This window comes from Pseudarthrobacter defluvii, assembly GCF_030816725.1.
GTDB classification, from domain to species: Bacteria; Actinomycetota; Actinomycetes; order Actinomycetales; family Micrococcaceae; genus Arthrobacter; species Arthrobacter defluvii_A.
This window is the reverse complement of the sequence record NZ_JAUSYG010000001.1, coordinates 513,412-969,775: the sequence shown is the minus strand read 5'-3', so window position 1 is coordinate 969,775 and position 456,364 is coordinate 513,412. Positions and strand designations below refer to the sequence as shown.

Genomic DNA, 456,364 nt, shown 5'->3' with positions numbered 1-456,364 from the left:
CACTGCCCCCGCCGCGGCACCGGTTGCTGCGCAGGCACCCGCTCCGGCTCCCCCGGTTGTACCGGCGGCTCCTGCCGTCCGCACCATCTACGTTGCCGGCTCCGGCGGCCAGTCAATGGTGGACGCCTGCATCGGGCCCATCCACTACACCCCGAACGACGGCTACTCGCTCTTCATCACCGAGCACGATTTCTGCGGCGGGTGGGCGCGGTTCTCCGGAATCGGCGTGGGCGAGACGGTGAGCATTCCGGGCTACGGCACCTACACGGTGACGGGGCGCGGCACGGTTCCCAACCCGGGAACCACCAATGACGTCATCGCTGCCTTCGGCGGCTTCCCCCGGGCCATCCTGCAGACCTGCATCCCGGGGACCAGCACCATGCTCCTGATCGCACTGAACTGAACTTATTCCCCCGCAAGACTTCCTAAGCTTGTCCGCGGGTCCTGGCCTTCGTGGGCCGGATCCGCGGACAAGGCCATGACGCGCTACACGCCGTGGCGCTCTGAAATGTGTTCCACCAGTTCGCCCACGCGCTGCTCGGAGTAGTTCCGCGCAATGTCGCCCTGGCTGATGATCCCTACCAGTTTGTGGTCGGAGATCACCGGGAGCCGGCGGACCTGGTGCTGCTCCATCATGTCGATGGCTGCATCAACATTGGCATCAGCATCAACGCAGTACGGCTTGCCGGCGGCAAGGTCGCGGGCCATCATCTGTCCCGGGTCGCGGCCGGCGGCGACGCACTTGAGCACAATGTCGCGGTCGGTGACCATGCCCTTCAGCTTGCCGTCGTCGCCGCAAATGGGAAGAGCTCCGCAGTCGAGGTCCCGCATCATCCGGGCCGCGTCCAGAAGGGACTCAGTTTCCCCGACACATCGCGCATCAGTGGTCATGAATTCGCGTACGGCACTCATTGAATCCTCCTTCATCGATGTGGATTATCGACGCAGGGCATCGGAGCACATGCGCCGATGCTGCCAGACTACGCCCGGCCCACCACGGTGTCGACGGCGGATGGAGGTCCGTTCCGGGCCCGCTGGCACGGGTCTTGGGGCAACGAAAAAGCCTCCGGAACCTGATGGTTCCGGAGGCTTTCCTTGGGTGGCAGATGAGGGATTCGAACCCCCGTAGGCGTTGCCAGCTGATTTACAGTCAGCCCCCTTTGGCCGCTCGGGTAATCTGCCGAACTTCAAAAGAAGTACCCGCCGATGCAGTGTTCGGAAGGGTCCGTTTCCGGTCCGTTCCGCTTCAGTAACCGCGGGCAAGACAACTTTACAGAACTTCCGGCGAAGAATCGAATCGGGCCCTACCCCGCCGCAAAAGCCCCGAAGTTACGCCAAAAACTGGGGACTTATGCCTGGCCCAGGATGCGCCCCGCCAGCTTGGCTTCGAAGCTGAGCGCCTGCTCCTCGGTGATCTGGTTAAGCTGCACCGCGCGCTGGAGGTCTGCACGCACCCCGTCCATCCGGGAGGAGGCTTCCGCCACCGGGCTCAGGACGATGGAAGCCGCCACCGCTGCCGCCGCCACTGAAGTTGCGGCTGTGGCCACCGCCCCGGCTGCTGCTGTGGTGGTGCGGGTGACGTAACGGGCGGCCCTGCGGTGCATGATGTTCCCTTCAACTGCTGTACATCTGGTCCAACTCTGGCCACCCCTCCTTCGTTCCCCCGGTGCGTCCGCTGAGAGGGAACTGTGAAATGCGCACCCCACCAGCCGCAGCATCCGTACTAGGCTGGAACGCAGGAATCCAGGCCCTGTCCCCGCACAGGGCTCCCATCAGCAAAAGGAGAGTCATGGCAGGCGAGTCAACGTTCGACGTCGTAAGCAAGGTGGACAAGCAGGAAGTGGCCAACGCACTCCACCAGTCCCAGAAGGAAATTGCCCAGCGCTATGACTTCAAGGGCGTTGGCGCCGAGATCGACTTCAGTGGCGAGAAGATCCTCATGAAGGCCAACTCGGAGGAACGGGTCAAGGCTGTCCTGGATGTCTTCCAGTCCAAGCTGATCAAGCGCGGCATCTCGCTGAAGTCCCTGGACGAGGGCGAACCTTACGCTTCCGGCAAGGAGTACCGCCTGGAAGCCTCCATCAAGGAAGGCATCGCCCAGGACCTGGCAAAGAAGATCAACAAGCTGATCCGCGATGAAGGCCCCAAATCGGTCAAGTCCCAGATCCAGGGCGACGAGCTCCGCGTATCCTCCAAGTCCCGCGACGACCTGCAGGCAACCATGGCCCTGCTCAAGGACTTCGAGGAAGCCGACCTGCAGTTCGTGAACTTCCGCAGCTAGCCTTCCCGCCGTCGTTTTCGACGCGCAGGAAGTTACACGCTCCGCATAAAGGCTGGCGCACCCCACTTTCCGGGTGCGCCGGCCTTTTTGCGTCGCGAAAGTGCCGTTGAGCGTCGTCAGGACGCGTCCGACGGCGGGTTCCCGGCTATGGCTGCCGGCCCGCCATCCGCTCCAGCCGGGCGATCCGGTCCCGCATGGGCGGGTGGGTGGCGAAGAGCTTGTTCATCGCGCCGCCGCGGAACGGGTTGGCGATCATCAGGTGCGAGGCGTTGACCAGCCGCTGGTCCTGCGGCAGCGGCGCAATGCTGACGCCACGCTCAATCTTGCCCAGGGCTGAGGCGAGTGCCAGCGGATCGCCGGTGAGCTGCGAACCGTCCTCGTCGGCGTCGTACTCCCTGGTCCGCGAGATGGCCATCTGGATCAGCGACGCCGCAAAGGGAGCCAGCAGCGCCATGGCGATCATGGCAAACGGGTTGGCGTTGCGCCGGTCGCCCCCGCCGAAGAACAGCAGCATCTGCCCCACCGAGGTAATGACGCCGGCGACGGCGGCCGCGACGGACGAGGTGAGGATGTCGCGGTTGTAGACGTGCATGAGCTCGTGGCCCAGGACGCCGCGGAGTTCGCGGGCGTCCAGCAGCTGCAGGATGCCCTCGGTGCAGCAGACCGCGGCGTTTTGCGGGTTGCGGCCGGTGGCGAAGGCGTTGGGGTTCATGGTGGGCGAGACATAGATCCGCGGCATCGGCTGGTTGGCGCGCATGGAGAGCTCGCGGACGATCTGGTACAGCTGCGGCGCCTGGGCTTCGGTCACCGGAAAGGCCTGCATGGACCGGATGGCGATTTTGTCGCTGTTCCAGTAGCCGTAGAACGTGGTGCCGACGCCGATCAGGGCCATGATCCAGATGGGCGCGGAACTGCGCGTCCCCACCCCGATGAGACCGCCAAGGCCCAGCAGCACCGCCCACAGCACCCCGAACAGTGCCGCGGTCTTCAGGCCGTTGTGATGTTTGTGCACGTTTCCTCCTTGATTAAGGAACGGCTTGCTAGGGAAGCGGGTTCCGCGCATCGTACTTCCGGAAGCCGGGCTGCAGCTTCGCCGCCAGCCACGCCCCCGCAATGCACAGCACACCGCCGAGCAGCAGGACCCAACCCTCATTCAGAAGCTTAGTCGCGCCGCCGGCCAGCAGGTCCCCGATCCGCGGGCCACCGGCCACCACCACGATGAACACGCCCTGCAGCCGTCCGCGCAGATGGTCCGGCGCCGCTGCCTGGAGGATGGTGTTCCGGAAGACGCTGCTGATGGAGTCGGCGATGCCGGCCAGCGCACAGCAGACGGCGGCGGGCACCAGCCACACGGTCACCGCACCGTCCGGCGCCGGGCCCGCGAGCAGCACCACCAGGCCGAACGCGCCGATGGAGGCACCCCAGCCCATGACGGAAACCACGACGGCGGTCCCCTGGCGGCGCACGCTGCCCAGCGGGCCGGAGAACAGGCCGGCCAGGAAAGCCCCGACGGCGGTGCAGGCCAGCAGGATGCCCACAGTCGCCTCTCCCCCGCCGATCATCAGCGCCGCGACAGCCGGGAGCAGCGCCCGCGGCTGGGCGAGGACCATGGCCACCAGATCGATGATGAAGGTCATGCGGAGGTTGGGGCGTGTGCCCAGGAACCGGAATCCCTCGATCACGGAACGGATCCCCGGCCTGCCACCGCCTCCGGTAGGTGGCATCGGCGGGAGGCGATACACGGCCCACAGGACGAAGGCGAAGCTGGCGAAGTCGATGGTGTAGGTCCAGCCGAACCCGAGCCAGGCAACCAGGACGCCAGCCAGCAGCGGCCCGGCGGTCATGGCCAGGCCCATCGACAGCATGCTCAGGGCATTGGCCGCCGGCAGGAGCTCCTTGCGGATGAGCATGGGGATGATGGCACTGCGGGCCGGCTGGTTGATGGCCTGGGCCCCGCTTTGCAGTGCCACCAGCAGGTACAGCACCCACACGTTGCCCAGGTGCCCCCATGCCTGGAGCGCGATCAGGCCCGTGGTCAGCCACAGCACCGCGGAGGCGAGCAGGGCGATGCGGCGGCGGTCGTGCGTGTCGGCGATGGAACCGCCCATCAGCCCGCCAATCACCAGGGGAACCAGCGCGAAGATGCCCAGCAGGCCCACGTAGAAGCTGTCCTGGGTCAGCCGGTACACCTCAAGGCTGACAGCCACCAGGGTGAGTTGGCTGCCGACGGCGGACACCGCGGATCCCAGCCACAGCCTGCGGAATGCGGGGCTTTCCTTGAGCGGCGTGACATCGGCAAGTATTTTCCCCACCCGGTAACTGTAATGGGGTGACATGGAAAGGTTAGCCGCGCCTTATTGTGAGTTGATCAAAATAAGTGTTTCAATGGAGCCATGATGGAGCACTTTGACGGCCAGGAAGCATGGGCTGCGGCCCTGCGCGCCCACGGCCGCAGGGTGACCAAGCAGCGGCTCGCCGTGCTGGCCGCCGTCGAACGCCACCCGCATTCCCCTGCCGAAAGCATCCTTGCCGCCGCCCGGACCGAGCTGCCCGAACTGACGGCCCAGTCCGTTTACGTGGTCCTCGGTGACCTGACTGACCTGCACATGCTGCGCCGCTTCGAGCCCCCGCACTCCCCCGCTCTTTATGAAACGCGCGTAGGCGACAACCACCACCACGCCATCTGCATCAGCTGCGGACGGGTGGAAGACGTGGACTGCGCCGTCGGCCACGCCCCCTGCCTCACGCCGCACTGGAACCCGGACGCCAAGCCCATGACCATCCAGATCGCCGACGTCATGTACCAGGGCATCTGCCAGGAATGCCAGCAGGCACAACAGCTTCCTCCCCACAGTCCCTCGCAAGAAAAAGAGAAATAGGAGAACAATGACTGCCGTTTCCACAACCCAGTCAGGTGCACCGGTTACGTCCGACGCACACTCGAAGTCAGTTGGTGCCGATGGTGCCATCATCCTGACTGACCACTACCTCGTTGAGAAGCTCGCCCAGTTCAACCGTGAGCGGGTTCCGGAGCGCGTAGTGCACGCCAAGGGCGGCGGTGCATTCGGCACGTTCAAGACCACCGAGGACGTCTCCAAGTACACCAAGGCGGCGTTCCTGCAGCCCGGCGTCGAGACCGAGATGCTGATCCGCTTCTCCTCCGTGGCCGGCGAGAACGGCTCCCCGGACACCTGGCGCGACCCCCGCGGTTTCGCCGTGAAGTTCTACACCACCGAGGGCAACTACGACCTCGTGGGCAACAACACCCCCGTCTTCTTCATTCGTGACGGCATCAAGTTCCCGGACTTCATCCACTCCCAGAAGCGCCTGCCGGGCACCCACCTGCGCGACGCCGACATGCAGTGGGACTTCTGGACCCTGTCCCCCGAATCCGCCCACCAGGTCACCTGGCTGATGGGTGACCGCGGCCTGCCCGCCTCCTGGCGCGAGATGCAGGGCTACGGCTCGCACACCTACCAGTGGATCAACGAAGCCGGTGAGCGTTTCTGGGTGAAGTACCACTTCAAGTCCAACCAGGGCGTGAACTCCATGAGCTCCGAGCAGGCGGAACAGCTTGCCGGTTCAGACGCGGACTTCTACATCCGTGACCTGTCCGAGAACATCGAAGCCGGCAACTTCCCGTCCTGGGACCTGCACGTGCAGGTCATGCCGTACGAGCACGCCAAGACCTACCGCTTCAACCCGTTCGACCTGACCAAGGTCTGGCCGCACGCTGACTACCCGCTGATCAAGGTGGGCACCATGGAGCTGAACAAGAACCCGGAGAACTACTTCGCGCAGATCGAACAGGCCACCTTCGCGCCGTCGAACTTCGTGCCCGGCATCGCCGCCTCCCCGGACAAGATGCTGCAGGCCCGCATCTTCTCCTATGCGGACGCGCACCGCTACCGCGTGGGCACCAACCACGCCCAGATCCCGGTGAACCAGCCCAAGAACCAGGTCAACAACTACAGCCAGGACGGCCAGGGACGTTTCCTCTTCAACGCCCCCTCGGTTCCGGTCTACGCCCCCAACACCTTTGGCGGCCCGGCTGCACTTGAGCCGCAGAACCCGGCCGGCGGCTGGGAGAACGACGGCGAGCTCACCCTCGCCGCGCACTCCCTCCATGCCGAGGACGGCGACTTCGTCCAGGCCGGCGCGCTGTACCGCGAGGTCTACAACGAAGGTGAAAAGGCCCGTTTCCTGGAGACGATCACCGGCGCCGTGGGCGGCGTGAAGCGCTCCGACATCAAGGAACGTGCCATCCAGTACTGGACCAACGTCGACGCCGAACTGGGCGCCAAGCTGCGCGCCAACCTCGGCGCCGCGGTTGCCCCGTCGGCTCCCACCTCGGATGCAGAGTCCGCCAACAAGATCGGCTAAACAGGCATCCTGCCGGCTGAACTGCCAGACCACCCCGCCACAGACTTTTGTGGCGGGGTGATCTTTTCTGTGGCGTGCCGCCTTATGCACATAGGGCTGCCGCCCTCTGGCCCGCTGCCGGGGCCGGTCCTAGGCTCCATGGCATGGACACATTTGCAGGCGTTCCCCCGGAAGCATTCAGCTTCTACGAGGAGCTGGAAGACAACAACAACCGCGACTGGTGGCTCGGGCACAGGGACACCTACGAGGCCGCGGTCAAGGCACCGCTGGCGGCGCTCCTGGCGGAGCTGGAGCCGGAGTTCGGCCCGGCCCGGCTGTTCCGGCCCTTCCGCGACGTCCGCTTCTCCCAGGACAAGTCACCCTACAAAACCGCCCAGGGCGCCTTCGCCACCCGGCAGGAAGGGGTGGGGTACTACCTCCAGGTCAGCGCCGACGGGCTGCTGGTGGGTGGCGGCTACCGCTCCCACACACCCGCGCAGCTGGCCAGGTTCCGGGCGGCAGCCGATGCCTCGGGGAGCGGGGTCGCCCTGCAGGAGATCGTGGAGTCGATCACGGCGGCCGGCTTCCGCATCGAAGGGGAAAAACTCAAGACCGTCCCCCGCGGCTTCGACCGGGACCACCCGCGGGCGGAGCTCCTGAAGTACAAGACCCTGTATACCGGAGCGGACCTGGGCCGGCCCGGGTGGCTCGCCACGGAGGCGGCTGCCGAAGAGGTCGCTGCCAGATGGCGGCAGCTGCGTCCGCTGGTTGAGTGGGTGGGCAGGCACGCGGCGCCCTGAACACAGAACCGCCCGCTGATCAAGGATCAACGGGCGGTCGTCATTGCCGGTGGGGCAATTCCAGCTGTGTCAGGCGCGGGTGAACTGGTCCTCGTCATCAGGCTCGCTGGCCGTGCGCGGGGCGGTGCCGCGGGCGCTGTTGACTGGCGCGGCCCCGTTGACCGACGCGTTGGCCTCGGCGAAGCGCTCGTTGAGCCGCGAGTGGCGCTGGCCGTAGGCGAAGTAGATGGCCAGGCCAATGACCAGCCAGAAGGCGAAGAAGATCCAGGTCTCCACAGCCAGGTTGGTCATCAGGTACAGGCAGAGTACGGCAGAAACGATCGGCAGGACCTTTCCGAACGGGACACGGAAGGCAGGCTTCAGGTCCGGGCGCTTTTTGCGGAGCACCAGGATCCCCAGGCTGACCACAACGAAGGCGGACAGGGTGCCGATGTTGATCATTTCCTCGAGCAGGTCGACGTTGGTGAGCCCGGCCACCAGGGCAACCGCGGTGCCGCAGATGATCTGGAGGCGGACCGGCGTCGAACGCTTGTCACTGGTCTTGGACAATGCCCTGGGCAGCAGGCCGTCGCGGCTCATCGCCAGCACCACACGGGACAGGCCCATGAGGAGCACCATGATCACGGTGGTGAGGCCCACCAGCGAACCGAAGGCGATGACCTTGGCGGCGGACGTGTCGCCCACGGCCTCGAAGGCCGTGGTGAGGGTGGGGCTCTTGGCTTCGGCCAGCTGGGTGTAGGACACCATGCCGGTCAGGGCCAGGGAGACCAGGATGTACAGCAGGGTCACCAGGGCCAGGCCGCCAAAGATGCCGCGGGGCAGGGTCTTCTGCGGGTTCTTCACTTCTTCGGCGGAGGTGGCCACCACGTCGAAGCCGATGAAGGCGAAGAACACCAGGGCCGCGCCGGCAAAGATGCCCATGGTGCCGTACTGGGCGGGGGCAGCCCCGGTCAGGAAGCCGAAGAACGACTGCTTCAGGACATCGGCGGCACCGGTAGCGGCCGTGGGCTCGGCTGCCGGTACGAACGGGGTGTAGTTCTCGAACTTCACGTAGGTGAAGCCCACCACGATCACGAACAGCACGACGGCGATCTTGATCAGGGTGAAGATGTTGCCTACCCGGGCGGAGAGCTTGGTGCCGAGCACCAGCAGCACGGTGAAGATGGCCACAATCAGGAAGGCGCCCCAGTAGAGGTCAACGCCGCCCAGCGAGATGGCCGGCGGGATGTCCAGGCCCGTGAGGGCAAACACCTTGCTGAGGTAGATGCCCCAGTATTTGGCGATCACCGCAGCGGCCGTGAACAGTTCGAGGATCAGGTTCCAGCCGATAATCCAGGCAAGGAGCTCGCCCATGGTGGCGTAGGTGAAAACGTAGGCGGATCCGGCCACGGGGATGGCAGTGGCGAACTCGGCGTAGCACATGATGGCCAGCGCGCAGGTGACGGCGGCGATCGCGAAGGAGAGTGTGACGGCGGGACCGGCGAAGTTGGCGGCAGCCTTCGCGCCGACCGAAAAGATGCCGGCGCCGACAGCAACGGCGACGCCCATGATCATGAGGTCCCAGGTGCTGAGGGAACGCTTAAGCTTGCGTCCGGGCTCATCGGCGTCGGCAATCGACTGCTCGATGGATTTTGTCCGCAGAAGATTCATAAGGGGTCACAATCCTGGTTTGTGAGGGAAACAGACCTATCAACGATAGTGTCCATCCACTGGACGGTCCCAATCGTCCCGAATAGTGAGACAGCCACCGTGCCGAATATTCTTCTGCGAAAGCACTCGGGGCCCTCCCAACGGAGAGCCCCGAGTGCCTCTGGATCGAACTTCCTAGGAAGGCCATTCCATCAGCGTTGACCGGATTAGGAAGCGTTTACCCTCCGGTGCTTCAACGGAAAAGCCGCTCCCCCGGCCGGGCACAACGTCGACAGTCAGGTGCGTGTGGCTCCAGTAGTTGAACTGCTCACGGGACATCCAGAACTCCAGCGGCAGCGGCTTCAAGCCGTCCGAGAGATCGAACAATCCCAGCAGGACGTCCGCTTCCCCTGTGATGAAGTCCCCGGCCGGATAGCACATGGGCGATGACCCGTCGCAGCATCCGCCCGACTGGTGGAACATGAGCGGGCCGTGCCGGTCCCACAGCATCCGCAGCAGGTCCACTGCGGCTGGCGTGAGCGCCACCCGGGAAAAATCTTCCCCGGGCAGCGTCACCGCGGCATCAAGCCTGGTCGAAGCCATGGCCTAGAAGAAACCCAGCTTGTTTTCGTCGTAGCTGACCAGCAGGTTCTTGGTCTGCTGGTAGTGGTCCAGCATCATGGCGTGGTTTTCACGGCCAATGCCGGACGACTTGTAGCCGCCGAAGGCCGCGCCGGCCGGGTAGGCGTGGTAGTTGTTCACCCAGACACGGCCGGCTTGGATTTCACGGCCTGCACGGTAGGCCACGTTGCCGTTGCGGGACCACACACCGGCGCCGAGGCCGTAAAGGGTGTCGTTCGCGATGCCCATGGCGTCGTTGTAGTCGCTGAACTTGGTCACCGCCACCACGGGGCCGAAGATCTCCTCCTGGAAGATCCGCATCCTGTTGTGGCCCTCGAACACGGTGGGCTGGACGTAGAAGCCGCCGGCCAGGTCGCCGGGGAGCTCTGCACGGGCGCCGCCGGTGAGCACTTTGGCGCCTTCCTGCTTTCCGATGTCAATGTAGGACAGGATCTTTTCCAGTTGGTCGTTGGATGCCTGCGCGCCGACCTGGGTTTCGGTGTCCAGCGGGTTGCCCTGTATCATCTTTTCCACCCGGGCCACGGCGTCGGCCATGAAGGACTCGTAGATGTCCTCCTGCACCAGCGCGCGCGACGGGCAGGTGCACACTTCACCCTGGTTGAAGGCGAACAGCGCGAAGCCCTCCTGCGCCTTGTCGTAGAAGGCGTCATTTTCCTGCGCAACATCGTTGAAGAAGATGTTCGGGCTCTTGCCGCCCAGTTCCAGGGTGACCGGGATGAGGTTCTGGCTGGCGTACTGGCTGATAAGCCGGCCGGTGGTGGTCTCGCCGGTGAAGGCGATCTTCCGGATCCGGGAACTGGAGGCAAGCGGCTTGCCGGCCTCCACGCCGAAGCCGTTGACCACATTCACCACACCCGCCGGCAGCAGATCCGCGATGAGCTCCATCAGGACCAGGATCGACGACGGCGTCTGCTCCGCCGGCTTAAGCACTACGGTGTTGCCGGCAGCGAGCGCGGGCGCAAGCTTCCAGACCGCCATCAGGATGGGGAAGTTCCAGGGGATGATTTGGCCCACCACGCCGAGCGGTTCGTGGAAGTGGTACGCGGTGGTGTTGTCGTCCAACTGGGACAGGCTGCCCTCCTGGGCCCGGACGGCGGAGGCGAAGTAGCGGAAGTGGTCCGAAGCCAGCGGCAGGTCTGCGTTGAGGGTCTCCCGGACGGGCTTGCCGTTGTCCCAGGTTTCGGCGACGGCCAGCATCTCAAGGTTCTCGTCGATGCGGTCCGCGATCTTGTTCAGGACGGCGGCGCGCTCCGCCACGGACGTCTTTCCCCAGGAAGGTGCGGCCTTGTGCGCCGCGTCCAAAGCCAGTTCAATGTCCTCGGCCGTCCCGCGGGCCACCTCGCAGAAGGCCTTGCCGGTCACCGGCGTGATGTTCTCGAAGTACTGGCCCTTCACCGGGGCCACCCATTCGCCGCCAATCCAGTTCTCGTACCGGTCCTTGAAGGTGACCTTCGAACCGTCGGTTCCCGGCTGTGCGTAAACGGTCATGTGCTTAGCTCCTTTGCTGTGCAGTTCATAGGGCCGGCGTACAAGGGCGCCCGCCGATGAACCCAGCGTAGGAGCGGGAAGGTTGCAGCAAGGTTGCAATGGTGAGAGCTGGATCACAAAGAACCCGGCGGGCCCTGCTTTCAGGCCCGCAGTTCGGCTTCCAGCCGTTCCAGGTCGGCCACGACGGCGGCGCGCTTGGGTGAGCGCGGCGGCAGGAGGCGGAGCGCGGCGAGGCGGATCCCGACGTCGTCACTTGCCTCAGGCAGCGCGGCATACTTGAGCAGGGACTCGGCACTGCCGTCCGTGAGGACAGCTTCCCGGAGCAGGGATGAAACCCTGTTCCTCAGCTCCACAATGCCCGGCGCCTCCGAGCGCGGAAGCACCCGTCCGCGGTAGATTTCCAGGGCTATGCGGTGGGCGCCGCGCTGCAGGCAGCTGAGCACCTGGCCCGTGTCCGGCACCAGGTCCAGCGGAAGCCGGTACGGGCGTGAGCCGGGAACCGCGTCCGGGCTCAGCTCCTGGATGACCTTCCGGAGACGGACCATCTCCGCGCGGAGCGTGATAGTCGAACCCTCCCCCGGGTACAGCAGCGAGCTGAGTTCCTCGGCGCTGAGCCCTTCCGGGTGCGTGCTGAGCAGGGCAAGGATCTCGCTGTGCCGGGCAGACAGCGAAACCGTCCGGCCGCCCAGGCTCAGCAGCGCCTGGTCGCGGCCCAGCAGTTGCAGGCTGTTCCGGTAGAGGCTTCCTTCCCCGGCGCGGCTTCCGTCCCCGGCAATCAGGCCCTTCCTGCTTGCGGGAGCCGGGGGCCGCCGTCGTACGGGTTTCCTGGCCAGCTCCGCAGCATGCTGCAGGCGCTCCACCCGCAGCTGCGCCTGCGCGGCCGCCACCGTGGCCTCCACCAGCGAAAGCGTGTGCGGCGCCACCGCGGTGTCCGTCCCGGTGATGTCCACGACGCCGAGCACCGCGCCGGAGTCCGGATCATGGAAGGGAACGGCCGTGCAGCTCCAGGGATGTACCGCGCGCTGGTAGTGCTCGGCGCCGGCAATCTGGATTCCACGCCCCAGGACAAGGGCGGTGCCGGGGGCGCTGGTGCCGACGCTCGCCTCTGACCAGTCGGCACCGGGCACGAACATCATCCCTTCGGCCCTGCGCTGGAGGGTGGGGTCCCCGTCCACCCACAGCAGCCTGCCCACTTCGTCGCCCACCGCTACCAGGAGCCCGCTGTCGTGGCTGGGCTGGACCAGGAGTTTGTTGATGACCGGCATGATCGCCGCGAGGGGGTGCTGCCGCCGGTAGTCCTCCAGCTCGTCCCAATCGAAGGCCAGCGGTGCGGCCGCGTTGTCCGGGTTGGCTTTGAAGCTTGCCGACCGTTGCCAGGACTCCCGGATGAGTTTGCGCAGGCCGGGGATTTCGGGAGTGGCGCCGCCGGGGCCCGGGCGTTCCGGGGCAAGGCGCCCCAGGAGCTCGTGTCCGGCCAGCGCGGCACGCTGGCGCGGTTCAGGCTGGAGCAGGTTCGTCATCGAACTCCCGTTCCGGAGTTTTGTCCGGCGATGCAGGGCTGGAGGGTGGCCAAGTCAGCATAGCTGGACAAAAACCCCGTGTCACCGGCGAGCGGACCCGGCAAAGCGCCTGGGATAGTGATTCAGCCGCGGGAGATGCGGATCATGTCCTCGCGCGGCACCACCTTGATGCGTTCCCGCACCACATGGTCCAGGCCTTCGGGTCCGGTCCAGTCCGCGCCGAGCCCTGCCTCGTGGGCATCGAGCTTGTTCCACCCTTCCCAGGTGGTGTATTCGATGCCGCGTTCCTCAAGCAGGTCGATGATGGCCTGCGGATCCGGGTTCTTGGCCGCGGGCAGGGTCAGCCGGTCCTCCAGCAGGAAGCCGATGGTCTCCAGGGCATCGCCCTTGGTGTGCCCGATCAAACCGACCGGGCCGCGCTTGATCCAGCCTGTGGTGTAGATGCCCGGAACGGGGTTGCCGTTGGCGTCCAGGACGCGGCCGCCCTCGTTGGGAATGACGCCGCGCTTGGCGTCGTATTCCAGTTCGTCCAGCGCCGACCCGTGGTACCCGATGGCGCGGTAGACGGCCTGGACGGGGTATTCGACGTACTCCCCCGTGCCCTTGGCGTTGCCCGTCCCGTCCAGCTGCATGCGCTCAAACTTGATACCGCCCACCTTGCCCGTGCCGTCGTCGAGCACCTCAACGGGGTTGTGCAGGAAGTGCAGGTGCAGCCTGCGGGAGGAGGGGTTGTCGGACTCCGCATGCTCCTCCACCAGCCAGTTGGTGAGCGTGTTCACCATGGTCTTCACCTGGTTGTTGCTGCGGATGGCTTCGTCCGAGGCCTCGTCGAATTCAAAATCCTCGGGGTACAGGACGATGTCGACGTCGTCCATGTGGGACAGCTCCCGCAGTTCCAGTGGGGTGAACTTGACCTGGGCGGGGCCGCGGCGGCCGAAGACGTGGACGTCGGTGACGGGCGAGGCTTTCAGGCCGGCATAAACGTTGTCCGGGATCTCGGTGGTGAGCAGTTCCTCGGGGTGCTTGGCCAGCATGCGGGCAACGTCCAGGGCCACGTTCCCGTTGCCGATGACGGCGATTTCCCTGGCCTCCAGCGGCCACTGGCGGGGGACGTCAGGATGCCCGTCGTACCAGGAGACGAAGTCGGCGCCGCCGAAGGAGCCCTGCAGGTTGATGCCCGGAATGTCCAAGTCGGCGTCCTTGATGGCGCCGGTGGAGAAGATCACGGCGTCGTAGAAGGCCCGGAAATCGTGCAGCGTGAGGTCCCGGCCGTAGGTCACGTTGCCCAGGAACCGGATGTCGCCCCGGTCCAGCACCTTGTGCAGGGCGTTGACGATGCCCTTGATGCGGGGATGGTCCGGGGCAACGCCGTACCTGATGAGGCCGTACGGCGCGGGGTAGGCCTCAAAGAGGTCGATGCTGACCTGGAAGTCACCGTCCTTCACCCCGCTGGACTTGGTGAGGATGTCCGCAGCGTAAACTCCTGCCGGTCCCGCGCCGACGATGGCGACGCGGAGGGGACGGTTGGCGGCGGTTTCGCTGTAACTGGACACCGGAAGCCCTTCTGAACTGGTCCTGCTCACGGATCATGAGGGTGCGCAGCATGGTGCAGCGCACAGTCCCCCATTCTAGTTGGCGGCCAGGGGCACCACTTTGCCTTCGCGGTACAGCAGCGCACGCAGTTCGGCTTCCGCCGAGTCCAGCCGCTTCGGATCGATGGTTTCGCCGTCGTGGAAATGATCCACAACCCTCGGGTCAACGTAACTCTTGCGGGCAATGGAAGGGGTGTTTCCCAACGTCTCCGCGGCGTCGTGCATGGCCCGGCTGATGGCGCGCTTCCTCTTGGCTGCGGTGCGCTGGGGGCCGGTGCGGGCCAGGCTTTCGGCGGCCGCCACCGTCCCGCGCAGGGTGCGGAAATCCTTGGCCGTGAAGTCGGACCCGGTGCGCTCCTTGACGTAGGCGTTGATGTCCGCGCTGCTCACCGGACGCCAGGTCCTGCCCTCCTTGTAGGCCAGGAGCCGCGCGTTGGGTCCGCGGCGCTTGAGCAGGCGCAGCAGGACGGCGAGGTCGGGGTCCCGGATTTCCGATTCCCAGTCCTTGCCGCTCTTGGCCGGGAAGCGCAGCAGGATCCGGTCCTTGCGCACCTGGACGTGGGCGCAGAGCAGGGTGGCAAGCCCGCGGCTGCCGTTCTCGTTGGTGTACCGCTCCGAACCCACCCGCAGGGAGCCGCTGTCGAGCATCCGGAAGGCGCCCGCCAGGACGCGCTCCCGGGTGAAGCCATCGCTGCGCAGGTCCATCGTGACCCGGCGGCGCGCCGCAGGCAGCGATTCGGCCAGCTGGAGGGACCGGTCGAACTTCACCCGGTCCTTACGCTCGCGCCACTCTGGATGGTAGATGTACTGGCGGCGGCCCACCCCATCCACGCCGGTCGCCTGGATGTGGCCGTTCTCGAACGGGGCGATCCATACGTCCGTCCAGGCCGGGGGGATGCCGATGCTTTCGAGCCGGTCCCTGAGAGGACCGGGCGGCAGGGTGGAGCCGTCCAGGTCCCGGTAGCTGAAGCCCTTGCCGGCAGCCACCCTGCGGTAGCCGCGGCCCGAGGCATTGCTGCGCCGGAGCCTCATGGGGCGGGCTCCGGCAAAGGCACACGTGTCATGAAAGCAAGCCTACTGACTATTTTTCGGATTTACGCCTGCCTGCTGGAATACCTGCCCACCTGATGCTGTTATTGAGAGCGTGCCCATGCCAGAAGGAACCTCTCCAGCCACCCCTGTCGCCACCCCCGCAGCTGCCGCACCTCCTGCGGCCAGTTCAACAGCGGGCGTCCCGGCACCGGTGGGCCCGCGGCCCGGGGCAAAGGACGCGACGGCGGGAATGCTGTTCGGCATCGGCGCGTATGTTTTGTGGGGGCTTCTCCCCCTCTACTTCTTCATCCTCATGCCGGCGGGCGCCGTCGAAATCGTGGCAAACCGCGTGGTGTGGTCGCTGCTGTTCTGTGCCCTCCTCATCACGGTGACCAGGGCGTGGCGGCCCCTTGCCAGGGCCTTGAAGGACCGGCGGGTCTTTGGCTCCCTGGCCCTGGCGGCCTTCCTGATCGCCATCAACTGGCTGACCTACACGTACGGTGTGACCACCGGACAGGCCGTGGAAACGTCGCTGGGCTACTTCATCAACCCGCTCGTCTCGGTCCTGCTGGGCGTACTGGTCCTGAAGGAAAAGCTGCGGCCGCTCCAGTGGGCTGCGGTGGCCGTGGGCTTCGTGGCGGTGGGCGTCCTCACCTACTCGTACGGAAAGCTGCCGTGGATCGCACTGACGCTGGCGTTCAGCTTCGGCCTCTACGGCTTCGTGAAGAACCGGGTGGGATCAAGAGTGGACGCCATCACCAGCCTCAGCGTTGAAACCATGGTGCTCGCCCCGCTGGCGGCCGTAGCCATGGTGGTCCTGGCTACGACCGGAGGTTCGACCCTGACCTCCCAGGGTGCCGGACACTTCTGGCTGCTGCTGGCGTCCGGCGTCATCACGGCCGTGCCGCTGCTGTTCTTCGGCGCTTCCGCGCGCCGGCTGCCCATGACCACCATCGGGCTGCTCCAGTACTTCGCTCCCGTCCTGCAGTTCCTGGTGGCCCTGCTGGTGTTCCGCGAGGCCATGACCGTCGAGCGCTGGATCGGATTCGGGGTGGTGTGGCTGGCCCTGGTGCTGCTGACCCTGGACATGCTGCGGGCGGCGCGCAGGAACTCGCTCGCCCGCAAGGCGCTGCGCCAGGCGGCCTGAGGTAAGCAGGCCCGTCTGGTCAACCACCCAGGGCGCGCTTCACGGCGTCGTACGCGGGCGTAGGCTTGCCGTCGCTGAACAGGTGGTCGTGGCCCTGCTGGAGGCTGCCGCCGTCGTCGATCCACCAGTCGTAGCGGTCGTCAACGCCCCACGTGGTGTAGGAAACGCAGGTCTGCGAGCGCAGGCAGGTGGCCAGCACCGTGGCGTACTGCTTCGCCTGGGCGGCCGTCCCCTGGTCGTCCGTGACGTCGTTCTCGGAGATCCGGACGTGCAGCCCGGCCGCGCCGAAGCGGTTGAGTGTACGGGTGAGGTCCTCTGCGGAGATGGCGTCGGTCTTGAGGTCGTAGACGTGGGCCTGGAGGCCTGCGCCATAGATGTGTCCGCCCTGTGCGTTGGTGTCGAGGATGAGCTTGAGCAGGGCGTCCTGGCGCCGCCCCGGCACGTCGGCCCCGTTCTCGTTGATGTACTGCTTGACATCCGGATCGGCAGCGTAGACGGCCTTGGAGACCACCGCCGGATATCCGGGCCCGAAAACCCGGTACCAGATGTTCTGCTGCATGCCCGTCCCCTGGTTGACGTCGAACGGTTCGTTCACCACGTCAAGGGACGCCAGCCGCCCTTTGAAGTGCGCCACCACGGTGCTGACGTACTCCAGCAGGGCAGCTCCGCTGGCCCGGCGCTCCGCCTCCGAGCCGGCCGGGAGCTCCTGCATCCAGCGGGGCATGGCCTCGGTGAAGGCGATGGTGTGCCCGTGGACCGCCATGCCTTTGCTCTGCGCGATGGCCAGGATCGCGTCGGCCTCCTCGAAGGTGTAGACGCCCTTCTGCGGGGAGAGGAACTGCGGCTTCATGGCGTTTTCCGGGGTGAGGGCGCCGAAGTTTCCCACGAACTCGCGGGCGTAGTCCTCGTCGCCGGTGAGAGGTCCGAGGGCCACGGCGGCGCCTACCAGGAACCCCGGACGGGTCCTGGCGGCAAGCGCCTGGAGGCCGTCTTCTGACCGCTGCGCATCTGCCGCGGCGGCCCCCGAGGTGTGCAGGCCGGTACTTCCCGGCGCTGCCGCCTTCAGCGAAGTGATGTGAAAGTCCCCGGAGTCGCTGGAAAACCCCAGCCACAGTTCCCCGGAGGTGAACACCTTGCCCAGGGGAAGCGAGGACAGGGTGTCGCCGCCGCTGGCGACTGTCAAGGTATCGCCGGCCCGGCGCACCGTAAGCGGGGCACCTGCGTCCTTCACCGTCACGTGCTCGTCATGCACGGGAACAGGCTGGGTCACGTCCTTCTTCTGGGCTCCGTCAAAGACCGCGATCCGCAGTTCATTGCCTTGGAGGGTAAGCCGCAGACCCGCAGGCTCCACGCGGAACTCATCCGCAATGACCGGCGGCCGGTCGTACAGGGCCCAGGATGCGTCCGCGGTGACATCCGCGAACGTGGCACTCAATGAGAAGTCCCCGCCGACCACCAGGTGCGTGCCGGCCAGGTTGAGCGGAGGGTTCGGCTGGCCCCCATCCCCGCTTTGCTCCACGATGCGCCTGGCGGTGGGCCTCACCTGCAGCCCGCTACTGCCGGCCCGGACACCGGGGACGTCCTGCCAGTCCACACGCAGCAGGTCCAGGGTCACGTCGGGCTTCGGCGGGGAGCAGGAAGCGAGGATGACGAGGAGGGCGGACACCAGTACCACAGCCAGTGCGTGCGGGCGTCCGGCCATCCTTCGTCTTCTTCCACGTTGCCAGGACTTGGTGCCGCTAGGACTTGGTCCAGCGGACGTCGTCGAAATAGGCCTTCAGCCCTGAATTGCCCTGCACGATGACCTGCAGGCTCGCCTTGGCCACCGCGGTGCTGCTCGGCGAGTACGTCAGGTCCACATTGGTGACGCCGCCGGCCGAGACGCCGAGCTTCCACTGCCCGGAGACCCACTGCCCGGCGGAGTTGTATTCGTCAATGTAGAAGCCCATCTCGCCGCTGGTCCGCGCCGTGATGTTGAGGTAGCTGGCGATCTTGTAGCTGCCGGCCGTTACCGCCACCTGGGGGGAGAACAGGTGCTTGTTGGCCGTCGTGGACGCCATCTTGACCGAGTTCACCGGGTTGGCGGGGCTCCCATGGTTAGCTGCGTCAGCGAGGATGGTGGACGCTGAGTCCGTCCTCCAGCCCGAGCCGATGCCGGCGTCAAAGGTGCCGTTGGCCACCAGGTTCGGGGACTGCGTGGGAGGTGTCGCCGAACCAAGGGCCATCATCTGCATGTTGTCCAGATAGGCGGTGATGCCGGTACCTGTCACGTAGACCTGGAGGCTGGCCGACGCAACGCTGGTGGAGCTCGGAGTGTAGGTGAAGTTCATCGACTCCACCCAGCGGCTGTTTTCCCGCTTACGGAACTGCCCGGAAACCCACTGCCCGGCAGCGTTGTACTCGTCCACATAGAAGCCAACTTCACCGGAGGAGATCGCGGCTACATTGAGGTAGGCCTTGAACAGGTAGCTGTTGGCGGCCGATACCGGAACCTTCGGCGAGAACAGGTGGCCTGCAGCCGAACCCGACACCAGCTTCACCGATTTGGCGGCGTCCGGGTAGCTGCCGTTGTTTCCGGCGTTTGCCGTGATTGTTGCCGGGGCGTCGGTCCGCCATCCGTCGGCGATGCCGTTGTTGAACGTTGGGTTGGGGAACATGTTGGGGCTGCCGTTGACCAGTCCCTTGCTGATATTGACGTTCCGGATCTGGCCGGCCGCCACCTTGGTCTGCACATACGCAGCCAGCTGGTCCAGCTCTGCGGTGCCGTACTGGTAATCGTCCGGGGTCTTGCTCGGCGAAGGCCTGATGTCGTGGAACGTGAAGATGGCCCATGTCTTGTTCGCGATCGCCTCGTCCACCTTGGCCTTGAGGGTGGCGACCGGGGTGGTCACCTCCTGCACGGGGGTGTTGTGGAGCAGGAGGTCGCCGAGCGGCCAGATGTTGTTGCCCACGTCGGCGAAGCCGCGCATGGAGCTGTAGTACTTGGCGATTTGGGCGAGCGCAGACATGTCGTAGTCGCCGTATGGGGTGGCGAGGGCGGTAGCGTTGAAGCCGTGTGCCGCCAGCGCCGCCCTGCTGTTGGCCAGCTCGGCGTCCACTTGGGCAGCCGTCAGCTTCGTCGCCTGGCAGTCATTGCCCACGCTGACCAGGCACTGGTGGTCAACGGTGTGCGAGCCGATCTCCCAGCCGTAGGTGTTTTGCAGCTGGGTGATCTGGTCCCAGGTCATGTACGGTACGTCCGTGTTGGCGCGGCAGGTGTTCGGCACCGTGGTCATGCCCACGCAGTTGGTGATGACGTAGCTGGTGCCGGTGAGCCCGTACTTCTTGAGTGTGGGGGCAGCCTGGGTCAGGGCATTCTGCATGCCGTCGTCGAAGGTGAAGGACACGAGCGGAGTTGGGGCGGGGTTGTCCACTGCGGCATTGGCGGCCGCAGGGGACAGCAGCGCGCCGGCTATGGCCCACACCGCCACCCCAATGGTCAGGAGCCTGGCGCGGCGACGCGCCAGGCTGGATCTTGATGTGATCATGACTTTCTCCTTCTTTCGGGTGGCGAAGGCGCCGCGTTTCACCGCTTGATGGTGGTCACGGGCCCTGCAACTGCTCGAACGCCTGGGCGACCGGTTTGACCTGGATGCCGCTTTCGTCGATGAGCTGCAGCTGGGTTGCGAGGACGTCGCTGGTGACGGTGCTCCTGTCCGCCGCAATAGTGTTTTTCTGGGTGCCCGACAAATCGGGCGCTGCGATCTGGTGGTACACAAGGATGAGCCAGCCGTTGGACCTGGTGGTTTCGGCGAGTGCTTCCTTGAGGGTCTCCGGCGTCGTTGCGTCGGTCACGTAGAGGACCTTCAAGTCGTGCGGGTTGATGTTCTGCCTGGTGTTGATGCCGTCACCCGTGCCGCGGATGACCTTGAAGTACTTGCCCGCGTACCAGTCCACCTGCGGGTCTGAGCGTCCGTACGGCGGTGCCAGGTCATCGGTGGGCAGGCCCGCGGCAGCAAGGGCATCCTCGCTCTTGCGCAGTTCGTCGTCCAGCCTGCTGGTGCCCACGGAGGTGAGGTCCACGTGCTGGTAGCTGTGGGCGGCGATCTCATGGCCTGCCTGGCTCATCTGCTGGACCTCTGCCGCGCTGATGAAGTTCGGCGTCTCGATGGAACTGGCATTGACGTACTGGGTGGACTTGAAGCCGTGCTTGTCCAGCAAGGGCAAGGCACGGTCGTACACCGACTGCCAGCCGTCATCGAAGGTGATCGAGACCATGGGCTCCTTCCAGCGCAGCGGCCCCGGCCTGGTGACATCCATCAGCGAAAAGTCCCGGACAGCGGTGGTGCCGTTCCCGTGCGAAATCAGGGTGACCATGGCGGTAGCCGCACCGTCCGGGACCTGGAACGCCTCCTTGACGGTGGTCCACTCCCCCGCCGGAGGCACAGTCTCCAGGTTCCGGAACTTGCGGCCGCCGTCGGCCAGCTCGAACTCGGCCACCACATCCACCGTGAGGTCGGACTTGTACGCCGCGCTGAAGGTGAAATAGCGGTCGGCGGTGACCGGGATGGGCTGGTACTGCCACTTCGCTTCGCCGTTCTGGTAATTTCCCACTCGCGTCCAGAGGAAGCTGCCGCGCCCGTCTTCGCCGCGCCCGGACTCCACCGTGGACGTCCCGGACGAGTACGGGGACCAGTAGGCGGGCAGGGCCGGATCGGTCCCTGCGAACCCCGGGTTGGGGATCACGTTGGGGCCCCCTGCTCCGGAGGCAGGAAGCTGGACATCCTCGGCCGCCTCGATATACGCGCCCTCCACCTGGAAACTGCCCACGGAGGCGAAGCGGAAGACGTACTGCACCGCCGTCGTCGTGTCCCCGCTGTTGAACGCATCGCTTACCGTGAACGCGGAGGTGCCGGGCCGTTCCAGCGGGTTCCGCAGCTGCTCAAGGCTGGTGCTGCCGTCCTTGTGGAACTTCCGGGCCAGCAACCTGAAATCGGGGTCGGCGGTTGTGAACGCCTTAAAGAAGTAGGTCTTGCCGGGAGCAAGGTCCACCCGCGGGCTGGTGAGGGTGACATCGCCGGAGGTGTACTGGCTGATACTGAGTTTGAGCGCCTGCCCGCCCAGCTGCCCCATCACCAGTTCCAGCGAAGTCTTCGCGTCACCGCTGTGCCCGGCGGTCCAGCCGCCCGCAGGAGCCAGGGAAGATCCGGCCGACGGCGACGGGCCGGGTGTGGCGGCAGGTCCGGCTATGGCGGGGAAAAGTGCCGGCAGCAGGTTGGCTCCTGGCCGGGGCTGGGCGAAACTGCCCATCCTCCCCGTGTACGCCAGCCACCCGGCGGTGATCATGAGGACCAGAACGGTGATGAGGACGAGTGGATTCAGCAGTACCCGGCGGATCCTCCGCCGCCTAGGCCGCACTCGTCACCACCCCCGCGCTGCCGGCCCGTTGCGGGGAGTTCCAGGTGTTGATTGCAGAACGCCGGACCAGGCCGGGCGAGCGCGCAATGCAGCGGACGGCCGCCACCAACTGCACCAGGTCCATGATGTAGAACAGGAAATAGGCCGTGGGTGCATACATGCAGAGCCTGGTGCGTTCGCGTGCGGTGAGGTTCTCGTCCATCAGGACCGTGAGCAGCGTGTAGGCGGTGATGGTGGCGTAGGAACCGATGATCAGGGCGGGCGTGTACGTGGCCAGCGACCAGTAGACAGCGTACGTCCAGGCCAGGGGCGAGACGAGCAGCGTGAACTCGCTCAACAGCGCCATCGGCATCCGGTAGTACGCCAGGGTGCGGCTGTACCGGCGGCTGGGGTTCAGCGCCATGCCGCGGTACTTGATGAGGTTCTGGATGCTTCCGTACTTCCACCGGTAGCGCTGCTTGGCCAGGGCGCGGAACGTGAGCACGCCCTCGGTCCTGGCCACCACGTCCGCGCCGTAAACCATGCGGAACCGCCGGTTGCCAAGGTGGGTGATCTTGGCACTCAGGCCGATGTCCTCGGTCACGGTGTCCGTGTCGTAGAAGTCCACCTTCCGCAGCACGCGCATCCGGTACGTGGAGGCGACTCCGCCCACGACGTACTCGCAGTTCAGCAGCGAGTAGAGCTTCTTCGAGCGGTAGCCGATCATGTGCTCAAACCGCTGCAGGATGCCCAGCGCGGTGGGCTCCTCCATGATCTGGACGTTCGCCGCGACACCGCCCACATACGGGTCGTCAAAGTAGGACAGGGCATTGGTGATGGCGTCCGGCCTGATGACCGAGTCGGCGTCGAGCGTCATCACATACTGGCCGCGCGCGAACCGCCGGAGCACCGTATTGAGCGCGGCGCCCTTTCCCACGTTCCTGCGCATCCGCACCAAGCGCAGGTCCATTCCCGGGTGGCGCAGCTGGTAGTCGCGGACCAGGCGGCCGGTGAGGTCGCCGGAGGCGTCGTCCGCCACGAGGACTTCGAAGGAGCGGTAGGTGCTGCGCAGGATGGACTCGAGCGTCCGGATGATCACCGCTTCCTCGTTGTGGGCTGCAATGACGATGGACACCAGGCCGGGTACTTCGGGGAGCGCCCTTCGGGTCCAGGTGGCTGTGGCCGCACATTCGGGCTGGTAGGGGGTGGGGAGGCGGACGCCCCTGATCCCTTTCCGCCGCTGCTGCCAGATGTCGTAAAAGTTGGCGCCTGCCAGGTAGAGGCCGAAGTGCACGACGTAGAGGATGCTGACGCCCGCGAACAGCCAAAAGACCAGAAGCGCGATGTCCATCAGCTCACCCGTCCGCCGGGTTGCCGGCCAGCACGTTCGTGACGGCCTCAGGCAGCGGAACGCTGGCGGGCTGGAGCAGATCGATCCCCGCCCTGATGACCGGAACCACGGCGATGGCCGGCAGGACAACAGCGGGGACTGCGGATTTGGCGGCAGGCTTAACGGCGGGCGCGGCGGCGGCCGCAGTGGTTCCGGCAACCCCTGCGCCAGGGACTGCCACGGCGCGCCCGGCAGCGGTTGGGACCGAATCGTCCGCACTCGCGAGCCGGGCCAGGGCCTTGCGTGCAGCGCGCCGGTAGAACCGGATGCCTACGAAGCGGATGACCACCGTGAAAGTAACCAGGCTCCACAGCACCAGGCTCAACTGGGCCACGAAACCCAGCAGGCTTTCAAACATGGCTCCGTCCCGGCCGAACGTGGCCTGCACCGGCAGCGCTGCCGGCATTACGAAGCTTCCCAGATGCGTCACTGCCTTCCCCCTTGTCTAAAGCAAGAAGTACGTTTTGGGCTTTGGGGTATCACCGCCCGGGGTGCCCAAACACCAGGCGTTGGATGAAGTACCTGTCATTAGCGCCAAGGGAGGGCAGCGTCATTACCCTGTGGCTGACACGATAGGAGCGCGGAAGCGCTGCGTTGTGGGGTGCGGGGGGGCGGCGCCTAAGGCATTCGGCGTCGCGCTCGGCCCACCCGTTTATAGGTTCAAAGTTACGTATCCCTGCGGAGGACGGACACGAGTAACGGGTACTCAATAACATATTTGGGGGTACTTACCGAAAGAGCTGTGGGGGGACCTCTGCTTTGCCGCGGGCGAGGGCCCGATATTAGGTAGTTGAAGCTGAGCGGCGAGGGGGCCTAGGTAGCCCCCAAACAATAGGACTTCAAGGCAACGGAAAAGGGCAGCACCCCCGTGGGGTGCTGCCCTTTTCCGTTGCCTTGCCTGCAGCCTTTAGGCGTGGGCCTTAATGGCGGCGGCGAGGACTTCCAAACCGTCTGCGAGCAGCTCATCGGTGATGACCAGCGGCGGCAGCAGGCGGATGACGTTGCGCGTAGGTGCCGCACGTGAGGATGATGACCCCCTCCTTCAAGCACGCGGCGGCAACAGCCTTGGTCAGTTCAGGGTTCGGCTCCTTCGAGCCGGCCTGGACGAGTTCGACGGCGAGCATGGCGCCGCGGCCGCGGACGTCGCCGATCACGGAGCTGCCGCCGCCGGCCAGCTCGGCCTGCAGGTCGCGGAGCCGGCCCAGGGCCAGTTCCTCGATGTGGCGGGCACGGGCGTTGAGGTCGTACTCCTCCATCGATCCGATGGAGGCCAGTGCTGCCGCGCAGGCCACCGGGTTGCCGCCGTAGGTGCCGCCCAAGCCACCGGGGTGCACTGCGTCGAGCAGGTCCGCCCGGCCGGTGATGGCAGACAGCGGCATGCCGCCGGCGATGCCCTTGGCGAGGGTCATGATGTCCGGAACGACGCCCTCGTGGTTGACCGCGAACCATTCACCGGTGCGGCAGAAGCCGGACTGGACCTCGTCGGCGATGAAGACGATGCCCTTCTCCTTGGCCCATGCGGCGAGGGCAGGCAGGAAGCCCTCGGCCGGGACGATGAAGCCGCCCTCACCCTGGATGGGTTCGATGATGATCGCCGCAACCTGGTCGCCGCCGATCTGCTTCTCGATCATGGTGATGGCGCGCTTGGCGGCCTCGGCGCCCGTGATGGAAGGGTTTTCCTCCCGGTACGGGTAGCTCATAGGCATCCGGTAGACCTCAGGGGCGAAGGGGCCGAAGTTGGTCTTGTACGGCATGGCCTTGGCGGTCAGCGCCATGGTCAGGTTGGTGCGGCCGTGGTAGGCGTGGTCGAAAGCGACGACGGCGTCCCGGCCGGTTGCCAGGCGGGCCACCTTGATGGCGTTTTCCACTGCCTCGGCGCCGGAGTTGAAGAGGACGGTGCGCTTTTCGTGGTCGCCAGGGGTAAGGCGGTTCAGCTGCTCGGCGACGGCAACGTAGCCCTCGTAGGGGGTGACCATGAAGCAGGTGTGGGTGAAGTGCTCCACGGCCTCCTTGACGGCGCCCACGACGGCGGGGTCGGAGGCACCCACGCTGGTCACGGCGATGCCCGAGCCGAGGTCGATGAAGGAGTTGCCGTCGACGTCCTGGATGATGCCGCCGTCGGCGTCTGCAACGTAGACCGGGACGCTGGAGGCGACGCCGGCAGCCACCACGGACTTGCGGCGTTCAGTCAGCGCCACGGACTTGGGACCGGGGAAGTCAGCCTGGACGCGGCGCTTCTGCTCCAGGCGGTAGGTGATGTCTGATGCGGTGGTGGTCATGGGATTTTCTTTCTTTTACTGGTGGGCCCACGCCGGCCGGGTTCCCTGGCCGAAGCGGAGCGAGGTTAGGGCGCCGGTGGGGATTAGGCATCCAGCGCGGACATGACGTGCTTGATGCGCGTGTAGTCCTCCACGCCGTACATGGAGAGGTCCTTGCCGTAGCCGGACTGCTTGAAGCCGCCGTGGGGCATTTCGGCGGTGAGGAGGATGTGGGTATTGATCCAGACGGCACCGAAGTCCAGGTCGCGGCTGAGCCGCATGGCGGTGCCGTGGTTGGTGGTCCAGACGCTGGAGGCGAGGGCGTAGTCAACGTCGTTGGCCATGGCCACGGCTTCTTCCTCGGTGCTGAACTTCTGCACGGTGATCACGGGACCGAAGGTTTCCTTCTGCACCACGTCGTCGGTCTGGTTGGCGCCGGTGATGATGGTGGGTTCGAAGAAGAAGCCCTTCTCCCCCGCCCGGTGGCCGCCGGTCTCGATCCGGCAGTTTGCCGGCAGGTTCTCCACCACGGAGGTGACGGCGTTGAAGTGGTTGACGTTGTTCAGCGGACCGAAGTAGTTGTCTTCGTCGTTCTGCGAGCCGGTGTGCAGGGTCCGGGTGTGCTCCACCATGGCTGCCACGACGTCGTCGTGCACCGACTCCTCCACCAGCACGCGGGTGATGGCGGTGCAGTCCTGGCCGGCGTTGAAGAATGCGAACTCGGCGATGGCCGCGGCGCTCTTCTTGATGTCGGCGTCCTTGAACACGATGGCCGGGGCCTTGCCGCCGAGTTCCAGGTGGGCGCGCTTGAGGCCCTTGGCGGCACCGGAAGCGACTGCGATGCCGGCGCGGACAGAGCCGGTGATGGACACCAGGCCGGGGACCTTGTGCTCCACCATCATGGCTCCGGTTTCGCCGGTGCCAAGCACCACGTTCAGGACGCCTGCGGGCAGGATCTCCCCGGCGAGCCGGGCCAGCACCAGGGTGGATTCGGGAGTGGTGTCGGACGGCTTGAGGACCACGGTGTTGCCAGCCGCGAGTGCGGGGCCGATCTTCCAGATTGCCATCAGGAACGGGTAGTTCCAGGGCGCCACCTGGGCCACGACGCCGATGGGTTCGCGGCGGACGTAGGAGGTGTGGCCCTCGAAGTACTCGCCGGCGGACTTGCCCTCCAGGATCCGGGCGGCACCGGCGAAGAAGCGCAGCTGGTCGGCGCCGGCGGCCACTTCCTCCGAGGCGATGAGCGACCGGACCTGGCCAGTGTTGCGGTGCTGCGCCTCGACCAGTTCGTCGCTGTTGGCCTCGATGGCGTCGGCGATCTTGAGCAGCATCAGCTGGCGCTGGCCCGGGGTGACGTGCTTCCAGGTCCGAAAGGCGTCCTTGGCGGCTGCCATCGCTGCGTCCACATCGGCCTGCACGGATACGGGAGCCTGGGCCACCACTTCGCCGTTGGCGGGGTTGACCACGTCCAGCAGGGTGGTGCCGGCGGGGGTGACGAACTTCCCGTTGATGAAGTTCTGCAAGGTTTGGACCACGGTGTGCAACCTCTTTCGTAAGGGCCATCGGCGGCCGGGCGGAGAACCGGGACGGATGGATGGAACTGCCTTGAGCCTATGCCAGCGCCCCAGCCGGGTGAATAGCCACCTGCACACCCTTCCCGAAGGGGTTTAGTGCGGTTGCCCAGCTCACGTTTATCCTTGCTTCATGGCCATTTCCCTTGCCGCCCTGGTGGGCGTCACGTCCCTGAAGCTGTCCAAGGCGGGCGTGGCGGAGACCACCTGGAACCAGGACATCAACTGGGTGGCGGTGACCGAACTGGAGGATCCGCAGCGGTTCCTCAATGGCGGGGAACTGGTGCTCACCACGGGACTGCGTCTGAGGTCCGCGCCTGAGCAGCGCCGTTTTGTCCGCCAGGTGCAGCGCGCCGGCGCGGTGGGCATCGGGTTCGGCGTGGGCCTGTCGCATGAGGCAGTGCCGCCGGCCCTGCTGGCGGAGGCCAACCGGTGGGGCCTTCCAGTGGTGGAAGTGCCGTACGAGACCCCGTTCATCGCCATCACCAAGCTGGTGGCGGATACCCAGTCTGCCGACCACTACGCCAAGCTGGAACGGCTCATAGCGGGGCACCAGGTGCTGGCCCGGGCGCTGCTGACCGGCGGCGGGCTCGCGGAGCTGTTGAAGAACCTGGGCGGCATGCTGCGCACGGACGTTGCGCTCACCCAGTTCACCGCGCAGCTCTACAACAGCAGCAGCAGCACGCACCCGTCGGCGGATACCTGGTCCAGCTTTCCAGTGCCCACGGGCCGGCGCGATGCCTGCACCCTGTGGGTGCGCCAGCCCTTCGAGGACACCGGCATCATCGGCTACGCGCAGAACCTGATCAGCGTGGAGCTGAACAACATGGTCAAGCAGCGGCAGGCCCAGCGCGCCCTGTGCGGCCAGGTGCTGGAGGACGTGATCCACGGGGCGCTGGAGACCAGCGAGGCGCAGCGCAGGCTGGCCGGCGTGGGCGTGAACAGCACCCGCAAGAACGTGGTGGTGCTGGCCGTATCGGCCGCCCACGGGAAGGCTTTGGGGAGCACCTCAGTGCCGCAGGAACTGGAGAAGGCGGTGGCCGCCGTCGTGGGCAAGGACCTGGTGCTGGTGGTCAATGACGACGGCGGGACGGCACCTGCGCTGGCCCGGAAGCTCAGCGACCACCTCGCCGAAGCCGGGATCCATGCCACGATCGGCATCGGCGGGGCGTATACCAAGCCCAACGGGCTCCGCTGGAGCTACTTCGAGGCCCGGGAGGCCGCGAGCCACGGCCTGCCGGTCAACGAACCTGAGCGGCTGAGCCTGACGTCGCTGCTGCTGGCCAGCGAGGATGTGCCGCTCGCGGATATGGCGCACGAGTCGCTGAACCCTTTGCGGTCCTTCGACGCCGCGCACGGGTCGGAGCTGATGGCCACGTTGGAGAGTTACCTGAACAACAACGGTTCGGTGGCTGCGGTGGCGGAGGAACTCACGCTGCACCGCAACACGGTCCGTTACCGGCTGGCCCAGATCACCGAGCTCACCGGCTACGACCCCGCGATCACCGCGGACAGGGTGCAGCTGTGGCTCGCCCTGGCGGTGGCCCGGTTGTCGGCACGGCAGGGCAAGTAGGCGTGCACCAGCCTCAGATCACGCCGTGGCCCAGCAGGTCTCGTGACTTCTTCCAGGCCTTCCTGTACCGGGCGCGGGCCGCCAGCATCTGTTCTTCCTGCCGGTTCAGCAGGTCCGCGTAGACCGCCGCGGTTGCCGGATCGCTGTAGTCAGCGGCGATGGTTTCCAGCAGGTCACGGGCCACCACGGCATCCTGGAACAGGCCAAGGATCTTCTGCTGCCGGTGGGCGGCCTTTGCCACCTTGCCCGCACGTTTGCCGTGCACCAGCGCCGCAGATTCAGCCACGTGGCGCAGCCGCTTGGCGTCCTTGCGCACGCGGTGGAGGGCAAGCTCTTCCTCCCTGCCGCGGCGGGCCCGCTTGACCGCCTTGTGCGAACGGCGCAGCCGTTTGGCGGCCTTGTCCACCGCCTTCGCGGCTGCCCGCCGCCCGGGAGCCACAGCTTCGGCCCGCACCGGCGGGTTGTCCCGGAAATCCTCGAGCTTGTCCAGGAGCCGGAAGTAGCGGGCCGATCCCAGGGCTTCCTGCAGGAGCCGGTAGCCGGCGTCGTAATCCCCGCCGGTACGCTGCTCAACGCCTGCCGTGGCACCGGCAATGCCGTCTCCCGGCGGCAGTCCGCCCAGCTGTTCGCGGAGCCGTTCCCGCAGGACCTCGGCGTCGCGCGGCCGGCCGAGCAGCTGGCCCAGCCATTTCAGCTCGCTTCGGAGCTTGCGCACCGGTGAGGCACGGTAGAGCCGGGAGTAGGCGGCCAGGATGGAGCGGATCCGCCGGGTGGCCGAACGCATGGCGTGCACCGCGTCTGGTTCCTCGCCCCGGACAGCGGCGTCGCCGGCAAGGATCCGGTCAATCTGGGCGCCCACGTAGACGGTGACGACGGCGGCGGCCGGCGCCCGCTTTCCGGCCAGGAGGGCGGGGGTGCTTTCGGAGCCGGCAGCATCGGCGGGGCCCCCGCCGGCGGCGGCCCGCTTCCCCGCCTTCGTGTCGGCGCCCAGGGCACGGGCCAGCTTGGAGGCGTGGCCTGCCGGCCGTGCGCCGACTGCGGAGAGCAGTTCCTCCACGGGAGCGAAGAGTCCCGGATCCCCGTGGACCAGTTCCAGCTCCCATTCGCGCCATTCCTGGCGGGGCGCGTCCGCCCCGTCCTCCAGCCGCACGGCCGTCACGTGGTCGTCGGCAAGGTCGGCGAGGTGCACGCCGTCGTCCCCATAGAGAGGGTAGGTGGTGCGGCGGGTTTCCAGGCGGACCACCGGTGCCGGGACAGTACCCCGTAGATAGGCATGAAGGTGGGTGAGCAGGCTGTCAGGGACGACGTCGGGCCGGCCAAGGGGTGCGTGCAGCTCCGTCCGCTGCTGGGGGCCTTCCCCCGGTCCAGCTGCCTGCGGCGGCAGCTTCAGGTGCCACCCGGCGTCCTTGCCTCCGGTGCGGCGGCGCAGCGTGATGCGGCGGCCGGCCAGGCCATGCCGGGGAGTGTCGAAGTACACCGCCTCCAGGAGGTCCGTGTGTGCCTTGCCCACACGTGCCACCCCGGGAGCCTGCTCCAGGGCCGGCACCTGGGCGCTGGCATTGACGTCGTACTTCTTCTCGATCTCGAGTCCCCGGGAAGCCTCCACAGCCGTCCTTCCGCACCGCCTGGTCCGCGCCAGGCCTTCCGACAGTCCGTTGGCAGTCTATTGCAGCCGCCGACGGCGGCGAGAGGTTGGCCACAAACGTGGAAACATCAAACGTCTAACCTTTACCGTTGAACGTATGCCCGCCGCTCCCTTCGCCTCCGCACCCGTCAGCGCCCACGCGCCCGCCACCTCGCCAGCTCCCCCGGAAACTGCAACGGCTCCTGCCAGGCCGCGCTCCGCCGTCGTGTTCGGCGTCATTGCGCTGGTGCTGATCGGGCTGAACCTCCGCGCCGGCATCACCGGGGCATCCGCGCTGCTGCATGACCTGCAGGCGGTGCTGGGCTACGGCGCGCTCGTGGCGGCCATCATCCCGTCCATCCCCACCCTCTGTTTCGCCGTCGCCGGAGCCGCAACGTCCTGGCTGAGCGGCAGGCTGGGGGTGGAGAAGGCAATCCTGCTGTCGCTGGCGCTGCTGGCAGGCGGGCTGATGCTGCGCGGCATCCCTGCAACCGGCATGCTGGTGGCAGGCAGCGTGGTGGGCATGTCGGGGCTGGCCATCTGCAACGTGGCCATGCCGTCCTTCATCCGCGAGCACTTCGCCGCCCGCACCTCCCTCATGACCGCCGTCTACACGGTGACCATGACCACCGGCGGCACCCTCACTTCGGTCCTGGTGGTTCCGCTGGCACAAGCCCTGGGCTCCCCGTCCGCCGCGGTGGGCGCCGTGGGCATCGCCGCCGTCGCCGCCTTCCTGGGTTTCGTACCCGTGGCCATGCACGCCCACCGCCACACCATCCGGACCGCCGCCGGCCACGTTTCCCCCTGGCCGCTGCTCCGGACCCGCAAAGGCCAGCTCCTCACCGCAATCTTCACCCTGCAAGCCCTGCTGGCGTACGCCCTGCTGAGCTGGTTCCCGTACATGCTGACCACCCTGGGCATGGGCGCGTCCGACAGCGGCCTGATGTTCGGGCTGATGCAGCTGGTGTCCGTCCCGGCAGGCATGGTGCTGATAGCCCTCGGTGCACGTCCGGGCATGCTGCGTCCGGCCTTCTACCTGGTGAGCATCACCATGGCCGCCGGGATCGCAGCCCTGCTGGTCCTCCCCGTGGGGCTGGCGGCCGTTCCCGCTGTGCTGCTGGGCTTTGGCTTGGGCATCTTCCCGCTGGTGATGGTGATGATCAGCCGCAGCGGAACCAGCACCGCCGAAACCACTGCCCTGTCCACCCTTGCCCAGTCCTCGGGTTACCTGCTGGCCACCGCAGGCCCATTCGGCATGGGCCTGCTGCACAGCGCCACCGGAGGCTGGTCCCTGCCGCTGGTGCTGCTGCTGGCCCTGGCCCTGGCCCAAATCGTGGTGTCCCACCTGCTCACGGGCAGGGCAATGTCCGGAAAGGCCACCGCGTCCGGGCCCGCTGCGGGTCCCGTTGCCGGGGATCCCGCCGCTCCGGAAGGAAAATAGCAACATGTCGCTGAGCCCTTCTGTCCGTCCGCCGCTCGCCGCCGAAGTCACGGCAAAGCTGAGGGAAATGGTCCACTCCGGCGAGTGGCCGTTGAACCAGCGCATCCCGCCCGAACCAGAGCTGATATCCGAACTCGGCGTGTCCCGCGGAACCCTCCGCGAAGCAATCAAGGCCCTCGCCCACAGCGGCATGCTCGAAGTGCGGCGCGGGGACGGCACCTACGTGCGCGCCACCAGCGAGATGTCCGGCGCGGCGCGCCGGATGTACCAGGACCACACCGAGCAGCACATCCTGGAGGTCCGGCTGGGCCTGGACACCCAGGCTGCCCGGCTGGCCGCACGGAATGCAACGGACGACGACGTCACGGCCCTGCGGGCTCTCCTCGCCAGCCGGGACCAGGCCTGGAAGAACGGGGACTTCGAGGCCTGGGCGGACGCCGACTGGCACTTCCACGAAGGCATCGCCAGTGCGTCCGGCAACCCCCTGCTGCACGAGCTCTACGCCAGCTTTGGCGCCGCCCTCCACCATGACCTGCTCAAGCAGCAGCGGCGGCCGGGCTTCAACGGGCTGCCCAGTGACGGCCACGAAACATTGCTCGACGCCATTGAACGTCGCGACCAGGAAGCTGCCGTGGCCACCGTCAACCGGAACCTGAACTCGTGCACGGAGCGGCTGGCGGAGTAATCCCCCGCGGTTTCAAGGTTTCTTCCATGGCACAACAATCAGTAGGCTTACTATCCGATTGGGTACCAATGCCTGCCGGTTACCGCGCAGGCGCCGCCAATGATTGAGGAGTTTCCATGGCGAAACCAACACGCTCCACCGAAGAACAGCGCGCCGGCCGGTCACAGCCGGAGCCGCGGCAGGACGGGTCCAGCGCAACCGGACCTGGACAGTCCGGGCCGCCGCAGTCCGCGGTCCCGGCCCCGGCCCCGGCAGGAGGTCCGGCCCCGAAAGCCGCGACCCCCGCCGCCAACGAAGCCAAGCCCAAGGCCGCGCTGTGGTCCGACGGTTTGGGCAGGGTTGGCACCCGGGCAGCGCAGATCCTGCTGATCCTGGCGGTGGTCACCGTATCCGTCTTTGCCCTGATGCAGATCAAGCTCCTGGTGATTCCGGTCCTGATCGCACTGATCCTGGCCGCCGCGATCGGCCCGTTCGTGAACATGCTCCGGCGCCGCGGCGTACCCGGCGGCCTGGCCACCGGCATCGCCTTCGTGGCACTGCTGGTGATCCTGGCCGGCGTGTCCACCGTCATCTACTTCTCGGTCCGGAACCAGTGGGGGGAACTGGCCGCGCAGGCGTCCTCCGGCCTCGACGAACTGGAAAAGTTCCTGCTGACCGGCCCCATCCCCATTGAGCAGGAGCAGCTCAACCAGGCCCGGGAGGCCGTGGTGCAGTTTGCCACCAGCAGCCAGGTCCGCTCCGGCGCCGTTACCGGATTGTCCGTGGTGACCGAATTCATCGCCGGGGCCAGCCTCATGGTGGTCATCCTTTTCTTCTTCCTCAAGGACGGCGCCAAGATCTGGAACTTCTTCCTCCGCCCGTTCTCCGGCCAGCGGGAGGCCAAGCTCCGCCGCGCCGGCCGACGCACCCTGGAAGTCCTGGGCGGCTACGTCCGGGGAACAGCAATTGTGGCCCTGGTGGATACGGTGGCCATCGGCGCCGCACTGCTGATCATGCAGGTCCCGCTGGCCATTCCGCTCGCCATCGTTGTTTTCATCACCGCGTTCATCCCGCTTGTGGGCGCTACGCTCGCCGGCGTCCTCGCAGCCTTGGTGGCACTGGTGGCAAACGGGCCGGTGGTGGCACTGATCGTGGTGGCCGTCGTCGTCGCCGTCAACCAGCTCGAGGGTGACCTCCTGCAGCCAATCGTCATGGGCAAGTCCCTGCAGCTGCACGCCCTGGTGATCCTGATGGCCCTGACCGCCGGCACCATCCTGGCCGGGATCGTGGGCGCCGTGTTGTCCGTGCCCCTGGCCGCCGTGGCCTGGGCCATCATCCAGGTGTGGACTGCCGAAGCCCCGAATCTGAAGGACATGAACCCGGACCTCCCGCCCGCCAATACCCAACCCGTCTAGGTGTATTGTCCACGGACGTTAGTAACGTGCGGCGTGGATAGGTGACAAAAAGAAGACCTCCGAGTGGAGTGGGGCTTGTCTAAGAGTCCGATCCACAAGGAGGTCTTCAATGTCCCATGCTAACGCGCTCCTCACGCCCAAGGGCAGGCTTCGGCTGGCCCAGTGCGTCGTCGAGGACGAGTGGTCCCTTCGCCGGGCAGCAGAACGGTTCCAAGTTTCGGTGACAACCGCCGCCCGTTGGGCCGCACGCTACCGGGCCCACGGTGAAGCCGGGATGAACGACCGTTCCAGCCGGCCCGTCAGGTCCCCGCAGCGGACCTCCGTGCGGCGGGAACGACGGATCATCGCGGTCAGGGTCAACCGCCGGTGGGGCCCTGCAAAGATTGGTTTTCTGCTGGGCATCCACCCCTCCACGGTGCACCGGGTCCTGTCCAGGTTCGGGCTGGCGCGGTTGTCCTGGCTGGACCGTGCGACGGGCCGGGTGATCCGCCGCTACGAGCACCACAGCCCCGGGGAGCTGGTCCACGTCGACATCAAGAAGCTCGGGCGGATCCCGGACGGCGGCGGACATCGTGTCACAGGGCGAGCCGGGGGCAATAGAAACAAGACCGGCACCGCCGCGAACCGGCGACCGGGCTACGCGTTTTTGCACAACGCCGTTGATGACCACTCCCGGCTCGCCTACACCGAGATCCTGGCCGATGAGAAAAAGGACACCGCCGCCAGGTTCTGGGAACGCGCCAACGCCTTCTTCGAGTCTCACGGGATTACCGTGAAACGGGTACTGACGGACAACGGCTCCTGCTACCGCTCCTACGCCTTCAAAGACGCCCTGGGGCCGGCGATCAAACACAAGCGCACCCGCCCGTACAGGCCCCAGACCAACGGCAAAGTCGAGCGCTACAACCGAACCATGCTCGATGAATGGGCCTACGCCCGTCCTTACCGCTCAGAAGCCGAGCGTGTTGCCGCCTTCGCCGATTGGCTCCATCACTACAATCATCATCGAGGCCACACCTCACTCAAAGGTCAGCCACCAGCCAGCCGCGTCACCAACCTCACAGGTCAATACATCTAGGCAGGCCCCCGGACACATTGGTCCGGACGCAGCGGCGGCCCGGCACTGAGGTGCCGGACCGCCGTCGTACGCTCTGTGTGTTACGCCCTACTCGCCGCGGCGCAGTCCCGCGAAGACGTTCTTGGGGCGCTGCATCTCGCCGTGCTTGGCGCCAAGGATGACCACCAGGGCCGCGAAGGCGGGGATGGCCCACTGCAGAAGCTTCAGCTGCTGCTGGGCGGCCTTGAGCTCGTCCGAAGCACCGGCATGCGGCTCGGTGGCGCCTTCGGCACCCTCACCGGCAAGCTTGTCCACCTTCTTGCCCACGATCCCCGAATACAGCGTCACCGCGGCGCCCACAACCGTAACGGCCGTCTTGATGACGGTGTCGCGGGCCACGCCCTCCTGCTTGGCGATGCGGCCCTTGTTTTCCCAGGCGATGGCGAGGTCCGCCACCAGGTGGGAGGCGAAGGCCGCGGTCTGGAACGGGGCCCACTTCATCCATCCCGCGCTGGAAAGCCGGGTGCGCTCCGCAGGGTCCTTGGCCTGGGCCGCTGCCCCGTTGAGCCCGATGGCGCCCATCAGGGATCCACCAAACCATGCTGCTGCCGTCAGGTCGTGAACTGAACGGGCAATGAGATTTCCTGCCATGATGTGCATTCCTAACGTTGTGGACTGATTCCGGGTTGCCGCTTCGCGGCGGACTTCACTTGCCGTGTCCCATCGGGGTCTGGTGCGCCCATGGTAAGCACACTTACTAATATTACGAAAGCCCGCTCCGGGCTGGGACGACCGCGTAATATCGTCGCCATGGGAAACACTGGGACATTGTTCGGCTGGGCCTTCGGGAACCCCGCCCGTGAAAGTGACAGCGGCTACGTCGACGGACTGGAGCGCGAGGCGCTGCGGAATGCCAGGGAGACAGCAAAGGCCAAGGGCGTGGACGTGGTGGCGGGGTCCGAAGTGTTCACCGTCCTCAGCGCCGACGAGTCGCTGGTGGAGCTGGACAACGCCCCCGGCAAGCTGGTGGTCCGCTGCACCGTGCACGTTGAGGGCCCCGGCGCGGAAAAGCTGCGGGCCGAAGGGCCCATGAACGGCTGACGGATGTCCGACGGCGAATCTACCCTCCGGCAGGCAGCGGACGCTGTCGAGGAGGCGTCCAACCACAAGGTCCTGGATGTGCTGGCCCGCGCCGGGTTTGCCGTCATGGCCCTGCTCCACGTCATCCTCGGCGCCATCGCCATCGCCATCGCTTTCGGACATCCGGGCGAGGCCGAACCCACGGGAGCCATCGCCCGACTGGCAGACAACGCGTGGGGCCCAATTGTGATGTGGGCGTGCGTGGCGGCCTGCCTGGGCCTTGCTGCATGGCAGGCCAGCGAGGCGACGCTCCGCATGCGCCGCGAACCGCGCAAGGAACGGCTGGCCAAGCTGGTCTCCTCGGGTTTCCTGGCCATCGCGTACGGCAGCGTCGGCCTGACCTTCGCAGGCTTCGCGGTGGGGCAGCGCAGCGACTCGGGCGACAACACCCGAGACTTCAGCGCCAGCCTGATGGACCACCCTGCGGGGCCCTGGATCCTGGTGGCCCTGGGCCTGACCATCCTGGGCATCGGCATCTACTTCATCGTCAAGGGACTCCGGCGCGGCTTCAAGGAAGAGCTGTTCCATTTCGACGGCACCCGGCGGGGCCGGATCATCGACAGCCTGGGCGTCATAGGCCACGTGGCCAAAGGCATCGCGCTGGACCTTACGGGACTGCTGTTCATCATTGCCGCGGCCAAGCACCGGCCAGAGGAATCCACGGGACTCGACGGCAGCCTCAAGGCCCTGCAGGACCATCCCTTCGGGCCCCCACTGCTGGTGGCGATCGGCGCCGGCTTCATCGCCTACGGGATCTTCGCGCTGATCCGGGCCCGGTTCGGCCGCATGTAGTCCTGCGAATTGTGGGTAGGAAGGAAGTATGACCCAGCAGCTGCGCGTTGTTTCCGCCGTCACAGGGAGTGCCGGCCAGGCCTTTGCTGCCCTCTTCCGGCTCCTGAAACTCGCACGGCCGGACCGGCCCATCCACCCCAAGGGGTTGGGTTTGGCCGGAGAGCTCACCAGGACCGGCAACCCGGCCGGCCCCAGCGGGATCGACTGGCTGGACTCACCCGGCCAGGATCAGGTGGCTGCCCGCTTTTCGCGGTCCGTGGGCCTGCCGCAGGCGCTGCCGGACATCCTGGGCCTGGCCCTCCGGGTTTCCCCTACCGGATCGGCTGGTGCCGGACCTGCCGACGTCCTGTTTGCCTCCACCGGGTGGGGCCTGCCGGGCCGGTTCCTGTTGATGCCGCGGCTGGATGTCGCCGGCGCCACCCTGACCACGCTCATGCCGTACCGCGGCCGGCGGGGCCCCGTGCTGCTGGGCCTGCGGACGCGGAGCCTCCCACCGGGTTCGCTGGCTTCCGGGGAGTGGGTGCTGGCGCTGCACTGGGCCAAACCCGGAGGGCCGTGGCGCGAGTGCGGTGAACTGCGGCTGCACGCCGGGGCCGATCCTGCTGACGTCCCCTTGCGTTTCGATCCGCTTGAGAACCAGCCGCCCGGGGCTGATGCCTATGGGTGGGCGCGGCGCCTGCGGAAGCCCTCCTACCGGGCGGCACGGCAGCCCGCACCTCCCGCCGTCGTGCATGAAAAGCACCCAAAACGCCCCGAAGCCCGCGCCGAAACATTTCAGGAAAGCCCCACCGGAAGGAATTCCATGTCTACCGTCTCGCTGCTGTTCAACTCGTCCACCGCCGCCGTCTGGCGTGTCATCTCCGACGGCTGGCTGTACTCCGGCTGGGTGGTGGGCGCGTCCCGGATCAGGGATGTGGACGCAGAATGGCCGCGGCTCGGCGCACAACTGCACCACTCGGTAGGGACCTGGCCGCTGGTCATCAACGACAGCACCAAGGTGACCGCCGTGGAGCCCGGCCGCTCCCTGGAACTTGTGGCGCGCGGCTGGCCCATGGGCGAGGCCAAAGTGGAGATCACACTGGAGGACCGCGGGAACCAGTGCCGGGTGACGATTGCCGAGGACGCCATCCACGGGCCGGGCAAGCTCATGCCGAAGGTCCTGCGGGACCCGCTGATTTCAGCCCGCAACCGGGAGACCCTGCGGCGCCTGGAGCTCATGGCCATTGGCGGGGCGGGGAAATAGCGCAGCCCGGTTAAGACTCCTTAAAAGAGCAAGAACCGCAGGGCCGGTGGCCCCGCGGTTCCTTGCTTTGCTCAGAGGTCCTAGACCTGGGCGGCGACGCCGTCGCGGGAAATGTCCACCATGTCCCCGCGCGGCACCACCTTGATGCGCTCACGCTTGACCTCCACGCCGTGCGAGCCGCCGGCTTCGGTGGCCGCCGCGCCGAGGGCCAGCTCGTGGGCGTCCAGTGCCAGCCAGCCTTCCCAGCTGGTGAACTTCACGCCGCGGGCGTCGAGGAGTTCGGTGACAGCGTCCTCCTGCGGGACTGAAGCCACCGGCAGGTTTTCGCGGTCTTCCAGCAGGTAGGTGACGGTCTCCAGGGCGTCGCCCTTGGTGTGCCCGATCAGGCCGACCGGTCCGCGCTTGATCCAGCCCGTGGCGTAGAGGCCCGGCACGTGGGTGCCGGACGTGTCCAGGACGCGGCCGCCGTCGTTCGTGACTACGCCCTTCTTGTGGTCGAACTCCACGTCCGGCAAGGCGGAACCGAAGTAGCCGATGGCGCGGTAGACGGCCTGGACCGGGTAGTCCACGTGCTCGCCGGTGCCGCGGGCGTTGCCGGTGCCGTCCAGCTCGGTGCGCTCGAACTTGATGCCGGCCACCTTGCCGGGCGTCTCGGCGTCGTCGTAGATCTCCACCGGGCTGTGCAGGAAGTGCAGGTGCAGGCGGCGCGAAGCCTTAAGCTCGGAGAGGTCCTCCGGCTGCTCGGCGATCCAGTTGGTGAGCGTGCCCACCATAGTCTTGGTCTGGTTGTTCGTCTGGATCTGGCGGTCCGATTCCTCGTCGAACTCGAAGTCCTCCGGGTACAGGATGATGTCCACGTCCTTGGAGTGCGACAGCTCGCGCAGCTCCAGCGGGGTGAACTTCACCTGGGCGGGGCCGCGGCGGCCGAAGACGTGCACGTCGGTGACGGGCGATGCCTTCAGCCCGGCGTAGACGTTGTCGGGGATTTCGGTCACCAGCAGGTCATCTGCGTGCTTGGACAGGACGCGGGCCACATCCAGGGCCACGTTGCCGTTGCCGATGACCGCGATTTCCTTGGCGTCCAGCGGCCATTCACGCGGCACGTCCGGGTGGCCGTCGTACCAGGACACGAAGTCGGCGCCGCCGAAGGAGCCCTCCAGCTCGACGCCGGGGATGTTCAGGTCCGCGTCCTTGATGGCGCCGGTGGCGAAGACGACGGCGTCGTAGTGCTTGCGGAGGTCCTCGATGGTGAGGTCCGTGCCGTAGTCCACGTTGCCGAAGAAGCGGATGTCGCCGCGGTCCAGCACCTTGTGCAGGGCGTTCACGATGCCCTTGATGCGGGGGTGGTCCGGGGCCACGCCGTAGCGGATCAGGCCGTAGGGTGCCGGGTAGCGGTCGAAGAGGTCGATGCTGACGGTCAGCTCGCCGCTCTTGACGGCTTCGCTCTTGGTGAGGATGTCGGCGGCGTAAACGCCGGCCGGGCCGGAGCCCACGACGGCGACGCGCAGCGGACGCTCAGCAGATCCTACGGTGGTGCTGGATGACACGGCTGTGTTCCTTTTCTTCTGCATCGACTGCTGAGTACTTGCCGTTTTGAACGCTCATAACGGCAGTTACGGAGCAATCGATGGGTTTCAGGGGGTAAGGGCGGTCTTGCGGGGGCTGTTCGGAGTAGTGGTGCTGTAGTCAGCGGTTTTGAAGTGCGACGGCGCGAAGGGGCTTACGCGCACCACGTCACCGATGACAATCACGGCAGGATTTGCGACGCCGGCCGCCTGGGCCTGGTCGGCGATGGTACCGAGCGTGCCGATGGTGACGCGCTGGTCCGGCAAATAGCCGTTTTCCACGATACCAACAGGTGTGCCCTGCGGCAGCCCGGCTTCGCCCAGCGCGGACGCAGATTCCCGGAGCTGGCCCACGCCCATGAGCAGGATGATGGTGTGGTCTGCGCGGGCAGGAACCTCGGAGAGTTCTTCGTGGCCGGTGACCACGCTGAAGCCCTTGGCCAGGCCGCGGTGGGTGACGGGGATGCCGGCCGCAGCGGGTACCGAGATGGCGGAGGTCACGCCGGAAACAACTTCCACGTCGATGCCGTGCTGCCGGCAGTATTCGGCTTCCTCGCCGCCGCGGCCCAGCACGTACGGGTCGCCGCCCTTGAGCCGGACCACCCGGTGGCCTTTGAGGGCTTCCGCCACCAGGATGCGGTTGATCTCCGCCTGCGGCACGGGGTGGTGGCCGGGGGTCTTGCCGACTTCGATGACGCGGACGTCGAGGGCGAGTTCGCTCAGGAGTTCGCGGGGGCCCAAGCGGTCAGCGACCACGACGTCGGCCTGGCCCAGGAGCCGGCGGCCGCGGACGGTGATGAGGCCGGTATCGCCCGGGCCGCCGCCAACGAGGGCCACGCTTCCCTGGTGCGCACGGCGGCGGCGCAGCGGAAGATCACCGGTTTCGAGGGCGGTGGCGACGGCGTCCCGAACGGCCATGGCCCGGCGCGGGTCTCCCCCGGCGTTGACGGCAATCTTGACGTCGTCCACCTCCGCCACGGCGGGCGTCCAGGCGGCAGAAGCTTCATGGTTGGAGGCATTGACGCACCAAACCCGCTGCGCCTCGGCGTCGGCCGATACCTGGGCGTCCACCGCCGGATCCCCCGTTGCCGTCTGAACGAACCAGACGCCGTCGACGTCCTGGGAAAGGTAAGGGCGCGCTGCCCAGGTGAGCAGGCCGGCGTCGGCCATCTCCTGCAGCGCGGGCGAGGCAACCGGGGCCACGACGGTAACCACTGCACCCGCGTCGAGCAGCCCCTTGGCCCGGCGGGCAGCAACGGGGCCGCCGCCCACCACCAGCGCGGGGCGGCCGAGCAGCCGCAGCGCGGTGGGGTAAATGTCCTGAATTGCCATGAATCAACGGTAGGGCGGCGTCACATTGGCCCACAAAGGGTCAGCAACACCAGTTCACGTAAGGTAACGCTGCGTCACAAAGGATTTTCGTGCCTGGCAAGGAAGCTGCCGCGGGTGCTGATGAGCCGTTCCAGGTAGCGGGTCAGGAACAAACGTTCGACGGCGCGGCCCAGGACTCCCAGCGGGGCGGTGAACTCCACGCGGTCCGTCATGGTGCTCCCGGCGGCGGTTGGCTCGAATTCGTGGACATGCCGGAAAGCCTTGAAGGGGCCCTTCACCTGTTCATCGGTGAAGCTGCGGGGGAAATCGAAGTGGGTGATCCGGCTGGTCATGGTGAGCGGGACTCCGAAGTGTTTTGCCCGCCACGTGACCTCCTGGCCTTCTCCGATCACCCCACGGGTGACGCCGCCGATTGCCCGCTCCCCTGATTTCTGCTGGGAGTCCACATGCAGATCGATGCTGCGCGCCAGGTCAAAGAGCCGTTCCACCGGAAGCTGGGACTCTGTGCGGCACACGAAGCTGGCGGTCATGTGGCCAGTCTGCCAGCAGTTTTTTCGGGCTGACGCATTTGCGGGACTTTCAGGGCCTCCTGACCGGGCTCACCCTGCAAGATCAGGGGCCGGGGGCCCTGGCGGGGCTAAAAGTGACGCAAACGCGTCAGGAAACGGCAGAGCCCGACGGCGGGAGGTCGCCGTCGGGCTCTTGCTGCGGGTTCCGAAGGGGTTGGGTCAGCGGGTGCTGCCGGCCAGGAGGCCGCGGCGGCGCAGGAGGCGCTTCTCGATGGGCCCAAAGACCAGCAGCTCGATGAGGATGCCGACGCCGAGGATCAGCAGGATGGCCGCCATGACGATGGTCATGTCGGACAGGTCCCGGCCCTGGTCCAGCAGCGAGCCCAGGCCAAAGCCGATGGTGCCGCCCACAGCGATAATTTCGGCGGCCATGAGGGAGCGCCAGGAGAAGGCCCAGCCCTGTTTGAGCCCGCTGAGGTAGCCGGGCAGCGCGGCAGGAAGGATCACCTGCAAGGCCATCTGCAGCCGGGATGCGCCCAGGACGGTGCCCACCCTCCGGTACTGCGGCGGGATCTGGTCCACACCCGAGATCAGGCCGTTGATGATGGACGGGATGGCGCCCATGAACACCACGAAGTAGACGGTGGCGTCGGTCAGGCCGAACCAGATGATCGCCGCAGGCACCCACGCCACCGAGGGCAGGACCTGCAAGCCGGAAATCAACGGCCCAAACGCGCGGCGCAGCGGGGCCACCTGGGCCAGCAGCAAACCGACGGGAGTGGCAATGGCCACCGAAATCAGGAAGCCCACCACACCGCGCTGGAGCGAGGTCCAGATCGATTCCTGGAACTTGCCGTCGCCCCACAGGACGCCCATCTGCGCCACCACATCCAGCGGGCCGGGAACCAGGTCGCGCCGCTTCACACCGAGCGACACATAGAACTGCCAGATGAGCACCAGGACCACCAGCGCGGCCACGGGCAGCAGGATGCGGCTCCAGTCGATCCGGTGTTTGCGGTCGGCGTCGGACTGCAGTGAGTCCAGGCCGGACTCAAGCTCCCGCAGGTCTTCATGGCCACTCGAAGTCCGCGTCAAAGCGGCATGCACGTGTGTTGCAGGAGTGGCATCTAAGGCACCGTCCGAGGGACCCGCCGCGAGCTTGCGAGTGGTGGGAAGGCCGGTGCCGCTGTCGGAGCCGGACGCTTCGTCCGAAGGACGAAAGCCGTCCCGCGAAGGGGCGGGGGCGGCATCCGGCGCGGAGGGCGAAGTAGGCGCGGAGCTGGACAGGGACTTACTTGGCATGGCGGCGAATCTCCTCCCGCAGCCGGGCGGTGATGACCCCGGTCAGCTGGCCGGCAAGCCCGGCGTCGGTTCGGTGTTCCTCGCTGACGGCCCATTCCTGGACCACACGGCCGGGGCGGGAGGACAGCAGCAGGACGCGCTGGCCGAGACGGACGGCCTCGCGGACGTTGTGGGTGACGAAGACGATGGTGCGCCCGGTTTCCTTCCAGATGCGCTCCAGCTCGTCGTGCAGCAGGTCGCGGGTGATGGCGTCCAGTGCGGCGAACGGCTCATCCATGAGCAGCAGCTGCCGGTCCTGGGCCAGCGAGCGGGCAAGAGACACGCGCTGCCGCATGCCGCCGGACAGTTCGTGCGGCCGCTTGTCCCCGGCGGACCCCAGGTGCACCAGTTCGAGGAGTTCCTGTGCCTTGCTGCGGCGTTCGGCCTTGCCAACACCGCGCAGCTTCAGGGCCAGTTCGATGTTCTCCCGGGCTGTCAGCCACGGAAAGAGGGCGGCGTCCTGGAACATGAAGGCTGCGCCGTCGCTGGGTACTTCCAGGGCGCCCGACGTCGGCGCTTCCAGTCCCGCGATGATGTTCAGGAGGGTGGATTTGCCGCAGCCGGAGGCACCGAGGAGGGCAACGAACTCGCCCTGCCTGATGTTGGCGTTGACGTCGTCCAGGACCGGGGCGCCGTCGCCGAAGCGCTTGCCCAGGTGTTCCAGTACTACTGGCATGGTGGCGTCCTTAGTGGTGGTGGGTCAGTCCTGGCCGAGGCCGGCCGCCGAAATCTTGTCGCTGCCGGTGACCTGGTTGAGCGCGCTGAGGTCGAAGAGTCCGTTGATGTCGGCTTTCTTGGTGGTGCCGGAGTCCACCCCGTCCTGCAGCAGTTTGGGGTAGCTGCCGGCCAGCGGGTCGAGGGTGAAGGTGATGTTGGCGAGGGAACGGTTCAGCACATCAGCCGGCAGCGCGGCCCCAGCGGCTTCCTGCAGCGCGGCGTTGATCAGCGCGGACTTTTCCTGGGCCGGCGCCGAGTTGAGCCACGCCACCGACTCCGCATTCCCCTTCAGCAGGGCCTTCACGGTGTCCGGGTGGTCGGCGGCGAACTTCTGGTTCACGATCAGGATGGTGGTGGGGAACTCTCCGGGCTTGCCGGTGCCTGCCCCGTCCCACAGGTCCTTTTCGTCCACGAGGACCTTGGCTCCGGCCTGGAGCACCAAACGCGAGGCCCACGGCTCAGGCAGCCACGCGCCGTCGAGCTTTCCGTCCTGGAAGAGCTTCAGCGTCTGGGCGTTGTCCGTGGGGTTGATGGCGACGTCGCCGCTGCCGTCCACGTTGGTCTTGTATCCCTGCTTGGTGAGCCAGGCGCGCAGGGCCACGTCCTGGGTCCCGCCCAGCTGCGGCGTTGCCAGGGTCTTGCCCCGAAGGTCAGCCGCGGAGGTGATACCCGGCTTGACCACCAGCTGCGCCCCGCCCGCCGCGGCTCCGGCGATCACGCGCACGGACTGGCCCTGGCTCTTGGCGAACGAGTTGATGGCCGGGTTGGGGCCGATGTAGGCCGCGTCGATGGCCCCTGCGTTGAGGGCCTCGATCGCTGCCGGTCCCGCATTGAAGGTCTCGGTGCTGAGCTTGGTGCCGCCCAGGGCCTCAGCCAGGAACCCTTTTTTGACCCCGACCAGGGCCGGGACGTGCGTGACATTGCCGAAGTACCCCAGTTTCAGCTCCGCGGCCGGGCTGGGCTCGGCGGCCTGCGCCTCGGTGTTGCGGGAGATGTTGGAGGCAACAATGGCCCCGACAGCGATCAGCAGAACCAGACCGATGGCCAGGGCAGCCTCGACGGCGCGCCTGCGCGTGGGGACCGCGCTCTCGCCTGCCACGATGCGGGTCATCCCGGGCTTGGAACTAGTCATTGTTTCACCATAGGGAGCGGCCCCAACCCGTTCAATGAGGCGGAAACGGGGGGTCACGCACGTTCATTTAGCGTCACATTCCGCCGCACTGCTGCCCGGTTTCGCAGAGTCAGTTGCCTTTGACGTTGACCAACTGCCGCAGCTTGTGCCGCACCGTCACCAGGTCCGCGGCGTCCTGCATGACTTGGTCAATCGGCTTGTAGGCGGCCGGGATCTCGTCGATGAAGGCCTCCGACGCCCGGAACTCAATGCCCTTCATGGCCCGCTTCAGTTCCTCCAGGGTGAAGGCCTTCCGGGCTGCGTTGCGTGAGTATTCCCGTCCGGCCCCGTGCGGGGACGAGTTCAGCGACGCCGGGTTGCCCCGGCCTTCCACAACATACGACGCCGTCCCCATGGATCCGGGGATCAGTCCGGGATCGCCGTGCGCGGCTTTGATGGCACCCTTGCGGGACACCCAGACCGGCTTGCCGTAGTGCGTCTCCTGCTCTGTGAAGTTGTGGTGGCAGTTGATCCGCTCAAGCTCGCGCACCTTGCCTCCCACCCAGCGGCTGAACTGGGCAGCCACCCGGTCCATCATTTCCTCCCGGTTCAGCAGAGCGAAGTGCTGGGCCCACCGCAGTTCTGCGATGTACTGCTCAAACTGCGGGGTGCCCTCGTCCAGGTACGCCAGGTCAGGATCCGGCAGGTAGATCTGGTTCTTGCGGCTCACGTGCTGGGCCACCCCGATGTGGTGCTGGGCGATCCTGTTGCCGATGCCCCGCGAGCCCGAATGCAGGAAGAGCCACACGCCGTCGGACTCATCCGCGGAGACCTCGATGAAGTGGTTCCCGGAGCCCAGCGACCCCAACTGCAGCTCCCACTTGGCAACGTACTGGCCCGGGTTGAAGCCGGCTTTCGCGGCTCGCTGCTTCAGCTCGGCGATGCGCGGCTCCGCGGTGGGGAGGATCTTTTTGTTGTTGTTCCCGGCGGACAGGGGGATGACCCGTTCGATGTCCTCGCGGAGGCTTTTCCGGTCCTTTGGCAGGTCCTTCACGGAGTACTGGGTGCGGACCGCGATCATGCCGCAGCCAATGTCCACGCCCACGGCCGCAGGGATGATGGCCCGCAGCGTGGGGATGACAGATCCCACGGTGGCGCCCTTGCCCAGGTGCGCGTCCGGCATCAGGGCAAGGTGGGGGTAGATGAACGGCAGGCCCGCCGTCATCACCGCTTGTTCGCGGGTCTTATCGTCCAGGATGGACGCCCAGTTCAAGAGCTTCGGACTGATGGTTTCCATGCTTAAACCCTGCCCCGGGAAACTCTCCGGAAACAGCAAAACCGCGGCTTGTTCGCAAAACCCGGCTTTGAAGGCCAGGTCTCGCGAACGAGCCGTGGTTCCGGTGAGTGGCGGGGTTTACGCGGTGGCGGTGAGGCGGTGCCGGGGGCTCCGGGCCGCCGGCCTTGTCACCAGCAGGCGGCGCAGGTTTAACCAGCAGAACAGGGCCAGCCCCAGGTACAGGCTGAATTCCATCACTTCGCCATACTCGGAGATGCCGTAGTCAGGCGAGGGCCACACCAGTAGACGGAAGAGCCGGTAGGCCGCGGCAAGCCCGAAGGCAGGCACCAGGCACAGCGGCGGGACGAGCAGGTGCGCGGAACCAAGGTGCTTCCAGCGGGCCCGGGCTGCGTTCCAGATGAGAGGAGCACACGCCCCGTACAGGCTTGCCAGCAGCATGGCGGCAGGTACCAGTTCCTGCACGCCGCCAATGTTGTGCACCGTGGTCTCCCCCTGGCGGTTGATCGCCTCCATGGCCTCCGGGGTTTGCCAGCCAAAGATGCGTTGGCCCCACGAAATTTCCTCGCCCGCGAGGAACCACACACCGGCGGCTACTACCCCGTACAGCAATGCCATGGCTTTGTGCCCGGTCTTGAGCAGGGCGAAGGCGACGAGCGGGAGGAAAATGCCCGCAGCCAGGAGGGCCAAGAATTGTAACCACTCGATCAGGGAGTCCTCGTCGAGGAGCCAGATGAAGAGCGGCGGGTGCAGGACGGTGGCAGCGGCGGCGAGTGCGACGCCGAGAGGCAGCAGCGCGATGGCCCATGCCCGGCGTGGGAGGATTCCCCATTCACGGGCGTCCCGCGCGAAACGGATTGCGGCTTTGGTGTACCACCGGTGGATGGCTGGCATTCGTGCCCCCTCAACGAAAACAGGCCGGAGCCTGGAATCGCGGCACCGGCGAAGCGATCCCTGAGCTTCCCATGCCTCCTGCGGCCAAGGAAGGTTCAGCGGGGACGTCTGCGGTTTATTGTGCGGATTACCGCAGGCACGTGAAATCGCCGGAGACGCAGCGGGGCCGCCGTAGCAATACGGCGGCCCCGCAGGGGTCCAGCGATGTGGACGGACCCTAGATGCTGTAGCGCTCGTCCTCGTGGTCGCCCGGGTGGTCCTTGACCAGTCCCGCGGCCAGGGTGTTGCCATCGAGCGGGTCGATCACCAGGAACGCGCCGGTGCGGCGGTGGTGCAGGTAGTTCTCCAGCGGCAGCGGCGCGGCGAGCCGGAGCTGTGCGTGGCCGATGTCGTTGAGCTCCAGGCTGGAAGCACCCTCGAGCTTGAAAGTGGCCAGGTCCAGCTTGCCGGAGACGCTCCGCACCATCGCCTGGACGGTGCGGGTGCCGTGCTTGACCAGCACCTTCTGGCCCTCGCGGAGCGGCTTCGGGGACAGCCAGCACAAGGCGGCGTAAAGGTCGGCGGAGGCTTCCCGGACAGTTCCGGCAGCGGCGATGGTGTCACCACGGGCGACGTCGAACTCGTCTACCAGCCGGATGGCCACGGACTGCGGCGCGGCAGCTTCCTCCAGCGAGGCGCCGGCGAAGTCGAGGCCCACTACGGTGGTGGTCCGCGGGGACTGGCCCGGCGTCAGCACGGAGACCTGGTCCCCCACCTTGACGGAACCCTCGGTGATCTGGCCGGCGTAAGCGCGGTAGTCGCGGTAGGCCTCCACATCCAGGCCGGCGGCCACGGCGTCGGGAGCCAGGGCGCCCTGGGGCCGGACGACCAGCTGCACCGGGAAGCGGAAGCTCTCCAGGTGGCTTTCCAGTTCGTCGGCGGCGGGCAGGGTTTCGAGGACCTCCAGCAGCGCGGGGCCGGTGTACCAGGGGGTGCGCTCGGAGCGTTCCACCACGTTGTCGCCGTCGAGCGCGGACACCGGGATGACCAGCAGGTCGGAAATTCCGTCGGAGCCGAGGCCCAGCTCACGGCCAACCTGCTGCACGTCGGCTTCGATGTCGCGGAACACGGACTCGCTGAAGTCCACCAGGTCGATCTTGTTGACGGCCACAATCACGTGCGCCACGCGCAGCAGCTGCAGCACGGACAGGTGCCGGCGGGTTTGCTCCAGCACGCCCTTGCGGGCGTCAATGAGTACGACGACGGCATCCGCGGTGGACGCGCCCGTCACCGTGTTCTTGGTGTACTGCACGTGCCCGGGGCAGTCGGCCAGGATGAAGCTGCGGCGGTCCGTGGCGAAGTAGCGGTAGGCCACGTCGATCGTGATGCCCTGTTCGCGCTCGGCGCGCAGGCCGTCGGTCAGCAGGGCCAGGTCGATGCCGCCCTTTTCCCCGCCAAACCCGCGGTCCGCAGAGGTGCGGGCGACGGCGTCGAGCTGGTCCGCCAGGATAGCCTTCGAATCGTGAAGGAGGCGGCCCACCAGGGTGGACTTGCCGTCGTCGACCGATCCTGCCGTCGCAAACCGGAAGAGCGTGGTGGGCAGGGCTGTTTCCAGGTCCGCCGGGAGAACTGCTTCGGTGGTCATTAGAAATACCCGTCCTTCTTGCGGTCTTCCATGGCTGCCTCGGAGATGCGGTCATCTGCGCGGGTGGCGCCACGTTCGGTCAGGGTGGAGGCGGCGACTTCAACCACCACGTCGGCCACGGTGAAGGCGTTGGACTCGACGGCGCCGGTGCAGGACATGTCGCCCACGGTCCGGTAGCGGACGGTCTTGGTGATGACGTCCTCGCCGTCACGCGGCTGGGACACTTCGCCCACTGCGCGCCACATGCCGTCGCGGGCGAAGACCTCACGCTCGTGGGCGTAGTACAGGCCGGGGAGCTCGATGTTCTCGCGCTCGATGTAGCGCCAGATGTCCAGTTCGGTCCAGTTGCTGATGGGGAACGCTCGGACGTGCTGGCCCACGGTGTGGCGGCCGTTGTACAGGTTCCACAGCTCGGGGCGCTGGTTGCGCGGATCCCACTGGCCGAACTCGTCGCGGAGGCTCAGGATACGTTCCTTGGCGCGGGCCTTGTCCTCGTCGCGGCGGCCGCCGCCGAACACGGCGTCGAACTTGTTCTGCTGGATGGCGTCCAGCAGCGGGACCGTCTGCAGCGGGTTGCGGGTGCCGTCGGCACGCTCGGCCAGCTCGCCGCGGTCAATGAACTCCTGCACCGACCCGACCACGAGCTTCAGGCCCAGCCGCTCCACAGTCCGGTCACGGAAGTCCAGAACCTCGGGGAAGTTGTGGCCGGTGTCCACGTGCAGCACGGGGAACGGCACCTTGCCGGGCCAGAACGCCTTGGTGGCCAGGTGCAGCATCACCACGGAGTCCTTGCCGCCGGAGAACAGCAGCGCAGGCTTCTCGAACTCGGCAACCACCTCGCGGATGATGTGGATGGCTTCGGACTCGAGGGTGTCGAGAGACGAAAGGCGACCCGCCTGCATAGCCGGAGCAGCAGATGCCGCCCCGGGAGTGGCATCGGGCCTGCCGGAGCGGGACGCCATGCTGCTTGTAGCATCGCCGTCCCGCGAAGGGGCGGGGGCGGCATCTGCTGCGGAGGCGAAGGTGCCCGGATCGACGGCCACGGAAGTCGGGAAGTTGCTCATACGTGTAGTCCGCATTCTGTCTTGTCGGATCCTGCCCAGCGGCCGGCGCGGGGGTCTTCGCCGGGCGCCACCTTGCGGGTGCAGGGCTGGCAGCCAATGGAGGGGTAACCCTGGGAAAGGAGCGGGTTGACGGGCAAAAGGTTGTCGTCCGAGTACTGGACCAGCTGGTCGAACGTCCACGCGGCCATGGGGTTGACCTTGACCAGGCCGTTCTTGTCGTCCCAGGCGACCAGCGGGGTGTTGGTGCGGGTGGGGGCCTCGTCGCGGCGGACGCCGCGTGAACCATAGTTCGTAGCCGGCCAGGGTCCGCTGCAGCGGGGCCACCTTGCGCAGGGCACAGCACTGGGCGGCGTCGCGGGCGAAGAGGTCCTTGCCCAGGAGCCGGTCCTGCTGTTCCACGGTGGTTTCGGGCAGCACGTCCACCACGTTGACGCGGAGGTTCGCTGCCACCTCGTCACGCGTGGCGTAGGTTTCCGGGAAGTGGTAGCCGGTCTCCAGGAACAGGACGTCGACGCCGGGCATTTGGTCCGCGACCAGCGCCGGCAGGACTGCGTCGGCCATGGAGCAGGCGACGGCGACGGCGGGCAGGTCGAAGTTGCGTTCCACCCAGGCGATCACGTCGCGGGCGGGGGCGTCCCAGCCGAGTTCGGCGGCACCGGCCTCGGCCAGGGCCTTCAGCTCTTCCTTGGAGCGGAGCTTGGGTGCGGGTGCAAGGTGCTTTGCCATTACTGCAGTGCCTCCTCGTCTGCTGCGTGGGCCCATTCGGCGAAAGTCTGGCCTTCGGCGCGGTCGGCCACGAACCGGCGGACCACGCGCTCCACGTAATCGGGCAGGTCGTCGACGTATACCTTCAGGCCACGGACGGTGCGTCCCAGGCCTGCTTCCTCGCGGTCGCTGGAAGCCAGCCCGCCGCCAAGGTGGACCTGGAAACCCGGGGAGGGGTCGCCGTCGGGCGTTGGAAGCATCATGCCCTTAAGGCCGATATCCGCCGTCTGGATGCGGGCGCAGGAGTTGGGGCAGCCGTTGATGTGCAGGGAGAGTGCCGCGGGCAGCTGGCCCGAGTCGGCGAGGTCGGCCAGGCGGCGCTCCAACTCGGCGACGGCGGTGGCGGCCGTCATCTTGGTTTCGACGATGGCCAGCTTGCAGTACTCGATGCCGGTGCAGGCGATGGTGCCGCGCCGGAACACTGAGGGGCGGGCGGACAGGCCCAGGGCGTCCAGCTCGGCGACGAGCGGCTCCACGTGGTCCTTTTCGACGTCCAGCACAACGATCTTCTGGTGCGGAGTGGTGCGCAGCCGGTAGGAGCCACGCGCCTCGAGCGTGTCGGCGAGCTTGACCAGGCCGGAGCCGGACAGCCGGCCACCCAGTGGTGTGGCGCCGATGAAGAACTTGCCGTCCTTCTGTTCGTGGACGCCCACGTGGTCGCCGGGGGTGGCGGGCTTGGGCGCCGCGGGTCCGTCGGCCAGCTTGTAGCCCAGGTATTCGTCCTCAAGAATCTGGCGGAACTTCTCGGGGCCCCAGTCGGCAAGCAGGAACTTCAGGCGGGCCTTGGTGCGCATGCGGCGGTAGCCGTAGTCGCGGAAGATGCTGGTGACGCCGAGCCACACGTCGGCGGCCTGCTCAGGCGTCACGAACGCGCCCAGACGCTTGGCCAGCATCGGGTTGGTGGCGAGGGCGCCGCCCACCCACAGGTCGTAACCGGCGCCCAGCTCAGGGTGGATCATGCCCACCAGGCCGAAGTCGTTGATCTCGTGGACCACGTCCTGGCTGGGGTGGCCGGTGATGGCGGTCTTGTACTTGCGGGGCAGGTTGGACACGATCGGGTTGCCGATGAACCGCTCCCCCAGCTCCTCGATGAGCGGCGTGGGATCGATGATCTCGTCCTTGGCGATGCCGGCCACGGGCGAACCCAGGATGACGCGCGGAACGTCGCCGCAGGCCTCGGTGGTGGACAGCCCAACCGCTTCGAGCCGGCGCCAGATTTCGGGGACGTTTTCCACCTCGATCCAGTGCAGCTGGATGTTTTGGCGGTCCGTGACGTCTGCCGAGTCGCGTGCGAAGTCGACGGAGATCTGGCCGATGACGCGCAGCTGCTCGGTGGTGAGCGCACCACCGTCGATCCGCACCCGGAGCATGAAGTACTTGTCTTCGAGCTCGTGCGGCTCCAGGGTGGCGGTCTTCCCGCCGTCGATCCCCTGCTTGCGCTGCGTGTACAGGCCCCACCAGCGGAAGCGCCCGTGCAGGTCCTGGCTGGGGATGGCGTCGAAGCCTTCCTTGGCGTAGATGGACTCGATACGCTCGCGGACGTTCAGGCCGTCGTCTTCCTGCTTCCAGGTTTCGTTGGCGTTCAGCGGCGTCTTGCCGTCCACTTTCCACTGGCCGTGCGGCTTCGCAGCGGGGCGGGACGGGCGGGCGGGGCGCTTGGTGGCAGCGGGGTCCGCGGACGCTCCGGCTAGAGCTGTATCAGTCATGCATCGACTGTAGGGCGACCCCGAATTGCGTCACAAAGGCCCGGAAACGCTAAGTCACCTAGGGAAATATTTCGTCACGAAACGCCGGACGGCCTTGAACAGGCCACCCTGCTGTGCATCGGCTGGAGCCTGGTTTGCGGCCTCTGCCGGGGGCGCCGGAGCTGATGGCGCGGTCGCTTCGTTCATCATGGCGACGGCGGCGTCGTACCTGTCCAGCGCGATCTCGGCGAGCGTCGGGGACGGCAGCAGGGGTTCGGTCACGACGTCGGCCCCCGCCTTGGCCAGCTGGTCATGGAAGAAGCCCGGCGCCAGGAGATATGAGGCAATCATCACCCGGCCGCCGACGTCGACCGCTCCTGCGGACTCACCCGCCCCGGCACCCCCGGCGAGTTCTTCCCGCAGCATGGCGACGGCGTCGGGCACGGACGGCTGGGCGGAGGCACCGTAGGCGGCCACGATCCGGTTGGACCGCAGCTCCTGCAGTTGGCCCAGCAGCTCCTCCACACTGACCGCGGCGTTGGGATTGGATGAGCCCGCCGCGGCAAGGACAATGACGTCGTTGTCCGTGGTGCCGGCCTCGCGCAGCCGCTGGTCAAGCAGCTGGGCCAGGCGGCGGTCCGGACCCAGCGGCGCCGCAGCGGCACTGCCCGGCCGGCTCTTCACCGCGCGGGCAATGTCCACCTTCACGTGGTAGCCCACACTCAGCAGCAGCGGTACCACGACGGCGGGTTCCCCCTCCGGCAGGCCCGCCACCACGTCCACCAGATCCGGCTGCTGGACGTCCACGTACGCTTCCCGGACGTCAAGGCCCGGGCGCAGTTCCGCGATGGCAGTGCGGAGGGCATTGACCTCCGCAGCCCCCTGTGTGTTGGACGTCCCATGGGCGCAGGCGATCATGATGGGGCTGTTCATAGGGGTTAGCGTAACGTTGGAGCCGCCCTGTCCGCCCTCTTTGAATTGCCGGGACGCTCCATGACATTCGCCTTTGACAACTCCCCTGTCTGGCTGGATCTGCTGGGCGTGTTCTTCTTTGCCGTCTCGGGTTCACTGCTGGCGGCGCGGAAGCAGATCGACATTGTGGGATCCCTGCTGCTGGCGTCCCTGGTGGGGCTGGGCGGCGGCGTGATCCGCGACATCATCTTGGGAATTGTTCCGGCGGCCTTCACCAACCCGGCGTACCTGGCGCCGCCGCTGCTGGCAACAGTGCTGGTGTTCTTCCTCTTCTCCAGCGTCCAGCGCTACACGTCCCTGCTGGTCCTCTTCGACGCCGCCGGTTTGGCGCTGTTCTGCATGACCGGCACGCTCAAGGCGCTGGCCACGGGCCTGAATCCGGTGGCGTCCGTGCTGCTGGGCGTCACCACGGCGGTGGGCGGCGGCCTGCTCCGGGACATTACCGCCAATGAGGTCCCCGAACTGTTCAATCCCAAGGACATCTACGCGCTGCCGGCGTTCCTGGGTTCTTCACTGACGGCGGTGCTGTGGGTCCTGGGCGTGTTTAATGTGCTGACCGCCGCCGGTATCGCGGCCCTGGTTTTCACGTTCCGGGTCCTGGCCTGGCGGCGCTCCTGGCAGGCACCCCTTGCCGTCCGCGGGTGGCACCGGCGGGCGACGGATTCAGGGCTGTGAGGTTCATCAGGGTGTCATCTTCCGGCGTCCCGGATTGGCTAGGATATGAGCATGACTGACATGTTCCTCGAGAAGTTCAAAGCGCTTGTTCCGAAGTATCTCGAGGATGAATGGCAGGAAGCGGACGGCCTGACCCCTGAGGAGCTGGACAAGGCCCTGGCCGATCACCAGTTCCAGATCCCCCTGGTCCTGCGCGAGTTCTACCTCGCACTGGGCGGGTGTGAGGACCTCATGGAGGCGTACCACTACTTCTGGGACCCGGACGAGCTCGAAGTCGATGACGAGGGCTTCCTGATGTTCCTTGAGGACGAGGACGAGGAGTACACCTGGGGCTTCCGGGTGGGCGACCTCAGCGTCCCGGACCCCATCGTCTACCGCCGCAACAACGCGCGCGGCCAATGGAAGTCCGAGGAAGGCACCTTCTCCGAGTTCGTCTTCGACATGTTCGAGTGGGCCTTCGAGGAAGACGAAGAGGAAGAGTAGACCTCCCCTCCGTTGACGTAAATGCGTCACTTATGGCCCGGGCCCGGAGGGCCGCCCCTTTGTTTGCAGGGGCGCTCCTCCAATTCACACCTCGTAAATCACGCAAACCGGTTGCCATGCCTGTTGTTAGTTGGTCTCCGCCACACGCGCAGCACCGCCTGGACCTCCGCCACCATGGCCTCGGGACGGTGGATGACGTCCTCGTAGTAGTAGCGCAGCACCAGGTAGCCGCCAATGATGCTTTGGTTGTTGCGCCGCTGGTCGCGCTTGATGGATTTGGGCTCGAAGTGGGTTGAGCCGTCCGTCTCCACCACGAGGCACTCCTCGATCAGGAAATCCACTTCCCCCACTCCGGCAATGTAGACATGCCGCCTAACCCGCAGTCCGGCCCGTGCGAAGTGGACGTTTGCCAGTACCTCGAGCACGGAGTCCGCGCGGGGAATCACCAAGTCCAGGACCGACCGCGCCCGCCCGTTGCGGCGGCCCTGGCAGCGCCGGTAGAGAAAATCGAGCGAGATGTCCCCGGCGCCCACAGCCGACTGCACCGTCACCAGCGCCTCCAGCTCGGGTAGGCAGTGCAGCGTATGCAGAAGCACGTCCGCCAGCCCCAGCGCGGGCAGCCAGGGATGCCGTGGATGTTGGGGCCTCCCGTGGTCGACAACTCCGGACGTATGGGTGGGGTGGCTCCGGCTTAGATGCAGGCCTGCCGGGTCGTTGAGAGTCCACAGCTGGTAGATGGGTGCGGCGGATAAGCACGTGAGCCGGCCGCCAGCCGCCAAAGCCCCCGCAACACGTTCATCGCCTGGCAGCGCATAAACACCCCGCCTGATTCTCATCACGAGGTTCAGCGCCACCGCCTGCCCCACCCTGGTACGCGTGAAGCCGGCCTTTTGCAGTTCAAGGGATCGGGCTGCTCCACCCCGCCTGGCCAGGTAGTCACAGATATCCATCCCTCATCGTGTCTCTGCGCGGCACTCCCCGGAGCAGAGGATTCTCTCGATGTGGATAAGGGAAACGAAGTCGCCGACGCGATTGCGTGTTTTTTGGGCTGCGCGCACACGCTCCCCCGCACTTAGGGGTGCGCCGCTGCCCGTCCAGCTATAAATCACGCCATTGCGCGAGGGACGCCTCCATGGCCGCCTGCGAAGCTCGCTGAAAACTCTTTGACAGGAGCAGTTACAGAGGACTTGCGCGTTATGACAAAGCTGTCATAAGCTATTCACGGATCCGCTAAACGCCTCCGGCGGGTCTGATGCGAACGGAGAGATAGCCCCGGTTCATAACAACTTCGGTTGCTGCGGACCGGGGCTGTCCCGTTAAGCAAAAGAGGCAAAGAAGAAGCCCGGCACCTTGGGGGAGCCGGGCTTCACCACATGCAAGAGTCAGCTGGCGCGGTCCACTACGGCCAGTGCGAAGTTGGACAGCGACTCCTTGACCACGCCTTCCGGCAGCGGGGCCAGGGCGGCAATGGCTTCGTTGGCCCACTGGCGCGCCACCACCCAGGATTCGGCGGTCACCGGGTGCTCGCGGAGTCCCGCAACGGCGTCAGCGAGGGCCTCGTCAGAGGACAGGTCGCCGTCAATGAGTTTCAGGAGGTCGACGGCGGACTGGTCACCGTCAGCGGCAGCCTGCCGCAGGAGCAGGACGGGCAGGGTGGGCACCCCTTCACGCAGGTCGGTTCCGGGCGTCTTGCCGGACTTCACCTTGACGCCGGTAACGTCGATGACGTCGTCGGCCAGCTGGAACGCCACGCCCACCTTCTCGCCGTACTCTACCAGGACGTTTTCGTAGGCCTCGTCAGCGCCGGAGAAGATGGCACCGAACTGGCCTGACGCAGCTACGAGCGAGCCGGTCTTGTCCGCGATCACTGACAGGTAGTGCTTAATCGGGTCCTCGTCGGGGCGGGGACCAACGGTCTCGTGTAGCTGGCCCAGGCACAGCCGCTCGAAGGTGCGTGCCTGGATGCCGAGTGCGCGGCCGCCCAGTTCGGACACCAGGATCGAGGCGCGGGCAAAAATCAGGTCGCCGGTCAGGACGGCCACGGAGTTGCCCCACACCTCGTGGGCTGTGGGGGCACCGCGGCGCAGCGGCGCGGAGTCCATCACATCGTCGTGGTACAGGGTTGCCAGGTGCGTCAGTTCAACCACGACGGCGGCCTGCACCACGGCGGGCAGGGACGCGTCCCCGAGGTGGGCGCAGAGCAGGGTCAGCAGCGGCCGGATGCGCTTGCCGCCGGCTTCCACCAGGTGGCGTGACGTTGCGTCAGCGAGGGGGTCCGAGTTGGCGATGGCCTCGCGGAGTTTCTTCTCCACCTTGGCCAGGTTGGTGGTGATGGCCGGACCCAGCTCGGCGTCCCCCGCGATAGCCGCAAAGCCTGCCGGCAACTGGAGTCCCGTGGCGATGGCGGTGGTGTTAAGGCTGGGTTCGGAGTCCGGCAGGCCGTGCCCGGCGTGCGTCCAGCTGTGGTCTGCGGATTTGGTCACGGGTTAACCCTAACTTTTTGTTGCGGATACCGCTGATTCGATGCCGGTGAGATGTTGGATGTGGCCGGAACCAGCGATTCCAGGACCCTGATCACCCGGTCCTCGAAGCCCTTCGCTGCGGGGTCCGTGAGGTTGGCGAGGAGCCTGACCACGAACCGCATCAGCACCGGAATCGGCATGCCCGTCCGCAACGCCAGTTTCATGACGGTGGGCTTCCCGATCAGCGTGGCGAAGGCCCGGCCCAGGGTGAAGTGCGATCCCCACTGGCCGCGCACGTAGTCCGCGTACCGCGAAAGGTGCGCATCGGCGTCGTACGTCCCGCCCGAAGCAGCCGTGCGGGAGGAGGCGTCGATGATGAACTCTGCAGCGAAGCGCGCGGACTCCATCGCGTAGGAGATGCCCTCTCCGTTGAACGGCGAGACCATGCCGCCGGCGTCGCCGAGCAATAGGAGGCCCGGCGAGTAGTGCGGGGTGCGGTTGAAGCCCATGGGCAGCGCGGCGCCGCGGATCTCGCCCACCTGGTTCTCGGGCCTGAAGCCCCACTCGGCAGGCATCCCGGCAGTCCATTCGCGCAGGACCTGCTTGTAGTCGAGCTTGCCAAATTCCCTGGAGGAGTTCAGGATTCCCAGGCCCACGTTGGAGGTGCCGTCGCCGACGCCGAAGACCCAGCCGTAGCCAGGCAGCAGCTTGCCGTCGCGGCCGGGAAGTTCCAGCCAGCCTTCCATCCAGTCGTCGTCGGTGCGCGGCGAGGTGAAGTAGGTACGGACGGCGACGCCCAGCGGGCGGTCGTCGCGCTTCTGGATCCCGCGGGAGACGGCGGTGCGGGTGGAGTTCCCGTCGGCAGCGAGGACGACGTCGGCACTGAACTCGCGCGTCTCCCCCGTCTTGCGTCCGGACTCGTCAAGGAGCGCTGCGCGGACTCCGGTGACGCGGCCGGCGTGGTTCGTCAGGGCGTCCGTGACGCTGTGCCGCTCGAGGATGGCGGCGCCGGCGGCCTGGGCGTGCCTGGCCAGTTCCTCATCAAAGCCGAGCCGGGTGCGGATGAGGCCGTACTGCGGGAAGTCGGACACCTCGGGCCAGGGCAGTTCGATGGTGCGGCCGCCCGCGATCAGGCGCAGGCCCTTGTTCCGGCGCCAGCCGTCGTTCTCCGGGTGGGGCAGCCCGAGCTTCTGGATTTCGCGGACGGCGCGGGGCGTCAGTCCGTCACCGCAGACCTTCTCGCGCGGAAAGCTCGTCTTTTCCAGGACCGTGACGTCGAGGCCGGCCTTGGCGAGGTAGTACGCGGCGGTCGATCCGGCCGGACCCGCGCCGACAATCAGTACCTTCACAGGGTCAGCGGACGATGTTGCGGCGCAGCTTGGCCACCGGGCCCTTGTGCGCGGCGATGGCGGCAGCAGCACCTTCAGGCGACGAATCAGCAGGCTTGAACGCGCGGTGGACGGCCACGATGCCGCCGGTCAGGTTGCGGTACGTCACGTTCTCCCAGCCGCTCTCCTGCAGCCAGGCCGCCAGGTGGTCCTGGTCCGGCCAGGCGCGGATGGACTCGGCAAGGTAGACGTAGGCGTCCGGGTTGGAGGCCACCTTGGTGGCGATCGCGGGCAGCGCGCGCATCAGGTATTCGGTGTACATGGTGCGCCAGAGCGGAACCACGGGCTGCGAGAACTCGGCGATGACCAGGCGGCCGCCGGGCTTGGTGACGCGCAGCATCTCCTGCAGTGCCTTCTTGGGCTCGTTCACGTTGCGCAGGCCAAACGAGATGGTGCTGGCGTCGAAGGTGTTGTCCGCAAACGGCAGGTTGGTGGCGTCCCCGGCAACGAAGTCAATGTCCGGCCGGCGGCGCTTGCCCACCTTGAGCATGCCAAGGGAGAAATCACAGGCCACCACATCTATGCCGGCATCGGCATATGGCTCGCTGGAGGTGCCCGTGCCGGCCGCCAAGTCCAGGACCCGCTGGCCCTTGGAGACTTCCATGGCGTCCACCACGATCTTCCGCCAGCGGCGGGTCTGTCCCATGGACAGGACATCGTTGACGACGTCGTATTTCGGTGCGACGTCGTCAAACATCGTGGCTACTTCGTCCGGACGCTTATCCAAGGATGCTCGGTTCACCATGACATTGTCTCAAATGTTCCTGACCGTCCTGACCAGCCCTGTTTCACCGCAACGGCTCCTGTCGGCCGCCGGGAAGGGCGATCTCTACGCGGGAGTAGTGTTGTCTCATCATGACGAGCATGTTCCGCACCTTGACAGTCCCCCTGGATGGCAAAGCGTTCCCCGGGGGGCTGCCTTCGTTTCTGGTCCGGGACGACGTCCTCTGCTGGACCCGCCGTGAAGCCGGCCTGGCTGGCTTCGGGCAGATCGCGCGGTTTAACGCCACCGGCCCGGACCGGTTCCTGGAAGCAGACATCTGGTGGCGGCACCTGGTCCTGGAGGCAGAAGTAACGGACTCTGTTGAGTTGCCCGGCACCGGCCCCGTGGCGTTCGGTTCCTTCGCCTTTTCCAAGACCTCCGCCCACGAGTCCCGGCTGATCGTGCCGGAGATCGTGGTGGGCGTCCGGGACAACGAGGCCTGGCTCACCCAGCTGACGTTCGACGACGGCCCGCTCACCGAGGAGACGGCCCTCGCCGCCCTCGACCGGTGGGTCCGCAGTGGTTCCGGCGCTGAATCCGACGACATGGGCGCTGCACCAGAAGGCACGACGGCGGCAGCGGACTCCGCCGGGGACGCTTCCCTGGGTGCCGTGCCCGGCACAGGAGGCGTCGCCGTCGTACGCCCCCTCACCCTGGCTGCCGGCGCAACGCTGCACACCGGCTCGCTCAGCGAGGAAGCGTGGATGGATGCGGTGGCCGCAGGCGTTGCCGAAATCCGCACGGGAGCGCTGGAGAAGCTTGTGCTGGCGCGGGATGTGGTGGCAACTATTCCTTCCGGCGTACATGCCGCAGACGTGCTGCGGGAGCTCGCCGCGAGGTACCGCGAGTGCTGGACCTACGGGGTGGACGGGCTGGTGGGGGCCACGCCGGAGATGCTGATCCAGGTGGAGGGGCGCACCGCCCAGGCCCGCGTGCTGGCCGGCACCCTGGACCGCCGGGACGCGCACGGCGAGGACGGCTCCCCGATGGACTACGCAACGCGGGTGCTGGCCGGCTCGGAGAAGCAACGGCATGAGCATGAGATCGCCATCCAGTCGCTGACCAAACAGCTGGCCCCGTTCTCAGAGGCTATGAACGCCCACGACGAACCCTTCATCCTGGAACTGCCCAACGTGTGGCATCTGGCCTCGGACGTGAAGGCGGAGCTGACCGAGGTGGAGGGCCACGTGCCCACCTGCCTGGCCCTGATCAACGCCCTCCACCCCACCGCTGCCGTTTGTGGAACGCCGACGCTGGTGGCCGGTGAGCTGATCCGCAGGCTGGAGCACCTGGACCGCGGCCCGTATGCGGGGCCGGTGGGCTGGCTGGACGCGGCAGGCAACGGGGAATGGGGCATCGCCCTGCGGGGCGCGGTTATTGAATCCCCAGAGACGGTGCGGCTGTATGCCGGCTGCGGCATCGTTGACGGTTCGCAGCCGGAGGCGGAGCTTGCGGAAACGTGGGCAAAGTTTCGGCCGATGCTGGAGTCTTTGGGGATCAGCAGCTGAGCTGCCGGCGGGATGTCTGGAATGACAGACTGTTCCGTTCTGGAAGGGTTGATTTTGTCCCCGCTACAGTTATCCAATAGTGAAACTTAGTTGCGTGTGACGTACCTCTCTTGTTGAGCGTTACACTATAAGCCGCGTTAGTACCTCATAGCCCCTGCAACAAAAGGTAAGAAATGCAGACTCCCCGTACCCTCCTGGGCACCTCCAAGCTGACCGCTGCCACTATGATCGCCATCAGCGCCCTGGCCCTCTCAGCATGCACGAATGCCTCGGAAACGGGTCCCTCCAGCGCGGCCACCTCTTCGGGCAGCGCCAGCGCCAGCTTCGATCCCACAACGGTCAAGAAGGACGACGCCCTGGCCGCCATGGTCCCGGACGCCATCAAGTCCAAGGGCACCATCACGGTGGGCTCCGACACCAGCTACGCCCCGGCCGAATTCCTGGGTCCGGATGGCCAGACTCCGGTCGGATACGACGTGGACATCGCCAAGGCCATCGGCGCCACCCTGGGCCTCAAGGTCCAGGTCCAGACCGCGGAGTTCACCGGCATCCTCCCGGCCCTCGGCCCCAAGTACGACCTGGGCATCTCCTCGTTCACCATCAACCCGGAGCGCCTGGGCGCAGTGAACATGGTCAGCTACTTTAACGCAGGCACCGCCTGGGCTGTTAAGAAGGGCAACCCCACCAAGTTCTCCCTGGACGATGTCTGCGGAAAGTCCATCGGCGTGCAGACCGGCACCGTCCAGGAAGACCCGGACCTCTCCGACCGGAACAAAAAGTGCGTGGCTGACGGCAAGAAGCCCATCGACATCGTCACCCTGAAGAACCAGACGGACGTCACCACCCGCCTGGTCAACGGCAGCATCGACGCGATGGCCGCGGACTCCCCCATCATCGGTTACGCCCTGACCCAGACCAACGGCCAGCTGGAAAAGCTCGGCGACGTCTACGATTCCGCTCCGCAGGGCATCGCCGTGGCCAAGTCCGACACCGCTTGGGCCGACGTCATCCAGAAGACGGTCACCAAACTGATGGAAGACGGCTCCTACAAGAAGATCCTCGAAGGCTGGGGCAACTCCGAGGGCGCCATCACCAAGTCAGAGGTCAACCCGGCGGTTAAGTCTTGAGTTTTCGCGTTACCGACGACAAGTCAGGCGTACACATGGAACACCATCAACACCGGGACGAACCGGTACTGAACAAGTCAGTGCCGGTCCGCCACCCCGGCCGGTGGATCAGCGCCGTCATCATCCTTCTCCTGGTGGTGGCATTCCTGCAGAGCCTGTTCACCAACCCCAACTTCCGCTGGGACATTGTGGGCACCTACATCCTGGACGTGAAAGTTGTCCAGGGCGTGGGCTGGACCCTCCTGCTGACGGTCGCGTCCATGGTGCTGGCCATCGTCCTGGCCATCCTGCTGGCGGTGATGCGGCAGTCTGACAACCCAGTGTTCCGCTGGACCAGCTGGGTGTGGGTCTGGTTCTTCCGTGGCACGCCTGTGTACACGCAGCTGGTGTTCTGGGGCCTGGTAACCGTTCTGTACCCGGCCATTACCCTGGGCATCCCGTTCGGGCCGGAACTCTTCAGCTACGCGTTGTCGGATCCCAGCAAGGGCTTGATCCCTGCGATCCTCGGCCTGGGCCTCAACGAATCCGCCTACCTGGCGGAGATCTTCCGCGCCGGTCTCAAGTCCGTGGACAAGGGCCAGCAGGAAGCCGCAGAGGCGTTGGGCATGTCCAAGGGCAAGATCATGTGGCGGATCATCCTGCCGCAGGCCATGCGGATCATTGTTCCGCCCACCGGTAATGAAACCATCGGCATGCTGAAGACCACCTCACTGGTTTTGGCAGTTCCGTTCACCCTGGACCTGACGTTCGCCACCAACGCCCTGGCCAACCGCATCTACCTCCCGATCCCGCTCCTGATCGTGGCCGCGTTCTGGTACCTCCTGGTCACCAGCATCCTGATGGTGGGCCAGCACTACCTTGAGGCGTACTACGGCAGGGGCGTGGACAACGCGGCCCCGGCAGCAATGAATCCTGCTGCGGCCAAAGCCGCCGGCCCTGGCGCGGACGCACAGCGGTCCATGAAGACGGACTTCCCCGAGGAGAGTGCACGATGACCGTCACAGCAGAGAAGCCGCTGGTCAAGATCGAAGGCCTCCACAAGTACTACGGGCACCACCACGTGCTCCGGGGCATCGACCTGACCGTCAACCAGGGCGAGGTATCGGTGGTGATCGGGCCTTCAGGTTCGGGCAAGTCCACGATGCTGCGCTGCGTGAACCTCCTGGAGTCAATCAGCGCCGGACGCATTTCCGTGGGCGGGCAGCTGATCGGCTACCGCGAGATCAACGGCAAGCTCCACGACCTCAAGACCAAGGAGATCGCAGCCCAGCGCCGCGAAATCGGCATGGTCTTCCAGCGGTTCAACCTGTTCCCGCACAAGACTGCGCTCCAGAACGTCATGGAAGCGCCGGTGCACGTGAAGGGCCAGCCGAAGGCCCAGGCCGAGAAGCGTGCCGTTGAACTGCTGGACCGCGTGGGACTCGGTGACCGTGCCGGCCACTACCCGTCCCAGCTCTCCGGCGGCCAGCAGCAGCGCGTGGCCATCGCCCGGGCCCTGGCCATGGAGCCCGAGCTCATGCTCTTTGACGAGCCCACGTCAGCGCTCGACCCCGAACTGGTGGGAGACGTCCTGAACGTCATGAAGGACCTCGCGAAGTCGGGCATGACCATGATTGTGGTGACCCACGAGATCGGCTTTGCCCGCGAGGTGGGCGACACGTTGACCTTTATGGACGGTGGTGTGGTGGTGGAATCGGGCGATCCCCGCGAGATTATCGCCAACCCGCAGCATGCGCGCACCAAGGAATTCCTGGGCCGCGTGCTCTGACAAACCGCAAGAACGGCGGCCGCTGCGTGAAGTCCACGCGGCGGCCGCCTTTTTGCATTACTGACCGGTTCCTATCAGTGGCCGGAGAGCACTCCTGCCACGGCGGCGGCCACTGCTTCCTTGATCCTGGCGTGCAGCTGCCGGAGCGACCGGCGGTCCGTGCGGACTTCCACGATGGTTCGCCCCTGCACGGGCCGGTCGAGCGCTTCGGCGAGTCCCGCCGTCGTACTTACCGCTGAATGCCCGACGCCGTACGCTGCGGCGAGTGCCGCGATGTCCACGGAGTGCGGGGTGGCGAAGAGGCGTTCGACGGCGTCTCCGTAGCGGCCGCCCTCCTCCACTCCCCCGTGCTCCAGGAGGCCGAAGATCGCGCCGCCGGAGTCGTTCAGGACCACGATCCGCAGGTCCGGCTGTTCCTCTCCGATCCCGAGCAGGAGCCCGCCGGCGTCGTGCAGGAAGGTGACGTCACCCAGCAGCACGGTGGTTTCCTGCCGGCCGCCAAGCGCGATGCCGGTGGCGGTGGAGATGGTGCCGTCGATCCCGGCCAGGCCGCGGTTGGCATACACGGTCGCGGCGGGATCGGGGGCGGGCAGCCCGGCGAGGTCAACGTCCCTGATGCCGTTGGAGGACCCCAGCAGCAGTTGGCGGCGGGCGTTCTTCCACACCAGCGAGGCGACGGAAGGGCCGGTGGCGGCGGGTTCGGCGGACAGCACCTGGTCCAACGCGTGCTGCGCCGCCGAGCCGGCGAGCAGCCACGTGTCCAGCCAGGCGGACGTGCCGCGGCCGGCGAAATCGGCCAGGTCCGCGAGGTTTTCCAGCGGAAGCTCGGTGCGGCGGCCGGGCTCGTACCAGGCCACCGGAACCGGCTGGTACAGGGCTGATTCAACGTCAGCACGGGCCAGGAGCGCTGCTACCGGGCGGGACAAAGTGGGCCGGCCGAACAGCACCACACGTTCTATGGGGCGGGCCGAACCGGGGCCGAAGTGCTCCAGCAGCAAGCGGTACGGGCCCACGGCGTTGGGGCCGAAGCGGGAGTTGGAGGACGGCTCTGCCAGCAGCGGCAGGTTGTGCGCGCGGGCGAACGCCTCCGCCACCGGACCGGCGTCGTGCCCTGCCAGCACCACCGTGCGCCGCTCCGGCAAGGTCTCCGGCGCCGGGGGCAGGTTCATGACCAGCGGCTCGGTGCCCACCCGGTAGCGCTGCCGCTCCACCGCTTCGGGCAGCCCTTCGTCGGGCGCGGGAACCAGGGGGTCGCGGAACGCGAGGTTGAGCTGGACCGGGCCGGGCGGCAGGTCAGGGAACGCGCCCGTGGCGGCGGAGAGCCCGGTCTGGATGGCTCGCTGGGGGTTGCTTCCCGCGGGGACGTCGGCAGCGAACCGGACCTGCTCGCCGAAAAGGTCCGGTTGGTTGGTGGTCTGGTTGGCGCCGGTCCCGCGAAGCTCATCGGGCCGGTCCGCCGACAGGACGATCAGCGGGACGGCGGCATGGTTGGCCTCCATCACCGCGGGCATCAGGTTCCCGACGGCGGTCCCGGACGTTGTGAGGACCGCTGCGGGCGAGCCCGTGGACAGTGCCAGGCCCAGCGCCGTGAACCCGGCGGCACGCTCGTCGATCCGGATCAGCAGGTCCACCCGGCCTGCCGCCGATGCCTCCGCCAGCGCGTACGCCATGGGGGCCGACCGCGAACCCGGCGAAACCACCACGTGCCGCACGCCGCCGTCGAGCAGTACCGCGACGGCGATCCGCGCCGCAGTCAGCGCGCTCAGTTCATGGGCGTCCAGCTGAGCTGCGTCGTCGGCGTGCACGGCATCTTCGACGCCAGTTGCAGCAGCGGTATCGGTGGGGGCCTCTGTGGAAGCGGAGTCGGCGGGTTCGTTGAACGAAGTCACCAAACCAGTCTGCCACCCCGCACGCCGGCCTTGATGGCCTTGATGGCCTTGATGCCGCGTTGCCCTATCACTTATGGTCCCTATCCCGCGGTTTTAGGGACCATAAGTGATAGAGCAACGAAAGGTGTCAGCCGCGGAACACCTGGACCACCGCGGGGCGTGGCGCGCGCACCTGGCCGGGAGCCGGCGTCGTACCTGCCGGGACGTAGTCCGGGAAGAACGAGTTCGGCGCTTCGAACGTGCCGTCCTCGCCCGGGTGCTGCACGGAGACGAACACCGTGCGCTCGTCATCGTGGATGACCGGGCCGCAGGTTTCGGCGTCGCGCGGGACGGAGAGGAACTGCTCCACCTTGCCGCGCTCGGCACCGTCAAGGGTGACCTTGAAGAGGCCGTCGTTGTAGCCGATGCCGGAGGGGGCGCCGTCGGTGGAGATCCAGAGGTTGCCCACGGAGTCGAAGGCCACGTTGTCCGGGCAGGAGATGGGCGAGACCTTGTCCACGGGGTAGCCGGAGAAGTAGGTGACGTCGCCCTGGGCTGGATCGCCGCACACCATCAGCAGCGTCCAATTGAACTTCGTTGAGGTCTGGTCGCCGGTCTCGGTGATTTCAACGATGTGCCCGTCGCGGTTCTGGGTACGCGGGTTGACCTCGGTGGGGCCTTCCTTGGTGCCGGTGCCGCGGTCGGAGTTGTTGGTGCAGACCACGTAGACCTTCCCGGTGTGGAGGCTGGGCTGGACGTCCTCGCAGCGGTCCATTTTGGTGGGGCCCACCTTGTCCGCTGCCAGGCGGGTGTACACCAGAACCTCCTCGACGGACATGCCCGGCACCTTCGAGACGCCGCCGACCACCAGGGGCAGCCACTCACCGGCGCCGTCGAAGGCGCCGTCGGACGGAAGCGCGCCGGTTCCCGTGATCTCCGCGGTGGGCGAGTTGCCGGTGAACTTGGCGACGTAGAGATCGCCCTCGGACAGCAGGTCCATGTTGTGCCTGCGGTCCCCCTCACGGTATTTTTTCGCGGAGACGAACTTGTACAGGTAGTCGAACTTCTCGTCGTCGCCCATGTATGCCACCACGTGGCCGGATTCGGCCACGATCACGTTGGCGCCCTCATGCTTGAAGCGGCCCATGGCGGAGCGCTTTCTGGGGGTGGAGGTGGGGTCGAAGGGATCGACTTCAACGATCCAGCCGAAGCGGTTGGCTTCGTTCTCGTAACCTGGGTTGCGGGTGTCGAAGCGGGGATCATCCAGTTCCCACTGGCGCGCCGTGGGCTTGGCGGTGAGGCCGTAGCGCTTGTCCCCGGCGGACGTGCCGCCTGCCACGAAATAGCCGTTGAAGTTCTCCTCGCCGGAGAGGATGCTGCCCCAGGGGGTGGTGCCGCCGGAGCAGTTGCCAAACGTGCCCTTGATGGCGCGGCCGGAGGGGTCTGCCGCGGTCTTCACCAGCGCGGAACCGGCAACCGGGCCGGTCAGTTCGTAGGTGGTATCGGAGAGATAGCGGCGGTTCAGCGGCGCGCCCTTGACGTAGCTCCAGGGCTTGGTGGTGTTCTTGCGCTCCAGTTCCACCACGGCCAGGCCGTGCGCGGCGCGTCCGATAGCGCGGGTTTCCACGGGGTCGTAGCCCGCCGGGACCATGATGCTTTCGTTCGTGTATTCGTGGTTGGTGAACAGCACCGCGCGGCGGCCCTTGCTGCCCGGGATTTCCACGATGTCCGTGTAGTCGTTGTTGTAGCCGAACTGGCGGGCCTGGGCAGCAGCGGTCTGGTTGTTCAGGTCGAATTCCGGGGAGTCGCTGAACAGCGGGTCACCCCAGCGGATGATGGGCTGCCAGATGAAGCCCTCCGGAACGGTGAAGGCATCCATTGCCTTATCCACCGGTTTGATGGCCGTGAACTGCAGCTTGGACTTGCCGAAGCCTTCCTTTGCGGCCTTGGACAGGCCAGCGGCGGAAGCAGGTTCGGCAGAGGTCACCGCCGAACCGAGCGCGACGGCGAGGGCACCGGCGGCGCCCAGGCCCAGGGCGGCGCGGCGGGACAAGGTTGCGGAGGCGATGTCACGAAAGTAGCTGTTGGAGCTGGTGTTGCAGACGTCGCCCGCGCAGGCGTTGTCGCACTTGAGCGCGCAGGTGACGGGGCTCCGCTTGCCCTTGGTGTGGCCGAGCATGGGCAGGAGGGCAAATTTGCGGGCAGTTTTAGACATGGGAACCTTCCAAGGAATCTCACTGGGGATGCCCGCCCACCCTTCCAGCCGGTTCCTACCGGAAGCCATCAATTGGATGAAGTTAAGGTGAACCGCCCGTGACCTGCAGGAACGTTGCCAAAACCTGAGCGCGCGTGTCAGGAAAACCCGCCGGACGTGAGCGCGCATGTCAGGAAAACCCGCCAAACCTGAGCGGGCGTGTCATGGGGCGAGGAGGGCATGGACGCGGCGGAGCCGGTCCAGCCACCACTCCCGGCGTTCGGCGGGAGCCGCAAACCGCTCAAGCAGCCCCGCGTCGGCGGCAACGTCGCGGAGGCGGATGGCGCCGTCGTCGGCCACCAGGGGGTCCATGGTGACGTCCGACTCAAAAAGGGACACCGTCCCCAGGCCGCAGGCGTACGGCAGCTCGGGAAGGGCTGCGGCAAGCGCCAGCCCCGCGCGGATGCCCACAGACGTGTCCAGCGCTGAACTGACGACGGCGGGAAGTCCGGCCTGTGCCACGACGTCCAGGGCGCGCCGCACTCCCCCGAGCGGCGCCACCTTGACCACGATCAGGTCCGCCGCGCCGGCCCTGGCCACACGGAGGGGGTCGGTTTCCTTGCGGACGCTCTCGTCGGCCGCAATGAGCACCGGGGTCCCGGCATCCCGCAGCCGGGACCGGACATCAGCCAGGCCCTCGATGGACGGCACCGGCTGCTCCGCGTACTCCAGCCCCACCGGCGCCAGCCGGGTCAGGGCCTCCACCGCTCCCGGCACGTCCCACCCGCCGTTGGCATCCACGCGGATGGCGGCGTCCGGCAGGACGTCGCGGACGGCGTGAAGCCGGGCAACGTCGTCGTCCAATGACTGCCCCTGCTCGGCCACCTTGACCTTCACCGCATCCACCCGGCCGAACCGGGCCAGCACGTCCGGCACCCGCTCCGCGGAAACTGCGGGCACGGTGGCGTTGACCGGAATCACCTGCCGCAACGGCACCGGAAACCCGAGCCACCCCGCTTCAATGGCGGCCGCCAGCCAGCGCGAGGCCTCCGCGTCGCCGTACTCAGGGAATGGGCAGAACTCACCCCAGGCCGCAGGACCACGCAGCAGCAGGGATTCGCGCTGCCTGATCCCGCGGAACTTCACCCGCATGGGCAGGCTCACCACGTGGGCGGTTGCCAGCAGCTCCTCCAGGGGCGGGATGGGCAAATCGGAGGCAAGCGGCAGGCCGGGGTTAGGCATGCCGATTACTGTACGCCTGGGCACAAGCACCCAGTTATTCGCGCACCACCCGGATGGTCTCCAGCGACGGGTCGGCGGGGTCGGGCAGGACCATGCCGGCTTTCAGCCCCGATTCCAGGTAGTCGACAACAGCCTCATTGATCCGCTCCCCCGGTTCAGATCCATTTGTTGTGCTTGAACGCCAGGTAGAGGACCAGGCCCATGGCCGCCATCAGGCCCAGGGCGTATGGGTAACCGTAGATCCACGCCAGCTCCGGCATATTCGCGAAGTTCATGCCGTAGATGGACGCCACCAGGGTGGGAGCGAACAGGATGGCGGCCCAGGAGGAAATGCGCTTGACCTGCTCGTTCTGCTCCAGGCTCGACTCGGTCATGCGCTGCATTTCATCGTTTTGCCGCTGCGCCACCAGTGCGGCGTTGACGGCGAGCGCATTCTGGAGCAGGGCGCGGAAGGAAGCCACGCGCTCGTTGAGCCGCAGCACGTGGTCCAGGACGTCACGCAGGTGGTCCTGCAGGACTTCCCCCGGCGGCCGCTCCGGCGATCCGGCCATCAGCTGCCGCAGGATTCCCGACAAGGGGCTGGTGGCCCGCTGGAACGTGATGACCTGCCGGGAAAGTTCGTAGATCCTTCGCGAGACCTCGGGGTCCGCGCCGAAGAGGTCGTCCTCGATTTCGTCGATGTCGTTCTCCAGGCCGGCGGCGACGGGCTCGTACTCGTCCACCACCTGGTCCAGGATGCCGTACAGCACGGCGTCCGGGCCCAGGGCCAGGAACTCGGGCATGGACTCCATGCGTCGGCGAACTTTGGCCAGATCGGGGGATTCAGCGTGCCGCACGGTGACCACGTACTCGTCGCCGACGAAGACATGGATCTCGCCGAAGTCGACCTTCTCCACTTCGTCACGGTACCTGGCGGGCCGGAGCACCAGGAACAGGCAGCCGCCGTAATGCTCCAGCTTGGCCCGCTGGTGTCCGGCGAGCGCGTCTTCGATGGCGAGGGCGTTGAGGTCGAATTCCTCGCCCACGGACTGCAGTTCCTCTGGGTCCGGCCGGTACAGGCCGATCCACGCCATCCCCTCGCGCTGCCGGAGCAGGAAGTAGGTTTCGTCCAGGTCCTCCGGATCCTGGGTGCGGAGCCCGTTGACGTACACGGCGTTGTCAATGATCGTCATTCTTGGCTCCCCGCTCACGCTCCCAGTCGTCCAGCAGGGCCGGCATCCGTAAATTGAGGAACCGGTAGAACCTGGCCATCTCCGCCACCCGCGCCCGGGCCGCCGATCCTTCCGGAAGGGTTTCAGCCGTGGCATCGGTCAGGGCCGCGAGTTTTTCGTAGACGGGGCTGTTCCGCATTGCCGCCACGTACCACTCATCCTCATGCAGGGCGTAGAGGTCACGGCGGCTCCCGGGCTGCGAGACCCGGTGCACGAAACCCACGGTCTGCAGGTAGCGCACGGCGCCCGACACTGCCGCGGCGCTGGCCCCCAACCGCTCCGAGAGTTCAGCGGCCGTGAGGCTGCCCTGCTCCGAGGACACCAGCGCCAGCAACGTCCGGGCCGGCATCTTGGGGAACCCTGCCGCAGCGAAGGCGGCCGCAGTCCTTTCGGCGGCATCGGCCGTCAGACCGGACGCCTCCACGCCGGCAACGCCGGTGTCCGTGCTCATGCCGCGCCCACCTCCCGCCGCCGCATCGCTGCAACCGCCAGCACGGCGGCGAGAATCGCGATCACCAGCATCCACCACGCGCCGCTCCAGTCCGTGGCATCCCCGTGCGGCACCGGGGTGTGCGCGAACGGTGACAGATCCCGCAGGCTTTGGTCGATCCCCAGCATGGCGCCAAAGATGCCCAGCAGTACGCCGAGGGCCAGCAGTGCCCAGCTGGCGGCAATGGTCGCTGCGGGAATCAGGACGAACACCAGCGCCGGCACGGAAAGGTAGATCAGGGCCGCCGGCAGCTGGGCCAGAGCCGTTTGCCACAGGACATCAACGGGCATGGAGGTATCTCCGGAGCCGGTGAGCGTCGCCCATGTCCCCAGCCCCGCTAGGCCCACTACCAGCACCACGGCCGCCGCGCCCAGCACCAGGTATCCGGCCAGCCATCGGACCCGTCCCACCGGGGCGGACAGCAGGAGTTCGGCGGTCCCGGCTGCTTCCTCCTGCCGAAGCCTGATCACGGCCTGCAGTGCGCACGCCGCTGCCAGGACCCCGGCCATGGAGAAGAGCACCGACACCATCAGCTGCGTCAGCGAGGTCCCCTGGGACTGCAGCATTGCCCGCAGCATGGCAGTGATGTTGGTGTCGGGGGTGTCGACGGCGGCAATCGCCTTTCCGAGCGAACCCGCCAGCAGGCCCAGGGCCAGCCCGCTGAGCCCCCAACCAGCGATCGACCCGGACTGCAGCCGCAGTGCCAGCGCAACCGGGCTTCGAAGCCCCGGCCGGGCGGCGGTGCGTCCCGGCCGCGCTCCCCAGACGCTGGACCCGCTGTCCCGCGTGCCGAGGATCAGCCAGGCTGCCGCAAGGCAAACAACGCCCAGCCCCACCGGCAGGAGCAGCGGCCAGGCACGGTTCCCCGAAAAGGCGAATGTTTGCTGGCCCCAGCCAATCGGCGAGAACCAGCTTGCCGCACCTTCGGTCATGGTGGTCCCACCGGCGCCCGGCGCCCCGGTGGCGTCCCCGATCCCGCGCAGGACGTACGCGAGCACCACCAGCGCCGCCGAGACGCCATTCGCGCCGCGTGACGTTCCCATGAGCTGGGCCACCAGCAGCGCCACGCCGAGGAAGGCCAGCCCGACGACGCCCGTGGCGGCTCCTGCGGTGAGGGAGCCTTGCGGGTCCAGGCCCTGGGAGGCGAACCCGCCGAAGACCGCGAGCGCCACGAGGATGTTCGCCGTGATGCCGTGCAGCACTGTGGCGGCGGTGGGCAGCAGGCGCCCGGCGGGGGTGGCGGCCACCAGTTCTGCCGCGCCGGTTTCCTCATCGGCACGGGTGTGCCGCACGGCAAGGAACGTGCTCATCAGCCCGGCCAACAAGGCAAGGAAGGCGTAGATCAGGAAGAACGTGAAGGCCCCCTGGTCTGCGCCGCGGGGAAGACCGCGCAGCATCAGGATGGCAGGTGTGGCGATGGCCACCTGCAGGATTTCGGTCCGGCTGGCCACATTGCCGTAGGTCTGGGTGACGGCGGCCGCCGCGAACAGGGCAAAGGCCCCGATGGCCACCACCCAGCTGAGGAGCTGCCAGCGGTCCCGGCGCAGCCGCTGGCGCCAGAGGACCAGGAGGACGTCCATGTCAGCTCCGGCCCCTCGCGCCCAGCAGATGCCGCCGCGTACCGTGGCCTGCCCCCGCCGGATCGTCAGTTCCCGGCGAGGGCGCCGCAGCCCTGTCCCCGTAGTGCCGCAGGAACAGTTCCTCCAGTGACGGCGGGACAATCGTCAGGCCCTGCACGCCCAAGGCGCCCAGCGCGGGAAGCACCTCCGCGATCCGGTCCGAGTCGGCGCTGAACCGGACCCGTCCGGCGTCGACCGTCAGGCCATGCACCGCGCCAAGGCGGGCCAGGGCTTCAGGATCCAGACCGTCCACGGCGAAGGAAACCTCAGACCTGGTGAGGTGCCGCAGGGAGTCCAGGGTGCCGCCGTCGACAATCCTGCCCGCGCGGATGATGCTCACCCGGTGGCACAGCGCTTCCACCTCGGAGAGGATATGGCTGGACAGCAGCACCGTTGCCCCGCGCTCGACGGCGGCCAGCAGCTCGCGGCGGAAGACCTCCTCCATGAGCGGGTCAAGGCCGCTGGTGGGCTCGTCCAGCAGGTAGAGCCCGGCCTCGGTGGCGAGGGCCGCGATCAGGGCGACCTTCTGCCGGTTGCCCTTGGAGTAGGCACGCCCCTTCTTGGTTGGATCGAAGTCGAACACCTGGCACAGGCGGTCCTTCCGGCGCCGGTAGGCTGCTTCGTCCGCGGCGCCGCCCCGGAGCCTGGACAGCAGGTCGATGGTTTCGCCGCCGGACAGGTTGGGCCAGAGCCGGACATCACCGGGAACGTAGGCCAGGTGCCGGTGCAGTTCGGCGGCCTGGGCCCAGGGGTCGACGCCCAGGACGGTGGCGGAGCCGGAGGTTGCCCTGGCCAGGCCCAAAAGGATGCGCAGGGTGGTGGATTTGCCGGCGCCGTTGGGGCCCAGGAAACCGTGGATCTCACCGCGCTGCACTTCTAGGTCGAGGCCGTCCAGGGCCCTGACGCGGCCGAAGTGCTTGTGCAGGTTCGTTGTCTGGACAACGGTGTTCATGGTCCAAGTCTTTGAAGTTTTCACAAGATTGTGAAGGCACTAAAGTCCCACTTATGAGTCCTGACAAGCCCCTGGCCACCGCACAGGCCGCCCGGCCGGCGACGGTACCTCTTTATGCCGCAGGGTTTGTCACCGCTTTCGGCGCCCACAGCATCGCGGCCGGACTCGGTTCGCAGAGCGGCAACATCGGCCTGACCCTGCTGAACCTTGGCATCCTCCTGGCCCTTTACGACGTGGCGGAGGTGTTCCTGAAGCCGGTCTTTGGCGCCCTCAGCGACCGCATCGGCGCCAAACCCGTCGTGGTGGGCGGCCTGCTCGCCTTCGCAGCACTGTCGCTGATTGGCCTGGGAGCTGCGGACCCGCTTGTCCTTGCGTTGGCCCGGCTGGGACAGGGGGCCGCGGCGTCCGCGTTCTCGCCGGCGTCGTCCGCCATGGTGGCAAGGATGGCCCGGGGCGGAAAGGCGGGCACCTACTTTGGCCGGTACGGCTCCTGGAAGAGCCTGGGCTACATCATCGGCCCGCCGCTGGGTGCAGGCCTGATCCTTGCCGGCGGCTTTCCGCTGCTGTTTGGAACGCTCTCCGCGGTGGCGGCTGTGACCGCGCTGTGGGTGCTTTTATCCGTACCGAATCTGGAGCCGCTGCCCCGGAAGCGGTACACGGTCATGGACCTGGCGCGCCAGCTGGGCGAGCGCCGCTTCCTGGTCCCCACGCTGGTGCTGGCCGCCGCGACGGGCGCGCTGGGGGCCGCCGTCGGCTTCCTCCCCGCCCTGGCAGCCCGGCACGGCATGGACGCTTTCGCCGGCACCGCCGCGGTGAGCGTTCTGGCGCTGGGCTCGGTGCTCACCCAGCCGTGGATCGGCAGGTTGCGGGACCGGAACGCCGTCACCGACAACAAGGGCACGACGACGGGCCTGCTGCTGATTGCCGCGGGTATTGCTGCGGTGGCGTTGGCCCCGGGAGTGGTCACCATTTTCGTCGCCGCGGCCTGCATCGGCACAGGCATCGGTGCGGTGACTCCCCTGGGATTTGCGCACCTGGCCGACGCCACGCCGCCGGAACGGATGGGCCGGACCATGGGCTCGGCCGAGCTGGGGCGCGAACTGGGCGACGCCGGCGGCCCCCTGTTGGTGGGCGGCATCGCCACGGCCACGGCCCTGCCGTTCGGGCTGGGGGCACTGGCGCTGCTGGTGGCCGCGGCCAGCATCCCCCGCCTGGCCCCGGTCAAACCCGGCCCCTAAGCGGTCTTCCAGCTTTTTGTGTCACCCTTAACCGCGATGACTTCTTCCCGGCAACTGCCCACCCGGACGCCCGCCCGGCCTGCCCCGGGCTCGGCGTTCCTGTTCGTGCTGTCCACCGTGGCGTGCATTGCCGGGCTGGTTGCCACCTATTACTTCTTTGTGCAGACCACCACGGGCCAGTTCATTGACGAGTCAGCGCTGGTGGAGGCGGTGGAAATCCATGGGCCTGCCGGAAAGGCGGCTACCCGCTTCCTGGACCTGCTGCCCACCATCTCACTGGTGATGGCCGCCGTCGTGGTCCTGTTTGTCACGGTCATCCGGCGGCACTGGGCCGAGGCAGGGATCGCCGTGGCTGCGTGCGTTGGCGCCAACGTGGCCACCCAGGTGTTGAAGGACCTGCTGCCGCCGCGTCCGGACAAGGGCGTGCTGACCCTGGAACTGAACTCGCTGCCCTCCGGCCACACCACGCTGGCGGCGTCCGCGGCAGCGGCAGTTTTCCTGATGGCGTCCCCGCGCTGGCGCCCCATGGCGGGCTTCATCGGCGGCTCCTTCGCCATCGCATCGGGGGTGTCCACGCTGATCAACCAGTGGCACCGGCCCGCTGACGTGGTGGCGGCGTTCCTGCTGGTGGGGGCGTTCATGATTCCGGCCGGCTGGCTGATCCTCCGGCGCGGGTCCTGGGACGAGTGGGACGGGTTCGGCGAACACATCGGTTCGGCCCGGATCTGGCTCACGCTGCCGGTGCTGATTGGCTTGGCCTCAGCCGGGGTTGCGGTGTACTCGCTGATCCGGATTGCGCCAAGCCCCTGGCAGGAGGCCAGCACCACCAACTATTTCTGGGCCGGCATCTCGCTGATTGTGATCGCGGGGTACCTGGCCACGGTAGCCACTACGTCCCTGTTCGCATTTGCGTCACGACGGCGGGACGCACTGCGCCGCTGACGGGCTCCGCCTTGGGCGTCAGTCCGCACCCAGGCGGGGCAGGAGCAGCGCCTCGGCAACAATGGCGTTCTCCTAGTCCTCAGGTCAAAATCACGTGTTATTGGTGCCACCAAGGTCCTTGGCGTCGCGTCCCATGCTTTCGTCCATGGCAGCGGCAAGTTCGATGTCGTCAAGGTAGCGGGCCGCCGGGCGGCCGGTGGCTTTGGCCAGCTTCTCCAGGGTGGCCAGATGCTGGCGGGCAAGCTCGATGGCCACCTCCTCAACGATGCTGGGTCCGTTACGGACCACGAGGTCGCTGAGGTATGCCCGGAGGCGGCCGGCGGGCCGTCCCTTGGCCTTGGCATCCGCGGCAACGAGCCTGGTCAGGGCTGCCGCGGCCACGGCAGGCTTGTCGCTGAAAAGCTCCATGTGATCCCCTGTAGCGATGCACCGTGATGGGACGGGCATCGGTAGCTCAAATGTAGCCTTCCCGGGCCTGCCCCGTAAGGACCTTAGGCCCAGACTTTAAAGGTTGGTCCTGGCTTCAGCATCTTCCGAATATCGGGCACCTTGGACCGGGATTGCGGTGATCAGGGCGTCAAGCCCGGCCAGTTCCTCCCTGGTAAGTTCCACGTCGGCGGCGGCCATGTTTTCCTCCAGCCGCTCCAGTTTCCGGGTACCCGGGATGGGAACAATCCAAGGCTTTTGGGCCATCAGCCAGGCCAGGGCGATTTGGCCCGGGGTGGCACCCTTGCCGTGGGCAAAACCGGTCACGGCATCCACCAGCGCCTGGTTATGCGCCAGGGCGTCCGGCTCGAACCGCGGGATGTTGGCACGGGCGTCATTGCCGCCGTCGAACGTTTTAGACGCTGCAAGCGTCCCGGTAAAGAAACCCCGGCCCAGCGGGCTGTAGGGAACAAAGCCGATGCCCAGTTCCTCGCACGCGCCCAGGACCTCTTCCTCCGGGCGGCGCCACCAGAGTGAGTACTCGCTTTGGACGGCGGTGACGGGCTGGACGGCGTGGGCGCGCCGGATGGTTCCCGCCGCGGCCTCCGACATGCCAAAGTGCTTCACCTTGCCGGCGTCGATCAGGTCTTTGACCGCACCTGCCATGTCCTCAATCGGAACGTTCGGGTCCACCCGGTGCTGGTAATAGAGGTCGATTGCCTCGACACCCAGCCGCTGCAGGGAGCCCTCCACTGCCTTGCGGATGTGGCCGGGTTCGCTGGTGACCCTGCCGCGGGGCTTCCGCGCCACCGGGTCGATGTCGAACCCGAACTTCGTGGCGATCACCACCTGCCCGCGGTACGGGGCCAGCGCCTCGCCCACCAGTTCCTCATTGGCGTAGGGCCCGTAAATTTCGGCAGTATCAAAGAAGGTAACCCCCCGCTCCACGGCTGCCCGGAGCAGCCGCACCATGTCCTGCCTCTCAGGGGTGCTGCCGTAGCCGCCGGTCATGCTCATGCAGCCGAGTCCTATGGCGGACACTTCAAGGCCGCGCCCCAGGGTGCGCTTGCGCATATGTACTCCTGTCCCCTTCCTAAATGGATCGGTCCATTCCTAAATGGATTCGTCCAGGCCCGGAACGACCCGTGCGGGAACCCCGGCCCACGTTTCGCGGTCGGGCACGCGCTGCATCACGGCGGAGCTCATTCCGATGTGCGAATAGTCCCCCACGCTGAGCCCGTCCCCAACGCCGGCGTTCATGCCGAGGTCTGCAGCCCGGCCGATGCGCGCACCCTCCCCTACCGAAACGCGGGGCGAGAGCGTGGCGAAGTCCCCTACCCGGACGCCGCAGCCCACATTGGCCTGGGGCTTCACCAGCACGTGGGAGCCGATGCTGGCCTGCGGGGCAATGGTGGCGTTGCGCATCACGATGCTGCCGGGGCCAATCCGGGAATCCCGGGGCACGCGCACGTCGGGGTCCACTACTGTGGCGTACCTGTCGTCGCCCACGCCGAGCAGGGACATTCGGTGGACGAGCGCCTCCCGCTCGCGGCCGCCGGGGAGGCATACCGTGAACAGAGCCTGCCTGAAGGCACGGGCATCGGTGATTGCACCCATCACTACAGTGCCGTCGATGGAGGTGCCCAGCAGGCGGGCGTCGTCATCCAGGATGCCCAGGACGTCGTATTGCCCGCTGCTGCGGACTGCTGCAAGAACTTCACGGGCCAGCCCGGTCATGGCCAGCAACATCAACTCGGTCAAGGTGCGCTTCTTCCAGCCCCTGCACGCAGTGCAGGACATTATGCGGCCCGTTCACCTGCTGCTTGATAACTGGCTGTCCCAAAACCCTATGCCGGACCTGCCCGGTAAGAAAGGCTTCCACGGCTGAAGACTCCGCCCGCTGACGGCGCTCTAGCACGAGTCAGGATTTTATGGGGATCTCTTGATCAAAGCTTGAGGATTTGGAGGTCTTTAGCTTGAGCGGTGTGGTGAATAGTTGCAGGTGCCCGGGCGGCGTTTTGAAGTGGGCGCCGCCGGGCATTCCCACCATTTTTCCGGCTTGGTCCGATTTCCCGATCTCCCGATTTTCAGTCCGGGCGGCCCAATCACCGGCCCAATTACCGGTCCAGCGGGTCCAGCCGCTTGCGCAGCAGGCAGAACTCGTTGCCTTCCGGGTCCTGCAGGACGTGCCATTGCTCCTCGCCGGTCTGCCCCACATCCGCAGGCCGTGCGCCTAGCGCCAGCAGACGTTCCAGTTCGGCGTCCTGGTCCCGGTCCACCGGGTTGACGTCGATGTGCAGCGGAAGCCTCCCCACGCGCGGATTGCTGCTGGGGCTAAGGAAGATCGTTGGCTGCAATCCGCCGAATCCGGCGTCCTGAGGTCCGATCTCAATCCCACCGTCCTCCCGGTCAAGCTCCACATAGCCAAGGACGTCACTCCAGAACCGCGCGAGCAGTTCGGGATCGGCACAGTTCAGGACCAGTTCACTGATACGGCATGACATGGTGCCAGTGTACGGAAGGGCTAAATCCCCAGCTGGCTGACACGGGAGGGAATGCGCGACGGCGGGACGCGCCTTCCGGAGCAGGCTCGGCTTCCGCGGGCCTATCTTTCGATCCTGCTGCCGGTCCCGACCCGGTTGTCCATGACGCGTTCGGCCTCCCCGACCCGCATATTCCTTCCCGATCTGCCCCTCCATTCTCGACGCACATCTATCCCTGCGCGGCCTCAATATCGGGTGCGCATTTGAAGGTGGGCATCGGAGGTGAACATACCAGTCGCCCGCATCGCGCGGCCAAAAAAGCCGGCTCGGCGGCAGGCGGTGCCGCTGCTTGGGGGTGTTGCAGCGGCACCTTCTTCCGCCGAACCGGCGGTACTTAAGGGGCCGGCGACGAGCGCCACCGTGGGTGAGACCAGGCCCGCGGAACTGATCGGGGCGAAACTGGACGGGGTGTTGCACTCGGAGGAGGAGGCGGCCGTCTTGGCATTCACCCCGACATAGCTGGCAAGGGTTCCACCGTTGACGTTGGCGATGATGGGCTGGGCTGCGGTGATCGCGGTATTGAACTGGCCGCCGGCGTTGGTGTTGTTGGTAACCACCACTCCGCCATTGACCGACGTGCCCGGACCCAGGGTCCCGACGGGAGACAAGGTGAGGGTTGCAGCGGTCCCCTTGGTGAGGGTCATGTTGGTCAACAGCCCGGTGTTGACCGCCTTCAACGCTACATCGAACGATGCCGACGTGATGGTTCCCGGGGAGGCCGAGGCTGCCGCGCTCCACAATGCGTACGACCCCTGCACCGTGAACAGGCCGAGGACCACTGCGAAGGCGGTGAGTGCCGCCGCCTTCAGTCTGCGCTTGGTGCGCATGGTCCCCTCCTGGTCGTCCTGGTACTGTCGCTGATCACGGTGCGGGTGGCCGTTCAGCCACCCGTGGGTTACGACTAGGAAGCGACCTGCTGGGACAGAGTGAAACCGACGCTGTTGAAAGTTCAACTCGGCTCTGACCTGCGCTTTTACGCCAGCGACCCTGTTCCCACAGCGCCCGCCGAACCAGGGCAGCAACTTACTTTCGGACGGCCAGCGCAGCGTCAAGGATGTCGAGGGCGTTGGCGCGCATGACCTCGAACGCCTGGTCCGGCGGGAGACCTGCCACATCCCGCAGCCAGACGTACGGTTCAATCCCGGCAACTGCACGAAGCCGGACTGCCAGGCCGGCGGTGTCGATCCCGGTGCCGGCGGCTTCCAGCGGGGCAAGGGCATCCCGGTACCAGCCGATGGCCCTTCCACCGCGAAGGGTGGGTCGGGCAGCGCCTGGGGTGAGGGACAGCCGCAGGGCAGCCCGCAGTTGCGGCTCCCAGGTGCGGATGAACTCGAAATGAGCGTCGAGGGTGTGCGCCAGGCGGGTACGGACGTCCGACGGCGGCTCCCCGCCCAGCAGCGATCCGACCCCGGTCTCGGGCAGCGCCGCGTGCAGGAGGGCTTCCTTGTCCGGGAAGTACCGGTAGGCAGTGGTCCTGGAGATGCCGGCAACAGCGGCCACCTCTGCAACCGAAGGATCCTGCCCTTCCTTCAAGAGGTCGCGCAGGACGGCCACCAGCGCCTCTCGGGTGCGCGACTTCTGCCGGGCCCTCCCCGTCTCCAGATATTTTTCATTGTGGCGTCCGGGCACGGGTCTTATGATACATACGTACCGACATGGTACTTACGTCCCATATAGCATTCCAGGGGTTCCCGTGGCTGATCCCATTGCAGTGAATCCGCAGCACTACCGGCTTGTTTTCGAGAACGACCGGGTCCGCGTCCTTGAGTACAGCGACGGGCCAGGGGACAGCACCGGCGTCCACTCCCACCCCGACAGTGTGATGGTCACGCTCAGCTCCTTCACCCGCCGCCTCCGGTCGGGAGGCCGGGAAGTCGATGTGGAATTGCCCGCAGGACGGGCCCGCTGGCTCGATGCGCAGGAGCACGCCGGCACTAATACCGGTTCCACCCCTACACACTGCCTTTTTGTTGAGCTGAAGGAACCGCGCCCGGAGACCACCGGCGGCGAGGACCAGCAGCCGCCGGAAGCGCACACCGGCCGCCTTGGTCCTGCTGATTCTTAGCACCCAGCGGGCTGACCGCAGGGAAGCCGATGAGTCCTGTCCCTACGCCTGGTCCCCGGTCAGCAACAGCCGGCACCAGGCATCGGCCAGCCAGTTGGCGAACCGTTCCGGGGTCCATCCGCGCTGGCCCACCAGCAGTACCCAGTACTCCGGCCCGTTCATGCTCCAGACCGCATCAGCAAGCTCAGCGGCCGGCCGGTCTGCCCGCAATTCCCCGGTAGCGGCGAGATCTTCAACAAACTTCAGCATGTTCGCCGCGCGCCGGTCCGAGATCTCCCGCCAAAGTGCAGCGCAGTCGGGGTCGGTCCCGGCGGCGTCGCGCAGTGCCACGTAAACCGGCGCGAGCCGGGGCTGGATGGCCGCCAGGGCGTGGGCGTAGATGGAGATCTTCTCCGCCGCGCGCTTCGCTTCCCGCAGGCGTATGACGTAATCCCGTCGTTCTGCGGGAACTGCCTGCCCCGTCCCGGAGATGGCTGCTTCCACCACCTCCCGCAAGAGGTCCGGCTTGCGCCCGATGGTGGCGTAGACAGTGTCGACGGCGACACCCGCCCGCCGTGCGATGCCCGCCACGGTGGTGGAACGGTATCCCTCCCCCACAAACAGTTCACGTGCGGCAGCCAGCACCGCACCGCGGGTCGCGGCCGCCTGTTCCTTCCGCCGCGGCGAGTGGTAAGAGCGGGCAGGGGCATTGACTTCACTCATCGCCGGGCCTAGCCTTAATTCATCCGAATGCTATTCGGATGAATCTTAGCAGGAAGCCCCGGCCCGCGAAGAGTCCTCCCAAAGAAGCAGAGGCGCAGGGAATAAACCAGTAGCGGCCCGGGGCGGAAGGGCAGGGCATCATGTCAGAGCACTTCGAGACGGTTGTGGTGGGCGGCGGCCAGGCAGGCCTGGCCATGGGCTATCATCTGTCCCGCCTGAGGGGCCCCTTCGTCATCCTCGACGAGAACGCCAGGACCGGGGACAGCTGGCGCACCCGCTGGGACTCCCTCAGGCTCTTCACCCCCGCCCGGTACGACGCCCTCCCCCGCAGCCGTTTCCCCGCCCCGCCCTGGTCCTACCCGTCCCGGGATGAGTTCGCGGATTACCTCAGCAGCTATGCGGAAACGTTCGCGCTGCCGGTCCGGAACAACGTCCGGGTCACCAGCCTCACCCACAACGGACGCGGCTTCGTCATCGAAACCGGGAACCAGTGCCTCGAAGCGGACAACGTGGTGGTTGCCCCGGGCTGGGACCGGACGCCCAAGGTGCCGACCTTCGCACAGCAGCTCGCCCCGGACATCCGGCAAGTCACGGCAGCAAGCTACAGGAACCCCGGCAGCCTGGCCCCGGGCCCCGTCCTGGTGGTCGGTGCGGGCAACTCGGGCGCGGACATTGCCCTGGAGCTGGCTCCGGACCGCAAGACCTACCTCTCGGGCAGGCACCCTGGCGAGATCCCCTGGCCCATCGACGCTGCGGCAACCCGCCCCCTCACCCTCGCCGTCTTCTTCGCATTTTCCCACGTCCTGAACCTCAATACGCCGGCCGGCCGGAAGGCCCGCCCCCAGGTTCTTGCACACAGCGGGCCACTGGTCAGGGTGAAGAACCGCGACCTGCTGCGTGCCGGCGTCGAACGCGTCCCCAGGACGGAAGGCACGCAAGGCGGCCTGCCGATGCTTGCGGATGGACGGACACTCGACGTCCCCAACATCATCTGGTGCACCGGCTTCCACCCCGGCCTGGAATGGATCCACCTGCCGGTATTCGGCCCGGGCGGCGAACCGGAGCAGGACCGCGGCGTGGCCAAAGCCCAGGCGGGACTGTATTTCCTGGGCGCCACCTTCCAGCAGTCGCTGGCGTCCTCCATGGTTAATGGCGTGGGCAGGGACGCGGCCTTCATCGCCCGGCGCATCGCGGCACGCACGCCACAAACATCGGCAGCACCGCAGCCACGCCACGGCGTCAGGACGGAAGGTTCAGCTGCTCCACAATGATCCGTGCGGTCGCGGGGTCGCCCAGGATCTTGAAGTGCCCGGCGGCCGGAAGCTCGATGTTGGTGGCCCCGGGCAGGACGCTTCCCTCCGGGATGTGCGGATCGAAGGGGCCGTAGATGGACGTGATCCGGCTGTTGATGGTCAGCTCGCGGGACATCTGGAGAGTCAGGGTATTGCGCGGAGAGAAGATCCGCAGGCTGGGCAACAGCATGTACCGGGCGTAGCGCGAGCCCGAAAACGGCGCGCACACGGAGATCATCCGGTCGATCCGGTGCTCCGGGTCCAGGGCCAGCATGGTGTATTTGCCGATCAGCCCGCCCTTGCTGTGCGCCACCAGGATGGCGCCGCGCAGCCCCGCCTCCTCCAGGTGCTGGGCCACCAGCTTGGCGGCGTCCGGCACCTTCAGTTTGTTGCGCTGGAGCACGGTGACCACGTGGACGGGATGCCCGGCGTCGTGGATGGCCTGGATGACCGGCATCATGAACTGCCAGTTTTCATACACGCCGGGGATGATCACCACGGGTGCGCGGGACCCGTTGCGGAAGGACGCCGGCTGCACGCGCGACAAGAAGCCCCGGACCTGCCAGCCCGCGGCGTACACATAGTCCTGCGCCCACCACACGGCCTTCTGCAGCGGACTGATGCGGGCAACGGTGCCTGGATCACTCATGTGTCGAGAATATCCTCGCCGGGCGCGCTACCCACCAACCGGACCCGCAAACACGCCCGCAGCAACTAGTAGTTGCGCCGGTGCTTCAGGCGGGGAATCACGACGGCGAAAACGCCCGCCGCCGCGAACCCCAGGATGCCTGTGGCTGAGATCCCCGGGCCCAGGGAGGCGAGGGCGGTCACCCCGGAGAGGAGCACGGGGCCGCCGGTGGATCCGGCGTCTGCCATGAACCGCCAGAGGCCCAGGAACTGGCCGCGGCCGCGGTCCGGCGAGAAGTCGGCGCCCAGGGTCATCACCAGCCCCGAACTGATCCCGTTGCCGAACCCGATCAGCAGGGCCGCCAGCAGCAGCCCAACAAACGATCCGGTCAGCGGAATCAGGAGCAGCGCGGTTCCCATGAGCAGCGTGGACGGGACGGCCACCCATTGCCGGCCTTTGCGGTCCATCAGCTTTCCGGCGGGATAGAAGACCAGCATGTCGATCGCTCCGGACAAACCGTAGATGAGGGACGCCGAGGTGGCGTCCATGCCCAGATGGTCGGACCAGAGCGGGATCACCACCTGGCGGGAAGACCGCAGCGCGCTGAGCAGCAGGATGCCCACGCCCAGCGAAAGGAACACGCCCGCGTGCGAGACCGCAACACTCCGAAGCGTGGGCTGGGGACCGCAGTCCCCGCCCAACCGGACTTCCGGCGTCGTAAGATCAGGGATGGTGAGGGACAGCAGCGCGGCGGCCGCCATGGCCACCACCCCCACCCAGTAGGCGCCGGCGATGCCCAGGAACTGCATCACCGCTGCCCCCGCGAACGGGCCGATGAACACGCCGATCCGGTTCACTCCGCCCAGTGTGGACAGCGCCCGGGCGCGGAACGCCACAGGCACCGCCTCGGTGAGGTACTTTTGCCGGGCCAGGCCAAACACCGCCCCGGACATCCCGACGACGGCCATCGCCGCCGCGAGCAGCCACAGTCCGTTCGAGGCCAGGGCGGAGGCAGCGGCTGCTGCTGCCAGGGCCAGGCCGGCGGCGACGGCGGCGGCCACAATGGACCAGCGTTCACCGAAGCGAAGAGTCACCAGGGACGCGGGCAGGTTGAAGAACCAGGACCCCAGGCCTATCAGCGTGACGATCAGGGCGGCCACCGCAACCGAGGCGCCGAGTTCGCGGGCGGACAATGCCACCACCGGAAGGATGGCGCCCTGCCCGATTCCGAAAAGGAGTGTAGGCCCAAAGGCGGCCACCGCTATACTGCGCAGGCTGAAGGGTTCGGGGTCAGGGGAAGTCATCAGATTTATCCTATGGCGGCCCGCTTCGGACCCCCTGCATTGGAGAGGGGGCCTGGCATGGGGGTCCCTGCGCGGCCCCGCATCCTAGAATCTGCCTAAGCAGCACATTGGAGTGATGCCACATGGCGGAAATGCACGGACCTCCGCGTGAGGAAGGCATGGTGGAGCGTCTTCAGGACCTTGTCCTGAAGACGCCGGACATGGCGAAGCTCCTCCATGAGCTGGTGACCCTCTCCGCCGCAGCACTTTCCGTCCACAGCAGACTGCTCTGCGGCGTCACCATGGTGCGGAAAAAGAAACCGGCAACAGTGGCCACCAGCCATCCCCGGGTCAAGGCGATGGATGAGCTGCAGTACGCCTACGGCGACGGGCCGTGCCTGACCGCCCTGCGGGACCTGGAGACCATCTACATCCCCACGTTGCATGAGGAAAGCCGCTGGCCCCACTACTGCTCCACGGCCTGGTCCGAAGGCATCCGTTCCATTTTGTCCGTCCCGCTGCCGCTGGAAGGGGAGGCGAGTGCGGCACTGAACCTCTATGCAGCCCAGACCCACGCGTTCAGCGACGAAGCCATTGGGAAGGCGCAGGAACACGCCGCCCGGGCATCCAAGGCACTGCGCCTGGCCGTGCGCCTGACGCAGCTGGCAGAGGACCGGGAAAACCTGACCGCAGCACTGGAGTCGAGGACCATCATCGACTTGGCAACGGGAATCATCATGGCGCAGAACGACTGCAGCCAGGACACTGCCGTCCGGATCCTGCGGAGCGCCTCCAACACCCGCAACCGCAAGCTTCGGGATGTTGCCGCATTGCTGGTGGCCTCAGTGGGCAAGGATCCCAGTGTCATCACCCACTTCGACTGAGAGCAGTGCTGTCAGCGGGCCCGCGGCTCGAGCCCGGCAAGGGCCCGGAAGAAGTTCACCACCTCAACGATGGCGCCGATGATCGAGCCGACGATGCCGAGCACCAGGAACACCCGCACCACCACCGGCCAGCCGGACCAGCTCGTGCCGAAGTCGAAGGGGAAGACCTCCCACACCCGCAGCAGGGCGGCCACGCCAATGCCCATGACCACCAGGTTTCCCAATGCCAGGAGTGCCCTGGAATGGATCACCGCGCAGACCAGGTTCACGATGATGCCCGCGATCAGGGAGGCGTTGATGAGGTCGAGGACGCGGGCGGTATCCGCGGTGAGGAAAGGCACAACCTGCCAGCCCGGCCAGATGTTGATTCCCCACAGCAGCAGGGCGTTGATCACGGCGGAGCCAACATTGCCGCTCCGGCTGGTGGAAGTCCTGTCCGCCATGCCACCCAGAGTGGCGCCGGGTGCACTGTCCCCGGAAGTGCCGAAGGTCCCAACCGCCGTTGGGACGGTGGTCAACCAGCAGGTTATGGGTTAGGTCAGTAGCCCGCCAGGAGTTCGGCCGCCTTGCCGTTGGCTGCAGCGTTCACCAACTCTTCCGCCACGATATGCAGCTTGGTGTTGGCGTGCTGGCTTCTGGTGGCCAGGACCTGGAATGCAGCCGGGCCGTCCACGGCCTGCAACACCATGACAATGCCCTTGGCCTGTTCAATCAGGGCTTTATGCCCGTAGGCGCCCTCAATGGCTTCCTCCGCCGCATGCTGGGATTCGATACGCAGGCTCTGGGTTACGTCCACCATGAAACCGCGGACGTACTCCACCTGTCCCGAGGGTTCGGCCGCAACCTGGATGGCAGAAAAAACACGCCGTTCCTTGCCCCTCACATCAATGACCCGGTGCAGCAGCGCGCCCTGGCCGCCACCCTTTAGAAGGTCCTCCCAGAGCGCGAGCACGGGCCCACGGTCCAGCGGGTGCTTGTGCGCCATGAACAGTTCGAAGGTGGGCACCACCTCACCCTGCTTCAGGCCGTGGATCCCGAACATGCCGTGGGACCACTCCATTTTCCCGGAAGAAACATGCAGTTTGAAGGTCCCGGAAGGACACTCCGCGGAGGGCTGCAGCGGATAAAGATAAGTATCAAGCTTCGACCACATACATTCCTCCCAAGCTCAGGCGCGCCTGCAGCATTCCAACGGCACCCACCATAACGGAAGAGTCTGAAAGGCGCCCGTCATATTCGCCCAGCAGTGGCCGGAAAAGTAAAGGGGGTCACAAACTCCCGGGACGGAGTAATGTTCGCCCTATGGGGCGCTGGTGATCTGCGCCCACAGCCAAGGGGAGGTCATTTCATGGGTGAAGTGTGGATCCGCACGCTGGGCAACGGGCTGGTCCGGGCAGATCGAGTCACCGAGATTACATCCAGCCGCGGGTCCCTTCAGGAGGACCGCGGGTATTCACTCAAGGTCATTGTGGACGGCAAGAGCCACGTGCTGATTGACGACGGCGGGCTGCAGGGTTCCCTGCCCGAGCGGCTGGAATATGCCAGGCACCTGGAGGACGCACTGCTGCTGGCCATCGACGAATCGCGCGGGAGCGACGCGTCCATGGTGATCTCGTACGAGCCGGAACGCGAGCGCTGGTCGGCTGCTCCCGTCTCAGTATTAACGGGAAGGCTCCCCGAAGTCGTCTGACCCAGGGAGCACTTCCCGTCAGCCAAAACCTAGCTGTGGGTCGGTTCCTCCACCAGGGCGGTGGCGATGCTCGCGGCGTCCTCCAGAGCGGCGAGGAAGCGTTCGGCGTCCAGGGCTGCGGCGCAGCCGGTGCCGGCGGCGGTGATTGCCTGGCGGTAGCGGTGGTCCACGGCGTCGCCGCAGGCAAAGACGCCGGGCAGGTTGGTGACAGTGGTGGGTGAGTCCACCTTGATGTAGCCTTCCTCGTCCAGGTCCACCTGGCCTGCCACGAGTTCAGTGCGCGGCAGATGGCCGATGGCGACGAAGATGCCGGTGGCATCCTGGTGCCGCGCTTCACCGGAGCGGGTGTCCGTGAGGGTGACGCCGCTGACCTTGCCGTCGCCGTGGATGGCGGTGACGGCCGAGTTCCAGGCAAAGCGGATCTTGGGGTTGTCCTTGGCACGCTGGGCCATGATGCGGGAGGCGCGCAGTTCGCCCTTGCGCACCACGACGGTGACGGACTTCCCGAACCGGGTCAGGAAGGTTGCTTCCTCCATGGCGGAGTCGCCGCCGCCGACGACGATGATGTCCTGGTCACGGAAGAAGAACCCGTCGCAGGTGGCGCACCAGGAGACGCCGTGGCCGCTGAATTTCTTCTCCTCCGGAAGGCCGAGTTCCTTGTAGGCGGAGCCCGTGGCCAGGATGACGGCGCTGGCCTCGTAGGTCTCCCCGCCGCCGGTGACCACACGCTTGACCGGACCCTTGAGGTCAACGGACGTGGCGTCGTCGTACTCAATGCGCGCGCCGAACTTTTCCGCCTGCTGCTGGAGCCCGTCCATCAGCTCCGGGCCCTGCACGCCGGCGGGGAAGCCCGGAAAGTTCTCCACTTCGGTGGTGTTCATCAGCGCGCCGCCGGCGGTGACGGACCCGGCCAGGACCAGCGGGTTAAGGCCGGCGCGGGCGGCGTAGATGGCGGCGGTGTAGCCGGAGGGGCCGGAGCCGATGATGATCAGCTGTTCTTTGCTCATTGCTTGTCCTTCGGTGGCGGTACTGCTGGGCACGTCTGATTCTTTCACTGCTCCGCAAACTGAGAGGAAACTCCATCTGGTGTAACAAACGTCACTATGTTGCGCGCATCACATCCATTGCCTAATCTAAATGAGGCTTAAGCAAACAGGCCATGCAAGAAGCTGCAGCGTCGCAGCCAATGCCGGGGAAGGCTTTACATCTTGAACTCTAAGCTGAACATCGTGGTCCGGGTGGATCTGGACCATAGCAAGGCCCAGGTGATTGCGAAGGGGCATATCACCATCCACAGCGTCAACGCCCTCTATGTCGTGGCAAAGCGTGCCAACTCCCTCAAGGGAGGCCTGGACCTGGAGCTCGACATCTCCAGCGCCCTGGTGGATGAGGAGGCGATGGACATGCTCCACACCGCCGCCGAGACACGGCACCTGCCCGCAAGGATCGATCCGGACCAGGCACCCTGCACCCTCAGCGTGCTGGCCGAGCGCCGATATCCGCGTCACACGGCAGCCCGCCTGGCCGCATAAACCTTCCGGCCGCTCGCCGCGCCCACATTTCGGGCCAGAGCCGGCCGAACCTTTGCTCTGATCTTCCGCTCCCAACAGCCCGAAGTGCAGCTGCATCTGAACATACGGATGGCTGCACTTCGGGACTTGGGGCCTCCCTGCCGGAACCGGCCGTTCATCAGAACTGCGGAGCCGTACCAGGACTTAAAGCAGTCGAACGCCGCCGGTCAGGATCTCCTGGAGTTCCTCGCCGGTAAGGCCGGCAGCCTTGCCGAGGGCCTCCGGGGCTGCACCCAGCCGGGACGCGGTCCGGACGGCGCTTTCAAACCGCTCCCGCACCGCGTCCATTTCCCACTGCAGGCTTTCCAGCATGGCTGATTCCAGCCGGACTGCCTCCATGGAGTCGGCCGTGATGCCCACGTCCAGCTTGAAGCCGCAGGCGCAGGTCCATTCCCTGCAGTCCAGTTCCGTGGGCGCCCAACTCAGCGAGGGCAGGGGCACCGGACTGGCGGTCATTGCGGTGCCGCAGTGGAAGGGTGCGGCCGGGTCATCGAGGGAGAACGCCGCATCAGGCAAAGCAGCGGCGGGATGGTTCCAAGCGATTTGGGTCCGGGACTCCTGCTGATGCTCACCGCGGTTTCCGGCATAGGGGGACTCTCCATGCGTTTGTGGTTCAAGTACTACAGTCATATCGATCCATCCGCCGTCCGCTAGCCAACCAAGTATGTAGCTAGTCTAACTACAATGGCCCCATTGTCTACCGTGCAGCAACGCTGGGTGTGGCATCGATGGCATCCACAGCTTCCCGCATCCGATCCAGGAAGCGCACCACCGCTTTGAGTTCCTCCGGGGAGAGGGATTCGGCCGCCTCCAGCATGCGCTTGTGCATCTGGTTCAGGTTATGGTGCACCTCTTCATCAGCTCCCGGGGCCGGCCGGAGAATTACGGCACGCCGGTCCGTGGGATGGGGATGCCGTGTTACGTGGCCGGCGGCCACCAGCCGGTCCGCGAGGCTGGTCATGGAGGCGGAGGTTATGCCCAGGCGGGCGGCAAGTCCGGTGGGGCGGATTTGTGCACCAGTCGCTTCCGCGTCGAGGAGGTAGCGGAGGGCCAGGAGGTCGGTCTCCCCCATGGCGACCGAGGAGCGGGTACGCCTTCTCATGGCGCTTTCAGATGTCCGGAACTCCCGCAGCGCGTTGAGTACGTCAACGGGCGCGGGTGCGGCTTCCGCCCCGGCCCGGTACCGGTAGCCTTCGCTTGCACCATGTGGGTTCATGCAAATTCCTTCGATACCCTAGTTGCTTGCCCGTCTAACGATAAATGGTAGCCGAAGTGGCGTCGTCCCACTTCCATCAACGACAAAAAGCACAAGCAGCAGGTAGCCGCGGAGCCGGCGCAGAAAAGTAGAGTACCGGCTACTCGTGCCGCTGCCTGCCCGTGCCAATAGGTTTCTATGCAACCCACTGCACTGATAGCCGGTGGGGTAATCGAATGGGGGTGCAGGGTGGCGGTTGGCCCGGCAAACAACAAAGGGCCCGAACGGCACGGGTTCCTGCTTGACCTGGTGACAGGGGCCGACGGCGAGGCAGGGTCCCTGCAGATGCTCGCCGACGCCGCCGCCAGCTGGGTCAGTACCACGGCGGGCGCGGCGATTCAGTGTGCCGTCGTGCTGCACCGGCAGCGGTCCTGTCCTGTCACTGCGGGAAGCACACCAGGCGCGGCGGGCCTCGCAGCGTGGGAGGACGAGCACGGGGATGGCCCAGCAGCATTGGGTTCGGCACTCGTTTCTCCAACAGTGATCAACCAGGCCGGGGGGCGCTGGCAAGCATACCGGAAGCGGCTGATGGACAGCGGCTTTGGCTCAGCCCTGGCGGTTCCCCTGAAGCTCAACTCCGGGGCCGCCGGTGCCCTGGTCTTCCTGGCCCCCGCCAATTTCGCATTCAACGCCAAGCTGGTTAGCGAAGCAGCCTGGTTCTCCGAGGTGGCATCGCACAGCCTGAAGCTGGCACTGGACGTGCACGGCGTCATCCGTGCCGGCGACAACCTGAAGCAGGTGCTCGAGAGCAGGACAAGCATCGATGTCGCCTGCGGAGTACTCATGGCCCAGAACCGCTGCTCCTACGCAGAGGCCTTCAGCAAGCTGGCCGGCACCTCCAGGAACCGCAACCTCAAAGTCCGCAGTGTGGCGGACGGCATCCTGCGGGCAATGCCCAGCGGCGCGCCCGGCACGCGGTTCGAGCCCCCGGCCATCGCCTAAAAACCAGCCACCAGATACTGGGGGCGCAAGATCACGGTGCGGCGGCAGTAACGTGCTGCCTCAGTACTAGGGTCGGGCCCGAGCCCGGATAAGCCCTGCCGCCACCAGTCCTGCACACCCGAGTGAAGCCAGCATGCCGCCAAGAGCCACGACGTAATCGGTAATGGTCATTGTCCTGCACCCCTCCCCTACTGCCTGATGAGCCCAAGCTACGCGGCAAAACTCAGCGTTCCCTGAAGGATCACCGGCAGGTTTGGTCAAGATCCGATTAAGGAAAACTGCGGGGAACCACATATCTGGACCCGTGACCTTCTCTTTATCACGGCGTTCCGTATTATTCATGCATGTGGACTAAACAAAGCCAGAGTTTCTGCCCCACCTGCGGCAGGACCACCAAGCACGTCACCCACTTCCAAAAGGACGACGCCGGCTCCCTGATTGCGGACGTCCGCTGTGCCGAGTGCCCGGAGGTTGCGGGGGCGGTCGCCTAGGTAGCTGCGTGGCCGGCTCCATTAGGACTGGAGTGCATGCTCCCGTGCCTGCTTTACGGGACGGGCAGGCGGGACCGCGCCTTCCGGGCGGGTGACCGCCAGGATCACCCCGATCCCTGCCAGGGAGGACACCATGGCCGAGCCGCCGTAGGAGATGAACGGCAGCGGCACACCTATCACGGGCAGCAGCCCGCTGACCATGGCGATGTTGATCACCGCCTGCCCCAGGATCCAGGTGATCACGCTGCAGGCGACGATCCGGGAAAAAGTGTCCGTGGTCCGGGCGATGGTTTTGAACACGGCAATGGCCAGGATGGCGAACAGGCCCAGCACCAGCAGCGTGCCCGCAAGGCCAAGTTCCTCCCCGAGGATGGAGAAGATGAAGTCGTTGTGGGCTTCCGGGATCCAGTTCCACTTCTGCCGGCTCTGCCCCAGGCCCACGCCGAACCAGCTGCCGGAGGCCAGGGCATACGCGCCGTGCTGTGCCTGGTACCCCATGCCCTGCGCGTCCTCGTCGGACCCCATGCCCAGCCAGGAGGAGATCCGGCCCATCCTGTTGCCGCTGGTGGCTGCGAGCACCAGGGCTAGCACCACGCAGATCAGCCCGGCCACGGAGAACACCTTCATCCGCACGCCGCCGTAGAACATGGTGGCGGCGAGGATCATCATGATGATCATGGTGGTGCCCAGGTCGTGCCCCAGCGCCACGATGCCCATAATCAACGCTCCGGCCGGCGCCAGGGGGATGACCGCGTGCTTCCACTGCCCCAGCAGGGCCTGCTTCCGATCCAGGATCCCGGCACCCCAGACAATCAGCGAGAGCTTGGCGAACTCGGACGGCTGGGCAGTGAAACCTCCCACGCTCAGCCAGTTCCGGTTGCCGTTCACGGACATGCCCAGCGGGGTGAGCACCAGGACCAGGGCAACCAGGGAGCCGATCAGCAGCCACCAGCCCAGCCACCGGACCCGGCGCACGGGCATCCGCGCCAGCACCAGCATGATCACCACGCCGGCCACAGTCCACATGGCCTGCTTCAGGGGAAGATCGTACGGGTTGTTTCCTGCCGCCACGGATTCCACGGACGACGCCGACGCCACCTCCACGAGTCCGATCGCCGAGAGCGTGAGCACCACCGCCAGGATCAGCGGCCGCAGGCGGCCCGGCGAGTCATCCTCCAGCCACACCGCCAGTTTGCCCAGCCCGCGCCGGGCAGGAGTGCCCGTCACCCGCTCCTTTTGTCCTGTACTCATCTGTCCGATCCTCAGCCTGCACACTGGGCTTCCCGCAGGGCCGGACCCACGGCCCGGGCGGGTACCGCCGAAAAAACAGCGTACGCCGACGCCGGGGCCTGGGTAGGCCGGGACACCCGTCAAGTCAAGGGTTCCGGCAAATTGCCAGCTTGGGCTTGTAGGGTGGCGGGAACCTGTCCCCTCCCGAAGGTCATTTTGTCGTGTTCGGTTCCAGAAAATCCCCCGGCCCGGAACAGGAAGCCGCCAGCTCTGCTGCCTACCCCGGCCAAGGTGAGCTGTACGCCGCCAGTTCGGGCCGCCGTCGGCCTCTCCGCCGCGCCCCAGGCTGGGTCAAGGTCCTCACCGCCGTGGTGTCCGTGCTGCTTTTGGGCGTCCTTGCCTTCGGCGGCTACTGGGCCTGGCGCCTGCAGTCCAACATCAGCACCTCACAGCTGTCCGCGGGCGGGCAGCGCACCGAAGGGGCCGTGAATGACAGCATGGACCGGCTGCAGATCCTGGTGCTGGGCTCGGACACCCGGAGCGGCAGCAACAGCCAGTACGGCACTGCGGACCAGTCGTCCGGCTATGGCCAGTCCGATGTGATGATGCTGCTGGACATTTCCGCGGACAACAAGCACGTCAACGTTGTCAGTTTCCCCCGCGACCTGCTGGTGGATGTTCCGGAATGCACGGATTCCAAGACCAACCAGACGTATCCCGAGCAGAAGAGCGCCATGATCAACGGCGCCATGGCCCAGGCCGGAATCGGCTGCGCGGTGGACACGGTGAACAAGTTGACGGGCCTCGAGGTGGACCACTTCATGATGGCGGACTTCAACGCTGTCAAGGAATTGTCCAATGCCGTCGGCGGCGTGGAGGTCTGCGTGACCGAAGCCGTTAATGATCCTGATTCGCACCTGAACCTGCCCGCCGGCACCTCACAGGTGCATGGGGAACAGGCCCTGGCATTCCTCCGCACCCGGCACGCCTTCGCGAACGGCGGCGACCTGGGCCGCATCCAGGCCCAGCAGGGCTTCCTGGCCTCGCTCAGCCGCAAGCTCAAATCCGAGGGGACCCTTGGCAACCCGCAGAAGGTGCTGATCATCGCGGACACCATCACCAAGAACCTGACGGTGGACTCCGGGCTGTCCTCGGTGCCGTCGCTGCTGACCATCGCCAACCGGCTGAAGAACATCGATCCGGCCAACATCAACTTCATTACCACGCCCACGGTTCCCTCACCGCAGGACCCCAACCGGCTGGCACTTGATGAACCGGCGGCGTCCAACTTCTTCAAGGCCCTGCGCAACAGCCCGGACCTGAGCCAGCCTGCCCCTACAGCACCAACCGAGACACCGGCCACGCCGGCAGCACCTGCCTACGACAAGTCGCTGCAGCCGGTCTCCGTCGCCAACGGCACCGGCGTGACGGGCCGCAGCAAGGCGATCGCCGGGCTGCTGACCGAGGCCGGGTTCACCAAGCTCACCCAGCTTCCGGCCCAGGTGACGAGCCAGACCATGGTGTACTACTCCGCGGGATTCGAGGACGTGGCAGCGGACGTTGCAGGGCTGTTCGGCCTGCCGGCAAGCAGTGTCCAGCAGGTTGCGAACATCCAGGGCGTGCAACTGTACGCCGGCACGGACTTTGCGTCGGGCACCAAGCCCGCGGCGCCGCCGTCGTCCGCTGACTCCCCCGGAAGCGTGGTGGCGCAGACGGGCGGCGACCAGAAGTGCCAGTCGGCCAACCCGCTGGGATAACCCTCCCCTTCGCGCGAGATGGCAGTTCACCGCAATCCCAGGCGCCTGGACTGCTGCTAAGTGCCATCTCGCGGGATCCAGTTTTGCCTGAATACATTCCCCGCTGTACTTTGGGAGCATGCAGACCCTCACCCATGCCCCTGTGCTGGCCCGCTTCGGCTATGCGGTCTCGGACCCAACGCGCGCCCGCGTGCTGCTGGCCCTTGCGGAGTCCCCGTCCTATCCATCGGACCTGGCGGACAGCCTGGGGGTGTCCCGGCAAAGCATGTCCAACCATCTGACCTGCCTGCGCGGCTGCGGCCTGGTGGTGGCGGTGCCGGACGGACGGCGGAGCCGGTATGAACTGGCGGACGCGCGGATCGGCCACGCCATCAAAGACCTGCTGAGCGTTGTCCTGGCGGTGGATCCCGCCTGCTGCGCACCCGATGGGGAGTGCTTCGCATGACCACCGCATTGAAGGTACCTGCCTCGGAGCGGCGGCGGGTATTGAGCCGCCGGATCAGGCTCTTCGCGGCAGCGACCATCACGTACAACGTCATCGAGGCCGTCGTGGCGCTGTGGGCCGGGGGTGCCGCTGATTCATCCGCCCTGATCGGATTCGGCCTGGATTCCGTGATGGAAGTGGCCTCCGCGCTGGCGCTCTCCTGGCAGTTTTCCGCGAAGGACCCCGAGCGGCGCGAACACCTGACGCTGCGGATCATCGCCGTCTCCTTCTTCGCGCTGGCCGCGTTCGTGGCAGTGGACTCCATCCGGTCCTTGGCCGGCGGCGGCGAAGCGCAGCACTCCCTGCCGGGTATCGTGATCGCGGCCCTGAGCCTGGTCATCATGCCCGTCCTGTCCTGGGCCCAGCGCCGTGCAGGGCGGGAACTCGGGTCCCGGACCGCCGTCGCGGACTCCAAACAGACCCTGCTGTGCACGTATCTCTCCGCCGTGCTGCTGGTTGGCCTGGTCCTGAACAGCACCCTGGGCTGGTGGTGGGCCGACGCCGGTGCAGCACTGGTCATCGCGGGCATCGCCGTCCGCGAAGGCATCAACGCGTGGCGCGGGGACGCCTGCTGCCCCGGCTGCTCCAGCACCGCCCCTTCGCCCACCCCGCAGCCGCTGGGCCTGCCGACCACCAGGAAGAGTTGACCCCGTGGGCAGCGGGCACAACCACAGCCACGACGTTGCCGATCCCCACGGCCAGCGCGGCAAACTGCTGCTGGTTTTCGCCATCACGTTCACGGTAATAGTGGCTGAGATCGTGGGAACAATCCTTACCGGCAGCCTGGCCCTGCTGGCCGACGCCGGGCACATGTTCACGGACTCCGCCGGCCTGCTGATTGCGGTGATCGCGGCGTCGCTGGCCCTGAAACCGCCAACCTTCAAGCGCACGTGGGGTTACAAGCGCGCCGAGATCCTCGCCGCGGCCGGGCAGGCAGCCCTGCTGCTGGGCGTGGGCGGCTTCGTCATTGTCGAGGGCGTCCGCCGCCTGTTGGAACCGCCGGAAGTCGGAGGCCCACTGATGCTGTGGTTTGGCGTCATCGGCCTGGCCGGAAACGCCGTGGGGCTGCTGGTGCTCGCCTCGGGACGCCACCACAGTTTCAACATGAAGGCCGCTTTCCTTGAGGTTCTTAACGACGCCCTCGGCTCCATCGCCGTCATCGTGGCCGCGCTGGTCATTGCCCTGACGGGCTGGACCCGGGCAGACGCCGTCGTATCCCTGCTCATCGGTGTGCTGATCATCCCACGCACGCTGAAGCTGCTGCGGGACACGGTGAACGTGCTGATGGAAAGCACTCCCCCGGGCCTGGACCTGGCCGAGGTGCGCCGGCACATCCTGGCGCTGCCGCACGTCATTGACGTCCATGACCTGCACGCCTCCCTGGTGGCATCAGGTGTGCCCGTCCTGTCCGCGCATGTGACGGTGCAGGACGGGTGCATGCGCGACGGTCATTCGGCCACCATCTTGGCCGACCTGCAGCGCTGCGTGGCCCAGGACTTCGACGTCAGCGTGGAGCACTCCACCTTCCAGATCGAACCGGCCGCCCACCGCGACCAGGAAAACATCGCGCATTAATCTCCGGCGCCTGGCGGCCAGCCATGCCTAAACGCGGACGGGTTCCAGCACTTCCATGATCCGCGAAATGTAGCTGTCAAGACTTAATTGAGCTTTCCACAGAGCCCGTATTTCCGACTGCCTGCCTCTTGTGGCGTCGGCCAACTCGCGGAGCTGGGGAAGGATAGCCCGGTCCGGGTCGCAGAGAACAACGCCGGGCTCAATGACATATTCCTTCATGCCTTCATTAGGCGTAACGGCCACGGGGATGCCACTCTCCACAGCGCCAACCAGGACCATGTGACCGGCCGCCCTGGTCCCGCGTGCCAGCGGAAGGAAGACCACGGATGCAGTGCTGAGCAGTTCGCCGAACTCCTTCTGGCTCACGTAGCCGGGGTGCCTGACCACATTCCCGCCCCTGCGGATCTCACTGGCCGGACCGCCAGTGGCGATGTCCAGCTGCACGGGGGTGGGGCTGGACAACACTTCCTCCTCAAGCGCCCTGATGGCCTGGGGGTCGCGGTCAGATGAGCCGCCGATAAATATGTGGAAACCGTCGCCCGGCTTTTGGGCCGGGTACCCGAGCGAGTTCCCATACAGCACGCACCACGCGCGTCCCCCGTCGGCGGTTCCAGGGCCGGGCCTCTGACTCGGACATGCTGATGACGGGCGCACTGCCTATCAGCCGGCGCAGGATTTTCCAGCTAAGGCTGGTGGGCTCGGCGTAGATTCCGGTGACTACGAAGTCTTTCCTGCCCGTCAGACGCAACGCGGCGCCAATCCAGGGGTTGGTGGCAAAGTAGGGCCCCTTAACGGACGGGTTGAGGGTTTTGAGGGCCAGCACCATCGAGTCGAAGCCTATTCCCAGGACCCTCGAGCCCCACCGTTTGCCGGTGATGGCGGCGCCTTCGTATTGGCAGATCGCTTTGATCATTGGGTGGCTGAGCCAGGCGGCGTCAGCTGTCGCCGAAGCTGGGCCAAGGGCTAGGAACGTATATGGAGCCAACGGTGGTGGCCTTTCATCCGGGCAGGCAGGCGCCCCTTGTCGGGTCTCCAAAGCTAGCTTCCGCCCTCAGGCCACACAAGGTCACCGGCCGATTTCTGTGGATGACCACACGTCCCGTAACTGCTCTACACCGCAGGGGGACAGGGCGTTTGACGGTCTAGGACGCTGAGGCCGACCGTTCAAGTTCCATTTCCCGTGTACCTTCCGGGGCGGGATTGGGCTCCGGGGTGGAACGCACGACGGCGGGATCCAGCCTTTTGTTCGCCAAGCGGCGCAGCGGCTGCTCAACACAGCGGAAGGACGCGTACGCCAGGAGAACGGTAAGGGCTGCGGTCAGGGCGATCCGAAGCGGCAGCGTTGGGACCAGGGGCATCAGCAGCAGGTAGACCGGGAGGTGCCAAAGGTACATTCCGTAGGACAGGTCGCGGCCGGGGCGGGCCAGCCAGGGGTGGCTGAGAAAGCGGGACATAAAGCCTGCCGGCTGGAGGACCAGGGAGCCGACCAGCACCGCGGACAGCAGCGCCAGCGCGGCGGGGCCTGCTGTCCAGAACACGTTGAACCAGGTGCCGGGGGTGTCCGGTTCCTTCAGCAGGAACAGCGCGGCCACCAGGCCGATGCCGGCAAGCGGGGCGCCCCAGTGCGAGGCCGATAGTAAAACCTTGTGCAGTCCCGAGCCCTGCCGTACTGCGGTGAACAGCAGGGCGAGGGCGCAGCCGATCAGCAACTCATCGGCCCGGGTGTCCGGCCCGTTGTAGATCCGGTCCAGTGGCTGGCCGGCTGTGACCAGCAGGAAACGGTTGAGCACGAACGCGGCAGCGAGTGCCACGGTGGCGAAGGCAGTGGCGCGGACCTTCCAGAACCGGAGCATGACCAGCAGGAGCAACGGCCACACCAGGTAAAACTGCTCCTCCACGGCCAGGGTCCAGGTGGGCCCGAGGGTTTCCCCGGCTATGGAGTCACCGAACATGCCAAAGTGCGCCAGGTTCATGACGTAGCCGGCGGCGGGAAGGACGAAAGCCGCCTGCCCGCCCCAGCCCGAAGCAGGGAACAGGAAGCCGACGGCGAGGATCACCGCGCAGAGCGCCAGCAGCGCCGGCCAGAGCCGGGCCAGCCGCTTGGCGTAGAAGACGCCAAGGTGGAGCCTGCCGGTGGCAAGCCGTTCCTTCATGATCAAAAGCGTGATGACGAAGCCGCTGAGCGTGAAGAACACGTCCACGCCGATGGAACCGCCCGGCATCGATTCGGTGGCGGTGTGGAAGAAGAAGACTCCGGCAACGGCGATGGTCCGCAGCCCGTCCAGAGCGTACTTCCGGCCCGATATCAGCCCCGTTTCGGGGGGCGCCGGACGGGACAGGACTGATGACATTTCCCTGCTTAACCTCAAAACCACTCAACAAGCATATATAACGTTTCCATAACTGGGCTGGGCGTTGGCTGGGACAGCGCTGACCCTGGAAGGTTGAGAGCCACCCTTGTGGCTTGCAGCCCCCGCTTCTAGGGTGAACACATGGTGGACCAGGACATCGCAGATGATTTCGAAGGGCTCGTTGACCTCATTGCCGGGATGGAGGACATCAAATCCGTGCTGGACGGCCTGACCGGGCTGGCGGCCGCAGCCATGACCGGCGCCACCGGAGTGCCGATCGAATGCGCCGTGACACTGCACCGGCGCAAGCGCACGGCCACCATCGGCGGCAGCAGCGGCAGGGCGGTGGTGATCGACCGCATCGAACAGGGCCTGGGTGACGGTCCCTGCATTGAAGCCCTGGAGAGTAGGGTGCCCGTCCTCCTGGGCGATGTGTCCTCCGACCCGCGGTGGCCCGAGTATTGCAGCGCCCTGTCCGCCGCAGGCATTGCCGGCTCCTTGGGCATCCCGATGAACATGGAGGACGACGCCGGCGCGGTCCTTGATTTCTTTGCTCCCGTTAGTGGGCTCTTCACTGAGCAGACGGTGGCCGAAGGGAAACGGTTCGCCGACATGGCAGGCAAGGCGCTGCGGCTCGCCGTCCGGATCGCGTCAGCCGAACAGCGTGCCGAGAACATGAGGGCGGCGATGGACACGAGAACCGCCATTGACCTGGCCTGCGGGATCATCATGGCGGAGAACAAGTGCAGCAAGGACAGGGCCTTCGAGGTTCTGCGCAGCGCGTCCAACACCCGGAATCAAAAGCTCAACGAACTGGCCGAAACCCTGGTGAACCGCTTTTCCGCCCCTGAGGACGCCAAGGCCCACTTCGAGGAGTAGCAATCCAAAACCAGCCCGGGAGCCAGCCACGCTGCTGGCTCCCGGAGCTTGCGACGGGAATGTGGCCCACCCCCAAAGTCACCTTTGTCTGGGCCACATCCGCGTCAGCCAGGGAAGCGAAGGCGCGCCGGAAGGGCTCTATGTGACGGGGTGGTCATGGCGAGTTTCTTCCGGCGGCAACAAGGCCGCCTGCCTGACCTGAGACCAGCCTAGTGACTGCATGTTGCCGGGAAACAGGGACTAAATACCCAAGACCTGCTCTATCTCCCCCGATTAATGATTCAGTGAACGGCCCGGCGCCAGGAAAGGCGGACTCACCACTGGCGGACACTATGCGGGCGGAACCCCTTCTCGGCCGTCGGGCGGCGCTGCTAGCATGACCCTGCCGACAACGAAGTCCGTACATTAAGGAGCCGTCATGCCCACGCGCCTCAACCCCTATCTGAGCTTCCGCGACAACGCACGGGAGGCCATGGAGTTCTACAAGAACGTCTTCGGCGGCGAACTGAACGTAAGCACGTTCGCCGATTTCCAGGCAAGCCAGGATCCCTCCGAAGACAACCTGGTCATGCATGCACAGCTCGACAGCCCGTCGGGGCTGACCCTGATGGGATCAGATACTCCAGCCCGGATGGACTACAACCCCGGGAATGCGTTCAGCGTGTCCCTCAGCGGCGATGATGAAGCCGAACTGCGGGGCTACTGGGAGAAGCTGTCCGACGGCGGCACGGTCACAATGCCGCTGGAAAAGGCCATCTGGGGCGACTCCTTTGGCATGTGCACCGACAAGTTCGGCGTTCAGTGGCTGGTCAATATCGCCGGTCCCAAAGAGTAGACGCAATTCCAACTGGCGGGGCCGGCATGGACCAGCGGGAACTACCGGCCGGCCCCGCCGCACCACTTTTGAAGGGCGTCGGCCAGCCCGTCCGCTGACCCTTCGCCCACCCAGGCGACATAGCCGTCGGGCCGGACCAGGACTGCCGTGGGCGCCCCCACCGCGCCGACGACGGGAAGCCGCCACCCGCCGTCGTACGTTGCTGCGACATGCTGCACCCGCCCCACCCCGGCGCCCAGCTCCAAGGCGCGGCCGTCGAACTCGAGCAGCAACGGCCGTGCCTGGTGCAGTAACCAGTACACGCGGAGCGGGCCGGAAGCAGTGGAAATGTCCAGGTCGGGCATGCGGCGCCCCAGCAGCGGATGCCCGGGGCCCAGATCGTAGGTGACATCGAGCCCGGCGACCAGTGCGGCGATGGGCGTGCCCGCCCCATCCACACGCAGCACCTCGCCGAGCAGGTCTCGCAGTGCGTCCTGCCGTGGGTCGGCCTTCTGGAAAAGCGACTGCGCCATGGTGTATTTGAGCGACCGGGCGCCGGCCGGGTGGCGCTCCGCGTGGTAGGTGTCCAGCAGCTCCTCGCCCGAGGTCCCAAGCACCACCTGCCCCAGCTTCCAGCCGAGGTTGACGGCGTCCTGCAGCCCCAGCCCGATCCCCAGGCCGCCCGTCGGCGAGTGGACGTGGGCTGCGTCGCCGGCCAGCAACACCGGGCCCTTCCGGTAGGACTCGGCCTGCCGGGTGGCGTCGGTGAACCGCGAGAGCCAGATGGGATTGTGCACCCCAAAGTCCGTCCCGAACACATCGGTCAGGGTCTGCTTCAGGTCCGCCAGGGTGGGCTCGGCCGCGGGGCCAAGCGTCGCTTCGGTGACCACCACCCGGACCACGCCGTTCCCCATCGGGTACAGCCCGTGGATGCCGCGGGAGTCCACCTTCCCCTGCTGGCCCGGCTCGCCCGCCACCTTCACCTCGGCAATGAGGCTGCTCCGGGTCGCATCCGGCCCCAGCATCGGGATGCCGGCCGACCGCCGCACGACGCTGCGCCCGCCGTCGGCTCCCACGACATACCTGGCCCGCACCGGCCCCTCCCCCGCGAGGTGAACCTCCGCGCCGCCGTCGTCCGCTGAAACGCCGGTGACCTCCACGCCGCGGCGGATCTGCACGCCCAACTCCTCCACCCACTCAAGCAGCAGCCGCTCGATGTGGTTCTGGAACAGCGCCAGCGTGTAGGGGTGGCGGGTCGGCAGGCTCGCCAGGTCCAGCTGCGTGCTGCCAAACGTGGCCGTTTGCAGCGTCTTGCCTGCGGCGAGGAACCGGTCCGCGATGCCGCGCTGGTCCAGGAGCTCGATGGTGCGCGAATGGATCCCGCCGCCGCGGGAACCCGCCAGCTCCTGGGAGGAACGCCGCTCCAGGACAACCGCGTCCACCCCCGCCAGCCGCAGCTCGCCCGCCAGCATCAACCCCGTGGGCCCACTCCCCACTATCACGACGTCATGCATACCCAACCGTCCCCTTCCTTTTCGACCGCCAGTATGCGGTACCCCCGGACCCTTGCGGCAAGGCCCCCGGGGCGCGGTACTTTGGAAATGGAAGGAATCCCGCCGCCCGGCGCACCATCCGGGGCTGGAACTCGAAGCCGGCCTTCCGTCCGCTGGAGGTGTGATGACATCTATCCGCTCTTTCTTCCGTGCCCTTGTTCCGAGGCTGGCGGCGGGATGCCGTGTGCCGGCGGTGTTGCTTGCGGTGTGCATCCTCCTGGCGGGAAGCGTCCCCTCGTGGGCGGTCACCGGACCAAATCCCGGCGCCACGGCACGCCCCAGTACGGACGATTCCGCGCAGCCTCAGGCCACGGTTGAGGGCGGGCTCCTGTTCGGCCTGGGCCCCCAGGCCTACAGGTCGCTCGAGAACCGACTGGTCAAAGAGGCGCCCGTCAACATGATCACCAGCTGGTACAACTTCCGCTCAGACATGGCGTTCTTCGACATTTACCGGACCGCCGTAACGCCGCAGATCTATGCGGCAGGCAAGGCAATGCATCTGGTGATTTGGGACGGCTACCCGCGCCCGGGAACCCCTGGTGGAAGCCCGGACGGCATCGTGCCGACCAAGTACGGGCCGGTCTGCGGTGAGGCCTACCCGTTGTCCCGTGAATTCCAGGCGGACATGGTGCAGCTGGCGAAGAACACCGGCGGTGCCGAGTCGGGACCGCCGCTGTACGTTTCCATGTTCACCGAGTTCCAGACCTACCCGTGCCGCGAGGACGGAAACTACTGGGATACGGGGCAGGGCTACTACCGGGCCCTGAAGGACGCCTATCTGGAGGCAAAGGATGCGTTCCACCAGTACGCCCCTAATTCCCACGTGGCCCTGACCTGGGGCGGGTGGGCAGCAACGTTTGATGACCCCGCACGCGGCGGTGGCCGTTCAATGCTGCCCTACTTCAAGGACGTCATGGATGACTCGGACTTCCAGTCGTTCCAGGCGATGGGCAATCACGAGAACGTGGAGCAGACCACCTGGATGGTGAAAACGCTGCACGGTTACGGAAACGGCCTGTCCCTGCTGGCGCACTACAAGCCGGACAATAACTCCCTGGCAACGTATGACGCGGACATGGCCGGCTTTTTCAACGATACAAAGGTCGCTGAATTGAAGGCGAACGGCCTGTTCGGATTCAGTTTTATGGAGGACTCCATGTTTAGCGGCAATGAAGCCCGGTTCCAGCAGGCCAAAGCCGCCATCATTAGGTATCAGGAGACCATCCCGCCCTGGCCGTTAGCGTAACGGCCAGCTGAAATGCTGGCCCAATTTGGTCTTGTGATGTTGTCGATTTGTGCGTCCGATGCGCGTCGTATGGGTAGGGGCTCGATAGGGTCCTGTCACCACGGCAAAGGAGCACGACATGTCCAAGTACCTGATCCTGATCTACCAGGACGAGGCGGTGGCCAGGCAGGCTGAAGGGGAATCCATCAGCGCCAGCTACCAGCAGTTCCAGCAGCGGCGTGGCCCGTCCCTGCTCGGCGGAGCTGCCCTGCACCCCTCCTCCACAGCCACCTCCATACGGCGGGACGGAAACGGGGGGTTCCTGGTAACCGATGGCCCCTTCGCGGAGTCGAAGGAAACCTTGGGCGGCTACTACCTGATCGAGGCAACCGACCTCGATGAAGCGCTTGAAATCGCCAAGGAGGTACCCGCTGGAGTCGGAGTCGAAGTGTGGCCGGTGCGGGTGGCCAGCTGATGCCCCGGACCGCCAGCGCTGAGGTTGCTGCGGCGGTTGCGGATGCGCACCGCCGGGAGTGGGCATTTGTGCTGGCGGCCACGGTGCGGGTTGCGGGTGACATCGACGCCGCCGAGGAGGCGGTACAGGACGCTTATGCCAGCGCCTTGGCCAGCTGGGGCGGGAGCGGTATCCCCCGGAACACAGGGGCGTGGCTTACGGTTACGGCGCGACGCCGGGCCCTTGACGCCCGCCGTCGGGCAGCCACGGCGGAGCACGCCTTGCCAAAACTTTTGAGCCCGGGCGAGCCTGGGGTTGAAGACCTGGCCATCGACGAAGAGGGCATCCCGGATGACCGGCTCCGGCTGATCTTCACCTGCTGCCACCCAGCGCTGGCGGTTGAGGCCCAGGTGGCCCTGACCCTGCGGCTCTTGTGCGGACTCTCGACGGCCGAGGTGGCGCGGGCGTTCCTGGTCCCGGAGGCAACCATGGCGGCACGGATCACCAGGGCGAAGAAGAAGATTGCGGCCGCGCACATCCCCTACCGCGTGCCGGCGGCGTCCGAGCTGCACGAGCGGGTGGATGGGGTGCTGTCAGTCGTGTACCTGGTGTACACCACAGGGCATACGGCACCCTCGGGAGCGGATCTGATGCGCAGGGACCTTGCGGAGCGCGGACTTGAGCTGGCGAGAATGCTGCACGCGTTGCTTCCCGGCGATGCCGATGTCGCCGGGCTCCTGGCCCTGGTCCTGCTCACCGGGGCCCGCACCGGCGCCCGGCTGGACGGACACCGGGACATTGTTTTGCTCGAGCACCAGGACCGGTCCAAGTGGGACCGGCGGGCCATCGAGGAAGGCGTGTCACTGCTGCGGGAGTCGCTGGCTGCGGGGCTACCGGGCCGCTTCGCGCTCATGGCGGCCATCACAGCCGTGCATGACCAGAGTGGGTCCTGGCCGGACACTGACTGGCACGAGATCCTGGGCCTGTATGACCTGCTCGTGGAAAGGTGGCCCTCCCCGGTGGTCCAGCTGAACCGGGCCATTGCGCTGGGCTTCGCGTCAGGTTTTGCGGAAGGACTCGCGGAGCTGGATGCGCTCGGAGCAGAACCACAGCTGGCACGCTACCCCTACCTTGCCGCCGCCCGCGGGGATTTCCTGGTCCGCCTTGGCCGCCCGGGGGACGCGCGGGTGGCCTTTGAGGAGGCACTGATCCTTACCGACAACGGAGCGGAAGAGCGGTTCCTCCGTGCCCGGCTGGAGGGGCTGCCCGACAGCCACGGCCGCCAGGGGCAAAGGGAAAGCCCCTCCTAGGAGGGGCTTTCGACGTAGTGGTCATTTGTCTTTTGGTATCGGTCAGCGGTGATGCACTCCCCCTTCCCGGACGCCCCCGGCGCCCATCCGGACTATGACGCGTTCCACGTTAATAGCCTTCGGCTAGGGCGTAAAGACCCTGATGCGAAAAAACAAAAAATTTCTACGGCGGCGCAGCCCGTCCAAGCCCGTGCCGGCACGTCAGCACCGCAGCGGGGCGTGGCAGGAAGCCAGGGGTTGGATGAGCAGGTTGGGGTGGACGGTGACCCAGCCTTCCGCTTCCCAGGACTTATGGTCGAACTGGTCCGGCACCAGGATCGCGTAGCGTCCCTGCTGGTCTGTGGCGGCAGCAAGCTGGTCGCGGCCGTCAAACATCGTGCCGCAGGATTCCCAGTACCACCTACTGTCATAGGTCGGCTTGACCACGACGCAGTAGTCTTCCGGGCTTTCACCGGGCGTGGCGTAGAAGGTGGTGGTGTCATAGGTGGCAAGGAATCTCGCCTTGTCGATGTCCGCTTCCCCTGGTGTGATGCGCTGCAGCCGCACGGCGTCCCGCTCCGCGGCCGGCTGCTGCAGCACCGCAACACTGCCGGGATGGACCGCGAGGAAGTGGTCGTAAAGCGCCCACAGCCCCGCACAAGTGCCCATGCCCACGACGGCGGCGAGCGTGATGACGAGTTTCCAGAACAGGGTGAGCGGCGGAGCCGCCTGCTGGGTCACGGCTGGCGCCACGTGTCGATGCTGGGCCGGTCCTGGTTCGAGGCCGCGGCTGGAGCGGTGGCCGGGAAATAAATGATATTCAAGCGCTGCCCCCTCAGGCTGATTGATCTTCCTGTACGCTACACGGCCATGACCGGCTGGAAGCGACGGTGAGGGAGGCGTGCCAGGCGTCCGTGACACTGGGCTCCGGCAGCTGCCGTTACTGGATCAGGTAGTGGCGTTCCTGGACGGGGGGTGTCTTTGATGCCTTGGGGAACACGGCATTTGAAAGTGCCTTCAGTCCGATCACCGGAAGCAGCACGGCGGCGGCGCCGGCGGAGAGGGCTGTCCAGCCAAAGTTTTCGAGCGCAGCGAGCGCGGGTGCATGCGGAGAAGTAGTCAAGATTCTGACCTTTTTGAGAGACCTGTGGAGGCTTCAACCTTACGGCAGGATGCTCCCCGGGCACCAATTACTGCTTGCCCGGGGACCACCAAAGCCGAGGGTGGAAAAGCTCACTCGGCCGCGTGCGTTGCCCCCAGAAGGTCACGGATGCGCGCGGCAATCCGGACAAACTCCGGTTTCTCAATGGTTTGTGCGTAGTCACGGTTGTTGCCCAGCGGCACGTCGATGGTTTCCAGGATCCGTCCGGGGCGAGGGCTCATCACCACAACCCGGTTGGCCAGGTACACGGCCTCCGCCACCGAGTGGGTTACCAGGATCACCGTGGTCCCGGTCTCCCGCCAGATCCGATGCAGTTCGATGTTCATGCGCTCACGCGTCAACGCGTCCAGCGCCCCGAACGGCTCATCCATGAGGAGCACGTCCGGCTCATGGAGCAGTGCCCGGCACAGTGAAACGCGTTGCTGCATGCCGCCTGACAATTCATGGGGCATCGAGTGTTCAAAGCCGCTCAGGCCCGTCATCTCGATCAGTTCGTCGGCGCGGCGGGCGGCCTTGGCACGGTCCATGCCACGCATCTCGGCCTGGAGCAGGATGTTGCCCCGCACGTTGCGCCATTCCAGCAGGGCCGCACGCTGGAACACGTATCCGATGTCCCTCCGCGGGCCCTTGACCTGCTGGCCCCGCAGCTCCACACTCCCGGCGCTGGCTTTGGTCAGCCCGGCCACGACCTTCAGAAGTGTTGATTTGCCGCAACCGGACGGGCCAGCGATGGACAGGAACTCCCCCGGGGCAACTGCCAGGTCGATGCCTTCCAGAGCCGTGAGCCTCCCGCGCTTGGAGGAAAAGGTGACATTCATATTTTCAATCCCGACGACGGGCGAGGTGCCCGTCAAGGGAACGTCCGGCAACGTGGCGGCCATGTCGCTTCCTCCTACTTCGGCTGGTATTGCGAGTCGTAGTACTTCGCCGCGTCGCCTCCGCTTTCAAGCAGCCCGGCCCCCTTGAGCGTGTCGATCGTGGCGGTCCAGTCCGCCGCATCGTTCACACCCGGCTTCTTGCCCTGGGTGGCGGACGTGTGAAGCAGCTTGATGGTTTCCTTCCACTGGTCCAGCACCACCGGGGCCGGCGGAATCTGCGGGTCCTTGCCGTCCATCGACTTGGCCGCAGCTTCAGGGTTTTGCACCGCGGCTTCGAAGGATTCCGAGAGGGCGGCCATCATCCGGGTGGCGACGTCCTTGTTCTTGGATAGGTAGGAATCGGAAGAGATCAGGCCATTGGAGTAAAAGTTGAGACCGGCGTCGGCGTAGCGCAGGTAGCTCATCTGCTTACCGCTCTTATTCGCAATGGTGGGTCCCTGGTCATGCGCGAAGCCGATCAGCCCATCCACCTTATTGGACATCACGGCGGCAATCTTGCCTGCAGCGTCCAGGTTCTGCTGTTTTACGTCGTCCGGGCTGAGGCCGGCTGCCTTGAGGAAGATCGGGAAGGTGACGGTGGGGGCGTCGCCTGCGGAGACTGCAATCGTCTTGCCCTTCAAGTCTGCCGGGGTCTTGATTCCCGAGTCGCTGAAGACCTGGACCGCAGAGGGCGTGGTTTGCAGGTAGACGCCGAGGCTCTTGACCTTGACACCCTTGTCGACATTGGCCAGCACAGCGGGGGTGTCTGCCCAGCCGAAGTCCACCTGCCCCTGGCCCGTCGCCTGGACCGTCTTGGTGGAGCCCTGGCCTGCCTTGATGGTCAGGTCGATGCCGTGCTTCTTGAAGATGCCCTGTTCCACGCCGTAGTAGAACGGGGCATGTTCGCCGTAGGGGTACCAGTTGAGCATCAGTGATACAGCCTTGGTCTCCCCGGCCGCGGCGGAGCCGGCACCGCTGCCAGCGGTTGCACCGGAACCGCCGCCACAGGCGGACATAGTCAGGGCTGCGGCGGCGATGCCGGCGGCGAGGATTGATCGGCGAGCGATTGTCATGTCAGTTCCTTCAGTACTAGATGCGAGTGGCACTGGAGAGTTGGAAAATCTAGGAGGAGACGGTCGAGGCACCCAGGGTTCGGCGCGACGAGTGCCAGGGAATAAGGAACCATTCAGCCACCTGGATGATCGCGAAGAGCAGGACACCGAGCAGCGACATGATGATCAGGGCTGCGAACAGCATGGCGGTGTCGATATTTCCGTTGGCCTGGAGGATGACATAGCCAAGTCCCTCGTTGGCTCCGACGAATTCGCCTACCACGGCGCCGGTGACTGCCAGCGTTGCTGCCACCTTCAGGCCGGACAGCAGTTGCGGCAGGGAGGCTGGGAGGCGGATCTTCCAAAAGGTCTTGAAGGGGTTGGCACCCATGGTGGAGGTGAGCTCCAAAATCTCGGGGTCAACGGACTTCAGGCCCGCCATGCCGGAGATGACGATCGGGAAGAATGCCATCAGCACGGCTACGAATACCTTGGGTTCCAGCCCGAAGCCGAGCCACACCACGAACAGCGGGGCGATGGCGATCTTGGGGATGACCTGCGCGAAAAGGATCAGCGGATACATAGTCTTTTCCAGGGACTTTGAATAAATCATGAGTACGGCCACCAGTTCACCGACTACGAAGGCGATGATGAAGCCGAGGACGGTCTCCAAGGTTGTCACGCCGGTGTGCTGCAGAAGATAGGCCGAGTTCTTGGCCGCGGTTTCGACAGTGTCCTGAGGGCTGGGCAGGATGAACGGTGCCACCCACCCCTGGGCAGTGACGAGCCACCAGACCGCCAAAAGTACCAGGACAAAAACAGCGGGGCGCCAAAGCTCCGAGAGCCATTTCCCCGCACGTGCATTAGCCCTGCGACGGGGCTGGTGGTTTCGGGTTGGCTTACCCGGGGTTCCCGCGCCCGTTTTCATATCACTTGCCGCGACTGTCATATGGCTCCGCCTCATTGCTGGATGTGTTCAGAGGTGGGGCAACGTTTGGAATGCGCTTTCCCCCATCTGCACCCAACATAAAGTGTCCTGAATCACAAGTCAAACCGAGGAGTGCACTCCGGGAACCGCAACAGTGACGAACCTCTTGGCAGGCATTTTGCTTTGTTCTATAACTAATAGAACAAAGGGAGGGCAGGGGCGTTGATCCTCAATGTGGACCTGACCGGAGAAGTGCCGATCTACCAGCAGATCCGGGACCAAATCGTGGAAGCGATGGCGCACGGCGCACTCACCGAAGGAAGCACGCTGCCGCCCACCCGGACCCTCGCCGCCGACTTCGGCATCAACTTCCACACCGTCAACAAAGCCTACGATCTCCTTCGCCAGGAAGGGCTGATCCGCCTGGGCCGCAGGACTGGGGCCGTGGTGACGGCGGCTGCGACAGACCAATTGATTTCCCCTGACTGGACAGCCCGGGCCCGGACGCTTCTGGCAGAGGCAGTCGCACGCGGAGTACCTGCCGAAGACGTGCTCCAGGTCTGCCGCACGTTGCTCGATTCATTTGGTGACATGCAGCAGGAGGACTCGCAATGATCATTTCCATCATCCTGGGCTTCGTGCTGCTGGGACTGGTTCTTCTACTCGCGCTGGTGCTGCCTTCAGTCACCAGCGGCACGGTGCCCTTCGGCGTCCGGATTCCGGAACAGTATGCAGCCAGCCCCGTGGTGGCGGAGCAGGCCCGCCTGTACCGGCGGCGGGTGTTGATCTGCGGCGGCGTCATTGCGTTGACCGGGGTGGGCAGCATCGCCGTGACCGGGCAGCCGCTACTGCTGCCGTTGTCCGTGATGGTGCTCGTCGGTACCTGGTACGGCTGTTTCTTCCTGGCGCACCAGGAGATCGGGGCAGCATAGGCCGCCGGAGGCTGGTTCGAGGGCGTACACCAAGGCATGGCAGTCGACACCGAACTCCGGACCAATCCCCCAAGGTTCCCCTGGCGTTGGTTGGCACCGGCTGTCATCATCACGGCCGGGACGGCAGCCATCGGCATCCTCTTGTACCCCTCCATGCCCCAAGACCTCGCCGTGCACTATGGAGTCAACGGTGCACCGGACCGGATGGAGGTGAAGTCGGTCGGCTCTGCTTTCTCGCTGGTTTTCCTGCAGCTGGGCCTCACGGCACTGCTGGCGGGCATGGCGGCCGCCATCGTCCGCAGCCGGCCGGATCTTGACCCAGCCCGCCCGACGGGTTCTGCCCGCTGGGCCCGGCATTACATGTCGCTGGGCGCCCAGGCACTGCTCGGGCTGGTTGGCATGATCGACCTGGGACTGATGGCGTCGTCACTGCTGATGTGGACCGGGACGGTTACACGGTGGGCCCCGCTGGTGATTGTGCTCCCGGTCCTGGCCTCCGTGGTGGCAGCCGTGGCGGTCCTGGCCAGGAACAACAGGGACCGCGGCGGGGAAGAGGAGGACACCGGCCTGACGCACCGCGACGATGACAGGTACTGGCGGGCCGGCCTGATCTACATCAACCGGGAAGACCCCGCACTGCTGGTTCCCCGCAGGTTCGGCATTGGCTGGACCTTGAACTTCGGGGACCCCCGCGCGGCGATGCTGCTGGCCGGAGTGGCTGCCTTGATCGGTCTGGTGATCACCCTCCGCTTGGGCGGATAGTGGCCTTCCTTGACGGTCAGCGTGGGGATGACAAAAGGTCCCTCAGCACTTCACGGTTGCCGTAGTCAACGGAGTCATAACGTCCCGTTCGTCGCTCGCCCAGGATAGGTGCAATCCGCAACGCACGGGACTTGGGCAGCCCAGAACGGAATTCCTCGTGGGCAAGGGCGGCCTCCGCCTTGGCAATTGCGTTGCCTGGAGCATCGATAGTTTTCAGTTGAGCCAGCAGCGACTCACGGCGCGCCAGGAGTGCTTGGTGACGCAAGTGGCGGGGGGCAATCAGTTTCCGCACCTTGCTCACCTTGCGTAGAACAGTGTTCTCTTTCACCCCAGCCACATTCGAGTCGTGCTGCCGGTAGCGGGTCAGCTGATCCGGGAGAAGCCGGACTCGGCCGGTTGCCGCAGCAATAATGGCAAGCCACTCGTCGTGCAGCCAGAGCGCGGGGAAAGGACTTGCGGCGTCGAGCAGTTCCCTTCGGAACATCACCGTCGCCCCGGTGAACAGCGGGCGTTTGATCAGAGCATCGAATCCTGCCCCGCTGGACAACGTGTCTTTTTCAGCATCAGTGAGGGCGATCGCGCTGAACAGGTCGAAACCCATCGGCTTGTCCTTCTCATCGATCGCCTGGGCGTTGGAGCCAACAAGCCTAAGACCGCTGTCGGCTTCAAACGCCTCCCGCAGCCGTTCCAGCTTGTAGGGCTCCCATATGTCGTCCTGGTCGCTGAGTGCGATGTACCGGCCTTTGCAGGCGGAGATGGCCTGCTCGAAGTTGCGGGTCACACCCAAACGTTCTCCAGCAGGAAGCAAAGTGAGAACCTCGCCATAGCTCTCTATGATTCGGAGCGTCTGGTCGGCAGACCCGTCGTCCCGAATCACAATCTCCTCTGGTGGGACGGACTGACCGAGGATGCTGTCTATCTGTTTGGACAGGAACCGGGCGCCGTTGTAGGTGCACAAAGCGACCGATATGCCGAACTCCACGCCAGGATTCATGGCGGGATCTTAGCATTTGACAAGAATGCCGGTTTATTGGGAATGCAGTTTCAACGCAAAAAGGCTGGCGCGGCCCAATTATCGGGAGCGCCAGCCTTTCTACGTGTCGGCGGAGGTTTTCTGTGTCGAACCGTCCGCTGCGTTAGATGTCTGCCAGGAGGGACGTGGGGTTTTCGATGGCGTCGGCCACGAAGCGGAGGAAACCGCCGGCCGTGCCCCCGTCGCAGACGCGGTGGTCGAAGGTCAGGGTCAGCTCGGTGACCTTGCGGACAGCCAGCTCGCCGTTGACCACCCACGGTTTGTCGATGATCCGTCCCACGCCGAGGATCCCCACCTCCGGGTGGTTGATGATCGCCGCTGAGCCGTCGACGCCGAATACGCCGTAGTTGTTCAGCGTGAACGTTCCGCTGCCCAGCTCAGCCGGGGTCGCCTTGCCGTCGCGGGCCACCTGGGTGAGCCGGCGGATCTCCGCGTCGAGTTCCCGGGCACTGAGCTTCTCGGCGCCGCGGACTGAGGGAACTACCAGTCCCCGGTCAGTCTGGGCCGCGAAACCCAGGTTGATCCCGTCGAAGGCCACAATCTCCTGCGATCCATCGTCGGCAGTCTCGATGCGGGTGTTCAGTTCCGGATACTTCTTGAGACCGGCGGTGACGAACCGGGCGATGAAGGCCAATAAACCTGGGACCTCGGCACCGGTGGCTTTCAAGCCCTCGCGCAGCTGCATCAGCGCCGTGGCATCCACATCAACCCACACCGTCGCCTCGGGAATTTCCGAGCGGCTGCGCGCCATGTTGGCGGCAACGGCTTTGCGGACGCCACGGACTGGAGTGCGGGCGGAGATGGGAAGCCCGGTCCGGGCGTCTCGCCCCTGCTTTTCGTCAGTCTCCAGCCACGAGGGCTTGGGTGTTTCTGCGGGCTCGATTTCGGGTGCAGCCGCGGGGGAAGTTGTCCGGAGCGCCGCCTCAACGTCTCGCCGCATGATCAGCCCGCTGTCACCGGAACCCGAAATGTCCCCCAGATCCACGCCATGCTCCCGCGCCATCCGACGGACCAGCGGAGAAATCACGGCACCAAGCTTCCCGGGCACACGGGTGCGCAGGAGCGCGAGCTCGTCCTCCTTGGACAGCTCGGCCGAAGCGGATTCAGTCCGCTCGTCCACAGCTACGGAAGACTTCCGTGCACGGGTGCGTCGTGCCTGGCCATGTCCACCGGGCGTGCCATAGCCGATCAACACATTGCCGGATCCGGCCTTTTCTTCCTCCCGATAGGTCTCGGCTGCCGCCGCCGACGCAGCCGGCGCGGACGATGCCGCCCCGGGAGTGGCATCGGGCCTTCCTGAGCCGGACGGCATGCTGCTTGCAGCATTGCCGTCCGGCGAAGGGGCGGGGGCGGCATCGTCCGCGCCGACCCCCGTTCCCAGAGGCGTCACCGAAATCAGCGGCTTCCCCACGTCCAGGGTCTCCCCCGGCTTCCCGTGCAGCACGGCCACGATCCCGGCATAGGGGGACGGCACCTCCACCGCGGACTTGGCGGTTTCCACCTCGGCGATGGGCTGGTCGACGGCGATCTCATCACCAACAGAGACATGCCAGGCCACCAGCTCGGCTTCGGTGAGGCCCTCACCCAGGTCCGGCAGCAAAAATACGCGTGGTTCGCTCATGGTCAGTTCTCCCACTGAAGGTCGTCAACGGCGTCGAGGATGCGGTCCACGCCGGGCAGGTAGTACTTCTCGAGTTTCGGCGCGGGGTACGGGACGTCGAAGCCGGTGACGCGGCGGATCGGCGCGGCCAGGTAGTGGAAGCAGCGTTCCTGCACCCGGGCCACGATCTCGGAGGACACGGACGCGAACCCGTGCGCCTCGGCGATCACCACGGCCCGCCCGGTCTTCCGGACCGACTCGCACACGGTGGCATCATCGAACGGAACAACGGTCCGCACGTCGATCACCTCCAGCGAGCGTCCCTCCAAAGCAGCCGCCTCGGCGGCCGCCAAAGCGGTCGGGACGGAGGGACCGTACGCAATCAGCGTGGCATCCGTGCCGGGGCGCGCGACGGCGGCACGCCCCTCAGAGCCAAGCCCCGCCGTCGTGCCTTGCTCGTGGAGCCGCCGAAGCTCGCCCAGGTCCACCGAGTCCTTGGTCCAGTACATCTTCTTGGGCTCCATGAAGACCACCGGATCGTCGGAGTCGATGGCCTCGCGGAGCATCCGGTAGCCGTCCGCCACGGTGGCCGGGGTGTAAACCTTCAGGCCGGCGGTGTGGGCGTAATAGGATTCGGAGGAATCACAGTGGTGCTCCACGCCCCCGATGCCGCCGCCGTACGGGATGCGGATCACCATGGGCAGCTTGACTGTGCCCTTGGTGCGGTTGTGCATCTTGGCCACGTGGCTGACGATCTGTTCGAAGGCCGGGTAAGCGAACGCGTCGAACTGCATCTCGATGACCGGGCGCATGCCGTGGATGGCCATGCCCACGGCCATGCCCACGATCCCGGATTCTGCCAGCGGGGTGTCGAAGCAGCGCTGCTCGCCGAAGGTCGCGGTAAGGCCGTCGGTGATCCGGAAGACGCCGCCCAGCATGCCCACGTCCTCTCCGAACACCAAGACGGAGGAGTCGGCGTGCATGGCGTCAACCAAAGCCGTGTTCAGGGCTTTCGCCATGGTGACCGGCTGCGGGCCGGCGGCCTCGGCGGACGCGGCGGCCGACGCGGCGGCGCGGGCGGTGGCAGCGGAAACGTTGCCGTTGGCCTCGGACGAGGTGGTGATGGTGGGGCTCACTTGCCGGCCTCCTTCGAATCAGATGCTGCCGCGTCGCGGGCCAGCTCGTCGGCGAGCATGGCGGACTGTTCCTTCAGCTGCGGGGTCTGCACCGCGAACACGTGGCGGAAGAGCTCCTGCGGGTCCACGGGCACGTCTTCGCCGAGGCCCTCGCGCAGCTGCGCGGCAACCGCTTCAGCGTGCGCGGCGATCCGCGACTCGCCGTCGTCGTCCAGCAGACCGCGGTCTGTCAGGTAGGTGCGGATCCTGTTCACCGGATCCTTGGCCCGCCACTCCGCAACTTCCGCGCTTTCCCGGTAGCGCGTGTCGTCGTCGGCGTTGGTGTGGGCCTGCATGCGGTAGGTGTTGGCCTCCACCAGCAGCGGGCCGGAGCCTTCGCGGGCCAGCTTCACGGCGCGGTCCAGGACGGCGAGGAGCGCCACCACGTCGTTGCCGTCCACGCGTTCGCCGGCCATGCCGTAGCCCACGGCTTTGTGCGCGAGCGACGGCGCCACGGACTGGTGTGCCAGCGGCACCGAGATGGCGTACTTGTTGTTTTGGACGAAAAAGATGACGGGCAGGTGGAAGACGGCGGCGAAGTTGAGGGCTTCGTGGAAGTCGCCTTCACTGGTGGCGCCGTCGCCGCACATGGCCAGCACCACGGTGTCCTCGCCGCGGAGCTTGGCGGCGTGGGCAACACCGACGGCGTGCAGCAGCTGGGTGGTCAGCGGGGTGCACTGGATGCCCACTTTGTACTTGAGGGGGTCGTAGCCGCCGTGCCAGTCGCCGCGGAAGATGGTCATCACCTGGACGGGGTCCACGCCGCGGGTCATCACGGCCACGGCGTCGCGGTAGGTGGGGAACATCCAGTCGCCGTCGGACAGGCACAGGGCGGCTGCCACCTGGCAGGCTTCCTGGCCGTGGCTGGAGGGGTAGACGGCCATGCGGCCCTGCCGGACCAGGGCCGAGTTCTGGTCATTGACGCGGCGGCCGACGACGAGTTGTTCGTACGCTTCGAGGAGTTCCTTGTCGCCGGGCACGGGGTATTCGTGACCGGGCTGGGTGCCCTGCTCACTTTCGGGCTTGAGCCGGCCGTCCGGGTCCACCATCTGGATCTGGTGCCGGGCGGGGAGCATGTAGTCCTCCACCGTGATGCCGAACTTCTTCACAGCTTCCGTCAGCGCATTCTCTGGCGTTGCAGTGCTGGTGGTGTCCGGCGCGGTGTGGTCTGCGGAGATCGTCATTGGTCCGTCCTTCGGTAGCCACTATTCCCTCCCAGTATTGTCCTGAGGCAGGTTTCGTATCCAGCACCTGTGTAGATCGTGGAGAAGCTGCTTGGAATTACCTACTATGGGAGACGATTTGTAACTGTGACGTGGATTACCGACGGGAGCCGTGGACAAAATGCCGGGCAAGGATGCTGCGACTGAATCGGCGCCGCTGGATGAGATCGACCGGCGCATTATTTCGGAGCTGACACGGGACGGCCGGATGTCCGTGACGCAGGTGGCCGAAAACGTCCACATCTCGCGGGCGCACGCCTACTCGCGGATTTCCCGGCTGACTTCTGACGGGGTGCTGACCCGGTTCACGGCGCTGGTGGACCCCATCAAGGCGGGCCTGAAATCCTCTGCCTATGTGACGCTGAAGCTAAAGCAGGATTCCTGGCGGGAACTTCGCGACCAGCTGGGCGCCATCCCGGAGGTGCACCACATCGCCCTGGTGGGGGGCGACTTCGACGTGATCCTGCTGGTCCGCGCCGTAGACAACATCGATCTGCGCCGGGTCATCTTCGACCAGCTGCAGACCATGCCGGGCGTGCTCGATACGCAGACATTCCTGGTGTTCGAGGACGTGGATACGAGGTAGGAGCAGGTTCCGCTTGCGGGCGGAGCGCAGCCCGGAGGACGAGGGCTGAGCACGGGACGCCGCCTGTACGCCTTGAACCACCTTCCACACCAACATGTGCTGTGGATCAAACGTTGTTTCCGTGCATGAAAAGTGCTGGGACTCGGCCATCTACAAGGAGTTGGGTCACGTATGTGTGCGCAAGGTGCGGCTGGACTTGATGAAGCGTTGGAACGGACCCTCACGGCCTCCCGGGCACTGCTCGGATTGGTCGCCCGCTCCCTGGCAGGTGTATCGGACGCCGTGACGCTTCCACAATTCCGCGTCCTGGTGCTCCCGTAGATGCCATGCTCCTGGAACCGGACCCAAGCTTTTCGTTCCCCTCGGGCCCACGTGCTGGGCGCCTGCGATTTCCTGCTGGTCCTGGCATACCTCGTCACATCACGGCGGACAGACAAGCAGCTTGTGGCGGCGGAATCATCGCGCTGGACACGTGGCGCACTGCCAGGGGCCCCGGGGAGACGGGGGCATCAACCGGGCATTACGTTTCCGGCCGCACCTGCACCTCGACGGCGGAGGCGTCCGCCCGGTCGAGCAGTCGCCGCCGTTCCGGCGCCGAGTACCCGGCGGCGGCTATTGCAGCGCGCATGCGGTCCAGGTGATCCAGTATCACGTCCCGGTACAGGCCCTTGGGGTCGCAGTACGCAACTTCGTGCAGGAGGTCCAGCAGCCGCTGTGCCACGTCCGCGTCCCCGGCGCCGTAGTTCCTGGCCTGGTTGACCGCCAAGTCCACCAGTGCGGGCAGACTTGGGAGCGAAACCACAACCCGCACCCGCCCGTCGTCGTCGCAAATCTGCTCCGGGCCAGGGTCCCTGTCCACCAGCCGGCACAGCAGTGCCGAGAGGTGGCCGAGGACGTGCACTGCCGTCGTCGGGTCGTTGATACCCGGAGACATTGACCGCGCCGCCACATCCGCCAGCTGACGGAACCCGAACCCGACGTCCTGCAGTCTGGTGCGTTCGAAACCGGTAACCACGGCCGCGTTGATATCCCGGCACAGCTCTTCACGGGCTTCCGGCCCTAAGCCCTCCCCCGGTTCAACCGGCCAGGCGGTGGCGAAAGGAACCCCCTCCACCATGGAGCTCCCAGGGTCCCGGTCTATCCGGACCACGGCCCCGAAGTTCAGCGCAGCCGCCAAGAGTCCGTCCTTGTCCAATGAGGTGAGGAACCCGGAGGAGTCTGCCGTGACGGGGAAACTGCCTGGCTGCGGTACAGGCGGGACGCCTTCAGAAGGCCGACCTTTCGGGAACACCCGGTCTATCGTTTCGCGGGTTTCTCCGCCCACCCGGCGCATCATGGTTTCCACCCGGATCTCCCTGGTGAGATGCGCAAGGAAGAGCACAAGGCCCACCACGCTGGCAAGGGCAAGGGCGAACGCGACGGTCACGGATATCTCCGGGACAAAGGCCGTCTTTCCGCTGGCCTCACCGCGGATACTGCGAAGGACCGCAAGCGCGAAAGCAAACGCTGCAAGGAACAATGCAAGCGTGCCATGGACAAAACGGTCAGCGGTAAAAGTGCGCAGCAACCGGGGCGAAAACTGGCTGCTGGCCAGTTGCAGGGTAACCACCGTCAGGGAGAACGTCAGGGACGTCACCGTAATCAAGGACCCTGCAATTGCTTGCAGGACCGCCCTCGCCGCTTCAGGGCCTCCGCTGAAAAGAACAGCAGTGACGCTGTCCGGTAATTGCCCGTCAACACTGGAATCAAGCGCCGGCAACGCGACCCCGAGCGCGACGGCGGCGGCAACAGCCAGCACCGGAAGCGGCCACAACTGTGTCCGCAGAGCGTCCAGCCAGAGGGCGGCGCGGCCGTTCAGCAACGCTCCGCCTCCCCCGTCAATGCTTCAGCCATGCGCAACTGCCCCTCTCCTGGTGCCGCCCCGGTTTCTCGCCAGTTAAAGCTCCTGTTCACGCCGCCGCGCAAACCAGAGGTACCCAGCGTACTGTCTACAGCTCCACTGCGGGCTGCGGCGGAGCCGGCCCCTGCGTGCCCAAGTGGGAGCCGCCAGACGAGGCCCGGGCGCGGGTGCTCCCTGTCCTGTCGTTGTTTCCAGCTCAATGTTGTTGCCCACTCGTGATGCTCGCCGTTCATTCTTGACAGGCTTGTTACGGGCGAAGCATCAAAACGGACCTAGCGTTAAAAGCAGCACTGTTCCCGGCGACCTGCGCCGCCGTCGTCGTCGGAAGCCTTCTGGCCGCGGACGGCGGCGTAGTCGGATGACCCAGCGGCAGTCGCCGCAGCCGCCACCGCCTGACGAAGGTCGGATCCTTCCCCGGGGCGCCGGACCGGCAAACTTTGAAAGCCCTGGTTCGCTGGTGGTTCTGTGCCCAGCGCTGGCCCGCCACGGCCACCTGCCACCGCTCTTAACTGTTGTCCAGGAGAGGAAATTCAAATGTCATTAAAACGTGTAGTCCATTGCCTCAGCTGTATCCTGCTGGTGCTGGGCACCGCCGTGGGGCTGGGCGGGTGCTACAACTCTGGAGTCCAGAACTATAAATCCGTAGCCCCGGGTGCCAACCTCGATCTGGAGGGGCTCGAGCTCCGGAGCATCTCGGTGGTCTCTGCCGCGCAGGACCAGCCGGGCCGCCTCCTGGGGATGGTTTTCAATAGCACCGGTGCAGACATTCCGTTGGTGATCAGGGACCGGAACAACTCCGTGGACCTGACGGTCCCGGCCCACGGGCAGATCGGATTCGACACATCCGAACACATCCTTCAAAGCACGGAGAATCCGCCCGGAGCGCGCACGGACCTGACGATCGAAGCCAAGGGCCGGAGCGAGGTCCTTGACGTTCCGGTGCTTGATGGGACGCTGTCGCAGTACGCCCCCTACGTGCCTAAGTAAGGGCGGCCACCCGACTTCCCCCGCCGGGCTCCTCCCCACCCCAGAAAACCGCGATCCATTGCACATATGCAACTACTGCGGTTTCATAAGGGAATGGACCCGCAGTGAACTGCAGGAGGAGGAGACCTCATGAAATCTTTCAGGCTCTGTGCGGCGGCAGGGGTGAGCGCAGCAGCGCTTGCGCTGGCGGGTTGCACCGGCAGCCCCGGCCCGGCCCCCAGTTCCACCGCGGCATCACCGGGCGAATCAGGACCGGCAGCCAGCCAGGCCGGCGGCGGAGGCCTTCCTGCCGTGCCAGGGGTGGTCAAGGAGGTTGAGCCCTCCGTCGTTACGATCCGGACAGACATCGGCCTGGGCAGCGGCGTTATTTATCACAGCGACGGTTCTATCGTCACGGATGCCCACGTGGTGGAGGACCAGCAAAAGAACCCCTTCAAGAAAGTCCAGGTCCAGTTCGCGGACGGCTCCCAGTCCGAAGGTACCCTCGTGGGAGTAGACGATGTCACCGATGTCGCCGTTCTGAAAGTTGACCGAACCGGCCTCCCGGCCGCACGATTCGCATCATCGGCCCCGGAGGTGGGCTCGATGACGGTGGTGATCGGCAGCCCCCTGGGACTGGAGGAAACGGTCACCGCCGGAATTGTTTCCGGCCTCCACCGGAACATGCCGCCGTCCAAGGAATCCCCCCATGGAGCCATCGACCTGCTCCAGACCGACGCCCCGATCTCTCCGGGCAACTCCGGCGGCGCCGTGGCTGAGTCCAGCGGACAAGTCATCGGACTCTCCGAGGCTTACCTGCCGCCCAGTTCAGGAGCGGTGGCCATCGGCTTCGTGACGCCATCGTCGACCGTCACCGACGTCGCAGACCAACTGCTGGCGAGCGGTTCGGTAAAGCACGCGGCCCTTGGCGTGGTGCCGACGGACATCACCCCGCAACTTGCCCAGCGGTTCTCGTTGCCCACCACGGCGGGAGCCCTGGTGGTCGACGTGTCGCACGGCAGCCCGGCCGAGCAGGCAGGCATGAAGCCAGGCGACATCATCACCAAATTCGCTGGCTCGGCCGTCGGAAACGTAACGGACCTGCTCGCAGCCCTCAGGAAGCAGGACCCAGGCCAGCAGGTGGAGGTGGTGGTGGAGCGCGGCAGTACGTCCCAAAGCCTGCGGGTCACACTCGGAAACCTGGGCGACCAGCCCTGACCCGCTGCGGGCCCCAGGCGGCACCTTCTCCCCCAAAGAAGGTAAAGCTTTGCGCACCTGCAATTGATTTGGTGCCCCGAGTGGAAATCCCCGGCCCGTTTGACACCCGGCAAAGGGAGGAGTGGTCAGCCTTCGCACTCGGTGCAGTACAGGTGCCCGTCTTTTTCCCTGGCGATCTGCGAACGGTGCCGGACCAGGAAGCAGGAGTGGCACGTGAACTCGTCCTCGGCTACGGGCACCACCACTACCGTGAGTTCCTCGGCCACGATTTCGCCTCCGGGGATGCCGAGTGCGTCGGCATCATCAGGGGCATCCAGCTCCCGGACCACGCTGCGGGCGTCCGGGGCGTTGGCGGATTTGAGGTCCTCAAGCGAACGTTCCTGTGTTTCCTTGACGTCGGTCCGCAGTTCGTCGTAGTCAGCAGCCATGATTATCCTCATCTCCCTAGCAGTTCCGTATCCAACGAACCCGCCTCCATGGTTGTTCCCGCCGGGCCCCACCCCTACCGCAGCATGGAGACCGGAGGCGCCGGCATGGATGTCCCCTGGTACTTGGCGGCGGCAGCGTCCATGAGGTGGCCCCAGCATGCTCCGGCGTCTTGCCGACCCCCCATCCCCCTGCTTACATGTAGTAGTGCATATGTTATTTGCCAGCATAGGTTCAATCCCCCGCCCCGATGCAAAGGGCGGCACCTCCGCGCAAGCACCGGCATGAAGGCCATCGTGGTCGGCGCCGGCATCGCCGGACTCGTCGCAGCCCGCCAACTCGCCCTGGCCGGTTGGGACGTTGAGGTGCTGGAAAAGTCCCGGGCGCCGCGGCCGGACGGCTACATGATGGACTTCTTCGGCCCGGGGGTGGAGGCGTCGGAGCGGATCGGGCTGTACTCCCGGCTGGCAAAAGCGGCCTACCACATCCAGTCCGCCGACTACGTGGACACCGAAGGCCGCACCACCTGCAGCATCGACTACCTCCGGTTCTCCAAGCTGGCCGGCGGGAAAGTCCTGAGCCTGCTGCGCCCGGACATGGAGACAGCGGCCCTGGCTGCGCTGGAAGATGTGGCCGGCAGAGTGCGGGTGCGTTACGGGGCACGGGTGGTCAATGCGCGCACCGACGGGGATGGCGCGCACGTTGTGGTCGAGGACGGCCAGGAAATGAGCGGCGATGCGCTGATCGGTGCCGACGGCATCCATTCAGAGGTGCGCGCCGGCGTCTTCGGGCCCGAAAGGGACTACCTCCGGCCACTTGGTATGCGGGCCGCGGCGTTCATCGTCACTGATCCGGCCCTGAATGCGCGCTTCCGGGACCGGTTCATCCTCACCGACACGCTCAACCGGATGGCCGGACTGTACGGCATCCGCCAGGACGAGGTGGCTGCCTTCCTGGTCTACCGGGACGCCGTGTCACCGGGGCAAGAGGCAGTAACGGCCCGCCAGCGGCTCCGCAACGAGTTCGCCGGCCTGGGGGATGCGGTGGACAGGCTCCTTGACCTGTGCCCCGCGCATCCTTATGACGACACCGTGGCGCAGGTGGTCATGCCCCGCTGGCACACGGACCGCACAGTCCTGGTGGGTGACGCCTGCGGCGCCGTGTCGCTGCTGGCGGGCCAAGGCGGTTCGCTGGCCATCGCCGGGGCCGCGCTGCTCGGTGACGTCCTGGGACCGGTCACCACGCCCAGTGGCATCGGCGCGGCGTTGGCGCGCTTCGAGCAGCAGTGGCGCCCCGCGGTGGAGCTGGCGCAAAAGTCGGGACGGCGGACCGCGGCGACGTTCCTGCCCAGGAACAGCACCCAGCGCTTGCTGCGCAGGTGGGTCATCCGCGCAACCCGGCTTCCCGGCGTCGACCGCCTGGTGGCACACCAAATCCTGCGCAGCATCGCCAAGTAGGGCGCGGCTTGGGGCGGGTCAGCCGGATTTTTGGAGGAACTGGTCAAACTGCGAGTGGGCCATGGTGGCTCTTTTCAACCAGGTGCAGTTGTTCGCCGTTCGGCTACAACGGTTTACGGAAACCAAGTCAACAACTTCTCCACACCGAAGACTTACGATGGGCAATTAAGCGGGGCGCGGGGTGGGTAAGGTCTGATCATGATCCAGGCTGCGGCTGTTTCCGCACTGACGTCCTACCACTGGCTGGGGATTCCCATCGCAGCGGCCGGCGCCGTCCTGCTCGCCCTGGGAACGCTGTTCCAGCACAGGGCCGTGGGAGACCAGCCGACTGCGTCCGGACGCCCGGCCGGCAGCATGGGCGGTGGACGCCTTCACGCCCTGGTCCGGAAACCGGCATGGCTGGCCGGGACGGCGATGCTGGGCGCTGCCATCCTGCTCCAGCTCACCAGCCTCCGGTTCTCGCCCCTGATCGTGGTGCAGCCCATCGGCGCCGTAGCCCTGGTGGTGACCACACTCGCCACCGCCCGCATGAACCACAGGCGGCCCGGACGCCGGGCCCTCACCGCCGTCGCGCTTTGTGTTGGCGGCGTGGCGGTGTTCGTGGCCGTTGCTGCGCTGTCCGCGGAGGACGTGGAAATCAGCGACCGGCACCTGGTCACCATCCTGATTGTCCTCGCCGTGGTCCTGGCCTGCGTCGCCGCGGCCTACCTGATGTGGCGGCACCGCTCACACGCCGTGGTCTTCACCGCCGGCGCCGGGATCCTGTTCGGGTTTGTCGCGGCGCTGGCAAAGACCGTAATAGGCCGGCTGTTCCAGGGCGACTTCGAATGGCTGTCCCTGACATGCCTGGCGGGGCTTGTCGTTGCCGGGCTCGCCGGGAGCTTCCTGGTCCAGAACGCGCACAGCCGGGGAACGCCCGAACTCGTGGTCGCCGGCCTGACCGTCATCGACCCGCTGGTTGCCGTCGCCATCGGCATCACCATCCTGCGCGAGGCGGATGCAGCACCGCCGCTGGCGATTGTCCTGTTCCTTCTGTCGGGAGCCACCGCCGTTGCCGGCGTCATTTTGCTGGCCACGGTCAAGAAGCCAGTCATAACGGGATAGCACGGGCCACCGCGCCGGCTGGAGCACTCAAATCCCGGCGGAGCCGACGGAACGCCGGATGTGGATGATCCGGGCCGCGACTCCTGCCAGTACCAGGCCTCGCTGGAGAATCATGCATCGCCATGGTCCGAGAATAATCCGCGACTCGACACAGGAGTAAGGACCCGGACCGAAACCCTGCTGACCGGTAACACAGCCACGGGCTCCTGCGTCGAAGCAATGCTGGTCCTTTTCTCCGTTCAGAGAACAGTGGAGAGTTGCCAAGGGACGAATTCGTTGTCCCCGTACCCCAGTTGTTCGCTCTTGGTTTCCTCGCCCGAAGCGACCCTGAGGATGAGGTCGAAGATCTGCTGCCCCATGTCCTCGATGGTCAGCTTGCCGTCGGCCACCGCTCCGCAGTTCACATCGATGTCGTCCCGCATGCGATCGTAAAGCGGCGTGTTCGTCGCGAGCTTGATGCTCGGCGTGGGCTTGCAGCCAAAGGCGGAACCACGGCCGGTGGTGAAGGCGAGGACCTGCGCGCCACCGGCAATCAGGCCGGTGGCGTTGACCGGGTCATAGCCCGGCGTATCCATGAAAACGAGGCCGTGCGCGGTAATCGGTTCGGCGTACTCCACGACGTCAACCAGGTTTGTGGTTCCGCCCTTCGCCACCGCCCCGAGGGACTTTTCCAGGATGGTGGTGAGTCCGCCGGCTTTGTTCCCGGGGGACGGATTGTTGTTGATGGATGATCCGTCCACGGCAACATGTTGTTCCCACCAGCGGACGCGTTCAATGAGCTTGTCCGCGGTACGTTGGGACTCCGCGCGTGACGTGAGCAGATGCTCCGCGCCATAGATTTCCGTGGTTTCACCAAATACTGCGGTGCCGCCGTGCCTGATGAGGATGTCCGCCGCAGCGCCCAGGGCCGGATTGGCCGTGATGCCGGAGAAAGCATCGGAACCACCGCACTCCATGGCGAGGATGAGTTCCGACGCCGGAACCGGGGTCCGCTGTGCCTTGTTGATTTCGGGAAGGAGTTCCTCGATCCGCCGCACCCCTTCAGCCACCGTGGCCCGGGTGCCGCCCTGCGCCTGGATGGTCATGGTCGAAACCGATTTGTCCGGGCCCAGGGACCAGCCGGCGGTCAGGCCGGCAATCTGGTTTACTTCGCAACCGAGGCCCAGCACCAGGATGCTGGCGAAGTTCGGGTGGTTTGCATAACCGTGGAGGGTCCGCTGCAGGACCTCGAAGCCGTAGTTGCCTTCGCCGCCCGTGCCGCATCCGGAGGAATGCGTCAGCGCCACCACGCCGTCGACGTTGGGATACCCGTCCAGGACACCGCTGTTTTCGATCCGGGAAGCGATCAGTTTCGCCGCCGTCGCTGAGCAGTTGACCGAGGTCAGGATGCCCACGTAGTTGCGTGTACCGACGGAGCCGTTGGCCCGCCGGTACCCCTGGAAGGTTGCGCGCTCGTTCTCGGGCACGAACTCCGTCTTCCGCAAGGCAGTCCCAGCCTGGCCGGCGCGGTCGAATTCGCGGTAAGCGACGTTGTGGACATGAACATGTTCGCCCTTCTCAATCACGCGCCCAGCAAAGCCGATGATTTGGCCGTATTTCCTGACCGGTTCATCAGCCTCGATGGTACGCAATGCCACCTTGTGGCCGCCGGGAATCTCCCCCGTGCACAGCAGGTCGCCACCGTTGAAGGACGCGCGGGTTCCGGCGGAAACCTTGCTGAGGGCAGTGCCCACATTGTCCTCGGGATGCAGGACCAACAGTCCGGTATCCACGCCGGCCTGGGGATCCGCGACCAATTCAATGGGATTGTTCATGTTCATGCCTTTACTCTTATCCGAACGCGCTCCGCTGGATTTTCGGAGGTGGGTGGCTAGTTGAGAACCTCTGGGTTGACGATGTTCCGCGGACGGCGGCCCAGGCAGGCATCCACCACATTCTCAGCGGTACGCCGCTTAAGCTCGTCGCTTGATTCCTCCGTGTACCAGGCGGTGTGCGGTGTAAGCACCACCCGGTCGAGATCCAGCAACGCACCGTTAAGCGGAAGGGGTTCTTCCTCAAAAACGTCCAGGCCGGCAGCCCGGATCCTTCCGGTCTTCAGCGCGTCAATGAGCGCCTCGGTATCAATCACCCCGCCGCGGCAGGTGTTGACGATGGTGGCGCCGTCCTTGAACTGCTCCAAGGTGCCTGCGTTGATCAAATGGTGCGTGTGCTTGTTCAACGGCACGTGCAAAGATACGACGTCGGACGCGGCCAGGAGGTCCTCAAAGGAAACCACTTCGACGCCTTCCTTGGTGGTGGTCCCCGGGGCGTGGAGGGGATCGTACCCCAGGGCGCGGAACCCGAGGGCCTTGGCCTTGGCTGCTGTTGCCGCGCCAATGAGTCCCAGCCCGATGACGCCGAACGTCTGCGAGGAAAAACGGCGGAGCGGTTTGACCGAGTCGAGGAGGTTCCGCCCGGACCGGACTCCCCGGTCCAGGTCCGGGATGCCCCGCGCCAGCGTCAGGGCAAGGGCAATCGCATGGTCGCTGACGTCCTCCACGCCGTAATCGGGCACGTTGGACACGGCGACCCCGCATTCCGTGGCGGCCTGCACGTCAACAGTGTCCACACCCACCCCGTAACGGCTGACAGCTTTCAGGCGGGGCAGGTTTCGAAGCACCCGTTCGGTGATGGGGGCGTACTGGACAATGAGCCCATCCGCCTCCGCCGCAGCCTTCAGGACGTCGTCCTCGGTCCCGCAGTTGGCCCGTTCCAGCACCACGCCGTTGGCGTCCGCCACGGCCTGCTCCTGGCTTATCGACTCAAATTCGTAGTCCGTGATCAGTATGCGCACCATGTTGGTCCGTCCTCTCCTCGATCCCAATCATTGATTCTCATGCCCAGCGGAGAATCAAGGGATCCTTGCGTTTGGCCATTTCCACCAGCTGCGCCCTGGTGTCCGGATTCAGCTCCCCCACCGGTTGCCGCGTCTTGTCGCTGGCGATAATCTTGCCCTCCTTCATCAGGACTTTCGTCGCGCGCAGGCCGCACTGCCGGTTCTCGAAATGGATGAACGGAAGCAGGTCCTCCCAGGCATGGATGGCCTGGCCCCGTTCCCCTGCGTGGAAATCCCGCACGATCCTGCCCAGCTGGTCCGGCACCATGCAGCTGCTCATTGTGCCCTGGGCGCCGGCTTCCAGATCGGGGATGAGCGTAATGGCCTCCTCGCCGTCGAACAGTCCGGGAAGGGCGGGCCCGGCTGCGGCGCGGAGCGCGCGCAGCTTGTCCGCCGCCTGGGGCATCTCGATTTTGGCGTACTTCACCTGCGGAACCTCCCGCGCAATGCGGGCCAGGAGTCCCACGGAAAGGGGGGTGGTGCTCATGGGCGCGTCCTGGATCATGATGTCCACGTCAAGGCCGTCAGCCACGCGCTTGAAGTATTCCACCACCGCCTCGTCGTCCACTTTCATAGTGGCGCCGAAGAACGGGGGCATCAGCATGACCATTTCCGCGCCGAGCTCCTGCGCATGCAGGCTGCGTTCCCGGGCGATCCGTGAGCTGAAGTGGCTGGTGGTGACGCAGACCGGCATCCGCCCATCCAGGTGCTCCATGGTGGTCCGGAGCACTGCCTCGCGTTCCGCATCCGTCAGTGAGAACTGCTCGGAGTAGTTGGCCAGGATGCAGACGGCGTCGGACTTGCCGTCCATCAGGTAGTCCAGCACCCGGCGCTGGCCGTCAAGGTCCAGCTCCTCGTCGTCGGTGAAAATGGTGGGCGCTACCGGCATGACGCCAGTGATGGCACTCATAGTGTTGTCCTTTGGAGATCGTAGAGGTGGCGGTACCGGGATCAGCGGTTGCCGCTCAGGACGGCGGGGACCTCAGCCTCGTAGTCCTCGGCGTCGATGTCCCGGCCGTGCGGGTCCCACTTGTTGACCAGGATCACCACGATGGCGATGGCGGGAACAGCTGCGAGTACCAGCAGCGCCCTGGTTCCCCAGGCTGCCGTGGCCAGGGGCCAGAACACCAGGCCGGCGATCGCTCCGAGCCGGATGCCGATCTGGGTGAATCCGGTACCGGCTCCGCGCAGGGACGTCGGGTAGGACATGGTGGCCATGGTCATTCCCTGGGCCCCGGGGCCAGCTGCGTGGCAGAAGATCAGCAGGCCGATGACGAGGGCACCCACGAAGGACCAGGCACCCTGGACGTTGCTGAGGCTGCCGGCAATCACCATGCAGACGAAGGTGCCGCAGAACCCCAGCAGCGAAAGCTTGCGCGGGCCGATCTTGCCCGAGAGCCGGGCACCGATGAAGCCGCCCGTGACACCGAAGCAGAGGTTGAGGATGAGCGAGGAAACGATGTTGGTCATGACGTTCTGGGTGTGCAGCATTGCGAGCACGATCTGGCCGACGAAGAAGCCGACAGCGTAGTACTCCATGGACTGGCCGGCGTTGATGACGGCAGACAGGACGGTGCGGCCCCGGTACTTCTTGCCGACGAGCTTGCCCCAGGCCTGGGTCAGGGTCATCTGGAACTGCTTGCGTTCGGCGCGGGGGTCAACAGCGTCCGGAGCCACCTCGGCGTCCACGTTGTAGGTGCGCTTGAGGATCTTGGCAGCTTCATGGAGTCCAAGGTTTTGCGCGGCCCAGGACGGGGATTCCGCCATGTACTTCTGGCGGAAGATCATGATTAGGATGGCGGGGACGGCACCGAAGCCCACCACGATCCGCCACATCTGGTTTTCCGACCAGTGCATGTTCTGGAAAAGGAAGTACACGGGTATCAGCAGCGCGAAGGTGGACGCGACGGCGATGTACCACATGGGCTGCCAGAGGGAGACGGTGCCGCCCTTCTTCTTCCGTGAGGCGTATTCGGCAAGGAAGCTGAAGGCCACCGGGAAGTCGACGCCGATGCCCACGCCCATGATGAAGCGGGCAATGATGAGGGTCCACACGTCCGGAGCCAGTGCGCAGGCGATCGCGGCCACGACGAAGAAGACCATGTCAGCCATGAAGACCTTGAAGCGGCCGAGCTTGTCCACGAAGTAGCCGCCGAATACCGATCCGAGGAGGGCGCCCACCATGATGGACGCCGACACGAGGGCCAGCATTTCGGGCGTCAAGGCGAAGTCTTTGGCGATGTACGGCAGGCCGAAGGCTACTGACGTGAAGTCGTAGGCATCCAGGAAGATGCCGCCCAGGGCGATGAGGGTGATCGCGAAGGATTTGCCCTTTTGGAGCTTCCCGCTGTTGATGAGGTCGGTGACGTCCTGCGCCGAGCGCAGGACAAGCCGTTCGCTGCGGGGGGCAGCAGAACCGGGCACTGTTGACATTGGGGGTCCTTTCGAAAAGCGCACTGCTTCGTGTGTTTTCGTGTTCGAGATTTAGAACAATGGTCGAAGTAGCGATCACGCGGTTGCTGGGGTAGGGTGATCGGGAACACAAAGGAGTCTAGGGAGATCACCTCCCCCGGTCAAGCAGGGGACGGGAAAATGGACTGAAAAGCGCGCCACATCAGCGAAAATCGCTCGGGTAAACCAGCTTCAACGGCGTCATTGAGCCAACGTGCGGTCGCCTGAGAGTTGACCTTTGTACTAAATTTCGAACGTGAAAGGGGTTGCTCCGCATGGAGGACCGTCAGATACCCAAGTGGTCCGAGATCCGGGAACTTCTCCAGTTCCGCAGCTTCGAGATGGATCCCGTGCAGCGCAGGCTTGCCCGGGCGTTCACGATCGCCGACCTTCGGGCGATGGCGCAAAAAACTACGCCGAAGGCGGTATTCAACTACACGGACGGCGCCGCCGAGGAGGAGATCACCATCGCCCGGTGCCGACAGGCCTACCGGGACGTGGAGTTCTCCCCCGCTGTCCTGCGCGACGTCTCGGACCCGGACCCGTCCACCGAACTCCTGGGCCGGACCATCGACTTCCCCCTGGTCCTGGCACCCACCGGATATACGAGGATGATGCACAACGACGGCGAGAAGGCCGTGGCCCGGGTCGCCGCCAGGAACAACGTCCCTTACACGCTTTCAACCGTCGGCACCACCACCGTGGAGGACCTTGCCAAAGCGGTGCCGGACGGGAACAACTGGTTCCAGCTCTACATCGCCAAGGACAGGAGCAAGACCGAGGGCCTTCTGGAACGTGTGCTGGCCAGCGGCTACGAGGTACTGATGGTCACCGTCGACACTCAGGTAGGCGGTTCCCGGGTCAGGGAGCTGCGGGACGGCTTGACCATCCCGCCTACGCTGTCGCCAAAGACCTTTGCGGACATGGCCCTGCACCCGTCCTGGTGGTTCGACAAGCTCACCACCCCGCCCATCGAGTTCGCATCACTGCGCGGCTTCGGCGGAAACTCGGCGGAGGTGGCGGACCAGGTCTTCGATCCCGCCCTGACGTTCGAGGACATCGAGTGGCTGCGGCGGGTATGGCCGCACAAACTGCTCGTCAAGGGCATCCAGACCGTCAGGGATGCCGAACGGGTAGTGAAGTTGGGCTGCGACGGCGTTGTCCTCTCCAACCACGGCGGACGGCAGCTTGACCGCTCGCCCACCATCCTTCGGATCCTCCCCCAGGTCCGGGAAGCCCTGGGGGCCGGGCCCACGGTGCTGATCGACAGTGGGATCATGTCCGGCAGCGACATCCTCGCCGCCGTGGGCCTCGGCGCGGATGCTGCGATGGTGGGCCGGGCCTACCTCTATGGCCTGATGGCCGGCGGCGAGCGCGGTGCCGCCCACGCCGTGAAGATCCTGCGCTCACAGTACGTACGGTCCATGCAGTTGCTGGGCGTCAAGTCCACGGCCGGCATTTCGGGCGATCATGTGGCACTGGCCGGCTGACCGCCAAAGGTGGGCCCCGCTCCCCCGGCCGTCAGCGGTAGCCGAGCTCGGCACTCAAGCGGGCAGCGCCGTCGGCCGCCAGCGCCGACCATTCCTCCACCGGGCGCTGGTTCCAGCGCATGTCCGGAACGGAGATGCTCAGGGCGGCCACCACTGCGCCGGTGTGATCCCGGACCGGCGCAGCCACGCAGGAAACGTCCGGGGTGGACTCCCCGGACTCGAAGGCCAGCCCGGAGGCACGGATCTCGTCCAGGACGTTGGCGAGTGCGTGGGGTTCAGTGATGCTTTTGGGGGTCAGTTTGGCAAGGCCCTTTGCGAAGATGCGCTTGCGTTCGGCGTCCGGCAGGTACGCCAGAAGGGCCTTGCCCACGGCGGTGCAGCTCGCCGGAAGCCGGCCGCCCATGCGCGAGACCATGCGCACGGACTGGGTGCTGTCCACCTTGCAGACGTACACCACGTCCGCGCCGTCGAGGATTCCCACATTCACGGTCTCGTCGCACTCCCTGCCCACGGACTGGGCGATGCGCAGCCCGACGGCGTGCAGGTCCAGCCGTTCGGCGAACGCGTTGCCCAGCCGGAAGACGCTCAGCCCCAGATGGTAGGTGGCAGTGGCATCGTCCCGGCGGAGGTATTTGCGCTCCGTCAGGGTGGTGAGCAGTTCGTGGACGGTGGTCCGCGGAAGGCCGGTTCGTTGCACCACTTCGGGGGCGGAGAGGCCGTGGCGGGCATCCATGAAAAGCTCCAGTACGTCAAGGCTCCTCACGACGGCGGGGGTCAAGCGGGGCACTGGGTGTCCTTTCACGGGCGTACCGGGGCATCATGCGCGTTCCAGTCTACTCGCACCGTTCGAAATATCGCACATTGTTCGACAAAGTACGCCACCAGGAACAACAGTTGAATCCAGGAGGAAACCACATGCAAACAACCCCACAGCAGGTCGAAAACCAGATCGTCGCCGCACACGCAGCGTACGAGGAGGCCCGGGACGTGGAACCGGATGTCCGCGGGTCCTGGCTGGAGGCCATCGCCTCTGCCTTGGAGGCAAACGCGGACGAACTCGTGCGCCTCGGAGCCGGGGAAACCCACCTGGACGAGGGCCGGCTGCGCTTCGAACTGAAGCGCTCCGTCTTCCAGCTGCGCCTCTTCTGCAGCGAACTTCTTGCCGGGGAGCACCTGGACGCGGTCATTGACCACGCCGACCCGGACTGGGGCATGGGCCCCCGGCCGGACCTCCGGAAAGTCAACGTGCCCCTCGGCGTCGTAGGCGTCTTCGGCGCCTCCAACTTCCCCTTTGCCTTCAGCGTGATGGGCGGGGACACCGCCTCCGCCCTGGCCGCGGGCTGCGCGGTGGTCCACAAGATCCATGAAGGACACCTGCAGCTGGCACTGCGGACCGCAGCCATCGTCGAGGAAGCCCTTGCTGGCGCCGGCGCGCCACAGGGACTGTTTTCCGCGGTGGTCGGCCGGCAGGCAGCCGAGGCGCTGGTGGACCACCCCTTGACCAAGGCGATCGGGTTCACGGGCTCCACAGCCGGCGGCCGGGCACTGTTTGACCGGGCATGCCGCCGCCCCACGCCAATCCCCTTTTACGGGGAGCTGGGCAGCATCAACCCCGTGTTCGTCACCGAGCAGGCCTGGGCCCGGCGGCGGGACGCCATCCTTTCGGGGTACGCCGCCTCCTTCACGGCAGGAATGGGCCAGTTCTGCACCAAGCCCGGGCTGCTGTTTGCCCCGGTGGAGGATTCCGACGGCGTGGCGCAGCTTCTTCAGCATGAGCTCGAATCCAAGAGCCTGGCACCGCTGCTTAGCCCGAAGCTGCGCGAGGGTTTCGACGCCGCGCTGGAGAAAGTACGGTCCGCCGACGGCGTGGACGTGCTGGTGCGGGGCGATGACTCCGAAGCACCCCGTCCTACCGTGCTGGCCACCACCGCGGAGGCAGTGCTGGCCCAGCCGGAGCTGCTGGAGCAGGAGATGTTCGGCCCCGCCACCCTCCTGATCCGCTACCGCCCCGGAACGGACCTCGCCAAACTGGCAGCCTTGCTGGAGGGCCAGTTGACGGCCACCGTCCAGGGTGAGCCGGAGGAGAAGCTCGATGACCTGCTGACGGTGCTGCGCGAACGGAGCGGCCGCCTGGTCTGGAATGCCTGGCCCACGGGGGTCAGCGTCACCTACGCCCAGCAGCACGGAGGACCCTACCCCGCAACCACCACCCCCTCCACCACGTCGGTGGGCACGGCTGCCATTGGAAGGTTCATGCGCCCCGTGGCGTACGACTCCTTCGCCCCGGAGCAGCTTCCGCCTGCACTGCGCGACGACAACCCCTGGAACATCACACGGCGCGTGGACGGAATCCACGAACCTGCCGGACAGAAAGCAGAAGCACGATGACAACAGTTAGCCCAGACCAGATCCTGCCCGATGGCGCGGACAAGGCCCTTCTTGTGGGGCGTGTCTGGGACCCGGAGTCCGGTGGACCGCGGGTGGTCTCCGTCCGGGGGCAGGAGGTCTTCGACCATACCGCTGACGTCCAGACCGTCTCGGAGCTTCTGGACCTGGACGACCCGGCGGGGCTGATCACCTCAACCCGTGGCGAGCCCAGGTGGGACCTTGCGGCACTGATCGATGCCTCCTTGAAGCAGGACCGCGAACGCGCCCACCTCCTGGCCCCGGTGGACCTGCAGGTCATCAAGGCCTGCGGGGTGACGTTCGTTGACAGCATGATCGAGCGCGTCATCGAGGAACGGTGCGGCGGGGACTTCCAGAAGGCCGCGGCTGTTCGTGAATCCGTGCTCGCCGTTCTTGGGTCAGACCTCGCCGGGGTGCGGCCCGGTTCAGAGCAGGCCCGGCAGGTCAAAAAGGTGTTTACGGCCAAGGGGATGTGGTCCCAGTACCTGGAGGTGGGGCTGGGCCCGGACCCCGAGGTGTTCACCAAGGCCCCGGTCCTTTCCAGCGTCGGCTTTGGTGCCCGGATCGGCCTCCCCAAGTTCTCGCACTGGAACAACCCGGAACCGGAACTCGTCCTGGTGGTTGACTCCACAGGACGGGTACGCGGCGCCACCCTGGGCAACGACGTGAACCTGCGCGATGTGGAAGGCCGCAGCGCCCTCCTCCTGGGGATGGCTAAGGACAACAACGCGTCCAGTTCCATCGGCCCGTTCGTGCGCCTCTTCACCGATGGGTTCAGCATCGAGTCGCTGCGGAGCGAGGACATCACGCTGACAGTGGAGGGAACCGACGGTTACCGGCTTGACGGGCAGAACAGCCTCTCCCGGATCAGCAGGCCCTTCGAGGAACTGGTGGGCGCAGCCTTCGGCAAGCACCACCAGTACCCGGACGGCTTCGCCCTGTTCACCGGCACGCTCTTCGCGCCCAGCCAGGACCGGGACGAGCCGGGCCTGGGCTTCACCCACAAGGAGGGAGACCGGGTCACCATCCGCAGCGCCCAGCTGGGAGCACTGGTCAACACCACCGGCACCACGGAGGAGCTCCCGCCGTGGAGCTTCGGGATCCGCGACCTCATGGCATACCTGTCGCGGAACGTGCACGTCCCGGCCCACCACGGCTAGGACAAAAAGCGAAGGCAGGGTCCAGGTGCCTGGACCTTGCCTTCGCTTTGCTTTCGGGGAAGCACCGCGGCCGTGGTCAGCCCGCGCTTGACGTGGGAACCGGCGCGGGCGTCTCCCCCGTCCCGGAGCCGGCAGTGGGCGCGGGCGTGGCATAGTCAACGGACGACGTCGGCTGCCCGCCTTCCACGTACTGTCCGGCAGGTGCGGTGGCCATCCCAGTCGCGGCCGGGCCGGGAGCGACCGTTTCCGCAGGTGCCCCGGCCGGTTCCGTGGGTCCGGGGCCACTGAGCGAGGACGCGGGACCGGGAGTGGACTCCGCGCTGGGGCCGGCGGTTGGGCCCGCCGAAGCAGTGGACGCTGCGGGCGCGGAGGAATCGGTGCTGACCGAACTTCCCTTCACAATCGCCGTGATCTGCTCCTTGTACCCGTTGAGCGTGGCCCGGATCTCGGAGAGCGGCACGTCCTGGAGGTGCCGGCCATATTCGGCGATCTGGGCCCACAACGCCTCGAGCTGCTGCCTGCTGGCCGCGTCCAGCGGCCCGTCGAGCGTCAGGACCAGCTGGCTGGCCAGGGCGTAGGCCAGGCAGTCCAGGCAGTTGTAGTTCGCCGCGGCCGACAGGTTCTGCGGCACAATCACATCCGCCTGTCCCACCACCAGCACAACCTGGAATCCCACGGCCACCGCGGCGCAGCCACTGCAGTTGGCAAACGCGTAGGCCTCGTTGGTGGTGGTGACGTCATCCCCGTCCTCGGCCCACACCAGGGCGAACGCCACACTGTATTGGACGGACCCGTCCGTGGTGTTCACGGCCAGCGCCTGGTTTCCGTCGGCCTCGGGCGCGGCGGGCCGGTCGAACGGGAACACCCAGGACGGCGCCGCAGCAGCAGGACCGCCAGTGCCCGGAGCAGCCGCGCCCCCGGTGGAAGCCCCGGAAGCAGTGCGGCCGGCCGGCACCAGCACGATGCTCAGCTGCGGGTTGTCCCGCGTCGGCCTGGCGGTGCCCGCGGGCCACAACGCAACAGTCCGTCCGGAGGCGCCCTCCCGCAGCGCCCCGCCGTCACGGGCGGGAAGGATCGCGCGCGTCGCATCCCCCAGCGTCCCGCGTTCGTACGACTGCACCGGCCGGTACGTCCCGCCGTCGGGCCACCAGGCCCAGGCGAGCCCGGCCAGCACGGCGGCCACGCCGGCCATGGCAACGGTCCGCTGCACCGCCTTGCCGGATGTCTTTCGCCACAGCCCTGTGACCAGCTGCCGCAGCAGCCGGACCACGATGTAGAGAACGCCCAGCAGTGGCACGGCCACCACAACAATCGCCAGTGCACGCACTGCCGCGCCGGCGATATCCCCGGTGGCCAGGCTCGCGGCGAGCGCTTCCTGCTGCTTGCCTGCACTGGCCCAGCCGGTGGCCAGCAGCCGCGGCAGGGACAGCACCATCATCACCATGCTGAACAGCAACACCGGCACGGTCACCAGGACCCAGACGGTGACCACGGCCCGCGCCCACGGCTTGAGCGCCCTGCTGTCCGGGTTCCCCCACCGCCACGGAAGGATCCCCAGGAGGGTGGGCTTGATCCGCTGGAACAGGTCCGGGACACCGGTGGCGTCGGCCAGGATGTGGTAGCCGTCGTACTTCACCAGCGGGATGAGCTGGCGCACCATCTGCAGGATCTGCGTGACCACTACCAGCAGGAGCGCGTCAAAGCCGGTGGCCCACCACAGCCCCATGATGGCCACCGCCACGATCGCGTTGAAGTACAACCCGCCCAGATCGGTGCGGATCCTGCCGCCGCGGCCCAGCCGATAGGAGTCGGTGACGTCCGTGAAGAACGCCGGCCACAACAGGTACAGTCCCGCGCCCATGGCCCCGGGCGTGGCACCGCCCCTGCGGGTGGCGGCGGCGTGGCCGAACTCGTGGAAGCCGGCGGACAGGATGGTGACGGCGAGGATCAGCAGCAGGAGGGCAGGCTGGGCGAAGGCCTCGTGCGTGGCCGAGCCAAGTCCCTTGACCATGAGCACCCACCAGCAGGCCGCCAGGAACGCGGCCGTCACGGCCACCACGATCAGCGGATTGAACAGCACGGCGAACGGCGCGGTGATCCTGCGGGTGCGTTCGGGGTCGGACACGATGTAGCGGAACCGCAGGCCCAGCAGCGGGTTGGATTTTTTGACCTCGGGCTGGGTGCCGTCGGCGAGCCGGAGCACGCCCATGGGCAGCAGTTGCTTGTCCATCAGGGTGCGGACGTTGTCGGCAGACACCAGCCGGCCGGATCCTTCGGACACCTGCCGGGCGATGGCCTCGAGGTCGCGCGTCCCGTCCGCGGCCTCGAGCACCAGGTACAGGAGGCTGGTCAGCTGCAGGGTCTGGCCGTCGGCCCGGCGCACCAGGGCCGGTGGTTCGCGGTAGCCGGACCCCTCCGCCGTGCCGAGCAGCTGGACGCCGTTGGCCCGGGCCGGAAGGTGGGGGCCCGCCGTGGTGGTTCCGCCCGGCGGATCCTGCGCAAAAGTAAGGCGTGACGACGGCGGGCCCGCCTCGGGAGGCGGCCCGCCGTGGGTTTGGGTCATCTTTGCTTACTGCTGCAGGTCGGACTGCTGGCCGGCGGTGGCATTGGCCTCGCCGTCGATGTGCTGCGAGATGGTGGCGCTCTGGTCCGAGATGGCGTACGCCTGGCTGTCGATGGAGCCGATGTTCGCGGCAACGGCCGCATCGATGGGGGCGGCAACGTTGGCGTTGGCAGCCACCGCTCCGTTGATGGGGGCGGCGATGGCGGCGTCGGCGTCCAGGTTCACGTCGACGTTCAGCAGGTTGCCGTTCAAAGCGCCGGCTGCATCGGTCAACCCGCCGGTGCCGGTGGGGGCGGTGGCCCCGAGGGATCCATCAGTGGTCCCGGTGTCAGCGGTTCCCGTGTCTGTGGTTCCCGCGTCAGTGGTGCCGTCCGCCTGGCCGATCACGCTGTCCTGGGTGGAATCGGCGTTGGCGTCGGCCGTGATGCCCTGGTCGATCGCCGCGTCCTGGCTGGACAGGGCCTGCGCGTCCGAGCCGTAGGAGAGGATGTTCGCCGAGGCTGCAGCATCGATGGGCGCTGCCACGTTGGCATTGGCGGCGACGGCAAGGTCGATGGGTGCTGCGGCGTTTATACCCAGGTCCAGGTCCGCGTTCAGGTCCAGGACGGATGCCACTTCCTTGTCCGGCAGGGCTGTAGCCTGCTCCGACATCAGTTCTTCGTCTGTGAGGGGACGCATTTCGTTGTCCATGCTTGAGACCTCCGGTGCCGCGCGGGTGCTCTGCCCCCAGCGGGCAGCCCGCGCCAGACAATAGTAAGCATGGTTAGCAGTTTTGCGCAGGGGCGTGCCGCTCCGTGCTACGACCCGGCCAGTCGAAGGATTTCAGCCGCGACGCCTGCCGCCCCGCCGTGCTGGACGAGGTGCGGCTTGCCGGGAATCTCCAAAAAGGTTCCGTTGGGCGCAGTGGCGGCCAGTTTCTCGCACCAGTCCCGCGGCGCGATGGGATCCCGGGCGCCGCGGATCACAGTGACCGGCTGGCTTATCAGGGCCAGCTGTGCGTCCAGGTCGTAGCCCATCATGACGGGCAGCTCGGTGAGGTACCAGCGCAACCCGGAGCGGGCGTAGTCGGTGAACACCACCGCATTCGCCAGCGGGCTCTCCTTCAGGCAGTCCACACTCAGGGACAGGGACTGGTGGAGGACAGTCCGGCGGGACGGGTCCACCACTGGGCCCAGGAGCGCCACATGGGAAACCAGGTCCGGCCGCTGGACTGCGAGCTCGGTGGCGAACTGCGTCCCCATGGATTGCCCCACCACCACGACGCGGCGGGCCCCCATCTTTTCCAGGACATGGGCCGCATGGGCCGCATAGTCGGCCACGGACAGTTGGCGGTCCGGAGTGGGCGTGCCGCCGAATCCGGGGAGGTCCACGGCCAACGTATCGCCGTGGCGGGCCAGCAGAAGCTGCAGGCGCCGGTAATAACGGTGGGACATTCCGATGCCGTGCAACAGCACAAAGATCGTGCCGGTGGAAGCCGCCGGGCCCGCCAGGAAATGGACGTGGGAGGTCAGTCCCCCCGTGGTGACGATCCGGGGCGTGGGGCGGGGACCCCTTCCGGGCAGGCGCAGCCGGCGCCAGCCGGGTTCAGCGTCAGGTGTTTGCTCGGTTGCGGCGTGCACCGTTGGTCCCTTTCAATTCAAAATACTGCGAGCGATTCACTACCCTAAAGTGGCCAGCGCGGCAGGTGCGCTATGGACGGTGACCAGCGTGTCGGCATCGACCGACCTCACTTCACCGTCGATCTGGTACGGGATGGGCTTGAGGGTGGTGAATCCGTAGCTGCTGACGCTGGGCTGGTCCCCCAGCCCCTTGGTGGCTGCCCGCAGCGCGGTCAGCAGGATCCGCAGCTTGGACCTATGGGGGAAAATCACCACTTCGAACTTGCCGTCCGCCAGCTTGTCGTCCGCTTCGCTCAGGGTGGCGTACTTGGCCATCTGGGCGATGTTGGCAAACACCAGGCTGTCGAATTTCTGCCGCTTGCCCCCGGTGGGCAGGATTTCAAAGGGCTTGAATTTGGAGAAGGTGCGGACCACGGAGAAGGTTTCCTTCAGCGCGCCCTTGCTGCCCTTTTCCAGGCCGATGGCCATGACCGGGGTCAGGCCGAAGCCGATGTAGGAGTGGGCGTACTCGTCAGGGGCGTCGCCGGGCTGCCCTGTGGTGATGCGGAGGAGGTCCATGCGCCGGACGTCACCGGCGGCGATGGCCTGCTCAAGCGGTACCGTGCCCGTGGCGCGCCGGTGGTCATTGGCGTTGCCCGCAGCCATCACTGCGCAGACGGCATCAGGGTTTCCGGCCTGCATGACACCGTTCACCACCTCGTTGTAGCCTCCGTCCCCGCTGACCGAGACCACCAGTACGTCCCCGCCGTCTGCGGCGGCTTCGCGGGCCAGCTGGGTGGCGTGCCCCGCGTGGCTGGTGGGCTGGAGCCTGATCTCCGCCGCATAGGGCAGCAGTTCGGTGAGGCTGGCCCGGAGCTGCTCGGCGAGCGCGGGGGCGTCACCGGTGCTGTTGGGGTTGAAGATGATGCAGATGGAGCGGAACTTTTGCTGTGCACTCATGGCGGCTCCTAGCTGTTGCCGGTGTGGACCAGGCTGTCCGGGTCCTGCTGCTGGGCCGGGGCATCAGCCAGGCCGGCGGGCGTGAGGTCAAGGTGTTCGACGGCGGCAACGCGATCGTGCGCGGCGGCAGGCCCGTGGACGGAAGCGGGGGCGGTGCTGGTGCAGTTGTTGGTCTTCATGTGCGGGGTACTCCTTGGGATGTCACAGGGACGGAAGGTTTGGGAGGGAAGGGCTGCTACGTGTTCTGCCGTGGTTTCCAGCACCTTGGAGCGCCGGCATTTGGAGCAGTGGACGGCCACGGCAATGGTTGAGCTGCGGAAATTCAGGACGGCCTGCGAGTCAACGATCAGGTGGAAGTCGGTGTCGCAGTCGGGGCACCAGGGGTGTTTCCCCCGGGGCTGGAGGGCGTGCCTGGGGAAATAACTGTTGGAGGCAGGGGTGACGGGAAAGGTCACACCAGGGCCCTGTAGCTGCACAGGATGTAATCGGCGGCTGCCGGCCCTGTCATTCGCAGGCTTTGGCCGGGGCGGACGCGCTGGCTCATGGCGTCCCAGAAGAGGTGCTCGGGCTGGGGCTCCTGCTGGGACAGGCTGCACCAGCTGGTGTAGAGGCCGTACAGGGAGTCGTCGTCGAGGGTGCGTCCGGACTCGTGGTCGGGGCAGGTGGCTTCGTGAAGGAATTGGGCAAACTGCGAGTGCGCCATGATGGCTCTTTTCAAAACAAGGTGCAGAGGTGCGCCGGTCGTCTACAGCGGCTTTGAGCCCGGACCTTGCACGTGGTCCGGGCGGTTTGCCGGCGGTCTGGGGACGGACCGGCAGGGCGATAAAAACGAATGGATTACGCCCGGCCGTGGGGCGTCATCAAAATTTATGGCCTCTGGGGTGTGTGGAGATGCGAGGTTTTCCTGAGTAAAGGTGCGAGCGGCCAGGGCGGCCATGCAAACGCTGATCCCTTTACTGAAACCATGTCAACAAATTCTCTACACTCTGGACTTTACCGGCAGCCCGGAGCGCTAAGCAAGCTTAGGCAGTGCCGCGGCCTGGTGGACACCGCCTCTGCGGGCCCCGGGAAACAGCAGAAGGGCGACGGCAGCTGCAGGAATCCTACGTTGCCTTACCATTTCCTATAGGATATGTTACTCACGTCACAACCGAAATACCGCCTTTGAGCCATGGCGGGAGAGCTTTCCGGACCATCAGGCCGGACAGCGCCGTAGGAGCAAATCCTCCCCAGGAATCTCTCAGGCCCCGCACCGCCATGGTCAGGCAACTCTGGAAAGAGCCATCCCAGTGGAAGGCTCGCCGACGGTGCAACCGGAACATGTTCCGGGAATCTCTCAGGCCCCAAAACAGAGCGGGGAGGAAATACAACGTAATCCGGCGCTCCCCCGCGCCCTCCACCCCTTGGAGATTCTTTATGTCCACCACACCTGCCGGGACGGAATCCGCCGGCATTGAACAGTTCGGGTACACCCAGGAACTGAAAAGGACACTCACCTTCAGCGACCTGATGATCTATGGCTTGATCTTCATGGTCCCCATCGCCCCGTTCGCGATCTTCGGCGGCGTCTTCCACGACTCGGGCGGCATGGCGCCGCTGGCCTACATCGTTGCCCTGTTCGCCATGATGTTCTCCGCCAATTCCTACGCGCAGATGGCCCAGGCATTCCCCATGTCGGGCTCCGTCTACACCTATGTGGGCCGGGGCATCGGACGGCCCGTGGGCTTCGTGGCCGGCTGGATGATCCTGCTGGACTACCTCCTCATCCCCTGCCTGCTGTACTTAGCTGCAGGCATTGCCATGAACGGCATCGTCCCCGCCGTGCCGGTGTGGGTCTGGCTGGTTGCCTTCGTCCTGCTGAACACCGTGATCAACTACATGGGCATCCAGTTCACGGCCAGGGTCAACAAGATCATGCTGATCCTGGAGCTCGTTGTCCTTGCCATCTTCCTGGTGGTCGGCCTGGTGGCGCTGGCCCAGGGCAAGGGTCGCGGCTTCAGCTTCGACGCGTTCTTCAACTCCAGCACGTTCTCGCTCCCGCTGCTCTTCGGCGCGGCGTCCATTGCCGTGCTCTCGTTCCTCGGCTTCGACGGCATCTCCACGCTGGCCGAGGAAAACAGCGGCAGCAGCAAGTCACTGGGACGGTCCATGATCGCCGCGCTTGCCATGGTGGGTGTGCTGTTCGTGGTCCAGACCTGGGTGGCCTCCATGCTCGTTGAGGACCCGGCAGCCATCCTCGAAAACGGCGACCCCGGCGGCACCGCCTTCTACGACGCGGCGGCCAACGCCGGCGGGCCCTTCATGTTCGTCCTCACCGCCGCGGCCACCGCCGTCGCCTGGGGCTTCGCCAACGCCCTGGTGGCCCAGGCCGCAACGTCCCGGCTCCTGTTCGCCATGGCCCGGGACCGGCAGCTGCCCCGCTTCCTCAGCAAGATCAGCGCAAAGCACAAGGTCCCGGTCAACGCCACGTTCGTCGTCGCGGTCATCTCGCTGATCCTGGGCATCTACCTGACCATCCTGCCGGACGGGCTGGTGGCAATTTCAGCGCTGGTGAACTTCGGTGCGCTGACCGCCTTCCTGGTCCTGAACATCGCGGTCATCTGGTGGTTCGTCTTCAAGCTGAAGTCCCGCCGCTGGTTCGTCCACCTGGTGTTCCCCCTTGCCGGGGCGCTGATCCTGGCCACGGTGATCTACAACGCCCGCACCGGCGCCCAACTGCTGGGCCTGCTGTGGCTCGTGGTGGGGATCGTCGTCGCCATCGTCCTGTACAAGACAGGGCGGATGGGTAAGGAGGAAGCACCGGCGACGACGGCGGCCGGCGAACCGACAGCTGCGGAGGTCAACTAACCATGACGGTACACAAGCTCGCACCACAGCCCGGCGAATACTCGTACGTGTTCGGCGGCAGGGAACCAATGCTCAGCATCCACCCCGGCGACATCGTGGAGGTCAGCACCGAGGACTGCTTCGGTGGCCGCGTCACCTCCCCGGACCAGCTGCCCAGCCAGGTGGTGCCCTTCAACGAGATGAACCCGGTGTCCGGACCCATCGAGGTGCAGGGCGCGGAACCGGGCGACATGCTGGCCGTCCATTTCGTGTCCATCGTCCCGGCCCGGAAGTACGCCGTGTCCTGCGTGCTCCCGACCTTTGGCGCGCTGGCCGCAACCCGCGAGACGGCAATGTTGAACGAGCCGCTCGAGGAGCGCGTCTGGTTCTACGACATCGACCTCGAGAAGTGGCAGGCAACCTTCCGGGCACGCAACTCTGAGTTCGCCCTGCAGCTCCCGTTGGACCCCATGCACGGCACGGTGGGGGTTGCCCCCGCCGGCGGCGAGGTACGCCTGGTGATGACGCCGTCCACGCACGGCGGGAACATGGACACCCCGGAGGCCCGCGCCGGGACCACGCTGTACCTGCCCGTCAACGTGGCCGGGGCGATGCTGTCGCTCGGCGACGGTCATGCCCGACAGGGCGAGGGGGAAGTCTGCGGAACCGGTCTGGAATCGGCCATGAATTCGGTCATCGCGGTGGACCTCATCAAGGAGGGTGCCGCCGCCTGGCCGCGCCTTGAGAACGACGAGTACATCATGAGCACCGGGTCCACCCGCCCGCTGGAGGATGCGTACCGGATCAGCCAGAAGGACCTCATCGCGTGGACCTCGGACCTGACCGGGATGGACCTGCTGGACTCCTACCAGCTGGTCAGCCAGATGGGCCTGGCACCGGCGGCCAACGTCTGCGATCCCAACTACACCATGGTGGCCAAGCTGCCCAAGTGGACGCTGCAGGGCGCGCAGGCATATGGCGGCGCCCACAGCCGCCTGCGGAAGGCGGCCCAGGACTACACCTCGCGCTAAAAAACCTCACGAAACAACAGGAGCGCTGCGGGCCCACCTCCAGGCCTGCGGCGCTTCTGCCGTTTCCGGCCTCGGCCCGCATGCACGGGAAGCCGAACTTTGCGGTGACCTTGAGGCAATCTTGACCAAACAGGCGCACGTCCTTGAGGGAGCCCGTCCAAAGTGATGCACAAGGGACGGGGAATGCAGCCTTATTGCACCTGGGTACTGGGACCCAGTCAACCCGCGCCCACGTCGGATAAAACCGATGGTCTCAGACGCCTGGCGGCGCTAAGCAGCGGCGCCGCCAGGCAACCACTTCCATCTTCCACACAGGCCAGGGGCCGGCGGCGGAGGCCAAGGGATCAGCGTCGATCCGAAAAGCCGCCGGTTCCCACTTCCTTGGAAAAGTACGACGTCCCGCTACCCGTCCAGCCGCGCCGCGTTGCTGTCCCGCGGCACCACGACGTGCACGGCGTTGCGCTCGATGGTGAAGTCCGCGGGCGTGACCGTGGCAATCTCGCCGTCGAGGTTCACCGGCAGCGGCGGCCCGGTCACCAGCCGGACATGCCGGGTGGTCAGGTGGTGCACGCCGTCGCGCTCAACGAAGCTGCCGTCCCTGAGCAGGCGGGCGATCCGCACGTGCTCCCGGAGCGGCGCCCCGGGGATGGCATAGATGTCCAGTGTGTGGTCGTCGATTCCGGCAGTGGGCGAGACCGCGTTGCCGCCCCCGTAATGCCGGCCGTTGCCCACCGCGACCTGAAGCATGTTATCCAGCTCCAGCGTTTGATGGTCCCCGTCCGGGAACTCGAGCCGGGCCCGGAAGGGCTTGTGCCTGGCATAGGCGCGAACGGCTGCTACGCCGTAGGCCAGCGGCCCCAGCCGCCGCTTCAGCCGCGGACTCAGGCTTTCCGTCACGCCGACCGACAAACCAACTGAAGCGACATTGAGGAACGGCTGGCCATTGGCCCGCCCGAGATCGATGTCCACCACTTTCCCGTCGGCGAGCGCAGCACACGCAGCGTCCAGGCCGTTCGGTATTTCAAGGGTCCGGGCAAGGTCGTTGGCGGTTCCCAGCGGCAGGACTCCGAGTACAGTCCCAGTACCGGCGAGCTGACCGGCAACGTAGGACACGGTGCCGTCGCCGCCGCCCACAACCACCAGGTCGTGCCCTTCGGCAACCACCCGCTTCAGCGTGTCCGGCAGTTCCGCGCCGGAACGGAGGTGGTGCACGGCGGAAACCGGCAGCCCGGCCTGTTCCAGCCTGCCCACCGCCAAGTCCGGCCCCGCCGCTGCCAAACGCGCACCTGCGTTGATGATCACGGCAGCAGAATCAGCATCCCGGGCAGCCTTCATGGCCACCATCCTAGGCGGACGGAACTGGGAGGTTGCTGGTAACGGCGCAGTAACGCGCACGTGATCGACTCGTACTGCGCTTCCCCTGCATGTGAGGCCCATGTGATGAGTCAATCCTGGAATTCGGTCAGGGTGGCAGGCCTGTCCATCAACGTCCCGGCCCCCATGGCCGCGAGCGTGACGTCACCGTTGGCGCATTAAAAGGGTCGCCCCGGCGGCCAGGCAGTATGGGCACCACACCCAGGAAATGGATCCGGCATGAACACCACCGACAGCCCCGTCCCCGAAGCAACGCCTGATGATGAGCAGATGCTTGCCGCGCTGCGGCAGTTCATCAGGACCAGGGGCGCCACCTACCTGGAGGACCCGAACATCACCTCCGTTGGTGTGGGCCACAAGGTGGTGGACGGGAAGCCAACCGGCGAGATTTCACTCCAGTTCACCGTGGGCCAGAAAGTGGCACCGGAAGCCCTGGAATCCCTCAACACCAACCCCATACCGGACACCATTATGGTGGACGGGGTCCCGGTTCCCACTGATGTGATCGAACGGGACTACCGCCCCTCGTTCCGGGCAGTGGCGGAGGTGGAGCCCCCAGCCACCAAGGTCCGGCTGGACCCCATCAGGCCGGGGGTCAGTGTGGGCAACATCCACTCCAGCGCCGGAACCATCGGCTGCATCGTGTACGACCGGCACGACGGGACGCCCCTGGTCCTCAGCAACTGGCACGTGCTGCACGGCGATACCGGCGCCCTTGGCGACGTGGTGGTCCAGCCGGGGCCCCACGACGACAACCGGATCAACGCCAACGGGCTGGGCCGGCTGGTGCGCTCGCACCTGGGCGTCGCGGGTGACTGCGCCGTGGCAACCATTGCGGACCGCGGCTTCACCACGGCAATCCAGTCCCTGGACGTGACCCCGGACCGGCTCGGGGAACCTGAGATCGGCGACAAGGTGATCAAGAGCGGCCGCACCACGGGGGTGACCCACGGGGTGGTGCGCCGGGTGGACGTCATCGCCAAACTCTTTTACGGCTCTGCGGGGATGCACACCATCGGCGGCTTCGAAATCGGGCCCGACCCCGCAAACCCCCCGGTGGACGGGGAAATCAGCCGCGGCGGGGACTCGGGGTCCGCCTGGATCTTCAAGACCCCCTCGGGTGAACTCACCACCGTCCTGGCGGGGCTGCACTTCGGCGGGGAATCCGGGGACAGCGCTGACGAGCATGCGCTGGCCTGCCTGCCTCAGTCCGTGTTCGAAAAGCTGGAAATCACCCTGCGGCCGCCGGCGGATCCCGAGGCGGCCGAGGTTGTTCCCCAGGGGTTCCTGAGTGACTTCCTCGGCCAGCCTGTCGCCCTGCCCACGCTCGGTGCTGCCGTGAACACAGACGGGGTTCGCTTCGCCGGCTCGGACATCATCCCGTACACCCACTTCTCGCTCTGCCTCAACACGTCACGGCGGTTTGCCCGCTGGGTGGCGTGGAATGTCGACGGCGGCAGCCTGCAAAAGCTCAGCCGCACGGGAATCAGCTTCATCAAGGACCCCCGGCTCCCCGCAGGCGTCCAGGTTGGGGACGAGCTGTACCGCGGCAACCGGGTGGACCGCGGCCACCTGGCGCGCCGGGCGGACCTGGTCTGGGGAGCGGCGGACGAAGCCGGCCGGGCGAACAAGGACTCGTTCTACTTCACCAACATCACCCCGCAGTTGGAGGACTTCAACCAGAGCAGCAAGAACGGGGTATGGGGCCGGCTTGAGGATGCGGTGTTCGAGGACGTGGACGTTGCAGACCTGAAGATCAGCGTGTTCGGCGGCCCGGTGCTGCAGGACGGTGACCGCCTCTACCGGGGTACTGCCCTGCCGCGCGAGTACTGGAAAATCATCGCGTTCGTAGAGCAGGGGCAGCTCAAGGCCAGGGCCTTCCTGCTGACCCAGAACCTGGACCAGCTCGAAGCGCTTGAGCTCGACGAATTCCGCGTGTTCCAGGTTGCCGTCACCGAAATCGAGGAACGGACCAGCCTGCAGTTCGCGGAGGCACTGAGGCTGGCGGACACCTTTGCCGTCCCCGAGGCGGTTGGCGACAGGCGGCCGCTGGAGGGTACGTCGGACATCCAGTGGTGAGTGCCTACTGGATGTCTTCGTCCGGGGGCGGGAGCTGGTAGCCCAGCTCCTGGTCCACGGACTGCACTCCGCTCACTTTCTTCAGGTCCTGGAGTCTGTCATTCGGCGCGGAGCCGGTGATGAAGCCCATTTCCAGGACCTGTTCCACCTGCATGCCGCGGGCGCGCAGGGCGTCCGCGACGTCGGCGATGGCGGACAGGTACTCCTGGTGCACCGTCACATTGATGTTGACCATTCCTCAGGCTATCCCTCATCGCGTAGCAGGCGGTTCCTGTCAGACGGCGGGTCTTACGTCCCTACACCGGGGCGATGACCAGGCCGGACCCAACGTCCAGCGACGGTGCGATGAGCCGGTCGCAGTCCTGGACCAGCGAGGACCAGAGTTCCCGTCCGCGGAAGCCGGTGGCCTGCGCCCAGAGGGCGGCAACGCCGGCGGCGTGCGGGGTGGCCATGCTGGTGCCGCTGATGGTCCGGTACCGGGTGGGCATGGGCCAGGACGAGTAGACCTGCCAGCCGGGCCCGGCAACGTCCACCTGCCCGCCGCGGACCGGCAGGGTGCGCGCGGAGAAGAAGGCAACGTCCAGCTGGTGGTCCAGGGCGCCCACCGCCATGATGAACGGGCTGTTGGCCGGGGTGCCCACAAAGCCGAAGTTGCCCTGGAGGCGGCGCGCGTTGTTTCCGGCGGCGGCGATGATCAGCGTGCCGGCGTCAAGTGCCCGCTTGCCTGCTGCGACGTACGGCGGGTGGATTTGCCGCACGTCGGCTCCGAGGGACATGGAAATGATGTGGCAGCCGCTGGACAACGCCCAGTCGATGCCGGCCAGGATGCCGGCGTCGCTGCCGGAACCGGAGTTGCCCAGCACTTTGCCGGCGAAGATGTCGGCCTCGTAGGCAACGCCGTAGCGGGGCCCCGTGGACGGGGACTTGGAGCCGCAGGAGGTGCCGATGCAGTGCGTGCCGTGCCCGTGTCCGTCCTCGGGGCCCTCCCCCTGGACGAAGGAGCGGGTGGTGATGTTGCGTCCGGCGAAGTCAGGGTGCGTTGCGTCGAAACCGGTGTCCAGGACTGCCACCTTCACCCCGCGCCCGGAGTACTGGGACGATTGGGCCTGGACGGCCTGCAGCCCCCATGTGAACTGGTCGGTGTCCTGGAAGATCGGCACCGTTGGCGGTGCCGCCACGCCGGTCCCCTGGCCGTTGCCGTTCAGGCGCGTGTCCAGGTCCAGGACTGCATCGCGGTAGCCCCTGACGTACTCGGTGGGACCGGCCGGGAGGACATGGTGGATCAGTTCCGGCGAGACGGACAGCACTGCATTCTCCACTGCCTCGGTAGTCTGCAGCGCGCCGATCTGCTCCGGGGCGGCCGAAACCACTGCGATGCCCAGGGAGCTGAAGTATGTGGCATCAGCACCGCTGCTTTCCGAGACATCCACTTCGCGGTCCCCGAAGTCCCGCGAGTCCGCCACGTTGGACAGGCCCGCCGATTCCAGCACCGAGGACGGGCTGGCCGCGTCACGGGCAAAGACCACGATGAATCGGCCGGTGGTCTCGGCCCCCGAATAGTCTGCCGCTGGGACGGGCCCGGGCAAATTTTCGGATGGGGGGAAGGAATTCGGGTCGATCATTTCAGGTCTCCTTTGCTGCGGGTTGAAGGATGGTGCGTGGTTTCACAGGGCCAGCGGCCTGGGGGTGACGGTGAGGCGCAGGCCTGCGTTGGTGCCGAGAAGGTGCCTGGACACCTCGGGAACGGGAATGAATCCCTGCCAGCGGTTCGGCGTGGGGTCGGTGTCCTTGAGCAGGTCCTCGTCGCCGGCTCCCCAGTTGCGCAGGGCGTTGGGGATGGTGCTGTTCCACGCGGCCCAGGCCTTGGGCAGGGGCCGGTCCGCGGAGGGCGGTTCGATTTCCACCAGCAGTGTGTCCTGCCAGTCCTCGGTCTGTTCCAAGTGGTCCGCGAAGAAGAAGTGTCCATCTTTTTCCTTGACGGACATGAGCCTGAGCTTCAGGGCCTGGCGCAGCCGCGGCACCGCTTTTCCGTTCACCAGCGGCCGTGGTGCCTTGGAGGAAAGGAATGTGGTCAACAGCGGGACCGGTGAGTCGATGGGGTCTGCGTCCTTCCAGTGCTCGATCTGGACCGGGCAGTAGTGGGCGGCAGTTTGTTCATGGACCAGGACCGGCAGCCCCCGGATGGCCAGGCCCACGTCCAGTTGGAACTCCACCTCCGGCGGGTCGGACTTGCCCACAGTGAAGCCCACCAGTTCCACCTCGACTTTGAGATCGCCGAACAGGAACCGCTGGAGGTTCTGGTAGCCCTCTTCGGAGTTGACGATTCCGTAGCGTCCGCTGTGGCTGCGGTGTACCACTGCCACCACCGCGTCTTTGACGGCGGCATTATCCATCTGGACCAGCCCGTCGCTGCGGGCGCCCACTGCTTTGGCGGACAGGCCCAGGGCGACGTCGTAGTCTTCGGGGTTGGAGCCCACCAGGCAGAACAGCTCATCCAAGGGGAACCCGTCATCGGGCATCTCGGTGGGCCGGAAGTTTTCGCGCGTCAGGGTCCGCCTGAGTGCCGGCGGCGTGAGGTATTCGTACATCCGGTCGGGCCCGAAGATGTCCGCCCCCTGGAATCGGGTGGCATCCCGGAGTTTCTCGAAGAACCCGAACCCCACCGCGAACCGGATGCCACCATGCGGGGTGGCGTACGTGAACAGCCGGGCAACATATTTGGCCCCGGCGGCGGGGTCGATCGAGCCGTCCCCACGGGGCAGGCTTTCGGGGATGACGCGCTGCAGGAGCGAGCGGCAGATGAGTCCGCCCATGGAATGCGCCACCAGGAAGACCTTGGGCGCGCCGGTCTTTTCCGGCACGAGTTTGACCAGGCTGAACAAGTCCTGGGCCGCGTCCTCGAACTTGAAGCTCCCGGGGTCCTCGTCGAAGGTATCCGCTGAGTCGTCGTAAAAGCGGTGGATCCAGATCGAGGCCGGGTTCACGGAATTGGGATCGGCGCTGTTGAGGAAGGCCCACTGGTCCCCGTGGACCGGCACCTCGTACTGGTGGTCTGCCACCAGGCGCAGCATCGGGGACTCGAACTGGTGGAACCTCGCCCGTCCGCTGCCGTCGGCGCGGACGTGGACGGACCCCTGGCTGAAGCCGTAGAAGGGGTCGTCAACAGCGCTGTTGACGGAGGCGCCGGTGCCGGCGAAGCCGCGGACGTAGATCACCGGCAGACGGCCGTCGTGAAGGGCATTTCCCATGGGGAGAGTGCAGCACGGGTGCCGTTACGGCCGCGTTACCGCCTACAGGGGGCCGAACGCCGAGGAGGCGTACGACGGCGGCGCGCGGCCGCCGTCGTGCCCGTCCCCTTCCCGAGGTGAGGGAAGGGTTGCACAACCGTAACCCGGGGCTCGTTCCTTCCGCCCGCCACACCCGCTACTGTCAACTGCACCATCCGGGTTACAACGGAAGAGGCACGATGAGCATCGACATCGAAATCGGCAGTGGCCTCAGCAATGAGGACGCAGCGCACTTTGCGGCCACCACGGAAGCAATCACCACAGCGATGCAACAGGTACAGGAACGGCACCCCGCCTACAGCTGGGTCTGGACGCACGAGATCCGTTGCCGGGGATGCCACGCCAGCCTGGACATACCCGCACTCGCCAGCACGAAGGCAAACGCGGACAAGGCGTTTCACCTGCATCAAACAGTCCAACTGGACGCCTTGCTGGCCATGAAAACCGGCTAGCATCGGGGGATGCCGTCCCTCTCCGTGGTCATCCCGTGCAAGGATGACGGCCCTTTCCTGCAGCGCTGCCTCCAGGCACTGCAGTCCCAGACCGTGGCTCCGCTGGAAATCATCGTGGTGGACAACGACTCCAGCGACGACACCCCCACCATCGCTGCCACATACGGCGCCCGGGTCCTTCACGAACACGTGCCTGGGATCGCGTCCGCAGCCTCCGCCGGTTATGACGCCGCCACGGGGGACGTCATTGCCCGGTGCGACGCGGACAGCGTCCCGCCGCCGGACTGGCTGGAACGCATCCACCGGCGTTTCCAGCAGGAGCCGGACCTGGCCCTCCTCACCGGGCCGGGCGTCTTCTACGGCACCGGCCGGATCCGCAGCAGGCTGGCCGGGATCGCCTACATCCAGGCCTACTTCCTCCTCATGGCTGCGGCGATGGGCCACTGGCCGCCCTTCGGCTCCAACTGCGCCTTCCGCCGCCGGGATTGGGAGCAGGCCCGCAGCAGGGTGAACCGCCTGGACCAGGGCGTGCACGACGACGTCGACCTCGGCTTTGCGCTCGACCCCACCCGGCGCACGGCCTACGACAGTTCGCTGAAGGTCGGCATTTCGGCCCGGGCACTGGCGGGCGGAGCCGACGCGCGGCTGCGCTTCAAGCGCGCCTTCCACACCCTGGGCATCCACTGGCGGCAAGCGCCGCCGTGGGAACGCTGGGACGCATCGTTGAAAGCACGGCGGGAGCGGCGCCGTCGTCCGTCACCGCAGCGGTAAGCCCCCGGACCGCTACGCCGCGCCGAAGCGGTCCGGGTAGAGCAGGGGCAGCTGGAGGGTCAGCCACGGGCTGAAGGCCCACGGCGTGGCGGCCACGGCGGCGGTGATCAGCGCCGGATCGGTCCACTGCCATTCCATGACCTCGTCCGCGCGGGGAGCCAGCGCCGAGGCGGCCCGTGCGGTGAAGACGGGGCAGATTTCGTTTTCCACCACACCGGACGCATCCACTGCCCGGTAGCGGAAGTCGGGCACCCTCAGCTCAATCTGCTCCAGCCGGAGCCCCAGCTCGTACTCGCCCCGGCGCCGCACGGCGTCCTCGAGGTCCTCCCCGGGGGCGGGGTGTCCGCAGAAGGAATTGGTCCAGACGCCGGGCCAGGTCAGCTTGGACAGGGCGCGGCGGGTGAGCAGGATGCGGCCGTCGGCATCGAACACGTGGGCGGAGAAGGCCAGGTGCAGGGGTGTGGAGGAGGAGTGCACGGTGGCTTTGTCCTCGACGCCGACCGGTGTACCGTCGTCGGCGGCCAGGACCACCTGCTCTGAATTCGCCTTCAATTGCCCTCCCATGGGTGCCCGTGTTTACTTTACCTATGGATACGGGGACCACGCTGGCGCACACCGATGACGGCCAACTGGTCAATGACGTCCTGGACGGGTTCTTTACCCGCGCCAAGACGCGGGCCAGCGCCATGCACCCCCGGTACCTCGCCCTGTGGGAGCACCTCGAGGCCTGCACGGTGGGCGGCAAGCGTTTCCGGCCCCGGCTGGTCATGAGCGTCTACGCCCTGCTGGGCGGCAGCGACAGGACGGCAGCGGCCACCGTGGCCGCGTCCTTCGAGCTGCTGCACACGGCACTGATCGTGCACGACGACGTGGTGGACCGGGACTTCACCCGCCGCGGGGTTCCCAATCTTGCCGGCACCTACCGGAGCCTCGCCGCGGACCAGGGCAGCAGCCGGGACAGGGCGGAGCACACCGGGATGTCCGCCGCCGTGATCGCCGGGGACCTGGCCCTCTCCAACGCCTACCGGATCCTTACCGAAGCGGAGACGGACCTTGCCACGCGGCAGCGGCTGGGCGACCTGCTGGACCAGGCCGTCATGGCGTCCGCGGCCGGTGAACTCCTGGACGTGCTGGCCCCTTTGGACCCGATGCCGCAGACCGTGGACCAGGTCCTGGAGATGTCCAAGCTGAAGACGGCCGTGTACTCCTTCGACACCCCGCTGCGCGCCGGCGCGGTCCTGGCCGGGGCGGAACAGGACCTGGTGGAGGCTCTGGGCGAGTTCGGCCGCATCATCGGCACCGCCTACCAGGTGGCTGACGATCTGGTGGGTGCCTTCGGCGACGAATCAAGGACCGGCAAGTCCGGCTGGGGGGACCTTCGCGAGGGCAAGCGCACCGCGCTGATCTCCTACGCCGCGGAACAGCCGCAATGGATCCGGATCAAGGAGCTGCTGTCCCGGGACCTCACGGCCAGGGAGGCCGCAGAGATCCGCGACCTGCTGGTGGCGTCCGGGGCACGGGACAAGACGCTGAAGCTCGCCGCGGACCTCACGGAGCGGGCACTGGATGTCCTGGTCCAGCCGTTCGTGCCGCAAACCCTCAGGGACGGCCTCTCCCCCCTGTCCCGCCTGGTGACCGAACGCATGGGCGCATGAAGCGGGACCGCGACGCGCTGGCCGACTACACGGCTGCCGCCCTCAAGGCCTCCGGCGTGGTGCTCCGGTCCTATTCGAGTTCCTTCGGGCTGGCATCCCGGCTGTTCGACGACGCCGTGCGTCCCCAGGTGGATTCGGTGTACGCGCTGGTGCGGGTTGCGGACGAAATTGTCGACGGCGTGACCTCCGCCGCGGGCCTGTCACCCGAGGAAACCCGGCGGCAGCTGGACGCGTTCGAGCAGGAAACCGAGCACGCCCTGGCCACCGGCTACAGCACCAACCTGGTGATCCACGCGTTCGCGGACACCGCCCGCCGGACCGGCATCGGCACGGACCTCACCCGCCCCTTCTTCGCCTCCATGCGGGCGGACCTGGAACGGGCGGAACACACCCCGGAATCCTTCGCCGAGTACGTGTACGGGTCTGCGGAAGTGGTGGGCCTGATGTGCCTGAAATGCTTCCTGCACCGGCACCCCGTGGGTGAAGAGGAACGGGCCCGGCTGGAGCGCGGTGCCCGGCACCTGGGCGCGGCCTTCCAAAAGATCAACTTCCTGCGCGACCTGGCCGAGGACTTCACCTCCCTGGGCCGCAGCTACTTCCCCGGCGTCTCCCCCGCCAACTTCGACGAGGCGAACAAGATCCGGCTCCTGGCGGACATCGACCACGACCTGCAGGAATCCCGCGCGGCGCTGCCCAGCCTGCCCACGTCATGCCGGATGGCGGTGGCACTGGCCCAGGAGCTCTTTGCCGAACTTGCCGAGCGGATCCGCGTCACCCCGGCGCCGGACCTGATCAGGTCCCGGATCAGCGTGCCCACCCCGGTGAAGCTCAAAATTGCTGCCGCCGTGCTCACCGGCAGGCGCGGGCTGGAACCCGCGCGCCCACGCACGGCAAGGGTGGCCGCGCAGTGAGCGGTCCAAGGAAGGGCAAACCTGTCCAGCCCGGGCAGACGGTGGTGGTCATCGGCGGCGGCATCAGCGGACTGGCGACGGCGGCCCTGCTCGCCGCCGAGGGGCACAAGGTCACCATCGTGGAGAAGCAGGACGTCCTGGGCGGCCGGGCGTACACGTTCAGCGAGGACGGCTTCAGGTTCGACGCCGGGCCCTCCTGGTACCTGATGCCGGAGGTGATCGACCACTACTTCCGGCTCCTGGGCACCTCCGCCGAGGAGCAGCTGGACCTGGTGAAGCTGGACCCCGGCTACCGGCTCATCTCCGAGGGAGCCTCCGAACCCGTGGACGTCCCGGCGGGCCGGCAACGGGTGGTTCAGCTGTTCGAGCGGCTGGAGCCCGGCGCCGGCGCGCGGCTGGAGAAGTACCTCGATTCCGCCGCCGAAACCTACACCATGGCCAAGCGCCGCTTCCTCTACCCCACGTTCCAGTCCTTCGCCCCGCTGCTGACGGCTGACGTGCTCACCCGGCTCCCCCGCCTTGCCCGCCTGCTGCTGGAGCCGCTGCACAGCTATGCCCGCCGGTACGTCAAAAACCCAAGCCTGCAGCAGGTCCTGGAGTACCCGGCCGTGTTCCTGGGCGCCTCGCCGTTCACCGCGCCCAGCATGTACCACCTGATGAGCCACCTGGACCTGGACGTGGGCGTCTACTACCCCATGGGCGGCTTCGCCCGGCTGGTGGAGGCGCTGGAAAAACAGGCCCGCGACGCCGGGGGGACCATCCGGACCAACGTCGAGGTGCTGGAGATCGAGACGGCGCCCGTCACCTCCCGCCGCCGGCCTGCCGCGGTACGCGGGGTCCGCGTCCGCAACGGTGGCGGGTCCGTGGAAAGCCTGCCGGCCGACGTCGTGGTTTCCGCCGCGGACCTGCACCACAGCGAAACCGCGCTGCTCCCCCGGAACCTGCAGACCTACCCCGAGCGGTACTGGCAGCGGCGCACCGCCGGGCCCAGCGCCCTGCTGCTGTACCTGGGCGTGCGGGGCGTGCTGCCGCAGCTGGAGCACCACACGCTGCTGTTCACGGCGGACTGGGAAGAGAACTTCAAGGCGATCTTCGGGAAGGACACGTTCATCCCGTCGCCTGCGTCCATGTACGTGTGCAGGCCGAGTGCCACCGATCCTGATGTGGCGCCGGAGGGGCACGAGAACGTGTTCGTGCTGGTTCCCATCCCGCCGGATCCGGGGCTGGGCGGCAGCGGCGACGAGCGGCTGGAACGCGCGGCCGACGCCGTGATCGGGCAGCTCAGCGAGTGGGCGGGCATCCCGGACCTGGCAGAGCGGATCGTGGTGCGGCGGCTGTACGGCCCCGCGGACTTCGAGCGGGACTACCACTCGTGGAAGGGCACGTCGCTGGGGCCGGCGCACACGCTGAAGCAAAGTGCGTTCTTCCGGGCCGGCAATGTCAGCCGGAAGGTGGAGGGCCTGTACTACGCCGGGGCGTCCACCATTCCGGGGATCGGAATTCCCATGTGCCTGATCAGCGCCGAGCTGGTGGTGAAGCGGCTGCGCGGGGATACCAGCACCGGTCCCCTGCCGGTGCCGCTGCGTGCGGCGGGCGTTGCGGAGGGTACAGTCCCAAAGGGTACGACGGCGTGACGGCGGTTGCGTACCTGGCGTTCCTTTTGGTGTCGCTGGGCTGCATGGTGCTCCTGGACCAGCGGCTGCGCTTGTTCTTCTGGCAGGATGCGCGCCGTGCGGCCGTGGTGCTCGCGGCGGGGCTGGTGTTCTTCCTGGCGTGGGACCTGGCGGGAATCGGGCTGGGCATCTTCTTCCGGGGTCACAACGAGACGATCGGGGTCGAGCTGGCCCCGGAGCTGCCGCTGGAGGAGCCCGTCTTCCTGGTGTTCCTGTGCTACCTGGTGATGAACCTGTTCCAGCTGTTCCGCCGGTTCCTTGCGGCCCGGCTCCCGCACGCCGACAAAGTGGAGGAACGCTCATGAGCTACTGGGCGCTGAACGCGGTGTTCCTGCTCGCCGCCCTTGCCGTGGGCACCGCCGCTGTTTTTGGACTCAAGGGCCGCACGCGGAAGGCGGCGCTGGCGGCGGCGGGCGGGGCGGCCGCCGTCGTGCTGGTCCTGACGGCGGTGTTCGACAACCTGATGATCGCCGCCGGGCTGTTCATGTACGCGCCGGAGATGATTTCCGGCGCGATGGTGGGCCTGGCGCCGCTGGAGGACTTCGCGTATCCGGTGGCCGCGGTGCTGCTGCTGCCGGGGCTGTGGATCCTGCTGGGCCGCACCTCCGGCGCATCAAAGGCGGGGAGGCGGCCGTGAAGACTTTGCGCATGCTTTTGCTGTCCTCCCGGCCGCTGTCCTGGGTGAACACGGCGTACCCGTTTGCCGCGGCGTACCTGCTCACGGCGCGGGAGATCGACGCGGCCTGGCTGGTGGGGACCCTGTACTTCCTGGTCCCGTACAACCTGGCGATGTACGGCATCAATGACGTGTTCGACTACGAATCGGACCTCCGGAACCCGCGCAAGGGCGGTGTGGAAGGTGCGGTGCTGGACCGGACCATGCATGCCGTGACGCTGCGGGCGGCGATCGGCACCAACCTGCCGTTCCTGGCGGTGCTGGTGCTGCTGGGCAGTCCGCTGTCCTGGCTGGTGCTGGCGGTCAGCATCTTTGCGGTGGTGGCGTACAGCGCGCCGGGGCTGCGGTTCAAGGAGCGGCCGTTCGTGGATTCGGCCACATCCAGCACACACTTCGTGAGCCCGGCGGTGTACGGGCTGGTGCTGGCGCAGGCGCAGTTCACGCCTGCGCTGTGGGCGCTGCTGGGGGCGTTCTTCCTGTGGGGCGTGGCCAGCCATGCCTTCGGTGCGGTGCAGGACGTGGTGGCGGACCGGGCCGGCGGCATCGGCTCTGTGGCCACGGTGATCGGGGCCAAGGCCACGGTGCGCTTCGCGGTTGCGGCGTACCTGCTGGCCGGCGCGCTGCTGCTGTTCACGCCGTGGCCGGGCCCGCTGGCAGCCCTGCTGGCACTCCCCTATGCAGCGAGCATCCTGCCGTTCGCTTCGGTTTCCGACGCGGATTCGGAGCGGGCGCACCGCGGGTGGGAGCGGTTCCTGTGGCTGAACTATGTCACCGGGTTCTTCGTGACCATGCTGCTGATCTGGTACGCGGCGGTGCGGTAGGGGCGCCCATCCGCCACTGACGCGGATATGACTTTCCCGGCGCAGACCGGCCCCGCGTCACATGCCAGGGGTTAACCTATGTAATGACACATGGAAACGCTGGGGGAACGGCGACCAGAGGAGCAGGGAACACATGGGTACGGTAGCTGCGGCCGGACACAGCCAGGCATTGGAACACACCCTCACCGCGTCGCGGGCCCTGCTGGGACTGGTTGCCCGCTCCCTGGCAGGTGTGTCCGATGCCGTCACACTGCCACAGTTCCGCGTGTTGGTGCTGCTGGCCTCGCGGGGGCCGGCCCGAATGGGTGACCTTGCCCGACTCCTCGGCGTCCACCAGTCAAGCTTCAGCAGGACCGCCGAGCGGCTGGAAACGGCGGGGCTGCTGTTGCGGGAACAGAGCCCGGGCAGCCGGCGCGAAGTCATGGTCTCCGCAACCGCACAGGGGCTGCGGATTGTGGAGGACGTGACACAGGCCCGACGCCGGGAGATCGCCCAGGTGCTGGCCGGCCTGTCGCCGGCAGAACAGGACAAGGTTGCCGCCGGCTTTGAGCTGTTCGCCCTGGCTGCAGGAGAACCCTCGGCCGCAGAAACCCTGTTGCTGGGAATCTAGGTCCGCCACGGATGCCGGCAGCACGGCACATGAAGGGAAAACGCCACGGGTCCCGGCTGGTTGCGGTGGCCCCAGGGGCCTTCCACCACTTGTTCGCCGTCCACCACCGGCACGTATCCGCCCGCGTCCGGCTCAGCCTCTACGCTGCAGCCACAGCACTGGTCCTGGCAGGTGCGGCGCTCTTCGCCCTCACCTTGTGGGGTGTCCTCCATGACGATGGGCTGAGTGTCCTGGACCATCCCGTCCGGCAGTGGCTGCTGTCGCACCGGTCCGATGCGCTGACAGCCGCCATGACGCCGGTGGCGCTGGTGTTCGGGCCGGTGGCGATGCCCATCATCGTCCTGGTCGTCGCCGTCGCCTGGACCTTCACGGAAAGACGCGCCTGGCGGCCCCTGCTTTTTGCCGGAGCGATGGTGGCCGGAGTGGTCATTTCGGAGATCATCCTGCCGATAGTCCACCGGTCCCGGCCGCCCCTGGATGCCATGCTCCTAGGGCCGGATCCCAGCCCCTCATTTCCGTCCGGCCATGTATTGGGCGCGTGCGACTTCCTGCTGGTCCTGGCATACCTCGTCACGTCACGACGCCAGGCCAAACGGCTTGCGGCCACCCTGTGGTCCGTGGCCGCGGTGCTCGGCATCGGACTGGTGACCTTGAGCCGGCTGTATCTGGGCTACCACTGGTTGACCGATGCGTTTGCCTCGATGTTCCTGTCCCTGGCAATCGTGGGCGCAGTCATCGCCCTGGACACGTGGCGAACTGCCAGGGCTGCCGGGGAAGCAGAGCCGTCCAGCAGACCTGTTTCCGGCGCGGAACCGAAGGCTCCCGGCGGCACCGGAAGGAAGTAGCCTATGCGGCTTCCGCCCCGATTGAGTCTCCGCAGCCAAGGCCTCCGCCCGCTCAAGGAAGCCCCGCCCAGGCAAGGCCACCGCCGATGCCGACGGCCAGGGTGAGGACAGCTCCCGCAACCGCGGTACCGGCCGCCCACGGGCGGGGATTGAAGTCCCCTGCCCCGGGGGAATCGGGGGACGCGGCACGGAAGGCCGGGGCAAGCCAGCGGAGGTAGTAAAAGAGGCTGGCCACCGTATTGGCGGCGGCGATCGCCGTCAACCACCAAAAGCCGCCGTCCCACGCGGCAGTGAAGACAGTCAGTTTCCCAAGGAAGACTGCGGTGGGGGGTGTCCCCACCAGGCTGAGCAGGGCAACCACCAGTGCCACGGCCTGCCAGGGCCGGGCGGTGGCGAAGCCTTCATAGGCGGTGAGCAGGTTTCGGCGAGGGTAGGCTCCGATGACTGCGAAGGCCGCCAGGTTGCTGGCTGCGTAGCCGGCCAGGTAGACCAGGACGGCGGGGAGGGCCAGCGGCACAGCCCCGGCCACGGAAAGGGGCATCAGCAGATAGCCTGCCTGGCTGACGGTGGACCATCCCAGCAGGCGCCGGGGATTCTTTTGGGCGAAGGCAGCCAGGTTGCCCAGTGTCATGGTGAGTGCGGACAGCAAGGCGACCAGGAGCGGCCAGGCCACGGTGGGAGGCATGTGCTCCAGCAGGCGGTAGGCAGCCAGTATGCCGCCGATTTTGGGAACGGTGGTGGCGAACGCGGCCGCCGCCGTCCCGGCCCCCTCGGCAGCATCCGGGACCCAGAAGTGCCCGGGCACCGCCCCTGCCTTGAACATCAGGCCTGCCAGGACGCAGACCAGCCCCACCCCAACGATGGCACCGGAGGCCGGTCCGAGCCCGGCGCGGAGGCCGGAGTAGGAAGTGGTTCCGGCTGCGGCGTAGAGCACCGTGACCCCCAGCATCAGCAGGATCCCGAAAAAGGCGCCCTGCAGGTAGGTTTTCAGCGCGGCCTCGGCACCGGACGGGGTCCGGGCCAAGCCGATCAGGGCGTAAAGCGGGATACTGGCCAGCAGGAACCCTGCAATGAGCACCAGGAGGTCGGCAGCGCCTGCCAGCACCATGGCGCCCAGCGATGCCAGCAGGATCAGGGTGTACGTTTCGCTTTCCCGCTCCGCACCGCGCAGTTCGTCCGTGCCCAGCGTGATGACCAGCAGCGCGGAGACCGCAACCACCAGCCGTGCGCCGCTGCTGAGGGCGTCGACGACATAACTGCCGGAGTAGGCGGAGGCGCCGGGGCCGGACAGGGCGGCGGCGGAAGCGGCAACGGCGCCCGCCAAGGCAGCCACCCCGATCGCCCGGCTGACCCACTGCCGCTCCCGGGGCAGGAACGATCCGGCCAGCAAAGCGGCGATGGCCCCGGCCAGCATGAGGATCTCCGGCAGCAGCACCAACGCGTCCGCGCCCGCATCCATGGACTCCACAGGCGGCTATCCTCCCACCTGGCTGACCAGCCACGCCGACGCCGGCGCGATGATGTCCAGCAAGGGAACCGGGAGGAGCCCCACCAGCACCGAAAGCACCAGCAGGCCGCCGGCGGAGAAAGCCTCGGCGGGGCGGAGGTCCGCCAGGCCCGGGGACTTTCCACGCACCTCCCCCGTGAACACGCGCTGCAGCGCCCGCAGGAAGAGTGCGGCGGTGATCAGGATGCCGGGCAACGCCAGGGCCGTCAGCGGTGCGGCACCGATGCTGCCGGCAAAGATCTGGAATTCTGCGATGAACCCGCTGAATCCCGGCAGGCCCAGTGAGGCGAACGCGGCCACCGCAAAGAACGCCGCATAACGTGGCGCCGGTCCGCCCAGTCCGCCGAAGGCGCCCATGTCATAGGTACCGGCCCGGCTGTGGAGGACACCTGCCAGCAGGAAGAGCGCCCCGGTGATCAGGCCGTGGCTGACCATCTGGGTTACGGCTCCGGTCACCGCGGTCTCCCTGGCCGCCTGGCTTCCGCCGGCGCCGGCCGCGGCCAGGGCAAGGATGATGTAGCCCATGTGGTTGACGGACGTGTAGGCGATCATGCGTTTCAGGTCGCTTTGGGCCAGGGCAACCAGGGCGCCGTACAGGACGGACACCACCCCGACGGCGATCAGCACCGGTGTCCACGCCCGCCATGCTTCCGGGAGCAGGGGCATGGCAATCCGCACGAAGCCGTAGGTTCCCATCTTCAGCAGGATGCCCGCCAGGACCGCGGACCCGGTGGACGGCGCATCCGTGTGGGCCGGGGGCAGCCACGTGTGGAACGGCACGGTGGGGGTCTTGATGGCCAGGCCAACGACGACGGCGCCCAGCACCCACAGGCCGGCAGGGTTGCCGCGCAGCGGCTGGGCCCGCAGCAGTTCCGGGATATCAAAGGTATGCGGTGCGGCCCCGAGGTAGAGGCCGATGAAACCGAGCAGCAGTGCCAGCGAGCCCAGGAAGGTGTACAGGAAGAATTTCAGCGCCGACCGTGCCCGGTCCCCGTGGCCCCACCCGGCAATGATGAAGTACATGCCGACGATGGACAGGTCGAAGAACAGGAAGAACAGGATGAGGTCCTGGGCGGCGAACAGGCCAATGCTGGTTGCCTCCAGGAAGAGGAACAGGGCCGCCCTGGGCCCGGGCCGGTCCTTTGCCCCCCAGTCGTAGACCGCACAGGCGAGGAAGATGACGGCCGTGAGGGTGATGAGGGGCAGCGACAGGCCATCCACGCCCACGTGGTAGCTGCTTCCCACGTTTGGTATCCACCGCACCTGTTCCTCGTAGGCCAGGCGTCCGGGCCCGGTGTCCCCGTATCCCGCCCAGAGGACTGCGGCGATCAGCACCTCGGCCACGGCGGCGCCCGCAAAAACGAAGCGGGCCAGGCCGCCGCCCCGGCTGCCGGACAGCAGGACTGCTGCTGCCGCGGCCAGGGGGAAAAGGATGGCAAGACTGAGCAAGGTCACCTCACGACGATGAGTAGGACGGCCGCCAGTACGATGACCGCTGCGGCTTGGACGTAGTAATGGTGCAGTTGCCCGGTTTGTGGCCGGCGGGCCGCCCTGCCGGCGGCGCGGACGCTGCGGGCAAGGGTGGTGACGGCGCCGTCAATGGCCTGGTCCGTGATGGCGGACCGCCCCGCCGCCCGTGCCGCGGCGCCGGCCGTGGCCTCTGTCCCGGAGTCCAGGGCAGCGTCTGCCGTGTTGAGCTCGCGCGCGGCCCGCAGGGTCAGTTCCGCGGTGCGGCCGGCAGTGCGGGCCAGGACGGCATCGTCGAAGCGGGCCAGGTGGGCGGCGGCGGCAAGCACCGGACGGAACAGGAGGATGTGGGCCGCACGCTCCATCTGCAGCCAGGACAGGGCGCCCGGGATGGACGGGAGCGATCCGCGGAACCGCCACACGGCGATCAGCATGGCCAGGGCCAGCACGCCGGAGAGCGCAAGTTCAGGCAGGGATGATTCTGCCTCACTGCCGAGCATTCCGCGCACCACGTCCCCCACCGGCCCCAGCACCAGGAGGCCGGAAACCGCGGCCGCGGCGGCCAGGACGGCGACGGGCACCTGTTGCCAGCCGGTGACGGTCCGGCTTCCCGCTTCCTCCGTGTCATAGCCGGCAGAGGTCCCCGGGAGCATGGGCTTCCAGATCAGCGCCACAGCCCTGGCCGCGTAGGCAGCAGAAAGCAGGGCCCCCGCCAGCCCGGCAAGATAGAGCGGCAGGGAGTGCTCGCGTGCGGCGGTGAGGACGTTGTCCTTGGTGGCCCACAGTGACAGCGGCGGAATGCCGGCCAGTGCCAGTACGGCGAGGGTGAAGAAGGCGCCCAGCACGGGCCAGCGCCTTCCCGCTCCCCGGAGGTCCGCCAGCCGCTTGGTACCCAGGGCCGCAAGCCATGCGCCCGCGGCCAGGAACAGGGCACTCTTGGTGGCGGCGTGGGCCATCAGGTGTGCGGCGCCGCCGGCGGCGTCGCCCACCCCGGCGGCCATGACCACGAAGCCCAGCTGTGCCGCTGTTGAGGCGGCCAGCAGCTGCTTGAGGTCCTCCTGGCCGACGGCAATGAGCCCGAGCACCACTGCGGTGGCTGCCCCGGTCCAGGCGGCGGCGTCGGCAGCCCATCCCGTGGTGGCCAGCAGCGGCTGGACCCGCAGGAGCAGGTAGCCGCCCATCGCCACCATGGCGGCAGAGTGCAGCAGCGCACTGACGGCACTGGGTCCGTCCATGGCACGCGACAGCCAGAAGCTGAAGGGCAGCTGCGCGGCCTTGCCCAGGGCTGCAACCAGGATTCCGCCGGCGGCAACGTCCCGCCAGGGCCCGGGCAGGCCGGCCAGCCCGGCCAGCGACATTGCGTCACCGGAAAGTGCGTCACCGGAAAGTGCGTCACCGGAGAGTGCGTCACCGGACATGACGGCGGCGGCGAGCACGGCTCCGGCGGCGAGGTACAGGCCAAGGTCGGCGGTGCGGGTGGCCACGAATGCGGTCAGCCCGGAGGACACCCGCCGGGACTCCTTCCACTGGAAAGCGATGAGCGCATAGGAAGCGGCGCCCATGATCTCCCAGGCAAACAGCAGCGCAGGCAGCGTTGCGGCGGTCAGCGTCACCAGGACCGAGGCGATGAACACCAGCATCAGGCCATGAAACCGCGCCGGGCCTGCCATGCCCGCAGCTGCGGCGTACACCAGCACCAGGAAGGCCACGGCCGCAACCGCGGGCAGCAGGAGCGCGCTCAGCGAATCGACCTCCAGGCCAAAGCTGGTCCCGGACAGGAAAGGGACGGAGAGGGCAGGCCGCAGGGCCGCCGCCGCGGAAGCGATAACCACCACAAGCGCGGCGACGGCGGCGGACAGCCAAGGGGCCAGCCGGTCCGCTGCCCGTCCGGCCACGGCCAGGCCCACCCCGGCGGCAGCCGGCAGCCCGATCAGCAGGAACAGCAGCCAGCTCATCCGGCCAGGTCCGATGCCATGTCCGTCATGTCCGTCCGGCGCGAGCGGTGCAGCAGGATGGCAACGGCAAAACCCATCGCCATTTCCACCGTCATCGCCGTAATCACCACCAGCAGCAGCACCTGCCCGTCGGGCGCCGGGGCCAGGAACCACCAGAACGCGCCGGCGGCGAGGATGACGCCGTTCAGCATCAGTTCAAGGCCCATCATCACCATGACCACCACTTGCTGGGACATGGCGCCATACAGGCCGACGCAGAACAGCGCCGCCGCCGCGATCAGCACCAGCTCAAGGCTCATTGATGCCCACCGTCCCCGTGGTTTCCGTGGCCGCCGTGGTGGTTGCCGTCGTCGTCCGCGTGCGCACCGTGCTGGTTGCCGCCGTCGTCCGCGTCGTCCTCAGCAGGCACAGCCGGGTAAGCGGCGTACCGGCCCCGGGGGTTCGCCAGGACCAGGGCCGAGACCAGCGTGGCGAAAAGCACCGGACTGACCACCAGCATCACCAGCATTTTGGAGCCCATGACGGCCCCGCCAAGCGATTCCGTGAGGTTCCCGGTGGCGGGCGCCCGGCCCTCCGGCCAGTCGGCGAGCAGGATCCCGGTGGCCAGGAGCAGGAACAACCCCACCGCGGCGGAGGCAGCCACCTTCTTGCTGTGGACCATGTCCATGGGCATCAGGGCGGGGTTCATGCCCATGAACATGATCATGAAGATGGCCATGATCGCCATTTCCATGACCATCATCAGGACGGTGATCACGCCGATGTACTCCAGCCGGAACTGCAGCAGCATCAGGCCCACCGCCACAAAGGACGCCGCCAGGGCATAGCTGGCCCGCGCCATGGAGTCCGTGCGGAACACCGCCACTCCCGCAGCCACCGCAAGCACGGCAAGGGCAGCGAACAGAACCGTTTCGAGCATCAGCTGCCCCTTCCGGCGATGGTGATGATTGAAACAATGAGGAGCTGCACCAGGACCAGGGGAAGGCCCACCACCCACGCCGGCGCCATCAGCTGTTCCGGCCGCAGCTGCGGAATCCGCCGGCGCAGGGCCACGAGCAGCCAGAGCAGGGCAACGGTCTTGGCCAGGAACCACAGCCAGTCCGGGAACCACGGGCCGGACCCACCGCCCAGGAAAAGGTCGACGGCGAAGCCGGACCCCGCGGCGAGCAGCGAGTACCTGCCGCCCAGCAGAAGGAGCCGGTCCATGCCGGAGAGCTCGGCCAGGACACCGCCCCCGAGGTCGGCGGAAATGGGGGCGGTGAAGGGCCGCTGCAGTGAAAACGCCAGGACGGCGGCAACAAACACCAGGAACGCGACGGGCATCCACACCACGAACCACAGGCCTTCCTGCGCAGCGACGATGTCCCCCATCCGCAGGCTGCCCGCCGCTACTGCCGGGCCGGTCAGCGCGAACATCAGCGGCAGCTCGTATGCCAGCGCCAGGGCCAGGAAGCGGTACCCGCCCACCAGCGGATACACGCTGTTGGCGCCCCATCCGGCCAGCCATACGAAGGCCCAGACCAGCACGTCCATGGCGTTGAACCAGACCAGCCCCACCTCAAGGTCGGACACCACCCATGCGCCCACCGGCAGCACGGCAACCTTCAGGGCCGCGGCCACCACCAGCCCCGCTACGCCCACCTGGCGCAGCACGGCGTCCGCCGCAATGGTGGTGCGCCTGCGCTGGCGCAGCAGCCGTGCCCCTTCGGCAACCGGAGCAAAGCCGCCCCGCCGCATCCCCCCGGCCCGTGCCGACATGACCCCGTCGGCCACCGCCGCGGAGAACGCCAGCACGGCCAGGGCGGCAACGGCAGCGACCGGACCCCAGTAGGGCAGCTGCTGCACCGCACCGCCGCTCATGTGGCTTCCCCTTCCATCGCCGGCACGGGTGCGGGCGACAGGTCAAGGCTGGCAACGATGAGGCGGACCACGGACAGTTCCTGTCCGCGCACCAGCCCCGGCAGTGTGTCCTCCGGGTCGACGCCTGCCGGGGAGGCACCCGCCCGGGCATTGACCATAAAGGAGCAGCCTGTCCCAGGCATACGTTCCGGCCGGTCCACCTCCGGATTGAGGCGGTATGCGCCCCACCCCTCGAAGCGTCCGCCGCAACAGCCAGTTCCGGCGCAGCCTGGACCCCGCTGCATCAAGGCGCTGAAGGCATTCCTCCATCCCGGTCCCGCCGCGTGCGGCGTCGCGGACGGCCCTGATCCTTGCCGCTTCCCCGCCTGCGCCGGCGAGCGCCAGGAGCCGGGCCGCGAGATCCGTGCGGTGGATGACGACGGCGCGTTCCCGGCCGTGCGGCCCGGCGCCACCTCCTCCACCGGACGGCTGGAAGGCATGGTCCACTTCCGCGGCAAACACAATGTCCCCCTGCAGTTCGCAGTGCAGGACAAGTCCGGCCGGCCAGAGCGGAAGGTACGGGCCCAGCGGCACCTTCAGCACATCCAGGTCAAGACCGTCCCGGTCCTTGCCCTCGCCGGCCAGTGGGATCCCGCCCGGCATCGGCATGTCCATGCCGCCGTGGTCCATGCCCTCGTGGTCCATGCCCTCGTGGCCCATGTCGCCGTGGTCCATGCCCTCGTGGTCCATGTCGCCGTGGGAGTCCGTCCCGCCGTCGTCCTGCTCCTGTTCGCTGGTCCGGTCCCGCTCCGCCTGCCGCTGGTGATCCACGTCGGCCAAGGTCTTGGCACAGCGTCCAGCAGGGCCTGGACGTCACCGGGGCGGGAGATGTGTGTCCGGCTCCTGGGCCCCGGCATCTGGTTCCAGAGGCGGTCCACAACATCGGCCCCGCCGTCCGGCACTTCACCGCACACACAAAGGATGTCCGCGTCCGCGGGTGACAAGGCACCCACCCAGCCCCTGCGGGCCATGTCCTCTTCCGCGGCCATCCGGGCATGCGATCCGGCCATCCCCTCCACGAGGAGCACGTGGCACCGTGTCACCGCGGCCCTGGCAAGGACGCTGCTCACGCCCAATTGAACGCTCCTTCGCGCCAGGCCCATACAACACCGGCCATCAGCACGCCCAGAAACACAAACATCTCTATGACCGCGGACGCGCCGAACTGCTGCACCACCACAGCCCAGGGGTACATGAAGAGCATCTCCACATCGAACGCCAGGAAGATCAGCGTGGCGGGATAGTAGCGGGCGTGATACCGCGAGAGCGCGTGCTGCTCGGGAATCCAGCCGCCGGTATAGGGCTTGTTGACGAGCGGATTGTTGGCGGTGGCGGTGAGCCGGTGCAATGCGTAGAGGCCGCCCACTCCGGCAACGGCCAGCGCGAAGGCGAGTGCCAGGTTCAGGTAGGCCAGCATGGCGTCCCTTTCCGTTGTTGGTCAGCAGCCGGACACGCCCCAAGATCCTTCCTATCATGACCGTACCTTGCAGGAACACCCTTTGACCTGCGGGAACGTCGGTCTGCCAGGATCACCAGCTACGGCCGGCGCGGCTCAGGCCTCGCAGTCGCTGCAGTAAAGCTGGCCGTCCTTTTCCCTGGCGATCTGGGAACGGTGGCGGACCAGGAAGCAGGAGGAGCACGTGAACTCGTCCTCGGCGGCGGGCACCACCTGTACCGTCAGTTCCTCTGCCACGATTTCGCCTCCGGGGATGCCCACCTCTTCGGCGTCATCGGGTGCATCCAGCTCCCGCACCACACTCCGTGCGTCCGGGGCGTTGGCACTCTTGAGTGCCTCCAGCGAACGCTCCTGTGTTTCCTTGACCTCGGTGCGCAGTTCATCGTAATCAGCAGCCATAACATCCTCTTTCTCTTGTCGTCCCGTTGCTAACGGACCCGCCAGTGCGGTTATTTCCTCCGGTTTCCCGTTCCCTCCCGCAGCATTGACGCCGGCGGTGAGGGAATGGACGTTCCCTGGTACTCGCCGGCGGCAGCGTCCATAAGGTGGCCCCACTGCGTGCCTGCGATGTCTGACCCGTTGACGCCGGGATAGTACTTCCCGTTGATCGTGATGTCCTGGTTGGCCCACTCGGGGCCGAAGCCCTTGTAGCTGCCGAACCAGGAGGCGGTGGCGATTCCCGTGGTGGCCCCTACGGTCCAGGTCTGGGTGTTTCCGTCCGTGGTCCCGGTCTTGGCGAAGATGTCGCGGTCCTTGTTGACGGGAATTTTGTAGCCGGAGCCTTTGACCAGGACGGGTTTGAGGGCGTACGCCACCCCGGCGGCCACCTCGGGACTGATGGTTTGTGAGCAGTTGGCCGACGGCACCGGGTAGTCGTGGCCCTGGGCATCGGTCACCGATTCCAGCGCGATGGGATCGCAGTGAACACCGCCTGCCGCAAATGTTGCATAAGCGTTGGCCATGTCCAGCGGTGCCACGTCCTGGGTGCCGATGAGGCTGGCGATGCTGGACAGGTCGTACGGCTGGTTCGTGTGGCCGTTCTTGACGCCGGCCGCCGTCGCCATTTCCTGGATCTTGCAGAAATCCAGGCGCGCCGCGCTCTGGAACGTGATGGTGTTAATGGAGCGGTAAAGTCCCTCCAGGACCGTCATCGGGTAGTAGTGGTGCGGGTCATCGTTGGGCAGCGGGGTTTGCCCGAGCGCGGGGTCGTAGGAGCCGGACGTGGTGCCACAGCTGTTCTTCCACGGGAACCCGGCCTTGTAGACGCGCACCGCCCCGTCCAGGACGGTGGCCATGGACCGGCCGGACCTGAGCCATTCGGCGAAGACGAACGGCTTCATGGTGGACCCGATCTGGAAACCACCGGCACCGTTCAGGGGATTGCCGTTGGCGTCCTTCTCGGGCAGTGACAGGTTGCCCATGTAGTTCCCCGGTGCCGGCGCCGGGTTGTAGTTGGTGTTCTGCGCCATGGCCAGCACCTTCCCGGTTCCCGGCTGCACGCTCACCAGGGCCGAGCCGCGCTGCAGCGGGTCCGTGGGCGGCAGCGCGGCCTCCACCTCTTTTTGGGCCACCCGCTGCAGGCCGGGGTCCAGGGTGGTGCGGATGGTCAGGCCGCCCTGGTCCAGGAGCTTTTGGCGGGCATTTTCATCCGGGCCGAAGGTGGGGTCGTTGAGGATCAGCCGCTTGATGTAGTCGCAGAAGTAGGGTGCCGAGGCCGCTGCGGCGCAGCCCTGGACGGTTTGGTGGACGTCCAGGGCCAGGGGTGAGGCCACGGCCCGGCCATGCTGGGCGGCGGTGATGAGCCCTTGTTCGAGCATTTTGTCCAGGACCACGTTCCTGCGGGCCACCACGTGGTCGGGGTGCGTCAGGGGGTCGTAGTAGACGGGGCGGTTGACCACAGCTGCCAGCGCTGCCGACTGCTGCAGGTCCAGGTCTTTGGCCGGGACGCCGAAGTACTCCCTGGCCGCGGTTTGGACGCCGTAGGCACCGTTGCCGAAATAGACGATGTTGAGGTAGCCGGCCAGGATCTGGTCCTTTGAGTACTTCTTCTCCAGGGCGATGGCGAGTTTCATTTCGCGGAGCTTGTCGCCGAGGGTTTTCGACGCCCCCGTCCTCACCTTCTCGGCGTCGCCGTCCGTGACCAGCGATTCGATGATGATGTTGTTGACGTACTGCTGGGTGATGGTGGATGCGCCCTGCCGGCCGCCCTGGACGGTCACGGCCAACGCCCGGAGGATGCCGGTGGGATCAACGCCGCCGTGTTCATAAAACCGTGCATCTTCAATGGCAACGATGGCGTCCCGCATGAACGGCGACATCTGCTCCAGGCCCACCGGGACCCTGTTCTGCGAGTAGAACGTGGCGATGACGGAGCCGTCCTTCGCCAGCACCTTCGAATTCCGCGCCGGCGGGTTCACGTCCAGCGATGCCGGGAGCTGGTCGAAGAAGCTGATGGATTGCCCGGCAACCGATGCCCCCACGGCGGTGGCGGGAACAAAGAGACCTGCCGCGAGGATTCCGCAGGTGACGCAGACCGTGACGAAGGCCAGCAGTTTGGGCAACAGGGCCTTGTTCCGGTGCATGCACGTGTTCCTTCGCTCGTCGGCTGCGGCAGACGGAAAAGTACGCGCGGCCGCGCCTTTTCCCGATGCTTCCAAAAGGGCTGCGCGGACTTCTTGCCAGCACCGCAGCCCCTTGCTTACATGCAGTGGTGCATATGTTATTTGCCAGCATACGTTGCGTGCCCCGGCCGGACGCAAATACTGGGCCCCCGCCGTCGCCGGCCAACAGGAGGTACGACCTCAGCGGGGATGGTAGGGCAAGGCGGGGTAGGTGTAGCCGGGGCTCCAGTACGGCGAAAAGCCGTAATAGCCGTACACGGTCTCGTAGTAGGAGATGGCTTCTTCCAGGTCGGGGTCGTATTCGGGGGCTCCCGCAATGTGTTCCCGGGCCTGGTCGATGAGGACCTCATGGTCGCTGTGGTTGATGCTTTTCACTGTGTCCACCGGCAGGAAAGCCTTGTCCTTTCCCATGCCCAGGAACCCTCCGGAGGCAATGATGAGGAACCTGACCTTTTCCTCTCCCGGGTCAATCAGGAGTTCCTCCACTTTGCCCAGTTCCGCACCGGACCCATCCCTGGCGGTGTATCCGCGGATGTCCTCCGTGATGTCGGCAACGGTTTTGCCGGTATCTCCCAGCTTCACCAGTTCGCGGGATGCGTTGTTGCCCATACTTGGCCTCCGTTTCCAGTCGTCTGCCGCACCCGACAATCTGCGGGCGTGGGGGCTCCTTGCGGCCTCACCTTCCACGCTTGCAGGGGCGCGAAGCCGAAACAACGACTGTGATCCAGATGCAACCGGCAGCCTTGGCTGTTTGACCGCTCCGTTATCCGCCACCTGCAAGGATCCCTGCAAACACGGCGTTTAGCTCCCCCAGGTTTAGGTCCGGCCCCTACCTGCACGTTTCATTGGGATATCCATCGAGGCATTTATGCCGGCCCAAACGGCGGCACCGGCTACCATGTACGGTTGCCTCCGGGCGGCCGGTGCGCTGCTGCTGCTCACGCCGCTCTCAGGCAGCGGAGCCGGCGAAAAGCCGGATCCGTATTATGCGGGCCACCACTCCTGTCAGGACCAGGCCCACTCCCAGGCCCATGAGGATCCACACCGGCACGGAATCGGACCCGATGTCCCGGTAGCAGGTGGCCGCCGCGCTGCTGCCGGCGTGCTGCAGGTCGAACAGTTCCGCGGCGCGGCTGTCCGGAACCAACGGGCTGCCGCACAGTGGACCGGACGGCTGCAGCCCGATGACAAAACCAAGGATGTACACGTCAAATCCCGCAGCAACAATCCACATCCACGTCCGCTGCTGCCAAATCCCCACCGCACCGCGGGAAACGGTCTTAAGGGGAGAATCACGCCTCGCCATGGTCCGAGCATAATCGGCGGCCGGCAGAGAGGTAAGGACCGGCAAGCGGAGCGGCACAACCCGATCCGGGTGTCAGCGCCCCAAGGCCACCAGCACCACCGCAACAGTTGCCACGGCCAGTAGGGCTAGCCCGACGTAGGAGCCTACCCGCAGCCTGCGCCGCCGAAGCTCCCTGCGTGAGTAGCGGACATCGTAGCTTCCCCCATACTTACCCATGGCCACAGACTAGGTAGCCAACCTCAACGTTCCCTCAAGACAGCGGCTTTATTAAGCGGCTATTGCCCTTGGCCGGACGTATCGTCCAGGAGGTGGTACCTGTCGTAGCAGTCACGGGAGCAAAATGTCGCAGTGGGAGTCTGAGGCAGCGCCAAACCGCAAAACCTGCATTTTGGCTTGGGGCGGAAACTCCGAAGCACGTTGTTCAGCATGGATGCAGGCTATGCGGTGGCCCGGCGGCTTGTGACCAGTAAGCGATACCCGAATCCGCCGGCAGGGATACCTGCCCGGCGAAGCAGCACCGGGACGTATCGGAGGACGCTTTGGGGCCGCCGGCCGTACCCGACTTCCCTTCAAGCATTCGCCAAGGTTGGTGGGATAGTTTGAGCGCATGCACCCGCTCGCCCTGGCAGCATCCGCCTCTTCAGCTCGTCCGGTTACGGGGCTGCTGCCGGCGTGGCTGGATCCGAACGAGTTCCTCCGGGATCCCGCCCTTGCGCCGTGGCTGGTTTTGATCGTCTGCGCATTCCTCTTCGCGGAGACGGGGCTGCTGGTGGGGTTCTTCCTGCCCGGCGACTCCCTGTTGTTCACGGCGGGCCTGCTGACCGCGACGGGAATCATCCAGGTCAACATCGCAATCCTGGCGGGCGCAGCGTTTCTGGCCGCGTTCGGCGGGGACCAGACGGGCTACCTTCTCGGCAGGAAGGCGGGGCCCGCCGTCTTCAAACGGCCCGGTTCCCGGTTCCTGCGCAGCGAATACGCTGACAAGGCCCACAACTTCTTCCTCAAGTACGGCCGCAGGTCAGTGGTCCTGGCCAGGTTTGTCCCGATCGTCCGCACCTTCCTGCCCGTCACTGCAGGCGTGGGAAGGATGAGCTACCGGGCTTTCCTTGCCTACAACGCGGTGGGCGCCATGCTGTGGGGAGTCGGCGTTACCTTTCTGGGTTTCTGGCTTGGCCGGTACGCGTGGATCGGAGCCAACATCGACCTGATCTTCGTGGTGATCGTCCTGGTCTCGTTCGTCCCGGTTGGCGTGGAACTGCTCAAGAACCGGCGGCAGAACCGCAGCCGGTAATCGGGCGCAACCGACAAGACGCTGCGGGCACTCAGTCGTCGCCCCTACAGGATGTAATCGAGCCTTCAGCCCTGCTGCCCAAACTTGGAAAGGCTCAGCGAGCGGGACCGGATCCCCTCAATGTGGTTGTTCATGGCGGCCGTCGCCGCGGCGCAGTCGCCCCCCTTGAAGGCGTCGATGATGGCCTGGTGCTCCTGGACGGTATGGTCGCCGCTCATGTCTTTGTGCACCATCAGCCGGAACCGTTGGATGTGCCCTTCGATGGAGCGGTAGGCCCTGAGCAGGAACTCATTATCGGTGGCTTCGACGATGCGCCGGTGGAAATTCTCATCCGCCTGCCAGTAGGCCCGGTACCCGGCGAAGGTGTCCCCGCCGTGGCGCGAAGTCTCAAGGTCGCGGTGGAACCTTTCCAGATCCGCCACCAACTCCTCCGTTGAATTGGTGCACGCGATGGTGGTGCACGCGGGCTCGAGGATCTGCCGGGAGGTGAGCAGCGCTGCAATGTCGCTGGCGGTCGGCTCGGGTGCCACTTTGTACCCCCGCAGCGCTTCCCGCCGCACCATGCCTGTAGTCTCCAGCCGCGCCAGTGCTTCCCTGACAGGAGTTGACGAGACCTTGAAGCGCTTGGCCAGTCCGTCGATGCTCAGCGGCGACCCGGTGGAGATCTTGTCGTCCAGCAACAGGGACAGGATGGCCTCGAACACCTGGTCCACCAGCATAGGCCGGCCGGGGATCAGGACTTCTTCTTCAGGCGAAGCGGCGTTCATTTCGGAATCCTATGTGAATTTTTGGTCAGTCGGAGGCGCCATCAGGCACCGGAGCCACCGGCACCTTGTTACAGACCCATCAGCCCGGAAAGGTGTTTGCAGGAAATCGTGCATGATGTACGGTACATGATACCGGGCGGTTCAGTGATCTGCACCACAGCTGCAGCTGCCAACCCCAGCAGTAAGTTCCCCAGCCACCACACTCCCCCACTTCCGAAGGCGTATAGATGATCCAGTTTCGATCGATGTTTGCCACCGTCGCTGCAGTCTCCATGGCGAGCGTGCTTCTCTCCGGATGCTCCAATCCCGAGATGAGCTCTTCTGCGCAGTCCGACGCCCCCAAACCTTCAAGCTCCGCGGAGGCCGTCAAAGTCGACGAAGCCGCAGCGGCAGCACTCCCCAAGGAAGCGAAGGACAGGGGAACGCTCACTGTGACCATGAGCCAGAGCTCCCCGCCCCTGCACTTCATGGCGCCGGACGGGACCACCACCATTGGCGTGGACCCGGAAATCGCCATGGCCCTGGGGCAAACCCTCGGCCTGAAGACCGAAGTCAAGAGCGGACCGTTCGATGGCATCATCCCCGGCATTTCCGCCGGGAAGTTCGACATGGCCGTCTCCCAGATGTCCCCCTCCACCGAGCGCATGAAGGTGCTCGATTTCGTGGATTACTACCAGTCGGGCAGCGGCATCGGCGTGGCTCCGGGCAACCCGGAGAAGCTCACCATTGACACACTCTGCGGCAAGCGCGTTGGCGTGCTGAAAGGTTCCTTCCAGGACCTCAAACGCCTCCCCGCCCTGTCCAAGGCCTGCACGGACGCCGGCAAGCCGGCCATCGAAGCCATGACCTACCCGGACATGCAGGCCCCCAACCTCGCGTTGACGGCCGGCCGCATCGACGCCGTGTACATCGACGGACCCACGCTGGGCTACGCCATCAAGCAGGGCGGCCAGATCGAGCTGCTGGGCGAGAAGGACGTCTCCCCCGTCAGCATCGGCTTCAAGAAGGGCGCGGGCCTGGAAAAGGCCATCCAGCTGGGCATGGAGTCCCTCGCCAAGAGCGGCAAGTACAAGGAGATCCTCGACAAGTGGGGTGTAGGCAGCGGTGCAATCTCTGACTTCGCCTTCAACAAAGCGCAGTAGCCACATGGCCAACATCGCCACGGAGCCGAACGCCAAGGCACCCGCCGGGGAGGATCTGGACCGCCAACTGCTCATGGGCCGTCCACACCAGCGCCACGGAGGGTTGTGGCTCACGGCGGCGATCGTCCTGTTTGCCATCTTCCTGGTGGGCTACTCGCTGGTCACCAATCCCCGCTTCGAGTGGAACGTGGTGTTCGGTTGGTTCACCTCGGAGCGGCTGTTCACGGGCCTGCTGCGGACGCTGGGACTGACGGCCATTTCCATGGCCGTGGGAATCGTCGTCGGCGTCCTGCTGGCTCTGGCCCGGCTGGCCCCCAACGCCATCGTCGCGGGGACCGCAGCGTTTCTGGTGTGGCTCTTCCGCGGGGTGCCGGTCTTCGTCCAGCTGCTCTTCTGGGGCTTCATCGCCGCCATCTACCCACGCATCGCGGTAGGTGTTCCGTTCGGGCCGGAGTTCTTCTCGGTGGACGCCAACGTGCTGATCACCCCGTTCATGGCGGCAATCCTCGGGCTGGGCCTGAATGAAGGGGCCTACATGTCCGAGATCGTGCGGGCCGGGCTCCTGAGCATCCACCGCGGACAGACCGAAGCAGCCACGGCTCTGGGCATGCGGCGGTTCGCCATCCTGTCGCGGGTTGTGCTGCCGCAGGCGATGAAGATCATCATCCCGCCCACCGGCAACCAGACCATTTCGATGCTGAAGACCACCTCGCTGGTCAGCGTCCTCGCCTTCCCCGAGCTGCTGTACTCAGCTCAGCTGGTGTACAGCGCCAACTTCAAGACCATTCCCCTGCTTATCGCCGCAAGCATGTGGTACCTGCTGGTCACCAGCATCCTGAGCCTGGGGCAGTACTTCATTGAACGGCACTTCAACCGGGGTGGAATCACCGCCGGGCGCAGCGCCCGGCGGCCCCGCAAGCCCAAGGCGGCCAGCTCCCCCACCACACCCCAGGAGGCCCGGCCATGACTGACGTGATGATCGAAGCACAGGGGGTCACCAAGAGCTTCGGTGACCTCGAAGTCCTCAAGGGCATCGACCTCACCATCCCCAAGGGCAGCGTCACCTGCATTATCGGGCCATCCGGTTCCGGCAAGTCGACGTTCCTCCGCTGCATCAACCAGCTGGAAACGCTCGACGGCGGGTACATCCTTGTGGAGGGACAGCCGGTTGGCGTGAAGATCAGGAAAGGCCGGCTGCACGCGCAGAACAACGCTGAGGCGGCGAGGATGCGCGAAAACATCGGCATGGTGTTCCAGAGCTTCAACCTCTTTCCGCACATGACGGTGCTTGAGAACATCTGCGAGGCACCGGTCAGGGTGAAGAAGGAGAACCGGAAGGCCGTCCAGGACCGGGCGCGGATCCTACTGGAACGGGTGGGCCTCTCCGAGAAGGTCCATGCCTACCCGGCGTCCCTTTCAGGCGGCCAGCAGCAGCGCGTGGCCATCGCCAGGGCACTGGCCATGGAACCGCGGCTGATGCTGTTCGATGAACCCACCTCGGCCCTGGACCCGGAGTTGGTGGGCGAGGTGCTGGACGTGATGCGCAAGCTCGCGGACGGCGGGATGACCATGATCGTGGTCACCCATGAGATCGGCTTCGCCCGGGAAGTGGGCGACCACCTCATCTTCATGGACGGCGGCGGCATCGTGGAGCAGGGCGACCCCCGGACCGTCCTGCGGGAACCCCGGCGCGAACGCACCAAACAATTCCTGGCGAAAGTAATTTAGACCTTCACATTGGAGCAGGACCCTTGAGAAACAAATGGATTGTCAGCATTGATGACTACCGCAAAGCGTCCCGGAAACAGCTTCCCAAGATGATTTCGGATTACCTGGAGGGCGGTGCGCTGGACGAGACCACCATGCGCGCCAACGAAGCCCGTTTTGATGCCCTGATGCTTCGCCAACGGTCAATGGTGGACCTTCGGGGCCTGAACACGTCCACTACCGTGCTGGGCCATTCCCTGGCGATGCCGCTCATGGTGGCGCCGATGGGCATGCTCACCATCTTCCACCCCGGTTCGGATCCTGCCGTTGCCCGGGCCGCGGTCAGGGCAGGGTCCATCTTCATCCACAGCGCGTGGGCGGGCTGCTCGCTGGAAGAAGTGGCCAAGGTGGCCCCCAACAACCTGTGGGCGCAGATCGCCTTCTGGAAGGATCCTGAAGAAACCGCCAGCTACATCAACCGGGCACGGGCCGTGGGCGTGGAGACCCTGGTGGTGGCGGGCGACGTCGGGTCCTCCAGCAAGCGCGAACGGGACCTTCACCACGGGCTGTCCATGCCGCCGCGGCCGCCGGTGGCGGACTACTTCAACGCGGCCACCCGCCCGGCCTGGCTGTGGCGCTGGCTCACCGGCCGGAAGATGACCTACGGGAACTACCAGATCAACGGCCGTCCGCTGCGCATGGACGAGATGAACAACTGGATGGCGTCCAACAAGAACCCGGGCGCCAACTGGGAGGACTTTGCCAGGCTCCGCTCCGAGTGGAAGGGGAACCTGGTGATCAAGGGCATCATGGACGCCGAGGACGCAGCCCGGGCGGTGGACGAGGGCGCGGACGGCATCTTCGTCTCCAACCACGGCGGCCGGCAGTTCGACTCCCAGCCCGCCACCATCGACGTCCTGCCGTCCATCGTTGACGCTGTCGGCGGCCGGGCGGAGATCTATCTGGATGGCGGCATCCGGCGCGGGCACGACATCGTCAAGGCAGTCGCGCTGGGTGCTAAGGCCGCGCTTGCCGGACGGCCGTTCGCCTACGCCCTTGCCACCTGTGGGGAGCCGGCGGTGGACCGGGTGTTCGGGATCCTGCAGGAGGAGTTCAAGGGCGCCATGGGCTTCGTGGGGAAGTCCTCGGTTGCGGACCTGGGCCCCTCCGTCTTTGCGGCGCAGGCCCAGCCTGCGCCGGCTGAGAGTGTGCTGGTTTAGTCCCCGCTGCGCGGAAAGTGCCCGCCCCGTTCATTCGGCGGCGGGCACCTGCGTGCGGCGAGAGAACAGAACGCCCACCGGCGGCCGGCAGCTGCTGGCGACGGGTATGTTCGCCACTGACTCGCACGGTCTTCTTCGACACACACGTTCGGGCCGCGTCCGGGTACACGCGCAGCGAAAACGGCTTTCACCCCACGGGAACGGCGGCATGCTCCTGAAGGTAGAGCGCCCCCTCGCTGACCGCCTCGACACCGCGCAGGATGTCGTCACCCGAGGATGGTACGCGAACACCATCCTGGTAGCTAACGGCAGCACCCTGAACCCAACGGACCGGGTGATGGATTCCTATTCGCCGACGACAGCGCAGAACAAATATGCCGCCCGCCGAGTCCTCGCCGCCGACCTTACCGCAGGTGCGCACACAGTGAAGCTGACTGTGACCGGCTACAACCGGATAGGCGTGTCCGCCCAGCGTGCCTACGTGACCCGCTTCCTGCACTCGCTACCGTCCACAAAGCTTCCGACTCTGGCGTGGCAGTCGTAATGGACACTACGCTCTCCGTTACCGCATCTGCATGGGAGTGCGCCTACTACGGCCAGCCGGCAGGCACGACGGCCCCTGGCGAGACGGGAAACATTCACGGCTGGGAAGCGGAGGTCTCGCTCACGTTCGCAGTGGACGGTGCCGCGTCTGCTCCCGCTTTCGGGGCCTGCGTGGACGGGGTGAACGAGTTCGTGGTGACTCGCGTCAGCTCACTCCGTCATACATAGCTTGGTACGACATCGGTTGCCGACGTGACTACCGAGTACATTCTGGGCCGGCGCGATCTTCGCGTGGACGTTAGCACGACGTGGAACTTGGATTTCACCCCCACGTGGATGTGGCTCATGTGGCCTGTCAACGGGCCGACTACATCCGCCGTGGGGCACAGAAGTTCAACCGTGCCTTGCTACTCGATTACGCGGTAGGAGCGCTTACGCTAACGGGTGGGAACGGTGACTTTTGCGGTGGACGGTCCAAGTCCGTAGCGGCGTGGATGTGGTCCAGCACCGGCAAGTTCGCCATCATGCCAGCGGTCCCGGATCACACTACGTTCCTTAACCGTTGGACGGACGCAGGCCCAGCCTAAGCCCAGATCAACGACAGGTCCGGGAACGGCGTCAAGACGTACTTCTCCCGTGCCAGCGCTGGGGCTCTGTTATCAAGGCAGGGTCCTTCATTACGTCCTCCATCCGGTACAAAGTTGCCTACTTCCCCGGTGGCGCTGAGGCGGCCCTTGCCGCGCTGTAGCAAGAGAAATGGACCCCCTCATTGTGAGGGGGTCCATTTCTTGTGTTTCAGAGCTTCAGTGCGGAGGCGAACAGCGGCGCCAACTCGGAAGCGTAGTTCGGCGTCATGTGGCCTTGGTCCGCGTAGACCGGGGTGGTGCCGACGAAGCCGGGGCAATTGTTGCCGGAGCAGAACCAGTCCCGCGTCCTGATGACTTCAGCCTTGGCCGCCGGCACCGCGGCGGCAGCGTCCCGCACGGCACTGTACAGCTCGCCGTAGCGGTTGTCCGGGGCCGTCATGCAGTCGCTGGGCTTGCTCACCCGCGTTGCGCACTCCTGCAGAGCTTTACCGCCGGGCGGCGGGTCCAGCAGCACGACCCGCCCAGCGGACCCGGCAACACTATTGAGAGTGTCCTTGGTTCCGGCGATCCACTCACTCACCACAGCGGTACCTTCAGCCTTAGAAACGAGCCGCATGCTCGCGTCTTCGGAGCTGGACAGGATCACCATGTCCGGCTTGGACGCCTTGACCTGATCTAGGGCCCACTGGCGGAACGGATCACAGCGCGGGTGCTCCGACTTGTCACCGCGGAACACGGAGACGGAAATGGCGGGGCACTGCTGCATCGTGTACACCACAACCTTGTACCCCTTCGGTTCAAGGGCAGCCCGCACCATCGGCACGTAGCTGATGGCGATCGAGTCGCCCACCACGACGGCGGTCTTAGCCGCGTTAGCTTCGCCGTAGACGCAGGTCTGGGCCTTGGCGATGTCGGCTTCTAGGTTGCGGGAGTCGCCGCCGAGGCAGCCATCCTTGACCCACTCGGTAGCCTTGGCGCCCTGCCCGAGGTTGTCCACCGAGGGGTTCAGGTCCGGCCACGCGGTCTGCTGCAATGCGGCGTTGATCTTCGCCGTGTGCTCACTCTCCGGCGTCTTCGGGACATCCTTGCCCGTCGTTGCGAGGGGAACCGGTACGGCGGCCACGGCCGTGTGCCTGCTACCCGCGTCCTGAGCCAGCGCAGCACCCACAACGCAGGTAGTCACCAACGCGAGAGCAACCAGCCCGCCCAAGGCAGCCTTCTGTTTGGCATCAGTCGACGGGGCCCGCTTGCCCTTCGGCTCCAACCAGCCAGACTTGCGGATCGGGTCTTCCAGCAGGTGGTACGACAGGACCGACATACCGCCCGCCGCAGCGAGAATGGCCGCGAACAACAGCGGCCCTTCGACCGGAAGCAGGGCGCCGAAGAGAACGATGATCGGGAAGTGCCACAGGTACAGCGAGTAGGAAATATCGCCAATGTACCGGGAGATAGGGTTGGTCAGGGGCGCAAGGAAGCGGACCTCCCCACCCGTGCCGGCAGCGATCAGGAGAGCCGTTGCAAGGACGGGGACGGCAGCCCAAGGTCCGGGGAAAGGCATCTCCGGAGTGATAGCGAAGATGCCCCACACGATCCCTGCCAGGCCGATGTAAGCGAGCACAGGACGGATAGCGTCAGGCAGCCGTGAGAGGGCGCCGGCGCTGGCCGCGAGGACGGCGCCGATACCGAGTTCCCAAGCCCTGGAGAACGTCGAAAAGTACGCCACGGTGGGGCTGGTGGCTGTCTCCCACATGGCGAAGGCCAAGGATACGGCGACGAAGAGAACCATCATGCCGGTGAGCAGAAGACGCGCTTTGCCGTGCTGCCAGCCCAGCCGCCCTGCCAGCGTCCCGAGGATCAGCACGATCAGCCAAGGCCACACAACGTAGAACTGCTCTTCAACGGCCAAGGACCAGAAGTGCTGGAGCGGTGAGACCGCAGCGCCGGCCTGCATGTAGTCCGTGCCGATCAGGGCCAGGTGCCAGTTCGTGCCGAACACCAGCGACCACAGCGCATCCTCGGTGACCTTCATGGCGCGGCCGCCGTTGAACACGGCCCAGGACGCCGCGACGGTGGCGACCAGAACGAGGACTGCAAGCGGCAGGATACGGCGGGCACGGCGCCGGTAGAAGTCCGCGAACGAGATTCGCCCCTTCTTCTCATGCTCGCGCAGCAGCAGCCCCGTGATGAGGAAGCCCGAGATAACAAAGAACACGTCCACGCCAACGAACCCGCCGGACGGGTATGTGAACGTGTGGTCCGCGATCACTGCCAGTACGGCGAGGGCGCGAAGACCTTGGATGTCAGGGCGAAGTCCTTTGGACTTCTTTGACGGTGATTTTGTGGCATGCCGAATGCCGGCGTTGGCTGTTGCCATGGATTCCCCCTGTTGAGACCTGCCGTAATTCTACCCGGCGGATAAATCCGGTTATGCACCACTCGGGAAGGTTTGGCTACTACCGGTACCCGTCCACGATCGCTGCAGCGATCTCCTTGTAAGCCCGCCGTGTTTCGGGCTTCAGTACATCCAGGGTCACCAAGTCACCGTCGGCAACACCACGGTCGTGCGGCACTGCGATAAGTTCGCGGCAGATGCCGGACAGGTGTTCTTCAATCGCGTCCTTGTCGACGCGTGAGGAGACCTCGTCCTTGTCTGTGATTACCACGATGGCATTGCGGGCCAAGTCCTCATAGCCGTGGCTCGCCAGCCAGTGCAGCGTGCTCCGGGCCCGTTTGGCACCGGACACCGCGTAGCCAGCGGCGATCACCAGATTGTCCGCCGACTGCAAAATCCCGCTCATCGCGTTGTGGGTTACACCAGTGCCGCAGTCCGTAAGGGCAACCGAGTAATAGCTGGAAATGAGCTTGCGGATCCGCAAGTACTCCGCAGCCGTCAGAGAGTCCGAGACCTCAGGGTCCTGCTCCCCCGCGATCAGGTGCAGCCGGCCGGCGTGGTGCATGTACCGGGCCAGCGACGTCAGGGAATCGATGGAGTCGATGTTCTCCAGCAGGTCGGAGATAGTCCGTGGAGTGGACTGCTGGTAGATGCCCTCGCCCAGCGCACGCTCCACCAAGTCGCCCGAGTCCGGGTTGGCGTCAATGGCGCACGGGGCATCCCCGCGGTATTCGGCCAGGGTCAACCCAACACCCACCGTGGTGGAGGTCTTGCCGATACCGCCCTTGAGGCTGAGGATCGCCGTGTTGTAGCTGCCCTGGAGCTGGCGGGAAATCCGGCGGGCCAGCTCGTCCTCATGGCGCTGCTTAAGCCCGGGTCCCAAGTTCCAGGCGCCGCCGGTCAGATTATAAAGGGCGCCGCGGAATCCGCCGATGGGCCGGGGCTTCTGTTCCTTGACGAACAGGCCGGGCGAGCTGATGAAGTCCGGCATAGGGCTCTCCGCGATCGCATCGGCCACTGTGGGCCGGCTGCGGCGGAAGGACTGCGTCTCGGCAGGAGCCTCTGCGTCTGGCATAGCAGCTCGGGAGGCCTCGTTACCGGGCAGGGAGGGCGGAGCCGGAGGAGCAGTGGCCGGAACGGAAGCAATCGGACCGCGCACCTGCTGCGCAGGGGCCTGCGTAGCCGGAGGACTGAGAGGAGCAGGCGACGGTGCACGGGACGGCTTTGTGGCATCGGCTGCGGCGGCCGCCTCCGCCCAGGAGGATCGGCGGGTCACCGGCTTGCCGGCGTTGCTGGAACTGGACATTTCGGGAGTTACTGCTGGCATGGTTCCTGTCCAGGCATCGTCCACTGAGCCGTCGGCGCGACGAAGGTCGCGTCGTCGGCGCAGCTGCGGCTGCCCTGCATCCTCTGCTTGGGCGCCTGCATTCTGATCCGCCGGATCTGGCATGTCTGTCCCCCGGACGTTTTCGGCAAACGGTTCTGCGGCACTGGTTCGATCAGTAAGTCTAGAGGGTTTCGCACAAGCAGCTCCCCAGCGTGCGCTGGTCAGTGGTGGATGAGAGCGGCCGAAACTACGGCTGTCGTAAGCACCAGGAGGACGAAGAGGATGGAATAGGCCACCCATTTGGGGCGGCCCTTGTGGGGATTGATATCGACATACGGCATGGTCAGCGTTATTTACCTCGGGGCGAAGGTGCGGAGGCGACCCGGACGGAAATCCGGATTGCGCGGCGCTTGAGCCGCAGCATCTGGTACAGGACGGCGAAGGGAACAAGCAGGGTGCCCAGCAGAGCGGTCAGCGCCAAGGCGTAATCCGAAAGTGCCACAAAATCCTCCATTGGTAAGCAGTCTTTTCATCCCCATCCGCACTCACCCAATCATGAGTCAACGCCATTGACAAATAGTCAACCGGGAAAGCCCCCATGAAATTTTCGGGCGACATGGACGCGGAAGGTAGCCACGGACCACTACCCAGTCCTGTGGAAGGGCTATTTTCACTTACCTCAAGCTCTATAACGTACGAGCCGATTCCCCGTGGTTCTCCTGCAAACGCTTGATGAACCACCGCGACTGCTCGGGACCGTAGGGTAAGACAGGGATCGCTTTGGTGGCGTCGCTCGGGGTGTCACGGATCGACTGGCGCGCCTGGCGGACGGCGGTAGTCATAGTGCTGGCCATGGTCTTGACAAACTGGTCGCTGCAGGGCTGACCGTGGCCGGGGATCAAGAATTCGTAGCGGTGGCGCAGAGCGGAGATGTGCCGGAGGGCGTCTGCCCATTCCTCAGGGTAGGAGTCCTCGAAGGAGGGGCGGGCGCCCTGTTCCACAAGGTCACCGACGAAGAGAGTGGAGGGCGTTCCCACCAGGAGATCGCCATCGGTATGGCCACGTCCCAGGTAGAACAGGGTTGCCACCAGGCCGCCGAGGTCCACCAGGACGGGCTGGTCTTTGACAATTGCATTGGGCACCACGAGATCGACATTGTCGCCATCCCCGGCGGCCATCTCAGGCTCGATGATTCCAACATGGCGGCGCTGGATATCGCCACGCTTGTCGATTTCGTTGGCGCAGTTCTCGTGCGCCCAAAATTCTGTGACGCCAGCCTCGGCGAAGACGGCGTTGCCGAAGAAGTGGTCGTAGTGGGCGTGGGTGTTGACAACCACGCACGGCAGGCCGGTCCTTGCCCGAACTGCATCCAAAATCTCGCGTCCCTGGCGTGGACCGCAGCCGGTGTCGATGACCATGGCCCGTTCAGAACCAACGATAAGGCCTGTGTTCAGCAAGGACCCTTCTGTGACCAGTACGTAGTTGTCCGCGCCAACCTCGAGCCATTCCGACATTGTCTCTCTGTACCTCCGGCAAAGCGGTGAGCGTTCATCTTGGTCCCTGATTCTACTCACGATGCCTAGATACGCTGCAGTCAGCGGGGAAGCTTACGCTCGGAACCAATTACCCTCCCCAACCAACCGCGTCCTCAAGGCGCCCACATAAAAGGGCTCTCGAACCTTTCTCCTCAGACTCGAAGTCACGGCCCCGCCGATAGCACGCCTAGTTCAAACGGAAGGTAAAGGCGTGCTTGCCTTGCTAGTTGGGTGAAGCGAGCGACCTCTCTAGTTGCCACGGCCCCAAAGAGTCCGGCGCTTCACTACTCTTGCCGTTCGAACGGATAAGTTCCCAGTAGGGGCCCGAACTTCAGCTCATCCCGATCACAAGCGCAATCAACGCACAGGCGCCTTCTCACGAAGGCACGCCGTTCGAACGATGTACCACATTGCTCGCAAGTACCAGAAATTTCAGATCTAGGGCGAAAGTGCAATTTGTTTTCCAGAAAACGGCTTAGACCGCGGAATGACTCCAGAGGTTGAACGCGAATCACCATGACAGGAAATTTAGGTTCAACAAGGCAGAGACGGGAAGCGTGGTGGGTACCTGCTTTCCGAGCGGCGACTACTTGCCATTCACTATGAGAAGGAGACCAACGCCTTGAGGCGAGACGCTGCTATCGAAGTGCAGGTCAAGTGGTTCCTAAACTGTGGCGGCCCAGCGAGGCTACAAGAAGTACGTAGCGGGTATGTCCTAGGTACCAAGGCCATCGCTCGCCAAACACTACTCTGCGTAAACTCGTCTCCGCCCAATAATCTTTGCGCGACTGAAGGAAGATCACATATAAAGCTGATCTCCATCAAACAGAGCGGCAGCGTGCCAGTACTTGTTATCCCGCGGGAGGTTAGCTCCCCGCCTGGTGGGTATATCCAAACGGATTGGCTTCCTGCCAAGCCCAGTGGTCAGAGCACATCTGGGACAGATCACGGCGTGCCCGCCAGCCCAGGTCTACAAGAGCGGCGCTGGGATCTGCATAGCTCACTGCGGCATCCCCAGAGCGGCGCGGCCCGACTTCATAGGGTATGGGACGCCCGCTCGCCTTCTGGAAAGCAGAAACAACCTCAAGAACTGAGGACCCCCTACCCGTGCCTAAGTTCCATCTAAAAATGCCATTCTTGTTTGCGATGAAATTCAGGGCAGCGATATGTCCGGCCGCAAGATCCATGACGTGGATATAATCTCGTACGCCTGTGCCGTCTTCCGTGTTGTAATCGCTACCGAAGACTGTGACCTTATCTCTCCTACCAGCAGCAACTTGAGCTACATACGGGAGGAGATTGTTCGGCGTACCCTTAGGGTCTTCTCCGATTCGACCCGACTCGTGAGCTCCTACGGGATTAAAATAGCGCAACACAGCGACCCTCCATCGAGGGTCGGCTGCACTTAGGTCTGTAAGAATGTCTTCGATCTGCTGTTTGGTCCGGCCATATGGGTTGATAGCACCAAGCGGCGTACCCTCGATCAAAGGCACATTCTCTGAGGCTCCGTAAACAGTCGCAGAAGAGCTGAAGACCAGCGAATAGACACCAGCGTCGGCCATACACTCAAGCAGATTGAGCGTGCCGACTACGTTATTTCGGTAGTACCGTAGCGGCTCCTCGGCAGACTCGCCCACAGCCTTGAGTCCGGCAAAGTGAACGACCGAATCAAATTCTTCCTGATCGAAAAGGGCGCGGAGCCTTCCATAGTCCAGAAGGTCGCCCTCGCAAAAGTTGATCTTTTTTCCTGTCAACCCTTCAACCCGCTCGAGGGAATCCACCGCCGAGTTGATCAAATTGTCAATCACGGTAACTTCGTGGCCTTCTTCGAGAAGGGTCAGAACCGTGTGTGATCCTATGAATCCGGCGCCCCCGGTTACCAAGATTTTCATGGGGCTATCTTAGGAGCATCCCGCGCCGTCCAATAACCTGTGACGCCCGCCAGCACGTGGCCTCGATCAATGACAGGCTGGTCAACCTTGAGGTTTAGACACTCTGCGACCGTCTCGGTTAACGCTCCAGGCCCTACCACCTCGGCATAGCGTCGCCCGAGGTGCTCGGAAAAGGCTCGTCAGCAATGGCCGGTAGACTGGACGAAACACTCCGGTTTGCCAGATGGGCAGCCGGCCTGGCGCGTTGCCAGGAACTTACACAGGGGGACCCGGGTGGACCTACGCGATTACTTGCGCATTTTTAGCCGTAACTGGCTTTTGATCGTCGGCTGCACGCTGGTCGGCCTCCTAGTCGGAGCCGGGATTTCCCTTGCGACCAAACCCACTTATACGGCTGAGACGCAACTGTTCGTAGCAATCCAAAACTCAGGTTCTGTGCAGGAGCTGCAGCAAGGCAACACTTTCAGCCAAGCTCGAGTTCAGTCCTATGTGAAGGCAGTTAATTCGCCGATCGTCCTTCAGCCGGTCATTGACAGTCTCGGGTTGGGGGTCACAGCGGATGAACTTTCTAAGTCCGTTAAGGGCACAACAGACGTCAATACGGTCTTGATCAATATTGAGGCCAGCGATTCCTCTCCTGTACGGTCTGCCGCCATCGCCCAGGGCGTTGCCAATAGCTTGATCGATGCCATAGAGCGTATCGAAAGGCCGAAGAATGGCGGAAGCTCTCCTTTCAATGTCTCAGTAATCAAGCCAGCTGTTGCTCCCTCAAGCCCAGCCTCCCCCAACACTCGTCTGAACTTGATCCTTGGTTTCATACTCGGCCTGGGGGTTGGCTTGGCCAGTGCTGTATTGAAGTCGAAGTTGGACAGCAGAATCCGCGGCGAGGCTGATGTGCGGCAGATAACTGATTCGCCGGTCCTAGGTGGCATTGCCTACGATGCTGATGCCACACGTAAACCACTCCTTACCCAAACCCCAACACAAAGTCCGCGAGCGGAATCATTCCGCCAACTCCGCACTAACCTCCAGTTCGCCAATGTTGCCAAGGGCGCCAAGACTGTCTTGGTTACTTCATCGGTACCAGGTGAAGGAAAGAGCACCTCCGCTACTAACCTCGCGATAGCTATGGCGCAAGCTGGGCAGGCCGTCTGTCTTATTGACGCAGACCTCCGTCGGCCTATGGTCAGCGAATATCTGGGGCTGGATCGAACTGCAGGTTTAACAACAGCCCTGGTCGGTCAGGCGGACGTGAGGGATTTGCTTCAGCCTTGGGGGGACGACGAGCTGTTTATCCTGACCTCCGGGCAGATTCCGCCCAACCCAAGTGAACTGCTCGGTTCAAGGGTCATGAAACAGCTACTCGCAGACTTGGAGCAGGTCTTCGATACGGTCATCATTGATGCTCCCCCGCTGCTTCCCGTTACTGATGCTGCTGTGCTGTCCCAACACGTTGGAGGGGTCATCCTCGTAGTAGGCTCTCAAAAGCTGCGGCAGCAGGAGCTTGTGAAGTCTCTTAGCGCTCTTGAGATGGTGGGCTCGGATATTCTCGGGATTGTTCTCAACCGTCTCCCCATTAAAGGCCCCGACGCGTACTCATACAGCTATTACCGAAATGAGAACCACGACTCGCTCGAAAACGTGCAGTTCCACGAACCAAAAGCTGGTGCACCGAACTCGGGCGCCACTATGACCGACGACATCTCAGACTCCTCGAGCGGAGAATGGGCCCGTCCGCCGAGGACGTTTCCGGCAAATCGTCCTCGGCGCTAGTGCGTGGGGCCCAAACCTCTTCAGCGCTAGTTGAAGTGACCATGGACCAACTCGACTAACGGATACCCACCGATCTATGCCTCGCAGGCCGTAGCCAACGTATTAGGTGAGTCATCGTTGAATATGCTTTTTCGGCATCCCCACCCCGCCAAGCTGGCTCTCTACGTCTCCAGTGAGTAGACGCAGATCTCGACGAAGGTTCCTATAGCGATCGCGGCGATATTGGAGCGGACTCCGTAACCGACGCGGGGGAGGTGTTCTCTCCCAAGCCTTTCAATGGTTGCGATCGGTCGAGCGGCCTCTGCTGAGTGCGACCCGCGTCCGTATGCGCTAGCAGGCCAAGGCGGCAGCGGCGGCCAACGGGATACCACATCGCGGGAGGCCGCAAGACGCCCGGACCCTCTACGGAGATAGGTGCGGCCAAGGCCACCGCATGCTGTTCATCGACTCCGGTGGTTCTAGGGCAACGAGAACCAGTCCATCACTAAAATGCTTGACACACACCGCCAAGCTGCACATCCTCAACATCAACGTTGTGGGGTGGGCCTAAGGCCTGCCGTAGCCGTTCAGCACGACATCGCAATCCCGACAACATCCGCTGATGAGTTCGCGGCTGTCGAATAGATAAGGACCAGGTGGCGCTGGCCGCCTTTATGCCACCAGCATCTGCCCCGTTATGCGGCTCTTCGTGGTTCGTGGGGAATTGGATCCCTGGAATAAGCGTCATGCCGCCGTCCTGACGGCACTTCTGAAGAGAATAACCGATTTGTAATTGGCGGCGTTGCGGTACCCGCGGGCAGTTCGCTTGATGTTCTTGATTGCGGTGTTGTTGGCCTCGACCTTCCTGAATATCCGCGCTTTTGGGGTCCATCCGTCGTGTGTTCGGGGGCCAACGGCCAGAGCGCGCAGTAGCGGTCCTGGGTGCCGGTAGTGGCGTGTTTGGGGGCCACCCCGATTTAGGCTCCTTCCGTCGTGTGTATAGGGCGCACGGCAGAAGGAGTAATCATCAATGGTACGGAAGATCAGAGCGAAGCTCGTGTTGCAGCTGCGCGCCGAGGGCCTGTCAGGCCGGGCGATCGCTGCGTCGCAGGGCATGTCCCGTAAGAGCATCACGGCGGTGCTGGAGGCTGCTGACGCGGCCGGTGTGGCGTGGGACGATATCGCCGACAGTTCAGAGGGCGAGGTCTATGCCCGGCTGTTTCCTGGGCGGGGTGAGCATCAGAGTGTGTTCGCGCAGCCGGACTGGGATCAGGTGCATAGGGAGATGGCCCGGGTCGGGGTGACGCTAAAGCTGCTGCATGGCGAGTACGCGGATTCACGCGCGGCTGCCGGTGAGCCGGTGATGGGTTATGACCGGTTCTGCAGGACCTATCAGCGGCATGTGCTGGTCACTGGGGTGGCGTCCCGGGTCGGGCACAAGGCGGCGCAGACGGTGGAGGTGGACTGGTCGGGCCCGACGATGCAGCTGACAGATCCGGTGACGGGCAAGTCGAGGACGGTGTATTTGTTTGTGGCTTGCCTGCCGTTTAGCCGGTACGCGTTCGTTGAACCCGCCCTGGACATGAAACAGGACACCTGGTTGCGGGCCCATGTGGCGATGTTCGAGGCCTTTAGCGGTTCGGTGCCGCGGATCGTGCCGGACAATCTGAAGACCGGCGTGATCAAGCATCCCCGCGAAGGCGAAGTCGTGCTCAACGACGCTTACCGGGAGATGGCGGCGCACTATTCAGCGGCGGTGCTGCCGGGGCGCATCCGGGCACCGAAGGACAAGGCGAGCGTGGAGAACACGGTCGCCCACGTGGCTACCTGGGTCATCGCCGGGCTGCGCCAGCAGCAATTCACCTCGTTGCTGGAGCTTCGCGCCGCCATCACCGACCGGGTAGCGGCCTATAACGCGGAGCCGTTCCAGAAACGGCCAGGGTCCAGGACCAGCGTGTTCGCAGCTGAAGAGCAGCCGCTGCTCACGGGGTTGCCGGCGGCCGCCTACGAGATCAGCAGGTGGGCCTACGGGCGCCGGGTGGGCCGGAACGGGCACGTGGTCTGGGAAAGGAACTACTACTCCGTGCCGTTCGCCCATGTTGGCACGTCGGTGGACCTGAGGATCACCGATCGGGTGCTTCAGGCCTACCGGGGCAGCGAACGGCTGACCAGCCATCTGTTGCTGCCCGAGGGCGCGACCAACGAGTATCGCACCAATGACGCGGACCTTCCCGCCGGCGAGAAATACCGGCAGTGGGACCCGGCCCGGGCGCGGGAATGGGCCGGACGGATCGGCCCGGCAGCGGTGACCGTGGTCAACCGGATCTTCGAGTCCGTCCCGGTCGACGAGCAGGGCTTGGACGCGGCATTGGCCGTGTTGCGGCTCTGCCGGCGTTATTCGGCCGAACGGGTGGAGGCGGCCTGCCGGCTTGCGTTGGCAGGCAGGGTGCGGTCCCCGCGGTATGCCCATCTTCAGCCGATCCTTGCCACGGAGCAGGACAAAGCCGCCGGGCTCAGGCCTCCACGGGATGAAGGAGTCGAACACGGCGGTTACGTGCGCGGCGCCGAGTACTACGCAGGTGGCGCCAAATGAGCGGGATCGATACTGAAACCAAGCGCAAGCTCCGTGAGATGGGTGCCGTCCCGATGCTCGAAGCGCTCGAGGCCCAGGACGAGGCACTCGTACTCGGCATGGCCTTCGAGGAACGGCTCCGCCTGGTCGTGGACGAGGCCCACTCCGGGTTCAATCACGCCAAGGTCGAGGGGCTGATCCGACGGGCCGGGCTACGCTACCCGGGCGCGGACCTGCGCCGGCTCGACCTCGTGGACGAACGCGGCCTCGACCGGAGCCTGATCGCCCAGCTCGGCACGTGCTCGTTCATTGAACGGCAGCAGAACGTCGTGTTTCAGGGATTCACCGGGTCCGGGAAGTCCTACCTCGGGTGCGCTCTGGCCAAGCAGGCCTGTCTGCACCGGATCCGGGCCCACTACGTTCGAATGCCCGACCTCGAGGAAGCCTGGGCGCTGGCGAAGGACAAGCCCTTGGGTGCCACGAAGTTCCTGAAGAAGTACGCGGCCTTCACTTTGCTGGTGATCGACGAGTGGCTCCTCGACCACCCCGACGAGGGCATGCGCAGCATGCTGCTGGAACTGCTCGAGCGCAGGTACGACACAGCTTCGACCGTGTTCTGCACGCAATACGCCAAGAAGGACTGGCACCAGCGGCTCGGCTCCGGGGTCCACGCCGATGCGATCATGGACCGCATCGTGCACAACACCATCTGGGTCGATACTGGCAACCACAACATGCGTGAACACGCCACCATGACGCAATAAGAAAACGTCGGTGGGAGCCGGTGGCCCCCATCCCCGCGGCCGCTGGCCCCCACCGGCAATATCACTGGCCCCCAAAGGCAAGATCGACTGGCCTCCAAGCCTTCAAATACTCACCTTCCCGGTCGTGGCGCCGGTGATGATGAGGACCTCGATCTCTTTCCACCATCTGCAGACGGTGCGGTAGAGCCTGTTGGTTTCCGGTCGTGCGGCTGCTTCGACTAGCTCCTCGAGTACCTTCTTGGCCTCTGCGGCGTCGTTCAGGGAGCCGGTGCGCAGCAGGATCCGCAGCTGTTCTTTGACCTTCCAGACCGATTCGAGGGTGCCGGTTGGATCGTCCAGAGCGAACACTTCTTCGAGCCGGAGGGCGGCCCTGGGGCTGAGGTTATCGCCGCCGCGCAGGAGCAGCATGCGGTGGGCCCATGCCTTGTCGATGGCTCGGCCGCGGCGGCCCTTGACCTGTTGAGAGAGGTTCTGCCGGGTCTCGGTCATGGCCTGGTTGGCCAGCGAGATCAGGTGGAAATGGTCAACGGCGACAGCAGTGCGGGGAAGCCACATCCGCCACGCTTTGCGGAACGCCGCCGACGGATCGATCGCGACGACCTGAACGGCGAGCCGCCAGTGCAGGGGCCGGGCGAAGAGCCAGTCTCCGACGCCCTTGTGATCGCGGCCGTCCACGACGCCCAGGACCTGGCCGGTGTCCAGGTCCACGATGGTGGTCATCCATGGTTCGATCCGCGTCCACGCCTTCGTTCCCGGGTCCTGGAAGTAGCGCACGGACCGGAACCGGTGTTCATCGATGCCGAGCATCCGCGGGCTGAGCTTGTCCACATCGGGCAGCTGCAGCAGGCAGGCCTCGGTTACCGCGGCACGGACCATCCACCAGGACACGGCGAAGCCGGCGGCGGTCTCCGAGACGGCCCTGCCGGAGCGGATGACCGCGTCCACGAGCTGGTCCCGGAGCCTGGCCGTGGAACGGGCGCGGCGCGGCACCTGCGGTGTTGATTCGAAGAACAATAGCCGGCCGCACGCCGGTTCTTCGCAGTACCAGCGGTACTTGGACCAGAGCACCTCCACCGGCCCGGCGACGGGAATATCTCGGAGCCGCTGCAGCCGCCGCTCTTTCCGCCGGGAGGATATGACCCCACAGCTTGGGCAGCCCGGCGGGTGGTCGGTTTCGACAATGACCTGGCGGCGCCCGGCAGTGATGGTGGTGGAAATGACGTGGTAGTCGGGCAGGTTGAAGAGGATGGTGGCAGCGTCGGCTGCGACCCCGGTAGGCTCGATCAAAGGCTCGTGGTCCTGTTCCAGGTTGAATGCTTAGACACACTCATCCCAGCAGGGCCACGGGCCCCCTTGTATTCAACGACACGAACTCAATCCCCACCAACCACGAAGAGCCCGATAACCTCGCCGACGGCCGGCGACGGACGGTACCGTGTCCCTTGCGCCCAAGCCCTGCGATGCCTTGGCCGCGGATGACACGGGAATTGAGGACCTGGGCCGATATCATGAGTCAATACTGAGTCCTAGCGGATACTCCAATTCGGCGGTAAGGATCTCGGCGGGTGGCCAAAGTTTGCGCCTAGACCGCGACGGAGTAGATCGAGCGTGAACGTGATCTTCTAGTCTAGGCGACTTGTCATGACTCAAAAGCTCCGTCGGTGGTCCCGGCGGGTCCTGAGCATCTCGTCAACATCGGGAACACTGTCCTCAGTGTCGCCATGGTCAAGGCTCGCGAGCATTGCTATAACTGCCATAGCCCCAGTAAGGCCCCAGAAAGAGCCTGAAAGCATAATCGCCGCCAAAAAGCAGATCACCGCGCGGGAAGAAGATCGCCGCTGATCAGGCACCAGGAGGAACGAGCCGTAGATAGCCCATGTAAGGAGAAGCAGGATGAAAGCCGCCAGGCCTGGAAGGCCTATCTGTAGTCCTACGAAAAGATAACCATTGTCAGCGGCTATGCCGCCCAATGGATAGTCTGCTAGTGGACCGTGCGGAAGAAACTTGGCAGCCACAGGGCCCGACGCGCCCAGCCCATATCCCAGCGGGCCCTCACCGATAAGCCTTAGAGCCACCGGCAGCGTCGTATCCTGCCTTACATTGAAGGAATAGTCCGACGATAGACCAAAGAGTGTTTGGAATCTTGCAAGCGCGAGGTCAACCCGGTCGGGCGCATAAGCGGCCAAAGCAACAACGCTAAGCATCGAAATGCCAGCGACGATTATGAATCGTCTCGCCACCCGACCCCGTCGCCCGGAAAACCGCCAGGAACTGACGGAAAACGCCAATAAAGCCAGTGCAACAAGGGCACCAATTAGGGCGCTCCGCTGCAGAACAACAAGCGTCACTACAGCGGAAGTAAAACCTAGGATCCAAACCGCGGGGCCAGCGGCTCGAAATCCTTTCGTAATCGTCGTGGCACACGCCCATACAAAAGCACTGCCAGCAAGCATCGACAGCTCTTGGCCGGTAGCCTGCAGGCCCAAGAGGCGTGTCTGTGAATCGACTTGGTAGCTCGCGCCGGATTCAACCAAATCACGAAGTTCAACAGCACTTAGACCAAAAACAGCCTGCCAAAGGGCAACGACCATATTAACCGTCAGAACGCCCAACACTGCGAACCTGATGTGTCTCTTCTCTTGTGCACGAAGAGGCATGGTTTGCATGAGCATTGCGATCACGAGGCCCCAGATCATGGCCCTCAGACCGTAAATAGCCTGATCAGCCATCGATAGGACAGAGGGAACTGTAACTGCAAGGACCCAAAGCATGAAAAGCCACGCAGCGTACCACGCTGGAGACTTGCGGGTTCCTGACTGGCGTTGTCCAAAGATAGAGGAAATTAGTAGCACCGCCAAGCACAGGTCTGGTAGTACATTGAGCGGCGCCCGAAGATTCGACACATAGCGCGTCAAGCCGGGAGCAGCGCCACAAGTGATGACAAGCACTGCAGCGGCGAGACTAAAAACGATTTGGGATAATTTAGCCCCTCCAGTCATAAGTGGCGACCTCTCTTGTATTTCATGGCAAGCGCGATTATGCCCAAGCCTCCCAATGCGACAGAAACAGACCAGAGTCCGATACCGACGGGTACGCGTCCTTCTGAGAAATTAGTTAGCGCTGCGAAGGCCAAGCAGATAATCCCTAATTGGATGCCGATAGCCGTACCGAGAGAACGACGGGCAGTAAGAATGTTTATTGCTGATGCCGTCAAAGCCTGAACGGCAACTCCCAGGGACAACAGCCCGACCAGTAAGGGAAGATCTCTATATGCTTCATTCAGAAACTCGCGCGCTGCGAAAGAAATGATCACAACAAGCACCGTTCCAGGCCAGAGCGCGCGAAGAGCCGAATAGAGCTGCCTACTCGTAAGGCGAGGTCGTCGGGCTGAACTTGCCTCCTTGAATGAAATAGCGGAGCGCATTTGGGGAAGGCTGGATTGCAGCTCAGCAAGACTCAATGCAATCGAAATCGCGGCCGTGACGGCCGGTGGTAGCCAAATGCCAGACGCAATCACCGGCGTACGTGACAAAATTAGAGATTGCGCTTGCGATAGGAAAAATGAAACGGATCTCTTGTAAACCGCAAACATACTGCCCCATGAAAAACTTTCGCGAATGTGTGAAAACTCAGTCAAGAATAGACAGCAAATAGTTTGAACACTGACGTACACAGCCGCTACAGTCGTGGCCGATACAGATAAAAATACGTAGAGGCCAAATGAGGTAATCAGGGTCAGCAGCGGCACGACGCCTCGCAGAGCTGTGCTCAGAAAATACTGACCGTTCCCGTACTGCCGCCAGCTCAAGTTGTTGAACAGTGAGCCAACAAAGACTCCCATAGCACTCAAAACGGCTACAAAATCTGGCATACCCGGAAATGGTTTAGCAAACAAGAGGATTGCACCGGTTAGAACGGATACAAGTATTTGGGGGAGAAGGTGGCCCCTAATTATGAGCCGCGCGGTGAGATGGTCTCCCCTTGCGCTGCATTGTAGAACTTCGGATTGTACGCCAAAGCAAGCGAGGTAACTTCCAACACTTATCACGGCCAAGAAGATAGCTACGTGGCCCCTTTCGTCAGGGACTAAGAACAGTGCACTGAAGAAAGTGAGAGCAGCGCTGCCACCTAGACTTATAAGTTGAGCAATATATGGGCTGCCCAACAGACTTCTCGTTTTGGACCACATCAGCGACGTCGAATGAACCGGGCTGGTACTCCGGCATATATGGCGTCTGACTGCAGGCTCTTGGTGACGACGGCTGAGGAGCCTACAATCACATTTGCACCGATCACGACTCCCGGCTGTATGACGCAGCGTGTGCCAATCCAGCTGAAGGCACCGATAACTACCTCCTTCGAGAACATTCCCTGACTGTGGACCGGAGTATCAATCGACTCCGAATTATGGGTTGAGGTCAAAATGATGGACTCAAAACCCAATCAGTGCGCCTCGTTCGATTATCAGGCCACCCCGCGCGTCCAAAACTGTGCCGCGAGCGATAGAGGCTCCATCCTGAATCACTAAATGATCGGCACCGATGACTCTGACGCCTTGGGCTAGAACAACATCTCTCCCTACTTCAGCCCCAGCCAACCGAAGCAATCGAAGCCTTATACTTCTCACCGACTCCCCAGGAAGGTGTCGAACAATTCTTTCATCCATAATCCGAAGAAACCTAAGCTTCAGCGAGTTCATCATCTAGGCACCTCCAAGAAGTAGCGACGCAAGTGCCTCAGAATTGACTTTGGCGTCAAAATTTTGCTCTGCCCATTGCTTTTGGAGGTCTGCCGCGGCCTTAAGGGTGTCAGAATCCTGAAGCACCTTCAGGCGGGATCGCCAGAGCGACACGTTGCGGCGCTCCGCTGTTGGGATTACGAGAAGTTCACGATTGTCCGGATGAATGGCCTCGGCGCAGCCTCCTATGTCACAAACCAAAGGCACCACGCCAGTCAAACTTGCCTCGACCAGCACCATAGGCAAGCCCTCCGACTGCGATGTCATCATAAGCACGTCCAGCGCAGAGTAGATCTCCCGTTGTGGACGGAACCCGGCCAACTCCACTGCATTCAAAACCTTCTCCACCTGAGGGCGTAGAGGGCCATCACCATATATTTTCGCGTCCACTTCCGGAAAATCGCCAAGAATTGAACAGAATAAAGCCGGATCTTTCTCGGGTGATAGCCTACCTACGAACCCGACTCGCAGTCGTTTGGAAGCAGTGCGTTGAACTGAATTCGCCAAGTCCTGGTGGTCGCTCAACGATGGGTATACGGTCTCTATTTCGCGGTTGCGTATATCACGAGAAATGATTCGCGAAATGTAGTCACTAACCGCCACTATACGGTCAGCCTTACGGGCAGAATACAACCATAGGTACTTCCACACGATCCGCTTTAGCCGCCCCGTTTGGCCTTCGACGGGATACGGTTGTCCTAAAACATAGATTGTCCAATTTGCCTTGGTGAGTTTACGCAAGAATAGGCCAAAAATTATGTCCGACTGTGAAATCGAGGTTACAACGTTTGCGCGTTTTCTACTTGCTATCTGGCCGCGAAGGTTGGTAAGGGCCCAAAGGACCGACCTCATTCCAAGTTTGATCTGCGGATTTGGCACGGTGTCACTGCTGTCGTGCCCACGAAGAAGTACCAGCTCTGCTACCAGGGGCGATAAGGACCGGCTATAGTTTTCCCATAGCTGGTATGCTCCGGCGCCTTTTGTGGACGGCGATGACCAAATCAGCAAAGAAGCTGTTTCACCCCAAGCGGCATTCGCTATGCTGCAGTCCTCATCCTCCACCAACGTTTTACCTCCGTAACTTCGTTGCCTGCCACTCATATCGCAACGCGTCCTGATCACTTGACCACCTCGGCGAACATTTGACCGTGGGCCTCTGCGACTTCAAGGTCTGTCAGCAACCCCGCTGTTCGCGGCGCGGCATCCTGGAGTCTTTGCAGCAAGTGTCTATCAGAAGACAACATATGAAGGGAATCCGATAGGGCAGATGAGTTGCGCGGTTCGAACAGCAGACCATTTTCGCCATGGGAGATCCACTCTGCTGGACCCCCTTCATTAGCGGCCACGACTGCCTTACCTGCGGCCAAATACTGCAGTACGTTCTGTCCAAGAGGCTCTGGGCGGGTAGAAGCCTGCACACAGACGTCGATATCTGATAGCAATGGTGATATGTCATTTACGTGCCCCAAGAAATGCACGCGATCGTGGAGCTTTCTTGACGCGACTTCGCGCTGAAGACTCAACATGTATTCCTCGTGGCCAAACAGCGAACCGCCGGCGAAGAAAAGCTGTTCGTTTCCTTCAGGAAAAGCGGCAGAAAAGGCCTCCAACACCAGCGACTGTCCCTTCCATGGATCTATTCGAGCGATCATGGCTATACGCAGCGGTTCCTGCCGCGATGACGAATTCATTCGTTCAGCTCGAAGGTTCCCAATGGGGCTGTGAATTACCGCGCTCGGTACCCTGCGGCGTCCTTGTAGCACAGTTGCAGTGGCAAGAGTTGATTGGGAATTTGAAATGATTCCATCAGCACGACGCAGCGCGATCCTGGCAAATGCCTGTTGACCCAGAGTTCCTAGACTTTCCCTAGTAATCTGGTCCCGCAACTGTAGGACCAGCTTCTTTTTAGTACCGAGACAAGCAAGCGCACCGTATAGACCTGCTCGTGTCGTATTCGCGTGGACAACATCCGCGTGCTTAAATTCAGCGGAGCGGCGAACAGCTACAGCCTGACCAAAAACTTGCACTACAAATCGTGCAATACGCCCGATTGAACCTTGGGAAGACTGTCCGGGACTCTGAGCAGGTCCAGTATCGCTACGAGGAACTCTTGACGGGAGACCTTCAAACACTCCCCCGTCGCCTGATACCGAAGTCGGAAGGAGAACACTGGGATGCCAATTGGACGCGTTGCAGACAAGCCGCACTAGGGCTAGCTCTGCGCCGCCAGCCTCATGACTATGGTCGAGATGGAGAACGTTAAGGGGTCTTGAATCTACCGTCGTCTGATTCATGACTTCATCCATTCAGAAATTTGCTTTCGAAAAATAGATTTATCGAAGAACTGTGCTCTATCTCGGGGAGCACTAGGTTGCAAGCCGGTGGCAGCGGACACGCTCTCACTAAGACTGGTTTTGTTGAAATTCTCTATTAGGATCCCGGATTGCCCGTCCACTACACTTTCACCCGCACCACCAGCACGGTTGGCTATGACCGGGGTGCCGGCAGCCATGGCTTCTACCGGCATTATCCCAAAATCCTCGATAGGTGGAAAAACAAACACCAACGCCCGCTGATACAAAGCTCGAAGTAGCGGCCGGGAAGGCGACTGAAGAATCTGCACTGGAATGCGGACGGAGTTTGCCTGGTGACGTAGAGAATCTAACTCCGGCCCGTCACCCGCCAGCACGACAGGCACATCAGCAGCGACACCGGCATCTATAACTACGTTCATTCCTTTGTATGGAACAAAGCGCGAGGCCCCTAGAAGAAAGTGATCCGGAAGGTTCTCAAGAATACGAAGTTCACTATCTGTCAAATCTTTCGAAACGCCATCTTCAACCGAAAAATACGCGACATCAACGGGAGGATATATGACAGATGCGGGCATGTCCCAGGTTTCTTGAATCCTGTTTCTTACAAATCTGCTATTTGCAGCAATTGACGTAGCCTCAGCGGCACGCTTCTTATCGATAGTCCGGAGAACCCGAGCGGCAGCTTGAACCGCGATAGATTTGCCCCGGGTATCAAGTTCCGGGTTCCATATGTATCTTGCCGGAGTATGGGCGTAGACAAATTTATTCACGCCCGGATCATGCTTGAGGAGGCGGGCGTGATGGGCAAAAAGATGCGAGCTACACAAAATCCAGTCGACATCCGTCTGCGGAATGCGGCGCCACGTTGGAACCATAAAGGGAAGAGCCGCTGGTTTCGAATGACGAAGCGGGGTAGAACCGAGCCACGACTGCTTGACCTCTCGCCCTGCGAATCGCTGGGGGTAGTCATCCCAGAGGCAAAAGATCGGGGCATCCGGATAGAGTTCGCTGAATTGCTCAACAACCGACTCAGCACCACCATGCCTTTCGAGCCACTCGTGCACAATGAGTCCGGACAAAAGAAACCCCCAAGTAATTGAATATGCAGGCGATAAATGTGCTTGTCACAACCGTACCTAGCCGGTAGTGGTGGGCAGCACCGAGGTGTCTGGCTAGTTCCTCACCCTGCCGCAGGTCGCTCTCGCCGAGTGAAATGATAGAGCACCCTGCGGGTTCGTCGACAACTGGGCCGACTCCTGTTGCCCTGCGGCCGGGACCTGACCAAGTTTTCCCTGGTTTGATGACGCGCAAGTCAAAGGGCGTGGACGAAGCGAGATATAGTCTTCGTGACCGTCAGACTACGACTGTTGCTAGTCATACGACGGCTTCAGGCTCTGCTACACAGCCTATGCGCGGTCATTCAGTCAAAGGGCGAACTGTTCGCCAGAGGTATTTACACTATGGGGATATTGGATGGGGACGGTGTCCAATTGGCGCGCCAAGACTGCTCGCGCGCTACGTGTCGTTGATGCGTTCGTCATAGTCTGGGCCGTGGCCGGTGCGTATCTCGTTCGTTTTGGCGTGGACGCCGGCTCCGTGATCTCCGGCCAAGAGTCGCTGTACATCTGGCTGTCAGTTGCCCTAGCAACGGCGTGGTGGGTAATGCTTGGAGCCTGGAACTCACGGCAAAGCCGCATTTTGGGTGCAGGTGCCGACGAGTACAAAAGGGTAGCGGCCGCCTCTCTCTGGCTATTCGGTCTCGTAGCAATCATCTCGTATGTATTTCGATTTGACACTGCAAGAGGTTATGTTGGCGTTGCCCTGCCTGTTGGGTTGACGGGCTTGCTTGTAGGCCGGTGGCTTCTTAGGCAACACCTAGGTGTAAATCGCCTTAAGGGCGAAAGCATGTCTCGATTGCTCTTACTCGGGAGCCAGAGTGCTGTTGCTCACTTATTCGACTCTCTGACAAGCGCCAAGACGGCAGGCTACAGTCCGGTGGCGGCCTACACACCAGGCGCCCGCTCTGTCACCCCCATTGAACCCGGATCAGGGCTGCCAATACTCGGATATGAACCAGATGTGGCAGACATCATGTCAGCTATCAAGACCTGCGGAGCGGATGCTGTTGCGGTCTCGGCAGGTGTCCAATTGCATCCTCAGACCCTGCGGCACTTGGGATGGGAGTTGGCTGCTCAGAACGTCGGTCTGATAATGGCTCCGGCTCTGACAGATATCGCTGGCCCCAGAATTCATACGCAGCAAGTGGCCGGACTGCCGTTGATTCACGTGACGACACCGACACTTGAAGGAGGCCAAAGAGTAATCAAGCGCCTATTCGACATAACAGTATCTGGCCTTCTAATTATCTTCCTGCTCCCAATTATGTTGCTTGTCGCTTTTTTCATAAAGTTGGACGACAACGGACCCATCTTTTTCAAGCAAGATCGCGTTGGAATGCAGGGCAGGCCATTCAAAATGTACAAGTATCGATCCATGGTGGTGGATGCTGAGCGACGCCTGACAGAACTGCAGCACCTCACCGACGGTAATGGCGTATTATTCAAAATGAAAAATGATCCCCGTGTAACTCGGGTGGGTCAGCTGCTGCGCAAATTCAGCTTGGATGAATTGCCTCAGCTCTTTAACATCATCACTGGTTCCATGAGCCTGGTCGGGCCGCGACCGCCTCTCCCATCTGAAGTTGAAGAATACGAGCAAGACGTTCGACGACGGTTGCTGGTTAAGCCTGGGCTCACCGGTCTGTGGCAGGTGAGCGGCCGATCGGACCTCTCCTGGCAGGACTCTGTACGTCTCGACCTGTACTACGTGGAGAACTGGTCATTGGCCGGTGATCTACTCATCCTCATGAAGACCTTCCGCGCCGTTTTTCGGAGCGCCGGAGCCTACTAATTCTCTGGCGACTCATTTGTCGCCTTCGGGAAGGAAAACTAATGCGAATATCGGTTATTGGGTGTGGCTATTTAGGGGCAGTCCACGCCGCTTGCATGGCAAAGCTCGGACACGAGGTAGTCGGCATCGATGTGGACGAGCGGAAGATCGCAGAGCTGGCTGCCGCCCGAGCTCCCTTCTTCGAGCCAGGTTTGGAGGAGTTGCTCCGGGAGGTGCAGGAGACAGGGCGACTTTCGTTTAGCACTGATATGGGTGCTGCGGAGGGAAGCGCCGTGCACTTCATCTGCGTTGGGACTCCACAGAAGAAGGGCGAGAATGCCGCTGACTTGACGTATGTAGATGCAGCTCTAATGGGTCTCCTACCATATATCTCGCCCGGGGACGTCGTAGTGGGAAAATCGACAGTCCCGGTTGGGACAGCCACGCGGCTGGCCGAAATTGTGAAAGAGGCCCGCCCGGAGGCTCACCTCTTGTGGAATCCCGAGTTCCTCCGGGAGGGGCATGCCGTCTCTGACACGCTTAGCCCCGACAGACTCGTCTATGGTGTTGCGGGCGGCGTAGAGGAACATCATGGCGTTCAGGTCTTGGACCGTGTTTACGCTACCCCGCTCGAAAAGGGCATTCCTCGGCTCGTCGCAGATTTGCCGACGGCCGAGTTGGTGAAGACTGCCGCCAACTCATTCTTGGCAACGAAAATATCTTTCATCAATGCCATGGCCGAACTCTGTGATGCTGCTGGCGCTGACGTGACCCTATTGGCCGACGCCATTGGCATGGACGACAGAATAGGTCGCAAATTCCTGAACGCGGGTATCGGGTTCGGTGGCGGTTGTCTCCCGAAAGACATTAGGGCCTTTATGGCAAGGGCCGGCGAACTTGGCGCGGACCAGGCTTTGACTTTCCTTCGCGAAGTGGACGCCATCAATATGCGTAGACGCACTCGAGTTGTGGAACTGACACGAGAACTCTGCGGCGGATCACTTCTAGGACAGCGAATCACCGTGCTCGGGGCGGCTTTCAAACCTCAAAGCGACGACGTTCGCGATTCCCCGGCCTTGAGCATCGCAGCTCAGTTGCAGCTTCAGGGCGCTGTCGTGACAGTAACCGATCCGGAAGCGCTTGGAAACGCTGCTCGGCGCTTTCCCGAGTTGCACTACGAGGAAGCCACCTCTACTGCCCTTAAGGGCGCTGACGTTCTGTTGTTGTTGACTGAATGGCAAGACTATCGTGATTTGGATCCTTACGAGACCGGCACTTTGGTTGCCTCCCAAAAGATTTTGGACGGCAGAAACATCTTAGATCCTAGTAAGTGGCGCGCCGCTGGTTGGACATATCGTGGCCTCGGCAGGCCGTGATATGAGCCCGGCTGACTCCATGGAGAAAGAATTGGAGGTGCCTGGTCGGGTGGCCCCTTGGAAGACTTCAAGAAAGAAGTCGATCCGACTCCTACGACTTGGTCTTCCGTTACTCATATTTATTCTACTCTTTGGCGGAGGAACGGTATGGATCGGCACTAAGGCCTATACGATCAAAACGGAACTAGAGAGCGCAGCTGATCTGGTTCCCCAATTGAAGCAAGAAGTCCTTACATCGAATGCAGAGTCGGCCACGAGCACCGTTACGAAACTCCGAACGCACACTCTAGCTGCCCGCCAAGCAACTGAAGATCCTGTATGGATACTTTCGTCAAGCCTGCCTTGGCTTGGACCCAACACAAGCGCGATCTCCGAGATTGCACGGTCAGCAGATGATGTCACAAGCCTCGGTCTTAGTCCGCTCGTGGACGTCTACGACTCGCTCAATTGGGATGCGTTGATGCCGAGCGAGCTAGGAAGCAACTTAGGTCCGCTAAAGGCTGCTGCTCCAAGTGTTGTCTCGGCGGCTTACACCGTTGGAGCGTCTTCACAAAGGCTCCAAGACATCGATGTAACTCAACTCTTGCCACAAGTAGCCACTCCGCTCAAGAAGGCGAGCGAGGAACTTAGGGAAGCGAGTGGAGCACTCGCTTCCGCGGCGGATGCCGCTAGCCTTGCCCCTCGCATGTTGGGTGCGGACGGTAGCAGGAATTATTTGCTGATGATTCAGAACAACGCCGAGGCACGCGCTTCGGGCGGCATTCCCGGCGCTCTAGCGGTCTTGACGCTTGAACAGGGGAAGCTCTCCCTCGGCGCCCAAAGTAGCGCCGCCGAACTAGGCGCCTTCTCCCCATCGTTGCCTGTGGATCTTCAGCAACAACAAATCTTTTCCACGCGATTGGGAAAGTACATGCAGGACGTAAACCTTACTCCGGACTTCCCGACTGCTGCAGCAGTGGCCCAGTCCATGTGGGAAAAGAAGACCGGTCAGCACGTTGACGGCGTAGTCTCCATCGACCCTGTTGTCTTGAGTTACATACTTCAGGCAACAGGTCCTGTCCCCATGCACGGTCCGGACTTAGCTGCGGCAAAAGCAGCGGGCCTGCCAACTGAACTCAAACGGCAACAACGTGACATCCACCCTACTCTCAGATGTTTACGCAAAGATTCCACAGCCCAAACTGCAGGACGCGTATTTTGCAGGGGTAGCTAAGGAGGTTTTCGCTGCGCTCTCCGGTGGGAAAGGCGACGCAAAGGGACTAATCGCAGGAATCACTCGGGGGGCCGAGGAAGGACGTGTGCTTGTTTGGTCTGGAGACGTCGCCGAGCAGTCTGTAATTGCCAAGTACATGGTAAGCGGGTCCGTCTCTGGCCCGAGCGTCTCCCCCGCCCAGTTCGGTGTTTACTTTAACGACGGTACTGGCGCGAAAATGGACTTCTATATGAGGCGCACAGTCCAACTCATCAAGGAATGCCCAGCCGACGGCTACGAGCAGACTACTGTCCGCATTACAAGCACGAATACGGCACCCGCGGACGCCGGCGCTTCACTGCCTTCATACGTCACGGGCGGCGGTGTGTTTGGCGTGGCACCAGGCTCTGTCCAGACCAACATCATTGCCTACGGCCCCGTGCAGGCTAACGTGGAATCAGCAACAGTAGACGGACAAAAGACACCGTTTGCTCCGTATTCGCATGCGAACAGGCCGGTGGGCATCGTAGCTCAGCAACTTGGCCCAGGAGACAGCAAGACCGTCGAGTTCACTTTCGGAAAGATCGTCCAGCACACGGAACCTAACGTGGTTGTCACGCCCACTGTCCAGCAAGTAAAGGACGTTATCCTGCCCACCGAAAATGCGTCCTGCGGCCAAGGATAGTGACGACGTCGTTAACACTATGTAAACCGACTGGATTGAGCTTGGATGTAGCTCGGGTCGGATGGTAACGTCTTTCTTGGGATATCTATCCGTAGTTCTGCACATGGTCTCGTGCGGAGGGGACAACTCCCCATATCGGGTATCAAAAAAAATTACACGTCTCCGGGGGGACACCACATGAAGAAGACTTTTGCTGCACTCGCGCTTGCAGGTTCCATCGCTTTGATCGGCTCGGCACCCGCCATGGCCGCAACCTACCCGGCACTTCCGCCGCAGGCGGCTGTTTCCGACGGCACCGTGGGCCCCGGCGAAACTTTCGTCTTCCGCGGCCAAGGCTTCCGCGCTGGCGAACCACTGATCATCAACGTTACGCCGGGCCAGGCTCCTGCATCCAATGGCGCCGGCGTTGGTAACCGTGCGGTTGCCGCTCGCATCGCCGTCGTGACCGCAGCGCAGAACCTGTCAGCGACTGCCGATGCACAGGGGGCAGTGTCGCTGCCCATTTCAATCAGTGAAGCCGGGACTTACTCCATCACCGCAACCGGTACTCAGTCCGGCGTGACGGTCGGCCCCGTGACGGTCACCGTTGCAGCCAGCCTGGCCAACACCGGCGGAAACGTTGCTGGCGGCGCTCCGCTGGCCAACACGGGCGGCCTGGCCAACACCGGCGCTGACTCCGGCCTCATCCTGTGGACCCTGGTGGGCGCAGGCGCACTGGCCGCCGGCGCAACTTCGGTTGTGGTGGTCCGCCGCCGCGCCAAGGCAGAAGCTGCTGCATAGCAACATCTCTGTATAGCACCAACGAAGGTGGGTGCTTCTCCCTTAACGGAGAAGCACCCACCTTTCGCTTTATGTGGTATCAATTTGATTCATGGGGAGACATTGGCGCAAAGCACCACGGGTGTTCGACTTCTCCGTCCCGCTCCCCCAGCCCCAAGTTGTGCATGTCGCGCTTCTGATACTCCTGGGCGCCGTAGCCATTGGTATGGCGGCATTTGCCCTTCTGCAGCCATCCTGAGGTCCTTTTGAAGCCCCTTCGCAACGACCGGCTCTGGCAGATAATTCTTGCCGCTATGGCCGTGCCCCTCGCTCTCATCGCGTTCTGGCCATCGCCGGTGGACAAACCAGTGTCAGGACAGCTCGCAACAATCCTCGTCTTCCTCCACCACCATGGAATACCCGCCTGGCTTAACTACAGTTTTGTAGAGGCATCCGCCAACGTAGCCCTATTCATCCCCGTGGGATTTGCGGCTTTCAAAGCATTTCCGACAAAAAGCTGGTGGCAAATTGGCGCATTCGGTCTGCTGGTTTCCGGCTGCATTGAACTGGGTCAACAGTTGTTTCTTCACGGCCGCTTTGCAAGCCCGTCAGACATCATGACCAACACGTCAGGTGCTGTCATCGGGGCACTGCTGGGCCTAGGGGCCACTGAAAAGGGAAGGCCCACCACCTTTCGGCAGCAGGCCTCCCCGGAGCGCTAGAAGCTTAGTTATCCGACGAAGCTCTTCATCCAGGTTTTCAGGTCCTCACCGAATTCCACGCGCTCGGAGGCAAGAGTGATGACGGCCTTGAGGTAGCTCAGCTTGTCACCGGTATCGTACCGGCGGCCCTTGAAAACCACGCCGTACACCCCGGAGCCTTCACCCTCGCCGGCGGCAAGGGTCTGCAGGGCGTCGGTCAGCTGGATCTCATTGCCCCGGCCCGGTTCGGTGTTCTCCAGGACGCCGAACACGTTGTGGTGCAGCACGTAGCGGCCGATAACAGCCAGGTTGGACGGTGCGTCAGCGACAGCAGGCTTCTCCACCAGGCTGTTGACGCGGACGTAGTCCTCGCCTTCAACAACGGAAATGTCCGCGCAGCCATAAGCGCTAATCTGCGACGGATCAACCTCGATCAGCGCGATGACTGAACCACCGGTCTTCTGCTGCACTTCCATCAGGGTGCTCAGTAGGTCCTCAGCCTCGTCGATAAGGTCGTCACCCAACAGAACGGCAAACGGTTCATCGCCCACGTGCTGCTGGGCGCAGAGTACCGCGTGGCCCAGGCCCTTGGCCTCGCCTTGGCGGACGTAGTGGATGGGGCCCAGGTTGGAGGCGTACTCCACAAGGCCCAGCTTGTCTTTGTCCCCCTTGGCCTCCAGCGCAGCCTCCAGGCCGGGCTCACGGTCAAAGTGGTCCTCCAACGCGCGCTTGTTGCGGCCCGTGATCATCAGCAGGTCCGAGAGGCCCGCGTTGATCGCTTCCTCGACGACGTACTGGATGGCCGGACGGTCAACCACCGGCAACATTTCCTTCGGCATTGCCTTGGTGGCGGGCAGGAAGCGAGTTCCCAATCCGGCAGCAGGAATGACGGCTTTGGTTATAGCTTTCCCCGTAGTCATAGGTGAACCTTAACAAATTTGTTGGGCTGATCGGCAATTGGAAGCGAAGTCATCGTAGGCTACGAAGGCTCCGCATGAGTCGTGGAACGCCACGTATAAAGCGCGCCCACCGGACGCGATGTTGCCTGAGTCTTCCCGGAATAGACAAGTCTGCATAGATATTTCCGCTGAGTAGGACTTCCGGTGCTGGAAAGATCGCGGCCCAAATCATGTTTGGTTTGACCGCCCAGGGTGCCTGGACGATGGCGATGAGCCGGGCGCTCCCAGGCGCCTGCGCGGCAACGCGGTTGCGCCACTCTCGGGAGGGCTCCGGCCATGCCTGGACAATGGCCTCGGGCAGAAGACCCTCGAGGAAGGGCCTTATGGCTGCCAAGGCACCGGTTTCTGAAGCGAGCTCCAGGAGAGCCTCCGCGTGGGATTCCCGCCGGGTGAGGACGGCCAAGTACTCAAGCTCCTGCCGGCAGGCTGGCAGCTCGTGCGACCGTAGGGCGTGCAACGCCAGAAACAAGATGCCAAGAGCCTTCACAGGGACCCTAAGCCGTTGCCCTGCGAGCTGCATGTGGACAGTGTTTGCCCACAGCGCCTTGAAACAGTCATCGGCCGCCCTCTCCATTCCGGGGAAACGAAAATGGACGTCAATGCAACAAGGCCACTCTGGATGATCTAGGGTCACGGAGTGCTTTGGGAACGTCTTGTGGTCCGGGTCCACGGGGCGTTCCCGCCATCCCCGTTCACGGAGGCCCTCCAGCAAGTCGTCCAGCCTGGAGGGATCCACAAAGACGTCCACGTCAGCCGATACCTTGGCTTGACGCAGCCCCTGGATGACGCTAGCGGGTCCCTTGATAAAGAAGACCCTGATGCCCAGGCCGACCGCCAAGCGAGCCACGAGGGCGTGGCCGAGGAGCACGCCCTCCGGGATTCTGAGTTGAGCTTCATGGCCAGCGATCGTCATGGGATGCCTAGATCCTGACCCTGCGGGCGCCGGGGATGGCGTCAATTACGTCACGGGTGTCCACATCCTGCGAATCGTCGGCGGCCTCAGGTACCGCAGAAGACGGCTCGGGCGCCGAGGAATATGTTCCGTAGTAGGAGTAGGCGTCCCTGCCCCTGATTGGAACGTAGTTGAGAACGGCTCCCAGGACCCGCCCCTTGACCTTCTCAAGGTTGCCCAGGGACTGGTCCAGCTGCTCCTGGGTGGTCCTGCCGGTCCGAATCACGAGGATGGCGCCGTCGGCGGCGCGCGAGAGGACGGCAGCGTCCGTCACGGGAAGAAGCGGCGGTGCGTCGATCAGGACCACAGCATCCCTGGCCAGGGTAGTAAGCATGTTCTTCATGGCCCGGGAACCGAGCAGCTCGCTGGGGTTCGGCGGGATGCGGCCCGATCCCAGGACTGAGAGGTTGGGCAACGCACCCCAGGGCTGGAGGACATCAACCAGGTCGGCGTTGCCGGTGAGGACATCGGTGACCCCAGCGCCGGGAACCAGGTTGAAAACGTCCACCAGCGTAGGCCGGCGGAGGTCGCCGTCGACCACCACGACGTTTTCACCTGCTGCCGCCATGGTGACCGCCAAATTGGCCGTTACCGTGGACTTGCCCTCCGCCTGCATCGAGCTCGTGACCACGATGATCCGTGGCGGCTGGTCGACGTCAAGGAAGCTGATGTTCGTGCGGAGCTCGCGGAGAGCCTCAGCCATGGCGCCGCCAGCGTCATGAAGCTGTGCGGCGGTACCCGCGTCCACGATGGTGCTCTTCCCGTCGAGTCGGTGGTCCACCGGGAGTGTGCCGATTACGGGGACGCCGAACAGCCGCTCGATGTCCGCAGCCTTTCGAATCCGCCGGTCCAGGTGCCGGCGGATCAGCGCATAAGCCACGCCCAGGGCCAACCCGACGAGGGCGCCAAGGGCCAGGTTGAGCTTGGTGTTGGGTGACGTGGGGCTGGTAGGGAGGACAGCTTTGCCGAGGGGCAGTAGACGGACGGCCGTGGCTGCATTCGCCTGCGACCCTGCGTTGGGCGTTACCGCAGGGCTGGCCTGTCCGGCCGGGTCAGCGGGGGGCGCCGTCTCAATGGCCTCCACCTGCGCGGCGAGGCCGTTGACCCAGGCATCGGCCACCCGCTGCGCAGTTGCGGGATCCTTGGACTGGGCGGTAACCCTGATCTCGGCCGTGTCCAGCGGCACCTTGACACTGATGCTGCCGAGGAGGACATCGGCAGTTGTTTTCAGGTCTAGGGCCTGGATGACCCGGTCTGCGACAAGCCGTGATTTCGCCACGGACTCATAGTTCTTGACCTTGGCCTTGGCCAGGCTGTCGCCGGCGAGTGCCAGGCTCACGTTGTCCGAGCCCGGCGTGACCACGATGCCGCTGGAATCAGAGGAGTAGATCTTTGGCTGGAGGACGGTCCACCCGGCCGCCGCCAAGGTGGCCAGCAGGGTGAAGGCGACGATGGCCTTCCAGTAGACCCGCAGGATGGCCAGGTAGTCCGCCAGGTCCAGGCCCGGGGACGGCTCCTGAGGCATGGTTGTTGTGCTCATAGTGGTTCCTTATGTTCAGGTTCTTGATGCGTCCGTGCAGGCGGTTCAGATTTCGCTGCGTACCAGAACCGACAGTGCGATGAGCTGCTCTACGGCTTCGGCGACGGCGGCCCGGTAACCTTCCGGTTCGCCGTGCACCTTCGCTACTTGTTCAGTCACCTGGTCCAGCCGTGCCGGCCCGGAGCAGGCCTCCCAGACGGCGGGGCCGATCCCGCTCAGGCCCACTATCTCGTGGTCCAGCATGACCAGCAGGTCCCCACCGATCTTCACGGCATCCTTGGGGGCCCTGCGCTGGATGCCCCAGACGGGAGTAGGTGCTTCCTGGGCAACTTCCGGCGCGGCGGGTTCCCACTCGGTCCCTGAGGCTGCCTGCAGCTGGAACAGGGGCTCCAAGACGGTTGGCAGGTCGGCTGCTTCCGAGTAGGTCACCTGCCACACTCCCCCGACACTCTCGATGAGGCGGCATAGCGACTGCAGAGGATCCAAAAATTCGGCCTGCGAGGACGATTCCGGGATCAGGGCCAGCAAAGCGTCGGCCAGCGGTACCCGTTTCAGCACCGGAGCCACCGGACGCTCGCCCTGGACCCGGTTCAAAAGCACGATGGACTGGATGAAGGGCATAGCCGGGGCCGGCTGAAGTCCGAACTCATCCGGTCCCGCCTGGCGTTTAGGTGCACCGGCTCCCTGCTTGACCGATAAGGGCTTGGGATAGGGAACCACGGAGCCGTCCCAGGCGATGGCTACCGTTTCGTCAGTGACATAACCATAGGTCCTGGCGAGCACGGACGCTGCGGTGGTCTTTCCTGTTCCAGACTTGGCTACCAGAGCAACCACTGCCCCAGTGTCCGGATCCGCTACTCCGCAGGCGTGGAGCATGGTCAGTTCACCGGCATTAGCCAGAATCGCGGACACCGTGAGCCGAGACGTGAGGTTTTCAGCCAGCTCCTCAAAGGAGGCTGCCTCGAGCTGGAAGGTGCCGTCTCCGTACTTCATGGACGCGCAGGTAGCCGAAACCGTGAACTGGCTGCCAGCACTGGGCTCCATCGGCTCCGGCGGCAGCAGCGGCTCAAGGCTACCGCTGATACACCGTGCCCAGGCGATGCTCATTGATGCCCGCTGCTGCCACGTGACCGCACGGCCCCAGCGGACCACAAATCGCTGGCCCATGACCTTCAGACACAGGAGGTCACCGCCACGTGCCAATTCATCGAACAGGCGCTGCTGCCATACCGAGCGTGTGCTCCCCGTGATTCCCGCGGAAGTCATGCCGTTAGTGAGCAGCGCCGGAGGCAGCCTCGATCAGGCGCTGCGCTTCGAGGCTTGCCAGGAAGCCTTCCACCTGCGCCTGCATCTGTCCTGACTGGTCCTCGAAGGTGGCCTCAAGCTCAGCGAAGATGTCCTGCTCAGTCCGCTGGCCATCAATCAGGTCCCAGATAACCGCTGCTGGTCCTTCCAGAACCACCGGTTGGGTCGCATCGAGGTGCAGCAAGGCGACGCGGGCCCGGGGTTCTGTGCAGACTTGAGCAACGTGGGCGGAGCGCCGCCATGCCACACCCACGGTCACAGCCTCACGAGATTGATGGAAGAACCCGGGAACAGTTGCTTGGTGGTACCGCGCTCTTGGAAAGTGATCACCGTAGTCACCGAATACGTACCAGAGTCTTTCTTCTGGCCATTGTAGGTGTAGCCGCTAATCCCAAAATCAAGCGCAGTTGCGCCTGTAGGCAGAGCGTAAGTGAAGACGGCCTTGAACGTGTTTCCAGAGGGGCTCGGAGTGAAACTGACGGGCGTGGTTCCCAACTGAACCGTAGCAAAAGAAATGAGCGGCGCTGCAGCCTGCACGGTCTGAGGAGCGATAGTCAGTTCAACCTTGATGAGGCCGGTTACACCGCCTAGATCCTTGAGACTCAACGTCGTGGGGACCACCACGCCTGTTCGGGTGTGATTGGCACCGCCTGTGGCTGTGGAAACTATGTTTTGGGGACCGTTGACAGAATAACCGGATGCGGGCGTTGCCGTCGGCGTCGGCCCCGGCGAGGCGGCCGCAGCAGGAGCAGCAATCGCTGTAGCAATGACAGGGAGCGACCAGGCGACGCCCGCAACTACCCTTCGGCGGCTGAAGCCGCTCTCTTCCGTACCTTCGATTTCCGCGTTCAAAACTTCAGACAATTGTGCCCCCAGAATAGGTTTCCAGCTGCGGCTGCCTGTTTGAGACCGGCAGCGCGCTATGGCCGGTGTTGCCCGGCTTCGCCTACTCTCGCGAACACAAATAAAGATTTATGCAAACGCGTTGCAATTTTTTATCAAGAATCCTTCAAGGAATCTTGAACAGCCCTCTAGCGGGGGGAACCCGTGAATTTCGGCTCTCGCTTCTCCTGGAACGCCCGGAAACCCTCCGCATAGTCGTCGGTTTTGCAGAGCCGCGCCTGCTCCTCGTTTTCCTCCTGCATGGCCTGCCACAGGCCCAGGCGCTGGTCGCGGATGTGCGCCACCAGCTCCTTCGAGGCAACAAAGGCACCCGTGGCCCCGGCCGCCACCCGCGAAACGATCTCCCGCGTCGAGTCCAACAACGAGTCAGCCGGCATGGCACGGCTGAACATCCCCTGCGCCACGGCCTCGGCGCCCGAGATCAGGTCCGCCGTGTAGATCAGGTCCAGGGTCCGGTGCATGCCCAGCCGCTCCGTGAAGTACCAGTGCCCGCCCGAGTCCAGCGTGGCGCCCAGCTTGGCGAACGGCGAGCCGAACTTGGCGTTTTCCGCCACGTACACCACGTCCGTCGCGAGCAGCAGCCCCAGCCCCACGCCCAGGCATGCCCCCTGCGCGGCAGCAAAGGTCGGCGCAGGGAAAGCGGCCATCTTCTTCAGCAACGGCTCCACAAGGCCGCCCAGGTACGCGGCGGCGTCATCATTCTCCGGGGTGACCCCCGCGATGTCCCGGCCCGCGCAGAAGGCCCGGCCCTCTCCCCTCAGCAGCAGCGCCCGCACCTCACCGCGTGAGGCGGCGGCAGCAGCGTCGTCGTACGCCTGGGTTAAATCCCGCAGCGCCTGCTCATCCAGCGAGTTCAGCTTCTGCGGCGCGTCCAGCACTACCTCGGCGATGCCGTTGCTGATGGAAAGGTAAATCATGGGGCTCCTTGGTTGGGGCGGAAAAGGCTTAGACGTCGAAGTCGACCGTGACTTCCTTGCTGGTGGGGTGGCTCTGGCAGGTCAGGACGTAGCCCTTGTCCAGCTCATCCTGCTCCAGTGCGTAGTTCTCGTCCATGGTCACGCTGCCGGTGACCACCTTGGCCCGGCAGGTGCCGCACACTCCCCCGGCGCACGCGAACGGCACGTCCGGGCGCACCCGCAGCGCCGCGTTGAGGATGGACTCGCGGGCGTGGGTGGGGCTGGCCACCTCGCCCTGCAGGCCGTCCAGCTTGAACGTGATCTTGTACGTCTCCTTGGACTCATCCACCACCACGGGACGGCCCGCCTGACCCTCCGGGCGGTCCGGCTTGCCGGAGGTGAACAGCTCGAACCGGACATTCTCCGGCTTCACCCCGCGCTCGGCCAGGGTGTCCCGGCACAGCTGCACCAGCTCGAACGGCCCGCACAGGAACCACTCGTCCACATCGTCCGCATGCAGGGCGATGCCCAGCAACTGCTGCAGCTTCTCGGCATCAATCCGGCCGCTCAGCAGCGGCGCGATCCGCTGCTCGCGGGAAAGCACGTGGTGGATGGCCAGCCGCTGCGGGTACTTGTCCTTCAGGTCCGCCAGCTCCTCCAGGAACATCACGTCCATGGCGGCCTTGTTGGCGTAGATCAGGTCGAACCGGGTGTCCGGGTTGGCGGCCAGTAGCGTGCGGGCGATGGCGATCACCGGGGTGATGCCGGACCCAGCCGCGATGGCCACGAAGTTCCCTGCCTCCCCCGCCAGGTCCTCCGGGTGGTTCATGGAGTTCATGACGTTCTGGTCCACGGCCACGCCGTCGCGGCCGTGCTTGGACACGAACGCGCCCATGGGGCTCATCACGTCCAGGGTGTCCCCCGCCTTCAGCTCGGCGTTGGCCCACGTGGAGAACAGGCCGCCCAGGTCCTTCTTGATGGCCACGCGGATCTCGCTGGTGCCGTCCGCGAAGCTGCGCGGCTCGGCGCAGATGGAGTAGCTGCGGCGGATTTCCTTCGGCTCGCCGATCTCATCCGGCAGCGTGGTGCGCAGGGCCACGTACTGGCCGGGCAGGTAGTCGAACTTGCCGGCGAGCTCGGCCGGCACATGGAAGCCCACCTCGATGGCATCGTCGGTGAGCCGGCGCACCTCCTTGACGGCCAGGGTGTGGAAGGACGGACGACGGCGGCCGGTCACCTCAGCCTCTTCGGCGGCGGTCTGGCGGACAACAGGCATGGGGGTTCCTTACAGGACTTTGAAGTAGTCGAACGGTTCCTTGCAGTCCTGGCACACATACAGCGCCTTGCAGGACGTGGAACCGAAGCGGGTGAGTTCCTTGGTGTTGAGGCTGTTGCACTGCGGGCACTTCACGGCCAGGCTCAGCCGGATGGGGCCGGAGTGGCCGCCTGCTTTGCTGTTCCCGGTGGGCGGGGCGATGCCGTACTGCTGCAGCTTCTGCTTTCCGGCCTCCGTCATCCAGTCCGTGGTCCACGCCGGGGCCAGGACCAGGTCCACGTGCACGTCCTGGTAGCCCTCCTTCTTGAAGGCGGTGTAGAGGTCGTCCCGGATGGCGTCCATGGCCGGGCAGCCCGAGTACGTGGGCGTGATGGTGACGGTGACGTGGTTGTCTTGTACTTCCACGTTGCGCAGGATGCCCAGGTCAGCGATGGTGAGCACCGGGATCTCCGGGTCGCAGACCGTGGCCGCGATGTCCCACGCGTCCTGCTGCGGGGTGCGGGTGCGGGACTCGAAGTCAGAGATGTACACGGCGGTCACCAGCTGGCTCCGGGATGTTCACGGGCCAGCACCTGCATTTCGGCGAGGATGTAGCCCAGGTGCTCCGAGTGCTTGCCATACCGGCCGCCGCCCGGGGCGGCGGGCACGTCCGGAACCTCCAGCTCCGCCTCGGTCAGGATTTCAGCGATGAGCCGGTCAAAGTCCTCTTTCAGCGAGGAAGGCGCGACGCCGGCACCCGCCTCAGCGAGGCGCTGCGTCAGGTCATCGTCCTGGAACAGTTCGTTGACGTACGGCCACATGGTCAGCAGGCCGTGGATCATCCGCTGGCGGGATTCCTCGGTGCCGCCGGCCAGTCGCAGGACCCACTGGGCGCTGTGGTCCCGGTGGTAGTCCACTTCCTTCACGGCCTTGGCGGCGATGGCGGCCAGGGTCTCATCCGTGGATTCGGTGAGCCGGCGGTAGAGCTCGTACTGGTAGTAGCTCACCACGAACTGGCGGGCGATGGTGGCCGCGAAGTCGCCGTTGGGCTGCTCGAACAGCTGCACGGAGCGGAACTCGTGTTCGCGGCGGAAGTAGGCCAAGTCATCCTCGGACTTGTCCCACGCGGCACCGGCGTAGGTGAGGAAGCTGCGGGCGTGGCCCAGCTGGTCCAGGGCGATGTTGCCCAGGGCGATGTCCTCTTCCAGCTCCGGCGCCCGGGAGATCCAGTGGCCCAGGCGCTGGGCGAGGATCAGGGCGTCGTCGCCCAGGCGGAGGGCGTACTCGGCGATGTCCTCGGAGGGCTTCACCAGGCCGGTGCGGACCTCGAGCGCGATGTCTTCCGGGCGGAGGGCGTTGCCGGGGGTGATTCTTGTTGCACTGGCATTCGCTTCGCTCACAGGTGCTTCACCCCTTCGCTCTTGGTGTAGTACGTGGCGTGGCGGTAGTCCTTGCCCTGCGGGGACTCGAAGAAGGAGCCCTTGGAGTCGGGATCGCTGGCGGCGATGGCGTCGGCCGGGACAACCCAGATGGAGACGCCCTCGTTGCGGCGGGTGTAGAGGTCGCGTGCGTTGCGGAGGGCCATGGCGGCGTCCGGTGCGTGCAGGGAGCCGGCGTGGACGTGGCTCAGGCCGCGGCTGGACCGGACGAAGACCTCCCAGAGGCCCCAGGCGCTCCTGTCGTGGTGCTCGGGTGCGGGGCTGACCTTGGGGGCTTCGCGGTTGATCTCGGTGGCGGCGCTTGCGGGGGCGTCAGGGTTGCCGTGCGGGCTCATGCTGCGTATTCCTTCGTCTTCATTGACTCTTTTGCCTGCTGTTTTGCTGCGTAGGCCGCCGCTGCTTCGCGGACCCAGGCGCCGTCGTCGTGCGCTGCCCGCCGGCGCTCAAGGCGCTGGGCGTTGCAGGGACCGCGGCCGGCCAGGACTTCGTGGAACTCGTCCCAGTCCAACGGCCCGTGCTCCCACTTCCTGGTGTCCTCGTTGAAGCGGATCTGGTCATCCGGGAGGGTGAGGCCCAGGACCCGGACCTGCTCCACCATCATGCCCACGAACCGGCTGCGGAGCTCGTCATTGCTGAACCGCTTGATGTTCCAGGCCATGGACTGCTTGGAGTTGGGGGAATCGTCATCCGGCGGGCCGAACATCATCAGGGCCGGGGCGTACCAGCGGTTCACCGCGTCCTGGGCCATCTGCTTCTGCTCGGGGGTGCCGTTGGAAAGTTCCAGGAGGATCTCGAAGCCCTGGCGCTGGTGGAAGGACTCTTCCTTGCAGACGCGCACCATGGCCCGGCCGTAGGGGCCGTAGGAGGCGCGGCACAGCGGGACCTGGTTGCAGATGGCTGCGCCGTCCACCAGCCAGCCGATGGCGCCCATGTCCGCCCAGGTCAGCGCCGGATAGTTGAAGATGCTGGAGTAGCGGGCCTTGCCGGCGATGAGGTCGTCCATCATCTTGTCCCGGGACTGGCCCAGGGTCTCGGCGGCGCTGTAGAGGTAGAGTCCGTGGCCGGCCTCGTCCTGGACCTTGGCCATGAGGATGGCCTTGCGTTTCAGGCTCGGCGCGCGGGAGATCCAGTTGGCCTCCGGCTGCATGCCGATGATCTCGGAGTGCGCGTGCTGGGAGACCTGGCGCAGGAGGGTCTTGCGGTAGTCCGCCGGCATCCAGTCGCGGGGCTCGATGCGCGAGTCCTCGGCGATGATCCGGTCAAAGTGGGCCTGGCCTGCGGCGTCCTCTTCCGGGGTTAGCTCAGCCGGCACTGACTGCAAGTTCTGCGCTGCCATGGGTTGCTCCTATGCAAAGACCTGTCGGGCGGCTCGGAATTATTTACCGACCGTTCGTTCAGGATATGTTGGCGCGCCGGAACTCGTCAAGCGTGGCGGGCCTCTTTCAACGCCCGCTCACGTCCGGCACCCCTTCCCCCGACGCCCGCTCACGTCTCGCAGCCCCTCCCCCAACGCCCTCTCACGTTTTGCAGAAGGTGCGGGCCGTCGTCGTGCGCTCCTGCCCCTATCGCAGGGCATTCATCTGAGAAGCGTGACGAACCCAAACAGGCGGCCGTAACGCAGCAGTAACGCAGGAATGGCTACTTAGTTATGGTGCAACGCCAGTGCTAGCGGGAGGGGATTTTTCATGAACCACCAGCAATCCAACCCGGACGATCACCGGATTGACGCTAACCCCGAGGAGCCTGACCCCGATGATTTCTACCCGGAGCTGGTGGAAGCAGACGCTGTCGATCATATGGCGCCGGAAGAGGTCGACCCCGATGACGTCTTCCGGAACGATTAGGGCGCGGGTCAGATGGCAACTGCACCAGCGGCTCTGCATGTCTTGGCCACCGTTGCACAGCCGCTCGGCGAGCGGCTGCTGCTGGCCAGCGTCGGACCTATCATCGGAGCGGTCCTGGGCACAGGCCTGATTGGGTTGATCGTGTGGAAAATAACGGACCGGATCCAGAGCGAACGCACGGCAGCTAATATTCTGCTCGAGCAGACGCGGGCGGACCGGGCACTTGAAACCCAGCTGCGAATGGACGTGCTAACCACCGCATTCACGATGGCGGGCAGATTGTATCTGGAGTGCAACATGTATATGCGCATCAAGGGCGACAGTTCCGTAACCCTGGAGGAAAAGAGCAAGGCGCGAATTGCGCTGGATAAGCATTACGTCGATTGCCGTGCCGGAAGCATGGTGCTCCAGGCCAGGCTGGAAGCTATTTTTGCGGCGGAAGACCCTGCAATCGAATGGCACAGGATTGACGACCTCCTGACGGTCCGCTACATGAGAATCACGGGACAGGCAAGCGACCGCCTGTATGAGATAAACGCGAAGGGTTTCGGTGGCAAACTGCATTCGGGGCTGAGCAAGGAAGAGCTGCAGTACGACGGCACGATAATTGCGAACTACCACCTTGCAATGAAGGCTTTGACGAGCCTGATGCTTACCACCAACGTGGTAGGTGTGCATACCCCGTAGAGCCGGTCTCTGGGGAAGCAGCCAGGACCGCGCCCGTTCCCAAGTCCGCGGCGGGAGTCAGCCGGCCCGCGTCCTGATACCCTTACCGGCCGCCGGGCTGCATGGCCGTACGGAACCGAGAACAGTCCGCGCCCAGCGACGGAGCAGACACTGTTCCTACGCCCGTAGATCGAAGACGTCGGCGCGGACGCCATGATCTCCGGTTTTGCGCTCGTCAGCGGGCGAGTCGTACACCACCAGAACCGACCTGCCGCCCTCCAGCAAGGTGATGCCCTCGGCCCGGTCCTCGCTTTTCCCGAACGGTACATTGAGAGCGCATTTCAGGTCATCTTTGCGCAGAACCGCCTCGTTCTCGGACGTCATTGCGCCCTGCCAGCGAAGCACCGCCGTGCGTCCGTCGAGCTCCATGGTTGGTCCCGCCAGGACGAGCAGGTCGTCTCGGTGACGGCACAGATCCCGCACGCCCAGGCCACGCAGGTCAAGGAAGTGCTTCCGGTACGTCCAGCCCTCAGGACCTATCGGCTCAGGGACGATGCCTGGCCCGTCGCCGACCCGGAGCTCGACAATTACCGCCCACCCGCGCAACACCGGCCCGCGCAGGCCGACGAACACCCTGTCACCTGCCACGGCGAGTCCCTCAAAGTCGATCCCGTTGTCCTTGCCCGGGATTGGGAGTGACCCTATGAAGCCCCCAAGGTGCCGGTCGCCGGCCAGCATGCCCAACAGGCCTCCGCCGCCTTGACCAGGGCCGAATACGGCGGGGCGTTGCTGCTCAGCAGTCATGGTGCCGTCAGGGTCAAGCAATGCTTGGGTCGAGATCCGTGCCAGCACCTGCCGGCGCTGGCTGACCTCCACCGCCGCCAACAAGTCCCGTGCCTCGTCAGGGCTGTGCTTGTCCTTGACCCGCTTGCGCACCGAACTGTGTGACCCGAGCAGCCACAGCGTGTCATCATCGACATCGAGACCTTCGATGTCGATTTCACCCTCCCCGGGCAGCTCAAGGACCTTGGTGAGATCAAAGCTGCGATGGTCGCGGGCATGGTCGCCCTCAAGGGTGAGCCGCTCGAGGCTGGTACTCTCGTCGTTTGCGACCCAGAAATGCCTGCCCTGGCGGGCAATCGCGGACAGTCCATCACGCAGATCCTTCTTGCCACCGACCGTGCTGGATTCCTCGAAAAGGAGTTTCACTTCGCCCGACGGTTCGTCTGGCGGAGGCCATTCGCTCACCGTGGATCACCCCAACGCCAGGCACGGTTCAGGCGCGAGGACCCCGTCCTCGTCTGCTGCAGCCGGCGGATTTCGATGCCGGCGCCTCGTCGGTGGGTCATAGCGGCTTCTCCTCAACACGTTCTCTCTGAGCCAAACCCCAAGGAAATTCCAGCGGCTAAGCCGTTACCGACGCGTTATTGCGGACCCACAGCGTCCCGACAATGCTGCCCCACTCACCAACTGGCCTGCGGCCAGTAACGGGGCAGTAACGTCTGCACTGAATACTCAGGCGAGACGCCTCTGCAAGCCGGGGGGTAATCAGCAACGCCTGACGGACGGGTAGCGAAATGCGGCCCTGTCCTCGGTGCCTGGCCAGCCGAGTTGCCTGTAAACCCACTGGCGGGGCCTGGGACGTCGTTCTAATACAGACGCGGGTTGGGAGCATGTCGTGGCCGCTTCGCAGGAACATATCTCTGAATCCACCCCCATGGGTGCCCGGCTGGTTGACGGCGGGGCAACCTTCCGCGTCTGGGCACCGCGGGCAGAGCACGTCTACGTCGCCCTGGACGGGGCAGACGGGTACACACCCCGCCCCGAGGACGAGCTTGTCAAGAATGCAGGGACTGGCCACTGGACCGGGTTCTTTCCCGGAGTTTCGGACGGCGACAAATACCGGTTCAAAGTGCTGGGACCGGGAGGAAGCGGATTGAGGCGCGATCCCCGGGCACGGGAACTCGAACTATTCGAATACCCGCCCAGGTGCGATGGCATTGTCCGCCCGGTGGACAGCTACCCGTGGCACGACCAGGACTACAGGCCACCTCGACTCAAGGACTTGATCGTCTATCAGTTCCACGTAGGGGTCTTCTCCGCGCGGGACGAGGCCGGCCACGACATCCGTCCCTACCGGGTGGCCAAATTCCTGGACGCGATGGAACGCATCGAATACCTGGCGGACCTCGGAATCAACGCCCTGCAGCCGCTGCCCCTGGTGGAGTTCCACGGCGAATGGAGCCTGGGCTACAACGGCACCGACATCTATTCACCGGAGATGGACTACTGCGTTGGCCCAGCCGATATCGGCCCCTACCTGAACCGGCTGAACAGTCTTTTGGCCAAGAAGGGGTTCCCTCCCCTGGGGCCCAATGATGTTGGCGGTCAGGTGGAGCAGCTGAAGGCGTTTGTCGACGTCTGCCACCTGTACGGGATCGCTGTCATTCCGGATGTCGTCTATAACCACGCCGGCGGAGGGTTCGACAGCCAGAGCATGGACCATTTTGACCTGCCCGCCTTCCCGAACGACCAGAACAACCTCTACTTCTCCGGTGCCGGCTACGCGGGCGGACGGGTCTTTGCCTTCGACCGTCCTGAAGTGCGGCAATTCCTCATTGACAACGCCTCCATGTTCCTGCAGGAGTACCACACCGACGGGTTGCGCTTTGACGAGGTCAGCGTCATAGAAGACCACGACGGCGGCGGGTCGCTTTGCAGCGACATGACGCAGACCCTGCACTACATCAAGCCCTCTGCCGTGCTCATCGCAGAGTACTGGAACAGCCCGCGGGAGAAGGCCGTCAGGCAGCCGCCCGCCGGGATGGGGTTCGATCTGGGCTACGCCGACGGTCTCCGGAACGCCCTGCGTGGAATGCTGGCCGAGGCCAGCGGGGGGCGGCCGCAAACGTAAACCTCCTGCCGCTCCACAACGTTTTGGGAGACCTTCCGGAACAAGCGTCGCCGGCCCGTTTGTACAACTGCCTCGAGAACCACGACCTGGTTCTCGACGAGGACGGGGACCACCGCTCGCCGCGCGTACCCGCGCTCGCCGACGCAACAGATTCAGGCTCCTGGTACGCACGCAGCCGCTCCCGGGTAGCGACAGGAGCGCTGCTCACCGCCGCCGGGGTACCCATGCTGTTCATGGGACAGGAGTTCCTTGAGGACAGGCTCTGGTCCGACAATCCCACCAGGGCGGACCGCTTCATTGACTGGGCAGCGCTGGCCGGGAACCGGACCCGGGCAGACTTCCACGTGTTCACCCGCGACCTCATCGGGCTGCGGCGCACCCAACCGGCACTGTGCAATGGCTCCACAAATTCCTACCATGTCGATTTGTCCAACCGGGTGGTCGCCTTCCACCGGTGGGTGCCCGGGGAAGGGCAGGACGTGGTTGTGGTGCTGAGCCTGGCGGAATCAACACTTTACGACTACTCCCTGGGTTTCCCTTCAGCGGGTCAATGGACCGAACTTTTCAACAGCGATTACTACGATCACTTTCCCAACCCGTGGGTTCAGGGGAACAACGGAGGCACCGCTGCCCAGGGCCCGGGAATGCACGGGCTGCCTTTCTCTTCAACCCTCACCATTCCGGCCAATTCGATCCTGGTCTTTTCACAAACCCAGGGAGAACCCTAGACCCCGAATTCGTTGTCCGCTGTGTTGAGCAACCACTGCCCAAAGCGGGTGCCGTTGGGGGCGATCAGCGGATTGCCAAGCGTATTGCCTGCCTGTTCCAGGATGCCGATGCCCCAGGGACTCGTCACCAGCATCTCCGCCCGGCCGTCGCCGTCGAAGTCAGCGAGCGCCCCGGGGCGGTTGTCCGCCGTGTTCAACAGCCAGCCGCCAAAGCGGGTCCCGTTAGGCTTAATGACCGGGTTTCCCAGCGTGTTTCCCGCCTGCTCCAAAATGCCGATGCCCCAGGGACTCGTCACCAGGATCTCCGCCCGTCCGTCGCCATCCAGGTCCGCCACCGGGCCGAACTGGTTGTCAGCGGTGTTGAGCAGCCATTGCCCGAAGCGCGTCCCGTTGGGGGCGAGCATGGGATTGCCCAGCGTGTTCCCGGCCTATTCCAGGATGCCGATCCCCCAGGGACTGGTCACCAGGATCTCGGCCCGGCCGTCGCCGTCGAAATCGGCTGCGGGACCAAGCGTGTTGTCCGCGGTATTCAACAGCCAGCCGCCGAACCGGGTGCCGTTGGGCGCGATCACCGGATTGCTGAACGTGGTGCCCTGCTGCTTCAGAATGCCGATCCCCCACGGACTGGTCACCAGGATCTCCGCCCGCCCATCGCCGTCGAAATCCGCCACAGCCGCGACATGGTTGTCCGCGGTATTCAGCAGCCACCCGCCAAACCGGGTCCCGTTCGCCGCGATCACCGGATTGCTGAACGTGTTGCCCTGCTGCTTCAGGATGCCGATCCCCCACGGACTGGTCACCAGGATCTCGGCCCGCCCGTCCCCGTCGAAATCCGCCACAGCCGCAACATGGTTGTCCGCGGTATTCAACAGCCACCCGCCAAACCGGGTCCCGTTCGCCGCGATCACCGGATTGCTGAACGTGTTGCCCTGCTGCTTCAGGATGCCGATCCCCCACGGGCTCGTCACCAGGACCTCCGCCCGGCCGTCCCCGTCGAAATCCGCTACCGGGCCTATCAGGTTGTCCGCGGTGTTCAGCAGCCACCCGCCAAAACGTGTGCCGTTGGGCGCGATGACCGGATTGCTGAACGTGTTGCCCTGCTGCTTCAGGATGCCGATCCCCCACGGACTGGTTACCAGGACCTCAGCGCGGTGGTCCCCGTCAAAGTCGGCCGCCCGGGCGCTGACGCGCTTCATGGCAGTGAGCAGCTGCTTGGCATCGGGGCGGTGGCCAATGCGCTGCGTGACAGGACGCGAGGGAGCTGCCTGTTGGGGCGTTCCAACCATCCGCAGCAAGGACCGGGCGCGGGCCGGCGTCAGGCGCAGCGGGCCCCGGCCGGTGGCGATGCCCTGCACAACCGCCAGGGCGCCGAGCACGATGGGCGAGGCGCTGGACGTTCCGGCGAATTCCGCGGTGTACCGGCGCTGGGGAGTGCCCCCCTGAAGGTCTCCGTAGCCGGTGCTGACTACCTCCCGCCCCCAGCCCTGGGCGTCCACCCGGTTCCCGTAATTGGAGTAGTCCAGGCGTGACCGGTCCGGCCCCCAGGCACTACCGTTGAACCCGGCAGGGGGCGCGCCAGCCCCGACCATCACAGCGCCGCTTTGCGGGTTGGCGGTGTTGAATGGGTTGCGCCATGTGGAGGGGAAACCGTTCTGCGGCGTGCTGTAAACCGGATCGTCCAGGTTCTGGAACCCGTTCCCGGCAGCCTCGACGACGATGATGCCCCGGTTGCTGGCCGCGCGGATCGCAGCAAACAGGTCCGGCCACCATTCCAGCGCGATCAGGCCCACGTCCGAGTTTGGATTGGTGTGGTTGGGTCCGCCGAGTTGGCCTTCAAGGAGCAGGAAGTCGCCCGGCCTGAGGCTGTTCGCGGCGTCCGTGATGGCAGTGGCCGCCGCCTGGGCCGTCCACGACGACGCCGCAAGCCACGCGTCCGGGGCAATCCCCGTGACCCCCTTGCCGTCCCGGTCCCCTCCGAGAATGCCAAAAACGGCGGTGCCGTGATCGTTGGAGGCGTTATTCGTCCCGCTGACGACGCCCCCGTTGTTGGCGAGCAGGTCTTCGTGGTCCAGCAGCCAACCATGCTCGCAGTCAACTATCCGCAAGTTGGCGCCGCGTCCTCCTGCGATGGTCCACGCAAAGCGCGCGTCCACTCCGGCGGGGGCTGGATCCAGATAGCCCTGGCGGGACGTGAAATCCGGGGTAGCGGCTGCCGGTTCCTCGGGCCTGGGAACCATCGTGTTCAGAGGAGCGGATACGGCCTCGATTGTGGGCAAGAGGATGGGCGGGCGCACGTATGCTCCGGCAACGCCGTCGCTGCCGCGGAGTTCCTCCGCGATAGATTCCAGTTCCTCGGTGGGGGCTTCCACCCGGAAGTACGTAGGCAGCTCCCCCTCAGGCTCCGCCCCGGGTGCCGCAGGGCTGACGCCGTCGTCGCCTTCCTGCCTCTCCTCAGCCGGGGCGGACGGACCGCGGCCGCTCTCAGCGAAGGCCTGGGGGAACAGCGGGACCAGGGCGGCGCCATGGGCACCGAGCACATCGGACAATGGGCCCGCTACGGAAGTGAGCGCGGGCCCCGACACATCCCGCGATTCCGGAGCAACCGCTGCAAGCCGGCGTGCATGCTCCGGCTGCAGCACGACAATCAGTTCCGGCTCTGAGCGGGGAAGATCCCTTTGGTCTTCGTTCGTGGTTGTACCCACAGCGTTTTCTCCCGTCCGTTCGGCTATGCCTGCTGCTTATCGCAGCCAGAATGCAAAGCGGGGCGTTACGGCGCCGTTACCGGGAGGATCAGCACTCCTGGTCACCCGCCCATGAACAGCCTGGCGATGGGTTGCCCAAGCGGACCCAGCCACGTGATCAGGCTTTGAATTGGCCCGGCCAGACCCGCAAGGGCGCCTGCCGCAGCTGCAATTTCCGTTATCTTCGTGAGGGGTCCTGCAACCTTTTCCGGTTCCGGATGGGTGCGGCCGGCTTCCTGGTCCAGCTCTTTGATGTGTCCGGAGATCGCCGCCAGTTGGGAGCTGGAAAGCCCAAGTGAGGCAACACCCCGTTCCAATTCCAGAACCGCGTCGCGCAGCGAGCCGGTGTTGACCATCCCGCTTCGCTGATCCCCGTGAATGTACTGGTTCCCTTCGACGTTGTTGACTACTCCGCCTGTCTGATGCTTGATATTGAATCCCACTTCACTTACTCCTTCATGCGCTCAATAACCTGCTGGACGAGGCAACGGAAATTCGCGGTCCACCCTCTTCCGCCTGGACGTCGCAACGATGTGAAGGACCAAGCCAATGATCATCAGCAACTGCCCGCCGCCCACGATGAAGATACCGATGATGTAGCCGCGGAATGAGGAAGGAAAACCTTCACCGGTGTACGCAGGCAGGTCTTCCGTGAACTGGACAAAGTTCACCCCAACCACCACGAGGCCCACAATGGTCAGGCCCAGACCAATCCAGATCATCCAGCGGGCCTTCGTCCGTGTGGCCGCTATTGTCTGAAGGAAACTTTCACGTTCTTGCCGAACATGGCTGACGTAGGCGGTGTACTGGTTACCCGCCACATTGCTGATGTTTCCCGCGCGCTGGCTCTCTATGTCGTACCGGCCCCTGGGGTGCTCGTCGCGTGGCCGTGGGCGGTCCCCCTGCTGGACTGGGAAGGCAGCGGTGGCCACCTCCCTTTCGGATGCACCCTGATACCGGAACCGGGCACCGCCGAAGGCGATGACGTCGCCCGAGTGCAGCAGGACCAGTCCGGAGGCAGGCCGTCCATTAACTGTTGTTCCGGCGCTGGACCCCAGATCCTGGACCCAGGCACGGCCGCTGTCGTCCACAGAAAGTGACGCGTGCACCCTGCTCACGGTTGGTTCCGAAAGCACCAGGTCGTTGGTATGGCTGCGGCCCAGAGTCATGGAACCGCGCGTCAGCTCCAGGTCGGTGGCCGGGTTGCCCTGCGGCCCGAGGGCGATGAGCCGGGAAACTTTTGAGTCCACTGCAGTTTCCTTAGGACTGATTCTCCGTGCTTTGTCGGCAGGTGAAAATCAGGCTAAGACCGAGGCGTTACAGGGGCGTTACCCCTCACGGCCGCTGGTTGCCTTGGTCAACGGTAACGCGGCAATAACGCCTTGGGAGATGCACTTCACCTACAACGCAGACTCTGTGGGGTGAGCAGGCGGGAGAGGACTATGCCATGGAATTGGGGAGAAACTGCGAGCCTCACGGCGGACCGGCTCTTGACCTTCGACTGTTAGGGGACTTTCGGCTGGGACACGGCGAGTCAACAGTGGAACTGGCCCCCCGGGCTGAGCATCTGCTGGCATTTTTGGCGCTGCGCAACACGCTGACGCGGACATCGGTCTCAGCCCAGTTGTGGCCTGACCTTGACGAGGCCCAGGCACGGGGATGCCTCCGCTCGACGCTGTGGAGGCTTCCGCGGCCGGACGGCCGCTCCCTGGTGGCTGCCGTGGGTGACCGGCTCTACCTGACCCCGTCCATGCGGGTGGATGTGACTCTGCTGCGCGACCGGCTGGATCACTGGTTGCCGGGCCAAGCCCCGCCGGTGCAGAGCGGTTCGCTCAGCTGGGAATTATTGCCCGGCTGGTACGACGACTGGCTGGTGATCGACCGCGAGCGCCAGCACCAGGTCCGGCTCCACGCCCTGGAGCGAATGTCCGCCTGGTACGCAAGCGCAGAAAGGTTCGATGACGCGATCGAAGCGGCGCTGCAGGCGATTGCGGGTGATCCGTTGCGGGAGAGCGCGCACCGTTGCCTCATCCGGGTTCACCTTGCTGAAGGTAATGTCAGCGAGGCCCGGCGGCAGGTGGATAGATACAGGGCCCTCCTGGTTGAGGCCGGTATACCCACGCAACTCTCGGCGCGCATGTACGAAGTCATGCTGACAAGCCCAAATCCAGCGCGCGTCCGCTGAAAGCCCCTGCGTTGAGAGCCTCGGGCATGGAGTCCCAATCCCACTTCGAAGTGGCTATCATCGGCGGTGGCCCGGCCGGCATGGCCGCCGCACAGGTGCTTGGCAGACAGCGAAGGCGTGTCGTTTTGCTGGATGGCCACCAAGGGCGGAACGCAGCAGCTTCCAGTGTGCACATGCTGCTGGGGCGCGAGGGGATGACGCCGGAAGGGTTGGTCCTCGCGGCCCGCCGGGAGCTTGCGGGACTCCATACCGTTTCATTGTTGCTGACGGAAGCCACGAACGTTCTGGTGGAGGATTCGCGGGTCCTGGTGTCCGCTGTGGCAGCGGGCACCATCTGCGCGGATTTCCTGATCCTGGCCACGGGTGTGGTGGACGTGCTTCCGCCCATCCCGGGAGTCGGCAGCGCGTACGGCACCTGCCTGTTCCATTGTCCCCTGTGCCACGGCTTCGAGGCACAGGATCAGCGTCTGGTTGTGCTTGGCAACAGCGAACACGCAGCCTTCATGGCTGCTTACGTGCATGACCGCATCAGCCGGGACGTAGAGCTTTGCAGCAATGGAAAGCCGGACTTCTGCGCCGGGACGCGGGAGCGACTCCGCAGGGGCGGCATCCGGATAGAGGACCGCGACGTTGTTGGGATCCGGGCCTCAGCAGGGGGTTTGGCGCTGCTGATGGGAGATTCCACTGTGCGGACCTACAACGCAGGCTTCCTCTCAACCCGCTTCCGGCAAGGTTCGCCCCTCCCCCACGCACTTGGATGCTGCCTGACGGACGATGGCCGCGTCCAGGTGGACCACTTTCAGCGCACTTCGGTGCCCCGTGTGCTTGCCGTGGGTGACATGGCCAAGGCGGCCACGGCTGCCGGAAACATGACCTTCGTGGCCACGGCGGTTGCAAGCGGTGTTACGGCTGCCGCCTACCTCGACGAGGATATCTTTGCGAAGACCTGGGACACCCAGGGCAGCTAGACATCGAATTCATCATTCTTGACCCCGGCGAGAAAGGCCCGCCATTCCTCCGCCGAGAAGGTTATCTGCACATCGGGGACCTGTGAACTGCGCACCTGGACCAAACCTGCCCGGCGCACCACGGCCACCTCAACGCAACAGCTGTTGGCGCAATAGGAAGAGCGCTCAAACCGGACTGCGTCATCCACTTCTACTCCCTGTGATTCGATGGAGGTCCGGGCGGAGCGTCCCGTCCCGCCCGGGCCGTTGGTGATGGCTTACCCACAAGGGGTGTGGCGTCGGCTTAGGGGAAGCACTTGCTGACGATTTGCTCGCCGGCGACGTAAAGCTTGACGCAGACGCCCGTGGGGATACCCCACTTCGTGCGGGTACTCAGGCACGCCCGGACCGCGGTGCCGTCTGGAAGATCGAACGGCAAGGGGAGGCAGACATTCCCGATTCCCAGCGGAAGCTTGAGGCAGACCCTGTGGTTTCCGGACGTGATTGAAATGCATGACGCACGGAGTTCGAGTTCGCCGCCATCCACTGCGGAGAAGTCAACCTCCTGAAGGTTGCGCCCCTCAAACGGTTGCCTTGATGCCTCAAGGGTGGCCGTGACTGCTTGCTCGTCGAACTCGGCGTACTCATCGTTTGTTTCGTTTGCCATCGTTCTCCCCTTTGCGAGTGTGGGCGGGCCGGATTGACCCGCTCAAGGCATGGTCCCAACGGCTCGTCACCGAAGCGTCACCCTCGACCGCGCCGGTGTGGGCGGGCAGTGCTACGGTGACGCCAATGTGACGCGGATGCGGGAGACTCGTACCGATCACCACGCCCCGCGCAGGTGCGGGTCACTCAACAGGCAGGACAGGAGGGTGGCCGGTAAGTTTCCGGCCACCGGATGGAGGTGGCACATGATCCCGGAGGACTACCACGCCCTTTACGACCGCGGCGTCCAGGCGGCACGCAGCGCCGAGCAGCCCGCCGCGGAGATGCCCACCACCGGGCGGGAGCAGTTATCTGCCGATGTGCCGGACCTCATTATCGAGGAGGACGAGACCACGGGGCTGCCCAACCGCGTCATCAGCCGGCGGCCCGACGGGAGGTTGTCCGAACCCGGGCCCCCGGACCCGGCCGACGCAGCGCGCCAGTTCATCCAGGACAGACGCGCCGTTTGGAACCTGGCAGAAGACGATGCGTCCGCCGTGCAGGTGCGTTCCGTCAGCCGCACCGGCCTCAAGACGGCGCAGCTTTACCAAAGCGTGGACGGCGTGGAAGTCTTCGATTCGGACATGACAGTGGCGCTCGACGACGGCAATCAGGTTATCTCCCTCGCCGGCCAGTTTTTCCCCGGCGCGGGCGCCGCCGCCCGCGAGTCCCGCGAGTCCCGCGCGGCGCAGGCGCGGACTCCGGAGGATAGTATCGCCAGGGCCGCGTTCGACCTTACCCGGCTGGTGTACCAGGCCGCCGACTTCGGGCCAGCGGAAACACAGCCCGACGACGGACCCTACCGGCTGTACGAATTCAAGTCCGGAGACAACGATCCGCGGCCCAGGTTCGAAAGGCAGGTGCGCGTCAAGGACGTCATGTTTCCGGTGGGCAATCAGCAGTTCGCTGCAGGCCACTACATCGAACTGTGGATCGCCGGATTCCCCGCCTTCGGCTACGTGATCGACGCGGTGGAAACCCCGTTTGTCCTCTTCCGAAAGAACCTCACCAGCGAGAGCGCCCCCTTCACCTACCGGGTGCACAACACCGGAGACACCCTGTTCAGGCCGCATGACGGCCCCGCCCCCGGCTCCCCCCACCCCACAGGGACACCCGACGGCTTCCAGGCGGACCCGGTCCAGGAACGCCTGGTCACGCTGGAGAGCCTGCCGGGCCATGACCCGTGGCTTCCGCCGGGGGCGACCACCACCCGGGGCAACAACTGTGTGGCCTATGCGGACCTGCAGGGACCCACCGGGTTGGGCGCCGGCGACGTGCTGGGAAAGATCACCGCACCCGAAACGTTCGACTACACCTACGACCACGGGAAGAACGCCAGCGACGCCACGAACCTCCAGAACAGCCTGGTAGGCATGTTCTTCCACGTGAACTGGCTCCACGACCGGTGGTATGAGGCCGGATTCGACGAGGGAGCCGGAAACGCGCAGACGGACAACTTCGGCCGCGGCGGCACTGGCGGGGATCCGGTCCTCGCCGAAGGCAATGACTTCAGCGGCACCGACAACGCCAACATGTCCACCCCGGCGGACGGGGCCAGCCCCCGGATGCAGATGTACGAGTTCCTGGGACCGCAGCCGGACAAACCCACCCGCACCAGCAACCACGAAGCCCTTATCACGTTTCACGAGATGGGCCACTACATCACCAACCGGCTGGTGGGAAACTCCACCGGTCTGACCAACCAGCAGGGCCGGGCCATGGGCGAGGGCTGGGGCGACTTCTTTGCCATCAGCATGACGTCGCAGCCGGCGGATGACTTCACCGACGGCGCCTTTCCGGTGGGTGGCTGGACCGACCTCACACCCACGTTCAACGACAATTACTACTACTCGATCCGCCGCTATCCCTACAGCGCGGACACGGCCAAGAACCCGCTGACGTTCCGCCACATAAGTGCCGGGCAGCTGCTTCCCGTGGGACCGCCCATCAGCCCCAACGCCGGCGGGCCCAACAGCGCCGTCCACAACGCCGGGGAAATCTGGTGCGCAGCGCTCTGGGAAGTCTTCGTCAACCTGGTGGCCAAGCACGGCCATGGAGAAGCCGAGCGGCTGGTCCTGCTGGACGTTGTTGGCGGGCTCAAGCTGACGCCGTCGCGGCCCACCTTCCTGCAGGCCCGCGACGGGATCATTTCCGCGGCAGCCGCCCTCAACCCGGACGATCTGCCGGACATCTGGGCGGGCTTCGCCAAGCGCGGCATGGGCGTGGGGGCGGTTGCCCCCGCCCAAAATTCCACCGATCTGACCGGAGTTACGGAAAGCTTCGACCCACCCGAGAGCTAGGTAAAAGCCATGAATGGACAGGTGCCGGGTTCAGGATGCCGGCGCACACCGGGCGGGCGGCCCCGCCCTGTCCTGCTGCCCCGGGAGGAGCAGACCCGGCGCCAGGGTGCCGTCACGGCCGCAGCCACACCAGCCGACGACGTGTCTGCCGACACCTACCGGGAGGTCCTCGAGGAACTCACCGCGCACCCCACCCGGCATTCGTTCTCGCAGCCCTACCGCGACGCGGCCAGCAAGGCTGGGGAACGGCTCGCGGCCTTGGGGTATGCCACCCGGGAAGAGCCGGTCTCCTTCGGCGGCCGGCACACCCTCAACGTCATCGCCGACAAACCCGGCTCAGCACCCGGGAACGAACGGCAGCTGGTGTACGTCATGGCCCATCTGGACTCCATCAACGAGGCCGGCGGTGTCAACGCACCGGCACCGGGAGCGGATGACAACGCCTCCGGCGCCGCAGGCGTCCTGGAAATCGCCCGGGTGCTGGCGGCCACCACCACAAAGCATGACCTGCGCCTGGTCGCGTTTGGCGGTGAGGAACAGGGCCTGCACGGCAGCCGCATCCACGTGGCCGGGCTCCCAGAGGCCGAGCGCACGAGGATCAGCATGGCCGTGAACATGGACATGATCGGGCGCCTCAACACCGCAGCGCCGTCAGTCCTGCTTGAAGGGGCGGCCGTTTCCCAGCACGTGATTGACGCACTGGCACAGGCCGCCCACGAAATGACCGACCTGGAGGTCTTCACGTCACTGCAGCCGTTCGCCTCGGACCACGTGTCCTTCATCGACGCCGGGCTACCTGCCGTGCTGACCATCGAAGGCGAGGACCAGCTGAACACCGATGAGCATACGCCCAGGGACACCCCCGCGGGGCTGGACCTGTCCGTGGCGGTCAGCATCCTCAGGATGAACGCCCTGGCGGTGGCAACCGCACTCGGACACCAACTGGACGGGTCCGGCCCGGACGGTGGTGGTCAGGTCAAGCGCACGGTGTGATCCAGGATTCCCCACCCCACCTCGAATTTTGCGAGACCAAGGGTGCGGCTGTCCGTACTTCCGGTTTGCCAGCACCAGTCGAACGCCCTTGAGGGTAACTGTGTGAAGAACGGGCCGGACCAGGCCCTGGTGCGGAGCTCGTTCTCGGCGAAGACGAAGTATTTCCCGGGCCCCGCCCACCCGCTGAGGACCTTTGCGGTTCCACCGGGCGTGATGCGGTACCAGCCCTTCTTTGACCAGTCCGTGCCGCCCTCGCACCCGGGAGAGTGGTATGCGTAGGCCACGAAGAGCGTGTCCCCGGTGCCGTTGTTGAAGTAGAGGCCCATTACCGGCTCCCCTGACCGGTGGTGGGCCGGGGCGGGTCCGGTGGCATCCGGAGGTCGTTGCCTTGCCCCGTGGCTCCGGCAGCCTCCTCCTCGTACGGACTCTCGCCTTCCCGCAAGTCCATTCCACTCGCCGTGCCTGCTACCGGAAACCTGTCGGTGGTCCGTGCTTCAGGCAGGTTTTCGTTGGCCTCGCCGAGGTTTTCCTGCACTTGCTGGGGCGTCCATTCACTCCGATGTCCACTCACTGTGTCCCCTTCCTTCCCTCTCGTACCTTTGAGCTACTGCGACGACGCTGTTGTCCGGCACGGCCGGTCACACTCTTGAAAACCGGACTATGCGGGGAAGGATGTCGGTGCGGGTCGCGCCGCCTTCGAGGGTGTATCCGGAGGCGACCCACGTCTCGGCGGCGGGGGCGTGCCGGCGGCAGGACAGGTAGTCGCCCCATTTGGGCTCATTGGGTGAGTGGCTTCCCAGCTTGCTGTAAGCGGTGCTCCAGGTTCCGTTGGCGTCACGGACGCCGACGATGTGTCCGGGGTTGCGGTCTTCCCCGCCGTAGAACGCCGTGAACCCCAGCACTCCGGCACTGTTGGTGCACGCCGCCGGATATGCCCAGGACCGGGTGGAACTCCAGATGTCAGGCTGGGCCGTGACCTGCTTGGAGGCTTCTGCGATTTGCACCACCCTGCAGTACGGGTGGGGACGGTTCGATCCGCTGCCGGAGGTCCACATGAGGCTGATGGTGCCGTTGCCTATACAGGCGCCGGTGATCCGCCGGTCGGTCCGGGCCAGCCAGTTCACATTATTGGGCGCATTGGACGAAATCGCGTCGCTGGATGCGGCGACATTGATGTCCCACCAATTGACGGCATTCTGCCCGTCTGCCCACGAAAACAGGCGGACCTGCTGCGTTGAATTGTGGCTGGCGAAGTACATGGTTCCGGCCGCACCCTGCGTGAGCCGGATGGAACCGTTCTGGGTGGTCGACCAGGAGTTGAAAATCAGCGTGCCACGATTGTCGATGGTGGCCAATGGAAAGCGCATGACGACGGCCCGCTGCCATTGCCCGGCGCCGACATTGTTGAAGACGTTAAACGTGACGAGCAGGTTGTCTGCGGTCATTGCGGCGTCGGGGTAGTCAAACCACAGCTGTGTCCACGAGCCGTCCACCGTTGTCGGGGCAATGTCCCACCAGTACCAGGCGCCCGGGTTGCCGAAATCGCCGTCGTGGACGGCGGCCAGCCGGAAAACGTTCGCTCCATTGCGGCGGGTGTACTGAAGGATCCAGATCCAGAGTCTGCGCCGGGCGTCGTACAGTACCACCTGGTCACAGCAGAAACCCCCTGCGGCCGCGGGCAGTGCGGTGAAGGGATCCACGTGCTTCCAGTTGGTGCCGCCGTCGGTACTTTGGCTTGCGTACCAGTTCCCGGTGACGAACATGTGGTTGCCGGCCACCGCCGCTGTCGGTTCTCCGACGGTTGAGGTGTTGTTGTTTGTGGGCCCGTCGGCCAGTGAGATGTTGGACACGATTGAGACGGGAGACATGGCTACTCCTGGGAACTCTCTGCCGGATCCGTTTCAGGCACGTTGTCGTTGCGCAGCGGCTCGTTTTCGAGCGCTTCCTGTTGGTCCTGGTTAATTGACTCGGGGCCTGCCGCGCGTCGTTCCGTGCGGATCGCCGCCTGCCGCTGGTCCAGGTCGGGCAGGGGCTGTTCCTCCCGGGGAGCGTTCTCGTCAGGCTGGAAGGTTGGGCCGGAAAGCTCGACGCGCCTGGACTGCTCTGAGCCTTGTGGAGCGGGGGAATCCGCTGTCTCGCTCATCTTGGCTCCTTTCTACTACTAATAGAGAACTGATTAGGGGCGACGGGTGTGCAGCTGGACGCAGGACTAAGTCGCCTCCCGAATGACGGACCGCCGCCATTCACGGCCAACCAGCGTCAGCGACAGCAACGTGAGCGCAGCCAGGACGATGACGACGGCCCATTCCATGGTTCCGTTGCCCCCATCCGGTTCCACTCCAAAAACGATCTCAATCCATTCGCGGTTGAAAAGCGTGATGATGAAGAGAACTGCGCTGGCTGCCGCCCCGGCCGCCTCCCACCAGAAGATTGTCCTCAACTTCCTTTTCATGCCCTGCCCCTTTCCAAAATGAAGAACGGCGTCGCAGACCATTAAAGATGTGCCGGCGTTACTGGCCCGTTACTGGGTCAGAGCAAGCTATGGCTAACTGGATTCAGCGTGGCGGGACAGATGGAGGAACTTGTGCGCGGGAACGAGCGTTGATGCAACATGCGTGTTCTGCTCCGCTTCTATGGGTCTGTGGTCATCGCGGGGTGCCTGGCAGGAACAGCCGTTTCCTGCGCGACGCCTCCTGCGAAGTCTGGGATCAGCGGACATGTCACTGTCGATGCCGGCTGCCCGGAAGCCATGAATTCCTCTCCCTGCCCGGACGTTCCCCTGCCGGCCCACATCACGGTCAAGGATCACTTAGGAACAACGGTCGGTGAAGCTACAAGCAACGCCCAGGGAGAGTTCCGCCTCGAGCTTCGGGCGGGGACATACGAACTCCGGGCCGCTAACCTTTCCGGAGCTCCGATGCCGTCCGCCCCGCCTCAGGATGTTGTCATCAAAGAAGGATCCTTCACAGAGGTAAAAGTGGCATTCGACTCAGGCGTCCGCTGAAGTGGAGTTTCCGCTATGCACCAACTGCCATGCAGTGGCAGACGAGGTGTCTCACCGGGTTTAAGGACCAACGGCCCCCGCTGCCGGCGTTGCGCCTGCGCCAGGACGTTGACCATGCCCGGCGTTACTGCCCTGTTACTCCGCTGCATCTTTATTTCTTGCGCCAATCTTTCAGGAAAAGCGGCGGGTTGCTGATGGTTTTTCCTACATGATCGGGTCAAACAGCTAAGGAGCCAGGTAACAACATGATTGACGAGAGCCTTCCCAATGAGCCGCTCCCCAGTGGGGGCGGTACCTTGGTCATCCGCACATGGATCGAGCCCGACGACGACCCCGGCTTCCGAGCGCGTATCACCTACAGCCAAGGGGCCGGGCAACAGGGCAGCCTCATCACCGTGGACCCGGAGGAAGTCCTCCACGCAGTTCGACAGTGGCTCTCTACCCAGAACGGGTGAATAGCCTGCCAGGGAGTGCGGGCCGAATATCGCCGGGAGACGTGCACGCCCCCTTGGACGGCGTCGATGAGTTTCCGGAGGGCTTCGGAAGGCAGGACACCCAAGTCCCGGCCCAGGGCCGCTGCATAGTTTTCATAGGCACGCAATGCGGAAGCGACATTCCCCATCTGCGACTCTGCCGCAACCAAGGTCCGTACCGCGCTCTCATAGAGGGGCTCGATGTCCAGCGCGGCGGCGGCCGCTTCCGCAGCGCCCTCACAGTCACCGGCCGCGAGCAGTGCACGGGACAAGCCGGTTATGGCCCGCAACCGGTCCTGCTGCAAGCGACTTTGTTCGAACAACACCCAGTCCTCGTACCAGCCGGGCAGCAGCTCGGCGTCACGCAGGTCCAGCAACGCCCTTGAGGTCAGTCCGAGCCCTGCGGGACTTTCCTGGAGGAGGGCCCGGACCCTGTGTAGATCCACATGCACCGCCGGGTCCAAGGCAAGCATCGGACCAAGCTTTGCCAGCACCCCGGGCATCTGGCGCGTGACCAGGTGAACACTGACCCTGAGGCTCTCCAAGGCCCTCGGCTCAGGGCAGTCCGGCCAGAGAAGGCCGGCAACGTAGTTCCGCAACCTCGGCCCGAGAACGGCAAGCACGGTGATCAAACGCTGCTGCCGCACGGCAACGTGGACAACTTCCCCGTCGCGGCGCAACTGCCAGAACCGGAGCAGGTCCAATTCCAAATGTCCACAGCCACCATTGCCCATTGGACACCTCAACCGGCTTGAAGTACCTGAACTACGTAGGAATGAGGATCCTCAGCTTGAAAAAGAATGTCAATGCACTTAGGCCCCTAATCGGGTTGGGAGGGCCCGCTCTCAAAAGCCTCATCGCAGGAACGTCGCGCGCGAAAGGCGCGGGCCGCCGTCGCACTTTCCTGCTCTGGTGACCCGCGCCTGACGCCTGTGCTTAAGCCGCTCTCCGTTTCGGGGTGGTCTGGGTCTCCGGAACCGATGTTGCAGCCTCGGTGGCGGGAGGCGTTTCGCCGCCGGCGCGGCCCGGAGGCGTGGACTCCTGCAGCCGGGCCCGGGCGTCCAGGACGTCGCCGATGAACCAGTCGTAAAGCAGGACGCCGATCACGCCGCCGACCACCGGGCCCACGATGGGCACCCAGAAGTACCAGCTGAACGCCCCGTCCACTGTGCCAGGCAGCGCCGTTTGGCCCCATCCGGCCATCCACGCGAAAAGCCGTGGGCCGAAGTCACGGGCCGGGTTGATGGCGTACCCGGCGTTCGCACCGAGCGAGATGCCAATGGCGGCGACCGCGAGCCCGATCATGAACGGACCCAGGTTCGCCTGCACGGCGGTGTTGCGCATATCGATGATGGCCACCACGAACATGACCAGGAAGGCCGTGCCCACAATTTGGTCGATCAGCGGCCCGGTGGGATTTCCGCTGAAGTAGGGCGCCGGGAACGTGGCGAAGATGGAATAGGTGGCCAACCCCTTCGCGTCGCCGCGGCTCGCGCCGGCTGCCGCGTTGTAGGCGTCAATGGCGTTGTAGTACAGCAGGTACACCAGCGCCGCACCCACAAAGGCCCCCACCACCTGGGCCACGATGTACGGGCCGACTTTGCGCCAGGGGAACTTCCGCCTGACCGCGAACGCAATGGTCACGGCCGGGTTGATGTGGGCACCGCTGACGCCACCTGCCACGTAGACGGCCAGCGCCACAGCCAGGGCCCATCCCCACGCAATGAGCAACCAGTCGCCTGCGGCCATGAAGATGGTGGTTGATGTTGCGGCACGGCCCGATCCGGGCAAGGCGGCGACCGCCATGGCCACAACACCGTCACCGAACGCGATCAGCACAAAAGTGCCTAGAAACTCTGCAAGCAGCTCCCCCCAGGTTCCACCTAACCGCTTGAGTCCGCTGCCGTTGCGGACTGCATTCCTCAGTGGACTGACATCACTCATCGCAGTACCTTCTTTGCGATTTATTGGGTCTTTTTGCTTCTCATCCGGACCGATTGACAATCCGTGTACTTTTATGCTACGCCGAAAGTGTCAGGACGCAACAGTTATGCCCGGGCAAGAGTTATCCCTTGGCAACAGTTAGAGGCAAGACCATGAACCACAACGGCAGCATCGAAAACACCCCGGGTCCTGAAGAAACACCGGAGGAACGCGACCTGCGCGGGCGGTACGTCGAAGGCAACTTCGGTAAAGCCGGAGCACAGCGGGGCCGCCACGCGGAAGACGACGAGGGCCAGTACACCGAAGGAAACTACGGTGCGGCAGGCAGTGAAGATGGACTGCCTGAACCCCTGGGCGAAAGGACCGTGGGAACCGGCCGCTACGTGAAGGCCGACTACGGCGAGGCCGGGCCGGTACCCGGCAGGACCGCGGCATCCGAAACCGGCCGGTACCCCGAAGGTGACTACGGGAAGGGCGGGACCGTGGATCCCACGCGCAAGCCCGGTGCGGATCCGGACGCGCGTGCGGAGCGGTAACCCCCCAACCCGGCCAAGCGGCCTGCCCACCTGCACACGGAGGGCAGGCCGCCTTGGTGCGCGCCGCCGTCGTACTTCTCCACCTGCCGGAGGAAGCCCGCAGCGACCTCTCGCCCTACCCCCGAATAGGCAGTAGGCTTACTATCTTGCAGCCGGGCGCTTTCAGTGCCTGATGACCAGAACCCTATTCGGCCGGTTTGAGCGCGTAAAAGGAGTCCCATCATGAAAGCACTTGTATGGCACGGCGAAGGCGACATCCGCCTGGACACCGTTGACGATCCCACCATCCTCGACCCGAACGACGCGATTGTGCGCATCACCCGCAGCGCCATCTGCGGCACCGACCTGCACTTCATCCGCGGCACCATGTCCGGGATGAAGGAAGGCACCATCCTGGGCCATGAGGCAGTGGGTGAGGTGACGGCGGTGGGCAAGGCCGTTCGCCGGTTCGCCCCCGGGGACCGCGTGATCGTCTCCTCCACCATGTCCTGCGGCGTGTGCTGGCAGTGCCGGGCAGGCCACACCGCGCAGTGCGACGTGGCGAACCCGAACGGGCCGCAGGCGGGAACATGCTTCTTCGGCGGCCCCGAAACCACCGGACCCATCAACGGGTTGCAGGCCGAGTACGCGCGGATTCCGTGGGCTTCCAACACCCTGACCAGGCTGCCGGACAACGTCAGCGACGAGCAGGCCATCCTGCTCTCGGACATCTTCCCCACGGCCTGGTTCGGCGCCCAACTGGCCGGCATCCAGCGCGGCGACACGGTGGCTGTGTACGGCGCAGGCGTCGTGGGGCAGCTGGCCATCGCGTCTGCGTTCCGGCAGGGTGCCTCGAGGGTGTTCGCCATTGACGGGATCGAGACGCGGCTGGTCCAGGCCCTCGACCAGAACGCGGACGTCATCAACTTCAACAGCGAGGATCCCGTGGAAGCCCTGCAGGAGGCGACGCAGGGAATCGGCGTGGACGCGGTGATCGACGCCGTGGGCGTGGACGCGCAGCGGCCCTGGGCCGGGCCCGCGGCGGCGAAGGGCGAAGAGCAGGCGGAGCAGTTCTCGCAGGAGGTGGCCGAGGTGGCCCCCACCACCAACGTGCAGGGCGATAACTGAGTGCCGGGCAACGCGCCGTCGCAGGTCTCCCAATGGAGCATCGAGACCGTGCGGAAATACGGCCGGATCGGGATCATCGGCGTGTACAGCCCGGCGATGATGACCTACCCGATCGGCCAGGCGATGAACAAGAACCTGACCATCCGGATGGGCAACTGCGACCACCGTTCGGTTACGCCGCCGCTGGTGGACCTGGTGGCGTCCGGTGTGTTCGACCCCACCACGTTCATCACGCAGCACGAGCCGATCACGGACGTGGTGGACGCCTACCTGAACTTCGACAGGCGTGAGGAAGGCTGGCTGAAGACGGTGCTGACCACCGCTTAGGCTCCCCCTGCCTGGCCGGCGGCCTGCTCCTTTCGGTGCGGGCCGCCGTCGTGCGTTGGACCATGCTCCTTAAGCCCACGCGGCACGTAGACCCTTGCGTTCACGCGCGGTTGCGGGGGACCATCGTGTAACCACCGCACGATCGTGACCGGCCCGCCCGGGGAAGAGGGCAGCAATGATGAGCCACCAGGGGATGACGGACAGGATGCCAGCGGAAGGCAGTGCGCCGACGTCGATGTCGGCTGCAGCGGAGATCTTCAAGGCCGTGGCCCATCCGGTAAGGGCGCAGATCCTGGACCTGCTGCGCCAGGGCGAGTGCTCCATTCCGCAACTGTGTGAAGGCACGGGAGTGAAGGCTTCGCATCTGTCCCGCCACTTAATGCAGATGCGGAGCCAGCGCCTGATCCAGTGCCAGCGCTCCGGCGGTCAGCTTTTTTACCGCCTGGCCGTCCCCGAAGCCGCGGAGCTGCTCGCCGCTGCCCGGGCCGTCCTGCGCGCACAGGTGGCCGGCGCGGCCACCAGAAGCTACTCATCCCGCCGCTCCCTCGTTGCAGGCCCGCCGTCCAGCGCGGATGTGTTCCCGGCTCCGGGTGATGGGACCATGACGCCACCCACCTTCTCTGAGGAGCAGTTCGCGGCGCTGGAAAGCACCCTGGCCTCGCGGGCGGTGATTGCTGATGCCTGCCAGGCTATAGCCGCCCGAACCGGCTGCACCGTGGACGCGGCGGGCAAGCAGCTCATCCTGGCTGCCCACAACGGCAACATCACCCTCCGGGATGCCGCCGCACGGGAGTTGCAGAACGGGCATCGCAACCCCTGAAGGTGGCGCCTGACCGGGTATCCCTTTGCAGGTCCCTCGTCTCCGGCGTGTCCCCCCGGAATTTCTCAAAACCCTTGACCATCCCGTCGATGGAGGGTCACACTTCAAGCAGTAATTGACGAAAACGTCTATTTGTCACTTTCCCGATAATTGTCCCCATGGAACTCTCCCTCCGTATCAATGGAAGGAGGGAGGATGCACCAGGAAACCCGGAGGAAATCTCCTCGAGATTGGGGGGTTCCTGGTGCAGGAACGGTTGGGGAGGGAACAGCGCCGTTCCCTCCCCACCCGGTTTCATCCGGCCAAAACCTGGGCCTGCTCTTTGCGTGCGCCCGCAAGTGGCAGCACAGTAGAGGGTATGGAAGACCAAGCAGAGGATGGGGTTACCGGAACCATTGAACTCTCCGGGGACCTGCTGCACCTGAAGTGGGCGCACGGGGACGTGGTCACGGAACGCGACGCCCGGGCCCTGATGAATCGTGCCAGGGCCCTCACTGGCGGCCGCGCGCTTCCACTTCTGGTGGAAATAACGGGTGTGGAGTGGATAGACCAGGGGGCACTAAAGGTTTTCGCCGGCACCTGGCCCCTGACACGTGCGGCGGTGGTGGGCACCTCCCCCGTCGACGAGACCCTGGCCGCCTTCTACAACGGAAGGCACAAGCCGGTGCACCCCACCCGGTACTTCACGTCGCCGGATGAGGCGATGGCGTGGCTGGTGGAGGACCCGCTGCCGTAGGGGCCGGAGCGGGCGGAGCTGGTGGACGGCGATCATCATCGGATTCATCAACGCGGAATCCTGACACAGGGAGCTCAAGTGCCTCATAGGTCAGGTCCAGGTCCCCCACAACCGGGTGGTGCAGGCGTTTGTGGCCGGTGCCCACGCTACGCGAGAGCCCCTTCAGCGAAGGAGGGACTGGCAAGCCCTCCCACAAACCCGCACACCCGCATAGCGTGAAGGCATGGAACTCAAACTCAACAACGGGGTCAGCATGCCAGCGCTCGGCCTGGGCGTCTTCCAAAGTCCCCCGGAAGAGACGACGGCGGCCGTCCAGACAGCGCTCGAGGTCGGGTACCGGCACATCGACACCGCCGCCGCGTACGGCAACGAACCCGAGGTGGGCGAAGGGATCCGGCGCTCCGGGCTGCCGCGCGAAGACGTCTTCATCGAAACCAAGGTGTGGGTCAGCGACTACGGCTACGACCAGGCGCTGCATGCGTGGGACAAGGCCGTGGGCAAGCTGGGCGTGGAACAGCTGGACCTGCTCATCCTGCACCAGCCAGCGCCGGACCGGATGGAAAAGACCATCGCCGCGTACAAGGCCCTGGAAACCCTGCTCAAGGACGGGCGCGTGCGGGCCATCGGCGTCAGCAACTTCATGCCCCACCACCTCAAGCAGCTGCTCGAGGAAACCGACGTGGTCCCGGCCGTGAACCAGATTGAGCTGCACCCGTACTTCCAGCAGCAGGAAGTCCAGGCGACGGACGCGGAGCACGGCATCCTCACCCAGGCGTGGTCGCCCATCGGCGGCATCACCTTCTACCCCGGCTGGGGCGAGAACCGGAAGAACGTCATGCGCGATCCGGCGATTGCCGCCGTCGCGCAGGCCCACGGCAAGACCCCCGCCCAGGTGATGCTGCGCTGGCACCTTCAGCAGGGCCGCTCCGCCATCCCCAAGTCCACCAACCCGGCGCGCATCGCGGAAAACTTCGACGTCTTCGACTTCGAGCTCTCCGCCGCCCAGCTCGCAGCGATCGACGCCCTGGACACCGGCGTCCGCAGCGGCCCGGACCCGGACGTGGCCCGGCCGGAGCGGTTCGCCATGGTCATCCCGGAAGCCTAAGGAGAAGAAATGGAATACCGACCGCTTGGCCGCACCGGCGTGCAGGTCAGCCCCCTGTGCCTGGGCGCGATGATGTTCGGCCCCTGGGGCAACGATGACCGCGCCGACGCCACCCGCATCATCCACCGCGCCCTGGACGCCGGCATCAACTTCATCGACACCGCGGACGTCTACTCCGGCGGCGCCTCCGAGGAGATCGTCGGGGAAGCACTCGCCGGAAAGCGCGACGACGTCTTCCTGGCCACCAAGTTCTTCATGCCGATGGACGAAAAGGATCCGAACCAGCGCGGCGGCTCGCGCCGGTGGATCATGCGCGAGGTGGAGAACTCGCTGCGCCGGCTGAACACGGACTACATCGACCTCTACCAGGTGCACCGGCCCAGCCCCGACATCGACGTGGAGGAAACCCTCAGCGCGCTCACCGACCTGGTCCGCCAGGGCAAGGTCCGCTACATCGGATCCTCGTCCTACTCCGGCTCGCAAATCGTCGAGGCGCAGTGGGCGTCCCGCGAGCGCAATCTGGAACGCTTCGTCACCGAACAGCCGCCGTACTCCATCCTGGTCCGCGGGATTGAGGAGGACGTCCTGCCCACGGTGCAGCGGCACGGGATGGGCACTTTGACGTACAGCCCGCTGGCCGGCGGCTGGCTCTCCGGCCGGTGGCGCAAGGACTCGGCGTCCCGGCCCGCCTCATCGGCGCGCCCGAGTGCCCGGTTCGACATGACCCAGCCCGCCAACCAGCGCAAGCTGGACATCGTGGAGGAGCTCGCCCAGGTGGCCGAATGGGCCGGCGTCACGCTCATCGAGCTGGCCATCGCGTTCGTCATCAACCACCCCGGCGTCACCTCTGCCATCGTGGGGCCGCGCACCATGGAGCAGCTCGAGTCCTACCTTCCCGCGGCGGACACCAGGCTCGCCCCCGAGGTGCTGGACCGCATCGACCAGCTCGTCGCCCCCGGCGTCACGGTCAACCCGGACGACAACAGTTACGGCGCGCACGAACTCACAGCAAACGCACGACGGCGGCAGCGGGCCTAAGTGCCTGCCCCGCCTTACTCCCCTACGAAAGGAAATACCAATGGCAACATGGCTCATCACAGGCTGCTCCACCGGACTTGGCCGGGCACTCGCGGAGGCTGTGCTCGCGTCCGGGCACAACGCCGTCGTGACCGCCCGCAACGCCGAGACCGTCCAGGACATCACGGCCGGCTTCCCGGACACCTCCCTGGCCCTCCCCCTCGACGTCACCGACAAGGCCCAGATCAGCGCCGCGGTGAAGCAGGCCGAAGATCGCTTTGGCGCCATCGACGTGCTGGTGAACAACGCCGGATACGGTTACCGGGCGGCCGTGGAGGAAGCGGACGACGCCGACATCCGGCGCTTGTTCGACACGAACTTCTTCGGCGCAGTGGACATGATCAAGGCAGTAGTCCCGGGCATGAGGGCCAACAAGTCCGGCTCCATCCTGAACATCTCCTCCATCGGCGCCCGGATCACGCCCGCCGGCTCCGGCTACTACGCGGCTACGAAGGCTGCTTTGGAGGGCATGTCCGGGTCACTCCGCCAGGAACTGAAGCCGCTGGGCATCAACGTCACGGCCATCGAACCCGGCGGGTTCCGCACAGACTTCGCCGGCCGCTCGCTCACGCAGTCCGCGACGGCGATCGGGGACTACGCGGACACCGCCGGCAAGCGCCGCAAGGAACACGACACCGCACACGGCAACCAGCCGGGCGACCCGGACAAGGCAGCAAAGGCGATCATCGACGTCGTCGAATCCGCCAACCCGCCGGGCCTGCTGGTCCTGGGCACGGACGCGTTCGGCGCCTTCGGGAAGGTGGCGGACGCCCAGCGGGCGGAACTGGACCAGTGGCAGGAGCTGAGCACCAGCACCGACATCGATTAGGCGGTCCACCGTGCAGTCCCGCCCAGTTACTGTTGCAGCACCACCGCGGCGCGCCGTAAGCAGCGGCGCGCCGCGGTCCCGGGAGCCGGGCGGCCGGAAGTAACCGGGCTGGAGCGCACGCTGGCGCGGGCTGGGACCTCGGACTCTACCCGTGGCCTTCCCTGCCGAGCAGAATCGGAGCACTCCTCTTAGGAAGGGACTCCGGCGATGATGTGGGGTTACGGGCAGGGTGGCTGGTGGTGGATCTGGGCCGTTCTCCTGTTGCTCGGCATCGCGCTGCTGGTCTGGGTGGCGCTGCGGGCGTTCGGCGGCGGAACCGGCAACGGCGGGATTGGCGGGCGCGGGGGCCGGGACGGCCCTCCCCCGTCAACCGCGCGGCAGATCCTGGATGAACGGTTTGCCCGCGGGGAACTCACGGCCGAGCAGTACCGGGAACAGCTCAAGGTCCTCGGCGAGGGCCGGTAGTGCGCCCCATCAGCCGGCGGCAGGCGCTGCTCCTGGGCGGACTGGGGGCTGCGGCAACGGCGGCCGGCGGGGCCGGCTTGGTATGGTCGCTGTCCTCCCGGCCCGCACCGTTAATCGGAAGCGGCCTGGTCCAGCCGGAGGAACTGCACAGTGAAAGCGGGCTACTGCAGGTCCGCCTCGAAGCCGCACCCGGCCAGCTGCAGCTCGCGGGGCGGGAGGTCTCGGCACTCGGCTACAACGGCAGCATTCCCGGGCCCACCCTTCGCTTCAGGGCCGGCGACACCCTGAAAATCACGCTGGCCAACAGCCTGTCCCAGCCCACCAACCTGCACGTGCACGGCCTCCATGTGTCCCCCGACAACAACGGGGACAACGTTTTCGTAACCGTCACTCCCGGCAGTTCCTTCGACTACGAGTACCGGCTTCCCGGGAACCATCCTCCGGGCCTGTACTGGTACCACCCGCACCATCACGGGATGGTGGCAGACCAGGTCTTTGCCGGGCTGTTCGGAGCGATCATCGTCGAGGACCCCCAGGGCATCGAGACCAGCGCCGAGCGGGTGCTGGTGGTTTCAGACACCTCGGTGGATCAGTTGGGAGGCATCCGCGCTGCCTCCGCCATGGACCGCATGGCCGGCCGGGAAGGTGATCTGCTCCTGGTCAACGGCCAAAGCAACCCGGAGTTCAGCGCGCTTCCGGGGCAGCGGGAAAGGTGGCGGATCGTCAACGCCTGTGTGGCCCGGTACCTGCGCCTGCGGCTGGACGGACAGTACCTGCAACTTCTGGGCCAGGACTCCGGCCGCTTTGAAAAACCGCAGGACGTGGACGAGGTGCTGCTCGCCCCCGGAAACCGGGCGGACCTCCTAGTGACGGCGGCCGCCGGCGAGTCCGTCCTGCGTTCTTTCCGGTACAACCGCGGGACCATGGCCGGAATGATGGGCGCAGGCCCCGCCCCGGGGAGTGCCGTCGAGGGAACTGAAGGTACCGTGCTGGCCACGTTCCGGGTTGCCGGCGAACCGGCGGCACCCCCGCCCGGAATCCCCAGGCAGCAGTCCCCCGCGGACCTGAGGCAGGCCCCAGTAGCTGCCCGCCGGCAGATCATCCGGTCCGCCGGCATGGGCATGGGTGGCGGCGGGATGATGCGGTTTACCATCAACGGCAGGGAATTCGACGCCTCCCGCACAGATACGACGGCGGCAGCAGGCTCCGTGGAGGAATGGACCCTGATCAATACAAGCCCCATGGACCACCCCTTCCACCTGCACGTCTGGCCCATGCAGGTCATCGGGGACAGCGGCGGCTCCCCAGAATGGCGCGACGTGGTGAATATCCACGCCAACGGCCAGGTGAAAGTCCGGGTGGCCTTCGCGGACTTCCGGGGGCGGTCCGCCTATCACTGCCACATCCTGGACCACGAGGACCTGGGCATGATGGGCGTGATTGAGGTGCTCTGAGCCCCCGCCCTCAGGCCAGGCCGCGAGTCCCGCCTGGGACGAAATCGAGTACCTGGTACTCATGACAGGGCGCCTGCCCGATGCCAGAGTTGTTCCTAACGTTCCATCACGCCACAAGAGGAATTACGAACCATGGCATCGAAACGACGCCGCTCAGGTAGCGGGGCGGGGGCCGCCGGCGGCATCGGCTGTGCCCCCTTCCTCGTCCTCATCGTCGTAGCGCTCATCATCCAGTACTGGTGGGTGCTCCTCATTGCCGCGGGGGTGGTCGCGCTGACCGTGGCACTGGTCCGCACGGCGAGTGCCCCGCCCCGTCCGGCCAAGGTGCCACCACCCAAGCCGCAACCCTTCGTGGCCCCGCCCCGCCCCGTCCTTGCCGGTGATGACCTGACAGCCCACATGCGCGCGCAGAAACAGGCCGGCCGTGTACGGGACATGCAGGAGTGGGACTACGAGTGGATCCGGCTGGCCTACCCGGGGAAGAGCGTCCGTGAAGTCAATGACATCGCGAACGCCCATTTCGCCCGCGGCCGGTCCATCGGCATCGACAGCGGCGACCCGTCCGCTCCGTGAGTCTGGCCCACCCCGCGGAGTCATCAGCACTATTAATGCTGCCGTTGCGCACTTGCCTTCGCTTGAGGAAGGACAAATAGGATTGCCCCTACAGCTATTTGGCCGCAGATGAAGGGCGCCCCGATGATTGAGATCCTGAATGCCGCTGAGGTTGCCCGTGCCCGGGAGACCGGCGCCCTGGTGGCTGACATCCTGCAGGCCATGAAGAGCCGCGCCACGGTGGGCACCAACCTGCTGGACATCGACCAGTGGACCAAGGAGATGATCACCGAGGCCGGGGCGGAATCCTGCTACGTGGATTACGCGCCGTCGTTCGGCCGCGGTCCCTTTGGCCACTACATCTGCACGGGCGTCAACGATGCCGTGCTGCACGGGCTGCCCCACAACTACGAACTGGCCGACGGCGACCTGCTGACCCTGGACCTCGCCGTCGTCAAGAACGGGGTTGCCGCGGACGCCGCCATCAGCTTCCTCGTGGGGGATGCGCAGCCTGCAGGGAGCGTGGCGATGATCGAAGCCACCGAACGGGCCCTGGCCGCCGGGATTGCCGCCGCCGGGCCGGCTGCCAAGATCGGTGACATCTCCTACGCCATCGGCCGCGTGCTCACCGACGCCGGCTACCCCATCAACACACAGTTCGGCGGCCATGGCATCGGCTCCACCATGCACCAGGACCCGCACGTGCCCAACATGGGACGGCCCGGCCGCGGCTTCAAGCTGCGGCCGGGGCTGCTGCTGGCACTTGAGCCATGGGTCATGGCGGACACAGCGGAGCTGGTGACGGACGACGACGGGTGGACGCTCCGGAGCGCCACCGGCTGCCGGACGGCGCACACGGAGCACACCATCGCAATAACCGACGACGGCGCCGAGATCCTGACCCTGCCCTCGCGGTAGGCGCTACTCAGCCCCTGCCACGCGGCTTCGGCGTTCCAGGAGCAGGGTGTCCTGCCAGTGCCCGGCCTTGGGTCCATGGCTGATCCGGGCAATCCGTTCCCTGGTTCCCACCACGCGGAATCCAAGCTTCCGGTGCAAGGCAAGGCTTGGTGTGTTCTCCGGGAAAATGCTGGACTGGATGGTCCAGATACCTGACGCCTCGGTTGACTCGATCAAGGCGTCCAGGAGCACCCGGCCTACGCCCCGGCCATGTGTTTCGGGCGCCACGTAGATCGAATGTTCCACGACACCCCGGTACACCTCCCTCGACGAAACGCGCGACACCGCGGCCCATCCCAAAACGCGCCCCGCATCCTCGGCGATGAGCCGGTGCTCGGGCAACCTGCCGCCGTCGAACGCTTCCCAGGTGGGCGGCGCGCTCTCGAATGTAGCCTCCCCTGTGGCAATGCCGGCGGCATAGATCGTGTGGACGGCGTCCCAGTCGTCGGGGCACATGGGGCGGATGGTTACGGGGCTGTGCATGCGTCCCATTATGGGTCTTCTGCGCATCGATCATTATCGATACGCTTGAAGCGGCCACCAACAAAGGGACCGGGTACCAGCACCACGAAAGCCAGGGAGAACCTCATGCCATTGCCGTCAGGTCCCGCCGTGAAGTTCCTCGAGAATGCACCCCGGTTCCTGTTTTTTACCGGCAAGGGCGGGGTGGGCAAGACCTCCGTAGCCTGCGCAACAGCACTTGCCCTGGCCAGGGCCGGCAGGACGGTGCTGCTGGTCAGCACCGATCCCGCCTCCAACGTGGGGCAGGTTTTCACAATGACAATCGGGAACACCGTCACGGCCATCCCTGAGGCGCCCGGGCTTTCCGCACTGGAGATTGACCCCGAGCAGGCCGTCGAGGCCTACCGGGAGCGGATCCTTGCGCCAGTCCGGGCACTGCTTCCCGAGGCTGAGCTGGCCGCCGTCGCCGAGGGCCTCGCCGGTTCCTGCACCACGGAAATCGCCTCGTTCGATGAGTTCACCAACCTGCTGGCCAACGACCTGGCCTACGGTGAATACCAGCACATCATCTTCGATACGGCCCCGACGGGTCACACAATCCGGCTGCTGCAGCTCCCCGGTTCCTGGACAGACTTCCTGGCGGCGGGCAAGGGTGATCCCTCCTGCCTGGGCCCGCTGTCGGGGCTCGAGAAGCAGAAACAGGTGTACGCCAAGGCAGTCCAGGTCCTCACGGATCCGGCCCTCACACGGCTCGTGCTGGTCAGCCGCGCCCAGTCCTCGTCACTGAGGGAGATTGAGCGGACTTACCTTGAGCTCAACCAAATCGGCATTTGGGGCGGCTACGTCGTGATCAACGGCGTCCTGCCGGAGGCTGCCGGCAGGGAGGCCCTGGCGCAGGCCCTGCGCGCCCGTGAGGCGGCGGCTCTTGCGGGCATGCCCGCCTCGGTTGCGGCCCTTCCCCGCGATGTCCTGGACCTGAAGCCGGGCAACATGGTGGGCATCCGCGCACTGGAGTCATTGTTCGCAGCCACACCAGACTCTGAAGTCACCGGCGGCTCCGCGCTGGTCCCCGGCGTTGAAGACGCCCCGCTTGGCGCCCTCGTGGACGAAATGGAACTCCAGGATCACGGCCTGGTGATGTGCATGGGCAAGGGCGGCGTGGGCAAGACCACCGTCGCTGCCGCCATCGCGGTCGCCCTGGCAAAACGGGGGCATACAGTCCACCTAACCACTACCGACCCCGCAGCCCACCTGGGCGAAACCCTCCATGGCTCAATCCCCGGCCTCACGGTTTCACGCATCGATCCCGAGTGGGCCATCCAGGAATACCGAAGCCACGTGATGGAGACCAAGGGCAGGAGTTTGGACGACGACGGCCGTGCGGCTTTGGCTGAGGACCTCATGTCCCCGTGCAACGACGAGGTTGCGGTGTTCCGGCAGTTCTCCAAGGCAGTCCAGGAATCGCGCCGGCACTTCGTGGTGATCGACACCGCTCCAACGGGCCACACCCTGCTGCTTCTGGACGCAACGGGTTCCTACCACCGGGAAATGGCCCGCCAGATGGGGGGCACCGCGGGTTTCGTGACGCCGCTCATGAGGCTCCAGGACCCGGCCCAGACCAAGGTTGTGCTGGTGACCCTGGCCGAGACCACCCCGGTGCTGGAAGCCGAAGAGTTGAAAAATGACCTGGAACGGGCGGGAATCCATCCATGGGCATGGGTGATCAACAACTCGATCGCTGCGGCGCACCCGCAGACGCCGTTCCTGCAGGCCCGTGCTGCGGGCGAAATCGAGCAAATCAGGAAGGTGCACACCCTGACGGACCGGGTGTCCCTGATACCCCTGCTGGCCGAAGAGCCCATCGGTGAAGCGAAGCTGTCTGCGTTGACCGCCCTCAGCTCCCAGCCTGCCTGAGTGGGGCCCGACGGCGGCCGGGGACTACCAGGGATGCAGCAGGGGCTTACAGGGAGGCCAGCAGTCCCGCCGTCTCCTCAAGTGCTCCGGGGACCAGTGAGTAGTAGGCCCAGGTGCCCCGCTTTTCGCGGTGCAACAGGCCGGCGTCGACCAGGATTTTGAGGTGGTGCGACACCGTGGGCTGGCCCAATGCGAGCGGCTCCGTCAGGTCGCAGACGCAGGCTTCCCCGCCCCCGGCGCCCTTGACGATGGAGAGCAGCCGAAGTCGGTTGGGATCCGCAAGGGCCTTGAACACCAGGGCCTTGCGTTGGGCCTCATCTGCGCTGAGCGCGGCCGGGCCTGACGGTGCACAGCAGGCCTCGTCGACGGCTGGCTCAAGGGCTTGCAGGGAAGTCATGGATCCATTATGCAACACATTGACATTCATCGATATAGATGGGGATACTTCATATCGATAACTATCAATACAAGCGTCAGCAGCACAGGAGTCCCGTGAGCACCCAGACCGACCTATCGCCCACCCGTGAAGGTGGGGACGCCGTCGTCGGACGGCTTTCCACCCTTGACCGGTTCCTGCCCGTCTGGATTGTCGCGGCCATGGTTTTGGGACTCCTCCTGGGCAGTTTCATCCCGGGCCTGAGCACCGCGCTTGAGGCCGTGAAGATCGGCGAAGTGTCGCTGCCCATCGCCGTCGGGCTGCTGGCGATGATGTATCCGGTGCTCGCAAAGGTCCGCTACGACCAGGCGCACCGCGTGGTGGCCGACCGCAAGCTGATGATCACCTCGCTGGTACTCAACTGGGTGCTGGCCCCGGCGTTCATGTTCGCCCTGGCCTGGATCTTCATTCCGGACCTGCCCGAATACCGTACCGGGCTGATCATTGTGGGACTGGCCCGCTGCATCGCGATGGTGATGATCTGGAATGATCTGGCCTGCGGTGACCGGGAAGCGGCGGCCGTGCTGGTGGCCATCAATTCCGTCTTCCAGGTAATCGCATTCGGCGCCCTGGGCTGGTTCTACCTCCAGCTGCTGCCGTCCTGGCTGGGCCTGCCCACCACCAGTGCCGACTTCTCCTTCTGGGCCATCACCGCCTCCGTGCTGGTGTTCCTGGGTATCCCGCTGCTGGCCGGCTTCCTGACCCGCACCATCGGCGAAAAGGCCAAGGGCCGCGACTGGTACGAAGGAACGTTCCTGCCAAAGCTCGGACCGTGGGCGCTGTACGGCCTGCTGTTCACCATCACCCTGCTCTTCGCGCTGCAGGGCGGCACCATCACCTCCCGCCCGCTGGACGTGGTCCGGATCGCCCTGCCACTGCTCGTCTACTTCGTGGTGGTCTTCGGCGCCGGGATGCTGGTCGGCAGGTGGCTGGGACTGGGCTACGCCAAAACCACCACCCTGGCCTTCACTGCCGCCGGCAACAACTTCGAACTCGCCATCGCCGTGGCGATCGGCACCTTCGGCGTCACCTCCGGGCAGGCGCTGGCCGGCGTCGTCGGCCCATTGATCGAAGTCCCCGTCCTCGTTGCCCTGGTTTACGTGGCGCTCTGGGCCCGCAAGCGCTTCTTCACCTCCCCTGCCCTTTCCGTCTGACCCCAAGAACTCCTGGAGAACACCATGAGCACCGAAACCGCCAAGAAGCCCTCCGTCCTGTTCGTCTGCGTCCACAACGCCGGCCGCTCGCAGATGGCCGCCGCCTTCCTCACCACGCTCTCCAAGGGCGCCATCGAGGTCCGCTCCGCCGGGTCCCAGCCCGCCGACAAGGTCAACCCTGCCGCCGTCGAGGCCATGGCCGAACTCGGCATCGACATGTCCGCAGAGATCCCCAAAGTCCTCACCACTGAGGCGGTCAAGGAATCCGACGTCGTGATCACCATGGGCTGCGGTGACACCTGCCCGATCTTCCCCGGCAAGCGCTACGAGGACTGGGAACTCGAAGACCCGGCCGGCCAGGGCGTGGACGCCGTCCGCCCCATCCGCGACGACATCAAGGCCCGCATCGAGGACCTCATCGCCTCCCTCACCCCCGCGTAAGCATCAGGCCTGCCCGTCCCACATGGGCCGGCAGGCGCCACAACATTGAACCGCCATACCACCGGATGAAACAGAGGACACCATGGCTGTAAACAACACCCTTCCCGTAGCTGTCATCGGAGCCGGGCCCATCGGCCTCGCCGCGGCGGCACACCTGCTTGAGCGCGGCCTGGAGCCGCTCATTCTCGAGGCCGGCACGACGACGGCCGCGGCCATCGAGCAGTGGCGCCACATCCGGCTGTTCTCCCCGTGGCAGTACAACACCGACGCAGCGGCCGTCCGCCTGCTCGAGGGCACCGGCTGGGAAGTCCCCGATCCGGCGGCGCTGCCCACCGGCGGGGAACTCATCGACGAGTACCTCACCCCGCTGGCCGCACTTCCCGCCATCTCGTCCCGACTGCAGACCGGCGCCCGCGTCATCGCGGTCACCCGGCAGGGCATGGACAAGACCCACAGCCGCAACCGGGACACCAAGCCCTTCCTGGTGCGGGTGGAACACGCCGACGGCGAAGTGCGCGACTACCTGGCCGCCGCCGTCATCGACGCTTCCGGCACCTGGTCTGCCCGGGACCCGCTCGGAACCTCGGGCCTGCCCGCGGTCGGCGAAGCAGCGGCAATGGCGCACATTTCGTCACCCCTGCCGGACGTCCTGGGCCGTGACCGCGGGACGTTTGCCGCGCGCACCGCCGTCGTGGTTGGCGCTGGCCACTCGGCTGCCAACACGCTCATCAACCTCGCCGAGCTCGCGGCCCAGGTGCCCGGCACGAAGATCGTTTGGGCGATCCGTGGCGCGTCCGCGGCGAAGGTCTACGGTGGCGGCGACGCTGATGGGCTGGCCGCCCGCGGCCGGCTGGGCAGCCTGCTCCGTTCGCTTGTTGAGGACGGCACTGTGGAACTGCACACCAGCTTCGGCATCGGTGCCCTCGCCGTGAGCGCTGACACCGTGACCCTTACGGCCACGGACGGCCGCACCCTAAAGGCAGACGTGGTAGTCCCGTCCACCGGCTTCCGGCCCAACCTCGGCATGCTCCGTGAGCTCCGACTGGAGCTGGATCCGGGCGTGGAAGCACCCCGCGAGCTCGGCCCGCTGATCGACCCCGAATTCCACTCCTGCGGCACAGTCGAACCGCACGGCGCCAAGATGCTGGCCCACCCCGAGCAGGACTTCTACATCGTCGGCATGAAGTCCTACGGCCGGGCCCCCACCTTCCTGCTGGCCACCGGGTACGAGCAGGTCCGCTCCGTCGCGGCCGCCCTGGCCGGGGACCGCGAGGCCGCGGACACTGTCCAGCTCGAACTCCCCGAGACCGGCGTCTGCTCCTCCGACATCGGCACCAGCTGCGACGTCCCCGCCGCCGTACCGGCAGGTTTCGTGGCGGAGACCTCCGGCGGGTGCTGCGGAACATCCGACCCCGTCCTGGTCGGATTCCCCACGGGCCTGACCCACGGCCGGTCCGGACAAGAGAATGAAAGAGTGGATGCATGAGCCGCCCGATCACGTCCAGGGCCCAAAAGCTGGATGCGGAGCTAAGCGGGACATAGGCCATGCCTGTCCCGGCGCCCTCCCCCACGCTGGTGGCGGAGGGTGCACCGCGCGGCGGCCTCGCCGCGCTGTGCATCACCCAGACCACCGGGTGGGGCGTGCTCTACTACGGGCTGATCGCGGCGGTGCAGCCCATCAGCGCCGACACAGGCTGGGACCCAGCCCTGGTCACCGGGTCGTTCTCCGCCGGGCTGCTGGTCTCCGCCGTCGCCGGCATCTTTGTGGGCAGGATCCTCGACCGGACCGGGCCGCGCACCTTGATGACCAGCGGATCCCTTGCCGGCGTGCTCGCCCTGGCCGCCGTGGCGCTGGCGCCCAACCCGCCCCTCTTCTTTGCTGCATGGCTGCTGGCGGGAACCGCGCAGGCTGCCGTCCTCTACCAGCCGGCGTTCACGGTGATCAGCCGCTGGTACGGGCCCGCCCGCATGCGGCCGTTGACCATCCTCACCCTCGCTGCCGGGTTTGCCTCCACCATCTTCGCCCCGGTCACCGCAACCCTGACGGCCGCGTTCGGCTGGAGAGCCGCCTTCATCCTCCTCGCGGGAATCATGGGAGTGGTCACTGTGCCGCTGCACGCCCGCTGCCTGAATCGGAGCTGGACCGTAACCGCCCCCGGCAGCCCCGCGGTGAACCGCCGGGGCACGGTGCGGGCAGTCCGGCGAAGCCCGGAATTCCTGGGCCTGCAGGCGCTCATGGTCCTGCTCTGCCTCGGGCTGTACACCGTAACGCTGAACATCATCCCGCTGCTGATGGAAAAAGGTTTCGACTACACCACGGCCGCGCTGGCCCTTGGCCTTGTCGGCGCCGGGCAGGTCGGCGGGCGTCTGCTGTTCGGCGCCATTCCGCCCGGCGCCCGGCTAGTGGCCATCGCCGCGACGGCAGCCGTTGCCGTCCTCTTCCTTGCGGCCCTGCCCGGCCCGGTTCCAGTGCTGGTTGCGGCGGCAATGCTCGCTGGCGCGGTCCGCGGGTGCCAGACCCTGCTGCAGGCCACCATCGTCGCCGACAGGTGGGGAACGCAGAGCCTCGGCACGCTCCAGGGAATCTTCGCGGCCCCGCTTACGGCCGTCACCGCCATTGCACCGGCCGCGGGCCCGCTCATCGCAGTCTGGTTGGGCAGCTACACGAACATGACCTTCGCGATGGCTGCCGCCACAGGGACCGCGGCGACGATCGCCACCCTCGTTTCACGACGGAGCCCGTAAATATTGCGTCAAGAAATGGCATGCCAGCCACGCAGGGGCGGATCCGGACTTTTGATTGAAGCATGGGGACAGAGCCTGAAGGCAGGGAAGACAGATGCGGTGGGATGAAACCCCGGAAGACCGCGGCAGGGTCCGGTTCGCCGCGCCTGCCGGGTCCGTGGAGGGTTACGGCGGCCGTGGAGTGAACGGCCACGCCCTGCATCCGGCCGGGCATTACCTCTTTCCTGACCATGACGGCGGGGATTGGTGGGTCATTTTCCAGGCCCGCCCCAGCGCCCGGCTGCGTGGGCACCGGGTGGCCGGCGATATTCTCGCGTGCAGCGATTCGCCCGGTGACATGGTGCATGTCATGGTCCTTGCCGCGAACGTATGGGAGGACGACGCCGAGGCCGCCTTCCGCGCGGACGTCCCGTCCCGCCTTGAAGACGCCGCCCGGGTTGCGGCCGGCGTTCCGCGCGCCGTCGGGGCAGGGGGTGGAGCAGCGGAACCTGCTGTGGCCCCTGCATCACAGCTCAGCCGACGTGGACCCAGGGGCGCTGGGTGACATCCGGGACGGCCTCGCGCAGCACCTCCCGGGTCACGGGTGCGATTTCGCCCTCGCCGAGGAACAGGAACCGCAGGAGGTTGCTGATGGGGTTTCCCTCGGTCCACCGGAAGTAGATGTGCGGCATGAGCCCGGTGACGTCCCGGATGTGCAGCAGCACGGAGGCAAGGGTGTTCGGGACCACCGGGCCGTGCACCTCCAGGATGCGGTAGCCGTGGCGGTTCACGCCGCGGACAAACAGCTCCGTTTCGAAGTCCGACGAGTCGTCCACCACCACCTCCAGGAACAGGGCATCCCCCTCCAACGGCAGGTGGCTTACCTCGATGGCCGAGTCGAGTTTGTCCCTGTACGCCTCCGCCGTCATCCGCAGCGGCTCGTGCGCGATGATGCTGATGGGCCCGTCCACGGCATTGGACATGAACTCCAGGGCCTGCACGTCCAGGTGCACCCGGGTGGCATGCAGTTCAAAGGAACGCCGGACCCGGGACAGCAGTGAGATGACGATGATGCCGAGGATGAAGATGGCGGCGATCCTGATGCCTTCCGGCCGCTCGAAGATGTTGGCCACCGTGGTGTACGCAAACACCACGGAAATGGCGCTGAAGCCCACGGTGAGGTTCCGCTGCCTGCGCCGCCGGGCGGACAGCGTGACGGCCACTGCCGCGGAGGTCATCAGCACCAGCACGCCGGTGGCGTAGGCACCGCCCTGCGCGTCGACGTCGGCCTTAAAAATGAAGGTGATCAGGAAGCCGATCAGCGTGAAGACAAGAACCAGGGGACGCACCGCCCGGGCCCAGGCCGGGGCCATGCCGTACCGCGGCAGGTACCGGGGAACCAGGTTCAGCAGCCCGGCCATCGCCGACGCACCGGCGAACCAGAGGATGCCGATGGTGCTGATGTCATAGACGCTGCCGAACCCTACCCCGAGGTATTCGTGCGCCAGGTAGGCCAGGGCGCGGCCGTTTGCCTGGCCGTCCGGCTGGAACTCCCGCTCCGGAATGAGCACCACGGTGATGAAACTCGATGTCAGCAGGAAGGCACTCATGATCACCGCGGCGGTGGTGAGCATGCGCCGGGCACCGCGGATGCGTCCGGCAGGGTTTTCTTCCGTATCGCTGTCCGCCCCGCGCACCTGCGGCATGACGGCAACGCCGGTTTCGAAGCCGGACAGGCCCAGTGCCAGCTTGGGGAACACCAGCAGCGCGATGGCCACCGCCATCAACGGATTCCCATGCGAGACCCACAGGCTGCTCCACCAGTCACCCATCGCCACGGGATGGGCCAGGACCTGCATCAGGGTGGCAGCCACCACCACGGCGTTCAGCCCCAGGTAAAGGACCACCAGGACGACGGCGACCCCGATCGCTTCCTTGAAACCGCGCAGGAACACAGCCGCCAGCAATGCCAGCAGGATCAGGGTGACGGGGACGTTCTGGCCCTGCAGCCACCCGGGGGCAACGGGGTTATGGATCAGGTGCGCGGTGGCGTCGGCGGCGGACAGGGTCATGGTGATCATGAAGTCCGTGGCAGCGAACCCCAGCAGAACCAGTACCAGGAGCTTGCCGCCCCACCTGGGCAGCAGCCGCTCCAGCATGGCGATGGACCCTTCACCGCGGGGGCTTTCACCGGCGACCCTCCGGTACACGGGCAGGGCGCCCAGCAGGGTCACCGCTACCAGCACCAGCGTGGCAAGCGGAGAGATGACGCCGGCGGCCAGAGCAGCGATGGCCGGCTGGTAGCCCAGGGTGGAGAAGTAGTCCACACCCGTGAGGCACATGACCTGCCACCACGCATGCTTCCTTTCGTGGCTGGTGGTCACGCCGCCCGGGCCCTGGTGGGTGCCCTTGCTGTCCTGCAGCCCGAACAACAGCCAGTCCCTCAGCGCCTTGCGGCTGCGCGGGTGCAGCGCGGAGGGGTCGGCCGGGGGCCTGCTCAACGTAGTCATGTCTGCCTTTCCGCGCTGCCCTCTGCACCGCGACCACTGCGAAGCTAGCACCGGCCAAAACGCCAGCACGGCGAAAAGAACCTTTCTTGACGAATCCTTTACGCCCGGGATTTGCGACGGCTGAGGCCGCCGCAGACATCACCGGAGCCCTCACCTTCGTTCCGCATGCCAATGGAACACTCATGAGCTGGCGCGTCTCGAAGCGGCAAAGAGCCGTGACCTGCCCGCACCGCTGGTGCGGCCCCCTGCGGACGTCCCCTGCGCATCAGGGCTCGAAGCGGTATCCCATTCCGGCTTCCGTGAGCAGGTGCCGGGGCCGGGCCGGGTCCGCCTCCAGCTTGCGGCGCAGCTGGCCCATGTAGACGCGCAGGTAGTGGACCTCGTTCTCGTAGCCGGAACCCCAGACCTTCCCGAGCATCTGCTGCTGCGTTATCAGCCGCCCGGGGTTTCGCGCCAGCAGTTCCAGAATGGCCCATTCGCGCGGCGTGAGCCGGACCGGGGCGCCGTCGCGCGTCACTTTCCGGTTGGCCAGGTCCACCTCGAAGTCACCGGCATCGATGGCCGGCCCGTTGTCCGCCGCCTCCGGAGCCACGCTTCGCCGCCCCGCCACGCGCAGCCGGGCCAGAAGCTCATCCAGTCCAAACGGCTTGGTCACGTAATCGTCCGCGCCGGCGTCCAGGGCCCGGACCTTGTCCACGGATCCGTGCCGGGCGGAGAGGACGATGATGGGGGTGCTGCTGGTGCGGCGGATCCTGGTGATCACGTCCACGCCGTTGATGTCCGGCAGGCCAAGGTCCAGCACAATCACATCGGGATGGCCGCCCTCCGCATGCTTCAGCGCCGTTGTTCCGTCCAGGGCAGTGAGGACCTGGTACCCCTCCGCCTGCAGGTTCACCTGCAGGGCGCGCAGCAGCTGCGGCTCATCATCGACGATCAGTACGGTTCTCATCTGGTGCTGGTGCCTGCTTCCCGGCGGGGACTTGGAATATAGCGCCCGGTTGACAGCGGCAGTCGGATCACCATGGTCAGGCCTCCGCCGGGCGTAGGTTCGGGCACCAGCTCGCCGCCCATTGCATCGGTGAAACCCTTCGCCACGGCGAGTCCAAGCCCGATGCCGAGCCCCTCGGGCGCGTCATCGAGCCGCTGGAACGGCTGGAACATTTCGACGACGGCGGCAGCGGGCACACCTTGCCCGTGATCGACGATGCGCAGCTCGCCAAAGGGTGTGCCGGCGTCGTCCGCTGCGTTCGAAACCCCGGAAACGCCGACGATGGCGACGTCCGAGCCGGGCGCGTATTTCAGCGCGTTCTCCACGATGTTGGCGATCACCCGCTCCAGCATCCCCATGTCCGCGTCGACGGCAGGCATATTGGCGGCGAGCTCGATCCGGATGCGCTCCGTCGGGATGCCGCGCAAGGCGTCCTCGATGGCATCGCGCCAGGTGACCGGCGCGGTATGCGGCGCCGCGGAACCGCTGGAGATCCGGGACATGTCCAGGAGGTTGGAGATGAGCGCGTCGAGGCGCTCCGTGTAGGACTCGATGGTGGCAAGCATCTCGGCCTGCACCTCCTCCGGGAGCCTGCGGTTTTGCCGCCGCAGGGCCGTAACAGCCAGCTTGATTCCAGCCAGCGGGGTGCGCAGGTCGTGGCTGACGGCGCGCAGGATGGCTGTGCGGACACTGTTGCCTTCGGCCAGCTTCGTGGTGCTTCGCAGGGTCCGCTGCAGGGCGTGGTGTTGCCGCAGCAGGAGGAGGTGGGCTCCGTGCGCCGTCAGGAGGAGCCGGTCACCTGCTGTCAGGGTCCGTCCGGAGAGGACCAGGGCGGTCTGCGGGTCTGCCCGTTCCACGTTGTCGGTCATGGCCGTTGCCGCGTCCGGCGACGGCGGTGCCGCGTCCCCGGAGAAGGCTTGCAGTTCCCACCCCGTTCGCCTGTCCCCGGAGCGGGTGTAGAGGCCAGCGGACTGGACCTGGAAGGTTTCGCGGGCCTTGTCCAGGAATCCGGCTACGGTGTCGTCCGCGAGGAGGGCGTCCCGCGCGAGGTCGGCGAGGGTGGCTGCTTCAGCCCGGGCCCGGACGGCCTCCCGTGTCTGCCGCTCAGACAGGCCAACCACCAGCGACACAGCCACCGCCGCACCGAGGAAGACCAGCAGCGCGAATACATTCTGTGGGTCGCTGATGTTGAAGGTGCCGACGGGGTCCGTCTCAAAGTAGTTGAGCAGCAGCGAACCCAGGACCGCCGCGAGCACGGCCGGCCACAAGCCTCCGATGAACGCCACGGCCAGCACCGCGGTAAGGTGCACCAGCGCCTGGGTGGCGAGGTTCAGGTCCGGGCCGAGCGAGAGCACCGCGGTTGCCAGGATGGGGAAGACCACGGCCAGGATGTAGCCGGCCGTGGTCCGCGCACGGCTGAGGGCGGCGGGCGCAGGCCGGGGCAGTCCGTGGCGGGCCTGCGGTTGGGAGACCAGATGCACGTCGATGTCGCCCGATTCGCGGGCAATCCTGGGCCCTGCGCCCATCCCCAGGATGCGGCTCCACAGGCGTCCCGGGGATGCACCAATGACGATCTGCGTTGCGTTGACGCTTCGGGCAAACTCCAGGAGGGATTGGGCCGGGTCATCCCCCGATACCGTATGGCAGGTGCCGCCGAGGTCCGTGACCAGCCGGCGCTGCACGTCCAACGCCTGTTCGGAAGTCTCCGGCCGGGCCCTGGTCCCGCGCACATGGACGGCCAGGAGCTCACCGCCGTTGACCCTGGACAGGATCCGCGCTGCCCTCCTGATCAGCACCCCGTCCTCCGGCCCGCCGGTAAGCCCCACCACCACACGCTCCCGTGCCGGCCACGTGGCCGTGATTCCCTGGCTTTGCCGGTAGGCCGCCAGGCCTTCGTCCACCCTGTCCGCGAGCCAGATCAAGGCGATCTCGCGCAGGGCGAAGAGGTTGCCCAGCCTGTATTCGTTGGCCAGGGCAGCATCGACCATATTCCTGGGATGGATTTTTCCGTCTGCCAGTCTCTGGCGCAGGAGTGCCGGGGAGATGTCCACCAGCTCGATGTGGTCCGCCCGCCGGACAACCTCATCCGGGACGGTCACCGGCGGCGGTCCCTCAGTGATCGCGGCGACCACGTCCTTGAGCGAGGCCAGCTGCTGGACATTGAGCGTTGACAGCACATCTATCCCGGCCGCCAGCAGCTCTTCGACGTCCTGCCAGCGGCGCCCGTTCCTGCTCCCCGGGGCGTTGACGTGTGCAAAGTCGTCGACGACGGCCACGTCCGGCTTCCGGTCCAGCACCGCCTCGACATCCAGCTCAGTTTCCCGCGGTCCCCCGGCGTCCTGCACCAGGCGCGGCGGGACGGTGTTGAGGCCCTCCAACAGCTGCAGCGTTTTGTGCCGGCCGTGGACAGCGGCGACGCCGACCACAACATCCCTGCCCTCGGCCAGGAGGCCGCGGGCCTCCCGCAGGGCGACGTACGTGGTGCCTGCCCCGGGCGCCGCACCCAGAAAGATCCGAAGGGTTCCCCGTGCCATAACCACAGTCTGGTCCCCTCCGGCCGCGCCGACAAACTCAAAGGGAAACCCGCAAAAGATGAGCAGGCGTCAGTGGGAAACCCGCGAAAGGTGAGCGGGCGTCAGGAGTTGCCGGCGGGTGGCCTGCCGCGCGGCCTTCGGCACGGCTAGGATGGGGTGCACCGCGGCCCGAACGTGGTTGGGCCACGGAGACCAGAGCGGAACACCGAAAGGAAACCGGCACCATGGCAGAAACCCCCAACCCCATCCAGATCCAGAAGTTCCTCGGCGGCATCGACTACCCGGCCAAACGCGAAGACCTGCTGTCCCGGGCGAGGGACTCCGGTGCCGACAACAACGTGATGGAGGCCCTCGAGGCACTCCCCGACCGCGAATACGACAGCCCCACGGCGGTCAGCTCCGCCATTTCGGACAGCAACTCCTAGGCAGGTTTGCGGGGACCCGTCCGGAGGGCGGGCTTCCCGCCCCGCTAAGCTGGCGGCATGCCCGCCCTTTCCGCCCTGCTGCCCACCCTGGTGGCCATTGCCATCCTGGCGGCACTCACGGTGGGCATCCTGTGGGGCGCACGGACGCCGTCGTACCCCTCCCCTGCCCTGGCCATCCTCCGCGGCGCAGCCCAGCTGGCAGTGATCAGCCTGGTCCTGGGCGGTGTCATCACCAACCCGCTGTGGGTGGGGGCGGCCCTGCTGGTCATGTTCAGCGTGGCCTCCGTGACGGCAACCCGGCGCCTCACCTGGTCCTGGCGCCGCTTCGCCCTGGTGGCAGCAACGATGGCCGCCGGCATCCTGGTGACGCTCGCCGTCGTGTTCGGAACGGGCGCCATAGAGTTCGCGCCGCGGTACATACTGGCGGTGGGCGGGATCGTGATCGGCAACTCCATGAGCATCGCCACCCTGGCCGGACGCCGTTTCTTCGAGGCCGTCCTGGAGCAATGGGACCAGGTGGAGGGCTGGCTGGCGCTGGGCGCAACACCCCGGCAGGCCACCCTGATCCAGGCCCGGCAGGCGGTGCATTCGGCATTGATTCCGTCCACGGACCAGACCAAGACCACCGGACTGGTCACCTTGCCCGGCGCATTCGTGGGCGCCATCTTCGGCGGCGTCTCGCCCCTGGAGGCGGGGCGGTTCCAGGTGGTGGTGCTGGCGTCCATCATGGCCGCCGGATCCATCACCGCCGTCGCGCTGGTCCGCTCGATGGGACACGTAAAGGTGCGGCCCGAGCCGCTGTAAGGGGTGGCTGCCGAGTCGCGGGACCTTCAGCCCTGGCCCGAAAGGGGGCTGGCAGGGAAGCTTGCAAGAGCAGTCTCCGGGTTTTGAAACGGCCCCCACCCAGCTTCCCTTCAGGCCACCCATGAACTCCCATAGGATCCTCGCGCGCCAACAGAACTCCGCCACGCAACGGGAGGAGCAGCCGTCACGCCGCGGTGTAGCCTGGAAGACCGCACTGGCGCTGGCGGCCGCCGTCGTGCTCCTCCTGCCCGTGGCGCTGCTCCCGCTCACCACCGGGGTGCCTTCCTATGCCTGGCTGCCACTGCTCCTCCTGTGGCTGGCAGCGGTGGTGTGGCTGGTGGTCCAGCGCCGGAGGCGGCACACCCAACTGATCGGCCTGGGTGTCCTGGCGCTCATCGCGGCCGGGGCGGTGGTTGCGTCGCAGGCCCTGTCCGCAACCCCGCCCATCAATGGCCCGGATGGGCGCCCGCTTCCGGGCAGCATCGCGGGTGCGGAGAAAGTGCAGCTGAACGGCAGCGAGCAGTGGATCCTGGTCCGGGGGCGCGACACCTCCAACCCCGTTCTGCTGAACCTGGGGATGGGAGGGCCGGGTGGTGGCGGCTTTTTCAATGCCCAGGAGTTCCGCGCGCTGGAGGACCGGTTCACAGTGGTCAGCTGGGACGAACCCGGCACGGGGAAATCATACGGAGCTATACCCACCAGGGACCTGAACCGTGAACGACGCCGTTGCCCTCACCAACCTGCTGCGGGAGCGCTTCAAGCAAGAGAAGATCTTCATTTACGGCGTTTCATGGTCCAGCATCATCGGCATCTGGCTGGTCCAGGAACACCCGGAGCTGTACCACGCCTTCGCCAGCACCGGCCAGATGGTGAACACCACCGAGAACGACCGCATGGGCTACGGGCTGGCGCTTCAGCACCTTGATGAACAGGGCGACCAGCGCCGGGCGGACGGGCTCCGGCGGAACGGGCCGCCGCCCTACCGCGGGGACAACGTGGCGTCCCCCTACGTCGCTTACCTGGACGTACTGAACGAGATGATGGGATCAATGCCGTTCTCGGTGGCCGTGCCCCTGGTCCCGCTGTTCGTCCCGGAGTACGGCTACATCGACAAGGCCAACCACACGCGCGGGTTGATTGAATCGTTCAACGCCGTCTATCCGCAGCTGGAAAACCTGGACTTCCGCCAACAGGCCCGCGACCTGAAGGTTCCCGTTTACTTCTTTGTGGGCCGGAAGGACATTAATGCCATGGCCTCGCTGGTGGAGGAGTACTACGACTCCCTGTCCGCCCCGGAGAAAAAATTGATCTGGCTGGAAGGCGGGCACGGGCTGGGCAGTGCCGAGGACCAGGACGTGTTCTTCGACGCGATGCGGAGCCAGGTCCGGCCGCTCGCCGGACAGCCGGCGCCTGCGCCGCGCTAAGTATGGCGCTGACAGATGCGGCGTCACCGATCTGCCATGATGGTGCGATGTGTGCGCAAGGTTCCCGCCCGTGATGGTAAATGAGCTGGCCAGGGACGCGATCCTGGCCCTGACAGGACTCGCTGTGCCGGGGCCGGAGCTGGACATCGCCGTCCCCCTCCCCTCCAAGCGCCTGCAGAACTTGGTGGAACTGGCCAGGACGGTGTGCGGGCAGCCGGTGACGGCCATCAACATCATCACCGAGAACATGCAGTACCAGGTGGCAACTGCCGGCATGGAACCCTACCTGTGCTCCCGTGAAGATTCGATGTGCGCTGTGGGCTTCCTCAGCGGGACTCCGACGGTGCTGGAGGATGCCTCGCTTGATCCCCGGTACAACAACAACCCGTACGTGGACGGCCGGCGGGGTGAAATTCGGTTTTACGCATCCATCCCCCTGGTGGCCGAAGACGGCTTTGTCCTGGGTACGCTCTGCGCCGGGGCAAGGGAAACAGGCCGCCTGAACGACCGGCAGCTCCGAGGCTTGGAAATCCTCGCCGCCGAGGTGGTGGACGCCCTGCAGCTCGAACACCGTGCCCGGCAGCTCGCCGATGCCCTGGCCGAGGCCCATCGCAGCAACGCGCTCCTCGCGGAGTTTGCGGGCCGAATCAGCCATGACCTCCGCAACCCCCTTACCTCTGTCCTGGGGTTCGTGGAGTTGGCCAGGGATGAGGCAGGGGAGCTCGACGATCCCGCAATTGCGGAGTACCTGGACGTGGTCAGCAGTTCCGGCCAGCGCATGTTGTCCATGGTGAAGGACGTCCTGTCCTACGCCACGATCGGCGGGGATGTCCGGCCAACAGAGGTTTCGCTGGCGGAGCTGGTCCGGGACGTCACCCAGGACCTGTCGGCCAGCATGGAAGCGTACGGCGCCTCGGTGGAATGCAATGAGCTTGTCTTCACTGCGGATGCCGTCCAGATGCGCGTGCTGCTGCAGAACCTGGTCCACAATGCCATCACCTACAGCCGGCCCGGCGTTTCTCCCGTCATCCGCGTCACCGGACACCGGACGGAGGACGGGGCGACCCTGCGCGTGATCGACAACGGCAAAGGCATCAGCGAGGCCGACCGCAAACGCGTCCTCGACCCCCTGGTCCGCCTGCACCGGGAGGACGACCCTCCCGGTACCGGACTCGGCCTGGCCACAGCCGCCCGAATCGCCTCGGCGAATGGGGGCTGGCTGGAGATCGGCCCCGTCCCCGGCGCAGGCACCATGGTCACCGTCCATCTGGGCGGTGACACCTGACGCCGGAGCACGCGCAGCCCTGCCGCGTCAGCCCTGCTTGACCAGCGCCGCCTCCAGGGTGATCTTCACCTTGTCGCTGACCAGCACGCCGCCGGCCTCCAGGGCCGCGTTCCAGGTCAGCCCGAACTGCTTGCGGCTGATCTCGGCCTCAGCGGAGAAACCCGCGCGGGTGGCACCGAAGGGGTCCACGGCGACTCCAGTGAACTCGACCTCCAGCTCCACGGGCCTGGCGACGCCCTTGATGGTGAGGTCCCCGGTCAGGGTGTATTCCTCCCCGTCGCCCTCGATGTGGGTGCCGCGGAACGTCATCTCGGGATACTGCTCCACGTCGAAGAAATCAGCGCCGCGGACGTGGGCATCCCGGTTGGCGTCGCCGGAATCGAAGCTGGCGGTGGACACCGTAGCGTGCACCGATGAGTCCGTCAGGGACTGGCCCACGTGCGCCTCGGCCTGGGCTTCGGTGAAGCGGCCGCGGACCTTGCTGATCCCGGCGTGGCGGACACTGAAGCCGATCTCGCTGTGGGCCATGTCCAGGGTCCATGTGCCCGGTGTCAGTTCCTTGGGAAGGGTCATAGCAAATCTCCTTACTCGTAGGGCCGCAGGCGCCACTGCCTACTGACGGCGAAATCACCCGCGGCCCCTAAATATTCCCCACAAAACCCGCAGACATAACAGGGCCGAATGAACCGGAAGGGACTAACCGGCGTATACATAAGCGTGGCTTTACGACTACTGACCGCCCTGGCGCTCTTCATCGATGCCGGCGTCCACCTCTTCCTGGCCCCGGGTTACCAGAACGCCCAACCGGGCACGGTCAGCCAGGGCACCCTGTTCCTGCTCGAAGCCGCCGCCGCGCTGGTGGCCGGCATCTACGTCCTGGTCCGCGGCAGCCGGGCCGCCTATGCGGTGGCCCTGGTGGTGGCACTCAGCGCGTTCGCCGCCGTCGTCCTCTACAGGTATGTGAACATCCCGGCCCTCGGACCGATCCCGGCCATGTACGACCCCGTATGGTTTTTCTCGAAGTCCCTCAGCGCTGTGGCCGAGGGCGCCGGAGCCCTGCTGGCGCTCGCCGGCCTGGTCCGCGGCGGCCGCAAGGCAACGTACGACGACGGTACCAGGCTTCCGGCCGGGCGCCGGCGGCGGTGAGGATCACGGCAGCCGTGGCCGGCATGCGAGGGAAGGGCGGCACATGAACGCAGCTGAACGTGCGATGCCTGACGCCCTGGCCGCCGTCGCCACGTACGGGCTGGCCGCACTGTGGCTGACGTCGGCTTCCCCTGCCGGGCTGGCCTCCCAGCTGGCTGGCCTGGGCGCGGGCACTGTGGTGGCCGCGGCCGCCGTCGGCTCCATCCTGCGGCGCATCCCGCGCTTCTCAACACCGGCAGACCGTGTCACCCTGCTCCGCGCCGTCCTCGTGGCCCTCTGCGCGGCGCTGGCGGTGCCGCAACTGTTCACGGCACCGCGCACGGACCTGCTCGTGCCAATTCTGGGCGGCATCGCCTACCTCCTCGACGGCCTGGATGGTGCTGTGGCGCGACGTACCGGAACCTCGTCAGCGGAGGGGGCACGCTTCGACGCCGCCACCGATGGCGCGCTGGTCCTGGTCCTGTCCGTCGCGGCCGCCCCGGTCGCGGGCGTTTGGACTCTGGCCATTGGCGGCATGTATTACGTGTTCACCGCCGTGGGGTTCTTCCGTCCGCACCTACGCGCAACCCTGCCGCCGAGCCTGGCCCGCAAACTCATGGGGGCGTTCCAGCCGTTCGCCCTGCTGGTGGCGGTGTTCCCCGGGGTGCCGCAGACGGCGGCAGTTGCAGCCCCGGCGCTGGCCCTTGGCCTCCTGGTGTTTTCCTTCACGCGGGACGCGGTCCAGCTGGAAACCCGCCACCGGACAGCGCTTGTGGGAGCCGGCCTTACTGCACCGTAACCGGCCCTACGGGGCCAGGTGCTCCAGGATGGCCGTGGCCACCGCGTCCGGGGAATCCTCCGTGGGGATGTGCTTGCCGTCCACTTCGACCAGATCGGCGTTGGGGACTTCTTCCACGTAGCGGCGGGCAAACTCGATTTTCTGGAAATCGTCGTCCCGGCCCCACACCAGGCGGGTGGGGATGGCGGCTTCCTTGAGGGCCGGCACCAGGTCCAGGGTGTAGCGGGGATCGGCGGCTGCTGCCATGGCCATCCAGGAGCGCGCCCGGGCGGGAGAGTGCCACGGCGACAGGTAATCGGCCAGTTCATCATCACTGAGGGTGCGGAGGGCACAGCCCTGGGTGGATTTGCGGCGGGCGGCCAGGAGATCCTCCTCCGTGGTGTTCCGGCGCACTTCGGGGTCCCGGAAACGCTCGACGGCGGGCACCGGCCAGGAGTCGAACATGACGGCGTTCATCAGCACCATCTTCCGGACCCTTCCGCTGGTGGCGGCAAGCTGCTGGGCCACGCCGCCGCCGATGTCATGGGCTGCCACATCGAACACGTCCAGGCCCAGGGCGTCCGCGGCTTTGAGTACCGTTTCCGCGAGCGCGGGGACACCGGCCTGCTCAACGTCCAGCTCTCCCCCGCTTTGGCCGAAGCCCGGAAAGTCCAGCGCATAGCAGCGGCTGTGTGAGCCAAGAGCCGGCAGCACGGGCTGCCACACCCGGCTCCAGAAGGTGCCGTGCAGGAGGATCAGCGGCGGGGCTCCCTCCTCCCCTGAAACAAGGTGGGACAGCGGGACGCCGTCCACGTCGACGGTGCGGCGTTCTACGGGCCGGGCCATAAAGGGTCTCCGTGTCAGGTTGGGGCGGGTCTTGTTTGCCTTACGTGGCGAGCGCCGCCGGCAGTTGGGTGAGGGCCGGGATGGTGATGTCCGGTGCCTGGAAGTAGGAGGGGTAGCGGGCACCGGTCCGGTTGATCCACGCGGTCCGCAGCCCGGCCTTGGCTGCCCCGTGGATGTCCCAGGGGTGCACGGCGACCAGCAGCATCCCGGAGGGAAGGGCTCCGGCCGATGTTGCCGCATAGTCGTATGCTGCCGTGGCGGGCTTCCAGGCGGGGGCGTCCTCCACGGAGAGGAGCAGCTCGAACTTGTCCCGAATACCGGCGGCCACCAGCAACTTGTCCGTGTTGGCTGCCGCGCCGTTGGTCAGGGTGATCAGCCGGTTCCCGGCGGCGGCCAGGGCCCTGACGCCGTCGGGGACATCCGGGTGCAGGGAAAGGTTCTGCATGGCAGCCATGACGCGTTCGACGGCGGTATCCAGATCTCCGGAGATCCCTTCGGCTCCCAGCAGGGTGCGGAGGGCTTCGGCGCCGATGGTGGCAAAGGACTCCTTGCCTCCGCTGGCCGTGAGCGCGAACCCGTCCCGCAGGAGCGTGGCGAACCATAGTTTGGCCAGCCCGCGGGGTGCCCCTGCCTGTGCGAACGCTTCGCCCAGCGGGCCCATGTCGGACAGGGTCTCGTTGACGTCAAAAACGATGACCAATGGTTCACTCATGGCGTGAGGGTGCAGACGAGGGCAAGAGCGGACAACGTGGACATGGACGGGGCTCCCTTGATTTCCGCAACGAAATAGTCAGTCTACTTAGCAGTAGACCACAAACGTGCTGCGGCCACTACCGGCAATCAGCCCGGAGAAACGTGGAATGCACTTACCCAGCAGCGGCAGGCCAACCTGTGGACGGTCACAATGGGGTAGCCATGAGGTCAAAGTAGTAAGTAACCTTACTTAAGACGTTCCCCCGGGCCGCGAGCCTGGTTTCCATACGGATTCAACCACGCTGGAGGTGGAGGTCGTGAATGAAGAAGCGCAACGGCGGATTGAGCTGGCTGCCACGCTGGGACTGGATCCCCGAATATTTTCCACTGCCGGTTCAGGCCGTTCCCGCTGGACGAAGTTCGAATTGGATGCCTACCTGCACGCTCCGCTTGCCTGGTCCGGACTCGAACCCACTCACCGTACCGGCAGGAGGGGCGGGCATCGGAGCCCCGGACGCAGGCACGAAGCGTCGCCTCCCCTGAGGACGGGAGAGGCCGGGCGGCGGCCACGCGACCGGAAGATCAGCCCCAAACAGGGCCTGCCCGCACTCGGCGCCGCCGGCAAGTTCCTGCTGTCACCCGAACAGGCAGAGTCAGAACGCCTGGAATCACTGGACCAGACCAACCTGCTCCACACCGGCGCGGAAGAGCCATTCGACCGGATCGTAAGTGCCACCAGGAAGTTCTTCAACGTCGGCGCTGCCTCCTTATCCCTTATCGACGGCGATGCCCAGCACTTCAAATCCGTCGTCGGACCCCTCCGCGACGAAACTCCCAGGCAAATCGCGCTCTGCACCCAAACGGTGGAGCGGAACTCAATGCTCATCATCAACGACGCACTTACTGATGACCGCTTCGCGTCCAATCCACTCGTCACCGGAACGCCCCACATCCGCTTCTACGCCGGCTATCCATTGCACGGGCCGCGCGGCTGGAACATCGGCACCCTGTGCATCATCGATCAAAAACCCCGGGACTTCCCCCAATCCGAGCAACAGGTACTCCGGATCCTCGCCGCGCTGGCGCAGCGCGGCATCGACGAAAGGACTTACTCCCCAGCCCGCTGAAGTGCGCCTTCAGGTGACGTCTGCTCAGAGGGGGAGAAAGTATGATGGGGCGATGTCCTTCCCAACCGTAATCGAGCCCGCAGACCGGCTCCAGAGCATCCTGGTGGGCGCAGAGACTGCGGTCGAATTTCTGTCCGGGCTGTCCAAGCTGGCCGCAGCAGCCGTCTCCGAGGCTGCCGGCGATGAGGTCGAATGCGCGGTCACCGTCAGAGTCCGGCGGAGACCCACTACTGTTGCCGGCAGCAGTAAACGCGCGGTGGAGCTGGACGAGATCGAGCAGGACCTCGGAGACGGCCCGTGCATTGCAGCTCTCCGGCAAATGACACCGGTAGTGATCGACCACGTGGCTGCCGATAAACGGTGGCCGGAGCTGGACCGAAGCTTTGCAGATGCAGGCGTACACAGCTCGCTGGGGATACCCCTGGAAATCAGTGGAACAGCGCGTGCCGCCCTGAACTTCTTCGCGTCGAAGCCCCGCGCCTTCACGCCGGATGTCTACGACAAGGCCTTGGGCTTTGCCGCCGCGGCCCACGACACGCTGCGCCTCTCGGTGCGCATCAACACCGCGGAGAACCGGGCCGAGGATCTGGAGGCGGCCATGCAAAGCCGGACCGCCATCAACCTTGCCTGCGGGGTCATTATGGCGCAGAACAGATGCTCACAGGCTGAAGCCATGGAAATCCTCACCAAGGTCTCCAGCAACCGCAACCGTAAACTGCGTGATGTGGCAACCGAACTGATCGAACAGCTCTCCGGCAGCACCGTTCAGACCCACTTCGACGAATAAAAGCAGCCAAGCGGCGGGGCCGTGTTGGCGTCCCCTCGCGTGCTACTCCGTGGTGCCGGCCAGGCTGGCGAGGGCCTTGCGCAGGCGCGTGCCGGCGTCGTCCGCCACTTCCTTGACTGAAGGTGCGCTGCTCAGCTGCACCATGGTCTGCGGATCGATCGCCTCCACCGTGGTTGCGTCCGCCGACTGGTTTCGGCGCACCACCACATTGCAGGGCAGCAGTGCGCCCATCTCGGGCTCGGCGGCGAGGGCGCGGCTGGCAAGGGCGGGGTTGCAGGCGCCAAGGATGATGTAGTCCCCGACGGCGTCCGCGGCTTCAGCGCCAAGCTTGGCTTCGAAGGTGGACCGGACGTTGATTTCCGTCAGGACGCCGAACCCCTGTGCGGCCAGGGCTTCGCGGGTGCGCTCCACGGCTTCCGCCCACGGGAGGGACACGGTGGTGGCCAGGGTGTAGGTCATGATGCTCCTTCAGTGGCAGACGGTCGGATGGGACGTTGAATTAGGCCAGGGAGAGGAAGAGCTTCTCCAGGTCCTTCCGGTCCATGGTTTCGTCCTTCTGGACGATGCACTGCTCCAGTCCCGTGGCGATAATGGCGAAGCCGGCGCGGTCAAGGGCCTTGGATACAGCCGCGAGCTGGGTGACAACGTCCTTGCAGTCCCGGCCCTCCTCGAGCATCCGGGTGACGGCGGCGAGCTGGCCCTGGGCGCGCTTGAGGCGGTTGATCACGGGGGTCAGTTCAGTGGGGTTCAGTTCCATAAGGGGTCTCCATTGATGAGGTGCTTGCCCTCAACCATATACCCCCACGGGTGTTTTGACTACCCCCCGGGGTATCTGTAATACTCGGTGGGGTATCCACCCAACCCCTTCCGAGAGGCCACTTATGACTTCCCCTTCCAAGGCAAACGCCGTGACCGCACTGGCTCCCGAGACGCTGCAGTCCTGGATTAAAGAGCACCAGGATCTCGTGGTGATTGACGTGCGTTCCGCCGCTGAGTTCGAATCCATGCACATCCGCGGCTCCTACAACGTGCCGCTGCCGCTGCTGTCCGAGCAGACCGATGAACTCGCCGCCCGGCTGGGCTCGCGCGTGGTCCTGGTCTGCCAGTCCGGTGTCCGCGCCGAGCAGGCCCGCCAGCGCCTTGCCACGTCCGGGATCGACACCGCGTACGTGCTCACCGGCGGGGCGCCGGGCTTCGCCGCTGCCGGCGGCGACGTGGTCAAGGGCAAGGACCGCTGGGACCTGGAGCGCCAGGTCCGCCTGGCCGCGGGTTCCCTGGTGATGCTGGGCCTGGCCGGAGGCAAGTTCGTCTCCCCCAAGGTCCGCATGCTTGCAGGCGCGATCGGCACCGGGCTGACGTTCTCGGCCGCCACGAATACCTGCGCGATGGGCAAGGCCCTGTCCGCGATGCCGTGGAACAAGGCCGCCAAGGAACCCACCCGCGAAAGCGCCATCCTGCAGCTTCCCGTGCAGACGGCAGAAAAGGGTGCCGCGGCATGATTCCGGCCCTGGGTCTGGGGCTCGTCGTCGGCGTCGTACTGGGCGTAGTGGGCGGCGGCGGGTCCATCATCGCCGTTCCGGCCCTGGTGTACGGCGTGGGCATGAGCCCCGCCCAGGCCATTCCCACCTCCCTGCTGGTGGTGGGAATCTCCTCACTCGCGGCCCTGCTCCCCCGGCTGCGGGGAGGCCTGAACTGGCCGGTGATCGCCCTGGTTGGGGCCGCCGGCATCCCGGCGGCCTGGGCCGGCGCGGCCGTGGGCAAGCTTCTGGACCCGAACATCCTGATGCTGGCCTTCGCTGTGATCATGGTGGTCGCGGGCATCCGGATGCTCAGCAAGCCCCGCGAAACCGAAGGCTCCTGCAGCACCGGCCCGCACCGGGCCTTCCGGTCCTGCGCCCCGAAAGCCGTGGGCGTGGGCCTGCTGGTCGGGTTCCTCACCGGACTGCTCGGCGTGGGCGGCGGCTTCCTGATCACCCCCGCGCTGACCATCTTCCTGGGCCTGCGCATGAAGCAGGCCGTGGGAACGTCCCTGGCCATCATCGTGGTCAATTCGGCCGCCGGGTTCAGCGCCCACGCCGCCGGCTTCACCATCGACTGGGCCACCACCCTGGCGTTCGCCGTCCCGGCAATCGTGGGATCCGTGGTTGCCGCCCGGCTGGCCCGCCGCCTGCATGACAAGCACATCCGCATCTCGTTCGCGGTACTCATCTTCGCCGTCGCGGCGTGGGTCACCGCCGGCACGGTCACCGCCTGACCCATCCACAGAGGAGAACACCATGGGACTGATCGATTCCCTCAAGAAGGCCTTCAGCAAGCCCTACAAGACGATCTCCGTAGCGCAAGCCAAGGAACTCCTGGGCTCCGGCGCGACGCTGATCGATGTCAGGTCCGCCCAGGAATGGCGGACCGGGCGGGCGCCGCAGGCCAAGCACATTCCCCTGGACCGGCTGCAGTCCAGCACTGCCGGCCTCCAGAAAGCCCGCCCGGTGGTTGCCGTCTGCGCCTCCGGCGTCCGCTCCGCTTCGGCAGCCCGGCTCCTCGCCGCCAAGGGGTACGACGCGTACTCGGTACGCGGCGGCATGGCCGCCTGGCGCCAGGCCGGCGAACCCGTCCGCTAGCAACACCACCATCAACTCCAGCCACAAACCACTTCGAAGGAGAACCACCATGGCTGAAATCACCATCACCGAAGCCGAACAGCGCCGCTCCACCGCCCGGATCCTCGACGTCCGCGAGGACTTCGAGGTCGCAGAGGGCATGATCCCCGGCGCCCTGCACATCCCCATGGGCCAACTGCAGGCCCGCCTGGGCGAGCTTGACCCGGCCGTGCCCGTGATCGCCGTCTGCCGCAGCGGCAACCGCAGCGCCGCCGTCGCCGATGCCCTCAACGGCGTTGGCTACAAAGCGGACACCATGGCCGGCGGCATGACCGCCTGGACCCGCGCTGGACTCCCCACCACCTAAGACGCTGCCCCCGCGGCACAGAACACCCCAAGCTTCGCCCTGAAAGGACACGACAGACCATGGCAACCATCGACATCACCCAGCAATCCTTCGCCCAGGCCCTGGAGGACAACGGCATCGTCTTCGTTGACTTCTGGGCAGCCTGGTGCGGTCCCTGCCGCATGTTCGCCCCCACCTACGGCGCCGCCGCCGAACGCCACCCGGACATCACTTTCACCAAGGTGGACACCGAAGCCGAACAGGCCCTCGCCGCCGCAGCAAACATCACTTCCATCCCCACCCTGATGGCTTTCAAGGACAAGACCCTGGTCTTCTCCCAGCCCGGCGCCCTCAACGCCACCGGCCTGGAGGAAGTCATCCTGGCCGTCAAGAACCTGGACATGGACCAGCTCCGCGCCGAGGCCGCCCACCAGCACGCCTGACCGGCAGGCCCCCGCAGCAGCGGAAATCCGGGGCAGCAGTCCGCTTGCGTTATACCCCCCGGGGTATCTAAAATAGTTTCCAGAGACCATCACCCCTTTCAACTGAAGGAGAGCACCAGATGCTTATCGAGCGCATTTACGACGAAGACCTCGCCCAGGCCAGCTACCTGATCGGCTGCCAGGCCAACGGCACCGCAGTTGTGGTGGACGGCCGCCGCGACATCGCCGTCTACCAGGACCTGGCCGAGAAGAACGGCATGAAGATCATCGCCGTCACCGAGACCCACATCCACGCCGACTACCTCTCCGGCACCCGCGAACTGGCCGCCGCCACCGGCGCGAAGATTTACGTCTCCGGCGAGGGCGGGCCGGACTGGCAGTACGAATTCGACGGCGAACGGCTCTATGACGGCGATACCATCACCATCGGCAACATCAGCATCAAGGCCCTCCACACCCCCGGGCACACCCCAGAGCACCTGTCCTTCCTGGTCACCGACGGCGCCTTCAGCGACCAGCCCGGCTACCTGCTCTCCGGAGACTTCGTCTTCTCCGGCGACCTGGGCCGGCCGGACCTCCTGGACGAAGCCGCCGGCGGGATCGACACCCGGTTCGAAGGCGCCAAGCAGCTCTTCGCCAGCCTGCGGGATAAGTTCCTCACCCTGCCGGACTACGTCCAGGTCCACCCCGCCCACGGTGCCGGCAGCGCCTGCGGCAAGGCCCTGGGTGCCATCCCGTCCTCCACGGTGGGCTACGAACGCCTCTACGCCTGGTGGGGCCCCTACCTGGCCGCCAACGACGAACAGGGCTTCATCGACGAACTCCTCGATGGCCAGCCCGACGCCCACGCCTACTTCGGCCGCATGAAGCGCGAAAACCGCGTCGGCCCTGCCGTCATGGGCGAACGGACGCCGCTGCCCGAGCTGTCGACCGGGATCGTTGCCGCCGGCCTGGCGGAGGACACCCTGACCTTCATCGACACCCGCTCGAACGCTGAAGTCCACGAAGGCACCGTGGCCCGGTCCCTGAATGTCCCCGCCGGCAAGTCCGTAGCCAGCTACGGCGCCTGGGTGGTCAACCCGGAAACGGACAAGAACCCCCTGGTGCTCCTGGCCAAGGACCAGGAGCAGGCGCAGGATATGTGGGACCACCTGGTCCGCGTGGGCATTGACAACGTGGCCGGCTACCTGACCAGCATCGAGGGGCTGCCCACCTTCACCCCCAAGCTGATCCAGCCCGAGGAACTGGACGGTTTCGATGCCGCCATGGTCCTGGACGTCCGCAACAAGACCGAGCACAAGGCCGGACACATCCCTGGCTCCCACCAGCTCAGCGGCGGCCGCCTGATGTGGCACCTCGATGAGGTCCCGGCCGGCGGAACCATTGTGACCTACTGCCAGTCAGGCGTACGCAACTCCGTGGCAGCCAGCGGCCTGCGCCGCGCAGGGTACGACGTCGTGGAGCTCGACGGCAGTTACGCGGCCTGGAACTCCTGGCGGAACAGCGTCCCCGCAGCCTAGCCACAGCCACCAAAGACCGCCCGGTTAGGACCCCCCTCCTGCCCGGGTTCCGGTCCGGTGCGTCCCCAGCGCCCCCGGACCCGGCCCGGGCGTGCCCCCACACGCCCGGGCCACCCTTTTGTCACCAGTCATCTTTTGCCACCAAACGGACGGAGCTTCTCCAATGCAGGGCAGAACGCTTCCCCGCCACGAGGCCGGACAAACCGGCGCGGTGCTGGGCCTGCGGCAGAACCTGGCGCAGTTCATGCTGCTGGTGGCCGTAAACGTGCTGGTGGGCGGCACGCTGGGCCAGGAGCGCACGGTCCTGCCGCTGCTGGCCTCGCAGGAATTCCACCTGGACCAGTACACCAGCGCGCTGACCTACATCCTTGCCTTCGGCCTGTCCAAGGCCGCGATGAACTACTTCGCCGGCACACTCTCCGACCGGTACGGCCGCAAGCCGGTCCTTGTGGCTGGCTGGCTCGCAGCAGTTCCGGTGCCGCTCATGCTCATCTTCGGCCCGTCCTGGGGCTGGATCGTGGCGGCCAACGTGCTGCTGGGCATCAGCCAGGGCCTCACCTGGTCCACCGCCGTCATCATGAAAATGGACCTGGTGGGCCCCAAGCAGCGGGGCCTGGCCATGGGTTTCAACGAGGCCGCGGGATACCTGGGCGTCGCCGTGACAGCGCTGGCCACCGGCTACCTTGCCACCGCTTTCGGCCTGCGCCCCGCCCCGTTCCTGCTGGGCGCGGCATACATCGCCCTCGGCCTGGGGCTCACGGTCCTTGCGGTGAAGGAAACCCGCCACCATGCCAGGACCGAAGCCAACCAGCACGTCAGCGCCCACGTGAACGCCCACGCCAGCCTGACTACCGGACAGGTCTTCGCCCTCACCAGTTTCAAGGACCGCTCGCTCTCCGCGGCCAGCCAGGCCGGCCTGGTGAACAACCTCAACGACGGCCTGGCCTGGGGCCTCTTCCCGGTCCTGTTCGCCGGTGCCGGACTGAGCCTGAGCCAGATCGGCATCTTGGCGGCCGCCTACCCCGCCGCCTGGGGTGCCGCCCAGCTCGTCACCGGTGCCGCCTCCGACAGGTGGGGCCGCAAATGGTTCATCACGGCCGGCATGCTGGTCCAGGCCGTCGCCCTGGGAATCATCGCCTCAGCGCACGGCTTCGGGCCCTGGCTCGCCGCCGCCGTCGTGCTGGGCCTCGGTACTGCGCTGGTCTACCCCACGCTGCTGGCTGCCATCGGCGACGTTGCCCACCCGGCCTGGCGGGCCCGCTCCGTGGGCATCTACCGGCTGTGGCGCGACGGCGGATTCGCCGTGGGTGCCCTGCTGTCCGGCGTCCTGGCCGACCTCTACGGCATCCCGGTGGCCATTGCCGCCGTCGCGGTGCTCACCGCGGTCTCCGGTGTGGTGGTTGCCGTCAGGATGCGCGGCAACGACCACGTGGCCGGATAACAAGGGCACGGTTCAGCCCGGGACAACGAAGCTGCGGATCTCCTCCGCCATCCGTTGGGCCTGCGTCCAGTGCAGGTAGTGTCCGCCCTCCAGCGGCAGGACCTGATGCCGCGCGACGTTCTTCAACAGGTCCTCCGCCGCTGCGGCCTTGGCGGCCACCCGCCCATCCTTTTCGTCCGCAATGAACGCCAGGACCGGCAGGTCGGCCGGGTACGTGACGCCCCGGAGCGCAGCCGCATTGTTGCCGATACGTGCTGTTTCGTCAGCCACGGCATCGTTGCCGAAGTTCCACAGCACCATGGCGTGCATCCGCAGCAGCTCCTCGTCCGAATAGGCGCTGCCGTCCGGGTCCACCAGGCCCGGCGCCAGCGATGCCACCACACGGACCAGCCCGGTTCCGGCCACCAACTTTACCCAGTTGATGCCCGCCTGCGGTTCCTCCAACGGATGGTCCCCGGGCTTGGGTATGGTCGCGTCGATGCCCACCACCGCTGAAACTTCCGGGCGGTACCGGTTGGCGTAGTCGAGCAGGTAGAACCCTGCGATGGAGTGGCCGGCCAGGACATAGGGCTGCCGGACGCCGAGTTTGGCCAGCACCTCGTGCAGCTCATTGCTGATGTGCTCGTTGGTCCGCGCACTGGCCTCCATGTCGCTGTAGCCGTAACCGAACCCTTCCACCACAATGACGTCGAAATCCTTGAGCTCGCGGACCAAGGGAGCAAAATCCAGTCCGGGTGCTGCTGTTCCCAGGCCGCTGAGGAGGATGGTGGGCGGGCCCTGGTGTGCACCCGTGCTCTCGTTCCTGACGACGTTCAGCGCGCCGCCGGCCACCTCGATCCGCTCGCCGTAGGGCGCCAGGGTTGCCTTCTCCCGCTGTTCCAGGAGCAGGTTGGCAACGGTGGAGACCAGGATCAGGCCAAGGACAACCAGCGCCGCGATCCCCAGGCGGCGGGGCCAACGCCGTCGCCGCCGTGGCTTTACCGGGTCTTCAACACGGGTTCCCACCGCAGTGTCACCCGTGCGCAGCGACGTAGGTGACCAGCCCATCCACGGTGGCCACGGCCGGGTAGTCGGCCTCCGGGATGTCCACGCCGGTGCTCTCCGCGATCACCTCCACCAGGCGGAGGAAATCCAGCGAGTCCAGTTCCAGGTCCTGGCGCAGCCTGGCGCCGCCCTCCAGGTCTTCGGGTTCGACGTCGGGTGCTACTTTCCCGATCGCCGCCTCCACCGCCTGGCGCGCATCCTGTTCGTTCACCGCTCCTCCTCGCTCACAGCTTTTCCGGCTCCTGCAGCAGTTCGTCGATCCGGGCCAGGAACCGCCCGCCGCGCAGCCCGTCGCTCACCCGGTGGTCCGCGGACAGCGTGGCGATCGCGGCGTGCCGGATGCCGAGCATGCCGTTGTGCGCCCACGGCTGCTCCAGGACCTTGCCGAAGCCCACCATGGCCACCTGCGGCGGGTAGATCACCCCGTACACGCTTTCGACGCCGAGATCGCCCAGGTTGGTCACGGTGATGGTGGGGTCTGCCATCTCCGCGCGCTGCAGCCGGCCGGCCCTGGCCCGGCTGACCAGGCCGCGCAACTGGTCCATGAGCTCGTCCACAGTAAGGGTGTCCGCGTGGTGCAGGGCCGGGGCCACCAGGCCGCCGTGCCGCAGGGCCACCGCGACACCCAGATGCACGTCGCTGCTGGGATGGAACGAGCCCTTGGTGAAGAAGCCGTTCATGTCCGGCACCTCCTTCGCCGCGAGTGCCGTGGCCTTCAGCAGCAGCGCGGACGGCACCAGCCGCGACGAAACAGGCCGCTGCTGGTTTGCCGCCTGCATCCACGCCACCGCAGCCGCCAGGTCCAGGGTGGTGGACAGGTAGTAGTGCGGGATCTCCTTCTTGGACCGGGACATCAGCGCGCCGATCGCCTGCCGCAGGCTCTCAGCCTTGCCGCCGGCCGCCGTCGTGCGTTCCCGCCTGGGTGCCTCCTGCGCGGCTTCGTGTGACGGTTCCGTTGCCTGGGCGGACGACGGCGGTGCTTCCGCCGCCCGCCCGGACGGGGGTCCGGCTGGTGGCCGGCTCCGGGGCGGGACAGCGGACAGCACATCGTCCTCCGTCACTGCCCCGCCGGGACCCGTCCCGGCAACGTTCTGCAGGTCAACCCCCAGTTCGGCCGCCAGGCGGCGCGCAAGGGGCGATGACCGCACCCGCCTGGCTTCAGCGGGTGGCGCCGCCTCCGGCACTGCAGGCTGTACCGCTTCCTCCGGCGCCGCCGAGGTGGCTGGCCCAGCCGCGGCGCGTTCGACGTCGGCCCTCACCACTTCACCGCCGGGCCCGCTTCCGCTGATGCGGCCGACGTCGACCCCCAGCGTGTGCGCCAGGTGCCGGACCGGCGGCGCGGCCTTTGCGGACGGCTCCGTATGCCCGCCTTCCTGCCCGGGGTGAGCGGGGGTTGGCTCTTTGGCTGCCAAAGGTGAGCGGGCGTCGGGGGAAAACGTGCCGGAAGTGAGCGGGGGTGCGGGTTGAAGGGGTGGGACCTCCGCGGGGGTGGCCGTGATCCGGGCGATGGGGGTGCCCACTTCCACGGTGTCGCCGATGTCCACCAGGAACTCGGCCACCACGCCCTCCTGGAACGACTCGATGTCCATCACGGTTTTGTCCGTGTCCACGGCGGCCACCAGGTCGCCCTTGTGGACGTAGTCCCCGGGCTTGACCAGCCATTCCACCACCTTGCCGTGCTCCATGTCCGCGCCCAGGGACGGCATCCGGAATTCAGCCACCGGCGCCCACGGCCCTTCGTGCGGCCGCCATGACCCGCTCCACGGACGGCAACGCTGCCTGCTCCAGGTGCTTGGCGTACGGGACGGGCACCTCTGCGCTGCACACCCGCTCCACCGGGGCGTCCAGGTCGAAAAACGCCAGCTCACTGATCCTGGCGGCGATCTCCGCGGAGATGCTGCCGCTGCGCCAGCCTTCGTCCACCACCACGGCCCGGTGCGTCCTGGCCACGCTGTCGAGGAGCGTGTGCGTGTCCAGCGGGCGAAGGGTGCGCAGGTCGATCACGTCCGCCCCGATGCCCTCACCGGCCAGCTGGTCCGCGGCATCCAGCACCATGGGCAGGGTGCCGCCGTACGTGATGATGGTGACGGCGTCCGCGCTTCCGTCCGCCTTGCTGTCTGCGCGGCGCAGGACCGTCGCCTTGTCGATGTCCACGGCGCCGGCGTCGTCATCGAGCTCCCCGGCCATGTTGTACAGCGAGCCGTGCTCGAAAATCAGCACCGGGTCCGGGTCCTGCAGCGCGGTCCACAGCATGCCGCGCGCGTCCGCCAACGTGGCGGGGGCCAGGATCCGCAGGCCCGGAATGTGGGCGTACCAGCCTTCGAGGCTGTGCGAGTGCTGGGCGCCCAGCTGCCGGCCGGCGCCGGTGGTCATCCGGATGACGATGGGCACGTTGAACTGGCCGCCGGACATGTGCAGCAAGGTGGCGGCGTTGTTGATGATCTGGTCCAGCGCCAGCAGGCTGAAGTTGACGGTCATGATTTCGACGACGGGACGCATCCCGCCCAGTGCCGCCCCGATGCCTGCGCCCACGAACCCGGACTCGGACAGCGGGGTGTCGCGGATCCGCTCGGGTCCGAACTCCTCCAGCAGGCCCAGGCTGACGGCGAAGCTGCCGCCATAGCGGCCCACGTCCTCGCCCATCAGGAACACGCGTTCGTCGCGCTGCATGGCGTCGCGGAGGGCCGCGCGCATGGCTTCCCGGTACGTGGTTTTCATGGTGTTGCCCCCTCTTTCCCGGCCCCATCGCCGGCGACGCTACCGACGTCGCTTCCGTCGTCCGCCCGGTCGCTGTAGACGAACCGGGCGAGTTCGGACACCGGTTCCGGCGTCCCGTTTTCAGCGAATCCGACCGCGGTGCTGATCTCCGCCTCCACGTCCGCCTGCAGTGCCGCCCACTCCTCGTCCGGCAGCTGCCCGGCCGCCTGCATGGCGGCCCGCAACAGGCTGATGGGGTCCCGTTCCATCCACCGGGTCACCTCGGATTTCTCCCGGTACAGCTCGGGATCGAACATGGAGTGGGCGCGGAACCGGTACGTGCGCAGCTCCAGGAAGTGCGGGCCGCCGCCGGACCGCACGGCGTCCACGGCGCGCCGGGCGGCCTCCTCAACGGCGAGCACGTCCATGCCGTCCACCGCCCACGCCGAGATCTCGTAGCCGGCCGCCTTGAGCGCGATGTCCGTCTGGGATTCGGAGCGGCCCAGCGCGGTGCCCATGGCGTAGAGGTTGTTTTCGCAGCAGAACAGCACCGGCAGTTGCCACAGCGCGGCCAGGTTCATGCTTTCGTGGAATTCGCCTTCGGCCACAGCGCCTTCGCCGAAGAAGCAGACGGTCACCCGTTGGCGCCCGGCCATCCGGTCCGCGAGGGCCAGGCCGACGGCGAGCGGCAGCCCGCCTGCCACGATCGCGTTTCCGCCGTAGAAGCGGGTGGCGGCGTCAAAGAGGTGCATGGAACCGCCGCGGCCCCGGCAGCAACCCTCCGCGTGGCCGTACATTTCGGCGAGGATGGCCCCGGCCGAAACGCCGCGCAGGAGCGCGTGCCCGTGTTCGCGGTAGGTGGCCACCACGGCGTCCTCCGGCAGCAGAGCTTCCATCACCCCTGCCGCCACGGCTTCCTCCCCGATATAAACGTGCAGGAAGCCGCGGATCTTCGCGGCGCTGTAGAGCTCGATGCATTTCTCCTCGAGCCGGCGCACCCGCAGCATTTGCCGCAGAAGGTGCTGTGCATGCCCGGCATCCGGGACGCCTTGGTTCCTAAGCGTGGTCATGGCTGGTCCTGGCGGGTTCTCATTGCTGGTCCTTCAATGTCACTGCCGGTCCTGCAGGGGATTCAAGGGTGGAGGTGTCGCCTTCGGGAAGCCCCAGTTCGCGGGATTTCAGGAGCCGCCGGAGGATCTTGCCGCTGCGGGTCCTGGGCAGGGTGGTGGTGAAGTCCAGCAGCCTGGGCGCGACGGCGGCGCCGAGGCGTTTCCGTGCGAAGCCGATGATCTCCAGCTGCAGGCCCTCCGTGGGCTCATGGCCGGGTTTGAGTTCCACGAAGGCCTTCACCACTTCGCCGGCCACCGGGTCCGGGACGCCGATCACGCCGGCTTCGGCCACGGCCGGGTGCTCCATGAGGCAGCTTTCCACCTCGAAGGGGCCGATCAGGTGGCCGGAGGACTTGATCACGTCGTCGCCGCGGCCGACGAACCAGAAGTAGCCGTCGCCGTCGCGCTTTGCCAGGTCGCCGGTGAGGTACCAGCCGCCGGCGAAGCAGCGCCGGTACCGCTCCTCCTCGTTGAGGTAGCCGCGGAACATGGACGGCCAGCCGGGGCGCAGCGCCAACTCGCCCATGGTGTCCGGTTCGGTGACCAGGACGGCCTGGCCGTCTTTGATGATGGCCTTGCCGTCGGCGTCGCGGGCCACCAGGGCCGCCTCGATGCCGGGCAGCGGCCGGCCCATGGAGCCCGGGCGGATGTCCATGGCGGGGTAGTTGGCGATCATGATTCCACCGGTCTCGGTCTGCCACCAGTTATCGTGCACGGGCAGGCCCAGCACGTCCTGGCCCCACACCACCGCTTCCGGGTTCAGTGGCTCACCCACGCTGGCGATGAAGCGCAGCGCGGAGAGGTCGTGGCCTGCGGCGCGTTCGGCTCCCGCCTTCATGAGCATCCGCAGGGCCGTGGGGGCGGTGTACCAGACCGTGACGTGCTGCTCCGCAAGAATCCGGTACCAGCGGTCCGCGTCCAGTTCCTCCTCATCCACGATGGCGGTGACCCCGTGCACCAGCGGCGCGATGATGCCGTAGGAGGTGCCGGTCACCCAGCCGGGGTCCGCGGTGCACCAGTAGATGTCGTCCGGGTGCAGGTCCAGGGCGAAGAGCCCGGTGGCGTAGTGGGCGGCGACGGCGCCGTGGACGTGGATGGCCCCCTTCGGTGTGCCCGTGGTGCCGCTGGTGAAGTGCAGCAGGGCCATGTCCTCGGGCTGGGTGGCCGCAATTTCCTCGATGGGGTCAACCTGGGCCAGGAGTGCGGCCAGGTCCAGGGTTCCCGGTTCCGCGCTTCCCTGTTCCCCGCGGCCGTCTGCGCGGCCGTCCGCGTCCACCAGCAGGACGTGGCGGAGTTCGGGCAGCGAGTCCCGCACCGGCGCCACCTTTTTGCGGTACAGCGCCCTGGTGGTCACCAGGACCCGGCCGGTCCCCAGGTGCAGCCGCTGCCATACCGGCTCGGGACCAAAGGCGGAAAAGAGCGGGCAGAAGACGCTGCCGTTCTTGAAGGTGCCCAGGACGGCGGCGTACAGTTCGGGGCTGCGGCCCAGCAGCGAGAAGACCCGGTCCCCGGGCCCCACGCCCAGGCTCATGAGTACCGCCGCGAACCTGCCGGACCGCTCCGCAAGGTCACCGTAGCTCAGGGACCGCGTGCCGCCGTCGGCCGTGACAAAGCGCAGCGCCTCCTTGCCGCCGCGGCCTTCCGCCACGTGCCGGTCCACGGCCTCGTAGGCGATGTTGAGCCCCCGGCCGCCGGGCAGCCCGGCCAGCGCCCGCCGTGCCTGGTCCCAGGTGAAGCCGCGCCGGGCGGCGTCGTAGTCCAGCAGGTTGGGCTGGACCGGGAAGGCGGCCACGTCCTTGCTGATGGCAGGCCAGCGCGTGGAACCCTCAACTCCGGTGGTCATGGTGCTCCTCCCGTCATCGCTAGAAGCCCGTGGGCTCGGTCTCGAGTTCGGGTTCGCCGGGCTGGTTGGTATTCGTGGTGCAGCGGCCGCAGCGCCGCGTTCGGCCGCGCGCCCGGCCCAGCGGCCGTGGCCATTATTGCCGGCGGAACCCTTCATCCCCGGGCCTCCGGCATGGCCCGTCCCACCGGTTGGGGCAGGAGGTGTTGCCGGAACCAGTCCGCGGCAAGGGTGGCCGCCATGGCCAAGGTGCCGGGCTCTTCGAAGAGGTGCGTGGCGCCCGGAACGACCTCCAGCCGGGTGGGGGCCTGCATCCGCGCCATGGCCTGGCGGTTGAGGGCCAGCACCTGCGTGTCGGCACTGCCCACGATCAGGAGGGTGGGGGCTTTCACCATAGCCAGCCGGGGGCCGGCCAGGTCCGGCCGTCCACCCCGGGACACGACGGCGGCGGCCTGGGCTCCGGGTTCGGCCGCGGCCCAAAGCGCTGCGGCGGCGCCCGTGCTGGCCCCGAAGTAGCCGATCCGGCCGGCGGAGCCGTCATGCCGGGCTTCGAGCCAATGGGTTGCGGAGGAAAGCCGCCGGGCCAGCAGGCCGATGTCGAACACGTTGGCCCGGTTAACCTCCTCTTCCGGGGTCAGCAGGTCAAGGAGCAGGGTGCCAAGGCCTGCCCCGTGCAGGACGGAGGCCACGAAGCGGTTGCGGGGGCTGTGCCGGCTGCTGCCGCTGCCATGGGCGAAGAGGACAGTGCCGTCACACCGGGCCGGAAGGTAGAGGCTGCCCCGCAGCACCGCCCTTCCTGCAGAGATTTCCACATCCTGTTCCAGGCTCCCGTCGCCGCCTTCCTCGCCGCGTTGGCGGGCCGGTGAGGCGGCAGCGTCCAGCAGCTGCACCACCTTGTCATCCTCTGTGGGCGAGAAGTCGTGGTAGTAGTAGCCCACGGCCTGGAAGTCCTGGGGCGAGAGCAGGCAGACAACGTCGTCCGGTTCCTTGAGGTCAACGATGGCGCGGGCGGGGGCGACAGGTACGGCGAGGATGACTTTCGCCGCGCCGAGGTGCCGGGCCACCTGGCAGGCCGCCTTCGCAGTGGAACCGGTGGCGATGCCGTCATCGACGATGATCACGGTGCGGCCGCTGAGGTCCACGCGCCGGCGCCCCTGGCGGAACCGCGCCACCCTGCTTTCCAGCAGTGCGCGCTCCTGCCGTTCCACCTGCTGCAGGTCTTCCTGGGAAACCCGGGCCATGGAGATGGTACGCGGATCCAGGACTCGGACGTTGCCCTCCCCAATGGCTCCCATGGCCACCTCGGGCTGGAACGGGACCCCCAACTTCCGCACCACGATCACGTCCAGCGGCGCTTCGAGGGACTTTGCCACCTCGAACGCCACCGGGACCCCGCCGCGGGGCAGGCCCAGCACCACCACGTCCCGTCCGCGCAGGCCGGCGAGCCGTTTGCCCAGCCGCCGCCCGGCGTCGGGCCTGTCATGAAAAGCAACCATTGCCGTCACCCGCCGTGAATGATTTCTTCCCCGGGCGCCGCTGCCGCCACGGGGGTCCAGGACATGCGGAGGACGAAGTGGGCGTCGGAACTGCTCTTGGCAATCACCGCCCCTGCGTCCCCCGCAAGCTTGACGCCGAATTCGATTTCGATCTGTTCGGGGGTGAGTTCCGCCATGGCTTCGAGTGCCGCGCGGGCGGCCGGGCGGACGCTGGCGAGTGCATCTTCCAGGCGCCTGCCCGTGTCCAGGATCCCCTGCTCGTTCCGTGCCGGATGGTCCACGCCGTAGCTGTTGTCGGCAGCCTCGACGAGCACGGTCCCGGATCCCACTTCGTACCGCAGCACCTCAGTCATGGCGGAGTCCCTTATTTGTTAATGCGAGACGCGGTAGGTGTGGCGGAGGTCGGTGCTGGGCTTAATGGCCACTGCTGTTACCACCAGTGCCACCGCCCCTGCGATCCATGACGTCCAGGCTGCGCCCGTCGCGCCCGTGTATGTCCCGAGCCATGGCGAGAGGACCAGTCCTGCGGCGAGGATGGCCTGCACGTATTCCATGGCCGGAGTTCCCGGCATGGCCAGGTTGATGATGCCGCTGACCACCAGGAGCCCGCCGAAGACGAGCATCAGGGTGGTGGACATGTTTTGCTGCCGCGTGAACAGGACCGCCACCGCGGTGAAGAGTCCGGCGGCGACCGCTACATAGTCCTGCCACCGATACCACTTTTTCACTGAACTTTCCTTTCTGGTTTGGGCGGGACGCGTTGTGCGTTTCCAGCCCGCGGACCTCCAGCTTCCCGCGATTCAAGTCAACGCCTGCCGGTGTGCCGGGTGTAGGGCAGAAAGACCTAGGGCCCCCCGGTGCCCGGTGCAGGACCCGATTAACTGCCAACTCACAGCAATTGCCCCTGCAAAACGCAGTGCCGGTGTGCAAGAGTGGCGGCAGCGCTGGGGCGCAGGTGAATAACAGACCGCGGAGGCCGCCGGTGAACCGAAGATCAGTCCGTCCCCCCGCTGCCGTGCGGCGCCCTTTGCCCGTGCTGCTGCCGGTGCTTGCACTGCTGCTGGCCGCGCTGGTGGCGTGCCAGGCACCCACACCCGCGCCGGCCCCGGAAACCACCACGCCGTCCGGCACTTCCGGTCCTTCCGGTCCTTCCGCGACCGCAACTCCAACCACCACTGCAACGTCCACGGCCAGTGCAAGCCCAGCGGCCAAGCCTGCCGACGCCGCAAAGCCAGCCGGCACACCCCAGCACATCTTTGTGATCAACCTGGAAAACAAGGGGTACTCCAGCGTCTGGGGTGACAATTCTTCCGCCCCCTACCTGTCCGGGACGCTGCGGAAAAAGGGCGTCCTGCTGAAGAACTACTACGGCATAGCGCACAACTCGCTGCCCAACTACCTGGCCCAGATTTCGGGGCAGCGGCCCAACGACAGCACCGAGCTGGACTGCCATACGTACACCGAGTTCACCGTCACCGGCACTGATCCGGACGGCACGCTTCAGGGCGACGGCTGCGTCTATCCGGAGGACACCCAAACCGTAGCCGGGCAACTGGCCGCGCAGGGCAAAACCTGGAAGGGCTACATGGAGGACATGCAGCAGCCGTGCGAGCATCCGGTCCTGGGCGAGGCGGACAACCACATCAAGGCCACCCCGGAGGAGCAGTACTCCACGCACCACAACCCCTTTGTCTATTTCCGCTCCATCACCTCGTCCCCGGACTGCGCCGCCAACGTGGTCCGTTTCTCCGCGCTCAAGGACGACCTGAAATCCGTGGCCACTACCCCGAATCTGGCCTACATCACACCCAACCTGTGCCATGACGGGCATGACGGCACCTGCGCCGACGGCTCGGAGGGCGGCCTGGGTGCGGCGGATGACTGGCTGAAAGAGCAGGTGCCGGCCATTCTCGCGTCCCCGGCCTACAAGCAGGACGGCATGCTGGTCATCACCCTCGACGAGGCCGAAGGCGACGCCGCAGGCCCGACCCAACCGGCCACCGGTGTGCCGGCGGGCGGCACGGCGGGCGGGAAGGTGGGCGCACTGATCCTGTCCCCGTTCAGCCCTCCGGGCACCTCCTCGGAACGGCCCTACAACCACTACAGCCTGCTGGCCAGCATCGAAGACTTCTTCCACCTCCCCCGCCTGGGCCTCGCCGGCGACCCCGGCGTCAGGACCTTCGGCGACGACGTCTACCGGAACGGGTCCTGAAGTGCGGCTCTTGCAGAACGGACGACGCCGGGCCGTGCTGGCAGGTGCCGCAGTGCTGGCTTTGGTGATCCTCGCCGTCGTCCTTCCCGCCGCGTTCCGTGCCGGCACACCGGCACAAACGCCGGCCGCCGACGCGCCCGCCTCGCCGGCCAATCCGGCCCAGGCCAGTCCCGACCAGGCCAATCCCGCACCTGCCGCCCGTGCAGCAACCGGCGCCGCCGCCGGGATCGCCAAGATCAAGCACGTAGTGATCATCACCCAGGAGAACAGGTCCTTCGACAGCTATTTCGGGACCTACCCCGGGGCCGACGGAATCCCCATGAAGGACGGCAAACCCACCGTGTGCGTCCCGGACCCGGCGGACGGCAGTTGCGCGCGGCCGTTCTACAACTCGGCGGACAGCAACGCCGGCGGGCCGCACAGCCATGCCGACGCCACGGCCGACATCAACGGCGGAGCCATGGACGGGTTCGTGGCCCAGGCCGAGAAGGGCCTGTCCGGCTGCGGCGCGAGCAGCAGCAAATGCCAGTACAGCACCACGATGCCCACCGACGTCATGGGCTATCACGACGGCCGGGACCTGCCCAACTACTGGGCCTACGCGCAGAACTTCACGCTCCAGGACCACCTGTTCGCCTCCGCCGCCTCCTGGAGCCTGCCGGCGCACCTGTACCTGGTCTCCGAGTGGTCGGCCAAGTGCACCAAAGCCGGGGACCCGTCGTCGTGCGTGAATGCGCTGCAGGACCCGGACCCCGAACCGGAGCCGCAGATCATTAAGGACACGCTGATAAGGACACGCTGATCGGAAAATGCCAGGCCGGGATGGACCTGGATCCCTGCCGGGAGGCGCTGGAGGCCGCCGGCATTGACCCGGCCCTCGCCGCCCAGATCGACCAGCTGATCGGCACCAGCTGCAAGCCCACCGATTCCTACGCTGTCTGCCAGGCGGCGGTGGATGCCGCGCCCGTCCCGGACGACCTGAAGAAGAAGCTCACCGTCGCCGCCAAGAAACTGGAACTGCCGGACTACGCCTGGACTGACCTGACGTTCCTGCTCCACAAGCACCACGTGCCTTGGGCCTATTACGTTTTCAACGGCACGGAACCGGACTGCCGCAACGATGCCGCCACCTGCGACCCCGTGAAACAGGACGCCAAAACCCCGGGCCTGTGGAACCCGCTGCTGTACTTCGACACCGTGAAAGAGGACGGCGAGCAGGGCAACATCAAGCCGCTGGGCGGTTTCTACGACGCCGCCAGGAAGGGCACGCTGCCCGCCGTCACCTGGGTGGCGCCAACGGACAAGGTCAGCGAACACGCGCCGGCCAAGATCAGTACTGGGCAGGCTTACGTGGCCGGGCTGATCAATGCGGTAATGAGCGGCCCTGAGTGGGACAGCACGGCAATCTTTCTCAGCTGGGACGACTGGGGCGGGTTCTACGACCATGAAACCCCGCCGGTGGTCGACAACAACGGCTACGGGCTGCGCGTCCCCGGCCTGGTCATCAGCCCGTACGCGAAGAAGGGGTTCATCGACCACCAGGTACTCAGCCACGACGCCTACTTCAAGTTCATCGAGGACGACTTCCTCGGCGGCGAGCGCATCGACCCCGCCACCGACGGCAGGCCGGACGCCCGCCCCGATGTCCGGGAGAACAACCCGCAGCTGGGAGACCTGGCCGCCTCCTTCGACTTCAACCAGGCACCGCTGCCGCCGCTGATCCTGCCCAACGCGACGACGTACTGATCCTGGTTCCTTGCTCGGCTAGGTGTATTGTCCACGGACGTTAGTAACGTGCGGCGTGGATAGGTGACAAAAAGAAGACCTCCGAGTGGAGTGGGGCTTGTCTAAGAGTCCGATCCACAAGGAGGTCTTCAATGTCCCATGCTAACGCGCTCCTCACGCCCAAGGGCAGGCTTCGGCTGGCCCAGTGCGTCGTCGAGGACGAGTGGTCCCTTCGCCGGGCAGCAGAACGGTTCCAAGTTTCGGTGACAACCGCCGCCCGTTGGGCCGCACGCTACCGGGCCCACGGTGAAGCCGGGATGAACGACCGTTCCAGCCGGCCCGTCAGGTCCCCGCAGCGGACCTCCGTGCGGCGGGAACGACGGATCATCGCGGTCAGGGTCAACCGCCGGTGGGGCCCTGCAAAGATTGGTTTTCTGCTGGGCATCCACCCCTCCACGGTGCACCGGGTCCTGTCCAGGTTCGGGCTGGCGCGGTTGTCCTGGCTGGACCGTGCGACGGGCCGGGTGATCCGCCGCTACGAGCACCACAGCCCCGGGGAGCTGGTCCACGTCGACATCAAGAAGCTCGGGCGGATCCCGGACGGCGGCGGACATCGTGTCACAGGGCGAGCCGGGGGCAATAGAAACAAGACCGGCACCGCCGCGAACCGGCGACCGGGCTACGCGTTTTTGCACAACGCCGTTGATGACCACTCCCGGCTCGCCTACACCGAGATCCTGGCCGATGAGAAAAAGGACACCGCCGCCAGGTTCTGGGAACGCGCCAACGCCTTCTTCGAGTCTCACGGGATTACCGTGAAACGGGTACTGACGGACAACGGCTCCTGCTACCGCTCCTACGCCTTCAAAGACGCCCTGGGGCCGGCGATCAAACACAAGCGCACCCGCCCGTACAGGCCCCAGACCAACGGCAAAGTCGAGCGCTACAACCGAACCATGCTCGATGAATGGGCCTACGCCCGTCCTTACCGCTCAGAAGCCGAGCGTGTTGCCGCCTTCGCCGATTGGCTCCATCACTACAATCATCATCGAGGCCACACCTCACTCAAAGGTCAGCCACCAGCCAGCCGCGTCACCAACCTCACAGGTCAATACAGCTAGGGGGCGGAAACCGTGCAGTCGGCAGCGTCCTCCACCACCCGCTCCAGCTCGCCGGTGCGGTGCAGCACCTCTTTCTGGCGGACCGCTCCGGTGCCCTCGGCCAGCAGCCGGTCCATCAGGTCCTCCACCCGGTGCAGGTCCCCTATGTCCCCCAGCGCCCCGCGGACGTGGTTCAGCAGGGAATTCACGACGGCGAGCGCGGGCGCCGGGCGGTGGGTGTGCGGATCCAGCAGCTCATCCTGGAGACCCCACCGGCTTGCTTTCCAGCCGGCCAGGCGGAGCAGCGCCGACGGGACGGCCACGGGCTCGATCCCTTCCCGCCATTCCCGGGCGGCGGTTTCCACCAGTGCCCTGGCCAGGCCCGCGAGCAGCACGGTGTTCCACGGCCGGAGGCACACGTCGGCGAGGCGGATCTCCACGGTGGGGTAGTGCCGCGAGAGGCGGGCGTCGAAGTAGATCATGCCCTCGTCCAGGGCCACGCCGGTGCTCACCATGTCATGCACCAGCTGGTGGTAGGCCTCCGGGCTGCCCAGGACTTCCAGCGGCCCCGCAGACGGCCAGCGGTTCCACACCTGGGAGCGGTAGCTGGCATAGCGGCTGTCCTGGCCATGCCAGAACGGGGAGTTGGCGCTGAGCCCGATCAGCACCGGCAGCCAGTTGCGCATCCGGTCCAGCACGGCCACGCCTTCCTCGGGTGAGTCGACGGAGACATGGATGTGGCAGCCGCAGGTGAGCTGTTCCCTGGCCGTCAGCCCGTACTCCTCTGCCATGGCCCGGAACCTCCGGAGCTGCACGGGGTGGGGATCTGCGGGCAGCGGTGAGGTGCCCAGTGCGGCAACCCTGACGCCGACGTCCTCGGCTGCCTGGTGGGCGATGGCCCGGCCGGCGACGATGTCCTTTTCCAGGTCCGCCAAAGTGGCGTGCGGCGGCGTGACCACCTCGATCATTTCCTGCTGGAATTCAGCCGTCAGGACAGGCCCGGCTGCTGCCTCCAGCGGACGGACGTACAGGTCCAGGAGGGCGCCCGCCAGCGGCACAGCTTCCCCGGTGGCAGTGTCCACCAGCAGCAGTTCCTCTTCGATTCCGAACGTCCGCCTGCCCTCGCCCGCGCCGCCGGTGCCGTCATTGCCGTAGGTGTCCATCGTCGTCGTCCCCTATCCCTTGCTTCCTTGCAAGTTCTTCCCAGAAGCAGGCCAGCGTCACCGCCCCGTTCATCAGGACGTCGAGGCTGGCGCTTTCGTCGCTGTCATGCCAGTGGTCTTCCAGCAGTCCGGTGCCGAAGAACAGCACGGGCGCGCCGAGGCTGCGGCTGAGCAGCTCGCCGGGGCCGCCGCCGGCGTTCCCCATGCGGCCCGTCCGTTCCGCGTTGAACCCCAGCGCCATGGCCTTTTCAAGGGCTTCGACGGCGGGGTGGTCCGGGGTGCGGTACGGCTCCTGGGCCGTCTCCAGGTCGGGGATCAAGCTGAAGCTGTAGGCGTCACCAATCGTCGCGGCCACCCATTCCTGCAGCTGCCCGGCAATCTTTTCCAGCCGCTGGCCGGGCACAGTACGGAAGCTGAGGTCGGCGGAGGCAACGGCGGGGACGGCGGCGCGGGAAATGCCCAGCGGGTCGCCGGCAATGATGGAGGTGACCTCGACGGCGGGGCGCAGCCACAGCCGTTCCAGGACCGTGTATCCCTTCTCGCCGGTGATCGCGCCGGTCTCGGACCGGGCCAGCCAGTCCTCCTCACTGAAGGGCAGGTCCTTGAAGGCGTTCCGGAGGTCGGCGGGGAGGGGCTCAACGTCGTCGTAAAACCCGGGAACGGCCACCCGGCCGTCCTGGTCATGCATGAGCCCCAGCAGCCTGCCGAGTTCGAAGGCGGGGTTGGGGGCATTCCCTGACACGGCCCCGCTGTGCACGTCCCGCTCGGGCCCGTACACCTCCAGGTGGGCGCTGAGCATCCCGCGCAGGCTCACGCAGATGGCCGGGTGTTCGGCATGCCAGAGGAGGGTGTCGGAGAAGAGGACAAGGTCGGCGGCGAACCGCTCCGGATTGTCCTCCAGCAGCTTGGCCAGGTGCGGGGAGCCGGCCTCTTCCTCCCCCTCAATGAGGAACTTCAGGTTGACCCCCGGCGCCTGGTCGGGGCTGGTTTCCGTCCCGGTCCCAAGGTGGGCGCGCACGGCCTCGAGGTGCGCCATGATCTGGCCCTTGGCATCCGAGCTGCCCCTGCCATACAGCCGGCCTTCGCGGAGGATGGGTTCAAACGGTGCGGTGAGGGCCCAGTTCTGCGGCTGGACGGCCCGGACATCGTGATGGCTGTAGACCAGCACGGTGGGCGCTCCCGGGGCCTGGCACCACTCTGCATATACCGCGTGCGACTCCCCCGTGGGCAGCACTTCCGCCACGGGGAAACCGACCTCACGGAACTCCCCGGCCAGCCAGTTGGCGGAGCGAAGCAGGTCCTGGCTGTGTTCGGGGTCGCCCAGGATGCCCGGCACGCGCACCCACTCGGCCAGCCGCCGCTCCAGCTCCAGCTCCCTGGAACGGACAAAGGCACGCAGGTCCCGGGCGCCGTCTTGCCTCTCCGTGCCGGAGGCGCCCTGCCTGTCCTGCAGATTCCTGTCCGTTCCGCCGCTCATGTGCGGGGCTGTGCCGGATTGGTGGGATCGCCCTGGGACGGCGGGTTGACCGGCGGCCCTGTGACCTCGGACGCCTGCGGAGTCCCCGGGCTGCCCTGGACCTCAGGCGTTGGCGGGTTCTTGGAGCCGCTGGGCTCGGCACCGTCCTGGAGGTTCCGGAGACGCTGCTCCAGGACCTGCAGGATGGGGAGCCGGTTGCCGTGCGCCTTTTCGTACGCCACCAACTGGGCAACCTCCGCTTCATCCAGCCCGGTGATGCGCGTGGGAAGCGTCCCCACGGGCAGGTGGTCGTAGTCGGGCAGAGGCAGATCCTGGTGCAGGGGCGAATCGTTCATCTCGTTGTTCTCCTTCTCTTTTGGTTACCCATCCGGAGCACGCATGAGTCGAATATTCGGCGACCTCCACACCGGTCGCTCCCGGTGCCGCGGCCGCCGTCGAAAGGAAACAATATGATAAGCACCCTTACCAATCGGTGGGAAGGGGTTGCATTAACGCTTCTCCGCACCGCCCCCGCTGTACTTCCGTCCTACCCGCGCGTAGATTTGGGACTGTGACGGGGATCATGGCCCGTCCTCCCCGGATCTTCTGCGCAGGGCCGGTAAGAGCAGCTGCTGTAGCCCACCGGCGGCACATTTCTGCAGAAGCGGAAGAGACACGCAATGGCGTCCTCGCATTTCCAACAGTTCCTCAATGAAGCAACAACTTCCGATCCCTCCGGTGATTCCCCCCTTGGTCCTGACTGCCTCTACGGCCTTTACGTCAGCTGGGCGGCGCTCCACAACCTCACCCCCAAGCCCGACCAAGCGTTCCGGGCCGGGATGTTGCGCTGCGGCGTGGATGTCCGGGACTCCCGCCTCCGGATGACCGGCCCCGCCGCGGCCGACTACATCCTCAGCAGCTACCCCGCCGTCGCCTGATGGGCAGCCAGCCCGGGAGCCGGCGGGCTCCCGATGTCCTGGTGCGCGGGAGCCACTACATCCACTGCGGTCAGGTCATGGCGGCCAGCGGAGCCGAGATGCGCAGCATCCACGGCACGTATGGCAACCTTCCGGACACCCTCGGCGTGTACCTGGCCACCCGGGTGCTGCGCTGCGAGTGCGGATTCCAGATCGAGATACCGGACCAGGACAGCCCTGACCCGGTCTGAGCCGGCCTGGTGTTTTGACAGTTCCGGGTGTCCGCAGCCTGACGCCTGGTTTCCTTCCACGGCGGTTAGGGGATGCAAACCTTCGTGGCATGGGGCTCCGGGCAGTGCTTTACTGCCAGCATGTCTGAAACTCTCAAGCTGAGCAGTAAGGAACCGCACGACAGCAGCGTGGCGGCCCGCCTCAACTGGCTGCGCGCCGGTGTTCTCGGTGCCAACGACGGCATCGTCTCCGTCGCGGCAACAGTGGTGGGCGTTGCGGGCGTCACCAACGACCTCGCGCCGATCCTGGTGGCCGGCACTGCCGCGGTGGTGGGCGGTGCGGTGTCCATGGCCCTGGGCGAATACGTTTCCGTCAGCAGCCAGAGCGACAGCCAGCGGGCGCTGATCGAAAAGGAGCGCCAGGAACTGCGGGACGATCCCGAAGGCGAGCTGGAAGAACTTGCCGGGATCTACCAGGCCAAGGGACTCAGCGAAGCCACGGCCCGCACCGTTGCCGAAGAGCTGACGGCAAAGGACCCGCTGAAGGCCCACCTGGCCGCCGAACTGAACATTGACGAAGAGGAGGTGGTGAGCCCCTGGCACGCCGCTTTCGCCTCCGCAATCGCCTTCACCATCGGCGCCATCCTGCCGATGCTGGCCATCATCTTCCCGCCTGAGCAGGCGCGCATCCCGGTCACCTTCGTCGCCGTCATCCTGGCGCTGGCCCTGACCGGCACCGTCAGCGCCAAGATCGGCGGAAGCTCCAAGCGCAAGGCCACCATCCGGCTGGTGGTGGGCGGGGCGTTGGCCATGGCCTTCACGTTCGGGGTGGGAAGCCTGCTGGGCACCACCGGAATCGCCTGATGGAGATCGCAGGCCTACCCGCCCACATCCTGCTGATCCACGGCGTGGTGGTCCTGGCGCCGCTGGCCGGGCTCGCGGCCGTGGTTTTCGCGCTGCTCCGGCGTACCAGGCGTTACCTGGCCTGGCCGCTGGGAATCCTGGCGCTGATCCTGGTCCCGCTGTCCGTCCTCACGGCGGAGGCAGGCGAACAGTTGGAGAAGGCCCGGCCTGTTTCACACCTGATCGAGGAGCACGCCGAGCAGGGAGGCTTCCTGCGTTTTGTAGCCGCGTTCTTCCTGGTGGTGGTGGCCGTGCAGATCGCCGCCGCCTTCCCGGGCCTCCTGACCCGCGTGCCGGCCTTCCGCGGCCTGCGCGGATTCCTGGAAGCCCGCTGGCTGGTTCCGGCCACGTCCGTCCTGGGCGTCCTGGCGGGACTCTTCCTGGTGTACCAAAGCATCGTGACCGGCCACTCGGGGGCGGCATCGGTCTGGGCCGGCAGCCGGTAGCGCCCACCCCAGGTGCCCACCACCACGGCCGCCGTCGTATCCCGGTCACGGCTGCAATCCGGGCCTTTCCGGCAGCAGCAGATCCCCTTCCCATCAGCATCCTCCCCGCGTAGGGTTACACACACAACCGCCGCCCCCGCGGGCTGCGGTGGGCTCATGCAGTTGGGCTTCTGGAGCATGCCGGAGGGACCATTGTGGATAGAAGACCATCCAAAAACCACAGCATGCGGCGCTTCGCGGCACTGGCCGCGGGCGTCCTTGCACTGCCGGCCCTGACCTCCTGCTCCGACCTGGTTTCCCGCGGCTTCCTGCCCGGAGACCGTGGAACCACTGACAAGACCCCGCTCATCACAGACCTGTGGGTCAACTCCTGGATCGCTGCGCTGGTGGTGGGCATCATCACGTGGGGACTGATGATCTGGGTCATCGTGGCGTACCGGCGCAGGAAGAACACGGTCGGCTTCCCGGCGCAGCTGAGCTACAACCTTCCGCTTGAGGTGTTCTATCTCGCGGTTCCGCTGATTGTCATAGGCGTCCTGTTTGTTTTCACTGACCGGGACCAGCGGGCCATCGACGCCCGCTACGACAACCCGGACGTGGTGATCGATGTCTTCGGCAAGCAGTGGTCCTGGGATTTCAACTACGTCAAGGAACAGGTCCACGAGGATGCCGGACAGCAGGCCCACCTGACCGGCGATTACGGCGCCCCGGACCGGCTGCCCACGCTCTACCTGCCGGTGGACAAGAAGGTGGAGCTGCATCTGCAGTCCCGTGATGTGCAGCATTCCTTCTGGGTTATAGATTTCCTGCAGAAGCGCGACCTGTACCCGGGCCACGAACAGTACAACCCGTACATCAACATCACCCCCACCCGCACCGGCGAATACATGGGCAAGTGCGCGGAGCTGTGCGGGGAATACCACTCCGAGATGCTCTTCAAGGTCCGGGTGGTGAGCCAGCAGGAGTATGACAGCCATATTGCAGACCTGAAGGCCAAGGGCAACACCGGAAGCCTGGGCGATGACTTCAACAGGCAACCGCAATCGGCCCCGTTGCCGCAGGCCCTGGAACCAGCAGAGTAAAGGATGGCACCGTAATGACCACCACAGGCCAGAGAATGGGCGGAACCGCGGCTACCGCGGCACCGGCAGTGGTCCGGCGCTCCAAAGGCACCATCGTGGTCAACTGGATCACCTCCACTGACCACAAGACCATCGGCTACATGTACCTGATCGCGTCCTTCGTGTTCTTCTGCGCGGGCGGCGTGATGGCCCTGCTGATCCGTGCCGAGCTGTTCGAGCCCGGCATGCAGATCCTGCAGACCAAGGAGCAGTACAACCAGCTCTTCACCATGCACGGCACCATCATGCTGCTGATGTTCGCCACCCCGCTCTTCGCCGGCTTCGCCAACGTGATCATGCCGCTGCAGATCGGTGCGCCCGACGTTGCGTTCCCCCGCCTGAACGCGCTGGCGTTCTGGTTCTTCCTCTTCGGCTCCACCATCGCGGTCTCCGGCTTCATCACCCCGCAGGGCGCCGCGTCCTTTGGCTGGTTCGCGTACGCGCCGCTGTCCAACACCACGTTCACGCCGGGCATTGGCGGTGACCTGTGGGTCTTCGGGCTGGCGCTGTCCGGCTTCGGCACCATCCTGGGCTCGGTCAACTTCATCACCACCATCATCTGCATGCGCGCGCCCGGGCTCACCATGTGGCGGATGCCGATTTTCACCTGGAACACGCTGGTGACGGGCATCCTGGTGATCATGGCGTTCCCGCCGCTGGCCGCCGCCCTGTTCGCCCTCGGCGCGGACCGCAAGTTCGGTGCCCACATCTTCGATCCCGCCAACGGCGGCGCCATCCTCTGGCAGCACCTGTTCTGGTTCTTCGGCCACCCGGAGGTGTACATCATCGCGCTGCCGTTCTTCGGCATCGTCTCGGAGATCTTCCCGGTCTTCAGCCGCAAGCCCCTTTTCGGCTACAAGGGCATCGTGTACGCCACCATTGCCATCGCGGCCCTGTCGGTGACGGTGTGGGCCCACCACATGTACGTCACGGGCGCCATCTTCCTGCCGTTCTTCGCCTTCATGACCATGCTCATCGCGGTGCCTACCGGGGTTAAGTTCTTCAACTGGATCGGCACCATGTGGGGCGGATCGCTGACGTTCGAGACGCCCATGCTGTGGAGCATGGGGTTTTTGGCCACCTTCCTCTTCGGCGGCCTCACCGGCATCATCCTCGCCTCGCCGCCCATGGACTTCCACGTGTCGGACACCTATTTCGTCGTGGCGCATTTCCACTATGTGGTGTTCGGCACCGTGGTGTTCGCGATGTTTGCCGGGTTCTACTTCTGGTGGCCCAAGTTCACCGGCACCATGCTGAATGAACGGCTGGGCAAGATCCACTTCTGGATGCTGTTCCTGGGCTTCCATGCCACGTTCCTGATCCAGCACTGGCTGGGCGTCCTGGGCATGCCGCGCCGGTACGCGGACTACATGCCGGAGGACAACTTCACTTTCATGAACCAGTTCTCCACCATTGGTTCCTACCTGCTGGGCGCATCGCTCATCCCCTTCTTCTGGAACGTCTTCATCACCTGGCGGGCCGGGAAGAAGGTCACGGTGGACGACCCTTGGGGCTTCGGCGGCTCGCTGGAGTGGGCCACGTCCTGCCCGCCGCCGCGCCACAACTTCACCTCACTGCCCCGGATCCGTTCCGAGCGACCGGCCCTGGACCTTCACCATCCCGAGTTGAGCGTGCGTGTGCACCCGTCAGAGAATGCCCCCGCTGAAGGCCTCCTGGGCGCAGCAGATATCGGCGAACACGACGTGCGGACACCGAACCCGAACGAGTAGAGGCTCGGCCAGTATTCGACCCGCACCCCAATTTTCGAGGCGTCAAGCCACTCTGTGCACAGCCCTGCGGTACAGCAGCCAGCCGGCCAGCGCCAAGACAAGGCTCACGGCCAGGAAGCCGAGATCCCAGGCGAGCGGACCGCCCAGGTCGTCCCGAACATGGTGGATCCCCAGGAGCTGATGGTCCACCAGGCCCTCCACCACGTTGAAGGTACCCCAGCCGAGCAGCACCAGACCGGCATGGAAGGCCCAGCTCGACGACAGGGTGCCGTTCCGGCGGGCCCGGATAGCCAGCACGGCCGCAGCAGCCACCAGCACCCACATGCCGCCATGGAACACTCCGTCGGCCAATGTATTGAGCTCCAGCCCGGCAACAGTTTTGGCGTTCCCGGACGGAGTATGGGTGAGCATATGGTGCCACTGCAGGAGCTGGTGCAGCAAGATCCCGTCCACGAACCCGCCCAGCCCCATCCCCATCAGGAAGGCGGGCGCGACCGCGGGACGCGCCTCTGGTCCCCCGGTGCCGGCTGCGACGGTGCTGTCGCCGGACATCCTGTCTCCCTTCCGCCGGTACGCCTGTCCCTTCATCCATACCCGCCGTCGTCCGCTGTATGCGCGCCGCACCCGCCCTTGACCTCATTCGCGGCGGATGGAAGCCTGTGAAGATCGCGGTGGGCCTCAAGCAACGGGGCTGGTTCCTGCCAGGAGCACTCCCACTGCCGGCCACGACACAGAGGCGGCACGAATGCGAGCAATGGTGTACCGAGGCCCGTACAAGATCCGGGTCGAAGAAAAAGACATCCCCAAAATAGAGCACCCCAACGACGCGATCATCCGGGTCACCACCGGCGCCATCTGCGGCTCGGACCTGCACCTATACCACGGCATGATGCCGGACACCCGGGTGGGCACCACGTTCGGCCACGAGTTCGTGGGGGTGGTGCACCAGGTGGGCTCCTCGGTGCAGAACCTGATCCCCGGCGATCGCGTGATGGTGCCCTTCAATGTCTACTGCGGCTCCTGCTGGTTCTGTGCCCGGGGCCTGTACTCCAACTGCCACAACGTCAACCCGAACGCGACCGCGGTGGGCGGCATCTACGGCTACTCCCACACCTGCGGCGGGTACGACGGCGGCCAGGCCGAGTTCGTCCGGGTTCCGTTCGCGGACGTGGGGCCCAGCAGGATTCCGGACTGGATGGACGAAGAGGACGCAGTGCTGCTCACTGATGCCCTCCCCACCGGCTATTTCGGCGCCCAGCTGGGCGACATCGTGGAGGGCGACACGGTGGTGGTGTTCGGCGCCGGGCCGGTTGGCCTGTTTGCCGCCAAGTCCGCCTGGCTGATGGGCGCCGGACGCGTGATCGTCATTGACCACCTGGACTACCGGCTGGAGAAGGCCCGCAGCTTCGCCCACGCCGAAACGTTCAACTTTGCCGAATACGACGACATCGTGGTGCACCTGAAGAAGGAAACCGACTACCTGGGCGCCGACGTCGTCATTGATGCCGTGGGGGCAGAGGCGGACGGGAACTTCCTGCAGCACGTGACGGCTTCCAAGCTCAAGCTGCAGGGCGGGTCGCCGGTGGCACTCAACTGGGCCATCGACTCGGTCCGCAAGGGCGGAACGGTGTCCGTGGTGGGCGCCTATGGACCCATCTTCAGCGCCGTGAAGTTCGGTGACGCCGTGAACAAGGGGCTCACGCTGCGGATGAACCAGTGCCCGGTGAAACGGCAGTGGCCGCGCCTGTTCGAGCACATCCGGAACGGGTACCTGAAGCCCAGCGACCTGGTGACCCACCGGATCCCGTTGGAGCACATCGCCGAGGGCTACCACCTGTTCTCGGCCAAGCTGGACAACATAGTCAAGCCCCTGATCATTTCCACCACCGCCTGAAAGGGAGTGCACCATGACCGAACCGGCAACCCCGTATACGGCGGGCAAGTCCGCCACCCCCGATGCCTCCGTGGCGCTGCGCGCCCGCATCCCGGGCTGGGGTGTGGACCTGGACCCGAAAGACCGTCCGTCCTTCCCCCGGGAGCAGCCGGGCATCGCAACCGGAGCACACTGGAAATTCCCGGACCGGCAGCCCGAAGAACAGCCCCGGGAACGGTCAATCGAGCACGCCATGCTGACACCCGTCTTCGGCACCTCGGCCCCGCTCAAGGGAGCGTCCGGCGCCATCCGCAGGTACGCCTACCGCCGGTACAGCGAAGGGCGGGCCGCGCACTGGCTGCTGCTGATTGCCGCGGACCGGGTGGACGCCTGGGAGAACCACCTGAAGTCCTTTGCCACCCTGCGGCCGGACAACCCTCTAACCGAGACCGGGATCGGCAGCGAATTCTCCGGCAATGGGCTCAAGTCCCGGACGGGAAAACGGGTGGACGTCAACCACTCCTGGATGGACCCTGTCATCGTGGCCGGGCCATGGGTCCTGGCCGGGGTCGGGGCCGTAGCCGTGCTGCGGACACTGCGGGGACGGCGTTAAGACGGGCAGTAATTACGTCACGCCACGTTTGCGTAATTGATGTGAACCTCGTCACTTAAACCGCTTTCCGGCTTGGAGCTTAGGTTTGCCTACCCTACAGTTTTCAGACATAGGCAACATTCATGTTGCCTAATAGGACTTAGGTTCAAGCAGACTTTTTTCCCCACCGAAAGCAGCCTCAATGAAGATCCGCAACAGCGCGCTGGCCGGCATCGCACTCGCCGCCACCGCAGCTCTCGGCCTGACCGCCTGCGGCGGCGCCACCCCCGCAGGCGACAGCTCGTCCTCCGCATCCGGCGGCGCCGCCTCAGGCGAGATCACTGTCTACAACGCCCAGCACGAGAGCCTCACCAAGGAATGGGTGGATGCCTTCACGGCCGAAACCGGCATCAAGGTGACCATGCGGCAGGGCTCGGACACCGAACTGTCCAACCAGATCATCCAGGAAGGCCAGGCCTCCCCCGCGGACGTGTTCCTGACCGAGAACTCCCCCGCCATGACGCAGGTTGAGAACGCCGGCCTGTTCGCCGACGTCAACAAGGACACCCTGGCCCAGGTCCCCGCCGAGTTCGCGCCGTCCACCGGCAAGTGGACCGGCATCGCCGCCCGCTCCACCGTCCTGGTGTACAACAAGACCAAGCTCGCCGAGGACCAGCTGCCCAAGTCCATGCTTGACCTGGCCAAGCCGGAGTGGAAGGGCAAGTGGGCCGCCTCACCCAGCGGCGCCGACTTCCAGGCCATCGTCTCCGCGCTCCTTGAACTCAAGGGCGAGTCCGCCACCGAAGAGTGGCTGAAGGGCATGAAGGAGAACTCCAAGGCCTACAAGGGCAACAGCACCGCCATGAAGGCCGTCAACGCCGGCGAAGTGGATGCCGCCCTGATCTACCACTACTACTACTACGGTGACCAGGCCAAGACCGGCGAGAACTCCAGCAACGTCACACCGTACTACTTCAAGAACCAGGACCCGGGCGCCTTCCTGTCCGTCTCCGGCGGCGGCGTGCTGAAGTCCTCCAAGAATGCTGCCGCTGCGCAGGAGTTCCTGAAGTTCATCACCGGCAAGAAGGGCCAGGAGGTCCTCAAGAACGGCACGTCCTTCGAGTACGCCATCGGCTCCGACGTTCCCGCCAATGACAAGCTGGTTCCCATCAAGGACCTGCAGGCGCCCAAGGTTGACGCCGCCAAGCTCAACTCCGAAAAGGTCACCGATCTGATGACCCAGGCGGGACTACTCTAATTCCGTGACCTCCGATCTATCGGCTCCCCCAAGGGCGGGCACGACGACGGCGGGCCGGGGCACCAGCCCCCGCCCGCCTTTCGGCGTTTCCGCTGTGTCCGTCCTGGCGGTGCTGATCGCCCTGTTCTCCCTCGTCCCGCTGGGGTACGTGGCCTACATGACGGTGGCAACCGGGTGGGATACCGCCGTCGGACTTATCCTGCGGCCCCGCGTGGGCGAACTGCTGCTGAACACCCTGCTCCTGATGGCCGCCACCATCCCGCTGTGCCTGCTGCTTGGTGTGGCCGGGGCGTGGCTGGTGGAACGGACCAAGCTGCGCGGCCACCGGATCTGGGCCGTGCTGCTGGCCGCTCCGCTGGCCGTCCCCGCGTTCGTCAACAGCTACGCCTGGGTTTCCGCCATCCCGTCGCTGGGGGGACTTTGGTCCGGAATCCTGATTTCCACGCTGTCCTATTTCCCGCTGGTCTACATCCCGGCCGCTGCCACGCTGAGCCGGCTGGACCCTGCCATCGAGCAGTCCGCCGCGGCCCTGGGACTGGGCGCCTGGCGGACCTTCTTCCGCGTGGTGCTCCCTCAGCTCCGGATCGCCCTCACCGGCGGGGCCCTGCTGGTGGGGCTGCACCTGCTCGCCGAATACGGAGCGTTCGCCATGATCCGGTTCGACACCTTCACCACCGCGATCATGACGCAGTACCAGTCAACCTTCAACGGTGCGGCCGGGAACATGCTGGCCAGTGTGCTGGTGTTCTTCTGCCTGCTCCTGCTGGTCGCCGAGGTCCGCAGCCGCGGCACCGCCCGCTACGCGAGGATCGGCTCCGGCGTGCAGGCGAAGGCACTGCGGCTCCCGCTGCACGCCTACCAGCTGCCCGCCCAGCTGTTCCTGCTGGCACTGACCGCCCTGGCCTTCGGCCTCCCGCTGTACTACGTCATGCGCTGGATCCTGGCCGGCGGTGCTGACATCTGGACTGCGTCCGAGTTCCTCCCGGCCCTTCTCAGCACCTTCACCTACGGCCTCGCCGGCGCCGCAGCCACCACCGTGGTGGCCTTCCCCATGGCGTACCTGGCCGTGCGCCACCCGGGCTGGTTCAGCAAGTCCCTGGAACTGTCCAACTACGTCACCAGCTCCATGCCCGGCATCGTGGTGGCGCTGGCGTTCGTCACCGTCAGCATCCGCATGGTTCCCGGGGTGTACCAGACCGCGGGGCTGCTGGTGGCCGCCTACGTACTGCTCTTCCTCCCCCGGGCCCTGGTGAACCTGCGGGCCGGCCTGGCGCAGGCCCCCAAGGAACTGGACGAGGCTGCCCAGGCGCTGGGCAAGCCCCCGCTGCTGGCCTTCATCCGCGTCACCCTGCGGCTCACCGCCCCGGCCGCCGCCGGCGGCGCCGCCCTGGTGTTCCTGGCCATCGCCAACGAGCTGACCGCCACCTTGCTGCTGTCCCCCAACGGCACCAGGACCCTGGCCACGGAGTTCTGGAGCAAGAGCAGCGAAATCGACTACGCCGGCGCTGCGCCCTACGCGCTGCTGATGATCCTGCTCTCCGCCCCCATGACCTATCTCCTCTTCCAACAGTCCAAGAAAGTAGCCGGACAGTGACAGCACCATCAACCCGCAGGCTGCCCGGGCCGCGGGTGGCCCCCTCCGTGGCAGCAACCACCAACAGCCACCTGCAGATCACGGACGTCACCAAGAACTTCGGCTCGCAGGCGGTGCTGAGGGGCGTCAACCTGTCCGTGGCCAAGGGCGGCACCACCGCCATCGTGGGCCCGTCCGGTTCGGGGAAGACCACGCTCCTGCGCCTGATTGCCGGGTTTGAACACCCGGACACCGGGACCATTGCGCTCAACGGCACCACGGTGGCGGGCGACGGCGCGTGGCTGCCGGCGCACAAGCGGCAGATCGGGTACGTGGCCCAGGACGGCGCCCTGTTCCCGCACCTGACGGTGGGCCAGAACGTGGCGTTCGGGCTGCATGCCGACAAGCTCGACGGCGGCCGCCGCGCCGTTGCCGCCCGCGTGGCAGAGCTCCTGGAAATGGTGTCGCTGGATGCGTCCATGGCCAAGCGCCGGCCGCACCAGCTCTCCGGCGGGCAGCAGCAGCGGGTTGCCCTGGCCCGTGCGCTGGCCCGTGAACCCGAGCTGATGCTCCTGGACGAACCGTTCTCCGCCCTGGACGCCGGCCTCCGCGTTGCCACCCGACGCGCCGTGGCCAAGGTCCTGGCCGAAACCGGCGTCACCACCATCCTGGTCACGCACGACCAGGCCGAAGCCCTGTCCTTCGCGGACCAGGTGGCCGTGATGCGCGGCGGCAAGCTGGCGCAGATCGGCAACCCTTTCGTGGTCTACACCCGCCCCGCGGACCGGGCCACCGCCGAGTTCCTGGGCGACGCCGTCATCCTTGACGCCTGGCTGGAAGGAACGCTGGCCACCTGTTCCCTGGGCGGGATCCCGGTGCGCCGGCCCCCGGCACAGGGACGGGTGCAGCTGATGCTGCGGCCGGAACAGATCCGCATCGCCGAGGACGGCCCCATCCGCGGCGTCGTGGTGGACACCGACTACTTCGGCCCCGAAACCACGGTCCGGCTGAAGCTGAACGTGCCCAAGGAAGTGGCGGAGCACGCCGACCACCGCTACCCGGGCGGTGGCGAAGTGATCACCATCCGGCACTGGAACGCCTCCATCGCCCGGCCCGGGATGGAGCTGTGCCTGCGGGTGGTGGGCGAAGCCGTCGCGTTCCCCATGGACGACTGAGCCCCCCTCCGGTTCTGGCCGCGTGTCAGAAGCCTGTTCGCGTATCCGAACCTACAAGGCCCGGACCAGCGAACAAGATCCTGACAGGCCACCCATCGGCCTCGATTCCCGCTGGCGACACAGGAAAATCACTCCACGGAAACACTTCGGCAATGTGTCCACGGCAAGCTGTGCTTACGGGGACACAACAGCAGGAGGCAGTCCATCATGGAGGCACAAGGAATACGCACGGCCCAGCTCCGCATCGGGGACCAGATCGAGGCGTGGCACAGGGGCAGGCTCTTCCACAAAGGCAAGGTGACCGACGTCGTTCCGGCCCTTGAACTCTTCTGGATCCTGGACGCCCGGACCGGCACGCGGAAGCTGCTGGACCCCGAGGCACTGGAGATCCGCCACGTGGAGCTGGCTCCGGCCACCCTGGAAGTCCCGGCCACAGCCCAGCCCCCGGCCCAGCCCCTCGCCCCCGCGTAGCGCGCGGGCGGGCAGGCTTTAGGCGCGGTCCTGGTAGACGTCCGGGACGCCGTCGTGGTCCGAATCCACCCGCTCCAGCTCTTCGGCGAGCCGGTACTGCCGGTTGCGGGTCCGCAGCACGGCCGTTGCCAGCAGCGCGGCGATCAGTGACGCGGCCAGGATGCCCACCTTCGCGTGGTCGTCATGCAGGCTGCCGTTGCCGAAGCTGAGCTCCGCAACGAGCAGGGAAACGGTGAAGCCGATCCCCGCCAGCAGGGCAACGCCAAACACGTCGATCCATTTGAAGGAGCTGTCCAGGGTGGCCCTGGTGGCTTTGGTGAGGATCCACGTTGTGGCCAGGATGCCGATCGGCTTGCCCAGGACCAAGCCCAGGATGATGCCCAGCGCCACCGGATCCGCCAGGGCCGAGCCCAGCCCCGCCCAGCCGCCCACGGCTACGCCGGCGGAGAAGAACGCGAAGACAGGCACTGCCACGCCGGCGGAAATCGGACGGAACCGGTGTTCGAAGATCTCGGCCAGCCCGGGGCCGGCGTCGGGCCCGCCGGAGGCCTGCGACCGGATCACCGGAATCGCGAAGCCCAGCAGCACCCCGGCCACGGTGGCGTGGATGCCGGAGGCGTGCACCAACGCCCACGTCACGGCCCCGAGCGGCAGCAGGACCAGCCACGCGGCGGCGGCATGGAGGCCAAAGAACCGGCGGAACTTCTGCGCCAGGAAGGCGTAGACGGCCAGGGGAACCAGCGCCAGGAGCAGGGGCCCCACCTGGATGTCGCTGGAGTAGAAGACTGCGATGATGGTGATGGCGATGAGGTCATCCACCACGGCGAGGGTGAGCAGGAAGATCCGCAGGGCGCTGGGCAGGTGGGAGCCGATAATCGCCAGGACGGCAACGGCAAACGCAATATCGGTTGCGGTGGGGATGGCCCAGCCGCGGAGTGTCTCCGGGCTGGCGAGGTTGACGACGGCGTAGATCACCGCCGGGACGGCCACGCCCCCCACGGCGGCCGCCACCGGCACTACCGACTTGCTGATCTGGCGGAGGTCGCCGGCCACGAATTCGCGTTTGAGCTCCAGGCCCACCAGGAAGAAGAAGATGGCCAGCAGCCCGTCCGCCGCCCAAGCCCCAAGGCTCAGTTCAAGATGCCACGGCTCGTAACCGACCTTGAAGTCCCGAAGGGCGAAGTAGCTGTCCGATCCCGGGGAGTTGGCCCAGATCAGCGCGATGACGGCGGCGGTGACCAGGAGGGCGCCGCCCACGGTCTCCTTGCGGAGGATCTCCCCGATCCGCAGTGCCTCGGCGTAACTGCCGCGCGAAAAGACGATGGAACCAAAAACCCTGTTCCGGCGTGGGGTGGGCGGTGTGGAGTTCATCCAGGTGTCCTTAAATCCGGGTTCGACAAATCCATGCCGACCAGACTTCCCGGCGCACCTCCTGCCATCCTACGGGTAACAGGCCTCAGCCCGCGCGGCGGCCTCCGGCGTGGTCTGCCGTGCCATGCACCTGGATGGCACGCACGGCCCGGTCCAGGTAGATCCGGGCCTCCGGGGAATTGGCCAGCTGTACCAGTTCCGCGGCCACCGCCACCAGTTTGACGTTGCGGTGGCTGCTGGTGGTCACGAGCATTTGAAAGGCCTCATCGGAGCCAAGTTTCAGCTGGCCCATGAGGATGCCCCGGGCCTGGTCGATTACCGTGCGGGTTGCCGTCGCGCCCGCCACGGCATCACGCGCCGTCTGTTCGGTTTCGCGCTGCAGGGTTTTGCTGAAGTCCACCATCACGCCTTCCAGCGCCACAACTGATCCATTGTCGCCAAGGACCGCCTCGCCGGAGGTCAGCACGCGCCGCGTCTTTCCCTTGGCGTCGACGATGCGGTGGTACATGCAGAAGAAACCGCCGGTGCTGGAAACCTGGGCCACGATTTCTTCGCACCGCTCCCGGTCGTCGGGATGCTTGTGCGCGAAGACCAATTCCAGCGTGGGAACAACCTCGCCCCGCTGGTAGCCGTGCAGCCGGAACATCCCGTCCGACCATTGAAAGGTTGGGCCTGCCGGTTCCATGTCCAGCCTGAAGATGCCGGCGTCGTCGCTTTCACAGTCCCCTAGAGCACTGGAATACGTGTACACGTCGCTGCGCTCCGTCACAGGTCCACCTCCCGCGCGCACGCGGCCCCCAGCGGGCCGGCGTTGTCCTCGCTCCTTCCAGTATGGGCGCGCCGGCGAACAGAAGGTAGTGCGGGAGGTCCCATGGAACTCCTTTGCAAAATGCGTTATGGTGCTTGACCCTGATACCCCTAGGGGGTAAATTGGCGGCGTTGTCAGTGAAGTGGTATGTCCCGGCTGGTGCAGCTGCACCAGCCTTTTACAGCCGTTCAACCCCAGCGCCCCTTGATTTCCCTCAACGGATTGGAACTGACATGAACAGCGGGAACCGTCCCCAGCTCCCCCTCGCATCGTCCGGCTGCAGCTGCTGCGCCCCTGCCGACGCTGCAAAGCCCGCCGGCATCCTCCCTGCAACTGCCCTGCAGGAGCTGCCCTCCGCCGTCGTCCCTGCGGACGCCTCTGCCCCCACCCAGCGCGACTTCGGGGTGGAGGGCATGACCTGCGGTCATTGCGTCCAGTCTGTCGAGACGGCCGTGTCAGCCCTTCCGGGCGTCACCTCGGCCTCCGTCGACCTGGTGCCAAGCGGCCGCTCCAGGCTTGCCGTGACCGGTTCGGCGTCTGACGCCGACGTCCGCCAGGCTGTGGCTGCGGCCGGCTACGCCGTGGCCTGACACGGACCGCGCCCATGGCGCAGCCCGCATAATATTTCCGCAGGCCCGGTTGGCGCCGGGCAGCGATTGCCTCCAAGGAGGAACAATGGACCCGCACGACACGCAGGACCGCCACAACATGCACCACCCGGGCGGCCAACACGACCACCACCAGCCGCCCAGCGGGACGCTGACTGAGCCTCCGGCCCACGGCGCGGGCCATCCAGGGCACGGTGGACACGGGCAGCATGACGACGACCACACCGTCCACACCCACGGCCAGCACGCGGGGCACAGCACGGCCATGTTCAAGAACAAGTTCTGGCTCACCCTGGCCCTTGCCGTCCCTGTGGTCTACTTCAGCCCCATGATGGCCCACCTCCTGGGCTACATGCCGCCCGAGTTCCCCGGCTCCGCCTGGATTCCACCGGTCCTGGGCACCGTGATTTTCCTCTACGGCGGCCAGCCGTTCCTCAAGGGCGGCCTGCAGGAACTCAAGGACCGCACGCCGGGAATGATGCTGCTGATCGCCATGGCCATCAGCGTGGCCTTCGCCGCGTCCTGGGTCACCAGCCTGGGGATCGGCGGATTCGACCTCGACTTCTGGTGGGAGCTGGCACTGCTGGTGGCCATCATGCTCCTGGGGCACTGGATTGAAATGCGCGCCCTCGGGTCCGCGCAAGGCGCCCTTGACGCCCTCGCCGCGCTGCTGCCGGACGAGGCCGAACGCATCACCGACAGCGGGACCGAGACAGTTCCCGTGTCCGAACTGAACCCCGGCGACCTGGTCCTGGTCCGTCCCGGGGCCCGCATGCCCGCCGACGGCAACGTGGTGGACGGGCAGGCCGAGTTCGACGAATCCATGATTACCGGTGAGTCCAAAACCGTGGCGCGCGGAGCCGGCGACCCCGTCGTGGCCGGAACCGTGGCCACGGACAGCAGCGTCCGGGTCCGGGTCACGGCTGTGGGCGACCAGACCGCCCTGGCCGGCATCCAGCGCCTGGTGGAGGAAGCACAGGCCTCGTCATCGCGCGCACAGGCACTGGCCGACCGCGCCGCCGCCTTCCTCTTCTGCTTTGCCGCGGGCGCCGGAGTCCTGACGTTCATCGCCTGGACGCTGCTGGGAAGCGTCCCCGACGCCGTCACCCGTACGGTCACCGTCCTGGTCATTGCCTGCCCGCACGCCCTTGGCCTGGCCATCCCGCTGGTGATCGCCATTTCCACCGAGCAGGCAGCGCGCGCCGGAGTCCTGATCAAGAACCGGATGGCGCTGGAACGCATGCGCACCATCGACGTTGTCCTGTTCGACAAGACCGGCACCCTGACCACCGGTGAGCCCGAACTGAAGGACATCGCCGTGGCTGAAGGAGCAGGTGCCGATGCGGTACTGGCCCTAGCCGCCGCCGTGGAGTCCGACAGCGAGCACCCGGTGGCGCGGGCCATCGTGCGGGCAGCCAAGGCGCGGAACCTCGCGCTGCCCCCGGCCACCGGCTTCACCTCGCTGACGGGACGCGGCGTCCGGGCCAACGTGGACGGCCGTACGGTGCACGTGGGCGGGCCGGCCCTCCTGCGCGAGCTCGGCGTCGTCGAACCCGCCGCTCTGGCGGCCAGCACGCGGGCATGGATGGACCGCGGAGCCGCCGTGCTGCACGTGGTCGACGACGGCAACGTCCTGGGTGCCGTGAGCATGGAGGACGCGGTGCGGCCGGAGTCGCGGCAGGCCGTGTCAGCCCTGCAGCGGCGCGGCGTCAAGGTGGCCATGGTCACCGGCGATGCGCACCAGGTGGCGAAGGCAGTGGCCGCGGACTTGGACATCGACGAGGTGTTCGCCGAGGTCCTGCCCGCGGACAAGGACAAGAAAGTGGCCGAGCTGCAGGGCCGCGGACTGAAGGTTGCCATGGTGGGCGACGGCGTCAACGACTCCCCTGCGCTGGCCCGCGCCGAGGTGGGGATTGCCATCGGCGCCGGAACCGACGTGGCAGTGGAGTCCGCCGGCGTGGTCCTGGCCGGGAATGATCCGCGTGCCGTACTGTCCATGGTTGACCTGTCCCGGGCAAGCTACCGGAAGATGTGGCAGAACCTCGTATGGGCCACCGGCTACAACGTCCTGTCCGTGCCCTTGGCCGCCGGTGTCCTGGCGTTCGCCGGCGTGGTGCTCTCCCCCGCGGCGGGGGCGGTGCTGATGTCCGCCTCCACGATTGTGGTGGCACTGAACGCCCAGCTCCTCCGGCGCCTGAAACTGAACCCTTCCGAGGTACGTTGAACATTCCAGACCAATGGAAGGAGGGACGGCCATGACCACCCGCGCCGCGGCGTCCCTCCTTCGCCGTGCCTGGCTGCTCGCAGCTGCCCTGGCCGTCATCGCGGGGCTGCTGGGCATGCATGTGCTCACCTCCGGGCATGGCTCGCACGGGACAGGGTCCAACGCCCTGCACGAGGCAGTGTCCAACCCCTCGCACGGGGACGGGCACGCCGCCGTCGCGCCTTCTGCTGCGGGTGACCTTTCCGCCCATGCCGCCCACCACGCCGCCGCAGCTGCCGTGGACGCGCCCGGCTTTGCCTTTGCCGCCTGCGGCGATTCCTGCCCGAATGCGCAGGAATCGGGCGCGCCCTGCGTCCCCTCTGCGCCCAGCGGCCCGGTCACTATTTCCCCGCCGCAGGCATCCCTGGCCGCCCTTCCGCTGCTGCCAACGGACAGCGGCGCGGGCTCGGCCTACTACTATCTGCCGCCCAGCCCCACACCCTGCGACCTGTCCATCAGCCGGACGTAAACCGGACTGCGCCACCCCAACACGGCCCAGTCCACCTACTTCCCTGAAGGACAACACCCATGAAGACCTCCATCAAGACCCTGTCCATTACTGCCGTCCTGGCTGCCTCACTCGGCCTCGCAGGCTGCGCCGCAAATGCAGGTTCCGGCAACAGCATGCCCATGGACCACGGCAGCTCCGGCCCCATGTCCAGCACGATGCCCAGCGCCAGCATGATGCCCAGCGCCAGCGCCGACCACAACCAGGCGGACATCATGTTTTCCCAGATGATGATCCCGCACCACGCGCAGGCAGTGGAGATGAGCGGCATCATCCTGGGCAAGCAGGACATGCCCGCGGAAGTGACGGCACTCGCCACCAAGATCAAGGCGGCCCAGGCACCCGAGATCGAGCAGATGACCGGCTGGCTCAAGGGCTGGAACATGCCCACCATGATGAGCGACCACACCGGTCACAGCATGACGGGCATGGTGGACGACGACGGGATCGACAAGCTCAAGTCCGCCACCGGGACCGATGCTGCGCGGCTGTTCCTGGAGCAGATGATCGGCCATCATGAGGGCGCCATCGACATGGCACAGCAGGAGATCAGCGCCGGTAAATTCCCGGACGCCGTAAAACTGTCCCATGACATCGTGGACGCGCAGCAGGCGGAGATCACGCAGATGAAGCAGCTGCTGGCCACGCTCTAGCAACGCGGACCTCACCCCTCCTGCCTCGGCGGGAAAGGCGGACGGCGCGGCGGCGGCACCCAGTCCGGGGCCGGCGTCGCGCCGTTGCGTGTTAAGTTGAAGGCACGGGTTAAGTTGAAAGTCACGGGCCCCAACGGATCCGCCGCCAGCTGGGAAAGAGAACATCTCCTTGGACACTTCCGCACCAGTACGAATCCTGACCGTCTGCACCGGCAACATCTGCCGGTCACCGGTGGCCGAACGGCTGCTGCAGGCAGGACTCGACCAGGTGGTCCCCGGCGGTTTCCACGTCTCCAGCGCCGGCACGCGCGCCCTGGTGGGCGAGCCCATGCAACCCATCTCGGCGGACATCGTGCGGACGTTCGGCGGCGACCCCGACGGGTTCGCGGCCCGGCAGCTCACCCCCAGGATCCTGCGCGGCGTGGACCTGGTGCTCACCATGACGTCCGGGCACCGCGGCGAGGTCCTGCAGCTTGATGCCTCCCTGCTCAAGCGGACTTTCACCATCCGCGAGCTTGCCCGCATGCTCGACGTCCTGGACCGGAGGGCGGCTGACGCTCCTGGCCAGCCCGCCGCCGTCGCACCTTCTGCGGGTGGCGGCACCAACGCGCCCGACGACGATTCCCGGCTCGCTGCCAACGCCGGCTTGTGGCGCGGGCTGCCTGCCCGGGCCGCCGGCGTGCGGCACCTTTCCCTTCCCGCCGACCCCACGGACAACGACATCGTGGACCCGTACCGCCGTGCACCCGAGGTCTACAGGGAGATGGAGGACCAGCTGGCGCCGGCCATTGTCTCCATCCTGCGGCATGCCCGCCTGAATGCGCCGCTGAGCCCGGACGCCGCCCAGCTGTAAGGTGACAGTTTGGCTACTCCTGTAGCCAATGGGGCCCTGCCGGACGGACACTGATCCCACCAGTCACAATGAGGTGAGGCGTCATGAGCATTCCAGGCGGTTCTGATCCGTCCGGCACCGGCGGCCCCCGGCAGCTCCGGGCCGCAGCCCACAGGCCAATCCGCCCACCGGCCCGCCTGGCTGGTTGCGCTGGGCCGCCGCCGCTGGATCACGGCACTGGTGGTGCTGGCACTCGTGGTGGCCGCCGGCGTCGCGGTCTTCAGCCTGAACCGCGCCGGCCAGCAAGCGCAGCCGGCAGCCACCCAGACCCAGACCCCTACCGAAACGCCTACGCCTACCCCAACTCCTTCTGAAACGGCCCCGCCTGCGCCTGCTCCCCCACCCCCGCCTGCCCCGATCCCGGAACTGCCTGCAGCCCCGATGAACATCCTGGTGATCGGCAGCGACATCCGCGGGGGCACTCCGGCACGGGACGCGGCCGCGCACACGGCAGCCACCGGCGAAGCCCAGGACCAGCGGGCAGATTCCCTGATGGTGGTCCACGTCCCGGCCGACCGTCGGAACCTGTATCTCATCTCGATCAACCGCGACAACTGGGTGGATATCCCCGGCTACGGCGGCGCCAAGATTAACGCCGCGCTGCAGTATGGCGGCATCGACATGCAGACAGCCACAGTCCAGCAACTGCTGGGAATCACCATCGACCACACCCTGATGCTGGACTTCGGCGGGTTCAAGATCCTGGTGGACGGCCTGGGCGGGATCGACGTCAACGTGCCCATCCCGTTCCAGTCCAGCATTGAGACCCAGCACGTCTTCGCCGCCGGCATGAACCACCTGGATGGCCAGGCGGCGCTGGAGTTTTCCCGCGAGCGCTACGCTTTCCCGGACGGCGACTTCCAGCGGGTCCGCGACCAGCAGATCATGCTCCGCGCCATCCTGGCCCGCCTCACCTCAGGCGGCGCCCTGAACGACGTGAACGCCGTGCGGTCCCTGGTTGATTTCGCCTCCTGCTGCCTCACCGTGGACAAGGGCTTTGACCCCGTCCAGGCCGCCATCCTCGCGTACAGCCTGCGGAACCTGGACGTAAACGCGATCGGCAGCATGACCCTGCCGACCGCGGGCTCCGGCTTCGTGGCCGGGCAGTCCGTGCTGTTTCCCGACTACGGCGGCATCGCGGCCGTCGGTGCCGCGCTCCGGGAGGGCCGGATCGGCGACTTCGCGAAGCCATAGCCCGCGAGGGGCCAAAGGCAGCGCCGCTGAGCCGCGGGTGCCGCTGTCGGCGGTTATTTTGCGCCGCCCCCTGGGTACGCGACTTGTAGTGTCCCTGTATTCGGCACAGCATTCGGCATGGTGAGGACGGGGTGATTTCTTGAAGGACACTTCAGAGAACAGGGCAGCAGCCAACGACGACGGCCTGACGGAGGCTGTCCAGCAAGCCGGGGCGGTGGAGCTGCTGCTGATCCGGCATGGTGAGAGCGAAGGCAACGTTGCGGCTACGGAGGCCCGCGAGGCTGGCGTGGAGGTCATCGAGGTTCCCGCCCGGGATGCGGACGTGGACCTGTCCGCAACCGGCAGGGACCAGGCCAAGGCGCTGGGAACGGCACTGGGACGGATCGCAGCGGAGTTCCGCCCGGACGCGGTGGTGTCCTCCCCGTATGCCCGGGCACGCCAGACGGCTGAGATTGCCGTGGAAACGGCAGGCTGGCCACTGCAGGTACGCACGGACGAACGCCTCCGGGACCGCGAACTGGGCATCCTGGACCGCCTCACCCGGCTGGGCGTGGAGAACCGCTACCCCGAGGAATCCGAACGCCGGGACTGGCTGGGCAAACTCTACTATCGGCCGCCGGGAGGGGAATCCTGGGCGGACGTGGCGCTGCGGCTGCGGTCCGTCCTGGCGGAGCTGAACAATCTTGGCATGGGCCAGCGGGTCATGCTGGTGTGCCACGATGCCGTGATCATGCTGTTCCGGTATGTCCTGGAAGGGCTCAGCGAAAAGGAACTGCTGGACTTGGCGGCCAGGGAGGCCATCCTCAACGCATCGCTGACCCGGTTCGTCCGGCCCTCCGGAGTGGGGCCCTGGACGCTGGAGAGCTTCAACGTGGCCGACCATCTGGCCGAGCAGGGCGTCACGGTCACCCAGCACGCGGGAGACACCAGTGTCCGCCCGCGGTGATGCATCCGGCGCCACCCTGGTGACGCCGTCGCTCCTGCGGGAGTGGCCGCTGCCGGCGCCGGGCTCGGACAAGTATTCCCGGGGTTCTGTGCTGGTGGTTGGCGGAGCCCGGGCCACCCCCGGAGCGGCCCTCCTCGCCGGCGCCGCAGCCCTGCGCGCCGGCGCCGGAAAACTCACGCTGGCCGTGGCCGAGTCGGTATCCGTACAGCTCGGGGTGGCGATGCCCGAGTGCGGGTCCATTGGCCTTCCGGAGACTGCGGACGGCTCCGTCAAGGCCGAGCTGGACCGGATTGCCTCCTACCTGGACAAGGCTGACAGCGTCCTGGTGGGGCCTGGCCTGGATGATCCGGACCTTGCCGGCGAGCTGCTGGAAGCGATGCTCAGGCGCGAGACAGACGCCGAAAGCGGCTCCACTGGCAGCGGCTCCAAAGGTGACGCTGACGCCAAGGAAGCCCCCGCCGTCGTCCTCGACGCCTACGCCCTGGGCGCACTGGTACCGCTGGAGGACCGCCTGGACCCCTGGCGCGGCCGGCTGATCCTCACCCCCAACCCAAAGGAAGCCGAAGTTCTGCTGGGACGGGACGTGAATGACCTCGAAAAGGACCTGGCCGAGATTTCCGCCAGGTTCGGCGCCGTGGTCAGCTGCCAGGGGCTGATAACCCAGCCGCCGGGCCTGAATCCGGACGAGCCGGAGCTGTGGAAGATCACCACGGGGTACGGCGGGCTGGGCACGTCCGGAAGTGGCGATGTCCTCGCGGGAGCGATTGCCGGGTTCCGTGCCCGCGGAACCACCGGCGCCCAGGCAGCCTGCTGGGGAACCCACCTGCATGCCGCTGCGGCGGACCGCCTGGCCAGCAGGCTGGGGCCGCTCGGGTTCCTGGCCCGCGAGCTGGCCGACGAACTGCCCGCCCTGATGCTGGAATTCAGCGTCTGACGCCGGCGTCGGGAAGCCGGCGCACGGGCGGCCCCCGGCCGAAGCCGGGGGCCGCCGTATCGGGAGGTCAAGGCCCAAGCTGCCGATGCGCTGTCTGGCGCTGTGGCGTTGCACAGATGGCGATTCGCCCCAAAAAGGCAGTCAACAGATATGCCCGCCTCCCGAGCCTTTACGGGATCCTCTTTGGGTCCCCGTACTGATCTTCGCTCTGATGTAGATTTTTTAGCACTGCAGCAGCAGGTCTTCAAGGGGTTGCGCCACGGTTTTTTGGTGATTTTTTGGGTCCGGCCGGGCCCTTTCACCGGGTTGCCCGCAGCAGAGGAAAGGGACCCTCCACCACAGCTGTCGCTGTGTGGAAGGCCCCTTTTGGGAGTCATAGTTCCAGCAGGTTCCGGTCAGTCCCTGGTGGGGTCCGGCCGCAGCGGCGCGGGCCCTGGATCCGGCACCGGCAGCGGGCCGGGCGCCGGCGGTGCCGGGAACGGATTTGGTGACGGCGGGCCGGGCGGACGCGGCTGGGTGGGATCCGGCGATGTAGGCTCCGGACCGGGTTCGGGCGGAAACGGCTCAGGTTCGTGCACTGGCGGGATGGTCATGAAACTTCCCCTCTCACGCTGGTTGGATCAAACGCTCGGCGGATCACAGTGGGCGGATGTGCCTTGAACTGACCAGAATACGCCCGCAGCCCGTCCGCAACTACCCTCCCCGCCCCCGTTGCCCTATCGGGTTTGGTCCCTAAAAGGCAGCTTTAGGAGCCATAAGTGATGGAGCATCACGACGGCGGAAGGTCGCCGCAGTCCCGGGGCGCACCTAATCCCGGGCGGCACCGACCAGACGGAGCCAGTCGAGCAACTGGGCCGGGTCCGCCTCGCCGCAACGGAAGCCCACGTAACCGTCGGGGCGGACCGCAACCACGCCCCGGCCGGGGTGGCTGACGAGCCGGTGCACGTGAAGCAACTGGGGCCGGTTCTCCACCGCCGCGGCGGCGGGGCCCGCACCCAGCGCGAGCGGGCCGGCGTCGCGCTCCAGCAAAAGGTGGATGCCCGGCACGGCGGTCAGTTCGTGAAGGCGGACAAGTTGCCCGTCCACCGAAGCCGCAGCGTCCGGCAGCCGCTGACCGGGACGCGGCCACTTTCCGGCACGGGGAGTGCCCTCGCGGGAGATGGCGCTGTTCCGGTAGTTCACGAACGGCTGGGCCAGCAGCCTGATTCCCCTGGCGGTGAGCCACTGCTGGCGGAGCAGCGGCGGCAGGACCGGAGCGAACGCGGGCAGGACGCCGCGGGCCAGGCGCGCCACGGGGTGCGGCGAGGCTTCACCGAAGAAGATCAGGTGCGTCAACGCCAGCACCCGCCGGGCCGCGGGAAGCCGCTCCAGGCCGTAGGTTTCCAGCAGTTCCGGAAGCGGCCTGCCGGCGGTCGAGGCGAACCCCAGCTTCCAGCCGAGGTTGAGGGCGTCCAGAATGCCGTTGTTCATGCCCTGTCCTCCCGCCGGTGAGTGGGCATGCGCGGCGTCACCGGCAAGGAATACCGGGCTGGTGCCGAATGTGCTGGCAATGCGGTGCTGCAGCGCGACCTGCGCGGACCAACGCACCTCCCGCACAGCGGCGTCCAGGCCCGACTCCCTGACCAGCCGCGCCACCTCGTCCGGCGGTACGGGCGGACCCAATTGGCCGAAGGACGCGCCTGGCCCCGGTGCTGCCGGCCGGGTGGCCAGCAGCCGCCACGTGGCCCCCTCGCCCAGTGCGAAAAGGAACGCCAGGCCGCCGCTCCCCACCGCCACGTGCAACAGCCCCGGATCCAGGGGCCCATCAAGTTCAAGGTCGGCCAGGACTGCCTCCACCCGGTACGGTCCGCCGCGCCACCGTGCACCGGTTATGCCTCGGACGGTGCTGGATTGCCCGTCGCAGCCGGCCAGGAAGCGGGAAACGTGATGGCCAGGCCAGTTGGGTCCATGCAGCCTGGCGTGGACCAGGCCGCTGTGCGGTCCTTGGGCCGGACGGTCTTCGTTGTGTAAACCACGGAACTCCACGCCCCAGTCCACCCGCACGCCCCGGGCCTGCAGCGCCTCCCAGAGAACCTCCTCGACGTCGGCCTGCCGCACCAGGGTCAGGTGCGGGAACGCGGTGTCCGGGAGGTCCGCGTGCCCCAGGCGGGCTGCGACCACCCGCCGTCCCAGGTGGATCCGTGCTTCGGGCGTCGTGTCTGCCCGGTCCAGCAGCATATCCGTCACGCCCAGCGGGCGGAGGCCCTCCAGTGCCCGGGCATGCAGCATCAGCGCCCTCGAGGGACGGACCCGGTGCTCCCGCCGGTCCACCACCCGCACGGTGGCGCCGTGGGAATGGGCCTGGAGGGCGGTGGTGAGCCCGGCGGGACCGGCGCCGACCACTAAAAGGTCGGTGTCCGCCGTCGTGCCTTGCCCGCCGTCCATGCGCGCCCGGCCGTCACTTCTGGGTGCGGAGCCGCCACCAGGCGTGGTCTGGTCCCACCGCCGCGATCCTGGCGGGGTCCGCCAGGACCTGGTCTCGGCGCAGCCCAGGCAGCACTTTGTAGCTGATCGAGCCGCGAACGCTGACCAGTTCCAGGACCCGCCAGAGGGCCGAAGCGTACTTGCGGGCCCGCTCGGCACCGTCCCACTCATAGAGCCCGCGGTAGGCGCCGAAGGTGTCGTGGGCGCACCAGAGCTTGGAAACGAAGCCCGGGAACCCCACGAAGAGCGGGGTGTTCAGGATGCTTTCCGCCTCGAACAGGCGGTGTGCCCGGCCGCGTACCAGCCGCAGCGTGAACGCCACCACCAGGACACAGGGCTCACTGGGCTGGCGGTCGACGGCGGTCTCCCGGTAGACCCGCGACGTGCTTCCGTCGGCGAAGCGCAGCACCCGGCCCACGTTCTCCTTGGGCAGGTGCACCCGCCGGCGCGCCAGCAGCACGCAGGATGTTCCGACATAGCGGGCCACCGCAAGCCATGCTTTGGCCCGGGGAGCGGGTCCGGTTTCGAGTGTCATGGCGTTCTCCTTTCCCTGCAGCGCCTCCGTGCAGCGCCCTTCCAGCCTGCCCGGCACCGCGGGCAGGACCAAGAGTCTTTCGCCCCGTTCCACACTGTCGCTTCTCCCCCGTCAGCGAACGGCCTGCCGGCTTGCTGGCGGCGGTCTATATATTGAATCCATGACCTCCACTTCCCTGCAGGATTCCACCGGCACCGCCATTCCCGCTCCCCCGGTTGCCAAAAAAATCCCTACCGAACGCACCCATCACGGGGAGACGTTCGTGGACAACTACGAGTGGCTGCGGGACAAGGAGTCGCCGGAAGTGGTGGAGCACCTGTGGGCCGAGAACGCCTACCAGGAAGCGGTCACCGCGCGCCAGGAGCCGCTTCGCGAGGCCATCTTCCAGGAGATCAAGGGCCGCACCCAGGAAACCGACCTTTCGGTCCCGCACCGCAAGGACGGCTGGTGGTACTTCAGCCGCTCCGCCGAAGGCAAGGAATACGGCATCCACTGCCGCGTGAAGGCGCAGGACACCGGGGACAAGGTGGCTGACTGGACTCCCCCGGCAGTGGAGGCCGGGGTGGGCATTCCCGGCGAGGAAATCCTGCTGGACGGCAACGTCGAAGCCGAAGGCAAGCCGTTCTTCTCTGTGGGCGGCACCGCTGTCACCGTGGACGGCAACCTGTACGCCTATGCCGTGGACAACTCCGGCGACGAACGCTTCACGCTGCGGATCAAGGACCTGCGCACCGGCGAACTGCTGCCTGACGTCATCGAGAACATCTTCTACGGGGTTGCCTTCTCCCCGGACGGCTCCCGCCTGTTCTACACGGTGGTGGACGAGTCCTGGCGCCCCTACCAGGTGAAGGCGCACGTCCTGGGCACGCCTGTCGCCGAGGATGCTGTGGTCTACCAGGAGGACGACCCCGCGATGTGGCTGGGCTTCGAACTTTCCGCCGACCGGCGGTACCTGGTGCTGGGCATCGGCTGCTCGGAGTACAGCGAAACCAGGCTGCTCCGCTTCGACGAACCCACAGCGACGGTCAGCATCGTGATTTCCCGGGACGAACGGATCCTCTACGAAGCCGAGCCCTTCCTGCTCGACGGTGAAGAGAAAGTCCTGCTCACGCACAACCGCGGCGCCATCAACTCCATGGTCTCGCTGGCGGACCCGGCCGGGCTGCGCAAGCCGCTGGCAGAACAAACCTGGCAGACCGTCGTCGAACATTCCGGCGACGTCCGGGTGAACGGCGCCGGCGTCACCGCCACCCACCTGATCGTTTCCATCCGCAAGGACACCATCGAGCGGGTCCAGGTGATGGAACTGGCCGGACTGGGAACGCCCGCACAGCAGGAGCCCGTGGAGCCCGCGTTCGACGAGGAGCTCTACACGGCCGGGGTGGGCGGCTCCGACTATGAAGCCCCCGTGATCCGGCTGGGCTACACGTCCTACTTCACGCCGTCGCGCATCTACGACTTCGTCCTGCCCACTGTTGAGCGGCCCGCAGGCGAGCTGCTGCTGCGCAAGGAAAGCCCGGTGCTGGGCGGCTACGACGGCAGTGACTACGTGGCCATGCGTGAATGGGCGACGGCGGCGGACGGCACCCGCATCCCGCTTTCCGTGCTGCGGCACAAGAGCATCAAGCAGGATTCGACGGCGGCAGGCCTGGTGTACGGGTACGGCTCCTACGAAATGAGCATGGACCCCGGCTTTGGCATTGCCCGGCTGTCACTGCTGGACCGCGGCGTGGTGTTCGTGATCGCGCACATCCGCGGCGGCGGCGAGCTGGGCCGGCACTGGTACGAGGACGGCAAGAAGCTCACCAAGAAGAACACCTTCACCGACTTCGTTGACGCCACGGACTGGCTGGCCGGCTCGGGGTGGGTGGATCCCTCCCGCATCGCCGCGCTGGGTGGTTCGGCCGGCGGACTCCTGATGGGTGCCGTGGCCAACATGGCGCCGGAGAAGTACGCAGCCATCGTGGCCCAGGTGCCGTTCGTGGATCCGCTCACCAGCATCCTGGACCCGGACCTGCCGCTGTCCGCGCTGGAGTGGGAGGAATGGGGCAACCCCATTACCGATCCGCAGGCGTACGCCTACATGAAGTCCTACTCGCCCTACGAGAACGTGCGGGAGGTGGCGTACCCCAAGATCGCTGCCGTAACGTCCTTCAACGACACCCGCGTCCTCTACGTGGAGCCTGCCAAATGGGTACAGGAGCTGCGGAACAAGACCACAGGGTCCGAGCCGATCGTGATGAAGATCGAGATGGATGGCGGCCACGGCGGCGCCTCCGGCCGGTACGTGCAATGGCGCGAGCGGGCCTGGGACTACGCGTTCATCGCGGACGCGCTGGGCGCCACGGAGCTGCTTCCGGGTGCCGGCCTGAAGTAATCCACCGATTGCTCCCCACCGGCCCCCTAGCCTCGCAAGCTCGGCTGGGGAACCCTGCCGGCGTGGGCCCACGTAAACGCCGTTTTCAGCCCTCAATACGGCATTTACGGAGCAATCGATACGCCTCGCCGTACCCGAAAAAGCTAACCATGCTTACCATTGGGGTGCACGTGATTTCCGGGCTGGATACCAGAGGAGCAGGCATGTCGTTGAGCAAGGGAACGCGCGTGGAGTGGAACACTTCACAGGGCAAGACGCACGGCAGGATCGTGGAGAAGAAAACCAGCGACTTTGAACTCGACGGCAACACGCACCGGGCCAGTGAGGACGAACCGCAGTACGTGGTGGAATCGGACAAAACCGGCGCCCGTGCAGCACACAAGGCGTCCGCGCTGAGCGAGAAGAAGTAACGCAGTGGCTGCCCAGCATGAGGTGGTGATCATCGGCGGCGGCAATGCCGGAATCTCCCTGGCGGCCCGGCTGCAGCGCTACGGTGTCAAGGACGTGGCGCTGATCGAGCCTCGGGACCACCACCTCTTCCAGCCCCTGTTCTCGCATATTGCCGGCGGCCGGGCGCAGGCCCAGGAGGCTGTGCGGAGCCAGGAGTCTGTCATCCCCCAAGGTGTCACCTGGATCCGGGATGCCGCCGCGGGGGTGGACGCCAACGCCAACACCGTGGCCCTCGAGTCGGGGAATTCGGTGGCTTACGGGCAGCTGGTGGTGTGCCCGGGACTGCAGTACGACTGGGACGCAGTGCCCGGCCTGGCCGATGCCGTGCACTCGCCGTACGGCGCCTCCCATTACGAATTCGACCTGGCCCCCAAGGCCTGGGCATTGCTCAGCGCCATGCGCTCCGGGACCTCGATCTTCACCATGCCGGCCGGGCCGGTCAAGTGCGGGGGCGCCGCGCAGAAACCCATGTACCTCGCGTGCGACTACTGGCGTGAACAGGGGGTGCTGGACAAGATCCGGGTGGTGATGGTCCAGCCCTACCCCACCGTGTTCGGGGTGCCCGAGGTGGACCGGGAACTGGACCGCAAGATTGCGGAGTACGGAATCGAGCTGCGGACCGACAGCGAGCTGGTGGCCGTCAGCCCTGCCGGCCGCAGGGCCACCATCCGGGACAACGCCGCCAATACCACTGAGGACCTGACGTACGACGTCCTTAACGCCGTTCCACCGCAGTCGGCCCCGGATTGGCTCAAGGCCACCGACCTGCCGGCGGCGGGGGATGCGGGCGGCTTCGTGGAGGTGGACCGGCAGACGCTTCGGCACCTCCGGTACCCCAATGTATGGTCGCTGGGCGACGCCGCCGGCACCACCAACTCCAAGTCGGGCGGGTCCCTCCGGAAGCAGGTAAAGGTGGTGGCAAAGAATCTGGTGGCGGCCCGGAAGGGAAGGCCGCTGCGGGCCAAGTATGACGGCTACTCCGTGTGTCCGTTCACGGTGTCGCGGGACACGGTGGTGTTCGCCGAATTCGATGACCGGTACCGGCCCATGCCCACCATCCCCCGGCTGCCGACATGGAACGAAAGCAGGCTGTCCTGGGTGCTGGACCGGGACGTGTTTCCGAAGATCTACTGGAACCTGATCCTGAAGGGGCGCGCGTAACGGCTAACCGCCGGAACCGATGCGCCATTCATCGGCCAGGATGGCATAAATGACCTCGGTGGCCCACTGGCCTTTGTAGTGCCATTTGTCGATGTGCCGTGCCTCCAGACGCATGCCCAGCCGGCCGCACAGCGATGCCGAAGCGGAGTTGAGCTCGTCCAGCCGGGCCTCGATCCGGTGCATCCCCAGCTCCTCGAAGCCCAGCCGCAGCACGGCATTGGCCGCCTCCGTGCCGTAACCCCTGCCGCGGGCCGCCGGCGCCAGGGTCCAGCCCACTTCAGCCTGTCCCCGGCCCGGCAGCCATTTAAGCACCACCTCGCCCAGCAGGCCCGGCTCACCGGCTGCCTCGATGGCGAGGGCCACCCAGTCCCCTTCCTTCTCGAAGACAAAGTTGGCGTACCGGCCCACCCGTTCCATCGACTGCGTGTAGGTCTTGGCCGGGCCCGGAAGGTACCGGGCGGTCTCGGGCAGCGAGTGGTAGGCGTGGAACGCGTCCAGGTCGCCGCCGTCGAACCGCCGCAGGACCAGCCGGTCGGTGCGGATGGGAAGGGAAATCGCCGGCATGCGTCTTAGCTTGCGGCGGATACGACGGCGGCGGTCGCCTCGGCGATGGCACGCTCCTCGTCCGTGGGGACCACCAGGACCGGGATTGCGGAGGACGGCGTGGAAATCACGCGCGGTTCCTTTGACCGCTTAGCGTTCAGGCCGCCGTCGAGCTCGATGCCCAGCGCTCCCAGTTGGTCCACCACCTGCGCGCGGAAGTGCTGTGAGTTTTCGCCGATCCCGGCGGTGAACACCACTGCCTTCGCCCCGCCCACCGCCACATGGTAGCCGCCGATGTATTTGGCCAGCCGGTAGGACGCCACCGCCAAGGCCATAGCGGCGCGCTCGTCGCCGGCCTCGGACGCTTCCACCACCGAGCGCATGTCGTTGTGGCCGGCGAGTCCCTTCAGCCCCGACTCACGGTTAAGCATGGTGTCGAGGTCCTCCGGCGACCAGCCGGCGCGGCCCAGGAACACCAGGATGGAAGGGTCCAGGTCGCCGGAGCGGGTGCCCATCACCAGCCCCTCGAGCGGGGTGAACCCCATGGAGGTGTCCACGGAGCGTCCGCCGCGGATGGCCGTCACGGAGGCGCCGTTGCCCAGGTGGGCGATGACGCCGTCGAACTCCTCCACAGGGAGGTCCAGCAGCGCTGCCGACCGGCGCGCAACGTACTCGTTGGAGGTGCCGTGGAAGCCGTAGCGGCGGATGCCGTGGTTGGTGTAGAGCTCGTCCGGGACCGCGTAGCGCCAGGCGTGCTCGGGCAGGGTGCGGTGGAAGGCGGTGTCGAAGACTGCCACCTGCGGCATCTTGGGCCACTTCCTGGTGATGGCGCGGATGCCCAGCACGTTGGCCGGGTTGTGCAGCGGGGCCAGCGGGTTGAGGCGCTCGATGGCACGGGTGATCTCGTTGTCCACCAGCACGGGCTCGGCAAACCGCTCGCCGCCGTGGACCACCCGGTGCCCCACCGCGCCCAGTTCCAGGTCGCCCAGTTCCTGGTGGATGGCCGCGTCCACCTGCTCCAGCGCCTCGGCGTGGTCCCGCGGGCCCACGATCTCGCCATCCCCGCCACCACCGTTGCCCACGCCGATCTTCTCAATCAGCCCCTCGGTGAGCACGGTCCCGGCGGCCACGTCCCGGACCTGGTACTTCAGCGACGACGAACCGGAATTGATGACGAGCACGAGCATGCGGGGCCTCCTCAGCCTGGCGTCTGCAGTTCAACCCCCACTATAGGTGGCGCGGCTAACGGCCGGTCAGCAGCAGCGTGTTGCCTTCCGGGTCCGCGCTTGCCAACAAATCATCAGCATGCTTACTATGGGTCCAGTCGATCGGAAACGGCTGCGAACGGAAAATCGAGAAGGGTGCGCTCAGCGAACGGGGCGCACCTTTTTCGTGCCTTCATGTGGGGCAAGTTCCCGACGCCGTCGACCCGACACGCGAGTTGGCACTTCACGGCAATAGCAGCGCGCCGGACTGCCGTGAACTGCCATCTCGCGGGTTCCTTGCGGACAGGCGAAGCCTGTGCATAGAGTCGGCAGACAAGGCTGGACCACGCCGAGAGGACAATTCCATGACGAACGAGCCCAATTCGATCGACGAGAACGACCCCACCAACACGGGATCCAGCAGCACCGCCCCACTCGATGCGCAGCCGGACTCCGGCAGCAAGGATGACCCCACCGGGGTGGAGGGTGCCAACCCGGCCCTGGACGATACCGGCCACTTGAAGGCCGGTGAGACGGGCGAAGCGCCGGAGGCTCCCGAGGACCGGGAAGGCCTGGACCTGACGCCGCAGGGCCTCTCTGACGAGCCAGCCAAACAGGAAGACCCGGAGAGCCTGGCCAAGCCGGACAACAGCTGACGGATCCACCCGCAAAAGGACGACGCCGGCACCCACCAGGGTGCCGGCGTCGTGCTTTGTTGGTGGTCTCCTAGGAGGCCGGCACCTCTGCCGGGGGCTGGAAGCCCGGGGCCTGCGCTGGATTCTGGGCCTGCGCCTGGATGGCCGTAATGGCCACCGTGTTCACGATGTCCTCCACCGTGCAGCCGCGGGAGAGATCGTTGACGGGCTTCCGCAGCCCCTGCAGGACGGGGCCGACGGCCACCGCGCCTGAGCTCTGCTGCACCGCCTTGTACGTATTGTTGCCGGTATTCAGGTCCGGGAAGATGAACACGGTAGCCTGCCCGGCCACGGTGGAGCCGGGCATCTTGGAGGCGGCAATGGAGGCGTCCACGGCGGCGTCGTACTGGATGGGCCCCTCGACTGCGAGGTCCGGCCGGCGCTGGCGGACCAGTTCGGTGGCCTGCCGCACCTCGTCCACCGCCTCCCCCGCCCCGGAGCCGCCGGTGGAGTAGGACAGCATGGCCACCCGCGGCTCCACCCCGAACTGCGCCGCGGTCTCGGCCGAGGCCAGCGCGATATCGGCCAGCTGCTCCACGTTCGGATCCGGGTTCACCGCGCAGTCGCCGTAGACCAAAACCCGGTCCGGCATGAGCATCAGGAACACCGAGGAGACGATCTTCACGCCCTCGCGGGTTTTCACGAACTCCAGGGCCGGCCGGATGGTGTGCGCGGTGGTGTGCGCGGCGCCGGAGACCATGCCGTCCACCACGCCCCGCTGGACCATCATGGTGCCGAAGTAGCTCACGTCCTGCATGATCTCCAAGGCCTTGGGCAGATCCACACCCTTGTGCGCCCGGAGTTCGGCGTACTTCTCGGCGAACTCCGGCCGCAGCTCTGACGTGGCGGGATCGATCACGTTGATGCCGGACAGATCGATGCCGTTGGCCGCCGCCACTTCGCGCACATCGGATTCCGGTCCGAGCACTGTCAGGTCGCAGACGTCCCGTCGATGTAGGATTTCGGCCGCGCGCAGGATCCGGACGTCCGTGCCTTCCGGCAGGACCACGTGCCGGCGCTGGGCCCGGGCCCGCTCGATGAGGTCGTGGAGGAAACGCAGCGGCGTCATCCTCTCTGCCCGTGGCAGGTGCAGGCGTTCCATGAGCTCAGCCTCGTCCACGCGCCGGGACCACAACCCCAGGGCGGAGGCCACCTTGCGCCGGTGCCCGGACCAGATCTCGCTGCGCACCTCGGACACCCGGCGGGCTGTCTGGTACGTGTCCTCGTCCGCCGCGAACACCGGGAACGGCGCCTGCGCCAGGAGCGGATAGATGTTGGCATCCGGGGCCAGGCCGCCGGTGAGGATAAGCGCCGATGCCACCGGAAATTCGGGCGAGAAGGAGGATGCCAGGCAGGCGACCATCACGTCCGCGCGGTCACCCGGCACGATCACCAGGGACCCCTCGTCCAGCACATTCAGGAAGTTGCCCACGTTCATGGCGGCGACTTTGATGTCCTTGACGTCGCGCTCCATGTCAGGGGTTCCGGCGATTTGCCGCACGCCCAGGGCCTGGGCCACCTCGCCGGTGGTGGGCCGGGCGATCTCCTCCAGCTCAGGCAGGATGTACACGGGCCGGCCGGAAGCGCCGGGCTTCAGGGCCGCCGCGATGGCGTTCAGATCCCCCGCATCCGCCCGGTTGACCATGATGGCCAGCAGCGCGCACTTCTCGGCGGCAAGTTCCTTTCGCGCAACTTCCACGGCGGCGGCGGTCTCGGAAACCGTCCGCCCCTTGGCGCCGACCACGGCCACCACGGGCGTGGCCAGGTTGTTGGCCAGCCGGGCGTTGAGGTCGAATTCGACGGCGGCGTCCTGGCCCACCAGGTCGGTCCCCTCCACGATCACAACGTCGCAATGGCGGGCGATGTCCGCGAAGATCTCGACACACCGGGCGTCGATTTCCGCCCGGTTCCCTTCAGCCAGCAGCGTGCGGACCTCGTCATAGGTCAGGCCGCCGCGGCACCGCTCGTCGTCCAGCGCGAACCGCGACTTCATCAGCGCCACCATGGGGTCGATGGCTGCCGAGGGGCCGTGGACCACCGGCTTGAAGAAGCCGATCCTGTCTGCGTGCCGGTGCAGGGTGTCCGCCACCCCCAGGGCGACCAGGGACTTGCCCGAGCCTGGGGTTGTTGCGCTGACGTAGATGCCTTTGGCCATGGTCCGCCCTTTGCTGTCCTTGCTGGTGCCGGTACCCCCATCCTTGCACTCCTGCCCCCGCGAGTTCGCACTTCGCGGCAATGTTCACCGGGCAGGACTGCCGCGATCTGCCATCTCGCGGGACGATGCCGCGGAAGGTGCGTCCCGGCGTCGTGCCTTATCCCGTCTCCCCTTACCCCGCATCCCGCCCCTTATCCCGGTCCCCCTTGACACCGGACCCCCTCATGGGATTACCTAATGAACATTCGGTAAATAAAGCTGGAGGCAATGACGCATGGCTGAGACCACCCTTTCCGGGGCCACCCACCCCATCCTGGAAAACGACTACGCCTCCGAATGGATGGGCATCGAGGTCCTCGCCCTCAGCGACGGCCATGCCACCGTCCGGATGACCCTCCGGCAGGAAATGCTCAACGGCTTCGGCATGGCCCACGGCGGAATGATCTTCGCCTTCGGTGACACCGCCTTCGCCCTCGCGTGCAACCCCATCCACCCTGCACCTGGCGAGGAGGGCACCATCACGGTGGCGTCCGGCGTCGACATCAATTTCCTCAAGCCGGCGTTCCGTGGCCAGGTGCTCACCGCCGTCGCGGACCGCCGCTCCAGCGCCGGCCGCAGCGGCCTGTACGACATCCAGATCTTCGCCGCCGACGCCGGTGCGCCGGCCTCCGAAACCCAGCCCAACACCCCGGGCGAGCTCATCGCCGAGTTCCGCGGACGCAGCCGCACCATCCCCAAGAAGTAGGAAAACCATGACCCTGCATGCCCCCGAAACCCCCGCCGCTGCCGTGTCCGCCCCGGTGGAAACGGCCGCCACCGACGCCGCCCTGGACCGCGAGGAGACCATCTCCCGCGACGAACTCGAGGCCCTGCAGCTCCAGCGGCTGCAGCACACCGTGGCTTACGCGTATGACCGCGTGCCGTTGTACAAGCGCAAGTTCGATGAGGCCGGCATCCACCCCAGCGACCTGCGCGAACTCGAGGACCTGGGCAACTTCCCCTTCACCACCAAGGACGATTTGCGCGAGGAGTATCCCTTCGGGATGTTCGCCGTGCCGCAGAACGAGGTAGCCCGGATCCACGCCAGCTCCGGCACCACCGGCCGCCCCACCGTGGTGGGCTACACCAAGCAGGACCTGGCCGACTGGGCCAAGCTCGTTGCCCGCAGCTTCCGCGCCTCCGGCATCCGCCCCGGCATGAAGGTCCACAACGCCTACGGTTACGGCCTGTTCACCGGAGGCTTGGGCGCGCACGCCGGCGCCGAGGCCCTGGGCTGCACGGTCATTCCCATGTCCGGCGGCCAGACCGAACGCCAGATCCAGCTGATTCAGGACTTCAAGCCGGACGCCATCCTGGCCACGCCCACCTACCTGCTCACCATCGCGGACGCCATGGCACACATGGGGATCGACCCCGCCTCCACCTCGCTGAAGTTCGCCGTGCTGGGCGCCGAGCCGTGGACCCAGGAGATGCGGCACGAGCTCGAAGTGATGATGAACATCAAGGCCTGTGACATCTACGGCCTGTCGGAGGTCATGGGCCCGGGAGTCGCCGGCGAGGCAGTGGAGACCCAGGACGGCAGCCACATCTGGGAGGACCACTTCCGGCCTGAAATCATCGACCCCTTCAACCCGGCCCCGGGCAAGGAAAACGTCCTGCGCGACGGCGAACACGGCGAACTCGTCTTCACCTCGCTCACCAAGGAAGCGCTGCCCATCATCCGCTACCGCACCAAAGACCTCACCCGTCTCCTCCCCGGCAGCGCCCGCCCCGCACACCGGCGAATGGGCCGCATCACCGGCCGCAGCGACGACATGATCATCCTGCGCGGCGTGAACCTCTTCCCGTCCCAGATCGAGGAAATCGCCCTCCGAATCCCCGAGCTCAGCCCGCACTTCCAGCTCGAACTCACCCGCCCCGAGGGCCAGCGGATGGACCAGCTGACCGTGCGCATCGAGCGCCGCGACACCGTCACCATCGAGCAGAGCACGACGGCGGCACGCACCTTGAAGGAGCAGATCAAGATCCACGTGGGTTCTTCGTGCACCGTGAACGTGGTGGAGCCGGGCTCGCTTGAGCGCTCCAACGGCAAGCTGCGCCGCATCTACGACATGCGGCCGAAGGCCTAGACGGTTTCGGTGGTGCTGCGCCGTCCCCGGACTGACCGACCGTTCGTGAGAAACTAGCGATTATGCCCAGCGCCAGCAGAACTGCCAGCACCACCGAAACCTCCAGCACCAACGGAACCGCCGCTCATGGCACCGCCATTAGTGGCACGGCCAAGCGGGGCCGCCCCGGCTACGACCAGCAGTCGGTGCTCCGCATCGCCGTCGACGTCTTCAACCGGCACGGCTACGACGCCACCTCCATGGGCATCCTCGCCGAGAACCTGGGCATCTCCAAATCCGCCATTTACCACCACGTGCCGTCAAAAGGCGACCTCCTCAAGCTCGCACTTGACCACGCCCTCGGCGGCCTCGAAGCCATCCTCGAGCAGCCCGAAGCCACCTCCGGGGCGGCGGATGCCCGGCTGGAGTTTGTGCTGCGGCAAACGGTGGCGGTCCTGGTGGACCGCCTGCCCTTCGTCACCCTGCTGCTGCGCCTGCGGGGCAACACCGAGATCGAGCGGGATGCGCTGGAACGCCGCCGCGCCTTCGACCACCGGGTGGCCGGCCTGATTTCGGCCGCCCGCGACGAGGGTTCCCTCCGCGCGGACATCGACCCCCGCACCGTGTCGCGGCTGCTGTTCGGCATGATCAACTCCATCGTCGAGTGGTACAAGCCGGGCGGGGCGCTCTCACCGAAACGGCTGGCGGACGACGTCATCACCATGGCCTTCGACGGCCTCCACGCGGACGCATAGGCAGCAGGCGGACCTCCCGGCACCAAGTAATAAGGGTGCTTGGTATTTTCCCCGCTCCCCGGCTACGGTGGTAGAAAGCCACCATCCGCAGGAGGTCCTGATGAGCCAGGCCAGCGCTCCGAAGCGTTCACGACGCCACCCCTCCGTGCTCGGCACGGTGTTCGGCGCCGGGGCCCTGACGGCCGCCCTGGCACTCGGTGGCTGCACCGGCACGCCGGGTCCTCCCAACCCCAGCAGCACGTCCTCAACCCAGGTGTCGCCGTCGTCCGCCACTGCCACGCCGGCGCCCTCGGGTTCTGCCGGTTCCGGCACCCAAGCCACCGGCGGGGCCTCCGGCTCCGGAACCCTCGGCGGCAACCTGCCGCAGCTCGTGGAGAACCTGTCGCCGTCCGTGGTCACCATCTTCACGCAGAGCGGCCTGGGCAGCGGCGTGGTGTACTCGTCCGACGGGCTGATCCTCACCAACGAGCATGTGATCCGCGGCGCCACCACCGTTGAAGTGGGGTTCGCCGACGGCCAGCGGGTTGAAGGGACGGTCAAGGCCAGCGACGCCGTGACCGACCTTGCCCTGGTACAGGCCAAGCGCACCGGCCTGCCCAAGCCCACGTACCAAACCAACCTGCCCAAGGTTGGCGAAGGCGCGCTGGTCCTGGGCTCCCCCCTTGGCTTCGAAAACACGGCCACCGCCGGGATCATCTCCGGGCTGCACCGCTCCATCCCCGGCTCAGCATCCAACAGCCTCTCCCTCGTGGACCTCATCCAGACGGACGCGCCCATCAGCCCGGGCAACTCCGGCGGCGCCGTCATTAACATGCGCGGTGAGGTGATCGGAATCAGCGAGGCCTACATCCCGCCGTCGGCCGGCGCGGTCTCCCTCGGCTTCGCCATACCCGCCGCCACCGCCGTCGACGTCGCCGAGGAGCTGCTGGCCAACGGCACGGCAAAGCACGCGTACCTTGGCCTGACCCCGGGCGAGCTGACGGCGCAGATTGCCGACCAGCTGGGCATCCAGGCAGGAGCCGGAGTAGTGGTGCTCGCCGCCGACTCGGACGGCCCTGCCGGGAAGGCGGGCATCCGCCCGGGAGACGTCCTGCAGTCCATGGAGGGGGTGGAGCTCACCACGCCGGAAAAGCTCCTGGCGGAACTTCGCAAACGCAACCCCGGCGACACCGTGGGCTTCAAGGTCAAGCGTGGCGACCAGGCCTTGGACATCAAGGCGGACCTCACCGACCGCCCAGCCACCACAACCACCCGATAGGAAGGAAGAAAACATGAGCCACCCCAAGGAAGAACCCGACGCAGGCTTCATCATCCCGGACCCGTCAAAGGTCCGCGAGGACATTCCCGGCGACGCCGGCGACGAAGCCAACGTGATCCGCTTCAGCGAGGAGCAGGCACTGATCGAGGAACAGTCGCACGGCATCCGCCCGGACACCTACAGCGTCCCCTCCGGCGGCCCCACGATGGATGAGGCCCGCGGCAACATGGACCTCTCCGACCGCAGCGAAAGCGGCCGGGGCACCGGGCCCGAGGACGACAGCAGCGACGACGGCCTGCACGGCGGCGCGCCGAAAGCTGACGCCGCCGCACACAGACAGGCAGCAGGGGTGCCCCGATCCGACCGGGGCACCCCTGCTGCTGTTTTTATGCCTGCAGGCGCTAAACCTGGTACTCCAGCTTGTCGCCCAGGTTTTCGTGGATGCACAGGATGTTGTGCTCCGTGTCCATGAACCACGCGCACTTTTCCGACGCCGTGGTGCAGATGTGGTTTTCCGTCTTCAGCGTGGGCAGGTCGTAGTCCTGGAACATCACGCCCCTGGCCTCCATGTCGCGGACAGTTTTTTCGATGTCCGTGACCTCGAAGCTCAGCGCCGTGTGTTCGGAGTGTTTGCCGTCGGAGACGGGCATCAGCTGCAGCAAGGGGCCCCCATCCGTGCCCAGCAGTTCGCTTCCGTCGTCGCCCTTGCCGTGGTGCGGGAGCCCCAGCTTCTCCGTATAGAAGCTCCGGGCACGGGCCGCATCGTCCACCGGCAGGATGGTTGTGGCTGTGTTCATTCTCAAGGTCATTGGGCCACCTCCTACGGGCAGAATCTTACGCCCGGGAGGCCAAAAAAGAACCGGCCCAATCCCCCGTTGCTCTATCACTTTTGGTCGCTAAAACAGGCTCTTAGGCACCAAAAGTGATAGAGCAACCAGAGATTTTGCGTGGGGCTACTTTTCGACGAGGGTAAGGACGTCGTAGGTGGCCACGATCTCATCGTTCTGGTTGGTGAGGACGGCGTCCCAGGCCACCTCGCCGTACTCGTCGGTTTCGCGCGGGGTGATCTTCTTGGCCGTGAGGGTCACCCGGATGGAATCGCCTGCAGCCACAGGGGTGATGAAGCGCAGGTTCTCCAGGCCGTAGTTTGCCAGCACGGGACCCGGCGCGGGTTCCACGAACAGGCCGGCGCCCCAGCTGAGCAGCAGGTAGCCGTGCGCCACGATGCCGGGGAAGAACGGGTTGGCTTCGGCCGCTTCCTGGTTGGTGTGGGCGTAGAACGTGTCCCCGGTGGAGTGGGCGAACGCGGTGATGTCCTCCAGGGCGACCTGCCGCAGGTCGGAGCGGACGGCGTCGCCGATGCGGAGGGTGGACAGGTGCTTCCGGAACGGGTGGGTTCCCTCGGTCTCCACCGTGAAGTTGCGGTCGGCCCCGGCGTGCCAGACGCCGGTCACGGCGGTGAGCATGTTCGGGGAGCCCTGGATGGCGGTCCGCTGCATGTGGTGCAGCACGGACCGGATGCCGCCCAGTTCCTCGCCGCCGCCGGCGCGTCCCGGTCCGCCGTGGACCAGGTGCGGCACCGGGGAGCCATGGCCGGTGGAGGTGCGGGCGTCTTCACGGTTCAGCATCAGGACCCGGCCGTGGTGGGCGGCGATGCCGGTGACCAGCTCGCGCGCCACCTCTGGATCGTTGGTGCAAACCGAGGCCACCAGGGATCCGCCGCCGCGGGCGGCCAGGCGGACAGCGTCCGCGAGGTCCTTGTAGCCAATCACCGAGGAGACCGGCCCGAATGCCTCCAGCGAGTGGATGGCTTCCGCTTCCGGGTTGTCCCAGTTCAGGACCACCGGGGCCATGAACGCGCCCCCGTCCACCACCCCGGCGGTGCCGTCGGCGGAGGTGACCGACGGCGATTCGAGCGTTCCGTACGCAAGCTCACCGCCGGCGTCGAGCATGGACTGCACGGCGGCGCGGACGTCCTCAAGCTGCTCCACCGAGGCCAGGGCGCCCATGGTGACGCCCTCGCCGCGGGGGTCGCCGAGGACAACCCGCTCCGTGATCCGCTTCCCGATGGCAGCGGACACGGCCGGCACCAGTTCCTGCGGCACGATGGCGCGGCGGATGGCGGTGCACTTCTGCCCGGCCTTCACCGTCATCTCGGTGACCACGGACTTGACGAAGGCATCGAACTCAGGGGTGCCCTCCACGGCGTCGGGGCCCAGGATGGCGGCGTTCAGGGAGTCGGTCTCGGAGGTGAACCGGACACCGCCCTCCACCACGTTCGGGTGGGACTTCAGTGACTTGGCGGTGGAGGCGGAACCTGTGAAGGCCACCAGGTCCCGGTAGTCCAGCACGTCCAGCAGGCCGCGGACCGAGCCGGAGACCAGCTGCAGCGAGCCCTTGGGCAGGATGTTGGACTCCACGATGGCCTTGACCACGGCTGCAGCTACGTAGCCGGTGGGGGTGGCGGGCTTGACGATGGTGGGGACACCGGCGATGAATGCGGGGGCGAATTTCTCCAGCATCCCCCAGACGGGGAAGTTGAAGGCGTTGATCTGCACGGCGACGCCGGGAATGCGGGTGTAGATGTGCTCGCCGGCGAAGGAGCCGTCCTTGGACAGGACTTCCATGGGACCATCCACCACAACCTGGGAGTTCGGCAACTCGCGCCGGCCCTTGGAGCCGAAGGTGAACAGGACGCCGATGCCGCCGTCGATGTCCACCATGGAGTCGATCTTGGTGGCGCCGGTCTGGAAGGAGAAATTGTAGAAATGTTCGCGGCGGGCGTTCAGGTACTGGGCCAGTTCCTTGAGCTTGAGGGCCCGCTGGTGGAAGGTCAGCTTGCCCAGTTCGGCCTGGCCGGTGGTGCGTCCGTACTCCACCACGCCTGCGAGGTCCAGGCCTTCGGTGCTGACCTTGGCCAGGATCTCCCCTGTGCTCGCGTCCCGGACGGGGACTGCGGAAGCCGACGAGCCGGCGTCGGGCGTCCACCAGGCGTCCATGACGAAGCTGGGCACTGTCTCCACGGTGTCGACCGTGGCCTGGGGAGCTGTGGCTGTGGTGGTCATCGTTGACGGTCCTTCCAACAAGGGGGCAGGCAAACAGGGCGGCCCATTACTGACCGTCCGTTCGGTAATATATTCACCATACATGAAGTGCCGTGCCGCAGACTAGAAGGCCAGGACCGAATTGGCCGCCTCGAAGGAGAACTTATGAACGCCCCGTCCCCCACGGATGCCGCCGGGAACCCGCCCTCAGGGCACGAGCTCTGGAAGATCACCCTCGGTGAGCTGGACGAGAAGATGGGCGTGAAGATCCTGGAGGAATCCGTGGAGCGCGTAGTGGCCACCATGCCGGTTGAGGGGAACAGGCAGTCGTTCGGTTTGCTGCACGGCGGCGCCTCCCTGGCCGTGGGCGAAGCCGTGGGGTCCTGGGCGGCCGTCATCCACGCGAGCACCATGGGCAAGACGGCCGTGGGCGTGGACGTTTCCGCCACGCACCACCGTTCCGCCCGCGAGGGGCAGGTGACCATCACCGCCACCCCCATCCACCTGGGCGGGACGCTCACCACGCACGAGGTACTGATCACCAACGAAGCCGGCCAGCGGCTATGCACCCTGCGGATCACCAACCTGCTGATGAAGCGAAAAATTTGACCCGAAAAGTTCCCGGCGCTGCATCCAAAGACGGCACTCCGCAGGTATTAACCGCGTAAGTACAAACAGCCCGGCCACCCGGGCATTCTGCAAGGAGTTTGACATGCGCAAAATGACCTACGCCGCCGGAGCCCTCTCACTCGCCGCTTCGCTGGCCTTCGCCGCTCCCGCCCAGGCCGGCGGATGGCACCACCACGATGACGACCCCGCCCTGCTGTCGGTACTGCATGGCGTTCCGGGCCTTACCGTGGATGTGTGGGTGAACGGCAACCTCACCCTTGACGATTTCACCCCTGGCACCCTCGCCGGGCCCCTGGAACTGCCTGCGGGCGACTACGAAATCGCCATCACGGCTGCTGACGCCACCAGCGCCGACAACCCGGTGATCGGTCCGGTGGACGTGGAACTGGATGAGGGCCGCAACTACACCGCCGTGGCGCACCTCGATGCCGACGGCGCCCCCACCGCTTCACTGTTCACCAACGACACCAAGGCTCCCCGCAACGACGGGAAAGGCAAGCTCACGGTCAGGCACGTGGCCGCAGCTCCCGCCGTCGACATCCTGGCTGGCGGAGCGCCCGTGATTGAGGGACTCAGCAACCCGGACGAGGCGAAACTGAAGCTGAAGGCCGGCACCATTTCGGCCACTGTTGCCGCGGCTGGAACCACCGATCCCGTCATCGGCCCGGCCGACATCACGGTGGAAGGCGGGAAGAACACCATTGTGTACGCGTGGGGAAGCCTGGCCGACGGGACGCTGGACGTTGCGGTCCAGGTGGTTGACGGCAAGGACAAGCGGGGCGACCGGCATTGACGTAATTCGCCGCAGTTAACCGTCGAGGGGCGGGGCCGTACGGTCCCGCCCCTCGACGGCTAATTGATCGAGCGCCCTTTCCGGCGGCGGACCAGCACCATCAGCAGGAGCCCGACGGCGAGCGCGGCGGCAGCGGCGATCGCTGGGGCGACCAGCCCGGCTGACCCTGTGTAGGCCAGGTCTCCCGCGTCACCGGGGTTGTTCCGGTTTCCGCCCGTGTTGGCCAGGTCCGCAGGCGGCACAGTCGGCGTCGGGGTACTTGCCGGCGGAATCACGACGGCGGGGGCTTCCGCCGGCGGTGCAGGCGCCGGGCTCGTTGGGGCGGGCTCCGTTGGGGCCGGGCTGGTGGGCGTAGTTGGGGCCGGGCTGGTGGGCGGCGCGGTGGGAACCGGGTCAGTGGGCGCCGGTGGGGCGGGCGGTTCCGCTGCTGCCGAAGCGAACTCAAAGCTGTTGGCCCCCGAGGTGCTGAACCCGTTCACAGTCCGGGCCGTAAATCGGAGCGTGTCCGTGCCCTGCGGAGCCGTGAAGCTCCAGTTTCCGGCAGGATCCACGGCTACCTCGAACGGGTCTTTTCCTTGGATGGTGATCCGGACCTTGCTTCCCTCGGCCACGGCGGACGCCGGAGCGGCCGGAACGCTGCCGGTGATGGTCTGGCCCGGCTGGTATGTTCCGCCGGCTGCCGGTGTAGTGACGGCCGGCTTGTTAAGGAAGAGTTCCAGCTGGTAACCCGGCAGCACGGCCAGGCTGTCCCGCAGGGTGGCGCCCACGGCAAAGTTCTGGATGACGTTCCCGTTCTCGTCCGGGGTGTCCCCCGCTGCGTGCGTGCCCACGGCGTAATTCCCGCTGATGTAGGGGCCGCCGGAGTCACCGCCGCTGGACTGCACGCCGTAAGACAGGAAGCCGTTGTAGGCGCGCAGGTCTGTGGGGCCTGTGGCGAAAGCCGGGCCGGGCACAATGAAGATCCCCACGGCATCAACCGTTCCGCAGGACCAGGCCGAGGTCCTGCCCGACCGGCAGACCGGCATTCCCGCCACCGGGTCTGCGGTCCCAATGATTTTCACGTCAGGCCCCGGCACGGACGGATCCCCCCACGTGCTGGCAGCGGGAAGCGGATCGATGTCCTGCCGCAGCGACTGGATGACCGATATGTCCGTCCCCACGTTTCCGGGGTTGCTGGGGTCCAGCGGGTTCTCAACCACCCGTGAGTTGCCGGGGCCGCCGAACTGGCTGAAGCCGAACTTGCCCAGCAGTCCGGCCGGCGTGCCCTGGAATTCCAAAGTGGCCGTTTTCGCTTCCCCATCGGACGCGCAGTGGCCGGCGGTCAGCACCGCGGGAAGACCTGTTGGGTCGAACGCGGAAAAGCCGGTTGAGCAGATGAAGCCGATGTCCGTCTGGTAGCCAACGCCGCCGGGAACGTCCGCCTCGGGCTTGAGCGGCGTGCCGCCGTCGAGCTCCACGTTGGCGTAGCGGGACACGAACTGTGCAGGGGTTACCTTTCCGCTTGCCGCGCTTGCAGTGCCGGCACCGGCCCTGGAGGAAGAGGACAGCGACTCCGGCGTGTTGATGCCGCCGGTCCTGATGACGAACTTTCCACCCGCGGACATTACTGCCTGCAGACCCTGGGGGCCGACGTCGCGCACATACTCCTGGAACAGCCGATCGGTGCTGACTGCCAACTGGGACCGGTTGCCCTCCGCGGAAGCTGGGGTGGTGGCCTGGGGTGGTGGTGCCACAGACGGAGCAGTGGACGACGGCGGCGCAGCTGCGGGTGCCTCGGCGGCAGGCCCGGCAGCGGGAGCTTCGAGGGACAGCCCCTTGACGCTCACGGCGAGGCCGGCAACAGCAGCCTCCAGGTCAGGACCGGAGCCGGTCACCACTATCGCGGCGCCCTCGATCCGGATCCCCACGTAACCCGGAAGCTGGCGCAGCTGCACGGCCGCGGCCGCCGCCTGGGCGCCAAGCTCCCCTGCCGCCTGGAACTGCTGAGGCGTCAGCTTGAGGTCCCGCTGAACCGCGTCGGCGAGCGCGGCCTCAGAGAGACCAGTGAGGGCGCCCGTGCCGGAGGAAGCTCCGGTGGATGGAGACGGGCTGGCGGATGCCGCGGGAGCCGGCGCAGCAGAGCTGCTGCCGGTCCCCGATGCCGGGCTGGGCGAAGCTTCACCGGCGCCGAAAGCGGGAAGGGCTCCGTAGGCAGAGGACGTCAGCAAGCCTGCGGCTGCACCGAGTGCGAGCACACGGTGCAGGGGGCCGGGGTTTTGCCCCCGCCGCTTCTCAGGGGAGGTCCTTTTCCTTGGTGCTGTTGTTCCGCTCACTGTCCGTCTCTCCGCCACTCGAGGTGACGGAGGCCCCAATTCCCTCACGTCACATGCGTCACACTGGTCCCAGTCTATGCGCACCCGTTCCGGAGAGGGCCAGGACAGCATCCAGTTCCGCGTCCCGCAACCCATGCGCCAGAAGGTAGCCGCGCGTGTCCAGGCCGCGGACGAACGCGACCACCGCGAGCCCGCGCTGCTCCAGCAAGGGCGCGAGCTCCGCCTCGTCCAGGTATCGTTCACGGCTGTGCGGCGGGCCATGGGTACGGTACCGCTCGTTGATTCCCCGGGCAGCCCGGCGGTACCCCTCGGCAATTGCTTCATCGGAGTCGCCTGCAAGGTCCTGGACCATCGCGGCTACCAGTCCGCTGCGGTCGCGGCCCGCGGCGCAGTGCAGCAGGACGTCCCCCTTTGGTGCAGCTCCGGCAATAGCTCTGAAGACGCCTACCAGTTTCTCCGGGAAGAGCCTGGCGTTCTCGGCGTAGTGGGCGGGATCGTTCAGGTAAGGGCCGGTCACTGCAGTGAAGCGCGGGTGACCCGGTTCTTCGGTGGGCGCCTGCACCACGTCGATGCCGGCCCAGGCAGCGGCAGGCACCACCGGGTCCCTGTCCCGGCGCCGTCCCTCACCGGCGTTACGAAGATCCACCACGGTGCGGACGCCGTCGTCGAACGCCTGCTTCCAGCCTGCTTCCGTCAGCCATTCGCGCCGACCCATGCGATAGATGCCGCCGGAAACGTGCCACGCGTTGACAGCACCGTCCCAGTCCATGGCCATGCCGCGTTTGGTCATGCGGCTAGCTAACCACAGACCCTGAACAGCTTGTCACCTACCCGAAAACCGTCGCCGAAAGTAGGGCTGCCTGACCCAAGGCGCATCGACAGTCCGCCGTATAGCGTTGCCCCGGCTGCCCTCGCTCAGAGGGGCAGCACAATATTTCAGGGGACGAAAGATGAAAATTTCAGCACGACGGCGGTACTCGGCCCTTGCGGCCGGCTTCGCGAGCCTGGCAATAACGTTGGGCATGGCCACGGGTCCCAGCAGAAGCGGCGCCAGCACCGAACATTGATTTTGTGGCACTCGGCGACTCATACACTGCGGGAACAGGCGCGGGGGCAGAGGAGCGCCCTGCCGGTTTGAGCTGCTGGGAGAGCCACCCGGGCTATGTGGATCTCGTTGCAAAGACCGGGCGCGTTGACCTCGTGGGCAATGCCGCCTGCCACGGCGCTGTCCTGTCAACGGCCAGCCCCACCTACGACTCTGTGATCCATACCCCGACAGTCCGGGAGCAACTCCTGGGTCTTGTGGGCGAAGGCAAGCTCGGCCCTGATACTGAACTCGTCTCCATCACGGCGGGAGCAAACGACCTGGGCTTCTCCGGGGTTTTGGGTGTGTGCGCCCTTTACGGCGAGACGGCATGCCAGGCCGCAGTCGCACAAGCCACGTCGCCTGCAGCACTGGCTTCCCTGACCGCGGGCCTGGTGCAGACCTACTCCGCAATTCATCAGGCCGCGCCAAACGCGAGGATCGTGGTGCTGGGTTACCCGATGCTCTTTGATCCTTCGAGCAGCTTCGCTCCCATTCCTGTGGCGAACCAGGTACTGATCAACGGGGCCACGCTGGCGGTCAATGCCACCATTTCCGGTGCGGTAGCCACAGCCAACGGCCTGTACGGGACCAACGCCCGCTACGTCGATGTCGTCTCGCGGTTCGCCGGGCACGCGGCAAACTCACTTGATCCGTGGCTGCAACTGGATCCAAACAACTTCGCCGCAGACTACAACTTCCACCCCAACGCGGCCGGGCACCGGGCCTACGCGTCAGCAGTGATGGGATCCATCAGTTCCGCGCAACCGTCCGTCCGCTAGTTCTCTGCTCCTGACCGCGGTCCCGTCCGCGCCGGTCCAGGCGGTACTCAAGCCCGGCGCGGACGGCCGGCCACTCGTGTTCCAGGATGGAGAACACCACCGTGTCCCGCAGGTGTCCGTCGCTGGTCCTCGAGTGGCTCCGGAGCACACCGTCCTGCTTGGCGCCAAGCCGGGCAATCGCCTCCCGCGACTGGTGGTTGAGCCAGTGCGTACGGAACTCGACGGCCGGGCAGCCGATGCTTTCGAAGGCGTGGCGCAGCAGCAGGAGCTTGGAGTCCGGGTTGGTGCCGGTCCCCTGCACCGACGCCGCGTTCCAGGTGGAGCCGATCTCCACACGCGGAGTGGCGGCGTCGATGTTCATGTAGGTGGTCATCCCGATGATGCGGCCCGGCGCGCCGTTGCCGCCCAGCAGCCTGGTGGTGAACGGCAGCATGGACCCCTGCTCCTGCAATGCGAGCCGGCGCCGGATCTCCGCCGCCATCTCTCCCGGCGCGGGCACCGACGTGTACCAGAGCTTCCACAATTGGCCGTCCCCCGCGGCTTCCACCAAACCGTCGTGGTGCTCCCGGGCCAGCGGCTCAAGGATTACGGTGCGGCCTGTGAGGGTAAGGGGCTTAAGGAAAGTCACTGCCCCAGCCTAGGCCCATCCACAGGGCGGGTTACGCTGGGGAAAGGACCACGACGTCGAGCGAGGGAGTCACATGTCAGGCCAGAATCCGGATCCGGAAGAGGACAAGCTGACCGGCTTGGAGCCCGGGGGCGGGGTTCCGCCGGGGGAAACACCGCCGGGGGAAGCTTCGACCAGCATGACGCAGGGCCATGAGGAGCATGGCACCAGGAAGGGCACGCAGTTCCTGTGGATCGGCATCATCGCCGTGGTGGTCCTGCTGTGCCTCCTGTACTTCATCGGCTACATCGTGGGCTTCTTCGACTAGCCGCTGTACCGGCCGGCCGGCCTAGCTGGGCCAGTCAAAAAAGCCCTTGCCGGTTTTGCGTCCCAGCTCGCCGCGGGCCACCTTGTCCTTGAGGATCTGCGGGGGCGCAAACCGGTCGCCGAGGGCGGACTGCAGGTATTCGGCAATGCCCAGGCGGACGTCAAGGCCCACGATATCGGTGGTCTTGAGCGGCCCGGTGGGATGTTTGTAGCCCAGCACCATGGCGTTGTCGATGTCCTCGGCCGAGGCGACGCCCTCCTCCACCATCCGCATGGCCTCCAGCGCGATGGCCACGCCCAGGCGTGAGGACGCGAAGCCAGGGGCATCGTTGACGACGACGGCGGTCTTGCCGAGTGCCTCCACCCACGTTTTGGCCGCGGCAGCAAGTTCGGGAGACGTCCGCTCCCCCAGCACCACCTCGATGAGTGTGGATGCGGGAACGGGGTTGAAGAAGTGCAGGCCCAGGAAGTTTTCCGGCCGTTTCAGCTCACGGGCCAGGCCGTTGACTGACAGCGAGGAGGTGTTGGACGCGATGAACCCGTCCTCCGCCAGCCGCTCTTCGATGCCCCGCAGCGCCGTCACCTTGAGGTCCCAGTCTTCGGGGACCGCTTCCACCACCAGCTGGCGGCCCGCGAAGGCGTCGTAGTCGGTGCTTACCGTCAACCGGACCGCCAGTTCCTCGAAGTTGGCATCCACGGCCCCACGCTCAATGCTCTTCAGCGCCGCCGATTCCACGCGTTCCCGCGCAGCCTCGGCGGAGACGTCGTCGCGCTCCACCACCAGGACGTCGGCGCCCTTGATCAGGAAGGCGTGGGCAATTCCTGCCCCCATGCGGCCGCCGCCCAGGACTCCGACGAGGGTGGGCAGGTTGGGGTTCACTGATGAATCACTCATGGTCTACTTTCCGTCGGCAGGATTGTTGGCCTTCTTGGCGGCGTTGCGGTCCAGGAACGCCTGCATGCGGTCGAACTTGGCCTGGGACTCAAAGAGGATCCCCTGGGCCAGCTGGTCAATGAGCGGATGGGATTCCGCGGGCGCATGGAACACGGACTTGGTGATGCGGACGGCCAGCGGGTCCTGGCGGCCGATCCTGTTGGCCAGGCTGTGGGCGGCGTCCAAAAGGTCGGCGGGATCGTGGATTTCGGTGATGAGGTTGATGGCTTTCGCCTCACCTGCACCCAGGACCTGCCCGGCCAGCAGGATCTGCTTGGCCAGCGGTTCACCCACGAGCTCCTTCAGCCGCCAGCTGGCACCGGCCGCGGCCAGGATACCCAGGCCCGTTTCGGGGTTGCCGATCCGCACGTTGGGGGTGCCGATGCGAAAGTCCGCTGCGTAGGCGAGTTCCGCGCCGCCACCCAGGCAGTAGCCGTCCAGCGCGGCGATGACCGGCATGGGCAGTTTGGCGATCCGGACAAAGATGGTGGAGTTGATCCCCTGCAGGGCATCATCCCGGCGGCGTTCGCGCAGCTGGGCGATGTCGGCTCCGGAGGCGAAGACTCCCTGCGTGCCGGCGATGATCAGCACCTTGGGGTTCTGTTCCAGCGCCGCGCAGACGGTGTGGAGTTCGTCCACCATCTGCTGGTCGATCGCGTTTTTCACCTCCGGCCGGTTGAGCAGCACCACCACCCGGTCCTCCCGCTCCTCCACCAGGAGGGCTGAGAATTTCTCCTCGGCCAGGTTCACCGGGGCGGCCATTAGACCTTCTCCAGCAGCATCGCCGTACCCTGGCCGACGCCCACGCACATGGTGGCGAGGCCGATCTTCGCGTCTTCACGTTCCATCCGGCCCAGCAGGGTGATGGCAATGCGTGAGCCGCTGGAACCAAGGGGGTGCCCCAGGGCGATGGCGCCGCCGTCGCGGTTCACGATCTCCGGTTCCAGGCCCAGGCGGCGGATGCAGGCCAGGGACTGGGTGGCAAAGGCTTCGTTAAGCTCGACGGCGGACAGGTCACCGACGCTGAGGCCGCTCCGCTTCAGTACTTTCTGGGTGGCAGGGACCGGGCCGATGCCCATGATCTCCGGTTCACAGCCGGCAGAGGCGCCGTCGATGATGCGGGCGCGGGGGGTCAGGCCCAGGCGCCCGATGGCCGCTTCCGAGGCGACGATGATGGCTGAGGCGCCGTCATTGAGGGACGACGAGTTGCCGGCGGTCACCACGGATCCGCCGTGTGCCACCGGCTTGAGTTTCGCGAGCACGTCCAAACTGGTGCCCGGGCGGGGGCCTTCGTCGGTATCCACCACGGTTTCGGATTTGCGGGTCTTCACCGTGACCGGCACGATCTCATCCTTGAAGCGGCCGGCTTCGATGGCGTCCAGGGCCAGCTGGTGGGAACGGACGGCGAAAGCGTCGGCGTCTTCCCGGGAGATGTTGTCCACCCGGGCCACTTCCTCCGCCGTTTCGGGCATGGAGTAGGTCATCTTCCCGTCCCGGGCCAGGCCACCGTGCTGGAAGTGGGGGTTGGTAAAGCGCCAGCCGATGGAAGTGTCGAAGATCTGGCCGGGCTTGGCGAACGCGGCGGTGGGTTTTTCCTGGACCCAGGGCGCGCGGCTCATGGATTCCACCCCACCGGCGATGACGATGTCCGCAGCGCCGGCCTTGATCATGTGGCTGGCCTGGATGATGGCGCTGAGGCCCGAGGCGCAGAGCCGATTGACGGTGATTCCGGGAATGTGGAGCGGCAGCCCTGCCAGCAGGGTGGCCATCCGGGCCACGTTGCGGTTCTCCTCGCCGGCGCCGTTCGCGTTGCCCAGGATCACTTCCTCGATGCTTTCCGGATCCAGGCCGGCGCCGTGCACCGCTTCGCGGAGCACCAGGGCCGCAAGATCGTCCGGCCGCACGGAGGACAAGGCTCCCCCGTACCGCCCCACGGGCGTTCGGACTCCGCCAACAAGGAAAGCCTGCGGACCTGCGGTTGCAGCCATGGAAACACCCTTCACGCGATAAACAGCTCTGTCATCGGCGGGCGGCGCAGCAGACCATGCCACTTACCGACCGTTCGTTCTGTAAATGGTACACGGCGGGCCCACGGCGCGCATCCGGTTACAGCACCTTCACCCCCAGGTGCGCCGCGATCAGCGGCGCCAGGAGGCTGAGCTGATGCTCGTCGATCACCAGGCCGGACAAGTTGCCGAGCCCGCTGATCTTCCGGAATTCGGTGCTCCGCACGTCAAAATCCTTCAGCTTGGCCCCGGTCAGGTCCAGCGATCCCACCGTGCAGTCCTCCAGCTTCACCCTGGTTGCGCTGGCAGCGCCGAGGTCCAGCTCATTGATGATGCAGCCACTGATCAGCACGTCACTGAGCTTGGCGCCGCGCAGGTTGAGGAAGTCCACCTTGCCGCCTTCGATCCGGACGGACTGCCAGCCCGTTTCGTACAGTTCGGCCGAACCCAGGCGCGGATTCCGGAACTCCACCTCGCGCCAAGCGCTGCGGGCACCCAGGAAGACCGGCGCGTAGGCCTCCGCCAGAATGCAGTCGCGGAACGATGCGCCGCGGAGCTGGGCCTCATGGAAAGACGAAGCGTCGAACCGGCACTCAGTGAATACGGCACCTCCCAGGTCGAGGCCGTCCACGGCAGCACGGCTGAACTGCACATTCTCATACCGGTCCCCGCGGCGGAACACGGGGTCCGGCAGGTCCTCAAGATCCTGCAGCTCCACCGCGGAGAGCCGGGGCGGCGCCACCTTGGCACCCGCTTTGCCATGTGTTTTATCCATGAGCCTGAGCCTAACCGCGGGGCACGACAGGGGGCAGCATCAGCGGCGGGGGACTTGAAATAGCAAGCAAGCTTTGCTTATCGTGAAAGGGCGCGGTTGATCGACTGAAACGAAAGGAGGCCGGAACCATGGGCCTCGGAGACAAGATCAGTAACGCGGCAGAGGACCTTGGCGGCAAGGCCAAGGAAGCTGCAGGCAACGCGACCGACAACGACCGCCTCAAGGCAGAAGGCCAGGCCGACCAGGTCAAGGCAGACGCCAAGAAGGTGGGCGAAAGCGTCAAGGACGAGTTCAAGCGCAACTAGTCCTTGCTGGTGCGGCCGCAGCGAACGGCGTGCTGGACCAGCCCAAAACGGCGGCGGATCCCCTGGATCTGCCGCCGTTTCGCTGTCCCCACCATCGACTGCTGAGTACCTGCCGTTCTGAAGCGCCAAAACGACAGGTACTCAGCAATGGGCGGGTTCACTGGCCGAGCGTGCGAGGTTAGGGAACCAGTGGGGAGCACTCGACGGCGCTCACCAGCCGCTGCGGGTGGGAGTATGGCCCTGCCGCGAATCCACCGGCATCGTCATTTCGGCCCGCAGGCCCAGCAGCCGGATGGGACGCCCCGGCTCGATCTTCGCCACGAGGTCAAGGGTCCGGGCCAGCACCTCTGCGGGATCCGGAGTCTCGGGAATCTTCCGAGCGTAGGTCTTGGTGGTGAACGGGGCGTACCGCACCTTCAGCGTGAGGCCAATCACCGGCCGTCCCTCTGCTGCTACATCCTCCAAAACCCGCGCCGCCAGCTCCCTCACGGCCTCGCCCACCTGTTCAGGGTCTGTCAGGTCGCGCTGGAAGGTGGTCTCGCGGCTGTGCCCGCGCGCCACCCAGGGCGTTTCATCCACCACCCGGGAGCCGTCGCCCCGTCCCAGCTGCGCGTACCAGGGGCCCATTCTTGGCCCGAACTCCGGGACCAGGTCATTGGGGTCCGCCGCTGCGAGTTCGGCAACAGTCTTGATCCCCAGGGTGGCCAGACGACGCGAGATTTTGCTTCCCACACCCCACAGCTCGACCGTTGGCCGGTCCCCCATCACCTCCAGCCAATTGCCTTCCGTGAGCCTGAAGACCCCGGCAGGCTTACCGAAGGACGTGGCAACCTTGGCGCGCAGCAATGTGTCACCAATTCCGATGCTGCAGTGCAGGCGGGTTTCCGCCAGGACGGCCTCCTGCAGTTGCCGGGCGAACGCTTCGGGATCAGCCGTTTCAACGCCGACGAACGCCTCGTCCCAGCCGAGCACCTGGACGGCCGTCTTCCGGGACGTAGGTCCGGGCTGCGAGTGCAGGACCGCCATGACCTTCTCGGATGCCTCAAGGTAGGCCTCGTGGTCCACAGGGAGGATGACTGCCTCCGGCACTTTCCGAGCGGCGATCCGGAGCGGCATGCCCGAGCCCACCCCGTAGGCCCTGGCCTCGTAGGATGCCGTGGAGACGACGGCACGCTCTGTGGGATCACCGCGGCCACCGACAATGACCGGCTTTCCCGCGAGCTCCGGGCGGCGGAGTACCTCAACGGCAGCGATGAACTGGTCCAGGTCCACATGGAGCACCCACGGTTGGTTCACAGGCCCAGTCTGCCCCCGCGCGGCGCGGGGCACCAGCCCGCCTCCCGCCGTCGAAATCGCTGGAGGCAAACCGCTGCGCCTGCCCGATGAGGGCGGCTAGCCTTGGGCCATGACCTACGTAGACCTGAGTGCGGCGAGCACAGCCGCCGGCGGATCCCGCTCCCTGCACGGTTACCTTGCCGTGCCGGAAGGGCAGGGCCCTTTTCCCGGCGTGGTCATGATCCACGAAGTCTTCGGCCTGGATGACCAGACCCGCCGGCACGCGGACCGGCTGGCCCGGGCGGGTTACCTCACCCTGGCGCTGGACTTGTTCAGCGACGGCGGGCGGCGGCGCTGCCTGGTGGGAACCATGCGCGCCATGGCAGCCCGGACCGGGAGGCCCTTTATCGACATCGCCACCGCCCGCACCTGGCTCGCGGAGTCCGATCTCAGCACCGGCAGGACCGGGGTGATCGGCTTCTGCATGGGCGGGGGGTTCGCCCTGCTGACCGCGCGGGACGGGTTCGACGCCGCCTCCGTCAACTACGGACGGCTCCCCGGCAAGGGGCAGCAGGACCTGGTGGACGCGCTGCGTGGCTCCTGCCCCATCGTGGCCAGCTACGGCGGGGCAGACAGATCGCTGAAGGGAGCGGCGGCCCGGCTCGAGTCAGCCCTGGACCAGCTGGGCATCGAGCACGCCGTGAAGGAGCACCCTGGCGCGGGCCACGCCTTCCTCAACGATGAGGAACTGGGCCCGGTACTGCTCCGGCCGCTGATGCGGGTCATGGGCGTGGGCCCGGACCCGGAGTCCGCAGCGGAGGCCTGGCAGCGGATTGAGGACTTCTTCGCACTGCACCTGAAGGACGGAACGGCACCTTAGGAATTGGGCGGCTTAGGAACTGGGCGGCATGAGCCCCCCGGGTAAACGCCGACGGCGGGCCTGCCCACTGAAGGGCGACCCGCCGTCGAACGTTGTTCAGGAAGCCGGGAAAGTCAGCTGAAGAGCTGGCTCTTGGGCTGGTTGTTCTTGACCTTCTGCCAGCCCAGCCAGAGCACCACGGCAAAGAACGGGATGGTGGCCAGGGTCCACAGGCCCAGGTAGAACACCTCGCCGTCCTTGCTGGTCATGGTGTCGAAACCGATGAGCACGGTGATGGCGAACAGGGCGATGAGGCCGGCCCAGCTGGTCCACGGCGAGCCCGGCATGGGCAGGCTGGAGACGTTGCCTTTCTTCTTCCGCAGCGCGATCTGGCTGGCGAAGATGGAGCCCCAGGTGAAGATGACGCCGATGGAGGCGGTGTTCAGGGCAAGGTCGAACGCGTGTGAGCCGCCCAGCCAGATGTTGAGGAGGATGCCCACGAGGTAGACGGCGCCGATGGCCAGGATCGCCGCGTAGGGCACGTGGCGGGTGGACATCCTGGTGAGCCACTGCGGGGCGTGGCCGTTGTTGGCCATGGTGCGGAAGATCCGGCCGATGGAGTACAGGCCCGAGTTGCAGGAGGACAGCGCGGCGGTGATGACGATCATGTTCATCACGTCGCCCATCCAGCCCAGGCCCATCTGGCCGAAGACCGTGACGAACGGGGAGGTGCCTGCCTTGTACTGGTCGGAGGGCAGGAGCATGGCCAGCAGGGTAACGGATCCAACGTAGAACACCACGATGCGGACCACGACGGCGCGGATCGCCTTGGGCACTTCGCGTTCCGGGTTCTGCATCTCACCGGCCGTGATGCCCACCAGTTCGATGGCGTTGTAGGCGAAGATCACGGCGTTCAGGACCAGGATCATCACCAGGGCGCCCTTGGGGAACATGCCGCCGTCGGCCGCGAAGAGGTTGTTGACGGACGCGTTGCCGGCGCCCACCTTGGCGTTGGTAACCACCATGAAGGTGCCCACGGCCAGGAAGATGATGATGGCGGCGACCTTGAGGCAGGAGGCCCAGAATTCGAACTCGCCGAAGGCCTTGACGCTGAAGAGGTTCACGGCCACCAGCAGCACCAGCGCGGCGATGGCGGACAGTTCCACGGGGACGTTGGGGAAGAAGAACTGGAAGTACAGGCCGATGGCGATGAGCTCTGCGATGCCGGTCATGGCCCAGTTGATGAAGTACATCCAGCCGGAGAGGAAGGCGCCCTTTTTGCCGAACATCTCGCCGGCATAGCTGACGAACGAGCCGGAGGTCTGCCGGTACATGATGAGCTCGCCCAGGGCCCGCATGAGGAGATAGGCGATGACGCCGGCGATGGCGTAGGAGAAGATCAGGGCCGGGCCGGTGGAGGCAAGGCGGCCGCCCGCGCCCATGAAGAGGCCCACGCCGATGGCGCCGCCCATGGCGATCATGGTGACGTGGCGGCGGCCCAGGGTCTTGCTGTAGCCCTCGGCACTGAGGGAGGGGTCGACGGCGGAGGATGGCGCCGTGCTGTTCTTTAGGTCTGTGGGGGTACTTTGAGGCACAACTGTTCCTTGTGGGTTGGGGGTTGGCCGCATCCGGTCTTCATATGATCGAGCTCACAAAATTCGGTCTTCCGGCCGTATAGCCAGCGAATGTGAGGGCGAACCAGCGAACTGCCGAAGCTTCACGCGACCTGACCATCTTACAAGACGGCCCGGAGTGGTACGTGACGCGCACTACACGGCGGAGCCCGGCGATAGGCTGGACGCATGGCAACAGCCCACCGCTTACCGCCCGCTCCGCAGCCGCAGCTGTACCGCTTCTCCCCCATGGACGTGGCAACGCTGTGCCTCTACGTGGCCATCGCGGGCTTCTTCGCGGCCGCCGGCGATCTGGTGGCGCCGCTGCTTCGGCAGATAGCCCCCTCCCCCGCGGCAGCTTCCTATGCCGTGAACCTGCTGTTTTATGCCTCGGTGGGGATACTGGCGCTCCTGGCGGCCCGGAAGGTGGTGGTCCGGGACCTCAAAGTCCTGGCAACCCGGCCCTGGTTCACCCTGCTGATGGTGCCGGCGGCCGTGATCGCCATGATGATTCTCACCGCTGTGGTGGTGGCCGCGAATGGACAGGTGCAGACTTCCGAGAACCAGGCCGGGCTGCAGGCTCTCATGCAGCAGGTCCCCGCCTGGCTCATGGTGCCGCTGCTGGTGGTGGTGGGCCCCTTTGTGGAGGAGTACATTTTCCGGCACCTGCTGATCGGCAAGCTGGCCAGGCGGGTGAACATCTGGCTCTGCTGTGCATTGTCCGTCGTGCTGTTCGCGGCGCTGCACATCGTGGGGCAGGAAGCCATCACCCTGACGGCGCTGCTCCCCTACCTGGCGATGGGCGCCACGCTGGTGTTCGTCTACATGTGGACGGGGAGAAACGTCATGTTCTCCTACTTTGTGCATGCCGCGAAAAACCTGCTGGCCGTGATCCTGGTCTACGCCATCCCGCCGGAGCTGTTCGAGCAAATGCAGAACGTGCAGGCCTAATCGCCCGTCTGGATCTTCCCCCAGGCCACGCCCGCCTTTACCGTGGACGGATGGGACTGAATATCCAGATCGTCGTTGATTCCGCCAGGCCGCATGAGCTCGCCGACTGGTGGGCCGAAACCCTGCAGTGGGCGGTGGAGCCGCAGGATGAGGGCTTCATCCGGTCCATGGTCGAGCAGGGCTACGCCACCGAAAACCAGACCGTGACGCACCGCGGCAACCTGGTGTGGAAGGACGGCGCGGCCATCCGGCCGCCCGAGGAAATCGACTCCAAGGCCCCGGAGCGGCGCATCCTGTTCCAGACCGCGCCCGAGGGGAAAACGGTGAAGAACCGGGTGCACTGGGACGTCAGGCTGGACGGCCGGGACAAGGACGAGGTGCGGCGCGAACTTGAGGCCCGCGGCGCGTCCTTCCTCTGGTCGGCGCGGCAGGGCCCGCATTCCTGGCACACCATGGCGGACCCCGAGGGCAACGAGTTCTGCATCAGCTAAGCACGATTACTAGACTTGGACGGTGAGCAACCAGATCCCCGCCCCGGTGTCCGATGTCTTCGATCCCACGCGCTGGCGGGTGGTCTCCGGTTTCGAGGACTTCCAGGACATGACCTACCACCGGCAGGTGGAGCGGGATTCCGACGGCGGCTGGGTGCGTGACCTGCCCACCGTCCGGATCGCCTTCAACCGCCCGGAGGTCCGCAACGCCTTCCGGCCCGGGACCGTGGACGAGCTTTACCGCGCCATGGACCACGCCCGGATGACCCCCGACGTCGCCACGGTCCTGCTCACCGGCAACGGCCCCTCCCCCAAGGACGGCGGCCACTCCTTCTGCTCCGGCGGGGACCAGCGGATCAGGGGCAGGGACGGCTACCGGTACGTAGTACAAAACACAGCCGACGGTGAGACCCAGGAAACCATCGACCCCGCCCGCGCGGGCCGGCTGCACATCCTGGAAGTCCAGCGCCTCATGCGCACCATGCCCAAGGTGGTCATCGCCGTGGTCAACGGCTGGGCAGCCGGCGGCGGGCACTCGCTGCACGTGGTTGCGGACCTCACCATCGCGTCCCGGCAGCACGGCAGGTTCAAGCAGACGGACGCCACGGTGGGAAGTTTCGACGCCGGCTACGGCTCCGCGCTGCTGGCCCGGCAGGTGGGGCAAAAGACCGCCCGCGAGATTTTCTTCCTGGCGCGCGAATATTCCGCAGAGGACATGGTCCGCATGGGCGCCGTGAATGAGGCCGTTGACCACGGGCGGCTGGAGGAGGTGGCCCTGGAGTACGCCGCGGACATCGCCCGGCAGTCCCCGCAGGCCATCCGCATGCTGAAGTTCGCCTTCAACCTTGCCGACGACGGCCTGGCGGGGCAGCAGGTTTTCGCCGGCGAAGCCACCCGCCTGGCCTACATGACGGACGAGGCTGTGGAGGGCAAGGAGGCGTTCCTGCAAAAACGCGACCCCGACTGGTCACGCTTCCCGCACTACTTCTAAGGCAGGACGGCTATGAACAGCGAAGCTTCCCCCACCCCGGCCCAACGAGGCCCCCTGAACATCGAACCCGCCCTGAAAGCCCTCGCGGCCGCCCTCCACGGCGAGGGCCCCGCCGTCGAACTGTCCATTGGGCCGGACGGCGCACTCGTTGTGGGCCACGTGGAAACCCCCGGCTGCGACGACGCCGTGGCCGTAGTCCGCACCTCCGGCTCCACCGGCACCCCCAAGGCAACCCTGCTGACCGTGGAATCCCTGGCGGCTTCCTCCATGGCCACCGCCCTGCGGCTCAAGGGCGAGGGGCAGTGGCTGCTGGCACTGCCCGTGCAGTTCGTTGCCGGTATCCAGGTGCTGGTGCGGTCCCTGTTCGCCGGCACCCGGCCCTGGGTCATGGACATGTCCGGCGGCTTCACCCCGGAGGCCTTTACCGCCGCGGCGCTGGAACTGACGGACAAGATCCGCTTCACGTCCCTGGTTCCCACGCAGCTCCAGCGGCTCCTGGACGATCCCTCGCCGGACACGCTGGCCGTGCTGCGCCGGTTCAACGCCGTCCTCCTGGGTGGCGCCCCTGCGCCGCCGGCCCTGCTGGCGGCTGCCCGCGACGCCGGAGTACGGGTGGTCACCACGTACGGGTCCGCGGAGACGTCCGGCGGCTGCGTGTACGACGGGTACCCCCTGGAAGGCGTCTCGGTGCGGGTGGCGGAGGACGGCCGGATCCTGCTGGGCGGGGACACTGTGGCTGCCGGGTACATCGAGGCCCCGGACGAGGAAACCGGGACGTTCTTTGAGGAGGACGGGGTGCGCTGGTACCGCACCAGCGACCTGGGCTCCATCGACGACGACGGCCGGCTCACCGTGCTGGGCCGTGCCGACGACGTGATCATCACCGGCGGGGTCAAGGTTTCCGCAGGCCATGTGCAGGAGCAGCTGGAGAAGTCCGACGCCGTCGCCGCGGCTTTTGTGGCAGGCGTCCCGTCCGCCGAGTGGGGCCAGGCAGTGGCCGCCTACGTGGCCCTTGCCCCCGACGGTGCCGCGGGGCAGGAGCCCGGGGATCCCGCCGTCGTACTCCAAAGCCAGTGGCAGCGGCAGCTGGGGGTCCTGGCGCCCAAGACCGTCCTCACCGCACCGGCCCTGCGGATGCTGCCCAACGGCAAACCGGACCGGCTCGCCATGACCGCTGAACTCAGCGCCCTGCACGCGGGAAAGTAGAGTTGGACCTGCACCAGCGCGGCGGGTGCGCACGTTCCATCCTGCCGTCTTACCGAAACAACACGAGGTACTAACCGTGGCCACAGCCGCCCAATGGATCCAAGGCGCCCGACTCCGGACGCTGCCGGCAGCGATCGCTCCGGTGCTGATCGGCTCTGCCGCCGCCTACGAGATGGACTCGTTCCTGCTGCCCAACGCCATCCTCGCCGCACTGGTGGCACTCCTGCTCCAGGTGGGCGTGAACTTCGCGAACGACTATTCGGACGGCATCCGCGGCACGGATGATGACCGGGTGGGTCCGCTGCGGCTGGTGGGGTCGGGCGCAGCCAAGCCCGAGCATGTGAAGTGGGCGGCGTTCGGAACGTTCGCCCTGGCCATGGTGTTCGGCCTGGTCCTGGTGTTCCTCACCCAGGCCTGGTGGCTGATCCTGGTGGGCCTGGGCTGCGTCATGGCCGCGTGGGGCTACACCGGCGGCAAGAACCCCTACGGCTACATGGGCCTGGGCGATCTTTTCGTGTTCGTTTTCTTCGGGCTGGTGGCCACCCTGGGCACCACCTACACCCAGGCCGGGCACATCAACCTGTCCTCGGTCATCGGCGCCATCGGCACCGGCCTGATTGCCACCGCGCTGCTCATGGCAAACAACGTCAGGGACATTCCCACGGACATGCAGGCCGGCAAGAAGACCCTGGCCGTAAGGCTGGGCGACAAGCATGCGCGGGAAAGCTATGTCCTGATGCTCGCCGTCGCCATCCTGCTGGTGGTGATCCTGGCGCCGGCCCGGCCGTGGATCCTGATCGTGCTGCTGCTCATTCCCGCCTGCCTGATGCCAGCCTGGCTGATGATCAACGGGCGCAAGCGCAAAAGCCTCATCCCGGTCCTGAAGCAGACCGGCCTGATCAACCTCGGCTACAGCGTGCTGTTCTCACTGGGACTGGTCCTCAGCCACGGGTTCTAGCTGTTCTTGCTGCCCTTGGCATTGTTGATGGTGACGTCCGGGTTGGCGTCCAGCAGGGCGTCCTCGGCGTTGGCGTCCTGGACCTCGCCGGCAGAGCGCAGGGGCTTGGCTTTCCCGGAGAAGCGGTGCTGCAGGGCGGCGGCGGCGGCATCGCGCTGCTTCTGGAAGAACAGGTAGCTGATGGCGAAGGCAATGACCGCAGCACAGATGACGGACATCAGCACCCCTACCTGCAGGAGCGTAAACAGGACAAACAGGGGAACAAAGATCGCCAGGCGGATCAGGGAATATTTCAAAAAGGCCACTATTCAAGTTTAGCCGCCTCCGCCCGGCGGCCCCTGCCCGTCCTGCGGATAGACTTAATGGCATGCTGTTCCGTGTGGCTTTGGCCGTCGCAGTCCTCGTCATCTTCGTGTATGGCCTGGTGGACGTGATCCGCACTGAAGGCCGCCTTGCCCGGGGCATCTCGAAACCGGCCTGGATCGTCGTGCAGATCGTCCTGCCGGTGCTGGGCGCCATCCTGTGGCTGCTGATTGGCCGGCCTCGGGGCACGGCGCAGCCGCGGCCCAGCTACCCGCACCCCACGGCTCCCGATGATGATCCCGACTTCCTCCGCAACCTCGAGGCCCGCAGGCGCAACCAGGCCGAGGCCGAGCGGCTGAAGAAACTCCGGGACGAACTGGAGGCGAAGGCCAAGGAGGACGGCGCCAAAGGCCAGCGCGGCACCGACGAACACGACACCGACGGACTGAAATAAGGTCCATGGCGTCCCAGTCCGGCGCTGAAGAGCGGCGCCAATCCGCTCCCCCACCCAGGCCTGGCCCGTCCTACTCCACTCCGCCGCCCATCCCGGTTGTTCGCCCGCTGCCCCGGCCGGTCCGCAATGCCCGCACGCTCTGGCTCTTCAGTTTCGCCGCGGGACTGGCTGTCCTGCTGGGATCCTTCGTGGCCCGCGACTCCAACCTGCAGCGGCTCCACGGCGTGGTGGCCGATATGGCGGCGGGAAACGACGCCGCATCGGTCAGTACGGCGGCGGAGATCGTCTTTTGGGGAAGCATCGGCGCCCTTCTGCTGGTGACCCTGCTTGAGGCGGCGGTCCTTGCCGCCGTGCTGGGCCGCAGGAGCTGGGCCCGCTGGACCCTGGTTCCCCTGTTGGCCAGCCATGTCCTCCTCCTCTTCCTGGCGTCCGCTTTCCTGGTCCCGGCCGGTGCCGCGGGCAGCTACGTGGTGATGTTGTGGGGTGCGGGGCTGCTCCTGGCGTTCGCCGGCCTGGTACTGCTGTTCCTGCCGTCCGTTGGAGCCTGGCTGAAGCGTGAAACCGGCTAAAGCCTGCGCGATGGGGCCTGCGGGTGGCGGGCCTCCGCCGGCCCTACGCTGACTGCGCCTGAGCGGGCGCTACGCCGACTGCGCCTGGCGGTCGCTGTTTGCACAGTCCGCCAGCATCCCCTCGCAGCTGCGGATCACCACGCGGCAGGCTTCCCCGGCGGACCGGGCAGTCAGCGGACTTTCTGCAGCTGCCCGCCAACGGGTTAGGCAGCGCCTGGCCTCCTCTGCCAGTGCCTGCGGGCCGCAGCCAGGCGGCAGGCCAAGCCGCAGATGGGCAGCGGCGCCCTGGCCTCCGATGAGCCGTTCAGCTTCTGCAGCCAGTTCCGGGGCCAGTTCCACCCCCGTTGTCCGCAGCGCCGCCAGCAGCCGGAGCTCGCGGAATTCATGCCCGTTGGCCTGCAGTCGTTCCAGGGCCGCCGCCAGGTTTTCCGTCCCCTGCCGCGGCCGGTTGGCCATGAGGTTCTCCACCGCCACCAGGGCCGTCCTGGCCTTGAGTGCTTCCGCCCGGGCCTGGAACTGCCGGTCCAGCACGTCAAGCAGGGGGTCCAGGCCGCTTCGCCGGACCAGCTCGTGGGCCAGCGGTGTGGGTTCCGGGAACCCGTTGCGGATGAGGACCACGGCCAGGCGGATGCCGAAAAGCCCGTAGCGTGCCAGCAATGATGCCCGTGCTTCTTCGGTCAGTCCCGCCGGCTCGGTGGACCGGCGGAACCTGTCGGCGGAGAGCATCATCCGTTCACGCGCTGCGCGGTCCAGGGTTGCCAGCACTCGCAGGGCCTCGAAGTCCGGCTGGCGCAGGGTGCGGGCGCTTTGGGCCAGGAGTCCGGCTACCGGGACCACGCCGAGGGCCAGCTTCCGGAGGTTGGGATCGCGGCTGTACCTTTCGGCGATGTTGCCTGCGGACAAAAGGGAGTCGATGCGCCCAGCCCCCACCTCGTCGGCCCGGGACAGCACCGCGATGGCGTTGACCGTGCCCGAGCGGCCGGCCCCGGTGTCGCGGAAGGACTCCAGGAAACGCAGATCGGACGCGTGCTTGTGGCGCATCAGATAGATAACGGCATCAGCTTCCGACGGCGAATCCTCCGGCGTCAGGAACCGGACGGACCGTGCGGACACATCCTGGGAGACGGAGGCGATGCCAGGGGTGTCGATAAGGGTCATGGCGCGCAGTGCCGGCGCCGGCCATTCGACGTCGAGGCGTTCCACTTCGTCCGCCCGTACGCCGTCAAGGACGAAGACCAGGCGCCCGTCCACGCGCTTCAGGGGCAGGGCCCGGGGCTCCCCCCTGGTGGGGTGCAGCGTGATGCGGGGAGTGTGGCCGTGCCGGTACCAGGTGACGATCCTGGTGCACTCGCCGGTGTCCGTGGGGGCGATCTCCTCGCCAATGATGGCGTTCAGGAGCGTGGATTTGCCTGCTTTTACCATGCCGGCAACAGCGATCCTCAGTGGCTCCGCCAACCGCCGCGCATAGACGTGCAGCGCCTCTACGGCCGCGGGATCGTCGCCGTAGGCTTCCAGCGCTTCCCGGATCAGCGCTGCCGCCCCGGCCGTGGTGGACGCCGTCATCCCACCCCCGCTGCGGAACGGGTTCCGGCGGCCTTGGCCTCCGCGGCCACGGCTTCCGCCGCCCGGTGCAGCGCGTCCACCTTCTTGAGCTCAGCCCTGATGTCCTGGATGCGCCCTTCCTTCTCCTGTGCGTAGGAGTTCGCAGCTTTCTGCGCCGCGGCCACCGAATCCGACAGCGACCGGTGGTACTCATCGGCGATCTCGGTGAAGTGGTCGCGGATGGTCCGCTGAACCAGCCGCAGCCTGTCCTTCAACTGCTTCCCCACCTGGAACGTCACATCGTCCAACTGGCGCCTCACCAGCGCCTTCGCCTCGCCCTGGCGCCGCTTTAGCCGGGTCTCCTTGTCCTCCCGGTAGGCCTTGCGTCCCAGCAGCAGCCCGGCGCCCACCGAGAGCGGATTGATAAGGGCCATCCCGAAGATTCCCGTCAGGAGGCCGAACATGAGGACACCGCCGTAGGATCCACGCATGCCGATGAGGACTTTCTGGATGGGGTTCACCCGGCCCGGATCCAGCCCCGGCATCTGCTCCACCGGGTCCAGGGCGTCCCCGGAATCGGAGACGTGCAGGACCGGCAATGACACCTCATCGGCGGCGAAGTGTTCGGCCACCTGCGCAGCCAGCCATTGCGACCTTTCGCTGGTCCAGACGAACGTGTCCGAAACCGCTGCGGCGACACACTCTTCGAGCCACTGGGAGAACTGTGTCCAGACGGGACCGGGATCGCCCTGGTCGATGGCGGTCTCGGCTTCCCGTTGAATCCCACGCAGGCGGTCCCGGAGGTCGTACTCCATGTCGGCAATGAGGTCGTTGATGCCGTCGCTGAGCGTGAGCTGCCAGCGTGCGGACCGCTTTCGCAGATGGTCCGCTTCCATCTTGGCCTGTTCCAGGTCTGCGAGCATCTGCGGCCTGGCACCCGGGTTCTCCAGGGCCTCAAGCTCGGACTGCAGGGAGAGCCGGAGGTTTTCGGTGACGGACAGCAGGTCCTGGCTGACGGAGCGGCGCTGGATCCGCTCTGCCTTGCCCGCCACGTCATTGCGGAGGTGGGCCACGAGCGCCGGGAAGCCGGATTCAGCGTTGAGCTCACTGTCCTGGAGCCGCGAAGCTTCCAGCCGAAGATCTGCGGACAGCGGCAAAAGCGGAACATCCGGTGCCACCTGGTCCAGGTGCGCCCGGTCGAGCTCCTCCACGCGCCGCCAGTCCGGGTAGAGGTCTGTCTTGGAGAGGACGGCGGCGACACTGGGGGTGATCCGCATGGCCTGGCGCAGGAACCGCAGCTCCGGTTCCGTGTATTCCTGCGAAGCGTCCGAGACCAGCAGCATGGCGTCCGCCGTGGGCAGGGCCGTGAGCGTGGTCAGGGTGTGGGTGGAGCCCATGCCGCCGACGCCCGGAGAATCGATAATGGTAAGCCCGCCAGTGAGGATCCGGCGGGGCAGGCAGACTTCTGCGGCCGCGATTTTCCTGCTGTTTCCCGGGTTCCCCTGCTCGGAAACAAAGGCGGACAGGTCGGTAAGCTCCACGGGCCGCCGCTCTATGCTGCCGCCGTCAGCGGCACCATTCCCGGCGGGGTTTTCCGCCGCCGAAAAGTTTTCCGGGGCGGAGACCAGAAGGGTGGCCGACGCCGGTTCCCCGTAGCGGACGATGGTAGGGACGGAAGTGGCAATGTCGTCATCCACCGGGCACACCGGGGCGTTCACCAGGGCATTGATGAGCTTGCTCTTTCCCTGCTTGAACTCCCCCACCACGATGACCCTGATGCTGGGGTCCTGCAGCCGGTGCATGGCCTGCTCCAGCCTCCTGCGCAGGTCCCCGCGGTCCCCGCTGCCCACCAGCTGAAGGCCCTGCTCCACGAGCTTCACCAACTGCCCGGCCGTAACAGGACCCGGCGGCCTTGCTGGTGCTGCTTCTGCCACGAAGTGTCCCCCTGTCGGTGCCAAAAATCCTGTCGTCGGTAATACCGGAAGAGCCCGGCAGGAGGTAATTTCCCTCCTGCCGGGCGGTTTGCCTCCCGCGAATCGCGTGTCCGACCAGCGTGTTACAACACGGTGGAGTCGTCAACCACCGGATGGTCAATGCTGGTGTGGCTGTCCAGGTCCTCATCCGCATGGCTGGAGTTGTCCTGAAGTGAATTGTCCTCGGTGAACTCGAGCTGGTTCTCTGCCACCACCACGTTATCCTCCACGATGTTGGTGGCCGAATTGTCCTGGAAGGAGTCGTCCACGTGGACCTCCACTGCCGTAGTGGTGGAGTTGTCCGGGTTGAAGGAATCCTCCACCTCCACCGAGTCGTGGGTGGAGTTGTCGGAGTTGTCGTTGAACGAGTCGCGGACCTCCAGCTCCGTGTCTGTGCTGACAGAGTGGTCCGAATGGTCGGAGTAGACCGAATTGTCGGAGTAGTCCGAGTGGTCCGAGTTGTCGTTGAAGGAGTCGTCCACATCGAGGCCGACGTCGGTATTGAAGGAGTCGGAGATGGCCGTCTCCTCATTACCAATGCTGACGTCGCCGCCGGCGTGAAGGGAATTGTCCGTGGAGTAATCGGTGGAATGGTCGGAGTTGTAGGAATCCGTGATGTTGTTGGAGTCCCGGACACTGGCATCGTCTCCGCCGGCCACCGCACGGTCCCCGGCGGCCACCACCGCATCGTGGTCGAACCACTGCTCCACGTCCCCGTGCGCCCAGATGTTTTGGTTGACGGACTGGTCCGTGATGGTGTCCCGGTCGTCGAGCAGGGTGCTGTTGCTGGTATAGGAGAAGTGGTTCACCACGTGGTGCAGCTGCTGGACCGCGTGGGCGTGGTCGTCATGGTCGTAGTCCGTTCCGCCCTGGCCTGGACTCTGCATCCCGGCATGGATTGTTGCGGCACTCCCGGCGTGCGCCGCCGTCGTGGTCACCTGCCCGGACCAGGCACTGCTTCCGCCGGTGTTGTGCTCCCGCTCGAAGGACATGGCATTGACGGTGATGGGAGCGTAATCCAGGACAACAGGCATCGCCGCGTCCACGTCTGCCGAGCACACGTTGCCCAGGCCGTGTTCGGCCAATGCCCTTTCGGGGTCGTCCAGGAACGCCTGGACCGCCTCCCGGTTGCCGAAGAGCTGCATCAGGAACTGAACAAGGTCGTTTGCGAGTGTTGGCATATGCGTGGTCCTCACATCTTCGTTGTGTCGCGGATCATCCGGCGAACATCTCCGGTTGCCTCAAACCTAGGTTCGCTGCCGGGGGCAGGGCATCGGGCGGTTTCCCCCTACCCAACGGTGCCCTTCCGGGGCAACGGACCTGGCACGCCTAGGGGCATTAGGGGATCATTCCTGCTGCGGACTCAGCTGCTGGGAACCCTCCACACCCAGCGCCAGGCGCAGGCGGGCCAACAGGTCCGAACGATTTTCCGCACCCAGCCGGCGCCGGATCCTGGCAATGTGGTGCTCGGCAGTTCGGGGCGAGATGTAGATGGCCTCGCCGATTTCCCGGTAGGTTTTGCCCTCAAGCACCAGCCTGGCCACTTCCTTTTCGCGCTCGCTCAACCCCGATGCGTCCGGCTGGGTCCCCTTTCCTCCGCTGTCGGCACCGCCACCCGCCTGCACTTCGGCGGTTCCGGATCCTCCGGGGCTGCCTTGCGGGTGCAGGTCCCTGGCGCAGGACAGCAGGCGCATCATGTCCCGGCGTTCCTCGGCGCGCGCGGCAGCATGCCCGGCCAGCCTGGCACCTTCCCAAGGCATTCCCACCGCCCCCAGCAGCCGGGCCGCGCCCTCGACCTCGGCGGTACGGAACCGGCCGGCGAGCACCGACACCCAGGCTTTGCCCGCCGTCGCCAGGACCGCGGCCAGCTGGCTATGCGCAGAGGCGCGTGCCAGTGCCGTCGCATGGGGGGCAAGGTCGGCTGGGCTCTCATTCAGCAGCGCAGCCTGGACAGCGGCCCAGTGCAGGGGGACGGCCCACAGCGCAGGTCCGCCCAGGCGCCCCAGCAGCTTCCATGCGTCTTCCAGGTACTGGGCCACGCGGCGCGTCTCCCGCAGGCGGGCAGCGGCAATCAGCAGTTCCCCCCACGGCAGGAGGTTGTAGAGGTCCACCGACGTGTGCAGCATTGCCTCCCGTGCCCGCTCCCACGCCCTGAGCAGCTCCGGCACGTCACCGTTGCGGCGGGCCAGTCCCACCTCCAGCGCTGCGGACATGAACTCGTCACGCGGGACAAGCGGCCAGTGGTTCGCCTTGGCGGCTTCGGTGGCGGCGAGGCGGGCGTCGTCGAGTTTGTCCTGCATCATGGCTGCCCAGGCCTGGAGCAGCAGGAGCCTGGGTTGCGCGGCGTTGCCGCCCTGCCCGGCCACCACCGCGGCCCGGCAGACTGTTTCCGCCAGATGCGGTTCACCGCTGTGCAGGGCCAGGAGCGCTGCCAGCGCGGCAGGTGTTTCCGGCAGCGGAAGTGCCATGCCCGCCGAGTTCAGCATGTCTGATGCATGGATCAGGATGGAGATTCCCTGTTGCGGCTTTTCGCCAAGTGAGGCAAGGACTCCCTGGCCGGTCTGGACCAGGGCAGCTGCAAGCAGCGTTGGGGACGACGCCGGCGCATCGGGCTGGAAGAAGGCTTCCGCACCCGAACGGTCGCCCGCGCCGATCATGGCGACGGCGGCAAGGGGCGCGGAGGCTCCCACGCGCCCCGGTCCCAGCCAGCTGTAGACGTCTGCGGCGCGTGCCAGCATTCCCCGCTGCGCCCAAACAGAGGCGGCCACATCCGCACCGCGCCGCACGTCCGGCGGGTCAGCGCTGACCAGAAGGGCGTCGATGATGCGGGCGGCGGCGTCCAGTTCCCCGTCACCGGCCGCGGCCTGGGCGCGGCGGGCCGCGGTCGCCAGCGGGTCGGCACCGGCCAGCAGCGCTTCCTCGTAGAGCTGGGAGGCAAGCCTGGGATCGCTTTCCAGTGCAGCGTTGGCTGCTTGTTCCAGTTCGGTGGCGACCCTGGGATCGGCCAGGCCGCCCCGGGCCAGCTCGCGTGCCAGGGTGCCGAGCGGCTGTCCCGCTGATGCGAAGACCGTCACGAGCTCACGCTGGAGGGCGTGCACCTTGGCGGTTGGTGTGGCGGTCAGCAGGGCATGCTGGGCGGTTCCCACCACGGTGCCGTCCGGCCTGAGCAGTCCTGCGGCCTCTGCCCGGTCCACCAGGGAGTCCAGGTCCTCCAGGGTCCCGCTGGTGAATTTCTGCTGGAGGTCGGCCGGGAGCGGTCCGGGCAGGGCGAAGCCTACCGAGAGTGCCAGCAGCAGCTCACGTACGGCCGCATTGGCACCCTTCAACTGCTTGGCCATCAGCTCGGACGCATGCGGCGGGTGTCCCTGGTGGTCCGGCGTCATGTGCAGGGGTACGGGGCGCTCCGCCCGCTGAAGGTGCCCGTCCATCTCAGGCCGCCGGAGCTGTGGTCGGGGCCGTGGCGACGGCTGTGGCAGGAGTGGTGACAGTGGGCTCCTCCGGTGTGGGTTGCGGCGCCACGGTGGGGGTGGGCGTCACCTCAGTGGGGTCTGAAGTGACGACTGGATCACCGGTTGCGGTCATTGTTGTCGGGGTGATGGTCGGAGACGCGCTCCCGCTGCTGGGTGTAGCCGTGCCCGAATCCGTAGGAGCCGGGCCGGAGCCGAGCGTGGGGGTATCCGTCACCGCCGGGGAGGTGACGGGCGGTGTAGTGGCAGGCGACGTGGTTCCGGGCGGTGAAGTTCCCGGCAGGGTGGTGCCGGGAATGGTAGTCGCAGGCGAGGTGGGGCCAGTGGGGCTCGTCGCAACAGGAGCGGTCGTGGAGCCTCCGGTACCCCCGGCAATGGAATCCGGCACGATACCTGTGCCGGTCGTTCCCCCGGCGGAACCAGGAGGCGGATTCGCTGCAGCCCCCGCGGCAGGGCCGTCCCCGTTTGCGCTGCCCGCTGGCGCCGTCCCTTCGCTGCCTGCCGCCGGCTTGCCGGTGGACGAGGCGGACGGGGTGGACGGTGCGGATGCGGCGGCTCCAGGCTCCTGCGTGAGCGGCTTCCTGGCACTGGCCTCAACGCCGGCAAGCGGCTGTGGAGCGGCAGCAGCTGCTGCCCCTCCTCCAGGCGCCGGGGCGGCACCGGCCCCCGGGGACTCGCCCGTGGTGGCGCCGGCCTGCGGTACGAAAATCGCGGTCAGGCTCCCGAAGCCGTCCGGACTCTGCGCGGCAGTAGCGGTCAGGACCGTGAGGACAGCAGCGGCGGCGGCCACAGCCGTAACCCGCATGGTCGGTTTCGGGGCGTGCGCGCCCCCCTTCCCGTGCAGCGCACTGCGGGTGGCGGCGGCCCGCACCGGGGCGCCCTCCGCCGTCGCATATTTCCGTGACCAGCTCGGCCGCCCCGGCATGCCTGGCGCAGGCGGCACTGCGGAGGGCACGACGGCGGCACGCGCGTCGTCGTCCCCGGCTTCGGTTCGTGCCGGTCCCGTTTCCGCTGCCTCAGGTTCGGCAGCCGGGGTTTCCGCAAGGGCCTCTGCCCTGTGGGCAAGGAGCGCGGCCACTGCCGCGCCCAGGCAGATGGAGGACTTGGGGTCCGCGTCCACCGCGATGGGCCGGCCCAGCTGCTCGGATACCAGCTGTGCCACCAGGGGGATCCGGGACGACCCGCCAATCAGCAGCACCGTGGAAAGGTCCTCCGGCTCAAGCTGGAGCTGGGCCAGGGAGTGTTCCAGCGCCTCCACGGTTTCCCGGACGGGCTCCTCGATCAGCGCTTCGAACTCGGAGCGGACTAGGCGGATCTGCTGCTGGACGCCGGGCAGGAGCACGGGAATGCTTGCCTCGCTGTCCGCGGAGAGGGCTTCCTTGGCCTCCACGCATTCGCGGCGGAGCCGGGTGAGTGCCCCCAGCACTGCGGGATCGGTGGGATCGAGGTGGTCCAGGGCCGTCCCGCTGTGGCCGGCCACGTAGCGGAAGACTGCGGCGTCAAAGTCGGCCCCGCCCAGGTCTTCAATTCCCTCGGGGCGCCCCAAAAGCTCGAAGCGGCTGTTGCCGGACTTCCGCAGGACCGCGGTATCGAATGTGCCGCCACCGAGGTCGTAGACGGCGATGGTGCTGCCTTCCTCCACCCGCACCTGCCAGGCATAGTGCAATGCGGCGGCCTCCGGTTCGGGAAGGAGCGTGACGTTTTCCAGGCCGTGGGCAGCAAGGGCGTCCCGGACCCCGGACAGGCGGTGGTTTCCCCAGGCCGCGGGGTGGGTCAGGAAGAAGGCCGACGCCGGGCCCCCCTCACGTTCGGCAGCGCGGTCGGCCACCCACCGGGCAACGGTGGCAAAGACATCCTCGGGCTGCAGGGCCAAGGTGCCCAGGACGATGGGTACGTCGTCGCCAATCCGGCGCTTGAATTCCCGAACTACGCGCTCAGGCGTGTCCAGCCCGCGGCGTTCGGCGGCCTCGCCCACTAGGACGGTGCCTTCCTCCGGGTAGTACACCACGGACGGCACAGACGCTCCACGGGCGCCCAGCGGCAAGCATTCGGGCACAGGGGAAGCACCCTGGTGAAAGCGAACCACGGCGGCTGCCGTGAAGCTTGTCCCGACGTCTACGGCGAGTGCGTAGCTCATGGTTACCTCGGAAGGCTGGCGGTCCACATGCAAGCTTCATCACAGTGAACATTCACCAAACTAGCATTCCGGGAGACCCGCGAACACCCCTGTTGTTACATCGAATAGTTATATGGCGGACAAGGGCCGCAATAGCAGTCGATTTGGGGCGTACAGGCCCGAAACAGCGGGCCTGTCCTGGATTAGAGGCCGGAGTACGAGTGGAGCCCGTTGAAGAACGTGTTCACGATGGTGAAGTTGAAGATCACGCAGAGGTAGCCCACGATCGACAGCCACGCGGCGCGTGTTCCGGTCCAGCCGCGGGTGGCGCGTGCGTGCAGGTAGCCGGCGTAGACAACCCAGATAACGAACGTCCACACTTCCTTGGTGTCCCAGCCCCAGAAGCGGCCCCAGGCTTTCTCGGCCCAGATGGCGCCGAACATCAGGGTGAAGGTCCAGCCGATGAAAGCGATGGCGTTGATGCGGTAGGACAGGTTTTCCAGGCTCAGCGCGGAGGGCACCAGGCGCATGAATCCGAGCTTGTCCGCACCGCCCGCGGCCACGGTTTTCTGCCGGTGCGACTGGACAAGCTGCAGGGCGGACATGGCAAAAGTGAGGGTGAACAGGGCCGAGGAAAGCACCGCGATGGAGACGTGGATGACCAGCCAGTAGCTCTGCAGGGCCGGAACCAGGTGGCCAACAGGCGTCCAGAAGGCCACCGATGCCGCCACCAGCATGATGATCACCAGGCCCACCACGAAGGTCCCCAGGAAGCGAAGGTCGCGGCGGATCAGCGAAAGCAGGAACACAGCCGCCACCAGGAACGCACCGGTGGTAAGGAATTCGTACATGTTGCCCCACGGGACGCGGCCTGCGCCCAGGGCCCTGGTGACCACGCCGGCGCCGTGGATGACGGCGCCGAGGATGGTCAAGGCTACGGCGACCCGCGCCGGAACCCGGCGCTCCGTGGCGTACTTCATGTCGCCGTCGGCCGTTACAACGCCGCCGGTTCCTGCCCCGCCGGCCTTGGCGGCGGACGACGACGGGCGTTCGGCACGGTCCGCGGGCCCGTCCAGGCGGGTCCCGGCAGAGCCTGTGCCCACCCCTGCGGCCACCGGAACCCTGGCGGCAGTCCCGGCCTGGGCGGCCTTGAGGTCAACCGCGCGCAGGGCTTTGCTGCTCTTGGCCAGGTCCCAGGCGAAGGCGATGAAGGCCACCGTGTAGGTACCCGCCGCCAGCAGCATGAAGAGTTCGCTGTACTGGCCCATGGTTTCGTTGATTCCAAATGGCATTACTGGTCCTTTTCGGGCCCGGTGGGGCCTGCTGGAGTGGTGACGGGGCCTGCGCCATTATCGCTTGCCCCGCTGGGAGTTTGCTGGGACTGGCCAGGACGTTCAGTCGCGGTGCCTTCAGGCGCAGCGTCTTCGGGCAGCTGCCACTCCGCGCTGAACAGTTTCCGGAGAGCCGCTGCCTCGCCGGCCAGGCGGTGGTCCTCGCCGCGGGCCAGGAGGCCATACTCCACCATGGTGCGGCCGTCATCGGCGGTTCCCGTGCGCACCCAGACGCGGCGGCGGTTGACGTAAAGCGAGAAGATCAGGCCGGCCACGGCCAGGAGGGCGAACACCAGGGCAGAGGCCTGTCCGGGGTTGTGGTGGATGTCCACCCCGATGTAGCGCTTGACGCCGTCAAAGCTGATGCTGCCCTTGCCGTCCGGCAGCGTGTAGGTGGAGCCGGGTGCCAGCGTGATGCCGCCGGCCGCCAGGTTCCTTGCGTTGAGCGGGGTCAGGTTCTTGACGTCCAGCTCGAAGACGTTCTGCGGGGCGCCCTTGTTCAGGCCCAGGTCGCCATAGTAGGAGTTCAGGGTCAACTGCGGGTTAAACAGCTCCGGGTCGGCGCTGAACGAGACGTTCTTGTCGGTGACGAAGGCAGTGGGGAGGAAGAAGCCCACAAATCCCAGCTGGTCCGGCTGGGCGTCCGGGACCTTGATCACCACGGAGGAGTAGTAGTTCTCGCCCTGCAGCTTGGCCACCACCGGGCCCTGCATGGCAACGTTTCCGGCGCCGTCCCGGATGGTCACCACCGGTGCGTAGCCGTTGCCGGTCAGGTAGATGCTGGTGCCGCCCAGGCTGACGGGATCGTTGACCTTGAGGAGTTCCTGCTTTGGCGGGGCCTCCGGGTTTTCCTTGGTGGTCACGGTGGCAGCGAAGTCGATGGGCTGCCCGAACTTGCCCTTGGATTCGCGGTCAAAGGTGATGTTGAACTTGTCCAGCTGGAGGGAGTAGGGCTGCAGCTGGCTGGACTGGAAGTTGGTGCCCGGGTTGAACTGGTCGTAGCCCACCAGGGTGTTCACGAAGGTGTCGCCTTCCACCAGGATGCGCTGGCCGCTGTAGCCGAACAGGCCGCCGGCGGCCACAGACACCAGCACGCCGATCAGCGAGGTGTGGAAGACCAGGTTGCCCACTTCCTTCAGGAAGCCGCGCTCGGCACCCAGGGACGGAAGGGCGCCGTCGGCATCCCTGACCTCCACCCGGTAGCCGCGCTTGCGCAGCAGGCCCGCTGCACCGTTGATGGCGTCCGACGCCGGGATTCGGGCACCGGAGGGAATCACCAGGGTGCCGTATTCCGGCAGCCGGGACAGGCGCTGCGGGGTACGCGGCGGCTGGGAGCGCATCGCTTTGTAGTGGGCGATGGCGCGGGGCACCACGCAGCCGATCAGCGAGATGAACAGCAGCAGGTAGATCGCCGAGAACCACACCGAGGAATAGACGTCGTAGAGCTGGAGGGTGTCCAGCAGCTTGCCGTAGTCGGGGTGGTCCTTGATGTACTGGGTCACCACGGCCGGGTTGGCGGGCCGCTGCGGGAAGAGCGACCCGGGGACGGCGGCGACGGCGAGGAGCAGCAGCAGGAACAGGGCGGTACGCATGCTGGTCAGCTGGGTCCAGGCCCACCGGAGCATGCCCCTGGGGCCCAGCGCCGGAAGGGCGGCCTGCGCCTTTGCCTCGGCAACTGGGGCAGATTGCTTCTTCTTTACGTTCACACGCTCGCTCATCAGATCGGCAACTTCACGTCGGTTTGGAACCAGTACTGCAGCCCAGTCACCCAGGCACCCCACACGCCGGTGGCCATCAGCAGCCCAAGGACCACCAGGATTCCGCCGCCGGTCCGCTGGATGGCCAGGCGGTGCTTGCGGAAGAACGCCATTACGCCCATCCCCCGGCGCAGGGCCAGGGCGATCAGCAGGAACGGGATGCCCAGCCCCAGGCTGTAGACAAAGGCCAGGAACGCGCCCTTCGCGGCCGAGGATCCGCCGGAGAGGCTGAGCAGCTGAACGGCCGAGTAGGTGGGGCCGATGCACGGTGCCCAGCCCAGCCCGAAGGTCAGGCCCAGCAAGGGCGCACCCCACAGGCCGGCCGGGGGCTTGGCGTGGATTTTCGCGTCGCGCTGCAGCCAGCTGAAGCCGCCCATGAACACGATGCCCATGATGATCACCAGGATGCCCAGGAGCTGGGTGATCCAGGCGTTCTGGCTGCCGGTGATGAGTGTGCCCAGTTGGCCGAATGCGCCGCCCAGCAGGACGAAGATCACGGAGAAGCCCAGCACGAACAGTCCGATGCCTGCCAGCATCCGGCCGCGCTTTTGCTTTTGCAGGTCCACACCGCTCAGGCCGGTCACGTAGCCCAGGTAGCCGGGGACAAGGGGAAGGACGCAGGGGGAAAGGAAAGAGACCAGTCCGGCGAGCAGGGCCACCGGGATGGCCAGCAGGAGGGAGTCGCTGAGGATGGCTTCGGCGAAGGGGCTGTTCACGGTCCCGGCCTGTCCCTATTCCGCCACGGCGGCGGCGATGAGGGCTTTCAGGGTGCCCTTCTCGATCTCGCCCAGGACGCGGGAGGCCACCCGCCCCTGCTTGTCCAGGACCAGGGTGGTGGGCACGGCCCCGGGCGGCACCAGGCCGGACACGGACAGCAGGACGGAGCCGTCCTTGTCATTGAAGCTGGGGTAGGTCAGGTTGAAAGTCTTTTCGAACGCCTCCGCCGTTGGCTTCTCGTCCCGGAGGTTGACGCCGAAGAACTGGACGCCCTGGTCCTTGAACTCCTGGTGCAGTTCTTCAAGGAGCGGCGCTTCCACCCGGCACGGGGCGCAGGCCGCGAACCAGAAGTTGAGGACGCTCACCTTGCCCTGGAAATCGGCGGGGGTGACGGCGGCGCCCGTGAAGAGCTGGCCCTGGATCTGCACGGCTTCCTTGCGGTCCGCGGCGGCGAACTCCGTGACCGAGCCGTCGCCGGCAACATAATTCTTGTTGTCCCCGGCTTTGGCCTGCTTGGCCAGGGCATCCTCCTGGGCGCAGCCGGACAGGCCAAGGGTCAGCGCGGTCAGGGCCATGCCGCCGGCGGCGAGCATGCTGCGGCGCGATGGAAGGTTGTTGTTGCTCACTACTAGGCTCCAGGGGTGCTGGCGGCACCGGGAAGAAGGGACGCTGCGGGCTCGCTGTAGTCGACCCGCACCAGCGAGCCGTCGTCGTCGAACACCAGGGACGTAACGGAGGTCAGGGTGCACTCGCGCTTGCGGGGATCGTGCCACAGGGGCCTGCCTTCCGCGCTCAGCCGGGTAGCCCAGATGGGCAGCTGGTGGCTGACCAGGATGGCTTCGGGGCCCTCGGCACCGAAATCGCTGGCCGCAAGTTCAATTGCCTTCAGCCGCGCATCCCGCGCGGCAGCTGCCACCCTTGCCGCCTGCTGCTTGTATGGCTCCCCCCAGGACGGGCGCAGGGGGTTGACCAGGTGCGGCCAGTGCCGGGGCCGCCGGAGTTCGGCCTTGGTGACCTTCATGCCCTCGAAATAGTTTTCCGCTTCGATGATCCGCTCGTCGGTGTGGATCCGAAGCTGCAGGGCTTCCGACGTCGGCCGTGCAGTTTCCTGCGCACGGTCAAGCGGCGAGGCGGCCAGGTAGGTGATGCGGGCTCCACGCTCGGCGCGCTGCCTGAAGTGCTCCGCAAGCATCCGCGCCATCTCCTGCCCCAGTTCGGAGAGGTGGAAATCCGGGAGCCGTCCATAGAGAACGCCGTCGGGATTATGGACCTCGCCGTGGCGGAGCAGATGGACAGTGGCTTGGGGCATGTTTACCAGTTTCTCAAAGATGGCGTGCGATCCGAAATCTTCCGCACCTACTTTCTACAAACAGTAGAACTGAAGTTTCTGAAGAAATGTTCCGAAGACGGGAACAAAACATGCAAACACATGTTTATACTGGATGCAGCACGTTAGTTGAGGCTTCAACTTATGAAGGTTCAACATTAGGCACTTACAGGCAAACCCACACAAGGAGCATCATCATGGCACTTCCCGCAGACGTCACCACCGGCACCTGGACCCTGGACAACTCCCACAGCGAAATCGGCTTCACCGTGCGCCACGCGGGCATCAGCAAGGTCCGCGGCCAATTCACCGAAGCCGACGCCACCCTGGACCTGGCCCAGGACGTGGCCGACTCCAAGATCAACGCCACCATCAAGACCGCCAGCTTCGACTCCGGCGACGCCAACCGCGACGGCCACGTCAAGGGCGAAGACTTCTTCGACGTGGAGAAGTTCCCGGAGATCTCCTTCGTCTCCAACGGGCTCGTAGCCAAGGGCAACAGCTACGAACTCAAGGGCGATCTCACCATCAAGGGCGTCACCCGCCCCGTCACCCTGGAAACCGAGTTCAACGGCGTGGCCGTTGACCCGTTCGGCAACACCCGCGCCGGTGTCTCGGCGGAGACCACCATCAGCCGCAAGGACTTCGGCCTGACCTGGAACGCCGTCCTGGAAACCGGCGGTGTGCTGGTCAGCGACAAGGTAGCCATCAACCTCGAACTCGCCTTCATCGCTCCCGCAGCCTGATTACTCCCTTCACTGCACCCCGGCAACGCCTTCTCGGGGGCGCCGGGGTGCAGTGTTTAAAGGCCAAACGCGAGGGACCAACACTTCCTGAATCACCCACAACGCCGCCCGCCGGGGGTACGGTGGACGTAAGCCATGCTGGGGGGAAGGCTGAGGACCGATTCCCGGCAGCCTACCTGGATCCCGACCCGCAGAAGGAACGCCCATGAGTACTCCTCCCGTCCCGCCTCCCGGGTCCCAAGACCCCCACTCCAGCAACGGACAATCCGGAAACGACCAGTCCGGCAGCCAGCAGTCCGGAGCCCAGCCGCCGCGCTACGGCCAGAACGCTCCGCAGTACGGCCAGAATGCACCGCAGTACGGGCAGAACCAGCCCCCGTACGGTTCGCAGCCGCCGGCAGCCCCCCAGTACGGCCAGAATGCACCCCAGGGATCGCAGTACGGGCAGAACGGTTTCCAGGCTCCTGGCTACGGGCAGCCCCAGGGCAGCGAGTCGCCATATGGCCAGTCCCCCTACGGCGGCCAGTACCCGTCGGAGCAGCCGCAGGCGGCCGGCAGCAACGGCGTGCCGCAGCTGGTGAACATCTCGTTCTGGCTGCTGATCGCGTCGGCCGTAATCTTCGTCGTGGGCATGCTCCTTGGACTCACCCAGCTGGACGACCCCCAGTTCCGGCAGCTCTTTGAGCAGCAGGTCCGTTCCAGCGGAACGGATGTCAGCTACGACAGCATCAAGAGCGTCATCGCCGGCACGCTGGTGGTGTTCGCCATCATCGGCGCCGCGCTGTACCTGCTGGTGGCATTCTTCATCCGCAAAGGCAAGAACTGGGCGCGCATCCTGGGAACGGTCTTCGCGGCGCTGTCCATCTTTGGCCTGTTCGGGGTCCCCAGCATCGGAACGCTCGGAACCGTACTGGGGATCGTAGCAATCGTGCTGCTTTACCTGCCTGCAGCTGCCCCGTACTTCCGGAAGCAGCAGCCCTTCGCCAACCCGTACTCAGGCGGCTTCGGCAACCCTTACGGTCGGTAGCCGGCACATCCGCTGACAGACAGGACGGCCCGGGAAGCAGCAAGCTTCCCGGGCCGTTTCCGTTGGACCGGTGCTGACGCTGCCTGCCCGGGCGCTACGCCATCTGGCCGGGCGCCTGGGCCCGCTGGGCGTGGTAGGCCAAAATCTGGAGTTCGGTGGCCATGTCCACCTTGCGGAGGTTGACCCCTTCGGGGACCTGCAGCATCACCGGCGCGAAGCTGAGTACGCTGTGCACGCCTGCCGCCACCACACGGTCGCAGACACCCTGCGCCACCGCGGCCGGAAGCGCAAGCACCACCATGTTCGCCCCGGTACGGTGCAGCACTGTCTCGAGGTCTGCCACGTCACTGACCCGCAGCCATCCAACCTCGCTGCCCACCACCATCTGGTCGGCGTCGAAAATGGCCACGACGTCGAACCCGCGGGACTCAAAGCCGCCGTACCGCGCCAGCGCCTTGCCCAGGTTGCCCGCGCCGACGATGGCTACTTTCCAGTCGTGCGTCAGTCCCAGCGCCGCGGCAATGTGGCGGCTCAGGTACTGCACCTCGTACCCCACGCCCCTGGTTCCGTACGACCCCACATGGGACAGATCCTTGCGCAGGGTGGAGGAACTGACGCCGGAGGCTTCCGCCAGGGATTCGGAGGAGACGCGCTCCACACCCTCCGAAAGCAGAGTGTTCAGGGCGCGAAGGTAGAGCGTCAGCCGGGCCACTGCTGCGGGCGGTATCTGCTTGGGCGGGGTGCCCGTGGCATCCGGAAGCTCCGGGAGGGGCTGCGGTGTTGAATCCAGGGAAGTCACCGGCGCTCCCCTACTGGGCCATGGCGCGCCGCAGCACGCGTTCCAGCCGGGTTTCGTCGATTTTCCAAAAGTCGCGCTGCACGCCGTCCACCAGCACCACCGGAATTTCCTCGGCGTAGCGCTCGCGCAGTTCGGGCTGGTTGTCCACCAATTCTTCGCTCCAGGTAAGGCCCAACGAGGCAGTGACCCGGCTGACGGCGTCGCGCGCTTCTTCGCAAAGGTGGCAGTCAGCTTTGGTGACCAGGACGACGCGGGGTGTAGCCATGGCTTAACGGTATCGCCGTTCGCGGGCTGCGGGTGACGCCGACGGCGGCGGGCCAGTGGATTGACTAGACTCGAGTCCATGCCCGAGGAGAAATACGTCGCCGTAGTCACGCGCCCGGTTGCCGAGCCGCAGCCAGGCGAAGCGGCGTTTTTCGACGTGGACAATACCTTGATGCGCGGAGCCAGCCTCTTCCACGTGGCGCGGAAAATGCACCAGCGCGGGGCCTTCACCCTGGCCCAGGCCGCCGGCTTCGCGTGGAAGCAGTTCAAGTTCGTGGCGCGCGGGGAGAACATCGACGACGTCCATGCCGTGCGCGATTCCGCCTTGACGCTGGCCGCTGGGATCACCGTTGACGACATCAAGGCCCTCGGTGAAGAGGTCTATGACGAGATGATCGCGTCCCGGATCTGGCCCGGCGCCAAAGCACTGGCCGAGCAGCACCTCCGGGTGGGCCGCCGCGTCTGGCTGGTGACGGCCACGCCCATCGAAGTGGCCACCGTGATCTCCACCCGCCTGGGATTGACCGGAGCGCTGGGAACGGTAGGTGAAGTGTCGGACGGAATGTACACGGGCCGGTTGGTGGGCGATATCCTGCACGGCTCTGCCAAGGCCGTTGCCGTCCAGGTCATCGCTGATGAAGAGGGCCTGGACCTTAAGCGCTGCTGGGCGTACAGCGATTCGTACAATGACGTACCGCTGCTGTCGCTGGTGGGCCACCCGGTGGCCATCAACCCGGACGCCAAGCTGCGCCGCCACGCCCGCGACCGCAACTGGCCGGTCTACGATTTCCGCGCCGGCCGCCGTGCCGCCACCTTTGGGCTCAAGGCGGCCACCTTCGGCGGAGCCGTTTACGGCCTCTGGAAGGGCTTCGCCCGCATCCGCGGCCCGCGGGTATAAGAATCCAACGAATCCTAAGCCTGTCCGCGAATCCGAACCTTGACCGTCAGGATCGGCGAACAAGACCCGGACGCACTAACAGGAAACAGAAATGCCCGCCGCCTTGGAAGGCGACGGGCATCTCTGCGCTGTTCGAAGTATTCCTACTTCTTGTTGCGGCGCTGGTGACGGGTCTTGCGAAGCAGCTTGCGGTGCTTCTTCTTGGCCATACGCTTGCGACGCTTCTTGATAACTGAACCCACGAAAGTTCCTTACAAACTAGATGCAGTACCTGTCTGATGGAAAATGTCCGCGGACAAAGCTACGAACTGAACAACTGACAGATTCTTACAATGACGTAAAACGTTCCTTAACAGGGTACCGCCTATCGGGAGCCGCTCAGGACAAGCTGCCTTAGGCCGTCTCGGTGTGGCCGTCCACAACAGCACCTTTAAGGTACTGTTCAACGGCGTTTTCGGGGACCCGGTAGGAGCGGCCGAAGCGCACTGCCGGCATTTCGCCGGAGTGGACCAGCCGATAAACAGTCATTTTGGAGACGCGCATGACCTCGGCCACTTCAGCCACGGTCAGGAACTTCGCGTTGGAGAAGTTCTGTTCTGCCGACATTTCCCTATTTTCCTTTGCTGACGGATGGACAACAGTGACCCCAGGTACGTGCCAATGCGGTGTTCCGATGCTGAGCCATCCACCAACCACCTACGTAGATACTGTAGATGTTCATGTGGCAGATGTGAAAGTAGTGGATCCCCTATTTCGTCCCCTAATTCGACTCCCGGCGCTTCCGTGCCGATGCCGCCAGCTGCTCCAGGACGGACGCGGAAACGTCCCAGTCCATGCAGGCATCGGTGACGCTCTGGCCGTAGGCCAGCTCCGAGCGCCCGGCAGCATGCTCCGCAACGTCCAGGTTCTGGGCGCCGCCCACCAGGAAGCTCTCCAGCATCACGCCCGCCACTGCGCGCGCCGCCGGGCCGCCGTCCTCCAACTGGGCCCCGATCTCCAGCGCCACCTCGGCCTGCCGGTGGTGGCTCTTGCCGCTGTTGGCATGGCTGGCATCGACAATGAGGCGCGGGTTCAGTCCCCTTGCCGGCCAGTTCGTTGGAGGCACGTTCGACGTCGGCCGCTGAGTAGTTGGGCCCCTTGCGGCCGCCGCGGAGGATGACGTGCGTGTCCGGGTTTCCGGCGGTTGCCACCAGCGCGGCCCGTCCCTCGCCGTCAATGCCCAGGAACGCCTGGGCCGCCGCGGCGGCACCGCAGGCGTCGACGGCCACCTGCAGGCCGCCGTCGGTCCCGTTCTTGAAGCCGATGGGCATGGAGAGCCCGGAAGCGAGCTGCCGGTGGATCTGGCTTTCCGTGGTGCGGGCACCGATGGCACCCCATGAGATGAGGTCCGCCACATACTGGGGGCTGATGGGCCCCAGGAACTCGGTGGCGGTGGGCAGGCCCAGCGCGGTGACCTGCTGCAGGAACTGCCGGGCGGTGCGGAGGCCGGTGACCATGTCGTGGCTGCCGTCCAGCCGGGGATCGTTGATCAGGCCCTTCCAGCCCACGGTGGTGCGGGGCTTTTCGAAGTAGGTCCGCATGACGATCAGCAGGTCTTCCTTGTGCTTTTCGGCCTGGCTGACCAGCCTGCGCGCGTACTCCAGCCCGGCCTTGGGGTCGTGGATGGAGCACGGTCCCACGATGACCAGCAGGCGGTCGTCCACGCCGTCCATGATTGCCCGCACTTCGTCCCGGCCGCGTTCGACGACGGCAGCAGCCCGGGCGTCCAGGGGCAGTTCCGCGAGGAGGTCGGAAGGAGCGGGCAGCGGAGTGAATTCGCTGACGCGCAGGTTCGAAGTGGACGTGGTGTCGCTGGCGGTTGCTGCAGCTGTTGCGGTGCTCATGTTCGGGGGTCCTGTTCCAGATGGGAAGCGGGCCCGGATTTCAGAACCCGCCGGAGAAACGGCGAAGGGCAGAGAATAATCTCTGCCCTGTTGGCTCTGAAGGAATGCTGGTTGCGTGTCAGTTAGACGCGGGCCCCTCCAGAGCCAACGAAAAATACGCATACCAACGGTTAGTCATGCCAAGACCATAAGCCCAGGCCGCCGGTGCCGCAAAATCAGCTGCGTCACATTCCGGTCACCGGGATTTTTGGAGGCCGGCCACCAGCTCGGCATGCTTTTGGTCGGTGAGGCGGTACCAGTACAGGATCACGACGGCGGCCAGCACCAGGGCGGCGGGCAGCAGCCCGGCGGCAGCGCGGATGGCCGTGAGCGCCGGAGCGCCCTGCTCCTGGACGGACGAGGAGTAACCACCCCACGCCAATGCGAACGCCACCAGCCCGCCACCGAAGCCCATGCCCAGTTTCCGGGTGGCGGCCAGGAGGGCGTAGTTGATGCCCTGGACCCGGACGCCGGTCTTCCACTCGCCGTACTCCACGGTGTCCGCGATCAGCGCCCAGGTGAGGATGCTTACCGTTGCGGCCGAAAGCTGCGCCAGGACCATCCCGGCCACGGCCAGCCAGGGGGTTTCGGCCGGAGCGAGAAAGACCACCAGGCCGCCTCCCCCGCCGAGCAGGCAACCGATGGTGAACACTGCTTTCTTGCCCCACCTGGCCACGGGGCGGGGCATCAGGACGGCGAGGGCCAGGGTGATCACCACCTGTGTTCCCGCCATCAGGGGAAAGAGGTCCAGGCGGGACAGGACATCCCGCAGGTAGTAGAACTGTGCTGCCACCGTGGCGGAGTTTCCCGTTACCAGCAGCACGGAGCTGAGGCACAGGACCAGCAGCGGCGAATTCACACGGAGCGCCTCCATGGTCTGGCGCCAGGTAATCCTGGGAACGCTGCCGGGCACCTTTTCGCGGCAGGCGATCCCGGTGAACACGTAGAGCCCGGAACCGAGGACCGCGAAAACGAGGGTCACCACCGTGAAGATCTGCTGGACGTCCCCGCCCCTGCCCAGGAGCGGTGCCACGAAAAACCCCAGCGTCGCCCCCACGGACAGTCCTCCGATGGTCCGCGCGCCGGCCAGCCTGGCCCTTTCACGGGGGTCCTGCGTCATGGCGCCCACCAGGCAGCCGTACGGGACATTCACCAGGCTGTAGGCAAGGCAGACCAGGAAGTAGGTGCAGTAGGCGTAGAGGAGTTTCAGGGATGGTTCGACGTCGGGCACGTGGAACACGGCAACGGCAAGCACCAGCGGAACGAAGCCGAAGAGCAGGAAGGGGCGGAATTTGCCCCACCGGGGACTGTGGAACCGGTCAACGATCCTGCCTGCGGCGATGTCCGTGAAGGCGTTGAACACCCGCGCCACCACCAACAGGGTTCCGGCGGCCGCCGCGCCGATTCCGGCAACATCCGTGTAGTAGACCAGCAGGAACATGTTGGCGGTGCTGATGATCATGCTGTTGGCCGCATCGCCAGCCCCGTAGCCCACAACCGCGGCCCTGTTCAGTGACTTCATGTCTCCGTCTCCTGGGTGAGAAACCGCTTTCTCACCCAGGAGGCAATTTACCCCAGAATTTTCCGCAGAAACACCAGCTGCCGGATCCAGTGGTGTTCCTGGCCGCCCTCGTGGTTGTTGAACCGGTACACCTCAATTTCCTTGGCAGCACCGGTGGCGGAGGCGGCGGTCGTTCCCGCGCCGTAGGCGTTGAAGCTGGCGAAGACGGTGGACGGCGGGCAGATGTCGTCCATCTGGGCGGCGGAATAGAGGGCCGGCGCCGTGGCGTAGCGCGCCAGGTTGACGCCGTCGAAATAGTTGAGGACGGCAAGGGCGTCGTCGTACCGCTCACGGTGCCGGGCCAGGAACTGGGCTATTTCCGGGTACGGCCCGCGCGGGGTGATGTCGATGGCGCGGGGGAAGTCCTGGAGGAACGGGACGTCGGGCAGCGCGGCGATGACGCCGTCGAGCCGTCCGGCGGTGAGCCCCGCCGTGGCCACCACCAGGCCGCCGCCCTGGCTGACTCCTGCCAGCACCACCTTTGCAGGATCGACGGCGGGATGGGCCTGCGCAGCTTCCACGGCCCGGAAGGCGTCCACGTAGACGCGCCGGTAGTAGTAGTCTTCCCGGCTCGAGATGCCCCGGGTCATCAGTCCCGCGTGCGCCACATCCCCGGCCGACGGGTGCGGGTCCGCGGTGTGCCCCAGCGTGCCGCCGTACCCCTGGCCGCGGGTGTCCATGATGAAGTGGGCGTACCCGGCCTGCGCCCAGCGCGTGTCCTGGTTGACCAGGCCGCGGCCGCCGGAATAGCCGACGTAGCTCACCACCACCGGTAGCTGGCAACCCGCCTCCCGGTTGGCCGGCAGGTGCAGCCAGCCTTTGACCGGTGCACCGCCAAAGCCGGAGAAGGTGACGTCGAAGGTATCGATGACCGTGAGGTAGTTCTCAATCGGCTCGAAGGCCGCGTTGAGTGGAAAGGCGCGGGCTTCGTCCAGGGTCGCGTCCCAGAATGCCCCTAGGTCTTCCGGGGGCGTGACCTCGGAAGTGTAGCCGCGCAGCTGTGCCAGGGGAAGGTCGAAAAGGGGCATCGTTGTCCTGTTCTGTTTTCGGTTTGTTTGGCGGGCTCGCGAGCGGGTTCTTCCATTTCTACTGCATGGGTCCCCTGTTACTGCACGGATCCGTGGCGCACGCTGATGAGTGGTTCGTAGCGGCGAAGGTTCGTCCCGGCGGCGACGATTTCCCGCAGCTGCGGCAGCCCGCCTGCTGCGGCTCCCGCGGCGCGTGCCTGGATGAGCACGTTGCCCAGCGCGGTGGCTTCGACGGGGCCGGCGATGACGGGGCGGCCAACGGCGTCGGCTGTGAGCTGGCAGAGCAGCGTGTTTTGCGACCCGCCGCCAACCACGTGCACCACGTCCACCGGGCGGCCGGCCAGGCGTTCCGCCGCGGTGATGGTCCTGGCGTAGCCGGCTGCGAGGCTGTCCATGATGCAGCGGGTGATGGCGGCGGGATCATTGGCAAGGACGTCACCGGTATGGCGGACCCCGGCGCGGATACGTTCGGGCATGTTGTCCGGGGCGATGAAGTACGGGTCATCGGCGTTGATCTGCGGTCCACCGGCGGGAAGGGCCGCGGCGGCGGTCAGCAGGGCGGCCAGGTCCGGCTGGAACCCTTCGCCCGCCCAGGTCCGCTGGCATTCACTCAGCAGCCACAGTCCGCCCACATTCCGCAGGTAGCGGATGGTGCCGTCCACGCCGCGTTCGTTGGTGAAGTTGGCTTCGCGGCTGGCCTCGGTGAGGACCGGATGCTTCAGTTCCAGACCCACCAGGGACCACGTGCCGGAGGAGATGTACGCGAAGTTCTCCCCGTCGTTGTCCGCTGTCGCGGGGACGGCTGCGACGGCGGAAGCGGTGTCGTGCGAGCCGACGGCCACGACCTTCGTGTCCGTCGGCAGCCCCACTTGGGCGGCGATGTCCGGCAGGAGTTGCCCGTAGGCTTCGCCTGGCTGGATCAGCTGAGGGAACAGGTCCTTCCGGAGGCCCAGTGCCGAAAAGAACTCGGTGGCCCACTCCCCCGCCACGGCGTCGAACAGCCCGGTGGTCGAGGCGTTCGTGGCCTCGGTCCGGCGGACCCCCGTGAGCAGGAAGGCGATCAGGTCCGGGATGAGCAACGCCTGCAGCCCGTCCAGGTCCCGTTCCGCGGCCAGTTGGTAGATGGTGTTGAACTGCAGGAACTGCAGGCCCGTGGTCTGGTACAGGCGTGCGGGGTCCAGCTTCCGGTGCACGGGTGCCACCGCAGCCCGGCTGCGGTCGTCGCGGTAGCTGTAGGGCTGGGCCACCAGCTTCCCGGCACGGTCCACCAGTCCGTAGTCCACCGCCCAGGTGTCGATGCCGATGCCGGCGATGGTTTCACCCTGCACCGCTGCGACCGTGGCGGCCGCCCGCAGGCCCTCCAGCACCTCCGTCAAGAGCGCGTCGAAGTCCCAGCGGAGGCCGCCGTCGATCTCCACCACACCATTGGGGAAACGGTGGACAGTCTCCAGCGACACCCCTTCAGGGGAAACACGGCCGAGCATGACCCGGCCGGAGGAGGCGCCGATGTCGACGGCGGCGAACACACTGCCGGCGAACACACTGCCGTCGACACCTGGCTGTGCCCGGGGAACGAGCGTACTCATCGGAGGAAGGCTGCGGCCACTCCGGCGTCCACGGGGATGTGCAGGCCGGTGGTGTGGGACAGTTCGTTGCTGGTGAGGACGGCGGCGGCGTTGGCCACGTGCTCGGGCAGGACTTCTCGCTTGAGCAGGGTCCGCTGGGCGTAGTACTCGCCCAGCTTTTCCTCGTCCACGCCGTAGACCGCGGCGCGCTTGGCCCCCCAGCCGCCGGCGAAGATCCCGGAGCCGCGGACCACGCCGTCGGGGTTGATGCCGTTGACGCGGATGCCGTGCTCTCCCAGTTCGGCCGCGAGCAGCCGGACCTGGTGGGCCTGGTCTGCTTTGGTGGCGGAGTAGGCGATGTTGTTGGGGCCGGCGAACACGGAGTTCTTGGAGGAGATGTAGATGATGTCCCCGCCCATACCCTGCGCGATCATCACCTTCGCCGCGGCCTTTGCCACCAGGAACGAGCCCTTGGCCATGACGTTGTGCTGCAGGTCCCAGTCCTTTTCCGTGGTCTCCAGCAGCGGCTTGGAGATGGAAAGGCCGGCGTTGTTGACCACCAGGTCAACACCGCCGAACGCCAGCACCGCGGCGTCGATGGCCGCGGCCACCTGTGCCTCGTCGGTGACGTCTGCCTGGACGCCGATGGCGACGTCGGCACCGCCCAATTCCTCGGCGACCTTTTGTGCGTTTTCCAGGTTCAGGTCGGCAATGACGACGCACGCGCCGTCGGACGCCAAACGCGTGGCGATGGCCTTGCCGATCCCTGACGCCGCGCCGGTCACCAGCGCGATCCGGGTGGCGTGGGACTTCGGCTTGGGCATCCGGGCCAGCTTGGCTTCCTCCAGCGCCCAGTATTCGATCCGGAACTTCTCGGATTCCTCGATGGGGGCGTAGGTGGAGATGGCCTCCGCGCCGCGCATCACGTTGATGGCGTTGAGATAGAACTCCCCGGCCACCCGGGCGGTCTGCTTGTTCGCCCCGAAGGAGAACATGCCCACGCCGGGGACCAGCACGATGGCCGGGTCCGCGCCGCGCAGCGCAGGGGAATCAGCGTCCGCGTGGCGGTCGTAGTAGGCCTGGTAGTCCCCGCGGTAGTCGGCGTGCAGCTCGTGCAGCCGCGCGATGGAATCCTCGATGGAGGCATCGGCCGGCAGGTCCAGAATCAGCGGCTTGACCTTGGTGCGCAGGAAGTGGTCGGGGCAGGAGGTGCCCAGGGCGCCCAGCCGCGGGTGTTCGGCTGCTTCAAGGAAGTCAAGGACGACGGCGTCATCGCTGAAGTGCCCCAGGACCGGCTTGTCCGTGGAGGCAAGGCCGCGGATCACCGGTGCCAGGGCGGCGGCCTTGGCACGCCGTTCCGCCTCCGGCAGCGCCCCGTACCCGGCGAGCTTGGCGCCGAAGGGTTCGGCCCTGCCGTTATCCCTGATGTACTTTTCGGCCTGCTCAATGATCCACAGCGAATTGGCTTCCGCTTCTTCGCTGGTGGCGCCCCAGGCGGTGATGCCGTGCCCGCCCAGGATGGTGCCGACTGCCTGCGGGTTCGCCTCCTTGATGGCGGCGATGTCCAGGCCCAGCTGGAACCCGGGGCGGCGCCAGGGAACCCACACCACCTTGTTGCCGAAGATCTTGGTGGTCAACGCCTCACCATCCACCGCCGTCGCAATGGCGATGCCGGAGTCCGGGTGCAGGTGGTCCACGTGGGGGGCGTCCACCAGGCCGTGCATGGCGGTATCGATGGACGGGGCTGCCCCGCCCTTGCCGTGCAGGCAGTAATCGAACGCGGCCACCATCTCGTCTTCGCGCTCCACGCCGGGGTAGACGTTCTTCAGCGCGTTCAGCCGGTCCAGGCGCAGGACAGCGAGGTTCTGGGCCTTAAGGGTACCCAGGTCTCCGCCGGAGCCCTTGACCCAGAGCAGCTGGACGTCCTCGCCGGTCACCGGATCCTTTTCGGCGCCCTTGGCGGAAGTGTTGCCGCCGGCAAAGTTGGTGTTCCGCTTATCCGCGCCCAAGCGGTTGGAACGGGCGATCAGGTCTTCAACAGTTTTGTTGTTACTCATGGCTGGTTAGGCGCCCCATCCGGCTTGCTGGCCGCCCACGCGGTCCTCGTTGATCTGTTTCTGGTAGCCGCTGGCCTTGTAGGCAGCGATCGGGTCCGCGGGCAGGCCACGGGATTCACGCCATTCGGCAAGGGCCGGCCGGACGTCGGTGTAGAAGGCATCGTTGAAGATGGCATTGGCTGCCAGGACATCCCCGGCACGCTGCGCCTCGTCCAGGGCGGCGGTGTCCACCAGCAGCGCACGCGCGGTCATTTCCTGGACGTTCAGGACGGACCGGATCTGGCCCGGGATCTTCTCTTCCAGGTTGTGGCACTGGTCCAGCATGAGGGCAACGCCCGACTCCTTGCCGTAGCCGCCGCCCCGGATCACCTCATGCATGATGCGGAAGAGCTGGAACGGATCTGCGGCACCCACAATGAGGTCGTCGTCGGCGTAGAAGCGGGAGTTGAAGTCAAAGGACCCCAGCTTGCCCAGGCGCAGCAGCTGCATCACGATGAACTCGATGTTGGTGCCCGGGGCATGGTGGCCGGTGTCCAGGCAAACGAACGCCTTCTCCCCCAGGGCCAGGGTCTGGGCGTAGGAGGTGCCCCAGTCCGGAACGTCCGTGTGGTAAAAAGCCGGTTCGAAGAACTTGTACTCGAGCACCAGGCGCTGCTCATCGCCCAGGGCGGCATAGATCTCCTGCAGGGACTCAGCCAGGCGGTCCTGCCGGCCGCGCATGTCGTCCTGGCCCGGGTAGTTGGTGCCGTCCGCCAGCCAGATCTTCAGGTCCTGCGAACCGGTGGCGTTCATGATCTGGATGCACTCCAGGTGATGGTCCACGGCGCGGCGCCGGACGGCCTCGTTGGAGGAGGTCAGGGAGCCCAACTTGTACTCGTCATCCTGGAAGGTGTTGGAGTTGATGGTTCCCAGGCCCACGCCCAGGCCGGCCGCGTACTCCTTCAGGGCGCTGTAGTCGTCCACCTTGTCCCACGGAATGTGCAGGGCCACGGTGGGGGCCAGGCCGGTCAGCTCGTGGACCTTGGCGGCGTCCGCCAGCTTCTCCTGGACGGTCCGCGGCGTGCCGGGGGTGCCGAACACCTTGAACCGCGTGCCTGAATTTCCATAGGCCCACGAAGGGACCTCGATGGCAAGCTCTCCGAGCCTGCCCAGCGCCGTTGCTACGTCATTCATGATGGTTCTTTCCGGTGTTTGAGCGTCGATCTGATGCATTTGTGGATGGTGCCCCGCTGCTGGAGCCGTGCTGGTTTGGGTTTGCCGGCTGGTCAACCTGCGGAAGGCTGGTGGGCCAACTGGCTGTCGAGGTTGAAGACTTCCTCGAGGACCTGGAACCCTGCGTCGGGCGCCTGCCCGGAATCTTCGAAGAGCGTTGCCATTTCGGCTTGCCAGCGGGCGTTCACGTCTGTCAAGGCCATGCGGGCGCGGACGGCGTCGAAGTCGTCGCACTCCACGTAGCCCACCAGGAGCCCGTCCTCCCCGAGGAACAGGGAGTAGTTGTGCCAGCCCGCGTCCTTGAGGGCCTGCAGCATCTCCGGCCATACCGCGGCATGGCGCCGCCGGTATTCGTCGATCAGCGCCGGCTGGACCGAGGAACGGAAGCACACCCTCATCGGAACTCCTCTTTCAAACTCACGAAGGTTTGAATCGTTTCATTGGTACGATTCAAAGTACTCTTGGATTTGAGCAGGTGTCAAGCAATGGCCAGAACTTTTGATTTCCCGCACGGAGGCATCTGCCGCGGGCATATCAGCACGGAGAATCGATGAACCGCACAGCAGCCAGTATCAAGGACGTGGCCACCCACGCAGGCGTCGCCGTGGGGACGGTCTCCAACGTCCTGAACTATCCGGACCGGGTGTCGGAGCGGACCAAGGAGCGGGTGCTGCGCGCCATCGACGAACTCGGCTTTGTCCGCAACGACGCCGCCCGGCAACTCCGCGTGGGCCACAGCCGCACCATCGGGCTCATCGTCCTGGACGTGGGCAACCCCTTCTTCACGTCGGTGGTCCGCGCGGCCGAGGACGCAGCCGCACTGCAGGGAAGCGCCGTCTTGCTGGGCGACAGCGGGCACAACGCGGCCCGGGAGGCCAACTACATCGACCTCTTCCAGGAGCAGCGGGTCCAGGGCCTGCTGATCTCGCCGGTGGGCGACGTAACCGACAGGCTGGACCTCCTCCGCGAGCGCGGCGTGCCCACGGTGCTGGTGGACCGGCTCGCTGACGAATCGAAGTTTAGTTCGGTGGCCGTGGACGACGACGCCGGCGGGCACCTTGCCGCCCGGCACCTGCTGGACACCGGCCGCCGTCGGCTCGCCTTCGTTGGCGGCCCCACGTCCATCCGGCAGGTGGCAGACCGCCTCCAGGGGGCCCAGCGGGCCGTGAAGGAGGAACCGGACGCCACGCTGGAGGTGCTGGAAGCTGAGGGCCAGACCGTCCTCGCCGGCCGCAGCGTGGGCGACATGCTGGTGGAGCGGGGCAGGGCTGAACTGCCGGAGGCGATTTTCTGCGCCAACGACCTCCTGGCCCTGGGCGTCATGCAGTCGCTGACCATGACACACACGTACCGCATTCCCGATGACGTGGCACTGATCGGCTATGACGACATCGACTTTGCCGGCTCCGCGGTGGTTCCCCTGTCCTCCATCCGCCAGCCCACCCAGCTCCTGGGCCGGACAGCCATCGAACTGCTGTCCGAAGAAGTGGAGTCCCAGAACCCGGTCCACCGCTCCGTCGTGTTCACGCCGGAGTTGGTGGTCCGGCAGAGCACAGCCGCGCCTGACGCCGACTGACTCACCGGCGGGCTACATTCCCGCCAGCTGGACCCACTTCATGGCCTCGGTCCGTGAGGTGAAGAACCGCGTGGGGCAGGGCGGGACATGGACGCCCAGAAAGAAATTCGCGATGATCCGGTCCACCGGGCTTGTCCCAAGCAGGGCGATCCGGTTAGCCGCGCACGGGATGGAGAACACCGAGCGGGCCTGGATACTCACGTTCTCGGTGGTGGCCATGTCCACCAGCATGGGGTAATTGCCGTCGCCGGCGATCCGGTTCACCGCAGCCATCGCCGCCTGCGCATCCTCGACCTCGATGCGGACCTTGGGCTCCCAGACGAGGTGGATGACCCCGTCACCGCGCAGCTCGACCGAGCCTTTGCCGCCGTCGACCATTACGGGCTCCATCTCCCGCCTCCCTCCAGTGGGCCGTTCCTGACATCCACTATCTTGCCCCAGCGCGAAGGGCACCCAAGACGGCGCCGCGCGGAGCAGGCTTGACTCATCAGCATACTTACTAATACGTTGGTCGACGTGCCCGTGGCCTGGATCACCGTCCGGCGCTGCGTGTCGCGGCCCGCAAGGGCTGCATCAGAAATGAACAGCATTTGAAATAACCAGTTCCGCCGGGGTTCTCCATGGGGGCGGAGTCTCGGGGGGTTCATTGCGCCGAAACCCGGCGCTGAAAGGATTTACCGAAAATGCGCACAAAGGTCTCAGCTTCAGTTACCGCCATTGCCCTCTCCGGCGCCATGCTCTTCGGCATGGCGGGTCCGGCGACGGCAGCAGCACCCGCGGCTCCTTCTGCCGCCTCCCAGTCGTCACAGGCGGCCAACGTCAGTGGAACCATCAACCAGACAATTGACGGCGTGGGTACCTTCGTTGGCTCCTTCACTCCGTCCGGCTTCAGCGCCCAGGACGGCCAGTTGACCGTCACCGGCCTGGTGCAGGGAACCTTCACGGACCTGGCCGGCGTGGCCACTCCGGTCAGCCAGACGGTGACCACAACTGCTGCAGCCGCACCTTCCACCGCAGCCGCCCTGGCTTCCGGCGGTTCCTGCGACATCCTGAACCTGGTCCTTGGGCCGCTGCACCTGGATCTCCTGGGACTGAATGTGGACCTGAACCAGGTAGTCCTTGACATCACCTCCCAGACCGGAGCGGGCAACCTGGTGGGCAACCTCCTGTGCGCCGTCACCGGACTGCTGGACGGCGGCACTGGGCTCAGCGGCCTTGCCAACCTGTTCAACCGCCTCCTGGGACTCTAGTTCCGGGTAGTCCAGAAACTGGAACGTCAACAAAGCGGGCGGCCCTTTCCGGGCCGCCCGCTTCGTGTTGCCGGCTAAAGCTTCTCCACCACCAGGTTGCGGTAGGCAGCCCGCAGCGGGGCCATTTGCCGGAAGCCGATGCGGCCGCCGCCAAGCACCCTGTCCGTGACATCGCGCCATTCAAAGAGGAGGAGCCCGTTGATGGAGAAGGCCACTTCCGGACCGTCCTTGACCACTTCCAGGCGGTAGAAGTCCGTGGCGTCTTCCGCCGGCGGCAACGGGTCCGCCCCCTGGGCCACCAGCTCGAACCCCGCGCTCTTGCGCAGGTTGCAGGTCCGGAACGCCCGCTCCGACCGGTACTTGTGGCGGAAATACGAGACGTGCAGGGCGTCGATGTCGCCGGAGTGGTACTGCGGGTAGTAGCCCGTCCTGGCTGCCAGGGCAGGGTCGAACAAGTCCAGCCCGCCGTGTCCCGCAGCGGCAAAGAACAGCATGGCCAAGCCCGGCTCCGCGAGCGGCAGGAACTCCCAGCTGATGCGGATGCCGTCAGGGAACTCCACCGGGCACCAGAACGTCCAGTGCGCGTGGTCGCCGAACTCCTGGCTGTCCAGCAAGCCGGACAGTTCCAGCGACCCGTCGCGGCTGTCCATGCGGAGGGGACCTTCGGCCACCCATCCGGCAACGTCCTCCGGACCCGCCAGCGGATTGCGGTAGAGAATGCCCGCCTCCGCGCCTGCGGAGCCCACCTAGCCGCGTCCCGCCGTCGTGCTTAATTCCCTGGTGGATGGTCCCTTGCTGCCGGTCGCGGCGTACCCCAGGCCCCCGAGTTGCCGGGCCACTTCCCCCGCCACCAGGGCTGCCCCCTGCCGGGAGAAGTGCGTGTTGTCGGCCAGGCCGTCCGGCCAGTGCGCGTGTGCACCCGGCGCGAAGTGGCAAAAGATTGCCCGGGACCCGTCCGGCCCCAACTGCAGGTAAAGGCGCCGGGTCCACGCGTTCAGGTCCACCACGGGTACCGCCAGCTCCAGGCCGAGTTCCCGGACCACCTCCGGATAGTCCTCCAGGCTTTCCTCCAGGACAGCGCCCGACGGCGGCGCGTCCAGGAAGTGCCGCCGCTCCACCGGGGTGCACAGCACCGGAGCCGCGTCCAGGGCACGCACCTCCCCCACCATGGTGCGCAGGTTGGCCGCGTAGCCGGTGCGGGCTGCGAGATGCTGCTTCTTCTGGTCGTTGTGGCCGAACTGGATCAGCACGAAATCACCCGGACCCGCTTCGCCGAGCAGAGCCGCCCACAGCCCTTCGTCGCGGAAAGACTCCGTACTCGCGCCACCTTTGGCGAAGTTGTGCACCGCACCCCACTCATAAGTAAGCGGGGGCAGGTGCGCGCCCCACCCGCTCATGGGGAACTCGTGCGTGGGACAGTTGGCCACGGTGGAGTCGCCGGCCAGCAGGATCTTCATGGTGTCCTTCCTCGACGTGGACATCAGCCCTTGACGGAACCGATGAGCATGCCTTTGGCGAAGTGCTTTTGCAGGAACGGATAGAAAATGAGGATGGGAAGTGTGGCCACCACGATCACAGCGAACTTGATGCCCTGTTCCGGCGGGATGTAGTTGGGATCGACATTGCCGGTGCCCAGCAGGTCCGAGGCCGCCGTGACCTGGCGCAGGTACATCTGCAGGGTCCACTTGGAGTTGTCGCTCAGGTACAGCAGGGGTGACATGAAGTCGTTCCAGATGCCCACGGCGTAGAACAGCGCGAACGTTGCCAGGACGGGCTTGGACAGCGGCAGCAGGATCCGCCAGAGAATCCCGATCTCCGTGGCACCGTCCATCTTGGCCGATTCCTCAAGCTCCGCCGGAAGTTCCTGGAAGAAATTCTTGATGATGATCAGGCTGAACGGATTGATCGCGGCCGGCAGGATCAGGGCCCAGTAGGAGTTGAGCAGGCCCAGGTCCTTGACTAGCAGGAAAGTGGGAATCATGCCGCCGGAGAAGACCATGGCGAAGACCACCAGGGACAGGATCACGTTCCTGCCGCGCAGTGTCTTCTTGGCCAACGGGTAGGCCATGGTCACGGTGAAGGCCAGCTGGACCAGGGTGCCCACGGCCGTGACGAGGACGGTGGTGACCAGGGCGCGGACGAACGCCGGCGTGGCGAAAATGTACTCGTAGGAGCCCAGGGTGAACTGTTCGGGCCAGACGAAGAAGGCCCGGCGGGTGATCTCGGCCTCGGTGGCGAAGGAGCCGGCGAAGACGTAGACGAAGGGCAGCAGGGTGATGATGCCAATCAGGGACAGGAAGACGTAGTTGGCGGCGTCAAAAATCCGGCCGCCCCGGGTGTTGTGGATCTTCATTAGAACAGTCCGCTCTGGTTGAACCGCTTCGCCAGCCAGTTGGTGCCGAAGATCAGCACGATGCCCACCAGGGATTTGAACAGGCCCACCGCGGTGGAGTAGCTGTAGGCGCCCTGGGTGATGCCCACGAAGTAGACATAGGTGTCAAAGACGTCGGCCACTTCCCGGTTAAGGGCGTTGGTCATCAGGTAGATCTGCTCGAAGCCCGTGTTGAGCATCTGCCCGATGGCCAGGATCAGCATCACGATGATGGTGGAGCGGATCGCGGGCAGGGTAATGTGCCAGACGCGGCGGAAGCGGCCGGCGCCGTCGATGATGGCTGCCTCGTACTGGTCCTGATCCACAGTGGAAAGGGCGGCCAGGAAGATGATGGTGCCCCAGCCGGTGTTCTTCCAGATTTCCTGCAGCACGATCAGGGGCCGGAACCAGGCGGGGTCGGACAGGAAATCGATGTGGGTGCCCATGACGTTGTTCAGGAACTGGAACAGGGGACCGATGTCCAGGGCGAACAGCAGGAAGCTCAGGGACGCCACGATGGTCCAGGACAGGAAGTGCGGGATGTACACCAGGGTCTGGACGGTGCGTTTGAGGATGGAAAGCCGGACCTCGTTCAGCAGCAACGCCAGGATGATGGTCAGCGGGAAGGCCACGCCGAGGTTCAGGAAAGCCAGGATCAGGGTGTTGCCCAGCAGCCGGGGAAAGTCCGGGTTGGCGAAAAAGTCCTCGAAGTTCCGGAACCCCACCCACGGGCTCCCGTTCACGCCCAGGAAGGGGACGTAATCCTTGAAGGCGATGGACACCCCGTACATCGGGGCGTAGCGGAATACCGCAAAGTACACCACGCCGGGCAGGAGCAGCAGGTACAGCCACTTGTAGTGCGCGAAATGGACGGAGAACCTGCCCCCGTTCCGGGGAGCGGGCGCGGCCTTGCCCGCCCGCTCCCCGGTGAGGGTGTCAATGACAGGGGTTGCCATTTACTTGTTGTCCTGCCACAGCTTGTTGATCTCTTCCTTGACCTTGTTGCCGCCGCTGGTGTCCCACAGCTTGATGGCGTCCTTGAGCCCCTGTTCGTCGATCTGGCCGGCCAGGTACTTGATCCGGGCATCCGCCACGATGTTGTCCAGCTGTGCACCCTTTGCCACGTAGGTGGCGGAAACGTAGGGCGCGGCCGGGTTGTAGACAGCGCTCTTGAGGTCCTCCGCCATCACTTCGGTGCGCTTGTCAAAGACCTGCTGCTCGTAGTCCGAGGGCTGCTTGACCGGGTAGAACTCGTTCCCGGCGACGTTCATGCCCAGCTGTGCGTAGCTCTTGATATCGGTGGTGACGGCCTTGCCCTCCGGGGTCTCCGGCTTGATGGTCGCGGCCTTGCCGTCCTCCACCTTGAAGTTCACGCCCTCGATGCCGTTGTTCAGCAGGATGGCCACGTCCTTGCCGTTCATGCTGTTCAGGAAGGCCAGGACCTTGTCCAGCTCAGCCTCGGTCTTGACGCTGCCCTTGGGCACGGCCAGGAAGCCGGAGTAGCCGTCGGTGGGGTGGGCGTGGAGCTTGCCGTCGGGCCCTTCGAGGTTGCCCACGAAGCCCACCTTGTTCTGGAAGTTGTTGGGGTCGGCCTGCTTGAAGAGGTTGATGAGCACGCTGACGCGGGAATCGACGTCGACGATGATGCCGCCCTTGCCGTTGAAGAACGGCTCGTTCCATTTGGTGCTGTCAAAGGTGGCGAAGTCGGGGTTGATGAGTTTTTCGTCCACCATCTTCTTGATGAACCGGTCAGCTTCGAGGAATTCATCGGTCTCAAAGCTGGGGACCAGTTTTCCGTCCCGCTCCGTCCAGCGGTTCCCGGCGCCGTACCATTCCTCGATCAGGTCGTAGGGGCTGTTGGTGCCCAGCGCACCCCACTTGGGGATGGTGATGCCCCAGGTGTCGTTCTGGCCGTTGCCGTCCGGGTCCTGCTCGGTGAAGGCCTTGGCCACCTTGTACAGGTCCTCGGTGGTCTTGGGCGGCTGCAGGCCCAGCTTGTCCAGCCAGTCCTGCCGGAACATGACAGCGGCGCGCATGGGGGCCCGGCCCCGGAACACGCCGTAGACCTTGCCGTTGACGCTGGCGTTCTTCTGGATGTCCGGGAAGGTGGTCTTGAGGTTGGGGTACTTGTCCAGTTTGTCCGTGAGGTCCCAGAACGCGCCGGCCTGGGCGTTCTTCACGAAGCCGGGCGTTTTGCCCTGGATCACCATGACCTGGGGGAGGTCCGATCCGGCAAGCGTGATGTTGGTCTTGTCCTCGTAGGAGGCGTTGGGGGCCCAGTTGATCTTGACCTGCTTGCCGGTGAGCTCCTCCAGCTTCTTCTGCACCGCGCCGTCCGCGGCAGGCGGCTGGGCCTCGAGGAACGGGGCCATGATGGAGACGGAGGTGAGGTCCGCGGCCGGGGTGTCACCCCCGCTGCACGCAGTGAGGGACAGGGCCGTCGCGGTGACGACGGCGGCGGCCAGGGAAAGTTTCCTACGGATCATTAATTTTCCTTTTCCACTTCGTTGCGGTTTCTTTTGGGGCGTTCGCCCAATTTTGATACGTTTCATTTGCACGGCCGTGCAGGACCTCCCGCGGGAGCGGATGGCGGCTGCGCGGTGAATTGCCGTCAGGCGGGGGACGCTGCCTGCAGGCGCGGATGCCCTGCAGGCTCTGCTGCGGCAATGGCTTGGTCGTTGGCGGTGAAGAAGCGGTCGCACAGCCACCCGGTCAGGTAGAGCCAGGCCCCGATGCTGAAGAACGGGATGAGCCCCGGAAGGCAACGGCTGGCGTAAACCACTGCCGCGGAGACGAACAGCAGGATGACGGTCCCGGCCAGGTGGCGCACGGCGAACCGGGACGACATCAACAGGTACTGCGGCAGCGGCAGCTCATACCGGGCGTACATGGGAAACACGTAGCAGACGGCCCCCGCCAGGAAGACCGCCGCAACGAAGAGGCCCACCGCCATGAGCTGCGGAAAGACTCCGTGGCCGCCGGAGAAGTAGTTCCAGTTGAGGACAAGCGCCGCGACGACGGCCATGACCGGAAGCGAGAGCGCGTTGGCCTTGCCGAAGTTCCGGAAGTACCCGGCGGCGAATCCGGTTAGCAGCGGCGCAGCGTCCCCGCCGGCCCGCTTGCGGACCGCAATGTGTGCTGCCGCCGTGGCCGGGCCGGCACCAAGGACACCGAAACCCAGGAGGGTGAAAGCGATCCACAGCAGGTTCAGGCAGGCAATCCACACGAGCGTGTCAAAAAACGAGTAGGCACGCGCGCTGAAGGTTCCGGACAGCATGGCACGGCCTCCCTTCTGGTTCTCCATCGATGCAGGGGCGGAGCGGAAAGTGTCCCGCATCACGCTGGTAATCGGTTTCTCGAAAATCTAGACCTGACTGACGGTGATGGTCAAGCCAAATTTTGAATCGTTACATAGCTGGACTGGAGGTGCCTGGATGCCGCACACTGAACGGTGGAAAGCGCTTGCTGGGGTAAGGCAAGGCGCAAGGATGCCGGTGCCGCTGCGGCGGACGCCGGCTGGAACGGGAGAACCATGGCAACGGCAACGGAAGCGGTCGGGAGCGACGCTGGAACACCCTCCACACGGGCGGCGAGGGTCGCGTTGGTAGGGGTTCACGGCTTTGGCACCCACCATCTGCACAACCTGGAACGCCTCCGGGCAGCAGGCCGCATTGAGCTCGCTGCCGTGGCGGATCCGCAGCCTCCGGCACCCGGTGCCGTCCCGCCGTCGGCCGCTGTTTTCGCGGGGATCGACGACCTCCTCACGGCAACTCCTGATCTGGACCTGGTCATCGTCGCCACTCCCATCCAGACCCACGCCCCGCTGGCCCTGGCAGCCCTGGCCACGGATGCCGAGCTGTACCTCGAGAAGCCTCCGGTGGCTTCCCTTGCCGACTTCAACCGGCTGTGCGGGGCCGCCTCAGAATCGGGTCGGGGAGTCCAGATCGGTTTCCAGAGCCTTGGCTCACACGCCCTGAAGGCCATCGAAGAACTGCTGGCCGCCGGAACCATTGGAACGCTGGAAGGCATTTCCGCCACCGGCCGCTGGGTCCGGGACAGGGCCTATTACAAGCGCTCCCGCTGGGCCGGGAAACGGAGCATCAACGGCGTTGATGTTGTGGACGGTGTGGCCACCAACCCGTTGGCGCACGCCGTGGCAACCGCCCTCCGGATTGCCGGCGCGCGCACCACGGCCGACGTAGAGTCCGTGGAAACCGAACTGTACCGCGCCAATGACATCGAGTCGGATGACACCTCCGTGATCCGGATCCGCACCGCAGCCGGCCTGCCCATCACGTGCGCCCTCACCATCTGCGCGTCGAAGTCCGTGGAGCCCTGCGTGACCCTCCAAGGCTCTGCCGGCACCGCAGTGTTCCACTACACCGAGGACCGGCTCACGGTTGAGACGGCGGCAGGGCGCATGGAGGAAACGTATGGCCGTGACGACCTGACGGAGAACCTCCTGGCCCACCGGGCCCAGGGCGTCCCGCTCATCAGCAGCCTGGTGGACAGCGGAGCCTTCATGCTGGTGCTGGAGGCCGTCCGGACGGCACCGCTCCCCGCCCCCATTGATCCCGCCTACGTCCGTTGGGAAGGTGAGGGGGATACGGCGCACGCCATCGTGGTGGGAATCGAGGAGGCCCTGGAGAAGGCTGGCCGCCAGCATGCCACGTTCAGCGAGCTGGGTCTCCCCTGGGCCGCATCCGCACCGGCTGTTTTTGACCTCCCGGCTTCCTGATGGTGGACGAGGCAGGACAGGAGGGGAGCGCAGCCGGGGCCACGACGCTGCCTGGCGGCCCGGGTCAGCTTTACGCCGTCAATCTCTTGACGGACGGGCTCGCCCCCTGCCTGACGGCGGCCCCGGTCCCCACGTTCAGCTGGCAGCTCGGCCAGGACGACGACGCCGATCCGGCCCTTGCGCGGCAGACCGGTTATGAGCTGGAGGTCCGGGACGCCGTGGGCAGCATGCTGTGGAGCTCGGGCGAGGTGGCCTCCACCGCCCAGGTCGGCGTCCGCTGCGGCGGTCTCCTGCTCGACGACGACGCGGACTACGCCTGGCGGGTGCGCATCCGTGACGCAGCCGGGGTTTTTGGCGGCTGGTCGGTTCTGCAGCCCTTCAGCACGGGGCTTGGCGACAGCTCCTGGGCAGCTGACTGGATGGGCCGGGCAGCGGGTGGACGCGCCCCGCTGGAACTCTTCGACCAGGCCCTCCGGGTGGCGGCGTCCCCGTTCCTGCCGCTTCCCTCCCCCGCACTTCGCAGCTTCCGGCTTGAAGCGAGGCTCCGGCCCGTAATGGGCCGCGCCGGGCTGCTCCTGCGCAGCAGCGGCGCCGGGACGGGCCTGCTGCTGGAACTGGGCGCCACCGGAGAAGTGGCGCTCCGCCGCGCCCCGGACTGGGAGATCCCCTCCCCCGCCACTCCGGAGACCGAGGTCTTGGCGAGTGCAGTGCCGGCAAGCACCCAGGGTGCATCCCCACTTGCGTGGCGCGACCTCACCGTTAGCGACGACGGCCGAACCATCCGCGTGTCCCTGGACGGGAAGGAACTCTTCGCTGTTGACGAACCCGCCGGTGAAGCCTGCGTGCCCGGTTTGCACCAGGGTCCGCGGAGCCAGGCCGAGTATGCATCGCTACGGGTCACCGATACCCCTCCGGGCCGCCCGCAGGCTGTCCTGCTGGACCACCGGTTCGGCGCCGGCGACGCCCAGGCCCTCGCGTGCCTTGCTGGCTGGTCCCGGACCACGGAACACCGGCAGCCTGATGAGTGGACCCTGTTCCGGACCGCCTTCCAGCTCACCGGAGCGGTGCGGCGGGCGCGGCTTTACGTGGCCGCCCACCACCACGCGCAGTTCTCCGTGGCGGAGACACCCTGCCTCAGCACCACCTCGTTCGGCTATCCGGGCGAAGGATATTACGACGCCGCCGACATCACCGGGGTCCTGGCGGAACAGCCTGTTGGCACAGCCATCCCGGTAACAGCCCTGCTCCACTGGTACGGGCCGGGCCAGGGCCGCGCAGCCGGGGTGCCCGGCCTGCTGGTCCGGCTCACGGTTGACTACGACGACGGTCGCCGCGACATCCTCACCTCCGGCCCGGGCTGGTCTGCAGGCGAGGCGCCGTACCGCCAGTCCGGCTACCGCAACGACGAGGGCGATCCGGTCGAACACCTGGACGGGCAGGCCGCGGCGTCACTCGACCTGGCCGGAAACCTGCCTCCCGCTGTGTCTGCCGGCCGCCACCCGTCGTCGGACTTTCCCCGCCTTCACCCCCGCCGGACGTTCCTCACCGGCGGGTTCGTGGCACCGCGGCAGTTCCTGTCCGCCGATGACGGGACGATAGTGGCGGATTTCGGCCAGGTTCTTCCCGCCCGCCCGGAAGTGGACTTCCTGGACGGCGTTCCCGGCCGCACCGTGATGCTCCGCGCCGGTTACGCCCTCCGGCCCGACGGCAGGGTGGACGCCGGAAAGACGGCCAGCCAGAACACCGACATGTCCTTCCCCTACACGCAGGCGGCCGGGCCGCAGCAGTTCCGCGCCTCGGTGCACCTGGGCTTCCGCTACCTGGAGCTGCCCGGAATCGAAGCCGCCGAGGTGTCCCGAGTGGGCGCCGTGACCGTCCACGGCAGCCATCCCGGCGAGGGCGGTTTTCACAGCTCGGACCCGGTCCTGGACGCGGTGTTCGGGCTGCTGCGGGATTCTGCCCTGTATGGCGTGCAGGAGCAGTTCGTGGACACCCCCACCCGGGAAAAGGGCCAGTTCCTGGCCGACGCGGCCAACATCTCCTATGCCACGATGGCGCTGTTCGGCGAGCACGCGTACACGGCGCAGGCACTGCGGGAGTTCGCCTGGTCCGCCCGCCGCTACTGGAGCGCCGGGGAGGAGAAGGGCCGCTATAACGCCGTCTACCCCAACGGCGACGGCAAGCGGGACATCCCCGACTTCTCGCTGATGTTGCCGGAGTGGGCGGCGGAGTACCACCTGCGCACCGGCGATCTTGCCCTGGTGCGGGAGCTGCTGCCCCACCTGTGCGACACGGCGGATTACGCCCTGCGCCACATTCCCGCAGAGGGTCCGACGGCGGGACTGGTCACCAGGCTGGGCGGCGGCTCCGGGCCCTACCTGCACGGCATCGTGGACTGGCCTGCGCCCGGGCGGTTTGGCTACGATATGGACTGCGCGGCCAAAACCACCGTGAATGCCCAGGCCTACTCCGCCCTGGTATCGGCGGCGCGGCTCTGCAGCGCCGCAGGGGACGAGTCCGGCGCGGTCCGCTATGCCGCTGCTGCCCGGACCCTGGCCGACGCCATCCGGACGCGCCTCAGGGTGGACGGGGTCATGGTGGACGGCCTCCATGCCGACGGAACGCCCAGCCCGCACGCCTCCCAGCACGCAACGTCCTTCCCGCTGTCGCTGGGCATCACCGAAACTGCGCACGCGGCTCCGGATGCCGCCCGGATCGCGGGCATGGGTATGCGGCAGGGGCCCATGACGGTGCACCGGCTGGTCCGGGCACTGTTGAGCCAGGGCATGACGGACGCAGTGCTGGACCTCCTCACCAACAAGGACCAGCCCGGCTGGGCCCGGCTCCTGGACCGCGGGGCCACCTTCACCTGGGAAGCCTGGGACCTTGGGGACGGCACTGATTACAGCCAGTCGCACGCGTGGTCCGCGTCCGTCATCAAGGAGATCCTCGAGCATCTGCTGGGGGTCCGCTACACGGTTCCGGGCGGCAACGACGTGCTGATCGAACCACCGCTGTGCCGCCTGGAGCAGGCTCGCGGAAGCGTTCCGGTGCGCAACGGGTACCTGGAGGCCGGCTGGCGGCGGGCTGGCCAACGGGTGGAGCTGGAGTGCACCATTCCGCCCGGAGCCACCGCCATCGTCCGGCTGCCCGCCGGCGCTTACGAGGTCGCAGGACCGGTGCCGTTCCAGGACCAGGGCGCGGATGCCGCCGTCGTGCTTTCTGCTGCGGACGGGGACGGCGGAACCCGCCCCGCCACCCGAGACTTCCGCATCCACACGGGAACCTGGACGTTCATGCCCGCCTGAAACCCCCGCGAGATGGCAGGTGGCGGCAATCCCTGCGGGGAACATTGCCGCGAGGTGCCATCTCGCGAGGTTAGGGCGCTGAACGGCGCCGCGAGTGCCGCCACAGCAGCAGCCCCACCACGGCCGCGGAGAGCATGCCCAGGCCGCCGGTGACCAGCAGCCCGGCCCGGACACCGAACTGCTCGGTGAGCCAGCCCGCAAGGAGGCCGCCGCAGGCGTGCCCACCCAAAAGGAGCGGAAGGTACAACGCCATGACCCGGCCCCGGATGGCGGGCCCGGCTTCAAGCTGGACGGCGGTAGCTGCACTGGTCAGGAACAGCAGGGTCATGACGCCCACCACCACCAGCATGGCCGTAAACAGCACCAGGTTGGGCATGAGCGCGGCCACCAGCTGGGACAGCCCAAAGAGCCCCGCCGCCACCACGATGCCCCTGCGGCCCATGTTTCCCAGCCTGGAGGCCAGGAGCGCGCCGGCCAGGGCACCAACGGCACTGACCGTGTTAAACAGGCCAAAGCCCTCCACACCGTTGTGCCACACCCGCTCGGCAAACGCGGCAAGGACCACCGGCCCGTTCATGCCGAAGGCGCCCAGTAGCCCCGCCAGCACGATGAGGAGCAGTAGGCGCGGCCGTTCGCGGACATACCGGAACCCGGCCAACATCTGCCCGCGCCCCCGCTCGGCCGGCGTGCCGGGATGCAGCTCGTGGGGGCGGATGGCGGCGATCAGCCCAAGCACGAGCACGCCGATGAGCGCGTTGGAGGCGAAGGCCGCGGCGGGCCCTGCCTGCGCAATCAGCACTCCGCCCAGCGCCGGGCCAGTCATGGCGCCCAGCTGGGCGAGGGCGTTGTTCAGCCCGATGGCAGGGCGCAACGCGGCGTCGCCCACCACTTCGTTGACGAAGACCTGCCGGGTGGGCTGGTCCACTGCCGCAGTGACGCCCAAGGCAATGCAGCTGGCGTAGACAACCCAGACCGTGAGGGTGCCGCTGGCAGTCCAGGCCGCGAGCCCCAGGGCGAGCAGCACAATGACGGACTGGCACACCATCATGATCCGGCGCTTGGGGAAGATGTCCACCACCAGTCCGGCAAGCGGCCCCACCACGAGCATGGGCAGGAATTGGAGGGCGACGGCGGCCCCCACCGCGGCGGGGCTTCCGGTCAGCTGCAGCACCAGCCAGTCCTGCGCCAGGCGCTGCATCCAGACCCCGAGGCTGCCGGCCAGCTGCATGGCCAGGAAGAGCCGGTAATTGTGCTGTTTTAGGGGGTGGTACCAGCGGGGCCGGCTTGCCTGGGAGCGGGCAGGGGGTGCGGGACGGGTGCGGCGGGAAGGCACAGTCAGTGCTTGGGGCGGCTGGACCGCAGTTTGACGGCAGCCGCGGCCAGGATCAGGGTTCCCGGTACCACCACGAAGAGCGCCGCGAGCATCCAGACGAACACCACGGAGCAGAACAGGGCCGCGGCAAGCAGCAGCGAGCCCGTCCAGTCGCGGATGGAGCTTGCCTGGCCCGCTTCGAGGGCCTGGCGCCAGGTTTCCCTTCCGGCGGCACCGGAGCCTGCACCCGAATAGTCGGACCAGGCGGAGGCGGTGCGGAGCAGCAGGATGGCCGCACCGGCGGCAAGGATGAGCGTGGCGGGCAGGACCACTTCCCTGCCCGGGAGCTGCCCCACCCAGGCGAGCAAAAGGTTGAGGGCAATCACGACGGCGGCGGCCGCCGTCGTAATTCCCAGCTTCCAGCTGCCCGGCAGCGCAGCCCTGAACAGGCCCCACAGGCCGCGGACGGAATCGTCCCGGCCATTAAGGTGCCGCTCGAGATGCGCCGTCCCTGCCGCATAAGCGGCCGGGATGGTGACGAGCGGGAGGGACAGCACCAGCACCAGCACCCCTGCCAGGAGGGTTTCGGAGAACAGGGCAAACCGGTTCACCGGGATGGGTTGGTGGCCGGAGGCCGGTGTGGTGCTGTCCATGACGCTCATTTTCTGACTCGCTTTTCTCGTTAGCCCTTGAGGCCCTGGGTGGAGACGCCCTCGACGATGTACCGCTGGAAGATCAGGAAGAAGATCAGCACGGGCAGCAGGGCCAGGACGGACATGGCGATCATGGCGCCGTAGTCCGAGGACTGGGTCTGGTCCACGAAGAGCCGCAGGGCCAGCGGCAGCGGGTACTTGTCCGGGGTGTTCAGGTACAGCAACGGACCCAGGAAGTCGTTCCAGCTCCAGATAAAGGAGAAGATCGAGGTGGAGATCAGGGCCGGTTTCATCAGCGGCAGCATGATGGAGCGGAAAATCCGGGCGTGCCCGGCGCCGTCGATCCGTGCCGCCTCATCCAGCTCCGCGGGCAGGCCGCGCATGAACTGGACCATGAGGAAGACGAAGAACGCGTCTCCGGCCAGGAACTTGCCGATCAGCAGGGGTACGTAAGTGTCCACCAGGCCCAACTGCTGGAAGATGATGTACTGCGGAATGATCACCACGTGGAAGGGCAGCAGCAAGGTGGCGATCATCATGCCGAAGAACAGGCTGCGGCCGGGGAAGTTGATCCTGGCGAACGCGTAGGCTGACACGCTTGCGGAGAGGATGGTCCCCACCACGGCGCCGAGGGCAAGGATCAGTGAGTTGGTGAAGAACTGCAGGGTGGAGACCCCGCCGATCCCGTCCATCGCCGTAACGAAGTTATCGAAGCTGAAGTTGTTGGACCAAAGTGAGGTGTTCTGCCCGCCGATTTCCGAGTTGGGCTTGAAGGATGAGGCGATCATCCACAGCGCGGGGTAGAGCACGATGGCGGTCAGGATGAGGGCCACGGCGTGGAAGATCACGCTCTTGGCCCGCTTGGCCCCAACCGACTCGGACTTCGGGTTGTAGGCAGCGGGTGTGTCCGTAGTGGACTGGGTGGGGGTTGCCATGGTCGTCATTTTGAATCACCGCTGTAGTGGACCCAGGACTTGGACGTGCGGAAGAAGATCAGGGTGATGATGCCCACCACGACCACCAGCAGCCACGCCATGGCCGAGGCGTAGCCCATCCGGAAATCGCTGAAGCCGCGCAGGTACAGGTAAAGGGTGTAGAAGAGGGTGGATCCGGCGGGGCCGCCTTCACCATTGGAGATGATGTAGGCCGACGCGAAGATCTGGAATGCGTGGATGGTTTCCATCAGCAGGTTGAAGAAGATCACCGGGGAAAGCATGGGCCAGGTGATGTTGAAGAACTTGCGCACCGGGCCTGCACCGTCCATCGATGCAGCCTCGTACAGCTCGCCGGGGATCTGCTTGAGACCGGCCAGGAAGATCACCATCGGGGCGCCGAACTGCCACACCGTGAGCAGGATGAACATCGGCATGGTCATAGCGGGGTTGCCCACCCAGCCGCCCAGGTTGATCCCGAAGAAGGACAGCCCCTGGTCCACCGGACCGGCATCGCCGAACATGGCCTTCCAGACGATTGCGATGGACACGGACGCGCCGATCAGGGATGGTGCGTAGAACGCAGACCTGTAGAAGCCCTGGCCCCGGCGCTTGCTGTTCAGCAGCATCGCCACCGCCAGTGCCGCCGCCAGCTTCAACGGGGTACCGAACACCACATACCCGACTGTCACGCCCACCGACTGCAGGAACCGTTCATCCTGGAACAGGGTGGTGTAGTTGTCCAGGCCGATCCACTTGGGCGGCTCGAACAGGTTGTAGTTGGTGAAGGACAGGTACAGCGAGGAAATCATCGGCCCAACGGTGAGGGCAATGAATCCCAGCAGCCAGGGCAGCAGGAAGGTATAGCCGGCACGGGCGTCCGCGCCCCGCCGCCGCGGTTTGCGCGGCAGCGGGGAAGTGGACGACGCCGGACGCCTGCTCAGGGTTGGGCTTTGAGTCACGAGTTCAATCCGTCAGTCGTGAAGGCTTGATGAGGCAAGGCGCCTGATCAGGCATTCTGCTTGATGAGGTCTTCGGCTTCCTTGAACCAGGCATCGGCTGCACCATCAATGGTGAGCTTGCCGTAGTTCAGGTCCGAGGCGATGCGCTTGAAGGAGGCTTCAAGCGTGCCGAACCCGACGATGGGCGGCTCCGGGGCGTCCTTGAGGTACTTCTCAATCGACTTCTCGTAGTCCACCACGAGCTTGTCCGTGCCTTCGAAGGTGGTGCCGTCGCGCTGGGTCTTGGAGGCGGGGACACCGCGGGAGGTCTTGAAGATCTGGCCCACCTCGGGATCGTTGACCATGAAGTCGATGAACCGGGCGGCGGCATCCTTGAACTTGGTCTTGGCGCTGGCCACCATGAGCATGGACGGCTTGAGGAACAGGCCAAGGTTGTTGGGGTCGTCTGACGGCACCGGAACCAGCTTGAGTTCCTTGGCACCACTGTCGCCCAGGTAGCCGGCCATGAAGTTGTCCCAGGTGACCTCCGTGGCGGTGGCGTTGGAGCCGAACGGAGACTTCGGAGCCAGCTGGGTCACACGGTCCTCGGGGATGATGGCACCCGTACCGCGCAACTCCGCGGTCAGGTTCCACCACTTCTTCAGGTCATCCTTGCTGAAGCCGAGCTTGCCCTCGGAAGTGAACGCCTCGATCTTGTTCTGGCGCAGCCAGATATTGAACATCCACCAGACGCCGGTGTAGTCGGTTCCACCGTAGAGTGCGCCGTTACTCTTGGCGCCTACCTGGCTCAGGAAGTCGTTGAACTCCTTGTAGGTCCAGCTGCCGTCCGGCTCGGCGATGCCCAGGGGGGCCAGCTTTGCCGGGTCGTAGTAAACGGCGAAGGCGTTGGTGCTGGTGGGGATGCCGTAGGTCTTGCCCTTGATCTGGCCGGAGGGCAGGAGGGACTTCTCGAAGGCGGAGGTATCGATCTTGACGGTGCTGAGGTCCAGAAGCTGGTTGCGCTGGCCGTAGTCGCGCAGGTAGGACAGGTCCCACTGCATGACGTCCGGCAGGCCACCGCCGGCAGCCTCCGTGGCGCGCTTCTGCCAGTAGCCGGCGAAGTCGGTGAAGTTGCCGTTGACCTTGATGTCCGGGTTCTTGGATTCGAACAGTTCGATGGCCTTGCGGGTGCGCGTCGCGCGGTCGTCGTTGCCCCACCACGTGTAGTTGATGGTGACGGGCTGGGCGGCCGATCCGGTCTGGCCGGAAGAGCCTGATCCGCTGCCACAAGCCGACAGGGCTGCGGCAGATGCGGTGCCGACGGCAACGGTTGTGAGGAAATGCCTTCTGTTAATCACGGGAGCCTCCTTGCTCGATGAGTGTTTTGCCTTTTCTCGGCCTACAACGAGAGTAGTGAGCTGGCTTACACGGCTTCTGAAACGATACAATATCTGCATTCGGGAATTTGGGCAAGCGTTTTCCAAACGTCTGATGTCAGATCCAGGTCCCGGCCCATAGCAGACATAGGAGTCGCATGACACAGCAGGAAACCACCGTCCCGCGGAGCGTTTGGAACAAGGTCGGGGGCATCGCCTTCGGGGGTGACTACAACCCTGAGCAGTGGCCGGCCAGCGTCCGGCTGGAGGACCTGGAGCTCATGCAGGAAGCTGGAGTGAACTTCCTCAGCGTGGGAATTTTCTCGTGGGCACTGCTCGAGCCGGCTGAGGGCCAGTACGACTTCGGGTGGCTGGATGAGGTCATGGACAACCTCGCGGGGATCGGGGTGAAGGTGGCCCTGGCCACCGCCACCGCCGCTCCCCCGGCCTGGCTGGTCCGCAAGCATCCGGAGATCCTGCCGGTCACCGCTGACGGGACCGTGCTGGGGCCGGGCTCACGGCGGCACTACACGCCGTCGTCGGCCGTTTACCGGCGCTACGCCGCAGGAATTACGCGTGCGCTGGCGGAGCGGTACAAGGACCACCCGGCACTGGCGCTGTGGCACGTGGACAACGAACTGGGCTGCCATGTCTCGGAGTTCTACGGAAAGGAAGATGCTGCCGCTTTCCGCGCCTGGCTGGAACGCCGGTACGGGAGCATCGAGGCGCTCAACGCATCGTGGGGCACCGCGTTCTGGAGCCAGAACTACGCCTCGTTCGAGGAGATCCTGCCGCCCGGCGTCGCGCCCTCCACCCTGAATCCCGGCCAGCAGCTGGACTTCCAACGGTTCAACTCCTGGGCGCTCATGGACTACTACCGCAGCCTCGTGGCCGTCCTGCGCGAGGTGGCGCCGGGCGTTCCCTGCACCACCAACCTGATGGCTTCCAGCGCCACGAAGTCCATGGACTACTTCGACTGGGCCAAGGATCTGGACGTTATCGCCAACGACCACTACCTGGTGGCCGCCGACCCGGAACGGCACGTGGAACTCGCGTTCAGCGCGGATCTCACCCGCGGCATTGCGGGCGGCGACCCGTGGATCCTGATGGAACATTCGACGTCGGCCGTGAACTGGCAGCCGCGCAACCAGCCCAAGATGCCGGGTGAGATGCTCCGCAATTCCCTGGCACACGTGGCCCGCGGTGCCGACGCGGTCATGTTCTTCCAGTGGCGCCAAAGCTTTGCGGGCTCCGAGAAATTCCATTCCGCGATGGTGCCGCACGGCGGCCGGGACACGCGCGTGTGGCGGGAGGTGGTGGACCTCGGCGCCGCGCTGAAACGGCTTGAGCCGGTGCGCGGTTCACGGGTCCAGTCCCGCGCGGCCATCGTCTTTGACTATGAGGCGTGGTGGGCCAGCGAAATCGACTCGAAACCCAGCATCGATGTGAAGTACCTGGACCTGCTGCGCGCCTTCCACCGCGCCCTGTTCCTCCGCGGGATCTCGGTGGAAATGGTGCACCCGTCCGCTTCGCTCGAGGGCTATGACCTGGTGCTGGTGTGCACGCTGTACGCCGTGTCCGATGACGACGCCGCCAACATCGCCGCCGCGGCCACAGCCGGCGCCACCGTCCTGGTCAGCTACTTCAGCGGGATCGTGGACCTGCAGGACCATGTGCGGCTGGGCGGCTACCCGGGAGCATTCCGCGAGCTCCTGGGGGTCCGCGTGGAGGAGTTCCATCCGCTGCTTGCCGGTTCACAGCTGAAGCTGAGCGACGGGAGCGTGTCTTCGGTGTGGAGCGAGTATGTCCACCTGGCCGGCGCGGAGGCGGTGCAGACCTTTACCGAATACCCGCTGGAGGGCGTCCCTTCCCTTACCCGCCGGGCCGTGGGTTCCGGGGCCGCCTGGTACCTGGCCACGTTCCCTGACCGGGACGGCATTGAGAGCTTACTGGACCAGCTGCTGGCGGAGTCCCGGGTTGCCCCTGCTGCCGTAGCCGATCCCGGCGTCGAGTTGGTGCGCCGGCGTTCCGCCGACGGGCAGGCCTTCCTGTTCGCCATCAACCACACGCGTGCCGATGCCGCTGTTTCCGCCACCGGCACGGATCTGCTGGCGGGCCAATCCTTCGGCGGCACGGTTCCGGCCGGCGGCGTGGCCGTGATTGCGGAGGGCTAGGGCTCACCTGTGATTGGCGCCGCGGCAGCCTTACCGGCCTTGCTGCGGCGCCTTCCGGACCGTCGCGGGGCACTTCGGGTGCTTCATTTGTCGAATATTACGACGGCGGCCGGCGAGTCCGTGTCGAAGTGCCCCGTTTGGGAGGGGAAGCCCGTCCAAGCCCGGCTTAAACAGCCCTGCCCCGGAAGGAACTGTTGGTTACCTTTCCGGGGCAGGGCTGCCACCCGTCGTCGGACGTCTGGCATGTCGAGGCGTCCCTCCAGACTGTCCGGAGCCGTGTTGGCGCGTGGGGACTAGCTGCTGATGGCGGACTTCATCTCGTCGGTTGCCTTCTTGCCTGCATCCTCTGGGGAAAGCCGCTCGAAGAGAACTTCGGAGGTGTACCGCTTGATGATCTCCTGGATGGCGCCTGCGCCCTTCGGCGGCGGCGCGGGGGCCTCACCGAGTTCGTCCTTGATCTGGTCGATGAAGTTGACCACCTTGACGTCGGCCGGGGTCAGCTTCGGCTGGATCGCTGCGCGGACATCGGAGTTCGGGTAGACGCCGCGGTCAGCCAGCAGGGCCTCGCCGGCTTTGACGTTGTTGGTGAGGAAGTTGATGAACTTGGCGGTTTCCTGCGGGTGCTTGGTGCGCGAGGAAGCGGACCAGAACTGCGAAGCCTTGTACCAGAGCCCGGCGTCAGCGGCCGAGCCGGTCTTAGTGGGGAAGCGCAGGATCTTCAGGTCCCCGCCGCTGGCCTTCTCCAGGGCAGGGGCCTGGTTCGACCACCAGAACGCCATCCCGTTCTTGCCCGTCGCCAGCCCGCTCTGGTCAAGCGGGGCTGCCTCGGCCTCCACCACCTCGGAGGCGGAAGGAACTGCCTTGTCCTGGCTGAGTTTCTTCAGGAACGCCCACCACTCGGCAATGTCACCGGGCTCAAAGCCCAGCTTGCCTTCGGAGGTGTACAGGGACTTGCCGTTCTGCCGGAGCCACACACCCAGCGAGGCCTCGTCGGTTCCGTAGGCGGCCGCACCGTAAGTTCCCTTGGGCGACTTGGCGGTGATCTCGGCGGCAATGCGGCCAAAGTCCTCCCAGGTCCATTTCGTGTCATCCGGAAGCGGAACGCCGGCCGCCTGGAAGACCGCGGGGTTGGCCAGGATGGTGGCGGCGTTGATGCCCGCGGCGATGCCGGTCAGGCCCTTCTCGCCCTTTCCTGCGTTGAGCGCAGCCTCGTCCAGCTTGGAGGTGTCGATGTCGTGCTTGGAAAGGTCCAAAAGGGCACCGCGGCTGGAGTACTCGGTGATGTACTTTTCGTCCATCTGGATGATGTCCGGGGCATCATTGGCTGCCACCTGGGTAGCCAGCTTGTCCCAGTAACCGCTCCAGTCGCCGAACTCCGGCTTGATCTTGATCTTGGGGTTTTCGGCTTCGAACTGTTTGATGGCCTCCTGTGTGAGCTGGGCGCGCTTGTCGCCGCCCCACCAGGAGAAGCGGAGTTCGACGGTGCCGTCCGCGTTCTGCGGGGCTGCACCTCCGCCGCAGGCACTGAGGGCCATGACGGCGGCGACTGCGGCAGCTACGGCGCCGGCTTTACGGGTTCGGCCTTGACGGATGCGGCGCGCTGCGCCTGAAGTGGGTGCCCCTGCTTGCTGCTGTGCAGCAGCTGCAGGACGGGGAAAAAGCGGCACTGTGTACTCCGATCTTCTTTGATCCAGGTGCGGGTGATTGTTCCAGGTGGGGACTTGCCGCCGGGGCGGCAACAGGAGCTGGCGGAAAAGCCCATGAAAGCGCTTTCTGAAAGCTAACATTACAAGTAGCGGACTTGTAGTACAAGAAGTTGACGCCATTGTTTTGGAAGATGACGCATCCACAAACACAAGAACGGCCCGCCACAAGGGCGGGCCGTTCGTCAGTGCGGAACTTGCAGTGCTGGTTACTTGATGCCTGTGGTGGCGATGCCCTTGATGAGGAACCGCTGGCCAAAGAGGAACACCAGGAAGACCGGCAGCAGGGACACGATGGACATGGCGAACAGTGAGCCCCAGCTGGTGGCGGACTGGGAATCCACGAACGCGCGCAGTGCCACCGGAACGGTGAACATGTCCGGGTCCGTGAGGTAGATCAGGGCACCGAAGAAGTCGTTCCACGTCCAGATGAAGGTGAAGATGGTGGTGGTGGCCAGCGCCGGCACCATCAGCGGCAGGATGACCCGCAGGAAGATCCGCGGATGGCCGGCGCCGTCAATCCGGGCCGCCTCATCGAGTTCGCGCGGAATGCCGCGGATGAACTGCACCATCAGGAAGACGAAAAACGCGTCTGTGGCCAGCAGCTTGGGCACCAGCAGCGGCCAGAAGGTGTTCACCCAGCCGATCTGCGAAAACAGGATGTACTGCGGAACGATGACAACGTGGAACGGCAGCATGATGGTCAGCAGCATGATGCCGAAGAACAGCCTCTTGCCGGTGAACTGGAGACGGGCGAAGGCGTACGCGGCCATGGAGCACGACACCAGGTTTCCCAGGATCGAGCCGATCACCACGATGGCCGAGTTCAGCATGTAATGCCCGAACGGGTGCGTCAGGGCCGACCATCCCGAGGTGTAGTTGCTCATCTCCAGGCTGTTCAGCCACAGGCCGGGTTCACGGAAGATCAGTTCGTTGGGACGGAGTGAGGACACCACCATCCACAGCAGCGGGTAGATCATCAGGGCACCGGCCAGGATGAGGATGCCGTGCTTCATCAGCGATTTGCCTCGCTGCGCCCGGCTGAAGGCCAGGGTTCCCCGGGACTCGCGGACCCTGGGCTTGCGGTTGTTAGGCTTGCCGGCGCCCGTGGACTTCCTCTCGGGGGCGGGCAGCGTCTCCAGGTTAGTCGTCATAGAAAACCCAATACTTAGAAGCGATGAAGTTGATGGCGGTGAAGACACCGATGATGAGCAGCAGCACCCACGCCATGGCTGACGCGTAGCCCATGTCGAACTGGCCGAAGCCCTTTTGGTAGAGGTACAGCGTGAAGAACATGGTGGAGTCCGAGGGCCCGCCGTTGCCGCCCGAGACGATGAACGCCTGGGTGAACGACTGGAAGGACCCGATGATCTGCAGCACCAGGTTGAAGAAAATGATGGGGCTCAGCATCGGCAAGGTGATCCGCCAGAACTGCTGGAGCGTGCTGGCACCGTCAACCTTGGCAGCCTCGTAGTACATGTTGGGGATCTGCCGCAGGCCTGCCAGGAAAATGATCATGGGTGCGCCGAAAGTCCAGACGTGCAGCAGGATGATCGATCCCAGCGCGGTGCTCGGATCCGAGATCCACCCCGGACCCTGGATGCCGAACATTGCCAGGACCTGGTTCACCAGGCCGGTGGTGCCGAAGATCTGCTTCCAGAGGATGGCCACGGCCACCGAACCGCCCAGCAGGGAGGGCAGGTAGAACACCGAGCGGTAGAACGGAAGGCCGCGAAGACCCTTGTCCAGGACGAGGGCGATCAGTAGGGCCACGGCGAGCTGCAGGGGGACGCCTACGAAGACGTAGGTGAACGTCACCCGCAGGGAATTATGAAGCCGGGCGTCGCTGAGCATCCGCGTGAAGTTGTCCAGCCCCGTCCACTCCGGCGGCTGGAGCAGGTTGTAGTCCGTGAAGGACAGGTAAAGGGACATCAGCATGGGGCCGATGGTGATGGCCACCAGGCCCACCAGCCACGGCAGCAGGAAGATGTAGGCGGCCTTGTTGTCCCGCCTGTTGGCCTTTTTCTCGGCGGCCGTGACTTTGCCTTTCCGCCGGGTGATGGAGCTCAGCTCACTGATGGCGCTCACGGCAGCTGCTCCGTCCTGGGAATGTGTTTTGCGGCCATGTGGTCTCCTTTGGTCATCGTGGCCTCCACGTTGGTCCATCGCCGGGGCGATGGGGTAGATGGCGCCCCAGCTCCGGTCCCCCGCACCCCTTGCGGGGATGCTGGTTCCGGCGCTGCCGGTGCCGTCGAAATTGCGGCTCCGTACCAAAGTAAACGCTTTCTTGACTCCTGTATAGCCCTTTGTTAGTTTTTGAGAAAACGCTTTCTGTTATCCGCATCGCCCAGGCTCTACCGACCCTCAGAGGGGCACAACAATGAAGTTTGGTCTCAAGAAATCCATCATGGGCGTTACTGGCGCCTTCGCTGCAGCCGCGCTGGTTCTCACCGGTTGCGGCAGCAGTCCGCAAGCAGGAAAAGTGGGTACGGCTGAGGATCCGGTCACCATCCGCTTTGCCTGGTGGGGCAACGATTCAAGGGCGAAAACAACCATGGATGTCATCAAGGCATTCGAAGCCGAAAACCCCACCATCAAGGTCGAGGGCGAGAACACGGAATTCAGCTCCTACTGGGACAAGATGGCCACCCAGATCGCCGGTGGAACCATGCCGGATGTCATCGCCGTGAGCGGCGCCTATCCCAGCGAGTATGCCAGCCGCGGTGTGCTGCTGAACCTGGACAAGGTCAAAGATCAGATTGACACCTCCAAGTTCGCCCCCGGAACCGTGGACCTGGGCAAGATCGACGGCAAGCAGTACACCATCACCGCCGGCGTCAACTCGATGTCCATGGTGCTGGACCCCAAAGTCTTCCAGGCCGCCGGAGTGGCGCTGCCGGACGACGAGACGTGGACCTGGGACGACTACGCCAGGATCGCGGCCGAGATCACCCAAAAGTCACCGGCCGGAACCTTCGGCACCACCCCCATGGCCAATGATTCCTTCCTTGCCGTATGGGCCCGCCAGAATGGCGAGGCCCTCTATACCGACGACGGAAAGAAGATGGGCATCAGCGAGGACACGCTGACCCGTTGGTTCGAGCTCAACAAGAAGCTGACGGATACCGGCGGTGCCCCCTCGGCCTCCCAGACCGTGGAGGACGGCTCCGCGCAGCCCGAAATGACCCTGATGGGACAGGGCAAACAGGGCATGAAGATCTCCTGGAGCAACCAGATGACGTCATACTCCGGTGCCCCGCTGGTCATGGTGAAGCTGCCGGGCGAAAGCCCCAGGCCCGGTTCCTGGCTGCGTTCCTCCATGGAGTACGCCATCTCATCCAAGTCGGCGCAGTCCAAGGAAGCAGCGCTCTTCATCAACTACCTGGTCAACAGCATGGACGCAGCGTCCAAGATCAAGAGCGACCGGGGCATGCCCGCCAACACGGAACTGAAGGCCGGCATCACTCCCCTGCTGAAGGAAACCCAGCAGAAGGAGGCGGCGTACCTTGACCGCATCGCCGATATGAAGATCCAGGCGCCCAAGCCGTTCCCGCCGGGTTCGTCCGCCACGATGGAGGTTTTGAACCGTTACAACACCGATGTACTCTTCGGAAAGATCTCTCCGCGTGACGCTGCCAAGGGCTTGATCTCCGAGGTCAACCAAAACCTCGCCTGACGGTCCCAGCCCGTCCCCTGCAGCAACCACGCCACAAAAAGGAGGCCAGCCCTATGACGCCAACAGCACGGCCCAGCGCCATCGCGGGCTACGAGGACTGGCCTGCCTACGTCCGGGAGCATCCGCGCCGCCAAGCCTCCAGCGCGGCGGCGCAGGAGCTGTCGGATGCCCTGGGCGTCCCGGACGCGCAGCGGCTCCCCAAGGTTACGGTGCACTGGGAGGAAACGTACTACGGCGCCACCACCTCCCAGCTCAGCTGGCAGTTGGGCTTCGGGCCGCGCACTACGGGCTGGCTGGTCAGGCCGGCCGGAAGTTCCGGACCCCTGCCCGGCGTCCTGGCCCTGCACTGCCACGGCGGGAACAAGTTCGGCGGTGCCGACCGGCTGCTGGAATTGCCCGACAGCCACCCCTCCGCCGTGTCTGCCCGCGCCGGCCACTACGACGGACGGGCCCTCGCCACGGACATCGCACGCCGCGGCTTTGCGGTCCTGGCCCATGACACCTTCGCGTGGGGCAGCCGCAGGTTCGACCTCTCAAATCCCCCGTGGCGCACTGCCGCGGCAGCAGCGGGGAGGCAGGCGCAGTGGCGGGAGGACGGCGTCGTGCCCACCGAAGCGGAGGAATACAACGCCGCTGCCGGCTTCCACGAAGACACCGTCGCCAAGGCAGCCGGGCTACTGGGCACCAGCCTGGCCGGCATGGTGGCGCACGACGACCTCGCAGCCCTGGACATCCTGGCCGCCCTGCCGGGGGTGGACCAGGACAACCTGGGGTGCATTGGTTTCTCCGGCGGCGGCGGCCGTTCGCTGGCCCTCGCCGCCCTCAGCCCCCGCATCCGTGCCGCTGTGGTCACCTGCATGATGACCACCTTTGAGTCCCTCTTTCCGGCCTACCTGGACGCGCACTCGTGGCTCCTGCAGACCCCTGGCCTCTGGAAGCTGGGCGACTGGCCGGAACTCACCGGCAGAGCGGCCGCGGCCCGGTTCCTGGTGCAGTACGCCCTGGCGGACGAACTCTTTCCGGAGGACGGGATGCGGCAGGCGCACCGGATACTGGAATCCCTGCACGGCGGGACGGACCGGTACACCGGCAGTTTCTGGCCCGGCGGGCACGTTTTCACGGCAGCCATGCAGGATGAGGCCCTCGAGTTCCTGGCCAAGACGCTGGCCTGCTGACCCTTTTCAAACCTTCAAGGACCCACGTGATCACACAGCATTCCCCCGCCGCGGAATCCACCCCGTTGCAGCCCACATCCACAGCCATCCCCCGGATCGGGCTGGTGGGCGTGCACGGTTTCGGCGAGCGGCACCTCGCCAACCTGGCCCGGCTGGAGGCGGCCGGCGCCCTGGAACTGGTGGCCGTGGCCGACCCCGTCCCGCCGCAGGCCGGCGCCCTGCCCGATTCGGTCGCCGTGTTCCCCGATCTTGACGCCCTGTTGGCCGCACAGCCGGGCGTCGACGTCGTCATCCTTGCCACGCCCATCCAGACCCATGCCCCGCTGGCGGTCGCAGCGCTGGAAGCCGGGATGGACGTCTACGTGGAGAAACCGCCTGTGGCGTCCCTGGCCCAGTTTGAGCAGGTCCTTGCCGCCGCGCAGGAAAAGGGCCGCCTGGTCCAGGTGGGCTTCCAGAGCCTGGGGTCCCATGCCCTGCCGGCGATCAAAGACCTGGTGGCTGCCGGGGAGATCGGCACCGTCCTGGGCATCAGCGCCACGGGCCAGTGGCTGCGGACCAAGGCCTACTTCAAGCGTTCACGCTGGGCAGGGAAGCGCGCCCTGGAGGGCACCGACGTGGTGGACGGCGTGGCCACCAATGCGCTGGCCCACGCTGTTGCCACGGGCCTGGCCCTGGCGGGCGCCCACACCCTCGCCGACGTTGCCTCCGTTGAGACCGACCTGTACCGGGCCAACGACACGGAAAGCGACGATACGTCAGTGATCCGGGTCCGCACCGAAGGCGGACATATCCTGCTGTGCGCCCTCACGCTGTGCGCACCTGAACAGCTGGATCCCACTGTTACGCTGCACGGAACCTTGGGCGACATCACCCTCTTTTACACCCGCGACGAGGTGGTCATCAGCACCCCCGACGGCGAGCGCCGGGAAACGCACGGCCGCACGGACCTGCTGGAGAACCTGTTGGAGGCCCGCGCAACAGGAGCCCCGCTGCTCTGCGCGCTGCAGGACACCGGTGCTTTCACCTCAGTCCTGGAAGCCATTCGCACCGCCCCCCGACCCGGCTCCGGTCGATTCGAAGTTCATCAGCTGGGAGGGCACGGGCGACGACGCCCACCCCGTGGTGCATGGCATCAGCGACCTGATGGGCCGGGCCATCAAAGCCCAGGCGACCTTCGCCGAACTTGGCGTCCCCTGGGCCCGGGCCCTGCCGCCGGTCCGCACACTGGCGGTGGACGGCCGCCCGGTGGCGGACTACCAGGACGGCAGGCATATCCGGGCAGTCTCCTCGCCGCGCCCCTACCTGCACCCCGTCCGGACCCTCGGCGGCACCGTGGTCACGGACCACATGCCGCTGGACCACGTATGGCACCTCGGTGTTGGGGTGGCGCTGCAGGACGTGGACGGCATCAATTTCTGGGGCGGCCGCACCTACACCCGCGAGGCCGGGCAGTACGTCTGGCGCCCGGACCACGGGAGCATTGCCGGCACAGGCACAACGGTGGAACAGACCGACGCCGGCGGCGGCCAGGAGGGCAGGCTCCAGGAGACCCTGCACTGGAACGGCCCCGACGGCTCCCCCGCCCTCCTGGAGGAACGCACCTGGACGTGGTCCGGCGTCTCGCCTTCCATCTGGCGGCTGTCCCTTGACTTCTCGCTGGCCCCCGCCGGGGACAAACCGGTCAGCCTGGGCAGCCCGGGCTCCAACGGCCGCTTTGAGGGCGGCTACGGCGGCTTCTTCTGGCGCCTGCCCGGGTGTGGCAACGCGGCGGTCTGGACGCCCGACGGCGCCGGGGAGTCGGAGACCCACGGCAGCGTGGCGCGCTGGCTCGCCTGGTCAGGAACGTTCGACGGCGGGCCCGCCACCTTGGTGTTCGTTGCCCCGAAAGGCTCCACGGACCCGTGGTTCGTCCGGGTGGAGGGCTACCCCGGTGTAGGCCAGTCGCTGGCCTGGGACCGGCCCGTCATCGTCGAGCCGGGGAACCCGGCGCGGCGCCGCATTACCGTTTTCGTGGCCGACGGAATCCTGGCCACCGCCGACATCGAAACATTGATAAACCAGGGGGACCCGTCATGACGCAAACAACCACCGCAGCAGTTCCGCCGCAGGAGGCACGGCTGGCACCGGGATCGAGGACGGACCGGGCCATCAAGCGCCGCCGGGTCCTGGACATCCTGGACGCGGCCGGGCGGGATTCGCTGCTCCTGACCTCCAACACTGCCCTGACCTGGTACCTGGACGGCAGCCGGGTGCACATCAGCCTGGCCGGCGACCCCATCGCGGCGCTGCTGGTTGACCGCGACGGCGACCACCTGGTGACGTTCAACAACGAGGCCGGCCGAATCGCTGCCGAGGAACTTCCGGCGCAGGTCAACCTGCACACCGTGCCCTGGTACGGGAACCTGCACCAGGCCGCCGCCGCCGTCGGCACCGGCTCCCTGCCCCCGCTGGCGGAAAGCGACGTCGCCGCTGAGCTGAGGGCAGCCCGCCAGCAGCTCCTCCCGGCGGAGAGTGCACGGTACTCCCGGCTCAGCGCCGAGCTGGCCGGCATGATGACGGATATCCTTTCCGCCGCACGCCCAGACACCACGGAGTTCGAGCTCGTTTCGGCGCTGGCCGCCCGCGTGGTGGCCGCCGGGGCGGAGCCGCTGGTGCTGCTGTCCAACGGCAGCTCCCGCAGCGAATTCCGGCACCCCTTGGCTACCCACTCCCCGCTGGGCCGCCGCGCCATGGCTGTGGTGTGCGCCCGCCGCGACGGCCTGGTTGCCAACATCACCCGCTGGGTCAGGTTCGACGCCGGCACCGCGGAAGAGCGCGGCGCCGAGGCACGCATTGCAGCAGTGGAGGCCGACATCTTCGACGCCACGGTTCCCGGTGCCCGGCTGGACCGGATCTTCGCCGAGATCCAGGCCGCCTACGCCCGGCACGGCTTCGGGAAGGACCAGTGGGAGCAGCACCACCAGGGCGGTCCGGCAGGTTATGCCGGGCGCGATCCCAGGGTCACGTCTGCGGCGACCGACACTGTGGTGCTGGACCAGGCCTTCACGTGGAACCCGTCAGGCCCCGGCGTCAAGATTGAGGACACTGTCCAGCTCACGGAGTCGGGGCTTCAAGTCCTCACGGTGGACCCGCGCTGGCCGGCCACCACCGTCAACGGGCTGGAACGGCCGGTGACGCTGCAGCTGTAGCCGGACGCCCGCTCACATTTGGGGCTTAAACCCCAAACGCCCGCTCACATTTGGGGCTTAAACCCGAAACGCCCGCTCACCCGTGCCGCGGATGCGGCCGCAAGTGAGCGGGCGTTCAGGTTAAAACCGGCTACAAGTGAGCGGGCGTTTCAGGGAAGCCGCAGCTCTCCGTCCACCCGGCGCGGGATGCCCAGCGGGTTGTCCTCCCGCAGGGCCGGGTGCAGCACGGCTTCCGGGGCGTCCTGGTAAGCCACGGGACGCTGGAACCTGCGCACCGCCGTCGCGCCCACCGAGGTGAACAGCGAGGTGGTGGCCGGGTACGGGCCGCCGTGCTGCTGTGCCCAGTTCACCGCCACGCCCGTGGGCCAGCCTTCGAACAGGACACGTCCGGCGAGTCCGGAGAGCTGCTCCACCAGGGCCCCGATGTCCTCGCCCTGTTCGCTGTGGAGCGTGGCCGTGAGGCTGCCCGGGACCTTGGCCAGGACGGCAGCCAGTTCGTCCTGGTCCGCGTACTCGATCAGGATGGTGGTGGGCCCGAAGCATTCCTCGAGCAGCTGCTCCGGCCGCTCCAGGACCTTTGCAGCGCTGGTGGAGAAGACCACGGGGGCAGCGCCGTTGGCCACGGCGTCCTGGTCCACGCTGCCGCTGACAACGTCCACGCCGTCTACCGAAGCGAAGCTGCGCAGTCCATCCGGGTAGGCCTCGGCGATGCGGCTGGTCAGCATGCCCAGGGCCGGCTTGTCCTTGCTGGCCTGGGCCACCTCTGCTGCGAAGCCCGTCCCGGCCGGGATGAACACCAGGCCCGGCTTGGTGCAGAACTGCCCGGCGCCAAGGGTGTAGGAACCGGCCAGCCCGGAAGCGAGCTCCGCGGACCGGGCCTTGAGTGCTGCCGCGGTGATGACCACGGGATTGAGGCTGCCAAGTTCCCCGTAGAAGGGGATGGGGTCGGGACGGGAGGTGGCAAGGTCGAACAGCGCACGGCCGCCGGGGATGGAGCCGGTAAAGCCCACAGCCTTGACGGCGGGGTCCTGGACCAGGGCGGTGCCCACCTCGCGGCCCTGGACCAGGGCGAACAGGCCTTCCGGCGCGCCCGCGGCACGGAGAGCCTCCGCCATGATTTCCGCCGTCCGTTCGGAGAGCCGCACGTGGCCGGAGTGGGCCTTGACGATCACCGAGCAGCCCACGGCCAGGGCCGAAGCCGTGTCACCGCCGGCCACCGAGAAGGCGAACGGAAAGTTGGAGGCGGAGAAGACTGCCACCGGGCCGATGGGCCTGAGGATCCGGCGGAGGTCCGGCCTGGGCGGGGTGGCCGCCGGGTCTGCGTGGTCGATGATGGCTTCCAGGTAGGAGCCTTCGGTGATCACGCGGGCGAACAGGCGCAGCTGGCCGGTGGTGCGGGCCACCTCGCCCGTCAGGCGCGGCGCCCCCAGGCTGGTTTCGGCATCCGCGATGTCCACCAGTTCGGCGGCGTTGGCATCCAGGGCGTCCGCCACCGCGTTCAGCCATCCCGCCCGATCGGCGTCGGAGGCAGCCGCGGATATTTTTGCGGCGGCGGTGGCGGCAGCAGTGAGCTCGGTCAGGGAAAGCGTTGCAGTTGTCACGTCAGGAACCTGTTCATCCAATAGAGGTCGTCTGGAAATTCATCATTGCAGCCTGTCCTTGAAGCGGAAACCCAGCCCGTCGTGGTCCGCGAGGGTCACCCTGCTGCTGTGGAAACACACCGGAGAGGGCCCGTCGAGGATCCCCAGCTGTTCGAAGGACGCCTCTTCGACATCCTCCACCATGGTGGGCTCCGCCAAGGTCAGCGCCAGTTGTCCGGACAGTTCGGGCAGCAGGTGCGGCATCACCTTGATGCTGTGGGTCCGTGCCAACTCCACGATCCTCCGGAACGGGGTTATTCCGCCAACCCGGATGATGTTGGGCTGGATGATGTCCACCGCCTCCGCCTCAATGAAATCGCGGAACCGGTAAATGGTGTGCAGGTTTTCGCCCAGGGCGATAGGCACCGGCGAATGCTTCCGCAGCCGCCGGTAGGCCCAGAGGTCGTCCGCGCGGATGGGTTCCTCCAGCCAGTCCAGCCCGAATTCGGCCAGGACATCCAGGGCGCGGAAGGTGGTGGGCAGATCCCACCGCTGGTTGGCGTCGATCATGAGCCTGCGGTGCGGGCCCAGGACGGAGCGGACCGCGGCAACACGGTCGGCGTCCTCGCGGATGTCCGGCTTGCCCACCTTGATCTTGACCGCCTGGTGGCCTGCGGCAACCCAGCGTTCCACCTGCGCCACCAGTTCGTCCAGGGTGTAGTGCAGATTGACCCCTGATCCGTAGACCTCGGCCGATTCCTGGCGCTGCCCCAGAAGACCTGTCACCGAGGTGCCGGCACGCCGGGCCTGCAGGTCCCACAGCGCAAGGTCCACGCCCGCCATGGCGATGGTGGTCAGCCCGCCGCCGCCGGCTTCGTGCAGCCGCTTCCACACAGCGTCCCATACCGCCTCAGGCGAGGCCGGAAGGCCGGTGACGAAGGGTGCGATGTCGTGGTCAAGCAGCGCCTTGACTGCCTGTGGGCCGATGGTAGGGGTCCAGGAGAAGCCAAAGCCCGTGCCGCCGTCGTCCGTGGAAAGTTCGGTGGCGATCACGTGGTTCTCCGGCGCGTCCGCACCCCAGTGCCGGCGCAGCGGAACAGTAATGAGCCGTGTGGCAAGGCCCGTGATGCGCGGGACGGTGCGGACGGATTCGGCCGCGGGGGCGCTCATCAGCGTCCGGCCAACTCGTGGCCCTTGGCCAGGATCGCCTTGAGCTCCACCAGCTGTTCTTCCGTGGGGTCCACCAGCGGCGGCCGCACCGAACCAACCGGCAGCCCGCCCAGCCGCAGGCCTGCCTTGATCAGGGAAACGCCGAAGCCGGGGGTCTGGTCGCGCAACCGGACCAGGGGCGCGTAGAAGCCCTCCAGCAAGGCGTTGCGCCGGTCCTCGTCGCCTGAAACGTAGGCGTCGTAGTAGGCCTTGGCGATTTCCGGGGCCATGGCGAACGCTGCAGAGGAGTACAGCGGGATGCCCAGGCCGCGGTAGGCGCCCTGGGTCAGTTCGGCGGTCAGCAGCCCGTTGAAGAAGGCGAAGTCAGTCCGGCCGGTGGCGCGGACGGCGGAGACGATCTCCTGGGCCAGGCCGACGTCGCCCAGGCCGTCCTTGAAGCCGATGACCTTGGGGTTCGCCGCAAGCTTGGCCATCGACGCGGCAGTGAACTTCGCGTTGCCGCGGTGGTACACGATGACCGGCAGGCTGCTGGCGTTGGCTACCGCCTCGATGTAGGCCACCAGCCCGTCCGTGGGACCGGTGACCAGGTAGGGCGGCAGCACCAGGAGGGCGTCCGCGCCGGCTTCCTCAGCGGCGCGGGCTGCGGCCAGGGCGTGGCCCAGCGGTCCGCCTGCACCGGCCACCACGGGGAGCGCCCCGGCAACAACCTCGACGGCGGCCGCCACCACGGTGCGGACCTCGTCGATGCTGAGGGCGTGGAATTCGCCGGTCCCGCAGGCAGGGAACACGCCGCCGGGCCCGAAAGGCAGCCGGGAGCTGATGTGTTCCTTCAGCAGTTTCACGTCAACGGAACCGTCTGCCGCGTAGGGGGTGACGGGGAAAAACAGTACGCCGTCAAATTTCATGGTGTCTCCTTGCCTCCGCCGCCGGCGGTGACCAGCGTGGAAGCCTCGTCGTTGAGGGGTTGGTGGGACTTCAGTTCGATTCGCCAGCTGCGCTTGGGCTGCCAGCCCAGCAGTGCCTGGGCCTTGGCAATGGAAAACGCCGGGCTCGTGCCGGTGAGGCCGGCGCTGAGCGCTTCGCTGCCCGGCAGGAATTTCGGCATCAGTTCCGCGAGGGGCGCTGTGGCAAGAGCATCTGCTGCTCCGACGAAGAAGGTTTCCCCATTGGGAATGTCTTCCATTTTTGTTAGCAGCAGGTCCAGGAAGTCCGCCACGTCCCGCGCGTCCACGTAGTTGAACAGGGCGGGCGCGGACAGGGCAGGATCGGCCAGCCGCTCCGCAAGGGTGTGGCCCTGCTGGGTCGGCGCGCCGGCCCACTCCTCCGGGGAGATCACAAAGCACGGCCGGAACGCCGCGTAGCGGATCTTCTCCCCTTGCGCCGCGGCGAACATCTGCACGGTCTGTTCGGCGATGAGCTTTGACAGGGCGTAGGCGTTCCAGGGCTTCGGCGGCGTCCGCTCGTCCAGCGGGAACGACGGCGGCAGCCAGCCCGCCGGGCATCCATAACCGAGGACGGTGGGGCTGCTGGCGGTGACGATCCTGGACACGCCCAGCTCGGTCGCCGCACTGATGACCGCGAAGGCGAGCCGGGTGTTGGTGGCGAAAATGACGTCCTCGGGCGCGCTGAACGGGACGGCGATGGCTGCAAGGTGGATGACGGCGTCGGGCTTTGTTGCCCCGATCAGCCGCAAGGCCTCGCCCGGCGCCAGGAGGTCGGCGGTTTCCTGGACGACGCCGGCCGGCAGCAGTTCAGCGGGCACGGCGTCGCGGTCCACTGAGACTACCTCGTGGCCCGCCTGCGCCAGGCCCGCCACCACGCTGCGGCCCAGGCGGCCGGAGCCGCCGGTTACGAATATCCTGCTCATGGTCTTTCCCTTACTCGCCGCGGCGAAGGTCGACGCCGAGGTCCAGGTCCTCGACCCGGACGGGCAGGGACGTTTCGAGGGAGCGGTTGCCGGCGATGCCGACGGACACCGAACGCAGCCCGTCCAGGTAGCCGGACGGACGGCCCAGCGGATCCTCGCCCGGTCCGTTGAACAGGTCCGAGAGCAGGAGCTCATCGCCGCCGCCATGGCCACCCTCGCCGTTGACGATGGGCACCTCGTAGGCAGCCTCCCAGTGGCGCTGGACCACCAGGCGCTCCCCGTTGCGGCGGACGGCGTCCTCTTCCTCAACAGGCGTGGCGCTGGGGTCAACCACGGTCTTCTGGTCGGTGCTGTGCAGGACGGCCGCGCGTTCCACCACCTCGAGCTCGGCCCGGCCTTCGGTACCGTTCACCGCCACCCGGTAGCCCTCCCAGGGGCTGTGCGCGTTCAGGGAGTAGCTCAGGCGCGGGCCGCCCTGGTACTCCACCACCAGTGCCAGGTTGTCTTCGATGGTGATGCCGTCGGTGAAGACATCCTGGTCGCGGCGGTAGCCGTCGTAGTGCTCGTTGTCCAGGAAGAGGGCTTTCAGCCGTTCGTCCTCCCTCAGGTCAAGCGCAAAGGGATCCTTCTCGCCGGCGGGGGCATCGGCGTCAGGCGTTCCGCGCTCGGGGCGTGGGCCCAGCCCGCGCTCGGCAGCGTTCTTGTCGCCGTAGAACTTCAAGCCGCCCGAAGCGAAGACCCGTTCCGGAACATCGTCGATCCACCAGTTGACCAGGTCGAAGTGGTGGGAGGCCTTGTGGATCAGCAGCCCGCCGGAGTTCTTTTTCTCGCGGTGCCAGCGGCGGAAGTAGTCAGCGCCGTGGACGGTGTCCAGGACCCAGCTGAAATCGATGGAGGTGACCTTGCCGATCACGCCGCTCTGGATGATTTCCTTGAGGGCACTGTTGCGCGGCGAGTAGCGGTAGTTGAAAGTAACTACCACATTCCGGCCGGTCTCATGGACAGCCTGGACGATGCGGCGGCAGCTTTCGGCGTCGATGGTCAGGGGCTTTTCGACGACGACGTCGGCACCCGCGCGGAGGCCCTCCACGATGTAGTCGGCGTGGGTGTAGTCCGGCGTGGTGACGATGATGCGGTCGATGTTGTTGGCCTGGATGAAGGCGGTGAGGTCTGCCGGTTCGAACGAGGCGACGGGGCCAGGCGCCCCGAGTTCCTGGATGAGCTTCTGGTAGAACTCCACACGTCCCAGGGTTCACGTCGGAGAACGCCACCAGTTCGGCGGTGTCCGCGTGCTTGCCGAAGATGGCGCGGATGTACATTTCGGAGCGTCCGCCGGTGCCGATCAGGGCAATGCGGGCCTTCCGGCCATCCTGTACTGCGTTGAAGGCGGCGGCAGCAGTGCCGGGCTGGGGGGCAGCTGCGGCCGAAGCGGTCTCGGCTGTGTTGACCATGGTGGGTCCCTTTCGAAAAAGCTCAATACCCGGCCGTGGGAGCGGCCGCTGACGTGCTGCGGTGAAGCCCGGAAGCGCCCTCCTGAGAAAGCGTTTTCTCGCCTCGCTATAGAAGTTGTATCAATCCGCCGGCTCATCCGTCAACCATTCCGGGCACTGGAAGAAAGCGTTTTCTGCCCCTTCTTGCTGCAACCCCGCCCGCAACCAGGGGAAAACCGGCGGGAAAGGGTAGAAATCGCTTTCCGATAGCCGTATATGCTGTCTCTCAAAGCACCTGCCGCCACGCCTGCGCACTCCCGGTCACCAACCATTCCGGAAGGATGCGGTCCGGCGGCGTAAAAGAAGGGTTCCCTATGGCAAGGAGATCGGCAAGCGGCCGGATCGGCATCGCAGATGTCGCCGTGAAGGCGGGGGTTTCGCACGCCACCGTTTCGCGCGTCATGAACGGGAACTACACCGTGGACCCGGACATCGCCGCCAGGGTGCGCTCGGCCGCCGCGGAACTGAAGTACCAGCCCAACCCGGTGGGACGCAGCCTGGCGCTGGGCAAGACGGACACCATCGGCATCGTGGTCCCGGACCTGGCCAACCCCACCTTCCAGGCGATCCTCCGCGGGCTCAGCCGGGCAGCGGCCCAGGACGGCTACCGGGTTCTCATCGCCGACTCGTTCGAAATCTCCAGCGAGGAGTCCATCCTTGCCGGCGAGGCGCGGCGGCGGTGCGACGGGCTGGTCCTGTGCGCCCCGCGCATGTCGGATGCGGAACTGGAGGAGATTGCCCCCTCCCTGCACCCAATGGTGCTGATCAACCGCACCACCGCCACCCCGGGCGTTCCCAGCCTGGTGGTGGACTACGGCCAGGGCGTCCAGGACATCGCCGGGCACCTGGTGGAACTGGGCCACACCCGCCTGGCCTTCCTTGCCGGACCGCCCCACAGCGCCTCCAACGACATGCGGCTTCGGGGATTGGAGACCTTCAAGGCGGCCCACCCAGAGGTTGAAGTGACCATGCTGGAGGGCGGCTCGGATTTCGACACCGGGCATGAGGCAGTGGATGCCGTCCTGGCGTGCGGAGCCACCGGAATTCTTGCCTTCAACGACCTCGTGGCGATGGGCCTGATGAGCGGCCTCCACGAGCGCGGCCTGGACGTTCCCGGCGACATCTCCGTCACCGGCTTCGACGACATCCCCTTTGCCAGGTATACGACGCCGGCACTCACCACGGCCGCGGTCCCCATCACCGAACTGGGCGAACAGGCCTGGCACCAGCTCCGGTCGCTGATCCGCAATGAAGGCAACGATTCGTCCGGCCGCTACCAGCCCCGCCTGGAGGTCCGGGCCAGTACGGGACCGGCCAAGGCGCCCCGCACCACGGTCCACGGCTGACCCGCGGGATGACACTTGGCGGCAGTCCGGCTGGCCCGCACTGCCGCCAACTGCCACTTCGCGAAGCTATCCCACCCCGGAAGAGGAACCATGACCCACACCGTCCAGCCCAACAACCCGGAGGCTACCCCGGCGCCGGAGACCACGGACATCCCCGCAGCCCCGGCACCTGCCAAGGCCCCGTCGTCGTCCGCCCTGCCCGCTGCCCTGAAGCGCCGCATCCCCAAGTACTCAGACCTGGCCCCGCTGATGCAGTTCAAGAAGCCCGAATTCAGCAAGGAAGCACGGCTGAAGCGGGCAAGCACCATCTGGGAACTGCGCGACATTGCCAAGCGCCGCACGCCCAAGGCGCCCTTCGACTACACAGACGGTGCGGCCGAAGAGGAGATCACCCTCCGCCGCGCCCGCCAGGCGTTCCTTGACATCGAATTCCGGCCTGGCATCCTGCGCAACGTCTCCACCATCGACCTCAGCACCGACATCCTGGGCAAGCCGTCCCGCCTGCCCGTGGGCATCGCCCCCACCGGCTTCACCCGGATGATGCAGTCCGAGGGCGAATACGCGGGCTCCCAGGCCGCCGAAGCCGCCGGCATCCCCTACACCCTGTCCACCATGGGGACCGCCTCCATCGAGGACGTGGCCGCCGCCGCGCCGAACGGGCGCAACTGGTTCCAGTTGTACCTGTGGACGGACCGGGACCGCTCGCTGGAACTGATCGAGCGCGCTGCCAAGGCAGGCAACGACACCCTGATGGTCACCGTGGACACCGCCGTGGCCGGCGCCCGCCTCCGCGACGTACGCAACGGCATGACCATCCCGCCGGCGCTGACGCTCAAGACCGTTCTCGACGCGTCCTACCGGCCCGCCTGGTGGTTCAACTTCCTCACCCACGAGCCGCTGACCTTCGCCTCGCTGTCCCGCTACACCGGCACCGTGGCGGACCTGATCAACTCCATGTTCGATCCCACGCTCACGTTCGGGGACCTGGACTGGCTGCGTGAAACCTGGAAGGGCAAGCTGGTGGTCAAGGGCATCCAGACCGTGGAGGACGCCCGCCGCGTGGTGGACCACGGCGCCGACGGGGTGATCCTGTCCAACCACGGCGGCCGCCAGCTGGACAGGGCCCCCATCCCGTTCCACCTGCTCCCCGAGGTCAGGCAGGCTTTCGATGCCGACAACACGGAGGCCGCCATCATCCTGGACACCGGCATCATGAGCGGCGCGGACATCGTGGCGGCCCTGGCCATGGGCGCCGACTTCACGCTGATCGGGCGCGCCTACCTCTACGGGCTGATGGCCGGCGGCCGTGCCGGCGTGGACCGAACCCTGCAGATCCTCGAAAAAGACATGGCCCGCACCATGGCGCTCCTGGGCGTCAGCCGCGTTTCCGAGCTGGGCCCGGACCACGTGCGGCTGCTGGGAAGGTAGCGCGCTACTTCTTGCGCCCAAACCCTATTTCTTGCGCCCGAACTTCGGCAGGTTGGGGAGATTGGCCAGCAGGTCGGCCGCCTTCGTGGCGGCCCGGCCGACCGTGCGTCCGATTTGCTGCGGAACGCTGTCGTCGCTCAGGGGGGCGGCGGTGCCGCCGGGAATCACGACGGCGGGGCTCAGCTCGGCGCCTTCCCGCACCAGGACAGGCGCCGGAGCTTCCTCCCTGGCTGGCTGGGCGGTCTCCATGGGCCGTGGTTCCACGGTGCGCGGTTCCATGGACCGCGGGGCCGGGGGCAGGGGCCCGGCGGCAGCGGCAACGCCCTCCCGCAGGTGGGCTGCGGCTGCCTGGTCCGGGCTGGTTGGTGACACGCCGGCTTTGGCGCCAGTGCCGACGTCGAACGTCTCCAGCCAACTGGCGATCCCCTCCAGCGGTCCCCGGTTCAGGGCGTAGTACCGCTTCTGGCCCTGCGCGCGCATACTGACCAGCTGCGCTTCACGGAGGACTTTCAGGTGCTTGGAAATGGTGGGCTGGCTCGCTGCCAGTTCCTCCACCAGTTCCCCTACGGCTTTGTCGCCCGTCCGGAGGGCCACCAGGATGTCGCGCCGGGTGGATTCCGCTATGACGGCAAATACGTCGTCTGTCACCATGCCTCCCACCCTAGCGACATATACGCCGAAAGGCATCAACTATTTCGGCCGCCGCAATCCGGCGGCTTCTAGTCGAACCAGGGATCCAAGCCGTGCAGCGGGAAGACGGCTTTCCGCGTGGCCATCACCGTGCGGTCAACGGCATCGTTGGGATCGAAACCGACTTCCCAGGACCGCCACCACAGCTCCACGTCGTCACCCATGAGGGCGGGCGCCTCCCGGCCGTACTTTTCTGCCACATACTGCCGCCACACCTGGGGCACGGGCGTCCGCAGCGGCACGGGCCGCCCCGCGGCGATGGCCACCAGGTGGCTCCAGGCCCGCGGCACCACGTCCAGCACGTTGTACCCTCCGCCGCCGGTGGCGATCCAACGGCCGCCACAGTAGCGTTCGGCCAAATGTCCCACGCCGTTCGCTGCGTCGCGTTGGCCGTCCACGCTGAGGTTGAGGTGCGTGAGGGGGTCGCTGCGGTGCGAGTCGCAGCCGTGCTGGCTCACTATTACCCCGGGCTCGAAGGCGCCCACCAGTTGCGGGACCACGGCGTAGAAGGCCCGCAGCCACCCGGCGTCCGACGTGCCGGCAGGCAGGGCCACATTTACTGCCGTTCCCTCGGCCGCGGGGCCACCGATTTCATTGGCGAATCCCGTGCCGGGAAAGAGGGTCAGGCCGGTCTCGTGCAGCGAGATGGTAAGCACCCGGGGATCGTCCCAAAAGATGTTCTGGGTGCCGTCCCCGTGGTGGGCGTCAACGTCGATGTAGGCCACTTTGCCCACGCCGCCGTCAAGCAGTTTCTGCACGGCAATCGCGGCGTCGTTGTAGATGCAGAATCCGCTGGCCCGCTCCCGGGCGGCGTGGTGCATCCCACCGCCGAAGTTGACGGCATGCACCGCAGACCCGTCCAGCACCCGCTGGGCCGCGAGCAGGGACCCGCCGGCGAGGCGGGCAGCGGCCTCATGCATGCCGGCAAAGGCGGGATCGTCCTCGGTTCCCAGCCCCCGGGATTCGTCCGGCTGCGAAGGGTCTGCACTGACCCGGCGGACCGCCGCAACGTAATCTGCCGAATGAACGGACTGCAGCTCAGCGTCAGAGGCCACATCCGGAGCTGCAACATCAACATGGTCCAGGTCGAAGAGCCCCAGGCTGCGGGCCAGGCGGGCCGTCAGGTCCATCCGTTCCGGCGCCATGGGATGGCCCGGACCAAAGTTGTAGGCTGTCATGTCAAGACTCCACGCCACCATTGTTGGCGGCGCGGGCTGGCTGAGGCCGGGCAGGTATGTCATCAATCACAGGCTACCCGAGCCCGCGCTGCCGCCCACCGGCCATGACGCGGGCTTTAGTGGTTTACTACTGGGGGAAGCCGTTTCAACCGAGGAAAAGCCACACATGACGCAGAGCCAGTCGAGGCCCCGGACACCGGCCGCCTGGCACCCCCCGGCGCAGGAGCGGGAGGGCCTCTGGATCCTGACGCGGCTGCGCGACTTCATTGACGACATCGCCAACACCACCCCCGCGCGGCTGGCTTTGACGGCGTTCGCCGCCGTCTGCACGGTATTCACGTTCCTTCTGTCCCTGCCGGTCTCCTCAGCTGACGGAACCCCCACCCCCGTCCACCAGGCGCTGTTCACAGCGGTGTCGGCGGTGTGCGTTACGGGACTCACGGTGGTGTCGACGGCGGTCCACTGGTCCTTCTTTGGCCAGCTGGTGATCCTGGTGGGCATCTTCATTGGCGGCCTGGGCACCCTGACCCTGGCGTCGTTGCTGGCACTGATGGTGAGCAAGCGGCTGGGTGTCCGGGGCAAGATCATCGCGGCGGAGTCCATGAACAACGCCGGCCGCCTGGGTGAGGTCGGCACCCTGCTGCGGATCGTCATCACCACATCCGTGGTCATCGAGGGTATCCTGGCGCTCGCATTGATCCCCCGGTTCCTGACCCTGGGTGAGCCGTTCTGGCAGTCGGTCTGGCACGGCGTCTTCTACGGCATCTCGTCGTTCAACAACGCCGGCTTCACGCCCCACTCGGACGGCATCGTCCCCTACGAGACGGACCTCTGGATCCTCATCCCCCTCATGGTGGGAGTCTTCATGGGCAGCCTGGGCTTCCCCGTGGTGATGGTCCTGCAGCAGAACGGCCTGAACTGGAAGAAGTGGAACCTCCACACCAAGCTCACCATCCAGGTCTCCCTGATCCTCCTGGCGGCGGGCACCTTCCTCTGGGCGCTGATGGAGTGGGACAACGCCCGGACCATCGGCTCCATGAGCGTGGGCGACAAGATCACGCACGCCCTTTTCGCGTCCGTGATGATGCGTTCAGGCGGGTTTAACCTGGTGGACCAGAACCTGATGGATTCCACCACCATGCTGCTGACCGACGCCCTGATGTTCGCCGGCGGCGGTTCCGCCTCCACGGCCGGCGGCATCAAGGTGACCACCATCGCCGTGATGTTCCTGGCCATCATCGCCGAAGCCCGCGGCGATGCCGACGTGAAGGTGTACGGCCGGACCATTCCGCAGGGCACCATGCGGGTGGCCATCTCCGTAATCGTTGCCGGCGCCACCCTGGTTTCCGTCTCCGCCTTCCTGCTCCTGCAGTTCAGCGGTGCGTCACTGGACCGGGTGCTGTTCGAGACGATTTCAGCCTTCGCCACCGTTGGCCTGAGCACCGGCCTCAGCGCCGAGGTGCCGCCCGAGGGCGTCTACGTCCTCACGGCCCTCATGTTCGCCGGCCGCGTGGGCACCGTAACCCTTGCCGCTGCCCTGGCCCTGCGCCAGCGCAGCCAGCTGTACCACTACCCCGAAGAGAGGCCGATCATTGGCTAGTTCCACAGACGCCCCCCGGCGCCCCGCCCACAATGCTCCGGTCCTGGTGATCGGGCTGGGCCGCTTTGGATCATCCACCGCGGAGCAACTGGTCAAGCAGGGCCGGGAAGTGCTCGCCATCGAACGGGACCGGAACCTGGTGCAGAAATGGGCGCCCCTCCTGACGCACGTGGTGGAGGCCGACGCCACCAACATCGATGCGCTCCGCCAGCTCGGCGCGCAGGAGTTCAGCTCCGCCGTCGTGGGCGTAGGCACCTCCATCGAGTCCTCGGTGCTGATTACCGTCAACCTGGTGGACCTGGGCATCGAGCACCTCTGGGTCAAGGCCATCACGCCCTCGCACGGCAAGATCCTCACCCGGATCGGCGCCAACCACGTCATCTACCCCGAGGCCGACGCCGGGGTGCGGGCCGCGCACCTGGTGTCCGGGCGCATGCTGGACTTCATCGAGTTCGACGACGACTTTGCGATCGTCAAGATGTACCCGCCGCGCGAAACGGTGGGCTTCACCCTGGACGAGTCAAAGGTCCGGTCCAAGTACGGGGTGACCATCGTGGGCGTGAAGTCCCCGGGTGAAGACTTCACCTATGCCCGGCCGGAGACCAAGGTGTCCTCCCGGGACATGCTGATCGTCTCCGGCCACGTGGACCTGCTGGAGCGGTTCGCGGCCCGGCCTTAGCCCAGCTGTTTCGTAATCTCGGCTGCGCGGTCGGCTGCCGCCTTGGCGCCGGCAGCGATGATGGCCGGGATGCCCTGTGCGTCGAATGTGGCGATGGCGCGTTCGGTGGTGCCGTTGGGGCTGGTGACCGCTTTGCGGAGGGCTGAGGGGTTTGCCCCGGGTTCGGCGAGCATGAGGCCGGCCCCGGCCACCGTTTCCCGTGCCAGCAGCAGCGACAACTCCCGGTCCAGGCCCAGCTCCTCGCCTGCGTTCGCCATGGCCTCTGCGAGGTAGAAGGCGTAGGCCGGCCCGGATCCGCTGATGGCCGACAGCGCATCCACCTGCTCCTCGGGGACCTCAACGACGGTCCCCGCCCCCTTCAGGATGCCCTTGACCAGCTGAAGCTGTTCAGGGGTGCAATGTGTTCCGGGCGAGACGGACACGACGCCGCGGCCCAGTTTTGCGGGGGTGTTGGGCATGGTCCGGATCACCGGCTGTCCGGCAGGGAGTGCGGCCTCCAACTGGGCGATCGACACCGCTGCGGCCACGCTGACCACCACGGTTCCTGGCGAAAGGGCAGGGCTGATTTCCCGGGCCAGGTCGGTGATGCCCACCGGCTTGACGCCAAGGATGACGACGGCGGATCCCTTGGCGGCCTGCTTGTTGTTGTCGGGCTCTTCCTCGCCGGCGATGGCGGTGATCCCCTGGTACCGTTCGGCCAGTTCCGAGGCACGTTCAGCGCGGCGGACAGTGGCCACCACATCCCCGGGGTCCGTTCCTGCCTTCAGCAGGCCGCCAAGAATGGCTTCGTTCATGGATCCACAGCCAAGGAATGCGATTCGGTTGCTCATGCCTCCATCATTGCAGGACGGATGCATTCACAGGCAACTCCCATCTTCAGCGCAGGCAGCACACAAGTTCGGGTCCTACCGTAGTTATTACCTCATTGAGGGTGCGAGTGATGCGGCAGGCATGGGGATGCCTGCCAGGGCACCGGCGGCACGGCAACAGGTTTTCCCCCATTTTCCTGTTGCCGGCCCCGGTGCTTCCGCACTTAACGGCCAGCTTTCCGCGGCAAGGCTGCGCCGGACCGTACGACCGCGGCAGGCAGCAAGCGCTTATGGCTAGACCGTTGCTTCCACCGACTGGGCCGCGGCCACGTGGGGCGCCGGCTGGAGCGGGCCGGAAAACACCAGTTGGTCCAGGCGCCGCAGAATGAGACCCTCACGCAGGGCCCAGGGGCAGATCCGGAGCTTCTTGAACTTGAACATCTCCAGGGCAGCCTCAGCCACCAGGGCGCCGGCCAGAAGCTGGTGGGCCCGGGCCTCAGAGACGCCGGGAAGGTGCAGCCTGTCTTCCGAACTCATCGCCGAAATCCGCTGGGTCCAAATGCCCAGGTCCGAGGCGTGCAGTTCGCGTTTGACGTAGGGGCCTTCGGCGCTGGGGGCGGCGCCGGCGATCCGGGCCAGCGAACGGAATGTCTTTGACGTACCGGCCACCACATTGGCCCGGCCCAGCCCGTCGAATTCGCGGACGGCCGGCTTGAGCGTGGCCCTGATGTAGCGGCGGAGTTCCTTGACGGACTTGGCCGACGGCGGGTCCGCGGCCAGCCAGTCCCTGGTGAGGCGGCTGGCGCCCAGCGGCACGGAGGTGGCTACTTCCGGCAGCTCGTCCTGGCCGAAGGCCATTTCGAAGGAGCCGCCGCCGATGTCCAGGTTCAGGATGGGACCGGCACCCCACCCGTGCCAGCGTCGCACCGCGAAGAACGTCATGGACGCTTCCTCGCTGCCGGTGAGTTCCTGGAGGGTCACGGTGGTTTCGTGCTTGACCCGGGCCAGGACTGCGGGGCCGTTGGTGGCCTCGCGGATGGCTGATGTACAGAACGCCAGCAGGTCCTCAGCCTTGTGCCGGGCCGCGAATTCCCATGCTTCCAGCACGAACTCGGTCAGCTCGTGCTGGCCTTCCTCGCTGATGCTGCCGTCGGGTTCGAGGTACTGGACCAGGGACAGCGGACGCTTGTGCGACGCGAACGGGACCGGCTGCGCGCCGGGGTGGGCATCCACCAGGAGCAGGTGGACAGTATTGGAACCGATATCGAGGACACCTAGACGCATGGGGACATTATTGCTCGTCAGCCCGCTTGAAGTCGCGCCTGATGTTGGCCACGCCCTCGGGGTTGATCTCAAAGCCGTAGGCTGCTCCCGGGTTGATCACCATGCCCAGTTCGTCGCCGATATTCGCAATGATTGCTGCACCCTGCGTTCCCAGCACGTTCGGAGCGGCTTCCAGGTACTGCTGGTCCACCCTGCTGGGGTGCGAGAAAACGGCAAGGACGGGGTCGCCGTCGGCGTTGGCCAGGACCAGGGGCTCCACCTGGGAATCAACACCCTCCACCGTGTCCGAGCTGATGATGTAGACCTCGCTGTTGAGGAACGACAGGATGACGTCCACGGGATTTGCGTCGGGCTGCCCGCCGGTAGCGAGCTTCTCCTCAAGGTCGTTGAGCGGGGAAAGGTCCGTGTGCGCAGGCTGTTCAGTCATACGACTAGCCGATCACGATCCGGTGGCCGGCGCAAACGCGCCGGCCAGCCAGCGCTATTTCTTGGCCGTTGCCTTCTTCTTGGCCGGCGCCTTGCGGGTGGCGGTCCGCTTGACCGGGCCCTTGGCGCGCTTCTCGGCCAGCAGCTCCACTGCCTGCTCCCGCGTAAGCTCCTCGAGGGAGGTTGCGCGGGGAACCGTGATGTTGGTGATGCCGTCGGTGATGTAGGGCCCGAACCGGCCTTCCTTCACCACGATGTTCTTCTCGGACACAGGGTCCGGGCCGAACTCGGCCAGCGGCGGCACCGCGGCACGGGCGCCGCGCTGCTTGGGCTGCGAGTAGATCTCCAAAGCCTGTTCCAGCGTGATGGTGAAGATTTCCTCTTCGGAGCCGATGGAACGGGAGTCCGTGCCCTTCTTCAGGTAGGGCCCGAACCGGCCGTTCTGGACCGTGATGAGGTTTCCTTCAGCGTCCTCCCCCAGGGCACGCGGCAGGCTCATCAGCTGCAGTGCCTCGTCCAGGGTCACCGACTCGACGGTCATGGACTTGAACAGCGAACCCGTGCGCGGCTTGGCCTTAACCGGCTTCTTGGGCGGCTTGGGCTTGCCGTTCTTGTAGTACTCCACCGGCTGCCTGGCCAGTTCTTCATCCGTCATCTCGGGGATGATCTCGGTGACGTAGGCGCCGTAGCGGCCGTTCTTGGCCACCACCGTGTGACCGGTGTGAGGATCGGCACCGAGAACGCGCTCCTCCGGCGCGGCCGTCTCCATCAGTTCGATGGCCTTGGCCGCGGTCAGTTCGTCAGGCGCCAGGTCCTCGGGCACATTGGCGCGCGCGGATTCGACGATCTCGCCGGTCTTCGGGTCCACCACGGCGGCCGAGCTCTCCAGGTAGGGGCCGAACTTGCCCACCCGCAGGGTGATCTCGTCCGTGATGGGGATCGAGTTGATCTCCCTGGCGTCGATCTCGCCCAGGTTGTTGACGATGCTCAGCAGGCCGGGATCGGAATCCTCGCCGAAGTAGAAGTGGCGCAGCCAAGAGGCACCGGCTTCCTGGCCGTTGGCGATCTTGTCCAGGTCGCCTTCCATGTCGGCGGTGAACTCGTAGTCCACGTAGTCGGAAAAGTGCTGTTCCAGAAGCCGGATGACCGAGAAGGCGATCCAGCTGGGCACCAGGGCCGAGCCCTGCTTCCGGACGTAGCCGCGGTCCTGGATGGTGGAGATGGTGGAGGCGTAGGTGGACGGGCGTCCGATGCCCTTCTTCTCCAGTTCCGCGGTGAGGGACGCTTCCGTGTAGCGCGGCGGCGGGGAGGTTTCGTGGCCCACGGCCTGGATGTCCGCAGCGGTCAGGGAATCGTCCTTGGCCACGTTGGGCAGCCGGCGCGCTTCGTCGGAGTCGTCGTCGCCGCGGGTCTCGTCCTTGCCTTCCTCGTAGGCTGCGAGGAAGCCGGGGAAGGTGATGACGGTGCCGGAGGCGGAGAACTCGGCGTCGCGCCCGTCGGCGGAGACGGCACCCAGGCGGATGGTCGCCGTCGACCCCTTGGCGTCACCCATCTGGGACGCGACGGTGCGCTTCCAAATGAGTTCGTAGAGGCGGAACTCGTCCCCGGACAGCTGTTTCGCCACCTGGGCGGGGGTGCGGAAGGAGTCACCGGCGGGGCGGATGGCCTCGTGCGCTTCCTGGGCGTTGGCGGCCTTGTTGGAGTACACGCGCGGGGACTGCGGAATGTATTCGGGGCCGTACAGCTCGGAGGCCTGGCGGCGGGCGGCGGTGACAGCTTCGTCGCTCAGCGCGGACGAGTCGGTACGCATATAGGTGATGTAGCCGTTTTCATACAGCCGCTGCGCGATCTGCATGGTGCTCTTCGAGGAAAAGCGCAGCTTGCGGCCGGCTTCCTGCTGCAGGGTGGAGGTGGTGAACGGGGCAGCGGGGCGGCGCGTGTACGGCTTCGTGTCCACGGAACGGACACGGAACTCCGCGTTCTGCAGCCCGGCTGCAAGGGACGTTGCCAGTTCCTCGTTGAGGTGGGCCACGTTCCGGGATGTGAGCTCGCCGTTGTCATTGAAGTCACGGCCCGTTGCCACCTTGGCGCCGTCGACGGCGGCAAGCTTGGCCTTGAACGAGCCCGATTCCGCACCGAACTGCCCGGTCAGGTCCCAGTAGGAGGCGGCCTTGAACGCCATGCGTTCGCGTTCGCGGTCCACCACCATGCGGGTGACCACGGACTGCACGCGCCCGGCGGACAGGCCGCGGGCCACCTTGCGCCACAACACGGGCGAGATTTCGTAGCCGTAGAGGCGGTCCAGGACGCGGCGGGTTTCCTGGGCGTCCACCAGGTCCTGGTCCACGTCGCGCAGGTTGCCCATGGCGCGCTGGATCGCTTCCTTGGTGATTTCGCCGAAGGTCATCCGGTACACCGGGACCTTGGGCTTGAGCACTTCCAGCAGGTGCCACGCGATGGCCTCGCCCTCGCGGTCCCCATCGGTTGCGAGATAGAGTTCGTCGGCGTCCTTGAGCGCGGCCTTGAGCTCGGTGACCTTTTTCTTCTTGTCCGGGGACACCACGTAGTAGGGCTTGAAGTCGTGGTCAATGTCGACGGCGAACTTGCCCACCGAGGTTTTCTTCAGCTCGGCAGGCAGCTCGGACGGCTGCGGCAGGTCCCGGATGTGACCGATGGAGGCCTCCACGATGAAGCCTTCGCCGAGGTATTTGGCGATGGTCTTGCTCTTGGCCGGAGACTCCACGATCACGAGTTTCTTGCCGGTTTTGGCCTTGCTTGGCACGGTGCTCCTACAGAAAAAGATTGCTGGGGCAGATGAGCCCATGTTCGCCTAGTTCACCATATTTTGGGGAATCGTGCGCATTCATGTGGAAAAGACGGGGCTCCATTGCGGGCTTACGGGGGCGTCCCGTCAGGCAGTCATCCCGGCCGGGAGTAGGAAGCCGTCGCGGACCAGGTTGGCCACGTCGGCGAGCAGCGCACGCTGGAAGGACCCGCCGTCGAACGCTTCCTCCCCGCTGAAATCCCCGCCCAGGAGGGCCTCCAAAGCGCCGGCGATCTGCCCGGCGGTGAGGTCGCCGTCGCACGCGGACACAAAGCCGGCCAGCTCCGTGCTCATCAGGTTGGTGCGGCGCAGCCCGGCACCCTGCCGGAGCAGGATTACACCGGGGTGCTCGGCCCCGGGCCGCTGGTGGCGCTCCTCGGTGACGTCTTCCGCCACGAGCAGGTGCGTGTTGCCAAGATCATGCGCCGCAAGCCAGTCGCAGCGTTCGACGGCGGCGCCCAGGTGGGGTCCGATGGGCTGCTCGATGGGGTAGGTGATTTCCTCGAAACGGCTGATGGATGCAGGGTGGCCGTCGGCGGGGCGCCGGAGCCAGACCATGCCGAAGCCGATTCCCGCCACGTTCCTGGAGGCGAAATCCGCGAGGTAGGCGCCATACGCCTCCCGGTAGTGCTGCCGGTCGCGGGATTCGGAGGCGTCCTGCAGCCAGGTTTCGGCGTATTGTTCGGGGCTGACCTGCTCGCGCTGGATGAACCAGGCGTCCGTGCCCTCCCGCACCCAGGACCGGGGCCGCTCCTCCCAGCCCGCAGCCTCAGGAACTTCCCAGTTCCCCAGCATCTGGGCCCAGCCGCCGGGCGCCAGGATGCCTGGCAGGTCCGCCACCAGGGATGCGACGATCTCATCGCCCGGCAGGCCGCCGTCGCGGTAGGTGAACTGGTCCGCCGCGCCCTCACCGGTCCGGCGCGGTGTGATGACGAACGGCGGGTTGGAGACCACCAGTCCGAACTCCTCGCCCGTGACCGGCTCCAGGAGGGATCCCAGGCGCAGGCTCACCCTGTCCTCGAGCCGGTCCGGGTCCACGGAGAGGGCTTCTGCATTAAGCAGTATGTTGAACCGTGCGTAGGCCAGGGCGCGCTCAGAGATATCGGTGGCGGTGACGTGGTGACAGTGGTGCAGCAGGTGGAAGGCCTGGATGCCGCAGCCTGTGCCCAGGTCCAGGGCCCGCTCGGTGTGGCGGCGGATGGTGGTCTGCACCAATGTGGTGGACGCCTGCCCGATGCCCAGGACGTGGTCGTGCCGCAGCACACCGGCCTGCTGGTGGGCGGCCAGGTCGCTGGCCACCCACAGCTCGGCGCCCCCGCTGCCGTCGTCGTTTTTGTCCCACCCGTATGGCCTCAGGTCTGCCCTGGCGGTCAGCAGTGCCGAGCCGGGGACGGGCTGCACGAGTCCGAGCTCCAGGAGGCCGTCCGCACCGATGTCCGGCAGCGCGGCGTCGAGCGTTTCCCGCTCCTGGGGCTCCGCGAGGAGCCATAGACGGACGACGGCGGCAAGGGGCGCCACGCGCTTGTCCTCCTCCACTGCCCGCTCGGCAGCAAGCAGGGCGGGGATGGTTTGGTCCCGGTTCAGTGCCGCGGAGGCCGTAGGTCCCAGCAGCCGGGCCACGCCGTCCAGTGTGTAGTCCAGCCTTCTCAGGTCCGCGGCAAGGGATGCCAGCAGCGCGGGGAGGTCGCTGCGGGGAGCGTCGGGGGTGTTGCCGGCGGTGAACTCGTAAGGGGATCTAGGCACCGCTCAAGTTTAGTCCGGCATGGCTGCGGGGTACGGTGGAGGCATGCCTTCCCACCTGTCCTCGGTTCCCCGTGCCCGCACGGACATGACGGTGCGCCGTTCGCTGCCGGGCGCCCTGATCACCGCGCTGCTCGGCGTTGCCATTGCCGGGTGTTCACCCGTGACCTCGGGGAAGAACGCGGACGTACCCAAGTGGCGGGCCACCGCCCTGCCCTCTTCCCCGGCCGGGGTTGTGCTGCAGGACTCCGGCAAGATCCTGAACCGGGACCGCATCGTGCAGGAAGCCGCCCGGGTACCCGCCGGGAGCTACACGCTCACAGCGGTATGTGACGGGACCGGCAAGGCGTTCTTCGCGGTCTCGTTGGACGGGAAAGCCCTGACGGAAGCCGGGGCAGCGTGCAACGGCCGGCAGGAAACCACCAAGATCACCCTGCCCACCGCCGGACGGGTCGAAATCAGCACCTCCAGCGTGGACGCTCCGCTGCTCTATGCCTACCGGCTGGTGCCCGCGCAATAGCCCCTCGCTTCCGCTATGGTCCGCCGCCCGCTCCGGGCATACAGTCGGACTATGCCCAGCGTGCGGGGAACCTCCGCGCCCCCTTCAAAAGGGACAGCACGGGCGCCCCTGGCACCGAAGCCGGCGGCCGCCGTCGCCCTTGGACTCGTGCTTGCGGCAGGCGCGCTGGCGGGCTGTGAATATACGTACGACGACGGCCGGGCCGGCAATGCGCAGGGCACCGCCTCCGTTGACCCGGCTCCGGCCTTCACCCGCGACCCACTGCAGCAGGACCCTGTCGGTGACGCTGAGCTTGGTGACTGGGTGTCCCGGGCCCTCCCGGACAGTACCGGCCCAGTGGTCCAGGCCGATGCCGGGCTCCTGGGCGCCGGGGAGGTGCGGACCGTTTCGTCGCCCGTGCTGGAGACCGGGACCTACATCCTGGCCATCGCGTGCCGGAGCCAGCGCCGGGTGACCTTCACGGTGCGCACCGAGACCCTCACCCTGGTGGACCTGGGCCTGCGGTGCGGCATCAACCGCGAAAACGTCATCTACCTGTCCACGGACAGCGTCCTGACGGTCAGGGTGGAGGCCAGGACGGCCGCCAACTACGCCTTCCGGGTGCGCCGGCTTTGATGCGCTTTCCAGGGCCGCACTGCTAAACCGTGGTTGTTGCCCGAACTGCAGGCTGGGCTGCTCCGGGCTGGACGGGCGGCGCGGGACTGTAAGACGCCGGGTTGCCGCGCTAGGCTGCCGCGCAGCCGTCCGGGCAGCGGAGGGTTTCGGGGCTCGCGGCGCACTCAGCGCAGTACAGCGTCAAGGTCCGGCAGCTGGGGTTGGAGCAGTTCTCAAACTTGCTGGTGGGCGCGGAGCAGCGGGCGCACTGGCCGATGGTTTTGGCGTCCTCGCTGAACTCGAGGTGCATGCGCTTGTCGAAGACATAGAGGGACCCTTCCCAGAGTCCCTGGTCCTTGAATGCCTCGCCGTACCGGACGATGCCGCCGTCGAGTTGGTACACCTCCTTAAAGCCGCGGTTCACCATCAGGCTGGACAGCACTTCACAACGGATGCCCCCGGTGCAGTAGGTGACCACGGGTTTGTCCTTCAAGGAGTCGTACTTGCCGGAGTCCAACTCCTTGATGAAGTCGTGGGTGGTGCCCACGTCCGGGACCACGGCGTCCTTGAACCGGCCAATCTGCGCTTCGAACGCGTTCCGGCCATCGAAGAAGACCACTTCCTCGCCGTCCTGTTTCCTGGCGTCGACGAGTTCGTGCAGCTCCTCGGGGTTGAGGTGCTTCCCGCCGCCCACCACGCCGTTGGCGTCCACCTTCAGTTCTCCCGGGGCGCCGAAGGAGACGATCTCGTCCCGTACCTTCACGCTCAGCCGGGGAAAGTCCTCCGCGCCCCCGTCCGACCACTTAATGTCGATGTCGCGGAATCCGGGATATTCACGGGTGGTTTTGACGTATTGCTTGACGTCGCGGATGTCCCCGCCCACCGTGGCGTTGATTCCGTCCTTGGAAATGATGATGCGTCCCGTCAGTCCCAGCTTCTCGCACAGGGCGCGCTGCCAGAGCCGAACGGCGTCGGGATCTGCGATGGGGGTAAAGCCGTAAAAAAGCACAATCTTGTTCAAAGCCACGTATTTAAGGGTACCGGCTGGGCCGCCTGCACCTGCCTCACTCCGTCCAGCCGGCCTTGGTGCGTATCACAATTCCATAAGCACTTCCGCATCCCCTGTTGCTGGGGATCGGGCTGGAATAGTGTTCATTTCATGAGTCCGGAAACCCTGGTTGAAGACATCACTGGCCTGCTCGAAGTGTGGGTTGCCGGCTGGGCCGGATGTCGCGGCTACCGGACCTCCACGGAAGGCCGTTTCCCATCCGCGCTGCGCGCCGATACCAGCGGGGAGTGGGAAGTCTTCGCATCCGAACCCACAGTGGATGAGTTCGCTGCCCTGGCCGTCAAGACGGCGGAATCCCCGGCCCGCGTGCTCACCGTCCTCACCAACGACCCCTCCCGGTACGCCGATCTGGCTGCCCTGCACGGACTGAACGTCACCTCCAACACGCAGACGATGATGATCGTGGACATGGAGACCCAGGACGCCGAGGACCCCTGGCTTTCCGACGATGACCTGAGCCTGTCCACTTTCGAGCAGGACGGCGTCCATTATGCCGAGGTCCGCTCCGGAGACGCCATCGCCGCCAGCGGCAGGGTGTTCGTGGTGGGCGATACCGCTGTGTTCGACAAGATCATCACCGAACCGGCGTTCCAGCGCAGGGGCCTGGGCAGCCTCATCATGCGTGCCCTGGCGGCCCAGGCATTCGGCCACGACGTGCGGAGCGGCCTCCTGCTGGCTTCGGCGGACGGGCAGAAGCTCTATTCACACCTCGGCTGGACCACGGTGGCCCAGGTCCTGATGCTCTCGGCGTCGCACGACGGAGCGGACCTCTCGCTCAGCTGAACCCGCCTTTCCGGTTTTTCCGTAGGCGAACCGCGGTCGGTGGACGGGGCCCCGGATGAAAGAATGGTGGGGTGAACCCCCATGACTCCCTGATTCCTCTGCTGGGCCGCGGCCCGGACCCGGAACAGCTTCGTCATGTCCGCACCATCCCGGCGAGGGAGGCGGTCCACGCACCATGGCCGGAGTGGCTGCATCCGGACGTCGCTGAAGCCTACGGCTCTTTGGGCATCCGGGAGCCGTATCGGCATCAGGTGGACGCGGCCAACACGGCCCACTCGGGCGAACACGTCGTGGTGGCCACCGGTACCGCGTCCGGGAAGTCGCTGGCCTACCAGCTGCCCGCGCTGGATGCGATCCACCGGTCCGAGTTGCGGGTGCTGGCGGACCCCGGAAAGATCCACGACGACGGCGCGGTCACCCTTTATCTCTCCCCCACCAAGGCGCTGGCCGCCGACCAACTGAACGCCATCCGCGCCCTGAAACTGCCAACCGTCCGGGCCGAAACCTACGACGGCGACACCGATCCGGCCGCCCGCCGGTGGATCCGGGACCACGCGAACTTCATCCTGGCCAACCCGGACATGCTGCACTTTGGCATCCTTCCCAACCACGCCTGGTGGGCAGCGTTCTTCCGCCGGCTGCGCTACGTCATTGTGGACGAGGCCCACAGCTACCGGGGCGTGTTCGGATCGCACGTGGCCAACCTGATGCGGCGGCTCCGCCGGATCTGCGCCTACTACGGGGCAGGAACGGCTTTCCCTGAGCCCGTGTTCATTGCTGCCTCAGCCACTGCTTCCGAGCCTGATGTCTCCTTCTCGCGCCTCATCGGCGCGCCCGTGAAGGCGGTGTCCCGCGACTGTTCGCCCCATGGGGCCACCACGGTGGCGCTGTGGGAGCCGGCGCTCACCGAAGTCCGCGGCGAGAACGGGGCCAAGGAGCGGCGGACGGCGGTTGCCGAGACCTCCGACCTGCTGGCCAACCTGGTATCGGCCCGGATCCGCACCATCGCCTTCATCAAGTCACGCCGTGGCGCCGAAACCATCTCCGCCATCACCAGGCGTCTCCTCGACGAAGTGGATCCGAGCCTTCCCCAACGGGTGGCAGCCTACCGCTCCGGTTACCTGCCGGAGGAACGCCGTGCGGTGGAGAAAGCCCTGCGCTCAGGCCAGCTGCTGGGCGTTTCCAGCACATCCGCGCTGGAACTGGGAATCGACATCTCCGGCCTTGACGCGGTCCTGGTGGCCGGCTGGCCGGGCACGCGCGCATCGCTGTTCCAGCAGATCGGCAGGGCCGGCCGCGCCGGCCAGGACGCCATCGCCGCGTTTGTAGCCAGCGATGACCCGCTGGACACGTTCCTGGTGAACCACCCCGAAGCGATCTTCGACGTTTCGGTCGAAGCAACCGTCTTTGACCCGTCCAACCCGTACGTGCTCGGACCGCACCTCTGCGCTGCGGCAGCGGAACTTCCCCTGGGACCTGCCGAGCTGGACCTCTTCGGCGGGACCGCCGAAACGCTCCTGGACCGGCTGGTTGCACAGGGCTACCTACGACGGCGGCCCGCGGGCTGGTTCTGGACCCACTCGCAAAGCGCCGCGGCCATGGTCAATCTCCGGGCGGACGGCGGAGGTCCGGTCAGCATCGTTGACGCCGAGACCGGTTCCCTTCTGGGAACCATGGACTCGCCCCAAACCCACTATCAGGCACACACCGGCGCCGTATACGTCCACCAAGGCGACACCTACGTAGTAGAGGACCTGAACGAAGACGACCACTGCGTCATGGTGCGCCGGGCAAACCCCGACTACTACACGACAGCACGGGACGTGACCCAAATCGAGGTCCTGGACACTCTGCGGAGCATGCAGTGGGGCGATGTGACCGTCCACTTCGGCGATGTGAAAGTCACTACGCAGGTTGTCTCCTTCCAGCGTAAAGCCCTGATCTCCAACGAGGTCCTGGGAGAGGAGCCACTTGAACTCGGTGCACGCGAGCTGTTCACCAAGGCGGTGTGGTTCGTGGTGGACAACCGCTCCCTGACGGGGGCGGGATTGATCGAAGCGCAGTTCCCCGGCGCCCTCCACGCCGCGGAACACGCGGCGATCGGACTCCTGCCCCTCGTTGCCTCCAGCGACCGCTGGGACATCGGAGGGGTTTCCACCGCTCTGCACGCCGACACCGGGGTGCCCACCATTTTCGTGTATGACGGGCATCCCGGCGGTGCAGGATTTGCCGAGCGGGGCTTCGACAAAGCCAAGGTATGGTTGGCGGCAACGCGGGACGCCATCAAGGCCTGCGAGTGCGAATCGGGCTGCCCGTCCTGCGTCCAGTCCCCCAAGTGCGGAAACAAGAACAACCCTCTGGACAAGGCCGCCGCGGTGACCCTGCTGGACGTCCTGCTCAAGGACGCCAAGGAGGCCATGCCGGTGGAGCAGGAAGCCAGGAGCTGAACCGCCCCAGGCCGCCTAGGGTGGCGGTCCGGCCCGGGCGTGGCCGGTGGCAGGGCCGAACAGCGGACGCTCGCCAAGCTCGGTCCGCACTTCAACGGTCTGACCGGCCCCCTCAATGCAGCTGAGGACGGTGGCGGCATGGCGCGCGGCGACGTCGGCGGCAACAGCGCAAGGCTCTCCGCTGGTGATTCCCCTAAGGGCGTCCGCCGCCGCAAGGGCCGCCAGGTCCGCAGCCCCGGCAGCCCTGCTTGCAAGCACAGCTGACTGGGCCAACAGCAGCATGACCGCCATGGTTGTCATGACCACAAGGGCCAGCCCGGCCGCCAGGACTGTCCCCGACCCGCGCTCCGAGCCCTCCTGCCTGCCTGAACACCGCCAGGCCCGGGGCCGGACCTCCCGATCCAGAGGACGGTGCCGCGCAGCAGAGTCGCCCTGACTGCGCACCGAGTGGCATGGACCGGCGCCGCCCCTCACCTGCGGCCTGCGCCATTAGTCGAGGCACCACCAAGACCACTGGCAGCTCCGGCGCCCGCAGTTTCACTGCGCGTTGAGGCATGGGCGGTAAGCGTCCACGGGATGGAGGACCCCAAGGGCCCCGACACCCGGTCCGTCACGGTGATGCTGAACCACCCGCCGTCGGAAGCCACTGACGCGGCCGCCGAGCCACCGGCGAGCGTCCGGACTGTCCGTTCCACCGCCGCCGGGTCATCGCCGCGCGCCAGGGCCCTGGCACCGGCGCGGGCTCCCTCCTCAATTCGCAACTGCGTCACACCCGCAGCGGCTCCGGCAAGCAGCATGGCCAGCAATGCCAGCACAGCAGGCAGTGCCACGGCGAACTCCGCCGTGACGGCGCCCCTTGCTTTGGCCGCTCCGTCCGCTGTTACCCGCCATCGTCGCCTCCCGGCTGGCTCATGCCGACTGATGTTGCTGCAGGCTGCTCGATCGCAGGTGGCTGGGTTGCCGGCTGCCGGGTTGCCGATGGGTTCGGTGCAAGGCCCACTGCGGTTGACACCTAAACGGGGTCGCCGGGAGCCGGGTACGGCCGCAGTATGCATCACGGGAGCGCGAGGGCGGTGCGGATGAGGTTGAGCAGGAAGCCCCGAACCTCATCGCTCCGGAGGATGAACACGAGCAGCCCGGCGAATCCGACGGCGGCCAGCGTAGCAATGGCATACTCCGCCGTGGCCATCCCGGCCTCCGAACACATCAACCTTGCGCTTCGCCTGGACGTGGGCCGGGCGCCTGCTGAACCGGAAACGGAACCGCAGCAGACTCGGCGTTGCCCCAGTGAACCTGGTCCCAGCGAACTGGGCCCCGTCGAATCGGGCCCCAGCGATTCAGGGTAGAGCTCCACGACGTTGCCTGGCCACGGGAAGGATGCGGCCTGGGCTGGAGCCTTCGAGGCTGATGCCTTCAGTACAGGCCGGGGAGCTGCGAGCGCGGAGGTACCGAAGGCGTGATTGGTGGCGTAGTTGCGGCGGCGGTGGTTGGTGGACATCTGGTTTCCTTTCCGGTGGTCGCCGGTGGTTTTTCCGGCTGCCTCGACTCTTCCCGGCGCAGCAGCTGCCGGTAAGGGAGGGCGTGCGCTAAGTGGAAAAGCCGGGGGCCCACCGGGAATGTGGAGGAAGGGACGGCTCCGAAAGGCTGGACCAGGCCCAGAGCCCAAGAGCGACTCGGGCAGGACAAGGCCGAGGCCGGGCAGGAGCCCCCACGAGCATGGGCGACCAGGAGCGACACGGGCAGCACAAAAGCCCAGGCAGGAGCGACACGGGCAGGGCCACGGCAGAGAGCAGGAGCCACAAACAGCAGGACCAGGGCCGCTAGGAGCTGGACGGCACCAGGGCCAGGAGCACCGGCACGACCCCCAGGCAGATGAAGGCAGGGAGTGAACACAGGCCCAACGGAACCACCAGCTTGACCCCCAGCGAGGCGGCCCGCTTTTCCGCTGCCCGAAACCGTTCCCGCCGCAGCCTTGCAGCCTGGGCATAGAGGATTGCCGCGGACGGCGCCCCGGTGAGTGCTGCGAAGCCCAGGGCATCCCGGAGCTCCAGGATCTCGATGCTGCGAACCGCTGAGCTGCGCCAGGCCGTTTCCCAGTCGGCGCCGATGGCGAGCGCCGAGACCACCGGCCGCAGGGAGTCCCTGTAGTCCGGCGCGGCGGAGGCGGCCACCAGTTCGAGCGAACGGCCAATACCGGCTCCGGCGTCGAGCATCGCGGCCACAAGTTCAAGCATCATGGCCGTATCGTTCAGGCCACCACTTTGATCGCCCCGCGGACCCATGGTGGCGGGCGTTCCGCCAGGGCCGGGAGGAGACAAACGGCGCAGTCGTTGGCGCGACCGGCCATGGGCGGCGCACGTAAGCCAGGCACCCGCCGCGAGCAGCAGGAAAAGCGCCAGGCCCGCGCCCCAACCCGCAGTCATGGCGTTCCTGCCCCGGCGGCGGCTGACACCAGCCGGGCAGACCAGACCCTCCCCGCTGCGGTGAGGACTGCTCCGCCCAACAATGCGGCCAGTCCGAGGGGTGTTCCCAGCAGGGTGGCCAGCGGGTCCACGCCCAGGGCGGCACCGAGTCCAAGCCCCATGAGCGGAAGCCAGGTCAGGAGGCGGACCGTGGCTTTGGGCCCGGCGAGGGCTGTTTCCCGCGCCGCGGCTGCGTCATCCTCGGCTTCAAGCTGGGCCGCGAAGCGGGTCAGCACGTCGGCGAGCGGGCACCCGCTGGCCTCTGCAATGTCGAAGCAGGCAGCGAGCTGGGACCAGGTCCGTGCTTCCCTGTCCCTGGCAGGAAAGGCTGTGGGCACTGCCCGCCGGATGGCTTCGGCGACGGAGGCTCCCGTTGCTGCGGCCGCCCGTGCGGAGCCGAGAAGGGCAGCTGATCCGGCTGAGAGCGGCGGCCCGGTGTGGAGCGGCACCCTCAGCGGCTCCCCGGTCCGATCTATGGCGCCGTACACCGCCCAGAGTTCGTCCCATAGCCGCCCCGGCGTCCGTCCGCCCCGAAGCAGCGCCGCCAACTGCTGCACCACCAGGGTCAGGCCAGCACCCTCTGTCCTTGCCGCACTCCCTCCGGCACGCCTGCCCCATGGCAGTCTCCAGTCCTTTCGAGAGGCAGGCGATGTCCCGCTGCCCCTGGTTGCTGCGCGCAACCTGGACGGGGCATCGAGGGACGGCTTGCGGAGCAACAGCACAGCAGTGCACAGCACCACGGTGAGGAGGAGAGTCACAGGATTTCCTCGGGGTCCATCCCCAACCGCGCTGCCAGCGCCGGCCAGGCTGGACCCGGCGTCCCGGATTGTTCAAGCGCCGGCACCACTGTCAGTCCCCCAGCGCCTTCGCCGATAAGCCCAATGCACAGCACTTCCCTGCCACGCGGTGTCCTGCCGACATGGATGACAACATCAAGCGCGCTGGCAGCCTGAAGCCGCACGGCCTCGGGGCCGAGCCCTGCGAGCGCTCCAAGGGCGTTAAGCCTGGCAGGTACTGCTGCTGCCGTGTTTGCGTGAATGGTGCCTCCGCCGCCACTGTGTCCGGTATTCATCGCGGTGAGGAGTTCACGCACTTCAGCGCCCCTGCACTCCCCCACCACCAGCCTGTCGGGGCGCATCCGCAGTGCCTGCCGGACGAGTTCGCCCAGGTCCACCGCCCCGCCGCCCTCAAGGTTCCCGTGGCGTGATTCCAGGGCGACGACGTGGGGGTGGACAGGGTTCAGTTCGGACGCGTCCTCGATCAGGACCAGCCGCTCCTCCGCCGGGCACAGTCCCAGCAGGGTGGACAGCAGGGTGGTCTTGCCGGAGCCGGTGGCACCGCTGATCAGGAAACTCAACCTCGTGGCGACAACTCTCTCCAGCACCACCTGCACTGCCGGGCCGAACATTCCGCCGGAGCCCAGCTCCGCCATGCTGAAGACCCTTTCCCGCCGGATCCGGACGCTCAGCAGTGTCCCGGAGGTGGATACCGGCGGCAACACGGCATGGACACGGTAGCCGCCGGCAAGCCTGACATCGACACAGGGTGAACCGTCGTCGAGGCGGCGGCCGCCTGCGGCCACCAGCCTGCACGCCAGCGCCCGCAGCTGCGCCTCGCTATCGAACAGTACAGAGACGCGTTCGATGCCCCGTCCCCGGTCCACCCATACCGAGTCGGGGGCGTTAACGAAGATGTCTGTGACGAACGGATCCCGTGTCAGCTCCTGCAGTGGCCCGAGTCCATTGAGCTCGGCGCTGATCCGTTCCACCGCGGCAAGAGAACCGGCGGTACCCAACAACTTGCCCGTGGCCTGGACGGCCGCGGCCACCCGGGACGGCGTCACCGCTCCGGCCTCGGCCATCATCGACTCGCGGACGGATTCCAGCAGCCCCGCATCCACGGCCCTGCCCGTGCGCGCGGTGTCCCTGCTGCGTCCGGAGCGGCCGGCCTGGTTCGCTTCGAGAATCCTGGAGCTGCGCCGTTCACCGAGACTTCCGCCCACCACGGTCCTGCCCGCTTCAGGTGCTGAAGTTGAAGGTGCCGACGTCGAAGGCGTACCTGATGCCCGCCTCACGCCATGTCCCCCGCCTGCAGGTCCTCTCCGAGCCAATCGAGCACTGTTCCGCCGAAGTGCCGGATGTTCCGGCGCTTCCCGAGGTCCAGGAGACGGCCCGATTCCAAGGCCCCCGTGACGGCGCGCAGTTCCGGGATGCGCCCCTGCACGGGCAGCCCCACAGCGTCGGCGATCAGGGAACTGTCGAGGGCCGCACCGGGCCGGCCGCGCACCAGCAGGGCCGCCTCCACCGGGGGAAGCTCCTGGAGCAGGCGTACTGCCGCCACGGCTGCCTTCAACTGTGCCGGCACCACCAACAGGATCCGGTCGCAGTCCCACGCCACCGTCTGGAGCGGCTGCGCGCTGCGTCCCACATCGACAACAACCAGTTCATAACCGCGCCGCGCGGCATCGAGTACACCGGCGGCGGCAGCAGCAGCGACAGGAAGGGGATGCTCCCGGGTGGCAGGCCACGACAGGAAAGAGAAGCCGCCGGCAACCGGCAGGGAATCCGAGAGCTGCAGGGGATCGATGCTCCCCCTGGCCTCGGCGAGGTCGGGCCAGCGGAGACCGGGATTCTCCTCCGCGGCGAGAGCGAGTTCCAGTCCTCCTCCCCACGGGTCCCCGTCAACCAGCAGGACCCTGGCGCCCAGCCCGGCAGCGGCCTGCGCTATCCAGATGGCGGCGGTTGTGGCCCCGGCACCGCCGCAGCCGCCTATGACGCCAAGGACCAGCCCGCCCGGGCCCGGCGAACGGGACCGGCTGAGGTGGTCGGCGAGCCAGGCGGCGGCATCGGGCAGCACGGCAACGCGTTCGGCACCCAGGGCAGCCGCAAGGTGCCAGAGGCTGTCTCCCTCACCGTCAAGGCCCACCATGACCGCAGGTGTGCTTCGGCGGGGCGGCAACTCCCTGATGTCACTTCCCACCAGGACAGCCGATGCCGCCTCCCAGTACCGCCCGCCCTCCACCGCGTCCGCGACGACGCGCAAATGGGCGCCGGCGGCTGCCACAATGCGTTCCACTTCGGCGCGGAGGACGCCGGAGGAGGTGAGCAGCAGCACCTCGCCGGGACCCGACGACACTGACCCAACCGGTGCCGGAGCAGAGAGCGGTTCCCTGTTGGGGCCTGCACCGTATGGTCCGCCACCTTCCGGGAGCCACGCGGCGGACGCCCCGGCACCGACGGACAAAGGATCCCCCGAGGACAAAGGTCTCCCGGGCGTCGGTGGCGCCGCACCGGGTGGCCGCTTGGAGGACCTTCTGGCCTGTTCCTGCCCGGATCGCGCTGCGTTCAGCTGGTGCCTGCTCATGGAGCCACTCTTCCGTGGCCGCACTACGCAGTTAAGGGAGCAATTCCCGTATGTGGACAAACCTGCGTGCTCCGCGGACAGGGCACAATGGGAGCATGTACCTGCTGCTCGCCGCCCATCCCCGCGGTGCGGCCCTTCAGGAACTGCCCCAGGCCGGGCATGCCCAGCCTGCCACCCCCGAAGCCAAAGTGGTGGCACTCGGCGATCTTGCCGCCGTCGTCCGTGAACTGGAAGTCCGGCGTCCCGGCGGCGTGCCGCCCCGCTGGATCTGGCACCGTACCCAGGACTGGTACCCGGCGCTGCTCGCATCCGGCGTGGAGGTGGAGCGCTGCTATGACGTCACGCTCTGCGGCAACATCCTGGCATTCTCCCAGTTCAGCGCCCACACGGAGTATGCCAGGAACACTGACCGGACCCCGGCGGAGGATCCCGCGCTCCCCCCGAAGGCGCTGCTGCCGCCCCGGCCCCCGGCAGACCAAGGGGCGCTGTTTGATGATCCGGCGGCCGGCCCGCCACCGGGCGTTGCCCTTGAAGACCTTCGTGCCGAGTACGCTGAGCAGCAGGCCGCGCTGGCAGCGGTGGGCACGGAGGAAAACCGTCGGCAGCGCCTGCAGCTGCTGCTCGCGGCGGAGTCTGCGGCCGCCATGGTGGCTGCCGAAATGCAGCAGGCCGGCGTTCCCTGGCGGCAGGACCTGCACGAACAGATCCTCACCAGCCACTTGGGCCCCCGCCCGCCGGCCGGGCAGCGTCCGCAAAAACTCGAGGCGCTCGCCACGGAACTCCGCTCCCTGCTGCAGGCTCCCGGGCTGAATCCGGATTCGCCGCAGGACCTGATGCGGGCCCTCCACCGCAACGGCATCGAGGTGAAGAGCACCCGCAAGTGGGAGCTCAGGGAGTCCACCCACCCGGCCATTGGGCCATTGCTGGAGTACAAGAAACTCTCCCGCCTGCACACCGCCAATGGCTGGTCCTGGCTGGACGCCTGGGTGGACGGTGGCAGGTTCCGTCCCGAGTACGTGGTGGGCGGCGTGGTGTCGGGGCGTTGGGCGTCCCGGGGCGGTGGTGCGCTGCAGATCCCGCGCCAGGTCCGCGGCGCGGTGCACGCCGATCCCGGCTTCAAGCTGATCGTCGCGGACGCGTCACAGCTGGAACCGCGGGTCCTGGTGGCCCTGGCGCAGGATTCCACCATGGCCGAGGCAGCGCGGGACCAGGACCTCTATGCCGGGATCGCTGCCAAGGGTTTTGGCGGTGACCGGGCCAAAGCGAAGATGGCGCTGCTGGGCGCCATGTACGGGGCCACCTCCGGCGAAGCGGGCCGCCTGATGCCGCAGCTGTCGCGCACGTATCCGCGTGCCGTGGATTTTGTGGAGAAAGCAGCGCGGGCGGGCGAAGCCGGCGGGACGGTGACCACACGGCTGGGCCGGAGCAGCCCGCCGCCCTCGGAGCGGTGGTTCCTCAGCCAGCGTTCGGCGACGGCGGATGAGCAGCGCCGGGCGGAATCCATTGCGCGTAGCCGGGGGCGTTTCACCCGGAACTTCGTGGTCCAGGGTTCGGCGGCGGACTGGGCGGCGTGCTGGCTTGCGGAATTACGACGGCGGCTGCGCACCCTGCGGACGGCAGGCACCGGCGGCGGTGGCGGGGCAGTCCGGGCCGAGCTCGTCTTCTTCCTGCACGATGAGGTGATGGTGCATGCGCCCGCGGACGGCGTCGACGCCTGCATCAGGGCGATCGAGGAATCGGCGAGGGCCGCGAAGGAACTGTTGTTCGGGCCGATCCCGGTTGAGTTCCCGGTGAGCCTGGCCGTTGTCGACTCCTATGACCTCGCCAAATAACTGCCACCCATGGAGGGCGGGGATGCCTGCTTTCGAGACGCAAGGTAACCTACCCGGCGGTAGCTCGACGGGTCCGGTGGCGGAGGTTACAGTCGAAAGCGGTGACTGAAACAGACCGGTCCACACGCTGATGCAACGACGCATACCAGGGAGGTCCCCATCCATGGCGGGAAGATTTGAAATACACCGCACAGGCGACGAGTCTTACCGGCTGCGGCTCACCGACTCCGAGGGCAACGTGGTTGCGGTGTCGCCCACCTTCAGGTCGCTGAGCCTGCTCCGCGACGGCATCAAGGCCATGCGTGAGAACGCGGCCACCGGCATCGTTGTGGATTTGCGCCGGCAGACGTGAACTAGACGCCCATGGGATGCAGCCGGTGCCGGTCCCACGGAACGGACCAGCCGAGCTGGTCGAAGAGGCCGCTCAGCACAATGCCGGTAAAACCCCACACCACCACCCCGTTGACGGTGAATGCAGGACTGTCGAAGGTGCGGCCCGCCCGGTGGACGGTGGCCATGACCCGGTTGTCCGGGTCCAGGAGGTCCCGGACCGGGACGCGGAACACTTGGGCGGATTCGCCGTAGTCAACCACCCGTATCGGAGACGGGGAATGCCACCACCCGAGTACCGGCGTCACCAGGAAGTTGCTGTGCGCCAGGCCCAGTTCCTGGAGGCTGCCCAGGACCTCAACCCCGCTGGAGTCCAGCCCGGTTTCCTCCTCGGCTTCGCGGAGCGCCGCGGCCACCGGGGTTTCGCCCCTGTCGATGCCGCCGCCCGGAAATGCAACCTGCCCCGGATGCGACCCCAGCGTGTGGGCCCGCTCCAGGAGCAGGACGTCGAGGTCGGCCGGTGCCAGCGGCTTGCCGGATGTGGCCGGGACGTCGTCGAGGACGCCGAAAAGCATCAGGACGGCAGCCCTGCGGGCACGGGCGGCGTCCACTGTGAGCGCGGCCCATCGGGGATCGGGCGGTCCCGCCGTTCCGTTCTCCGCCCGCCGCACCAACTCAGCGAGGTCTTCGCGTGCGCTCACGGGGTCCTCATCTGGGAGGCCATCCGGATCTCCGCCGCCCGGTGCTGTTCTGCCAGGTATTGCTCCAGGAGTGCCTCGCTGCCGGGCGCAAGTTCGTATTTGAGGAGTTTGGCTGCTTTGTCGGGGTCAGTCTCACCCAGGCCGTAGCTGGGGCACCAGTTGGCCACCGGGCAGGCACCGCAGGCGGGCTTGCGGGCATGGCAGACGCGGCGGCCGTGGAAGATGACCCGGTGGGAGAGCATGGTCCAGTCCTTGCGCTCGAACAGTTCGGCCACGTCCTGTTCGATCTGCACAGGGTCCTCGGACTGGGTCCACCCAAACCGCTTGGCCAGGCGGGCGAAGTGCGTGTCAACGGATATCCCCGGAACGCCAAAGGCGTTGGCGAGCACCACGTTGGCCGTCTTCCGCCCTACCCCGGGCAACGTGACCAGGTCCTCCATCCGGCCCGGGACCTCACCGTCAAAGTCGTCCACCAGACGGGTGCACAGGGCAAGGACATTCCTCGATTTTGCGCGGAAGAATCCGGTGGGCTTGAGGATGGTTTCAAGCTCTGCGGGGTCCGCCTCCGCCAGCGACCGCGCATTTGGGTAGCGCGTGAACAGGACCTTGGTGACCTGGTTGACCGTGACGTCCGTGGTTTGGGCGGACAGCACGGTGGCCACGAGCAGTTCATAAGGGTTGCTGAAGTCCAGTTCCGCGTGCGCGTACGGGTATTTCTCGGCCAGGGCCCGGTGAATGCGCCGTGCCCGCCGCTTCAGCGCCAGGACGGATTCGGACGACACCACCGGCATGCCGGCGGCCTGTCCGGCTTTGGTTCGGACCCCGGCCACGGCGTCAGCCGCGCTCGATGTTGCTGAGGTCGCGCAGGACGCCCAGCCGCCCGTCCGTGTGCTGGACCAGGAACTCGTGACCCCGGTCCTCGAGTGCCAGAACCCAGCCGCCGGGCTCGATTACAAAGGCCGGGGCGCCTGTGCGTGGGTCGAAGGCTGTGCGGTGCTGGGCCACGGCGAACCAGAAGGCCTCGTGGATCGGCTGCCCGTCATTCTCTTCATGGCGGCTGGACGGGTCCACCGTCGCCCCAATGGGCTGCTCGGCACGGACCTGCTGGTGCACAGCAGTGGCGGCCGGCGGCTCCCAGGCCGCCTGCGGAGCATTTGCCGCAGGGACGTCTGAGTACTGGGTTTCCTCGGCAGCCTGCGCAGGGGCAGGGCGGACGACGTCGCCTGCCTGGGTGGGCGGGCCGGCATCCACTGCGGGGGTGTGGTCCGCAGCTTCGGGGGCGGTTGATACGGGCGCTGAGGTTTCCGGGCCTGCAGCGCCTGCGGGTGCGGCGCCGGAAGGTTCCGCGCTGCGGGCTCCCCCGCTTGCTCCCGCGGCGGCAGCACCTCCAGCATTCGCCACGGGGACAGCAGCGGTGGCGGGCACGTGGGCCGACCGGCCGGGCTCGGCGCTGGGGCTGGAAGAACCGGGCGGGGTGGAAATACCGGACGGGGTGGAAATGCCGGACTGCGTGGAAGACCCATGCTGCACGGAAGAACCAGGCTGCGGGGAAGAACCGGGCTGGACGGCGGAAGAGCCTGCACCGGCACCGCCGAAGATACCGGCGCCTTTATGGCCGCCCTTCGACTGGTTGGAGCCGGACTCCGGCTTGGGCGCTTTAGGGGCCCGGGGCTTCCGCGCCGGAACCGCAGTGTCGCGGGCCACGATGTGTGCCGGGGCCTCCGGTCGGTCCTTGAAGTCGCCGGACAGGTACGGCAGGAAACGGCCCAGCACGGTGGCGGCGAACAGGACCAGCGAACCGATCAGGCCCACCAGCAGGCTGGTCACATAACCGCCCGCAACCGACAGGAAGAAGAAAGCCAGGGCAAAGGAGGCCACCACGGACGCGAACTGGTCGATCGAGAGCGAGCCCACCCGCATTTTCGTGGCAGGGGCAAGGCGGCGGGCGGCGAAGAGCGCACTGGCGATCAGCGGCAGGACGATGCCCAGTCCCAGGAAGAACAGGTTGTTCAGGTTCCACAGGTTGTACCGCGCGCCGAAGAGGGGCAGCAGGGAGGCGACGAACAAGATCAGCGTGCCGGCAAAAACGGCCAGGTCGCGCACGGTAAAGGGGCCGAGGACCGCCAGGTGGGCATGGGGGTCAAGCTTGCCGGCTCCAGCCTTCTGCGCTGCAGCCTGCCCAGCCTGTCCCTGTGAAGCGCTGCCGGCAGCAGCTGGCTGCCCCGGTCCCACGGACGCCGGTCCGGAGCCTCCGGGTCCCGGTTCTGTGTCCGGACCCGTTCGCTGGCCGAAGCTCTGCTGGTTCATTCTGCTCTCCTTAGCGTGGCGGCACCGGGCCCTCCGGACCCGAAAACCGTGCCGTCTTGACATTGCGGTCCCGGCCCGGCATGGCGCTGTTCGCGCCCTGCCGGAGTGGTCCGAAGTGAAGTCACAATTCCATCTCAGCCTAGTCAACAGCCCGGCTGATCACTAGCTGACGCAGGCCTTTGGCGGCCCCGGCAGAGTCATGAAGGCACCATTCACCGCTTAAAAAACGCCGCTCGCGGGCGCATTTGTGACGGGGCGCACAGAGGATGCGCGGCAAGCATTAGGCTTGGTTTCGGAACAGCTCTTTGCGGTATGTCCGTCCCCGGCTGGAGCCCAGCGCCGCACCAGCGGCGGGCTTTCGCGGTGGCGGCGTCCCGCGCGGCAAAGATCGATGAATGATGAGGTTCACATGTCCCAGGACACTCCAAGCTCCACAGCCACCGTTCCGTCCGCTTCCGCCCAGCCGGCAGGCCAGCCAGGCCACCAGGGCGACGCCTTTGCGAACCTGCTGCATGAGACGCGGGCCTTCCCGCCCAGCCCGGAATTCGCGGCAGACGCCGTCGTCTCCGCAGCGGAGTATGACGAGGCCAACGCTGACCGGCCTGCATTCTGGGCGAAGAAGGCGCGGGAGCTGCTGACCTGGAACAAAGACTTCACCCAGGCACTGGACTGGTCCGATCCGCCGTTCGCCAAGTGGTTCGTTGGCGGGGAGCTCAATGCCGCGTACAACGCGCTTGACCGGCATGTCGAAGCCGGCAACGGGGACCGGGTGGCCATCTACTTCGAGGGCGAACCCGGTGACACCCGGACCTACACGTACGCGCAGCTGACCGAAGAAGTGAAAAAAGCGGCCAACGCCTTCGAGTCCCTGGGCGTGGCCAAGGGCGACCGCGTGGCCGTATACCTGCCCATGATCCCGGAAGCGGTCATCACCCTCCTGGCCTGCGCCCGGATCGGCGCGGTCCACTCCGTGGTGTTCGGCGGGTTCTCCGCCGAAGCACTCCGTTCCCGGATCGACGACGCCGAGGCCAAGCTCGTGGTCACCGCCGACGGCACTTTCCGCCGCGGCAAGCCGAGCCCGCTCAAGGCGGCCGTCGACGACGCGCTGGCCCACGATGGCCACACGGTGCAGAACGTGGTGGTGGTCAAGCGCAACGGCCAGGACGTGGACTGGACGGAAGGCCGGGACCACTGGTGGGCTGACACCGTGGAGACAGCGTCCACCGAGCACACCGCAGTGGGCCACGATTCGGAGCACCCGCTGTACATCCTGTACACCTCCGGCACCACCGGGAAGCCCAAGGGCATCCTCCACACCACGGGCGGCTACCTTACCCAGACTGCCTACACCCACAAGGCGGTCTTCGACCTGCACCCTGAAACGGACGTGTACTGGTGCACGGCCGACGTCGGCTGGGTCACCGGACACTCCTACGTCGCCTACGCGCCGCTCATCAACGGCGCCACCCAGGTGATGTACGAAGGCACGCCGGACTCCCCGCACCAGGGCCGCTGGTGGGAGATCGTGGAAAAGTATAAGGTCTCCATCCTTTACACCGCGCCCACCGCCATCCGCACCTTCATGAAGTGGGGCGCCGACATCCCGGCCAAGTACGATCTGTCCTCCTTGCGCGTGCTGGGCTCGGTCGGCGAACCCATCAACCCCGAAGCCTGGATGTGGTACCGCAAGGTCATCGGCGGGGACAAGGCACCCATCGTGGACACGTGGTGGCAGACCGAAACCGGCGCCCAGATGATCGCCCCGCTGCCCGGCGTCACTGCCACCAAGCCCGGCTCGGCACAGGTGCCGCTGCCCGGCATCGCCGTGGACGTCGTCGATGAGATGGGCGAGTCCGTCCCCAACGGGCACGGCGGCTTCCTGGTGATCCGCGAGCCGTGGCCCGCCATGCTGCGCGGCATCTGGGGCGACCCGCAGCGGTTCAAGGACACCTACTGGTCCCGGTTCGAGAACATGTACTTCGCCGGGGACGGCGCCAAGAAGGACGAAGACGGGGACATCTGGCTGCTCGGCCGCGTGGACGACGTCATGAACGTCTCCGGGCACCGGCTCTCAACGACGGAGATTGAATCCGCCCTGGTGAGCCACCCCAGCGTGGCGGAGGCCGCCGTCGTGGGCGCCACGGACGAAACAACCGGCCAGGCCGTGGTGGCGTTTGTCATCCTCCGCGGCGACGCCGCCAACAACGGCGACGCCACCGTCCAGGAACTGCGCAACCATGTGGGCAAGGAAATCGGCCCCATCGCCAAGCCAAAGAACATCCTGGTTGTGCCGGAGCTGCCCAAGACCCGTTCCGGCAAGATCATGCGCCGCCTCCTCAAGGATGTCGCCGAGGGCCGCGACCCGGGCGACGCCACAACCCTCTCCGATCCCATGATCATGCAGCAGATTGCGCAGTCGCTCCGGAAGTAGGGCGGAAGCACTATGACGACGGCGCTGCCCGGCTTGGGCAGCGCCGTCGCCGTATGCTGGGAGCAGACTTGTCCCCAGCTCCGAAGGATCCATCCAGATGCTCGCCGTCGCACGCCATCAGTCCATCCTGGAGGCTCTCCAGCGGGAGCGGGTGGTGCGGGTCTCGGACCTGGCCCAGCAACTCGGTGTTTCACTGATGACGGTGCGGCGGGACATTGAAGTCCTCGAAGAGGGCGGCAAGCTGGAACGCATCCACGGCGGCGCCAAACTGCCCGGCGACGCCAGCACGCACGAGCCAGGGTTTGAGCTGAAGTCGACGCAGCTGACAGCGGAAAAGCGCGCCATTGCGGTGGCCGCGGCGGCGTTGGTGCAGGAAGGCATGGCGGTCGGCCTCAGTGCCGGCACCACCACGTGGGCGCTGGCCCGGGAACTCACGGGCGGTCCGCGCATCACCGTGGTGACCAATTCGATGCGGATCGCCGACCTCTTCCACCCCGGCGGGTCCACCGTGATCCTGATAGGCGGCGAACGCACGCCGTCGGACGCCCTGGTGGGCCCCATCGCCACGGGCGCGCTGAAGCAGCTGCATCTGGATGTCCTCTTCCTCGGCGTTCACGGAATGGACGCCGCCGCTGGCTTCACCACACCCAACCTGCTCGAAGCGGAAACCGACCGCGCCTTCGTGGCAGCCGCCCGCAAGACCGTGGTCCTGGCTGACCACACGAAGTGGGGCATGCTCGGTATCAGCTCCATCACGGCGCTGGATGAGGTGGACGAGGTCATCAGCGACGAGGGACTCAGCGCCGAAGCCCGGCGCGTCCTCGGCGAACATGCCAAGCTGCGCGTGGTCCCCGTATAGGCCGTATTTAGGCTGATCCCCGCCACATAATGGTCGTCTCCAGGACACGCGGCGTTCCCGGAAGCCCCTGAAGCTGTGCCAGGACGAGTTCGGCCGCAGTACTGCCCAACAAATCGGCCGGCTGGCGCACCGTGGAAAGCTGGGGCCTGCAGCGGAGGGCCCAGCTGCTGTCATCGAATCCTACGATTCCCACGTCTTCCGGTACGCGCCGCCCGGCTTCCTGCAGTGCCGTCATCGCGCCGGCTGCCACGGCATCCGATGCTGCGAAGACGCCATCAATATCCGGGGCCCGCCGAAGCAGCTCCTGCATCCCATCGAAGCCTGCTGCGTACGTGTACAGGGGATACTCCACCACCATCTCGGGACTGAAGCGCTCGCCCATTGCAGCCCGGAAGCCCGCAAGACGGTCCTTTCCGGAGTCGCGGTCCAAGGCACTGGCGATCATGCCCACGCGGTTCCGCCGCGTTTGCAGCAGCCTGCTGGTAATGTTTCGCGCCGCCTCAACGTTGTCGATGGCGGCGTACGGCAACTCCGGGGTGCCTTCGGGATGACCCACAAAGGCGGCCGGCAAGCCGATTTCCGCTACGGCTGCCGCAATGGGATCGGAGGCCCGCGCGGAGATGATGACTGCACCGTCGACCAGGCCGCCCCGCAGATAGTCCGCCACCCTGCGGCTGTCGCGGTCTGAATCTATGATCAGCGAAACCAGCTGGTAGTCAGCCTTGGACAGCACCTCGTTGGCTCCCAGCAGGATGGAGCCGATATTGGGGTCCTCGAACAGCAGCGAATGCGGCTCGTGGATGATCAATCCAATAGCCCGCGACTCCTGGGTGACGAGGTTCCGCGCCGCGTTGTTGCGAACGTACCCTACCCGGGCGATCGCTTCTTCTACGGCTTGTTTGGCCTCGTCGGAGACGTATCTTTCCCCGTTCATGACGCGTGAAACGGTCCCCCTGGAAAGCCCGGCAGCGTCCGCGACATCATTGATGGTTGCGCGGCGGGCACGGGTGCGTGTCAGCGACATATTTGTACTGTAGCGGAGTCTGGACCGCGCGCATCTTCACCCAAGCGTTGACAGAGGGTTGGCGGCGCGCGTAGTCTGTGAACGTTCCCAGATGACCTGCATCACTAAGCATGCGTTATGTCTGGGAACGTTCACAGAGATCGTTGAGACAACAGCGTCCGAGAGCCGGTTCAGTCCGCCGCCTTGCACGCCTGCTGCAAGCCGAAGGAGCCGGGTTGAGCCCCAACAGAACCCCAGTAGCCCAGCTGTCCGGGAATGGACAGCTTGTATACGGCTGTGATTACAACCCCGAACAGTGGGACCGCTCCGTGTGGCAGGAAGACGTCCGCCTCATGAAAGAGGCGGGGGTGAACCTCGTTGCAGTAAACATCTTCGGCTGGGCTGAGCTGGAGCCCTCCCCCGGCCGCTACTCCTTTGAACGCCTGGACGAAGTGCTTGACCTGCTTCACGCCAACGGCATCGGAGCCAACCTGGGCACCGGGACCTCCTCTACCCCTGCGTGGCTGACGAAGATGCATCCGGAAATCCTCCCGGAATCTGCAGCGGGCGTCCTGGCGTGGCCTGGAGGGAGGCAAGCATGGTGCCCCAGTTCGCCCCGATACCGCGAGCATGCCCTCCGGCTTGTCAGTGAAGTAGTCCAGCGCTACGGCTCGCACCCGGCCACCCGGTTGTGGCATGTATCAAACGAATTGGGCTGCCATAACGCCCTCTGCTACTGCGACGTCTCCGCCGCCGCGTTCCGCCGCTGGCTGGTTGTCCGTTACGGCACCCTGGACGCACTCAACAGCGCCTGGGGCACCACCTTCTGGTCGCAGCGCTACTCGGCGTGGGAGCAAATCCTGCCACCGAGAGCCACCGTATCCACCAACAACCCCACCCAGGTACTGGACTTTCACCGCTTCAGCTCCGACGAACTGCTCGGCTACTACCAGGCCGAGGCGGACCTGCTGAGGAAGTACACCAGGGTCCCTGTCACCACCAATTTCATGGTCGCTGCCCACATCCGCAACCAGGACTACTGGTCCTGGGCACCGCACATGGACGTCATCGCCAACGACCACTACCTCGACCACCGGCTTGACGACCCCAAAGTCGAGCTCGCCTTTGCTGCCGACACCACCCGTGGACTTGCCCAGGGGCAGCCGTGGCTGCTGATGGAGCATTCCACCTCAGCCGTGAACTGGCAGCCCCGCAACATCGCCAAGACCCCCGGCGAAATGCTCCGCAACTCCCTGACCCACCTGGCCCGCGGAGCGGACGGGCTCTGCTTCTTTCAGTGGCGGGCTTCGGTGCAAGGCAGTGAGAAGTTCCACTCGGCCATGCTCCCCCACGCCGGAACAGACTCGCGCATCTGGCAGGAAGTCAAGGAGCTCGGCCACATCCTCGAGAACCTCGCGGAGGTTGCCGGCACCACCGTGAAGGCCGAGGCTGCGTTGGTTTTCAGTTGGGAAGCGTGGTGGGCCTACGACCAGGAGTCGCACCCGTCCTCAGACGTGCGGTACCTGGACCAGGTGCATTCCCTCTACAAAGCGCTCTGGGAAAGCGGCATCACGGTGGACGTCGTGGCACCGGGTTCCGATCTCTCCGGCTACAAGGCGGCGTTCGTTCCGGGCCTTTACCTCGTCCGGGAGCAGGAGTCCGCAGCCCTGGCAGACTTCGTGAGCAACGGAGGCCATGCCGTTGTCACCTACTTCAGCGGCATTGTCGACGAGAACGACAAAGTACTGACCGGCGGCTACCCGGGCGCGTTCCGGGACCTGCTCGGCGTCCGCTCCGAGGAATTCCTCCCCATGCCGCCCGGGCAGCTCCTGCCGCTGGATACCGGGGGCACGGCCTCCCTGTGGGCTGAGGCCCTGCGCTTGGAGGGCGCGGAAGCGAAGGCGTCTTTCACCAAAGGCCACCTCGCCGGAACGCCCGCAGTCACCCGCAACCGGCACGGCGCCGGAAACGCCTGGTACATCGGAACCGTGCTCGATCCCCAATCCCTCCGCGAGGTTGTGGCCGGAGCCGCCGCTGAAGCCGGTGTCGCTGCGCAGGCAACCACCGCAGGCCTGGAAGTCGTCACCAGGTCAGCTGCGGGGCGCACTTACACCTTCCTGATCAATCACTCCGACGAAGAGCACAAACACCCAGGGCACGGCTACGAACTCATCGTGGGGGAAGAAGTCTCCACCGCCGTCGTCATTCCTGCCGGCACCGTACGCGTTGTCCGCAGCTCCACCTCAGCACCCCAAACCACTGGCCGCATCACCGGCCTTAAGGAAGATGAAAGTGACTAGACAAACTACAGTTCCGGCAATAGCCACGGGGGCGCCCACAATCCGGAAACGGGCCACTTCCTCGGCCCAGCGACGCGCCGTCCTCCTGTTCGTTGCGCCGTTTGGCGTTCTTTTCCTCGCTTTCTACGCGGTGCCGATCATCTTTGCCGTGGTGCAGTCCCTGCTGACGGTTGAGCGCAAGGGCACGTTTGGACCTCCCCAGCAGGTCTTCGGTGGATTCGTCCAGTACCAGCAGGTGTTCCAGAACACCGAATTCTGGGAATCGGTGGGGCGGGTGCTGCTTTTCGGGGTGGTGCAGGTGCCCATCATGCTTGGCCTTGCCCTCCTGTTTGCCCTGCTGCTTGACTCGCCCCTGCTCAAGGGAAAGAAGTTCTTCCGGTTGGCCTTCTTCGCCCCGTACGCCGTCCCGGGCGTTATCGCCGCCATCATGTGGGGCTTCCTCTATTCACCGTCGCTTTCGCCGTTCGGTGCCGTCACCTCACAGGTGAATTTCCTCTCCGCGGACCTGGTCCTGTGGGCCATCGCAAACATCGTGACATGGGTGTATGTCGGCTACAACATGCTGATCATCTACTCGTCCCTGCTTGCCATTCCCACCGAGATCTATGAAGCAGCAAGGCTGGACGGTGCCAGCAACCTTCAGATCGCCTGGCGGATCAAGATCCCGCTCGTGGTACCGGCCATCATCCTCACCGGTGTGTTTTCCATCATCGGCACGCTCCAACTCCTTGCCGAACCGCAGACCCTCCGCAGCTTCAGCTCGGCCATCAGCAGCACGTTCACGCCGAACCTGGCCGTCTACACAACCGCGTCGGTCCCGAACTACAGCCTGGCGGCAGCGTTCTCCGTGGTGCTGGCGCTGGCCACATTCGTTCTTTCCTTCGTCTTCCTTAAGGCCACCCAGCGGAAGGTTTCCCAGTGAGCGCAGCAACGGCCACCACCACAACCAAGTCCGCACCAGTGACAGCCACTCCGAGGGGACCGCGGCACAGCATCATGTCCCGCGGGGCGGCGATGCTCATCATGGGTGTCTTCACCCTGTACTTCCTCACCCCCATCTGGTGGCTGCTGGTCTCCTCCTCCAAAACCGGAGGGGATATCACCGGCACGGCCCCGCTCTGGTTCACCGCGGACTCCATCCCCACGTTCTTCGCCAACCTTGGCAACCTCTTCACGTACAGCGACGGGGTCTTCGGGCGCTGGCTGGCGAACAGTGCGCTCTACGCCGGGCTCGGCGCCCTGGTCGGCACCGTCATTGCAGCCATGTGCGGTTATGCCCTGGCCAAGTACGAGTTCCGCGGCCGGGAGGCGATCTTCAACGTGGTGCTCAGCGGGGTCCTGGTTCCCGCCACAGCCCTGGCCCTCCCCCTGTTCCTGATCTTCAGCCAAGTGAAATTGACCAACACCCTCTGGGCCGTTTTCCTGCCCAGCCTGGTCAGCCCCTTCGGCGTCTACCTTGCGCGGATCTATGCCGCTGCAAGCGTCCCCACGGAACTGCTGGAGGCTGCCCGCCTCGATGGTTCCTCGGAGGCCAGGACATTCTTCACCGTTTCCACCCGCCTCATGGCCCCGGCCCTGGTGACCATCTTCCTGTTCCAGTTCGTCGCCATCTGGAACAACTTCTTCCTCCCCCTGATCATGCTGCGTGACCAGGCCCTGTTCCCGGTCACGCTGGGGCTCTACGCGTGGAACAGCCAGATCAGCCAGATTCCGGAGCTTCGGGTCCTGGTCATTGTCGGCGCCCTGGTGTCGATCCTTCCGCTCATCGCAACGTTCCTCGGGCTGCAGCGCTTCTGGAGCAGCGGCCTGGGTGCCGGAAGCGTCAAATAGCTCCTTCAATTCATCTCCCTTGGTACCGGGCACCCCGTCTCGGTACCCCACCCTCAAATAAGGAATAGAAATGCGCGTGCGTTACGGAAAAGCCACTGCCGCCTTTGCCATTGTCTCGGCGCTGTCCCTTGCGGGCTGCTCAAGCGGCGAAAGCACTTCTGCCACCCAGGACACCAACTCCTGCAAGCCCTCGTCCGGGCCCGTCGAACTGAGCTTCACCACCTGGGTCCCGGGCATGGACAAGGTTGTTGACCTGTGGAACAAAGACCACCCCGACATCAAGGTGAAGGTCCAGACCGGCCCGAACGGCAACTCCGGCACCTACCAGAACTTCTTCAACCAGCTGCAGGCGGGCAACGCCCCGGACCTGGGACAGATCGAATACGATGCCCTGCCGAACTTCCGTGTGCAGGACGGGCTGGAGAACCTTGCGGCCTGCGAAGGCGTGGCGGACGCAAAGGACAAGTTCGTGGACTGGACCTGGGGCCAGGTCACGTTCGGTGAAGACAAGTCCGTCTACGCGATCCCGCAGGACAGCGGCCCCATGGCCATGTTCTACCGGGCTGACCTCTTCAAGGAGGCCGGCATCAAGGTCCCAACAACCTGGGACGAATATGCGGCAGCAGCGGAGCAGATCAAGGCCCGCGGCTCGTACATCACCAATTTCCCCCGCGGTGACGTCAACTGGTTTGCCGGAAACGTGTGGCAGGCCGGGGGACAGTGGTTCTCGAATGCCAATGACAAGTGGGAAGTAAACCTCACCGGCAAGGAATCCGAGAAGGTGGCCAACTACTGGCAGAAGCTGCTGGACAAGGGCCAGGTATCCACGCTGCCCTCCTTCTCCGATGAGTGGAACGCCTCCTTCAACAAGGGCCAGCAGTGGACCTGGGTCTCTGCGGTCTGGGGCGCTTCAACCCTTGCCAGCGGCGCCCCGGATACGGCCGGTAAATGGGCGGTTGCCCCCATGCCGCAGTGGGAAGCCGGTGGAAAGGCTGCCGGCAACTGGGGAGGTTCCTCCACTGCAGTGCTGAAGGGCTCCAAGCACCCGTATGAGGCTTCCAAATTTGCCCTGTGGCTGAACACCGATCCTGAGGCGCTGGCGCTGGCCAACAAGTTGGGCGGCCTTTACCCGGCGGCGAAGTCGGCCAAGGACCTTGGTGCCTTCTCGGGCGGAGTGGACTACTTCGGCGGCCAGAAGATCTACGAGGTGTTTGCGGAAGCATCCTCCAACGTGAACCCGGACTTCACCTGGGGCCCCACCATGACCAAGACCTACACCGACGTTTCGGATGGCTTCGGCAAGGCGACGGGCGGCAACGGCACGCTTCTGGATGCCCTCAAGAACGGCCAGCAGAAGACCATCGAAGCACTGAAGTCGCAGTCCATTCCCGTCAAGGAGTAACTGCAGGACGTACGGGTCAGGCATTGCCTGCTTGACTCCAAAAAGGTCGCCACCCCAGTCTTGGACGGGGTGGCGACCTTGTGCTGGTAACAGGCCGGCGTCATTCCACACCCGTAGAAGGAGAAGTTATGGATCCCCTGCACCTCCGTTCCGCCGGCACCAGCCTGCTGATCAGCTTCGACAGCGGGGAGGCCGAGGTCATCCACTGGGGCGCTGACCTGGGCACCGACCTGCCGGACCTTGCAATCCTGGCCTCCCCCGTGGGGCACTCCTCCATCGACGCGCACGTCCCCTCCGGGCTCCTCCCCCAGGCTTCTTCCGCCTGGCGCGGACGTCCCGCCCTGCGCGGCCACCGCATCACCGACGACGGTGGCGGCTTCGACTTCTCGCACCGCCTCCGCGTCATCTCCGCAACTGCCGAGGGTGCCACGGCGACCATTGTGCAGGCCGACGCCGACGCCGGGCTGAGCGTCTCGTCTTTCCTGACACTGCACGACGGCGGGCTGATGGAACTGCGCCACACCGTCACCAACCACGGCACCACGGCTTTCCAGGTGGATGAACTGGCGACAGTCCTCCCGGTGGCGCCTGACGCCGTCGAACTCCTCGACCTGACCGGCCGCTGGTGCCGGGAACGCCACCCGCAGCGGCACACCATCCAGCAGGGCACGTGGGTGCGGACCGGCCGGCACGGCCGCACCGGCCACGATTCCTCGCTGCTGTTCGCCGCCGGCACCCGGGGCTTCGGCAACCGGCACGGCAAAGTCTGGGCCACCCATCTGGCCTGGAGCGGCAACCACGAACAGTTCGCGGACACCATCGGTGACGGCCGGACCCTGATCGGCGGCTCGGAACTGCTGGGCCCCGCAGAGGTCATCCTGAAACCGGGCGGCACGTACACCACGCCGGCCCTCTTTGCCGCCTACTCGGACCGCGGCCTTGACGGTGTCACCGACGCCTTCTACAGCTGGTTCCGCTCCCGCCCGCACCATGTACTGCCCGCCGCATCCACCGGGCTGCCCGCCGGCAGACCGCGCCCGGTGGTGCTGAACACCTGGGAGGCGGTGTACTTCGACCATAACCTGGACACGCTGATCGAATTGGCAGAATCAGCTGCCGACCTCGGTGTGGAGCGCTTCGTGCTCGACGACGGCTGGTTCCGCGGCCGCCGCGACGACCATGCCGGCCTGGGCGACTGGTACGTGGACGAGTCCGTGTGGCCGAACGGCCTCACCCCCCTGATTGATGCCGTCACCTCCCGTGGCATGGAGTTCGGCCTCTGGGTCGAGCCGGAAATGGTCAACCTGGACTCGGACGTCGCGCGGGCGCACCCGGAGTGGATCGTAGGCCCCTCGGCTCTCGCCCACAAGGACGGCGGGCGGCTGCCCCTCGAATGGCGCAACCAGCACATCATCGACTTGGTGAACCCCGAGGCCTGGCAGTACATCTACGACCGGATCGACGAGCTCCTGGCCAGCTACAACATCAGCTACCTCAAGTGGGACCAGAACCGCGACCTCACGGAGCACGGCCACGCCGGCCGCAGCTCCGTCCACGCCCAGACCCTGGCCGCGTACCGGCTGTTCGACGAGCTCAGGAAGGCCCATCCCGGCGTCGAAATTGAAAGCTGCTCCTCCGGCGGTGCCCGCGTGGACCTGGGCATCCTGGAGCGGACGGACCGGATCTGGGCCTCGGACTGCAACGACGCGCTGGAGCGGCAGACCATCCAGCGCTGGACCGGCGCGGTGGTTCCGCCGGAGCTGGTGGGCAGCCACATCGGCCCCACCACTTCGCACACCACCGCCCGCACCCACGACCTCTCCTTCCGGGGCATCACCGCACTGTTCGGCCACTTCGGAATGGAATGGGACGTGCGCAGCGTGCAGGGCAAGGAGCGCGGGGAGCTGCGGCGCCTGGTGCGGCTGTACAAGGAACACCGGGACCTGATCCACAGCGGCCGCCGGGTCCACGCCGACCTCGCCGATGACTCCCTCCTGCTGCACGGCGTGGTGGCGGTCGGGTCCCGTGCCAAAGGTACGACGGCGGCGCTGTTCGCCCTGGCGAGCACGCGCACCTCTGCCGCCGAGCAGCCTGGCCGGATCGGCATCCCGGGCCTGGA

At 66.1% G+C, this 456,364-nt stretch carries 431 protein-coding genes, 1 tRNA gene, 8 pseudogenes and 2 riboswitches (2 of these 442 running past the window's edge); of the genes and pseudogenes, 195 read left to right on the top strand and 245 right to left on the bottom strand.

Translation table 11 applies throughout. The features are described from left to right. Positions 1–403 carry the end of a LysM peptidoglycan-binding domain-containing protein gene (locus QF031_RS04515; RefSeq protein ID WP_307424669.1) on the top strand. Its footprint begins 602 nt before the window's first position, so the window shows 403 of its 1,005 coding nt (coding positions 603–1,005); its start codon lies beyond the left edge, outside the window; it ends in the stop codon at positions 401–403. 83 nt (positions 404–486) lie between these two features. Here QF031_RS04515 and QF031_RS04510 read toward each other — a convergent pair whose 3' ends face one another. The 3 genes from QF031_RS04510 to QF031_RS04500 form a co-directional block, all read right to left on the bottom strand. Next, entirely contained in the window at positions 487–912 is a 426-nt protein-coding gene (locus tag QF031_RS04510) for a CBS domain-containing protein (protein ID WP_307424666.1), read from the bottom strand. Between the two features lie 188 nt (positions 913–1,100). After that, positions 1,101–1,182: transfer RNA gene (locus tag QF031_RS04505), tRNA-Tyr, on the bottom strand. Between the two features lie 167 nt (positions 1,183–1,349). Next, on the bottom strand, positions 1,350–1,604 hold the full coding sequence (locus QF031_RS04500; RefSeq protein ID WP_307424663.1) for a hypothetical protein: 255 nt from the start codon (positions 1,602–1,604) through the stop codon (positions 1,350–1,352). A gap of 185 nt (positions 1,605–1,789) precedes the next feature. Between QF031_RS04500 and QF031_RS04495 the strand changes: the two genes are divergently transcribed. Continuing rightward, positions 1,790–2,281, top strand: a complete 492-nt coding sequence (locus tag QF031_RS04495) for a YajQ family cyclic di-GMP-binding protein (RefSeq protein WP_307424660.1) — start codon at positions 1,790–1,792, stop codon at positions 2,279–2,281. A gap of 145 nt (positions 2,282–2,426) precedes the next feature. On the opposite strand, the gene htpX is transcribed toward QF031_RS04495, so the two are convergent. Further along, a complete protein-coding gene (gene htpX / locus QF031_RS04490) occupies positions 2,427–3,293 on the bottom strand; it encodes a zinc metalloprotease HtpX (protein ID WP_307424657.1) in 867 nt (288 codons plus the stop codon). Positions 3,294–3,321: 28 nt separating this feature from the next. Next, positions 3,322–4,593 (bottom strand): MFS transporter, encoded by a 1,272-nt coding sequence (locus QF031_RS04485; RefSeq protein ID WP_307424653.1) that lies wholly within the window; start codon positions 4,591–4,593, stop codon positions 3,322–3,324. A gap of 81 nt (positions 4,594–4,674) precedes the next feature. Here QF031_RS04485 and QF031_RS04480 point away from each other — a divergent pair, with 81 nt between their 5' ends. From QF031_RS04480 to QF031_RS04470, 3 genes are all read left to right on the top strand, one after another. Further along, positions 4,675–5,160, top strand: a complete 486-nt coding sequence (locus QF031_RS04480) for a Fur family transcriptional regulator (RefSeq protein WP_307424651.1) — start codon at positions 4,675–4,677, stop codon at positions 5,158–5,160. Between the two features lie 7 nt (positions 5,161–5,167). Then, positions 5,168–6,664, top strand: a complete 1,497-nt coding sequence (locus QF031_RS04475) for a catalase (RefSeq protein WP_307424648.1) — start codon at positions 5,168–5,170, stop codon at positions 6,662–6,664. Between the two features lie 143 nt (positions 6,665–6,807). Then, the gene (locus QF031_RS04470; RefSeq protein ID WP_307424644.1) at positions 6,808–7,443 is read left to right on the top strand and encodes a DUF2461 domain-containing protein; all 636 of its coding nucleotides are present in this window, start codon (positions 6,808–6,810) and stop codon (positions 7,441–7,443) included. A gap of 69 nt (positions 7,444–7,512) precedes the next feature. Here the strand turns inward: QF031_RS04470 and QF031_RS04465 are convergent, their stop codons facing one another. From QF031_RS04465 to QF031_RS04440, 6 genes are all read right to left on the bottom strand, one after another. Then, the gene (locus tag QF031_RS04465) at positions 7,513–9,093 is read right to left on the bottom strand and encodes an amino acid permease (RefSeq protein ID WP_307424641.1); all 1,581 of its coding nucleotides are present in this window, start codon (positions 9,091–9,093) and stop codon (positions 7,513–7,515) included. 174 nt (positions 9,094–9,267) lie between these two features. Next, positions 9,268–9,675, bottom strand: a complete 408-nt coding sequence (locus tag QF031_RS04460; protein ID WP_307424637.1) for a DUF779 domain-containing protein — start codon at positions 9,673–9,675, stop codon at positions 9,268–9,270. A 3-nt stretch (positions 9,676–9,678) separates the two neighbouring features. Further along, positions 9,679–11,202, bottom strand: coding sequence for an acetaldehyde dehydrogenase ExaC (gene exaC / locus QF031_RS04455; protein ID WP_307424634.1), 1,524 nt, complete (start codon positions 11,200–11,202; stop codon positions 9,679–9,681). Between the two features lie 140 nt (positions 11,203–11,342). Continuing rightward, positions 11,343–12,722, bottom strand: a complete 1,380-nt coding sequence (locus QF031_RS04450; RefSeq protein ID WP_307424631.1) for a GAF domain-containing protein — start codon at positions 12,720–12,722, stop codon at positions 11,343–11,345. A gap of 122 nt (positions 12,723–12,844) precedes the next feature. Continuing rightward, positions 12,845–14,275: an FAD-dependent oxidoreductase gene (locus tag QF031_RS04445; protein ID WP_307424628.1), complete on the bottom strand. Its 1,431-nt coding sequence runs from the start codon at positions 14,273–14,275 to the stop codon at positions 12,845–12,847. Between the two features lie 75 nt (positions 14,276–14,350). Further along, positions 14,351–15,346 (bottom strand): DNA topoisomerase IB, encoded by a 996-nt coding sequence (locus QF031_RS04440; protein WP_307424625.1) that lies wholly within the window; start codon positions 15,344–15,346, stop codon positions 14,351–14,353. A gap of 118 nt (positions 15,347–15,464) precedes the next feature. Here QF031_RS04440 and rarD point away from each other — a divergent pair, with 118 nt between their 5' ends. Continuing rightward, complete coding sequence (gene rarD / locus QF031_RS04435; RefSeq protein WP_307433126.1) at positions 15,465–16,493, top strand: EamA family transporter RarD; 1,029 nt, start codon at positions 15,465–15,467, stop codon at positions 16,491–16,493. 19 nt (positions 16,494–16,512) lie between these two features. On the opposite strand, the gene QF031_RS04430 is transcribed toward rarD, so the two are convergent. The 7 genes and pseudogenes from QF031_RS04430 to QF031_RS04400 form a co-directional block, all read right to left on the bottom strand. Then, positions 16,513–18,195 (bottom strand): endo-1,4-beta-xylanase, encoded by a 1,683-nt coding sequence (locus tag QF031_RS04430; RefSeq protein ID WP_307424621.1) that lies wholly within the window; start codon positions 18,193–18,195, stop codon positions 16,513–16,515. 37 nt (positions 18,196–18,232) lie between these two features. After that, positions 18,233–20,020 (bottom strand): polysaccharide deacetylase family protein, encoded by a 1,788-nt coding sequence (locus QF031_RS04425; RefSeq protein WP_307424618.1) that lies wholly within the window; start codon positions 20,018–20,020, stop codon positions 18,233–18,235. A gap of 55 nt (positions 20,021–20,075) precedes the next feature. Next, complete coding sequence (locus tag QF031_RS04420; protein WP_307424615.1) at positions 20,076–21,890, bottom strand: polysaccharide deacetylase family protein; 1,815 nt, start codon at positions 21,888–21,890, stop codon at positions 20,076–20,078. Continuing rightward, positions 21,880–23,220: a glycosyltransferase family 2 protein gene (locus QF031_RS04415; RefSeq protein ID WP_307424613.1), complete on the bottom strand. Its 1,341-nt coding sequence runs from the start codon at positions 23,218–23,220 to the stop codon at positions 21,880–21,882. The genes QF031_RS04420 and QF031_RS04415 overlap by 11 nt, the downstream gene beginning before the upstream one ends. Before the next feature lie 4 nt (positions 23,221–23,224). After that, positions 23,225–23,689: a hypothetical protein gene (locus tag QF031_RS04410; protein WP_307424612.1), complete on the bottom strand. Its 465-nt coding sequence runs from the start codon at positions 23,687–23,689 to the stop codon at positions 23,225–23,227. Between the two features lie 477 nt (positions 23,690–24,166). Beyond that, positions 24,167–25,538 (bottom strand): annotated as a pseudogene (gene gabT, locus QF031_RS04405) (4-aminobutyrate--2-oxoglutarate transaminase). Between the two features lie 83 nt (positions 25,539–25,621). Then, positions 25,622–27,052: an aminobutyraldehyde dehydrogenase gene (locus QF031_RS04400; protein WP_307424610.1), complete on the bottom strand. Its 1,431-nt coding sequence runs from the start codon at positions 27,050–27,052 to the stop codon at positions 25,622–25,624. A gap of 169 nt (positions 27,053–27,221) precedes the next feature. Between QF031_RS04400 and QF031_RS04395 the strand changes: the two genes are divergently transcribed. Continuing rightward, complete coding sequence (locus QF031_RS04395; protein WP_307424608.1) at positions 27,222–28,661, top strand: PucR family transcriptional regulator; 1,440 nt, start codon at positions 27,222–27,224, stop codon at positions 28,659–28,661. A gap of 13 nt (positions 28,662–28,674) precedes the next feature. Here QF031_RS04395 and QF031_RS04390 read toward each other — a convergent pair whose 3' ends face one another. Next, the gene (locus QF031_RS04390; RefSeq protein WP_307424606.1) at positions 28,675–30,267 is read right to left on the bottom strand and encodes a CYTH and CHAD domain-containing protein; all 1,593 of its coding nucleotides are present in this window, start codon (positions 30,265–30,267) and stop codon (positions 28,675–28,677) included. 136 nt (positions 30,268–30,403) lie between these two features. On the opposite strand from QF031_RS04390, the gene QF031_RS04385 reads away from it, so the two are divergent. The 4 genes from QF031_RS04385 to QF031_RS04370 all read left to right on the top strand — a co-directional run bounded on the left by QF031_RS04385 (position 30,404) and on the right by QF031_RS04370 (position 34,883). Further along, positions 30,404–31,726 carry an MFS transporter gene (locus QF031_RS04385; RefSeq protein ID WP_307424603.1) on the top strand — a complete coding sequence of 441 codons (1,323 nt, stop codon included), beginning with the start codon at positions 30,404–30,406 and terminating at the stop codon, positions 31,724–31,726. Between the two features lie 4 nt (positions 31,727–31,730). Continuing rightward, positions 31,731–32,411: a FadR/GntR family transcriptional regulator gene (locus QF031_RS04380; RefSeq protein ID WP_307424600.1), complete on the top strand. Its 681-nt coding sequence runs from the start codon at positions 31,731–31,733 to the stop codon at positions 32,409–32,411. A gap of 116 nt (positions 32,412–32,527) precedes the next feature. After that, the gene (locus tag QF031_RS04375) at positions 32,528–33,805 is read left to right on the top strand and encodes an AI-2E family transporter (protein WP_307424599.1); all 1,278 of its coding nucleotides are present in this window, start codon (positions 32,528–32,530) and stop codon (positions 33,803–33,805) included. Between the two features lie 109 nt (positions 33,806–33,914). Beyond that, entirely contained in the window at positions 33,915–34,883 is a 969-nt protein-coding gene (locus QF031_RS04370) for an IS481 family transposase (protein WP_307424598.1), read from the top strand. Positions 34,884–34,970: 87 nt separating this feature from the next. Here the strand turns inward: QF031_RS04370 and QF031_RS04365 are convergent, their stop codons facing one another. Further along, positions 34,971–35,513, bottom strand: a complete 543-nt coding sequence (locus QF031_RS04365; RefSeq protein WP_307424596.1) for a hypothetical protein — start codon at positions 35,511–35,513, stop codon at positions 34,971–34,973. A 159-nt stretch (positions 35,514–35,672) separates the two neighbouring features. Between QF031_RS04365 and QF031_RS04360 the strand changes: the two genes are divergently transcribed. Genes QF031_RS04360 through QF031_RS04350 form a run of 3 tightly spaced genes read left to right on the top strand, consistent with a single transcriptional unit; the run spans position 35,673 to position 38,037 of the window. Then, entirely contained in the window at positions 35,673–35,963 is a 291-nt protein-coding gene (locus tag QF031_RS04360; protein ID WP_307424594.1) for a hypothetical protein, read from the top strand. 3 nt (positions 35,964–35,966) lie between these two features. Further along, on the top strand, positions 35,967–36,794 hold the full coding sequence (locus QF031_RS04355) for a DUF1206 domain-containing protein (protein WP_307424593.1): 828 nt from the start codon (positions 35,967–35,969) through the stop codon (positions 36,792–36,794). A gap of 28 nt (positions 36,795–36,822) precedes the next feature. Then, a complete protein-coding gene (locus tag QF031_RS04350) occupies positions 36,823–38,037 on the top strand; it encodes an SRPBCC family protein (protein ID WP_307424591.1) in 1,215 nt (404 codons plus the stop codon). An 80-nt stretch (positions 38,038–38,117) separates the two neighbouring features. Here QF031_RS04350 and QF031_RS04345 read toward each other — a convergent pair whose 3' ends face one another. From QF031_RS04345 to QF031_RS04285, 13 genes and pseudogenes are all read right to left on the bottom strand, one after another. After that, entirely contained in the window at positions 38,118–39,584 is a 1,467-nt protein-coding gene (locus QF031_RS04345) for an FAD-dependent oxidoreductase (protein ID WP_307424589.1), read from the bottom strand. A gap of 87 nt (positions 39,585–39,671) precedes the next feature. Continuing rightward, entirely contained in the window at positions 39,672–40,934 is a 1,263-nt protein-coding gene (gene cobA, locus QF031_RS04340) for a uroporphyrinogen-III C-methyltransferase (RefSeq protein ID WP_307424587.1), read from the bottom strand. Positions 40,935–41,008: 74 nt separating this feature from the next. Continuing rightward, positions 41,009–41,464 (bottom strand): SRPBCC family protein, encoded by a 456-nt coding sequence (locus QF031_RS04335; RefSeq protein ID WP_307424585.1) that lies wholly within the window; start codon positions 41,462–41,464, stop codon positions 41,009–41,011. Between the two features lie 198 nt (positions 41,465–41,662). Further along, positions 41,663–42,745 carry an ABC transporter permease gene (locus tag QF031_RS04330; RefSeq protein ID WP_307424583.1) on the bottom strand — a complete coding sequence of 361 codons (1,083 nt, stop codon included), beginning with the start codon at positions 42,743–42,745 and terminating at the stop codon, positions 41,663–41,665. Beyond that, positions 42,735–43,460 carry an ABC transporter ATP-binding protein gene (locus QF031_RS04325; RefSeq protein ID WP_307424580.1) on the bottom strand — a complete coding sequence of 242 codons (726 nt, stop codon included), beginning with the start codon at positions 43,458–43,460 and terminating at the stop codon, positions 42,735–42,737. The genes QF031_RS04330 and QF031_RS04325 overlap by 11 nt, the downstream gene beginning before the upstream one ends. 24 nt (positions 43,461–43,484) lie before the next feature. After that, positions 43,485–44,612, bottom strand: a complete 1,128-nt coding sequence (locus QF031_RS04320; protein ID WP_307433123.1) for an ABC transporter substrate-binding protein — start codon at positions 44,610–44,612, stop codon at positions 43,485–43,487. Between the two features lie 130 nt (positions 44,613–44,742). Further along, positions 44,743–45,909: an RtcB family protein gene (locus tag QF031_RS04315; RefSeq protein ID WP_307424577.1), complete on the bottom strand. Its 1,167-nt coding sequence runs from the start codon at positions 45,907–45,909 to the stop codon at positions 44,743–44,745. A gap of 117 nt (positions 45,910–46,026) precedes the next feature. Next, positions 46,027–46,800 (bottom strand): hypothetical protein, encoded by a 774-nt coding sequence (locus QF031_RS04310; RefSeq protein ID WP_307424575.1) that lies wholly within the window; start codon positions 46,798–46,800, stop codon positions 46,027–46,029. Between the two features lie 217 nt (positions 46,801–47,017). Beyond that, positions 47,018–48,424, bottom strand: coding sequence for a sulfate adenylyltransferase subunit 1 (locus QF031_RS04305; protein ID WP_307424572.1), 1,407 nt, complete (start codon positions 48,422–48,424; stop codon positions 47,018–47,020). Continuing rightward, entirely contained in the window at positions 48,424–49,386 is a 963-nt protein-coding gene (gene cysD / locus QF031_RS04300; protein WP_307433120.1) for a sulfate adenylyltransferase subunit CysD, read from the bottom strand. Before cysD ends, QF031_RS04305 begins: the two co-directional genes overlap by 1 nt. A 98-nt stretch (positions 49,387–49,484) precedes the next feature. Beyond that, positions 49,485–50,214 (bottom strand): annotated as a pseudogene (locus QF031_RS04295) (phosphoadenylyl-sulfate reductase). Continuing rightward, positions 50,214–51,959, bottom strand: coding sequence for a nitrite/sulfite reductase (locus QF031_RS04290; protein WP_307424569.1), 1,746 nt, complete (start codon positions 51,957–51,959; stop codon positions 50,214–50,216). The pseudogene QF031_RS04295 and the gene QF031_RS04290 overlap by 1 nt, the downstream one beginning before the upstream one ends. 54 nt (positions 51,960–52,013) lie before the next feature. Beyond that, positions 52,014–52,871 (bottom strand): sirohydrochlorin chelatase, encoded by an 858-nt coding sequence (locus QF031_RS04285; protein WP_307424566.1) that lies wholly within the window; start codon positions 52,869–52,871, stop codon positions 52,014–52,016. Between the two features lie 60 nt (positions 52,872–52,931). Between QF031_RS04285 and QF031_RS04280 the strand changes: the two genes are divergently transcribed. Together QF031_RS04280 and QF031_RS04275 are read left to right on the top strand one after the other, a co-directional pair. After that, positions 52,932–53,585, top strand: a complete 654-nt coding sequence (locus QF031_RS04280) for a trimeric intracellular cation channel family protein (protein WP_307424564.1) — start codon at positions 52,932–52,934, stop codon at positions 53,583–53,585. A 51-nt stretch (positions 53,586–53,636) separates the two neighbouring features. Further along, positions 53,637–54,068 carry a hypothetical protein gene (locus QF031_RS04275; protein ID WP_307424562.1) on the top strand — a complete coding sequence of 144 codons (432 nt, stop codon included), beginning with the start codon at positions 53,637–53,639 and terminating at the stop codon, positions 54,066–54,068. 98 nt (positions 54,069–54,166) lie between these two features. Here the strand turns inward: QF031_RS04275 and QF031_RS04270 are convergent, their stop codons facing one another. From QF031_RS04270 to QF031_RS04255, 4 genes are all read right to left on the bottom strand, one after another. Further along, complete coding sequence (locus QF031_RS04270) at positions 54,167–55,018, bottom strand: endonuclease domain-containing protein (protein WP_307424559.1); 852 nt, start codon at positions 55,016–55,018, stop codon at positions 54,167–54,169. A 432-nt stretch (positions 55,019–55,450) separates the two neighbouring features. Further along, positions 55,451–56,551: a polyprenyl synthetase family protein gene (locus QF031_RS04265; RefSeq protein WP_307424556.1), complete on the bottom strand. Its 1,101-nt coding sequence runs from the start codon at positions 56,549–56,551 to the stop codon at positions 55,451–55,453. Next, positions 56,548–57,879: a geranylgeranyl reductase family protein gene (locus tag QF031_RS04260; RefSeq protein WP_307424553.1), complete on the bottom strand. Its 1,332-nt coding sequence runs from the start codon at positions 57,877–57,879 to the stop codon at positions 56,548–56,550. Before QF031_RS04260 ends, QF031_RS04265 begins: the two co-directional genes overlap by 4 nt. 4 nt (positions 57,880–57,883) lie before the next feature. Beyond that, positions 57,884–58,660, bottom strand: a complete 777-nt coding sequence (locus QF031_RS04255) for a demethylmenaquinone methyltransferase (RefSeq protein WP_307424550.1) — start codon at positions 58,658–58,660, stop codon at positions 57,884–57,886. 113 nt (positions 58,661–58,773) lie between these two features. Between QF031_RS04255 and QF031_RS04250 the strand changes: the two genes are divergently transcribed. The 4 genes from QF031_RS04250 (at position 58,774) to QF031_RS04235 (ending at position 63,084) form a co-directional block, all read left to right on the top strand. Beyond that, complete coding sequence (locus QF031_RS04250) at positions 58,774–60,189, top strand: isochorismate synthase (RefSeq protein ID WP_307424547.1); 1,416 nt, start codon at positions 58,774–58,776, stop codon at positions 60,187–60,189. A gap of 173 nt (positions 60,190–60,362) precedes the next feature. After that, the gene (locus tag QF031_RS04245) at positions 60,363–61,316 is read left to right on the top strand and encodes an ABC transporter substrate-binding protein (protein ID WP_307424544.1); all 954 of its coding nucleotides are present in this window, start codon (positions 60,363–60,365) and stop codon (positions 61,314–61,316) included. A gap of 35 nt (positions 61,317–61,351) precedes the next feature. Next, positions 61,352–62,311, top strand: coding sequence for an amino acid ABC transporter permease (locus QF031_RS04240; protein ID WP_307424542.1), 960 nt, complete (start codon positions 61,352–61,354; stop codon positions 62,309–62,311). Next, the gene (locus QF031_RS04235) at positions 62,308–63,084 is read left to right on the top strand and encodes an amino acid ABC transporter ATP-binding protein (RefSeq protein WP_307424540.1); all 777 of its coding nucleotides are present in this window, start codon (positions 62,308–62,310) and stop codon (positions 63,082–63,084) included. The genes QF031_RS04240 and QF031_RS04235 overlap by 4 nt, the downstream gene beginning before the upstream one ends. A 74-nt stretch (positions 63,085–63,158) precedes the next feature. On the opposite strand, the gene menD is transcribed toward QF031_RS04235, so the two are convergent. The 7 genes from menD to QF031_RS04200 form a co-directional block, all read right to left on the bottom strand. After that, on the bottom strand, positions 63,159–64,973 hold the full coding sequence (menD, locus tag QF031_RS04230; RefSeq protein ID WP_370874484.1) for a 2-succinyl-5-enolpyruvyl-6-hydroxy-3-cyclohexene-1-carboxylic-acid synthase: 1,815 nt from the start codon (positions 64,971–64,973) through the stop codon (positions 63,159–63,161). A gap of 127 nt (positions 64,974–65,100) precedes the next feature. Beyond that, positions 65,101–67,167 carry a PhoX family protein gene (locus QF031_RS04225; RefSeq protein ID WP_307424537.1) on the bottom strand — a complete coding sequence of 689 codons (2,067 nt, stop codon included), beginning with the start codon at positions 67,165–67,167 and terminating at the stop codon, positions 65,101–65,103. Positions 67,168–67,368: 201 nt separating this feature from the next. Beyond that, positions 67,369–68,388 carry an o-succinylbenzoate synthase gene (locus QF031_RS04220; RefSeq protein ID WP_307424534.1) on the bottom strand — a complete coding sequence of 340 codons (1,020 nt, stop codon included), beginning with the start codon at positions 68,386–68,388 and terminating at the stop codon, positions 67,369–67,371. Between the two features lie 155 nt (positions 68,389–68,543). After that, positions 68,544–69,560 carry a magnesium and cobalt transport protein CorA gene (locus QF031_RS04215; protein ID WP_307424530.1) on the bottom strand — a complete coding sequence of 339 codons (1,017 nt, stop codon included), beginning with the start codon at positions 69,558–69,560 and terminating at the stop codon, positions 68,544–68,546. Next, positions 69,547–70,050 carry a GbsR/MarR family transcriptional regulator gene (locus QF031_RS04210; RefSeq protein WP_307424527.1) on the bottom strand — a complete coding sequence of 168 codons (504 nt, stop codon included), beginning with the start codon at positions 70,048–70,050 and terminating at the stop codon, positions 69,547–69,549. The genes QF031_RS04215 and QF031_RS04210 overlap by 14 nt, the downstream gene beginning before the upstream one ends. Further along, entirely contained in the window at positions 70,047–71,669 is a 1,623-nt protein-coding gene (locus QF031_RS04205) for an ABC transporter permease (protein WP_307424524.1), read from the bottom strand. Before QF031_RS04205 ends, QF031_RS04210 begins: the two co-directional genes overlap by 4 nt. 1 nt (position 71,670) lies before the next feature. Further along, a complete protein-coding gene (locus tag QF031_RS04200) occupies positions 71,671–72,660 on the bottom strand; it encodes an ABC transporter ATP-binding protein (protein ID WP_307424522.1) in 990 nt (329 codons plus the stop codon). A 53-nt stretch (positions 72,661–72,713) separates the two neighbouring features. On the opposite strand from QF031_RS04200, the gene QF031_RS04195 reads away from it, so the two are divergent. Both QF031_RS04195 and QF031_RS04190 read left to right on the top strand, forming a co-directional pair. After that, positions 72,714–73,898: an MFS transporter gene (locus tag QF031_RS04195; RefSeq protein WP_307424520.1), complete on the top strand. Its 1,185-nt coding sequence runs from the start codon at positions 72,714–72,716 to the stop codon at positions 73,896–73,898. Between the two features lie 36 nt (positions 73,899–73,934). After that, positions 73,935–74,840, top strand: coding sequence for a phosphatase PAP2 family protein (locus QF031_RS04190; protein ID WP_307424518.1), 906 nt, complete (start codon positions 73,935–73,937; stop codon positions 74,838–74,840). Positions 74,841–74,930: 90 nt separating this feature from the next. Here the strand turns inward: QF031_RS04190 and QF031_RS04185 are convergent, their stop codons facing one another. The 3 genes from QF031_RS04185 to QF031_RS04175 all read right to left on the bottom strand — a co-directional run bounded on the left by QF031_RS04185 (position 74,931) and on the right by QF031_RS04175 (position 77,027). Then, positions 74,931–75,248 (bottom strand): hypothetical protein, encoded by a 318-nt coding sequence (locus QF031_RS04185; RefSeq protein ID WP_307424515.1) that lies wholly within the window; start codon positions 75,246–75,248, stop codon positions 74,931–74,933. Between the two features lie 96 nt (positions 75,249–75,344). After that, a complete protein-coding gene (locus QF031_RS04180) occupies positions 75,345–76,340 on the bottom strand; it encodes an aldo/keto reductase (protein ID WP_307424512.1) in 996 nt (331 codons plus the stop codon). A gap of 39 nt (positions 76,341–76,379) precedes the next feature. After that, entirely contained in the window at positions 76,380–77,027 is a 648-nt protein-coding gene (locus tag QF031_RS04175; RefSeq protein WP_307424509.1) for an acetyltransferase, read from the bottom strand. On the opposite strand from QF031_RS04175, the gene QF031_RS04170 reads away from it, so the two are divergent. Beyond that, a complete protein-coding gene (locus QF031_RS04170; protein WP_307424507.1) occupies positions 77,002–77,154 on the top strand; it encodes a hypothetical protein in 153 nt (50 codons plus the stop codon). The two genes, QF031_RS04175 and QF031_RS04170, sit on opposite strands and share 26 nt — an antisense overlap. Before the next feature lie 229 nt (positions 77,155–77,383). Here QF031_RS04170 and QF031_RS04165 read toward each other — a convergent pair whose 3' ends face one another. The 3 genes from QF031_RS04165 to QF031_RS04155 form a co-directional block, all read right to left on the bottom strand. After that, entirely contained in the window at positions 77,384–77,770 is a 387-nt protein-coding gene (locus QF031_RS04165) for a VOC family protein (RefSeq protein ID WP_307424504.1), read from the bottom strand. Between the two features lie 224 nt (positions 77,771–77,994). After that, the gene (locus tag QF031_RS04160) at positions 77,995–78,636 is read right to left on the bottom strand and encodes a hypothetical protein (protein ID WP_307424501.1); all 642 of its coding nucleotides are present in this window, start codon (positions 78,634–78,636) and stop codon (positions 77,995–77,997) included. A 196-nt stretch (positions 78,637–78,832) separates the two neighbouring features. Next, entirely contained in the window at positions 78,833–79,438 is a 606-nt protein-coding gene (locus QF031_RS04155) for a TetR/AcrR family transcriptional regulator (protein WP_307424498.1), read from the bottom strand. Positions 79,439–79,502: 64 nt separating this feature from the next. Between QF031_RS04155 and QF031_RS04150 the strand changes: the two genes are divergently transcribed. Beyond that, positions 79,503–79,874, top strand: a complete 372-nt coding sequence (locus tag QF031_RS04150; protein ID WP_307424495.1) for a cupin domain-containing protein — start codon at positions 79,503–79,505, stop codon at positions 79,872–79,874. A 42-nt stretch (positions 79,875–79,916) separates the two neighbouring features. Here the strand turns inward: QF031_RS04150 and QF031_RS04145 are convergent, their stop codons facing one another. Next, entirely contained in the window at positions 79,917–80,576 is a 660-nt protein-coding gene (locus tag QF031_RS04145; RefSeq protein WP_307424494.1) for a TetR/AcrR family transcriptional regulator, read from the bottom strand. 140 nt (positions 80,577–80,716) lie between these two features. Between QF031_RS04145 and QF031_RS04140 the strand changes: the two genes are divergently transcribed. Beyond that, the gene (locus QF031_RS04140; RefSeq protein ID WP_307424491.1) at positions 80,717–81,847 is read left to right on the top strand and encodes a flavin-containing monooxygenase; all 1,131 of its coding nucleotides are present in this window, start codon (positions 80,717–80,719) and stop codon (positions 81,845–81,847) included. On the opposite strand, the gene QF031_RS04135 is transcribed toward QF031_RS04140, so the two are convergent. Both QF031_RS04135 and QF031_RS04130 read right to left on the bottom strand, forming a co-directional pair. Next, complete coding sequence (locus QF031_RS04135) at positions 81,816–82,517, bottom strand: esterase/lipase family protein (RefSeq protein ID WP_307424489.1); 702 nt, start codon at positions 82,515–82,517, stop codon at positions 81,816–81,818. The genes QF031_RS04140 and QF031_RS04135 overlap by 32 nt on opposite strands. A gap of 65 nt (positions 82,518–82,582) precedes the next feature. Then, a complete protein-coding gene (locus QF031_RS04130; protein ID WP_307424487.1) occupies positions 82,583–83,800 on the bottom strand; it encodes an MFS transporter in 1,218 nt (405 codons plus the stop codon). Positions 83,801–83,922: 122 nt separating this feature from the next. On the opposite strand from QF031_RS04130, the gene QF031_RS04125 reads away from it, so the two are divergent. After that, positions 83,923–84,663: a GAF and ANTAR domain-containing protein gene (locus QF031_RS04125; protein ID WP_307424484.1), complete on the top strand. Its 741-nt coding sequence runs from the start codon at positions 83,923–83,925 to the stop codon at positions 84,661–84,663. An 11-nt stretch (positions 84,664–84,674) separates the two neighbouring features. On the opposite strand, the gene QF031_RS04120 is transcribed toward QF031_RS04125, so the two are convergent. Beyond that, complete coding sequence (locus tag QF031_RS04120) at positions 84,675–85,106, bottom strand: hypothetical protein (RefSeq protein ID WP_307424480.1); 432 nt, start codon at positions 85,104–85,106, stop codon at positions 84,675–84,677. Between the two features lie 95 nt (positions 85,107–85,201). Continuing rightward, entirely contained in the window at positions 85,202–85,816 is a 615-nt protein-coding gene (locus QF031_RS04115) for a PAS and ANTAR domain-containing protein (RefSeq protein WP_307424477.1), read from the bottom strand. Positions 85,817–86,011: 195 nt separating this feature from the next. Here QF031_RS04115 and QF031_RS04110 point away from each other — a divergent pair, with 195 nt between their 5' ends. Next, positions 86,012–86,353: a hypothetical protein gene (locus QF031_RS04110; protein WP_307424474.1), complete on the top strand. Its 342-nt coding sequence runs from the start codon at positions 86,012–86,014 to the stop codon at positions 86,351–86,353. A 29-nt stretch (positions 86,354–86,382) separates the two neighbouring features. Here the strand turns inward: QF031_RS04110 and trxB are convergent, their stop codons facing one another. Continuing rightward, positions 86,383–87,360: a thioredoxin-disulfide reductase gene (gene trxB, locus QF031_RS04105; protein ID WP_307424470.1), complete on the bottom strand. Its 978-nt coding sequence runs from the start codon at positions 87,358–87,360 to the stop codon at positions 86,383–86,385. A gap of 201 nt (positions 87,361–87,561) precedes the next feature. Between trxB and QF031_RS04100 the strand changes: the two genes are divergently transcribed. Beyond that, positions 87,562–87,885: a hypothetical protein gene (locus tag QF031_RS04100; RefSeq protein WP_307424468.1), complete on the top strand. Its 324-nt coding sequence runs from the start codon at positions 87,562–87,564 to the stop codon at positions 87,883–87,885. Positions 87,886–88,068: 183 nt separating this feature from the next. On the opposite strand, the gene QF031_RS04095 is transcribed toward QF031_RS04100, so the two are convergent. Beyond that, complete coding sequence (locus QF031_RS04095) at positions 88,069–88,554, bottom strand: hypothetical protein (RefSeq protein WP_307424465.1); 486 nt, start codon at positions 88,552–88,554, stop codon at positions 88,069–88,071. Positions 88,555–88,621: 67 nt separating this feature from the next. Beyond that, positions 88,622–89,140, bottom strand: a complete 519-nt coding sequence (locus QF031_RS04090) for a MarR family winged helix-turn-helix transcriptional regulator (protein ID WP_307424463.1) — start codon at positions 89,138–89,140, stop codon at positions 88,622–88,624. Positions 89,141–89,368: 228 nt separating this feature from the next. Here QF031_RS04090 and QF031_RS04085 point away from each other — a divergent pair, with 228 nt between their 5' ends. Further along, positions 89,369–90,121, top strand: a complete 753-nt coding sequence (locus QF031_RS04085; RefSeq protein WP_307424460.1) for an ANTAR domain-containing protein — start codon at positions 89,369–89,371, stop codon at positions 90,119–90,121. Positions 90,122–90,465: 344 nt separating this feature from the next. Further along, positions 90,466–90,612: a hypothetical protein gene (locus QF031_RS04080; RefSeq protein WP_307424457.1), complete on the top strand. Its 147-nt coding sequence runs from the start codon at positions 90,466–90,468 to the stop codon at positions 90,610–90,612. Between the two features lie 21 nt (positions 90,613–90,633). Here the strand turns inward: QF031_RS04080 and ftsW are convergent, their stop codons facing one another. Continuing rightward, positions 90,634–91,863, bottom strand: coding sequence for a putative lipid II flippase FtsW (gene ftsW, locus QF031_RS04075; RefSeq protein WP_307424456.1), 1,230 nt, complete (start codon positions 91,861–91,863; stop codon positions 90,634–90,636). A gap of 200 nt (positions 91,864–92,063) precedes the next feature. Here ftsW and QF031_RS04070 point away from each other — a divergent pair, with 200 nt between their 5' ends. The 4 genes from QF031_RS04070 to QF031_RS04055 all read left to right on the top strand — a co-directional run bounded on the left by QF031_RS04070 (position 92,064) and on the right by QF031_RS04055 (position 95,658). Next, a complete protein-coding gene (locus QF031_RS04070) occupies positions 92,064–93,599 on the top strand; it encodes an LCP family protein (protein WP_307424454.1) in 1,536 nt (511 codons plus the stop codon). 118 nt (positions 93,600–93,717) lie between these two features. After that, positions 93,718–94,044 carry an ArsR/SmtB family transcription factor gene (locus QF031_RS04065; RefSeq protein WP_307424452.1) on the top strand — a complete coding sequence of 109 codons (327 nt, stop codon included), beginning with the start codon at positions 93,718–93,720 and terminating at the stop codon, positions 94,042–94,044. Continuing rightward, on the top strand, positions 94,041–94,730 hold the full coding sequence (locus QF031_RS04060) for a cation diffusion facilitator family transporter (RefSeq protein WP_307424449.1): 690 nt from the start codon (positions 94,041–94,043) through the stop codon (positions 94,728–94,730). Before QF031_RS04065 ends, QF031_RS04060 begins: the two co-directional genes overlap by 4 nt. Before the next feature lie 4 nt (positions 94,731–94,734). Continuing rightward, the gene (locus QF031_RS04055; RefSeq protein WP_307424446.1) at positions 94,735–95,658 is read left to right on the top strand and encodes a cation diffusion facilitator family transporter; all 924 of its coding nucleotides are present in this window, start codon (positions 94,735–94,737) and stop codon (positions 95,656–95,658) included. Positions 95,659–95,685: 27 nt separating this feature from the next. Here QF031_RS04055 and QF031_RS04050 read toward each other — a convergent pair whose 3' ends face one another. The 3 genes from QF031_RS04050 to QF031_RS04040 form a co-directional block, all read right to left on the bottom strand. Next, positions 95,686–96,240 (bottom strand): glycosyltransferase, encoded by a 555-nt coding sequence (locus tag QF031_RS04050; protein WP_307424443.1) that lies wholly within the window; start codon positions 96,238–96,240, stop codon positions 95,686–95,688. Continuing rightward, positions 96,161–96,571, bottom strand: a complete 411-nt coding sequence (locus tag QF031_RS04045) for a hypothetical protein (protein ID WP_307424440.1) — start codon at positions 96,569–96,571, stop codon at positions 96,161–96,163. Before QF031_RS04045 ends, QF031_RS04050 begins: the two co-directional genes overlap by 80 nt. 229 nt (positions 96,572–96,800) lie before the next feature. Beyond that, positions 96,801–98,009, bottom strand: a complete 1,209-nt coding sequence (locus QF031_RS04040; RefSeq protein ID WP_307424435.1) for an acyltransferase family protein — start codon at positions 98,007–98,009, stop codon at positions 96,801–96,803. 141 nt (positions 98,010–98,150) lie between these two features. Here QF031_RS04040 and QF031_RS04035 point away from each other — a divergent pair, with 141 nt between their 5' ends. Both QF031_RS04035 and QF031_RS04030 read left to right on the top strand, forming a co-directional pair. Continuing rightward, a complete protein-coding gene (locus QF031_RS04035) occupies positions 98,151–98,888 on the top strand; it encodes a GAF and ANTAR domain-containing protein (protein ID WP_307424432.1) in 738 nt (245 codons plus the stop codon). Positions 98,889–99,306: 418 nt separating this feature from the next. Beyond that, positions 99,307–99,723: a VOC family protein gene (locus tag QF031_RS04030; protein ID WP_307424428.1), complete on the top strand. Its 417-nt coding sequence runs from the start codon at positions 99,307–99,309 to the stop codon at positions 99,721–99,723. Positions 99,724–99,764: 41 nt separating this feature from the next. On the opposite strand, the gene QF031_RS04025 is transcribed toward QF031_RS04030, so the two are convergent. Continuing rightward, entirely contained in the window at positions 99,765–101,216 is a 1,452-nt protein-coding gene (locus QF031_RS04025; RefSeq protein ID WP_307424425.1) for an FAD-dependent monooxygenase, read from the bottom strand. Between the two features lie 223 nt (positions 101,217–101,439). On the opposite strand from QF031_RS04025, the gene QF031_RS04020 reads away from it, so the two are divergent. From QF031_RS04020 to QF031_RS04010, 3 genes are all read left to right on the top strand, one after another. Then, on the top strand, positions 101,440–102,501 hold the full coding sequence (locus tag QF031_RS04020) for a hypothetical protein (RefSeq protein ID WP_307424422.1): 1,062 nt from the start codon (positions 101,440–101,442) through the stop codon (positions 102,499–102,501). A gap of 118 nt (positions 102,502–102,619) precedes the next feature. Then, on the top strand, positions 102,620–102,955 hold the full coding sequence (locus QF031_RS04015; protein WP_307424419.1) for a YciI family protein: 336 nt from the start codon (positions 102,620–102,622) through the stop codon (positions 102,953–102,955). After that, entirely contained in the window at positions 102,931–104,244 is a 1,314-nt protein-coding gene (locus tag QF031_RS04010; RefSeq protein ID WP_307424417.1) for an RNA polymerase sigma factor, read from the top strand. Before QF031_RS04015 ends, QF031_RS04010 begins: the two co-directional genes overlap by 25 nt. Positions 104,245–104,445: 201 nt before the next feature. Here QF031_RS04010 and QF031_RS04005 read toward each other — a convergent pair whose 3' ends face one another. The 5 genes from QF031_RS04005 to QF031_RS03985 form a co-directional block, all read right to left on the bottom strand. Then, positions 104,446–104,976, bottom strand: a complete 531-nt coding sequence (locus tag QF031_RS04005; RefSeq protein ID WP_307424414.1) for a hypothetical protein — start codon at positions 104,974–104,976, stop codon at positions 104,446–104,448. Between the two features lie 187 nt (positions 104,977–105,163). Then, positions 105,164–105,346 (bottom strand): hypothetical protein, encoded by a 183-nt coding sequence (locus QF031_RS04000; protein ID WP_307424411.1) that lies wholly within the window; start codon positions 105,344–105,346, stop codon positions 105,164–105,166. A gap of 110 nt (positions 105,347–105,456) precedes the next feature. After that, complete coding sequence (locus QF031_RS03995; protein WP_307424407.1) at positions 105,457–106,266, bottom strand: ABC transporter ATP-binding protein; 810 nt, start codon at positions 106,264–106,266, stop codon at positions 105,457–105,459. 11 nt (positions 106,267–106,277) lie between these two features. Further along, positions 106,278–107,315 (bottom strand): ABC transporter substrate-binding protein, encoded by a 1,038-nt coding sequence (locus QF031_RS03990; RefSeq protein ID WP_307424402.1) that lies wholly within the window; start codon positions 107,313–107,315, stop codon positions 106,278–106,280. Positions 107,316–107,364: 49 nt separating this feature from the next. Continuing rightward, positions 107,365–108,060 carry an ABC transporter permease gene (locus tag QF031_RS03985; RefSeq protein WP_307424399.1) on the bottom strand — a complete coding sequence of 232 codons (696 nt, stop codon included), beginning with the start codon at positions 108,058–108,060 and terminating at the stop codon, positions 107,365–107,367. 384 nt (positions 108,061–108,444) lie between these two features. On the opposite strand from QF031_RS03985, the gene QF031_RS03980 reads away from it, so the two are divergent. Genes QF031_RS03980 through QF031_RS03970 form a run of 3 tightly spaced genes read left to right on the top strand, consistent with a single transcriptional unit; the run spans position 108,445 to position 109,916 of the window. Further along, positions 108,445–108,837 (top strand): GntR family transcriptional regulator, encoded by a 393-nt coding sequence (locus QF031_RS03980; protein WP_307424397.1) that lies wholly within the window; start codon positions 108,445–108,447, stop codon positions 108,835–108,837. Beyond that, the gene (locus tag QF031_RS03975; protein ID WP_307424395.1) at positions 108,834–109,154 is read left to right on the top strand and encodes a hypothetical protein; all 321 of its coding nucleotides are present in this window, start codon (positions 108,834–108,836) and stop codon (positions 109,152–109,154) included. Before QF031_RS03980 ends, QF031_RS03975 begins: the two co-directional genes overlap by 4 nt. Positions 109,155–109,190: 36 nt before the next feature. Further along, a complete protein-coding gene (locus QF031_RS03970; protein WP_307424394.1) occupies positions 109,191–109,916 on the top strand; it encodes a DUF1648 domain-containing protein in 726 nt (241 codons plus the stop codon). 16 nt (positions 109,917–109,932) lie between these two features. Here the strand turns inward: QF031_RS03970 and QF031_RS03965 are convergent, their stop codons facing one another. The 4 genes from QF031_RS03965 to pdhA (QF031_RS03950) all read right to left on the bottom strand — a co-directional run bounded on the left by QF031_RS03965 (position 109,933) and on the right by pdhA (QF031_RS03950) (position 114,908). Next, positions 109,933–110,910 (bottom strand): glycosyltransferase family 2 protein, encoded by a 978-nt coding sequence (locus tag QF031_RS03965; protein WP_307424391.1) that lies wholly within the window; start codon positions 110,908–110,910, stop codon positions 109,933–109,935. A 142-nt stretch (positions 110,911–111,052) separates the two neighbouring features. Further along, positions 111,053–112,570 carry a dihydrolipoamide acetyltransferase family protein gene (locus QF031_RS03960; protein ID WP_307424388.1) on the bottom strand — a complete coding sequence of 506 codons (1,518 nt, stop codon included), beginning with the start codon at positions 112,568–112,570 and terminating at the stop codon, positions 111,053–111,055. A gap of 2 nt (positions 112,571–112,572) precedes the next feature. Then, positions 112,573–113,685 (bottom strand): alpha-ketoacid dehydrogenase subunit beta, encoded by a 1,113-nt coding sequence (locus tag QF031_RS03955; protein ID WP_307424385.1) that lies wholly within the window; start codon positions 113,683–113,685, stop codon positions 112,573–112,575. Next, positions 113,682–114,908: a pyruvate dehydrogenase (acetyl-transferring) E1 component subunit alpha gene (gene pdhA, locus QF031_RS03950; RefSeq protein ID WP_307424383.1), complete on the bottom strand. Its 1,227-nt coding sequence runs from the start codon at positions 114,906–114,908 to the stop codon at positions 113,682–113,684. Before pdhA (QF031_RS03950) ends, QF031_RS03955 begins: the two co-directional genes overlap by 4 nt. 160 nt (positions 114,909–115,068) lie before the next feature. On the opposite strand from pdhA (QF031_RS03950), the gene QF031_RS03945 reads away from it, so the two are divergent. After that, complete coding sequence (locus QF031_RS03945; protein WP_307433112.1) at positions 115,069–115,533, top strand: Lrp/AsnC family transcriptional regulator; 465 nt, start codon at positions 115,069–115,071, stop codon at positions 115,531–115,533. 520 nt (positions 115,534–116,053) lie between these two features. Here QF031_RS03945 and QF031_RS03940 read toward each other — a convergent pair. Beyond that, positions 116,054–117,394, bottom strand: coding sequence for a DUF2254 domain-containing protein (locus QF031_RS03940; RefSeq protein WP_307424381.1), 1,341 nt, complete (start codon positions 117,392–117,394; stop codon positions 116,054–116,056). 573 nt (positions 117,395–117,967) lie between these two features. On the opposite strand from QF031_RS03940, the gene QF031_RS03935 reads away from it, so the two are divergent. Then, on the top strand, positions 117,968–118,420 hold the full coding sequence (locus QF031_RS03935; protein WP_307424378.1) for a hypothetical protein: 453 nt from the start codon (positions 117,968–117,970) through the stop codon (positions 118,418–118,420). 129 nt (positions 118,421–118,549) lie between these two features. Continuing rightward, on the top strand, positions 118,550–119,617 hold the full coding sequence (locus QF031_RS03930) for a S1C family serine protease (RefSeq protein WP_307424376.1): 1,068 nt from the start codon (positions 118,550–118,552) through the stop codon (positions 119,615–119,617). A gap of 125 nt (positions 119,618–119,742) precedes the next feature. Here QF031_RS03930 and QF031_RS03925 read toward each other — a convergent pair whose 3' ends face one another. Then, positions 119,743–120,045, bottom strand: coding sequence for a DUF4193 domain-containing protein (locus QF031_RS03925; protein ID WP_307424373.1), 303 nt, complete (start codon positions 120,043–120,045; stop codon positions 119,743–119,745). Between the two features lie 282 nt (positions 120,046–120,327). On the opposite strand from QF031_RS03925, the gene QF031_RS03920 reads away from it, so the two are divergent. Then, positions 120,328–121,500: an FAD-dependent oxidoreductase gene (locus tag QF031_RS03920; RefSeq protein ID WP_307424370.1), complete on the top strand. Its 1,173-nt coding sequence runs from the start codon at positions 120,328–120,330 to the stop codon at positions 121,498–121,500. A gap of 198 nt (positions 121,501–121,698) precedes the next feature. Next, the gene (locus tag QF031_RS03915) at positions 121,699–122,604 is read left to right on the top strand and encodes a DMT family transporter (protein WP_307424367.1); all 906 of its coding nucleotides are present in this window, start codon (positions 121,699–121,701) and stop codon (positions 122,602–122,604) included. Positions 122,605–122,843: 239 nt separating this feature from the next. Here QF031_RS03915 and QF031_RS03910 read toward each other — a convergent pair whose 3' ends face one another. Genes QF031_RS03910 through QF031_RS03895 form a run of 4 tightly spaced genes read right to left on the bottom strand, consistent with a single transcriptional unit; the run spans position 122,844 to position 127,912 of the window. Beyond that, a complete protein-coding gene (locus QF031_RS03910) occupies positions 122,844–124,418 on the bottom strand; it encodes a UxaA family hydrolase (protein ID WP_307424365.1) in 1,575 nt (524 codons plus the stop codon). A 56-nt stretch (positions 124,419–124,474) separates the two neighbouring features. Continuing rightward, positions 124,475–125,440: a C-terminal binding protein gene (locus tag QF031_RS03905; protein ID WP_307424362.1), complete on the bottom strand. Its 966-nt coding sequence runs from the start codon at positions 125,438–125,440 to the stop codon at positions 124,475–124,477. 37 nt (positions 125,441–125,477) lie between these two features. Next, a complete protein-coding gene (locus tag QF031_RS03900; protein ID WP_307424359.1) occupies positions 125,478–126,389 on the bottom strand; it encodes a dihydrodipicolinate synthase family protein in 912 nt (303 codons plus the stop codon). 41 nt (positions 126,390–126,430) lie between these two features. Continuing rightward, complete coding sequence (locus QF031_RS03895; protein WP_307424356.1) at positions 126,431–127,912, bottom strand: MFS transporter; 1,482 nt, start codon at positions 127,910–127,912, stop codon at positions 126,431–126,433. Between the two features lie 293 nt (positions 127,913–128,205). Here QF031_RS03895 and QF031_RS03890 point away from each other — a divergent pair, with 293 nt between their 5' ends. Then, positions 128,206–129,420 (top strand): alpha-hydroxy acid oxidase, encoded by a 1,215-nt coding sequence (locus QF031_RS03890; RefSeq protein ID WP_307424353.1) that lies wholly within the window; start codon positions 128,206–128,208, stop codon positions 129,418–129,420. A gap of 31 nt (positions 129,421–129,451) precedes the next feature. Here the strand turns inward: QF031_RS03890 and QF031_RS03885 are convergent, their stop codons facing one another. Continuing rightward, the gene (locus QF031_RS03885; RefSeq protein ID WP_307424350.1) at positions 129,452–130,207 is read right to left on the bottom strand and encodes an IclR family transcriptional regulator; all 756 of its coding nucleotides are present in this window, start codon (positions 130,205–130,207) and stop codon (positions 129,452–129,454) included. Positions 130,208–130,335: 128 nt separating this feature from the next. Between QF031_RS03885 and QF031_RS03880 the strand changes: the two genes are divergently transcribed. Together QF031_RS03880 and QF031_RS03875 are read left to right on the top strand one after the other, a co-directional pair. Next, positions 130,336–131,808: an aldehyde dehydrogenase (NADP(+)) gene (locus QF031_RS03880; RefSeq protein ID WP_307424347.1), complete on the top strand. Its 1,473-nt coding sequence runs from the start codon at positions 130,336–130,338 to the stop codon at positions 131,806–131,808. Next, positions 131,805–132,986, top strand: coding sequence for a fumarylacetoacetate hydrolase family protein (locus tag QF031_RS03875; protein WP_307424344.1), 1,182 nt, complete (start codon positions 131,805–131,807; stop codon positions 132,984–132,986). Before QF031_RS03880 ends, QF031_RS03875 begins: the two co-directional genes overlap by 4 nt. Positions 132,987–133,062: 76 nt before the next feature. Here QF031_RS03875 and QF031_RS03870 read toward each other — a convergent pair whose 3' ends face one another. The 6 genes from QF031_RS03870 to QF031_RS03845 form a co-directional block, all read right to left on the bottom strand. Next, entirely contained in the window at positions 133,063–135,549 is a 2,487-nt protein-coding gene (locus QF031_RS03870; protein ID WP_307424341.1) for a hypothetical protein, read from the bottom strand. Between the two features lie 6 nt (positions 135,550–135,555). Further along, positions 135,556–136,227 carry a peptidoglycan-binding protein gene (locus QF031_RS03865; RefSeq protein ID WP_307424338.1) on the bottom strand — a complete coding sequence of 224 codons (672 nt, stop codon included), beginning with the start codon at positions 136,225–136,227 and terminating at the stop codon, positions 135,556–135,558. Positions 136,228–136,346: 119 nt separating this feature from the next. After that, positions 136,347–137,168, bottom strand: coding sequence for an alpha/beta fold hydrolase (locus QF031_RS03860; protein WP_307424335.1), 822 nt, complete (start codon positions 137,166–137,168; stop codon positions 136,347–136,349). A 39-nt stretch (positions 137,169–137,207) separates the two neighbouring features. Next, a complete protein-coding gene (locus QF031_RS03855; protein ID WP_307424332.1) occupies positions 137,208–138,107 on the bottom strand; it encodes a diacylglycerol/lipid kinase family protein in 900 nt (299 codons plus the stop codon). 8 nt (positions 138,108–138,115) lie between these two features. Next, the gene (locus QF031_RS03850) at positions 138,116–138,562 is read right to left on the bottom strand and encodes a hypothetical protein (protein ID WP_307424329.1); all 447 of its coding nucleotides are present in this window, start codon (positions 138,560–138,562) and stop codon (positions 138,116–138,118) included. Continuing rightward, the gene (locus tag QF031_RS03845; protein WP_307424327.1) at positions 138,559–138,810 is read right to left on the bottom strand and encodes a hypothetical protein; all 252 of its coding nucleotides are present in this window, start codon (positions 138,808–138,810) and stop codon (positions 138,559–138,561) included. Before QF031_RS03845 ends, QF031_RS03850 begins: the two co-directional genes overlap by 4 nt. A 462-nt stretch (positions 138,811–139,272) precedes the next feature. Then, positions 139,273–139,372: riboswitch (glycine riboswitch) on the top strand. Continuing rightward, a riboswitch (glycine riboswitch) is annotated at positions 139,373–139,469 on the top strand. A 54-nt stretch (positions 139,470–139,523) separates the two neighbouring features. Here QF031_RS03845 and QF031_RS03840 point away from each other — a divergent pair. After that, the gene (locus QF031_RS03840; RefSeq protein WP_307424325.1) at positions 139,524–140,954 is read left to right on the top strand and encodes an APC family permease; all 1,431 of its coding nucleotides are present in this window, start codon (positions 139,524–139,526) and stop codon (positions 140,952–140,954) included. Between the two features lie 2 nt (positions 140,955–140,956). Further along, a complete protein-coding gene (locus QF031_RS03835) occupies positions 140,957–141,964 on the top strand; it encodes an acetamidase/formamidase family protein (RefSeq protein WP_307424323.1) in 1,008 nt (335 codons plus the stop codon). A gap of 402 nt (positions 141,965–142,366) precedes the next feature. Here the strand turns inward: QF031_RS03835 and QF031_RS03830 are convergent, their stop codons facing one another. Further along, complete coding sequence (locus QF031_RS03830; RefSeq protein ID WP_307424320.1) at positions 142,367–143,299, bottom strand: lipid kinase; 933 nt, start codon at positions 143,297–143,299, stop codon at positions 142,367–142,369. Between the two features lie 258 nt (positions 143,300–143,557). Between QF031_RS03830 and QF031_RS03825 the strand changes: the two genes are divergently transcribed. Further along, positions 143,558–145,417, top strand: a complete 1,860-nt coding sequence (locus QF031_RS03825) for a DNA/RNA non-specific endonuclease (RefSeq protein ID WP_307424318.1) — start codon at positions 143,558–143,560, stop codon at positions 145,415–145,417. A 4-nt stretch (positions 145,418–145,421) separates the two neighbouring features. Here QF031_RS03825 and QF031_RS03820 read toward each other — a convergent pair whose 3' ends face one another. The 3 genes from QF031_RS03820 to QF031_RS03810 all read right to left on the bottom strand — a co-directional run bounded on the left by QF031_RS03820 (position 145,422) and on the right by QF031_RS03810 (position 148,665). Further along, positions 145,422–145,652, bottom strand: a complete 231-nt coding sequence (locus QF031_RS03820) for a hypothetical protein (RefSeq protein WP_307424315.1) — start codon at positions 145,650–145,652, stop codon at positions 145,422–145,424. 61 nt (positions 145,653–145,713) lie between these two features. Then, the gene (locus QF031_RS03815) at positions 145,714–147,039 is read right to left on the bottom strand and encodes a S8 family serine peptidase (RefSeq protein ID WP_307424311.1); all 1,326 of its coding nucleotides are present in this window, start codon (positions 147,037–147,039) and stop codon (positions 145,714–145,716) included. 42 nt (positions 147,040–147,081) lie between these two features. Then, a complete protein-coding gene (locus tag QF031_RS03810; RefSeq protein WP_307424308.1) occupies positions 147,082–148,665 on the bottom strand; it encodes an esterase/lipase family protein in 1,584 nt (527 codons plus the stop codon). Between the two features lie 218 nt (positions 148,666–148,883). Here QF031_RS03810 and QF031_RS03805 point away from each other — a divergent pair, with 218 nt between their 5' ends. Both QF031_RS03805 and QF031_RS03800 read left to right on the top strand, forming a co-directional pair. Then, a complete protein-coding gene (locus QF031_RS03805; protein WP_307424306.1) occupies positions 148,884–149,156 on the top strand; it encodes a hypothetical protein in 273 nt (90 codons plus the stop codon). Between the two features lie 9 nt (positions 149,157–149,165). Next, complete coding sequence (locus tag QF031_RS03800) at positions 149,166–149,927, top strand: glycosyltransferase family 2 protein (protein ID WP_307424304.1); 762 nt, start codon at positions 149,166–149,168, stop codon at positions 149,925–149,927. Between the two features lie 12 nt (positions 149,928–149,939). On the opposite strand, the gene idi is transcribed toward QF031_RS03800, so the two are convergent. Next, complete coding sequence (gene idi / locus QF031_RS03795; protein ID WP_370874481.1) at positions 149,940–150,491, bottom strand: isopentenyl-diphosphate Delta-isomerase; 552 nt, start codon at positions 150,489–150,491, stop codon at positions 149,940–149,942. Between the two features lie 23 nt (positions 150,492–150,514). Here idi and QF031_RS03790 point away from each other — a divergent pair, with 23 nt between their 5' ends. The 8 genes from QF031_RS03790 to QF031_RS03755 all read left to right on the top strand — a co-directional run bounded on the left by QF031_RS03790 (position 150,515) and on the right by QF031_RS03755 (position 157,118). Beyond that, the gene (locus QF031_RS03790; protein WP_307424298.1) at positions 150,515–151,582 is read left to right on the top strand and encodes a polyprenyl synthetase family protein; all 1,068 of its coding nucleotides are present in this window, start codon (positions 150,515–150,517) and stop codon (positions 151,580–151,582) included. Next, positions 151,579–152,493, top strand: a complete 915-nt coding sequence (locus QF031_RS03785; protein WP_307424296.1) for a phytoene/squalene synthase family protein — start codon at positions 151,579–151,581, stop codon at positions 152,491–152,493. The genes QF031_RS03790 and QF031_RS03785 overlap by 4 nt, the downstream gene beginning before the upstream one ends. Then, on the top strand, positions 152,490–154,127 hold the full coding sequence (crtI, locus tag QF031_RS03780; RefSeq protein WP_307424293.1) for a phytoene desaturase family protein: 1,638 nt from the start codon (positions 152,490–152,492) through the stop codon (positions 154,125–154,127). Before QF031_RS03785 ends, crtI begins: the two co-directional genes overlap by 4 nt. Positions 154,128–154,171: 44 nt before the next feature. Next, positions 154,172–154,471 (top strand): lycopene cyclase domain-containing protein, encoded by a 300-nt coding sequence (locus QF031_RS03775; protein ID WP_370874554.1) that lies wholly within the window; start codon positions 154,172–154,174, stop codon positions 154,469–154,471. Further along, entirely contained in the window at positions 154,468–154,803 is a 336-nt protein-coding gene (locus QF031_RS03770) for a lycopene cyclase domain-containing protein (RefSeq protein ID WP_307424287.1), read from the top strand. Before QF031_RS03775 ends, QF031_RS03770 begins: the two co-directional genes overlap by 4 nt. Before the next feature lie 11 nt (positions 154,804–154,814). Further along, a complete protein-coding gene (locus QF031_RS03765) occupies positions 154,815–155,663 on the top strand; it encodes a prenyltransferase (RefSeq protein WP_307424284.1) in 849 nt (282 codons plus the stop codon). A 133-nt stretch (positions 155,664–155,796) separates the two neighbouring features. After that, complete coding sequence (locus tag QF031_RS03760; protein ID WP_307424281.1) at positions 155,797–156,273, top strand: MarR family transcriptional regulator; 477 nt, start codon at positions 155,797–155,799, stop codon at positions 156,271–156,273. 29 nt (positions 156,274–156,302) lie between these two features. Beyond that, complete coding sequence (locus QF031_RS03755; protein WP_307424278.1) at positions 156,303–157,118, top strand: phosphatase PAP2 family protein; 816 nt, start codon at positions 156,303–156,305, stop codon at positions 157,116–157,118. A gap of 52 nt (positions 157,119–157,170) precedes the next feature. Here the strand turns inward: QF031_RS03755 and QF031_RS03750 are convergent, their stop codons facing one another. From QF031_RS03750 to QF031_RS03720, 7 genes are read right to left on the bottom strand one after another with little or no spacing between them, the layout of a single operon-like run. Then, positions 157,171–158,577: an NADH-quinone oxidoreductase subunit N gene (locus tag QF031_RS03750; RefSeq protein ID WP_307433109.1), complete on the bottom strand. Its 1,407-nt coding sequence runs from the start codon at positions 158,575–158,577 to the stop codon at positions 157,171–157,173. Between the two features lie 15 nt (positions 158,578–158,592). Continuing rightward, positions 158,593–160,080, bottom strand: coding sequence for a complex I subunit 4 family protein (locus tag QF031_RS03745; protein WP_307424276.1), 1,488 nt, complete (start codon positions 160,078–160,080; stop codon positions 158,593–158,595). Next, positions 160,077–162,047: a proton-conducting transporter transmembrane domain-containing protein gene (locus tag QF031_RS03740; protein ID WP_307424273.1), complete on the bottom strand. Its 1,971-nt coding sequence runs from the start codon at positions 162,045–162,047 to the stop codon at positions 160,077–160,079. Before QF031_RS03740 ends, QF031_RS03745 begins: the two co-directional genes overlap by 4 nt. After that, positions 162,044–162,346 (bottom strand): NADH-quinone oxidoreductase subunit NuoK, encoded by a 303-nt coding sequence (locus QF031_RS03735; RefSeq protein WP_307424270.1) that lies wholly within the window; start codon positions 162,344–162,346, stop codon positions 162,044–162,046. The genes QF031_RS03740 and QF031_RS03735 overlap by 4 nt, the downstream gene beginning before the upstream one ends. After that, the gene (locus QF031_RS03730; protein WP_307424266.1) at positions 162,343–162,966 is read right to left on the bottom strand and encodes an NADH-quinone oxidoreductase subunit J; all 624 of its coding nucleotides are present in this window, start codon (positions 162,964–162,966) and stop codon (positions 162,343–162,345) included. The genes QF031_RS03735 and QF031_RS03730 overlap by 4 nt, the downstream gene beginning before the upstream one ends. Beyond that, positions 162,966–163,907 carry a complex I subunit 1 family protein gene (locus tag QF031_RS03725; protein WP_307424264.1) on the bottom strand — a complete coding sequence of 314 codons (942 nt, stop codon included), beginning with the start codon at positions 163,905–163,907 and terminating at the stop codon, positions 162,966–162,968. Before QF031_RS03725 ends, QF031_RS03730 begins: the two co-directional genes overlap by 1 nt. After that, a complete protein-coding gene (locus QF031_RS03720) occupies positions 163,904–164,065 on the bottom strand; it encodes a hypothetical protein (RefSeq protein WP_307424261.1) in 162 nt (53 codons plus the stop codon). Before QF031_RS03720 ends, QF031_RS03725 begins: the two co-directional genes overlap by 4 nt. Before the next feature lie 250 nt (positions 164,066–164,315). Here QF031_RS03720 and QF031_RS03715 point away from each other — a divergent pair, with 250 nt between their 5' ends. Continuing rightward, the gene (locus tag QF031_RS03715) at positions 164,316–165,026 is read left to right on the top strand and encodes a hypothetical protein (protein ID WP_307424259.1); all 711 of its coding nucleotides are present in this window, start codon (positions 164,316–164,318) and stop codon (positions 165,024–165,026) included. Here the strand turns inward: QF031_RS03715 and QF031_RS03710 are convergent. From QF031_RS03710 to QF031_RS03685, 6 genes are all read right to left on the bottom strand, one after another. Then, positions 165,013–165,363: an NADH-quinone oxidoreductase subunit A gene (locus QF031_RS03710; RefSeq protein ID WP_307424257.1), complete on the bottom strand. Its 351-nt coding sequence runs from the start codon at positions 165,361–165,363 to the stop codon at positions 165,013–165,015. The two genes, QF031_RS03715 and QF031_RS03710, sit on opposite strands and share 14 nt — an antisense overlap. Positions 165,364–165,498: 135 nt before the next feature. Beyond that, positions 165,499–165,801, bottom strand: coding sequence for a DUF4193 domain-containing protein (locus tag QF031_RS03705; protein WP_307424254.1), 303 nt, complete (start codon positions 165,799–165,801; stop codon positions 165,499–165,501). A gap of 50 nt (positions 165,802–165,851) precedes the next feature. Next, a complete protein-coding gene (locus tag QF031_RS03700; RefSeq protein ID WP_307424252.1) occupies positions 165,852–167,984 on the bottom strand; it encodes a transglycosylase domain-containing protein in 2,133 nt (710 codons plus the stop codon). Positions 167,985–168,203: 219 nt separating this feature from the next. Then, positions 168,204–168,632, bottom strand: a complete 429-nt coding sequence (locus tag QF031_RS03695) for a PRC-barrel domain-containing protein (RefSeq protein WP_307424250.1) — start codon at positions 168,630–168,632, stop codon at positions 168,204–168,206. Positions 168,633–168,972: 340 nt separating this feature from the next. Beyond that, positions 168,973–169,329: a hypothetical protein gene (locus QF031_RS03690; protein ID WP_307424247.1), complete on the bottom strand. Its 357-nt coding sequence runs from the start codon at positions 169,327–169,329 to the stop codon at positions 168,973–168,975. 72 nt (positions 169,330–169,401) lie between these two features. Further along, positions 169,402–169,545: a hypothetical protein gene (locus QF031_RS03685; protein ID WP_307424243.1), complete on the bottom strand. Its 144-nt coding sequence runs from the start codon at positions 169,543–169,545 to the stop codon at positions 169,402–169,404. 391 nt (positions 169,546–169,936) lie between these two features. Here QF031_RS03685 and QF031_RS03680 point away from each other — a divergent pair, with 391 nt between their 5' ends. Continuing rightward, a complete protein-coding gene (locus tag QF031_RS03680) occupies positions 169,937–170,620 on the top strand; it encodes a VTT domain-containing protein (protein ID WP_307424240.1) in 684 nt (227 codons plus the stop codon). A gap of 65 nt (positions 170,621–170,685) precedes the next feature. On the opposite strand, the gene QF031_RS03675 is transcribed toward QF031_RS03680, so the two are convergent. Then, entirely contained in the window at positions 170,686–171,387 is a 702-nt protein-coding gene (locus tag QF031_RS03675; RefSeq protein ID WP_307424237.1) for a GntR family transcriptional regulator, read from the bottom strand. A 227-nt stretch (positions 171,388–171,614) separates the two neighbouring features. Between QF031_RS03675 and QF031_RS03670 the strand changes: the two genes are divergently transcribed. From QF031_RS03670 to QF031_RS03645, 6 genes are all read left to right on the top strand, one after another. Then, positions 171,615–172,529 (top strand): ABC transporter substrate-binding protein, encoded by a 915-nt coding sequence (locus QF031_RS03670; RefSeq protein ID WP_307424235.1) that lies wholly within the window; start codon positions 171,615–171,617, stop codon positions 172,527–172,529. A 4-nt stretch (positions 172,530–172,533) separates the two neighbouring features. Beyond that, the gene (locus QF031_RS03665) at positions 172,534–173,496 is read left to right on the top strand and encodes an amino acid ABC transporter permease (protein WP_307424232.1); all 963 of its coding nucleotides are present in this window, start codon (positions 172,534–172,536) and stop codon (positions 173,494–173,496) included. Continuing rightward, positions 173,493–174,257 carry an amino acid ABC transporter ATP-binding protein gene (locus tag QF031_RS03660; RefSeq protein ID WP_307424230.1) on the top strand — a complete coding sequence of 255 codons (765 nt, stop codon included), beginning with the start codon at positions 173,493–173,495 and terminating at the stop codon, positions 174,255–174,257. The genes QF031_RS03665 and QF031_RS03660 overlap by 4 nt, the downstream gene beginning before the upstream one ends. A gap of 23 nt (positions 174,258–174,280) precedes the next feature. Then, a complete protein-coding gene (locus QF031_RS03655; RefSeq protein ID WP_307424227.1) occupies positions 174,281–175,456 on the top strand; it encodes an alpha-hydroxy acid oxidase in 1,176 nt (391 codons plus the stop codon). 208 nt (positions 175,457–175,664) lie between these two features. Next, positions 175,665–176,000: a hypothetical protein gene (locus QF031_RS03650; protein ID WP_307424223.1), complete on the top strand. Its 336-nt coding sequence runs from the start codon at positions 175,665–175,667 to the stop codon at positions 175,998–176,000. Further along, positions 176,000–176,227, top strand: coding sequence for a hypothetical protein (locus QF031_RS03645; protein WP_307424220.1), 228 nt, complete (start codon positions 176,000–176,002; stop codon positions 176,225–176,227). Before QF031_RS03650 ends, QF031_RS03645 begins: the two co-directional genes overlap by 1 nt. Positions 176,228–176,794: 567 nt before the next feature. Here QF031_RS03645 and QF031_RS03640 read toward each other — a convergent pair. The 5 genes from QF031_RS03640 to galE form a co-directional block, all read right to left on the bottom strand. Next, entirely contained in the window at positions 176,795–178,960 is a 2,166-nt protein-coding gene (locus tag QF031_RS03640; RefSeq protein ID WP_307424217.1) for an acyltransferase family protein, read from the bottom strand. A gap of 79 nt (positions 178,961–179,039) precedes the next feature. After that, positions 179,040–180,053, bottom strand: coding sequence for a MinD/ParA family ATP-binding protein (locus tag QF031_RS03635; protein ID WP_307424214.1), 1,014 nt, complete (start codon positions 180,051–180,053; stop codon positions 179,040–179,042). Between the two features lie 601 nt (positions 180,054–180,654). After that, complete coding sequence (locus tag QF031_RS03630; protein ID WP_307424212.1) at positions 180,655–180,807, bottom strand: hypothetical protein; 153 nt, start codon at positions 180,805–180,807, stop codon at positions 180,655–180,657. Between the two features lie 184 nt (positions 180,808–180,991). Further along, positions 180,992–181,819: an MBL fold metallo-hydrolase gene (locus tag QF031_RS03625; RefSeq protein WP_307424210.1), complete on the bottom strand. Its 828-nt coding sequence runs from the start codon at positions 181,817–181,819 to the stop codon at positions 180,992–180,994. A gap of 887 nt (positions 181,820–182,706) precedes the next feature. Beyond that, positions 182,707–183,732 (bottom strand): UDP-glucose 4-epimerase GalE, encoded by a 1,026-nt coding sequence (gene galE / locus QF031_RS03620; protein ID WP_307424207.1) that lies wholly within the window; start codon positions 183,730–183,732, stop codon positions 182,707–182,709. Positions 183,733–184,005: 273 nt separating this feature from the next. Between galE and QF031_RS03615 the strand changes: the two genes are divergently transcribed. After that, positions 184,006–185,505 (top strand): polysaccharide biosynthesis tyrosine autokinase, encoded by a 1,500-nt coding sequence (locus tag QF031_RS03615; protein WP_307424204.1) that lies wholly within the window; start codon positions 184,006–184,008, stop codon positions 185,503–185,505. 723 nt (positions 185,506–186,228) lie between these two features. On the opposite strand, the pseudogene QF031_RS21425 reads toward QF031_RS03615, so the two are convergent. Then, positions 186,229–186,348 (bottom strand): annotated as a pseudogene (locus QF031_RS21425) (transposase); the annotation flags it as partial. A gap of 166 nt (positions 186,349–186,514) precedes the next feature. On the opposite strand from QF031_RS21425, the gene istA reads away from it, so the two are divergent. Beyond that, a complete protein-coding gene (gene istA / locus QF031_RS03610) occupies positions 186,515–188,077 on the top strand; it encodes an IS21 family transposase (RefSeq protein WP_307422523.1) in 1,563 nt (520 codons plus the stop codon). Beyond that, positions 188,074–188,820 carry an ATP-binding protein gene (locus tag QF031_RS03605; RefSeq protein WP_141002472.1) on the top strand — a complete coding sequence of 249 codons (747 nt, stop codon included), beginning with the start codon at positions 188,074–188,076 and terminating at the stop codon, positions 188,818–188,820. Before istA ends, QF031_RS03605 begins: the two co-directional genes overlap by 4 nt. Before the next feature lie 102 nt (positions 188,821–188,922). Here QF031_RS03605 and QF031_RS03600 read toward each other — a convergent pair whose 3' ends face one another. The 8 genes and pseudogenes from QF031_RS03600 to QF031_RS03570 form a co-directional block, all read right to left on the bottom strand. Continuing rightward, a complete protein-coding gene (locus QF031_RS03600; RefSeq protein WP_307424201.1) occupies positions 188,923–190,107 on the bottom strand; it encodes an ISL3 family transposase in 1,185 nt (394 codons plus the stop codon). Between the two features lie 359 nt (positions 190,108–190,466). Continuing rightward, entirely contained in the window at positions 190,467–191,549 is a 1,083-nt protein-coding gene (locus QF031_RS03595) for an O-antigen ligase family protein (protein ID WP_307424199.1), read from the bottom strand. A gap of 266 nt (positions 191,550–191,815) precedes the next feature. Next, positions 191,816–192,691: a hypothetical protein gene (locus tag QF031_RS03590; protein ID WP_307424196.1), complete on the bottom strand. Its 876-nt coding sequence runs from the start codon at positions 192,689–192,691 to the stop codon at positions 191,816–191,818. A 317-nt stretch (positions 192,692–193,008) separates the two neighbouring features. Next, a complete protein-coding gene (locus QF031_RS03585) occupies positions 193,009–193,188 on the bottom strand; it encodes an acyltransferase (RefSeq protein ID WP_307424193.1) in 180 nt (59 codons plus the stop codon). A gap of 334 nt (positions 193,189–193,522) precedes the next feature. After that, positions 193,523–194,299 carry a glycosyltransferase family 4 protein gene (locus QF031_RS03580; protein WP_307424189.1) on the bottom strand — a complete coding sequence of 259 codons (777 nt, stop codon included), beginning with the start codon at positions 194,297–194,299 and terminating at the stop codon, positions 193,523–193,525. A 377-nt stretch (positions 194,300–194,676) separates the two neighbouring features. Then, the gene (locus tag QF031_RS03575) at positions 194,677–195,249 is read right to left on the bottom strand and encodes a glycosyltransferase (RefSeq protein WP_307424187.1); all 573 of its coding nucleotides are present in this window, start codon (positions 195,247–195,249) and stop codon (positions 194,677–194,679) included. Between the two features lie 36 nt (positions 195,250–195,285). Next, positions 195,286–195,852 (bottom strand): annotated as a pseudogene (locus QF031_RS21420) (glycosyltransferase); the annotation flags it as partial. Continuing rightward, positions 195,849–196,952, bottom strand: coding sequence for a glycosyltransferase (locus QF031_RS03570; RefSeq protein ID WP_307424184.1), 1,104 nt, complete (start codon positions 196,950–196,952; stop codon positions 195,849–195,851). The pseudogene QF031_RS21420 and the gene QF031_RS03570, both read right to left, overlap by 4 nt. A 394-nt stretch (positions 196,953–197,346) precedes the next feature. Between QF031_RS03570 and QF031_RS03565 the strand changes: the two genes are divergently transcribed. The 6 genes from QF031_RS03565 to QF031_RS03540 all read left to right on the top strand — a co-directional run bounded on the left by QF031_RS03565 (position 197,347) and on the right by QF031_RS03540 (position 203,496). Continuing rightward, positions 197,347–198,783, top strand: a complete 1,437-nt coding sequence (locus QF031_RS03565) for a sugar transferase (RefSeq protein ID WP_307424182.1) — start codon at positions 197,347–197,349, stop codon at positions 198,781–198,783. A gap of 41 nt (positions 198,784–198,824) precedes the next feature. Next, the gene (locus tag QF031_RS03560; protein ID WP_307424180.1) at positions 198,825–200,138 is read left to right on the top strand and encodes a UDP-glucose dehydrogenase family protein; all 1,314 of its coding nucleotides are present in this window, start codon (positions 198,825–198,827) and stop codon (positions 200,136–200,138) included. A gap of 721 nt (positions 200,139–200,859) precedes the next feature. After that, positions 200,860–201,351, top strand: a complete 492-nt coding sequence (locus tag QF031_RS03555; protein WP_307424178.1) for a DUF4012 domain-containing protein — start codon at positions 200,860–200,862, stop codon at positions 201,349–201,351. Next, positions 201,269–202,015 carry a hypothetical protein gene (locus QF031_RS03550; RefSeq protein ID WP_307424176.1) on the top strand — a complete coding sequence of 249 codons (747 nt, stop codon included), beginning with the start codon at positions 201,269–201,271 and terminating at the stop codon, positions 202,013–202,015. The genes QF031_RS03555 and QF031_RS03550 overlap by 83 nt, the downstream gene beginning before the upstream one ends. Positions 202,016–202,192: 177 nt before the next feature. Beyond that, positions 202,193–202,795, top strand: a complete 603-nt coding sequence (locus QF031_RS03545) for an LPXTG cell wall anchor domain-containing protein (protein ID WP_307424173.1) — start codon at positions 202,193–202,195, stop codon at positions 202,793–202,795. A 293-nt stretch (positions 202,796–203,088) separates the two neighbouring features. Beyond that, positions 203,089–203,496, top strand: coding sequence for a VanZ family protein (locus QF031_RS03540; RefSeq protein WP_307424170.1), 408 nt, complete (start codon positions 203,089–203,091; stop codon positions 203,494–203,496). Positions 203,497–203,504: 8 nt separating this feature from the next. Here QF031_RS03540 and galU read toward each other — a convergent pair whose 3' ends face one another. The 12 genes from galU to paaA form a co-directional block, all read right to left on the bottom strand. Then, complete coding sequence (gene galU, locus QF031_RS03535; protein ID WP_307424166.1) at positions 203,505–204,395, bottom strand: UTP--glucose-1-phosphate uridylyltransferase GalU; 891 nt, start codon at positions 204,393–204,395, stop codon at positions 203,505–203,507. A gap of 49 nt (positions 204,396–204,444) precedes the next feature. Continuing rightward, entirely contained in the window at positions 204,445–205,347 is a 903-nt protein-coding gene (locus tag QF031_RS03530) for a nucleotidyltransferase family protein (protein WP_307424163.1), read from the bottom strand. Positions 205,348–205,354: 7 nt separating this feature from the next. After that, the gene (locus QF031_RS03525) at positions 205,355–206,926 is read right to left on the bottom strand and encodes a polysaccharide biosynthesis tyrosine autokinase (RefSeq protein WP_307424160.1); all 1,572 of its coding nucleotides are present in this window, start codon (positions 206,924–206,926) and stop codon (positions 205,355–205,357) included. Positions 206,927–206,971: 45 nt separating this feature from the next. Next, positions 206,972–208,192 (bottom strand): PqqD family protein, encoded by a 1,221-nt coding sequence (locus tag QF031_RS03520; RefSeq protein WP_307424156.1) that lies wholly within the window; start codon positions 208,190–208,192, stop codon positions 206,972–206,974. 4 nt (positions 208,193–208,196) lie between these two features. Further along, a complete protein-coding gene (locus QF031_RS03515; protein ID WP_307424154.1) occupies positions 208,197–208,484 on the bottom strand; it encodes a PqqD family protein in 288 nt (95 codons plus the stop codon). A 2-nt stretch (positions 208,485–208,486) separates the two neighbouring features. Continuing rightward, positions 208,487–209,095 carry a hypothetical protein gene (locus QF031_RS03510; RefSeq protein WP_307424152.1) on the bottom strand — a complete coding sequence of 203 codons (609 nt, stop codon included), beginning with the start codon at positions 209,093–209,095 and terminating at the stop codon, positions 208,487–208,489. A gap of 167 nt (positions 209,096–209,262) precedes the next feature. After that, positions 209,263–210,051 carry an enoyl-CoA hydratase/isomerase family protein gene (locus tag QF031_RS03505; RefSeq protein WP_307424151.1) on the bottom strand — a complete coding sequence of 263 codons (789 nt, stop codon included), beginning with the start codon at positions 210,049–210,051 and terminating at the stop codon, positions 209,263–209,265. 28 nt (positions 210,052–210,079) lie between these two features. Next, on the bottom strand, positions 210,080–211,306 hold the full coding sequence (gene paaE, locus QF031_RS03500) for a 1,2-phenylacetyl-CoA epoxidase subunit PaaE (RefSeq protein WP_307424149.1): 1,227 nt from the start codon (positions 211,304–211,306) through the stop codon (positions 210,080–210,082). Positions 211,307–211,315: 9 nt separating this feature from the next. Then, positions 211,316–211,837, bottom strand: a complete 522-nt coding sequence (gene paaD, locus QF031_RS03495; protein WP_307424146.1) for a 1,2-phenylacetyl-CoA epoxidase subunit PaaD — start codon at positions 211,835–211,837, stop codon at positions 211,316–211,318. A gap of 5 nt (positions 211,838–211,842) precedes the next feature. Then, positions 211,843–212,685, bottom strand: coding sequence for a 1,2-phenylacetyl-CoA epoxidase subunit PaaC (paaC, locus tag QF031_RS03490; protein WP_307424143.1), 843 nt, complete (start codon positions 212,683–212,685; stop codon positions 211,843–211,845). Next, positions 212,682–213,059, bottom strand: coding sequence for a 1,2-phenylacetyl-CoA epoxidase subunit PaaB (gene paaB / locus QF031_RS03485; RefSeq protein WP_307424140.1), 378 nt, complete (start codon positions 213,057–213,059; stop codon positions 212,682–212,684). Before paaB ends, paaC begins: the two co-directional genes overlap by 4 nt. Next, positions 213,056–214,060, bottom strand: coding sequence for a 1,2-phenylacetyl-CoA epoxidase subunit PaaA (gene paaA / locus QF031_RS03480; protein WP_307424137.1), 1,005 nt, complete (start codon positions 214,058–214,060; stop codon positions 213,056–213,058). Before paaA ends, paaB begins: the two co-directional genes overlap by 4 nt. A 349-nt stretch (positions 214,061–214,409) precedes the next feature. On the opposite strand from paaA, the gene QF031_RS03475 reads away from it, so the two are divergent. Further along, on the top strand, positions 214,410–214,568 hold the full coding sequence (locus QF031_RS03475; protein ID WP_307424134.1) for a hypothetical protein: 159 nt from the start codon (positions 214,410–214,412) through the stop codon (positions 214,566–214,568). Positions 214,569–214,580: 12 nt separating this feature from the next. Beyond that, complete coding sequence (locus QF031_RS03470; protein WP_307424131.1) at positions 214,581–215,255, top strand: hypothetical protein; 675 nt, start codon at positions 214,581–214,583, stop codon at positions 215,253–215,255. A gap of 156 nt (positions 215,256–215,411) precedes the next feature. Here the strand turns inward: QF031_RS03470 and QF031_RS03465 are convergent, their stop codons facing one another. After that, positions 215,412–216,482 (bottom strand): DUF3616 domain-containing protein, encoded by a 1,071-nt coding sequence (locus tag QF031_RS03465; RefSeq protein WP_307424129.1) that lies wholly within the window; start codon positions 216,480–216,482, stop codon positions 215,412–215,414. Positions 216,483–216,912: 430 nt separating this feature from the next. Between QF031_RS03465 and QF031_RS03460 the strand changes: the two genes are divergently transcribed. Together QF031_RS03460 and QF031_RS03455 are read left to right on the top strand one after the other, a co-directional pair. After that, entirely contained in the window at positions 216,913–218,148 is a 1,236-nt protein-coding gene (locus QF031_RS03460) for a hypothetical protein (protein WP_307424127.1), read from the top strand. 59 nt (positions 218,149–218,207) lie between these two features. Then, positions 218,208–218,876 carry an alpha amylase C-terminal domain-containing protein gene (locus QF031_RS03455; RefSeq protein ID WP_307424125.1) on the top strand — a complete coding sequence of 223 codons (669 nt, stop codon included), beginning with the start codon at positions 218,208–218,210 and terminating at the stop codon, positions 218,874–218,876. On the opposite strand, the gene QF031_RS03450 is transcribed toward QF031_RS03455, so the two are convergent. The 4 genes from QF031_RS03450 to QF031_RS03435 form a co-directional block, all read right to left on the bottom strand. Beyond that, positions 218,873–219,280 carry an FG-GAP repeat domain-containing protein gene (locus QF031_RS03450; RefSeq protein ID WP_307424122.1) on the bottom strand — a complete coding sequence of 136 codons (408 nt, stop codon included), beginning with the start codon at positions 219,278–219,280 and terminating at the stop codon, positions 218,873–218,875. The two genes, QF031_RS03455 and QF031_RS03450, sit on opposite strands and share 4 nt — an antisense overlap. Before the next feature lie 24 nt (positions 219,281–219,304). Beyond that, a complete protein-coding gene (locus tag QF031_RS03445) occupies positions 219,305–221,578 on the bottom strand; it encodes an FG-GAP-like repeat-containing protein (protein ID WP_307424120.1) in 2,274 nt (757 codons plus the stop codon). A gap of 101 nt (positions 221,579–221,679) precedes the next feature. After that, the gene (locus QF031_RS03440; protein ID WP_307424117.1) at positions 221,680–222,060 is read right to left on the bottom strand and encodes a hypothetical protein; all 381 of its coding nucleotides are present in this window, start codon (positions 222,058–222,060) and stop codon (positions 221,680–221,682) included. 21 nt (positions 222,061–222,081) lie between these two features. Next, complete coding sequence (locus QF031_RS03435; RefSeq protein ID WP_307424116.1) at positions 222,082–222,867, bottom strand: FHA domain-containing protein; 786 nt, start codon at positions 222,865–222,867, stop codon at positions 222,082–222,084. 290 nt (positions 222,868–223,157) lie between these two features. Between QF031_RS03435 and QF031_RS03430 the strand changes: the two genes are divergently transcribed. Continuing rightward, positions 223,158–223,802, top strand: a complete 645-nt coding sequence (locus QF031_RS03430; protein ID WP_307424113.1) for an AfsR/SARP family transcriptional regulator — start codon at positions 223,158–223,160, stop codon at positions 223,800–223,802. Positions 223,803–223,828: 26 nt separating this feature from the next. After that, positions 223,829–224,770, top strand: a complete 942-nt coding sequence (locus QF031_RS03425; protein WP_307424110.1) for an NAD(P)/FAD-dependent oxidoreductase — start codon at positions 223,829–223,831, stop codon at positions 224,768–224,770. On the opposite strand, the gene QF031_RS03420 is transcribed toward QF031_RS03425, so the two are convergent. Continuing rightward, positions 224,767–224,958: a DUF397 domain-containing protein gene (locus QF031_RS03420; RefSeq protein WP_307424107.1), complete on the bottom strand. Its 192-nt coding sequence runs from the start codon at positions 224,956–224,958 to the stop codon at positions 224,767–224,769. The two genes, QF031_RS03425 and QF031_RS03420, sit on opposite strands and share 4 nt — an antisense overlap. A gap of 95 nt (positions 224,959–225,053) precedes the next feature. Beyond that, positions 225,054–225,416 (bottom strand): hypothetical protein, encoded by a 363-nt coding sequence (locus QF031_RS03415; protein ID WP_307424104.1) that lies wholly within the window; start codon positions 225,414–225,416, stop codon positions 225,054–225,056. A 244-nt stretch (positions 225,417–225,660) separates the two neighbouring features. Between QF031_RS03415 and QF031_RS03410 the strand changes: the two genes are divergently transcribed. After that, positions 225,661–227,754, top strand: a complete 2,094-nt coding sequence (locus QF031_RS03410) for a M36 family metallopeptidase (RefSeq protein WP_307424102.1) — start codon at positions 225,661–225,663, stop codon at positions 227,752–227,754. Positions 227,755–227,763: 9 nt separating this feature from the next. Beyond that, positions 227,764–228,747, top strand: coding sequence for a M28 family metallopeptidase (locus QF031_RS03405; protein WP_307424099.1), 984 nt, complete (start codon positions 227,764–227,766; stop codon positions 228,745–228,747). On the opposite strand, the gene QF031_RS03400 is transcribed toward QF031_RS03405, so the two are convergent. The 6 genes from QF031_RS03400 to QF031_RS03375 all read right to left on the bottom strand — a co-directional run bounded on the left by QF031_RS03400 (position 228,726) and on the right by QF031_RS03375 (position 234,168). Then, positions 228,726–229,073 carry a DUF1036 domain-containing protein gene (locus tag QF031_RS03400; RefSeq protein WP_307424096.1) on the bottom strand — a complete coding sequence of 116 codons (348 nt, stop codon included), beginning with the start codon at positions 229,071–229,073 and terminating at the stop codon, positions 228,726–228,728. The two genes, QF031_RS03405 and QF031_RS03400, sit on opposite strands and share 22 nt — an antisense overlap. A gap of 312 nt (positions 229,074–229,385) precedes the next feature. After that, entirely contained in the window at positions 229,386–230,615 is a 1,230-nt protein-coding gene (locus QF031_RS03395; protein WP_307424093.1) for a hypothetical protein, read from the bottom strand. Positions 230,616–230,617: 2 nt separating this feature from the next. Next, positions 230,618–230,890 (bottom strand): hypothetical protein, encoded by a 273-nt coding sequence (locus QF031_RS03390; protein WP_307424090.1) that lies wholly within the window; start codon positions 230,888–230,890, stop codon positions 230,618–230,620. Positions 230,891–230,956: 66 nt separating this feature from the next. After that, positions 230,957–231,199 (bottom strand): hypothetical protein, encoded by a 243-nt coding sequence (locus QF031_RS03385; protein WP_307424088.1) that lies wholly within the window; start codon positions 231,197–231,199, stop codon positions 230,957–230,959. Positions 231,200–232,106: 907 nt separating this feature from the next. Beyond that, positions 232,107–232,934 (bottom strand): AfsR/SARP family transcriptional regulator, encoded by an 828-nt coding sequence (locus QF031_RS03380; protein ID WP_307424085.1) that lies wholly within the window; start codon positions 232,932–232,934, stop codon positions 232,107–232,109. 226 nt (positions 232,935–233,160) lie between these two features. Next, entirely contained in the window at positions 233,161–234,168 is a 1,008-nt protein-coding gene (locus QF031_RS03375) for an MIP/aquaporin family protein (RefSeq protein ID WP_307424083.1), read from the bottom strand. A gap of 128 nt (positions 234,169–234,296) precedes the next feature. Here QF031_RS03375 and QF031_RS03370 point away from each other — a divergent pair, with 128 nt between their 5' ends. The 12 genes from QF031_RS03370 to map all read left to right on the top strand — a co-directional run bounded on the left by QF031_RS03370 (position 234,297) and on the right by map (position 244,094). Beyond that, complete coding sequence (locus tag QF031_RS03370; protein WP_307424080.1) at positions 234,297–234,704, top strand: hypothetical protein; 408 nt, start codon at positions 234,297–234,299, stop codon at positions 234,702–234,704. Positions 234,705–234,926: 222 nt separating this feature from the next. Next, positions 234,927–235,811 (top strand): alcohol dehydrogenase catalytic domain-containing protein, encoded by an 885-nt coding sequence (locus QF031_RS03365; RefSeq protein ID WP_307424077.1) that lies wholly within the window; start codon positions 234,927–234,929, stop codon positions 235,809–235,811. Then, positions 235,812–236,138, top strand: a complete 327-nt coding sequence (locus tag QF031_RS03360) for a hypothetical protein (protein WP_307424074.1) — start codon at positions 235,812–235,814, stop codon at positions 236,136–236,138. Positions 236,139–236,316: 178 nt separating this feature from the next. After that, a complete protein-coding gene (locus tag QF031_RS03355) occupies positions 236,317–236,958 on the top strand; it encodes a metalloregulator ArsR/SmtB family transcription factor (protein WP_307424071.1) in 642 nt (213 codons plus the stop codon). 358 nt (positions 236,959–237,316) lie between these two features. Continuing rightward, positions 237,317–237,694: a DUF7793 family protein gene (locus QF031_RS03350; protein WP_307424067.1), complete on the top strand. Its 378-nt coding sequence runs from the start codon at positions 237,317–237,319 to the stop codon at positions 237,692–237,694. 223 nt (positions 237,695–237,917) lie between these two features. Beyond that, complete coding sequence (locus tag QF031_RS03345) at positions 237,918–238,799, top strand: aldo/keto reductase (protein ID WP_307424065.1); 882 nt, start codon at positions 237,918–237,920, stop codon at positions 238,797–238,799. Between the two features lie 9 nt (positions 238,800–238,808). Beyond that, on the top strand, positions 238,809–239,837 hold the full coding sequence (locus QF031_RS03340; protein WP_307424063.1) for an aldo/keto reductase: 1,029 nt from the start codon (positions 238,809–238,811) through the stop codon (positions 239,835–239,837). Between the two features lie 40 nt (positions 239,838–239,877). Further along, positions 239,878–240,705 (top strand): oxidoreductase, encoded by an 828-nt coding sequence (locus QF031_RS03335; RefSeq protein ID WP_307424061.1) that lies wholly within the window; start codon positions 239,878–239,880, stop codon positions 240,703–240,705. A 207-nt stretch (positions 240,706–240,912) separates the two neighbouring features. Then, on the top strand, positions 240,913–241,170 hold the full coding sequence (locus tag QF031_RS03330; RefSeq protein WP_307424058.1) for an SHOCT domain-containing protein: 258 nt from the start codon (positions 240,913–240,915) through the stop codon (positions 241,168–241,170). Next, positions 241,170–242,624 carry a multicopper oxidase family protein gene (locus QF031_RS03325; protein WP_307424054.1) on the top strand — a complete coding sequence of 485 codons (1,455 nt, stop codon included), beginning with the start codon at positions 241,170–241,172 and terminating at the stop codon, positions 242,622–242,624. The genes QF031_RS03330 and QF031_RS03325 overlap by 1 nt, the downstream gene beginning before the upstream one ends. A gap of 132 nt (positions 242,625–242,756) precedes the next feature. Continuing rightward, positions 242,757–243,197: a hypothetical protein gene (locus tag QF031_RS03320; protein WP_307424053.1), complete on the top strand. Its 441-nt coding sequence runs from the start codon at positions 242,757–242,759 to the stop codon at positions 243,195–243,197. 123 nt (positions 243,198–243,320) lie between these two features. Next, positions 243,321–244,094 (top strand): type I methionyl aminopeptidase, encoded by a 774-nt coding sequence (gene map / locus QF031_RS03315; RefSeq protein WP_307424051.1) that lies wholly within the window; start codon positions 243,321–243,323, stop codon positions 244,092–244,094. A gap of 3 nt (positions 244,095–244,097) precedes the next feature. Here the strand turns inward: map and QF031_RS03310 are convergent, their stop codons facing one another. Beyond that, positions 244,098–244,616, bottom strand: a complete 519-nt coding sequence (locus QF031_RS03310) for a GNAT family N-acetyltransferase (RefSeq protein ID WP_307424049.1) — start codon at positions 244,614–244,616, stop codon at positions 244,098–244,100. A gap of 105 nt (positions 244,617–244,721) precedes the next feature. Between QF031_RS03310 and arsA the strand changes: the two genes are divergently transcribed. Further along, complete coding sequence (gene arsA / locus QF031_RS03305) at positions 244,722–246,509, top strand: arsenical pump-driving ATPase (RefSeq protein WP_307424046.1); 1,788 nt, start codon at positions 244,722–244,724, stop codon at positions 246,507–246,509. Positions 246,510–246,555: 46 nt separating this feature from the next. Here arsA and QF031_RS03300 read toward each other — a convergent pair whose 3' ends face one another. Then, a complete protein-coding gene (locus QF031_RS03300; RefSeq protein WP_307424043.1) occupies positions 246,556–246,906 on the bottom strand; it encodes an ArsR/SmtB family transcription factor in 351 nt (116 codons plus the stop codon). 95 nt (positions 246,907–247,001) lie between these two features. On the opposite strand from QF031_RS03300, the gene arsB reads away from it, so the two are divergent. The 5 genes from arsB (at position 247,002) to QF031_RS03275 (ending at position 251,829) form a co-directional block, all read left to right on the top strand. After that, complete coding sequence (gene arsB, locus QF031_RS03295; protein ID WP_307424039.1) at positions 247,002–248,099, top strand: ACR3 family arsenite efflux transporter; 1,098 nt, start codon at positions 247,002–247,004, stop codon at positions 248,097–248,099. A gap of 24 nt (positions 248,100–248,123) precedes the next feature. Then, positions 248,124–248,540, top strand: a complete 417-nt coding sequence (locus QF031_RS03290) for an arsenate reductase ArsC (RefSeq protein ID WP_307424036.1) — start codon at positions 248,124–248,126, stop codon at positions 248,538–248,540. Positions 248,541–248,622: 82 nt separating this feature from the next. Then, entirely contained in the window at positions 248,623–250,026 is a 1,404-nt protein-coding gene (locus QF031_RS03285) for an FAD-dependent oxidoreductase (RefSeq protein ID WP_307424033.1), read from the top strand. 59 nt (positions 250,027–250,085) lie between these two features. Continuing rightward, entirely contained in the window at positions 250,086–251,285 is a 1,200-nt protein-coding gene (locus tag QF031_RS03280) for an MFS transporter (protein WP_307424032.1), read from the top strand. A gap of 94 nt (positions 251,286–251,379) precedes the next feature. Continuing rightward, positions 251,380–251,829 carry a hypothetical protein gene (locus QF031_RS03275; protein ID WP_307424029.1) on the top strand — a complete coding sequence of 150 codons (450 nt, stop codon included), beginning with the start codon at positions 251,380–251,382 and terminating at the stop codon, positions 251,827–251,829. Here the strand turns inward: QF031_RS03275 and QF031_RS03270 are convergent. The 3 genes from QF031_RS03270 to QF031_RS03260 form a co-directional block, all read right to left on the bottom strand. Further along, positions 251,798–253,774: an amino acid transporter gene (locus QF031_RS03270; protein WP_307424026.1), complete on the bottom strand. Its 1,977-nt coding sequence runs from the start codon at positions 253,772–253,774 to the stop codon at positions 251,798–251,800. The two genes, QF031_RS03275 and QF031_RS03270, sit on opposite strands and share 32 nt — an antisense overlap. A gap of 265 nt (positions 253,775–254,039) precedes the next feature. Beyond that, entirely contained in the window at positions 254,040–254,723 is a 684-nt protein-coding gene (locus tag QF031_RS03265) for a response regulator (RefSeq protein WP_307424025.1), read from the bottom strand. Beyond that, the gene (locus QF031_RS03260; protein WP_307424022.1) at positions 254,720–257,296 is read right to left on the bottom strand and encodes a DUF4118 domain-containing protein; all 2,577 of its coding nucleotides are present in this window, start codon (positions 257,294–257,296) and stop codon (positions 254,720–254,722) included. Before QF031_RS03260 ends, QF031_RS03265 begins: the two co-directional genes overlap by 4 nt. A gap of 224 nt (positions 257,297–257,520) precedes the next feature. Between QF031_RS03260 and QF031_RS03255 the strand changes: the two genes are divergently transcribed. The 4 genes from QF031_RS03255 to QF031_RS03240 all read left to right on the top strand — a co-directional run bounded on the left by QF031_RS03255 (position 257,521) and on the right by QF031_RS03240 (position 261,234). Further along, entirely contained in the window at positions 257,521–257,721 is a 201-nt protein-coding gene (locus tag QF031_RS03255) for a DUF2795 domain-containing protein (protein WP_307424019.1), read from the top strand. Positions 257,722–257,778: 57 nt separating this feature from the next. After that, on the top strand, positions 257,779–258,525 hold the full coding sequence (locus QF031_RS03250) for an ABC transporter permease (protein WP_307424014.1): 747 nt from the start codon (positions 257,779–257,781) through the stop codon (positions 258,523–258,525). Positions 258,526–259,238: 713 nt separating this feature from the next. Beyond that, positions 259,239–259,949 (top strand): alpha/beta fold hydrolase, encoded by a 711-nt coding sequence (locus QF031_RS03245; RefSeq protein WP_307424012.1) that lies wholly within the window; start codon positions 259,239–259,241, stop codon positions 259,947–259,949. 73 nt (positions 259,950–260,022) lie between these two features. Next, a complete protein-coding gene (locus QF031_RS03240) occupies positions 260,023–261,234 on the top strand; it encodes a sensor histidine kinase (RefSeq protein WP_307433106.1) in 1,212 nt (403 codons plus the stop codon). 27 nt (positions 261,235–261,261) lie between these two features. Here QF031_RS03240 and QF031_RS03235 read toward each other — a convergent pair whose 3' ends face one another. Then, positions 261,262–261,807 (bottom strand): YceI family protein, encoded by a 546-nt coding sequence (locus QF031_RS03235; RefSeq protein ID WP_307424009.1) that lies wholly within the window; start codon positions 261,805–261,807, stop codon positions 261,262–261,264. A 144-nt stretch (positions 261,808–261,951) separates the two neighbouring features. Between QF031_RS03235 and QF031_RS03230 the strand changes: the two genes are divergently transcribed. Both QF031_RS03230 and QF031_RS03225 read left to right on the top strand, forming a co-directional pair. Continuing rightward, on the top strand, positions 261,952–262,380 hold the full coding sequence (locus QF031_RS03230) for a hypothetical protein (protein WP_307424007.1): 429 nt from the start codon (positions 261,952–261,954) through the stop codon (positions 262,378–262,380). A 43-nt stretch (positions 262,381–262,423) separates the two neighbouring features. Next, on the top strand, positions 262,424–263,158 hold the full coding sequence (locus tag QF031_RS03225) for a CDP-alcohol phosphatidyltransferase family protein (protein ID WP_307424004.1): 735 nt from the start codon (positions 262,424–262,426) through the stop codon (positions 263,156–263,158). 6 nt (positions 263,159–263,164) lie between these two features. Here the strand turns inward: QF031_RS03225 and QF031_RS03220 are convergent, their stop codons facing one another. Both QF031_RS03220 and QF031_RS03215 read right to left on the bottom strand, forming a co-directional pair. Continuing rightward, the gene (locus tag QF031_RS03220; protein WP_307424001.1) at positions 263,165–263,983 is read right to left on the bottom strand and encodes an alpha/beta fold hydrolase; all 819 of its coding nucleotides are present in this window, start codon (positions 263,981–263,983) and stop codon (positions 263,165–263,167) included. A gap of 40 nt (positions 263,984–264,023) precedes the next feature. Next, entirely contained in the window at positions 264,024–264,695 is a 672-nt protein-coding gene (locus QF031_RS03215) for a haloacid dehalogenase type II (protein ID WP_307423999.1), read from the bottom strand. Between the two features lie 298 nt (positions 264,696–264,993). On the opposite strand from QF031_RS03215, the gene QF031_RS03210 reads away from it, so the two are divergent. Then, on the top strand, positions 264,994–265,803 hold the full coding sequence (locus tag QF031_RS03210; protein WP_307423997.1) for a GAF domain-containing protein: 810 nt from the start codon (positions 264,994–264,996) through the stop codon (positions 265,801–265,803). A 52-nt stretch (positions 265,804–265,855) separates the two neighbouring features. Next, entirely contained in the window at positions 265,856–266,590 is a 735-nt protein-coding gene (locus tag QF031_RS03205) for a GAF and ANTAR domain-containing protein (protein WP_307423994.1), read from the top strand. A gap of 42 nt (positions 266,591–266,632) precedes the next feature. Here the strand turns inward: QF031_RS03205 and QF031_RS03200 are convergent, their stop codons facing one another. After that, the gene (locus tag QF031_RS03200; RefSeq protein WP_307423991.1) at positions 266,633–267,049 is read right to left on the bottom strand and encodes a DUF302 domain-containing protein; all 417 of its coding nucleotides are present in this window, start codon (positions 267,047–267,049) and stop codon (positions 266,633–266,635) included. A gap of 40 nt (positions 267,050–267,089) precedes the next feature. Then, positions 267,090–267,347: a metal-sensitive transcriptional regulator gene (locus QF031_RS03195; RefSeq protein WP_043452296.1), complete on the bottom strand. Its 258-nt coding sequence runs from the start codon at positions 267,345–267,347 to the stop codon at positions 267,090–267,092. A gap of 124 nt (positions 267,348–267,471) precedes the next feature. On the opposite strand from QF031_RS03195, the gene QF031_RS03190 reads away from it, so the two are divergent. The 7 genes from QF031_RS03190 (at position 267,472) to QF031_RS03160 (ending at position 272,937) form a co-directional block, all read left to right on the top strand. Then, positions 267,472–268,089 (top strand): rhodanese-like domain-containing protein, encoded by a 618-nt coding sequence (locus QF031_RS03190; protein ID WP_307423990.1) that lies wholly within the window; start codon positions 267,472–267,474, stop codon positions 268,087–268,089. Then, complete coding sequence (locus QF031_RS03185; protein ID WP_307423987.1) at positions 268,086–268,844, top strand: sulfite exporter TauE/SafE family protein; 759 nt, start codon at positions 268,086–268,088, stop codon at positions 268,842–268,844. The genes QF031_RS03190 and QF031_RS03185 overlap by 4 nt, the downstream gene beginning before the upstream one ends. A gap of 22 nt (positions 268,845–268,866) precedes the next feature. Continuing rightward, positions 268,867–269,208: a rhodanese-like domain-containing protein gene (locus tag QF031_RS03180; RefSeq protein WP_307423984.1), complete on the top strand. Its 342-nt coding sequence runs from the start codon at positions 268,867–268,869 to the stop codon at positions 269,206–269,208. Between the two features lie 49 nt (positions 269,209–269,257). Continuing rightward, positions 269,258–269,554, top strand: coding sequence for a rhodanese-like domain-containing protein (locus tag QF031_RS03175; protein WP_142117518.1), 297 nt, complete (start codon positions 269,258–269,260; stop codon positions 269,552–269,554). Between the two features lie 59 nt (positions 269,555–269,613). After that, positions 269,614–269,976, top strand: coding sequence for a thioredoxin family protein (locus tag QF031_RS03170; protein WP_307423981.1), 363 nt, complete (start codon positions 269,614–269,616; stop codon positions 269,974–269,976). 119 nt (positions 269,977–270,095) lie between these two features. Beyond that, positions 270,096–271,496: an MBL fold metallo-hydrolase gene (locus QF031_RS03165; protein ID WP_307423979.1), complete on the top strand. Its 1,401-nt coding sequence runs from the start codon at positions 270,096–270,098 to the stop codon at positions 271,494–271,496. 163 nt (positions 271,497–271,659) lie between these two features. Next, on the top strand, positions 271,660–272,937 hold the full coding sequence (locus QF031_RS03160) for an MFS transporter (RefSeq protein ID WP_307423977.1): 1,278 nt from the start codon (positions 271,660–271,662) through the stop codon (positions 272,935–272,937). 12 nt (positions 272,938–272,949) lie between these two features. Here the strand turns inward: QF031_RS03160 and QF031_RS03155 are convergent, their stop codons facing one another. The 9 genes from QF031_RS03155 to QF031_RS03115 form a co-directional block, all read right to left on the bottom strand. Beyond that, entirely contained in the window at positions 272,950–273,984 is a 1,035-nt protein-coding gene (locus QF031_RS03155; RefSeq protein WP_307423975.1) for an alpha/beta fold hydrolase, read from the bottom strand. Continuing rightward, the gene (locus QF031_RS03150) at positions 273,950–274,192 is read right to left on the bottom strand and encodes an acyl carrier protein (protein ID WP_307423973.1); all 243 of its coding nucleotides are present in this window, start codon (positions 274,190–274,192) and stop codon (positions 273,950–273,952) included. Before QF031_RS03150 ends, QF031_RS03155 begins: the two co-directional genes overlap by 35 nt. A gap of 13 nt (positions 274,193–274,205) precedes the next feature. After that, positions 274,206–275,702, bottom strand: coding sequence for a 2-oxo acid dehydrogenase subunit E2 (locus QF031_RS03145; protein ID WP_307423970.1), 1,497 nt, complete (start codon positions 275,700–275,702; stop codon positions 274,206–274,208). Then, positions 275,695–276,699, bottom strand: a complete 1,005-nt coding sequence (locus QF031_RS03140) for an alpha-ketoacid dehydrogenase subunit beta (protein WP_307423967.1) — start codon at positions 276,697–276,699, stop codon at positions 275,695–275,697. The genes QF031_RS03145 and QF031_RS03140 overlap by 8 nt, the downstream gene beginning before the upstream one ends. Then, entirely contained in the window at positions 276,696–277,748 is a 1,053-nt protein-coding gene (gene pdhA / locus QF031_RS03135; RefSeq protein WP_307423965.1) for a pyruvate dehydrogenase (acetyl-transferring) E1 component subunit alpha, read from the bottom strand. The genes QF031_RS03140 and pdhA (QF031_RS03135) overlap by 4 nt, the downstream gene beginning before the upstream one ends. Before the next feature lie 19 nt (positions 277,749–277,767). Further along, complete coding sequence (acsA, locus tag QF031_RS03130; protein WP_307423962.1) at positions 277,768–279,630, bottom strand: acetate--CoA ligase; 1,863 nt, start codon at positions 279,628–279,630, stop codon at positions 277,768–277,770. 152 nt (positions 279,631–279,782) lie between these two features. Next, positions 279,783–281,123 (bottom strand): phosphoribosyltransferase, encoded by a 1,341-nt coding sequence (locus QF031_RS03125; RefSeq protein WP_307423959.1) that lies wholly within the window; start codon positions 281,121–281,123, stop codon positions 279,783–279,785. A 5-nt stretch (positions 281,124–281,128) separates the two neighbouring features. Continuing rightward, on the bottom strand, positions 281,129–281,476 hold the full coding sequence (locus tag QF031_RS03120) for a CU044_2847 family protein (RefSeq protein ID WP_307423956.1): 348 nt from the start codon (positions 281,474–281,476) through the stop codon (positions 281,129–281,131). An 18-nt stretch (positions 281,477–281,494) separates the two neighbouring features. Then, positions 281,495–281,851, bottom strand: a complete 357-nt coding sequence (locus tag QF031_RS03115) for an SPW repeat domain-containing protein (protein ID WP_255173129.1) — start codon at positions 281,849–281,851, stop codon at positions 281,495–281,497. 305 nt (positions 281,852–282,156) lie between these two features. Here QF031_RS03115 and QF031_RS03110 point away from each other — a divergent pair, with 305 nt between their 5' ends. The 4 genes from QF031_RS03110 (at position 282,157) to QF031_RS03095 (ending at position 286,181) form a co-directional block, all read left to right on the top strand. Further along, positions 282,157–283,335 (top strand): alkaline phosphatase family protein, encoded by a 1,179-nt coding sequence (locus tag QF031_RS03110; protein ID WP_307423953.1) that lies wholly within the window; start codon positions 282,157–282,159, stop codon positions 283,333–283,335. Positions 283,336–283,345: 10 nt separating this feature from the next. Beyond that, a complete protein-coding gene (locus tag QF031_RS03105; protein ID WP_307423950.1) occupies positions 283,346–284,137 on the top strand; it encodes an alkaline phosphatase family protein in 792 nt (263 codons plus the stop codon). A 20-nt stretch (positions 284,138–284,157) separates the two neighbouring features. Then, positions 284,158–285,081: an alkaline phosphatase family protein gene (locus tag QF031_RS03100; RefSeq protein WP_307423947.1), complete on the top strand. Its 924-nt coding sequence runs from the start codon at positions 284,158–284,160 to the stop codon at positions 285,079–285,081. Positions 285,082–285,212: 131 nt separating this feature from the next. Beyond that, a complete protein-coding gene (locus QF031_RS03095) occupies positions 285,213–286,181 on the top strand; it encodes an IS481 family transposase (protein ID WP_307423944.1) in 969 nt (322 codons plus the stop codon). Here the strand turns inward: QF031_RS03095 and QF031_RS03090 are convergent. Genes QF031_RS03090 through QF031_RS03080 form a run of 3 tightly spaced genes read right to left on the bottom strand, consistent with a single transcriptional unit; the run spans position 286,178 to position 289,135 of the window. Continuing rightward, positions 286,178–287,323 (bottom strand): glutamate--cysteine ligase 2, encoded by a 1,146-nt coding sequence (locus tag QF031_RS03090; RefSeq protein ID WP_307423941.1) that lies wholly within the window; start codon positions 287,321–287,323, stop codon positions 286,178–286,180. The genes QF031_RS03095 and QF031_RS03090 overlap by 4 nt on opposite strands. Beyond that, complete coding sequence (locus QF031_RS03085; RefSeq protein WP_307423938.1) at positions 287,304–288,800, bottom strand: M20/M25/M40 family metallo-hydrolase; 1,497 nt, start codon at positions 288,798–288,800, stop codon at positions 287,304–287,306. Before QF031_RS03085 ends, QF031_RS03090 begins: the two co-directional genes overlap by 20 nt. Beyond that, positions 288,797–289,135 (bottom strand): hypothetical protein, encoded by a 339-nt coding sequence (locus QF031_RS03080; RefSeq protein ID WP_307423935.1) that lies wholly within the window; start codon positions 289,133–289,135, stop codon positions 288,797–288,799. The genes QF031_RS03085 and QF031_RS03080 overlap by 4 nt, the downstream gene beginning before the upstream one ends. A 324-nt stretch (positions 289,136–289,459) precedes the next feature. On the opposite strand from QF031_RS03080, the gene QF031_RS03075 reads away from it, so the two are divergent. The 6 genes from QF031_RS03075 (at position 289,460) to ctaD (ending at position 294,126) form a co-directional block, all read left to right on the top strand. Beyond that, positions 289,460–289,717, top strand: a complete 258-nt coding sequence (locus QF031_RS03075) for a hypothetical protein (RefSeq protein ID WP_307423933.1) — start codon at positions 289,460–289,462, stop codon at positions 289,715–289,717. Then, positions 289,717–289,947: a hypothetical protein gene (locus QF031_RS03070; protein WP_307423931.1), complete on the top strand. Its 231-nt coding sequence runs from the start codon at positions 289,717–289,719 to the stop codon at positions 289,945–289,947. Before QF031_RS03075 ends, QF031_RS03070 begins: the two co-directional genes overlap by 1 nt. 120 nt (positions 289,948–290,067) lie before the next feature. Then, positions 290,068–290,790 (top strand): VIT1/CCC1 transporter family protein, encoded by a 723-nt coding sequence (locus QF031_RS03065; RefSeq protein WP_307423928.1) that lies wholly within the window; start codon positions 290,068–290,070, stop codon positions 290,788–290,790. Then, the gene (locus tag QF031_RS03060) at positions 290,790–291,275 is read left to right on the top strand and encodes a hypothetical protein (protein WP_307423925.1); all 486 of its coding nucleotides are present in this window, start codon (positions 290,790–290,792) and stop codon (positions 291,273–291,275) included. The genes QF031_RS03065 and QF031_RS03060 overlap by 1 nt, the downstream gene beginning before the upstream one ends. Before the next feature lie 224 nt (positions 291,276–291,499). Next, the gene (ctaC, locus tag QF031_RS03055) at positions 291,500–292,357 is read left to right on the top strand and encodes an aa3-type cytochrome oxidase subunit II (RefSeq protein WP_307423922.1); all 858 of its coding nucleotides are present in this window, start codon (positions 291,500–291,502) and stop codon (positions 292,355–292,357) included. A 14-nt stretch (positions 292,358–292,371) separates the two neighbouring features. Beyond that, a complete protein-coding gene (gene ctaD, locus QF031_RS03050) occupies positions 292,372–294,126 on the top strand; it encodes an aa3-type cytochrome oxidase subunit I (RefSeq protein ID WP_370874476.1) in 1,755 nt (584 codons plus the stop codon). 42 nt (positions 294,127–294,168) lie between these two features. Here the strand turns inward: ctaD and QF031_RS03045 are convergent, their stop codons facing one another. Next, the gene (locus tag QF031_RS03045) at positions 294,169–294,678 is read right to left on the bottom strand and encodes a DUF2243 domain-containing protein (RefSeq protein WP_307423919.1); all 510 of its coding nucleotides are present in this window, start codon (positions 294,676–294,678) and stop codon (positions 294,169–294,171) included. Positions 294,679–294,871: 193 nt separating this feature from the next. On the opposite strand from QF031_RS03045, the gene QF031_RS03040 reads away from it, so the two are divergent. The 6 genes from QF031_RS03040 (at position 294,872) to QF031_RS03015 (ending at position 301,068) form a co-directional block, all read left to right on the top strand. Further along, positions 294,872–296,020, top strand: a complete 1,149-nt coding sequence (locus QF031_RS03040) for a zinc-dependent alcohol dehydrogenase (RefSeq protein ID WP_307423917.1) — start codon at positions 294,872–294,874, stop codon at positions 296,018–296,020. Between the two features lie 13 nt (positions 296,021–296,033). Next, positions 296,034–296,612: a hypothetical protein gene (locus QF031_RS03035; RefSeq protein ID WP_307423914.1), complete on the top strand. Its 579-nt coding sequence runs from the start codon at positions 296,034–296,036 to the stop codon at positions 296,610–296,612. Positions 296,613–296,793: 181 nt separating this feature from the next. Then, a complete protein-coding gene (locus QF031_RS03030) occupies positions 296,794–297,849 on the top strand; it encodes an iron ABC transporter substrate-binding protein (RefSeq protein ID WP_307423912.1) in 1,056 nt (351 codons plus the stop codon). A gap of 4 nt (positions 297,850–297,853) precedes the next feature. Continuing rightward, complete coding sequence (locus tag QF031_RS03025) at positions 297,854–299,443, top strand: ABC transporter permease (protein WP_307423910.1); 1,590 nt, start codon at positions 297,854–297,856, stop codon at positions 299,441–299,443. Then, on the top strand, positions 299,440–300,597 hold the full coding sequence (locus QF031_RS03020) for an ABC transporter ATP-binding protein (protein ID WP_307423906.1): 1,158 nt from the start codon (positions 299,440–299,442) through the stop codon (positions 300,595–300,597). Before QF031_RS03025 ends, QF031_RS03020 begins: the two co-directional genes overlap by 4 nt. A 207-nt stretch (positions 300,598–300,804) precedes the next feature. Then, on the top strand, positions 300,805–301,068 hold the full coding sequence (locus tag QF031_RS03015) for a hypothetical protein (protein ID WP_307423902.1): 264 nt from the start codon (positions 300,805–300,807) through the stop codon (positions 301,066–301,068). Positions 301,069–301,086: 18 nt separating this feature from the next. Here the strand turns inward: QF031_RS03015 and nhaA are convergent, their stop codons facing one another. Both nhaA and QF031_RS03005 read right to left on the bottom strand, forming a co-directional pair. Then, entirely contained in the window at positions 301,087–302,439 is a 1,353-nt protein-coding gene (gene nhaA, locus QF031_RS03010; protein ID WP_307423900.1) for a Na+/H+ antiporter NhaA, read from the bottom strand. An 85-nt stretch (positions 302,440–302,524) separates the two neighbouring features. Further along, complete coding sequence (locus QF031_RS03005) at positions 302,525–303,208, bottom strand: PAS and ANTAR domain-containing protein (RefSeq protein ID WP_307423898.1); 684 nt, start codon at positions 303,206–303,208, stop codon at positions 302,525–302,527. A 272-nt stretch (positions 303,209–303,480) separates the two neighbouring features. On the opposite strand from QF031_RS03005, the gene QF031_RS03000 reads away from it, so the two are divergent. The 8 genes from QF031_RS03000 (at position 303,481) to QF031_RS02965 (ending at position 311,245) form a co-directional block, all read left to right on the top strand. Continuing rightward, positions 303,481–303,837 (top strand): cation transporter, encoded by a 357-nt coding sequence (locus tag QF031_RS03000; RefSeq protein WP_307423895.1) that lies wholly within the window; start codon positions 303,481–303,483, stop codon positions 303,835–303,837. 85 nt (positions 303,838–303,922) lie between these two features. Further along, entirely contained in the window at positions 303,923–306,079 is a 2,157-nt protein-coding gene (locus tag QF031_RS02995) for a heavy metal translocating P-type ATPase (RefSeq protein WP_370874475.1), read from the top strand. Between the two features lie 31 nt (positions 306,080–306,110). Continuing rightward, the gene (locus QF031_RS02990) at positions 306,111–306,587 is read left to right on the top strand and encodes a hypothetical protein (protein ID WP_307423893.1); all 477 of its coding nucleotides are present in this window, start codon (positions 306,111–306,113) and stop codon (positions 306,585–306,587) included. Between the two features lie 59 nt (positions 306,588–306,646). Continuing rightward, positions 306,647–307,279, top strand: a complete 633-nt coding sequence (locus QF031_RS02985) for a DUF305 domain-containing protein (RefSeq protein ID WP_307423890.1) — start codon at positions 306,647–306,649, stop codon at positions 307,277–307,279. Between the two features lie 169 nt (positions 307,280–307,448). After that, positions 307,449–308,132 (top strand): arsenate reductase/protein-tyrosine-phosphatase family protein, encoded by a 684-nt coding sequence (locus QF031_RS02980; protein WP_307423885.1) that lies wholly within the window; start codon positions 307,449–307,451, stop codon positions 308,130–308,132. Between the two features lie 219 nt (positions 308,133–308,351). After that, positions 308,352–309,365, top strand: coding sequence for an LCP family protein (locus tag QF031_RS02975; protein ID WP_307423882.1), 1,014 nt, complete (start codon positions 308,352–308,354; stop codon positions 309,363–309,365). Between the two features lie 139 nt (positions 309,366–309,504). Then, entirely contained in the window at positions 309,505–310,311 is an 807-nt protein-coding gene (locus QF031_RS02970) for a histidine phosphatase family protein (RefSeq protein ID WP_307423880.1), read from the top strand. Beyond that, positions 310,295–311,245: an NAD(P)H-hydrate dehydratase gene (locus tag QF031_RS02965; RefSeq protein ID WP_307423877.1), complete on the top strand. Its 951-nt coding sequence runs from the start codon at positions 310,295–310,297 to the stop codon at positions 311,243–311,245. The genes QF031_RS02970 and QF031_RS02965 overlap by 17 nt, the downstream gene beginning before the upstream one ends. A gap of 807 nt (positions 311,246–312,052) precedes the next feature. Here QF031_RS02965 and QF031_RS02960 read toward each other — a convergent pair. Then, positions 312,053–313,669, bottom strand: a complete 1,617-nt coding sequence (locus tag QF031_RS02960) for an FAD-dependent monooxygenase (RefSeq protein ID WP_307423874.1) — start codon at positions 313,667–313,669, stop codon at positions 312,053–312,055. A gap of 13 nt (positions 313,670–313,682) precedes the next feature. Further along, positions 313,683–314,243 carry a hypothetical protein gene (locus QF031_RS02955; protein WP_307423872.1) on the bottom strand — a complete coding sequence of 187 codons (561 nt, stop codon included), beginning with the start codon at positions 314,241–314,243 and terminating at the stop codon, positions 313,683–313,685. A gap of 160 nt (positions 314,244–314,403) precedes the next feature. Here QF031_RS02955 and QF031_RS02950 point away from each other — a divergent pair, with 160 nt between their 5' ends. From QF031_RS02950 to QF031_RS02940, 3 genes are all read left to right on the top strand, one after another. Next, positions 314,404–316,620 (top strand): S9 family peptidase, encoded by a 2,217-nt coding sequence (locus QF031_RS02950; protein WP_307423870.1) that lies wholly within the window; start codon positions 314,404–314,406, stop codon positions 316,618–316,620. Between the two features lie 203 nt (positions 316,621–316,823). After that, positions 316,824–317,030, top strand: coding sequence for a DUF2945 domain-containing protein (locus QF031_RS02945; RefSeq protein ID WP_307423868.1), 207 nt, complete (start codon positions 316,824–316,826; stop codon positions 317,028–317,030). 4 nt (positions 317,031–317,034) lie between these two features. Next, complete coding sequence (locus tag QF031_RS02940; protein WP_307423866.1) at positions 317,035–318,231, top strand: NAD(P)/FAD-dependent oxidoreductase; 1,197 nt, start codon at positions 317,035–317,037, stop codon at positions 318,229–318,231. A 3-nt stretch (positions 318,232–318,234) separates the two neighbouring features. On the opposite strand, the gene QF031_RS02935 is transcribed toward QF031_RS02940, so the two are convergent. Next, positions 318,235–318,795, bottom strand: a complete 561-nt coding sequence (locus QF031_RS02935; protein WP_307423864.1) for a GNAT family N-acetyltransferase — start codon at positions 318,793–318,795, stop codon at positions 318,235–318,237. Between the two features lie 5 nt (positions 318,796–318,800). Continuing rightward, a complete protein-coding gene (locus tag QF031_RS02930) occupies positions 318,801–319,961 on the bottom strand; it encodes an acetate kinase (RefSeq protein ID WP_307423862.1) in 1,161 nt (386 codons plus the stop codon). A gap of 383 nt (positions 319,962–320,344) precedes the next feature. On the opposite strand from QF031_RS02930, the gene QF031_RS02925 reads away from it, so the two are divergent. After that, complete coding sequence (locus QF031_RS02925) at positions 320,345–320,635, top strand: hypothetical protein (RefSeq protein ID WP_307423859.1); 291 nt, start codon at positions 320,345–320,347, stop codon at positions 320,633–320,635. 70 nt (positions 320,636–320,705) lie between these two features. Here QF031_RS02925 and pta read toward each other — a convergent pair whose 3' ends face one another. Continuing rightward, positions 320,706–322,829: a phosphate acetyltransferase gene (gene pta, locus QF031_RS02920; protein WP_307423857.1), complete on the bottom strand. Its 2,124-nt coding sequence runs from the start codon at positions 322,827–322,829 to the stop codon at positions 320,706–320,708. A 274-nt stretch (positions 322,830–323,103) separates the two neighbouring features. Between pta and QF031_RS02915 the strand changes: the two genes are divergently transcribed. The 5 genes from QF031_RS02915 to QF031_RS02895 all read left to right on the top strand — a co-directional run bounded on the left by QF031_RS02915 (position 323,104) and on the right by QF031_RS02895 (position 327,422). Further along, on the top strand, positions 323,104–323,574 hold the full coding sequence (locus QF031_RS02915) for a hotdog fold thioesterase (protein WP_307423854.1): 471 nt from the start codon (positions 323,104–323,106) through the stop codon (positions 323,572–323,574). A gap of 7 nt (positions 323,575–323,581) precedes the next feature. Continuing rightward, a complete protein-coding gene (paaK, locus tag QF031_RS02910) occupies positions 323,582–324,958 on the top strand; it encodes a phenylacetate--CoA ligase PaaK (RefSeq protein ID WP_307423851.1) in 1,377 nt (458 codons plus the stop codon). Positions 324,959–325,020: 62 nt separating this feature from the next. Then, positions 325,021–325,692, top strand: a complete 672-nt coding sequence (locus QF031_RS02905; RefSeq protein ID WP_307423848.1) for a TetR/AcrR family transcriptional regulator — start codon at positions 325,021–325,023, stop codon at positions 325,690–325,692. A gap of 100 nt (positions 325,693–325,792) precedes the next feature. Continuing rightward, positions 325,793–326,950: a S1C family serine protease gene (locus QF031_RS02900; RefSeq protein WP_307423845.1), complete on the top strand. Its 1,158-nt coding sequence runs from the start codon at positions 325,793–325,795 to the stop codon at positions 326,948–326,950. 13 nt (positions 326,951–326,963) lie between these two features. Next, on the top strand, positions 326,964–327,422 hold the full coding sequence (locus QF031_RS02895) for a hypothetical protein (protein ID WP_307423842.1): 459 nt from the start codon (positions 326,964–326,966) through the stop codon (positions 327,420–327,422). Here QF031_RS02895 and QF031_RS02890 read toward each other — a convergent pair. Together QF031_RS02890 and paaZ are read right to left on the bottom strand one after the other, a co-directional pair. Further along, entirely contained in the window at positions 327,352–327,747 is a 396-nt protein-coding gene (locus QF031_RS02890) for a VOC family protein (protein ID WP_307423840.1), read from the bottom strand. The two genes, QF031_RS02895 and QF031_RS02890, sit on opposite strands and share 71 nt — an antisense overlap. A gap of 156 nt (positions 327,748–327,903) precedes the next feature. Then, a complete protein-coding gene (gene paaZ, locus QF031_RS02885; RefSeq protein ID WP_307423837.1) occupies positions 327,904–330,015 on the bottom strand; it encodes a phenylacetic acid degradation bifunctional protein PaaZ in 2,112 nt (703 codons plus the stop codon). A gap of 144 nt (positions 330,016–330,159) precedes the next feature. Between paaZ and QF031_RS02880 the strand changes: the two genes are divergently transcribed. Both QF031_RS02880 and QF031_RS02875 read left to right on the top strand, forming a co-directional pair. Further along, positions 330,160–330,603 carry a PaaI family thioesterase gene (locus QF031_RS02880; protein ID WP_307423834.1) on the top strand — a complete coding sequence of 148 codons (444 nt, stop codon included), beginning with the start codon at positions 330,160–330,162 and terminating at the stop codon, positions 330,601–330,603. Between the two features lie 103 nt (positions 330,604–330,706). After that, complete coding sequence (locus QF031_RS02875; RefSeq protein WP_307423832.1) at positions 330,707–331,417, top strand: DUF4397 domain-containing protein; 711 nt, start codon at positions 330,707–330,709, stop codon at positions 331,415–331,417. 59 nt (positions 331,418–331,476) lie between these two features. Here the strand turns inward: QF031_RS02875 and QF031_RS02870 are convergent, their stop codons facing one another. Together QF031_RS02870 and QF031_RS02865 are read right to left on the bottom strand one after the other, a co-directional pair. Next, positions 331,477–333,729: a S1 family peptidase gene (locus QF031_RS02870; protein ID WP_307423828.1), complete on the bottom strand. Its 2,253-nt coding sequence runs from the start codon at positions 333,727–333,729 to the stop codon at positions 331,477–331,479. Positions 333,730–333,787: 58 nt separating this feature from the next. Further along, a complete protein-coding gene (locus QF031_RS02865) occupies positions 333,788–334,519 on the bottom strand; it encodes a tyrosine-protein phosphatase (protein ID WP_307423825.1) in 732 nt (243 codons plus the stop codon). Positions 334,520–334,800: 281 nt separating this feature from the next. On the opposite strand from QF031_RS02865, the gene QF031_RS02860 reads away from it, so the two are divergent. Then, positions 334,801–335,595, top strand: coding sequence for an SGNH/GDSL hydrolase family protein (locus tag QF031_RS02860; protein ID WP_307423824.1), 795 nt, complete (start codon positions 334,801–334,803; stop codon positions 335,593–335,595). Here the strand turns inward: QF031_RS02860 and QF031_RS02855 are convergent. Continuing rightward, positions 335,567–336,223 carry a GNAT family N-acetyltransferase gene (locus tag QF031_RS02855; protein WP_307423822.1) on the bottom strand — a complete coding sequence of 219 codons (657 nt, stop codon included), beginning with the start codon at positions 336,221–336,223 and terminating at the stop codon, positions 335,567–335,569. The two genes, QF031_RS02860 and QF031_RS02855, sit on opposite strands and share 29 nt — an antisense overlap. Positions 336,224–336,296: 73 nt before the next feature. On the opposite strand from QF031_RS02855, the gene QF031_RS02850 reads away from it, so the two are divergent. After that, positions 336,297–336,530 (top strand): DUF6480 family protein, encoded by a 234-nt coding sequence (locus tag QF031_RS02850; protein WP_307423816.1) that lies wholly within the window; start codon positions 336,297–336,299, stop codon positions 336,528–336,530. 21 nt (positions 336,531–336,551) lie between these two features. On the opposite strand, the gene QF031_RS02845 is transcribed toward QF031_RS02850, so the two are convergent. From QF031_RS02845 to QF031_RS02830, 4 genes are all read right to left on the bottom strand, one after another. Further along, positions 336,552–337,424, bottom strand: a complete 873-nt coding sequence (locus tag QF031_RS02845) for a 3-hydroxyacyl-CoA dehydrogenase family protein (RefSeq protein ID WP_307423814.1) — start codon at positions 337,422–337,424, stop codon at positions 336,552–336,554. 3 nt (positions 337,425–337,427) lie between these two features. Beyond that, entirely contained in the window at positions 337,428–338,225 is a 798-nt protein-coding gene (locus QF031_RS02840; protein WP_307423811.1) for an enoyl-CoA hydratase/isomerase family protein, read from the bottom strand. Then, complete coding sequence (locus QF031_RS02835; protein WP_307423808.1) at positions 338,225–339,451, bottom strand: thiolase family protein; 1,227 nt, start codon at positions 339,449–339,451, stop codon at positions 338,225–338,227. Before QF031_RS02835 ends, QF031_RS02840 begins: the two co-directional genes overlap by 1 nt. Positions 339,452–339,569: 118 nt before the next feature. Then, positions 339,570–340,244: a pentapeptide repeat-containing protein gene (locus tag QF031_RS02830; protein WP_307423806.1), complete on the bottom strand. Its 675-nt coding sequence runs from the start codon at positions 340,242–340,244 to the stop codon at positions 339,570–339,572. Positions 340,245–340,372: 128 nt separating this feature from the next. On the opposite strand from QF031_RS02830, the gene QF031_RS02825 reads away from it, so the two are divergent. Continuing rightward, positions 340,373–340,549 carry a CsbD family protein gene (locus QF031_RS02825; protein WP_307423803.1) on the top strand — a complete coding sequence of 59 codons (177 nt, stop codon included), beginning with the start codon at positions 340,373–340,375 and terminating at the stop codon, positions 340,547–340,549. Positions 340,550–340,759: 210 nt separating this feature from the next. On the opposite strand, the gene QF031_RS02820 is transcribed toward QF031_RS02825, so the two are convergent. Then, on the bottom strand, positions 340,760–341,845 hold the full coding sequence (locus tag QF031_RS02820; protein WP_442439596.1) for a DNA polymerase IV: 1,086 nt from the start codon (positions 341,843–341,845) through the stop codon (positions 340,760–340,762). Positions 341,846–341,954: 109 nt separating this feature from the next. Between QF031_RS02820 and QF031_RS02815 the strand changes: the two genes are divergently transcribed. Continuing rightward, entirely contained in the window at positions 341,955–342,704 is a 750-nt protein-coding gene (locus QF031_RS02815; protein WP_307423801.1) for a dienelactone hydrolase family protein, read from the top strand. A gap of 113 nt (positions 342,705–342,817) precedes the next feature. Here the strand turns inward: QF031_RS02815 and QF031_RS02810 are convergent, their stop codons facing one another. Further along, on the bottom strand, positions 342,818–344,278 hold the full coding sequence (locus QF031_RS02810; protein WP_307423799.1) for an amino acid permease: 1,461 nt from the start codon (positions 344,276–344,278) through the stop codon (positions 342,818–342,820). 207 nt (positions 344,279–344,485) lie between these two features. On the opposite strand from QF031_RS02810, the gene QF031_RS02805 reads away from it, so the two are divergent. From QF031_RS02805 to QF031_RS02785, 5 genes are all read left to right on the top strand, one after another. Then, on the top strand, positions 344,486–345,247 hold the full coding sequence (locus QF031_RS02805; RefSeq protein ID WP_307423796.1) for a CPBP family intramembrane glutamic endopeptidase: 762 nt from the start codon (positions 344,486–344,488) through the stop codon (positions 345,245–345,247). 50 nt (positions 345,248–345,297) lie between these two features. Beyond that, positions 345,298–345,738 carry a VOC family protein gene (locus QF031_RS02800; protein ID WP_307423793.1) on the top strand — a complete coding sequence of 147 codons (441 nt, stop codon included), beginning with the start codon at positions 345,298–345,300 and terminating at the stop codon, positions 345,736–345,738. Between the two features lie 22 nt (positions 345,739–345,760). Beyond that, entirely contained in the window at positions 345,761–346,729 is a 969-nt protein-coding gene (locus QF031_RS02795; protein ID WP_307423790.1) for a 1,4-dihydroxy-2-naphthoyl-CoA synthase, read from the top strand. A 12-nt stretch (positions 346,730–346,741) separates the two neighbouring features. Further along, entirely contained in the window at positions 346,742–347,935 is a 1,194-nt protein-coding gene (locus tag QF031_RS02790; RefSeq protein ID WP_307423786.1) for an AMP-binding protein, read from the top strand. A 76-nt stretch (positions 347,936–348,011) separates the two neighbouring features. After that, positions 348,012–348,893, top strand: coding sequence for a 1,4-dihydroxy-2-naphthoate polyprenyltransferase (locus QF031_RS02785; protein WP_307423783.1), 882 nt, complete (start codon positions 348,012–348,014; stop codon positions 348,891–348,893). Here QF031_RS02785 and QF031_RS02780 read toward each other — a convergent pair. Further along, positions 348,890–349,198 carry a DUF4229 domain-containing protein gene (locus tag QF031_RS02780; RefSeq protein WP_307423780.1) on the bottom strand — a complete coding sequence of 103 codons (309 nt, stop codon included), beginning with the start codon at positions 349,196–349,198 and terminating at the stop codon, positions 348,890–348,892. The genes QF031_RS02785 and QF031_RS02780 overlap by 4 nt on opposite strands. Positions 349,199–349,260: 62 nt before the next feature. Between QF031_RS02780 and QF031_RS02775 the strand changes: the two genes are divergently transcribed. Next, the gene (locus QF031_RS02775; protein ID WP_307423777.1) at positions 349,261–349,650 is read left to right on the top strand and encodes a PLD nuclease N-terminal domain-containing protein; all 390 of its coding nucleotides are present in this window, start codon (positions 349,261–349,263) and stop codon (positions 349,648–349,650) included. Positions 349,651–349,655: 5 nt separating this feature from the next. Beyond that, complete coding sequence (locus tag QF031_RS02770; RefSeq protein WP_307423774.1) at positions 349,656–350,219, top strand: hypothetical protein; 564 nt, start codon at positions 349,656–349,658, stop codon at positions 350,217–350,219. A 69-nt stretch (positions 350,220–350,288) separates the two neighbouring features. Here the strand turns inward: QF031_RS02770 and QF031_RS02765 are convergent, their stop codons facing one another. The 10 genes from QF031_RS02765 to QF031_RS02720 form a co-directional block, all read right to left on the bottom strand. Further along, complete coding sequence (locus tag QF031_RS02765) at positions 350,289–351,782, bottom strand: dynamin family protein (RefSeq protein ID WP_307423772.1); 1,494 nt, start codon at positions 351,780–351,782, stop codon at positions 350,289–350,291. After that, positions 351,779–353,695, bottom strand: a complete 1,917-nt coding sequence (locus QF031_RS02760; protein ID WP_307423769.1) for a dynamin family protein — start codon at positions 353,693–353,695, stop codon at positions 351,779–351,781. The genes QF031_RS02765 and QF031_RS02760 overlap by 4 nt, the downstream gene beginning before the upstream one ends. Before the next feature lie 122 nt (positions 353,696–353,817). Next, positions 353,818–354,915: an IniB N-terminal domain-containing protein gene (locus QF031_RS02755; protein ID WP_307423766.1), complete on the bottom strand. Its 1,098-nt coding sequence runs from the start codon at positions 354,913–354,915 to the stop codon at positions 353,818–353,820. Positions 354,916–355,080: 165 nt separating this feature from the next. Next, a complete protein-coding gene (locus QF031_RS02750) occupies positions 355,081–357,162 on the bottom strand; it encodes a LuxR C-terminal-related transcriptional regulator (protein ID WP_307423763.1) in 2,082 nt (693 codons plus the stop codon). Between the two features lies 1 nt (position 357,163). Further along, a complete protein-coding gene (locus tag QF031_RS02745) occupies positions 357,164–359,338 on the bottom strand; it encodes an Hsp70 family protein (RefSeq protein ID WP_370874552.1) in 2,175 nt (724 codons plus the stop codon). A 182-nt stretch (positions 359,339–359,520) separates the two neighbouring features. Then, positions 359,521–360,609: a c-type cytochrome biogenesis protein CcsB gene (ccsB, locus tag QF031_RS02740; RefSeq protein ID WP_307423759.1), complete on the bottom strand. Its 1,089-nt coding sequence runs from the start codon at positions 360,607–360,609 to the stop codon at positions 359,521–359,523. Continuing rightward, complete coding sequence (gene resB, locus QF031_RS02735) at positions 360,609–362,366, bottom strand: cytochrome c biogenesis protein ResB (protein ID WP_307423757.1); 1,758 nt, start codon at positions 362,364–362,366, stop codon at positions 360,609–360,611. The genes ccsB and resB overlap by 1 nt, the downstream gene beginning before the upstream one ends. Continuing rightward, complete coding sequence (locus QF031_RS02730; RefSeq protein WP_307423754.1) at positions 362,366–363,121, bottom strand: cytochrome c biogenesis CcdA family protein; 756 nt, start codon at positions 363,119–363,121, stop codon at positions 362,366–362,368. The genes resB and QF031_RS02730 overlap by 1 nt, the downstream gene beginning before the upstream one ends. Positions 363,122–363,136: 15 nt before the next feature. Continuing rightward, positions 363,137–363,715 carry a TlpA family protein disulfide reductase gene (locus tag QF031_RS02725; RefSeq protein WP_307433096.1) on the bottom strand — a complete coding sequence of 193 codons (579 nt, stop codon included), beginning with the start codon at positions 363,713–363,715 and terminating at the stop codon, positions 363,137–363,139. Between the two features lie 35 nt (positions 363,716–363,750). Then, positions 363,751–364,431 (bottom strand): histidine phosphatase family protein, encoded by a 681-nt coding sequence (locus tag QF031_RS02720; RefSeq protein WP_307423752.1) that lies wholly within the window; start codon positions 364,429–364,431, stop codon positions 363,751–363,753. A gap of 215 nt (positions 364,432–364,646) precedes the next feature. Here QF031_RS02720 and QF031_RS02715 point away from each other — a divergent pair, with 215 nt between their 5' ends. Both QF031_RS02715 and QF031_RS02710 read left to right on the top strand, forming a co-directional pair. Then, positions 364,647–365,195, top strand: a complete 549-nt coding sequence (locus QF031_RS02715) for a YceI family protein (protein WP_307423749.1) — start codon at positions 364,647–364,649, stop codon at positions 365,193–365,195. Between the two features lie 205 nt (positions 365,196–365,400). Then, positions 365,401–366,222, top strand: coding sequence for a hypothetical protein (locus QF031_RS02710; RefSeq protein ID WP_307423746.1), 822 nt, complete (start codon positions 365,401–365,403; stop codon positions 366,220–366,222). A gap of 94 nt (positions 366,223–366,316) precedes the next feature. Here the strand turns inward: QF031_RS02710 and QF031_RS02705 are convergent, their stop codons facing one another. Both QF031_RS02705 and QF031_RS02700 read right to left on the bottom strand, forming a co-directional pair. Further along, the gene (locus tag QF031_RS02705) at positions 366,317–367,021 is read right to left on the bottom strand and encodes a redox-sensing transcriptional repressor Rex (protein WP_307423744.1); all 705 of its coding nucleotides are present in this window, start codon (positions 367,019–367,021) and stop codon (positions 366,317–366,319) included. A 10-nt stretch (positions 367,022–367,031) separates the two neighbouring features. Beyond that, positions 367,032–367,286: a glutaredoxin family protein gene (locus QF031_RS02700; RefSeq protein WP_307423742.1), complete on the bottom strand. Its 255-nt coding sequence runs from the start codon at positions 367,284–367,286 to the stop codon at positions 367,032–367,034. A 78-nt stretch (positions 367,287–367,364) separates the two neighbouring features. Here QF031_RS02700 and QF031_RS02695 point away from each other — a divergent pair, with 78 nt between their 5' ends. Further along, positions 367,365–368,183, top strand: a complete 819-nt coding sequence (locus QF031_RS02695) for an HAD family hydrolase (protein WP_307423739.1) — start codon at positions 367,365–367,367, stop codon at positions 368,181–368,183. 143 nt (positions 368,184–368,326) lie between these two features. On the opposite strand, the gene QF031_RS02690 is transcribed toward QF031_RS02695, so the two are convergent. The 9 genes and pseudogenes from QF031_RS02690 to QF031_RS02650 all read right to left on the bottom strand — a co-directional run bounded on the left by QF031_RS02690 (position 368,327) and on the right by QF031_RS02650 (position 377,926). Next, positions 368,327–368,425 carry a 30S ribosomal protein bS22 gene (locus QF031_RS02690; RefSeq protein ID WP_003792170.1) on the bottom strand — a complete coding sequence of 33 codons (99 nt, stop codon included), beginning with the start codon at positions 368,423–368,425 and terminating at the stop codon, positions 368,327–368,329. A gap of 151 nt (positions 368,426–368,576) precedes the next feature. Further along, positions 368,577–368,789, bottom strand: coding sequence for a helix-turn-helix domain-containing protein (locus tag QF031_RS02685; RefSeq protein ID WP_043452394.1), 213 nt, complete (start codon positions 368,787–368,789; stop codon positions 368,577–368,579). 154 nt (positions 368,790–368,943) lie between these two features. After that, a pseudogene (locus QF031_RS02680) lies at positions 368,944–370,066 on the bottom strand (3-deoxy-7-phosphoheptulonate synthase). Positions 370,067–370,301: 235 nt separating this feature from the next. Next, a complete protein-coding gene (locus QF031_RS02675; protein WP_307423737.1) occupies positions 370,302–371,627 on the bottom strand; it encodes a glycoside-pentoside-hexuronide (GPH):cation symporter in 1,326 nt (441 codons plus the stop codon). A gap of 47 nt (positions 371,628–371,674) precedes the next feature. Beyond that, the gene (locus QF031_RS02670) at positions 371,675–372,694 is read right to left on the bottom strand and encodes an acetylxylan esterase (RefSeq protein WP_307423735.1); all 1,020 of its coding nucleotides are present in this window, start codon (positions 372,692–372,694) and stop codon (positions 371,675–371,677) included. Positions 372,695–372,771: 77 nt separating this feature from the next. Further along, entirely contained in the window at positions 372,772–374,280 is a 1,509-nt protein-coding gene (locus QF031_RS02665; RefSeq protein WP_307423732.1) for a rhamnulokinase, read from the bottom strand. Continuing rightward, complete coding sequence (locus tag QF031_RS02660; protein WP_307423729.1) at positions 374,277–376,316, bottom strand: bifunctional aldolase/short-chain dehydrogenase; 2,040 nt, start codon at positions 376,314–376,316, stop codon at positions 374,277–374,279. Before QF031_RS02660 ends, QF031_RS02665 begins: the two co-directional genes overlap by 4 nt. A 6-nt stretch (positions 376,317–376,322) precedes the next feature. Then, positions 376,323–377,489: an L-rhamnose isomerase gene (gene rhaI / locus QF031_RS02655; protein ID WP_307423727.1), complete on the bottom strand. Its 1,167-nt coding sequence runs from the start codon at positions 377,487–377,489 to the stop codon at positions 376,323–376,325. Between the two features lie 92 nt (positions 377,490–377,581). Beyond that, positions 377,582–377,926 (bottom strand): L-rhamnose mutarotase, encoded by a 345-nt coding sequence (locus tag QF031_RS02650; protein ID WP_307423724.1) that lies wholly within the window; start codon positions 377,924–377,926, stop codon positions 377,582–377,584. Between the two features lie 152 nt (positions 377,927–378,078). Between QF031_RS02650 and QF031_RS02645 the strand changes: the two genes are divergently transcribed. Next, positions 378,079–379,104: a LacI family DNA-binding transcriptional regulator gene (locus QF031_RS02645; protein ID WP_307423720.1), complete on the top strand. Its 1,026-nt coding sequence runs from the start codon at positions 378,079–378,081 to the stop codon at positions 379,102–379,104. A 12-nt stretch (positions 379,105–379,116) separates the two neighbouring features. Here the strand turns inward: QF031_RS02645 and QF031_RS02640 are convergent, their stop codons facing one another. Then, positions 379,117–379,494 carry a DUF7793 family protein gene (locus QF031_RS02640; protein ID WP_307423717.1) on the bottom strand — a complete coding sequence of 126 codons (378 nt, stop codon included), beginning with the start codon at positions 379,492–379,494 and terminating at the stop codon, positions 379,117–379,119. Positions 379,495–379,787: 293 nt separating this feature from the next. On the opposite strand from QF031_RS02640, the gene QF031_RS02635 reads away from it, so the two are divergent. Beyond that, on the top strand, positions 379,788–380,354 hold the full coding sequence (locus tag QF031_RS02635; RefSeq protein ID WP_307423715.1) for an ABC transporter substrate-binding protein: 567 nt from the start codon (positions 379,788–379,790) through the stop codon (positions 380,352–380,354). A 74-nt stretch (positions 380,355–380,428) separates the two neighbouring features. On the opposite strand, the gene QF031_RS02630 is transcribed toward QF031_RS02635, so the two are convergent. The 6 genes from QF031_RS02630 to QF031_RS02605 all read right to left on the bottom strand — a co-directional run bounded on the left by QF031_RS02630 (position 380,429) and on the right by QF031_RS02605 (position 386,002). Further along, complete coding sequence (locus tag QF031_RS02630; RefSeq protein WP_307423713.1) at positions 380,429–381,100, bottom strand: DUF1961 family protein; 672 nt, start codon at positions 381,098–381,100, stop codon at positions 380,429–380,431. Then, positions 381,101–381,811: a rhamnogalacturonan acetylesterase gene (locus QF031_RS02625; protein ID WP_307433093.1), complete on the bottom strand. Its 711-nt coding sequence runs from the start codon at positions 381,809–381,811 to the stop codon at positions 381,101–381,103. A 23-nt stretch (positions 381,812–381,834) separates the two neighbouring features. Continuing rightward, positions 381,835–382,707: a carbohydrate ABC transporter permease gene (locus QF031_RS02620; protein WP_307423711.1), complete on the bottom strand. Its 873-nt coding sequence runs from the start codon at positions 382,705–382,707 to the stop codon at positions 381,835–381,837. Continuing rightward, positions 382,707–383,681 (bottom strand): ABC transporter permease, encoded by a 975-nt coding sequence (locus QF031_RS02615; protein ID WP_307423709.1) that lies wholly within the window; start codon positions 383,679–383,681, stop codon positions 382,707–382,709. Before QF031_RS02615 ends, QF031_RS02620 begins: the two co-directional genes overlap by 1 nt. Further along, positions 383,682–385,211: an extracellular solute-binding protein gene (locus QF031_RS02610; protein ID WP_307423706.1), complete on the bottom strand. Its 1,530-nt coding sequence runs from the start codon at positions 385,209–385,211 to the stop codon at positions 383,682–383,684. It abuts the gene before it with no gap. Positions 385,212–385,336: 125 nt separating this feature from the next. Beyond that, complete coding sequence (locus QF031_RS02605) at positions 385,337–386,002, bottom strand: YesL family protein (protein WP_307423703.1); 666 nt, start codon at positions 386,000–386,002, stop codon at positions 385,337–385,339. Positions 386,003–386,241: 239 nt separating this feature from the next. On the opposite strand from QF031_RS02605, the pseudogene QF031_RS02595 reads away from it, so the two are divergent. Next, positions 386,242–390,771, top strand: a pseudogene (locus QF031_RS02595) (family 78 glycoside hydrolase catalytic domain); the annotation flags it as partial. A 70-nt stretch (positions 390,772–390,841) separates the two neighbouring features. On the opposite strand, the gene QF031_RS02590 reads toward QF031_RS02595, so the two are convergent. Genes QF031_RS02590 through QF031_RS02570 form a run of 5 tightly spaced genes read right to left on the bottom strand, consistent with a single transcriptional unit; the run spans position 390,842 to position 395,967 of the window. Then, positions 390,842–392,104, bottom strand: a complete 1,263-nt coding sequence (locus QF031_RS02590; RefSeq protein ID WP_307423695.1) for an MFS transporter — start codon at positions 392,102–392,104, stop codon at positions 390,842–390,844. A 2-nt stretch (positions 392,105–392,106) separates the two neighbouring features. Next, positions 392,107–392,745, bottom strand: coding sequence for a Poxvirus protein I5 (locus QF031_RS02585; protein WP_307423694.1), 639 nt, complete (start codon positions 392,743–392,745; stop codon positions 392,107–392,109). A 20-nt stretch (positions 392,746–392,765) separates the two neighbouring features. Beyond that, entirely contained in the window at positions 392,766–393,680 is a 915-nt protein-coding gene (locus QF031_RS02580) for a carbohydrate ABC transporter permease (RefSeq protein ID WP_307423692.1), read from the bottom strand. Beyond that, on the bottom strand, positions 393,677–394,630 hold the full coding sequence (locus QF031_RS02575; protein ID WP_307423690.1) for a carbohydrate ABC transporter permease: 954 nt from the start codon (positions 394,628–394,630) through the stop codon (positions 393,677–393,679). Before QF031_RS02575 ends, QF031_RS02580 begins: the two co-directional genes overlap by 4 nt. 47 nt (positions 394,631–394,677) lie before the next feature. Further along, positions 394,678–395,967 carry an ABC transporter substrate-binding protein gene (locus QF031_RS02570; protein WP_307423687.1) on the bottom strand — a complete coding sequence of 430 codons (1,290 nt, stop codon included), beginning with the start codon at positions 395,965–395,967 and terminating at the stop codon, positions 394,678–394,680. Between the two features lie 176 nt (positions 395,968–396,143). On the opposite strand from QF031_RS02570, the gene QF031_RS02565 reads away from it, so the two are divergent. After that, positions 396,144–398,159, top strand: a complete 2,016-nt coding sequence (locus QF031_RS02565) for a beta-galactosidase (protein WP_307423684.1) — start codon at positions 396,144–396,146, stop codon at positions 398,157–398,159. Between the two features lie 293 nt (positions 398,160–398,452). Here the strand turns inward: QF031_RS02565 and QF031_RS02560 are convergent, their stop codons facing one another. The 3 genes from QF031_RS02560 to QF031_RS02550 form a co-directional block, all read right to left on the bottom strand. After that, positions 398,453–399,826: an ABC transporter substrate-binding protein gene (locus QF031_RS02560; protein WP_307423681.1), complete on the bottom strand. Its 1,374-nt coding sequence runs from the start codon at positions 399,824–399,826 to the stop codon at positions 398,453–398,455. A gap of 245 nt (positions 399,827–400,071) precedes the next feature. Continuing rightward, on the bottom strand, positions 400,072–401,016 hold the full coding sequence (locus tag QF031_RS02555) for a carbohydrate ABC transporter permease (RefSeq protein ID WP_307423678.1): 945 nt from the start codon (positions 401,014–401,016) through the stop codon (positions 400,072–400,074). Beyond that, positions 401,006–401,950 (bottom strand): carbohydrate ABC transporter permease, encoded by a 945-nt coding sequence (locus QF031_RS02550; protein WP_307423675.1) that lies wholly within the window; start codon positions 401,948–401,950, stop codon positions 401,006–401,008. Before QF031_RS02550 ends, QF031_RS02555 begins: the two co-directional genes overlap by 11 nt. Before the next feature lie 292 nt (positions 401,951–402,242). Between QF031_RS02550 and QF031_RS02545 the strand changes: the two genes are divergently transcribed. The 4 genes and pseudogenes from QF031_RS02545 to QF031_RS02530 all read left to right on the top strand — a co-directional run bounded on the left by QF031_RS02545 (position 402,243) and on the right by QF031_RS02530 (position 407,901). After that, the gene (locus QF031_RS02545; RefSeq protein ID WP_307423673.1) at positions 402,243–403,538 is read left to right on the top strand and encodes an ABC transporter substrate-binding protein; all 1,296 of its coding nucleotides are present in this window, start codon (positions 402,243–402,245) and stop codon (positions 403,536–403,538) included. A gap of 53 nt (positions 403,539–403,591) precedes the next feature. Next, positions 403,592–404,713: an acetylxylan esterase gene (locus QF031_RS02540; RefSeq protein WP_307423670.1), complete on the top strand. Its 1,122-nt coding sequence runs from the start codon at positions 403,592–403,594 to the stop codon at positions 404,711–404,713. A gap of 26 nt (positions 404,714–404,739) precedes the next feature. Next, positions 404,740–406,789, top strand: a pseudogene (locus QF031_RS02535) (DUF6807 family protein). Beyond that, entirely contained in the window at positions 406,786–407,901 is a 1,116-nt protein-coding gene (locus tag QF031_RS02530) for a M24 family metallopeptidase (protein ID WP_307423666.1), read from the top strand. Before QF031_RS02535 ends, QF031_RS02530 begins: the two are co-directional and overlap by 4 nt. A gap of 149 nt (positions 407,902–408,050) precedes the next feature. Here the strand turns inward: QF031_RS02530 and QF031_RS02525 are convergent, their stop codons facing one another. The 5 genes and pseudogenes from QF031_RS02525 to QF031_RS02505 form a co-directional block, all read right to left on the bottom strand. Then, complete coding sequence (locus tag QF031_RS02525; RefSeq protein ID WP_307423663.1) at positions 408,051–409,502, bottom strand: aldehyde dehydrogenase (NADP(+)); 1,452 nt, start codon at positions 409,500–409,502, stop codon at positions 408,051–408,053. Between the two features lie 42 nt (positions 409,503–409,544). Further along, positions 409,545–410,651: a mandelate racemase/muconate lactonizing enzyme family protein gene (locus QF031_RS02520; protein WP_307423660.1), complete on the bottom strand. Its 1,107-nt coding sequence runs from the start codon at positions 410,649–410,651 to the stop codon at positions 409,545–409,547. After that, positions 410,651–411,556: a 5-dehydro-4-deoxyglucarate dehydratase gene (locus QF031_RS02515; RefSeq protein WP_307423656.1), complete on the bottom strand. Its 906-nt coding sequence runs from the start codon at positions 411,554–411,556 to the stop codon at positions 410,651–410,653. Before QF031_RS02515 ends, QF031_RS02520 begins: the two co-directional genes overlap by 1 nt. Further along, complete coding sequence (locus QF031_RS02510; protein WP_307423653.1) at positions 411,553–412,518, bottom strand: NAD-dependent epimerase/dehydratase family protein; 966 nt, start codon at positions 412,516–412,518, stop codon at positions 411,553–411,555. Before QF031_RS02510 ends, QF031_RS02515 begins: the two co-directional genes overlap by 4 nt. Positions 412,519–412,528: 10 nt before the next feature. Beyond that, positions 412,529–413,969: pseudogene (locus QF031_RS02505) on the bottom strand (Gfo/Idh/MocA family protein). Positions 413,970–414,322: 353 nt separating this feature from the next. Here QF031_RS02505 and QF031_RS02500 point away from each other — a divergent pair. Next, positions 414,323–415,354 (top strand): LacI family DNA-binding transcriptional regulator, encoded by a 1,032-nt coding sequence (locus QF031_RS02500; protein ID WP_307423649.1) that lies wholly within the window; start codon positions 414,323–414,325, stop codon positions 415,352–415,354. A gap of 90 nt (positions 415,355–415,444) precedes the next feature. After that, positions 415,445–416,782: an alpha-hydroxy acid oxidase gene (locus QF031_RS02495; protein ID WP_307423646.1), complete on the top strand. Its 1,338-nt coding sequence runs from the start codon at positions 415,445–415,447 to the stop codon at positions 416,780–416,782. A 24-nt stretch (positions 416,783–416,806) separates the two neighbouring features. On the opposite strand, the gene QF031_RS02490 is transcribed toward QF031_RS02495, so the two are convergent. Both QF031_RS02490 and QF031_RS02485 read right to left on the bottom strand, forming a co-directional pair. Then, positions 416,807–417,433, bottom strand: coding sequence for an ArsR/SmtB family transcription factor (locus QF031_RS02490; protein WP_307423642.1), 627 nt, complete (start codon positions 417,431–417,433; stop codon positions 416,807–416,809). A 68-nt stretch (positions 417,434–417,501) separates the two neighbouring features. After that, positions 417,502–418,713, bottom strand: a complete 1,212-nt coding sequence (locus tag QF031_RS02485) for an acetoin utilization protein AcuC (RefSeq protein WP_307423640.1) — start codon at positions 418,711–418,713, stop codon at positions 417,502–417,504. Between the two features lie 103 nt (positions 418,714–418,816). On the opposite strand from QF031_RS02485, the gene QF031_RS02480 reads away from it, so the two are divergent. Together QF031_RS02480 and QF031_RS02475 are read left to right on the top strand one after the other, a co-directional pair. Continuing rightward, positions 418,817–420,250: a TrkH family potassium uptake protein gene (locus QF031_RS02480; RefSeq protein ID WP_307423637.1), complete on the top strand. Its 1,434-nt coding sequence runs from the start codon at positions 418,817–418,819 to the stop codon at positions 420,248–420,250. Beyond that, on the top strand, positions 420,243–420,929 hold the full coding sequence (locus tag QF031_RS02475) for a potassium channel family protein (protein ID WP_026265713.1): 687 nt from the start codon (positions 420,243–420,245) through the stop codon (positions 420,927–420,929). The genes QF031_RS02480 and QF031_RS02475 overlap by 8 nt, the downstream gene beginning before the upstream one ends. Here the strand turns inward: QF031_RS02475 and proC are convergent. From proC to QF031_RS02450, 5 genes are all read right to left on the bottom strand, one after another. Continuing rightward, complete coding sequence (gene proC, locus QF031_RS02470) at positions 420,926–421,759, bottom strand: pyrroline-5-carboxylate reductase (protein ID WP_307423634.1); 834 nt, start codon at positions 421,757–421,759, stop codon at positions 420,926–420,928. The two genes, QF031_RS02475 and proC, sit on opposite strands and share 4 nt — an antisense overlap. Positions 421,760–422,032: 273 nt before the next feature. Beyond that, entirely contained in the window at positions 422,033–423,022 is a 990-nt protein-coding gene (locus tag QF031_RS02465) for a Ppx/GppA phosphatase family protein (RefSeq protein ID WP_307423629.1), read from the bottom strand. A gap of 7 nt (positions 423,023–423,029) precedes the next feature. Beyond that, positions 423,030–423,449 carry an SseB family protein gene (locus tag QF031_RS02460; RefSeq protein ID WP_307423625.1) on the bottom strand — a complete coding sequence of 140 codons (420 nt, stop codon included), beginning with the start codon at positions 423,447–423,449 and terminating at the stop codon, positions 423,030–423,032. A 54-nt stretch (positions 423,450–423,503) separates the two neighbouring features. After that, entirely contained in the window at positions 423,504–426,230 is a 2,727-nt protein-coding gene (topA, locus tag QF031_RS02455) for a type I DNA topoisomerase (RefSeq protein ID WP_307423622.1), read from the bottom strand. Between the two features lie 129 nt (positions 426,231–426,359). Next, the gene (locus tag QF031_RS02450; RefSeq protein ID WP_307423620.1) at positions 426,360–428,015 is read right to left on the bottom strand and encodes a N5-glutamine methyltransferase family protein; all 1,656 of its coding nucleotides are present in this window, start codon (positions 428,013–428,015) and stop codon (positions 426,360–426,362) included. 43 nt (positions 428,016–428,058) lie between these two features. Between QF031_RS02450 and QF031_RS02445 the strand changes: the two genes are divergently transcribed. Further along, positions 428,059–428,532, top strand: a complete 474-nt coding sequence (locus QF031_RS02445; RefSeq protein WP_307423616.1) for a hypothetical protein — start codon at positions 428,059–428,061, stop codon at positions 428,530–428,532. Positions 428,533–428,583: 51 nt separating this feature from the next. Next, the gene (locus tag QF031_RS02440) at positions 428,584–429,147 is read left to right on the top strand and encodes a hypothetical protein (protein WP_307423612.1); all 564 of its coding nucleotides are present in this window, start codon (positions 428,584–428,586) and stop codon (positions 429,145–429,147) included. Between the two features lie 109 nt (positions 429,148–429,256). Here QF031_RS02440 and trhO read toward each other — a convergent pair whose 3' ends face one another. Further along, the gene (trhO, locus tag QF031_RS02435; protein ID WP_307423610.1) at positions 429,257–430,153 is read right to left on the bottom strand and encodes an oxygen-dependent tRNA uridine(34) hydroxylase TrhO; all 897 of its coding nucleotides are present in this window, start codon (positions 430,151–430,153) and stop codon (positions 429,257–429,259) included. A gap of 132 nt (positions 430,154–430,285) precedes the next feature. Between trhO and QF031_RS02430 the strand changes: the two genes are divergently transcribed. After that, a complete protein-coding gene (locus QF031_RS02430) occupies positions 430,286–430,978 on the top strand; it encodes a GNAT family N-acetyltransferase (RefSeq protein WP_307423608.1) in 693 nt (230 codons plus the stop codon). Between the two features lie 71 nt (positions 430,979–431,049). Next, on the top strand, positions 431,050–433,425 hold the full coding sequence (locus QF031_RS02425; protein ID WP_307423604.1) for a DEAD/DEAH box helicase: 2,376 nt from the start codon (positions 431,050–431,052) through the stop codon (positions 433,423–433,425). 15 nt (positions 433,426–433,440) lie between these two features. Here QF031_RS02425 and QF031_RS02420 read toward each other — a convergent pair whose 3' ends face one another. The 7 genes from QF031_RS02420 to ssd form a co-directional block, all read right to left on the bottom strand. Next, positions 433,441–433,869: an Rv3654c family TadE-like protein gene (locus QF031_RS02420; protein WP_307423601.1), complete on the bottom strand. Its 429-nt coding sequence runs from the start codon at positions 433,867–433,869 to the stop codon at positions 433,441–433,443. Positions 433,870–433,895: 26 nt separating this feature from the next. After that, positions 433,896–434,255, bottom strand: coding sequence for a TadE family type IV pilus minor pilin (locus QF031_RS02415; protein ID WP_307423598.1), 360 nt, complete (start codon positions 434,253–434,255; stop codon positions 433,896–433,898). Between the two features lie 224 nt (positions 434,256–434,479). After that, positions 434,480–434,923 carry a DUF4244 domain-containing protein gene (locus tag QF031_RS02410; RefSeq protein WP_307423595.1) on the bottom strand — a complete coding sequence of 148 codons (444 nt, stop codon included), beginning with the start codon at positions 434,921–434,923 and terminating at the stop codon, positions 434,480–434,482. Between the two features lie 322 nt (positions 434,924–435,245). Beyond that, the gene (locus tag QF031_RS02405; RefSeq protein WP_307423592.1) at positions 435,246–435,848 is read right to left on the bottom strand and encodes a type II secretion system F family protein; all 603 of its coding nucleotides are present in this window, start codon (positions 435,846–435,848) and stop codon (positions 435,246–435,248) included. Further along, positions 435,845–436,645 carry a hypothetical protein gene (locus QF031_RS02400; protein WP_307423589.1) on the bottom strand — a complete coding sequence of 267 codons (801 nt, stop codon included), beginning with the start codon at positions 436,643–436,645 and terminating at the stop codon, positions 435,845–435,847. The genes QF031_RS02405 and QF031_RS02400 overlap by 4 nt, the downstream gene beginning before the upstream one ends. Continuing rightward, on the bottom strand, positions 436,642–437,853 hold the full coding sequence (locus tag QF031_RS02395; protein ID WP_307433090.1) for a TadA family conjugal transfer-associated ATPase: 1,212 nt from the start codon (positions 437,851–437,853) through the stop codon (positions 436,642–436,644). The genes QF031_RS02400 and QF031_RS02395 overlap by 4 nt, the downstream gene beginning before the upstream one ends. 104 nt (positions 437,854–437,957) lie before the next feature. Then, positions 437,958–439,022, bottom strand: coding sequence for a septum site-determining protein Ssd (gene ssd, locus QF031_RS02390; RefSeq protein ID WP_307423585.1), 1,065 nt, complete (start codon positions 439,020–439,022; stop codon positions 437,958–437,960). A gap of 323 nt (positions 439,023–439,345) precedes the next feature. On the opposite strand from ssd, the gene QF031_RS02385 reads away from it, so the two are divergent. Both QF031_RS02385 and QF031_RS02380 read left to right on the top strand, forming a co-directional pair. After that, entirely contained in the window at positions 439,346–441,082 is a 1,737-nt protein-coding gene (locus QF031_RS02385) for a bifunctional 3'-5' exonuclease/DNA polymerase (RefSeq protein WP_307423582.1), read from the top strand. Positions 441,083–441,245: 163 nt separating this feature from the next. Continuing rightward, the gene (locus tag QF031_RS02380) at positions 441,246–441,434 is read left to right on the top strand and encodes a YegP family protein (RefSeq protein WP_307423580.1); all 189 of its coding nucleotides are present in this window, start codon (positions 441,246–441,248) and stop codon (positions 441,432–441,434) included. Position 441,435: 1 nt separating this feature from the next. Here the strand turns inward: QF031_RS02380 and QF031_RS02375 are convergent, their stop codons facing one another. From QF031_RS02375 to QF031_RS02365, 3 genes are read right to left on the bottom strand one after another with little or no spacing between them, the layout of a single operon-like run. Beyond that, complete coding sequence (locus tag QF031_RS02375; RefSeq protein ID WP_307423577.1) at positions 441,436–442,113, bottom strand: NUDIX hydrolase; 678 nt, start codon at positions 442,111–442,113, stop codon at positions 441,436–441,438. Continuing rightward, positions 442,110–442,904: an endonuclease III gene (gene nth / locus QF031_RS02370; RefSeq protein ID WP_307433088.1), complete on the bottom strand. Its 795-nt coding sequence runs from the start codon at positions 442,902–442,904 to the stop codon at positions 442,110–442,112. Before nth ends, QF031_RS02375 begins: the two co-directional genes overlap by 4 nt. A 43-nt stretch (positions 442,905–442,947) precedes the next feature. Then, entirely contained in the window at positions 442,948–444,420 is a 1,473-nt protein-coding gene (locus QF031_RS02365; protein WP_307423574.1) for a hypothetical protein, read from the bottom strand. A gap of 409 nt (positions 444,421–444,829) precedes the next feature. Between QF031_RS02365 and acs the strand changes: the two genes are divergently transcribed. Both acs and QF031_RS02355 read left to right on the top strand, forming a co-directional pair. Next, a complete protein-coding gene (acs, locus tag QF031_RS02360; RefSeq protein ID WP_307433085.1) occupies positions 444,830–446,851 on the top strand; it encodes an acetate--CoA ligase in 2,022 nt (673 codons plus the stop codon). Between the two features lie 97 nt (positions 446,852–446,948). Then, the gene (locus QF031_RS02355; RefSeq protein WP_307423571.1) at positions 446,949–447,710 is read left to right on the top strand and encodes a DeoR/GlpR family DNA-binding transcription regulator; all 762 of its coding nucleotides are present in this window, start codon (positions 446,949–446,951) and stop codon (positions 447,708–447,710) included. Between the two features lie 7 nt (positions 447,711–447,717). On the opposite strand, the gene QF031_RS02350 is transcribed toward QF031_RS02355, so the two are convergent. Beyond that, the gene (locus QF031_RS02350) at positions 447,718–448,734 is read right to left on the bottom strand and encodes a LacI family DNA-binding transcriptional regulator (RefSeq protein WP_307423568.1); all 1,017 of its coding nucleotides are present in this window, start codon (positions 448,732–448,734) and stop codon (positions 447,718–447,720) included. A 215-nt stretch (positions 448,735–448,949) separates the two neighbouring features. On the opposite strand from QF031_RS02350, the gene QF031_RS02345 reads away from it, so the two are divergent. The 5 genes from QF031_RS02345 to QF031_RS02325 form a co-directional block, all read left to right on the top strand. Beyond that, entirely contained in the window at positions 448,950–451,013 is a 2,064-nt protein-coding gene (locus QF031_RS02345; protein WP_307423563.1) for a beta-galactosidase, read from the top strand. Continuing rightward, entirely contained in the window at positions 451,000–451,935 is a 936-nt protein-coding gene (locus QF031_RS02340) for a carbohydrate ABC transporter permease (RefSeq protein WP_307423560.1), read from the top strand. Before QF031_RS02345 ends, QF031_RS02340 begins: the two co-directional genes overlap by 14 nt. 74 nt (positions 451,936–452,009) lie before the next feature. Beyond that, positions 452,010–452,843 carry a carbohydrate ABC transporter permease gene (locus QF031_RS02335; RefSeq protein WP_307433081.1) on the top strand — a complete coding sequence of 278 codons (834 nt, stop codon included), beginning with the start codon at positions 452,010–452,012 and terminating at the stop codon, positions 452,841–452,843. A 70-nt stretch (positions 452,844–452,913) separates the two neighbouring features. Next, the gene (locus QF031_RS02330) at positions 452,914–454,245 is read left to right on the top strand and encodes an ABC transporter substrate-binding protein (RefSeq protein ID WP_307423557.1); all 1,332 of its coding nucleotides are present in this window, start codon (positions 452,914–452,916) and stop codon (positions 454,243–454,245) included. Between the two features lie 128 nt (positions 454,246–454,373). Beyond that, positions 454,374–456,364 carry the 5' portion of an alpha-galactosidase gene (locus QF031_RS02325; protein ID WP_307423554.1) on the top strand. The gene runs 202 nt beyond the window's last position, so the window shows 1,991 of its 2,193 coding nt (coding positions 1–1,991); it begins with the start codon at positions 454,374–454,376; its stop codon lies off the right edge, out of view.

Coding starts and splice junctions, on each gene's coding strand:
- QF031_RS04025 (WP_307424425.1), bottom strand. CDS start 101,216: ATGCATGACGTCGTGATAGTGGGGAGTGGGCCCACGGGGTTGATGCTG.
- QF031_RS03645 (WP_307424220.1), top strand. CDS start 176,000: ATGGACACTACGCTCTCCGTTACCGCATCTGCATGGGAGTGCGCCTAC.
- acsA (WP_307423962.1), bottom strand. CDS start 279,630: ATGACCACCGGAGTTGAGGGTTCCACGCGCTGGCCTGCCATCAGCAAG.
- QF031_RS02895 (WP_307423842.1), top strand. CDS start 326,964: ATGAGCCACCCCAAGGAAGAACCCGACGCAGGCTTCATCATCCCGGAC.
- QF031_RS03870 (WP_307424341.1), bottom strand. CDS start 135,549: ATGACCCAAACCCACGGCGGGCCGCCTCCCGAGGCGGGCCCGCCGTCG.
- QF031_RS03785 (WP_307424296.1), top strand. CDS start 151,579: ATGAAGCGGGACCGCGACGCGCTGGCCGACTACACGGCTGCCGCCCTC.
- QF031_RS02660 (WP_307423729.1), bottom strand. CDS start 376,316: ATGAGTAACAACAAAACTGTTGAAGACCTGATCGCCCGTTCCAACCGC.
- QF031_RS02790 (WP_307423786.1), top strand. CDS start 346,742: ATGAACAGCGAAGCTTCCCCCACCCCGGCCCAACGAGGCCCCCTGAAC.
- exaC (WP_307424634.1), bottom strand. CDS start 11,202: ATGACCGTTTACGCACAGCCGGGAACCGACGGTTCGAAGGTCACCTTC.
- QF031_RS03035 (WP_307423914.1), top strand. CDS start 296,034: ATGACCGAACCGGCAACCCCGTATACGGCGGGCAAGTCCGCCACCCCC.
- QF031_RS02405 (WP_307423592.1), bottom strand. CDS start 435,848: ATGACTGCGGGTTGGGGCGCGGGCCTGGCGCTTTTCCTGCTGCTCGCG.
- QF031_RS03735 (WP_307424270.1), bottom strand. CDS start 162,346: ATGAGCCTTGAGCTGGTGCTGATCGCGGCGGCGGCGCTGTTCTGCGTC.
- QF031_RS02725 (WP_307433096.1), bottom strand. CDS start 363,715: ATGCTCGCCGCCGGCGGCATGGCCCTGACCGCGCTGACCCTTGGCCTG.
- QF031_RS02480 (WP_307423637.1), top strand. CDS start 418,817: ATGACGCAGAGCCAGTCGAGGCCCCGGACACCGGCCGCCTGGCACCCC.
- QF031_RS03680 (WP_307424240.1), top strand. CDS start 169,937: ATGCACCCGCTCGCCCTGGCAGCATCCGCCTCTTCAGCTCGTCCGGTT.
- QF031_RS03065 (WP_307423928.1), top strand. CDS start 290,068: ATGTCTGAAACTCTCAAGCTGAGCAGTAAGGAACCGCACGACAGCAGC.
- QF031_RS04250 (WP_307424547.1), top strand. CDS start 58,774: ATGACGAGCATGTTCCGCACCTTGACAGTCCCCCTGGATGGCAAAGCG.
- QF031_RS02440 (WP_307423612.1), top strand. CDS start 428,584: ATGCCCAGCGTGCGGGGAACCTCCGCGCCCCCTTCAAAAGGGACAGCA.
- QF031_RS03960 (WP_307424388.1), bottom strand. CDS start 112,570: ATGAGCGAACCACGCGTATTTTTGCTGCCGGACCTGGGTGAGGGCCTC.
- QF031_RS03895 (WP_307424356.1), bottom strand. CDS start 127,912: ATGTCAACAGTGCCCGGTTCTGCTGCCCCCCGCAGCGAACGGCTTGTC.
- QF031_RS02805 (WP_307423796.1), top strand. CDS start 344,486: ATGGCAACAGCCCACCGCTTACCGCCCGCTCCGCAGCCGCAGCTGTAC.
- QF031_RS02490 (WP_307423642.1), bottom strand. CDS start 417,433: ATGGTGACAGACGACGTATTTGCCGTCATAGCGGAATCCACCCGGCGC.
- QF031_RS04220 (WP_307424534.1), bottom strand. CDS start 68,388: ATGCCTAACCCCGGCCTGCCGCTTGCCTCCGATTTGCCCATCCCGCCC.
- QF031_RS04305 (WP_307424572.1), bottom strand. CDS start 48,424: ATGACCACCGAAGCAGTTCTCCCGGCGGACCTGGAAACAGCCCTGCCC.
- QF031_RS02685 (WP_043452394.1), bottom strand. CDS start 368,789: ATGTCGGCAGAACAGAACTTCTCCAACGCGAAGTTCCTGACCGTGGCT.
- QF031_RS03935 (WP_307424378.1), top strand. CDS start 117,968: ATGTCATTAAAACGTGTAGTCCATTGCCTCAGCTGTATCCTGCTGGTG.
- QF031_RS03710 (WP_307424257.1), bottom strand. CDS start 165,363: ATGCTGGCCTACCTGAACCTGGCACTCGCCTTCGCGCTGGCCGTTGCC.
- QF031_RS03270 (WP_307424026.1), bottom strand. CDS start 253,774: ATGACTACGTTGAGCAGGCCCCCGGCCGACCCCTCCGCGCTGCACCCG.
- QF031_RS03845 (WP_307424327.1), bottom strand. CDS start 138,810: ATGGCGCACTCGCAGTTTGCCCAATTCCTTCACGAAGCCACCTGCCCC.
- QF031_RS03340 (WP_307424063.1), top strand. CDS start 238,809: ATGGAATACCGACCGCTTGGCCGCACCGGCGTGCAGGTCAGCCCCCTG.
- QF031_RS02430 (WP_307423608.1), top strand. CDS start 430,286: ATGAGTCCGGAAACCCTGGTTGAAGACATCACTGGCCTGCTCGAAGTG.
- QF031_RS03265 (WP_307424025.1), bottom strand. CDS start 254,723: ATGAGAACCGTACTGATCGTCGATGATGAGCCGCAGCTGCTGCGCGCC.
- QF031_RS04095 (WP_307424465.1), bottom strand. CDS start 88,554: ATGACTGTAGTACTTGAACCACAAACGCATGGAGAGTCCCCCTATGCC.
- QF031_RS03995 (WP_307424407.1), bottom strand. CDS start 106,266: ATGGCCGCCACGTTGCCGGACGTTCCCTTGACGGGCACCTCGCCCGTC.
- QF031_RS04425 (WP_307424618.1), bottom strand. CDS start 20,020: ATGATCACATCAAGATCCAGCCTGGCGCGTCGCCGCGCCAGGCTCCTG.
- QF031_RS03750 (WP_307433109.1), bottom strand. CDS start 158,577: ATGGATGCGGGCGCGGACGCGTTGGTGCTGCTGCCGGAGATCCTCATG.
- QF031_RS03450 (WP_307424122.1), bottom strand. CDS start 219,280: ATGCTCGCCCCCAACGGGACGCGCTTCGGGCAATGGCTGCTCAACACC.
- QF031_RS04165 (WP_307424504.1), bottom strand. CDS start 77,770: ATGTCATGCCGTATCAGTGAACTGGTCCTGAACTGTGCCGATCCCGAA.
- QF031_RS04060 (WP_307424449.1), top strand. CDS start 94,041: ATGACCACCGCATTGAAGGTACCTGCCTCGGAGCGGCGGCGGGTATTG.
- QF031_RS03045 (WP_307423919.1), bottom strand. CDS start 294,678: ATGTCCGGCGACAGCACCGTCGCAGCCGGCACCGGGGGACCAGAGGCG.
- QF031_RS02460 (WP_307423625.1), bottom strand. CDS start 423,449: ATGACTGAACAGCCTGCGCACACGGACCTTTCCCCGCTCAACGACCTT.
- QF031_RS03770 (WP_307424287.1), top strand. CDS start 154,468: ATGAGCTACTGGGCGCTGAACGCGGTGTTCCTGCTCGCCGCCCTTGCC.
- QF031_RS02515 (WP_307423656.1), bottom strand. CDS start 411,556: ATGAAATTTGACGGCGTACTGTTTTTCCCCGTCACCCCCTACGCGGCA.
- QF031_RS04190 (WP_307424518.1), top strand. CDS start 73,935: ATGACTTCTTCCCGGCAACTGCCCACCCGGACGCCCGCCCGGCCTGCC.
- QF031_RS02610 (WP_307423706.1), bottom strand. CDS start 385,211: ATGATCCGTAGGAAACTTTCCCTGGCCGCCGCCGTCGTCACCGCGACG.
- QF031_RS04090 (WP_307424463.1), bottom strand. CDS start 89,140: ATGAACCCACATGGTGCAAGCGAAGGCTACCGGTACCGGGCCGGGGCG.
- QF031_RS02620 (WP_307423711.1), bottom strand. CDS start 382,707: ATGAAGATCCACAACACCCGGGGCGGCCGGATTTTTGACGCCGCCAAC.
- QF031_RS04110 (WP_307424474.1), top strand. CDS start 86,012: ATGGGTGAAGTGTGGATCCGCACGCTGGGCAACGGGCTGGTCCGGGCA.
- QF031_RS02605 (WP_307423703.1), bottom strand. CDS start 386,002: ATGCTGTCCGGAACCTTCAGCGCGCGTGCCTACTCGTTTTTTGACACG.
- QF031_RS03815 (WP_307424311.1), bottom strand. CDS start 147,039: ATGATCGACCCGAATTCCTTCCCCCCATCCGAAAATTTGCCCGGGCCC.
- paaE (WP_307424149.1), bottom strand. CDS start 211,306: ATGCCTGTTGTCCGCCAGACCGCCGCCGAAGAGGCTGAGGTGACCGGC.
- QF031_RS04185 (WP_307424515.1), bottom strand. CDS start 75,248: ATGGAGCTTTTCAGCGACAAGCCTGCCGTGGCCGCGGCAGCCCTGACC.
- QF031_RS03415 (WP_307424104.1), bottom strand. CDS start 225,416: ATGGCAAACGAAACAAACGATGAGTACGCCGAGTTCGACGAGCAAGCA.
- QF031_RS04170 (WP_307424507.1), top strand. CDS start 77,002: ATGGCCAGCAACATCAACTCGGTCAAGGTGCGCTTCTTCCAGCCCCTG.
- QF031_RS03155 (WP_307423975.1), bottom strand. CDS start 273,984: ATGGGCTGGTCACCTACGTCGCTGCGCACGGGTGACACTGCGGTGGGA.
- QF031_RS04125 (WP_307424484.1), top strand. CDS start 83,923: ATGGCGGAAATGCACGGACCTCCGCGTGAGGAAGGCATGGTGGAGCGT.
- QF031_RS02495 (WP_307423646.1), top strand. CDS start 415,445: ATGACCCACACCGTCCAGCCCAACAACCCGGAGGCTACCCCGGCGCCG.
- QF031_RS04240 (WP_307424542.1), top strand. CDS start 61,352: ATGGAACACCATCAACACCGGGACGAACCGGTACTGAACAAGTCAGTG.
- QF031_RS02840 (WP_307423811.1), bottom strand. CDS start 338,225: ATGGCCGCCCCGGTGAACCTGGCCGAGGAGAAATTCTCAGCCCTCCTG.
- QF031_RS03830 (WP_307424320.1), bottom strand. CDS start 143,299: ATGAAGGCTGCCCGGGATGCTGATTCTGCTGCCGTGATCATCAACGCA.
- QF031_RS02960 (WP_307423874.1), bottom strand. CDS start 313,669: ATGGACGGCGGGCAAGGCACGACGGCGGACACCGACCTTTTAGTGGTC.
- QF031_RS04360 (WP_307424594.1), top strand. CDS start 35,673: ATGGGAAACACTGGGACATTGTTCGGCTGGGCCTTCGGGAACCCCGCC.
- QF031_RS03560 (WP_307424180.1), top strand. CDS start 198,825: ATGCGAATATCGGTTATTGGGTGTGGCTATTTAGGGGCAGTCCACGCC.
- QF031_RS03805 (WP_307424306.1), top strand. CDS start 148,884: ATGAGCATCGACATCGAAATCGGCAGTGGCCTCAGCAATGAGGACGCA.
- nth (WP_307433088.1), bottom strand. CDS start 442,904: ATGCCGGTGGTGTCGTCCGAATCCGTCCTGGCGCTGAAGCGGCGGGCA.
- QF031_RS02565 (WP_307423684.1), top strand. CDS start 396,144: ATGACACAGCAGGAAACCACCGTCCCGCGGAGCGTTTGGAACAAGGTC.
- QF031_RS03000 (WP_307423895.1), top strand. CDS start 303,481: ATGAACAGCGGGAACCGTCCCCAGCTCCCCCTCGCATCGTCCGGCTGC.
- QF031_RS03390 (WP_307424090.1), bottom strand. CDS start 230,890: ATGAGCGAGACAGCGGATTCCCCCGCTCCACAAGGCTCAGAGCAGTCC.
- QF031_RS03375 (WP_307424083.1), bottom strand. CDS start 234,168: ATGAGTGATGTCAGTCCACTGAGGAATGCAGTCCGCAACGGCAGCGGA.
- QF031_RS03505 (WP_307424151.1), bottom strand. CDS start 210,051: ATGATTTACCTTTCCATCAGCAACGGCATCGCCGAGGTAGTGCTGGAC.
- QF031_RS03605 (WP_141002472.1), top strand. CDS start 188,074: ATGAGCGGGATCGATACTGAAACCAAGCGCAAGCTCCGTGAGATGGGT.
- QF031_RS03585 (WP_307424193.1), bottom strand. CDS start 193,188: ATGTTCTCGAAGGAGGTAGTTATCGGTGCCTTCAGCTGGATTGGCACA.
- QF031_RS03015 (WP_307423902.1), top strand. CDS start 300,805: ATGGAGGCACAAGGAATACGCACGGCCCAGCTCCGCATCGGGGACCAG.
- QF031_RS03970 (WP_307424394.1), top strand. CDS start 109,191: ATGGCAGTCGACACCGAACTCCGGACCAATCCCCCAAGGTTCCCCTGG.
- galE (WP_307424207.1), bottom strand. CDS start 183,732: ATGAAAATCTTGGTAACCGGGGGCGCCGGATTCATAGGATCACACACG.
- QF031_RS04500 (WP_307424663.1), bottom strand. CDS start 1,604: ATGCACCGCAGGGCCGCCCGTTACGTCACCCGCACCACCACAGCAGCA.
- QF031_RS03890 (WP_307424353.1), top strand. CDS start 128,206: ATGGAGGACCGTCAGATACCCAAGTGGTCCGAGATCCGGGAACTTCTC.
- arsA (WP_307424046.1), top strand. CDS start 244,722: ATGCCATTGCCGTCAGGTCCCGCCGTGAAGTTCCTCGAGAATGCACCC.
- QF031_RS04330 (WP_307424583.1), bottom strand. CDS start 42,745: ATGCCAAGTAAGTCCCTGTCCAGCTCCGCGCCTACTTCGCCCTCCGCG.
- QF031_RS03100 (WP_307423947.1), top strand. CDS start 284,158: ATGGACCTGGATCCCTGCCGGGAGGCGCTGGAGGCCGCCGGCATTGAC.
- QF031_RS02815 (WP_307423801.1), top strand. CDS start 341,955: ATGACCTACGTAGACCTGAGTGCGGCGAGCACAGCCGCCGGCGGATCC.
- QF031_RS03945 (WP_307433112.1), top strand. CDS start 115,069: ATGCCGGGCAAGGATGCTGCGACTGAATCGGCGCCGCTGGATGAGATC.
- QF031_RS02355 (WP_307423571.1), top strand. CDS start 446,949: ATGCTCGCCGTCGCACGCCATCAGTCCATCCTGGAGGCTCTCCAGCGG.
- QF031_RS04200 (WP_307424522.1), bottom strand. CDS start 72,660: ATGAACACCGTTGTCCAGACAACGAACCTGCACAAGCACTTCGGCCGC.
- QF031_RS03075 (WP_307423933.1), top strand. CDS start 289,460: ATGGCGTCCTCGCATTTCCAACAGTTCCTCAATGAAGCAACAACTTCC.
- QF031_RS03275 (WP_307424029.1), top strand. CDS start 251,380: ATGCGGTGGGATGAAACCCCGGAAGACCGCGGCAGGGTCCGGTTCGCC.
- QF031_RS03700 (WP_307424252.1), bottom strand. CDS start 167,984: ATGCACCGGAACAAGGCCCTGTTGCCCAAACTGCTGGCCTTCGTCACG.
- QF031_RS03290 (WP_307424036.1), top strand. CDS start 248,124: ATGAGCACCGAAACCGCCAAGAAGCCCTCCGTCCTGTTCGTCTGCGTC.
- QF031_RS02410 (WP_307423595.1), bottom strand. CDS start 434,923: ATGTCCACCAACCACCGCCGCCGCAACTACGCCACCAATCACGCCTTC.
- QF031_RS04035 (WP_307424432.1), top strand. CDS start 98,151: ATGGTGGACCAGGACATCGCAGATGATTTCGAAGGGCTCGTTGACCTC.
- QF031_RS03880 (WP_307424347.1), top strand. CDS start 130,336: ATGCAAACAACCCCACAGCAGGTCGAAAACCAGATCGTCGCCGCACAC.
- QF031_RS03670 (WP_307424235.1), top strand. CDS start 171,615: ATGATCCAGTTTCGATCGATGTTTGCCACCGTCGCTGCAGTCTCCATG.
- QF031_RS04210 (WP_307424527.1), bottom strand. CDS start 70,050: ATGAGCACGGACACCGGCGTTGCCGGCGTGGAGGCGTCCGGTCTGACG.
- QF031_RS03665 (WP_307424232.1), top strand. CDS start 172,534: ATGGCCAACATCGCCACGGAGCCGAACGCCAAGGCACCCGCCGGGGAG.
- QF031_RS02750 (WP_307423763.1), bottom strand. CDS start 357,162: ATGGACGGGCACCTTCAGCGGGCGGAGCGCCCCGTACCCCTGCACATG.
- QF031_RS03080 (WP_307423935.1), bottom strand. CDS start 289,135: ATGAACGATTCGCCCCTGCACCAGGATCTGCCTCTGCCCGACTACGAC.
- QF031_RS02950 (WP_307423870.1), top strand. CDS start 314,404: ATGACCTCCACTTCCCTGCAGGATTCCACCGGCACCGCCATTCCCGCT.
- QF031_RS03545 (WP_307424173.1), top strand. CDS start 202,193: ATGAAGAAGACTTTTGCTGCACTCGCGCTTGCAGGTTCCATCGCTTTG.
- QF031_RS03395 (WP_307424093.1), bottom strand. CDS start 230,615: ATGTCTCCCGTCTCAATCGTGTCCAACATCTCACTGGCCGACGGGCCC.
- QF031_RS03525 (WP_307424160.1), bottom strand. CDS start 206,926: ATGAGCACAACAACCATGCCTCAGGAGCCGTCCCCGGGCCTGGACCTG.
- QF031_RS03650 (WP_307424223.1), top strand. CDS start 175,665: ATGCTCCTGAAGGTAGAGCGCCCCCTCGCTGACCGCCTCGACACCGCG.
- QF031_RS03180 (WP_307423984.1), top strand. CDS start 268,867: ATGGGACTGATCGATTCCCTCAAGAAGGCCTTCAGCAAGCCCTACAAG.
- QF031_RS03910 (WP_307424365.1), bottom strand. CDS start 124,418: ATGAACAATCCCATTGAATTGGTCGCGGATCCCCAGGCCGGCGTGGAT.
- QF031_RS04510 (WP_307424666.1), bottom strand. CDS start 912: ATGAGTGCCGTACGCGAATTCATGACCACTGATGCGCGATGTGTCGGG.
- QF031_RS02850 (WP_307423816.1), top strand. CDS start 336,297: ATGTCAGGCCAGAATCCGGATCCGGAAGAGGACAAGCTGACCGGCTTG.
- QF031_RS03165 (WP_307423979.1), top strand. CDS start 270,096: ATGCTTATCGAGCGCATTTACGACGAAGACCTCGCCCAGGCCAGCTAC.
- QF031_RS02845 (WP_307423814.1), bottom strand. CDS start 337,424: ATGAGTGATTCATCAGTGAACCCCAACCTGCCCACCCTCGTCGGAGTC.
- QF031_RS02340 (WP_307423560.1), top strand. CDS start 451,000: ATGAAAGTGACTAGACAAACTACAGTTCCGGCAATAGCCACGGGGGCG.
- QF031_RS03595 (WP_307424199.1), bottom strand. CDS start 191,549: ATGGCTGATCAGGCTATTTACGGTCTGAGGGCCATGATCTGGGGCCTC.
- QF031_RS02510 (WP_307423653.1), bottom strand. CDS start 412,518: ATGAGCAGGATATTCGTAACCGGCGGCTCCGGCCGCCTGGGCCGCAGC.
- QF031_RS03235 (WP_307424009.1), bottom strand. CDS start 261,807: ATGACCCTTCCCAAGGAACTGACACCGGGCACATGGACCCTGGACATG.
- QF031_RS02530 (WP_307423666.1), top strand. CDS start 406,786: ATGACGCAAACAACCACCGCAGCAGTTCCGCCGCAGGAGGCACGGCTG.
- QF031_RS03915 (WP_307424367.1), top strand. CDS start 121,699: ATGATCCAGGCTGCGGCTGTTTCCGCACTGACGTCCTACCACTGGCTG.
- QF031_RS02985 (WP_307423890.1), top strand. CDS start 306,647: ATGAAGACCTCCATCAAGACCCTGTCCATTACTGCCGTCCTGGCTGCC.
- QF031_RS02640 (WP_307423717.1), bottom strand. CDS start 379,494: ATGGAGCCCGTAATGGTCGACGGCGGCAAAGGCTCGGTCGAGCTGCGC.
- QF031_RS03350 (WP_307424067.1), top strand. CDS start 237,317: ATGGAAGACCAAGCAGAGGATGGGGTTACCGGAACCATTGAACTCTCC.
- QF031_RS04335 (WP_307424585.1), bottom strand. CDS start 41,464: ATGACCGCCAGCTTCGTGTGCCGCACAGAGTCCCAGCTTCCGGTGGAA.
- QF031_RS03775 (WP_370874554.1), top strand. CDS start 154,172: ATGGTGCTCCTGGACCAGCGGCTGCGCTTGTTCTTCTGGCAGGATGCG.
- pdhA (WP_307424383.1), bottom strand. CDS start 114,908: ATGACGATCTCCGCAGACCACACCGCGCCGGACACCACCAGCACTGCA.
- QF031_RS03260 (WP_307424022.1), bottom strand. CDS start 257,296: ATGGCACGGGGAACCCTTCGGATCTTTCTGGGTGCGGCGCCCGGGGCA.
- QF031_RS03120 (WP_307423956.1), bottom strand. CDS start 281,476: ATGACTGAGGTGCTGCGGTACGAAGTGGGATCCGGGACCGTGCTCGTC.
- QF031_RS03760 (WP_307424281.1), top strand. CDS start 155,797: ATGGGTACGGTAGCTGCGGCCGGACACAGCCAGGCATTGGAACACACC.
- QF031_RS04495 (WP_307424660.1), top strand. CDS start 1,790: ATGGCAGGCGAGTCAACGTTCGACGTCGTAAGCAAGGTGGACAAGCAG.
- QF031_RS04235 (WP_307424540.1), top strand. CDS start 62,308: ATGACCGTCACAGCAGAGAAGCCGCTGGTCAAGATCGAAGGCCTCCAC.
- QF031_RS03140 (WP_307423967.1), bottom strand. CDS start 276,699: ATGAAAACCACGTACCGGGAAGCCATGCGCGCGGCCCTCCGCGACGCC.
- resB (WP_307423757.1), bottom strand. CDS start 362,366: ATGAGCGAGCGTGTGAACGTAAAGAAGAAGCAATCTGCCCCAGTTGCC.
- QF031_RS02580 (WP_307423692.1), bottom strand. CDS start 393,680: ATGACGACCATGGCAACCCCCACCCAGTCCACTACGGACACACCCGCT.
- QF031_RS03170 (WP_307423981.1), top strand. CDS start 269,614: ATGGCAACCATCGACATCACCCAGCAATCCTTCGCCCAGGCCCTGGAG.
- QF031_RS04290 (WP_307424569.1), bottom strand. CDS start 51,959: ATGACTGATACAGCTCTAGCCGGAGCGTCCGCGGACCCCGCTGCCACC.
- QF031_RS03200 (WP_307423991.1), bottom strand. CDS start 267,049: ATGACCTACACCCTGGCCACCACCGTGTCCCTCCCGTGGGCGGAAGCC.
- QF031_RS04415 (WP_307424613.1), bottom strand. CDS start 23,220: ATGGACATCGCGCTTCTGGTCTTTTGGCTGTTCGCGGGCGTCAGCATC.
- ctaD (WP_370874476.1), top strand. CDS start 292,372: ATGACCACCACAGGCCAGAGAATGGGCGGAACCGCGGCTACCGCGGCA.
- QF031_RS03725 (WP_307424264.1), bottom strand. CDS start 163,907: ATGAGCGGCGGTGCGGTGCAGCAGCTGCCCTACTGGGGTCCGGTCGCT.
- QF031_RS02955 (WP_307423872.1), bottom strand. CDS start 314,243: ATGACACTCGAAACCGGACCCGCTCCCCGGGCCAAAGCATGGCTTGCG.
- trxB (WP_307424470.1), bottom strand. CDS start 87,360: ATGAGCAAAGAACAGCTGATCATCATCGGCTCCGGCCCCTCCGGCTAC.
- QF031_RS03520 (WP_307424156.1), bottom strand. CDS start 208,192: ATGACTTCCGCGGGAATCACGGGGAGCACACGCTCGGTATGGCAGCAG.
- QF031_RS02615 (WP_307423709.1), bottom strand. CDS start 383,681: ATGGCAACCCCTGTCATTGACACCCTCACCGGGGAGCGGGCGGGCAAG.
- QF031_RS04115 (WP_307424477.1), bottom strand. CDS start 85,816: ATGTGGTCGAAGCTTGATACTTATCTTTATCCGCTGCAGCCCTCCGCG.
- QF031_RS02650 (WP_307423724.1), bottom strand. CDS start 377,926: ATGAGGGTGTGCTTCCGTTCCTCGGTCCAGCCGGCGCTGATCGACGAA.
- QF031_RS03755 (WP_307424278.1), top strand. CDS start 156,303: ATGAAGGGAAAACGCCACGGGTCCCGGCTGGTTGCGGTGGCCCCAGGG.
- QF031_RS03635 (WP_307424214.1), bottom strand. CDS start 180,053: ATGCCAGACGCAGAGGCTCCTGCCGAGACGCAGTCCTTCCGCCGCAGC.
- QF031_RS04045 (WP_307424440.1), bottom strand. CDS start 96,571: ATGATCAAAGCGATCTGCCAATACGAAGGCGCCGCCATCACCGGCAAA.
- paaZ (WP_307423837.1), bottom strand. CDS start 330,015: ATGACCACCACAGCCACAGCTCCCCAGGCCACGGTCGACACCGTGGAG.
- ftsW (WP_307424456.1), bottom strand. CDS start 91,863: ATGAGTACAGGACAAAAGGAGCGGGTGACGGGCACTCCTGCCCGGCGC.
- QF031_RS03125 (WP_307423959.1), bottom strand. CDS start 281,123: ATGGTTGCTTTTCATGACAGGCCCGACGCCGGGCGGCGGCTGGGCAAA.
- QF031_RS02990 (WP_307423893.1), top strand. CDS start 306,111: ATGACCACCCGCGCCGCGGCGTCCCTCCTTCGCCGTGCCTGGCTGCTC.
- QF031_RS03540 (WP_307424170.1), top strand. CDS start 203,089: ATGGCCGTGCCCCTCGCTCTCATCGCGTTCTGGCCATCGCCGGTGGAC.
- QF031_RS03475 (WP_307424134.1), top strand. CDS start 214,410: ATGAACCACCAGCAATCCAACCCGGACGATCACCGGATTGACGCTAAC.
- QF031_RS03090 (WP_307423941.1), bottom strand. CDS start 287,323: ATGGACACCTACGGCAATGACGGCACCGGCGGCGCGGGCGAGGGCAGG.
- QF031_RS04380 (WP_307424600.1), top strand. CDS start 31,731: ATGTCGCTGAGCCCTTCTGTCCGTCCGCCGCTCGCCGCCGAAGTCACG.
- QF031_RS03365 (WP_307424077.1), top strand. CDS start 234,927: ATGAAAGCACTTGTATGGCACGGCGAAGGCGACATCCGCCTGGACACC.
- QF031_RS03345 (WP_307424065.1), top strand. CDS start 237,918: ATGGAACTCAAACTCAACAACGGGGTCAGCATGCCAGCGCTCGGCCTG.
- QF031_RS04145 (WP_307424494.1), bottom strand. CDS start 80,576: ATGAGTGAAGTCAATGCCCCTGCCCGCTCTTACCACTCGCCGCGGCGG.
- QF031_RS02710 (WP_307423746.1), top strand. CDS start 365,401: ATGAGTACTCCTCCCGTCCCGCCTCCCGGGTCCCAAGACCCCCACTCC.
- QF031_RS04350 (WP_307424591.1), top strand. CDS start 36,823: ATGACCCAGCAGCTGCGCGTTGTTTCCGCCGTCACAGGGAGTGCCGGC.
- QF031_RS03030 (WP_307423912.1), top strand. CDS start 296,794: ATGAAGATCCGCAACAGCGCGCTGGCCGGCATCGCACTCGCCGCCACC.
- QF031_RS03835 (WP_307424323.1), top strand. CDS start 140,957: ATGACGGTACACAAGCTCGCACCACAGCCCGGCGAATACTCGTACGTG.
- QF031_RS02745 (WP_370874552.1), bottom strand. CDS start 359,338: ATGAGCTACGCACTCGCCGTAGACGTCGGGACAAGCTTCACGGCAGCC.
- QF031_RS03160 (WP_307423977.1), top strand. CDS start 271,660: ATGCAGGGCAGAACGCTTCCCCGCCACGAGGCCGGACAAACCGGCGCG.
- QF031_RS04475 (WP_307424648.1), top strand. CDS start 5,168: ATGACTGCCGTTTCCACAACCCAGTCAGGTGCACCGGTTACGTCCGAC.
- QF031_RS02445 (WP_307423616.1), top strand. CDS start 428,059: ATGCCTTCCCACCTGTCCTCGGTTCCCCGTGCCCGCACGGACATGACG.
- QF031_RS02825 (WP_307423803.1), top strand. CDS start 340,373: ATGGGCCTCGGAGACAAGATCAGTAACGCGGCAGAGGACCTTGGCGGC.
- pta (WP_307423857.1), bottom strand. CDS start 322,829: ATGGCCAAAGGCATCTACGTCAGCGCAACAACCCCAGGCTCGGGCAAG.
- QF031_RS04395 (WP_307424608.1), top strand. CDS start 27,222: ATGGCCATTTCCCTTGCCGCCCTGGTGGGCGTCACGTCCCTGAAGCTG.
- QF031_RS04310 (WP_307424575.1), bottom strand. CDS start 46,800: ATGCCAGCCATCCACCGGTGGTACACCAAAGCCGCAATCCGTTTCGCG.
- QF031_RS02365 (WP_307423574.1), bottom strand. CDS start 444,420: ATGAACCAGCAGAGCTTCGGCCAGCGAACGGGTCCGGACACAGAACCG.
- QF031_RS03470 (WP_307424131.1), top strand. CDS start 214,581: ATGGCAACTGCACCAGCGGCTCTGCATGTCTTGGCCACCGTTGCACAG.
- proC (WP_307423634.1), bottom strand. CDS start 421,759: ATGAGCAACCGAATCGCATTCCTTGGCTGTGGATCCATGAACGAAGCC.
- QF031_RS04205 (WP_307424524.1), bottom strand. CDS start 71,669: ATGGACGTCCTCCTGGTCCTCTGGCGCCAGCGGCTGCGCCGGGACCGC.
- QF031_RS04460 (WP_307424637.1), bottom strand. CDS start 9,675: ATGGCTTCGACCAGGCTTGATGCCGCGGTGACGCTGCCCGGGGAAGAT.
- QF031_RS02880 (WP_307423834.1), top strand. CDS start 330,160: ATGAACGCCCCGTCCCCCACGGATGCCGCCGGGAACCCGCCCTCAGGG.
- rarD (WP_307433126.1), top strand. CDS start 15,465: ATGCCAGAAGGAACCTCTCCAGCCACCCCTGTCGCCACCCCCGCAGCT.
- QF031_RS02830 (WP_307423806.1), bottom strand. CDS start 340,244: ATGGATAAAACACATGGCAAAGCGGGTGCCAAGGTGGCGCCGCCCCGG.
- QF031_RS02645 (WP_307423720.1), top strand. CDS start 378,079: ATGAACCGCACAGCAGCCAGTATCAAGGACGTGGCCACCCACGCAGGC.
- QF031_RS02380 (WP_307423580.1), top strand. CDS start 441,246: ATGGCGGGAAGATTTGAAATACACCGCACAGGCGACGAGTCTTACCGG.
- QF031_RS03085 (WP_307423938.1), bottom strand. CDS start 288,800: ATGAGCGGCGGAACGGACAGGAATCTGCAGGACAGGCAGGGCGCCTCC.
- QF031_RS03335 (WP_307424061.1), top strand. CDS start 239,878: ATGGCAACATGGCTCATCACAGGCTGCTCCACCGGACTTGGCCGGGCA.
- QF031_RS03095 (WP_307423944.1), top strand. CDS start 285,213: ATGTCCCATGCTAACGCGCTCCTCACGCCCAAGGGCAGGCTTCGGCTG.
- QF031_RS02585 (WP_307423694.1), bottom strand. CDS start 392,745: ATGAGCGTCATGGACAGCACCACACCGGCCTCCGGCCACCAACCCATC.
- QF031_RS03195 (WP_043452296.1), bottom strand. CDS start 267,347: ATGGAACTGAACCCCACTGAACTGACCCCCGTGATCAACCGCCTCAAG.
- QF031_RS03705 (WP_307424254.1), bottom strand. CDS start 165,801: ATGGCTGCTGATTACGATGAACTGCGCACCGAGGTCAAGGAAACACAG.
- QF031_RS04245 (WP_307424544.1), top strand. CDS start 60,363: ATGCAGACTCCCCGTACCCTCCTGGGCACCTCCAAGCTGACCGCTGCC.
- QF031_RS04180 (WP_307424512.1), bottom strand. CDS start 76,340: ATGCGCAAGCGCACCCTGGGGCGCGGCCTTGAAGTGTCCGCCATAGGA.
- QF031_RS04225 (WP_307424537.1), bottom strand. CDS start 67,167: ATGTCTAAAACTGCCCGCAAATTTGCCCTCCTGCCCATGCTCGGCCAC.
- QF031_RS02995 (WP_370874475.1), top strand. CDS start 303,923: ATGGACCCGCACGACACGCAGGACCGCCACAACATGCACCACCCGGGC.
- QF031_RS04080 (WP_307424457.1), top strand. CDS start 90,466: ATGTGGACTAAACAAAGCCAGAGTTTCTGCCCCACCTGCGGCAGGACC.
- galU (WP_307424166.1), bottom strand. CDS start 204,395: ATGACTACGGGGAAAGCTATAACCAAAGCCGTCATTCCTGCTGCCGGA.
- QF031_RS02665 (WP_307423732.1), bottom strand. CDS start 374,280: ATGAGTACGCTCGTTCCCCGGGCACAGCCAGGTGTCGACGGCAGTGTG.
- QF031_RS02865 (WP_307423825.1), bottom strand. CDS start 334,519: ATGACCAAACGCGGCATGGCCATGGACTGGGACGGTGCTGTCAACGCG.
- QF031_RS02625 (WP_307433093.1), bottom strand. CDS start 381,811: ATGAAGATCCTGCTGGCCGGCGACTCCACCGTGGCCAACTGTCCCACG.
- QF031_RS02555 (WP_307423678.1), bottom strand. CDS start 401,016: ATGACGACTAACCTGGAGACGCTGCCCGCCCCCGAGAGGAAGTCCACG.
- QF031_RS02800 (WP_307423793.1), top strand. CDS start 345,298: ATGGGACTGAATATCCAGATCGTCGTTGATTCCGCCAGGCCGCATGAG.
- QF031_RS02890 (WP_307423840.1), bottom strand. CDS start 327,747: ATGAACACAGCCACAACCATCCTGCCGGTGGACGATGCGGCCCGTGCC.
- QF031_RS03965 (WP_307424391.1), bottom strand. CDS start 110,910: ATGAATCCTGGCGTGGAGTTCGGCATATCGGTCGCTTTGTGCACCTAC.
- QF031_RS03330 (WP_307424058.1), top strand. CDS start 240,913: ATGATGTGGGGTTACGGGCAGGGTGGCTGGTGGTGGATCTGGGCCGTT.
- QF031_RS03280 (WP_307424032.1), top strand. CDS start 250,086: ATGCCTGTCCCGGCGCCCTCCCCCACGCTGGTGGCGGAGGGTGCACCG.
- QF031_RS03820 (WP_307424315.1), bottom strand. CDS start 145,652: ATGGTCAACATCAATGTGACGGTGCACCAGGAGTACCTGTCCGCCATC.
- QF031_RS03790 (WP_307424298.1), top strand. CDS start 150,515: ATGGATACGGGGACCACGCTGGCGCACACCGATGACGGCCAACTGGTC.
- QF031_RS03250 (WP_307424014.1), top strand. CDS start 257,779: ATGCCCGCCCTTTCCGCCCTGCTGCCCACCCTGGTGGCCATTGCCATC.
- QF031_RS02900 (WP_307423845.1), top strand. CDS start 325,793: ATGAGCCAGGCCAGCGCTCCGAAGCGTTCACGACGCCACCCCTCCGTG.
- QF031_RS03070 (WP_307423931.1), top strand. CDS start 289,717: ATGGGCAGCCAGCCCGGGAGCCGGCGGGCTCCCGATGTCCTGGTGCGC.
- QF031_RS04065 (WP_307424452.1), top strand. CDS start 93,718: ATGCAGACCCTCACCCATGCCCCTGTGCTGGCCCGCTTCGGCTATGCG.
- QF031_RS04430 (WP_307424621.1), bottom strand. CDS start 18,195: ATGGCCGGACGCCCGCACGCACTGGCTGTGGTACTGGTGTCCGCCCTC.
- QF031_RS03865 (WP_307424338.1), bottom strand. CDS start 136,227: ATGCGTCCCCTCACAGACGAAGAACTGATGTCGGAGCAGGCTACAGCC.
- QF031_RS04015 (WP_307424419.1), top strand. CDS start 102,620: ATGTCCAAGTACCTGATCCTGATCTACCAGGACGAGGCGGTGGCCAGG.
- QF031_RS03695 (WP_307424250.1), bottom strand. CDS start 168,632: ATGGGCAACAACGCATCCCGCGAACTGGTGAAGCTGGGAGATACCGGC.
- cobA (WP_307424587.1), bottom strand. CDS start 40,934: ATGGCAATTCAGGACATTTACCCCACCGCGCTGCGGCTGCTCGGCCGC.
- QF031_RS02925 (WP_307423859.1), top strand. CDS start 320,345: ATGACGAACGAGCCCAATTCGATCGACGAGAACGACCCCACCAACACG.
- ccsB (WP_307423759.1), bottom strand. CDS start 360,609: ATGCCATTTGGAATCAACGAAACCATGGGCCAGTACAGCGAACTCTTC.
- QF031_RS03185 (WP_307423987.1), top strand. CDS start 268,086: ATGATTCCGGCCCTGGGTCTGGGGCTCGTCGTCGGCGTCGTACTGGGC.
- QF031_RS04370 (WP_307424598.1), top strand. CDS start 33,915: ATGTCCCATGCTAACGCGCTCCTCACGCCCAAGGGCAGGCTTCGGCTG.
- QF031_RS04130 (WP_307424487.1), bottom strand. CDS start 83,800: ATGACTTCCCCTGACCCCGAACCCTTCAGCCTGCGCAGTATAGCGGTG.
- QF031_RS04270 (WP_307424559.1), bottom strand. CDS start 55,018: ATGGATATCTGTGACTACCTGGCCAGGCGGGGTGGAGCAGCCCGATCC.
- QF031_RS03765 (WP_307424284.1), top strand. CDS start 154,815: ATGCTTTTGCTGTCCTCCCGGCCGCTGTCCTGGGTGAACACGGCGTAC.
- QF031_RS02675 (WP_307423737.1), bottom strand. CDS start 371,627: ATGAAGTCACTGAACAGGGCCGCGGTTGTGGGCTACGGGGCTGGCGAT.
- QF031_RS02915 (WP_307423854.1), top strand. CDS start 323,104: ATGGCTGAGACCACCCTTTCCGGGGCCACCCACCCCATCCTGGAAAAC.
- QF031_RS03285 (WP_307424033.1), top strand. CDS start 248,623: ATGGCTGTAAACAACACCCTTCCCGTAGCTGTCATCGGAGCCGGGCCC.
- rhaI (WP_307423727.1), bottom strand. CDS start 377,489: ATGAATGACGTAGCAACGGCGCTGGGCAGGCTCGGAGAGCTTGCCATC.
- QF031_RS03900 (WP_307424359.1), bottom strand. CDS start 126,389: ATGAGTGCCATCACTGGCGTCATGCCGGTAGCGCCCACCATTTTCACC.
- QF031_RS03215 (WP_307423999.1), bottom strand. CDS start 264,695: ATGAGTGAACCATTGGTCATCGTTTTTGACGTCAACGAGACCCTGTCC.
- QF031_RS04275 (WP_307424562.1), top strand. CDS start 53,637: ATGACTGACATGTTCCTCGAGAAGTTCAAAGCGCTTGTTCCGAAGTAT.
- QF031_RS04135 (WP_307424489.1), bottom strand. CDS start 82,517: ATGAGTGATCCAGGCACCGTTGCCCGCATCAGTCCGCTGCAGAAGGCC.
- QF031_RS03205 (WP_307423994.1), top strand. CDS start 265,856: ATGTCCTTCCCAACCGTAATCGAGCCCGCAGACCGGCTCCAGAGCATC.
- QF031_RS02695 (WP_307423739.1), top strand. CDS start 367,365: ATGCCCGAGGAGAAATACGTCGCCGTAGTCACGCGCCCGGTTGCCGAG.
- QF031_RS03400 (WP_307424096.1), bottom strand. CDS start 229,073: ATGGGCCTCTACTTCAACAACGGCACCGGGGACACGCTCTTCGTGGCC.
- QF031_RS03240 (WP_307433106.1), top strand. CDS start 260,023: ATGGTAAATGAGCTGGCCAGGGACGCGATCCTGGCCCTGACAGGACTC.
- QF031_RS04120 (WP_307424480.1), bottom strand. CDS start 85,106: ATGGCGGACAGGACTTCCACCAGCCGGAGCGGCAATGTTGGCTCCGCC.
- QF031_RS03530 (WP_307424163.1), bottom strand. CDS start 205,347: ATGACGATCGCTGGCCATGAAGCTCAACTCAGAATCCCGGAGGGCGTG.
- QF031_RS02670 (WP_307423735.1), bottom strand. CDS start 372,694: ATGCCCCTTTTCGACCTTCCCCTGGCACAGCTGCGCGGCTACACTTCC.
- QF031_RS02765 (WP_307423772.1), bottom strand. CDS start 351,782: ATGACGGCGTCCACCACGGCCGGGGCGGCAGCGCTGATCCGGGAAGCG.
- pdhA (WP_307423965.1), bottom strand. CDS start 277,748: ATGACCACGCTTAGGAACCAAGGCGTCCCGGATGCCGGGCATGCACAG.
- QF031_RS03930 (WP_307424376.1), top strand. CDS start 118,550: ATGAAATCTTTCAGGCTCTGTGCGGCGGCAGGGGTGAGCGCAGCAGCG.
- QF031_RS04465 (WP_307424641.1), bottom strand. CDS start 9,093: ATGAATCTTCTGCGGACAAAATCCATCGAGCAGTCGATTGCCGACGCC.
- QF031_RS03925 (WP_307424373.1), bottom strand. CDS start 120,045: ATGGCTGCTGACTACGACGAACTGCGGACCGACGTCAAGGAAACACAG.
- QF031_RS02465 (WP_307423629.1), bottom strand. CDS start 423,022: ATGCGTCTAGGTGTCCTCGATATCGGTTCCAATACTGTCCACCTGCTC.
- QF031_RS03040 (WP_307423917.1), top strand. CDS start 294,872: ATGCGAGCAATGGTGTACCGAGGCCCGTACAAGATCCGGGTCGAAGAA.
- QF031_RS03555 (WP_307424178.1), top strand. CDS start 200,860: ATGATTCAGAACAACGCCGAGGCACGCGCTTCGGGCGGCATTCCCGGC.
- QF031_RS03905 (WP_307424362.1), bottom strand. CDS start 125,440: ATGGTGCGCATACTGATCACGGACTACGAATTTGAGTCGATAAGCCAG.
- QF031_RS03385 (WP_307424088.1), bottom strand. CDS start 231,199: ATGAAAAGGAAGTTGAGGACAATCTTCTGGTGGGAGGCGGCCGGGGCG.
- QF031_RS04315 (WP_307424577.1), bottom strand. CDS start 45,909: ATGGAAACCATCAGTCCGAAGCTCTTGAACTGGGCGTCCATCCTGGAC.
- QF031_RS04355 (WP_307424593.1), top strand. CDS start 35,967: ATGTCCGACGGCGAATCTACCCTCCGGCAGGCAGCGGACGCTGTCGAG.
- QF031_RS04375 (WP_307424599.1), top strand. CDS start 32,528: ATGGCGAAACCAACACGCTCCACCGAAGAACAGCGCGCCGGCCGGTCA.
- QF031_RS03190 (WP_307423990.1), top strand. CDS start 267,472: ATGACTTCCCCTTCCAAGGCAAACGCCGTGACCGCACTGGCTCCCGAG.
- QF031_RS03855 (WP_307424332.1), bottom strand. CDS start 138,107: ATGAGTGCACAGCAAAAGTTCCGCTCCATCTGCATCATCTTCAACCCC.
- cysD (WP_307433120.1), bottom strand. CDS start 49,386: ATGGCGTCCCGCTCCGGCAGGCCCGATGCCACTCCCGGGGCGGCATCT.
- QF031_RS02335 (WP_307433081.1), top strand. CDS start 452,010: ATGTCCCGCGGGGCGGCGATGCTCATCATGGGTGTCTTCACCCTGTAC.
- QF031_RS02700 (WP_307423742.1), bottom strand. CDS start 367,286: ATGGCTACACCCCGCGTCGTCCTGGTCACCAAAGCTGACTGCCACCTT.
- QF031_RS02720 (WP_307423752.1), bottom strand. CDS start 364,431: ATGCCCCAAGCCACTGTCCATCTGCTCCGCCACGGCGAGGTCCATAAT.
- QF031_RS02945 (WP_307423868.1), top strand. CDS start 316,824: ATGTCGTTGAGCAAGGGAACGCGCGTGGAGTGGAACACTTCACAGGGC.
- QF031_RS02485 (WP_307423640.1), bottom strand. CDS start 418,713: ATGACATACCTGCCCGGCCTCAGCCAGCCCGCGCCGCCAACAATGGTG.
- QF031_RS03255 (WP_307424019.1), top strand. CDS start 257,521: ATGGCAGAAACCCCCAACCCCATCCAGATCCAGAAGTTCCTCGGCGGC.
- QF031_RS02770 (WP_307423774.1), top strand. CDS start 349,656: ATGGCGTCCCAGTCCGGCGCTGAAGAGCGGCGCCAATCCGCTCCCCCA.
- QF031_RS02350 (WP_307423568.1), bottom strand. CDS start 448,734: ATGTCGCTGACACGCACCCGTGCCCGCCGCGCAACCATCAATGATGTC.
- QF031_RS04480 (WP_307424651.1), top strand. CDS start 4,675: ATGATGGAGCACTTTGACGGCCAGGAAGCATGGGCTGCGGCCCTGCGC.
- QF031_RS04450 (WP_307424631.1), bottom strand. CDS start 12,722: ATGACGAACCTGCTCCAGCCTGAACCGCGCCAGCGTGCCGCGCTGGCC.
- QF031_RS02715 (WP_307423749.1), top strand. CDS start 364,647: ATGGCACTTCCCGCAGACGTCACCACCGGCACCTGGACCCTGGACAAC.
- QF031_RS04285 (WP_307424566.1), bottom strand. CDS start 52,871: ATGAACAGCCCCATCATGATCGCCTGCGCCCATGGGACGTCCAACACA.
- QF031_RS03060 (WP_307423925.1), top strand. CDS start 290,790: ATGGAGATCGCAGGCCTACCCGCCCACATCCTGCTGATCCACGGCGTG.
- QF031_RS04195 (WP_307424520.1), top strand. CDS start 72,714: ATGAGTCCTGACAAGCCCCTGGCCACCGCACAGGCCGCCCGGCCGGCG.
- QF031_RS03575 (WP_307424187.1), bottom strand. CDS start 195,249: ATGAATTCGTCATCGCGGCAGGAACCGCTGCGTATAGCCATGATCGCT.
- QF031_RS03990 (WP_307424402.1), bottom strand. CDS start 107,315: ATGACAATCGCTCGCCGATCAATCCTCGCCGCCGGCATCGCCGCCGCA.
- QF031_RS03225 (WP_307424004.1), top strand. CDS start 262,424: ATGAACGCAGCTGAACGTGCGATGCCTGACGCCCTGGCCGCCGTCGCC.
- QF031_RS04365 (WP_307424596.1), bottom strand. CDS start 35,513: ATGGCAGGAAATCTCATTGCCCGTTCAGTTCACGACCTGACGGCAGCA.
- QF031_RS03565 (WP_307424182.1), top strand. CDS start 197,347: ATGGGGACGGTGTCCAATTGGCGCGCCAAGACTGCTCGCGCGCTACGT.
- QF031_RS03640 (WP_307424217.1), bottom strand. CDS start 178,960: ATGGCAACAGCCAACGCCGGCATTCGGCATGCCACAAAATCACCGTCA.
- paaA (WP_307424137.1), bottom strand. CDS start 214,060: ATGGCAGCGCAGAACTTGCAGTCAGTGCCGGCTGAGCTAACCCCGGAA.
- QF031_RS04215 (WP_307424530.1), bottom strand. CDS start 69,560: ATGACGATCATTGACAACGCCGTGTACGTCAACGGGCTCCGCACCCAG.
- QF031_RS02755 (WP_307423766.1), bottom strand. CDS start 354,915: ATGCCAACACTCGCAAACGACCTTGTTCAGTTCCTGATGCAGCTCTTC.
- QF031_RS03310 (WP_307424049.1), bottom strand. CDS start 244,616: ATGCACAGCCCCGTAACCATCCGCCCCATGTGCCCCGACGACTGGGAC.
- QF031_RS02775 (WP_307423777.1), top strand. CDS start 349,261: ATGCTGTTCCGTGTGGCTTTGGCCGTCGCAGTCCTCGTCATCTTCGTG.
- QF031_RS02330 (WP_307423557.1), top strand. CDS start 452,914: ATGCGCGTGCGTTACGGAAAAGCCACTGCCGCCTTTGCCATTGTCTCG.
- QF031_RS04280 (WP_307424564.1), top strand. CDS start 52,932: ATGACATTCGCCTTTGACAACTCCCCTGTCTGGCTGGATCTGCTGGGC.
- QF031_RS02385 (WP_307423582.1), top strand. CDS start 439,346: ATGTACCTGCTGCTCGCCGCCCATCCCCGCGGTGCGGCCCTTCAGGAA.
- QF031_RS04160 (WP_307424501.1), bottom strand. CDS start 78,636: ATGCGCACCAAGCGCAGACTGAAGGCGGCGGCACTCACCGCCTTCGCA.
- QF031_RS03800 (WP_307424304.1), top strand. CDS start 149,166: ATGCCGTCCCTCTCCGTGGTCATCCCGTGCAAGGATGACGGCCCTTTC.
- QF031_RS03220 (WP_307424001.1), bottom strand. CDS start 263,983: ATGGCCCGGCCCGTAGAACGCCGCACCGTCGACGTGGACGGCGTCCCG.
- QF031_RS03690 (WP_307424247.1), bottom strand. CDS start 169,329: ATGGCGAGGCGTGATTCTCCCCTTAAGACCGTTTCCCGCGGTGCGGTG.
- QF031_RS02875 (WP_307423832.1), top strand. CDS start 330,707: ATGCGCAAAATGACCTACGCCGCCGGAGCCCTCTCACTCGCCGCTTCG.
- QF031_RS03840 (WP_307424325.1), top strand. CDS start 139,524: ATGTCCACCACACCTGCCGGGACGGAATCCGCCGGCATTGAACAGTTC.
- nhaA (WP_307423900.1), bottom strand. CDS start 302,439: ATGAACTCCACACCGCCCACCCCACGCCGGAACAGGGTTTTTGGTTCC.
- QF031_RS03740 (WP_307424273.1), bottom strand. CDS start 162,047: ATGAGCTGGCTGCTGTTCCTGCTGATCGGGCTGCCGGCTGCCGCCGGG.
- QF031_RS03590 (WP_307424196.1), bottom strand. CDS start 192,691: ATGCCAGATTTTGTAGCCGTTTTGAGTGCTATGGGAGTCTTTGTTGGC.
- QF031_RS02635 (WP_307423715.1), top strand. CDS start 379,788: ATGCGCACAAAGGTCTCAGCTTCAGTTACCGCCATTGCCCTCTCCGGC.
- QF031_RS03730 (WP_307424266.1), bottom strand. CDS start 162,966: ATGCTCGAAACGGTTCTGTTCGCTGCCCTTGCCGTGCTTGCGGTGGCT.
- QF031_RS03675 (WP_307424237.1), bottom strand. CDS start 171,387: ATGAACGCCGCTTCGCCTGAAGAAGAAGTCCTGATCCCCGGCCGGCCT.
- QF031_RS03720 (WP_307424261.1), bottom strand. CDS start 164,065: ATGGTCAATGCCCGGGCGGGTGCCTCCCCGGCAGGCGTCGACCCGGAG.
- QF031_RS02835 (WP_307423808.1), bottom strand. CDS start 339,451: ATGGCTGCAACCGCAGGTCCGCAGGCTTTCCTTGTTGGCGGAGTCCGA.
- QF031_RS02540 (WP_307423670.1), top strand. CDS start 403,592: ATGACGCCAACAGCACGGCCCAGCGCCATCGCGGGCTACGAGGACTGG.
- QF031_RS04325 (WP_307424580.1), bottom strand. CDS start 43,460: ATGCCAGTAGTACTGGAACACCTGGGCAAGCGCTTCGGCGACGGCGCC.
- QF031_RS02930 (WP_307423862.1), bottom strand. CDS start 319,961: ATGCTCGTGCTCGTCATCAATTCCGGTTCGTCGTCGCTGAAGTACCAG.
- istA (WP_307422523.1), top strand. CDS start 186,515: ATGGTACGGAAGATCAGAGCGAAGCTCGTGTTGCAGCTGCGCGCCGAG.
- QF031_RS02500 (WP_307423649.1), top strand. CDS start 414,323: ATGGCAAGGAGATCGGCAAGCGGCCGGATCGGCATCGCAGATGTCGCC.
- QF031_RS03320 (WP_307424053.1), top strand. CDS start 242,757: ATGGCATCGAAACGACGCCGCTCAGGTAGCGGGGCGGGGGCCGCCGGC.
- paaK (WP_307423851.1), top strand. CDS start 323,582: ATGACCCTGCATGCCCCCGAAACCCCCGCCGCTGCCGTGTCCGCCCCG.
- QF031_RS04030 (WP_307424428.1), top strand. CDS start 99,307: ATGCCCACGCGCCTCAACCCCTATCTGAGCTTCCGCGACAACGCACGG.
- QF031_RS02905 (WP_307423848.1), top strand. CDS start 325,021: ATGCCCAGCGCCAGCAGAACTGCCAGCACCACCGAAACCTCCAGCACC.
- QF031_RS03175 (WP_142117518.1), top strand. CDS start 269,258: ATGGCTGAAATCACCATCACCGAAGCCGAACAGCGCCGCTCCACCGCC.
- QF031_RS03825 (WP_307424318.1), top strand. CDS start 143,558: ATGAACACCACCGACAGCCCCGTCCCCGAAGCAACGCCTGATGATGAG.
- paaB (WP_307424140.1), bottom strand. CDS start 213,059: ATGAGCCCGCACGGCAACCCTGACGCCCCCGCAAGCGCCGCCACCGAG.
- QF031_RS03875 (WP_307424344.1), top strand. CDS start 131,805: ATGACAACAGTTAGCCCAGACCAGATCCTGCCCGATGGCGCGGACAAG.
- QF031_RS02520 (WP_307423660.1), bottom strand. CDS start 410,651: ATGAGCGCCCCCGCGGCCGAATCCGTCCGCACCGTCCCGCGCATCACG.
- QF031_RS03355 (WP_307424071.1), top strand. CDS start 236,317: ATGAGCCACCAGGGGATGACGGACAGGATGCCAGCGGAAGGCAGTGCG.
- QF031_RS04320 (WP_307433123.1), bottom strand. CDS start 44,612: ATGACCCGCATCGTGGCAGGCGAGAGCGCGGTCCCCACGCGCAGGCGC.
- QF031_RS04470 (WP_307424644.1), top strand. CDS start 6,808: ATGGACACATTTGCAGGCGTTCCCCCGGAAGCATTCAGCTTCTACGAG.
- QF031_RS03625 (WP_307424210.1), bottom strand. CDS start 181,819: ATGTCGGAATGGCTCGAGGTTGGCGCGGACAACTACGTACTGGTCACA.
- QF031_RS02545 (WP_307423673.1), top strand. CDS start 402,243: ATGAAGTTTGGTCTCAAGAAATCCATCATGGGCGTTACTGGCGCCTTC.
- QF031_RS03300 (WP_307424043.1), bottom strand. CDS start 246,906: ATGACTTCCCTGCAAGCCCTTGAGCCAGCCGTCGACGAGGCCTGCTGT.
- idi (WP_370874481.1), bottom strand. CDS start 150,491: ATGGGAGGGCAATTGAAGGCGAATTCAGAGCAGGTGGTCCTGGCCGCC.
- QF031_RS04440 (WP_307424625.1), bottom strand. CDS start 15,346: ATGAGGCTCCGGCGCAGCAATGCCTCGGGCCGCGGCTACCGCAGGGTG.
- QF031_RS03810 (WP_307424308.1), bottom strand. CDS start 148,665: ATGGGAAATGCCCTTCACGACGGCCGTCTGCCGGTGATCTACGTCCGC.
- QF031_RS02935 (WP_307423864.1), bottom strand. CDS start 318,795: ATGCCGGCGATTTCCCTTCCCATCCGCACCGACCGGCTGGTCCTGCGG.
- map (WP_307424051.1), top strand. CDS start 243,321: ATGATTGAGATCCTGAATGCCGCTGAGGTTGCCCGTGCCCGGGAGACC.
- QF031_RS03920 (WP_307424370.1), top strand. CDS start 120,328: ATGAAGGCCATCGTGGTCGGCGCCGGCATCGCCGGACTCGTCGCAGCC.
- QF031_RS03410 (WP_307424102.1), top strand. CDS start 225,661: ATGATCCCGGAGGACTACCACGCCCTTTACGACCGCGGCGTCCAGGCG.
- QF031_RS03975 (WP_307424395.1), top strand. CDS start 108,834: ATGATCATTTCCATCATCCTGGGCTTCGTGCTGCTGGGACTGGTTCTT.
- QF031_RS03685 (WP_307424243.1), bottom strand. CDS start 169,545: ATGGGTAAGTATGGGGGAAGCTACGATGTCCGCTACTCACGCAGGGAG.
- QF031_RS04140 (WP_307424491.1), top strand. CDS start 80,717: ATGTCAGAGCACTTCGAGACGGTTGTGGTGGGCGGCGGCCAGGCAGGC.
- QF031_RS03405 (WP_307424099.1), top strand. CDS start 227,764: ATGAATGGACAGGTGCCGGGTTCAGGATGCCGGCGCACACCGGGCGGG.
- acs (WP_307433085.1), top strand. CDS start 444,830: ATGTCCCAGGACACTCCAAGCTCCACAGCCACCGTTCCGTCCGCTTCC.
- QF031_RS04385 (WP_307424603.1), top strand. CDS start 30,404: ATGCCCGCCGCTCCCTTCGCCTCCGCACCCGTCAGCGCCCACGCGCCC.
- QF031_RS04040 (WP_307424435.1), bottom strand. CDS start 98,009: ATGTCATCAGTCCTGTCCCGTCCGGCGCCCCCCGAAACGGGGCTGATA.
- QF031_RS03660 (WP_307424230.1), top strand. CDS start 173,493: ATGACTGACGTGATGATCGAAGCACAGGGGGTCACCAAGAGCTTCGGT.
- QF031_RS03425 (WP_307424110.1), top strand. CDS start 223,829: ATGGAGTCCCAATCCCACTTCGAAGTGGCTATCATCGGCGGTGGCCCG.
- ctaC (WP_307423922.1), top strand. CDS start 291,500: ATGCGGCGCTTCGCGGCACTGGCCGCGGGCGTCCTTGCACTGCCGGCC.